Raw genomic sequence first — 454262 nt, 5'->3', positions numbered from 1 at the left:
GGCGGACTCTCGTCAGTCTTCTTGCAGATCGGGGGGCGGATCGTCAGGAGTGGAACGGCAGCCCGGCGTCGGCCACCAGCTCCAGGTCGTCGGTGTCCTCCGGCGGCAGCAGCGTCGGGGTGCCGTCGGTGACGGGGACGACGCCCAGCTCCAGCAGCTCGGCCAGGGCGGCGCTGCCCGCCATGTCACGGACCTGGAGCTGGTAGCGGGCCGTGGTGCGGTAGGTGCCGCCGTTGTCGTCGCCGGTGCGCTGGAGGAAGCCGGAGTCGGTGAGGAACGCGACGGCCTTGGCGACGATGCCGGTGGTGGAGCCGGCGAGGCGGCGGGCGTCCTTGGTGGCGCCGGTGGCGCTGCGTCTGGCCCAGATCCGCCAGGCGGCCTCCAGGCCGGGCGCGTCGGTGGCCGGGTCGGTGTTCTCGCCCTGCTCGGCGGCGCGCTCCTCCAGGCGGCGGCAGACCTGCCGGACGAAGGCGTCCACGCCGTTGACGGTGACGCGGCCGATGTAGCCGTCGTCGGCGAGGTCCTCGGGGCGGGGGAAGGCGAGGGCCGCGACGGCGAGGTGGGCGAGGCCGTGCAGGAAGCGGTCGCCGGAGTCGGCGGAGGCGCGACGCGCGTAGTCGCCCATGCGGACGGCGAACACCGAGTCCTCGGCGGCGGTCACGGCCATGCCCGCGCGCAGGGACACCTCCAGCACCACGAGGCCGAGCCCGGCGGCCACGGCGTCGGCGAGCCGGGCGAACGGCGGGTCCTCCCGGTAGCGGCGCAGCAGGTCGGCGTACTCCTGGTCGCGGGCGGGCTGGAGCTTGGGCTGGAGCCCGAAGGCGACGAGCCGCGCCGCGTCGGCGGCGTCGGCGGGCGTGACGGCGGCGGTCGCCTGCGGGGCGGGGGCCTCCGCGTCACTCCACTCGACGTGCTCGGTCACGGTCGGTACTCCTTGTCGCGCTGGTGGTCGGTCATGCTGCGTCCGTCCGGTCTCATGCCGCTTCCGTCCGGTCGGCCGCCATCCCCGCCGCGTCCAGCAGGGCCGTCCCCACGATGAGGTCCGCGCCGCCGAACTCCGGGTCGTCCAGCTCGGTGCCGTCGTCCACGGCGAACAGCAGTTTCTCCTCGCCCTGCCGGTAGGCGGTGCCGACGGCCGGGCTGGCCGCGTGCACGGCGAGCAGGGCGACCAGGTAGGGCAGTTCGGGGTCCTTGCGGCGGGCCTCGGCGAGCAGGCCGGACAGGCGGCGCGGCGCGTCGTGCGGCAGGTCGAGCAGCTCCATGGCGGCGGCGAGCTGCTCCTCGCTGAAGCGGCTGTCGTCGGGTGTGGCGATGAGGTCCGGCTCGGGCATCTCCGCGCCCAGGTGTTCCCGCTCGACCGGCGGGGTCAGCAGGATGTCGACGAGGTCGGCGACGCGGACGGAGGCGGGGGTGCGCAGGCCCGTGCCGCGCGCGAAGAAGGCGTCCGTGACGCGCGTGGCCTGCTCCAGCGGGAGCGGCAGCACGGGCGCGAGGAGGTGGCCGTACAGGTCGATCCCGGAGGCGGCCAGGGGGGTGGCGAAGGCCTGCCGGTCCTGCTCTGCGCGGAACAGGGGTCCGGCCTCCAGCAGGCGGGACTGGAGTTGGGTGTGGCGGCGGATGCAGTCCTTGACGATGTCGACCAGTTCGGCCGCGCGCCGCTTGTGCTCGGGGTCCTCGGACTCGTCGCGGGCCTTGCGGATGTTGGTGAGGATCGCGTTCTCGTGGCGGTAGCGGTCGGCCACGTGGTCCAGGGCCTCGGCGATCATGTCGGGGACGGCGTTGAGCCAGTCCACCGCGCGCACATTGCGCCGGGTGGCGTCCAGGGCCTTGCGCAGGGTCTCCGAGTACTGCACGGTCCGGTAGCGGGCCTGCTCGGCGGCGAGCTGGGCGTCGGCCAGCCGGCCGCGGCTGATCAGCACCTCCAGCTTGACCTCGGCGGCGATCTGCGCGCTGGTGACGTCCGTGTCGAGGGCGCCGACCAGGACGTTGACCGCCTCGTCGGTGGTGCGCAGGTAGACCGTGCCGCCGGGGCCGGGGACCTCTTCGATCAGCTTGAAGTCGTAGTCGCGGCGGACGTAGCTGCCGTCGGCGGTGAAGGTGCCGTAGACGACGCGGAAGCCGCGGTCGACGCTGCCCACGTTGATCAGGTTCTCCAGGACCCAGCGGGCCACGCGCTCGTGCTCGGCTGCGGGGCGCTGCGGGGCCTGGGCGGCGATGCGGGGGATCAGCCGGGCGACGATCTGGTCGTGGTCGGCGCCGGTGTCGAAGTCCATGTTGAGGGTGACGAGGTCGATCGCGGCCAGGGCGATCTCGGCCATGCCGTAGACGGAGTACTCACCGGCGAGGTTGGCCTTGCGCGCGTCGAGGTCGTGGATCGGCGCGGTGCAGGCGAGCGCGCGCAGCCGCCGGGCCAGCCCCTCGTCGGCGGCCGGCCCCGGGGCGGGGCGGGTCGCTGCGCTGAGCTGGGGCGGAGTGGGGTCCGTCGGTGCTGGCGAAGTCACGGTGCACAGACTAGGTCCTGGGTCTGACATCGACCCAAACGAGACCTTGGCGGTGCCGTCGCCGTTCGGGGGGCGGGCCGTCCGTGGCTGGTCGCGCTGTTCCCCGCGCCCCCAGAGGGCGCTGCACCCGGGTCAGCCCGGAAGTGACCCCTCGTTCCCCACTCGCCGCCGGTAGACCTCGACCATCCGTTCGAGGGAGTCGCTCAGGTACACCGCGAGCAGCCGCTCGGCCCCGTCCCGGTCCCCGTCCTGCAGCGTCCGCAGGATCTGCCGGTTCCGGGTCAGGTATGGCTCGTGAAGGGCGCGCGGGTCGTCCACGACGTGGAACGCCAGGCGCAGCTCGGCGAAGACGCTGCGCATCACCTCGTCGGTGCGTTCGCTGCCGGCGAGCGCGACCAGTTCGCGGTGGAAGTGGATGTTGGCGGTACCCAGCCCTTTCCAGTCGTTCTCGGCGGTGGCCCGTTCGCCCTCGGCGACGGCCGCGGCGAGTCCGTCGAGGGCGTACGGCGGCTCGCCGAGGCCGCGGACGACCGCGCACTCCACCAACGCGCGCGTGCGGTAGATGTCCTCGACGTCCTCGACGGTCAGGACCCGCACGAAGACGCCCCGGTTGAGTTCGTGGACGAGCAGGCGTTCGTGCGTGAGCAGCCGGAACGCCTCGCGCAGGGTGTTGCGCGACACACCGAGCGCCCCGCCGATGCTGTCCTCGGACAGCCGTGTGCCGGGCGGGAAGAACCCGTCGGCGATCCGGCTGCGGAGGATGTCGGAGACCCGCTCGGCCGTACTGGTACGGCCCAGGAGGGCACGGTCGTCGGCCAGTGACGCCAGCTGCTCTGCCATGCCCGGAATTCAACCGCAGACCCAAGGACGAGACAACGTGGGTATTGAAGGATCGTTGAACGATCCTCTACGGTGCTGGGCACGCTCTTCCGTCGCACCCTCCGTCATCCCTCAGCGAGGTGCCCATGAGCACGACTCCTCCACCGCAGGCCCTCCCCACCGACACTCGCCCGGCCCCGGGTGAACGCGCCGCCGACGACGGCGCGTTCGGCTGGCTGCGCGCCCTCGGCCCGCGCGGCCGGCGCGCCTTCGCGGGCGCCTTCGGCGGCTATGCCCTGGATTCGTACGACTACTTCACGCTGCCGCTCAGCATGGTCGCGCTGTCGGCCTCCTTCGGGCTGGACAGCGGCCAGACCGGCCTGTTCACCACCGTCACCCTGGTCGTCTCCGCCGTCGGCGGGGCGCTGGCGGGTGTGCTCGCCGACCGGGTCGGCCGGGTCCGGGCGCTGCTGATCACCGTGATCACCTACGCCGTCTTCACCGTCGCCTGCGGCTTCGCGCCCAACTACGAGACGCTGCTGGTCTTCCGCGCCCTGCAGGGCCTCGGCTTCGGCGGTGAGTGGGCGGTCGGCGCGATCCTGGTCGCCGAGTACGCGAGCGCCCGGCACCGCGGCCGCACCCTCGGCGCGGTGCAGAGCTCGTGGGCGGTCGGCTGGGCGCTGGCCGCGATCGTGTACACGCTGGTCTTCTCGTTCGTCGGCGACGACCTGGCCTGGCGGGTGATGTTCTGGACCGGCGCGCTGCCGGCGCTGCTCGTGGTGTGGGTGCGGCGCAGCGTGCGGGACGCGCCGGAGGCCGCCGCCGTACGCGAACAGAGCGCGGTGAAGGGCTCGTTCACGGCCATCTTCAAGCCGGGCCTGCTGCGCACCACCGTCTTCGCCGGTCTGCTCTCCACCGGCGTCCAGGGCGGCTACTACACGCTCGCCACCTGGGTGCCGACCTATCTGAAGTCGGAGCGGGGGCTGTCGGTCGTGGGCACCGGCGGCTATCTCGGCTTCCTCATCTCCGGCGCCTTCCTGGGCTATCTGACCGGCGGTCACCTCACCGACCGGCTCGGCCGCCGCCGCAACATCTGGCTGTTCGCGCTGCTGTCGGCGATCTGCATCGCGGTGTACGCGAACATCCCGAGCGGCGCGAACACGCTTGTGCTGGTGCTCGGTTTCCCGCTCGGCTTCTGCATGTCGGCGATCTTCAGCGGCTTCGGCTCGTACCTGAGCGAGCTGTACCCGACGGCGGTGCGCGGCACCGGGCAGGGCTTCACGTACAACACGGGCCGTGCCGTGGGCGCGGTGTTCCCCACCACGGTCGGCTTCCTGGCCGACAGCTGGGGTGTGGGCGGCGCGCTGGTGTTCGGCGCGATCGGCTACGGAGTGGCGGCCCTGGCGCTGCTGGGGCTTCCGGAGACGCGCGGGAAGGAGCTGGTGTGAACCCTCGAGAGGACAGCGCCGTGACCCTGGTGGCCGGTGCCGGCGACAGCCCCGTCACCCTCACCGATCCGCACGCGCACGCGTGGAGCCCTGAAACGGCCCGCGCCCGCTTCCGGGACGGGCTCACCGGCCCCACCGCGGGCGTCGCCGCGGGCCACACCCAGGTGAACCTGATCTCGGTGCCCGCCGACTGGGCGTACGACATGCTGCTGTTCTGCACCCGCAACCCCAAGCCCTGCCCGGTCCTCGACGTCACGGACGCCGGGTCGTTCACGACGGCCCTCGCCGACGGCGCGGATCTGCGCACCGATCTGCCGCGCTACCGGGTGTGGGAGAACGGCGTGCTGGTCGACGAGCCGACGGACGTTCGGGAGTACTGGCGGGAGGACCTGGTGACGTTCCTGATCGGGTGCAGCTTCACCTTCGAGTGGGCGCTGACCGGCGCGGGCGTGCCGCTGCGCCATGTCGAGCAGGGCCGCAACGTGCCGATGTACACGACCAGTCGGCAGTGCCGCCCGGCGGGGCGGCTGCACGGTCCGCTGGTGGTGTCGATGCGTCCGGTGCCACCGCGGCACCTGGCGGCGGCGATCAGGGAGAGCAGTCTGCTCCCGGCGGTGCACGGCAGCCCCGTACACTGCGGCGATCCGGCGGGGCTCGGCATCGGCGACCTCGGCCGCCCCGACTTCGGCGATCCGGTGGACGCCGAGCCGGACGACATCCCGGTGTTCTGGGCGTGCGGGGTGACACCGCAGGCCGCGGTGATGGCCTCGCGCCCGCCGTTCGCCCTCACCCACGCACCGGGACAGATGTTCCTCACCGACGCCCGCGACGAGCAGTACCGCGTGGCCTGAGCATCCGGGAAGAAGACCATGACCTCCATCGATCTCAACGCCGACCTCGGCGAGGGCTTCGGCCGCTGGCGGCTCACCGACGACGAGCAGCTGCTGTCCGTCGTCACCAGCGCCAACGTGGCCTGCGGCTTCCACGCCGGGGACCCGGTCACCATGCGCCGGGTGTGCGAGCTGGCGGCCGAGCGCGGGGTGCGGATCGGCGCGCAGGTCTCCTACCGGGACCTGGCCGGGTTCGGGCGGCGCGCGATGGACGTGCCGCCCGCCGAGCTGGCGGCCGAAGTGGCCTACCAGATCGGCGCGTTGGAGGTGTTCGCGCGGGCGGCGGGCGCGCGCGTGGCGTACGTCAAGCCGCACGGCGCGCTGTACAACCGGGTCGTGCACGACGAGGAGCAGGCCGGTGCCGTCGTGGACGGCGTGCTGCTCGCGGACGCGTCGCTGCCGGTGCTCGGACTGCCCGGCTCGCGGCTGCTGGAGGTGGCCGCGAAGGCCGGGCTGCCGGTCGTGCCGGAGGCGTTCGCCGACCGCGCCTACACCGACGAGGGCACGCTCGTGCCGCGCGGCCGGGACGGCGCCGTGGTCACCGACCCGGAGACGGTCGTGGAGCGCTCGCTGAGCCTCGCCCGGTCCGGGGCGGTGGCCTCGCACTCCGGTACGGCCATCGAGGTACGCGCGCGTTCCCTGTGCCTGCACGGCGACACGCCCGGCGCGGTGGAGCTGGCCCGGCGGGTGCGGGAGCGCCTGGAGGCCTCGGGCGTCACGGTGGAGGCCTTCGCATGAGGGCGCTGCCCGTCGGCGACGACGCCCTGCTGGTCGAGGTCTCCTCGGGCGAGGAGGCGCAGGCCCTGCACGCGGAGCTGGTGCGCCGCCGCGCCGAGGGCCTGCTGACGGCCGGGGAGATCGTCCCGGCGGCCCGTACGGTCCTGCTCGACGGTCTCGCCGACCCGGCGCGGCTGGCGGCCGAGCTGACCGCCGCCGAGCTGCCGCCCGTTCCCCCGCCACCGCGGGAGACGGTGGAGATACCGGTGCGCTACGACGGCCCCGACCTGGCCGAGGTCGCCGCGCACTGGGGTGTCGCGGAGGCGGAGGTGGCGCGCATCCACGCGGCGGCCGAGTTCCGTGTCGCCTTCTGCGGTTTCGCGCCCGGCTTCGGCTATCTCACCGGTCTGCCCGCGCGGTACGACGTGCCGCGTCGGGCCACCCCGCGCACCGCCGTCCCGGCGGGTTCGGTGGCGCTGGCGGGGCCGTACACGGGCGTCTATCCGCGCTCGTCGCCGGGCGGCTGGCAGCTGATCGGTACGACGGACACCGTGCTGTTCGACCACGCGCGCGTGCCGGCGGCCCTGCTGTCGCCGGGCACGCGCGTGCGCTTCGTCCCCGTGACCGCGGCGGGAGGTGCGGCGTGACCGACCGGGCGCTCGCCGTCGTGCGGGCCGGGGCGCTGACCACCGTGCAGGACCGGGGCCGCCCCGGCTACGCGCACCTCGGGGTGCCGCGCTCGGGGGCGCTGGACGCCCCGGCGGCGGCGCTCGCCAACCGGCTGGTCGGCAACCCGGCCGGAGCGGCGGTCCTGGAGACCACCCTCAACGGCTGTGCCGTACGGCCGCGTTCGACGGTCACCATGGCGGTGACGGGCGCGCCCTGCCCGGTCACCGTGGACGGCCGGCCGGTGGCCTGGGGCGCGCCGGTGCGGGTGCCCGCCGGGGCCGTGCTGGAGGCCGGGGCGGCCGTCGGCGGCGTCCGCAGCTATGTCGCCGTCCACGGGGGCATCGGTGGCGAGCCGGTCCTCGGCAGCCGCTCCTCCGACCTGCTGTCGGGGCTCGGCCCGGCACCGCTCACCGACGGCGCGGTGCTGCCGCTGGGGCAGCCGGGGGCCGGCCCGCACGCGCGTGTGGACGTCGCCCCGCAGCCGGGCCCCCCGGCCGAGCTGGTCCTGCGGATCACCCTCGGCCCCCGCGACGACTGGTTCACGCCGGACGCCCTGCGGACGCTCACCACGCGCGCGTACCGCGTCTCCGCCGCGAGCAACCGCATCGGCCTGCGCACCGAGGGCCCGGCGCTGGAGCGGGCCCGCGCGGGCGAACTCCCCAGCGAGGGCATGGTGCTGGGCGCGGTCCAGGTGCCGCCCGACGGCAGGCCGGTCGTCTTCCTCGCCGACCACCCGACCACCGGCGGCTACCCGGTGATCGGCGTGGTCCGCCCGGCCGACCTCCCCTCCGCGGCCCAGGCACTGCCGGGCACCCCGCTGCGGTTCGTGGCGGTACGGCGCCGCTGAGGCGCCCGGGCGGCCGCGTCGTGCGCGGCGTGGAAAGCGTCCACCGCCGCGTCCCAGCCGAAGCACTCCGCACGCGCGCGTGCCGTCTCCCGCCGCTCCCGCAAGGGACGCACGAGCAGCGTCCGCACGACGCGGGCGAACGCCTCGCCTCAGTCCGTCGCGGAGACCCCGGCGGAGCCGACGACCTCGGGCAGCGCGAAGGGGCCGCGCTCAGAGCGAGACGGCCTCCCGCATGCCACGGTTCACGAGGTGCCGGGTGGTCCGGAGCGCGCGCATTGGGCCACGCCGTTCACGTCGGGGGAAAGGATTCGGTCACGACGACGACACGCGTACGGGGGTTGTCGCCGTACTGGACGCGGCCGCGTAAAGGTGGATCCGTCCGCGCGAGGAACGTCCCATGAGCGTGCCGCGGCCGCACCGGCGGGCCGGACGGTGTCCACGCGCGCCCGGCCCGCCGGTCACCGCGCGTTCACCCGGGGCGCGACGGAGCCCGGGCGGCGGAGGGGGCGGTCACATGGCGGCGGGGTCCGTTCCGATCCGGCTGCGCACCGCCGTCTGGACCTCGGCCTCCTCGGCGGGGTCGGCGGCGAGGCGGCGCAGGCGTTCGACGACCCGGGCGTCACCGGTCTCGGCGTGCCGGGCGGCGAGTTCGCGGGTGGTCTCCTCGCAGTCCCACAGGCACTCGACGGCGAAGCCCGTGGCGAAGGAGGGGTCGGTGGCCGCGAGCGCCCGGGCGCAGCGGCCGCGCAGATGGGACGAGGCGGTCTCGCGGTAGACATGGCGCAGGACGGGGGCGGCGCAGGCGATGCCGAGGCGTCCGGTGCCGTCGACGAGGGTCCACAGTGTCGGCGCGTCGCAGCCCTCACCGCGGACGGCCTCGCGCAGGGCGCCGAGGACCAGCTCGCGGTCCTGGGCGCCGCCCCGGCAGGCGAGCACGCGTCCGGCGGCGGCACCGAGCGGGTCGGGCCGGCCGGCCCAGCCGCGGGCCCGCTCGACGGCCGCGATACTGCGCATGCGTTCGAACGCGTCGACGGCGGCCTCCACGACGACGGCCGAGCCGTCGGTGACGGCGCCCTCGATCAGATCGAGGGCGTCGGGATCGTTGCCGTCGGCGAGGTAGCGCAGCGCGGTGCAGCGGGCGCCGTCGCCGCCCTGCCGGGCCGCCCGGACGATCTCGGGCCGGTCCTCGGGGCCGGCGACGGCGCCGAGGCAGCGGGCGGCGGGCACGTGCAGCGCGGCGCCGCGGTCCAGGCCCTGCTGGGCCCAGTCGAAGACCGCCTGGACGCTCCAGCCGGGGCGTGGCCCGGAGGGCCGCATCTGCCGCTGCCATCGGTCGAAGCAGCCGGTCTCGTGGGCGGCACGCACGCGTGCGGAAATGTATTCGCGCGGGTCCTCCGCCCACAGCCGCCAGGGGCGAGGTTCGAAGGCGTCGCGGACGGCGGTGGCGAGTTCCGCCTCGCCCTCGGCGTCGGTGGCGAACCGCGCGAGGACGGGTGCGGCCAGGGCGCGCAGCCCGGCGTCGTCGTCGCGCAGGGCGAGTTCGTCGAGGGCCCAGGCCCAGTTGGAGCCGGAGGCCGCGTACCGGCGCAGCAGCTCCAGGGCGTCGCGGCGGCCGTAGGAGGCGAGGTGTCCGAGCACGGCCAGGGCGAGGCCGGTGCGGGACTCCTCGGTGTCGAAGACGTCCTCGACGTCGAAGAGGTGGGCCTCGATCTCGTCCAGCTCGCCGTTCAGGTCGAGGAAGAGTCGGGCGTAGTAGAGGGAGCGGTTCTCCACCTGCCAGTCGTGGCGGGGATCACGCAGCACGCAGTGGTTCAGGGCCGCGAGCGCCTCGGCGCGCGGGGCGGTGAGCGCGTGGAGCGTACCGTCGCCCCGGCCCCTCTGGAGGAGGCCGAGCAGGGTACCGCTGGGCGCTATGACCGGATCGAACATGGGAAACAGCCTCACATCAAGCGTCGACGCAACCGGGACCGTGCACTACCTGGTCGCGCCGCAACACGCCGGGGCGCCCGCCGTTTCCTGCTTGCTGTAGACCATCTTCCTCTGCCTCTCGTCTGTGGCCCGTGCGGACCGATCACGGCCCGCGCGGTGCGGCAGGTGCGACAACACCTGCCCGGCCATCGCGTCCGTGAATCACGACGTCATGATGACCCGGCGGTTCCGCCCACCGCGACCGAAATTTCCGGCGGCCCCGTACCGCCTCCCCCGTCTGTGCTGTCCTACGTGGTCAGTGACAGTGTTCTACCTGCTCAGCGCGGCTGTCGTCACTCCGCGCCGAACATCTTGAGCAGGTCCGTCTTGCCGAACATGCGCGCTGTGTCCACCGCCGACGGTGTGCCGGCGTGCGGGTCGGCGCCGCCCTCCAGCAGGGCCCGGATCACCTCGGTCTCGCCCTTGAAGACGGCACCGGCGAGCGGGGTCTGGCCTCGGTCGTTGGGCCGGTCGGCCTCGGCGCCGCGGTCCAGCAGGGCGCGGACCGCGTCCGCGTGGCCGTGGTAGGCGGCGAGCATCACCAGGGAGTCGCCGCGGTCGTTGGTGAGACCGGCCGGGACGCCCGCGTCGACGTACGCCACGAGCGCCTCGGTCTGGCCCCGCCGGGCCAGATCGAAGATCTTGGTCGCCAGCTCCACGACCTCGGGGTCGGGCGCTTCAGTCATCGGCGGGACCGCCTCTCGTTGCAGCCGTTCAGGTGAATCGCCAGGGTACTGGCTCGGCGGGCACATGAGCGGGCCCGCCGGAGGCAGAGATCACCACGAGACCCGTTCGACGCAACACCGCAGCTCAGGCGGGCGAACAGAGCTTCCGCCGTCCGGGGGAAATGCTGGGAATTTCCCCCATTTGCACCTTTTATCGTATGGATACATGCTGTGATCCTGGAAGTACTCATGGTGACTGTCCCCACCGAACACCAGGAGAGCCCCAATGATCCTGTCCATCTCAGGCGTCGTCCTGCTCGGCATCGTCGTGTTCATCTTCTTCCGCAAGGACGGGCTGAAGGCGTCGCACGCAATGATCTCGGCCCTGTTCGGGTTCTACCTCGCGAGCACGGCCATCGCCCCGAGCATCAAGGCCGGCGGAGAGAGCCTGGCCAGCCTCCTCGGCGGCATCAAGTTCTGACGCCGCCCCTCCCGTCCGTACGCACCCACAGGAGAGTCACGTGGCCCGGCGCCCCCTCCCCCGCATCCTGAGCACAGGCAGCGCGCAGATCGCCCGGAGCCGGGAGCTGGCCCGGACGGCGGCCGACAGCGCCACCGACGTCCTCCATCCGCTGATCACGATCACCCGCGGACTGCGCCGGCTGGCCTCGGCCGGGCGGCGCAGGTGGGCCGACACCCCCAAGGACCGGCGCGGACCGCTGCTGTTCCTGGTGGCGTCGGTGATCCTGGTTGTGGCCCTGGTGCCGTACGGCCCGCTGCTCGCCGTCATCAGCCTGATGGCGGCGGCGGCCTGGCAGGGCCGGGACCGCACCCCGCCCGCCCCCGAGGGACCCGACGAGTCCCAGACCCAGCGCCTGCGGGCGCTGTACGAGGCGCTCGTGCCGTACTTCTCCGCGGCGGAGGACCCCGCTCCGCTGTACGGGCACGGCGGCGAGTGGGACAAGGCCTTCCCGTCGTACGAGTTCGACGACACGGGCCGCGTCTGCCATCTGCTGATCCGGTACCCCGCCTACTTCCCCGACGGCGAGCCGGAGGCCCGCGCGCGGATCGAGCAGCTGCTCACCGCCAAGGCGGGCCGCGGCAGGGAGTACCACTTCGCGTGGGACGAGGAGGGCAACGAGCTGACCGTCACGGTGCTCGCCCCGCTGCCCACCGACATCGCCGCCCAGCGGTTCGTCACCGCGCCGGGCGAGACGGTCCTCGGCTTCACCGACCCGCTCCAGGTCCAGCGCACGCTCCCGCTCGGCTACGGCGACGCGCAGCGCGACGTCCCGCCGGTCGTCTGGCGCACCGGCGTCCGCTCCACCGAGCCGCACCTGCTGGCCATCGGCCAGCCGGGCAGCGGCACCTCCACCCTGCTGCGCTCCATCGCGCTCCAGGCCCTCCAGCACGGCGACGTCCTCGTCGTGGACGGCAGCGGCACCGGCGACTACGCCTGCCTGACCGGCCGGGACGGCGTGCTGGCCGTCGAGTGCGGGCTGGCGGGGGCGCTGGCGAGCCTGGAGTGGGCCGCCACCGAGACCGAGCGCCGGCTCGTCGCGGCGAACCGGGCCCGGCAGGAGGGCGAGGCGCCGCCGGAGGACACCAGGCGGCCGCTGTGGATCCTCCTCGACCGGCCGAGCGCGTTCACGCACCTCGCCGCCGCCGACGGCCGCAAGGACCCGCAGGCGCTGCTCCAGGTGCCGCTGCGGCACGGCCGCGCGGCGAGCGTCACCGTCGTGGTGGCCGACCAGTTCGACAGCGCGGACGCCCTGAGCGACGCGGTACGGCAGCACACGCGCGCGCGTGTCGTGCTCGGCCCGGCCACCGGGGAGCAGCTGGAGGCCGTCCTGGGTGCGCGTCCGCAGACGACGCCGGTGGCGCAGGTGCCGCCGGGGCGCGGGTACGCGCGCCTGGGCGCCGGTCCCGTGCACCGCCTGCAGGTGCCGGCCACCCCGGACCCCTACGACGACGCGACCAGCGACGCGCACCGTCAGGCCGTACTCGACCTGCTGCCGCCGCGCACGACACCCGCGGACGGCGAGACGGTGCCGGTCCCGGCGGAGGCTGCGGCGGCGGAGGCGACCTCCTAGACGGCCGCAACGGCACGAGCCTCCAACGGCGGAGGCGTCCCTGCAGACGCCCCGCGCCCCTCAGGGCCGGCGCCCGGCCGTCACTCCCGGACCGAGCGCCGGCACCCGCCCCTCACGCCACGAACGTCCGCGGCCCCTCCGCCCCCACCGTCCCCCCGCTCTCCACGATCCGCGCGGCCGAGGCCAGCCGGATCGCCGCCTCCTCCGCCACCGCGCCGCCCACGGTGAACGGCAGCCGCACATACCCCTCGAAGGCGCCGTCGACGCCGAAGCGCGGGCCGGACGGGACGCGGACCCCCACCCGCTCCCCCGCCTCGGCGAGACGCGAGCCGGACAGCCCGCCCGCGCGGACCCACAGCGTCAGGCCGCCCTTGGGCACCTCGAACTCCCAGGTGGGCAGTTCGCGCCGGACCGCGGCGACCAGCGCGTCCCGGTTCTCCCGGGCCTGCGCGCGCCGCAGCTCCACGGCCTGCTCCCAGCCGCCGGTGCTGAACAGCCAGGCGACCGCGAGCTGCTCCAGGACGGGCGTGCCGAGGTCGGCGTAGGCGCGCGCGGCCACCAGGCTGCGGATGACGTCCGGCGCCGCCCGCACCCAGCCGATGCGCATCCCCGCCCAGAAGGCCTTGCTGGCCGAGCCGACGGTGATCACCGTGGACCCGGCGGGGTCGAAGCCGCACACCGGGCGCGGCATGTGCACGTCGTCGTCCAGCCACAGCTCGCTCATGGTCTCGTCGGCGACCAGCACCGTCCCGGCCGAGCGGGCCGCCTCCACCAGCCGCCGCCGCTGGTCCTCGTCGGCGAGGGCGCCGGTGGGGTTGTGGAAGTCGGCGACGACGTACGCGATGCGCGGCGCGGCCTCGCGCAGCACCTGGCGCCAGCGGTCCAGGTCCCAGCCGGACAGCCCCTCGGCCATCGCGACCGGCACCAGCCGCGCCCCCGCCTCCCTCATGAGCTGGAGGATGTTGGCGTACGACGGGGACTCCACGGCGATGCGCTCGCCCCGGCCGCCGAAGAGATGGCAGATGGCGTCGATCGCGCCCATCGCGCCGGTCGTGACCATGATCTGCTCGGGCATGGTCGGGATGCCGCGGGCGGTGTAGCGCTCGGCGATCATCTGGCGCAGCGCGGGCAGACCGGCCGGGTAGTCGCCGTGCGTGTGCGCGTACGGCGGAAGCTCCTCCAGCGCGCCCCGCACGGCACGGGTGAGCCACGGCTCGGGCGCGGGCAGCGCGGCGCACCCCAGGTCGATCATCGAGCCGAGCGCCTCGGGCGGCAGCGGCTCCAGACCCCGGGCGGGCAGCGGGTTCCCGGCCGGTACGGCGGTCCAGCTGCCGGCGCCGCGCCGGGACTCCAGGAAGCCCTCGGTGCGCAGCGCCTCGTAGGCGGCGGCCACGGTCGTCCGGCTGACGGACAGGGCGAGGGCCAGTTCCCGCTCGGCGGGCAGCCGGGCGGCCACCGGCACACGTCCCTCCAGCACCAGCAGCCGGATGCCGTCGGCGAGGGCGCGGTAGGCGGGCGGCCGGCGGGTGCCGGGGCCGGCGGGCCGGTCCTGCTGCGACGTGAGCAGCCGGGCAAGCTGCGCTGCCCCCACCGCAGAGGTCCACTGGGCCATGATTACCAGTCCACCTTCCCCGAATTGGCCATGGATGGGGATTCCCCCCAAGCCACAGAGTGACATGTGTCAGGCCACCACCACCATCCGGGGGGCACCCTTGTCCGGTTTCTCGATGCCCGACCACGTCGTACGGCGGCTGGTCCAGCTCTACACGGGCCTCGTGCTGTACGGGGTCAGCTCCGCGCTGCTGGTCCGCTCGGGCCTCGGCCTGGAGCCGTGGAACGTGCTGCACCAGGGCCTCGCCGAGCGCACCGGCCTGAGCATCGGCGAGGTGCTGATCCTGGTGGGCGCGGCGGTGCTGCTGCTGTGGATCCCGCTGCGGCAGCGGCCCGGCCTCGGCACCGTCTCCAACGTCTTCGTCATCGGCCTGGCCATGGACGGCTCGCTCGCCCTGGTCCCGGACGCCCACGACTACGCCCTGCGGGTCCCGATGCTCGTCGCCGGTGTGGTGCTGAACGGCGCGGCCACCGGCCTGTACATCGCCGCGCGTTTCGGCCCGGGTCCGCGTGACGGGCTGATGACCGGACTGCACCGGCGTACCGGCCGGTCGATCCGGCTGATCCGGACGGGGGTGGAGGTGGCCGTCGTGGCGACCGGGTTCCTCCTCGGCGGCACCGTCGGCGTCGGCACCCTGCTGTACGCCGTGAGCATCGGCCCGCTCGCCCAGTTCTTCCTGCGGGTCTTCGCCGTCCCGACGGCACCGGAGCGCAGCACGGTCGTTGCCACCGGGACACCCCGGGGAGCGATACTGCGTCGGTGACCACCCTCATACGCCACCCGTACCTCGACCATCCCGGCCCGATCGCCTTCGCCCACCGCGGCGGGGCCGCGGACGGCCTGGAGAACACCGTGGCGCAGTTCCGGCGGGCGGTCGAGGCGGGCTACCGCTACATCGAGACCGATGTGCACGCCACCCGCGACGGCCGGCTGGTCGCCTTCCACGACGCGACGCTGGACCGGGCCACGGACGGCGCGGGGGCCATCGCCGAGCTTCCCTGGGCGGACGTACGGCACGCGCGCGTGGCGGGCCGGGAGCCGCTGCCGCTGTTCGAGGAGCTGCTGGAGACCTTCCCCGAGGTGCGCTGGAACGTCGACCTCAAGGCCGAGCCCGCCCTGCGCCCCTTCCTTGAGCTGGTCGAGCGCGCGAACGCCTGGGACCGGATCTGCGTCGGCTCCTTCTCCGAGGCCCGCGTGGCGCGCGCCCAGCGACTGGCCGGCCCGCGCCTGGCCACGTCGTACGGCACCCGGGGGGTGCTGGGCCTGCGGCTGCGCTCCTGGGGGCTGCCCGCGGCCCTGCGCCGTTCGGCGGTGGCCGCCCAGGTGCCGGAGACCCAGTCCGGCGTCCAGGTGGTCGACCACCGCTTCGTCCGGGCCGCCCACGCGCGCGGGCTGCAGGTGCACGTGTGGACGGTGAACGAACCCGAGCGCATGCACCGGCTCCTGGACCTGGGTGTCGATGGCATCATGACCGATCACATCGACACGTTGCGCAAGGTCATGGAGGAACGCGGCGTCTGGGCCTGACGGCCCGGCCGGCCGCCCGCCGCGCCTTGGCACGGCATCTGCGGCGGGGAAGCGAGGGCACGGGTGGGCACCGACACCGTGCGGACACCGGCGGCCGGCGAGGCCGCGGACCGGCGGCGCGAGCAGCGCGGCTGGTACTTCTACGACTGGGCCTGCTCCGTCTACTCGACGAGCGTGCTCACCGTGTTCCTGGGCCCCTATCTGACGTCGGTGGCGAAGTCGGCCGCGGACCCGGACGGCTATGTGCACCCGCTGGGCGTCCCCGTGCGGGCGGGGTCGTTCTTCGCCTACTCGGTGTCCCTGTCGGTGATCGTCGCCGTGCTGCTGATGCCGCTGGTGGGCGCCGCCGCCGACCGCAGCGGCCGCAAGAAGCCGCTGCTGGCGGCCGCCGCCTACACCGGGGCCGCGGCGACGACCGGCATGTTCTTCCTCGGCGGCGACCGCTACCTCCTCGGCGGGCTGCTGCTGGTGGTGGCGAACGCCGCGCAGTCCGTGGCGATGATGCTCTACAACTCCTACCTGCCGCAGATCGCCCCGCCCGAGGAACGCGACGCCGTCTCCTCCCGGGGCTGGGCCTTCGGCTACGCCGCGGGCTCGCTGATGCTCGTCGTGAACCTCGCCCTCTACCTGGGCCACGACACCTTCGGTGTCTCGGAGAGCATGGCCGTGCGGATCTGCCTGGCCTCGGCGGGCCTGTGGTGGGGCGCCTTCACGCTCGTACCGCTGCGCCGGCTGCGGGACCGCCGCACCGTCGCACGGGAGGCCGCGCTGCCGGGACTGCGGCAGCTGGCCGCGACCGTCCGCGACATGCGCCGCCACCCGCTGACGCTGGCCTTCCTGCTGGCGTACCTCGTCTACAACGACGGCATCCAGACGGTGATCTCCCAGGCCTCGGTGTACGGCTCGGAGGAGCTGGGCCTCGGCCAGTCGACGCTCATCGGGGCGGTGCTGCTGGTGCAGGTGCTGGCGGTGGCGGGCGCGCTGGCGATGGGCCGGCTGGCGCGGACGTACGGCGCGAAGCGGACGATCCTCGGCTCGCTCGTGGCGTGGACGCTCACGCTGGGCGCCGGGTACTTCCTGCCGGCCGGGGCGCCGGTGTGGTTCTTCGTGCTGGCGGCCGGCATCGGGCTGGTCCTCGGCGGCAGCCAGGCCCTGTCCCGGTCGCTCTTCTCCCACCTCGTCCCGCCGGGCAAGGAGGCCGAGTACTTCTCGGCGTACGAGGTGAGCGACCGCGGCATGAGCTGGCTCGGGCCGCTGCTGTTCGGGCTGACCTACCAGCTGACCGGAAGCTACCGGGACGCGATCATCTCGCTGGTGGTCTTCTTCGTCGCGGGGTTCGCGCTGCTGGCGCGGGTACCCGTCCGGCGGGCGATCGGCGACGCGGGGAATCCCGTTCCCGAGAAGATTTAGCGCTCCGGGCGAAAGGGCTGTAGTGTACGCGTTTGGCCTGCCAGGCGTACCGTTACTGCGCGTCAAAGATGACGAAACGCTGGGTGACATCTGCTAGCAGACGTGACAAACCGGGCGCCGGTGGGTACGCACTGGTTGACAAGGCTGCGGCTACGACGGCGACGCATGACCCGGAACGGGACCTCGGAACGGGAATCTTTACCGCCGACCGGACGTTGACCGGATGACGACGACAGCGACACCTGTCCTGTGGGCGACAAGCCCGGGAGGCACGATTCATGAGTGAGCGAGCTCTTCGCGGCACGCGCCTCGTGGTGACCAGCTACGAGACGGACCGCGGCATCGACCTGGCCCCGCGCCAGGCCGTGGAGTACGCATGCGAGAAGGGGCACCGCTTCGAGATGCCCTTCTCGGTCGAGGCGGAGATCCCGCCGGAGTGGGAGTGCAAGGTCTGCGGGGCCCAGGCACTCCTCGTGGACGGCGACGGCCCTGAGGAGAAGAAGGCCAAGCCCGCGCGTACGCATTGGGACATGCTGATGGAGCGGCGCACCCGCGAGGAACTCGAAGAGGTCCTCGAGGAGCGGCTGGCCGTTCTCCGCTCCGGGGCGATGAACCTCGCGGTTCATCCCCGGGACAGCCGCAAGAGCGCCTAGTCCCTGCGGGACTCGGCCGCGCGACACAACGACCGCGGGCGCCGTACGTGATCTCACGTGCGGCGCCCGCGGTCGTTGTGCGCTTGCTTGTCGTGTGCTGCGTTTCGGGGGCGAGCCGCCCCGCGGCTCACCGCGTCAGCGGCGGGCGGGGCTCGCGCGGGGTGTCGCCCGGCTCGTCGTGCCTGATCACCTCGCCCTGGACGATCTTGCCGTCCGGGCGGTGGATGCGCGCCTGCTGGAAGGCGTCACCGAACCCGCCGCGGGCGGAGTCGCGCAGCCTGCGCTCCAGGGACCGCTCGGCCCGCTTGCCCAGCGCCTTCTGGACCGGCGGGACCAGCAGGACGAGGCCGACGACGTCCGAGATCAGCCCCGGGATCATCAGCAGCAGTCCACCGAGCATCACGAAGCCGTTGCCGCTGCCGCCGGACGGGGAGCCGCCCCGCTGAAGCGCCTCGTTGAGGTTCTGGAAGGCCCGCCGGCCCGCCCGCTTGACCACCACCGAGCCGAGGACGACACCGGCGAGCAGCAGCAGGAAGACCACCAGCCCGCTCGTCGCGCCCGCGACCACGGTCAGCAGCCAGATCTCCAGCACCACCCACGCGGCGACCCCCAGCGGCAGGAAGGTCCGCAGCCGGGAGCGGCGGGGCCGGGCGGAGGAGGGAGAGGTCGGAGCGCCAGTCGTCATGCTCCCAGTGTGCCCGGCCGCGGCTCAGCGCGGGATAAGCGACCGGTCAGTCCTCGCCGTGGGGCTTCGCCCGGTCCGGCGCGGCGGCCGGGCCGCCCGGCTTCGCCTTGGCTGTGATCTTCTCGACGCGCTCCCCCACACCCCACGCCGTGACCCGCCACAGGGCCTCGACGAGGATGTCGCGGCTCATCTTGGAGTCGCCGAGTTCGCGTTCGACGAAGGTGATGGGGACCTCGACGACGTGGTAGCCGGCCTTCACGGCGCGGCGGGCCAGGTCGACCTGGAAGCAGTAGCCCTGGGAGGCGACCTCGTCGAGGCCGAGGCCTTCCAGGGTCTCGCGGCGGAAGGCCCGGTAGCCGCCGGTGATGTCGCGCAGCGGCAGGTCGAGCGCGAGGCGTGAGTAGAGGCTGCCGCCGCGGGAGATGAACTCGCGGGACTTGGGCCAGTTCACCACCCGGCCGCCGGGCACCCAGCGGGAGCCGAGGACCAGGTCGGCGCCCTTGAGGGCGGTCAGCAGCCGGGGCAGCTCCTCGGGCTGGTGGGAGCCGTCGGCGTCCATCTCGACGAGGACGCCGTAGTCGCGCTCCAGGCCCCAGCGGAAGCCCGCGAGGTAGGCGGCGCCCAGCCCTTCCTTGCCCTTGCGGTGCAGGACGTGCACCTGCTCGTCGCCGGCGGCCAGCTCGTCCGCGAGCTTGCCCGTCCCGTCCGGGCTGTTGTCGTCGGCCACGAGAACGTGCGCCTCGGGAACGGCCTTGCGCACCCGGCCGACGATGCTCTTGATGTTCTCCGCCTCGTTGTAGGTCGGGATGATCACCAAGGCCGTGCCGAGCGGACCGAACTGCCTCCCCTGGGCCTTGGCCGCGAGGGTCCCGTCGCCGTCGTTCACTGCTGCCCCTTCATGTCCGTACGCAGAGGTCCACCATAGTGGGCGCGGCCTGCGATGACGTGACAGGACGTTCGTATGGTGGTGTCGAATCCAGAAGAGTGGGGTAAGAGGCCGTATTTGGGCTCGTATGTACGGACGGGTACCCAGGGGCTGACGGTGTGCGCGGCGGATGGGGGCCCGGCGCCCTTCGGGCCGGCCCGGGACCCGCTGGCTGCGGGTCGGCCGAGGCCGTTGTCTACTGAGCGCCCGGGCCCCACCCGGGTCACACCTCCCCGACCGGCCGGAACGTTCCCTCGCCGGCGCGGGCGCTGAGCCTGGCTCCCTGACCCAGCGGCGCTCGGTGAGTGCGGACGTTCCCCGGTCGGGCGTCCGGTGGTGGACCCGCCGAACCTACCGGCCCCGGACCGTCGCCTGTCAACAGCCGTTCGACCTGCGCCGGAGCCCGTAACCCGCAGGTCAGGGCGGGGGTGGCACAGGTCGTGCGAGTCCGGGTCACCACCCTCGTGGAGCGGTGCGCGGTCCCCGGATCACTCGCCCGGCCGTACGTACACCGTCCGCCCGCCGACCACGGTGCGCAGGCAGACCGGCAGGTCCTGGCCGGGGGTGAGGTCGGGCAGTCCGGGGGTGCCGGAGCGGGGGTCGGTGGACCAGCGGGCCACCCGGTCGTCGGGGGCCTGCACGACCAGCTCGCCGGTGCGCCACACGGCGTAGTCCGCGGGCGCGCCGGGCACCAGGACGCCCGCGTCGTCGCGTCCGGCCGCGCGCCAGCCGCCACGGGTGTGGGCCGTGAAGGCGGCACGGACGGAGACGCGGTGCTCGGGGGTGTGGTGGAAGGCGGCCGCCCGGACCGTGCCCCACGGGTCGAGCGGGGTGACGGGGCTGTCGGAGCCGAAGGCGAGCGGGACGCCCGCGCGCAGCAGCGCGGCGAAGGGGTTGAGGGTGCGGGCCCGCTCGACGCCGAGGCGCTGGGCGTACATGCCGTCCTCGCCGCCCCACAGCGCGTCGAAGGCGGGCTGCACGGAGGCGGTCAAGCCCAGCTCGGCGAAGGCCGCGATCGTCTCGGGGGTGAGCATCTCGGCGTGCTCGACGCGGTGCCGGGCGGCGCGGACGCGCGCGAGGCCGACCTTCTCGGCGGCGGCGCGCACGCCGTCCACGACGGCGGTGACGGCGGCGTCGCCGATGGCGTGGAAGCCCGCCTGGAGGCCGGCCTCGGTGCAGGCCACGACGTGCGCGGCGACCGCGTCGGCGTCGAGGTAGGCGGTGCCGCCGTGCGCGGCGTCGGCGTACGGCTCGTGCAGACAGGCCGTGTGGGAGCCGAGGGCGCCGTCCGCGAAGAGGTCGCCGGCGGCGCCGGCCGCGCCGAGTTCCCGCGCCCGGTCGACGTTCTGTTCCGCCCAGTAGCCGATGACGCGCGGGCCGGGCTCCTCGGCGGCGAGGGCGAGCAGGCCCGTGAAGTCGTCCTCGGAGGAGATCTCCGGGCCGCCGCACTCGTGGACCGTGCCGATGCCGAGGGAGGCGGCACGGGCGAGGGCGGCGCGCTGGGCCTCGGTGCGCTGCTGCGGGGTGACGGCGCCGTACGCGGCGGCCCGGGCGGCGTGGTGGGCGTCGGCGGTCAGCGGGCCGTCGGTGGCGCCCAGGCCGGGCACGAGGTCCAGCAGGGCCGTGGTGACGACCGCCGAGTGCACGTCGATGCGGGACAGGTACAGGGGCCGCCCGCCGGTGGCCTCGTCGAGTTCGGCGCGGGTCGGGGGGCGGCCGCCGGGCCAGCGGGAGGCGTCCCAGCCGTGACCGAGCAGGACCCGGTCGTGCGGGCGGGCGGCGGCGAAGGCGCGGACGGCGTCCAGGGCCGCCTCCAGGGTGGGGGCGCCGGACAGGTCGAGGCCGGTGAGCGCGAGGCCGGTGCCGGTGGTGTGGACGTGGGCGTCCGTGAACGCGGGGGTGACGAGGGCGCCGTCCAGGTCGATCACCTCGTCGACGCCGTCGGCGAAGGCGTCGGCGGCGCCTTCGGAGCCGACCCAGGCGACCTGGCCGCGTTCGACGACCATGGCCGTGGCGAAGGGGTCGGCGGGGCTGTGGACCTCCCCGCGGCGCAGGAGGACGGTCTTCGGCTGGGCGGTGCGCTCACTCATGGGCACCAGTGTCGCGCCTGGGGAGCGCGGGTCCGCAGCCAGGTCGGTCAGATCCGCGGCGGCCGTGCCTCGTACGGCGTCGACAGCACCACCGTGGTCCGGGTGGACACGCCGGCCAGCGAGCGCAGGCGGGCCAGCAGTTCCTCCAGTTCGTGCGGGGTGGCCACGCGGACCTTGAGGATGTAGTTCTCGTCGCCCGCGACGCTGTGGCAGGCCTCGATCTCCGGCACCCCGGCGAGCCGCTCGGCGATGTCGTCGGGGGCGCTCGGGTCGAAGGGCTTGACCGAGATGAAGGCGGTCAGCGGCAGCCCGACGGCCTCCGGGTCGACGACCGCGGCGTACCCGCGGATGACGCCGCGCTGCTCCAGCCGGCGCACCCGCTGGTGCACGGCCGACGTGGACAGGCCCGTGGCCTTGCCCAGGTCTGTGTAGCTCATCCGCCCGTCCTTGACGAGCAGCTGCACGATCTGACGGTCCAGCTCCTCCATGGCGCAGAACCTACAGTGCCGCTGATCTCCTCGGATACCTGTGGAGGCCGGGTCATCCCCGGTTCGTGACGCGGGCGGGAGCCGGCCGTGAGCCGATCGGGGGACCCGGCGGGGCGGGCAGGGGCCCCCTCGGCGGGCACCCACGGAGGGCGTGTGACCAACGCCACACCGTCCGGGCGGCCTCCGTGATGTTCCCGTGATTACCCCGGAGACCGGGCGGGAAGTGCTTGCTGTGGTCGAGGCCGCAGCGCCTTCACGGCCCAGCCCTAGGGGGAGAATCCATGCAGAGTCTTAAGCGCCCTGGTCGTTCCGTGTCCAAGAGGCAGCAGCCGGTCGTCGAGCCCGAGCCGGAGGGCGTCGAACCCGACGCCTACGAGGACGGGGACGACGACTTCGACGCGTACGACACCTTCGAGATGTACCGGGTGATCTGCCCGGACTGCGCGCAGCCCATCGCGCTGCTCGCGGACGAGGAGGTCCTGCCGGAGCACGCGCTGTGCGCCTCGCCGTGGAACCCGTTCGGGCTCACGGTGTGCGCCGGCACCGGCCGCCGCGCCTCCGACGCCCGGCCCGCGGACGAGACCGCGGAGCCCCAGGAGCAGGACACCGCGCTGCTGCTGACGCTGCCTCAGGGCCTCGACTGGCGGACGCAGCCCTTCTCGCACGTCGGCGGCCCGGGCTCGCGCCCGATGCGCGTGCCGGCGATGCGCCGCCACGCCGCCTGAGCCGCGCTCCGCGCGGCCGGCGCCTTCCCGGCCACCACCGCCTCGCGCACGCGTCCCGCACCACGGCACCCCGTGTCGCCGCTGTCCGTCCCGCGCCACGGCAGTCCTGTGCTGCCGTGGTGCGGGTCCGGTGCGCCCCGGGGCGGTTTGACGGCGCCTCAGCGCGCGCCGGTGTGCGACGGGGGCGCCCGCGAACTCAGGCGCGATTCCGCCGACCGGTGACCTGAACGCCCCGCGGCGCGTTGGCCTGGTATGACCCCCACCTATTCGGCGACCGGACATCAGCGTCTCGTCTTCGTCCCGGCACCCGCAGAATCGGTTCCCCGTGCACAGGCCCCGCGGCAGCTCCAGGACCCGCCCATCTACCGGGAGTTGCTGCGGGTGTGGGCCGACCGGGGTCGTACCCTGCCGGGGCGTCACGACCCGGAGTGGGTGCGCCTCGCGGCACCGCTGGTGCGGCCAGGGCAGTTCAGCGGGTTTCGGGTCCCACCAGATGGCGGGCGATGACCATGCGCTGGATCTGGTTGGTGCCCTCGACGATCTGGAGGACCTTGGCCTCGCGCATGTAGCGCTCGACGGGGAAGTCGGCGGTGTAGCCGTAGCCGCCGAGGACCTGGACGGCGTCGGTGGTGACCCGCATCGCCGTGTCGGTGCAGTGCAGTTTGGCCATGGCCGCCTCGGCGGAGAAGGGCTTGCCCGCGTCCTTCAGCCGTGCCGCCGCGAGGTACAGCGCGCGTCCCGCCGCGACCTGCGTCGCCATGTCGGCCAGCATGAACCGGATGCCCTGGAAGCCGGCGACGGGCCGGCCGAACTGCCGCCGCTCGGCCGCGTACGCCACCGCCTCGTCCAGCGCGGCCTGGGCCAGGCCGATCGCGCAGGCCGCGATGCCCAGCCGTCCGGCGTCGAGCGAGGACAGCGCGATGGCGAACCCCTGCCCCTCCTCGCCGATACGCCGGTCGTCCCCGACCGCCACCCGGTCGAAGTGGACCTGCGCGGTCGGCGAGCCCTTGAGGCCCATCTTCCTCTCCGGCGGGGCGGCGCTCAGGCCGGCGGCGTCGCCGGGCACCAGGAAGGCGGTGATCCCGCGCGGTCCCTCGCCGCCGGTGCGGGCCATGACCGTGTAGAAGTCGGCGATGCCGCCGTGCGTGGTCCAGGCCTTGGTGCCGCTGATCACCCAGCCCGCCCCGGCGTCGTCGCGGACGGCCCGGGTGCGCAGCGACGCGGCGTCCGAGCCGGAGGACGGCTCGGACAGGCAGTACGCGCCGAGCAGGCCCTGGCCGAGCATCCCGGGCAGGTGCTCGGCCCGCTGCTGCTTGGTGCCGTAGGCGGCGAGGGCGTGACAGGAGAGCGTGTGCACGCTGACGCCGAGCCCGACGGTGAGCCGGGCGGCGGCGAGTTCCTCCAGGACCTGGAGGTAGACCTCGTACGGCTGGTCGCCGCCGCCGTGCTCCGCCGGGTACGGCAGTCCGAGCAGCCCGGACTCCGACAGCAGGCGGAACAGCTCGCGCGGGAAGCGGCCGGCGTCCTCCTCGGCGGCCGCCGTCGGCGCGACCTCCCGGTGGGCGATGTCGCGGACGAGCGCGAGCAGGTCCCGGGCCTCGTCCGAGGGCAGGTGACGGTCCACCGGCATGGCGACCTCCTTGTCGGCTCCGGCCGCGAAAGCCTGCTGACCAGCGGCTGCGCTGGGAGTATGCCCCGGCGAGGGCGCGGCATCACGGGACGGCGGGGACCCTCGCCCTGCCGGCGCAGGCCCGGCCCCCGCCCCTACGCCTCCCGGCGCGCCGGTTCCGGGGCCGGGAGGGTCGGGGTCAGTTCCTCGATGGCGCGCAGGGTGCCGCCGAGCATCTTGACCAGCAGGTCGCGCATCGTGGCGCGGGAGAGTTCCGGGCGGTCGATCCAGTCGAGGGTTGCGCCCTCGACCGCGCACACCCAGGCGAGCAGGCCCATGCGGGCGGGCGGGGCGATGTCGGTGCGGCCGTAGGCGCCCTCGGCGATGGTCGCGACGATCGCCTCGCGGACCGAGTCGCGGATGGCGTGCACCTCGGTGTCGAAGCCGACACCGCCGCTGACGATGGTGCGGTAGGCGGCGTGGTTGTGCTCGGCGTAGCGCAGGTAGCCGTCGATCGTGCGGTGGACCCGGTCCACCTGTGGCAGTTCCACGCCGCTCGCCGCGAAGGCGACCAGGTCGGCCACGGAGTCCTGGACGATGGCCAGGTAGTAGCCCCGCTTGGACTGGAAGTAGTAGTAGATCAGCCCCTTGGCGACACCGGCCTGCCGGGCGATGTCGTCCATCGAGAGGGCGTCGTACGACGTGTCGGCGAACAGCCTCCGGCCGATCGCGAGGAGCTCGGCGCGGCGTGCCAGCGAACGCTCGGTGCCGCGGGCCCGGGGACGGGGAACGGCATCGTGCTGACGGCTGATATTCAATTTCGACCCTGGATTCCTACGGGCGGCGGGACCTCCGCAGTATGGCAGGTCGGTTATGTCTCAGGTCACAGCGGACCGGTGTGCGGGATCACACCAGTCCGAGCTGGGTGACGAGCATCGCCAGGACCACGACGAGGGTCCAGCCCAGGGCGTGTTCGAGGATCTTCGGTCCGTCCTCCTTCGGCCCTCCGGTGCGGGTGCGGGCGCGGGCGGCGGTGGCGGAGTGTGCGCTCATGGTGTCTCGCTCGGGATCGTGCGGGATCGTGCGGTCGGTCCTCCACCTTGCCACCGTCCGCGCCCGGGGCGGACCGAGATGTTGCTCACGTGGTCCGCGTCACCTCGGCCCGCACCGTGGCACGCGTCACCTCAGCGCACGCCGACCGCGGCGAGCGCCTTGCGCTGGAGCGGGCTGGGGTGCGCGGGGAAGTAGAGGTAGCAGACGCCGCCGGTGCCGGAGACGACCTTGCCGGAGGCGTTGTACCGCTTGGTGCGCAGCCAGATGTTCTCGAACTCCCGCCGCAGGTAGACGCGGCGCACCGCCTCGTCGCTCGGCGAGGCCGGGTCGTTGGCGATCACGTCGCCTTCGGCGGTGAAGCCGATCACCGTCATCAGGTGGCCGGAGGTGCCGTAACCCGCGCCGGTCAGCTCCGTCTTGAGGAAGGACTGCGACGTTATGGCCGGGATGCCCGCGGCGATCAGCGTCTCCAGGTCGGTGAGCGAGCCGAGCCGGGTCACCACGCCCTGGAGGCCGTCGAAGGTGGCGGCGTAGGCGGCGTTGAACGGCCAGTTGCCGCAGCCGGCGTACTGGTAGTCGTAGGTGTACCGGGCGGCGTGGCAGATCTGCGGGTCGGCGTAGGACGGGTCGACCCAGGACAGCTGTTCCTCGGTGAGCCGGCCGCCCCAGTACTCGATGATCATCTGCGAGGAGGTGGGGCTGCACCAGGCCTCGCCGCCGTTGTCGTACTCGGGGTACTGGCCCTTGTGGATCTCCTGCGAGTAGCGCGGGACGGTCAGTTCGCGGGCGAGGCCGGGCGTGGAGGCGGGGACGGTGAAGCGGTCGGGGACGTCGGAGCCCATCGCGCCGACGCGCCACACCTTCGGGGTGGTGCCGGAGCCGGGGCGGCGGTAGAGGGTCAGGCGCAGGCGGTAGGAGACCAGGCGCAGTCCGGAGGCGGGCTCGTCGACGGCGAAGGTGTCCGTCCAGATGCTGCTCTTGCCGTCGCTCTGGTCGTCGACGGAGGTGCGGCGGATGTCCTCGTCGCCGGCGGCCCAGCGGCCCATCACGTACCAGGGCGTGTCGGTGCCGTCGGAATAGGTGCCCTGGAGTTCGGTCTGGAGCCAGGTGCCGGCCGGGGTGTGCGCGTTCCAGGAGGCGATGACCTCGGTGGCGGGCACGGACAGCCGGTGGACCGGCGAGGTCCAGGTGGCGTACTCCCAGGTGGCGGTGCGGCCGGTGTGCGGGTCGGTGTAGTCGGTGGTGCCGGCGGCCGTGCCGATCACGAGGCCGGGCCGGGCGCCGGCGACGGCGCGGGTGCCGTGGGCGGTGCCGCCGCGCCAGTCGGTGTAGGTCGTCCAGGCACGGTTGTCGACCGGCCGGGCCGCGGCCGCCTTGTCACGGTCCTCGACGGCGGCGGCGGTGCCGGCCATGGCCGGGACCGCTCCGCCGGCCACCGCGGCGGCGATCGCCGCGGTCAGAAGGGTTCTGCGGGACGGCTGTTCGGCTCTGCTCATCGGCGGGAAACCCCCAGGTGTCCGGGTCGGGGCACATCCAGTGGACGGTCATGTCCGCGTGCGTGCGCCAACTATGGCGGGCCAAGGGCCCCGCTGCCAGCACTTCGGGGCATGCCGGGCGCACCAATATTGGTCTCCACCACTGGCGTGACCTGGGCGGCGGCGCCGCACCGGAGGCGTCGCCCGACCGCCGTAGACTCGGCGCGGCCCTGTCGGACGCACCCTGGGGGACGACCATCGAACGCCTCGCCGCCCTCCTGCGCGGCCTGCCACCGTCCTGCGGGCCGGTCCGCCTGGTCGCCGTCGACGGGCACGCCGGGTCCGGGAAGTCGACGTTCGCCGGGCGGCTGGCCGAGGCCCTCGGCGGCGCTCCGGTGCTGCGCCTCGACGACATCGCCAGCCACGAGGAGCTGTTCGGCTGGACCGGGCGGCTGCGGGAACAGGTGATCGAGCCGCTGTCGCGCGGGGAGAGCGCGCACTACGCGCCCTACGACTGGCGGGCCCGCCGGTTCGGGGCGCCGCGCCCCCTGCCGGCCGCCCCCGTCGTACTGATCGAGGGCGTGGGCGCCGGCCGCCGAGCGCTGCGCCCCCTCCTCGCGCGTCTGCTGTGGATGGAGCTGCCTGCCGAGGTGTCCTGGGCGCGGGGACGCGCGCGGGACGGGGCGGAACAGCGGGAGTTCTGGGACGGATGGGTCCGTGCCGAGCGGGAGCACTTCGCGGCGGACCCTTCACGACCGTACGCGCATCTGCTGGTGCGACAGGTGACACAGGGGTACGAGATGCTCCCGGGGCCCGCCGCGGAGGACCCGGACCTCACCCACGGTGACGGACCCGCCGCAGTGTGATGAAGTGGTGAAGACCCTTGCGCGGGAAACACCAGGAGGTCCTCAACTCGGCTTGACCCAGGGCCCGTACAGGACTTACGTTCTCAATGTGCGGCAATCGAAGCCGCCGACAGACGCGAAGCCCCCGGTTGTTCCCCCGTGATCGGGGGCTTCGTTCTGTCCGCACACCGTCCCGCGCCCCTCTTCGCGGACGCTGCGTGACGTCGCCCGCTCACCCACGGTCACCACCGCGTGTGCGCCCCCGTCCGCTCCCACCTCGCCGAACGCACCCCACGCACCCTTCGGCGGCACTGTTCCCGCGGGTACGATGCCCTCGGTGCGACCTACGGACGGCTGTCACGCGCACCTTGCAACTCCGTTCCGCGGCACAGCGGTTCGACGAAGGAAGCCGACGGGCGACGGCCGGACGGCACACCGACGGGGGCACGGTCTGTGGGGGACGTGATGGACTTCGGCATGCAGGGCCCCGACGGCCCGGCCGACCTCGCCTGGCTGCGAGGCGTGGACGCCTACACCATGGGCGCCTATCCGCAGGCGGAGGAGGAGTTCCGGGCGGCGGTGCGGATCGACTCGGGGATGGCCGACGCCTGGCTCGGGCTGCACGCGCTGCGCGTGGACACGACGACGGCGCTGCTGCGGATGTACCGCCACCGCGACCGCTTCGGCGAGCAGCGTACCCGGCACCGCCGCACCCTCAACTCCTGGTACTGGCTGGGCTGGTGGGTGCAGCCGGTGCTGGAGAGCCCCCGTGACCTGCTGCTCGCGCACGCCTCCCACTGGCTCGACGGCCGGCACGTCCCCGAACTGGACCGGGCCCTCGCCGGGCTGCCGCCGGTCGACACCGACCAGCAGGTCCGCTTCCTGCACGCCTGCCGCGCCTATCTGGTCAAGGACTGGGAGCAGCTGGTCCGGCACACCGACCCGCTGATCGACGATCCGCTGCTGGGCATCGAGGCCGGGCTGTTCGGCGGCATGGCCCGGGTCCGGCTGGAGATGTACGGGCAGGCCGAGCCGCTGCTGTCGGCCGCGCTGATGCGCTGCCGCAGCGAGCAGCCGCAGCGCAAGGAGCTGCGCTACTGGCTGGCCCGGGCGCACGAGGGCACCGGCCGCTCCGCCGCCGCGCTGCCGCTGTACCGGGCGGTGCACCGCGTGGACCCGGCCTTCATGGACACCGCGGCCCGCCTCGCGGCGATCGCCGAGGGCGACGGGTACGACGACCCGGCCGACCTCGCGGGGATCGTGCTCGCCGGGGCGGGCGGGGACGGGCTGGACGGACCCGACGGCCTGGACCCGCTGTACGACACCGAGGGCCGCGACCTGAAGGTGTCCGACCCGGAGCCACCCGCCGGTCCGCTGCCCTCGGCGGCCGATCCCGCGGTGCGCGAGAAGACCGCCGTCGCGCCGGTCACGCTGCCCGCGGGGCCGACCGACCCGGGCTTACTGGAGGAGGCGCTCGCCGAGCTGGAGCGCATGGTGGGGCTGGAGCCGGTCAAACGCCAGGTGAAGGCGTTGTCGGCGCAGCTGAACATGGCCCGGCTGCGCGCCGGGCAGGGGCTGCCGGTGCAGCCGCCGAAACGGCACTTCGTCTTCTCCGGCCCCTCCGGCACCGGCAAGACCACCGTCGCCCGTATCCTCGGCCGGGTCTTCTACGCCCTCGGCTTGCTCGGCGGCGACCATCTCGTGGAGGCGCAGCGGGCCGACCTGGTCGGCGAGTACCTCGGGCAGACCGCCGTGAAGGCCAACGAGCTCATCGACTCCGCGCTCGGCGGGGTCCTCTTCGTCGACGAGGCCTACTCGCTGTCCAACTCGGGCTACGGCAAGGGGGACGCGTACGGCGACGAGGCGCTGCAGGTGCTGCTGAAGCGGGCCGAGGACAACCGCGACCACCTGGTGGTGATCCTGGCCGGCTACCCGGAGGGCATGGACCGGCTGCTCGCCGCCAACCCCGGACTGTCCTCCCGGTTCACCACCCGCGTCGACTTCCCCTCCTACCGGCCGCTGGAACTCACCGAGATCGGCAAGGTGCTCGCCGCGGAGAACGGCGACCAGTGGGACGAGGAGGCCCTGGACGAGCTTCGGTCGATCGCCGGGCACGTCGTGGACCAGGGCTGGATCGACGAGCTGGGCAACGGGCGGTTCCTGCGGACGCTGTACGAGAAGAGCTGCGCCTACCGCGACCTGCGGCTGTCAGCGTACCCGGGCCCGCTGTCCCGGGAGGACCTGGCGACCCTGCGGCTGCCGGACCTGATGCAGGCGTACGGAGAGGTGCTGAGCGGGCGGGGGCCGCAGGATCCGCTGGCCTAGCGGGTGCGGATCGCGCGGCCCCCGCATCCGGTCAGGAGGCCAGCACCTGCTCCTGTTCCTCCCGCGACTCGCGGTGCGCCGGGTCGCGCACCTCGCCCACCAGGAGTTCCAGTACGTCCTCCAGCGCGGCCAGGCCCAGCACCCTGCCGCTCGCGTCGGCGACCTGGGCCAGGTGGGTGGCCGCGCGGCGCATGACCGTGAGGGCGTCGTCGAGGGGCAGCTCGGCGCGCAGGGTGGTCATGGGGCGCCAGATGTGCTGGGGCACCGCGCGCTCGGAGTCCTCCAGGTCGAGGACGTCCTTCACATGCAGGTAGCCCATGAAGGCGCCGGACTCCGTGGCGATGGGGAAGCGGGAGTAGCCGGTGCGGGCGGTGAGGTCGACGATCTGGCCCGGGGTGACCGAGGGCCTGACCGTGATCAGGTCCTCCCGCTTCAGCAGGACGTCCGTCACCGGGCGGGAGCCCAGCTCCAGTGCGTCCTCCAGCCGCTCCTGCTCCTCGGGGTCGAGGAAGCCGGCCTGGCCGGAGTCCTCCAGCAGGCGGTTGAGCTGCTCGCTGGTGACGACGGCCTCGACCTCGTCCTTCGGCTCGACCCGGAACAGCCTGAGGATGGCCTGGGCGCACGCGCCGAGGGACACCGTGATCGGCTTGCACAGGCGGGCGAACCACACCAGCCCGGGGCTCAGCCACAGCGCGGCCTTCTCCGGGGCGGCCATGGCGAGGTTCTTCGGGACCATCTCGCCGATGACGAGGTGGAAGAAGACGACCGCCGCGAGGGCGATGACATAGCCGAGCGGGTGGATCATGCCGTGCGGCAGGTGGATCCACTCGAAGACCGGCTCCAGCAGATGGGCGACGGTCGGTTCGGCGACCGCGCCCAGGGTCAGCGAGCAGACGGTGATGCCGAACTGGGCGGCGGCCATCATCTGCGGCAGCCGCTCCAGTCCGTACAGCACCTGCCGGGCCCGGGCGGTGCCCAGCGGCTCGATCTGGCTGCGGCGGACGGAGACCAGCGCGAACTCGGCGCCGACGAAGAAGCCGTTGGCGAGGACGAGCAGCGCGGCGAAGACGAGCTGGAGGACGGTCATCGGGCGGCCTCCATCACGTTCACGACCGGCGTCGTGCGCACCAGGCGGACCCGCTCGGCGCGGTAGTGGCCGACCTGGCGCACGGAGAGCCGCCAGCCGGGCAGCTCGGCCCGGTCGCCGGGGGCGGGGATCCGGCCGAGCAGGTCGGCGACGAGGCCGGCGACCGTCTCGTACGGCCCCTCGGGCACGACGAGGCCTATGCGCTGCAGGCCGTCGACGCGGACCCCGCCGTCGACGTCCCAGGCGGGCCGGCCGTCCTCCGGCGGGGCCGGGGCCAGCTCGGGCAGGTCCTGCCCGTCGTGCTCGTCGCGGACCTCGCCGACGAGTTCCTCGACGATGTCCTCCAGGGTGACCACGCCCGCCGTGCCGCCGTACTCGTCGACGACGACGGCGATGGGCTGCTCGCTGCGCAGTCGGGCCAGCAGCGGCTTCACCGGCAGGGTCTCGGGCACGAGCAGCGCGGGGCGGGCGATCCGCCCGACGGGGGTGCGCAGCCGGTCGTGGACCGGGACGGCCAGGGCGTCCTTGAGGTGCGCCATGCCGACGATCTCGTCGATCTTCTCCCGGTAGACGGGGAAGCGGGACAGGCCGGTGGCGCGGGTCAGGTTGACGACGTCCTCGGCGGTGGCCGACGACTGCAGGGCGCTGACCTTCACGCGCGGGGTCATCACGTGCTGCGCGGTGAGCTCGCCCAGCGACAGGGTCCGTACGAACAGGTCGGCGGTGTCCTGCTCCAGCGCGCCGGCCTGCGCGGAGTGCCGGGCCAGCGAGACCAGCTCGCCGGGGGTGCGGGCGGAGGCCAGCTCGTCGGTCGGCTCGACGCCGAGCGCCCGCACGAGGCGGTTGGCGACGGCGTTGAGCGCGGCGATGACCGGCCGGAACAGACGGGAGAAGACGTGCTGGGGGCCGGCGACGAAGCGCGCGACCTGGAGCGGCTTGGAGACCGCCCAGTTCTTCGGCACCAGCTCGCCGATCACCATCTGCACGGCGGAGGCCAGCAGCATGCCGACGACCACGGCGACCCCGCCGACGGCACCCTGGGGGATGCCGATCGCGGTGAACGGGCCGTGCAGCAGCTGGGCGAGGGCCGGTTCGGCGAGCATGCCGACGACCAGGGAGGTGATGGTGATGCCGAGCTGGGTGCCGGACAGCTGGAAGGACAGGTGCTTCAGCGACTCCACGACCGTACGGGCGCGGGTGTCGCCCTCGGCGGCGGCCTTCTCGGCCTCCGGGCGCTCGACCGTGACGAGGCCGAACTCGGCGGCGACGAAGAAGCCGTTGGCGAGGATGAGCAGGAACGCGGCTGCCAGGAGCAGCAGGGGGATGGTCATGATGCCGCCGCCTCCGCGTGCGCGCGGACCGGGTCCGCGGTATGTCGGGAGGGGGCGGCGCAGGTACTACAGGACGATCCGTCCATCGCCGGAGAGGGTCACTCCTCGGGTAGCAGGAACCCCCGGGCGCCGGGCGGCGCTCAGGGGCGGAGGCGCAGCGAAAAACGTCTCCGCCCCCAGATTAATCAAGACAGGGGCGACTGCGGCAGGGTGGACGTCCCCGAGTGGGCCCCGAGTCACCCCTGAGCCGCCCCTGATGCGGGTCGGTCAGCCCTGGCCGGGCTCCTGGACCGTGCGGGCCTCGACGAGCGCGCTCAGGGTGCGGGCGTCGGCGACGGCCCGCTCCTTGTTGATGCCGGGCTGGATGCCGAGCGCGGGCAGGCTGGTGCCGTCGCTGAGGTTGAGGAAGACCCAGGGGTCGCCGACCCGCAGGTTCACCTTGAGGATCTCCGCCCACTCCAGCCGGCGGGTGCCGGCGAAGTTGACGACGGTCACCCCGGACTCCTCGGCGACGACCTTGGGCCGGGACAGCCACAGCAGCACGCCGGCGATCAGCGCGCCGGTGAAGACGAAACTGAGCTTCTCCCCCGGGCCGAGCTGCTCCAGGAGCAGCCCGACCGTCGAGATCACCACGAAGATCACCGCGGCGGCGGTGAGCAGCACCACGCGGGTGCGGGCCGGCCGGAAGGTGACGGGGAGGTCGGGCAGGGGCGGGAGGTCGGACATGTGGGGCCTCTTAGAGACGGCAGGCGTGGATGGCCGTGGTCAGGATGGCCCGCGCGCCGATCGCGTACAGGTCGTCCATGATCCGCTGGGCCTCCTTGGCCGGGACCATGGCGCGCACGGCGACCCAGCCCTCGTTGTGCAGCGGGGAGACGGTCGGCGACTCCAGGCCGGGGGTGAGGGCGACGGCCTTCTCCAGCTGCTCGACACGGCAGTCGTAGTCCATCATCACGTACGTCCGGGCCACGAGGACGCCCTGCAGGCGGCGCAGGAACTGCTGCACCTTGGGCTCCTCGGCGTCCGCGCCGGTACGGCGGATGACGAGGGCCTCGGACTTCATGATCGGCTCGCCGAAGACCTCCAGGCCGGCGTTGCGCAGCGAGGTGCCGGTCTCGACGACGTCGGCGATGGCGTCGGCGACGCCCAGCTCGATGGCGGTCTCGACGGCGCCGTCGAGGTGGACGACGGAGGCGTCGATGCCCTGCTCGGCCAGGTGCTGGGTGACGATCCCCTCGTAGGAGGTGGCGATCGTGCGGCCCTTGAGGTCGGCGACGCCGCCGGCGGTGCCGGGCTTGGCGGCGAAGCGGAAGGTGGAGCGGGCGAAGCCCAGCGGGAGGATCTCCTCGGCGTCGGCGCCGGAGTCGATCAGCAGGTCGCGTCCGGTGATGCCGATGTCGAGCTTGCCGGAGGAGACGTAGATCGCGATGTCGCGGGGGCGGAGGTAGAAGAACTCGACCTCGTTCTCCGGGTCGACGATCCGCAGTTCCTTGGACTCGCGGCGCTGCTGGTAGCCGGCCTCATGCAGCATCTCCGCCGCAGGGCCTGAGAGGGAACCCTTGTTGGGGACGGCGATGCGCAGCATGAGGTCGGCTTCCTTTGTGTGAAGGGGAGTGTGGTTACGGCTTCTTACGGCTTCGCGGGCGGGCGGATCACAGGTGGGCGTAGACGTCGTCCAGGGAGATCCCGCGGGCGACCATCATCACCTGGACGTGGTACAGCAGCTGCGAGATCTCCTCGGCGGCCGCCTCCTTGCCCTCGTACTCGGCGGCCATCCAGACCTCGGCGGCCTCCTCGACGACCTTCTTGCCGATGGCATGGACGCCCTTGCCCACCAGTTCGGCGGTGCGGGAAGTGGCGGGATCGCCGGTGGCGGCCTTGTGCTGGAGCTCGGTGAAGAGCTCCTCGAACGTCTTCTTGGACATGGTGGTCCTAACCCTACGCGGTGCGGGCCACTCCTCAGTGCCAGGGTTCGGATACTGAGCGGAGCGTCGTCGCGGTCGCCACCGCAGCGGTCACCGCCTCGTGCCCCTTGTCCTCGCTGGAGCCCTCAAGCCCGGCCCGGTCCAGGGCCTGCTGCTCGTCGTCACAGGTGAGGACGCCGAAGCCGACGGGGACGCCGGTCTCGACGGAGACCTGGGTCAGACCCTGGGTGACGCCCTGGCACACGTAGTCGAAGTGCGGGGTGCCGCCGCGGATGACGACGCCGAGGGCGACGACCGCGTCGTACCCGCGCTTGGCCATGACCTTGGCGGCCACCGGCAGTTCCCAGCTGCCGGGGACGCGCAGCAGGGTCGGCTCGTCGATGCCCATCTCGTGCAGGGCGCGCAGGGCGCCGTCCACCAGGCCGTCCATCACCTTTTCGTGCCACTGTGCCGCGATGACGGCGACCCGCAGGTCGCCCGCGTTGCGTACGGACAGTTCCGGTGCGCCCTTGCCGCTCACGTCGTGTCTCTCCTTGCCGTGTCTTTACTGGTTGCCGCAGGTGGAGGCCGCGGCGGGGGCCGCGTCCAGCCAGGGCAGGTCGTGGCCCATCCGGTCCCGCTTGGTGCGCAGGTAGCGGAGGTTGTGCTCGCCGGCCGTCACGGGCATCGGCTCGCGGCCGGTGACCTCGATGCCGTGCCGGAGCAGCGCGTCGCTCTTGTCGGGGTTGTTGGTCATCAGGCGGACGCTCGCCACCCCGAGGTCGGCGAGGATCTGCGCGCCGGCGGCGTAGTCGCGGGCGTCGGCCGGCAGGCCCAGCTCCAGGTTGGCGTCCAGGGTGTCGCGGCCGCGTTCCTGCAGCTCGTAGGCGCGCAGCTTGGACATCAGGCCGATGCCGCGTCCTTCGTGGCCCCTCAGGTAGACGACGATGCCGCGCCCGGCGGCCTGGATGCGGTCCAGGGCGGTGTCCAGCTGGGGTCCGCAGTCGCAGCGCAGCGAGCCGAAGACGTCGCCGGTGAGGCATTCGGAGTGGACGCGGACAAGGACGTCGCGGCCGTCGCCGATCTCGCCGTGGACGAGGGCGACGTGCTCGACGCCGTCGACGGTGGAGCGGTAGCCGTACGCGGTGAAGGTGCCGTGCGCGGTGGGCAGGCGGACCTCGGCCTCGCGGCGGACGGTCGGCTCGGCGCTGCGGCGGTAGGCGATCAGGTCCTCGATGGAGATGATCGTCAGGCCGTGCTTACGGGCGAACGGGATCAGCTCGGGCAGCCGGAGCATGCGGCCGTCCTCGCCGGCGATCTCGACGATGGCGCCGGCCGGGCGCAGTCCGGCGAGCCGGGCGAGGTCGACGGCGGCCTCGGTGTGGCCGTTGCGCGTGAGTACGCCGCCGGAGCGGGCGCGCAGCGGGAAGATGTGGCCGGGGCGGACCAGGTCGGTGGGCTCGGCGGCGCCGCTCGCCAGCAGCCGCAGGGTGGTGGCGCGGTCGGAGGCGGAGATGCCGGTGGTGACGCCGTGCGCGGCGGAGGCGTCGACGGAGACGGTGAAGGCGGTCTTCATCGACTCGGTGTTGTCCTGGACCATCTGCGGCAGGTCGAGCCGGTCGAGTTCGTCGCCCTCCATGGGGGCGCAGATCAGGCCGCGGCACTCGCTCATCATGAAGGCGACGATCTCCTCGGTCGCCTTCTCCGCGGCGATGACGAGGTCGCCCTCGTTCTCGCGGTCCTCGTCGTCGACGACCACGACCGGGCGGCCGGCGGCGATGTCGGCGATGGCCTGCTCGACGGGGTCGAGCCGGAAGTCCTCGATGCCGTCGGTGGGGTGGAGGATCGGTGCCGTGGTCATGCCGGGGCTCCTTCCAGGGCGGGCTGCGGGCTCCGGCGGGAGCGCAGCCACCAGTCGCGCATGCCCCACAGGACGAGCGCGCCGTAGATGACGTAGACGAAGCCGGAGAAGGCGTAGCCGTTGGCGAAGTTCAGGGGGACGCCGACGAGGTCGACCAGCAGCCAGGCGAACCAGAACTCGACCATGCCCTTGGCCTGGGCGTACATGGCGACGACGGTGCCGACGAAGATGTAGGCGTCGGGCCAGGGGTCCCAGGACAGGGACGGGTAGGCCTTGAAGAGCAGGGCGACGGCGACGGTGCCCGCGGCGGCCGCGGCGAGCATGGCGGCGCGCTCGCGCCAGGTGGCGAAGCGGACGCTGATCCGGCCGTCGTCGGCGCCGCCCTTGCCGCGCTGCCACTGCCACCAGCCGTACAGGGCGACGGCCATGACGACGACCTGCTTGCCGGCGCTGCCGGCGAGGTGGCCGTAGAAGGCGGTGAAGAGGACCAGGCCGGAGAGGAACTGCACGGGCCAGGTCAGCAGGGCGCGGCGCCAGCCGAGGGCGAGGGCGGTCAGGCCGAGGATGTTGCCGGTCATGTCGGACCAGATGATGTGCTGGCCGAAGAGGGTGAAGGCCTCGGTGTTGAGCCAGTTCACTGCGCTGCCCCCCGGGTGCCGAGCAGCCGCTCGACGTACTTGGCGACGACGTCCACCTCGAGGTTGACCGGGTCGCCGGGCTGCTTGAGGCCGAGCGTGGTCAGGGCGAGGGTGGTCGGGATGAGGCTGACCGTGAAGTAGTCCGGTCCGGCGTCGACGACGGTGAGGCTGATGCCGTCGACCGTGATGGAGCCCTTCTCGACGACGTACCGCGTGAGGTCGGCGGGGAGGGAGATCTTGACGAGCTCCCAGTTGTCGGAGGGCTTGCGCTCCAGGATCTCGCCGGTGCCGTCGACGTGGCCCTGCACGATGTGGCCGCCGAGGCGGGCGCCGAGGGCCATGGGGCGTTCGAGGTTGACGCGGGAGCCGACGGTGAGGGCGCCGAGGCTGGAGCGGTTCAGGGTCTCCGCCATGACGTCGGCGGTGAACTCGTCGCCCTCGTGCTCGACGACGGTGAGGCACACGCCGTTGACGGCGATGGAGTCGCCGTGTTTGGCGTCCTCGGTGACGACGGGGCCGCGCAGGCGGAAGCGACAGGCGTCGTCGAGGGTCTCGACGGCCGTGACCTCGCCCAGCTCTTCGACGATTCCGGTGAACACTTCCCGGGTCCTCCTGCCTCTTCGGGCACGGACTCCGGGGCTGTCGATGACGACAGAGTGAACAGGTGAGCACACGGAAAGCGACGCCGAAGAGGACCCGTCCGCACACGGACGAGCCCAGAACTACGGCGGCGCGCATGAACGCATGCCCGCCCGCCGCGCACTGCCTCCCATCCGGACTTTAACCGTCGGTCCAGGAATTTCACCTGGTCAACCGGCCGCTGGAGGCGACCGGGTCGCGGACTGTAACCGCCGGTTCGGACTTTCACCGACCCCGGAGTGCGCTGCTTCTGGTACAGGGCCAGTGTGCCACGGCCGCCATGCGTCCATGCGGGTGATCTGTGTGGGGTGGCTCACAAGTCCTCCCGTCGAGCCCTTCCCGCACCCCTCAAGAGCATTGGTCCATACCTATTGACGCACTGGTCTAGTCCTCTCTAGGGTCTGCCCAACTTCCGTGGAGAGGAACCGACTTTGCTGTCCCCCACACGTCCTCGTCATCGCGCGAGACCCGCCCTGCTCGCGGGCGCCGCGGCGGTCGCGGGCCTGCTCGTGGCCGGCCTCCCGGCGACCGTCTCGCACGCCGCCGACCAGGAGTCCTGCCGCCCCGACGGGCTGTACCAGACGCCCGGCGTCTCCGTCCCGTACTGCTCGGTCTACGACGAGGCCGGCCGGGAGAAGATGGGCGCCGACCACCAGCGCCGGGTGATCGGCTACTTCACCGGCTGGCGCACCGGCAAGGACGGCACTCCGGCCTACCTCGCCCCGGACATCCCGTGGGACAAGGTCACCCACGTCAACTACGCGTTCGCGCACGTCGACGGGGGCAACCGGATCTCCGTCGGGGCGGACGGCCCGGCGAACGCGGCGACCGGGATGACCTGGCCCGGCGTGGCCGGCGCGGACATGGACCCGGCACTCCCCTACAAGGGCCATTTCAACCTGCTGAACAAATTCAAGAAGCAGCACCCGAACGTCAAGACGCTGATCTCCGTCGGCGGCTGGGCGGAGACCGGCGGCTATTTCGACGACAACGGCACCCGGGTGAACTCGGGCGGCTTCTACGCGATGGCGACGAACGCCGACGGCTCGGTCAACCAGGCCGGCATCGACACGTTCGCGGACTCGGCCGTCGATTTCGTCAGGAAGTACGGCTTCAACGGCGTCGACATCGACTACGAGTACCCGACCACGATGAAGGACGCGGGCAACCCGCTCGACTGGTCGCTGTCCAACCCGCGGCGGGCCGGGCTGGTCAAGGGCTACGCGGCGCTGATGAAGACCCTGCGCGAGCGGCTGGACCGGGCGGGCGCGGCGGACGGCCGGCACTATCTGCTGTCTGTGGCGGCGCCCTCGTCGGGATACCTGCTGCGCGGCATGGAAACTTTCCAGGTCCAGAAGTACCTGGACTACGTCAACATCATGTCGTACGACCTGCACGGCGCCTGGAACGAGTACGTCGGCCCGAACGCCTCCCTCTTCGACGACGGAAAGGACGCCGAACTCGCCGCGGCGGGCGTGTATTCCACGTCCCAGTACGGCGGAATCGGCTACCTGAACACCGACTGGGCCTATCACTACTTCCGCGGCTCGATGCCGGCGGGCCGGATCAACATCGGGCTGCCCTATTACACCCGCGGTTTCAAGAACGTCACCGGCGGCACGGACGGCCTGTGGGGCAGGGCGGCCACCACCTCCTGCCCGGCCGGCTCCGGGCTGACCAAGTGCGGTGACGGCGCCACCGGCATCGACAACCTCTGGCACGACCTGGACACCAACGGGCAGGAGGCGCCCGCCGGTTCGAACCCGATGTGGCACGCCAAGAACCTGGAGAAGGGCATCGTCGGCGACTACGTCACCCGGTACGGCTTCCCCAGCGGCACCAAGCTGACCGGCACGTACGCGCGCAAGTACGACGCCACGCTGGTCGCGCCCTGGCTGTGGAACGCCGAGAAGAAGGTCTTCCTGTCCACCGAGGACGAGCAGTCGGTGAACGCCAAGGCCGACTACGTCGTCTCGCGCGGCATCGGCGGCACGATGGTGTGGGAGCTGGCCGGCGACTACGGCTGGAACGCGGCCAAGGGGCAGTACGAGCCGGGCTCGACGCTGACGTCCGCGATGTACGAGAAGTTCAAGGCGGCCTCCCCCTACGGGGCGAAGCGGTCGACGATCGACCTGCCGGCCGAGGCGCTGAAGATCGGCGTCGACTTCGGGCAGTTCCCGCTCGGCGACTCCAACTACCCGATCAGCCCCAAGCTGAAGATCACCAACAACACGTCGGTGACCCTGCCGGGCGGCACGGAGTTCCGGTTCGACTACGGCACCTCGGCACCCGGCAACGCCAAGGACCAGTCCGGGTGGGGTACGACGGTGATCCGCAGCGACCACACCGGGTCGAACGTCGGCGGCCTCAAGGGCGACTACCACCGCGTCTCGCTGAAGCTGCCGAGCTGGCAGACGCTGGCTCCGGGCGCGTCGGTGGAGCTGGACTTCGTGTACTACCTGCCGGTGTCGACGCCGTCGAACTGGACGGTGACCTTCGGCGGGAAGACGTACGCGCTGGCCGGGGACCTCGCCCGCGGGACCACTGTGGTGGAACCGGGGACGACCACGCCGACCCCGACCCCGACGCCCACTCCCACGCCGACCCCGACGCCCACCCCGACTCCGACCCCGGGTGCGTGCACCGCGCCGGCCTGGTCCGCGACGACGGAGTACGGCGGCGGCAGCACGGTCTCGCACAAGTCCCGCACCTGGAAGGCGAAGTGGTGGACGAAGGGCGAGGAGCCGGGCACCACCGGTGAATGGGGGGTGTGGCAGGACCTCGGCGCCTGCTGACGCCCGCACGGACCGGCTCGGCGGCGGTGACGACGGCCCTTGCCCGCCGCCGGGCCTTCCACCTCCGCCGGGCCTCCACCCCCGCCGGGCCCTCCGTCCTCGCCGGGTCCTCCGCCCTCACCGGGCCTCCCGCTTCCGTCGCGCGGAGGCGTGGCAATGTGAGGGCATGACGACCGCTCCCGCCGACGAGTTCGAAGCGCACCGCCCCCGGCTGTTCGGCCTGGCCTACCGCATGCTGGGCTCCGCCCACGAGGCCGAGGACACCGTCCAGGACGCCTATCTGCGGTTCAGCGGCGCCGACCGGACGCAGATCGAGCAGCCCGGGGCATGGCTCGCCAAGGTCGTCACCAACCTGTGCCTGTCCCGGCTCACCTCGGCCAGGGCCCGCCGCGAGAGCTACGTCGGGCCCTGGCTGCCGGAGCCCGTCGTCACCTCCGACGGCACGCTCGGCCCGCTGGAGTCGGCGGAGCAGCGCGAGGCGGTGTCGCTGGCCCTGCTGGTGCTGCTGGAGCGGCTCACGCCGACCGAGCGCGCGGTGTACGTCCTGCGGGAGGCGTTCGGGTACGGCCACCGGGAGATCGCGGAGGTGCTGGAGCTGGGCGAGGCCAACTGCCGCCAGCTCTACCGGCGCGCGGTACAGCGGATCGAGTCCGCGGAGAGCCGCTTCGCGCCGCCGCCCGAGCGGCAGCGGGAGCTGGTGGCCTCCTTCCTCAGCGCCGCCCGGGAGGGTGACCTGGCGGGCCTGGAGAAGCTGCTCGCCGAGGACGTGGTCTGGTGGAGCGACGGCGGCGGCAAGGTCTCCACCGCGCTGCGGCCGCTCATGGGCCGCGAGAAGGTGCTGCGGTTCCTGGCCGGCGTCACCCAGAAGTACGGCGGCGCGTGGGAGATGAAGGGGGCCGAGATCAACGGGACGAGCGGGCTCGTGGTGTGGGCGGACGGCGCGCTGCTCGGCGTGATCGAGTTCGAGTACCGCGACGAGCGGATCGCGCACGTACGGATCGTGATGAACCCCGAGAAGCTCGACTTCGCGCGCCGGCAGCTCGGGCGGCCGTAGCGGCCTGTCACGTCTCCGCGGGCTGTCTGTCACATTTCCGCGGGCTGTCCGGTCCCAGCCGGTGAGGGGCGCTCCAGCGGGGAGCGCCCGGCGTCCGGAGGGACTGAACAGCATGACCACGATCCTGGTGACCGGCGGCACCGGAACGCTCGGCCGGCTCGTCGCCGAGCGGCTGCGCGCGGACGGGCACGAGGTACGGGTGCTCAGCCGGCACGCCCAGCCGTACGCCGTCGACCTGCGCGAGGGCGGCCCGGCGCTGGACACGGCGGTCGCGGGCGTGGACACGGTCGTCCACTGCGCGAGCACCCAGACGGGCGGCGACGAGAAGGCCGCCGGTCATCTGATCGCCGCGGCCCGGCGGGCCGGGGTGGGGCACCTCGTCTACATCTCGATCGTCGGGGTCGACCGGGTGCCCTTCGGTTACTACCAGGCCAAGCTGGCGGTCGAACGGCAGATCGAGGCGTCGGGGCTGGGCTGGACCGTGCTGCGGACGACGCAGTTCCACGACCTGCTGGTGCGGATCTTCCAGGGCCTGGCCAAGCCGCCGGTGATGCTGCTGCCGGCCGGGGTGTCCGACCAGCCGATCGAGGTGGCCGAGGTCGCCGGCCGGCTCGCCGGGCTGGCACTCGGGGCGCCCGCGGGGCGGGTCGACGACATGGGCGGCCCCGAGGTGCGCACGCTCGACTCGCTGGCCCGCGCCTGGCTGGACGCGACGGGCCGGCGCCGCGGGGTGGCGAACGTGCCGCTGTTCGGCCGGGCCTACCGCGCCTTCCGGGAGGGCGGCCACCTCACGCCCGAACGGGCGGTGGGCAAGGGCACGTTCGAGGAGTACCTGGCGGCACGCGTCGACGGGGGTGCCGGCCGCCGGGCTTGACCTCCGGCACGGCGCCGGCCGGATACTCGGGCATGGCCTTCGTCTTCTTCCTGACCCTGCCCGGGCTGGTCGTCGTGCTGACGCTGCTGGCCTTCGCCGACCAGCTGCTGCTGCGGGCGGGACGGGCCGGGGTGCTGCCGTGGCGCAACACCGTGCGGCGGGGGCAGGTGGCGGCGACCGGCTTCGAACTGCTGCACGCGAGCCTGTCGCCGGGCAAGCAGCACGAGTTGAAGGAACGGCAGTCGGCGCTGGTGCTGCCGGACGACGAGGACGACGGGGCGCCGCCGAACAGGACGACGGTGGACCTGGCCGCGGGCACCGCGGTCGTCCGGGTGCCCGGGGGCGGCCGGTAGGAGACGCGGGTCCGCCCGGCCTCGCGCCGGCACTCGGAGCTATCGCTCGCCGGTCGCGAAAAGCTCCTCCTGGGCCCGGTCCCGAGCCGTCAGCAGCGCGCCGCGCAGTACGGCCGCGCCGCCCAGGGCGGACGGGCGTATCTCGGTGGGCAGGGGCGACAGCCGTCGCAGCCGCTCCTCCACCCGGCGGGCCAGGGCGTCGCCGCCCGACCGGCCCACCTCGCCGCCGAGCACGACACAGCCGGGGTCGAGGACGGCCACGACGGACGCGGCCCCGATGGCGATCCGGTCGGCGAGGGCGTCCAGGAAGCCGTCCGCCGCTTCGGTCCCGGCGACCACGGCCTCGCGCACCAGTGCCGCCGCCCGCGGCTCTCCCCCGGTCGCCGTGGCCGTCACCCCGTACCGCCCGGCGAGTTCCGCGACCGCCTGGGAGCCGGCCAGGGAGTGGAAGCCGCCCGCGCAGTCCGTCGCCGCGGGGAGCGCGTCCGTGCCCGGGACCGGCAGGAAGCCGATCTCGCCGGTGCCGCCCGAGGCGCCGCGGCGCAGGGAGCCGTCGAGGACCACGGCGGCGCCGGTGCCGTGGCCGAGCCACAGCAGCACGAAGGTGTCCCGGTCGCGGGCGGCGCCGTCGCGCTGCTCGGCGAGGGCGGCGAGGTTGGTCTCGTTCTCGACGCTGACCCGGGCCGCGGGCAGGCGTTCCTGGAGGGCGGCCACCAGGCGGCGGTGCCAGGCGGGCAGGGCGGTGGAGTCGCGCAGTTCGCCGGTCGAGGGGTCGATCAGGCCGGGCGCGCCGATGCCGACGGTGTGCAGCTCCGCGGCCCCGGCCTCCTTGGCGGCCCGCTCGACCAGCGCGACCGCCTGCTCGACCGCGGGCCCGGTCCCGGCCTCCCCCGCGATCGGCGCGGACCCCTCGGCGAGGATGCGGCCGACCAGGTCGGAGACGACGACGGCGACGCCCTCGGTGCGCACGTCGAGGGCGGCGAGGTGGGCGCGGTCGGCGACGATGCCGTACAGCTTGGCGTTGGGGCCGCGGCGCTGCTCCCCCGCCTCGCCGACCACCGCGATGAGCCCGGCGGCGGTCAGCCGCTCGACGAGGTCGGCGACCGTCGGCCGGGACAGTCCGGTCAGCTGCTTCAGCTGCGCGGCCGTCAGCGGGCCTTCCTGTTGCAGCAGCCGCAGTGCGAGCCGGTCGTTCATGGCCCGGGCGGTGCTCGGTGATGCGGGCATGGGCGCCATCGTATCCGCTATCTATCAGGCAGGGTTCCTGATAGTTTACGCACGGACCGGTGCAGAAGGCACCGAGCAGGCAGGCGGAGGGGCGGGAACATGGAGGCAGTGTCCTACGAGCAACGCGATGTGCGGCGGGCCCGGTACGCCGTGGCCGCCGTGTTCGCCGTGCACGGCGCGGTGACCGGGTCGTTCGCGACGCGGGTGCCGTGGATCCAGGACCACGCCGGGGTGAGCGCCGGCCAGCTGGGGCTCGCGCTCGCCTTCCCGGCACTCGGCGCGTCCGTGGCGATGCCGCTCGCGGGGCGGATCAGCCACACGTTCGGCGCGCGCAACGCCCTGCGCGGCCTGATCGCGCTGTGGACCCTGTCGCTGACCCTGCCGGCCCTCTCCCCCAACCTGCTCACCCTCTGCCTGGCGCTGTTCACCTACGGCGCGACCGCCGGCATGGCGGACGTGGCGATGAACGCGCTCGGCGTGGAGGTGGAGAACAGGCTGGGCCGCTCGATCATGTCCGGCCTGCACGGCATGTGGAGCGCGGGCGCCCTGGCGGGCTCGGCGGCGGGCACGCTCGCCGCGCACCTCGGCTCGGACGCCCGGCTGCACCACACGCTGGCGGCGGCCGTGCTGACCGTGCTCGGCGTGGCCGCCTGTTCCTGGGTGCTGGACCTCCAGCCGGCCGAGGACGAGGAGCCGCCGCCGCGGTTCGCGCTGCCGCCGAAGTCCGCGCTGCTCATCGGCGCGGTCGGGTTCTGCGCGGTGTTCGCCGAGGGCGCGAGCCTGGACTGGTCGGCGGTCTACCTGCGCGACCAGCTGGAGACCTCGGCCGGGCTCGCCGCGGCGTGCACGACCGGCTTCACCCTGACCATGGCCGTGGCCCGGATCGCGGGCGACAAGGTGGTGGACCGCTTCGGCTCGGTGCGCACCGTGCGCGCGGGCGGTGTGCTCGCCGTCCTCGGCGGCCTGCTGATCGTGGTCTCCGGGCATCCGGCGGCGGCGATGACCGGGTTCGCGCTGATGGGTCTCGGCATCGCGGTCGTCGTGCCGCTGTGCTTCGCGGCGGCGGGCCGCAGCGGCCCGAACCCGAGCCAGGCCATCGCGGGCGTCGCCACCATCACGTACACCTCGGGCCTGGTCGCGCCGAGCGCGATCGGCGGGCTCGCCCAGGCGACCAGCCTGGTGGTGTCGTTCGGGCTGGTGACGCTGCTGGCCTTCGGGCTGGTGGGGTTCGCGGGCGTGCTGCGGGCGGGCGACCGCAACCGGCCGAAGGTCAGCCGTCCGTCGGACGCAGCAGTTCCCGACCCGCGGCCCTGAACCGGTCGCTCCACGGCGCCGGGCGCAGCGTGTCCGCGTCGAGCCGGACCAGCACCCGGCTGCCGTGGGCGTAGGTGACGGCGCCGTCGGCCGAGCAGAAGCGGAAGCCGTAGGTCAGGCCGGTGGTGCCGAGCCGCTCCAGCCACAGGTGGACGGAGTACTCGCCGGGCCGGGTCACCGGCGCCTCGTAGGTGATCCGCAGTTCCTTGACGGCGTTGCAGGCGTCGCCGGCCGCGGCCCAGTCCCCCTCGAAGCGCAGGCCGTGCTCCTGCCACAGCGCCGCCCAGGCCCGCTCGACCATCAGCGGGTAGCGGGCGTTGTGCAGCAGACCGAGCGCGTCGAGGTCGTCGAAGTGGACGGTGACGGGGATCAGCCGGCCGTACGACAGGGCGGGGGCGATCGGGGCTTCGGCGGTCACGGGTGCGTCTCCTGTGGTGGATGGTTCAACCACCTACCATCCTAAGCGGGCGCTCACCATGCTTCTGAGCGGGGACAATGGTCGGCGGCCCCCCGCCCGCACGACGAAAGCGAAACAGCACATGGATCTCGGCGTCCGCTGGAAACTGCACGGCGGCGACGGACGCACCCCGGCCCCCGGCGCGGTCGTCCGCCCCGACGAACGGCTGACCTGGCCGCGCACGATCGGACTGGGCGCCCAGCACGTGGTCGCGATGTTCGGCGCGTCCTTCGTCGCCCCGGTGCTCATGGGGCTGGACCCCAACCTCGCGATCATGATGTCCGGCGTGGCGACGATCGTCTTCCTGCTCGCCACCCGCGGCCGGATCCCCAGCTACCTGGGCTGCTCGCTGTCCTTCGTCGGCGTGGCCGCGGTGATCCGCGCCCAGGGCGGCACCAGCGCCACCGTCACCGGCGCGGTCCTCGTGGTCGGTGCGGTGCTGTTCCTCGTCGGGCTCGCGGTGCAGCGGTTCGGGGCGCGGATCATCCACGCCGCGATGCCGCCGATCGTCACCGGCGCGGTGGTGATGCTGATCGGCTTCAACCTGGCCCCGGTCACCGCCTCGACGTACTGGCCGCAGGACCAGTGGACCGCCCTGCTGGTGATGCTCTTCACCGGCCTGGCCGTGGTCTGCCTGCGCGGCTTCTGGTCCCGGATCGCCATCTTCCTCGGGCTGGTCTTCGGCTACGGCATCTCCTGGGCGTTCGACCGGATCTTCGGCAAGATCCACTCGGTGGACGCGAGCGGCAAGCTCACCGACCACTGGCGGCTCGACCTCTCCGCCGTGTCGAAGGCCGACTGGATCGGCCTGCCGCACCTGCACGGGCCGTCCTTCCAGTGGTCGGCGATCCTCGTCGCGCTGCCCGTCGTCATCGCCCTGGTCGCCGAGAACGCCGGGCACGTCAAGGCGGTCGGCGAGATGACCGGCGACCCGCTCGACGACAAGCTGGGCACCGCGATCTCCGCCGACGGCATCGGCTCGATGCTCTCCACCGCGGTCGGCGGCCCGCCCACCACCACCTACTCCGAGAACATCGGCGTGATGGCCGCGACCCGCGTCTACTCCACCGCCGCCTACTGGGCCGCCGCCGGCTTCGCCCTGCTGTTCGGCCTGTGCCCGAAGTTCGGCGCGGTCGTCGCCGCGATCCCGGGTGGCGTGCTCGGCGGCATCACCGTCATCCTCTACGGCATGATCGGCCTGCTCGGCGCCCAGATCTGGACCAACGCCCGGGTGGACCTGCGCAACCCGCTGAACCTCGTCCCCGCCGCCGCGGGCATCATCATCGGCGTCGGCAACGTGACCATGAAGTTCACCGACACGTTCTCGCTCAGCGGCATCGCGCTCGGCACGATCGTCGTCATCACCGGCTACCACGCACTGCGCGCCTTCGCGCCCGCGCACCTCAAGACGCAGGAGCCGCTGCTGGACGAGGGCACCTCCCGCTACGACGACGCCAAGTCGTAGGCGTACGACGCCGTGAACTCGCCCGGCTCCCCCGAGCAGCCGTCCGACTCCCCCGGCAGCTTCACCCACAGGTAGGCGTCGATGCGCGCCTCCCCGGTGGCCAGCGTCGGGGTGCGGCCCAGCTTGCGGCCGGCCGGGTCGCACCACTCGCCGTCGGGCGGCGCGCCGGCGCCGTTGCGGCTGGTGTCGATCACGGCGCCCAGTGAGGCGGGACCGCCGAGCGCGTCGAGGACGGCACGGTCGTAGGCGATCTCGTCGGCCGTGCGGTGGAAGTTGGAGACGTTGCTGAAGATGCCGTCGGAGGAGGCGGCCGAAGCGGCACCGGCCTGCCGCAGCAGCGCCGCCTGCTTCGCCGCCGGGTGCCAGCCGGAGTGACCGGCGTCGTAGTAGACCCGGGCCCGCGGGTTCGCCGCCTTCATCACACGGCCGGCACGGGCCAGTGAGGCGAAGCGGGCGGCGCGGTCGCCGGCGGACAGGCACTCGGACTGGGCGATCGAGTCGGGTTCCAGGACGACGACGACCTCACCGGAGCCCAGCCCGGCGGCGAACGCGTCGATCCAGCCGTCGTAGGCGCCGAGGTCGGGCGCGCCGCCCTGGGAGGCGCCGCCGCAGTCGCGGTCCGGGATCGCGTACGCCACCAGCACCGGCACCCGGCCCTGCGCGGCGGCGCCCGAGGTGACCGCGCGGACCCGGGAGGCGACGGTCTCCGGCTGGAAGTCGGCGAACCAGACCGCCGCCGGCTGGTCCGCGATGCGTGACGCGATGACCGGTGTCCGAGGGTCGCCCGGGTGGGCGCGCACCCAGTCGAGGACCTGGGAGGCGGGGTGGCGGTAGAGCCGGCCGGGCGCGGCGGCCCGGCGCTGCTCGGTCTTCTGCCCGCTCCGCGATGGCGTGGGCGTCGCCGTCCGTGTCGGCGAGGGCGAGAGGGCGCCCCGGCTCGGCGAGGGCGACGGGGACGGGGACGGGGACGGCGAGGGCGGCACGAAGGGCAGCGGGTCCGTGGACGGCGACTCGCTGACCGCCGGCCGGGCCTCGTCCGTGCCCTGCCGGTCGTCGAGCGCGGTGATCATCCCGGTCGCGGCGCCGACCGCGACCACCACGGACGCCGCCGTCACCATGGCGCCGCGGCGGGCGCCCTGCCTGCGCCGCGCCCGGCGCGCGGCCAGCCGCTGGGCACGTGAGCCTGGCACGGTCGCTTCTCCCCCTCGTCGTTCCTGTCCGCCGGGCACCGCCTGCCGGCCCTGCCCGGTCGTCCTGCCCCCGCCGCCGCGGCGATCGGGTCCGCGGGACGGCCACCCCCCGGTGGTTCACTCTTCCGTGCGACGTGTGCGTTACCCCGTTCCGGGGAAGCGCACGGCCCGCCGCCACCACGGCAAGCCTAGGGCTGGGACCCTTCCGCCATGGCGCAGTTGGAACACTTCACCACTCCCGTCGACGCGGTGGTCTCCCGGATGCGGGCCCTGGACGCGGCGCTTCCGGCCCGGGACGGGGTCGCGGTGTTCAACCGCGTCTATCTCGCGGTCACCCAGGCCGTGGACCGGCGGATCGACACCGGCTCCTTCGCCGACGCGCGGGCGGCGATCACGCTGGACGTACGGTTCGCGGAGCGGTACCTGACGGCGGTGGAACCCCCCGGGGAGGACCGCCGTCCGCCCGCCTGCTGGCGGCCGCTGCTGCAGTTCCGCCGCCATCCCGGGGTACGGCCGCTGCAGTTCGCCCTCGCCGGTATCAACGCGCACATCGGCCACGACCTGGCGCTCGCCGTGGTGGACGCCTGCCGTACCCTCGGCTGCGCTCCCGCCGAGCTGGAGGACGAGTTCGACCGGGTGGGCGACCTCCTCGTGTCGCTGGAGGAGCGCATCCGCGAGGATCTGATGCCGGGTCCCGACCTGCTCCAGATCGCCGACCCGCTCACCCATCTGCTGGCCTCCTGGAGTCTGGAGCGGGCCCGGGACGCCACCTGGGCGGCGGCCCGCGCGCTCTGGGCGCTGCGTGAACTGCCCGATGTGGCCGTGGAGTTCACCGACCGGCTGGACGCGGCCGTGGGGTTCGCGGGCCGCATGCTGCTCACCCCGCTGCCCGACTGATCCCGCCCCGACTGGCGCCCGCCCCGGCCCGCTGTACGTTGGCCGATGGGGCACACCGACGCGCGAAGGAGCAGTGCCATGGCCGTTCGTCTCGGACTCGGTCTTCCCCAGCACCGGCAGTACGACCTCGCCCGCGACGTCACGGACGTGGCGCGCACAGCGGAGCGGATCGGCTACGACAGCGTCTGGGTGTACGAGCGGGCCCTGGTCCCGGAGAACCCGACGCAGGGCCTGTACGGCATTCCCGGCCTGCCCTGGCCGGACTCGTACAAGGGGCTGGCCCACCCCCTGGTCACGCTGACGCTGGCCGCCGCGGTCACCGAGCGGGTCCGGCTCGGCACGGGCATCGTCGTCGCGCCGCTGCACGGGGCCTTCCAGCTCGCCAAGGCGCTGGCCACGCTGGACGCGGCGAGCGGCGGCCGGGTGATCGCGGGGCTGGGCTCGGGCTGGTCCACCGACGAGTTCGCGGCCGCGTCCGCGACGCCGTACGGGGAACGCAGCCGGACGCTGCACGAGACGATCGACGTGTGCCGGGCCGTGTGGGGCCCCGACCCGGTCTCCTACGAGGGCCGGCTCGCGACGGTCGACGCGGCGGTGGTCGGCCCGAAGCCGGCCCACCCGATCCCGGTCCTGGTGGCGGCGTCCGGCCCGAAGGCGCTGGCCCGGCTCGTGGACCACGGCGACGGCTGGATCCCGGTCGCGATGGGCGCGGCGGCCTACGCCGACGGCTGGCAGCGGCTGCAGGACATCGCCGCCGAGCGCGGCCGCTCCCAGCCGATCCTTCGGGTGCCGCGGGTGAACGCCCTGTACTCGGCGAAGCCGTACGACGGCGACGACCGGCAGCCCTTCCAGGGCAGCGTGGAGCAGATCGTCGAGGACCTCGCCGCGCACGCCGAGGTCGGCATGGACGAGGTCCTGATCGACCTGCAGACGACTCCGCGCGACGCCCAGGAGCTGAAGGACGTCGCCGCGGAGGTGTACGAGAAGGCGCGCGCCGCCGGACTGTAGCCCGCGCGGCGCGCGCCCCCGGGACCGTCAGTCCTCGGGCAGCTCGACCGGCGCGATCTCGTCGTAGACGTCACCGGGGCCGGGGTTGGCCGCGTCGGTCTCCCCGCCCAGGTGGTGCATGACCCCCCAGACGGCGTTGAGCGCGGTCTGCACGGCGCCCTCGGCCCAGCCGGCCGTCCAGGAGATGTCGTCGCCGGCGAGGAATATGCCCCGCTTGTCCTCGGGCAGCCGGTCCTGCATGAAGTGCGTGAACAGGCGCCGCTGGTAGCGGTAGTGGCCGGGCAGGTTGGCCTTGAACGCGCCCATGAAGTAGGGCTCGTTCTCCCAGGAGACCGTCACCGGGTTGCCGATGATGTGCTTGCGGATGTCGACCTTCGGATAGATCTCCGACAGCGACTTCAGCATGACCTCCATCCGCTCGTTCGCGGACAGCGGCAGCCACTTCAGGCTGTCGTCGCACCAGGTGTACGACAGGCAGATGACGGCAGGCTGGTCGGGGCCGTTGTCGAGCAGGTAGGTGCCGCGGGTCATGCGGTCGGTGAGCGTCATCGACATGACGTCCCGGCCGGTCTCCTCGTCCTTGTCCAGCCAGAACGGCCGGTCGACCGGGACGAAGAGCTTGGAGGACTCCATGTAGTGGGTGCGCTCGATGGCGGTCCAGTGGTCGATCGGGAAGAGCGAGTCGTCGCACTGGATCTTCGACAGCAGCATCCAGGACTGGGCCGTGAAGATGGCCGCCCGGTAGGTGCGGATGTCGCCGTTGGCGTCGGTCACGGTGATGCGGTTGCCGGCGGTGCGGTGCAGCCGGGTCACGGCCGGCAGCGGCTTGCCGCCCTCGTGCAGCGAGGCGAGCGACGTGCCGTACGGCCAGTGCACGATCTTCTCCGGCTCGCGCTCCCACAGGCGCAACGGAAGCTGCTGGGAGCCGCCGACGATGCCGCGGTGGTGGTCGTCGGCCTCGGTGTAGACGACGCGCAGGATCTCCAGGATGGAGTTGGGGAAGTCGGTGTCCCAGCCGCCGGTGCCGAAGCCGACCTGGCCGAAGATCTCGCGGTGCCGGAAGGACTTGAAGGCCTCGGAGTCGCAGAGGAAGCCGTAGAAGGTCTGGTTGTCGAGCTTCTCGACGAGCTTGGCCCAGATCTCGCGGATGCGCGGGACGTCCCGCTCGCGCATGGCGCGGTTCATGTCGGAGAAGTCGGCGCCCTCCTCCAGGCACTTGTTCCAGGCCTCGGCGACGTCCCGGTACACCTGGGGCAGGTCGTCGATGGTCTCGGCGTAGTGCGACTCGCCCTTGAGGTCGACGACGGTCGACGGGGTGGCCTCGGCGAGCGGGTTCGGGAAGGGCCTGGTCTCCAGACCGACCAGGTCGATGTAGTGCTGGAGGGCGGTGGAGGAGGGCGGGAAGCGCATCGCGCCCAGCTCGCAGTTGAGGGACTCGTCGCAGCCGTCGAAGCCGACGGTGCGCAGCCGGCCGCCGATCTGGTCGGCCTCGTAGACGACGGGCTTGAGGCCCATCTTCATCAGCTCGTACGCGGCGACGATGCCGGACAGGCCGCCGCCGATGATCGCGACCTCGGTGCCGTGCTCGGTCGCGGGTATCTGGCCGAGGCCCGCCGGGTGGGCGAGGAAGTCGTCGTAGGCGTAGGGGAAGTCCGGGCCGAACATGGTGATCGGCGGCTGCTGCTCGTCGGTGTGCTCGACGGCGTTGGGCACCGTGGACGTCATGGGGTACGGACTCCTTGCGCGAAACGAAAACTGGGGGAGGTTATTCCGGCGGCTCAGACGAGGGAGCCGTAGAGGCCGGGCCGGCGGTCCTCCAGATAGGGGTTCGCCTCCCGGGAGGCGGCCAGGAACGCCGGGTCGGCGTCGGCGAACACCAGCTGCTCGGTGCGGCCTGCGCGGGCGCGGGCGGTGCCGTCGGGGCCGGCCAGGGTGGAGAGCCCGACGAACTCGAACTCGCCCTCCGGGCCGACCCGGTTGACGTACGCGACGTACATCTGGTTCTCCCAGGCGCGCACCGGCACCAGGGACTCGGCGACGAAGTGGAACGGGTGCATCTGCGCGGTCGGCACCAGGAGGAGGTCGGTGCCGGCCAGGGCGTGGGCGCGGACGTTCTCCGGGAACTCCACGTCGTAGCAGATCATGATGCCGACGGTGAGGCCGTCCAGCTCGGCCTGGACGACGGGCTGCTCACCCGGCGTGAAGTGGTCCCGCTCGAAGCAGCCGAAGAGGTGCGTCTTGCGGTAGTTGGCGAGGCGGGTGCCGTCGGCGGAGATCAGCTGGGCGGAGTTGTAGACGGTCTCGCCGTCGCGCTCGGGGTAGCCGTAGGCGACGGCGAGGCCGTGCCGCCCGGCGATCTCGGCGACGGCGTCGGCCGCGTCCCCGTCGGCGGGCTCGGCGAGGCGCGCGATGTCGTCGCCGATCGCGTACCCGGTGAGGAACATCTCCGGCGCGACCAGCAGCCCGGCGCCCGCGGCGGCGGCGCGGCCCGCGGCGTCGTCGAGGACCTTGAGGTTCTCGGCGGTCGAGCCGGGGCGGCCGGAGCTCTGGAGCAGGGCGGTGCGCATGCGGGTTCCTCACCGGTGACGGAGGGGTAGGGAGACACCCCCTAGGGGATCTCCTAGACGGTACGGTCGGCGGGCTCGGCCGGACAAGGAGAAGCCGTTGCGCGCCGGTGACCGGTTCGTTGCGTCCCTCGGGGCTTCCGCGGCGATTCGTTGCGCGGCCTCACCGGCGTGTCCCCGCCCGGGCGGCCAGCAGCAGGGCGGTGACCAGGTACGGCACGGCGAGGACCGCGAAGACGGTGCCGTGGGAGGCCACGCCGCCGAGCACGGCGTACGCGCCGTAGACGGCGACGGTGGCCAGCTCGGTGCCGAGTCCGGCGACCGAGGTCAGGGTGGCCCGGCCGGTGTCCTCGATGCGGTGCTGGAGCCGTGCGTCGGCCAGGACGGTGGCGAGCTGGAAGCCGCCGAACGCGACGGCCACCAGGACCAGCCCGGCCGGCTGCCCGGACAGGGCGCCCGCGGCGAGGGCGAGCGCGCCGCCGGCAAGCAGCGCGGCGAGGCCGCGGGTGCCGAGGCGTTCGGCCGGACCGGCGAGCAGGCCGCCGGCCGTGGCGCCGGTCCAGATCAGCAGCAGCAGATACGGCACGAGGGCGTCGGACACCCCGGTCTCCCGGACCAGCAGGGGCGTGTACTCGTCGAGCGCGCCCCAGACCGCGCCGACGGCCGGGACGAGCAGGACGGCCGCGCGCAGGGTGCGGTCGCCGCGGGCGGCGGCCAGCCCGGACCGCAGGGCGGCGGCCCAGCCGTCGTCGGCTTCCCCGGCCGGCCGCCGGTGCTCGGGGAAGCGGGTCGCGGTGGCCGCCGTCAGCAGGCAGGCCAGGACGCTCGCCGCGCCGACGGCCGGGTAGCCGCCCCAGGCGAACACCGGCCCGGCGGCGGCCATCGCCGCCATCACGCCGACGAGACCGGCCGCGCGGGCGCGGCCCATGACGCGGGCGTACCGTCCGGCCGCGCCGAGCCGGTCCAGTTCGTCGTAGACCAGCGCCTCCAGGGCACCGGAGCCGAGCGCGCCGCGCGCGCCCCACAGGACGAAGCCGAGCGCGAAGGCCCCGTACGACGGGACCAGCACCCACAGGGCGAAGCCGGCGGCGGTCAGCAGGGGGCCGAGCCACAGCAGCAGCCGGCGGGAGACGGCGTCGGCCCAGGCGCCGGAAGGCACCTCCAGCACCACGCCGGTGACCGACCACAGGGCGAACAGGGAAGAGATCTGCCAGAGCGACAGGCCGGTGTCGGCGAAGAGCAGCGCGTACACCGGGTACAGCAGGACGAAGTCGTCCAGGAACATGTAGCCGTACAGCGTGGCCGTGAGCCGTCGCTCGCCGACGGCGGCGGGCACGCGTGCGGGTGAGAGTGTCATGAGGCCTTCCCGAGGTGGCGGTGCGGACGTCGTCGCGGGTACGGCGTCCGGGGCGGGCCTCGGGTGGCGCGGCTGGTGGATCAATGTCGCCAGGTCATGGCATCGATGGTAGGCGCGCGGGGCGTGCGGGCCCAGCGGATATCCACCGGCGGGACGAGACACGGCTCCGCCGGGCGGCGGGCGGGATCGGCCCCGCGGAGGAGGCCGGCCGGGGTGCCGGGGCGCGAGACTGCCGTCATGGACACCGCCGAGAGACTCGCCCTGCCGTTCGTCGACGCCCACACCGCGGAGGTGGCGGCGGACGCCGGCACGGTCTGGCAGACCCTGGGAGCGGCGCTCGACCGCTCCTTCTCGGGCGGCCGTTCGACGGCCGTCGCCCGCCTCCTGGGCTGCGCCGACGCGGCCCCTTCCGGTCCTCGCCCGCTCGTGCGGGGCGCGACCGTGGGCGGCTTCCGGGTGACGGCGGCGGACCCGGGCCGCGAGCTGGCCCTGCTGGGCCGGCACCGGTTCTCGACGTACGCGCTGGTCTTCCGCCTGGAGGAGGCGGGCGAGGGCCGCACCCGGGTACGGGCGGAGACATGGGCGAGGTTCCCGGGCCCGGCGGGTGCGGTCTACCGGGCGCTGGTCATCGGCACCGGCGGCCACAAAGTGGCCGTGCGGCGCATGCTGACGTCCCTTGAGAGACGCGGGGCACCGCGCGACCGGCCACGACGGCGCCGCACCTGATCGACCGCATCAGGTCGGCGACCCGGAGGAGAACCTCCGCAGCAGCGGCGACAGCACCAGCACCGACTTGGTCCGCTCCACGAACGGCTCCCCCGCGATCCGCTCCAGCACCCGCTCGAAGTGCCGCATGTCCGCCGCGAACACCTGCGCGATCGCGTCCGCGTCGCCCGTGACGGTCGACGCGGCCACGACCTCCTGGTAGCGCTCAAGTCCCCGCTGGATGGTCTCCGGCGAGGTGTTGCGCCGGCAGTAGATCTCGACGAACCCCTCGGTCTCCCAGCCGAGCGCCGCCGGGTCGACCCGGACGGTGAAGCCGGTGATGGCTCCGGTGGCCCGCAGCCGGTCCACACGCCGCTTGACGGCGGGGGCGGAGAGGCCGATGAGCTGCCCGATGTCCGCGTAGGAGCGGCGGGCGTCCTCGGCGAGGGCGTGCACGATGCGTTCGTCGAGATCGTTCAGCACGGGGGGTGGTTCACTTCGTTTCTGGTCAGGACGTCCGGTCGGCCACCGCGAGTCGGGAACGCCGGTAGCCGTAACTGAAGTAGAACACGAGACCGGCGGCCATCCAGCACCCGAAGACCACCCAGGTGACGGTGTCCAGGCTGAACATGTTGTACGCGCAGAAGCCGAAGCCGAGCACCGGCAGCACCGGCCCGAACGGCACCCGGAAGGTGCGCTCCAGCTCCGGCCGCTTCACCCGCAGCACGATGACCGCGATGTTGACCAGCGCGAAGGCGAACAGCGTGCCGATGCTGGTGGCGTCGACGAGCTTGCCGAGCGGGATCAGGGCGGCGAGGGCGCCGCAGAAGAGGGAGACGACGACCGTGTTCAGGCGGGGGGCGCCGGTCTTCGGGTGGATCCGGCCGAGCGCCTTGGGGACCAGTCCGTCGCGGGACATCGCGAAGAGGATGCGGGTCTGGCCGTAGAGGACGGTGAGGACGACGCTGGCGATGGAGATGACCGCGCCGAGGGCGAGCAGGGTGCCCCAGAAGGTCTGGCCGCTGACGTCGTTCATGATCGCGGCGAGGGAGGCCTCGGAGCCGTCGAACTTCGTCCAGTTCCAGGCGCCGACGGCGACGCCCGCGACCAGCACGTACAGCGCGGTGACGATGATCAGCGAGAGCATGATCGCGCGGGGCAGGTCCTTCTTCGGGTCCTTGGCCTCCTCACCGGCGGTGGAGGCGGCGTCGAAGCCGATGTACGAGAAGAACAGCGTGGCGCCGGCCGCGCTCACTCCGGCCATGCCCATCGGCATGAAGTCGGCGTAGTTGCCCGACTTGAAGCCGGTGAAGCCGACCGCGCAGAACAGCACCAGCGCGCACATCTTCACCGCGACCATGATGGTGTTGGCGCGGGCCGACTCGCGGGCGCCGCCGAGCAGGAACACCATCGCCAGCAGGACGACGATCAGCGCGGGCAGGTTGACGATGCCGCCCTCGCCGGGCGCCGAGGACAGCGCGGCGGGGATGGTGACGCCGATGGTGCCGTCGAGGAGTTCGTTGAGGTACTCGCCCCAGCCGACGGCGACGGCCGCGACGGACACGCCGTACTCCAGCACCAGGCACCAGCCGCACACCCAGGCGACCAGCTCGCCCATGGTGGCGTAGGCGTACGAGTACGAGGATCCGGCGACCGGGATGCTGCCCGCCAGCTCGGCGTAGGACAGGGCCGAGAACAGGGCGGTCAGGCCGGCGATGACGAAGGCCAGGGTGACGGCGGGCCCGGCCTCGGGGACGGCGTCGCCGAGGACGACGAAGATGCCGGTGCCGAGGGTGGCACCGATGCTGATCATGGTCAGCTGCCACAGCCCGAGGGAGCGGCGGAGGGTGCCGCCCTCGCCGTGGCCGCCCTCGGCGACCAGACGCTCCACGGGCTTGCGGCGCATGAGGCCGCCCAGGAGGGACGTCGGGGCGGGCCGGGTGGGGTCCTGCGGGGGTGCGCCTTGGTCGAGCACGCGCGGCTCCTTTATCGCTGCCGGGAGAGGGCGGCGGGGACCGGCGGCGCCGCGTCTCGCGGGGGCCACCGAGCGGGGTCCCCGCCACGTACAGCGCGACACTTTATGGGCCAGGGCATTGCCGCTGTAATGCAGCAACCTTGCGCGCTTCCGCAAGATCGTTGCGTTGCTCGCGGTCAGACGGCCATTCGTTGCACGGCGGGTTTCGAGCGTTGCATACGCATCTTTCGCCGCTCCCGTCACGGACGCGCGACAACGCTGTCAGCGGGCACGGGGAAGGCCCCCGCCGACCCGCCTGAGCGGGGTGACGGGGGCCTTCGTGCCGGGCTGTGCGGGGGTCAGTTCCAGCTGGCGTGCAGCGGCTTGCCCTCGGCGTAACCGGCGGCGCTCTGGATGCCGACGATGGCCTTGTCGGCGAACTCCTCCAGGGTGGAGGCGCCGGCGTAGGTGCAGGAGGAGCGGACGCCCGCGATGATCGAGTCGATCAGGTCCTCCACGCCCGGGCGGGCCGGGTCGAGGAACATGCGGGAGGTGGAGATGCCCTCCTCGAACAGCGCCTTGCGGGCGCGGTCGTAGGCCGACTCCTCGGAGGTGCGGTTGCGCACGGCCCGCGCGGAGGCCATGCCGAAGGACTCCTTGTAGGCCCGGCCGCTCGCGTCGTGCTGGAGGTCGCCCGGCGACTCGTAGGTGCCGGCGAACCAGGAGCCGATCATCACGTTGGACGCGCCGGCGGCGAGCGCCATGGCGACGTCGCGGGGGTGGCGGACACCGCCGTCGGCCCACACGTGCTTGCCGTACTTCCTCGCCTCGGCGGCGCACTCCAGCACCGCGGAGAACTGCGGCCGGCCGACGCCGGTCATCATGCGGGTGGTGCACATCGCGCCCGGGCCGACGCCGACCTTGATGATGTCGGCGCCCGCGTCGATCAGGTCCTTGACGCCCTCGGCGGAGACGATGTTGCCGGCCACGATCGGGACCTGCGGGTCGAGCGCCCGGACCGTCCTGATCGCGCTGATCATCGACTCCTGGTGGCCGTGCGCGGTGTCGATGACGAGCGTGTCCACGCCCGCGTCGAGCAGCTGCTTGGCCTTGCCCGCGACGTCGCCGTTGATGCCGACGGCGGCGGCGATGCGCAGGCGGCCCCGCGCGTCGACGGCCGGCGTGTACAGGGTGGCGCGCAGGGCGCCCTTGCGGGTGAGGATGCCGGCGAGCTTGCCGTCCTTGTCGACGGCCGGGGCGTAGCGCCGGTTGTGCGCGTCGAGGGTGTTGAACGCCTCGCGCGGGTCGATGTCCGCGTCGAGCAGCAGCAGGTCCTTGGACATGACGACCTCGAGCTGCGTGAAGCGGTCGACGCCGGTCAGGTCCTGGTCGGTGACGACACCGACGGGACGCCGCTCCTCGTCGACGACGACACCGGCGTTGTGCGCCCGCTTGGGCAGCAGGGCGAGCGCGTCGGCGACGGTCTGGTGCGGGGCCAGCTCGATCGGGGTGTCGAGCACCAGGTGGCGGCTCTTGACCCAGGTGACGACGTCGGTGACGACATCGATCGGGATGTCCTGCGGGATGACGACGAGGCCCCCGCGCCGGGCCACCGTCTCCGCCATACGGCGGCCCGCGATGGCGGTCATGTTGGCGACGACCAGCGGGATCGTGGTGCCCGTGCCGTCCGGGGAGCTGAGGTCCACGGCCTGACGCGAGCCGACCGCGCTGCGGCTCGGCACCATGAAGACGTCGTCGTACGTCAGGTCGTAAGCGGGCCGGATGTCGTTGAGGAAACGCACGTGCTGCACATCCCAGTCGTTCAGAGGTGACCCCCGGACAGGTGTGCCAGGGGGAAAGAGCACGTACTTCATTGTCCCATGTCAGGGCGAATGCGACGCCTGGTCGTAACGTCCAGGAACCGTCGGTGACCTCTTGGAGGATCCGACAGGGCGCTGTGCCGTGGTCAGCCCAGGGCGAGCGCCACGGTGAGCGGGGAGGCCTGCGCGAACACCTCCTGGGCGGTCTCCCACTCGTCCGGCCGCGCCTCGGCGTACGGCCGCCAGTTCCGTACGACGACCAGCGGCGGCCCCTGCCCCTCGGCGGTCCCCGGCCAACGCGCCGGGTCGGAGAGGACGTCGGCCAGCGCGTCCCAGTTGCGGCCGAACCAGTCCGGCAGGTCCAGGTCGCGCGCGCACCGGTCCATCAGGCCCGCCTTGTCGGTGACCCCGTCGAGGTCCAGCGTCAGCACGGCTCGCGTCATCTCAGCACCACCCGGAACGAGTCGTAGTGATCGTCGGTGTAGTAGATCTCCCCGCCCTGCCCGGTGACGATGCGCCGGGCCCCGCGGTCGTGGGAGCCCGGCGTGGGGACGGTGTACTCGTGGTAGTAGCCGCGCGGGTGCGGCGGCAGCCGGCGCTCGAAGTTGCCGAAGACCGCGCCGTCCTTCTCGTACGGGAAGGGCCCGCCCCGGTCGATCAGGGCGAGCGTCGCGCGCGCCTCGGCGGGCAGGTCGGCCTCCTTGACGGTGGCCATGCCGCCGGAGCGGGAGGGGGAGCCGGCCGGTGACCCCTGGGCGGAGCACCCGACGAGCAGGACGAGCAGACAGACGAGCATCCGGGGGACGAACCGCAGCAGCATGCCGCCGATGCTGCCACGGTCCTCCCCCGGTGACCCGCTGTCAGTGGCCGTCCGGGTCCGCCCGGTTGAGGGCCGGCCGCGGGGCCGGGCCCGCGGTCATCAGGTAGTCCGCCGCGGAGGTGTCCGTCACCAGGCTGGTGACGAGCCCGGAGCGCAGCACCGCGTCGATGGCGGACGCCTTGCGCTGCCCGCCCGCGATCGCCACGACCTCGGGGATACGGCGCAGCTGGTCGGCCTTGACGGTGATGCACCGCTCGCCCAGGTCCCGGCCGACCCGGCGGCCCTCGGCGTCGAAGAGGTGCGCGGACATCTCGGCGGCGACACCGAGGGAGGCGTAGTGCGCGCGCTCCTCCTCGCTGAGCATGTCGTGCACGGTGGAGATGCCCGGCTCCCAGGAGCCGATGGAGACGCAGGCGACCGTGACCTTGTCGAAGTACTCGAAGGCCCGGGCGATCCCGGTCTGGTTGCGCAGCGCCGCCGCGGTGGCCGCGTCCGGCAGCAGCATCGGCGCGTAGATGGGGTGGGCGTCGCCTCCGGACACCTGGGCGGCGCGGCGCACGGCCTCGACGGAGCCGCGTTCGGCGGTCCCGGCGTCGTACACGCCCGTCAGCTGCACGACCGTGCACGGCGGCAGCCGGTCGAGCGCGGCCGCCATGTGGATCGTGGAGCGGCCCCAGGCCAGGCCCAGGACGTCGCCCTCGTTGACCAGTTCCCCGAGCAGGTCGGCGGCGACTTCGCCGAGGTTCTCGGGGTCGGGGGTCTCCTCGGACTCGGGCGGGGACTCGACCACGACGGCGTGCCTGAGGCCGTAGCGGGCGCGCAGCGCGTCGGAGCGCTCGGCGTCCAGCTCGGCGGGGACACGGATCTCGATCCGTACGAGGTCGCGTTCGAGGGCCGTCTCCAGGACCCGGGCCACCTTGAAGCGGCTGACGCCGAACTCCTCGGCGATCTGGATCTTGGATTTGCCCTCGAGGTAGAAGCGGCGGGCCATGGCCGCCGCCTGCACCAGCTCAGCGGGTCCCATCCGCATGGCTGACCGGCCCGCCGACATACCCGACACGGCGATCTCCTCACTGCTGTTCACACTCTGGATTCGCCGTTCATCCTTGCAGATCCGGCGCGGTTGATCAGCCCTGATGGCCGCCGTTCACATTCCTGACGCTCGGTGGTCGCCCGCCTACACGGATCGGGCGGTTCAGTGGGCGCATGCCCAGGATGCCCTGGCGGTCGCCGCCTCGGCCTGCGCGCGCAGCGCGCGGACCGCCTCGGCCGGGTCGTCGGCGCCGTAGACGGCCGATCCCGCGACGAAGACGTCGGCTCCCGCGTCGGCGCACCGCTCGATCGTCGAGGCCGAGACGCCGCCGTCGACCTGGAGCCACAGTTCGAGGCCGTGCTTGCTGATCAACTCGCGGGTGCGGCGAATCTTCGGAAGCATGATGTCGAGGAAGGCCTGTCCCCCGAAGCCCGGTTCGACCGTCATGATCAGCAGCATGTCGAGCTCGGGGAGCAGGTCCTCGTACGGCTCGATGGGCGTCGCGGGCCGCAGCGCCATGGAGGCGCGGGCGCCCTTGGCCCGGATCTCGCGGGCCAGCCGGACCGGAGCGGTGGCCGCCTCGACATGGAAGGTGACGGAACCGGCACCCGCTTCGACGTACTGGGGGGCCCAGCGGTCGGGGGCCTCGATCATCAGATGGCAGTCCAGCGGGGTGTCCGTCGCACGGGCCAGAGACTCTACGACCGGCACGCCGAGCGTGAGGTTCGGGACGAAATGGTTGTCCATGACGTCGACGTGGAGCCAGTCGGCTCCCTCGACCGCCTTGGCCTCGTCCGCGAGGCGGGCGAAGTCGGCGGACAGGATGCTGGGGTTGATCTGCGCGGCCATAGCCCAACTCTGCCATGCCCCACGGGGCCGGGCCGCATCGGTCCCGGGCCCGAGGCTTACGGCCGGGGCGCCCGCGTGCCATGCTGCGACCGGTATCGGGGGTGGCCATGACCGGGAACCGGGGTATCGCGCATCTGGTCTGCGGGCGGCGCGCCAAATGGCTCGTGCTGGCGCTGTGGCTGGTGGTGCTCTTCCTGACCGCGCCCTTCGCGCAGAAGCTGACCGACGCCCAGGACAACGACGCGCAGTCCTGGCTGCCGGGCTCCGCCGAGTCCACGCAGGTGCTGCAGCTCTCCGAGGGCTTCCGGCCCGAGCAGATCCCCGCGGTCGTGGTGTACGCCCGCGACGGCGGCCTGACCGCGCGGGACCGGGCGCAGATCCAGCAGGACGTGGGGCAGCTGAAGCAGCTGCGCGAGCACGGCGTGCGGGGCGCGGAGACCCGCGGCCCGGTCTACGACCGGCAGGACGCCCCGCGGGCCGCGCAGATCTACGTGCCGATCACGATGGACGAGAAGGGCTGGGAGCGGATCGCCCCGGCCGTCGGCTCCATCCGGGACGACGTCGGCACCGGCGGGCACGGGCTGGCCGTGCACATCACCGGCCCCGGCGGCACGTCCGCGGACTTCTCCGAGGCCTTCGAGGGCATCGACTCGACGCTGCTGCTGTCGGCGATGGCCGTCGTGATCGTCATGCTGCTGATCACCTACCGCAGTCCGACGCTGCTGGTGGTGCCGCTGCTGTCGGTGGTCGTCGCGCTGTTCACCGCGCAGGCGCTGATCTACTTCCTCGCCACGCACGCGGGGCTGACGGTCAACGGCCAGAGCGCGGGCATCCTCACGGTCCTCGTCTTCGGCGCCGGCACCGACTACGCGCTGCTGCTCGTCGCCCGCTACCGGGAGGAGCTGCGCCGGCACGAGGACCGGCACGAGGCGATGGCGCTGGCGCTGCACCGGGCGGGCCCGGCGGTGCTCGCCTCGGGCGCGACGGTCGTGCTCAGCATGCTGGTGCTGCTGGCGGCCGAGATGAACTCCACGCGCGGCCTCGGCCCGGTCGCGGCGATCGGCGTGGGCGTGGCGCTGCTGGCGATGCTCACGCTGTTCCCGGCGCTGCTGGTGATCGTGGGCCGGTGGATCTTCTGGCCGGTGGTGCCGCACTTCGGCAGCGCCGATCCGACCGAGCGGGGCGTGTGGGCGCGCACGGGCCGCCGGATCGCCCGCCGGCCGCGCCTGGTGTGGGCGGTGACGGCGCTGGTGCTCGCGGTGTGTTCGCTGGGGCTGATCCAGCTGCGCGCGGAGGGCATCGGCAACGCGGACGCCTTCACCGGCAAGCCGGACTCGATCGTCGGACAGGAGGTGTCCGCCCGGTACTTCCCGGCGGGCAGCGGCGATCCGCTCGTCGTCGTCGCGAACCAGGCGCAGGCCGGGGAGGTGGGCCGCGCGGTCGCCGGCACCCGGGGTGTCGTCCCGGCCTCGCTCGGTCTGCCGCCGGGCGCGAAACCCTCGTACGAGGGCCGGGTGCTGTTCGAGGCGACCCTGACCGATCCGGCGGACAGCGAGGCGGCCAAGGCGACGGTGGAGCGGGTGCGGGACGCCGTGCACGCGGTGCCGGACGCGGACGCCAAGGTCGGCGGCGGCACGGCGGCCCTACGGGACATGGACGCGGCGACCACCCACGACAACGTGCTGATCATCCCGCTGGTGCTGGCGGTGGTCCTGCTGATCCTCTGCGTGCTGCTGCGGGCCCTGGTCGCGCCGCTGCTGCTGATCGGCACGGTCATCCTGTCGTTCGCGTCGGCCCTCGGCATCAGCGCGCTGGCGTTCCGGTACGTGTTCGACTACGCGGGCGAGGGCACCGACTTCCCGCTGTTCGTCTTCGTGTTCCTCGTCGCGCTGGGCATCGACTACAACATCTTCCTCACCACCCGCATCCGCGAGGAGGCCGCCCGCCAGGGCACCCGCGAGGGCGTGGTGACGGGCCTGGCGGCGACCGGCGCGGTGATCACCTCGGCCGGTCTGGTCCTCGCGGGCACGTTCGCCGCGCTCGGCACGCTGCCGATGGTGGCCTTCGCGGAGATCGGCTTCGCGGTGGCCCTCGGCGTGCTGCTGGACACGCTGGTGGTGCGGTCGGTGCTGGTCACGTCCCTGTTCCTGGACGTGGGACCGAGGGTGTGGTGGCCGCACCGGCTCGCGCACGAGGACGGTACGGCCACCGAGCGGCCGGCCGAAGTCAGCCGGTCCGCCGGATGAGCGCCAGGTACATCGCGTCGGTGCCGTGCAGATGCGGCCACAGCTGCACGTCGGGGCCATCGCCCAGGTCCGGTACGCCGGGCAGCAGCGGGCGGGCGTCGATCAGGTCGGCGCCGGGGACCTGCTTGAGCATGTCGGAGACGACGGCCCGGGTCTCGGCGAGGTGGGGCGAGCAGGTGGCGTAGCCGACGACCCCGCCGACCCGCACGGACTCCAGCGCCATGCGCAGCAGGCCCCGCTGGAGCGGCGCGAAGCCGTCCAGGTCCTCGGGCCGGCGCCGCCAGCGCGCCTCGGGCCGCCGGCGCAGCGCGCCGAGTCCGGTGCAGGGCACGTCGACGAGCACCCGGTCGAAGGTGCCGGGCCGCCACGGCGGCCGCGTCCCGTCGGCGGTGACGACCTGGTACGGCCCCGGGTTTCCGGCGAGCGCCCTCGCCACGAGCCCGGCGCGGTGCGGCTGCTTCTCGGAGGCGACCAGGGCGGCCCCGCGCTCGGCGGCGAGCGCCCCGAGCAGGGCGGCCTTGCCGCCGGGTCCGGCGCAGCCGTCGAGCCAGAGCCGGTCCGGGCCTTCGACGGGCGCCGCGGCCAGGGCGAGCGCCACGAGCTGGCTGCCCTCGTCCTGCACGCCGGCGCGCCCCTCGCGCACGGCCGGGACGGCCCCCGGCTCACCGCCCTCCGTGAGCCGCACGGCGTACGGCGACCAGCGCCCCGCCACCGCGGCCTCTTCGGCCAGCAGTTCCTCGGTCGTGGCCCGGCCGGGCCGGGCGACCAGCGTCACCTCGGGCCGGTCGTTGTCGGCGGCGAGCAGCCGCTCGATGCCCTCGCGGTCGCCGCCGAGGGAGTCCCACAGCGCGGAGACGACCCAGCGCGGGTGGGAGTGGACGACGGCGAGGTGGTCCTCGGGGTCGTCGTCGTAGGGCGGCGCGACCCTGGCGATCCAGCCGTCGAGGTCGTCCTGCGCGACCTTGCGCAGCACGGCGTTGACGAATTTGGCCCGCCCGTCACCGAGCACGACCCGGGCCAGCTCCACGGTGGCGGAGACGGCGGCGTGGCTGGGGATCCTGGTGCCGAGCAGCTGGTGCGCGCCGAGGCTGAGCACGTCGAGCACCGGCGGGTCCACCTCGCGCAGCGGCCGGTCCACGCACGCGGAGAGCACGGCGTCGTAGGTGCCCTGCCGGCGCAGCGTCCCGTACACCAGCTCGGTCGCCAGCGCCGCGTCCCGCCCGTCGAAGTCGCCCTTCTCCCTGGCCTTGCGCAGCAGCGGCGGCAGCACGAGGTTGGCGTACGCGTCCCGCTCGTCGACGGCGCGCAGCGCCTCGAAGGCGAGGATGCGGACGGGGTCCTTCTGCGGCCTGCGGTAGGGCTTGGCGGGCCTGCGGGGACGGCGGGAGGTGCCGGGGGACGTGCCGCGGGAGCCGCCGCGGGGGGTGCCGGGGGTGTCGCTCACGAAAAAGGTGCTCCGGATGTGAGGAGGGGATCTGCCCCAAGCCTACGTCGCACCCCGCGCCGGCCCGCTACCCGCCGAGGGTCTCCCCCGCGCCGATGCGCACCCCGCGCGCCCAGTCGGCGGCCTTCATCGGCTTCTTGCCCTGGGCCTGCACCCACAGCAGCTCCACGGCGTGCGAGCCGGTGCCGACGTGGACGCTGTTCTTGCCGACCTCCAGGGCGCCCGGGGCGAGGTCGGTGCGCTCGGGGCGCGGGGCGACCTGGACGAGCTTGAGCCGCTCGCCGCGGAAGGTGGTCCAGGCGCCGGGGGCGGGGGTGCAGCCGCGCACGACGCGGTCGACGCGCAGCGCCGGGGCGGCCCAGTCGACGCGGGCGTCCTCGACGGTGATCTTCGGCGCGAGGGAGACGCCGTCGGCGGGCTGCGGCACGGCCTTGAGGGCCCCGTCCTCGATGCCGTCCATGGTCGCCACGAGCAGCCCGCTCCCCGCGAAGGCCAGCCGGGTCAGCAGATCGCCGCTCGTGTCGGTGGGCCGGACCTCCTCCGTCACCGTCCCGTAGACGGGCCCGGAGTCCAGGCCCTCCTCGATGAGGAAGGTGGAGGCGCCGGTGATCTGGTCGCCCGCCATGATGGCGTGCTGCACGGGCGCCGCGCCGCGCCAGGCGGGCAGCAGCGAGAAGTGCAGGTTGACCCAGCCGTGGGCGGGGATGTCGAGGGCGACGCGCGGCAGCAGGGCGCCGTAGGCGACGACGGGGCAGCAGTCGGGCGCGATCTCCCTCAGCCGCTCCAGGAACTCCGGGTCGCGCGGCTTGGCCGGCTTGAGCACCTCGATCCCGGCCTCCTCGGCCCGCTCGGCCACGGGCGAGGCGACCAGCCTGCGCCCCCGCCCGGCCGGCGCGTCGGGCCGCGTCACGACGGCGGCCACCTCGTGCCGCCCGGAGGCGATCAGAGCGTCCAGAGCGGGTACGGCGACCTCGGGGGTCCCGGCGAAGACGAGCTTCATGAGCGGCACGGACCTCTCGGCGGGGATATCGAACGGGCAGCGCACAAGTCTATGACCACGAACGGAAAGCCGCCGACGGCGATGGCGCGGCACTGGCGACGTCCACCTCCCGGCCAACTGGAAACGGGTGGTGCGCGGGTGGGAGACAAAGGGGCGAAGCCGAAGGCGAGCCGGGCTTCAGGGGGCGCCCTGCATATGCCCACACGCCCCCTCTGCGTGACCCGCGGAGCGATCCCGCGTTGGTCAAGAAAGAGTTGACCCTTTTCTCTTCAACGCCGGTTCGAGAGGCTTGTTCATGGCCGACCATGCATCCCACGACGCCCAGGCCCGGGCCAGCCTGCACTTGCTGGTGCGGGACATCGAGCGGGTCCGCCGGCAGGTGGACGCCCTGCGCACGCTCACCGCTCAGCTGGGCAACGTCTACCGCCCGCGCCGCTCCGGTCCCTCCACGGGCTTCGTCGTCTACGGACGCGCCCCCGCCCCGACCGTCCGTCTCGCCCAGGAACTCCGGGACAGCGTCGAGACCCTGGTGACGGCCGCGGTCGACTTCGACCGCTCGCTCGGCTTCTCGTGGGACGCGGTCGGTTCCGCACTCGGCGTCACCAAGCAGGCCGTCCACCGTCGTTACGGCTCCCGGCGCGCCGCCGCGCAGGCCGCCGCCGAGGCCGAGCGGACCCAGGAGCCGTCCGGCACCCGCACGGTCAACGTGGGCACCGGCATCACCGCCGTCCCCACGGTCCCGGCCGCGCGGTCGATGCCGACCCAGCCGACGGCGGGCAGCCCCGCACTGCGCGACGAGGTGCGCCCCACGGCGTTCCCCGGCCCGCGCAACGGCTGACGCGCCGTCACCCTGCCCTCCCGGCCCAGCCGATCCGGGAGGGCAGTCGCATGCCGGTGCAGGCCGGACGCGTGTCCGGCGCAGTGAGCCGGGATCAGCCGATGTCCGGCGGATCGATCCGCACCCACACCGGCTCCCCGCCGTTCCCCCCGCCCCGCGCCATCCGCGCCGCCTGGGCCGCCTTCAGCGCGGCGGCCAGCGCGGCGCCCCGCCCGGGCGGGACGCGTACGAGCGCCCGATCCCACTGCTCGCCGGGCGGCGGCGCGCCCGTGCGCCGGGGCCGCCCGGGTGCCGTGACCGGGAGCGGGACGGGCCCCAGCACCTCGGCCTCCGGCGGCAGCTCGACGGACCGCAGGAACTCCGCGAGCGCCTCCGGCGGCGCCGAGACGGCCGCCATCCTCGACACGGGCGGAAAGCCCAGCTCGGCCCGCTCGCCCAGCTCGCGCACCGCGTGCCCGACGGGATCCCATCGCACCAGGGCCTGCACGGGCCGTGCCGTCGCCTCGGCGACGACGGCCACGGTCCCGCCGGCCGACTGCGGCCGGACGAGCGCCGCGGCGGCGATCCACCGGCGCAGCGCGTCCTCCCCCGCCCGCAGGTCGGGGCGTCCGAGCATGGCCCAGCCGTCCAGCAGCAGCGCGGCCGCGTAGCCGCCCTCGGCGACGGGTTCGGCGCCCGGGGTGCTCACCACCAGGGCCGGTGCCCCCGGCACGGTGTCCAGCACATGCTCGCGCCCGGACGTCCGCACTGGTACGGCGGGAAAGGCCCGCCCCAGCTCCTCCGCCGTACGCCGCGCTCCGACCACCTGGGCGCGCAGCCGGAAGGAGCCGCACTCGGGGCAGTGCCAGGCGCTCTCCTCGCGTCCGCACCAGCCGCACCGCAGGGCGCCGCCGTCCCGTCCCTCCAGCGGTCCGGAGCAGTGCCGGCAGCGGGCGGGTTCGCGGCACTGGGCGCAGGCCATCCGGGGCACGTACCCGCGCCGGGGCACCTGGACGAGCACCGGGCCGTGCCGGAGACCCTCGCGGGCCACCTGCCAGGCGAGGGTGGGCAGCCGTGCGGCGCGGGCGGCCTCGTCGCGGGCGAGGTCGCCGTCCCCCACGGTCCGCACGAGGGGCGCGGCGGTCCGCACCTCCTCCCGCGTGGCGACGATCGGCCGTGCCCAGCCGCTCTCGACGAGTTGGGCGGCCTCCACGGTGCAGCTCCAGCCGCCCAGCAGGAAGCCGCACCGGTCCTGGGCCGCGCGCAGCAGCAGCACCTCCCGGGCGTGCGGCTGCGGGGCGTGCGGTTCGCTGTGGCTGTCGTCGCCGTCGTCCCAGAGGGCGACCAGTCCGAGGTCCTGCACGGGCGCGAACATGGCGGCCCGGGTGCCGACCACGGCCCGCACCGAGCCGCGCCGCACGGCCAGCCACTCCCGGTAGCGCTTCTCGGGGCCGGCGTCGGCGGTGAGCACGGCGTGCCGCCCGTCCCCGAGCAGGGCGGTCAGGGCGGCGTCGACGCGGCTGACGGCGCGCCCGTCGGGTACGACGACGAGGGCTCCGCGCCCGGAGGCGAGCGTCGCGGCGACGGCCCGGGCGATCTCCTCGCTCCACTGCGGCCCGGGCAGCGCGTTCCACACGGCGCGCGGCGCGGCCCCCGAGGCCAGCGCCTCCAGGAACGCGGCTCCCCGCTCGTACCGCGCCCACGATCCGGGGGCCGGAGGCTGCGGCGGGGGCAGCGGCGCGGGCGAGGGCTGCTGCTCGGCGCGCGCGTTGCGCGGGGGTACGGCGAGCTGGAGCACGTCGGCGAGGCTGCCCGCGTACCGGTCGGCGACGGACCGGGCGAGGCCCAGCAGCTCCGGGCCGAGGACGGGTTCGGGCGAGACGACCTGGGCGAGCGCGGCGAGCGGCCCGCTGTAGTCGGACTCGGCGAGCCGCTCCACGAGGAACCCGTCGATCAGCCCGCCGCCCTCGCGGCGCCCGTCGCGCACCCGGTGCCGTCCGGCCCCGAACCGCACCCGCACCCGGACGCCCGGCTGGGCGTCGGCGTCCAGTTCCGCGGGGACGGCGTAGTCGAAGTACCGGTCGAGGTGCAGCACGCCCTTGTCGACGAGGACCCGGGCGACGGGCAGGTGGGGCGCGAGCGCGGCGCCCCGCCAGGTCCGCGGCTTGGCCCGCGGCACCTTGGCCTTGCGGACACTGTCCCGGATGAGCGCGAGCTGCTCCGGCGGGGCGCCCTCGCCGCCACCGCTGCCGCTTCCGTTCTCGCTGCTCACGCTTGCATTCTTACCAAACGCCACTGACAGCGCCGCATGCGCGGCGCTGGGTGGTCGCTCCCAGACGCGCGAAGGCCCGGCCCCTCAGGGGACCGGGCCTCGGAGAGCCGGGCGGGCCGGGCTTACAGGCCGGCGGCCTTGCGCAGGGCGTCCACGCGGTCGGTGCGCTCCCAGGTGAAGTCGGGCAGCTCACGGCCGAAGTGGCCGTAGGCGGCCGTCTGCGCGTAGATCGGGCGCAGCAGGTCCAGGTCGCGGATGATCGCGGCCGGACGCAGGTCGAAGACCTCGTCGATGGCCTTCTCGATCTTCTCGTGGTCGATCTTCGCGGTGCCGAAGGTCTCCACGAACAGGCCGACGGGCTCGGCCTTGCCGATCGCGTACGCGACCTGCACCTCGCAGCGGGAGGCGAGGCCCGCGGCGACGACGTTCTTGGCGACCCAGCGCATCGCGTACGCCGCCGAGCGGTCCACCTTGGACGGGTCCTTGCCGGAGAAGGCACCGCCGCCGTGGCGGGCCATGCCGCCGTACGTGTCGATGATGATCTTGCGGCCGGTCAGGCCCGCGTCACCCATCGGACCGCCGATCTCGAAGCGGCCGGTGGGGTTCACCAGCAGCCGGTAGCCCTCGGTGTCCAGCTTGATGCCGTCGTCGAGGAGCGCCTTCAGCTCCGGCTCCACGACGAACTCGCGGATGTCGGGGGCGAGCAGCGACTCCAGGTCGATGTCGCTCGCGTGCTGCGAGGAGACGACGACGGTGTCCAGGCGGACCGCCTTGTCGCCGTCGTACTCGATGGTGACCTGCGTCTTGCCGTCGGGGCGCAGGTAGGGGATGGTGCCGTTCTTGCGGACCTCGGACAGGCGCTTCGACAGGCGGTGCGCCAGGAAGATCGGCAGCGGCATGAGGGTCGGCGTCTCGTCGGTGGCGTAGCCGAACATCAGGCCCTGGTCGCCCGCGCCCTGCTTGTCCAGCTCGTCGTCGTCGCCCTCGACCCGGGCCTCGTACGCGGCGTCCACGCCCTGCGCGATGTCCGGGGACTGGGCGCCGATGGAGACGGACACGCCGCAGGAGGCGCCGTCGAAGCCCTTCTTGGAGGAGTCGTAGCCGATCTCCAGGATCTTGCTGCGGACGAGGGTCGCGATGTCCGCGTAGGCCTTGGTCGTGACCTCTCCGGCCACGTGGACCAGGCCGGTGGTGATCAGCGTCTCGACGGCGACCCGGGAGGTCGGGTCCTCGCGCAGAAGCGCGTCGAGAATGGTGTCGCTGATCTGGTCAGCGATCTTGTCGGGGTGACCCTCGGTCACGGACTCCGAGGTGAACAGGCGACGGGACACAACGCTCCCTGGGGTTGCAGCGGCTGCTGGCTGATCATGGGTGGACGGACGGGGGCTGCACCCGGCGTCGTCCGAGAACAGTTTATCGGTCGCGTCAGCTCACCGACCCCCCTGTCTCGCCTCTCGGGAGGGCTGTGACCTGCGGCACGGGCATTCTGCCCAATGCCGGGCGGCCTTGAACAGGGCCGCCACGGGCCAATGTACGGGGCGTCAGCGATTCTTGAGCTGAATGAAACATTCAGCTCATCCGATCGGCCACCAGGTCCCACACCGTTTCGGCCAGCGCTTCCTTCGGGCCGTACGGGACGGGGGTCTCGCTGCCGTCGGCGCCGAGGACGACGGCCTCGTTCTCCTCGGATCCGAAGGTCTTGCGTTCCCCCACCTCGTTCACCACGAGCAGGTCACAGCCCTTGCGGGCGAGCTTGGCACGGCCGTTGGCGAGGACGTCGTCGGTCTCGGCGGCGAAGCCGACGATCACCTGTCCGGCGCGCGCCCGGTCGGCCGAGATCTCCGCGAGAATGTCCGGATTCCGCACCAGGACCAGGGGCTCCGGCTCCTGGCCGTCCTTCTTCTTGATCTTGCCTGCGGCGTACTCCGAGGGGCGGAAATCGGCCACGGCCGCGGCCATGACCACCGCGTCGGCGTCCGCGGCGGCCTTCAGCACGGCCTCGCGCATCTGCACGGCCGTGCCGACCGGCACGACGTCGACGCCGGCCGGGTCGGGCAGGTGGGTGTTGGCGGCGACCAGGGTGACGCGGGCGCCGCGGGCGGCGGCGGTGCGGGCGAGGGCGTAGCCCTGCTTGCCGGAGGAGCGGTTGCCGAGGAAGCGGACCGGGTCGAGGGGCTCGCGGGTGCCGCCGGCGCTGACGACCACGTGCCGCCCGGCCAGGTCGGGCTCGCGGACGCCCCGGGCGAGGACGCGGCGGCAGATCTCGAAGATCTCGGCTGGGTCCGGCAGCCGGCCCTTGCCGGTGTCCACGCCGGTGAGGCGGCCGACGGCGGGCTCGATGACCACGGCGCCCCGGCGGCGCAGCGTCGCCACGTTCTCCTGGGTGGCGGGGTGCTCCCACATCTCGGTGTGCATGGCGGGGGCGAAGACCACCGGACATCGGGCGGTGAGCAGGGTGTTGGTCAGCAGGTCGTCGGCGAGGCCGTGGGCCGCCTTGGCCAGCATGTCGGCCGTGGCGGGTGCGACGACCACGAGGTCGGCGTGCTGGCCGATGCGGACGTGCGGGACCTCGTGCACGGCGTCCCAGACCTCGGTGGAGACGGGGTTTCCGGACAGCGCCGACCAGGTGGCGGCGCCCACGAAGTGCAGCGCGGAGGCGGTGGGGACGACGCGCACGTCGTGTCCCGACTCCGTCAGCCTTCTGAGCAGCTCGCACGCCTTGTACGCGGCGATGCCACCGCTGACCCCCAGCACGACCTTCGGCTTGTCCACCGTCTCTCCCCGGGCTCGGAACCGTACGACATCCATGACACACCACAGGCCCGGCAGCAGGTCTGCCGGGCCTGTGGAAAAAGCAACTGCGAGCTGATCGTATTACTGCGCCGGGCCCTCGACGGCCTCGGACGTCAGCAGTCCCGCGTTGATCTCGCGCAGGGCGATCGAGAGCGGCTTCTCGTGCACGTGGGTGTCCACGAGCGGACCGACGTACTCGAGGAGACCCTCGCCGAGCTGCGAGTAGTACGCGTTGATCTGGCGGGCACGCTTGGCCGCGTAGATCACGAGGCTGTACTTCGAGTCGGTGGCCTCGAGGAGCTCGTCGATCGGCGGGTTGATGATGCCCTCGGGCGCGGAGATGGAAGAGGACACGCTCTACCTTCCGATGGATGGGAAAGAACAGTCAGGGTGATCGGTACTGTCAGGGTGACCAGTTTTGATCACACAACGTCCATCAAGGCTAGCAGCTCGCGCGCCACGTCCTCGACGGAGGTGTTCACCAGGGTCCGGTCGAACTCCGGCTCCGCCGCCAGTTCGGTCTTGGCCGCCTCCAGGCGACGCTCGATGACCTCGGGCGACTCGGTCCCCCGGCCGGTGAGCCTGCGCACCAGCTCCTCCCAGGAGGGCGGAGCCAGGAACAGCAGCTGGGCCTCCGGCATGGACTCGCGGACCTGCCGGGCCCCCTGGAGGTCGATCTCCAGCAGGACGGGCTCACCCGCCTCCAGCCGCTCCAGCACGGCCGCGCGCGGCGTGCCGTAGCGGTTGCCGGCGAACTCGGCCCACTCCAGCAGCTCGCCGTTGGCGATCAGCTTGTCCATCTCCTCGTCGGTGACGAAGAAGTAGTGGACTCCGTGCTGCTCACCGGGGCGGGGCTTGCGGGTCGTCGCCGAGACCGAGAGCCAGACCTCGGGGTGTTCCTTGCGCATATGGGCGACGACCGTGCTCTTGCCGACCCCCGAGGGGCCGGAGAGCACGGTCAGCCGCGGACGTTCACTCATGCAGCGATTATTCCAGCAATCCCGGAGTGCCCGGGACTCCCTTCCCGGCAGTGCCCGGGGCGGGAGCCGCGATCAGGAACCGGTACTGCCGAACTCGCGCTCCAGGGAGGCGATCTGGTTGGAACCGAGGCCGCGCACACGACGGCTCTCGGAGATGCCGAGTCGCTCCATGATCTGCTTGGCGCGGACCTTGCCCACGCCCGGAAGGGACTCGAGCAGGGCGGAGACCTTCATCTTGCCGATGACGTCGTTCTCCTGGCCCTGCTTGATGACCTCGTGCAGGGAGGCGCCGGAGTGCTTGAGTCGATTCTTGACCTCGGCCCGCTCCCGGCGAGCCGCGGCGGCCTTTTCGAGCGCGGCTGCGCGCTGTTCGGGGGTAAGGGGCGGAAGAGCCACGCCTACGTCACCTCGGATGTCGAACTGTCGGATACGGACCGGTGAGGAACCTAGTACGCCCCACACCTGGGGAGGGACGAGCAACACGCTCGCCCGCTCACACACGTCGGAGACTAGCGGTCAAGTCCGCCAGAGTCAGCGAGAACAGCGGAAAAGTCCTGGTCAGCCTCCGTCAGGCCGGACATTTAGGACATACTGCCCTGGATTTGAGGATGTATCCAGGCTCAAGTCGGCTCGGATGCGTCCCCGAACGTGCCTGGTGGACGCGTCGGACGCCGCGGACGGCCGCCCGGCACGCCTCAGCCGGCCGCCAGAGCCGCCCGGATCTCGTCCGCGAAACGGTCCGCGGCGTCACGCAGCGCGACGACGTCGGGACCGTGGCGCAGCACCCCACGGCTGACGTTCGGCACGACGTTGCGCGCCGCGGCACCGAAGACGCGCGGCAGATCGGCCGGGGTCGCCCCCTGCGCGCCGATGCCGGGAGCCAGCAGCGGGCCGTTGATGTCGAGGTCGTAGGAGGACAGGTCGCCCAGCGTGGCGCCCACGACCGCGCCGAAGGAGCCCAGCGGCTCCTGACCCGCGTTCTCGGCCGCGAGGTGGGCCAGCACGGTCGCCCCCACGGTGCGGCCGTCGGCGCGCACGGCGTGCTGCACCTCGCCGCCCTCCGGGTTGGAGGTCAGGGCCAGCACGAACAGCCCCGCGCCGGTCTCGCGGGCCAGCGCGACGGCCGGGCTCAGCGAGCCGTACCCGAGGTACGGGGAGACGGTGAGCGCGTCCGAGAAGAGCGGGGAGTCCTTGTGCAGGAAGGCCTCGGCGTACGCGGCCATGGTGGAGCCGATGTCGCCGCGCTTGGCGTCCATGACGACCAGCGTGCCGGCCGCCCGGGCCTCCTCGACCGACTTCTCCAGGACGGCGACGCCGCGCGAGCCGAACCGCTCGAAGAAGGCACTCTGCGGCTTCACGACGGCGACCCGCCCGGCGACCGCCTCGACGACGGTGCGGCTGAACCGCTCCAGACCGGCCACGTCGTCGTTCAGGCCCCACTCGGCGAGCAGCGAGGCGTGCGGGTCGATGCCGACGCACAGCGGGCCCCGCTCGTGCATCGCGCGGCGCAGACGGGCTCCGAAGGGCTCGTAGGGGCTCATGCTGCCTTGCTCCTCACATCGGCGCCGACGGCGTCGGCGAGCGTGGCGTACGGGCTGGTGCGCAGGCGCGCGGCGAGTCCCTTGTGGACGGCGCGCATCCAGAAGGGGCCCTCGTAGATGAAGGCGCTGTAGCCCTGGACGAGCGTGGCACCGGCCAGGATGCGCTGCCAGGCGTCCTCGGCGTTCTCGATGCCGCCCACGCCCACCAGGGTGATCCGGTCGCCCACGCGCGCGTACAGGCGGCGCAGGACCTCCAGCGAGCGCTCCTTCAGGGGCGCGCCGGACAGCCCGCCGGTCTCCTTGACGAGGTCGGCGCGCGAGCGCAGGCCCAGCCCCTCGCGGGCGATGGTGGTGTTGGTGGCGATGATGCCGTCCAGGCCCAGCTCCACGGCCAGGTCGGCGACGGCGTCCACGTCCTCGTCGGCGAGGTCCGGCGCGATCTTCACCAGCAGCGGGACGCGTCGCGTGGTCACGGTGCGGTCGGCGGCCTCGCGCACGGCGGTGAGCAGCGGCCGCAGGTGGTCGACGGCCTGGAGGTTGCGCAGGCCGGGCGTGTTCGGCGACGACACGTTCACCACGAGGTAGTCGGCGTACGGCGCGAGCCGCTCGGCCGACTTCACGTAGTCGAGGACCGCCTCGCCCTCGGGGACGACCTTGGTCTTGCCGATGTTGACGCCGACGACCGTGCGGAAGACGGGGTTGCGGGAGGCGAGGCGGGCGGCGACGGCCAGCGAGCCCTCGTTGTTGAAGCCCATGCGGTTGATCAGCGCCCGGTCCTCGACCAGGCGGAAGAGCCGCTTCTTGGGGTTGCCGGGCTGGGCCTCCCCGGTGACCGTGCCGATCTCGACGTGGTCGAAGCCCAGCATCGACATACCGTCGACGGCGACGGCGTTCTTGTCGAAGCCGGCGGCCAGACCGAAGGGGCCGTGCATGCGCAGGCCCAGGGCCTCGGTGCGCAGTTCCCGGTAGCGGGGGGCGAGCACGGCGGCGGCGAAGGTGCGCAGCACCGGGATGCGGGCCGCCAGGCGGATCCACCGGAAGGCCAGGTGGTGGGCCTGCTCGGGGTCCATCCGCCGGAAGACCAGGCGGAAGAAGAGCTTGTACATCGCGGGAAGTCCTCGGGTGTCCGTGTCCTCATGAAGAGGGGGACACCGTTTCCGGTGTCCCCCTCGTCGGCTGCTAGTCGCGGGCCGCGGTCAGGTGCTCGGCGTGTTCCTGGAGCGAGCGCACGCCCACGTCGCCGTGGTTGAGGGCGTCGATGCCCTGGACGGCGGCGGCCAGCGCCTGGACCGTCGTCAGGCAGGGCACGGAGCGCGCCACGGCCGCCGTACGGATCTCGTAGCCGTCGAGGCGGCCGCCGGTGCCGTACGGGGTGTTGACGATGAGGTCGACCTCGCCGTCGTGGATGAGCTGGACGATGGTCTTCTCGCCGTTCGGGCCGGGGCCCTCGGACTGCTTGCGCACGACGGTGGCGTTGATGCCGTTGCGCTTGAGGACCTCGGCGGTGCCGGAGGTGGCCAGCAGCTCGAAGCCGTGCGCGACCAGCTCGCGGGCCGGGAAGATCATCGAGCGCTTGTCGCGGTTGGCGACCGAGATGAACGCCCGTCCCTTGGTGGGCAGCGGGCCGTAGGCGCCGGCCTGCGACTTGGCGTACGCCGTGCCGAAGACCGAGTCGATGCCCATGACCTCGCCGGTGGAGCGCATCTCCGGGCCGAGGACGGTGTCCACGCCGCGGCCGGAGGTGTCCCGGAAGCGGCTCCAGGGCATCACGGCCTCCTTGACGGAGATCGGCGCGTCCAGCGGCAGCTCGCCGCCGTCGCCGGTCCGCGGCAGCAGGCCCTCCTCGCGCAGTTCGGCGATGGTCGCGCCGAGCGAGATGCGCGCGGCGGCCTTGGCCAGCGGCACCGCGGTCGCCTTCGAGGTGAAGGGGACGGTGCGGGAGGCACGCGGGTTGGCCTCCAGGACGTAGAGGATGTCCCCGGCCATCGCGAACTGGATGTTGATCAGGCCGCGCACGCCGACGCCGCGGGCGATCGCCTCGGTGGAGGCGCGCAGCCGCTTGATGTCGAAGCCGCCCAGGGTGATCGGGGGCAGCGCGCAGGCGGAGTCGCCGGAGTGGATGCCGGCCTCCTCGATGTGCTCCATCACACCGCCGAGGTACAGCTCCTCGCCGTCGTAGAGGGCGTCGACGTCGATCTCGATGGCGTCGTCGAGGAACCGGTCGACCAGCACCGGGCGGGTGGGGCTGATCTCGGTGGACTCCGCGATGTAGGAGGCGAGGCGGGTCTCGTCGTAGACGATCTCCATGCCGCGGCCGCCCAGCACGTACGAGGGGCGGACGAGGACCGGGTAGCCGATCTCGTCGGCGATCGCCTTGGCCTCCTCGAAGGTGGTGGCGGTGCCGTGCTTGGGGGCCGGCAGGCCGGCCTCCTTCAGCACCCGGCCGAAGGCGCCGCGGTCCTCGGCGGCGTGGATGGCCTCGGGCGAGGTGCCGACGATCGGCACGCCGTTGTCCTTCAGGGCCTGCGCGAGACCCAGCGGGGTCTGGCCGCCCAGCTGGACGACGACACCGGCGATCGGGCCGGCGAGGGACTCCGCGTGCACGATCTCCAGCACGTCCTCGAGCGTCAGCGGCTCGAAGTACAGGCGGTCGGAGGTGTCGTAGTCGGTGGAGACGGTCTCCGGGTTGCAGTTGACCATCACCGTCTCGTAGCCCGCGTCGCTGAGCGCGAAGGAGGCGTGGACACAGGAGTAGTCGAACTCGATGCCCTGGCCGATGCGGTTCGGGCCGGAGCCCAGGATGATCACCGCGGGCTTCTCGCGCTGCGCGACCTCGGTCTCCTCGTCGTAGGAGGAGTAGAAGTACGGCGTCTTCGCGGCGAACTCGGCGGCGCAGGTGTCGACCGTCTTGTAGACCGGGCGGATGCCGAGGGCGTGCCGCACCTCGCGGACGACGTCCTCGCGCAGGCCGCGGATCTCGGCGATCTGCTGGTCGGAGAAGCCGTGCCGCTTGGCCTCGGCGAGCAGGTCGGCGGTCAGCTCCGGGGCCTCGGCCAGCTCGTCGGCGATCTCCTTGATCAGGAAGAGCTGGTCGACGAACCAGGGGTCGATCTTCGTGTACTCGAAGACCTCCTCGGGGGTGGCGCCGGCACGGATGGCCTGCATGACCGTGTTGATCCGGCCGTCGGTCGGGCGCACGGCCTCGCGCAGCAGCTCGTCCTTGTCGCCGGGGTCGCCGGTGAAGGCGAACTGGCTGCCCTTCTTCTCCAGCGAGCGCAGCGCCTTCTGGAAGGCCTCGGGGAAGTTGCGGCCGATGGCCATGGCCTCGCCGACCGACTTCATGGTGGTGGTCAGCGTGGAGTCGGCCTGCGGGAACTTCTCGAAGGCGAAGCGCGGCGCCTTGACGACCACGTAGTCGAGGGTCGGCTCGAAGGAGGCCGGGGTCTCGGCGGTGATGTCGTTGGGGATCTCGTCCAGCGTGTAGCCCACGGCCAGCTTGGCGGCGATCTTCGCGATCGGGAAGCCGGTGGCCTTGGAGGCGAGCGCCGAGGACCGGGAGACACGCGGGTTCATCTCGATGACGATCACGCGGCCGTCCTCGGGGTTCACCGCGAACTGGATGTTGCAGCCGCCGGTGTCGACGCCGACCTCGCGGATGACGGCGATGCCGATGTCCCGCAGGATCTGGTACTCGCGGTCGGTGAGGGTCATCGCCGGGGCGACGGTGATGGAGTCACCGGTGTGCACGCCCATCGGGTCGAAGTTCTCGATGGAGCAGACGACCACGACGTTGTCGTGCTTGTCGCGCATCAGCTCCAGCTCGTACTCCTTCCAGCCGAGGATGGACTCCTCCAGGAGCACCTCGGTGGTCGGGGAGAGCGTGAGGCCCTGGCCGGCGATGCGGCGCAGCTCCTCCTCGTCATGGGCGAAGCCGGAGCCGGCGCCACCCATGGTGAAGGAGGGACGCACGACGACCGGGTAGCCGCCGAGCGTCTCGACGCCCTTGAGGACGTCGTCCATGGAGTGGCAGATGACCGAGCGGGCGGACTCGCCGTGCCCGATCTTCTTGCGGACCTCCTCCACGACCATCTTGAACTGGTCGCGGTCCTCGCCCTTGTGAATGGCCTCGGGCTTGGCGCCGATCAGCTCGACGCCGTACTTCTCCAGGACGCCGTTCTCGTGCAGCGAGATCGCCGTGTTCAGGGCGGTCTGGCCACCCAGGGTGGGCAGAAGGGCGTCGGGGCGCTCCTTGGCGATGATCTTCTCGACGAACTCCGGGGTGATCGGCTCGACGTAGGTGGCGTCGGCGATCTCCGGGTCGGTCATGATCGTCGCCGGGTTGGAGTTGACGAGGATCACCCGAAGGCCCTCGGCCTTCAGCACGCGGCACGCCTGGGTGCCGGAGTAGTCGAACTCGGCGGCCTGGCCGATGACGATCGGGCCGGAGCCGATGACCAGGACGGACTGGATATCGGTGCGCTTAGGCACGCTGGCCCTCCATCAGGGAAACGAAGCGGTCGAACAGGTAGGCGGCGTCGTGCGGGCCCGCTGCCGCTTCGGGGTGGTACTGGACGGAGAAGGCCGGCTGGTCGAGCAGCTGCAGCCCCTCCACGACGTTGTCGTTCAGGCAGACGTGCGAGACCTCGGCGCGGCCGAAGGGCGTCTCGCTGACCTTGTCGAGCGGCGCGTCCACGGCGAAGCCGTGGTTGTGCGCGGTGACCTCGACCTTGCCGGTGGTGCGGTCCTGGACCGGCTGGTTGATGCCCCGGTGGCCGTACTTCAGCTTGTAGGTGCCGAAGCCGAGGGCGCGGCCGAGGATCTGGTTGCCGAAGCAGATGCCGAAGAGCGGCGTCCTGCGCTCCAGGACGGCCTGCATCAGGGCGACGGGGCCGTCGGCGGTGGCGGGGTCGCCGGGGCCGTTGGAGAAGAACACGCCGTCCGGGTTCACGGCGTACACGTCGTCGGCCGTGGCGGTGGCCGGCAGGACGTGCACCTCGATGCCGCGCTCGGCCATGCGGTGCGGGGTCATGCCCTTGATGCCGAGGTCGATCGCGGCGACGGTGAACTTCTTCTCGCCGATCGCCGGGACGACGTAGGCCTCCTGGGTGGCGACCTCCTCGTACAGGCTCGCGCCCTTCATGTGGGGCTGGGCCTGCACGCGCTCGACCAGCTCGGCCTCGGGGGCGATGGCCTCGCCGGAGAAGATCCCGGCCCGCATCGAGCCGCGCTCGCGCAGGTGGCGGGTGAGGGCGCGGGTGTCGATGCCGGAGATGCCGACGACGCCCTGGTTGACCAGCTCCTCGTCCAGGGAGCGGGTGGCGCGCCAGTTGGACGGCACGCGCGCGGGGTCGCGCACGACGTAGCCGGAGACCCAGATCCGCCTCGACTCGTCGTCCTCGTCGTTCCAGCCGGTGTTGCCGATCTGCGGGGCGGTCGCGACGACGATCTGGCGGTCGTACGACGGGTCGGTGAGGGTCTCCTGGTAGCCGGTCATGCCGGTGGAGAACACGGCCTCGCCGAAGGTCTCCCCCACGGCCCCGTAGGCACGGCCGCGGAAGACCCGGCCGTCCTCCAGGACGAGTACGGCGGGAACCCTGGCAGCTCCCCTTGTGGAGGTCGTCATCGTGCGCCTTCCGTCTTGTTGATCATTTCGTTCAGGGTGTCGACCCACTCGGTGTGCTCGGCCGCGTGGTCGGAGCGGAAACCGGAGTCGATCAGTCTGTCGCCGTGTGCCCAGGTCACCACCAGCAGTCCGCCCTCGGTGAGGACCTTGCCGGCGATGCCCTTGTCGAGCCGGGCGCCGCGCAGCGCGTCGGCGGGGACGAAGAAGTCGGCCGCCCCGGGGCGTACGACGTCCAGGCCCGCGTCCGTCAGGGTGAGCTCGGCGCGGCTGCGGGTGCCGAGACCGTGGGCCACGATGCGGTCCAGCCACTGCCCGGCGGTGGTGGAGCCGTGGTAGCGGCCGCTCATGGTCAGTCTCGCCGCGCCGGGCGACTCCGGCGCGGTGGGCAGCTCCGGCAGGTCGCTCTGCAGGGTGCCGCGCCACTTCCAGCCCTCGCGCATCAGCCAGTAGACGAGCGCGACGAAGAGGAGGATGCCGATCACCCAGCCGATGCGGGCGGCCCAGTCGGTGACCTCCGCCGATTTCTGTCCGGCGGCGAGGTACGTCAGCTGCAGAGGTGTCACGTGAGCTTCCCGTCGACGAGCGTGGCCTTGCCCCGCAGCCACGTGTGCGTCACACGGCCCGGCAGCTCACGTCCCTCATAGGGGGTGTTGCGGCTGCGCGAGGCGAAGCCCGCGGGGTCCACCTGGCCACGGTATGCCGCATCGACGAGGGTGAGGTTGGCGGGCTCACCTGCCGAGACGGGACGGCCGTGCCCGGTGGCCTGTCCGATCTGCGCGGGCTTGAAGGACATGCGGTCGGCGACGCCGGCCCAGTCCAGCAGGCCCGTGTCGACCATGGTCTCCTGGACCACTGACAGCGCGGTCTCCAGGCCGACCATGCCCATGGCGGCCGCGGCCCACTCGCAGTCCTTGTCCTCGTGCGGGTGCGGGGCGTGGTCGGTGGCGACGATGTCGATCGTGCCGTCGGCGAGGGCCTCGCGCAGCGCCATGACGTCACGCTCGGTGCGCAGCGGCGGGTTGACCTTGTAGACCGGGTTGTAGGTGCGCACCAGCTCGTCGGTGAGCAGCAGGTGGTGCGGGGTGACCTCGGCGGTGACCTGGATGCCGCGGGACTTGGCCCAGCGGACGATCTCGACGCTGCCGGCGGTCGACAGGTGGCAGATGTGGACGCGGGAGCCGACGTGGTCGGCGAGCAGCACGTCCCGCGCGATGATCGACTCCTCGGCGACGGCCGGCCAGCCGCCCAGGCCCAGCTCGGCGGAGACGACGCCCTCGTTCATCTGGGCGCCCTCGGTGAGCCGGGGCTCCTGCGCGTGCTGGGCGACGACACCGTCGAAGGCCTTCACGTACTCCAGGGCGCGGCGCATGATCACGGCGTCGTGGACGCACTTGCCGTCGTCGGAGAAGACGGTGACGCCGGCCGCGGACTCGTGCATGGCGCCCAGTTCGGCGAGCTTCTGCCCGTCCAGGCCGACGGTGACGGCGCCGATGGGCTGCACGTCGCAGTAGCCGTGCTCCTTGCCGAGCCGCCACACCTGCTCGACGACACCGGCGGTGTCGGCGACCGGGAAGGTGTTGGCCATGGCGAACACGGAGGTGTAGCCGCCGCTCGCCGCCGCGCGCGTGCCGGTGAGGACGGTCTCGGAGTCCTCGCGGCCGGGCTCGCGCAGGTGGGTGTGCAGGTCGACCAGGCCGGGGAGCAGGACCTTGCCGTCGGCCTCGACGACCTCGGCGCCCTCGGCGGACAGTCCGGTACCGACCTCGGCGATCGTCTCGCCGTCGATCAGGACGTCCTGGAGCGCCCCGCCGAGCACCTTCGCACCACGGATCAGGATCTTGCTCATGGGGTTACTTCTCCTCGGAACCGGTGGGGCGGGTGTGGGTGACGGCGGGCTCGTTGCCCCCGAGCAGCAGGTAGAGGACGGCCATCCGGATGGACACGCCGTTGGCGACCTGCTCGATCGCGGTGCAGCGGCCGGAGTCGGCGACCTCGGCGGTGATCTCCATGCCGCGGACCATCGGGCCGGGGTGCATCACGATGGCGTGCTCGGGCAGCTTGGCCATGCGGTCGCCGTCGAGGCCGTAGCGGCGGGAGTACTCGCGCTCGGTGGGGAAGAAGGCGGCGTTCATCCGCTCGCGCTGGACGCGCAGCATCATCACCGCGTCGCACTTGGGGAGCGTGGAGTCCAGGTCGTAGGAGACCTCGCAGGGCCAGGTCTCGATGCCGACCGGCAGCAGGGTGGGCGGCGCGACCAGGGTGACCTCGGCGCCGAGGGTGTGCAGCAGGTCGACGTTGGAGCGGGCGACCCGGCTGTGCAGGACGTCGCCGACGATGGTGATCCGCTTGCCGGCGAGGTCCTGGCCGAGTCCGGCGTCCCGGCCGACGAGCCGGCGGCGCATGGTGAAGGCGTCCAGCAGGGCCTGGGTGGGGTGCTGGTGGGTGCCGTCGCCGGCGTTGATGACGGCGGCGTCGATCCAGCCGGAGTTCGCCAGGCGGTACGGCGCTCCGGAGGCGCCGTGCCGGATGACGACGGCGTCGACGCCCATGGCCTCCAGGGTCTGGGCGGTGTCCTTCAGGGACTCGCCCTTGGACACGCTGGAGCCCTTGGCGGAGAAGTTGATGACGTCCGCGGAGAGGCGCTTCTCGGCGGCCTCGAAGGAGATCCGGGTGCGGGTGGAGTCCTCGAAGAAGAGGTTGACGATCGTGCGGCCGCGCAGGGTCGGCAGCTTCTTGATCGGCCGGTCCGCGACCCGGGCCATCTCCTCGGCGGTGTCGAGGATCAGGACGGCGTCGTCGCGGGTGAGGTCGGCGGCCGAGATGAGATGACGCTGCATCTGTCAGGCTCCGTAAGGCAGTTCAAGACGGGAGGATGAGGGCAAACCGGTGCACGGCGGGCATGCCGAAGCAGGCCCTGGCCCGGGTTGCTACTGGTCGGCCTTGGCGCCGAGCAGCACGGTGTCGCGACCGTCCTCCTCGGCGAGCTGGACCTTGACCGTCTCCCGCAGCGACGTGGGGAGGTTCTTGCCGACGTAGTCGGCGCGGATCGGCAGTTCGCGGTGACCGCGGTCGACGAGGACCGCGAGCTGCACCGCGCGGGGGCGCCCGATGTCGTTCAGGGCGTCGAGGGCGGCGCGGATGGTGCGGCCGGAGAAGAGCACGTCGTCGACGAGGACGACCAGCTTGCCGTCGATGCCGTCACCGGGGATCTCGGTGCGGGCCAGCGCGCGCGGCGGGTGCATGCGCAGGTCGTCGCGGTACATGGTGATGTCGAGCGAGCCGCAGGGGACCTTGCGCTCGGTGATCTGCTCCAGCTTGACGGCGAGCCGCTGGGCGAGGAAGACGCCTCGGGTCGGAATGCCGAGGAGCACCACGTCGTCGGCGCCCTTGGCGCGCTCGACGATCTCGTGGGCGATGCGGGTCATGACCCGCGCGATGTCGGGGCCTTCGAGAACGGGCCGGGCGTCGGACGCTTGCGCGTCCTGCTGCTGCTTGTCCATACGAAACGGACCTCCTTCTCCGCCTCACGGGACGGACCTTAAAGGACGTCGGGATTGCGCCATCCACGGTAGCAGGTGGCAGCGACACCCCCGGATCACCCCCCTGAGGGGCGTCGATTCACTCCACTGGCGCAATCGGGCGGCGATACCACGGAAGAGTCGGTGTGGACCATTCGGCTTGACGCAGGAGAATCACGCTGCGTAACCTCACAGTGAGTTACCAGCCGCGCGGCAGGAAGCCAGTCCCGTCGCGTCGACACAGTGCCGGGGAGCTATATGTCCAGCGAATACGCCAAACAGCTCGGGGCGAAGCTCCGGGCCATCCGCACCCAGCAGGGCCTTTCCCTCCACGGTGTCGAGGAGAAGAGCCAGGGACGCTGGAAGGCGGTCGTGGTCGGTTCGTACGAGCGCGGCGACCGTGCCGTGACCGTGCAGCGCCTCGCCGAGCTGGCGGACTTCTACGGCGTCCCGGTGCAGGAGCTCCTCCCGGGCACCACCCCCGGCGGCGCCGCCGAGCCGCCGCCGAAGCTGGTCCTGGACCTGGAGCGGCTGGCCCACGTGCCGGTCGAGAAGGCGGGCCCGCTCCAGCGCTACGCGGCGACGATCCAGTCCCAGCGCGGTGACTACAACGGCAAGGTGCTCTCCATCCGCCAGGACGACCTGCGCACGCTGGCGGTCATCTACGACCAGTCGCCCTCGGTCCTGACCGAGCAGCTGATCAGCTGGGGCGTCCTCGACGCGGACGCGCGCCGCGCGGTGGCCCACGAGGAGAGCTGACCGCTCCCGGCGGGTCCAGCAGAAACGTGCCGCCGGGGTGGCCGGAACTTTACGGTTCCAGCCGCCCCGGCGGCTTTCTGCGTTCTGGGTGACGCCACGGGGCCACCCGGGCCGCAGGGCGGCGCGCACAGACGCCACAGGGCCCGCAGCGGAGTGCTGCGGGCCCTGTGGCATGTCGTACCTGTCTCACGCCTCCCGGCGGAGCGAAGGCTTGAGCTCCTTCAGCCGGCCGAGAAGCCCGTTCACGAACGAGGGCGACTCGTCCGTGGAGAACTCCTTCGCCAGCTGCACCATCTCGTCCAGGACCACGGCGTCCGGGGTCTCGTCGACCCAGATCAGCTCGTAGGCGCCCAGGCGCAGGATGTTGCGGTCGACGACCGGCATCCGGTCCAGCGTCCAGCCCACCGAGTACTGCGCGATCAGCTCGTCGATGCGCTTCGCGTGCTCCGCGTAGCCCTCGACCAGCTGCATCGTGTACTCGCTCACCGGCGGCTGCCGGGTGTCATCCCGGGAGAGCCGGATCCAGTCCGCGAGGACCGTCAGGACGTCGGCGCCGCGCTGGTCGCCCTCGAAGAGGATCTGGAAGGCGCGCTTGCGGGCCGTGTTGCGGGCAGCCACGGTTAGCTGTTCACCCGGCCGAGGTAGTCGCTGGTGCGGGTGTCGACCTTGATCTTCTCACCGGTGGTGATGAAGAGCGGGACCTGGATCTGGTGGCCGGTCTCCAGGGTGGCGGGCTTGGTGCCGCCGGTGGAGCGGTCACCCTGGACGCCGGGCTCGGTCTCGGCGACGGTCAGCTCGACGGCGGCCGGCAGCTCGACGAAGAGCACCTCGCCCTCGTGCTGCGCGACGGTGGCGGTGAAGCCCTCGATCAAGAAGTTGGCGGCGTCACCGACAGCCTTGCGGTCGACCATCAGCTGGTCGTAGGTCTCCATGTCCATGAAGACGAAGTAGTCGCCGTCCATGTAGGAGAACTGCATGTCGCGCTTGTCGACGGTGGCCGTCTCGACCTTCACGCCGGCGTTGAAGGTCTTGTCGACGACCTTCCCGGACAGGACGTTCTTGAGCTTGGTGCGCACGAAGGCCGGGCCCTTGCCGGGCTTGACGTGCTGGAACTCGACGACGGTCCACAGCTGGCCGCCTTCGAGCTTGAGCACCATGCCGTTCTTGAGGTCGTTCGTGGTGGCCACGGTTCTCGGAATCTCCTGGACTGACGTGGACGACCCCGGGGCAGGCGCGCAGCGCGAGGCTAGAGCGCGAGCAGCTCCTTGGTCGTGATGGTGAGTAGCTCGGGTCCGCCGTCCGCCTCGGGGCGTACGACGAGCGTGTCATCGATCCGGACGCCGCCCCGTCCCGGGAGGTGGACCCCCGGTTCGACGGTGACCGGCACGCAAGCGTCCAGTTTACCCATGGCCGCGGGGGTCAATTGAGGGTCCTCGTCGATTTCGAGCCCGACACCGTGCCCGGTGAGCGGCGGCAGCCCCTGTGTGTACCCGGCGGAGTCCAGCACCTGGCGGGCGGCGCGGTCCACGTCGCGGTAGGCGGCGCCCGGCACCAGGGACTCCCGTCCGGCGCGCTGAGCGGCGAAGACGAGGTCGTACAGCTCGATCTGCCAGTCCGCGGGCGAGGTGCCGATGACGAACGTACGGCCGATCTCGCAGCGGTAGCCGCGGTAGGTGGCGCCGAGGCAGACGGAGAGGAAATCCCCTTCCTCCACGCGGCGGTCAGTGGGCCGGTGGCCGCGCCGGCCGGCGTTGGGCCCGGCGGCGACGGAGGTCGGGAAGGCGGGCCCGTCGGCGCCGTGGTCCACCAGCCGGCGCTCCAGCTCCAGGGCGAGGTGCCGCTCGGTGCGCCCGACGAGGATGGACTCCAGCAGCTCGCCGAGGGCCTGGTCGGCGATCTCGGCGCCGATGCGCAGGCAGGAGATCTCCTCCTCGTCCTTGACCACCCGGAGCTGTTCGACGGCGCCGCCGAGGTCGGCGAGGCGCAGCCGGGGCGCGACCGAGCGGACCGCCCGGTGCCGGGCGACGGTGAGGTGGTGTTCCTCCAGGGCGAGCGAGTCGGCGCCCTGGGCCTGGGCGAGGTCGGCGGCGGCGACCGCGGGGTCCCCGCCGGGGCCGGACAGTATGTGCCGGCGCAGCGCCTCGTCGGGCCGGCCGCCGGCGGCGGACGGGCGGTCGTCGGACGGGCCGGCGCAGACCAGGACGTCCTCGCGCTTGCCCAGCAGCAGCACGGTGTCCTGCGGGGCGGGGCCCGCGAGGTACCTCACGTTGGCGGGGCGCGTGACGAGCGCGGAGGCACTGCCGCCGGCTTGGCAGCGTTCCCTCAGGCGGGCTCGGCGGGCCGCGTACACCTCTGACATGACACGAGCGTAGGAGTCATGGGCGTTTTGTGCCGTTCGGGAAGAGCCGAGTGGGGGTGCGCCGTAGGGGTGCCGTTCGGTGCCGGGGGTGCGGGGCCCTACGCGGTGCCGGGGTGGCCGCTCGCGCCCGCCCGGTCACCACTTCGGCGGGCTGGCTATCGCTCGTGCCAGGACGTCGTCCAGGATGCGGGCCGTCTCCGGGATGTCGAGCTGGGAGTTGTCGATGATCGGCAGCCCCGAGCCGTACCAGCCGGCCATCCGGCCGTGGATGCGGGCGACCTCCTCGTCGGTGAGGCGGCGGTTGCCGGTGCGCTCGGCGTTGCGCTCCAGGACGATGTCCAGCCCGGGCAGGAGGACGACCGGGAGCAGGCCGGGACCCACATGGCGCTTCCAGCCGCCGAGGCCGACCACCGGGCGGTCGGGGAAGACGGCGTCGTCGAGGATGCAGGAGATCCCGTTGGCGAGGAAGTTGCGCGCGGCGAAGCCGCAGGTGCGGCGGGCGAGGCGGTACTGGGCCTCGGAGTTGTCGTTCCACCCGGACTGCGGGTCGGCGAAGCCGGAGCGGACCCACTCGCGGACGTCGTCGAGGCTGATGTGGGCGGTGGGGACCCGGCGGTGGTCGGCCCAGTACTTCGCCACGCTGGTCTTGCCGGCTCCCGCGGGGCCGATCAGCAGCACGGCGAGGGTGGTGGCGGACGGGTCCGGGGCGGCCGAGGCGGCGTGCGGCGCGCTGGGGGCGCCGACCGGGCCGCCGCCGGGCAGCGGCACATGCCCGGTGGTGTCCGGCGCCGGCGGACCGGACCTGGGCGGCGCGCCCTGGGGCGGCGGCACCGGAGGGCCCTGCGGGACCGGGGCCGCTGGGGGCGCCGGTGGGACCGGGGCCGAGGGCGGTGGCCCGGTGTAGCCCGGTGCCGGGGGCACGGGCGCGGGTCCCTGGTGGGTTCCCGGGTGGTGCGGACCCGGGTGGTGTGCGGCCGGCGACCAGCCGACGGCCGGTCCGTGCCCCGGCTGGTGGGGCGGCGGCAGCGGTGAACCCACTGCGTGCTGCATCCGGTGCCACTCCGTCTCGTACAGGCGGTTGTTGCTGGCAGCGGGCGCGGGACCCGCTCTCCCCACAGCCTAGAAGGCCGGGAGGTACCCCTGTCCGAACGGTACCGCCCCCGGCCGTCGTTTGGTGAACGGCCGGGGGCGGTGTGAAGTGCCCGGTGCGGTAGGCGAATCGGACGGAGGACCGCGGGGCGGTACTTACTGGCCGACCTCGCCGTAGGCGGCGAGGAGGACGGCCGGGTCCGGGCCCTCCAGGACGGTCGGCTTGGCGAGGCCGTCCAGGACGATGAACCTGAGCAGGTCGCCGCGGGACTTCTTGTCGACCTTCATCGTCTCCAGCAGCTTGGGCCACTGGTCGTAGCGGTAGTGCAGCGGCAGGCCGACGGACTCCAGGATCGTGCGGTGCCTGTCCGCCGTCGCGTCGTCCAACCGGCCCGCCAGACGGCCCAGTTCGGCCGCGAAGTGCATGCCGACGGCGACGGCGGCGCCGTGCCGCCACTTGTAGCGCTCGTTCTTCTCGATGGCGTGGCCGAGCGTGTGGCCGTAGTTGAGGATCTCGCGCAGCCCGGACTCCTTCAGGTCGCTGGAGACGACCTCGGCCTTGACCCGGATGGACCGCTCGATGAGCTCCGCGGTGTGCGGCCCGGCCGGCGTGCGCGCCGCCTCGGGGTCGGCCTCGATCAGCTCCAGGATGCGCGGGTCGGCGATGAACCCGGCCTTGATGACCTCGGCGAGACCGGAGACGTAGTCGTTGACCGGCAGCGAGTCCAGCGCCGCGAGGTCGCACAGCACCCCGGCCGGCGGGTGGAAGGCGCCCACCAGGTTCTTGCCCTCGGCGGTGTTGATGCCGGTCTTGCCGCCGACGGCCGCGTCCACCATGGCCAGCACGGTCGTGGGGATCGCGATCCAGCGCACTCCGCGCAGCCAGGTGGCCGCCACGAACCCGGCGAGGTCCGTGGTGGCGCCGCCGCCCACGCCGACGATGACGTCGGTGCGGGTGAAGCCGGACTGGCCGAGCGCCTTCCAGCAGTAGGCGGCGACCTCGGCGGTCTTGGCCTCCTCGGCGTTCGGCACCTGGATGGCGACCGCCTCGTAGCCCTGCCCGGCCAGGTCGGCGCGGAGCGCGTCACCGGTCTCGGCGAGGGCCTCCGGGTGGATCACCGCGACCCGCTTGGCCCGGGTCCCGATCAGACCGGCCAGTTCGCCGAGCAGCTGGCGGCCCACCAGGACCTCGTACGGCTCGGTGCCCGCCGTGCCGCCGACCTGGATCCGTGTCACCGACTCGCTCATGCTTGCTTCAACTCCACTGCGTCCAGGGCGGCTTGGGCGACCTCTTCGGGGGTGCGCCCGTCGGTCGGCACCACCACGGTGGCGACCGCCTCGTACAGGTGGCGGCGGGCCTCCATCAGCTCGCGCCACTGCTTGCGCGGGTTGACCGCGAGCAGCGGGCGGGCCGCGTTCAGGCCGGTGCGCTTGACGGCCTCCTCGACGTCCATCGACAGGTACACCACGCGCTGCCCGGCGAGCAGCGCGCGGGTGTCCGCGTCGAGGATCGCGCCGCCGCCGAGGGCGAGGACGCCCCGGTGCTCGCTCAGGGCACGCCGCACGGCCTGCTTCTCGATCGCCCGGAAGGCCGCCTCGCCCTCCTCGACGAAGATGTCGGAGATGGCCCGGCCCTGCTCGGCGACGATGTCGTCGTCGGTGTCCCGGTAGCCGGCGTCCAGCCGCTCGGCGAGCAGCTGCCCGACGGTGGACTTGCCGACGCCCATCGGCCCGACGAGGACGAGGAGCGGCCCGCTCATCGGATGTGCAGGTGGTCGAGGTACGACTGCACGTTGCGGCGGGTCTCGGTCACCGAGTCGCCGCCGAACTTCTCCGCCACCGCGTCCGCCAGGACCAGCGCCACCATCGCCTCGGCGACGATGCCGGCGGCCGGGACCGCGGAGACGTCGGAGCGCTGGTGGTGGGCCTGGGCCTCCTCGCCGGTGGTGACGTCCACGGTCTTCAGGGCCCGCGGCACGGTCGCGATCGGCTTCATCGCGGCCCGCACCCGCAGCAGCTCACCGGTGGACAGCCCGCCCTCGGTGCCGCCCGCGCGGCCGGAGACACGGCGGATGCCCTCGGCCGTGTTCACGATCTCGTCGTGCGCCTTGGAACCGGGCACCCGGGCCAGCTCGAAACCGTCGCCGATCTCGACGCCCTTGATCGCCTGGATGCCCATCAGGGCCCCGGCGAGCCGGGCGTCCAGCTTGCGGTCCCAGTGCACGTGCGAGCCGAGCCCGACGGGGACGCCGTACGCCAGCACCTCCACGACACCGCCGAGGGTGTCGCCGTCCTTGTGGGCCTGGTCGACCTCCGCGACCATCGCCTTGGAGGCGTCCGCGTCCAGGCAGCGCAGCGGGTCCTCGTCCAGCCTCTCCACGTCGGCCGGGGTCGGGTAGACGCCCTGCGGGGCCTTCACCGAGCACAGCTCCACGACATGGCTGACGATCTCGATGCCGGCCGTCTCCTTCAGGTACGACCGGGCCACCGCGCCCAGCGCGACCCGCGCCGCCGTCTCCCGCGCCGAGGCCCGCTCCAGGATCGGGCGCGCCTCGTCGAAGCCGTACTTCTGCATGCCCGCCAGGTCGGCGTGGCCGGGCCGGGGGCGGGTCAGCGGGGCGTTGCGGGCCAGGCCCGCCAGCACCTCGGGGTCGATCGGGTCGGCCGCCATGACCTGTTCCCACTTCGGCCACTCGGTGTTGCCCACCATGATCGCGACCGGCGAGCCCAGGGTGAGGCCGTGCCGCACGCCGCCGAGGAAGGTGACCTCGTCCCGCTCGAACTTCATGCGCGCGCCGCGGCCATAACCGAGCCGCCGCCGCGCGAGATGATCCGCCACCATCTCCGTGGTGATCGGCACGCCGGCGGGAAGACCCTCCAGCGTCGCGACAAGTGCGGGACCGTGGGACTCACCCGCGGTCAGCCAACGCAGCCTGCTCAACGAAGCTCCTCAGTGGTCGCGCCCTGGTTACTGCCCGGCGTACGCGCGTGCTCGCGTACGGCGGCGGCGCGGCCGGGTGCGCGGCCCGGGCCCGCCACCTCCGATCCTCCCACGTCCGGGCCGGGGATCCGGTCGCCGGTCCAGCAGACGGACGCCCGGTGGGCGGTCAGCGGTCGGCGAGCGCCTTCTCCCCCGCCCGGCGCATGGCCTCCAGCGGGGCCGGGGAGCGCCCGGTCATCTGCTCGACTTGGAGGACGGCCTGGTGCACCAGCAGGTCGAGCCCGCTGACGACGGCCCCGCCGAACATGGACCAGCGGGCGGCCAGCGCTGTGGGCCAGGGGTCGTAGAGCACGTCGAACAGCGCGGCGGGGCGTTCCGGTACGGCGGCGGCGAGCGCGTCCGTCGTCCCGGCCGGGGTCGTGGCGACGACCAGCGGGGCGCGCAGCGCCTCGGCCGCGTCCGCCCAGTCGGCCGTGCGGACCTCGACGTCGAGCCGCTCGCCCCAGGCGCGCATCTCGGCGGCGCGGGCCTCGCTGCGGACGTAGACGGTGATCTCGCCGGCGCAGACCCGGGCAAGGGCGGCCAGCGCGGAGGAGGCGGTGGCGCCGGCACCGAGGACGGCGGCCGAGTCGACCTGCTCGATGCCGTGCTCGCGCAGCGCGGCGACCATGCCGGGGATGTCGGTGTTGTCGCCGACGCGGCGGCCGTCCTCGGTGAACACCAGGGTGTTGACCGCCTCGACCGAGCGGGCCGTGTCGCTGATCTCGTCGAGCAGCGGCAGGACGGCCCGCTTGAGCGGCATGGTCAGCGACAGCCCGGCCCACTCGGGGCCGAGGCCGTCGACGAAGGCCGGCAGCGCCGCCTCGTCGACCTCGAAGCGGTCGTACGTCCAGCCTTCGAGGCCCAGCTCGGCGTAGGCGGCGCGGTGCAGCACCGGGGAGAGCGAGTGGGCGATGGGCTTGCCGAGCACGGCGGCCCGGCGGACGTCAGCTGCCATGGATGCCATACGGCGATCATCCCACGACGCCCTTCTCGCTCGCCCCCGGCAGGTGGGGCCTAGGCCAGGCCGTAGGCGGAGCCGCACTGCTCCTTGTCGCCCTTCACGGCGCAGACCGTGACGGTGATGGGGGTGCCTTCCTTGATGTTGCCGGTCTTCCAGCCGGAGAAGTAGTACGCCGCGTGGCCGCGGGACGTGGCCTTCCGGTAGCCCTCGGCGCCGACCTGAGTCGCCGCCTCGGCCTCGATCCCCCAGCCGTCGCCGAGGATGTCCCTGACCGCGAGGGCGTCACCGGGGATGGCCGGTGTGACGGTGTTGTCGGGGTCGGCGTTCCAGTCGGCGAAACCCGCGCGCACGTGGTTGTTGTAGACCTCGATGCTGAAACTCTTGCCGACGCGGTCCACGCTGAAGGTGAAGTTCGGGTCGGCCGAGGCGCTGCCGGCCCCCGTGGCGAGGGCAGCACCGGTGAGGCCGGTCACGGCGACGGCCGTGCCGAGCAAACGCTTGAAGCTGTGCACTTGTGTGAATCTCCCCTGATGACGGGCGGCCTGGTCAGGGCCGCCCGGAAGGCGGGGCGTCCGTGCGTGTCGCGCGAACACCCCTGATCGGGATGATCCTATCCGAAGGTGTCATGCCCATGCCCGGCGCCTCCGGAGCCCGGTCAGCTCTTGCCGCGCGAGGCGGTCCACTGCTTGACCAGCTTGTCGTGTTCGGCGAAGGTGCGGCTGAACTTGCTGGTCTTGCCGTCCATGGAGATGAAGTAGTACCAGCCGTCGTGCGTGGGATCGAGGGCGCCCTTGAGCGCCTCCTCGCCGGGGTTGTCGATGGGGCCCGGCGGGAGTCCCTTGACGTAGTAGGTGTTGTACGGGTTGTTGTACCGGCGCAGCTCGGCGATGCTCAGGTCGAGCTTGCTCTGGTTCTTCACGTAGTTGTACGTGGAGTCGAACTCCAGGGCGCCGTAGGTCTCGGGGTTGCCGGGCTTGAGCCGGTTGTAGACGACCTCGGCCATCTTGCGGAAGTCGTCGTGGCTGGTGCCCTCGGCCTGCACCAGGCTGGCCACGGTCAGCAGCTGCCAGGGGCCGTCCAGGCCGAGGTCCTGCGCCTTCTGCTCCAGGCCCAGCTCCTCGTACTTCGCGGTGGCCTGCGACACCATGTCCTTCAGGACGGCCTTGGGCTCCTGGCCCTTGGCGGCCGCGTAGCTGGACGGGTACAGGAAGCCTTCCAGTGGGTCCTTGAGGTTCGGGTGGTTCAGCGCCCAGGCGGGCAGGCCGAGGTTCTTGTACTCCTTCTTCGCGACGGCCGCCGTGGTGCCCGCGCTCACGCCGAGGCGTTTGTCGATCAGGCTGTAGACGGCGGTGTTGCGCAGGCCCTCGGCGATGATCAGGTTGCTGCGGCTCTTCGGGCTGAGCATGAGTTCCACCGCGCTCGCGGCGGACATCTCCTTCTGCAGCGTGTAGACGCCGTCCTGGAGCGACTTGCCGTCGGGGTTCGCCTCCAGCGCGGAGACGAACGCGGCCGCGCTCTTGACGACGCCGCCCTCCGACAGCTTCCGGCCGATCTCCCAGCCGCCGGCGCCCTTCGGGATGACGACGGTGACCTGCTCGCCGTTTCCGCTGCCCGCGTAGTCCGGGGCCGCGCTGAAACGTTCCTTGTAGAACTGGTAGCCGAAGTAGCCGGCGCCGCCGATGCCGCCGCCGAAGACCAGCACGACGACCAGGCAGGCGCAGCCGTTGCGGCGCTTCTTGCCCTTCGCGCCGCCCTTGCCGCGCCGCTCGCCGCGTCCGCGCCGGCCCTCCGGCTCGTCGCCCGTGCTCTCGTCGTCCTCGTCGTCCCCGCCCGCGAAGAAGGCGTGCTCGCCCTGGTCGGGGCCCGGGTCCCAGTCCGTCTGGGGCTCCGGCTCGGCGCGCCGGCGGGCGGGCGGCTCCGGCGGCGGGTAGGCGTCCGGGGTCTGGTAGAAGTCGGGCTGCTCACCGCCGTACCCGGCGGACTGCTGGCCGTAGGGGTCGCCGGGGTCGGGGGCGTACGGCATCTGCTGGTGCCCGCCGGTGCCTTCCCAGCCGCCCTGCTGGTACGGCTGCTGCTGCTCGGGGCCGCCGTAGTACTGCTGCTGGTCGTAGCCGGTCTGCTGCTGCTCGTCGTAGCCGGAGTGCTGCTGCTGGTCGTAACCGGAGTGGTGCTGCTGGTTCTGGTCGTAGCCGGGGTGCTGCTGGCCCTGGCCCCAGTCGCCCTGTCCCTGGGTGTGCGGCTGCTGCGGATAGTGCTGCTGCTGGCCGCCGTAGGCAGGCTGGTGCCCGGAGTGGGCCTGCTGCCCTTCCCATCCGCCGTCCCCGTACAACGGGTCCTGCGGATGCCACGGTTCGGAGCCTGCGCCCCGGCCATACTCAGTCATCGATCCCCTAGAGCCGCGAGGCGGCGGTCACGCGGCACTCGGTCCGGTTTCCCGTTCCGCCTCTCTCTGTGCGGCGGCTGTTCGAACACCGCCGCATCGCGCGGAACGTTACCGTACCGCGATCAGATGACCACTTCGACGCCCTCGCCGGGTGCTTCACCTGACACCCGTTCGGATTCGAGCGCCTGCTGAAGGATGATCACAGCGGCCGCCTGGTCGATCACGGAGCGGCCCTTCTTGGACTTCACGCCCGAGGCGCGCAGGCCCTGACTGGCCGTCACGGTCGTCATCCGCTCGTCGACGAGTCTCACCGGAACGGGCGCGATCATCCGGGCGAGCTGCTGGGCGAAGCCGCGGACCTTGGCGGCGGCGGGGCCCTCGCCCCCCTTGAGGGAGCGAGGGAGCCCGACGACGACCTCGATCGGCTCGTACTCCTCCACCAGCTGCTTCAGCCGGCGGTGGGCGGCGGGCACGTCCCGGCCGGGGACCGTCTCCACCGGGGTGGCGAGGATCCCGTCGGGGTCGCACGAGGCGACCCCGATCCGGGCGTCCCCGACGTCGATCGCGAGACGTCGTCCTCGGCGCATTACTTCGCCGTCTCCGCGACCAGCCGCTCGACGGCGTCGACGGCCTCGCCGATGGCGGCCGGGTTCTGGCCGCCGCCCTGGGCGACGTCCGGCTTGCCGCCACCGCCGCCGCCGAGCGTCTTGGCGGCGGTGCGCACCAGGTCACCGGCCTTCAGGCCGCGGTCGCGGGCGGCGTCGTTGGTGGCGATGACCGTGAGCGGCTTGCCGTTGTTGACCGTGAACAGGGCGACCACGGCGGCCCGCCCGCCCTGGATGCGGCCGCGCACGTCGAGGACGAGCTTGCGCAAGTCGTCCGGGGTCGTGCCGTCCGGGACCTGGCCGGTCACCACGGCCACACCGCGGACGTCCTTGGCGGACTCGGCGAGACCGGCGGCGGCCTGCAGGACCTTCTCGGCCCGGAACTTCTCGATCTCCTTCTCGGCGTCCTTCAGCTTGCCGAGCATGGCGGAGACCTTCTCGGGCAGCTCCTCCGGGCGGCCCTTGAGCAGCTCGGTCAGCTGGTTGACGACCGTGTGCTCACGGGCGAGGAAGTTGTAGGCGTCCACACCGACGAGGGCCTCGATACGGCGCACACCCGAGCCGATGGAGGACTCGCCCAGCAGCTTCACCAGGCCCAGCTGGGCGGTGTTGTGCACGTGCGTGCCGCCGCACAGCTCCTTGGAGAAGTCGCCGATGGTCACGACGCGGACCCGCTCGCCGTACTTCTCGCCGAACTCGGCGATGGCGCCCTGCTTCTTGGCCTCGTCGATGCCCATGACCTCGGCGCGGACGTCCAGGTCGCGGGCGAGCACCTCGTTGATCTTCTGCTCGACGTCGGTCATCACGGCCGTCGGGACGGCGGACGGGGAGCCGAAGTCGAAGCGGAAGCGGCCGGGCTGGTTCTCCGAACCGGCCTGGGCGGCCGTCGGGCCGAGGGCGTCGCGCAGGGCCTGGTGGGTGAGGTGGGTGGCCGAGTGGGCGCGGGCGATGGCCGTGCGGCGCTTGGCGTCGATGGAGGCGTGGGCCTTGGCGCCGACGGTGACCTCGCCGACCTGGACGACGCCCTTGTGGACGTAGACGCCCGGGACGGGCTTCTGGCAGTCGCGGACCTCGATGACGGCACCGGTGTCGACCTTGATCCGGCCGGTGTCGCCGATCTGGCCGCCGCCCTCGGCGTAGAACGGGGTGCGGTCGAGGACGATCTCGACCTCGTCGCCCTCGGTGGCGGCGGGCGAGGAGACCCCGTCGACGAGGATGCCGACGACGGTGGACTCGCCCTCGGTGTCGCTGTAGCCGATGAAGTCGGTCGCACCGGCCCGGTCGGCGATCTCACGGTAGGCGCCGAGGTCGGCGTGGCCGGTCTTCTTGGCCTGGGCGTCGGCCTTGGCGCGCTCCCGCTGCTCCTTCATCAGGCGGCGGAAGCCGTCCTCGTCCACGGCGAGGCCCTGCTCGGCGGCCATCTCCAGGGTGAGGTCGATCGGGAAGCCCCAGGTGTCGTGGAGCAGGAAGGCCTTGTCGCCGGGGAGCACGGTGGAGCCGGCGGCCTTGGTCTCGGAGACGGCCGTGTCGAGGATGTTGGTGCCGGCCTTCAGCGTCTTGAGGAAGGCGTTCTCCTCGGCGAGGGCGACCTTCTCGATGCGCTCGCGGTCGGTGATCAGCTCCGGGTACTGCTGGCCCATCATGCCGATCACGACGTCGATCAGGTCCTTGACGACCGGACCGGTGGCGCCCAGCAGGCGCATGTTGCGGATGGCGCGGCGCATGATGCGGCGCAGCACATAGCCGCGGCCCTCGTTGCCGGGGGTGACGCCGTCGCCGATGAGCATGGTGGCGGTGCGCATGTGGTCGGTGACCACGCGCAGGGACACGTCCGAGGCGTGGGCGTCGCCGTAGCGGACACCGGTCAGCTCGGTGGCCTTCTCGATGACGGCCATGGAGGTGTCGATCTCGTACATGTTCTGCACGCCCTGCAGAATCATGGCGAGCCGCTCCAGGCCGAGGCCCGTGTCGATGTTCTTGCTCGGCAGGTCCCCGAGGATCTCGAAGTTGTCCTTGCCGATGCCCTCGCCGCGCTCGTACTGCATGAAGACGAGGTTCCAGATCTCCACGTACCGCTCGTCGTTGACGGCGGGGCCGCCCTCGGCGCCGAACTCGGGGCCGCGGTCGTAGTTGATCTCGGAGCAGGGGCCGCACGGGCCGGGCACGCCCATGGACCAGAAGTTGTCCTTCATGCCCAGGCGCTGGATGCGCTCCATGGGGACGCCGACGACCTCGTGCCAGATGCGCTCGGCCTCGTCGTCGTCCTTGTAGACGGTGATCCACAGGCGCTCGGGGTCGAGGCCGTAACCGCCCTTGTCCTGGGGCGTGGTGAGCAGCTCCCAGGCGAGCTTGATGGCGCCTTCCTTGAAGTAGTCGCCGAAGGAGAAGTTGCCGCACATCTGGAAGAACGTGCCGTGCCGGGTGGTCTTGCCGACCTCTTCGATGTCGGGCGTGCGCACGCACTTCTGCACGCTGGTGGCGCGCGGGAAGGGCGGCTTGACCTCGCCCAGGAAGTAGGGCTTGAAGGGCACCATGCCGGCGGGGACCAGGAGCAGAGTCGGGTCGTCCGCGATGAGCGACGCCGAAGGGACGACGGTGTGCCCGCGCTCCTCGAAGAAGCTCAGCCAGCGACGGCGGATCTCAGCCGACTCCATCAGTGGTCCTCATTCCGGTTGTACGAGTACGTCGTGTTCTCGATGTACTGGGGGTTGCTGCGGTCGTGCTCCAGGGCGGCGAGCCGCCTGGGCGGGGAGAGCTCGGGGTTCTCGTGGATGCCGAGGGCCTCTTCGAGCTCGGCCTCCCGCTGGGCCATGTTGTCGCGGACGTCGAGGGCGAAGCCCACCGCTCGGTCCTTGAGCCGCTGCCCGGTCTCCAGTGCCTTGTTCGCCGCGGTGGCGGCCAGGTTCTCGGGGGTCAGCTGCTTCAGCTTGCGGTTGACCTTGGTGGTGGCCCACACACCGGCGGCGACACCCGTGGTGAACCAGAACGTACGGCGGAACATCGCTCGGTCTCAGTCCTTACTTCCGCTTGCCCCGCCGCGCGGACGGGACGGTGCGGCCCACGATCACGGTACGCCGGGGCGACTTGGCGGGCACGTCGTCCCGGCGGCCGCCCTCGTCCTTGCGGCCGCCGAGGGCGCGGCGGACGCCGTAGCCGAACGCCGCGACCTTGACCAGCGGTCCGCCGAAGGTGGAGGCCACGGTGGTGGACAGCGCGGAGGCGTTCGACGTGACCTCCTGGACGTCCGAGGCGATCGCGTCGACCCGGTCGATCTGGGTCTGGGCGGAGCGCACCGCCGCGGAGGCGTCGGCCAGCAGAGGGACGGCCTGGTCGGTCACGTCCGCCACGAGCTTGGTGGTCGCCCTGAGCGTCTGGGCCAGCCTCGCGAGAGCCACCGCGAGGAAGGAGACCAGGATCGCCCAGAAGACGGCCACCAGGATCCCGGCCACCTCGCCTCCGGACACCTTGTGCACCCGCTCCCTGAAACGTGCCTGAACATCGAAAAAGCAGTGTCACCGAGCCTATCGCGCCGGGGCTGCGGCTCCGTAACGGATTACGTCGAGTACGGGGGGAGTTCGTGGAGACGATTGTACGGACTGAATACGGTTCAGTACGCTCCGTGTTCCATGCGAGATCATCAGCGCGGCGACGGCGCCCTGAACGGCAATCTGCCCGTGGAGCCCAACGCGTTCGTGGGGCGGTCGGCCGAACTGGCCGGGCTCGCCGCGGCCCTGGACGCCGCGCGGCTGGTGACCGTCACCGGGCCGGGCGGGGTCGGCAAGTCACGGCTGGCCGCGCGCGTCGCCGCCGGCGCCGGGCCGCGGGACGGGGCGTGGCGGGTGGAGCTGGCCCCGCTGCGCGACCCGGAGTTCCTCGACTACGCGGTCGCGGAGGCGCTGGCGCTGACGGACCAGACCACGCGGGCTCCGCGCGAGACGCTGCTGGCGCATCTGGCCGGGCGTGAAGTGCTGCTGCTGCTCGACGGGTTCGAGCATCTGGCGGAGGCGTGTGCGGAGCTGGTGGCCGATCTGCTGGGCCGGCTGCCGCGGCTGAAGGTGCTGGCGGTGGGCCGGCGCCCGCTGTGTCTGGCCGGTGAGCGGCTGTTCCCGCTGGCGCCGCTCGCCGAGGCGGACGCGGTGGAGCTGTTCGCCGACCGGGCCGCCGCGCAGGGCGTGCCGGTCGAGGCGGACGCGGCGGACGTGCGGGAGCTGTGCCGGCGTCTGGACGGGATCCCGCTGGCGGTGGAGCTGGCGGCGGGGCGGCTGCGGGCGCTGTCGCCGCGGCAGCTGCTGGAGCGGTTCGACGACCGGTTCCGACTGCTGACCGGCGGGGCGCGCGACGCTCTCCCCCGCCATCAGGCGCTGCGCACGGCGATCGGCTGGAGCCATGAGCTGTGCACGCCCGAGGAGCGGCTGCTGTGGGCGCGGCTTTCGGTGTTCGCGGGGCAGTTCGACCTGGAGGCCGTGGAGTATGTGTGCAGCGGCCACGGGCTGGACGCCGACCGCGTGCTCGACGTGCTGACCGAGCTGATCGCGCAGTCGGTGGTCACCCGCGAGGAGACTCCGGTGGGCGTGCGCTACCGCATGCTGGACACGATCCGCGCGTACGGCGCCGAGTGGCTGCAGGCCACGGGGGACGCGCTGCGGCTGCGGCGGCGGCACCGGGACTGGTACATCGGCCTGGCGACCTGGTGCGAGCTGGACTGGTTCTCGCCGCGGCAGTCGGAGGTGGCCGCGCGCGTCGAGGCGGAGCTGCCGAACCTCAGGTGCGCGCTGGAGCACTGCCTGACCGAGCCGGGCGAGGCGCACCTGGGGCAGTACCTGGCGGGCTCGCTGTGGTTCCTGTGGGTGGGCTGCGGGCGGCTGCCGGAGGGCCGGCACTGGCTGGAGCGCAGCGTCGAGCTGGACGCCGAGCGGACGGCGAACGAGCAGTCCCGGCTGAAGGCCCTGTGGGTGCTCGGCTATGTGGCGATCCTCCAGGGCGACACCGTGCCCGCGCTCGCGGCGCTGCAGGAGTGCCGGGACGAGGCGGAACGCATCGCCAACCCGACGGCGCTGGCCTACGCCGAGCACCGCACCGGCTGTCTCGCGCTGGTCTCGGACGACATGGGGCGTGCGGAGACGCTGCTGCGGTCGGCGCTGGAGCGGTACCGGGAGATCGGCGAGCTGAACAGCAATGTGCTGATGGGCCAGGTGGAGCTGGCGATGGCGCGGGCGTTCCTCGGGGATCTCCAGGACGCGGTGCGGATCAGCGAGGACGTACGCCGGATCTGCGACGACCACGGGGAGCGGTGGACGCGGGCGTACGCGCTGTTCGTGCTGGGGTACGCGGCCTGGGCCGAGGGCGACCTGCCGCGCGCACGCTCGCTGCTGTCCGCCTGCCTGTCCGACGCGCACGGCTTCCACGACCTGCTGGGCTCGGTGCTCGCGATGGAGCTGCTCGCGCTGGTGACGGCGTCGGAGGGCGACGCGGCGGAGGCCGCCGTGCTGCAGGGCGCGGCGAGCCGTGTCTGGCCGTCGGTGGGGCTGCCGCTGTTCGGCTCGGCCTACTACAACGCCCCGCACGAGCTGTGCGAGGCGACGGCCCGGGGGCAGCTCGGTGACGAGCGGTACGAGGAGTGCGTACGCCGGGGCCGGCTGCTCGGCCGGGAGGCGGCCGTCGCCCGGGCGCTGCGCCAGGGGGCGGACCCGGCGCTGGACGGGGTGCCGGCGCCGCGCGGCGGGCACGGGCGGGGCGGTGGTACCGGAAAACGCAGACCCGCCGCCTCCCGCACCCGGAAGGGCGGGGAGACGGCGGGCTGAGGTGGTGCTAGCGCCGGCCGGAGATCAGCGGGCGTAGTACTCGACGACGAGCTGCTCGTCGCAGATCACCGGGATCTCCTTGCGGTTCGGCTCGCGGTCCAGGCGGAACGCCAGGGCCTTGAGGTTCACCTGCAGGTAGCGCGGGGTCTCGCCGTCGGGCGCGAAGCCACCCTCACGAGCGATCGTGAAGAGGGTCTTCTCCTTGGAGCGGTCGCGGACCTGGACGACATCGTCGGGACGGACGACGAAGGACGGCTTGTCGACCTTCTTGCCGTTGACCTGGATGTGGCCGTGGACGACCATCTGGCGGGCCTGGTAGATGGTCCGGGCGATGCCGGAGCGCAGGACCAGCGCGTCGAGGCGCTTCTCCAGCTCCACGATCAGGGCCTCACCGGTCTTGCCCTGGACCTTGGACGCGCGCTCGTAGGCGCGGACCAGCTGGCGCTCGGAGATGTCGTACTGCGCGCGCAGACGCTGCTTCTCCAGCAGACGGACCTTGTAGTCCGAGTTCTGCTTGCGGCCACGGCCGTGCTCACCCGGCGGGTAGGGACGGGCCTCGAAGTACTTGACGGCCTTCGGGGTCAGCGCGATGCCGAGGGCACGCGACTTCTTGACCTTGGGGCGGGACTGGTTCGCCACTGTCTCTCTTTTCCTAGTTTCGGCTCGTCAGGGTTGTGGGAGGTCGCATCCGCAGCCGGGGAATCCCTCCTCGCCACGGTGGGCGGGGCGGGCAGCCGCTCCCCTGGTCTGGGCACATACGTGCAGCACGCGAGTGGCCCACCGACCGGTCCCGGGACTCCGGGTGGTGGTGGGCTGCCCGCGACACCGATCGACGGTGCGCGACGCTCCTGGAACCCACGGGGGGTTCCGGCTGGCTGTCCCGCTCTGACTGCACGGGACACAGCACTTCGGAGCAGTTTACAGGGTGCTCAGGACCGCTTGCGACCGAGGTGCTTGCGGGTCCACTCGACGGCGTCGGCGTACCGCGCCTCGGCGCCGTGCCGGGTGGGGGTGTAGTACTCGCGGTCCTTGAGGGCGTCCGGCGCGTACTGCTGGGCGGCGATGCCCTCGGGCAGGTCGTGCGGGTACGTGTACCCGTGGCCGTGCCCCAGCTTGGTCGCGCCCTTGTAGTGGCTGTCGCGCAGATGCGCCGGCACGGGTCCGGCCAGGCCCTTGCGTACGTCGTCCAGGGCGGCGCCGATCGCGGTGGTTGCGGCGTTGGACTTGGGCGCGAGGGCGAGGGCGATGGTGGCGTGGCTGAGGGTGAGGGCGGCCTCGGGGAAGCCGATCATGGCGACGGCCTGCGCGGCGGCGACCGCGAGGGGCAGGGCGTTGGGGTCGGCGAGGCCGATGTCCTCGCTGGCGGAGATCATCAGGCGGCGGGCGATGAAGCGGGGGTCCTCGCCTGCCTCGATCATGCGGGCCAGGTAGTGCAGGGCGGCGTCGACGTCGGAGCCGCGGATGGACTTGATCAGGGCGCTGGCGACGTCGTAGTGCTGGTCGCCGTCGCGGTCGTACTTCACCGCCGCCCGGTCGACGGTCTCCTCCAGGGTGCCGAGCGTGATCTCGCTCTCGCCCTTGTCGAGGGCGGCCCCGGCGGCGGCCTCCAGGGCGGTGAGCGCGCGGCGGGCGTCGCCGCCGGCGATGCGCAGCAGGTGGTCCTCGGTGTCCTCGGGAAGCCCGACGGCGCCCTTCAGGCCGCGCTCGTCGGTGAGCGCCCGCCGCAGCAGGCCGCGGACGTCGTCGTCGGTGAGGGGTTCGAGGGTGAGCAGCAGGGAGCGGGAGAGCAGCGGGGAGATGACCGAGAAGTAGGGGTTCTCGGTGGTCGCCGCGATCAGGGTGACCCAGCGGTTCTCGACGGCCGGGAGGAGGGAGTCCTGCTGGGCCTTGCTGAAGCGGTGGATCTCGTCGAGGAAGAGGACGGTCTCCTGGCCGTACCCCCCGCTGGCGCGGCGGGCGCCGTCGATGACCGCGCGGACCTCCTTGACGCCCGCGGTGATCGCCGACAGCTCGACGAAGCGCTTGTTGGTGGCCTTGGAGACGACGTACGCCAGGGTGGTCTTGCCGGTGCCGGGCGGACCCCACAGGATCACCGAGGACGGCCCGGCCGGGCCCTTCGCGCCCTCGCCGACCAGTCGGCGCAGGGGCGAGCCCGGCTTGAGCAGATGCTGCTGGCCCACGACCTCGTCGAGGGTGCGCGGGCGCATCCGGACCGCCAGGGGGCTGGTCGTCGGGTCCTTCTCCTGGCGTTCTTCGGCGGCGGCGGTGAACAGATCGGGCTCCACGCTGAAACCCTAAATCACCGCACTGACAATCCCCTCGGGGATGTCAGCTCGTCCAGAAGTCCCACCAGCGGGTCAGGACCAGCATGCCGATGATGCCGATGTGCAGCACGGGCATGACCCAGGTGAACTCGCCGAAGAAGCTCTTGAGCCAGCGCGGGGCGGGCAGGAAGTCGTTGCGGATGTTGAACGACGTCACGTACCAGAACATGATGATCGTCGCGACCCAGGCCAGCGAGCACCACAGGCACAGCGCGTTGATCCGGTACAGCGACTGGAACATCAGCCAGGCGCAGAAGGAGACGCCGAAGAGGGTGCCGGCGTTGAAGGTCAGCCAGTACCAGCGCGGGAAGCGGGCACGGGCGAGCAGGCTCATGCCGACGCAGACGACGATGCCGTAGGCGACCAGGCCCAGCATCGGGTTGGGGAAGCCGAAGACGGCGGCCTGCTTGGACTCCATGACGCTGCCGCAGGAGACGACCGGGTTGAGGCTGCACCCCGGGGTGAAGCTCTTGCCCTCCACCTTGGCTTCCAGCAGCTTGAACTTGTCGATCGTGATGACCCACGCGGCGAGCAGCCCGGCGGCGCCGGTGAGGACCAGCGTGAGGGCGAAGGCCCGGCTGCCGCCCGCCGTCCTCGGGCCGGCGGCCTCGGCACGCTGCGGTTCGGGCTCGGTGGAGACGTCCTTGACTGTCGTCTTGCTCATCACGCCGATTCCGTCTGCTTGAGAGTTGGACCTTCTTCGGGCAGGGGCCATTGTGCCGCACCCGCGCGCGGGCGCACCGTTCGCTGCACATAAGGACTTACGTACGGAGGGGCATGAACGCTCGGTTCCGGACACGGTTGCCGATACGACGAGGCGCCGGTGCCTCACGGGGAGACGACCGGCGCCCTGCGCGCGTGGGCTCAGCCGAGCCGGGACTCCAGCTCCGCCACGATCTCGTTGACGCCGACGGCGGTCTGCTCGCCGGACTCCATGTCCTTGAGCTGGACGACGCCCTCGGCCAGGTCCCGCTCGCCCGCGACGATCGTGTAGCGGGCGCCGCTGCGGTTGGCGTTCTTCATGGCGCCCTTGAGGCCCTTGCCGCCGTAGGAGAAGTCCGCCGCGATGCCGACCTTGCGCAGCTCGCCCACCTTGGCGAACAGCACCCGGCGGGCCTCCTCGCCGAGCGGCACTGCGTAGACGCTGGTCGACGCCGGGATGTCCAGTTCGACACCCTCGGCCTCCAGGGCGAGGACCGTGCGGTCGACGCCGAGGGCCCAGCCGACGGACGGCAGCTCGGGGCCGCCGATCATCTCGGACAGGCCGTCGTAGCGGCCGCCGCCGCCCACCGCGGACTGCGAGCCGAGACCGTCGTGGACGAACTCGAAGGTGGTGCGGGTGTAGTAGTCCAGGCCGCGCACCAGCTTCGGGTCGTCCTCGAAGGAGACACCGGACGCCGTGAGCAGCTCGCGGACCTCCTCGTGGTACGCCTTGCAGGCGTCGCACAGGTAGTCGCGCAGCAGCGGGGCGTCGGCCAGCTGCTTCTGCACTTCCTGGCGCTTGTCGTCCAGGACGCGCAGCGGGTTGATCTCCGCGCGGCGCAGCGTGTCCTCGTCCAGGTCCAGCCCGCGCAGGAACTCCTGGAGCGCCTGCCGGTACACCGGACGGCACTCCTTGTCGCCGAGGCTGTTGAGCAGGATGCGGAACCGGCGCAGGCCGAGCGAGCGGTAGGCCTGGTCGGCCAGGATGATCAGCTCGGCGTCGAGCGCCGGGTCCTCGGCGCCGATCGCCTCCGCGCCGACCTGGGAGAAGTGGCGGTAGCGGCCCTTCTGGGGGCGCTCGTAGCGGTAGTACGAGCCGGAGTACCAGAGCTTGACCGGCAGGTTGCCCGCCTTGTGCAGGTTCGCCTCCAGCGCCGCGCGCAGCACGGAGGCGGTGCCCTCGGGCCGCAGGGCCAGCTTGGTGCCGCCCTTGGTCTCGAAGGCGTACATCTCCTTCGTGACGATGTCGGTGGACTCGCCGACACCGCGCGCGAACAGCTCGACGTTCTCGAAGCCGGGCGTCTCGATGTAGCCGTAGCCGGAGTTGCGCAGCGGGGCGGCGATCGCCTCGCGGACCGCCAGGTACTTGGCGGAGTCCGGCGGGATCAGGTCGTACGTGCCCTTGGGGGCCTTGAAGGTGCTCACGGGAGGTCTCTCGTCACATTCCTCGTCGGGGAGCGGCGCCCGCTCCCTGGCCGGCGGCCACCTGCCGCAGATAGGGGTTGGTGGCGCGCTCCTGGCCGATGGTCGTCTGGGGGCCGTGGCCGGACAGCACCACGGTGGAGTCGTCGAGCGGCAGGCACACACGGGCCAGCGACGCGAGCATGTCCTCCATGGAGCCCCCCGGCAGGTCGGTGCGTCCGATGGAGCCGGCGAACAGCAGATCCCCGGAGAAGAAGACCTGCGGGATGTCCGCGGTCTCGGGCATCCGGAAGGTCACCGACCCCTTGGTATGGCCCGGTGCGTGCGCGACGGAGAAGCGCAGGCCCGCCAGCTCCAGCTCGGCGCCGTCGGTCAGCTCACGGACGTCGTCCGGCTCCCCCACGGTCAGCTCGCCCATCAGCGGCATGCCGATGGACCGGCCGAGCGCCTTCTCGGGGTCGCTCATCATGTACCGGTCGTCGGGGTGGATCCAGGCCGGTACGTCGTGGGCGCCGCAGACGGGGACGACCGAGGCCACGTGGTCGATGTGGCCGTGGGTGAGGACGACGGCGACGGGCTTGAGCCGATGCTTCTTCAGCGCCTCTTCGACTCCGGGGGCCGCCTGGTGGCCCGGGTCGATGATCACGCACTCCTCACCGGCGGCGGGGGCGACGAGATAACAGTTCGTCCCCCAGGCCCCGGCGGGGAACCCGGCAATGAGCACGATCGTCCTTCGTTGTGTCGGTTCGGGGTGGTTCTGGTCGGCTACAGCTGCTGTCAGAGCCTACCGGCGGTGCCGTTTCCTCAGCGAACCCATATACGGTACGGGGCACACGCAGGCGATCGGCTCAACTGACGCAAGCGCCCCAGTCGACGTACGAGACGCATTGAGGAGTAAACCCGGTGGTCAGCCAGGAGCAGCGGCGGCGTCAGCTCGCCCGGGAGAAGTTCTTGCGGCAGCAGCAGCGGCGCACCGAGGCACGGCGCAAGTCGCGGACGCGCAACGCCGTGATCGCTTCGGTGCTCGGCGTGGTTGTGATCGGCGGCGTCGGCCTCTACACGACGGACGCCTTCAAGGGCGACGACGGCAAGAAGAACGCGAGCGCGGACGTCACCCCGAGCGCGTCGGCGACGAGCAAGGTGCCCGACCCGTGCGCGAAGCCGGCCGAGGGCAAGGTCAAGTCGGAGACCTGGAAGAAGGAACCGGCGATGACCATCGACAAGTCGGCGAAGTACACGATGAAGCTCGACACCACGTGCGGTGCGATCGACATCGCGCTGAAGACGTCGGCCGCCCCGCACACGGTGAACTCGTTCAACTTCCTGGCGGGCAAGGGCTACTTCGACCACACCAAGTGCCACCGGCTCACCGACACCGGCATCTACGTGCTGCAGTGCGGCGACCCGACGGGCACCGGCACCGGCGGTCCCGGCTACACGATCCCCGACGAGAACCTGAAGGACTCCAGCCTGAAGGGCAACGTCTACCCGGCGGGCACGGTCGCGATGGCCAACACCGGGCAGGCGCACACCGGCGGCAGCCAGTTCTTCCTCGTCTACCAGGACAGCCAGCTCCCGCCGAACTACACCCCGTTCGGTACGGTTTCCAAGGCGGGGATGACGGTGCTGAAGAAGATCGCGTCCGCCGGCGCGGCGCCCGCCGATCCGACCACCGGCAACACCGCGCCGAACGCGACCGTGGTGATCGACAAGGCGACGGTCACGAAGTCCTGACGCCGTGCCCGGGGCGGCCCGGCGTCGTCCGTGGCCAGCTGCGAAATTTCGGTCGCGCTGGATGCGGACAGGCAACCCGCTGGTCGCCTATGTTGGCGGTGACGAAACTGTGGACGATGCCCGGGGGAGCTGAGGCCCCTCGCAGGCATCATGTGGAGGAGGCGCTGTGAGCAGCGACCCGTGGGGCCGCGTCGACGAGACGGGGACCGTGTACGTGCGTACGGCCGACGGCGAGCAGGTCGTCGGTTCCTGGCAGGCCGGCTCTCCCGATGAGGCGCTGGCCTACTTCGAGCGCAAGTACGAGGGCCTGGTTGTGGAGATCGGCCTCCTCGAGAAGCGAGTGCAGACCACGGACCTGTCGTCGAAGGACGCCATGGTCGCGATCGGCCATCTGCGCGAGCAGGTGGACGCGCACCACGCGGTCGGCGATCTGGACGCGCTGCGGGCCCGGCTGGACAAGCTCGTCGAGACCGTCGAGAAGCGGCGCGAGGAGCGCAAGGCCCAGCGGGCGAAGCAGTCGGACGAGGCGCGCCACGCCAAGGAGGCGCTGGTCGCCGAGGCCGAGGAGCTGGCCCAGTCCGACCAGTGGCGGGCGGCCGGTGAGCGGCTGCGGGCTTTGGTGGACACCTGGAAGGGCCTGCCGCGGCTGGACCGCAAGTCCGACGACGAGCTGTGGCACCGCTTCTCGCACGCGCGGTCGGCGTTCTCCAAGCGCCGCAAGGCGCACTTCGCGCAGCTGGACGCGCAGCGCGAGGAGGCCCGCCGGACCAAGGAGCGGCTGGTCGCCGAGGCGGAGGCGCTGTCGAACTCGACGGACTGGGGTCCGACGGCGGCGCGCTACCGCGAGCTGATGGCCGAGTGGAAGGCCGCGGGCCGCGCCCAGCGCGAGCACGAGGACGACCTGTGGAACCGCTTCCGCGGTGCCCAGGACGTCTTCTTCGCCGCCCGCAGCTCGGTCTTCGCCGAGCGCGACGCCGAGCAGGCGGAGAACCTGAAGCTGAAGGAGGAGCTGGCCGAGGAGGCCGAGAAGCTCCTGCCGATCGGCGACCTGAAGGCCGCTCGGGCCGCGTTCCGCTCGATCAACGAGCGCTGGGAGGCCATCGGCCATGTGCCGCGGGACGCCCGGCCGAAGGTCGAGGGCCGGATGCACGCCGTGGAGCGGGCGATCCAGGAGGCCGAGGAGGCCGAGTGGCGCCGGACCAACCCGGAGGCGCGCGCCCGCGCCGAGGGTCTGACCGGTCAGCTCCAGGCCGCCGTGGACAAGCTCCGGGGCCAGATCGAGCAGGCACGCGCCCAGGGCAACACGGCGAAGGCCGAGAAGCTGGAGCGTGAGCTGGAGGGCCGCCAGGCGCTGCTGGACCAGGCGCTGAAGGGTCTGCAGGAGTTCGGCGGCTGACACCCGCGCAAGGAGAAGCCCCCGTACACGGTGTACGGGGGCTTTCTCATGCGTCTACCTGGGCTACGACGGCCTGCGGGCCGACGTCACGCGGTACACGTCGTAGACGCCCTCCACGCCGCGTACGGCCTTCAGGACGTGCCCGAGGTGCTTCGGGTCGCCCATCTCGAAGGTGAAGCGGGAGGTGGCGACGCGGTCGCGGGAGGTCTGCACGGCCGCGGAGAGGATGTTGACGTGCTGGTCGGACAGGACGCGCGTGACGTCGGACAGGAGCCGGGAGCGGTCCAGCGCCTCGACCTGGATGGCGACCAGGAAGACGGAGGACTGGGTGGGCGCCCACTCGACGTCGAGGATGCGCTCCGGCTCACGCGACAGCGACTCCACGTTGACGCAGTCGCTGCGGTGCACCGATACGCCGCTGCCCCGGGTGACGAAGCCGATGATCGGGTCGCCGGGGACGGGCGTACAGCAGCGGGCCAGCTTGACCCACACGTCGTCGACGCCCTTGACGACGACGCCGGGGTCCTGGCTGCTGCGGCGCTTGCGGCCACGGCCGCGGGTCGGCGGGACCGCCTCGTCGATCTCCTCGGTGGCCGCCTCCTCGCCGCCGAGCGCCTGGACGAGCTTCTGCACGATGTTCTGCGCGGAGACATGGCCCTCGCCGATCGCCGCGTACAGCGCGGAGATGTCCGCGTAGCGCATCTCGTGCGCGAGCGTGACCAGCGAGTCGCCGGTCAGGATGCGCTGGATCGGCAGGTTCTGCTTGCGCATGGCGCGGACGATGGCGTCCTTGCCCTGCTCGATCGCCTCGTCGCGGCGCTCCTTGGAGAACCACGCGCGGATCTTGTTGCGGGCCCGGGGCGACTTGACGAAGCCGAGCCAGTCGCGGGACGGGCCGGCGCCGGCCGCCTTGGAGGTGAAGACCTCCACCAGGTCGCCGTTGTCGAGGGTCGACTCCAGCGGTACGAGCCTGCCGTTGACCCGTGCTCCTATCGTGCGGTGGCCGACCTCGGTGTGGACGGCGTACGCGAAGTCCACCGGGGTGGCACCGGCGGGCAGCGCGATGACGTCGCCCTTGGGGGTGAAGACGAAGACCTCGTTGCGGGAGAGGTCGAAGCGCAGCGACTCCAGGAACTCGCTGGGGTCCTCGGTCTCCTTCTGCCAGTCCAGCAGCTGCCTGAGCCACGCCATGTCGTTGATGGCGTCCTTGTCCTTGCCGGAGGACTTGGGGGCGTCGGTGCGGACCTTGGAGGCGCCGGCGACGGCGTCCTGCTTGTACTTCCAGTGCGCGGCGATGCCGTACTCGGCGCGGCGGTGCATGTCGAAGGTGCGGATCTGCAGCTCGACCGGCTTGCCGCTGGGCCCGATGACCGTCGTGTGCAGCGACTGGTACATGTTGAACTTGGGCATCGCGATGTAGTCCTTGAACCGCCCGGGAACGGGGTTCCAGCGGGCGTGGACGGTGCCCAGCGCGGCGTAGCAGTCGCGGACGGTGTCCACCAGGACGCGGATGCCGACCAGGTCGTAGATCTCCGCGAAGTCACGGCCGCGGACGATCATCTTCTGGTAGACGCTGTAGTAGTGCTTGGGGCGGCCGGTGACGGTGGCGCGGATCCGGGCGGCGCGCAGGTCCGACTGGACCTCGTCGATCACCTTGGCCAGGTACTCGTCACGCTTCGGTGCCCGCTCGGCCACCAGGCGGACGATCTCGTCGTACATCTTGGGGTAGAGGATCGCGAAGGCGAGGTCCTCCAGCTCCCACTTGATGGTGTTCATGCCCAGGCGGTGGGCGAGCGGCGCGTAGATCTCCAGGGTCTCGCGCGCCTTCTTCTCCTGCTTCTCGCGCTTGAGGTAGCGCATGGTGCGCATGTTGTGCAGGCGGTCGGCGAGCTTGATGACCAGGACGCGCGGGTCCTTCGCCATCGCCACGACCATCTTGCGGACGGTCTCGGCCTGCGCGGCCTCACCGAACTTGACCTTGTCGAGCTTGGTGACGCCGTCGACGAGCAGGGCGACCACGTCGCCGAAGTCGCGGCGCAGGTCCTCCAGGCCGTACTCGGTGTCCTCGACCGTGTCGTGCAGCAGGCCCGCCATCAGGGTGGCCGGATCCATGCCCAGCTCGGCGAGGATGGTGGTCACCGCGAGGGGGTGGGTGATGTACGGGTCGCCGCTCTTGCGCTTCTGGCCGCGGTGCCAGCGCTCGGCGACCTGGTAGGCGCGCTCGATCTGGCGGAGCACCGACGTCTCGATCTTGGGGTCGTTGCTGCGGACTATGCGCAGCAGAGGTTCCAGGACCGGGTTGTAGGGGTTGGCGCGCTGGACGCCGAGGCGGGCGAGACGGGCGCGGACACGGTTGGAGGAGCCGCTGCGGGCGGGCTGGCCCACGTTGGGGCGGACCGCGGGGGCGGTGCGCTCGGGCGGGGCCGGCTTGGGGCGTGCCTCTTCGGCGGGCCGCTCGACGGGCGCGGACTGGGCGTGCTCGATCGGCCCGCGGGTGTCGTTCTTGGCGTGCGGCGCGCTCGGCGCGGGCTTCGCCGCCGCGGCCGAGGCGGACTCGGGCTTGGCGGCGGTCAGGTGCTGGGCCTCGTCTGGCAAGAGGACTCCTCGTGCGCGATCCGGGTCCCCCGGTCAGGCTCCGGAAACCCCATCGTAGCGATCCTGGGCTCCAGGATCGCCTTCAGGCCACTGTGAGGGCGGTCTACCCGGGTAACGCAAGGGGCGGGCACCGGATTCCTCCGGACACCCGCCCCTGTGCGTGTACGACGCCTGTCAGACGGTGAGCAGCGACTCCAGCGGGGCTCCGCGCAGGGCCGCCTCCAGCCGGGCGCGGCCGTCGAGGAAGCTCAGCTCCATCAGGACGGCGACACCGGCGACCTCGGCACCCGCGCGGTGGATGAGCTGGATCGACGCCTCGGCCGTGCCGCCGGTGGCGAGCACGTCGTCGACGATCAGGACGCGGTCGTCAGCCGACAGGTCCTCCGCGTGCACCTCGATCTCCGCCGAGCCGTACTCCAGGTCGTAGGCCTGGCTGAGGGTGGCGCCGGGGAGCTTGCCCGCCTTGCGGACCGGGATGAAGCCGAGGCCGGCGCGGACGGCGACCGGCGCGCCGAGGATGAAGCCCCGGGCCTCCAGGCCGACGACCTTGGTGGCGCCGGTACGCTCGGCGATCCCCGCGAAGGCGTCGGTCAGCGCGGTGAACGCCGCCGGGTCCGCCAGGAGCGGGGTGATGTCCTTGAACATCACGCCCGGCTCCGGGTAGTCCGCCACGTCACGGATCCGGCTGAGCAGCAGCTCCTCGAGGTTCGCCAGCTCGGTCATCGGCGCTTCCCCGAGGGTCGGCCGCGGCCCCGGCCGCGGGAGGCGGGCTGGTTGCGGGGTCCGACCACCGCGGGGGTGGCGTCCTCCGCCTCGTCCGCCGTACGGCCGCCCGCGGGCAGCTCCTCCTCGGCGGCGGCCTGGGCGCGCTTGGCCAGGACGCGCTTGCGCAGGGCCTTCATGGCCGGCTCGCGTTCCTTGAGGTCGGCGACGAGCGGGGTGGCGATGAAGATCGAGGAGTAGGCACCGGCCGCGAGGCCGACGAACAGCGACAGCGAGATGTCGTTGAGCATGCCCGCGCCGAGCACGCCGCCGCCGATGAACAGCAGGCCCGCGACCGGCAGCAGCGCGACCACCGTGGTGTTGATCGAGCGGACCAGGGTGCTGTTGATCGACCGGTTGGCGACGTCGCTGTAGGTCCACCTGGTCTGCTTGGTGATGTCCTTCGTCTGCTCCTTGAGGCTGTCGAAGACGACGACCGTGTCGTAGAGCGAGTAACCAAGGATGGTCAGCAGACCGATCACCGTGCCGGGCGTGACCTCGAAGCCGACGAGGGCGTAGATACCGGTGGTGATGGTGATGTCGTGGATCAGTGCGACGAGCGCGGCGAGCGCCATGCGCCACTCGAAGGCGATCGCCAGGTAGACCACGACCAGGATCATGAAGATCGCCAGGCCCTGCCAGGCCTTGTTGGCGATCTGCTCGCCCCAGCTGGGGCCGACCAGTTCGGCGTTGATCTTCTCGGCGTCGACCTTCAGGTCGCCGGCGAGCTTCTCCTTGATCTGGTCGGCCTTGTCCGTGTCGATGCCGGCGACCTGGATGCGCAGGGTGCCGTCACCGAGCTTCTGGACGATCGCGTCGTGACCGGAGGCGTCCTCCGCGTACGACTCGGCCTGGGAGACCGAGGCGGCGGTGTGCTTCGGGGTGGTGAAGACGGCACCGCCCTGGAACTCGATGCCCATGTTCAGGCCGCGCACCGCCAGGCCGAGGATGGCCGTGATGGTGATCAGGATCGAGATGCCGTACCAGATCTTGCGGTTGCCGACGAAGTCGTAGCCGACCTCGCCACGGTGGAGTCGGGCGCCGAGGTTGCCGAGCTTCGACATCTCACGCCTCCTTCGGGTCGACGGGGCCAGCGGGCGGAGCGGGGCGACGGCGCGTGCTGCGCAGCGGGGGCTTGGCGCCCAGTCGCTTCGGGTCCAGGCCGGACCAGGGGTGGCCGTCCGCGAAGAACTTCCTGCGCGCCATGATCGTCATCAGCGGCTTGGTGAACAGGAAGACGACCACCACGTCGAGCAGGGTGGTCAGGCCGAGCGTGAACGCGAAGCCCTGCACCTTGCCCACCGTGACGATGAACAGCACCGCGGCGGCGAGGAACGACACGAAGTCGGAGACCAGGATGGTGCGCCGGGCGCGCGGCCAGGCCCGCTCGACGGCCGGGCGCAGCGTGCGGCCCTCACGGATCTCGTCCCGGATGCGCTCGAAGTACACGATGAAGGAGTCGGCGGTGATACCGATGGCGACGATGGCACCGCAGACGGCCGGCAGGTTCAGCGCGAAGCCGATGGCCGGGCCGAGCAGCGACATGATCACGTACGTCAGCGCCGCGGAGACCAGCAGCGAGGCGACGGCGATGAACGACAGGCCGCGGTAGTAGAGCAGCAGGTAGATCACGACCAGGGCGAGGCCGATGGCGCCGGCGATGAGACCGGCGTGCAGCTGGTCACCGCCGAGGGCCGCGGTCACCGTGGTGACGCTGTCCTCCTTGAAGGTCAGCGGCAGGGCGCCGTACGACAGCATGTTGGCGAGGCTCTGGGCTTCCTTCTGGTCGAAGTTGCCGGAGATCTCCGCGCTGCCGCCGGTGAGCGCCTGGTTGACGTACGGGTCGGAGACGACCTCGCCGTCCAGGACGATCGCGAACTGGTTCTGCGGGGACTGCTGCTGGGCCAGCTTGCCGGTGATGTCGGCGAACTTCTTGGAGCCCTTGCCGGTGAACTCCATGGTGACGGTCCAGCCGGAGGCGTTCTGCGTGTTGAAGACGGCCTGCGCCTTCTTCACGTCGGTGCCGTCCACCTCGGCCGGGCCGAGGATGTACTTCTGCCACAGGCCGCTGGAGTTCTGGCCGCAGGCCACCGTGGTGTCGGTGGGCTTGGCGCCCTTGCCGGCCGTGCTGCGGGCCTTCTCGTCGGCGCAGTTCAGCGTGGCGTACTGGGCCTGGACCTTGGCGTCGGCCGTGCCGGCGGGCGCGCTGGCGCTCGCCGACGGGGAGGCGGAGGCCTTCGGGCTGGCGGAGGCGGAGCCGCTCGGGGTGGGGTCGGCCTTGAGCGCGTCGGTGACGGCGCGGCCCTGGGAGGTGGCGGTCGCCGACGGGGCGGTGGAGGACGAGGTCGCCTTGTCCTTGTCGCCGCCCTTGCCGGTCGCCGAGGCCGAGGGGGAGGGCGAGCCGGAGCCGGAGGCGCTGGGGCTCGGGCTGGCGGTGCCCGGGCCGGAGACCTCGGTGGCGATGACCGGACGGAAGTACAGCTTGGCGGTGGTGCCGACCTGCTCCCGGGCTTCCTTGGAGTTGGTGCCCTTGGGGATGTTGACGATGATGTTGCGATCGCCCTGGGTCTGGACCTCGGCCTCCGAGACACCGAGACCGTTGACACGGCGGTTCATGATGTCGACCGCGGTGTTCATGTTGGTCGGGTTGATCGCGTCGTCCTGGCCGTCCTCGGGGACCGCCCGCAGCGTGATGCTGGTTCCGCCTGCGAGGTCGATGCCGAGGCGCGGGGTGGTGTTCCCCGACCAGAACATTCCTCCGGTGAGCGCCGCGATGGCGATCAGGATCAGGGCCAGCGAGCGCCAGGGCTTGCTCTGGGCGCTCGCGCTCCGGCCCTTTTTAGGTGCTGCCACCTTCTCGTACTCCCTCTCGGGCCGTCCCGCGCCGGGTGGGCGCGGCGGCGGCCATGACATGGTTCGGGACCCCCTGCGAGAAGCACACGTCGCGTGGAGTGCGGGCCGGGCCCGCGCTCCGCGGCACGTGACTACTTCGCGTCGGAGCCGCCGTCGGTCTTCTTCGGCTCTTCGTCCGCGTCGGCCTTGACGGCCTCGGCGTCCTCGGACGGCTCCTCGGCCTCGTCCTTCTTGCCGAGGTCGACGGACGGGGCGTCGGAGGCGGCGGCAGCGTCGGCGGGCTCGTCGGTCTCGGTGAGGGAGGAGGCGTCGTCCGGGACGACGTCGGCGTCGGACTTCAGGTCGTGCTCGATGCCGTGGACGATGCGGTTGTACTCGTCGTCGGTGAGGACGGCGCCGATCGCGTTCTTGGCGAAGAGGAGCTCCACGCCGGGGCCGGCGTCGAGGAGGACCGTGTCCTCGTTGACCTCCTTGACCGTCGCGTACATGCCCCCGATGGTGCGGACGCCGGAGCCGGGCTGCAGCTGGTTCCGCATGCTCGCGGCCTGCTGCTGCTTGCGCTTGGCCGAGCGGGTCATCAGGAACATGGCCCCGATGAGCACGATGAACGGGAGAAGGGTCACGAGGCTATTCACGGGACGAATTTTCCTTCGCACGACCGCGACGGTGAGCGGCCTGGTGGATGGGGGTGGTCGGCGCCGCCCGCACGGGCGGCATCGGCGGAGTCTAAGCGAGTCCGCGCGCAAGGAACAACGCTCAGCATGGCACCTGGGTTCCTGACCCGGCCAATGCCCGCGCCGTCACAAAGACGTCACGCCCCGAACAGGTCCTGTTGTCCGTTTCCCGCAGCTTGCGAGCCCGGCGGGGTGAGGCCGAGGTGCGCCCACGCGGCCGGGGTGGCGACGCGTCCGCGGGGCGTGCGGGCGAGCAGGCCCTCGCGGACGAGGAAGGGTTCGGCGACCTCCTCGACGGTCTCGCGCTCCTCCCCCACCGCGACGGCGAGCGTGGACAGGCCGACGGGGCCGCCGCCGAACAGCTTCAGCAGGGCCTCCAGCACGGCCCGGTCCAGGCGGTCCAGGCCACGGGCGTCCACCTCGTACACCGCGAGGGCCGCGGCGGCGATCTCTCGGGTGATCAGGCCGTCCGCCTTGACCTGCGCGTAGTCGCGGACGCGGCGCAGCAGGCGGTTGGCGATGCGGGGCGTGCCGCGGGAGCGGCCGGCGATCTCGGCGGCGCCGTCCGGCTCGATCTCGACGTCGAGCAGGCCCGCGGAGCGGTGGATGACGCGCTGCAGTTCGGCCGGTTCGTAGAACTCCATGTGCGCCGTGAAGCCGAAGCGGTCGCGCAGCGGGGGCGGCAGCAGGCCGGCCCGGGTGGTGGCGCCGACCAGGGTGAACGGGGGGAGTTCCAGGGGGATGGCGGTGGCGCCGGGCCCCTTGCCGACGATGACGTCGACGCGGAAGTCCTCCATCGCCATGTACAGCATCTCCTCGGCGGGCCGCGACATGCGGTGGATCTCGTCGAGGAAGAGGACCTCGCCCTCCTGGAGGGAGGACAGGATCGCGGCGAGGTCGCCGGCGTGCTGGATGGCGGGGCCCGAGGTGATGCGGATGGGGGCGCCCATCTCGGCCGCGATGATCATCGAGAGGGTGGTCTTGCCGAGGCCCGGCGCGCCCGAGAGCAGCACGTGATCGGCGGTGGCGCCGCGGGCGCGTGCGGCGCGCAGCACGAGGTCGAGCTGCTCGCGGACCTTCTCCTGGCCGATGAACTCGCCCAGGTCCTTGGGGCGCAGGGCCGCCTCGACGGCCTGGTCCTCCCGATCGGCGGACGCCCCGACGAGCCGCTCCGGGCTACCGGCGGTGTCGGTCGTGTCGTCCCAGTTCATGTGATGTGCCTTCGGCTGTCGGGATCGGCGGGCTGGTGGTCCCGGGGCGGTCAGCGGGCGCGGTTGAGGGTCTGCAGGGCGGCCTTCAGGAGCTGGCCGACCTGGGGGGTGCCATCCGCCGCCTCGGCCTGCGGGGCCACGGCGGCGACCGCCTCGTCGGCCTCGCGGGTGGCGTACCCGAGGCCGATCAGGGCGGCGTGCAGCTGGTCGCGCCAGCCCTGGCTGACGGGGGCGCCGACGGCGGGGCTGCCGACCGGCGCGCCGAGCCGGTCCTTCAGCTCCAGCAGCAGCTTCTGGGCGCCCTTCTTGCCGATGCCGGGGACGGCGGTGAGCGCCTTCTCGTCACCGGTGGCGACGGCGCGGCGCAGGGCGTCCGGGGTGTGCACGGCGAGCATGGCCTGGGCGAGGCGCGGGCCGACCCCGCTCGCCGTCTGGAGCAGCTCGAAGACCTGGCGTTCGTCGTCGTCCGCGAAGCCGTACAGGGTGAGGGAGTCCTCGCGGACCACCAGGGAGGTGTGCAGCTTCGCGGGCCGGCCCAGGCGGAGCGTGGACAGCGTGTTCGGCGTGCACTGCACGGCCATGCCGACGCCGCCGACCTCCACCACCGCGGCGTCGGGGGCGAGCGCGGCGACCGTGCCGCTGACGAAGGCGATCATGCCGTACGGCCTTTCGTTGCGTGGGCGGTGTGGCGGGCGACGGCCTGCTGGAGCCGGTTCTGCGCGGGGGCGCGCCAGATGTGGCAGATGGCGAGGGCGAGCGCGTCGGCGGCGTCGGCCGGCTTGGGCGGGGCGGCGAGCCGGAGCAGCCGGGTCACCATGGCTCCGACCTGCGCCTTGTCGGCACGGCCGCTGCCGGTGACGGCGGCCTTGACCTCGCTGGGGGTGTGCAGCGCGACCGGGATCCCGCGCCGGGCCGCGCACAGCATGGCGACGGCGCTGGCCTGGGCGGTGCCCATGACCGTGCGCACGTTGTGCTGGCTGAAGACGCGCTCCACGGCGACGAATTCCGGACGGTGCTCGTCCAGCCATTCCTCGATGCCCTGCTCGACGGCGAGGAGCCGGTGGCTGAGCTCGGCGTCCGCGGGGGTGCGTACGACGCCGACGCCGATCATGGTGAGCGGGCGGCCCGCGACTCCCTCGACCACGCCGACCCCGCACCGGGTCAGTCCGGGGTCCACCCCCAGTACGCGCACCGCGCCCCTCCCTAGGATCCCTCGCCGATCACTGCGACCACTGCCGACCACTGCCGATCGTCTGTTCGTGCAGGCTATCGGGTGGCACTGACATCGGGTGGCACCGACAAAGCGACGGGCCGACGGGGTGTGTCCCGTCGGCCCGTCGGCAAGCCGTGCGCGCTACGCGTCGACCTTCTCCATGATCTCGTCGCTGACGTCGAAGTTGGCGAAGACGTTCTGCACGTCGTCGCTGTCCTCGAGCGCGTCGATCAGCTTGAAGATCTTCTTGGCGCCCTCCTCGTCCAGCTCGACCTGCATGGTCGGGACGAAGTTGGCGTCGGCGGACTCGTAGTCGATGCCCGCCTCCTGCAGCGCGGTGCGGACCGCGACGAGGTCGGTCGGCTCGCTGATGACCTCGAAGGTCTCACCGAGGTCGTTGACCTCCTCGGCACCGGCGTCCAGGACGGCGCCGAGCACGTCGTCCTCGGTCAGCTCGCCCTTGGGGACGATCACCACGCCCTTGCGGTTGAACAGGTACGACACCGAGCCCGGGTCGGCCATGGAGCCGCCGTTGCGGGTCATGGCGACGCGGACCTCGGAGGCGGCGCGGTTGCGGTTGTCGGTGAGGCACTCGATGAGCACCGCGACGCCGTTCGGCCCGTAGCCCTCGTACATGATCGTCTCGTAGTCGGCGCCACCGGCCTCCAGGCCGGCGCCGCGCTTGACCGCGGACTCGATGTTCTTGTTCGGGACCGACGACTTCTTGGCCTTCTGGATGGCGTCGTACAGCGTCGGGTTGCCCTCGGGGTCGGAGCCGCCCATGCGCGCCGCGACCTCGATGTTCTTGATCAGCTTCGCGAAGAGCTTGCCGCGCTTGGCGTCGATGACGGCCTTCTTGTGCTTCGTCGTGGCCCATTTAGAGTGGCCGGACATCTGCCTGTCTCCTTCGCGTAACCCATCTCTGTACGAACGCCAGGAATCCTACAAGGACTCCGCCTTACTCCGGCGTCCGGTGCGCCCGGACCATGTCGACGAACAGGGAGTGCACCCGGTGGTCGCCGGTCAGTTCGGGGTGGAACGACGTGGCCAGCGCGTTGCCCTGGCGGACCGCGACGATGTGCCCCTCGTGCTCGGCGAGCACCTCGGCACCGGCGCCGACGGACTCCACCCAGGGAGCGCGGATGAAGACGCCCTCCACGGGTTCGCCCGGGACGCCCTTGACGTCGACGGCGGCCTCGAAGGACTCGTTCTGCCGGCCGAAGGCGTTGCGGCGCACGATCATGTCGATGCCGCCGATGGTCTCCTGGCCCGAGCGCGGGTCGAGGATCTTGTCGGCGAGCATGATCATGCCGGCGCAGGTGCCGTAGACGGGCATGCCCGCACGCACGCGCGTGCGCAGCGGCTCCATCAGCCCGAAGAGGACGGCCAGCTTGGAGATGGTGGTGGACTCACCGCCGGGGAGGACGAGGCCGTCGACCTCCGCCAGCTCTTCGGGGCGCCGCACCGGCCTGGCCACGGCGTCGGCCGCGGCCAGGGCGATGAGGTGCTCCCGTACGTCGCCCTGGAGGGCCAGGACGCCAATGACGGGGGTGTTGCTCATGGGATCCGGTGCCTTACCAGCCGCGGTTGGCGTAGCGCTCGGTCTCGGGCAGGGTGTCGCAGTTGATGCCGACCATGGCCTCGCCGAGGTTGCGGGACGCGTCCGCGATGATCTTCGGGTCGTCGTAGAAGGTGGTGGCCTTCACGATGGCGGCGGCGCGCTTGGCCGGGTCGCCGGACTTGAAGATGCCGGAGCCGACGAAGACGCCCTCGGCGCCGAGCTGGCGCATCAGGGCGGCGTCGGCCGGGGTGGCCACGCCACCGGCGGAGAACAGCACCACGGGGAGCTTGCCCAGCTCGGCGACCTCCTTGACCAGCTCGTACGGGGCGCGCAGCTCCTTGGCGGCGGCGTACAGCTCGTGGTTGTCGAAGCCGCGCAGCTTGGCGATCTCGTTCTTGATCTGGCGCAGGTGGCGGACGGCCTCGACGACGTTGCCGGTGCCGGCCTCGCCCTTGGAGCGGATCATCGCGGCGCCCTCGGCGATACGGCGCAGGGCCTCGCCCAGGTTGGTGGCGCCGCAGACGAAGGGGGTTGTGAAGGCCCACTTGTCGGAGTGGTTGACCTCGTCGGCCGGGGTGAGGACCTCGGACTCGTCGATGTAGTCGACGCCGAGGGACTGCAGCACCTGGGCCTCGACGAAGTGGCCGATGCGGGACTTGGCCATGACCGGGATCGACACCGCGTCGATGATGCCCTCGATCATGTCCGGGTCGGACATACGGGCCACGCCGCCGTCCTTGCGGATGTCGGCCGGGACCCGCTCCAGGGCCATGACGGCGACGGCGCCCGCGTCCTCCGCGATCTTCGCCTGCTCCGGCGTGACGACGTCCATGATCACGCCGCCCTTGAGCTGCTCCGCCATGCCGCGCTTCACGCGCGCGGTGCCGGTCTCGGGAGCCTGGTTGTCGGTGCTGGACACGGGTTGACCTCACTGAAGGGAAGAGGGTTCTCTGCACTCCCGAGGAAACGCGAGTGGACCAGGCCACAGCAAGGGCCAATGGCAAGCCGGTGGATCCTTTTCGCGCCCGCGCCGGTCGGAAGGCATGCGGAGGCCGTCGTCAGGACGCGCGGTCGGCCAGCGCCGCCGGTGGCTCGTCGTCCATCTCGAAGGCCATCGGGAAGGGCGCGTGCCCGGCCAGCCGGAACCAGCGGACCTTACGGTGTTCCCGCAGCCGGCGGGCCGCGCCGACGGCGTCGTTGTGGAAGCGGCGGGCCATCGGCACGCGGCGCACCGCCTCGGTCAGCTCCCGGGCCGCCTCCTCGCCGCCGGGCGCCGCGCGCACCGCCTCCACCTGCTCCCGCTCGGCGAACACCGCGCGCAGGGCCTGGCTCAGCTCGCTCTCGGCGACCTCGCGCTGCTCCTCCTCGGCCTGCCGGGCGGCGTGCGCGGCCTCGTACAGGACGATCGACGCGGCCGGGTCGAGGACGCCGGAGGTGGCCAGTTCCTGGGCGACGGAGGCGCGGCGCAGCAGCTGGGCGTCGAGCGCGGCCCGGGCGGCGTCGATCCGGGCGTGCAGCCGGTCGAGCCGGCCCGCGGTCCAGCTCAGGTACAGGCCGATCGCGACGAGGGCGACGAGGATCCAGATCAGGGTTGCGGTCACGGGCGGCTAGATTACGCGCCGGCCGGCCGGGGCCCGGACCCCCACCGGGTCGGGGTACGACGCGCTCGTGCGGCCACCTCCCGCACCGCACCACGCGCCCCGCACCGCACCACGCGCCCTCGCCCTTGCCTTCGCCCTCAGAGCGCGCGCCGCCGCCTCAGTCCCGCGCCAGCCCCAGCCGTGCCCGCAGGCCGCTCCCCCAGCCGTAGCCGTCGCTGTCCGGCGTGTCCTCCGCGGCGACCGCCGCCGAGCCCGCCGTGACCGTCTCGTAGACGGAGAGGATGTCCGCGCCGACGGTCGACCAATCGAAGCGGCGTACGTGCGTGCTGCCGCGTTCGCACAGCTCGGCGCGGCGGGCCGGGTCCTGAAGGAGCCGTACGGCCGCCTCGGCGAGCGCGTCGGCGTCCTCGTTGGCGAACAGTTCGCCCGCCGCTCCCCCGTCCAGCACCTGGGCGAAGGCGTCGAGGTCCGAGGCGAGCACCGGTGCGCCCGCGGACATGGCCTCGACGAGGATGATGCCGAAGCTCTCGCCGCCGGTGTTGGGCGCGATGTACAGGTCGAGGCTGCGCAGGAAGCGGGCCTTGTCCTCGTCGCTGATCATGCCGAGGAACTCCACGCGGGAGCGCAGCTCGGCGGGGAGGCTCGCCACGGCCTCCTTCTCGTCGCCGCGGCCCGCGACCAGCAGCCGGGTCTGCGGCCGGGCGGCGAGGATCTTCGGCAGGGCCTTCATGAGCACCGGCAGTCCCTTGCGGGGCTCGTCGATGCGGCCGATGAAGCCGATGGTGTCGCCCTGCCACTCGGGTCTGGGCTCTGCCTTGGCGAAGAAGTCGACGTCGACGCCGTTGGGGATGACGACCGCGTCGCCGCCGAGGTGCTCGACCAGGGTGCGGCGGGCGTACTCGCTGACCGCGATCCGGGCGCTGATCTTCTCCAGGGCGGCCTGGAGGATCGAGTACGCGGCGATCATCGCCTTGGAGCGCGGGTTGGAGGTGTGGAAGGTGGCGACCATCGGCCCGCGCGCCGCCCAGCAGGTCAGCAGGCCCAGCGACGGCGAGGTCGGCTCGTGGATGTGGACGACGTCGAAGGCGCCGTCGTGCAGCCAGCGGCGGACCCGGGCGGCGCTGAGGAAGCCGAAGTTCAGCCGGGCCACGGAGCCGTTGTACGGCACCGGCACCGCGCGGCCGGCCGAGACGACGTACGGCGGCAGGGGCGTGTCGTCGTCGGCGGGCGCGAGCACGGACACCTCGTGGCCGAGCCGGATGAAGTACTCGGCGAGGTCGCGGATGTGGAACTGGACGCCGCCGGGGACGTCCCAGGAGTACGGGCAGACGATGCCGATCCTCACGAGGCCGACCCCTCCGGTCCCGCCGCACGGGCGGGTCCCGCGCCGGGCGCCTTGGCCGGATCGAGGTCCGCGGTCCACAGCCGCTGCAGCATGTGCCAGTCCTCCGGATGCTCGGCGATCCCCGTGGCGAAGGCGTCGGCCAGCGCCTGTGTCATGACAGACGTCTTCTCCGCGCGCGTACCTGACTCGGGCACCTCGACGGGCGGGTGGACGCGGCCCTGCATGACCGGGGAGTCGTCGTACCAGAGCGTGACGGGCAGCAGCAGGGCGCCGGTCTGCTGGGCGAGCAGCGCCGGGCCCGCGGGCATCCGGGCCCTCTCGCCGAAGAACTCCACCTCCACGCCGGAGGCGGACAGGTCGCGGTCGGCGACCAGGCAGACCAGACCGCCGTCGCGCAGCCGCCGGGCCAGGGTGCCGAAGGCGGAGCCGCCGCTGTGCGGCAGGACCTCCATGCCGAGGCCCTCGCGGTAGGCGACGAAACGGTCGTAGAGCGTCTCGGGCTTCAGGCGCTCGGCGACCGTGGTGAACGGGATGCCGAGCTTGGTGGTGACCCAGGCGCCGGCGAGGTCCCAGTTGGCCAGGTGCGGAAGGGCGAGTATGACGCCGTTGCCCGCGGCCATGCCGTCGACTAGGTGGTGCACGTCCTTGGGGTCGAAGCCGCCCTTGATCCGCTCGGCGCTCCAGGCCGGCAGCCGGAAGGACTCCATCCAGTAGCGCAGGTACGAGCGCATGCCCGCGCGGGACAGCTCGGCAAGCCGCTCGGGGCTCGCGTCCGGCACCACGCGCGCGTAGTTGCGCTCCAGTCGCCGCACGCCCGTGCCGCGCTGCTTCCAGGCGAGGTCGGCGATGGTGCGGCCGAGGCGCACGGCGACCGGTTCGGGGAGCTTCTTCACGGTGCCCCAGCCGAGGCCGTACAGCGTGTCGGTCAGCCGCTCCTGGGCGCTCACTTCGCGGTCTCCCTCCCCTGGGATCCCTGCTCCTGGGAGTCCTGCTGCCCGGATCCCTGCTCCTGGGCGGCCGCGGCGGCCTCCGCCTCGGCGGACTCGCGGCGGACCGTGACCACCCGCTGGATCAGGGTGACCAGGCTGCCGACCGCGACGATCCACAGGGCGACGGGCAGCAGGTACTGGATGCCGGGGACGCCGAACTTGTGCAGGCCGGCGAAACCGGCCGCGACGAGGGAGATCACCAGGCGTTCGGCGCGCTCCACGAGGCCGTTGACGGCGACCGGCAGCCCGATCGACTCGCCGCGGGCCTTGGTGTACGACACCACCTGGCCGCTGGCCAGGCAGAAGATGGACACCGCGCACAGGACGTTGTCGTCGCCGCCCCCGGCGTACCACAGGGCGAAGCCGCCGAAGATCGCTCCGTCGGCGACGCGGTCCAGCGTGGAGTCCAGGAAGGCGCCCCAGCGGCTGGAGCGGCCCAGCTGGCGGGCCATGTTGCCGTCGACCAGGTCGGAGAAGACGAACAGCGTGATCACGACCGTGCCCCAGAAGAACTCGCCCCGGGGGTAGAAGACCAGCGCGCCCGCGATCACGCCGGCCGTGCCGATGAGCGTGACCGTGTCGGGGCTCACTCCGCGGCGGATGAGAAACGCGGCGAACGGTGTGAGAACACGCGTGAAGAAAGCACGCGCGTACTTGTTCAGCATGGCCTTCCCGAGGGTCGGTGTGGCCGCGCGGCCCCTGCTGGCCACCGGCTGGCCCATCGTAGCCACGCGCGCGTGCCGACGGCGGACGGGCACCCGCCGCGGCCGGCCGGATCCGGCGCACGGCCCGCGCCCCGCACCGGCTGCTCCTTCCCGTGCCCGCCGCCTTCCCGTCCGTCGTATGGACGCACCGTGACGGGAGTGGAAAGCTCGAAGAACGCGGGCGTCGCCGAGGCCGCCCAGCACGCGGTCCCGCGTGTCCGCGCCCACCAGTGACCTCACCGTGCACGGGAGGCAGGATCATGGGCGACAAGGCACACACCCACCCCGGAGCCGCCGGCAGGGCAACGGCGGCCGACCACCCCCAGTCCATTCGGAATGTGGTGCTGGTCGGCCACTCCGGATCGGGCAAGACGACGTTGGTGGAGGCTCTCGCGCTGACCGCGGGAGCGGTGAACCGGGCGGGCCGCGTGGAGGACGGCGGCACCGTCTCCGACTACGACGACATCGAGCACCGTCAGCAGCGCTCGGTACAGCTCTCCCTGGTGCCCGTCGAATGGGACGGCATCAAGATCAACCTGCTGGACACCCCCGGATACGCCGACTTCGTCGGAGAACTGCGGGCCGGTCTGCGAGCGGCGGACGCGGCCCTTTTCGTCGTCTCGGCCTCCGACGGGGTGGACGGCTCGACCCGCATGGTGTGGGACGAGTGCGCGGCCGTCGGCATGCCCCGCGCGATCGTGGTGACGCACCTGGAGGCCGCCCGCGCGGACTTCGAGGAGATGACCCGGATCTGCGCCGAGGCCTTCGGCGGTGACGACCCCGACGCCGTCCTGCCGCTGTACCTGCCGCTGCACGGCCCGCAGGGGCCCGACGGGCACGCGCCCGTGACCGGTCTGATCGGCCTGCTCACGCAGAAGCTGTTCGACTACTCCACCGGCGAGCGCAAGGAGTCCGAGCCCGGCGAGGACCAGCTGCCGGACATCGAGGACGCCCGCAACCGGCTCATCGAGGGGATCATCGCCGAGAGCGAGGACGAGACCCTCATGGACCGCTACCTCGGCGGTGAGCAGGTCGAGCTGAAGACCCTCATCGAGGACCTGGAGCGGGCCGTGGCCCGGGGCACCTTCTTCCCGGTGCTGGCCGCCGCGCCGGCCGCCGAGGGCGCCCGGCAGGGCATCGGCACGGTCGAGCTGCTGGAGCTGATCACCCGCGGTTTCCCGACCCCGTTCGAGCACCCCACGCCCGCGGTCACGACCATCGACGGCAAGCCGCGCGAGCTGAAGGCGTGCGACACCGAGGGCCCGCTGGTGGCCGAGGTCGTCAAGACCGCCTCCGACCCGTACGTCGGCCGGATCTCCCTGGTCCGCGTGTTCTCCGGGACGCTGCGCCCCGACCAGACCGTGCACGTCTCCGGGCACGGCCTGACCGACCGCGGGCACGAGGACCACGACGTCGACGAGAAGGTCGGCGCCCTGTCGACGCCCTTCGGCAAGACGCAGCGGCCGGTGACCCACGCCGTCGCCGGCGACCTGGTGTGCGTGGCGAAGCTCGCCCGCGCGGAGACCGGGGACACCCTGTCGGCGAAGAACGACCCGCTGCTGATGGAGCCGTGGGAGATGCCCGACCCGCTGCTGCCGCTCGCCATCCAGGCGCACAGCAAGGCCGACGAGGACAAGCTCTCCCAGGGCCTGGCCCGGCTGGTCGCCGAGGACCCCACCATGCGCCTGGAGCAGAACCAGGACACCCACCAGGTGGTGCTGTGGTGCCTGGGCGAGGCGCACGCGGACGTCGCGCTGGAACGGCTGCGCACGCGCTACGGCGTCCAGGTCGACGTCGTCCCGCACAAGGTCTCCCTGCGGGAGACGTTCGCGACGAAGTCGGCGGGCCGCGGACGGCACGTGAAGCAGTCCGGCGGGCACGGCCAGTACGCGATCTGCGAGATCGAGGTGGAGCCGCTGCCGAACGGCTCGGGCATCGAGTTCGTCGACAAGGTCGTCGGCGGGGCGGTGCCGCGGCAGTTCATCCCGTCGGTGGAGAAGGGCGTGCGGGCGCAGGCCGCCAAGGGCGTCGCCGCGGGCCATCCGCTGATCGACGTGCGGGTCACGCTGCTGGACGGCAAGGCGCACTCGGTGGACTCCTCCGACGCGGCCTTCCAGACGGCCGGGGCGCTGGCGCTGCGGGAGGCCGCGGCCGACGCGAGGATCCATCTGCTGGAGCCCGTCGCCGAGGTGAGCGTGCTCGTCGGCGACGACTACGTGGGCGCCGTGATGAGCGACCTGTCCGGGCGGCGCGGCCGGGTGCTGGGCACCGAGCAGACGGCCGGCGGGCGCACGCTCGTACGCGCCGAGGTGCCGGAGATCGAGATCGGCCGGTACTCCGTCGACCTGCGGTCCCTGTCGCACGGCACCGCGCGGTTCAGCCGCCGGTACGCGCGGCACGAGCCGATGCCGCCGCAGATCGCCGAGCGGCTGCGCGAAGAGGCGCGCCAGGCCTCGTAGTCGGCGCCCGGCGCACTCAAGTGGCGTCCGCCGGGGCCGGTTTCCGCCGTTGTCCCACCGTGTCGGCGGGCGACTTGGGTCGTCCGCCGACGGGCTGTCAGTACCTGCGGATACGCTGATGACCTGATCAACAGGTGTGCGCAGGACGGAAGTCGGGAAGGCCGCAGGAGCGACAGTGCGGCGAACGTCGGGGGGTGGGAGAGTGACCGTGGACAGCGGTTACGCGGACGTCTTCGGACCACAGGTGCCGCGCACCGGTGACGGAGGTCAGACGGCGACCTTCGCGCTGGCCTCGGCGGCCTACCGGGACAGCCCGATGGAGGAGATCAAGAAGGCCGACAACGAATGGCACCAGACGACCGTCAAGGACGGCCGCTCCTGGGCCACGGTGTTCCGGCCCAATCTGGGCGAGGCCTTCTCCCGCGCGGTGGTGGACCGCATGCTGGGCAGCGGCCGCAAGCCGCTCATCCAGTCCTTCGGCACCGAACCGCAGATGGTCGTCGAGCACTGCCTGGCCGCCAACAACATCCGCCGGGAGCGCGACAACCGCCTCAGCGCGATCATCGTGGTGTGCGGGCTGCTGTTCCTGCCGGGGTTCCTGGTCTGGCTGCTGGTCTTCCAGATCCGGCTGGCCATCGACAAGGTCACCAACCGGCGGGCCTCCGCCCTGGCCACCGCGCTGCTCGCGGGTGTCGGCATCCTCGCCGTGCTCTTCCTGGTCAAGATGCCGTTCACGGGTTTCTGGGCGTGGTATGCGCGCGCGTCGGTGGTGATGCCAGTCCTCGGCTGGTTCTGGGCGCGGCGGGTCTGCGAGAGCACCGCCGTGGACCTGCGCGAGCGGTGGGACAGCCTGCTGTCCGGCAGCAGCGTCGGCGCCAAGGTCCCCGAGGCGGTGCCGACCAGCCCGCGCGAGACCGCCGCCGAGACGCTGCGCCAGTCGCTGGCCAAGCTCAGCGCCGAGCAGCAGTCGAACTCCGTCTTCTACGCCGGCCCCAAGGGCATCCTCGGCATGGGCACCCGCTGGGGTTCCTGGCAGCTCGCCGAGGACCTGGTGCCGGCCGACGCCGGCCGCGAGATCCACCCCTTCCGCAGCTGGGACGTCATACGCGCGATCCACGACCAGCTGCGCATGCTGGAGCGCGGCCCGCTGAACACCGGCGGTTTCCCCACCCCGTCCATACGGCACTGGATCGTCACGCCGATCGGCGAGAACGCCACGGCGGTCGCCCGGCCCGAGGGCACGGACGTGGAGGCGTACCAGGTCAAGTCGCACGCGATACAGGAGATCTGCAACAAACAGCAGTTCGGCGCGGGCGACCGGCACTACCTCGGGGTGCAGTGGACGCTGTGGGACGGCCAGCTGGTCATCACCATGCTGATCACGGTGACGGTGCTGCACGAGACGCTGCGGATCGAGGTCACCGGGCATGCGCTGGGCCCGGTCAACTCCCTGTTCACCACCAAGCCGGAGGCGCCCACGAAGGAGGTGACCAAGTCGTTCAAGCCGTGGGAGACGCGGACGGTGAAGCTGCCGCTGGTCACCACCAACGAGGTGGTGCGGCTCGCCGTGCGGGCGCCGCTGACCTGGTATCCGCCGCTGCTGAACTGGCTGGGCGGGAGCATCGCCCTGCCCGAGCCGTTCGGCCTGCGGCACGCGTGGGCGGACCAGCCGTGGCGGCACCGGTTCATGGCCGACGACGCGCTGCGGGCGGCGACGCCGGTGCTGCGGGTGGTGCACGCGGCGGCGATCAAGGTGTTGCGGGAGAACGGCGTCGACACGGAGAAGTTCGGCGCGCGGTCGGCGTTCCTCAGCACGGCGGTGCAGGATCCGTCACCGAGGAAGGCCGACCTGTACGACGCGTAGGCCTCCGGCGGTCGAGCCGCGTGGGTGGGTCTGGTGGCCGTCCGTGGGGGCTGCGCCCCCAGACCCCCATTCGGCCTGAACGGCCTCGTCCTCAAGCGCCGGACGGGCTGATTCGTCCCGCCTCGGCTGCGATCAGGCCGCCGGCCAGGCCTCCGCCAGCATCTTGCGGGTGTCGGCCAGCAGCTGGGGCAGCACCTTGGTGTGGCCGACCACCGGCATGAAGTTGGTGTCGCCGCCCCAGCGGGGGACGATGTGCTGGTGGAGGTGGGCGGCGATGCCGGCGCCCGCGACCGAGCCCTGGTTCATGCCGATGTTGAAGCCGTGGGCGCCCGAGGCGGTGCGCAGGGCGGTCATGGCCTGCTTGGTCAGGGCGGCCAGCTCGGCGGTCTCGGCGTCGGTGAGGTCGGTGTAGTCGGCGACGTGCCGGTAGGGGACGGTCATCAGATGGCCGCCGTTGTACGGGTACAGGTTCAGCACCGCGTACACCTGCTCGCCCCGGCGGACGATCAGGCCGTCCTCGTCGGACTTGGCCGGGATGGAGCAGAAGGGACAGCCGTCGTCGGCGCCCGGGCCGCTCGGCTTGTTCTCTCCCTGGATGTAGGCCATCCGGTGGGGCGTCCACAGGCGCTGGAACGCGTCCTGCGTCCCCACTCCGATCTGCTGCTCCGGCTCACTCGTCATGCGTGCAGCATATGGCGTCCGGGTGAGGGAAAGAGCAAGGCCCCCGGTGGGACGACGTCCACCGGGGGCCCTTTTGCGTCAGGCGGGCGGTCAGACCTGCGCCCGCTCCTCGACCACCTTGGCGATCTTCGCGATGGCCTCGTCGAACGGGATGCCGTTCTCCTGCGAGCCGTCGCGGTAGCGGAAGGACACGGTGTTGTGCCCCATGTCCTCGTCGCCCGCGATGACCATGAAGGGCACCTTCTGCTTCTGGGCGTTGCGGATCTTCTTCTGCATGCGGTCGGAGGAGGAGTCCACCTCGACCCGCAGGCCCTTCGCCTTCGCGGCGGCGGCCCACTTGTGCAGGTACTCGACGTGGGCGTCACCGATCGGGATGCCGATGGCCTGCACCGGGGCCAGCCAGGTCGGGAAGGCACCCGCGTAGTGCTCCAGGAGCACCGCGAAGAACCGCTCGATCGAGCCGAACAGCGCGCGGTGGATCATGACCGGGCGCTGCTTGGTGCCGTCCGCGGCCGTGTACTCCAGGTCGAAGCGCTCCGGCAGGTTGAAGTCGAGCTGGATCGTCGACATCTGCCAGGTGCGGCCGATGGCGTCCTTGGCCTGGACGGAGATCTTGGGGCCGTAGAAGGCGGCGCCGCCCGGGTCCGGGACGAGGGGCAGGCCCTGCTTCTCGGCGACCTGGCGCAGCGTCTCGGTGGCCTCTTCCCAGGCCTCGTCGGTGCCGACGTACTTCTCCGGGTCCTTGGTGGACAGCTCCAGGTAGAAGTCGGTCAGGCCGTAGTCGCGGAGCAGGCCGAGGACGAAGGTGAGCGTCTTGTCGAGCTCCTCCGACATCTGCTCACGGGTGCAGTAGATGTGCGCGTCGTCCTGGGTGAAGCCGCGCGCACGGGTCAGGCCGTGCACGACACCCGACTTCTCGTACCGGTACACGGTCCCGAACTCGAACAGGCGCAGCGGCAGTTCGCGGTAGGACCGGCCGCGCGCGTCGAAGATCAGGTTGTGCATCGGGCAGTTCATGGGCTTGAGGTAGTAGTCCACGCCCTCGTCGAGCTGCATGGGCGGGTACATGCCGTCGGCGTACCAGTCCAGGTGGCCCGAGGTCTCGAAGAGCTTCCCCTTCGTCGCGTGCGGGGTGTAGACGAACTCGTAGCCCTCCTCCTCGTGGCGGCGCCGCGAGTAGTCCTCCATGACCCGGCGGATGATGCCGCCCCGGGGGTGGAAGACCGCGAGGCCGGAGCCGATCTGCTCCGGGATGGAGAACAGGTCCAGCTCGCTGCCCAGCTTGCGGTGGTCGCGCTTCTCGGCCTCGGCGAGGAAGTCCAGGTACTGCTTCAGCTCGTCCTTGGACGGCCAGGCGGTGCCGTAGATGCGCTGGAGCATCGGGTTCTTCTCGCTGCCGCGCCAGTAGGCGGCGGCGTTGCGCATCAGCTTGAACGCCGGGATGAGACGGGTGGAGGGCAGGTGCGGACCGCGGCAGAGGTCCTTCCAGCACAGCTCGCCGGTCTTGGCGTCCAGGTTGTCGTAGATCGTCAGCTCGCCGGCGCCGACCTCGACGTCCGCGCCGTCGTCGCTGGAGGCGGAGCCCTTGAGGCCAATCAGCTCCAGCTTGTACGGCTCGTCCGCCAGCTCCTCGCGGGCGGCCTCGTCGGTGACCACGCGGCGGGCGAACTTCTGCCCGCGCTTCTGGATCTCCTGCATCTTCTTCTCGATGGCCTTGAGATCCTCGGGCGTGAACGGCCGCTCGACGTCGAAGTCGTAGTAGAAGCCGTCCTTGACGGGCGGACCGATGCCGAGCTTCGCCTCCGGGAACAGCTCCTGGACGGCCTGGGCCATGACGTGCGCGGTGGAGTGGCGCAGGATGTTGAGACCGTCCTCGGAGGAGATCTCGACGCCCTCGACCTCGTCGCCGTCGGCCGGCTCGTACGCCAGGTCCTTCAGCTCACCGGCCACGCGCACGGCGATGATCGAGCGCTCGCCGGCGAAGAGGTCGGCGGCCGTAGTGCCCGTCGTCACCACGCGCTCTTCCCGCTCGGAATCGCGTTGGATGATCACACGGACGTCTGACACCGGTCTCTCCTGACTGAAGGTGGGTGCGGCGCCATACCGGAGCGCACGCATGAGTAAGGATCGTACCGACCCGGACCCGCCCTCTGTGAAATCAGTATCGGCGGTCAGTCCGCGCAGTCCCCTCCGCAGGCCCCCTCGAAGAAGTCCAGATTCTCCTGGAGCTCCTTCACGAGCCGGTCCCGCTCCGCCTCCTCCACCTGCACGGGTACGACCTCCGAGACCCCGGTGAGCCGCCGGAAGCCGCCGCGGCTCTCCAGCCGCCCGTCCACCCGCACCGGCAGCCCGACCAGGTGGGCGTGGCCCGCGATGCGGTAGTCCTCCTCGTCGAGGGTGAGCCGAACGTGCGGGACCTCGGCCCCGGCGAGCACCCGCAGCCGTACGGTGCCCTCGCCGCGCGGCTGGGAGCGGCGCATGCGGACCACGGTGCCGGTGATCCGCACCGGCACGGACGGCTCGCCGTGCAGATAGCGGGCGCCGGCCGCGCGCAGCGCGGGCAGGTCGCCGGGCGAGAACTCGACGGGTTCGGTGCTCGCCGTACCGTCCTCGGGGACGCCGGCGGCCGGTGCCCAGGCGACGGCGACGCGGGCGCCCTCGGTGCCGCGGACCAGGCTGATCAGCGCCTCGGTGAGTTCCCGGCTGACGCCGGCCTCGACGGCGGCGTCGAAGGCGTCCATGCCGCCGGTGGCCCGCTGGTAGTCGACGGCCTCCCGGGCGGCGTACAGGGCCTGGTGGAGGCGGACGGCGAGCGGGCGGCCGGCCCGGACGGGGACGAACGCCGTGAGGGCGTGGCCGTCCTCGGCGGCGCCGACCAGGACGTGCTCCAGCAGCGCGGCGGCGGCCCTGCGGTGCCGGGCGCCGTGGAAGCCGGCCCGGGCGCGGGTGGCGAGGGCGGCGGCGAGCAGGGTCCGGCGGGCGGCGGTGCGCAGCTGCTCCTGCGCGGTCCAGGACGTGGCGCCCGCGGGCCCGTCGGGCACGTCACGCCACCAGCGGACCTCGTCGCTGGGCACGGCGAGCGAGAGGAGCACCTCGCGGGCGGCGGGGGTGCCGCCGCGGGCGAGGGCGTCCAGCGCCTCGCCGAGCAGGTCCTCGCTGTCGGGGAAGGCGCGCGACTCGGGCACGAGCAGGCTGGTGCCGGTGTCCGGGCCGGGCGGGGTCCAGCGGCCGTAGCGGCCGGGGGCGCCGCCGCGGCGCCGCCAGCCGTGCCGGGCCAGCAGGGCGCCGAGGACGGCCGGGTCGACGTCGCCGGGCTCGGGCGGCCGGGGCACTCCGGCGTCGGCGGGGTGCGGCCGTACCGGGCGCAGGGGTTCCTCCAGCGGGCGGTGGGTCATGGCCTGCCTCCCGTCCCGACGCGCGTCATGATCTCGCACAGCGCCCGGTCGTCGAAGATGCGTGAGGTCGGCACGCGCACGGTGGTGCGGTGCCGGCCGGTGATCGGGTGCCCGGCGAGGTTGACCCAGTAGCAGCAGTGCCGCAGGTCGAGACGGTCGTGGCCGGCGCGCAGCCACTGGTCCCGCGAGCGGGGCACGATCATCACGACGAGGATCTTGTGCACCGAGACCGGGGTGCGGGCGAGCTTGCGCAGATGGTCGTTGTCGAGCGTGAAGGAGAAGAACCGTCCCGGCGGGTCGGGCGCGATCTGGTAGGTGGCCTTCAACTGCACCTTGATGGTCACCTCGTCGTCGACGGTGTGGCCGGGTGCGCTGTGGCTGACGTGCCAGTCGATGCCGTTGTCCGGGAACGGCTGGGACAGTGAGCATCCCGCGGCCGCCGCCACAGCGTGCAGATAGCCCACCTGCAGTGTCTCCATGCACGCGGTGGTGGCGAGTGTGCCGCGAGAAGGGCCCGTGCGGTCGGGCAGCAGCCCGCCCCGCTCGGGCTGCGCTATCGCCATGCCCAACAGCCTTCCGAACCGGGAGATCCCTCGCTGCGGGTCGCTGAACTGCAAAGACCCGTACTCCTGTTGTCTCCTTCCGGCGTACGGCGCAAACAGCACGGGTATCACCGAATCGGGCAGCGGACGATGCGTCAACTGCCGAGGGTGAGCGAGGGGTTGTGCTGACATGACGTGCTGGTACGAGGGGCCGCTGGCCGCTTTCGACACGGAGACCACGGGCGTGGACGTGGAGACCGACCGGATCGTGTCGGCCGCCCTCGTGGTCCAGGACGGCCCGGGGTTCCGGCCGCGGGTGAGCCGCTGGCTGGTCAACCCGGGCGTGCCGGTGCCCGAGGCGGCGACGGCGGTGCACGGGCTGACGGAGGATCACCTGCAGCGTAACGGCCGTTGGCCGGCGCCGGTGATGTACGAGATAGCCGAGCAGCTGGCCGAACAGGCCGCGGCGCGGCGCCCGCTGGTGGTGATGAACGCGCCGTTCGATCTGACGCTGCTGGACCGGGAGTTGCGCCGGCACCGGGCGTCGTCGCTGGACCGCTGGTTCGAGTCGGTGCCGCTGCTGGTGCTGGACCCGCGGGTGCTGGACAAGCACCTGGACCGCTACCGCAAGGGCCGCCGCACGCTGACCGATCTGTGCGCGCACTACGGCGTGACGCTGGACGAGGCGCACGACGCGGCGGCGGACGCGCTCGCCGCGCTGGAGGTCGTCCGGGCGCTGGGCCACCGTTTCGCCTCGCGGCTGGAGCGGCTGTCCCCCGCCCAGCTGCACACCCTGCAGGCCTCCTGGCACGCGGCGCAGGCCCGGGGTCTGCAGGCGTGGTTCGCGCGCAGCGGCGTGGAGGAGGCGGTGGACCCGGCGTGGCCGCTGCGCCCGGACCTGCCGGCGGCGGCGTAGCGGGGGTGGCCGCCGGGGCCCGACATGCGGAAGAGCCGGTCCGCGGAACGGACCGGCTCTTTCCCGGTGGGCGATACTGGGTTCGAACCAGTGACCTCTTCGGTGTGAACGAAGCGCTCTCCCACTGAGCTAATCGCCCGGGAACGCACTGAACAATACAGGTCCCCGCGGGCTTCCTTCAAACCGCTTCGTCACAGCGCGCGAAGGCGGGCCAGCAGTCCGCGCCGGCCGGACCGCATCATCCACCAGTGGTTGGCGCGGAAGAGGGGCCGTCCCGGCACCGCCAGCCATCGCAGCAGGGGCATGGTCACGTCGACCTCCTGCTCGTAGCGGGCGAGGCTGCCGCCGGCTTCGGCGGTGATCGTCCAGCGCGCCCAGCCGTCGACGTCCCCGGACAGCGCGACCTCCAGGACCCCGGCCACCGGGTCGCGGCGCACCTCGCGCACGGTGAGGGTGAGGGCGTACGGCAGCAGGGAGCGGATGGTGACCACACCGGTGCCGTCGCCGTGCCGGGCCGCCGCGCGCACCTGACGCCACCAGCGCGGGTACTCCTCGGCCCGCTCCAGGACGGCGTACACGGTGGCGGGCGGGGCGGGCAGGGGCCAGACGCTGCGGAAGCGGTAGTGGGTCCAGTCCATACGCAGAGTCTGCCCGGGGATCTGAGTACGTCCCTGAGTACCGGCGCTCATGCCGTCCCCCGTGACCCGGACCACACTCCCGTTCATGACGTACTTTCCGCCACCGGCCGAGGAGCTGCGGCTCATCGACGCCGAGCTCCGGCAACTCGACGCCCGCCGCGGGCAGTTGCTGGCCCGCCGGGCCTGGCTGGTCGCAGCGCTGCGGCAGGCGGCCGCCGCCCTTCCGCCGGCGCCCGCCGCCGTGCCGCACACCGCCGGCTTCCCGCCGCCCCGCACGGAGGCCGGTGCGCCGCGCGTGCAGAACGTGCTGCTCCTGCTGGGCGGCATCCTGCTGACGGTCGCGGCGATCGCGTTCACGCTGGTCAGCTGGGGTCACCTGGGGATCGCCGGGCGGGCCCTGGTGCTCGGCGGGGTCACGGCCGCGGTGCTGGCCGCGCCGGTGCCGCTGCTGGCGCGCGGGCTGCGGTCGACGGGCGAGGCGGTGGCGGGGCTGGGGTTCGCGCTGACCGTGCTCGACGCGTACGCGCTTCATGAGGTCGCGTTCGCGGAGGCAGGTGGCGCCGGGTACGCGGCGGTCGCGGCTGCTGTGCTGGCGGCCGGCTGGACGGCGTACGGCGTGCTGCCGCGCACCGGCGGGCTGCGGCTGCCGCTGCCCGCCGCGCTCGCCGCCGGCCAGCTGCCGCTGCTGCTGTGGGCGGTGGCGGCCGGTGCGGGGCCGGCCGGGATCGCGGGGGCGCTGCTGGTGACGGCCGCGTGCGACACGGCCGTGGCGCTGCGGTGGGCCGTCCCGGCGGTGCGCGTGGCCGCCGTCGCGGGCGCGTTCGCGCTGGGTGGCTGGGGCGCGGTGACGGCCGGCTGGCTGTCCTGGACGGCCTCCGGTCCGGGCGGCGCCGCCCGTGCGGCGGTGCTCCTCCTCCTCGCCGCGGGGATCGCCCTGACGGCGGCCCGGCGGGTGGCGGACGAGGAGCACGCGGTCGGCCTGGCCGTCACGGCCGGGCTGCTCGCGGTCGGCGCGGTGGGCGGCACGGCCCGCTCGGCGCTGCCCGCGATGTGGACGGTCCCGGCGTACCTGGCCTGCGGGGTCGCCCTGTTGGCGGCCGTGCGGCAGGCGCGGCTGCCGCGGCCGGTGCGGCGCGGGGCGGCCCTGGCCTCCGCCGCCGTGCAGGGGCTCGCCGTGCTGACCGCCGTGCCGCTCGTCGTGATCGCCCTGCTGGGTCCGGCCGGGTGGGTGCCGCGGATCTGGTCCGGGGCGCCGGACGGCACACGTGCGGCGGTCGCGGCCGGGGTGCCCTGGCCGCCGTACGCCGGGACGGCTCCGCTGGTCACGGCGGTCGTCGCGGTCGTGCTCGCGCTGGCGGCCCGGGACACGGCCCGGCGGACCTGGGCGCTGCGCGGCGCCCTGGGGCTGGCCTGGGCGACCGTGCTGATCGTCCCGCCGGTGCTCGATGTGCCGTACGCCGCCGGGCTGGTGGTGCTCGGTGCGCTGACGGCGGGACTGCTGCTCGCCGCCGCACGCACGCGTGCCGACGGCAGCCCGGTGACGGCGCTGGTCGTGGCCGTGGTCACCTCCGTCGCCCTCGGCTGCGCAGCGCTGGCCGCCCGGCCCGCGACCCTGCTCGCGCTGGCCGTGCTCACGGCGCTGTTCGCGGCGGCCTCCGTCGATGAGCGCCTGTCCCCCGTCACCGCCCCGGCCTCGCTCGCCCACGCCACGGCGCTGGCCTGCGCGGCGGGCGCGGCGGCGGGCTGGGCCCCGCAGCACACCGCGCTGCCGGTCCTGGCCGTGCCGGCCGTGGCCGCGCTGGTCGCGTCCCGGACCGGCGGGACGGCCCGGATCCCGGTCGAGGTGACGGGCGGCGCCGCCGCGCTCCTCGCGATCGGCCTCGCCGCCCCCGCGCCGCCGGTGCTCGCCCTGGTGCTGGCGCTGTGCGGCGTGATCACGGCGGGGACGGCCCTGCGCCCCGACCGCCGTGCCCTCGGCTGGGCGTCCGCCGCGCTGTTCGTGCTGGCCGCCTGGGTGCGCCTGGCGGCCTGGGACGTGACGGCCCCGGAGGCCTACACCCTGCTGGCGACCGTCCCGGCGCTCGTCGTCGGCGCGCTGCGCAGGCGCCGTGACCCACGGGCCTCGTCGTGGACGGCGTACGGCCCCGGACTCGCCGCCGCCCTCCTGCCGAGCCTCGCCGCCGCCTGGGCGGACACCCACTGGCTGCGCCCGCTGCTGCTGGGCGCGGCGGCGCTGCTGCTGACGCTGCTGGGTGCCCGGCACCGCCTCCAGGCGCCGCTGGTGCTGGGAGGCACGGTGCTCGTCCTGGTGGCGCTGCATGAGCTGGCGCCGTACCTGGTTCAGGTCACCGACGCCCTGCCCCGCTGGGTGCCTCCCGCACTCGCCGGTCTGCTGCTGCTCGCCGTCGGGGCGACGTACGAGCGGCGGCTGAGGGACGTGCGGCGGGTGCGGGAGGTCCTGGGGAACATGAACTAGCTTGCGGCTAGGGCATCTTGTCCCCGAGAAGGGCCAGGTTCTCGATGGCGGCGAGGCCGTACAGCGCGGTGTCGTTGGTGGACACCCAGCTCGCCTCGCTGCCCTCTACCAGGGCCATCGGTCCGCTGATCTTCTCGGTCCTCCAGGGCGCGGACTCCTTGTAGCCGTCGGAGTTGTAGAACTTGTCCCACGCACGCTTGGCGAGCTTCGCGTCGCCGGTCTTGACGGCGGCGTACGCGTCCAGCCGGGAGTGGCCCTGGAAGAGGATCAGGGAGCCGAAGTTGGTGCCGTAGCGGGCCGCCTGCTCGGCCTTGGTGGCGTTGAAGTAGCGGCAGTAGTCGAAGTACGCCTCGTTGAACTCCGGCATGTCGACGAGGTCGATCAGCTCGGCGCACAGCTCGTTGAGGCCGAAGACCGCCGACAGGTGGGAGACGCCGACCGCGGGCTGTTGCGCGACGGCGAACCGTCCGGTGTCGAGGTCGTACAGCCCGCTGCCCTGGACGAAGCCGTTGGGCTGCGCGGCGATGGTCTCCATCGTGGACAGCACGCGCGCGCGTGCCTTCTCCCACTTGGGGCCCTTGCGTTCCCACTCCGTCAGCCAGGCCGACACCAGGCCCGACCAGTCGGTGCCGAAGCCGATGGACAGGGCGTGCGGGTCGGGCTGGTAGTCCGGGTCGGGGCGGACCTTGCGCTGCGGGTCGAGCACGAGGAACGTCTCGTCGGAGTCGACGTTGGCGTGCATGAGGTCGCCGACCCGCTCGTCCGCGGTGAGGAAGTAGTAGAAGCGGCGGTAGGTGGTGTTGGCGATGCGCTGCTGCTTGGCGCTGTCGGCGTAGTGCTGCACGCCGTGCCGGGTGCCGAGGCCGGCCCACTTGCCCAGGTGGTAGACGTCGACCTCGCCGGTGTGCCGGGTCATCGCCTCCGCGAAGCGGAAGATGTCGGCGCGGCCCGAGCGCAGGTACGCGTACCAGAGCCACAGGTCGGGCGACAGCTCGGAGTTGTCCCAGGCGTAGCCGCCGACGTCGTAGCGCCACTGGTGCCGCACGGTGTCGTAGGTGTGCATGATGTCGCCGTAGTCCCAGAAGCCGTACCAGCGGCGCTGCTCCACCTGGTCCTTGTAGTAGGTGAAGAGGAAGTCGAGGTGGTCCTCGATCTTCGCCTTGGCCGGGGTGGAGCGGTCCGGCTCGGAGTACAGGCCGGGGCCGAAGACCCCGGCCTTGATGAGCTGTCTGGGCGGGGCGGCGAGCTGCGGCAGGGTGCGCACGGCCTCGATCTGCCGGGCCAGGGTCTCGGGGGCGGGTGTCGCGTCGTTGGCCCAGAAGAGCAGTTCGGAGGTGCGGGCGATGCCGTAGGGGGTGCCGAAGCCGGGCTCGTAGTCCTCGTAGGTGATGTTGAGGCCTTCGAGCTGTTCGGCGTAGGTGTCCTGGCCCATGCCGTCGTGGTAGAAGCGCAGGTCCATGGGCTGCGCCTCGGGTGACCAGAGCCAGAGGGTGACCTCGGCCTCGTCGGTCTGCGCGCCGCGGATGTCGAGCTGGGCGGGGAACTTCTCCCAGAAGTCGCGCAGCCCGAAGGAGAAGCCGCCGCTCGCTCCGCCGACGTAGCCGAAGCCGGAGGCGCGCCGGCCGCCGCCCGCGGTGATCCAGCCGTGGCCCCGCTTGGTGCGCTTGCGCACGGTGAAGCCGTCGGCGGAGAGCTGGGAGAGGGTGTAGTCGCCCCACTCGGGGATGTACTGCAGGCGGGTGGTGACGCGCTGGTCCCAGGTGGCCGGGTCGGGCAGCTTCCTGCCCTCGTACTGGGCCTGCTGGACGGCGAGGCCGGGGTCGCGGCGCAGGCCGGTGATGCCCTTGACGGCCTCGCGGAGCATGCCGGTGCCCTCGCCGCCGATGCGGATGTGCCGGTCGTAGGCCTGGTCGCGCATGGGCACGGTGAAGCGGACGCCGAGGCCGCGGATGAAGTCGCCGGAGGCCTTGCCGGGTTCCTGGGTGCCGTCGAAGGTGACGGTGTGCACCATGCGGAAGGAGTCGGCGCCCGCGTAGAAGTACAGGCGGATGGAGAACGGCAGCCAGGTGCGGTCGCCCTTGCGGTGCCGGCCGTCGATGCGGACGACCGCGCGGACCGGTCCGTCCTGCTCGACGGTGACCTCGGTGACGGCGCCGTCGAAGCGCTCGTACTTGACCGTGCCCTGGTCGCCGTCCTCGATCTCGGGCTGGCGCAGCAGCACGAGCCGGCCGTTCCTGGCGATCTCGGTGGAGCCGCGGGTGACCGACTTGATCAGGGTGGAGCCGGACTTGCCGATCTTCGCGGTGATGACGCCGGTCGACACGTCGATGGTGCCGCCGTTGCGGTCGACGGTCACCTTCTTGTCGGGCGCGGCGGGCGTGCCGGCGGTGAGGGTGAGCTTGCCGTCGCCGGAGCCGACGGCGTGGGCGGTCCACTTCAGGGAGCCGTCGGGCCAGTAGGCGATCGGCCAGGACTGCACGGGGACGGCCTTGCCTTCGGCGTCCGTCAGCGCGAAGGTCTGGTCCTCCTGGTAGGCGCCCTTGGGCCAGGGCACGCCGACGGTGGTGCCGGGGGCGGCGCCGAGACCGCCGTCCTCCAGCCAGTCGAGGGTGACGGGGTCGGTGTCGCCGGTCTCGGCTCTCGGCGCGGCCTGGGCGTCCTTGCCGCCCAGCGCCCAGCTGAACTGGGCGGCGGCTCCGGCGACGGCGGCCGCCTTCAGGAGGGACCTGCGGGGGATGGGAGACATGGGAGGTCTGCCTTTCCGTGCGGGTGCGGGGGATGGTCGAGGGGCAGGGGTGGGGCGGCCAGGGGCATGACAGAGGGAGGTGCGGCGCCCGGGGAGGCGCCGACCTGGTGCTACGGCCGGTGGTAAGGCGGCGGTACGACGCCGAGGGCGCCGTCGGCTCGGTGGTGCCGGTTGCCGCGGGCCTCGTCAGCGGTGCCGCGCGTACCGCTCCTCCACGGCGACGGCCGCCGCCGCGACGGCGCCCAGGACGGGAACCGCCAGCGGTGCGGTGAACCAGCCGGACAGGGCGACGACGGCCAGCCCGGTCACGAGCAGGAAGGACCCGGCGGGGTCGAGGACGGTGCGCCGCCCGGCCTGCGCGAGCAGCGTCCGCCAGCGCGCGCCGGGCGTCCAGACGGCGGCCGCGCGCATCCCGGCGACGGCGAACCCGATCAGCGCGGCGAGTCCGACGGCGCCGACGAGCGGCCCGCCCGGCAGCCCCGCCCGCACGGCCCGGAGGTCCACCCACACCGCGGCGAGCGCCGCCCAGCCGGCGACGCCGGCCGGCCAGCCGCCACCGCGCAGGGCTGCGCCGGTGTCGGCGGCGAACTCCCGCCAGCCTCCGCCCACCTGCCCGGTACGGCGGCGCAGGTGCCGGGCGCCCGCGGCGAACGCGGCCGGGTAGGTGACGATGCCGAGGCAGGCGACCGCGATCCACACGCCGGTCAGCAGGCACTCGGCGAAGACGCCGAACCGGTCGGCGAGGACGGACTCGCGACGTGCCTTCGCACGGGCCTGAGCAGCCATGCCGTGTCCCTCAGCCCTTCAGTCCGGAGGTCGCCATGCCGTCGATGAGGTACCGCTGGAAGGCGAGGAAGAACAGCAGCACCGGCAGCAGCGCGACCAGCGACATGGCGATCAGACCGCCGTAGTTGGCGGCGACGCCGTCGGAGTCGCGGAACATCGTCAGCCCCAGGGAGACGGTGTACTTGCTGGGTTCGTTGAGGTAGATCAGCGGACCCATGAAGTCGTTCCAGGCGTTGATGAACGTGAAGATCGCGCTGGTGATGAGCGCGGGCCGGCACAGCGGCAGCACGATCGACCAGTAGGTCCGCAGATGTCCGCAGCCGTCGATCCGGGCGGCCTCGTCCAGCTCCTTGGGCAGGTTCCGCATGAACTGCACCATCAGGAAGACGAAGAAGGCCTCCGTGGCGAGGAACTTGCCGAGCAGCAGCGGCACATAGGTGTTGATCAGCTCCATCTTCTGGAACATCACGTACTGCGGGATCAGCAGCACGTGGTACGGCAGCAGCAGGGTGCCGATCATCAGGGCGAACAGCACGTTCCGCCCGGCGAACCTGATCTTGGCGAAGGCGTAGGCGGTCAGCGAGCAGGAGATCAGGATGCCGGCCACGGCGCCGAGCGAGTAGATCAGGGAGTTGCGGAAGAAACTCCAGATCGAGATGTCGGCGATGCCGTCGGCCAGGCCCGTGAAGTTGGCCAGGATCGGGTGGGCCGGGAACAGGTCCAGGCTGTTGATGATGTCCTTGCTCGGCTTGAACGAGGCACCGATCACCCAGATCACGGGGTACAGCACGACGGCGAGGACCAGCAGGGACCCGAGGTGCCACAGCAGCGATCTGGCGCGCTTGCGGCCGATGCCGCCGAGCGGCTCCGAGGGGGTGGGGGTGGTGGTGGCACTCATCGGGCGTCCTCCTCGTAGTGCACCCACTTCTTCTGCGACCAGAAGAGGACGGCCGTGACCAGCGCGACGGCGAGCAGCAGCATCCAGGCCATCGCGGAGGCGAAGCCCATCTGGGCGTTCTTGAAGCCCTGCTGGTACAGGTAGCAGGTGTAGACGAGCGTGGCGTCGGCCGGGCCGCAGGAGGCGTTGGAGACGACGTAGGCCGAGCCGAAGATCTGGAAGGAGTGGATGGTCTCCAGCAGGACGTTGAAGAACAGCACCGGGGAGATCATCGGCAGCGTGATGCTCCAGAACCTGCGGAAGGGTCCGGCGCCGTCCATCGCGGCGGCCTCGTACAGCTCCTTCGGCACCTGCTTGAGGCCGGCGAGGAAGATGACCATCGGGGCGCCGAACTGCCACACGGCCAGGGCGACCAGGCAGTAGAGGATCCAGTCGGGGTCACCGACCCAGCCGCCGCTGTGGACGCCGAAGAGGGCCATCGTCCGGTCGACGACGGCGTCGTCGGAGAAGATCGACCGCCAGACGAAGGCGATGGACACGCTCGCGCCGATCAGCGAGGGCGCGTAGAACGCGGCCCGGTAGAAGGCCTGGCCGCGCCGGCTCTGCGCGAGCAGCAGGGCGACGCCGAGGGCGAGCAGCAGCTTCAGCGGGGTGCCGATGACGACGTACTTCGCGGTCACCTCCACCGACTTCTGCCACCGTGGATCGTCGAACATCTTGGTGAAGTTGTCGAAGCCGATCCACTTGGGGCTGTTGAACAGGTTGTAGTCGGTGAAGGCGAAGTACAGCGAGGCCACCATGGGGCCCGCGGTCAGCAGCAGGAAGCCGGCGATCCACGGGGACATGAACAGGTAGCCGGCGAGGTTCTCCCGGCGGCCCCGCCGCTTGCCGGCGGCGGGGGCGGCGGAGCGTGCCTTGCGTGTGGGGAGCGGAGACTCCTTGACGAGGGTCACAGTGGTTCCCATCAGGCTTGGAAAGCGGCCTCGGACTCGTCGAAGAACTGCTTGACCGCGTCGGCGACCTTGTACTTGCCGAGGCTCATGTCACCGGCGATGCGCAGGAAGGCGGCCTCGACGGTGTCGGCGCCGGACGGGTGCGGGGTGATCGTGCCGAGGACGCCCGCCTTGGCGGTGTCCTCCTCGTACTTGGCGATCTCCCGGGCGACCGGGTCGCTCGGCTTGAACGCGGCGTACTGGTCGGTGGTGGCGAGGATGCCGCGGTCGTACCCCATGATCTTGCCGACCTCGGGGTCGTGGACCATGAAGTCGATGAACTGCGCGACCTCCTTGGGGTGCTTCGTGCGCGCGGAGGCGCTCAGCATCAGGGAGGCGAGGTACTGGCCGGTGTTCTTGCCGTCGGTGGTGGGGATCGGCGCGAGGCCGTATTCGCTGTCGCCCTCGGCGGTGTAGCGGACGGTGAAGTTGTCCCAGGTGAATTCCGAGGCGCCGTGCTTGGCGGTGACGGAGGACTTGGGCCGGTCCTGGGCGACGGTCTTCGGGTCGGTGATGATTCCGGCCTTGACGCGGTTGTAGCCGTCCTGCCACCACTCCGTCAGGTCGGCCTTGTCGAAGCCGAGTCCGTCCTTGGTGAAGAACGCCTTGCCGTTCTGGCGGAGGTACAGGTCGTACAGGTACATGATGCTGAAGTAGCCCGTGTCCCCGGGGACCTTCGTCCTGTCGTGGATGGTCTTCAGGGCCTTGAAGTAGTCGTCCCAGGTCCAGCCGGGCGCCGGGGTGACGCCCGCCTTCCGGAAGATCTTCTTGTCGATGACCAGCGCCATGGTGTTGGAGCCGACGGGGACGCCGAGCTGCTTGCCGTCGACCTGACCGACCGACAGAACACCCTCACGGAAGTTCCGGGTGCTCAAATTCCCCGCGTCTATCTGGGACTTGAGGTCCAGGAGGATGCCCCGCTTGTCGTACTTCCGGAGAAAACCGACGGCGTTCTGGAAAACATCCGGCGGATTTCCGCCCGCGGCCTGCGTCTGGAACTTCTCCCAGAATGCGACGTAGTCCTGGAAGTCGGTCTTCACCTTGATCTTCGGGAACTTCTTCTCGAAGAGCCGGATGGACTGGCTGATCCTCTTCTGCCGCTCCTCGGCACCCCACCATGAGTAACGGATCGTCACCGTTCCGTCAGCGGAGGTGCCGCTGTCGCCACCGCATCCCGTCGTCGCGGCCAGTCCCAGCGCGGCCGCGGAGGCCCCGGCCGCCTTGAGGATCGTGCGCCTTTCAATGTTCCCGGATGCCACAGTAGGGCCCCTCCCCGCAGCGTCGTTGCCGCCTCGTGAATCGTTTCAAGTAAGCGCTTGCTGGCACAAGTTACGGAGGGGCCGGGAGTGCGTCAATGATTCGGACAGGATTTTCTTACCGGGCCGCCCGGGCGGGACGGGCCGCCCCCGGCCGGACAACGGCGCAGGTCGGGGCATCGCCGCAGGTGAGGGACGCGCGTTCGGGGGTCCGAACAGCGAGGGCCGCCGGGGACGTTTACGGCCGACGGCCGAAACTCGTCGGAGCGGACGGAGCCGGGGGCGGCCCAGGACGGCAGCAGGGGTGGCCGGGCGTCGCCTTGGCGGCCGGGGCGGGGAGCGGTGGTGGGTGCCGTCCGCGACCACACTCCGTACACGAGCCCCGCACAACGACACCGGCCCGCCTGCTTCTCGCAGACGGGCCGGTGTTTCCCGGTGGGCGATACTGGGTTCGAACCAGTGACCTCTTCGGTGTGAACGAAGCGCTCTCCCACTGAGCTAATCGCCCGGGCGCAGGAAGAACATTACCCCATGTCAGGGGGTGCCTGTGACCACCCCGGCGGTGGCGGCGGGCGCCGCCACCGCCGCGCGTGTCACTGGTCCTTGATCTTCCAGGGCATGACGACCCCGAACTTCCACAGGTAGACACCGGCCAGGGCGGCGATGATCACCAGGCCGATCACCGTCAGGGTGATGTTGCGGCGGCGCACCTTGGGGTCGAGGGCGCGCTGCGCCGCCTCGGTGACCTTGCGCTTGGTCCAGCGGAGCACCAGCTGGGCCCAGACGAACTCGGTCGCCCAGATCGCCATGCCACCGAAGATCACGACCCAGCCGGGTCCGGGCAGCGGCAGCATGATGATGCCGGCCACCACGACCGCCAGGCCCACCACGAAGACGCCGACCTGCCAGCTCAGGTGCAGCGCCCGCCGTGCCTTGATGAACTCCGGCGCCCGGGATCCGAGCCCCTGGTGGTCACTCGCCTCGTCGGCCGCCCGTCCGGACGTCTCGCCGGCCTTTTCCTCGCTCACCTTCGCCCCGTCTGTCGCCACGGCACCCTCGCCCGGCTCGTCACTCCCCGTATTCATACGGAGAAACCCTACCGGAGAGAAACCAGTCACCGGAATGGTCGTACCGCGCGAAGGGGTTCTCGGCCGGAAGAGTTACGTAAAGACAGGCAAAACACTCAGAGGGGTTTACAACGCCACCGTAGGTGGCATGTCGATTTCGCCGACGTGCGAATCCCCGAGCGCACACTGAGCGAAAGGCCCTGGCGCTTATGAACACCACGGTCAGCTGCGAGCTGCACCTGCGCCTCGTTGTGTCGAGCGAGTCCTCCCTGCCTGTCCCCGCAGGCCTGCGGTACGACACGGCCGACCCCTACGCCGTGCACGCCACCTTCCACACCGGAGCCGAGGAGACCGTCGAGTGGGTGTTCGCCCGCGACCTCCTCGCCGAGGGGCTTCACCGTCCCACCGGCACCGGCGACGTCCGTGTCTGGCCCTCGCGCAGCCATGGCCAGGGCGTCGTCTGCATCGCCCTGAGTTCTCCCGAGGGCGAGGCGCTGCTCGAGGCCCCGGCCCGCGCTCTGGAGTCGTTCCTGAAGCGGACGGACGCCGCTGTCCCCCCGGGCACCGAGCACCGCCACTTCGACCTCGACAAGGAGCTCTCCCACATCCTGGCCGAGAGCTAGGCCGAGGCCCTCACCCAGACAGCCCGGCGCCGTCCACTCGGGGAGACGGCTCGGGCCAGAACAACCGCATACGGCATGCGCCGGCGTCGTCGCCGTGGGTCACCACGGGGCGGCGCCGGTCTGCGTGCGTGAGGGAGGCCGCGGGAACCCCGGGGGCGCCGGCGACGTTCTACCGGCACATCCATCGGGATCCGACGGCATCCGCGGAAGGCGCGGCCGGTGCGCAGCGGCCGGAAGCCACTACCATCGGCCAGCATCGGCGGGCGCCCGCCCGACCCTCAGGCCAGGGAGCTAATCGTGCTGATCACCCACGACACCCGGTGTGCGCTGGACGCCGTGGTGGATCTGGTGAACACCGCGCCGGAGGACGACACGGCGCCGGACGGGCTGCCGGACGTCGCGGCTCTCGCGGATTTCGTGCGAAAGCACGACATCAGCGATGTCGGTGTGCTGTCGGAGTTCGATCTGTCGGCCGTGCGCAGGGTCCGCGGCAGGTTCGCGGGGATCTTCGCCGCCCCGGACCCGCGGGCCGCCGCCGGACTGATCAACGAGCTGGTCGCCGCGGCGGGCACCACCCCCCGTCTGACGGACCACGACGGGTACGACTGGCATGTGCACTACTTCGCGCCGGGCGCGTCGGTCGCCGATCATCTCGCGGCGGACTGCGGCATGGCGCTGGCGTTCTTCGTCGTGGCGGGCGAGCAGGAGCGGCTCAGGCGCTGCGAGGCGCCGGACTGCCGGCGGGCCTTCGTCGATCTCTCCCGCAACCGCTCGCGCCGGTACTGCGACAGCCGCACCTGCGGCAACCGCCTGCATGTGGCGGCCTACCGGGCCCGCCGCAAGGAGGCCGCGGGCTGACGCCGGAACGCGGTACCCGGCGGGTGACGCCGGGGACCGCGGATACGGCTCACAGCAGCAGCAGGTCGTGCAGCGCGGCCATGAGCAGCAGGGACCCGATCACCGCAAGGAAGATCATCAGCGGTGGCTGGGATAGGGCGAAGAGACACCCGCGCGGCTCGTCCTGCGGCGGCGCGGTCTCGCTCTGTGTCGTGTCCAGCTCTGGCGTGTCCAGCATCTCGCGGGCGATGATGGCGCAGCCGACCGGCCGGGCGCGATCACCACACACGGAATGAGCGGTCCTTCGCCGGATTCCGCGATGTCCGTTTCAGGTCGTGATCTTCCGCGACCGGGCCGGGTACCGACCGTGACCGCTTCGGAAACGGCGTGATCCCCCTGTGACGTTTCAGCCGCGGGGCGCGGCCGTCATATGCCGTGCTTCTTGAGGATGGCCTCGATGTCGGAGAAGTCCTCCGCGGGCTCCGCGCGGCGAGCCGGTGCGGGGCGGGCGGCCGGGCGGGTGCCGGGGCCGAGAGAGGGCTCGGACGCCGCCGGGGCGACCGCCTCGCGCTGCGCCCGGCGGGCTTCCCTGCGCTCGGCGCGGGTACCGCCGCGGCGGCGCTCCACGGCCCGGGTCGTGGCGAAGAGGGCCCAGGCCGCGCCGAGCACGGCGACGCCGGCCCAGGCCACGGGGCTGAAGGCGGTGTCGGCGGCCCACTCGACGACGCCGGTCATCACCAGGCCGAGCGGCACCAGGGCGTAGGCGGCGATCCGGGCCGCGGTGAGGTACCGCTTGCGGTACGCCGTGACCGCCGCGATGCCCAGGCCGGCCGCGGAGACGGCGGAACAGACGGTCTCGGCAATCATCCGGTCCTCCAGGCGGGCGCGGCGGGCAGGGGCGGTTCGTCCTTCCATCCTGCACCGCCCAGGCCTCGCCGGGCCATGCTCCGGCCGGACATCAGGGACATCTCCGGGTCGCCTCCTCCGCAGGTGCCGGTGGGCGCCGTACCCCAGCCGCCGTGTCAGGGAGGCCGCAGCAGCCGTCCGTGCCGTGGCCGCCGTACCGGGACCGCCTGTCCGGGCCGGCGGATTGGGTGCTGTCCGCGCCTGCTGGAAGACTGGGCCCATGAGCGAGTCCCCTGTGTCCTCCCCCGACGCTTCCGACACCCCCAGCACCCCCGCCGCCCCGGTCGTCCTCGACGTGTGGTGCGAGCTGCAGTGCCCGGACTGCCGTACCGCCCTGGACGACGTCCGCGCGCTGCGGGCCCGCTACGGCGACCGGCTGGAGGTGCGGCTGCGGCACTTCCCGCTGGAGAAGCACAAGCACGCCTTCGCCGCGGCGCAGGCCGCTGAGGAGGCGGCCGAGCAGGGGCAGGGCTGGCCGTACGTCGAGGCGGTGCTCGCCCGGGTGGAGGAGCTGGACCGGCGGGGCGAGCCCTTCCTGGTCGAGGTGGCCGGGGAACTCGGCCTGGACGCGGAGGAGTTCGACACCGCGCTGATCGACGGCCGGCACATCCTGATCGTCGACGCGGACCAGGCCGAGGGCAAGGCGATCGGCGTGACCGGCACGCCGACCTATGTCATCGGCGGCGAGCGGCTCGACGGCGGTCAGAGCCAGGAGGGGCTGCGCGGGCGCATCGAGGAGATCGCGGACCGGCTCCTGACCGGCGGCGAGGGGAACTGACCCGCGCCCCGTAGGCGTGCCGTGCCCGTGTCCCCTACAGCAACTGCTTGAAGAGGGTGTGCCGCACGGTCTCGTAGCCGAGGGACTCGTACAGCCGCTCGGCCGGTGTGTTGCCGGCGAAGACGTTGAGGCGCAGGACGCGCCGGCCGGCGGCGATCGCCTGGGCCTCCGCCAGCAGCATGAGCGTGCGGCCGTGTCCCCGGCCGCGGTGGGCGGCGTCGGCCTCGACGTCGTAGACGTACGCCTCGTCGCCCTGCAGGGCCAGCCACAGGGTGCCCACCACGGTGCCCTCGTGCTCCACCACGCTGAACAGCATGTTCTCCGTGTCCCGCCCCCGCGGCAGCAGCCGCTCGTGGTCCTGGCGGGACCGGGCGAGCGCCTCGTCCTCGGGTACGCCCCACTCGACCCACACACGGGCGTAGTGCTCCGCCTCGTAGGCGAGCCACCGCGTGAACTCGGCCTCGTCCATGGGCCGGCCCACGCTGCCCGCGGGCAGCTCCGGCGGGGTGTCCCCGAGCCGCTTCTGCATGCCGCGGTTGCGGCGGACGTATCCGAGCGCCTCGAAGAGCCGCAGGGCCTCGCCGGCGTCGGCGGGGACCGTCGTCTCGATCCGCCGGCAGCCCCAGCTGCGCGCCACCTCCTCGGCGGCGAGCGCGGCGACCGTGCCGCGGCCGCGCCGGCGGTCCGGCTCGTCGATCCGCAGGTCCTCGATGCGGGCGACGGAGTCACCGAAGAACGGCGAGGTCCCGAGGTGGATGGAGCCGACGGGACGGCTGTTCACGCACACCTGGTAGCGGCGTGAACGGGTCCCGTCGGCGTTCCGCTGTAGCGGCTCGGCCGGCCGCAGGGTCGTGGTCATCACGGGTGTTCTACCCGTCGGGCCACGCCCCGTCATCCGGTTAAGACAGGCTCAGGGGATCCCGTTGACGCGGGCTCACGGGTCCAGGTCGGCGCCGGCCCGCTCGTCGAAGACCCGCATGGCCTTGGCGGTCACCGGACCGGGCGTGCCGGTCAGTTCGCGCGCGTCGACGCGGTGGACGGCCTGCACGTCGCGCAGGGTGGAGGTCAGGAAGATCTCCTCGGCCCGCTCCAGCACGTCGAGCGGCAGGTCGGTCTCCTTGGCGCCGGTCCACTCGATCACCAGCTGCCGGGTGATGCCGGCGAGGCAGCCCGAGGCGAGCGGCGGGGCGTGGATCTCGCCGTCGAGGACGACGAAGACGTTCGACCCCGTGCCCTCGCAGAGCTGCCCGACCGTGTTGGCGAACAGCGCCTCGGTGGCGCCGTGTTCGTGGGCGCGGGCGAGGGCGACGACGTTCTCGGCGTACGAGGTCGTCTTCAGCCCGGTGAGGGCGCCGCGCTCGTTGCGGGTCCAGGGGACGGTGACGACGGCCGTGGAGTCGGGCCGCCGCGCGGTCTCCCCGAGGGCGACCACGAGGGTGGGGCCGTGCTCGCCGCGGTCGGAGCCGAGCGGGCCGTGGCCGCCGGTGTACGTGATCCGCAGCCGGCCGAGCGGCATCGGGTTGGCCTCCAGGACCGCCGCGCAGGCCCGCCGGACCTCGTCGAGGTCGGGGTCGGGCAGGCCGAGGCCGCGCGCGGAGCGGGTCAGCCGGTCGAGATGGCGGGTGAGCGCGAACGGCCTGCCGTCCACCGCCTTCACCGTCTCGAAGATGCCGTCGCCCACGGTCAGCCCGTGGTCGAAGACGGAGACGCGGGCGGACTCGATGTCCTGCAGTCCGCCGTCGAGCCAGATCTTCACGTCGTCAGTCCCTCTCCACTCACCTCGTACGCCCCCGACGCTACCGCGAGCAGCCGCGCGGCCTTCAGCTCGGTCTCCCGCCACTCCCCCTCCGGGTCGGACCCCCAGGTGATGCCGGCGCCGGTGCCGAAGCGCAGCACACCCTCCTCGCGGTCGATCCAGAAGGTACGGATGCCGACGGCCAGCTCGCCGGTGCCGCGGTCGGCGTCGACCCACCCGATGCCACCGCAGTACGGGCCCCTCGGCGCCGTCTCCAGCGCGTCGATGATCCGCAGCGCGCTGGACTTCGGCGCCCCGGTGACGGACCCGGGCGGGAAGGCGGCGTCGAGCAGCTCGGCCCACCCGGCCCCGTCGCGCAGCTCGCCGCGCACGGTCGACACCAGGTGCACCAGCCCCGGATGCTTCTCGACCGCACACAGGTCGGGCACGGTGACGCTGCCGGTGGCGCAGACGCGACCGATGTCGTTGCGGACCAGGTCCACGATCATCACGTTCTCGGCGTAGTCCTTCTCCAGCAGGTCCGCCTCGGTCCGCCCGGTGCCCTTGATCGGCCCCGACTCCACCATCCGCCCGTCCCGCCGCAGGAACAGCTCGGGTGACGCGGTGGCGATCTCCACACCGTGCCGGGGCAGCCGGATCGTTCCCGCGTAAGGCGCCGGGTTGCCGCGGGCGAGCAGCGCGGTCAGCTCGTCCACGTCGGCGTCCGGCGCGACGGGCGCGGACAGCACACGGCAGAGGTTGGCCTGGTAGACCTCGCCGGCCGCTATGTGGTCCCGGACGCGGCGCACGCCCGCGGTGTAGGCGGCGCGGTCCAGGGAGGACGTCCAGTCTTCGGCGGCCGGCCCGCGCCACCGCCCCGGTACCGGCGCGGGCACCGGCTCCTCCCGTACGTCCCGGAAGCGGGCGCAGGTGAGACGGCCCTCGAAGTCCGCGGCGACGGCCCAGAAGCCGGTGGAGTCCAGCGCCGAGGGATCACTGGTGACATCGATGAGACCGGTGGCGACACGGTCGCCGAAGCGGGCGAGAGGCGGGAGGTCGAGCACGCTGTCGAGTCTAGGGCGGGTGTCCGCGGGGTGGCCCCGGAGCGTCCCGGCGGGGGCCTGAGCAGGTCCTTCCGCAGACGCACCGCAGCACGCTGCGCAAACGCGTTTTTGTGCTGGCCCAGGAATCCGCTAGAGTTCAACACGTCGCCGGGACGCGGAAGCGGACCGAAACGACAGGCGGACGTAGCTCAGTTGGTAGAGCGCAACCTTGCCAAGGTTGAGGTCGCGAGTTCGAGCCTCGTCGTCCGCTCGAAGGAAGAGGGGGATCCCGATCCCCTACACTCCTGGTGGAGTGGCCGAGAGGCGAGGCAACGGCCTGCAAAGCCGTCTACACGGGTTCAAATCCCGTCTCCACCTCCAAGGACGATTAGCTCAGCGGGAGAGCGCTTCCCTGACACGGAAGAGGTCACTGGTTCAATCCCAGTATCGTCCACTGGGTCTTCTCGAAGGCCTTATGATCTTCTCGAAGATCACCCCGCGCGATTAGCTCAGCGGGAGAGCGCTTCCCTGACACGGAAGAGGTCACTGGTTCAATCCCAGTATCGCGCACGCTCTGTGACTCTCGGGTCACAGTCTCGCGGACGATTAGCTCAGCGGGAGAGCGCTTCCCTGACACGGAAGAGGTCACTGGTTCAATCCCAGTATCGTCCACGCGCCGAAGCCCCCGGTTCTCGAACCGGGGGCTTCTCGCTGTGCTCAGCTGGAGAAGAGCATGTGTCCGAAGCTCTTGTGACGGTGGTGACCGTAGTGACCGCCGTGGCCACCGTGACCGCCGTGCTGCGGGGCGCCCCAGGCCGGGGCGGGCGGGGCCGGCGGGTACGCCTGCGGGGCGGCGGGCGGGGGCGGGGCCGGCTGGGACCACTGGGACTCCAGGCGGGTCAGCGCCTCCAGCTCGCCGTAGTCCAGGAAGATCCCTCGGCAGTTGCTGCACTGCTCGATCTGGACGCCGTTGCGGTTGTAGGTGTGCATCGGCGCGTGGCACTTCGGACACTGCATGGTTCGGGTCAACTCCTCGCCCGTCGGTCCTGCTTCGCGTTTCGCCTGGACAGACTCCGTCCGGCGGCGGTCGGTTGCACCCTACGTCGGTGAGTCGGGCGGCAACTGGGCAGGGACGGAAACCGGGACCGGGGAGACCATGCGCGCACACGCGTCCACGAGGGCCTGCTCCACCTCGTCCAGCGCCCGCCGCCCGTCCCGCTCGGCCCGGACGATCGCCTGGGCCGCGCCCTGCACGGTGAGGGCGCGGGCGGGGACGTCCAGGGCGGGCCAGGGGTCGCCGTCCGCGGGCACGGCGGGTCCGCCGGCCTCCCGGTAGGCGGCCAGGAAGCGGCTCCACTCCTCGGGCGGCAGCAGGCCGCAGGCGTACCAGGCCGCCGGGCGGGCCAGGTCCCAGGCCGGGACGCCGAGCCCGAGATCGTCGACGTCGATGAGCCGCCACGGCCCGTCGGGGGCGGGGTGGCGGACCAGCTGGCCCAGGTGAAGGTCGCCGTGACAGAGGGCGGCGGGGCCGGGCATGGGCGCCTCGGCGCGGGCCCAGGCGGGGAGGGCGGACCAGGCGCGCAGCACGATGCCGGTGGGCCCGGGGTCCTCACCCCGCCCTGCGATCCGGGCGACGGCCCGGGCGGCCTTGGCGGGGCCGCGCATGGGAGGCAGGGCGGTGGGCGGCTCGGCCCGGTGGAGGCGGGCGAGCAGCGTGCCGGCGGCCTCCCAGGGGGCGGCGTCCGGGTCGTCGGGGTCGACCGGTGCGCCGTAGGGCCAGCAGCTCACCAGGCGGCCGTGCAGGTCGGCGGCGGCCGGGGTGAGCGGGGGCAGGAGGACGCCGGGGAGGTGGGCGGCCGTGGCGAGGCGGGCGGTGAGCTGGTCCGGGTCGGTGCCGGGGGCGTGGGCCTTCACGACGGTGCCGGCGTGCCGGACGACGGTGGCATCGGGGCGATCGGCGAGGGTGGCCGCGCCGCAGGCGGAGCAGGGGGTGCCCTCGGGGTGCGCGCGGGCCCTCGCGGTGGCGGTGAGGGCGGGGAGGAGGTGTGGGGGCATGGGTCCTCTGGGCGGCGGTGACGTTGTGCCGAGGGTACGGGGGCGGGGTGGGGGTCGGCTGACAAGTCCTGCACTTGCCGACGCGGGCCGGGTCGCGGAGCCCCAGCTGCCCCTGGCCGGCCGGGGGACGTGAGCCTTGCCGATGCGGCACCCGGCGCTGGTGCGGGCCGGGGGTGGGCGGCGCAGCCCGGCGCCAACGGGGTGCCGCTGCGCCCACCCGTGCCGCCCCAGCGGCACGACTGCCCGCAGCTAAGTCGGCGGGGCGGCTGCCCGCAGCTACGCCGGAGGGGCGTTCCAGGGGGGCGGCTGCCCGCTGCTAGGTCGGGGGGCGGCCCGCTGCTGCCGGGTGGGCCCCGGGCTGGCGGTGGGGCTGCCCCCAGCTACGTGGGATGGCATCGCGGGCTGCAGTCGCCCGCGGCGAGAAGGGGACGTGTCGGGGGGTGTCCGCCCGCAGCGGGCGGCGGAAAGTGGCGGTAAGGATTTGACCGACGCAGCGGCGCACCGAGGACGGACACCCCCCGGCGCGGCCCCGACCCCACCACCAGCAGAGCGCGCTACACCAGCCACCCACACACCCGCACGGGCCGCCGCAGGCATTCAGGGGCGCGGGGAACTGCGCGACCGGCCACCCACCGGCCCGCACACAAAGGAAAGCCAGCGAGGCACCCCCGCCCGCAGGCAAAGCAATGCCGGCGCAGCTCCCCAGCTGCGCCGGCATTCTGCCGTCCGCCGCACCCCCGTCCCCACGGGGTTTCATGGGTGGATGTCCCCGCCCGGACCGCTCTTCCGGGCCTGGGGTCGCCGCTCAGCGCCCCAGCATCACGCCCACGGACGACGCCTGTGTGACCACTGCCTCCCAGCCGCCGAAGGCGTACACGAGCAGGGCCGCCAGGGGAAGGACCATCGCGGTCGCCACCAGCGGGTGGCGACGGCCCGTACGGCGGGCACGGGACGGGGTCCGTCCCTGCGTGCGGAACGCGGTCCGCGGTGCCGTGTGGGCCATGGTCCCTCTCCTGACCGTGTCGGTTGTCGTTGGCAGCGGCGGGCGTCTGACCTCGGGGGACGAGTGCTGCACCCGCCGCTTGACCTCAAATCTAGGTCCGCCGCGCGCGCCGCACGTCATGCCCTCGTACCGATTGCCGGGCCTCCCCGAGGATGAGCCGTCACCTGCGGACTACTCCCCTGGGTGGAGACGACGGCCTAGGTCTCGGGGTCTTCCCTGAGGGGTCGCCCGCTCCCGCCCGGTTTTTCCGAACCGTCCTCCCGCGGCACCGGCTGCTCGACCAGCGCCAGCACCCGGTTCGCCATGAAGCGCGCGGTCCGGACGACCGTCCCGCTCCGCGTGACTTCGCTCACTTCGACCACCCCCCGCCGCACCGCCGTCTCCACCCGGCGGCCCGCCCTGCTCGCGACCACCTCGTACGTCCTCGTCGTGTCCCCGGCGTCCACGACTATCTCCACGCGGTCACCCTTCACGGGCCCAATCCCCCTTCCGCAACGGGTGGTTGAGCAGCAGCGACGCCCAAAAGGCCCTGGTTTCCCCGCCCTCTGACCACCTTTCAAGTGTCCCACCCACCACTGACAATCCACCGGGACGAGAGGGCGCGGCCTCTGCGCGCGAGCGGCCGGGGAAACGTAAGCTGTGGCACGTCACACGGACCGGGCAGCGGGGATGAACATGGCGATGATGCGCCTGAGGCGCGAGGACCCGCGCGTCGTCGGCTCGTTCAGGCTTCACCGACGGCTCGGCGCGGGCGGTATGGGTGTGGTCTACCTGGGCTCCGACAAGAAGGGCCAGCGGGTCGCCCTGAAGGTGATCCGGCCCGACCTCGCGGAGGACCAGGAGTTCCGGTCGCGGTTCGCGCGAGAGGTCTCCGCCGCCCGGCGCATCCGCGGCGGCTGCACGGCCCGCCTCGTCGCCGCGGACCTGGAGGCGGAGCGTCCCTGGTTCGCCACACAGTACGTGCCCGGCCCGTCCCTGCACGACAAGGTCGCCGCGGAGGGCCCGCTGGGCGCCGCGGACGTGGCCGCCATCGGCGCGGCGCTGTCGGAGGGGCTCGTCGCCGTCCACGAGGCCGGGGTCGTGCACCGCGACCTGAAGCCGTCGAACATCCTGCTGTCCCCGAAGGGGCCCCGGATCATCGACTTCGGCATCGCCTGGGCGACCGGCGCCTCCACGCTCACGCACGTGGGCACGGCCGTGGGCTCCCCCGGCTTCCTCGCCCCGGAGCAGGTGCGCGGCGCCGCGGTCACCCCGGCGACCGACGTGTTCTCGCTCGGGGCCACGCTCGCCTACGCCGCCATGGCCGACTCACCGTTCGGGCACGGCAGCTCCGAGGTGATGCTCTACCGCGTCGTCCACGAGGAACCCCAGCTGCACGGCGTACCGGACGCGCTGGCTCCGCTGATCCGGACGTGTCTGGCGAAGGACCCCGAGGAGCGGCCCAGCACGCTGGAGCTGTCGCTGCGGCTGAAGGAGATCGCCACCCGCGAGGCGCAGGGGCCGACCGACGTGCGCCCGCCCGCGCCGCGCGCCGGCGAGGCGGACCGGCCCACGGGGCGGCTCGCCGAGACCAGCTATCCGGAGCGCACCCGCCGCCCGCAGGGCCAGCCGGGCGGCCCGGGCGGCCCCGGCGGTCCGGGCACTCCGCCGCGCGGCTCCACCGGTTCGCGGCCCGGAGCCGCGGCCCGGGGCGGGGTTCCGTCGCGGGGCGGCACGGGCGCGCGCGGGGGCGGCGGTGCCGTGCGCAGCGGCGGCCCGTCCTCGCGGCCGGGGTCCCGGCCCACGCCCGCCGGCCGCTCCGGCGGTCCGCGTTCGGGCAGCCGGCCGGCGCCGCGCAGTGGTTCCGGGCGGCCCACGCAGCGGCACACGGGGACGGGCCTCAGGCCCGCCAACCCGCGGCTGCTGCGCCAGCGGCTGTTCGTGTTCGTCGTGGTGACACTGCTGGTCGCCCTCGGCATCGGCGTGGTGCAGGGCTGCGAGGGCCCCGCGCGTGGCCTCGGCGGCGGCGACGGCGTCGTACACACGCAGCAGCACCAGACGGGGCCGGACCGCACCGGGGCCGGGCGGGGCGACTGACCCACGTGCCGCCGGAGAGGGCGGCTGTGCGCGGCCGCTGCTACCGGGGCCGCCCCGTCGCCACCGCGTAGAACGCCACCGCGGCCGCCGCGCCCACGTTGAGGGAGTCGACGCCGTGGGACATGGGGATGCGGACCAGCGCGTCGGCCGCGGCCATGGCCCGGCGGGACAGGCCGTCGCCCTCGGCGCCCAGCATGAGCGCGACCCGGTCCATGGTGTGCGGGGCGACCTCGTCGAGGGCCCGGGCCTGCTCGTCGGGGGTGAGCGCGAGCAGGGTGAAGCCGGCCTCGCGGACCGCCTCCAGTCCCTGCGGCCAGGTGTCGAGGCGGGCGTACGGCACGGAGAAGACCGCGCCCATCGACACCTTCACGCTGCGCCGGTAGAGCGGGTCGGCGCAGTCCGGGGAGAGCAGCACCGCGTCCATGCCGAGCGCGGCGGCCGAGCGGAAGATCGCGCCGATGTTGGTGTGGTCGTTGACCGCCTCCATGACCGCGACGCGGCGGGCGCCGGCCAGCATCTCGCCGGCTGCCGGGAGGGGCTTGCGCTGCATCGAGGCGAGGGCGCCGCGGTGCACGTGGTAGCCGGTGACCTGCTCGGCGAGGTCGGGGGTGACGACGTACACGGGCGCCGTCAGCTCGTCGATGACGTCGCGCATGACGTCGACCCACTTGGCCGACAGCAGCATCGAGCGCATCTCGTAGCCCGCGTCGGTGGCCCGCCGGATGACCTTCTCGCCCTCGGCGATGAACAGGCCCTCGGCGGGTTCGCGGCGGCGGCGCAGTTCGACGTCGGTGAGGCCGGTGTAGTCGTACAGGCGCGGGTCGGCCGGGTCCTCGACGGTGATCAGTTCGGCCATGGCGTCACTGCCCGGTGCCGGGGCGGGGGCCGACCGTGACGACCTCGCCGATGACGATGACCGCGGGCGGCTTGACCTCCTCGGCGCGGACCGTCTCGGCGACCGTCGCGAGGGTCGCGTCGACGCGGCGCTGGGCGGCCGTGGTGCCCTCCTGGACGAGCGCGACCGGGGTGTCGGGGGACTTGCCGTGCGCGACGAGCGTCTCGGCGATCTTCCCGATCTTGTCGACGCCCATGAGGATCACGAGGGTGCCGGTGAGCTTGGCGAGCGACGGCCAGTCGACCAGCGACCGCTCGTCGTCGGGGGCCACATGGCCGCTGACCACGGTGAACTCGTGGGCCACGCCCCGGTGGGTGACCGGGATGCCGGCCGCGCCGGGGACGGAGATGGAGCTGGAGATGCCGGGCACGACGGTGCAGGGGATGCCCGCCTCGGCGAGCGCCTGCAGCTCCTCCATGCCGCGGCCGAAGACGTAGGGGTCGCCGCCCTTGAGGCGTACGACGGACTTGCCCTGCTTGGCGTGCTCGATGAGCGCGTTGTTGATGGCCTCCTGGGCCATGAAACGGCCGTAGGGGATCTTCGCCGCGTCGATCACCTCGACGTGCGGGGGCAGCTCGGCGAGGAGGTCGCGCGGGCCGAGCCGGTCGGCGATGACGACGTCCGCCTCGGCGAGCAGGCGCCGGCCGCGGACGGTGATCAGGTCGGGGTCGCCGGGGCCGCCGCCGACGAGGGCGACGCCGGGGGTGCGGGTGCGGTGGTGCGGGGCGACGAGGGTGCCGTCGCGCAGGCCCTCGACGACGGCGTCGCGGATGGCGGCGGTGTGGCGGGGGTCGCGGCCGCGCGCGTCGGTGGTGAGTACGGCGACGGTGACGCCCTCGCTGTGGCCGGTGGCCGGGGTCCAGGCGGTGGCGGCGTCGGCGTCGTCGGAGCGGACGCACCAGACGCGGTGGCGTTCGGCCTCGGCGGAGGCGGCGTGGTTGGCGGCCGCGTCGCTGGTGGCGATCAGGGCGTACCAGGCGTCGGCGAGGTCGCCGTCCTGGTAGGGGCGGCGGTGCCAGGTGATCTCGCCGGTGTCGGCCATGGCCTCGACCGACGGGGTCGCCTCGGGCGAGACGAGGTGGACGTCCGCGCCGGCCGCGATCAGGGCGGGCAGGCGGCGCTGGGCGACCTGGCCGCCGCCGAGGACGACCACGCGACGGCCGGTGAGGCGGAGTCCTACGGGGTAGGCGGGGTGTTCGGCCATGAGGGACGGCTCCTCGTGCAGCGGTGCGGTGGGGCGCGCTGCGGCTCCGGAGCGGCCCTGACGTGCGGATTTTAGGCGGTGGGCGGGGCGGACGGCACGGGTGGTCCGGCAGGTGAACGCCGGGCCACCCGTACGCGGGGGCGCGAGGGCTCGCGTCGCGCGAGGTTGCGAGGGCTCGCGCGGGGTCGCGAGAGGTCTCCTACTTCTCGGTGACGCCCGCGGAGTCGAACGTCGCCACCTCGTGCATCGCCCGGGCCGTGGACTGCACCAGCGGCAGCGCGAGCAGGGCGCCCGTGCCCTCGCCGAGGCGCAGGTCCAGGTCGACCAGGGGGCGCAGGCCGAGCTTGTTCAGCGCGGCCACGTGCCCCGGCTCGGCGCTGCGGTGACCGGCGATGCAGGCCGCCAGCACCTCGGGGGCGATGGCCCGGGCGACCAGGGCCGCGGCACCGGCGCTGACGCCGTCCAGGATCACCGGCGTGCGCAGCGAGGCACCGCCGAGCAGCAGGCCGACCATGGCCGCGTGCTCGAAGCCGCCGATCGCGGCGAGGACGCCGACCGGGTCGGCCGGGTCGGGCTGGTGCAGTTCCAGCGCGCGGCGGACGACCTCGGTCTTGCGGGCGAGGGTCTCGTCGTTGATGCCGGTGCCGCGGCCGGTGACCTCGGCCGGGTCGGCGCCGGTGAAGACGGAGATCAGCGCGGCGGACGCGGTCGTGTTGGCGATGCCCATCTCGCCGGTGAGCAGCGCCTTGTTGCCGGCCGCCACCAGGTCGCGGGCGGTCTCGATGCCGACCTCGATGGCCTTCTTGGCCTCCTCGCGGGTCATCGCGGGGCCGGTGGTCATGTCGGACGTGCCGCCGCGGATCTTGCGCGGCAGCAGGCCCGGCGTGGCCGGCAGGTCGGCGACGACACCGACGTCCACGACGCACACCTCGGCACCGACCTGGTTGGCGAAGGCGTTGCAGACCGCTCCCCCGCCCAGGAAGTTGGCCACCATCTGCGCCGTGACCTCCTGCGGCCAGGGAGTGACGCCCTGGGCGTGCACCCCGTGGTCGCCGGCGAAGATCGCGACGGCGGCGGGCTCGGGGATCGGCGGCGGGCACTGCCGGGACAGGCCCGACAGCTGCGCGGAGATGATCTCCAGCATGCCGAGCGCGCCGGCGGGCTTGGTCATGCGCTTCTGGCGCTCCCAGGCCTCGCCGAGCGCCTTGGCGTCCAGCGGGCGGATCTGCGCGACGGTCTCGGCAAGCAGGTCGTGGGGCTCCTCCCCGGGCAGGGCGCGACGGCCGTACGTCTCCTCGTGGACCACCCAGGACAGCGGGCGGCGCTTGGACCAGCCGGCCTGCATCAGCTCGGGCTCGTCCGGGAACTCGTCGACGTACCCGACGCACAGGTAGGCGATGACTTCGAGGTGCTCGGGGAGCCCGAGTGCGCGGACCATCTCGCGCTCGTCGAAGAAGCTGACCCAGCCGACGCCGAGGCCTTCGGCGCGGGCGGCGAGCCACAGGTTCTCCACGGCGAGCGCGGCGGAGTAGGGCGCCATCTGCGGCTGGGTGTGGCGGCCGAGGGTGTGGCGGCCGCCGCGGGTCGGGTCGGCGGTGACGACGATGTTCACCGGGGTGTCGAGGATGGCCTCGATCTTCAGTTCCTTGAACTGCTTCGCCCGGCCCTTCGGCAGCGACTTGGCGTACGCCTCGCGCTGACGCATCGCCAGCTCGTGCATGGCCCGGCGGGTGTCGGCGGACCGGATGACGACGAAGTCCCACGGCTGGGAGTGGCCGACCGACGGGGCGTGGTGCGCGGCCTCCAGGACGCGCAGCAGCACCTCGTGCGGGATGGGGTCGCTGCGGAAGCCGTTGCGGATGTCGCGGCGCTCACGCATGACCTTGAGGACGGCCTCGCGTTCGGCGTCGTCGTAGGCCGGGGCGGCGGGGCCGGTGGCCTGGGGTGCGTCTGCCACGGCGGCCGTGCCTTCTTCCCGCTCGTCCTGCTCTGCCTGGTCGTCCTGGGCCTCGGCCCTGGTCCGCAGGTCCTCGGCGTTCTGTACGACGCCGTCGCCCGCCTCGGCCTCGCGCGGGGCGGGCACGGTGACGGGGCCGGACACCTGCTGCTCCTCCACCGGGAGCGTGAGGGCGTGCGGCGGGGTCGGGGCGAGGTGCGGGGTGGTGGGCACGGTGCCCTCGACCGGCACGAACTGGCCCATCGGCTGCGGGGTCCCGTCCGGGGGGAAGGGGGCGGCCGCCTGCTGGACGGCGGCGTCCGCCATCTGGACGGAGGGGGTGGCGATGGGGGCCGGTCCTTGAGCCTGAACCTCGGGCTGCGGCTGCTCGGCCGGAACCGGCTGGGGCGCGGCTGCGGGTACGGCCTCGGGGGCCGGGGCGGCTTCCGGGGTGGCCACGGGCTCGGGGGCCGCGACCGGAGCGGCTTCGGCCATGGGTGCGGCCTCCGGGGTCAGGGGCTGTGCGGCTTCCGCAGCGGGTACGGCGTCGGGGGCCGCGACCGGTACGGCGTCAGGGTGGGCCACGGCCTCGGGGGCGGGCACCGGTACGGCTTCCGGGGCGGGCTGGGCCGGGGCCTCGGCTTCGGCCGGCTGCGCCAAGGGCTCGGCCACGTCGGCGACTGCCTCGGGAGCGGGTGCCGCCTCCACCGCGTCGGCGGGCTGGGTCTGCGGGGCGTCCTCCGCGGACGGCACCTGGGGCGCGGGAACGGCCTCGGGGGTGTCCGCGGTGGGCGCGGCAGGCGCGGCCATCTGAGGCGGCATCACGTCGGCCGCGACGGCAGCCGCCTCGGGGGCGGTCGCGTCGGGGGCGACCGCGGCCTCGGGCGCGGGTGCCTCAGCGGCAGACACCTCGGCAGGCTCTGCGGGAGCGGTCGGCTCGCCGACAGGGGCTTCAGGCGCGGGTGCCTCAGGAGCAGCCACCGCGACGGGAGCGGTCGGCTCGGCGGCAGGCGCCTCAGGAGCAGGCGTCTCGGCAGCCGGTACGGCCTCCGGCGTGACCGCCTCCGCCTGCTCGGCCGCCGCGGGAGCCGCGACTTCCGGGGCAGCGGGGGCAGCCGCTCCAACGGGCTCGGCGGGGGCAGCCTGAGCGTTCTCGGCCGCCTGGACGGGCTCGGCCACCGGAGTCGCCTCCGGCGCGGGCGCCGCCTCGACGGCAGCCGCGACGGGCTCCGCCATGTCCGGGGCGGCCTCGGTCGGTGCCTGTACGACAGGCTGAGCGGCGTCGGGAGCCGGCGCCTCGGCGGCGGGCGCGGCCTCCGGCACGATGACACCCTCGGGCGCGGGAACACCCTCAGAGTCGGGTGCGGCGACGACCTCAGGAGCCTCCGCGAGGACGACCTCGGGGGCCTCCACCGCGGCAGCCTCGGGCGCCTCGGGAGCGGCCTGGGCGGTCTCGGCGGTCTGCACCGCAGCAGCCTCGGGCGCGCCCCCGGCGACAGCCTCGGCCACATCCCCAGGGGCAGCCTCCGCTGGCGGAACCGTCCCGGCCTCCGGGGCGGCCGGAGCCGGAGCCGTCACAGCCTCCTGGCCTACGGTCACCTCGGGCGCGGCGGCCACCGCCGCTTCCGGCGCCTGCGCGACGCCCTCCGCCGCCGTCGCGTCGGCAGCCTCCGGCACCGGGCCGGCCTCGGGGACATCCGCCACCGGCACGCCCTGAGCGGGCGTCGCCGTCTCCGCCGTACCGCCCGTCGTCTCGGCGGACGCCACCGCCGCGTCGCCGGGCGCGGCCTGCGGCTCCGGGGCCGGTGCGGGAGCGGCGGCCTGGAGGCCGTCCGCGGCCTCGGCGGTCGTGGCCGCCGTCGGAATCTGTCCCGTCTGGCCAGTGGCCGCGGCCGCCTCGGAGGTGAGACGGGCCACGGCGGCCTGGGCGGCGCCGACCGGCTCGGGCTGGGGAGCCGGAACAACCGTTTCCGCAGTCGTCGCCCCCGGAGCCGCCTGGGCCTGCGCGGGCCACGGTGCGGCGCCCTGCGGCGCGGCCTCGCGCACCGGCGGGACGTCGAGGTACTCGGGTCCGGTGGTGGGCGGGCCGGGCTGGCGGGCCGGGACGCCGGCGGGGCCGCGGTCGGCCAGCGAGCGGACCGGGCTCGCGGAGGCGTCCGGGATCGGCGGGCCGAGGTGGAGCGGCCGGCGCGGGGTGATCGGCGGGATCGGCACCGTCGGGGCGGTGGGCCGCGGCGTCGGGTTCGGCAGGCGCACGCCGCCGAGGTCGACGGAGCCGCTGTCACGGCCGGACAGCTCGTGCGGGCCCGGCTCGTGCACGGCCTCCACGACCGGCTCGGGCGCGGGCGGCGCCACCTCGTTGCCCCAGGCTCCGCCGGAGCCGGGCAGCAGCAGGTCTTCGTCCTCGGCGGTGGTCTCGGAGAGGTGGGTGTACGCAGCGGGCGCGGTGACGCCCGGCTGTTCCACCGTGCCTGCGTTCTCCGGCAGCCCCTCGCCCGGGACCTGGCCGGTGTCGGTCATGCGTACCCCTCGCCCAAATCGGTTAGTGCCTCTACGACCAGCTCACCCGGAAACGGCGCACCGACCGCCCCGCAGTGAAGAACGAGCGTGCGTGCCCAGCGGCACGAACGACCCGCCCGGAAAAGGCGACAAAGCCATTGAGTGGCATTGTCGTAGCCGTTGCGCCGTCGCGACAGCATGATCCGCGACAGGCCGCTGTGGACTGCGCCACGTTGCGCGTCCTCGGGTTCTGCCGTACCACACTCACCCCAAAAGGAGCGCGTTTTCCGGACATTGGCCGACGTAGTGCCGGACGACCGGATGCGGTACGACGATCGGCCAGCCTACCGCGCGCGATACGACAAGAGGATCACGGGGCGCGGTCCGGCAGAACCCCGCTGAGCAGGAACGCCACGCTCCGCTCCGTCTCCGTCCAGTGCCGGGTGTCGAGTTCCACGGACTGGAGCAGGGAGCACTCGACGTCGTACCCGTGTTCGGTGAGGTCGCGGCCGACGAGTTCGGCCTCGTCGCGGGTGGCGGCGTGGGTGACGATGCGCTGCGGGCGGCGGTCGGCGACCGCGGAGACCACGGCCGCTCCCCCGCCGCCGATGCGGACGACGTCGGGTTCGGGCAGGTCCTCCAGGACGTGCGGGGCGGTGCCGTGGACGATCTGGAGCTGGACGCCGTGCCGGCGGGCGGCGGCGTCGGTGCGGGCGCAGGCCTCGGGGTCGCGGTCGACGGCGAGGACGGCGGCGCCGGCGCGGGCGGCCTCGGTGGCGAAGGCGCCGGAGCCGCAGCCGATGTCCCACACGAGGTCGCCGGTGCGCGGGCCGAGGCGGGCGAGTTGCGCGGCGCGCAGGGGCTGGGTCTCGCCCTCGCCGAGGTCCCCGTCGTAGGCGCCGGCGGGCAGGGTCCAGCCGCGGGGGCCGGCGGCGGGGTCGCGGCCGGCGATCCAGCCGCCGCCCTCGGCGGCGCCGATGCGGCCGCCGACGACGATGACGACGTTGGGGTCGCGCCAGGTGTGGTCGGCGGCCTTGTCGGAGGTGACGACGGTGACCTGCTCGCGTTCGGTGCCGAGTTCCTCGCAGATGACGAAGGTGCGGTGGACGCCGTCCAGGAGCAGGCCGAGTTCGGCGGGGCCGGCGCCGGGGGCGGTGAGGACCGCGACCTTGGTGTGGGCGCGGCACACGTTCACGGCGCGTCGCAGGGTGCGGGGGTGGGCGACGACCACCTGGGCGTCGTCCCAGGGCATGCCGGCGCGGGCGAAGGCCGCTGCGACGGAGGAGACGCCGGGGACGACTTCGACCTCCAGGCCGAACTCGGGGGCCCGCAGGGTGCGTACGACGCCGAAGAAGCCGGGGTCGCCGTCGGCGAGGACGACGGCGGTGCCGCGGTGGGCGGCGATGCGGCGGGCGGCGAGCGTGAGGCTGCCCAGGCGGACGCGTTCGGCGGTGGGGGGTACTTCGGGCAGTGCCAGGTGGTGGGCGGCGCCGGCCACGAGCGTGGCGGCACCCAGGGCGGCGCGTGCCGTGGCGGTCAGCGGCGAGCCGTCCCAGCCGATCACCGTGACCCGGTCGGCCATCGTCGTCAGTCTCCAGGTTCGCGCAGGTCGTCAGGGGTGCGAATCCACGGGTGGGGCTCCGAGGGTACCTGGTGGGCGGCGCTCGCTCAGTTCCAGTCCGCGTAGGTGGCGAAGCCGCCGATGTCGGCGAACTGCTCGTCGGAGCCTTCCATGTCCTCCGGGAGCAGGCTCCACACGATGAAGTCGGTGCGCACGTCGGTCCAGGTGCCGTCCTCGGTGCGGACGTGGGCTATGCAGGCGTTGCGCAGCACGCCCTCGCTGATGCAGCCGATCTTCTGGGCGACCTGCTGGGAGGCGGTGTTGTCGGCGGCGGTGCGCAGCTCGATGCGTTCGAAGGCCTGGTCGCGGAAGAGCCAGTGGGCGGTGGCGAGCGCGGCCTCGGAGGCGTAGCCCTCGCCCCGGGCCCAGGGGGCGATGATGTACGACAGTTCGGTGGAGCGGACGTGCCAGTTCGTCTTGGTGAGCTGGACGATGCCGACGAGCCGCTGGGTGAGGAACTCGGTGACGGCGAGGTCCAGGCCGTGTCCGGCGGCGCGTTCGGCGGGGGCGTACTGGGTGATCCAGTGCCGGGCGGCGTCCTCGGTGAACGGCTGGGGCACGTCGGTCCAGGCGGCGACCTGCTCGTCGTTCATCATCTCGGCGAGGGCGGGCACGTCGTCCCCTTCGAGGGGACGCAGCACCAACCGCTCCGTGCTGATGGAGATGTTGGGGAAGGTGCCAGTCATGCGCCACTCCGTAACCCTCGGGAGAAAACCTGCGAGACCGTCAGGCCTGCTGAACTGCCCAGCATGCAGCATGTAACCACTGAATCGCACAACGGGGTCCACTCCCGGCGTGGGAGCGGACCCCGTGGCTCGCGGGCCTCGGCGGGCGTGTGGGCTCAGAAGGAGGCGAGGACGGAGCCGGCGTACTTGTCCTGGATGAACTTCTTCACCTCGGGCGAGGTGAGGAGCTTGGCCAGCTTCTGCACGCGCGGGTCGTTCTCGTTGCCCTTCTTCACCGCGAGGAAGTTGCCGTAGGGGTTGTCCTTCGGCGACTCCAGGACGAGGGCGTCCTTCGCGGGCTTGAGGTCGGACTCGATGGCGTAGTTGCCGTTGATGACGGCGGCGTCGACGTCGTCCAGGGAGCGCGGGGTCTGGGCCGCCTCCAGCTCCTTGAACTTGAGGTTCTTGGGGTTCTTGACGATGTCGGCGGGGGTGGCCTCGTTGCCGACGCCGTCCTTGAGGGTGATGATCCCGTTGGCGGCGAGCAGCTTGAGCGCGCGGGCCTCGTTGACGGTGTCGTTGGGGACGGCGACGGTCGCACCGCTCTTCAGCTCGTCGGCCTTCTTCACCTTGTGCGAGTACAGGCCGAGCGGCTCCAGGTGCACCGTGACGACGGGCACGATGTGGGTGCCCTTCTTCTTGTTGAAGTCGTCGAGGTACGGCTGGTTCTGGAAGTAGTTGGCGCCCACCGAGCCGTCCTCCGTCGCCGTGTTCGGCGTGACGTAGTCGGTGAACTCCTTGACCTCCAGGTCGAGGCCGGCCTTCTCGGCCAGGTTGTCCTTGACGAAGTTCAGGATCTCGGCGTGCGGGACCGGGCTGGCGGCGACGACGAGGGGGCCGTTCTTGTCGGAGGCGGAGTCCTTGTCCGCGCCGCAGGCGGTGAGCCCGAGGGTGAGGGCTCCGGCGGCGAGGACGGCGGTGGTGATCTTGGCGGTGTTACGCACGAAAAGTGCCTTTCCTTATGGGTGGTGCGACCCCGTCGTGAGGTGGACGGGGAGTCTGTGGGGTTACGCGACCTTGCTGATGTCGGCCGCGGCGGGCTCCTTGGCCTTCAGCAGCCGCAGCTTCGGCCCGGCGCCGGAGCGGTTGCCCCGGCGGTGCAGGGAGCGGGCGGCGTAGTCGCCGGCGAACTGGATGAGGGAGATGACGACGGCGAGGATGGCGACGGTGATCCACATCAGGCCGGTCTCGAAGCGCTGGTAGCCGTAGCGGACGGCGAGGTCGCCGAGTCCGCCGCCGCCGACGGTGCCGGCCATGGCCGAGTAGCCGATGAGCGCGATGATCGTCGTCGTGGTGCTGGCGATGAGCGACGGCAGTGCCTCGGGGACGAGGACCTTGCGGACGATCGTCCAGGTGTTGCCGCCCATGGCCTGCACGGCCTCGACGAGCCCGTGGTCCACTTCGCGGACGGCCGTCTCGACCAGGCGCGCGAAGAACGGGATGCCGCCGACGGCGAGCGGCACGATGGCCGCCTCGCTGCCGATGGTCGTGCCGGTCACCCAGCGGGTGAAGTTCATCAGGGCGACCATGAGGATGATGAACGGCAGCGAGCGGCCGATGTTCACGACCTGCCCGAGGACCTTGTTCACGACCGTGTTCTGCAGCAGGCCGCCCTGGTCGGTGAGCACGAGCAGGATGCCGACGGGCAGGCCTGCGACCACCGCGATCAGGGTGGACCAGCCGACCATGACCAGCGTCTCGCTACACGCCTGCTCCAGTAGCGGCTGCATCTCGGACCAGGTCACTTCGCGCCCTCCTTCACCAGCACGGCCTCCTGGCCGACCACGTCGATCTGCAGCCCCTGCTCGCGCAGGAAGCCGATCGGCACCACGTTGTCCTCGTAGCGGCCGGGCAGCTCGATGCGCATGCGGCCGACCTGCAGGCCGCCGACGGTGTCGATGGCGGCGCCGAGGATGGAGATGTCGATGTTGTAGGTGCGCGACAGCTGCGAGATGACGGGCTGGGTCGCGGCCTCGCCCTGGAAGGTGACGTCGACGACGGTGCGGTCGGCGCCGGAGGCGTCGCCGCCCACCGGGAACAGGGCGGCGGCCAGCTCGGAGCCGGGCGTGGCGAGGAGTTCGCCGACGGTGCCGGACTCGACGATGCGGCCCTTGTCCATCAGGGCGGCGGAGTCGCAGATCGACTTCACGACGTCCATCTCGTGGGTGATGAGCAGGACGGTCAGGCCGAGCTGCCGGTTGAGGTCGCGCAGCAGCTGGAGGATGGAGCGGGTGGTCTCCGGGTCGAGGGCGCTGGTGGCCTCGTCGGAGAGAAGCACCTTCGGGTCGCCGGCGAGGGCGCGGGCGATGCCGACGCGCTGCTTCTGGCCGCCGGAGAGCTGGGCGGGGTAGGCGCCCGCCTTGTCGGCGAGGCCGACGAGGTCGAGGAGTTCCAGCGCCTTGGCGGAACGCTCCTTGCCCGACTTGCCGAGGATCTCCAGGGGCAGTTCGACGTTGTCCTGGACGGTCCGTGAGGAGAGCAGGTTGAAGTGCTGGAAGACCATGCCGATCCGGCTGCGTGCGCGGCGCAGTTCCCGGCCGGCGCGGGGGCCGCGGCCGGCGAGGGCGGTGAGGTCCTGCCCGTCCACGGTCACGGTGCCGGCGGTGGGACGCTCCAGCAGGTTGATGCAGCGGATGAGGGAGGACTTGCCGGCGCCGGACTGGCCGATGACGCCGAACACCTCCCCTTCGCGGACGTGGAGGTCGACGCCGTCCAGCGCGGTGACCTCGCGGCCGCGGGAGCGGTAGACCTTGCTCAGGCCCGATGTGGTGATCACTGGGGTTTCCGTCACTGTCGAGTGCGCGGGCGCGGGTGTGCCCGTGCGGGGTGCATTCGGTCGGGAACGCGGCACGGTTCTCGCGGTGGCGTGGAACCGGGGGAGAACATGTGCGCGGGGCGGCGTGCGTCGCGTACGGATCGGGCCGTACGGACGTGCTACGGCGGCTCGCTTCGGGGCGCGAGGCTCAGGTGGTGCAGGGGCCCTCTAGAAGGCGCACATTCGACACAGACAACGAGCACCGGGCGTCATGGTCGCCTCGGTCGCAAGGATGCGGCTGCTCGTCGTGGTCATGCGGTCAGTAAAGCAGACCGACGCTCCTTACCGGTCATCGCTGTCCGGATAGTGGACAGCGATGGACAGGTGCGGGCGGGCGTCGGCCGGCGGTCAGGGGCGGACGGCTATCTCCACCCCCGTGTCGGTGACCAGTGCGGACAAGGCCGAGAGGTCGTCCACCACCAGGTCGGCGTCGAGTTCGTGGGCGGGGTGGGTTGTGGCCAACGCCACGGTGGTCATGCCGGCGGCCCGGCCGGCCGCGAGGCCCGCGGGGGCGTCCTCGAAGACGACGCAGCGGGCGGGGTCGGCGCCGAGCCGGCGGGCGGCGAGCAGGTAGGGCTCGGGGTCGGGCTTGCCGCGGGTGATGTCGTCGGCGGCGATGAGCGTCTTGGGCAGGATGCCGACGGCGTCCAGGCGGGCCTCGGCGAGGCGGCGGGTGGCGGAGGTGACGACGGCCCAGCGTTCGGCGGGCAGGGCGTCGAGGAAGGCGCGGGTGCCGGGCAGCAGCTCCACTCCCCCGCCGGGCACGTCCTCGACCTCCAGTTGCTCGACGCGCGCGACCGCCTCCGGGACGACCTCGGCGGGCAGCAGGTCGGCGACGATCTCGGCGGCGGGCCGCCCGTGCAGGGGGACGCGCGCGAACTCCTCGGGGGTGATGCCGTACTCCCGCGCCCACCTGGTCCAGCAGCGCTGGACCGAGGCGAGGGAGGAGACGAGGGTGCCGTCGTTGTCGAAGAGGAGGGCGTGGGCGTGGAGGTGCATGCCTTCGACCCTACGCCCTGTGGTCTAGACCCCTGGGGCGGCGGCGGTGCCCGGTCCCGGCCGTAATAAGGTCACTGCATGCTTGATGCCCTGACGCTGGTGACCGGTGTCGCCGCGCTGCTGCTCGCCGCGTGGTGCGGCTGGGCGGCCTACCGTGACCAGCCGACGAAGGACTGGCATTTCATCGGGATGGCCGTGGTCTCGCTGCTGGCCGTGGTCCAGCTGGTGATCGGGATCGTGCAGCTGGCGCGGGGCGAGAAGCCGGAACAGGGCACGACGATCTTCGTGGCGTATCTGCTGGGCGCCTTCGCGTGCGTCCCGGCGGCGGGTTTCATGTCGCTGGCCGAGCGCACTCGCTGGGGTTCGGTGACGGTGGCGGCCGGCGGTGTGGTGCTGGCCGTGCTGGAAGTGCGGCTCTACGACATCTGGGGAGGCTGAGGTGACGACGGTGGACGAGAAGCCGAAGCGGCTCATCAGCGGCCCCGGCATGCTGCTGGTGTGGTTCTACGGCGTGATGGTGGTCGGCGCGGTGTCGCGCTCGGCCTTCCAGATCGCCACCGAGTTCGACCGGGCGCCGCTCGCCTACACGCTGTCGGCGGTGGCGGGTGTGGTGTACGGCTTCATCACGTACTCCCTGGTGCGCGGCGGCGAGACGGCCCGCCGGGCGGCACAGGTGTGCTGCGCCGCCGAACTCGCGGGTGTGCTCATCGTCGGCACCTGGACCGTGCTGGAGCCGTCGGCCTTCCCGGACGCGACGGTCTGGTCCAAGTACGGGATGGGGTACGTCTTCATCCCCGTGCTGCTGCCGCTGTCCGCGCTGTACTGGCTGCGCAGGAACCGCGCGGACGGGACCGGCAACGGCGGCGAGGGCGACGGCGACGAGGTCACGCCGTAGCGGCGTACGCCTCCGCCTGCTTCTCCAGGACGATCATGCGGACACCGTCGGCACCCTCGACGGTCCCGACCGCCTGGTAGCCGACGCGCCGGTACAGGCGCAGGTTGCCCTCGCTGCGGTGGCCGGTGTGCAGGCGGAAGCGGGTGGCGCCGCGCTCCCCGGAGAGGGCGGACTCGGCGGCACGCAGCAGGCGGGCGCCGATCCCGTGGCCCTGGAGGCGGGGGTGGACGCAGAGCTTGCCGATGGAGGCCGCGCCGTCCTCGGTCACCCGGCCCCGGACCGAGCCGACGACCTCGTCGCCGAGCCGGGCCACGAAGACGCAGTCGGAGGCGACCTCGGCGCGGACCGAGTCGAGGGTCTGGACGAGCGGGTCGATGCGGTAGTTGCCGTACAGCGCCGCCTCGCTCTGGAAGCACAGGTACTGCAGCCTGAAGATCTGCTCCGCGTCCTGCTCGGTCGCCGCCGAGATGGTCACGCTCATGCCCATGTGCGCACGCCTCCCGCTCACCTGATCACCTGTCGTCCCCCACTCCTATCCCCGCGCTCAGCGGGCCGCAACCTCCGGTGTGAGCAAACGACGCAGACATCCCAGACATCTGGAACGTTCCGGTCCGAGTGAGCCCTGTGAGATACCCAACTCCCCCGCGATCTCCCGGTAGGTGAGGTCTCTCGGCGAGAGCAGCGCCTCCAGCAGTCCCGGGCAGCGCCCGGGCAGCCGCCGCACGGCGTCGCGCAGGGCGCGGCGGGCGGCGGAGGCGAGCAGGACGTGCTCGGGGTCGCGGCCCGGGTCGTCGGCGGGCTCGACGTCGTACGGCCGTTCCAGCCAGGTGGTGCGCCGGACCAGGCGGGCCTCGGCGCGGACGGCCCGGCGGAGCCAGCCGGGCGGGTCGGACGGCGGGCCGCCGGCGTCGAGGCGCTCCAGCAGCCGGAGCCAGACGGACTGTTCGAGGTCGGCGGGGTCGGCGCCGTGGGCGTGCGCCTCGGCCTGGGCCTCGGCGGTGAGCAACGGGCGCAGGGCGGTGAGCAGGGGGTGGTCCATGTGCGGGACGACGCGGCCGCCCGGGCGGTGGGTTGCCCGGACGGCCGTCGGCTCACTCCAAGGGGTGGTTCAGCCGTTGACGAAGGCGTCGCGGGCCAGCACGCCGGTGTCGGGGTTGTCGGTGAAGACGCCGTCGATGCCGGTGGCGAAGTACGCCTGGAAGGCCCCGAACGCGTCGCCGTAGGCGTCGGCGTCCGTGCCCTTGCGGAACTCCGCCGGCAGGAAGGGGTTCTCGTTGCGCATCGTGTACGGATGCAGGACCAGGCCCACCTTGTGCGCGTCGGCGACGAGCGTGGTGGGCTTCGTCAGGCGGCCGTTCGCGTCCTTCGGGATGACCAGGTCGAGGGTGGGGCCGATGCCCTGCGCGTACCCGGCGATCTCGCGCAGACCCTTGGGGGTGATGAGGTCGGCGACGGTGCGCGGGTCGCCGGCCTCGACGAAGTCCCAGGGGCGGCTGCCGGCGCCGGACAGCAGCACGACGAGCGGGTTGTCGACGAGCTTGTTGAGCCGTTCGATGCTGGTGGGCTCGAAGGACTGCAGGACGACCGGCGAGTTCCGCTTGTCCTTGCCGTACGTGCGCAGCAGCTTCGCGACCCGCTCCTCCAGGCCGAGGCCCAGCTTGCGGAAGTAGGTGGGGTGCTTGGTCTCGGGGTAGATCCACACCTGCTTGCCCCGCCTGCGGGTCTGCTCGTCCTGCCAGCGCAGGACCTCCTCGAAGGTGGGGATCTCCCAGCGGCCGTCGTAGAGGGTGTTGTGCGGCCGGTTGGCGGGGATGCGCTCGACGGCCCGCAGCCGCTTCAGCTCGGCGAGGGTGAAGTCCTCGGTGAACCAGCCGGTGGTGGAGACGCCGTCGATGACCTTGGTGGTCTTCCGGTCGGCGAACTCGGGGTGGGCGGCGACGTCCGTGGTGCCGCCGATCTCCGGCTCGTGCCGGCAGACCAGGTGGCCGTCCCTGGTCGGGACCAGGTCGCCGGCCTCGACGATGTCGGCGCCGAGGTCGAGGGCGAGCTGGTAGGAGCCGAAGGTGTGCTCCGGCCGGTATCCGCTGGCCCCGCGGTGCCCGATGACGGTCGGCACGGGCAGGCTCTTCAGCCCGCCGCCGTGCCGGGCGGCCTCGGGGCCCCCGGCGGCCTTCGCCGTGCCGGCCAGTCCGAGGACCGCTCCCCCGGCGCCCAGCACCGCCGCGCCGAGCAGCGCGCGCCGCGCGGTGCCGCCCGCCCGCTCCTCCGACCCCTGCGCCACCTGCGACTCGTGCGTTCCCATACGCGTCCTCCTGCCGGCCGTGATGTCTCGTGCGGGCCGATGGTAGGGGCGTGCACATGACCAGAGGGAGGCTTCGACTCGAACACACGGATGACTACGGATGGCGTACATACGGCGTGTTCTGACGCCCCGTCGGCATCCGTCAAGGACTCCGGGGCACTCGGAGGCGGAGGTTCCGGCGCGATGTCGGTCACATCGTCCGGGGGATGGCGCGCGCGTTACGCGGCGGCGGTGGAGCGACACCGCAGGTAAACCCGCGTCAACAGTGCGTAAGACCTCGGTGAACCCGATGTGCGCGGCACCGGGGGCCGCGAGTATCGTCCTCACCTGCACAGACTCATAACCTGCACAGACTCATAACCACTCATACCGAATCCCTTGACACCGGAGGGCCCGTTGTCCCGCTTCGCGATCATCAAGGCAGTGCTCGGTCCGATCATGCGCCTGATGTTCCGCCCACAGGTGGAAGGCGCGGAGCACATCCCGGGCGACGGTCCGGTGATCCTCGCCGGCAACCACCTCACGTTCATGGACTCGATGATCCTGCCGCTGGTCTGCGACCGTCAGGTCTGCTTCATCGGCAAGGACGAGTACGTCACCGGCAAGGGCCTCAAGGGCCGCCTGATGGCGTGGTTCTTCACCGGCGTCGGCATGATCCCGGTCGACCGCGACGGCGGCCGGGGCGGTGTCGCGGCGCTGATGACCGGCCGCCGGGTGCTGGAGGAGGGCAGGGTCTTCGGCATCTACCCCGAGGGCACCCGCTCCCCCGACGGCCGGCTGTACCGGGGCCGCACCGGCATCGCGCGGCTGACGCTGATGACGGGCGCGCCGGTGGTGCCGTTCGCGATGATCGGCACGGACAAGATCCAGCCGGGCGGGTCGGGGATGCCCCGGCCGCACAAGGTGACGGTCCGCTTCGGTGAGGCGATGGAGTTCTCCCGGTACGACGGCATGGACCGCGACCGGTACGTGCTGCGGGCCGTGACGGACTCGGTGATGGCCGAGGTGATGCGGCTGTCGGGGCAGGAGTACGTGGACATGTACGCGAGCAAGGCCAAGGAAGCGGCGTAGGTTTCAGCGCGGTTCGCCCACCCGCCGTCCCGGCTTATGCCGGACGGCGGGTGCGGCGTGTGAGGGGTTGATCGCGCCCACGCGGCGGAGCCGCACAGCGATACGCCCCGCGCCCCTCAGGGTCGGCTTTCCAGCCGTTGGCCGCGGAGCATGAACCAGGCCGCCGCCGCCGTGGCCAGGAGTACGACGGCCCCGGCGCCCGCCGCCAGGGAGAGGCCGTGGACGAAGGCCTCGCGGGCGGACGACAGCAGGGCGTCGGCGGTGTGGGACGGAAGGGTGTGGGCCGCCTCGACCGCGCCGCCCAGGGATTCATGGGCCGCGGCCGGGGTGCCGGCCGGGGCGGTGAAGTCGCGGTAGGCGCCCGTCACGATCGAGCCCAGTACGGCGATGCCGAGGGCGGCGCCGAGTTCGTACGCCGTCTCCGAGACCGCGGAGGCGGCGCCGGCCTGGTCCTTGGGCACGCCGGCGAGGATGACGTCGGCGGTGACCGTGAAGGAGAAGCCGGCGCCGACGCCGACGACGAGCAGGGCGGTGCCGAGCAGCGGGTAGCCGGTCTCCTCGCTCAGCATGGTCAGCGCGGCCAGGGCCAGACCGACCGCGGCGAGGCCGCCGGAGACGACGGTCCGCACCGAGAAGCGGCGGGCCGCGCGCCCCGCGACCAGACCGGCCGCCACCGCGCCGACGGCGGCGGGCAGTTCGGCGAGCCCGGCCTCGAACGGGGGCCTTCCCTGCACCAGTTGCAGGTACTGGGAGAGGAAGAACACCAGCCCCGACATGCCGAGGATGGTCAGCAGGTCCGCCAGGACGGCACCGCTGAAGCCGCGGTTGCGGAACAGCCGCATGTCCAGCAGCGGCGCGGGCAGCGTGAGCTGGCGGCGCACGAACCCGGCCAGCGCGGCGGCGCCGAGGAGGCCGGCGGCGAGCGTGGCCCAGGAGAAGCCGTGCGTGGCGGCCTCCTTGACGGCGTAGACGAGGCCGATCATGCCGACGAGCGACAGGACGACACTGGTCAGGTCCCACGGGCCGGGACGCGGGTTCCGCGATTCGGGCAGCAGCCGGATGCCGACGAGGACGAGCACGACCATCACGGGCAGGTTGATGAGGAAGACGGAGCCCCACCAGAAGTGCTCCAGCAGGAAGCCGCCCACGATGGGGCCGACGGCCGTGCCGGCGGAGGCGGTGGCGCCCCAGATGCCGACGGCGAGGCTGCGCTCGCGCGGGTCGTGGAAGAGGTTGCGGATCAGGGCGAGCGTCGCGGGCATGAGGGTCGCGCCGGCGACGCCGAGCAGGGCCCGGGCGAGGATCATCAGCTCGGGGGTGGTGGCGTAGGCGTTGAGCACGGATATCGCGCCGAACGCCGTGGCGCCGCAGAGCAGGATGCGCTTGCGGCCGACGCGGTCGCCGAGGCTGCCCATGGAAACGAGCAGACCGGCGATGACGAAGGAGTAGACGTCGCCGATCCACAGCAGCTGGGTGCCGGAGGGCCGGAGGTCTTCGCTGATGTAGGGGGTCGCGAGGCCGAGGACGGTCGCGTCGACGGCCACCAGCAGCACGGCGAGCACGAGGACGGACAGCGCGAGCCAGCGGCCCGGGCGCTTCACCGCCTCGCTCGTGCGTGCCGGCTGCAGGGTGCTGGTCATGATTCCTCTCTTCGTAGCGCGCCGCCGAGCAGCAGCTCGGCGATCATGAACGTGAAGTCGTTGCGGGCGACCTTGCCGTCGAGCACCGACCAGGCGCCGGCGGCGAGCAGGCCGTAGAGCGCCTCGGTGAGCCAGGCGGGCGAGAGGTCGATACGGAACTCGCCGGCGTCCTGGCCGCGCCGGAACAGGGCGGTGACGCGGGCGTCGATGCGTTCCCAGCCGGCGTTCTGCCCGTCACCCTCGAACAGCTGGTTCTCGCTGTAGAGGAAGGCGAGCAGTCCGGCGGCCGGCTCGATCTCACGGACGAGCCTGCGGACGCCCTCGGTGGCGGGCCCCTCGTCGAGCCGGGCCCGCTCCAGCGCACCTTCGCACTCGGCGATACCGAGGGCCTCCAGCGCCCGCACGAGCGCGTCCCGCCCGGCGAAGTGCCGGTGCAGGGTGGCGCGGCTGATGCCGGCGGCCTTGGCGACCTCGTCCATGGTCGCGGTGGACTTGCGGGTCAGGAGGGCGGCGGCGGTGCGGAGGACGTGGTCGCGGTCGAAGGGCATGAGACGAGGGTACCCCAGATGAGACATGAATGTCTCACAGCGGGCGTGCGTGTCTCAGTGGTGGGGATGGGTGGGTCTGGGGCGGCGCGAGGTCGGTGCGGGTTCCGCCCGGCTCAGTGCCAGGGCAGCTGTCCGCGTCGCTCCCAGTAGGCGCGGGGTTCTTCCGCGAGCGGGGTGAGCCGTTCCAGCTGCTCGTCGTCGAGGTCGACGGCCGGGGCGTGGAGGTTGGAGGTGAGCTGGCCGACGGTGGCGGCACCGGAGAGGACGACGCCGGCCCAGGGCCGGCGCAGGACGAACGCGAGGGCGACGGCGTCGCAGCCGAGGCCGGTCTCGCGGGCGAGGGCTCGCAGGGCCTCCGGGGCCTGGGGCTCGGCGAGCCGCCCGTTGGCCATGCCCTCCTTGACGATCACGGTGAGGCCGGCGTCGTGGGCCTCGGCGAGGGCGGGTCCGGCGGAGGTCTCCAGCACGTTGTACGTGGACTGGACGGCACCGAAGAGGGGCTCGCCGTCGACGGTCACGGCGAGGGCGGCCCGGATCGCGTCGGCCTGGGCGGGACCGCTGGTGGAGAAACCGACGGTGACGCCCCGGGTGGCGGCCTCGGCCAGCCGGGCGTGCAGTTCCCGGTTGGTGAGGGCGGGACTGTCCGGGGTGACGGAGTGGATCTGGTAGAGGTCGAGATGGTCGCCGAGGAGGGCGTCGGTCTCGGCGCGCTGCCGTTCGTACGTGGCGAGGCTGTGGTCCTTCACCTCGTGCCGCTCGGCGTCGGTGGACCAGCCGGCGGTGTAGGTGTACCCCCACTTGCTGCCCACGACGATGTCGTCGAGGCCGGGGCGGGAGCGCAGCCAGTCGGCGAGGAACTCCTCGGAGCGGCCGTAGGAGCGGGCGGCGTCGATGTACCGGACGCCCTGGGCGTAGGCGGCGTCGAGGAGCTGGTGGGTGCGCTCGCGAAGGGCCTCGACGGTGCGCTCGGCGGGGAGGTCCCGGTCCCGGCCGAGGGTGATGTACCCGGGCCGCCCGACGGCGGCGAGACCGAGGCCGAGGTGGGCGGTGGGGGTGGTGACCGAGGCGAGACGGGCGAGGGGCATCGCGGCTCCGTTGGGGGTGGGTGGTGGTGGCGTGGAGCGGGGTGGGTCCAACGTAGCCGGGGTGGGGTGGGGGGTGGGTGAAGGCCCGCTGGGGGCTGGCCCGGCGGGAAATGCCCTCTGGGTCCGGGGCGGAGCCCCGCACCGAACCCCCCGCCCAGACCCCCCGCCCCGAACGTCGGCTACCGCCCCGAGACCCACCCCCGCTGCACCGCCAGATCCGCCTTCACCTCGGCCAGCTGTACCGCGACAGCGCTGGGCGCCGTACCCCCACGGCCGTTGCGGGACGCCAGCGCGCCCGGCACGTTCAGTACCGTCCGCACCTCGGGCGTGAGGTGCGCGGAGATCTTCGCGAACTGCTCGTCGGTCAGCTCGTCCAGCTCCTTGCCCTCCGCCTCGGCGACCTTCACGCACTCCCCGGCGACCTCGTGCGCCACACGGAACGGCACGCCCTGCTTGACCAGCCACTCGGCGATGTCGGTGGCGAGGGAGAACCCGGCGGGGGCCAGCTCCTCCATGCGCTCCCGGTGGACGGTGAGGGTGGCCATCATGCCGGTGAAGGCCGGCAGCAGGATCTCCAGCTGGTCGATGGAGTCGAAGACGGGCTCCTTGTCCTCCTGGAGGTCCCGGTTGTAGGCGAGCGGGAGGGCCTTCAGCGTGGCCATGAGCCCCGTCAGGTTGCCGATCAGCCGCCCGGACTTGCCGCGCGCCAGCTCGGCGATGTCGGGGTTCTTCTTCTGCGGCATGATCGACGAGCCGGTGGAGAACGCGTCGTGCAGGGTCACGAAGGAGAACTCCTTCGTGTTCCAGATGATGATCTCCTCGGCGATACGGGAGACGTTGACGCCGATCATCGCGGTGACGAAGGCGAACTCCGCCACGAAGTCACGGGAGGCGGTGCCGTCGATGGAGTTGCCGGCGCTGCCGTGTTCGAAGCCGAGGTCCTTCGCGACGGCCTCGGGGTCCAGCCCGAGGGAGGACCCGGCGAGGGCGCCGGAGCCGTACGGCGAGACGGCCGTGCGGGCGTCCCACTGCCGCAGCCGCTCGGCGTCCCGGGAGAGCGCCTGGACGTGGGCGAGGACGTGGTGGGCGAAGAGCACGGGCTGGGCGTGCTGGAGGTGGGTGCGGCCGGGCATGGCCACGTCGGGGTGGGCCTCGGCGAGGCCGATGAGCGCCTCCTGGAGGTCGGCGATGAGACCGCCGATGACGCGGGCGTGGTCGCGGAGGTACATCCGGAAGAGGGTGGCGACCTGGTCGTTGCGGGACCGCCCGGCGCGCAGTTTGCCGCCGAGGTCGGGGCCGAGCCGTTCCAGCAGGCCGCGCTCCAGGGCGGTGTGGACGTCCTCGTCGGCGATGGTGCCGACGAAGGTGCCGGCGGCGACGTCCGCCTCCAGCTGGTCCAGGCCGGCGATCATCCGGGTCAGCTCGTCCTCGGTGAGGAGCCCGGCCTTGTGCAGCACGCGCGCGTGGGCGCGGGAACCGGCGATGTCGTAGGGCGCGAGCCGCCAGTCGAAGTGGACGGACGCGGACAGCTTGGCCAGGGCCTCGGCGGGACCGTCGGCGAATCGGCCGCCCCAGAGCCGGACGTCACCGCTGTTGCTGCTCACTTGCGCTGCTCCTAGAGGGTGTGGAGGACGAACCGTGATGCATGATTATGCAGACCTCTGCATGATTCGTCAATCCGCCAGTCCGCACCACTGCACCCCGGGGTCGGCGAAGAACCCCCGCTCCCCCTTGAACGCGAGAAACCGCTTTCCCGTATCTCCCACCGAACGCAGGCGCCGCGTTTGCACCACCCGAGCGACCACCGATCACGCAACGATCCCGACCCGAGTGAGGCATTCGCATGTCCAGGGCTCTCCCGAAGTACAACAAGCGCCGTGTCGCGGCCGTCGGCGGCGCCGCGGCCGTCGTCCTCTCCGGCGCGGTGATCGCCGGTTCGGCCCTCGCCGGGGAGCCCGGCGGCGGCACGAAGGCCAGGCCCCTGGCCGCGGCGGCTGCGATCACCTGCCCGGACGTCAGGTCCCAGCTCCCCGCCGTCCCCGCCTCCGCCCGCGCCGAAGTCGACCGCAACCTCACCCTCCTCGACACCCAGATCCGCGAAGCCAACAACCGCCTCGCCACCTCCAGCGGACAGGGCGGACCCAACTTCGTCCAGAACGCCATCCTCGGCCCCCTCAAGGACAAGCGCGTCTCCACCATCGACCGCATCGCCATCGCCATCGGCCGCACCACCACCAAGCCCCAAGGACTGGGCACCCTCGCCGCCTGCACGCTCGGCGGCGGCCAGAGCACCCCCGCGCCCCAGCGGACGGGCACCACGGGCGGCACCGGCATGAACACCGGCAACGGCACGAACACCGGCAGCGGCACCTCGGCGGGTGCCATCGCCTGCCCCGACGTCAGGTCCCAGCTCCCCGCCGTCCCCGCCTCCGCCCGCGCCGAAGTCGACCGCAACCTCACCCTCCTCGACACCCAGATCCGCGAAGCCAACAACCGCCTCGCCACCTCCAGCGGACAGGGCGGACCCAACTTCGTCCAGAACGCCATCCTCGGCCCCCTCAAGGACAAGCGCGTCTCCACCATCGACCGCATCGCCATCGCCATCGGCCGCACCACCACCAAGCCCCAAGGACTGGGCACCCTCGCCGCCTGCAGGCTCGTCAAGTGAGGTGACGGCGCTGTCGCCCCCGGGCCGCGCCACATCGGTGCCGTCCGGGGGCACAGCTGCCGGCACGGAGGAGGGGGGCAAGCGGACCCGCGAATTCCTTAGACAGGTGAACTAACTGGCGCGATAATCCTTAGTCATGGGAAAGACTTACGAGCGCATCGACGGCAGGCTCCGCACCTTCATCGAGGAACAGCCGGTGTTCTTCACGGCGACCGCCCCGCTGTCGGGCGACGGCACGGTCAACCTCTCCCCCAAAGGCCTCAAGGGCTCGTTCGCGGTGCTCGACGAACACACCGTCGCCTACCTGGACTTCGCCGGGTCCAACGCGGAGACCGTCGCGCACCTGCGGGAGAACGGCCGTATCACGCTGATGTGGTGCGCCTTCCAGGGACCGCCGAACATCGTGCGGGTGCACGGCCGCGGCGAGCCCGTCTTCCGCGACGACCCGCGCTTCCCGGACCTCCTCGCCCGCTTCCCCGGCATCGACACCGCCCCGCACGGCCTGCGCGCGATCATCGTCGTGCACGCCGAACTCGTCCGGGACACCTGCGGTTACGCGGTGCCCTTCATGACGTACGACGCCGACCGCGACCTGCACGCCAAGCGCTTCGCCCGCGAGGACGACGCCTCACTGAGCGCGTACTTCGAGAAGAAGGAGCACGTGGCGACGAGCCTCGACGGCCTGCCGGGACTCCCCCTGCCACTGCCGCCGTCGCCGCCGTCGGCCGCGTGACCCCGCACCCCCGAACGGACCGGCCACGGTGCCGCCGGCGCGCCCCGCGCCTAGCGTCGGCGCCATGCCCCCTGCCCGTACCGCACTGACCGCCCTCGCCCTCTCCGCCTGCCTGCTCGCCCCGCCCCTCGCCCCGGCCGGCGCCGCCCCCGCCCGCCCGGCCCCGCTGCCCGAACGGATGGCCGACACCGGCGGCGGCACCCAGCTGCTCACGGCCGTCACCCCGCGGGCCGGTGCCACCGCCGGCAGGCTCACCTGGTGGGAGCGGCGCGCCGGCCGGTGGACGGTGGCCGGGTCCGCGCCCGCGCGGTTCGGCGCCCGCGGGCTCGTCGAGGGCACCGCGCGCCGGCAGGGCACGAACACCACCCCGGCCGGCCTGTACGACCTGCCCTTCGGCTTCGGCGTCGAGGCCGCGCCGGGCGGGACCCGGATGCCGTACCGGCGGGTGCACGCGGACTCCTGGTGGTGCCAGGACAACGGCTCCCGCTCCTACAACCGGTGGACCGAGCCGCGTCCGGCCGACTGCCGGGCCGCCGAGTCCGAGCACCTGATCACCTACCGCACGCAGTACGCCCACGCCCTGGTCGTCGGCTTCAACTACCGCACCCCGGTGCGCGGTCGCGGCGCCGGCATCTTCCTGCACGTGAACGGACGCGGGGCGACGGCGGGTTGCGTGTCCGTGCCCGCCGAGGCGATGCGGCGGATCCTGCGGTGGGCCGACCCGGACGCGAAGCCGCACGTCGCGATCGGTACGGCGGCCGGCCCGCTCGCCGTCACCCGGTACTGAGGCGGACCGTGAACGTCGTCGAGCCGGGGCGGCTGTCCAGCGCCACGCTGCCGCCGTGCGCCTCGACGACCGCCGCCACGATCGCCAGGCCGAGGCCCGCGCCGCCACCGGACACGGACGCGCCCGCGCGGCGGCGGTGTTCCGCCCGGGTGAAGCGCTCGAACACGTCCGGCCGGACCTCCGCCGGCACGCCCGGCCCGCTGTCGTGGACGGAGAGGACGGCGGTGGTTCCCTCGACGCCGGTGGATTCCTCGGCGCCACGGCCGTCCGCGGCGGGGCTGTCAGCGGCGGGTCCCTCGACGCCACGGCCGTCCGCGGCGGGCCCGTCGACAGCCAGAGTCACCGTCACCTCCGTGCCCACAGGTGTGTGCCCCCGCGCGTTGGCCAGCAGGTTGGCCACCACCTGGTGCAGGCGGTGGGCGTCGCCGGGCACGAGGACCGGCTCCTCCGCGAGGTCCAGGGTCCAGCGGTGGCCGGGGCCGGCGGCCCGGGCGTCCGTGACGGCGTCGAGGACCAGCCGCGTCAGGTCGACCGGGCGGCGCTCCAGCGGGCGGCCGGCGTCCAGGCGGGCCAGGAGCAGCATCTCGTCCACCATCTCGCCCATCCGGGACGACTCGGCCGCGATGCGCTCCAGCGCCCGGGTCACCTCCGGTGGGACCGGGCCCGGGTGCAGCAGCGCCAGTTCCGCGTGGCCGCGTACGGACGCGACGGGTGTGCGCAGTTCGTGGCTGGCGTCGGCGGCGAACCGGCGCAGCCGTTCCTCGCTGGCGTGCCGCTTGCCGAGCGCGTCCCCGACGTGGCCGAGCATGCGGTCGAACGCGGCGGCCACCCGGCCCACCTCGCTGCGCGGGTCGTAGTCCGGGTTCCGGGGCGGCAGCGCGACCTCGCCGCTGGCCAGGGGCAGTTCGCTGACCCGGGTCGCGGTGGCGGCGACCCGGCTGAGCGGGCGCAGCGACCAGCGCACCCACAGCACGCCCGCCACGCCGGTCAGGGCGAGGGCGATGCCGAAGACCACGCCGGCCACCAGTTCCAGCCGGTGCACGGCGGCCTCCACCGGCTCCAGCGGCAGCCCGGTGACCAGGACGTCGCCGTCCAGGCCCCAGGCGGCGGTCACCCGGTACTCGTCGAGGGAGGCCAGGGCGACGGTGTGGGGCCGTCCGTCGGCCGGGAGCGCGGCGAGGGCGCGCCGGTCGTGCGCGGTGAGGTCGACGGTCCGTACGGCGAGCCCGCTGCCGGAGGGCACCACGGCCGCGTGGGTGACGGTGCCGTCGACGAGGCGGGCGCCGAAGGTGCCGGCCGGCTGGTGGCGGGTGTCGCCGTGCTCGTCGCCGTCGTGGTCGGGCGGGCGGGCGGTGTTCTCCAGGCTGGCCGGGAAGCGGGTGCCGGCCTCGGCGAGCTGCTGGTCGACGCGGCCGGTGAGGAAGTGCTCCAGCTCGACCACGGCGGCGACACCGACCGCGGCGCAGCTGACGGTCAGCAGCACGAGCAGGCCCGCGATCAGCCGGGCCCGCAGCGTGCGCGGCCGGGGCAGGGTCCGGGGCGCCCTGCGGAGCAGCCGTCGTACGGCGGTCATCGCGTCGCCGGTTTCAGGACGTATCCGGCGCCGCGCACGGTGTGGATCATGGGTTCGCGGCCCGCGTCGACCTTCTTGCGCAGGTAGGAGATGTACAGCTCGACGACATGGGCCCGGCCGCCGAAGTCGTAGGACCACACCCGGTCCAGGATCTGCGCCTTGCTGAGGACGCGGCGCGGGTTGCGCATGAGGAAGCGGAGCAGTTCGAACTCGGTGGGCGACAGCTCGATCAGCTCCCCGGCGCGGGTCACCTCACGGGCCTCCTCGTCCATGGCGAGGTCGCCGACGACCAGGCGCGGCCCCTCGTCGAGCTGCCGGGCGAGTCCGGCCCGGCGCAGCAGGCCGCGGACCCGGGCGACGACCTCCTCCAGGCTGAACGGCTTGGTGACGTAGTCGTCGCCGCCGGCGGTGATGCCGGCGATGCGGTCCTCCACGGCGTCCCGCGCGGTCAGGAACAGCACGCAGACGCCGGGACGGACGGTGTGCAGTTCCCGCAGCACGGTGAAGCCGTCGGTGTCGGGGAGCATCACGTCGAGGACGACGGCGTCGGGCTGGAGGTCGCGGGCGGCGGCGAGCGCGGAGGCGCCGTCGGCGGCGGCGCGCACCTGCCAGCCCTCGTAGCGCAGGGCGCCGGTGAGGACCTCGGCGAGGTCGGGGTCGTCGTCGACGACGAGGACGCGCAGCGGGGTGCCGTCGGGGCGGGTGAGGGCGGGGCGGCCGGAGCGGGTGGTGTTCATGGCGGTCTCCAGCATCTCCCCACGCCGCGGTGAGGGGGCTCTGAGAACGCTCTGAGTTTCCTCTGAGTCCGGGCCCGGGGCCGCTGATTCAGAGGCGGCTGAGAGGTTCGGGCCGCACAGTTGCGTCCGGAACGGCGAAAGGACACGACTGATGACCACCGTGTACGAGCGGCGGACGGCCTCGCGGGCGGCGCCGTCCGCGCGCCTGTCCGCCGCGGGTCCGCTGCTGGCCCTGCTGTGGGCGGGTGCCGCGGCCGTGCTCGCGTTGTGGTGGGCGGACACCGGCTCCGTGGTCGGGGCGGCGGGCTGGCTGACCGGGGCGGGGCGGCTCGCCGGGCTGCTGACCGGGTACGCGTGCGCGGTGCTGGTCGGGCTGATGGCGCGGGTGCCGCTGCTGGAGCGGCGGATCGGCTCGGACCGGGTGGCCCGCTGGCACGCCATGGCGGGCCGCTACACGGTCTGCCTGCTGCTCGCGCACATCGTGCTGATCCTCGCCGGGTACGCGGCGCAGGACCGGCGGTCGCTGTGGCACGAGACGGTGACCGTCGTCCTGGACTACCCGGAGATGCTGAAGGCGACCGCGGGCACGGTGATCCTCCTGGCGGTCGGGGTGACGTCGGCGCGGGCCGTGCGCCGCCGCACCGGCTACGAGTTCTGGTACCACGTCCACCTCCTCACCTACGCCGCCGTCTTCCTCGCCTTCGGCCATCAGGTGGCCCTGGGGAACGAGTTCAGCGGCGACGCGGCGGCCACGGGCGCGTGGTACGCGCTGTACCTGGGGGTGGCGGCGCTGGTCGTGTGGTTCCGGGTGCTGGTGCCCGTGCGGCTGAACGTCCGGCACCGGCTGCGGGTGGAGTCCGTGCAGCCGGAGGCGCCGGGCGTCTGGTCGGTCGTCGTTCACGGCCGCCGGCTGGCCGAACTGCCGGTGGAGCCGGGGCAGTTCTTCCGCTGGCGGTTCCTCGGCGCGGGACTGGCCCGTACGTCGACGCCGTACTCCCTGTCGGCGCCGCCGCGCGGCGACTGTATGCGGATCACGGTGAAGGCGCTCGGCGGCCACAGCGCGGCCGTGGCGCTGCTGCGGCCCGGCACCCGGGTGTGGGCGGAGGGCCCGTACGGCGCGCTGACGGCCGGCCGGCGTACGGCACCGAAGGCGCTGCTCATCGCGGGCGGCGTCGGGGTCACGCCGTTGCGGGCACTGTTCGAGACGCTGCCCGGCGAGGTGACGCTGCTGTACCGGGCACGCACCGCCGCGGACCTCGCCCTGGGCGCGGAGCTGGAGGCGATCGCCCGCTGGCGGGGCGCGCGGGTGCGGTACGCGCTCAACGGGCCGCACGGGGAGCGCCCGGACCTGTCGGCGCCCGCGCTGCTGGCCGCCTTCCCCGACCTGGCCGGTCATGACGTCTACCTCTGCGGCCCGCATGGGTTCGCCCAGGACCTTTACCGGGAACTGCGGGCCGCCGGGGTGCCGGACCGGCGTATCCACCACGAGTCGTTCGAGCTGTGAGGCCTTTCACGTGCACCCGCTGAAGAAGAACCGCCCCCTGCGCCGGATCGTCCTGGCGAGCGCCGCCACCGTCTCGGGCATGGTGCTGCTGCTGTCCCTGAAGCCGCACACCGGCCCCGCGCTTGCGGTCGGCGCGCCCGCGCCGACCGCCGGCGCGAGCAGTCCGGCCGCCGCCTCCTCTCCCGGTGCCGCGACCGGCAGCAGGACCGTCACCGGCGACTCGGCGGACACCCGCTGGGGTCCCGTCCAGGTGCGGGTCACCGTCGACAACGGGAAGCTCACCGACGTCACCGCGGTCACCTATCCGACCGAGAACCCCCGCGACCAGGAGATCAACGCCTACGCCATCCCGGAGCTGCGGCGCGAGGCGCTCGACGCGCAGAGCGCGGACATCGACACCGTGTCCGGGGCGACGTACACGAGTGACGGGTACCGGCAGTCGCTCCAGTCGGCGCTGGACTCGGCGGGGCTCTGAACACGGGCGGGGTCCGCCACGTATGGGTGGGCCAAGGGTCCCGTCCCACGGAGGCACCGTGACCACCACGCTCGCCGGCGGCCGTGCCGCCCGCCGTCAGACGATGCGCCGCATCCGTCCGCGCCGCTCCCCCGCCGTCCCGCTGCTGCTCGCCCTGTGGGCGGGCGCGGCGGGCGTGCTGTGGCTGTGGTGGCGGAACACGCCGTCCATCGCGGACGACACCGGCCGGATCCTCAACGCCGGGCGCATCACCGGGCTGCTGGCCGGCTATCTGATGGCGCTGGTGGTGCTGCAGATGGCCCGGGTGCCCGCGCTGGAGCGACGGGTGGGCTCCGACCGGGTGGCCCGCTGGCACGCGATGACCGGCCGCTACACGCTCTGCCTGGTCCTCGCGCACGTCTTCCTCACCATGTGGGGGTACGCGCTGCAGGGCGGCCGCTCGCTCGGCGACATCGTCGGCCAGACCGTCGACTCCGTCCAGCAGCTGCCGGACATGGGCAAGGCCGCGCTCGGCACGGGCCTGCTGGTGGTCATCGGCCTGGTCTCGGTGGGCGCGGTCCGCCGCCGGCTGCCGTACGACCTCTGGTACCACGTCCATCTGCTGACGTACGCCGCGGTGTTCCTGACGTTCTGGCACCAGATCAGCACCGGCAACGACTTCGCCGTCGAACCCGCCGCGAAGACCTTCTGGTACGGGCTGTACGGCGCCGTCACCGCGCTGCTGCTCTGGTACCGCGTCCTCACGCCGCTCCGGCTGAACCTGCGGCACCGGATGCGGGTCGAGGCGGTGATCGAGGAGACGCCGGGCATCGTGTCGGTGCTGATCGGCGGGCGCCGGCTGCACCGGATGGGCGCGGAGGCCGGGCAGTTCTTCCGCTGGCGGTTCCTGGCACCGGGCATGCGTTTCAGCTCGCACCCGTACTCGCTGTCGGCGGCGCCGCGGCCGGAGTTGCTGCGGATCACGGTGAAGGCGATCGGCGACCACAGCGCCCGGCTGCGGGAGCTGACGCCCGGCACGCGTGTGTGGGCGGAGGGGCCGTACGGCGCGCTGACCGCGCAGCGGCGCAGCCGGGGCAAGGTGCTGCTGGTCGCGGGCGGCGTCGGGATCACGCCGATGCGGGCGCTGTTCGAGACGCTGCCGGGCGCGGCGGGTGACATCACGCTGCTGTACCGGGCCAACAGCACGCAGGACCTGGCGCTGTGGGACGAGCTGGCGCGGATCGCCGAGGAGCGGGGGGCGCGGCTGATGTACGCGGTCAACAGCCCCGACGGGGAGCGGCCGGACATCTCGGCGGAGCGGCTGCGGGAGAAGGTGCCGGACATCGAGGCGCACGACGTGTTCCTGTGCGGGCCGCCCGGGTTCGCGCAGTCGGTCTACGAGGCGCTGCGCGGCGCGGGGGTTCCCGCGCGCCGCATCCATCACGAGTCGTTCGAGATGTAGTCACCGAGCGACCGAGTCACCGAACCACCGAGCCACTGAGCCACTGAGCCACTGAGCCACTGAGCCACCGAGTCTCCGGGAGCTGTAGGAGCGATGAGGAAGAGTCACCCCGTACGGCGCGTCGTGCTCACGGCGGCGGCCACCGTGTCCGGGATCGTGCTGCTGCTGTCGTTGAAGCCGGCGTCCGATCCGTCGTCCGCGCAGGCGGCGGGCGGTGCGCTGCCGCAGGGCGGGGCGCAGGCCGCGGCCGGCACCACCGTCACCGGCGAGGCCGCCCGGACCCAGTACGGGGCGGTGCAGGTCCGGCTCACCGTGCGGGACGGGAGGATCACCGGCGCGGAGGCCGTGCAGGCCCCCAAGGGCGGTCGCAGCGACCAGATCACGTCCATGGCCGTGCCCCGGCTCAACCGGGAGGCGGTGGCCGCGCAGAGCGCGGAGATCGACGCGGTGTCCGGGGCGACGTACACGAGCGCCGGGTACCGGCAGTCGCTGCAGTCGGCGCTGGACCAGGTGAAGGCGGGTGGCCCGGGCGGCGGTTCGGGCGGTGCCCAGGGTGCCGCGCGGACGGTGACCGGCGATGTGGCACGGACGCAGTACGGCCCGGTGCAGGTGCGGGTCACCGTCAGCGGCGGCCGGATCGTCCGGGCGGAGGCCGTGCAGGCGCCCAAGGGCGGGCACAGCGACGAGGTCACGGCGACGGCCGTGCCGAAACTCGGTCAGGAGGCCGTCGCCGCGCAGAGCGCGGACATCGACGCGGTGTCCGGGGCGACGTACACCAGTGCCGGGTACCGGCAGTCGCTCCAGTCGGCCCTCGACCGGGCCGGTGGCTGAGCCGGTGGGCGGGAGCGGGACCGGAGAGGCTCCCGTCGCGGTACGTCGGGCGGAGGAGGTCATGGGGACGGTCTTCTCCTTCGACGTCCGCGGCGGGGAACCCGAGGCGGTGCGGCGGGGGCTGGACGAGGCGATCGCGGGGCTGCACCGGGTCGACGAGGTGTTCAGCACGTACCGGGAGGACAGCCAGATCTCCCGGCTGGCCCGCGGGGAACTGACCGTCGAGGAGTGCGATCCGGAGGTCGGGGAGGTGCTGGGGCTGGGCGCCGAGGCCGAGCGGGTCAGCGACGGCTGGTTCAGCCTGCGCTACGCCGGCCGGCTCGATCCGACCGGGATCGTGAAGGGCTGGGCGGCCGAGCGGGCCGCTGGGGCGCTGCTGGCGGCGGGGGCGAGCGGGGTCAGCGTCAACGGGGGCGGTGACGTGCAGATGTTCGGCGCGCCGGAGCCGGGACGGCCGTGGCGGGTGGGCGTAGCCGATCCGCTGCGGCCGGGCGGGCTGGCGGCGGTGATCTCCGCGGGCGGGGTGGACCGGCTGGCGGTCGCGACGTCCGGCACGGCGGAGCGGGGGGACCATGTGGTGGACCCGCGGACGGGGCGGTCCGCGGTGACGGACCTGGTCGCGGTGACGGTCGTGGGACCGTCCCTGACGTGGGCGGACTGCTGGGCCACGACGGCCTTCGCGATGGGGGCGCGGGAGGGACTGGCGTGGCTGGAGTCCCTGCCGGAGGCGGAGGCCCTGCTGATCACGGCGGGCGACGAGGTGCGGTGCACAGGCGGGTTGGCTTCACGGCTGGGGTGAGCCGCCGGGGCTTTGGGGCGCCGCGAACCGTGACGCCCCAGGGGCGCGGGGAACTGCGCGACCGGCCACCGACCACCCGCACCCGGCACAAACAGGCACCGGCCCCCTCGATGGCCGCCCGGCGCAACCCTCAGTGACCGTTCTGCGCCAGCCGGAGCAAGTGGTCCGCCAGCGCCTGCCCGCCCGTCGGGTTCCGGCTGATCAGCAGCAGCGTGTCGTCGCCGGCGATCGTGCCGAGGATGTCGTGCAGTTCCGCCTGGTCGATCGCCGAGGCGAGGAACTGCGCGGCGCCCGGCGGCGTGCGCAGGACCACGAGGTTGGCGGAGGCCTCCGCGGAGATCAGCAGCTCCTGGGAGAGGCGCCGCATGCGCTCCTCCTTGGCCGACTCCCCGAGCGGCGCCCGAGGGGTGCGGAAGCCGCCCTCGCTGGGCACCGCGTAGATCAGGTCGCCGTCGTTGTTGCGGATCTTCACCGCGTTCAGCTCGTCGAGGTCCCTGGACAGCGTCGCCTGCGTGACGCTCAGCCCGTCGTCCGCGAGCAGCTTGGCGAGCTGGCTCTGCGACCGCACCGGCTGCCGGTTGAGGATGTCCACGATCCGGCGGTGGCGTGCGGTGCGGGTCTGCGGCACGGCAGGTCCGGCGTTCCCCGGCTGCTCGTGGTCCTGCGCCTGGCTCATCGTCGTCTCATTCTCCGGCTCATGCGTCCCCGTCGGCCCCGTCGGCCTGGTCAAGGATGCCGGGCAGCGCCTCGACGAAGGCGTCCGCCTCGTCGTCGCCCAGGTTCAGCGCGGGCATCAGCCGGACGACGTCGGGGGCGGGCGCGTTCACGAGGAAACCGGCCTCCTGGGCCGCCTGCTGCACCTTCTGCGCGTGCGGCCCGGTGAGCACGATACCCAGGAGGAGTCCGGCGCCCCGCACATAGTCGATCAACGGGTGACCGAGGCCCTCGATTCCCTGCCGCAGCTTCTCGCCCTGCCGCTTGACGTTCTCCAGCAGTCCCTCGCCCGCGATGCTGTCGAGGACGGCGAGTCCTGCGGCGCAGGCGACGGGGTTGCCGCCGAAGGTCGTGCCGTGCTGGCCGGGCCGGAGCAGGTCGGCGGCCCGGCCGAAGGCGACGGTCGCGCCGAGCGGCAGTCCGCCGCCGAGCTGCTTGGCGAGCGTGACGACGTCGGGCAGCACGCCCTCGTGCGCCTGGTACGCGAACCAGTGCCCGGTACGCCCGACGCCGGTCTGCACCTCGTCCAGGACGAGGAGCGCGCCGGTGGCGGCGGTGATGGCGCGGGCGGCCTTCAGATAGCCGGCGGGCGGGACGACGACGCCGTTCTCGCCCTGGATCGGCTCGATGATCACCAGGGCCGTCTCCTCGGTGACCGCGGCGGCCAGCGCCTGCGCGTCGCCGTAGGGCACGTGCGTGACGTCGCCCGGCAGGGGCAGGAAGGGTTCCTGCTTGGCGGGCTGGCCGGTGAGGGCGAGGGCGCCCATGGTGCGGCCGTGGAAGCCGCCGGTGGTGGCGACCATGTGGGTGCGCCCGGTGAGCCGGCCGATCTTGAAGGCGGCCTCGTTGGCCTCGGCGCCGGAGTTGCAGAAGAAGACGCGGCCCTCCCGGCCGAAGAGCTGGAGCAGCCGTTCGGCGAGGGCGACGGTGGGCTCGGCGAGGAACAGGTTGGAGACGTGGCCGAGGGAGGCGATCTGCGTGCTCACCGCGTCGACGATCGCGGGGTGGGCGTGGCCGAGGGCGTTGGTGGCGATGCCGCCGACGAAGTCCAGGTAGGCGCGGCCGTCGGCGTCCCAGACCGTGCGGCCCTCACCGCGTACCAGGGGCAGCCGGGGGGTGCCGTAGTTGTTCATGAGCGCGCCCTGCCACCGCTCGGTCAGCTCCTGGTTGCTCATGACTCCCCCTCGGTGTCCTGGTCGGGCACGACCATCGTGCCGATGCCCTCGTCGGTGAAGATCTCCAGCAGGATCGAGTGCTGGACGCGGCCGTCGATGACGCGGGCGGTGTTGACGCCGTTGCGCACGGCGTGCAGGCAGCCCTCCATCTTCGGGACCATGCCGGAACTCAGCTCCGGCAGCAGCTTCTCCAGCTGGGAGGCGGTGAGGCGGCTGATGACCTCGTCGGAGTTGGGCCAGTCCTCGTACAGGCCCTCGACGTCGGTGAGGACCATCAGCGTCTCGGCGCCCAGTGCGGCCGCGAGCGCCGCGGCGGCCGTGTCGGCGTTGACGTTGTAGACGTGGTGGTCGTCCTCGGAGCGGGCGATCGACGACACGACCGGGATCCGGCCGTCGGCGAGCAGCGCCTCGATCGCGCCGGTGTCGATGGCGGTGATCTCGCCGACCCGTCCGATGTCGACCAGTTCGCCGTCGATCTCCGGCTGGTGCTTGACGGCGGTGATGGTGTGGGCGTCCTCGCCGGTCAGGCCGACGGCGAGGGGGCCGTGCTGGTTGAGCAGGCCGACCAGTTCGCGCTGCACCTGCCCGGCGAGCACCATCCGTACGACGTCCATGGCGTCCTCGGTGGTGACGCGCAGGCCGGCCTTGAACTCGCTGACGATGCCGTGCCTGTCGAGGGCGGCGCTGATCTGCGGGCCGCCGCCGTGCACGACGACGGGCTTGAGGCCGGCGTGCCGCAGGAAGACGACGTCCTGGGCGAAGGCGGCCTTCAGCTCCTCGTTCACCATGGCGTTGCCGCCGAACTTGATGACGACGGTCTTGCCGTGGTGGCGGGTCAGCCAGGGCAGCGCCTCGATGAGGGTCTGGGCCTTGGGCAGGGCGGTGTGTTTCCGCGTCGTGGTCATGAGGAGTAGGCGCTGTTCTCGTGGACGTAGTCGGCGGTGAGGTCGTTGGTCCAGATGGTGGCGGTCTGCTCGCCGGCGGCGAGGTCGGCGACGATGTGCACCTCGCGGTAGCGCATGTCGACCTTCTCGCGGTCCTCGCCGACGGAGCCGTTCTTGCACACCCAGACGCCGTTGATGGCGACGTTCAGCCGGTCCGGTTCGAAGGCGGCCTGTGTGGTGCCGATCGCGGAGAGGACGCGGCCCCAGTTGGGGTCCTCGCCGTGGATGGCGCACTTGAGGAGGTTGTTGCGGGCGATGGAGCGGCCCACCTCGACGGCGTCGGCCTCGGTCGCGGCGTTGACCACCTCGACCTTGATGTCCTTGCTGGCGCCCTCGGCGTCGCGGATCAGCTGCTGGCCGAGGTCGTCGCAGACCTGCCGTACGGCGTCCGCGAACTCCGCGTACTCGGGGGTGACGCCGGCGGCGCCGGAGGCGAGCAGCAGCACGGTGTCGTTGGTGGACATGCAGCCGTCGGAGTCGACCCGGTCGAAGGTGACCTTCGTGGCGTCGCGCAGTGCTTGGTCGAGGGTCGCGCTGTCCAGGTCGGCGTCGGTGGTGAGGACGACCAGCATGGTGGCGAGGCCGGGGGCGAGCATGCCCGCGCCCTTGGCCATGCCGCCGACGGTCCAGCCGTCGCGTGTCACCACGGACGTCTTGTGGACGGTGTCGGTGGTCTTGATGGCGATGGCGGCCTTCTCGCCGCCGTGCTCGGACAGCTGGGCCGCGGCGGTCTCGACGCCGGCCAGGACCTTGTCCATGGGCAGCAGCACGCCGATGAGGCCGGTGGAGCAGACGGCGACCTCGCCGGCGCCGCAGCCGAGCACGTCGGCGACCTTCTCGGCGGTGGCGTGGGTGTCCTGGAAGCCCTTGGGTCCGGTGCAGGCGTTGGCGCCGCCGGAGTTGAGGACGACGGCCGCCAGCTCGCCGCTCTTGAGCACCTGCTCGGACCAGAGCACCGGCGCGGCCTTCACGCGGTTGGAGGTGAAGACGCCCGCGGCGGCACGGCGCGGCCCGTGGTTGACCACGAGGGCCAGGTCCGGGTTGCCGTTCTCCTTGATCCCGGCGGCGATGCCCGCTGCCGTGAATCCCTTGGCTGCCGTGACGCTCACGGTGCGACTCCGATCATCGAGAGCCCCGTGGTCTCGTCGAGACCCAGGGCGATGTTCATGCTCTGGACGGCACCGCCCGCGGTGCCCTTGGTCAGGTTGTCGATGGCGCTGATGGCGATGACCCGGCCGACGGCCTCGTCGTAGGCGACCTGCACCTGGACGGCGTTGGAGCCGTAAACGGACGCGGTGGCCGGCCACTGCCCCTCGGGCAGCAGGTGGACGAACGGCTCGTCGGCGTATGCCTTCTCGTAGGCGGCGCGCAGGGACTCGGCGGTGACGCCCTCGGCGGCCTTGGCGCTGCACGTGGCGAGGATGCCGCGCGGCATCGGCGCCAGCGTCGGCGTGAAGGAGACCGCGACCCGCTTCCCCGCGACCGCGCTGAGGTTCTGGATCATCTCGGGGGTGTGCCGGTGGCCGCCGCCGACGCCGTACGGCGTCATGGAGCCCATGACCTCGCTGCCCAGCAGGTGGGGCTTGGGTGCCTTGCCCGCGCCGGAGGTGCCGGACGCGGCGACGATCACGGCCTCGTCGGCGGCGAGCCCGGCGGCGTAGGCCGGGAAGAGGGCGAGTGTGACCGCGGTCGGGTAGCAACCGGGCACCGCGATGCGCTTGGACCCCTCCAGCGCGGCGCGGGCACCCGGAAGCTCGGGGAGGCCGTACGGCCAGGTGCCGGCGTGCGGGGAGCCGTAGAACGTCTCCCAGTCGGCGGCGTCCTTGAGCCGGAAGTCGGCGCCCATGTCGATGACGAGGACGTCCGGTCCGAGCTGTTCGGCGACGGCCGCGGACTGGCCGTGGGGCAGCGCGAGGAAGACCACGTCGTGCCCGGCGAGCACCTCGGGGGTGGTCTCCTCCAGCACCCGGTCGGCCAGCGGCAGCAGGTGCGGCTGGAGCGCGCCGAGCGTCTGCCCGGCGTTGGAGTTGCCGGTCAGCGCGCCGATCTCGGCCTCGGGGTGGGCGAGGAGCAGACGCAGGGCCTCTCCGCCCGCGTATCCGCTCGCACCGGCCACCGCCACACGTACTGCCATGTCCACCCTCCTCTGGATGGCATGACTATACGCAGGCATGCACGTTTATGCAATCGTCCGCCGAGGGGCCGCCTGGCGCGGAGCCGCCCGCCGCGGCGCCATGATCCAGCGGGACACGACGAACGTCACCGGGATCGCCGCGGCGGAGGCGAGCAGCGGGGCCCAGCGGTCCCCGGTGTGCAGCACGTCGACCAGCACCCACACGCCGGCCGTGGTGCACACGAAGTTCGCCGCGTTGGTCAGCGGGAACAGCAGGAATTTCCGCCAGGTGGGCCGGGTCCGGTAGGTGAAACGGGCGTTGAGGAAGAAGGAACCGGTCATGCTGAGCACAAAGGCCAGGACATGGGCGGCGAGATAGGGCAGCCGGGTCAGAAAGAGCAGATACAGGCCGAGATAGGTGCCGGTGTTGACGACACCGACCACGGCGAAGACGAGAACCTGCCGGCGGAGAACGGAACTCCCGGAACTCACGGCACCAGGTCCTTCGCCCGCTCGGCATTGGTCGCCTTCACCAGGAAATGCGGGCGCCGTTTCACCTCGTAGTAGATGCGGCCCGTGTACTCGCCGATCACCCCCAGCATGATCATCTGGACGCCGGCCAGGGCGGTGACGGCCGTGATGATCGTGACGTAGCCGGGGGTGTCCACGCCGTGCAGGAGGGCCGCCGTGACGATCCACGCCGTGTAGACGCCGGCGCACAGCAGCAGGCCGAGGCCCAGGTAGAGGGCGGCGCGCAGCGGTCGGTTGTTGAAGGAGAGCAGTCCGTCCAGTCCGTAGTCGAGCAGGGAGCGCAGGCTCCATGAGCTGCGGCCGTGCTCGCGTACGGCGTTCTCGTACTCGAAGGTGGTGGTGGGGAAGCCGACCCAGGCGAACAGGCCCTTGGAGAAGCGGTTGTACTCGGTGAGGCCCAGGACGGCGTCCACCACGCGGCGGGACAGCAGCCGGAAGTCGCCGACGCCGTCGACGAGTTCGACGTCGACCAGCCGGTTGACAATCCGGTAGTACAGCCGGGCGGTGAGGGTGCGGGCCATTCCGTCGCCGGTGCGGGTGCGGCGGGCCAGGACCTGGTCGTGGCCCTGTTCGCGCAGCTCCACCATGCGCGGGATCAGCTCGGGCGGATGCTGCAGGTCGGCGTCCATGACGACGACGGCGTCCCCGGTGGCGTGGCGCAGGCCCGCCAGCAGGGCCGCCTCCTTGCCGAAGTTGCGGCTGAAGGAGACGTACCGGACGCGGGTGTCGTCCTCGGCCAGCTGTTTCAGGACGGCGAGGGTGCGGTCGCGGCTGCCGTCGTCGACGTACACGAACTCCATGTCGTGGCCGAGCGGCAGCAGTTCCTCCGCGACCTCGCGGACGCGGTCGTGGAAGCGGCCGACGACGTCCTCCTCGTTGTAGCAGGGCGCGACGATCGAGATGAGCATGGTCGGTTCTCCCCCTGGGGCGCGGTCAGAGAGGGCTGGTCGCCCGCTCGCGCGGGCGTGCGGTCGTGGTCGGTGCGGTGCGGGCGGCGGCGCGCCGGCGGCGCAGGGCCGCGAGGGTCCCCAGCAGGGCCAGGGTGAGCAGCGAGGCGCCGCCGACGGCTGTGCCGAGGCGCAGTCCGGGCGGATGGAACGTGCAGGTCAGGGTGGTGGCGGTGCCGTCGAGAGGGACGGCGATCAGGCCGTGGTAGCTCCCCGCGGGCCTCGCCGGTGCGTCACCCGTGGCGCACCGCCAGCCGGCGATCCGGGGGGCGGCGACGACGGCCGTGCCGGTGCTGCCGGCGGGGAGGTCGGCCCGGACCGTGCCGTCGGAGACGGTCACCCGGGTGGCGCCGGTGGCCTTCAGGTGCCGGACGGCGGTGTGCAGCCGGGCGGTGTCCAGGCAGCCGACGGCTCCGTCCGGGACGACGCCGGTGCGGTCCGGGGACAGTTCGATGCGCAGCAGCCCGGAGGCCGGCGTCCGGCCGAGCCGCTGCATGGCGGCGATCTTGGTGACGGGGTGGTCGGAGCGGAACCGGCCGGTCAGGGGCTGCCCGGGCAGGCGCGCGGTGCCGGAGAGGTAGGGCGCCCACAGGTACACCTCGCTGCCGGCCGGGCAGCGGGCGGTGATCGTCGGCCGCGGTGCTCCGGCGGGTACGGCGCCGACGCGCAGGCCGGGACGCTCGTCGGTGCTCCGGCCCGGCTGCCGTCCGGCGCCGGTGCGCACGGTGAGCCGGGGCACGGTGTAGACGCGCGCGCCGAGCAGCAGCTCCTGGTTGCGGTACGGAGAGGGGCCGAAGGCCCGGGGGGCGTCCGCCGCGGGCCGTACGGTGACCAGCGGCGGCACGTCCTGCCGGGTCACGGTGGGCGGGGTGCCGCTCGCGTCCGGCCACCAGCGCTGGTGGGGGTCGGGCGGGGAGTGCACGCGGGCGCCGACCGAGAAGATCGCGTCCGTGACGGCGTTGTCCAGGCTCTGCACGTTGCGGCCCCGGGAGGTCCAGCCGCCGCCGAGGGCGGTGAGGGTGGTGCTCAGGACGTCCGAGGTGAGGCTGCTGTAGTACTGGGCGCCCTCGCCGCCGACCAGCAGCGGGTCGTTGCCGACGGTCTGCTCGCGGCCGGGGTCGGTGCGGTAGCGGGGCCAGTCGTCGGCCTCGGCGATCACCGCGGCCTGCCGCTCCTGGCGCGCTCCCCAGGGCGCGTAGTCGTCCATGTGCGCGAGCCGCAGCCGGGTGGCGACGACCGAGGTGGCGGCGGTCTCACCGGCCTGGGTGCCGGCCAGGAGCAGCACGGCGAGTCCGGCGGGGGCGAGGCGGCGGACTCGGGCCCGGGCACGCGGGGCCTCGTCACGCGGGTCCCCGGAGCGTGTACGGCTCCCCGTCCCCGTACGGTCCTCGGCCCGCGTCCGTCCGAGCAGCGCGAGCCCCGCCAGGCCCCCGGCCGCCGCGGCCGGCGCGACCAGCAGGGTGAACGGGCGGTCGGTCAGCGCGCTGGCGCTCGCCGCCGCGGCCAGCAGGGCGAACAGGGCGCCCGCGGCGGTGAGCGCGCGCGGGCCGGGCGGGCCGTAGGCGAGCGCGTGCCAGGCGGCGATCACCAGCAGGGCGCACAGCACGAAGGTCTGCCGGTACGGGCTGCCCTGCGGGGTGGCGAAGGCGTGCCAGAGCAGGTGGGTCGGTCCCCACTGGAGCGACAGCGTCACGGCCGCCGCGAGCACCGTCCAGCCGGCCCGTTCCCGCCGGGGCACCGCCCGGTGGAAGGGCAGGGCGAGGGCGAGCAGCAGCGTGGTGGTGCCGACGTAGACGGCCGGGGTGCCGAAGCTGTACGTCGTCGGCAGGAAGCGGGCCAGCAGGTCCTCGGTGGGCACAGGCCGGAAGTGCAGGACCCGGCCGGGGTGGGCGTACCGGGTGCCGGACCAGACGACGGCCACCAGGGGCGCGGCCAGCCCGACGCCGAGGGCGACGGTGCCGGCGGCGCGGACGGCGGCGGTGAGCCGCTGCCGGCGGCCGAGGCCGGACAGCCACAGCCGCACCAGCAGGACGAGTCCGGCGGCGAGGGTGGCCATGTAGGCGGTGTAGAAGTTGGCGGTCCAGGCGCCGGCCACGACGAGCACACCGAGCAGCGGGCGCCGCCCGGTCAGCGTCCATTCGCCGACCAGGCACAGCAGCGGCAGCGCGAGCAGGCCGTCGAGCCACATGGGGTTGTAGCAGCCGGAGGTCAGGGTCCAGCCACACAGCGCGTACGACGCGGCCAGCAGGCCCGCCGCCCACCAGCGGCCGGGGCGCAGCCGCAGCAGCAGCCAGGCCATGGCGGCGGCGGCCGCGGCGGTCTTCAGCACGGTGACGGCGTACACCGCGAGGTCGATGCGGTCGCGCGGGAACACCGCGACGAGCAGGGCGAAGGGGCTGCTGAGGTAGGTGCCGAGGTCGGGCAGGAAGCTCGCGCCGAAGCCGGACTGCCAGTTGATCAGGAGCCCGCCGTGGGCGCGTCCGTGGAGGAGGTCCCACAGATGGGCGTGGAAGGGCACGTACTGGTTGCCGAGGTCGTTGACGCTGCGTGTGCGGGGGCCGAAGGGGTAGCTGCGGGCGGCGGCGTCGGCGGCGCAGAAGACGCCGGCGGTGACCGCGGCGGCGAGCAGGGCGGCGGCCCGCCGCGGCACGGCGGACTTCGGACACGACATTGCTGGCAGGCCCCCCGGAAAAGTGGCGGTCAATCGCCGACTTAGACGGAGCGACCTCTCATTTGGTTGTGCCCGAGTTACACCTGAAAGGAAAAAGAAATCTCCGTTCCGGATATCCCCGCGCTTTCGGAAAGGAATTATTGTTTCCGGGGAAACGGAAAATGGCCGGGAGGTTTCCGGCCGGTTCGGCGCCCGCCCTCGCGGGGGGTGCCGCTTGCGCTGGAGTGGACTCGAAGTCCTACGGTTCCGGACATGAGCAACCATCAGAACACCACCCGCGACGAGCGCTTCGCCCACGGCCTGGAGGTCCTGCGGAGGGTCGACGGCGAGGCCGGGCAGCGGGTCATCGACTCGCTCGCCGACATCAGCCCCGAGCTGGGGCACCAGATCGTCGCCTGGGGCTTCGGCGAGATCTACGACCGTCCCGGCCTCGCCCCGCGCGACCGGCAGCTGGTCACGCTGGGCATGCTCACCGCGCTCGGTGGCTGTGAGGCGCAGCTGGAGGTGCACGTCAACGCGGCCCTCAACGTGGGTCTGACGCCCGAGCAGATCGTCGAGGCGCTGCTGCACTCCGCGGGGTACTGCGGCTTCCCGAGGGCGCTCAACGCGACGTTCGTGGCGAAGAAGGTCTTCGCGGAGCGCGGGCTGCTGCCGGTCGGCGAGCAGCCCGCGCGGGAGGAGCCGCCGGCTACCTCTGCCTGATCCGCAGGAAGGTGACCGAGTTCGCCGGGAAGGTGTAGGTGAACTTCGCGGACACCCCGGACAGGGTCGAGGTCACGGGCGTGACCGGGGTGTTCGTCTCGCTGTTCACCGCGTCCGGGGCGGCGGCGAGGGTGGTGACCCGGGCACGGGAGGCGACCTGGGCGCCGCCCAGGTCGATCGCCGTACGGGCTGCGCTGTCCTGGGCGTTGACGACCTTGACGATCAGCTCGCCGGTCGCCGCGTCGCGGGTGACGACCTGGCGGAACGGCTCGGCCGCCCTGTCGTCGGTGAAGCCGCCCCACTCCTGGCCGTCGAGGTAGAGGGTGACCTGCCGGCCGCGCACCTTGATGTCGATGTCGTAGGCGCGGCCCGTCTCGATCGACCCGGCCTTGGAGATCAGGGTGGACTTGCCGCCGTCGGAGGCCTGCTCCACGGCGGACTGGGTGTTGTTCCAGCCGCCGAGGTTCCACCAGTAGTAGTTGCCGGTGTCCTTGACGCCGAAGGCGACGAGGAAGCCCTCCTTGCCGGACTTCTTGGTGGCCTTCACATGCAGGTCGTAGTCGTGCCAGGCGGGGTCGCCGGCCTGGACCATGGTGTTCTCGGCGGTGGCGTCGGTCTGCACGTACCGGCCGTCCTGGACCGCCCAGGTGCCGGTGCCGGTGTGGGTCCACTTCGAGGCGTCGCCGGAGAAGTCGTCGCCGAACAGGGCCGTGCCGTCGGCGGCGGTGACCCGCACGTCGTCGTAGGCGGCGCTGGTCGCCCAGGTCGACAGGCCGATCGCGCCGGTGATCGGACCGCTGACGGACGGGGTGAGCGACGCCTTCGACGGTACGACGCGGTCGCCGGTGTTGGTCATGAACAGTCTCTGGACCTCGTAGTTGGCCGAGTTCCAGGAGGCGTGGTTGTTGAACCAGACCATGTCGGGCCGCCACTGCACGTAGTCCTCGTTGGCGAACAGCGGGGCGTAGGAGGCGAGCTTGACGACGTCGGCGTTGCGTTCCAGGCCGGTCATGTAGGCGGCCTCGGACAGGGCGTTCTTCCAGGCGTTGCCCTGGGAGGCGTACTCGCCGAGGAAGACCTTGGGGCCGCTTCGGTCGTAGGAGTCGTAGCGGTCGTTGTTCTGCAGGAACCACTGCGGGCTGTTGTAGTAGTGCTCGTCGACCATGTCGACGCCGGCGTCCCGGTTGAGCTTCCAGGCGGTGTCGAACGTGGTGCCGCTGTCGTCGGGGCCGGAGTTGGAGATGACCTGGACACCCGGGTACTTCGCCTGGATCGCGGCGCGGAACTGCCGGAAGCGGGCGAAGAACTCGTCGGGCAGGTTCTCCTCGTTGCCGACCTCGATGTGGGTGAGGTGGAAGGGCCTGGGGTGGCCCATCGCGGCGCGGACCTTGCCCCAGGTGGAGGTCGCGGGGCCGTTGGCGAACTCGACCAGGTCGAGGGTGTCCTGGATGTGCCGCTTGAGCAGGGCGTCGTCGGCGACGGCCTTGTTCTGGCCGCAGCCGGTGACCAGGGCGGGGACGACGGGCAGCGGCATCGCGCCGATGTCCTCGGCCAGGCGGAAGTACTCGTAGTAGCCGAGGCCGTAGCTCTGGTTGTACCCCCAGAAGTTGGCGTTGGTGGCGCGCTGCTCGACCGGCCCGATGGTGTCCTTCCACTGGTAGGCGCGGGCGCGCTGCCAGCCGGAGGCCTCGCTGTAGTCCTCCATGGAGCCGGTGTTGACCAGGCAGCCGCCGGGGAAGCGGACGAAGCCGGGGTGCAGGGCCTCGATCTTCTCGGCGAGGTCCTTGCGCAGGCCGTTCGGCTCGCCGCGGTAGGTGTCCCGCGGGAAGAGGGAGACCATGTCGAGCGCGGCGGCGGCCGGGGAGGCCACGGTCAGGCGGCCGTAGCTGCTGGTGCGGGAGGCGGTGAAGGTGGCCCTGTACTGCGCCCAGCCGCCCTTGACGGCGACCTGGCGCGCGCTCGCCAGCGGGCCCGCCGCGTCCTGGAGCGTGACGGTGAGCGTGGTGGCGGCCTCGGCGCGGGCCCATACGGAGAAGTCGTACTTCTTGCCCGCCTCGACGCGGATGCCGGTGTTGTAGCCGGCGTTGGTGACGGAGGAGCCGGCGCCCAGGGAGAGGTAGGAGCGGTTGCGCTCGTTGAGGCGGCCGGCGTCGTTCAGGACCTGGGCGGTGCCGTCGACGGTCCAGGCGGTGAGCGGGGTGTAGGAGCGGTTGTCGGCTGTGGAGTACTCGAAGGACCGGTTCTGCACGAGTTCGGCGTACAGGCCGCCGTCGGCGGCGCGGTTGATGTCCTCGAAGAAGACGCCGTACATCGTGTCGTCGATCGCGGCGCCCTGCGCGGCCGGGTCGACGGTGAGCGTGTAGTCGGTGACGGTCGCGGCCTGCGCGGGGGCGGGCAGCACGGCCGTGGCCGTCAGCAGGGCAGTGACGCCGAGACCGAGTCTCCAGCGGGTGCGTGACATGAATACTCCGCGGCTCTTGCCCCCGAAGGGACTGTTCGAAATATCAGACATTGGTCAGCACTTCGAACGGCAAGATAGGGAGGGGGCAGGGACGCGTCAATGGGTCGCGCAGGAGTCACACGAGGAACGGAGGGACCGCGGTGCCGCACACGACGGTCGATTTCTGGCCGGTGCCGGATGTGCTGGCATATCTGGCGGGCACCTGGCGGGTCACCCGGTCGGTGCGGGACCTGGCCGGCGGTGACGAGGGCACCTTCGCGGGGACGACCGTCTTCGGTCCCCTGGAGGGCGGCGGGCTGCTGCACCGCGAGTCCGGCACCTTCACCTGGCGGGGCGTGGCCCGGCCGGCGGAGCGGACGCTGCGGTTCCTGCCGGGGGCGCGGCCCGGGACGGCCGACGTGCGGTTCGCCGACGGGCGGCCCTTCCACGACCTGGACCTGAGCCGGGGACGGCATGTCGCCGACCACCCGTGCGCGGCCGACCTCTACCGCGGCGAGTTCACCGTCCGGGACGAGGACCACTGGCGGACGGTGTGGCGGGTGCGCGGGCCCGCCAAGGACCTGGTGCTGACGACCGGTTACGCCCGCGAGGGCTGATACGCCGTCCCGTCGAAGCGCAGGTTCCAGCGGCCCGCCCGTCCGGTGACGGTGGTCGTCGACAGCGGGCGGACGTCGATGTTCCAGTACGTCGAGGGCGGCGCCTTCAGCGCGTACACGAGCGCCGCGCGGATCACGGACGGCTCGGCCACCGCGACGATCCGGCAGCCCTCCTCGACCGGCCGCGTGTCGAGCCAGCCGCCCACCCGGCCGATGAACGCCAGCAGCGACTCACCGCCGTGCGGGGTCGAGCGCGGATCGGCCAGCCAGGCGTCAACCAGGGACGGCTCGCGGGCCATCGCCTCCCCCAGGGTCAGCCCCCGCCAGCGGCCCATGTCGCAGTCCCGCAGCGCGAGCTGCACCAGCGGCGCGTAGCCGAGGGCGTCGCCGGTCGCGCGGCTGCGCGGGGTCGGCGAGCAGTAGCGCAGGTCGGCGGCCGCCAGCGGCAGCAGGTCGGCCGCGACCTGCTGGACGGCGTCCCAGCCCGCCTGGTCCAGCGGGCGGTCGTCCTGGAAGCGCTCGGCGAGCAGCGGGGAGCTGCGCGCCGCCGCGACGAACGTGACCCGAAGTGGCATGCGGTGATGGTGAGCCGCTTGTGTACGCAGGTCAAGAGGCGTTACCGGTGAGTTACCCGGAGTAGGCGGGTCATCGCTCAGCAGGTGCGGCCCCGCCTCTGGCGCGGCCGGCCCGGCCTCCCCCGGTCGGTCCGCTCAGCGGGCGCCGCGCCCGGCGGCGCGGGCCTGCCATTCGCGGCCGATGGTCCGCAGCAGTGCCGGGTAGACCCCGAGGTAGCGGAAGGGCTTGATGCCCGCCATGTACACCGCGCCGAGCAGCCCGTTCGGCTTGACCAGGACCGTCAGCTGCCCGCGGTGGCCGCCGGAGCCGTCCGGCACCCAGCCGATGTGCAGCACGCCGTGCACGGTCTTGTTGCCCATCTCCGCCGCCCACTCGTCGTCGAGCAGAAAGACGGAGGTGAAGGGGGAGGAGCCGAGATCGGGGCCTCGCGGGCTGTCCCGCAGGTCGGCGGGGAGCCGGTCGCGCAGGGAGGGGATCCTGCCGCCCACACCGCTCCCGGGCTCGTCCCAGCCGAGCAGCGCGCCCAGCTTCCAGCGGATGGCGAACAGCAGGCGGCCGACCCGGCCCTCGCCCTTCACCTCGCCCTCGCGCGCGAGCCCCTCGGCCATCTGCTCGACCAGCAGGTGCAGGTCGCCGGGGCCGCCGGGGGTGGGCATCGCCCAGACGTCCTCGACGGTGAAGTCGCGGGTGATCTCGTGGATCCGCCAGGGGCGGTCGGTGTGGGCCGTTCGGGGAAGTCGCATGCGCAGACCCCTGTCTATACGGTGGCGTATAGATCCACCCTAGCCAGCTTTATACGCCCCCGTATACTCGGCCGGGAGGTGAGGAGGCACACACCATGGGCGCGATCCGCACGCCGCGCGAGAAGTGGCTGGAGGCGGGGTTGCGGGCCCTCGTCGCGGGCGGCCCCGAGGCCGTCCGGATCGAGGCGCTCGCCCAGTCGCTCGGCGTGACCAAGGGCGGCTTCTACGGCTACTTCCGCAACCGGGACGCGCTGCTGGCCGAGATGCTCGACCTGTGGGAACGCGAGGTCGCCGAGAGCGTCATCGAGGAGGTCGAGCGCGGCGGCGGAGACGCCCGGGAACGCCTCGACCGGCTGTTCGGCCTGGTCGCCGCGGCTTCCGAGGGACCGGTGCGCGGGGTCACCGCCGACATCGCGATCCGGGACTGGGCACGCCGGGACCCGGCCGTCGCCGAGCGGCTGCGCCGCGTCGACAACCGCCGGGCGGACTACCTGCGCTCCCTCTTCTCGTCCTTCTGCCCCGACGAGGACGAGGTCGAGGTCCGCTGCCTGATCGCCATGTCGGTGCGCGTCGGCAACCACTTCAACGCGGCGGACCACGGCGGGCGCGGCCGCGCCGAGGTGATGGAGCTGCTCCGGCGGCGACTGCTGGCGTGACGGCTCCGGGGGGCCTTGCCGCCGCCGCAGCCCCCGCCCCTCACCGGCCGCGCACCTCGTCCCACGCCGCCCGCAGGCGCCGTACCCCCTCCGCGATCTCGCCCGTGCCCGCGACCGCCGCGAAGCTCAACCGGACGTAGGCGGCGGGGGGTTCGGCGCTGAAGTAGGGGCGGCCGGGGGCGAGGGCGACGCCGGACCGCAGGGCGGCGGAGGTCAGGGCCGTCTCGTCGGTGCCGTCCGGCAGGCGCACCCAGAGGCTGTAGCCGCCCGACGGGACGTGCGGCACGGTGAGTTCGGGCAGGTGCAGGGCGAGCGCGCCGGTCATCGCGTCGCGGCGGGCCTTCAAGTCGGCCGAGATCGCCCGCAGATGGCGCGGCCAGGCGGGCGAGCCGACCAGTTCCAGCGCCGCCTCCTGCAGCGGCCGGGGCACGAAGAAGGCGTCGACGACCTGGATGGCCCGCAGCCGCTCCAGCACCGGGCCGCGGCCGGCCAGCGCGGCGACGCGGAAGCTGGGCGAGGTGGCCTTGGTGAGGGAGCCGACGTGGACGACGACACCGTCCGGGTCGTCGGCGGCGAGCGGGCGGGGCAGCGGCCCCGCGTCCTCGTGGACGAGGCGCCGTACGAAGTCGTCCTCGATCACGAAGGCACCGGCCTCGCGGGCGATGCGCAGCACCTCGCCGCGCCGCTCGGGGGCGAGGACCGCGCCGGTGGGGTTCTGGAAGAGCGGCTGGCAGACGAAGACCCGGGCGCCGGTGGCGCGGAAGGCGTCGGCGAGCAGATCGGGGCGTACGCCGTCGCGGTCGACCGGCACCGGGACCGGGCGCAGTCCGGCGGCCCGGGCGATGGCCAGCATGCCGGGGTAGGTGGGCGACTCCACGAGGACGGGGGTGCCGGGCGACGCGAGGGCGCGCAGCGCGGTGGTCAGCGCGGCCTGGCCGCCCGCCGCGACCAGCACCTCGGCGGCGGTGACCGGGCCGCCGATGCCGCGGGCGAACCACTCCCGCAGCTCCGGCAGCCCCTCCAGGGGCGGGCGCCCCCAGGCGCCGGGGCGGCGCCCGGCCCGGGACAGCGCGGCGGCCATCGCCCGCTCCGGCTGGAGCGAGGGGTGCAGATAGCCGCCGTTGAACTCGACGACCCCGGGCGGCGGTACGGCGAGCGAGACGGTCACACCGGAGGCGTCGACCGTGCGCGGGACGAGGTCGGTGGCATGGTCGGCGCTGAGCACGACCTCCTGCCAGGAGGTGTCCCCGGCCGGCTGCACGGCCGCGCGGGGCCGTGCCCGGAAGGCGCCGGCGCCGGGGCGGGTGACGACCAGGCCCTCGGCGGCCAGCTGGGCGAGGGCCCGCGAGACGGTCACCGGGCTGACCCGGAAGCGCTCCACCAGGGCCCGGCTCGACGGCAGCTTTCCGCCTGGAGAGTAGCGGTCGAGTTCCTGTCGCAGGAGATCCGCCAGTTCGCCCACACTGCTACGCTGTTGCATGAGGACACAGAGTAGCGCTACTACCCCGACGACGATAGCGGTCGGCACCACCGCCCCTGCGGTCGCTCCGGCCCCTCGGACCTCCGCCGGTCTCGTCCAGGCGGCCCTCGGGGTGACCGCCTTCTCGCTCACCTTCCCGGCCACCGCGTGGGCGCTGGAGGGCTTCGGCCCCTGGGCCCTGGTCGCGCTGCGCAGTGTCCTCGCCGCGGTCATCGCGGGCGTCTGCCTGCTCGCCCTGCGGATCCCCGTCCCGGCCCGCGCCCACTGGCCAGGCCTCGCCGTGGTGGCCGCGGGGGTCGTCGTCGGCTTCCCGCTGCTGACCACGCTCGCCCTGCAGACCTCCACCACCGCGCACGCCGCGGTCGTGGTCGGCCTGCTGCCGCTGACCACCGCCCTGTGCTCCGCGCTGCGCGTCGGCTCCCGCCCCTCGCGCACCTTCTGGCTGGCGGCGTTCGCCGGGGCCGCCGCCGTGGTGGCGTTCACCGTGCAGCAGAGCGGCGGCGCCCTGACCACCGCCGACGGCTACCTCTTCGCGGCGCTCCTGGTGTGCGCGGCCGGCTACACCGAGGGCGGCCGGCTGGCGAAGGTGATGCCGGGCTGGCAGGTGATCGGCTGGGCGCTGGTGTTCTGCCTGCCGCTCGCCGTGCCCGCCGCCGCGGTGGCCCTGGCGTACCAGCCGGCGCAGCTGACCGCGCACAGCGTGGCCGGTCTGCTGTGGCTCGCGGCGGGCTCGCAGTTCCTCGGCCTGGTCGTCTGGTACCGGGGCATGGCGGCCATCGGCATCCCCAAGGCCAGCCAGTTGCAGTTGGCGCAGCCCCTCCTCACACTGGTGTGGTCGGTGCTGCTGCTGGGCGAGCACCTGACGGTGGCCGCCCCGCTGACGGCGGCCGCGGTGCTCGTGTGCATCGCCGTCACCCAGCGGGCCCGCGGCTGACCGGGCCGCGTCCCGCCAGCGCCCGCCGCCGTGGGCTCACCACCACGGACCGCTGCTCCCGCACACCGGTGAGGAGGCCCCGCAGATGCGAGCAACCGTGGGCGACCAGCTTGTCCAGCACGGCAGGGTGGTCGGTCAACACGACAAGGTCGGCGAGATCGTCGAAGTCCTCGGGCAGGAGGGCAACCCCCCGTACCGCGTCCGCTTCGAGGACGGGCACGAGGGCCTGTGCTCCCCCGGTCCCGACACCGAGATCCGCCACAAGGGCATGCCGCAGCCCCAGTCCTCCTAGGGTCCGCCTTCCGGCTCACGCCGGGGGCGGCGCGGGCTGCGCGTAGTGGTCGGCGACCACCCTGGCCATCGCCCCGGCACGGTCGGCGGCGACCTCCCGGGCGGAGAAGAACACGTGCCCGCGCGCCTGCGGGTACTTCTTGGCGAGGGTCAGGTGCCGGGACAGCTCGGCGGGGTCCTGCCAGGCCGCGGGCTGGGCGGGATCCCCCGCCTTGTACAGGGCCTCCCCCAGGTACAGCCGCGTCCTGCTGCCCCGGGCCGTCTCGGCCCACCAGGGCAGCAGTTCCGCGTAGTCGGCGTCGGCGAAGCCGATGTTCCAGTACAGCTGGGGCACGAGGTAGTCGATCCAGCCGCCGCGCACCCACTTGCGGGTGTCCGCGTACAGGTCGTCGTACGTCTGCACGCCCGCCCGGGTGTCCGAGCCGAGCGGGTCGGTGTCCCCGTTCCGCCACACGCCGAAGGGGCTGATGCCGAACTGGGTGCCGGGCCGCACCTGCGCGATCCGGGCGGCCGTCTCCCGCACCAGCTTGTCGATGTTGTCCCGCCGCCAGGCGCCCCGGCCCGGGAAGCCGGCGCCGTGACGGTCGTAGGCGGCGTCGTCGTCGAAGGTCTGGCCGGGCACCGGGTACGGATAGAAGTAGTCGTCGAAGTGCACGGCGTCGACCGCGTACTTCTTCACCGCGTCGAGGATCGCGTCCTGCACGAAGGCGCGGACCTCGGGCAGCCCCGGGTTGTAGTAGAGCTTCCCGCCGTACGACACCACCCAGTCCGGGTGCCGGCGGGCCGGGTGCGAGGCCACCAGCCGCGCCGGGTCGGTGTGGTTGGCGACGCGGTACGGGTTGAACCAGGCGTGCAGCTGGAGCCCGCGGGCGTGCGCCTCCTTCAGGGCGGTGCCGAGCGGGTCCCAGCCGGGGTACTGGCCCTGGGTGCCGGTGAGCCAGGCCGACCAGGGCTCGTACGACGAGGGCCACAGCGCGTCCGCGGTGGGCCGCACCTGGAGGAACACGGTGTTGAGGCGGCGCCGTACCGCGAGGTCGAGCAGGGTGATCAGCTCGGCGCGCTGCCGGGCCGCGGTCAGCCCCGGCGCCGAGGGCCAGTCGCGGTTGGCGACGGTCGCGATCCACATGCCCCGCATCTCGCCGGCCTGGGCGCGCGGCCGCGCCAGGCCGGGTGCGGCCGGCCCCATGGCCAGCGTCGACAGCGCCGCCACCGTGAACGCCCGCCGGGTCATCCGCCCCATGCACCTGCCCCCAATACCCGTACGCTCCGGATCCGCTCGGTCACGGATCGTTCCGCACCCCAGGATGCCCCCACCCAGGCGATCGATCATCGATACTTGGCGGTAACGTGCACGATCGGAGCAGGCAACCGGACCACGGCAGACCTGCCAGCCGTAGATCAGCAGCGAAAGGGACGATGTGACAGACATCGAGCGCGTCGGAGTGGTCGGCTGCGGTCAGATGGGGGCGGGCATCGCCGAGGTGTGCGCCCGCGCCGGTCTCGACGTCAAGGTCGCCGAGACCACCGGCGAGGCCCTGGAGATCGGCCGTACCCGGCTGTTCACCTCCCTGGCCAAGGCCGCCGAGCGCGGCAAGATCAGCGAAGCGGAGCGGGACGCCACCCAGGAGCGCCTGAGCTTCACCACCGACCTCGGGGAGTTCGCCGACCGGGACCTCGTCATCGAGGCGGTCGTGGAGAACGAGCAGGTCAAGGCCGAGATCTTCCAGGTCCTGGACCAGGTGGTGACCCGGCCGGACGCCATCCTCGCCTCCAACACCTCCTCCATCCCGCTGGTGCGGCTCGCCGTCGCCACCCAGCGCCCGGACCAGGTCATCGGCATCCACTTCTTCAACCCGGCGCCGGTGCAGAAGCTCGTCGAGCTGATCCCGGCGCTCACCACCTCCGAGGGCACCCTCAGCCGGGCGCAGCTGTTCGCCGAGAAGGTGCTCGGCAAGCACGCGATCCGCGCGGTGGACCGCTCCGGCTTCGTCGTCAACGCGCTGCTGATCCCCTACCTGCTCTCCGCGATCCGGATGTTCGAGTCGGGCATCGCCAGCCGCGAGGACATCGACAACGGTATGGAGCTGGGCTGCGCCCACCCGATGGGCCCGCTGAAGCTGTCCGACCTGATCGGCCTGGACACGGTCGCCTCGGTCGCGCAGAGCATGTACGAGGAGTACAAGGAGCCGCTGTACGCCGCTCCCCCGCTGCTCCAGCGCATGGTGGACGCGGGCCGTCTGGGCCGCAAGTCCGGCTCGGGGTTCTACACGTACAGCTGATGATCGGCCGCGACGGCTGATGATCCGCCTCGACGGCTGATTACGGACAGTGGCCGAAAAGGGCCCGGCACTCGCATGAGTGCCGGGCCCTTCGCATTCACACACCGTGTGCGCTCCGGGCACGCATATGCCCATCGCACACTCTCCCGCCGCGCCCACCAGGCGAGTTGACTCATCATGCGCATGCAAGGGATGTACGACCGACACGGAAAGGAGCGGACTCGTGACCGCCGATCCCGAGCATCCCGTAGTCCACGGAGAACTCGCAGAGTTACGGCGCCGGCTCGACGTGGCCCACGCCCGCGTCGAGGGAGGACTGGCCCTGCTGCACCACCGCACCGAGGAGACCGCCAAGGAACTCGACGAACTGAACACGCGGATCGTCTCCCTGGAGCACGCCCGCTGGCCGCTGCCCGCCGTCGCGACGCTGACCGCGCTGGGCGCCCTCGTGGTCGCCGTCTGGGAGGCCCTCGGACGCTGAGGCCCGTCCGGCGTGGTTCAGGGCGTGCTGTCCTGACCGAGCCTCAGCTGGTGCAGCATCAGTAACGCGGCCGCCATGTTGGCGGCCGGGACCTCCCCCCGGGCGACCATGTCGGGGACGAGTTTGAGGGGGACCCACTCCCGGCGGTCGGACTCGAAGTCGTCCACGGGGTGGCCGATGTACTCGCCCTCCTCGGCCCAGTAGATGTGGTGCCGGGCGTCGGTGAGCCCGTTGGACGGCTCCACGCTCATCAGGTGGTGCAGCGGTCCCGGCCGCCAGCCGGTCTCCTCCTCCAGCTCCCTGGCGGCCGCGCGGGCGATGTCCTCGCCGTCCTCGACGACACCCGCCGCGAGTTCCCATCCCCAGCTGTCGGTGATGAAGCGGTGCCGCCACAGCAGCAGCACCTCGTTGGCCTCGTTGACCACCGTGGCCACGGCGACCGGCCGCAGCCGTATGAGGAAGTGGTCGAGGTGCCGGCCGTCCGGCAGCTCGACATCCGCGAGATTGACGCTGAACCAGCGGTTTGCGTACACAGTCTGTTCGTTCTGTTTCGTCCACTGCACGGTTCTGCCACCTTCCGACGAGTAAGTGGCAATATCGCAGCAGGAGCGGGCTGACAGCAGGCGCACGGAGAGCCGCTGGGGCGCAGGGGACGGGGCTCGTGCCCGGGTCAGAGGGGGACGCGCAGCGCCCCGTCGATGAGTTCGGCCGCCTCGGAGGTGCCCGCGCAGCCGCTGCGGACCAGGTGTTCGCGGACGGCGCGGAGTCTGTCGCGCAGCCGCTGGGACTCCATTCCGCGGGCCTGCTCGGCCATCTGCACGGCCGTGGCCACCGCCTTGTCGGCGTTGCCCCGGCGCAGCTCGATCGTGCTGAGCATGGCCAGCCGGTGCACCCGCCCGCGGTCGTGGGCGGGGTTGTCCACGGCGGCGGCCGCGTGCTCCCGGGCCGCCTCGAGTTCGCCTAGGCTGAGCAGCGCCTCCGCCACCTGGACGTTGACCAGGCCGGGCTGGACATAGCCGGTCTCGTCGGGTTCGTGGCCGCGCCGGATGCGGTCGGCGGCCGTCTCGGCCCGCCGGATGCAGGACAGGGCACTCGTACCGTCGCCGAGGTGCGCGTACGCCTTCGCCTGCATCGCGTACAGGTCGGAGGCGAGCGCCGGGGTGATGTGCTTGCCGGCGGTGCGCAGCGCGGCCTCGGCGAAGGCGACCGCCTGCCGGTACTCCCGCATGAACAGCGACTGGTTGACCAGCAGCGCTATGACGTACGCGCCAAGACCCCGGTCGCCGCTGGCCTTGGCGAGCCGGAGGGCCTGGTGGAAGTAGCGCTGGGCGAGGCCGTGCGCGTCGGAGTCGTACGCGCAGATCCCGGCGATCGCCACCAAGCCGCCCGTGGCGCGGTGCAGTTGCCGGCCGGTGGCGTCGGTGTAGCCGCCGCGCAGCAGCGGTGCGGCCTCGGCGTTGAGGAAGCCGACGATACGGGCGCGGGTCGCGATGCCGCCGGCCTTGCGGTACATCTGCTCGTAGTGGGTGCGGGCGGCGCGCAGCATCTCGATGTCGGCCGGGGTGACCCGGTGCCGGCCGCCGCGGGAGACGTCGACGTCCTCGGGCGGGTTCTCCCACTCCCACACCGGCATCACCGCGGGCGTGCCGGTGACCGCGGGCGCGCCCAGGATGTGCGGGCGCTGCTGCTCGTCGGAGCGCCACAGGGCGGTGGCGCGTTCGACGAAGCCGGACAGCGAGGTGCCGTGCACGGTGGCCGGCTCGCCGGGCACGCCGAGACCGATGTCGTCGAGGGTGACCGGCCGGTGCAGCCGGGCGGCGAGCACCTCGCAGATCAGGTCGGGCACCTGGCCGCGCGGGCGCTGGCCCTTCAGCCAGCGGGCCACGGCGGTGTGCTCGTACCGCAACGCCAACCCGCGTCTGCGTCCCGCCTGGTTGACGTGCGCGGCCAGACCCGCGTGCGAGATGCCCGCCTCGTCCAGGATCGCGTCCAGCAGTGTGTTGGGCTGCATCTGTGCCCCCCGGTGGCTCGGTGCCGGACAGACTAGTGGGTGCGGGTTCACACGGGGTGTGAACGGAGTGCGCGAATCCGCAGGGTGCGCGCGCTGTCGCGGAGAGTTTCCACCCGGTTGACTGAAGGGCCTCGCAAGAGGCCGGCCGGGCCGCCGGCTCCCCCTCGTACAGTGCGGCGGCCCGCTTTTCGAGCCGTCCGCCCCGCTGCCTGCCCGACACTCCGTGGCGGGCGGGCGGCTCGTCGGCGCGCCGCGCCGGCGACGCCCGGTGACTAAGTGCCGTTGTGTTCGAGGTGCGTGGTCGAGTGCGGGTGCGCGGTGGGTTCTCTCGCGGTTCCCCGCGCCCCTGAGGACGCGCAGTGGTCCCTTGTCCGCTCGTTCCGCAGGACCAGGAGGGCGATGTCGTCCGTCGGCCTGCCCGCCGTGTGGCGGCGTAAGGCCCGCAGGACCGCGCCGAGCAGCACCTGGGGCGTCAACGGGTCGATGTGGACGGCGCCCGCCAGCGTCGCCCGCAGCGGGAAGAACCGGCCCCGGCTGTCCCGCGCGTCCTCCGCGCCGTCCGTGTAGAGGAACAGCATCTCCTCCGGCCGCAGCGGCGGCGGGTGCAGGACGGGCAGGTCGCGCGGGAGGGGAAAGGGGCCCAGGGGCGGCAGGGGGTCGGTGCGGGCCAGGGGCTCGACGCGGGTGCCGGTCAGGCGGTACGGCCAGGGGTGGCCGCAGTTGAGGGCACGCAGGGTGCCGTCGCGGCCGATCTCCAGCAGCACGAGGGTGACGAACTCCTCCGCGACCGGCGACTCGGGCTCCCGCCCGGCCGAGGGGTGTTCGGCACGGGCCCGCTCGCGCAGATGGCGGGCGAGGGCGCGGTCGAGGCGGCGCAGGACCCGGCCGAGGTCGGGCTCGTCGTGCACGGCCTCGCGGAAGCTGCCGAGGACGGCGGCGACGGTGCCGAGGGCGGCGAGGCCGTGTCCGCGGACATCGCCCATGACGGCGCGGACGCCGTGCTCGGTCGCGATGACGTCGTAGAGGTCGCCGCCGACGCGGGCGGTGCCGTCGGCGGAGATCTGGAACGCCGCGGTGCCCAGCCCGTCGACCCGTGCGGGCGGCGGACGCAGCAGCACGTTCTGCGCGGCGCCCGCGACCCGGCGGACCTGGCGCAGCTCCCGCAGCAGGGCCCGGCGGACGTGCAGGACCAGCCCGGTGCCGACGGCGAAGAAGACGGCACTGGTGGCGACGCGCGCGACCGTGCCGTCCTGCTGGGCGAGCGGGCAGGTCAGTTTGTAGCCGATCGCGACGGCGCCCCAGGCCATGGGCAGCCCCAGCGCGAGGGCCCGGCGCAGCGGCAGCCGGATGCGGAACATGTCGATGGCCCCCCATCAGGCCCCGGACGCGCAGAATCGGACCGGCCTCGAAAGACCGGTCCGATTCTGTCGGCAGATGGCCCGGAAGAACCAGATCACCCGGAAACGCCACCCTTTCGAGTGACGTAACCGCAACGCCGGAAAGGGGCGCGGGGAACTGCGCGACCGGCCACGACGACGCCGCGGCCGGCCGGACACAACACCCCTACGGCGACTAGCTCCTCAGCACCGCCCCGGTCCGCTCACCCGCGAGGGCCACAGCGGCATCGCGGGCCGCCGACGCCTCGTCGACGGTCAGCGTCCGGTCGGCCGCGCGGAAGCGGAGCGCGTACGCCAGCGACTTGCGGCCCTCGCCGAGCTGCTCCTCGTTCTCGTACACGTCGAACAGCCGGATGGACTCCAGCAGTTCACCGGCGCCCTCGCGCAGCGCGGCCTCGACCTCGGCGGCCGGGACGGGCTTGTCGACGACGAGCGCGACGTCCTGCGTGGCGACGGGGAAGGCGGAGATCCGCGGCGCCCGGGGCGTGTCGTGGCCGACCTGCTCCAGGACGTCGAGGTTCAGCTCCATCGCGCAGGTGCGCCCGGGCAGGCCGAGGGCCTTCAGGACCCGCGGGTGCAGCTCACCGGCGTGGCCGACGACCCGCTCCGCGCCGTCGACGGTGACGGCCAGCTCGGCGCAGCGGCCGGGGTGCCAGGGGCCGTACTGGCCCTTGCGGACGATCAGCTCGGCGCCCGCCTCCTGGGCGACGGTCCGGGCGGCCTGCACCGCGTCGGCCCAGTCGGCCGGGCGGCCCGCGCCCCACCAGCCGGCCTGCTCGCGGGCGCCCGCGAGGACGACGGCGACATGGCGCGGCTGCTCGGGCAGCGCGGCGTCCAGCTCGGCGATCTCCTCGTCGGTGGGACGCCGGTCGACGGGCAGCACGACGGCGGTGCGCTGCTCCTCGCGCGGGTGGAAGACCAGCCCGGTCTCGAACAGGGCGAGGTCGTGCGAGCCGCGGCCGTCGTTGCGCCGCAGCGCGCCCAGCAGGCCCGGCAGCAGCGACGTGCGGAGCGCGGGCTCCTCGTCGTTGAGCGGGTTGGTGAGCTTCACGACGCGGCGGGCCGGGTCGTCGGCCTCCAGGCCGAGCTGGTCGAAGACCTGCTCGGAGAGGAAGGGGTAGTTCGGCGCCTCGACGTACCCGGCCCCGGCCAGGGCCCGGCCGACGCGGCGGTGCAGCCGCTGGCGGGCGGTCAGACCGCGGCCGGAGGGCGGCTTGGGCAGCGTGGAGGGCAGGTTCTCGTAGCCCTCCAGGCGGATGACCTCTTCGGCCAGGTCGTTCGGGTCGGTGAGGTCGGGCCGCCAGGACGGCACGGTCACGACCAGCTCGTCCTGCCCGTAGACGTCGCAGCCGATCTCCTGCAGACGGCGTACGACGGTCTCGCGGCCGTAGGTGACGCCCGCGACCTTGTCCGGGTGGTCCGCCGGGACGGTGATCGTGCGCGGCGCGGACGGGGCGACGACCTCGGTGACGCCCGCCTCGGCGGTGCCGCCGGCGAGGAGCACCAGCAGGTCGACCGTGCGCTGGGCCGCGGCGGCGGCAGCGGCCGGGTCGACGCCGCGCTCGAAGCGGCGGGAGGCCTCGGAGGACAGCTTGTGGCGGCGGGCGGTGCGGGCGATGGAGACCGCGTTGAAGTGGGCGGCCTCGATCACCACGTCCGTCGTGGCGTTCTCGAGATCCTCGTGGTCGGCGATCTCCGTGTTGGCGCCGCCCATCACACCGGCGAGGCCGATGGGGCCGCGGTCGTCGGTGATGACCAGGTCCTCGGCGTCCAGCGTGCGGGTCACGCCGTCGAGGGTGACGAGCTTCTCGCCCGGCTGGGCGCGGCGCACGCCGATGGTGCCCTCGACCAGCTTGCGGTCGTAGGCGTGCAGGGGCTGGCCCAGCTCCATCATCACGTAGTTGGTGACGTCGACGGCGAGCGAGATCGGGCGCATGCCGACCTTCTGCAGGCGGCGCTGGAGCCAGATCGGGGAGCGCGCCTCGGGGCTCAGACCGGTGACGGTCCGGGCGGTGAAGCGGTCGCAGCCGACCGGGTCGGTGACCTGCACCGGGTAGCCGAAGGCGTTCGGCGCGGGCACGTCGAGCAGCGCGGGGTCCCGCAGCGGCAGGCCGTAGGCGATGGCGGCCTCGCGGGCCACGCCGCGGATGGACAGGCAGTCGCCGCGGTTGGCGGTGACGGCGATGTCCAGGACCTCGTCGACCAGCTCCAGCAGCTCGACGGCGTCCTTGCCGATCTCGGTCTCCGGCGGCAGGACGATGATGCCCTTGGTGCCGTCGTCGCCCATGTTCAGCTCGTCGCTGGAGCAGATCATGCCGCGGGACATCCGGCCGTACGTCTTGCGCTCGGCGATCTGGAAGTCGCCGGGGAGCACGGCGCCGGGCAGGGCCACGACGACCTTGTCGCCGGCCTGGAAGTTCCGGGCGCCGCAGACGATCTCCTGGGGCTCGCCGGTGCCGTTGGCCTGGCCGACGTCGACGGTGCAGAAGCGGATCGGCTTCTTGAAGCCCTCCAGCTCCTCGATGGTCAGCACCTGGCCGACGACCAGGGGGCCCTTGAGGTCGGCGCCGAGCTGTTCGACCGTCTCGACCTCCAGACCGGCCGACACCAGCTTGGCCTGGACGTCACGGCCGGTCTCAGTCGCCGGCAGGTCGACGTACTCCCGCAGCCACGAAAGCGGGACCCGCATCAGATCTCCATCCCGAACGGCCGGGTGAACCGGACGTCACCCTCGACCATGTCTCGCATGTCATCGACGTTGTGGCGGAACATCAGCATCCGCTCGATGCCGAACCCGAAGGCGAAGCCGCTGTACTTCTCCGGGTCGACGCCGCAGGCGGTGAGCACCCGCGGGTTGACCATGCCGCAGCCGCCGAGCTCGATCCAGCCCTCGCTGGAGCAGGTGCGGCAGGGCCGGTCGGGGTTGCCGACGGACTCGCCGCGGCAGACGTAGCACACCATGTCCATCTCGGCGGACGGCTCGGTGAAGGGGAAGAAGTTCGGCCGCAGCCGCGTCTTCATGCCCGAGCCGAACAGCGACTGGACCATGTGGTCGAGGGTGCCCTTGAGGTCGGCCATGGTCAGACCCTCGTCGACGGCGAGCAGCTCGACCTGGCGGAAGACCGGGGTGTGCGTGGCGTCCAGCTCGTCGGTGCGGTAGACGACACCGGGGCAGATCACGTAGACCGGCAGGTCACGCTCCAGCAGGGAGCGGATCTGGACGGGCGAGGTGTGGGTGCGCAGCACCACGCCGGACTCGGTGCCGCCGTCTGGGCCGGCCACGAAGAACGTGTCGTGCTCGCCGCGGGCCGGGTGGTCCGGGCCGATGTTGAGCGCGTCGAAGTTGAACCACTCGGCCTCGGCCTGCGGGCCCTCGGCGACCTCGTAGCCCATGGCCACGAAGATGTCCTCGATGCGCTCCGAGAGCGTGGTCAGGGGGTGGCGGGCGCCGGCCGGCACGCGGTCGTAGGGCAGCGTGACGTCCACGTCCTCCTCGACCAGGACGCGCGCGTCGCGCTCGGCCTCAAGCTCGACCTGGCGGGCGGCGAGGGCCTTGTTCACGGCGCCCCGGGCCTGGCCGACCAGCTTGCCGGCGGCCGCCTTGGCGTGCGGGGGCAGGGCGCCGATCTCGCGGTTGGCGAGGGCCAGCGGGGAGGTGCCGCCGGTGTGGGCGACCTTGGCCTCCTGGAGCGCGTCGAGGGAGTCCGCGGCGGCGAAGGCGGCGAGCGCCTCGTCCCGCATGCGCTCGATCTCTTCCGGTTTCAACGCCTCGACCTCGACAGGGTCGTACGACTTATTCGGTGCCGACATCTCTTCCCGTGCTTCCGGTTGGCTGGCTGGAGGTCCCCGTGACCATCGGTGGCCGTGTGAAGGACACAAAGGTGCCAAAGGCCGAGTCTAACGGGGTGGAGGTATACGAATGCGCCCGTGGGTCACTGGGCGAGATACGCCGGTGCCGCCACGGGCAGGGTAAATCGGAACTCGGCGCCGCCGCCGGGGGCGCGGCCGACGGTGATGGTGCCGCCGTGGGCCTCGACGATGCCCTTGACGATGTACAGCCCGAGGCCGGTGCCGCCGCGCTTGCTGCCCCGCCAGAAGCGGGTGAAGACGCGGTTCATGGACTCCTCCGGGATGCCGGGCCCCTCGTCGCTCACCGTGACCGACGTGCCGGTCTCCTCCCCCTCGCGGGGGGACGGGGCCGCTGTGATGTCAATGGTGACGGTTCCCTCGCCGTGCCGCACGGCATTTTCGATGAGGTTGCTGAGCACCTGGTCGATCTTGTCGGGGTCGGCCCACAGCATGGGCAGCGGCTGCTCGACGCGGAGCAGGAACCGGTCGGCGCTCTGCCCGGCGGCGACGTACGCCTGGATGTGCCGTCCTACGGCGGCCCCCATGTCGACGGGCTGGCGGCGCACCTCCAGCCGTCCGCTGTCGATCCGGGAGATGTCGAGCAGCTCGGCGATGAGCCGGGTGACGCGGTCGGCGTCGGCGTCGACGGTCTCCAGCATGAGCCGCTTCTGGTCGTCGGTGAACCGTTCCCACTTGGCCAGCAGGGTGGCGGTGAAACCCTTCACGGAGGTGAGCGGGGAGCGCAGCTCGTGCGCGACGGTCGCGATCAGCTCGGCGTGGGAGCGCTCGGTGCGGCGGCGGGCCTCGGTGTCGCGCAGGGAGACGACGACGCGGCTGACGGGCCCGGTGGGCCGCTCCCGTACGTAGCGGGCGGTGACGAGGACCTCGCGGCCGCCGGGCAGCAGCAGGTTCCGCTCGGGCTGCCGGCCGCGGATGGCGAGGCCGCCGTAGGGGTCGGTGAGCTGCCACCAGCGCCGGCCGTCGAGGTCCTCTAACGGGAGGGCCTTCTCCAGCGGCTGGCCGAGGGCGTCGGCGGCGCGGGTGGCGGTGATGCGTTCGGCGGCGGCGTTGAAGCGGACGACGCGGCCGTGCTCGTCGGCGACGACGAGCCCGTCGGGCAGCTCGTCGGGGTCGATGCCGGGGCCCGCGCCGGGCGGCGGGTCCGCGGGGTCGTCTCCCGCACCCCGTCCCGCTGCGCTGCTCGTGCCGACACTCATCCCCGTACCCCACCTCTCCGACGGAGGGCCGCCGAGCTGGTCAGCCTACTAGTTGCCGGTGGCCGTACGGCACCCTCCGGCCGCCCGCTGGGCGCGGGCGGACGCGTAGAGACATACGGCCGCGGCGGTGGCGAGGTTCAGGCTCTCGGCCCTGCCGTGGATGGGGACGCGGACGACGGCGTCGGCGAGGGCGCGGGTCTCCTCGGGCAGGCCCCAGGCCTCGTTGCCGAAGACCCAGGCGGTGGGCCCGCCCATGGTGCCCTTGTCCAGCTCGTCGTCGAGGTCGCGGTCGCCGGCCCCGTCGGCGGCGAGGATCCGCACCCCGGCGTCCTTCAGTCCGGCCACGGCCCGCTCGACGGGCACGCCGACGGCGACGGGCAGGTGGAACAGGGAGCCGACGGAGGCGCGCACGGCCTTGGGGTTGTACAGGTCGACGGAGGCGTCGGTCAGGACGACGGCCTCGGCGCCGGCGGCGTCGGCGCAGCGCAGCACGGTGCCGGCGTTGCCGGGGTCGCGGACGTGGGCGAGGACGGCGACGAGCTTGGGGCGCCGCCGCAGGATCTCCTCGAAGGGTGTGTCGAGGAACCGGCAGACCCCGACCAGGCCCTGCGGGGTGACGGTGGTGGAGATGTCGGCGATGACCTGCTCGGAGGCGAGGTGGAGACGGGCGCCGGCGGTGCGGGCCTCACCGATGATGTCGGCGTACCGCTCCGCTGCCTCCAGCGTGGCGAACAGCTCGACGAGGGTGTCCGCGTGCCCGGCCGCCTCCCGCACGGCCTGCGGCCCCTCCGCGAGGAACAGCCGCTCCTTCCCCCGGAAGTTCCGCTTGGCCAGCCGCCGCGCGGCGACGACACGGGGCGATCGGGGAGAGATCAGCTCGGGGCTGACGGGAGGCATCCTTCTTCACCTTCAGGAAATGTGCAGTGGTTCTCGGACTGCGGTGCCCCAGGCGACCCAGGGGCGCGGGGAACTGCGCGACGAGCCACGACGAACCCGCAGCCGAACGACGAGAGAGCCGACCCAACGACAGGACCCGCAAGCTGTAAGCCTGCGGGTCCTGCGGTGAACGTCGGCTAAAGCCGGCGCAGCGTCACGCGGCCTTCGGCGCGTTGACGTCCGACGGCAGCGCCTTCTGCGCCACCTCGACGAGCGCCGCGAAGGCGTTCGCGTCGTTGACCGCCAGCTCGGCCAGGATCTTGCGGTCGACCTCGATGTTCGCGGCCTTCAGACCCTGGATGAAGCGGTTGTAGGTGATGCCGTTGGCGCGGGCAGCGGCGTTGATGCGCTGGATCCACAGCTGACGGAAGTCGCCCTTGCGCTTCTTGCGGTCGTTGTAGTTGTAGACCAGCGAGTGGGTGACCTGCTCCTTGGCCTTGCGGTACAGGCGCGAACGCTGACCGCGGTAGCCGGAGGCCTGCTCGAGGATCGCCCGGCGCTTCTTGTGGGCGTTCACTGCCCGCTTGACGCGTGCCACTTTGTTTAACTCCTTGTAGCGGGGCCGTGGGTGGACTCACACGGCCCGGAATCGAATGGGTCCCGGTCCTGACGTACGGCGCTCCCGGCGGGGCGCCGGGTACGTCACTTGCCGAGAAGCTTCTTGATCTTCGCGGCGTCGCCCGGGGCCATCTCGGCGTTGCCGGTGAGGCGACGCGTCACTCGGGACGACTTGTGCTCGAGCAGGTGGCGCTTGCCGGCGCGCTCACGGAGCACCTTGCCGGAGCCGGTGACCTTGAAGCGCTTGCTGGCACCGCTGTGCGACTTGTTCTTCGGCATAGCGCCGTTCTCTCCTCGTCGGTGGCGCTCCGGTGCCCGGTCGCGAAAACCGGGCACGGTGGAGCGTCGCTCTTGTATCGGTTACTGCCTTGGGACATACGTCCCGGGTGTCACCCCAGGGCGTCAGCCCCCGGGGTCACGCTTCGGCGGAAGCCTCGGCAGGCGACGTCTCGGCCGGGGCCTCGTCGTCGTGCGCCGTGGCGTTCACAGCGCCCGGGTCCGCGGCGTTCTGCGACTTGCCCGGGTTCGCCTTCGCCTCGGCCTTGCGGGCCTCCTGCGCCTGGCGGGCCTCGGCCATCGCCTCGGTCTTCTTCTTGTGCGGACCGAGGACCATGATCATGTTGCGGCCGTCCTGCTTCGGGTTCGACTCGACGAACCCGAGGTCCTGGACGTCCTCCGCGAGGCGCTGCAGCAGCCGGTAGCCCAGCTCGGGCCGGGACTGCTCGCGACCACGGAACATGATCGTGATCTTGACCTTGTCGCCCTGCTTGAGGAACCGGACGACGTGACCCTTCTTGGTGTCATAGTCGTGCGGGTCGATCTTCGGCCGGAGCTTCATCTCCTTGATGACCGTGTGCGCCTGGTTCTTGCGCGCCTCACGGGCCTTCATGGCCGACTCGTACTTGAACTTCCCGTAGTCCATGAGCTTGCACACGGGCGGACGGGCGTTCGCCGCGACCTCAACCAGGTCGAGGTCGTACTCCTGAGCAAGCTCCAGTGCCTTCGCGAGCGGCACGATGCCGACCTGCTCGCCACTGGGACCGACAAGTCGCACCTCAGGAACGCGAATCCGGTCGTTGATGCGGGGCTCGGCGCTGATGGATCCTCCTCGGTAGCACCAACGCGGCGGTCTGGCGGACGGCCGCGTATGTCTGTGTTGTGAGACCTAACCGCGCCGAGACAGAAAAAATGCCCCGGACGATCACAGGCGGGGCTCCATACATCCGGAGCACCGCCGCGGAGACCGCGGGGCGCTTTCGGGCGGCTCCATCGTCCGTACGGAACGATGGTGGCCGCCTGACCGGTGACCCGCCGTCCCGGGGGACGGTCAGGTGGGAGATCGGAGCCTCCACTTGTGGGCCGTACACATGAGATGTCCGGCCGGTCGTCCTCCAGACTAGCAGGATCGCTTGACAACCCCTAATCGGGGAGTGGTGACCGGGCACCGCTTATCGTGTGGGGCATGAGTGAGACCCCTCCTGAGTCCCCCGACTTCGACGAGATGACCCGCGACATCGCCGAGGTCCCCGCCGTCGAGGTGATCGTGACGGTCGCCGTCAACCTAATGAGCGCCGCCGCGGTGAAGCTCGGCCTGACCGAGGAGGGCGACAAGTACAAGGACCTGGACGAGGCCCGCAAGCTGGTGCACGCCCTCGCCGGCCTGCTGGACGCGTCCGCGACCGAGATCAGCTCCTTCCACGCGGCGCCGCTGCGCGACGGCCTGAAGTCGCTGCAGCTGGCCTTCCGCGAGGCCTCGCTCGTCCCGGACGAGCCGGGCCAGGGTCCGGGCGAGAAGTACACCGGCCCGGTCTACGGCCAGCGGTAGCTCATCCGCGTACGTACAGGGGCTCGCCCGGCGGCGTCGCCTCGGCCGGCAGGACTGCCAGGTCGAGGCCGCGCACCAGGCGGGCCCTCAGCGTGTCGTCGGCGGCGAGCCGCTCGGCGACGGCACAGGCGGCCTCGGCGGGTACGGCGGCGGGGTCGAGGACCAGGGCGAGCGTGCCGTCGGCCTGTCCCGGGCCGAGGTGGGCGCGGACCACGCGCGGCTCGGCGGCGACGGCGGCGCGTACGGCGTCCCGCACGGCCGGGTCGGCGAGCGGGTCCGTCGTCGTACGGCCCTCGGCGAGGGCCAGCAGCGCGGGCCCGGTCAGTTCGAACGGCACGGGTCCGGCCAGGTCGAGGACGACCGTGTCGGCCTTCTCGTGGGCCGCGGCCTGCAGCGCCTGGTGCAGGGGTACGGCGACCGGGCGGGCCTCCGGGTCCCAGCGGGCGAGCGAGTCGGTGGAGGTGAAGGCGGGCAGCGCGGTGCGGTGTCCGGCCTTGAGCGTGGGCACGGCCATGTCGGAGGTCTTCTCGCGGCGCAGCCCGTTCTCGTCCTCCTCGACCTCGCCGAGCACGGCCACCACGGGGACCAGCAGCCGGGCGCCCTTGAGCGCCTCCAGGACGGGCCCGAGCGCGCCGCGGTCCTCGGCCCAGGCGGCGAGCGCCGCGCTCAGCCGGGGGTCGGCGGAGCCGTCGTCGTCGGAGAAGCCGGGGTCGGGAATGTTCTTGTTCGCCACGGTCCCGACCCTATCGGGGGGCGGCGCGGTGACCGCTTTCAGGGGTTTCTCAGCGAGCGGTGACCGCCCTCTCATGCGTGGCTGAGGGAAGGCACAGCCGGGGTGGCCAGCATCGCGGGCCATGGAATCCCCCGGAGCCCGTCGCCGCGTGTTCGCCTCCCTGTCGTGTCTCGCCGTGCTGGCGGCGGGTACGGCTGTGGGAGCGGCGTACGCGACGGACCCGCCCCGTTCGGGGATCCGGGCCGTGGCGGGCTCGCGGGAGGAGGCGTCGGTGGAACCGGTGGTGCGGCCCGCGACCGTGGACCGGCAGGCGCTGCTGGAGAAGGCGATCGCGGCCGTCGCCGTGCCCGAGGGGGCCCGGGTGTCGGTGGCCGTGCTGGACCTCGCCTCCGGGGAGCGCGCCGGGTACCGGGACGGCCTCTCCTTCGACACCGCCAGCATCGTCAAGGTCGACATCCTTGCCGCGCTGCTGCTCCGGGCGCAGGACACGGGGCGGTCGCTCACCGCCGCGGAGCGGGCGTACGCCACCGCGATGATCGAGCGGAGCGACAACGCGTCCGCGTCCGCGCTGTGGCGGGCCGTCGGGCGGGCGCCGGGGCTGCGGGCGGCGAACGAGCGGCTCGGGCTGACCGCCACCGTGGGCGGGGACGGCATGCTGTGGGGGCTGACGCGGACGACGGCCGCGGACCAACTGACCCTGCTGTCACAGGTGTTCGGGGAGGACTCCGCGCTGAGCGCCGCCTCTCGGGCGTATGTGCGCGGGCTGATGGGGCGGATCGCCGAGGGGCAGCGGTGGGGCGTGTCCGCCGCGGCGGACGGCTCCACGGCGTGGGCGCTGAAGAACGGGTGGCTGCCCCGGAGCACGACCGGGCTGTGGGACGTGAACAGCGTTGGGCGGGTGACGGCCGGGGGGCGGGAGTACGTGGTGGCGGTGCTGTCCGACGGGAACGGGACGCAGGCCGCGGGGGTCTCGCTGGTGGAGACGGTGGCGAAGGCGGCGGTGGGCGTGTTCGGCGGTGCCGAGGCGTCGTAGCCGCCGCGTGCCTCTCGGCTCGTCGGCCTCGGGTCAGCTCGTCGACCTACGGCCGCGCCACAGCACCACCGCCACCACCAGGAGTACCGCGCCGGTGCTGCCCGCCAGCGGGCCCGCCCAGTCGGCCGTGGTGTCCTCGGGCTCGGCGGTGTCGGGGCCGGTGCCGAAGTACTTCTCGCCGTACGACGCCGGGCGCAGGCCCTGCGGCTTCAGGCGGCCCGCCGCCTCGATGGCCGCCGCCGGGTCGATGAAGCCGTATCCGCGCGAGTCGTCGCGGCCGCCGGCCGGGGCGTCGCGGGCGGTGTCCTCCAGCAGCTTCTTGATCTGCGCCGGGGTCAGGCCGGGGTGGGCGGCCTTGATGAGCGCGACGGCGCCGGAGACGAAGGCGGAGGCGGCGGAGGTGCCCCAGCCCTCGTAGTACTTGTGGTCGGGGTCGGCGATGATCACGTCGACCCCGGGCGCGCTGACGGTGGCGTACCAGCGGCGGGTGGAGAACGAGGCGCGGGTGCCGTACTTGTCGACGGCGGTCGCGGCGATCACGCCCGGGTAGGCGGCCGGGTAGGAGATGTGGTCGCCCTTCTCGCCGCCGTTGCCGGCGGAGGCGACGACGACGGAGCCCTTCCTCAGGGCGTACTGGACGGCCTCGTCCTCCGCCGGTTCGGGGTGGGCGGACGCGGAGTCGTCGCCGAGGGAGAGGTTGATGACGTCGGCGCCGTGGTCGGCGGCCCAGCGGATGCCCTCGGCGAGGGCGTTGCCGCGGGTCTTGCGGGCGCGGCCGCGGGCCGGGTCGCCGTCCTCCAGGATGACGCGGACGGGGAGGATCTTCGCCTCGGGGGCGATGCCCATGACACCGTCGGCGCCGCCCGCGCCGTGGCCGTGCCCGGCGATGATGCTCGCCATCGCGGTGCCGTGCCGCGCCCAGGCGCGGTCGCCCTCGCCGGCCCCGAAGCCGACCAGGTCGGCGCCGGTGAGGACGTTGCCGGCGAGGTCGGGGTGGTCGGCCTCGATTCCGGTGTCCAGGACGGCGACGGTGATGCCCGCGCCCTTCGTGGTCCGCCAGACCTGCTGGGTGTGCAGGGCGTCCAGGGCCCACTGGGCGCCGCGTATGCCGTCGGCGTGCGCGGGGACGGCGGGGACGAGGACGGCGCAGGCGGCGAGGAGGCAGCCGACGAGGCCGGCCCGGCGGGTCGTACGGCTGCTCATGAGGGCTGCTCCGTGGGCTTGCTCGCGGTGGCGCGCAGGCCGCGTTCGATGCGGTCGGCCAGGCCCTGCGCCTCGTTGCCGAGGCCCGCCTGGGCCGGGGCGGTGGTGGCGCCGGGTTCGGCGGCCTCCTCGGCGGGCTGCGGGGTGTCGACGGTGCGGCCGTCGGCCCAGCCGGAGACGGCGTAGACGACGACGGGGGCGTCGGTGAGGACGGAGACGGTCCAGGAGGCACGCTGGGCGTCGCCGAAGCCGTCGGCCGCCGTGCCCTTCGCCGCGTACGGGCGCGGCATCAGGTCGGCGCGGTCGGCCAGGTCCTCCTTGTCGAAGCGGGTGCGCAGGGTGCGCATGGCGTCGGCGTCGGCGCCGGTGAAGAGGAGGCCGACGGTGGTGACGTAGCTCTGGGTGGCGTCGGTGTAGGTGGCGCGCAGCAGGCGCTCGCAGCCTGCGGGGGCGAGGGTCTTGGCCAGCAGCGGGTCGAAGGCGCCGGCGCAGCCGGAGTCGGGGGCGACGGCGATCCGGGTCCAGGTGCGGTCGGCGGCGCCGGGGCCGGCGCCCTGGCCCTGCACGGTGGGCGGGAACAGCTCGTCGACGGGGACGCTGTGCCACAGCTCGGCCGCGGTGGCGAAGGCGTCGGCGTCGGCCCGGTCGCCGGAGTCCCCGGTGAGCCAGCTGCCGGTGACGGCCCCGCCGATCAGGCCGAGACCGAGGACGAGGCAGACGGCGGCGGCCGCGCCGCGCCGGCGCCGCCGCACGCGGTACCCGGCCTCGTCGAACCGCTCCGGCTCGGCGAACGACACGACGGGCCGCACCCCGGCACCGGGCGCGCTCCAGGACAGGGCGGGGTCGGGCACCGTGGGGTGCGGCAGCGGTGCCCAGGGGCCGGCGGCGGAGGGCGCGGACGGGGCGTCGGGGTGTGCGGGCGCCGGGCCGGGGCGAGCCGAGGGCACGGAGCCGGTGCCCGGGCGGGCCGAGGTGGCGGGGGCCGTCCCGGGGTGTGCCGAGGACGCGGAGCCGGTGCCCGGGCGGGCCGAGGTACCGGGAGAGGCGCCCGGGCGGGCCGAGGCACCGGGAGAGGTGCCGGGGGCCGTCCCGGGGCGTGCCGGGGGCACAGAGCCGGTGCCCGGGCGGGCCGAGGTACCGGGAGAGGCGCCCGGGTATGCCGAGGGCGCGGAACCTGCGCCGGGACGCGCCGAGGTGGCAGGACCGGTGCCCTGGTGTGCCGAACCGGTGGGAGGCGTGCCCGGGCGGGCCGGGGGCGCGGAACCTGCGCCCGGGCGGGCCGCGTTGGAGGGAGCCGTGCCGGGGCGTGCCGGAGTCGCGGAACCTGTCCCCGGGCGGGCCGAGGTGGCAGGACCCGTGCCGTGGTGGGGCGCCGAGGGGGATGGCGCGGCGGGGTGCGTCGTCGAGCGAGGTGCTGTCCGCGCGGGGTGCGGGTCGGGCGGGACGGGGCGCAGGCGGGTCGTGGTCTCCGACGGGGTCTCCGTGGACCGGCCGGGCTGCGTGCCGCCCTCCGCGGGGCGCGGCTGGGCGCCGGTGCCGTTCTGCGGCTGCCGGGGGACGCCGCCCTGCTGCGGCGCCGGGTCACCGGAGCGCCCCGCGGCACCGGGCCGAGGGACGCCCGGCCCGGGCCGTCCTGCGGCGGGCGGGGCGTCGGGGAAGCGGGCGGAGGCGGGGGGCGGAGGCGGGTCCTGGGGGGCACCGCCCGCCGCGGGGAAGGAGCCGAACCCGGGTGTGCCGGCCGTGCCCTGGGAGGAGGCGGGGCGCCGGCCGGGCTGCGCGGGCGTGCCGGTCCGGGAGGTGCCGTCCGCCGGTGCGGCGGGGCCGCCGCGCGCGCCGGCGGTGCCGTCCGCGGGGCGGGCGCCCTCCGACAGCGCGCTGTCCGCCGGGGTCCCGGGCCGTGCCGTACCGCCCGCGGCGCGGAAACCCTCCTGCCGCGAGTCGCCCGGACGTGCCGTACCGCTGTCGGAGGCGGAGCCGTCGGGCTGGTCGGGTGCCGGACGGGGGGCTCGGTCGGGGCTGCCGGGCGGGGGTGCGGTCGGGCGCGGGGGGACCGGGGCGCGGCGTGCTTCCGTGCTCATGCACCCCCCGTTTCCTGGTCCCCGGGCCGTCGTCCTCGTGCGCGGGCCGCCCAGCGCGTACCCGACAGGCATACCCGCACGGGTGGGCGGCATCCCGGCACGGCGAGCGGCCGGAGCCGCGAACTCCGTGCGTGCGCGTCACTCTACGGGTTGTCGGTGACAGAACGGGAACCAGTCCGCACCCCCGGGGCATCTGCCCGGAACGTCCCCCTACCCTGCGGTAATCCGGCGTGGCAGGCTTCGTCCATGACTGCGCGCGCCGCCGACCGGGCCCGTTACGACCGGGCCACCGCCCATCTCGACGCCCCTGTCGCGATCGTGGACCTGGACGCCTTCGACGCCAACGCCGACGATCTGGTGCGGCGCGCGGGGGGCAAGCCGATCCGGGTCGCGAGCAAGTCCGTGCGCTGCCGGGCGCTGCTGGAACGGGTCCTCGCCCGGGACGGTTTCCAGGGGATCATGTCGTTCACGCTCGCGGAGTCGCTGTGGCTGGCCCGCTCCGGCTTCGACGACGTGCTGCTCGCCTACCCGTCCGCCGACCGGGCCGGTTACGCCGAACTCGCCGCCGATCCCAAGCTGGCCGCCGCCGTCACGGTCATGGTCGACGACGTGGCACAGCTGGACCTGATCGACGCGGCGCGCGGCGACGGGCGCGAAGTGGTGCGCGTCTGCCTGGAGTTGGACACCTCGCTGAGGCTGCTCGGCGGCCGGGTGCGGGTCGGTGCCCGGCGCTCCCCGCTGCACTCCCCCGCCGAGGTCGCCGAGCTGGCGCGGGCGGTGGCGCGGCGGCCCGGGTTCCGGGTGGTGGGGATCATGGCGTACGAGGGGCACATCGCCGGGGTCGGCGACGCGATCGCCGGACGGCCGCTGCGGTCGCGCGCGGTGCGGCTGATGCAGGCCGCGGCCCGGCGTGAACTGGCCGAGCGGCGCGCGGCGGTGGTGCGGGCGGTCCGGGCCGTCGTACCGGAGCTGGAGTTCGTCAACGGCGGCGGCACCGGCAGTGTGCAGCACACCGCCGCGGAGGACGCGGTCACCGAGATCGCCGCCGGGTCCGGGCTGTACGTGCCGCGTCTGTTCGACAACTACACGTCGTTCAGCGGCCGTCCGGCCGCGCTCTTCGCCCAGCCCGTCGTACGGCGGCCGGGGGTCGGGGTGGTGACGGTGCTGGGCGGCGGCTACCCGGCCTCGGGTGCGGCCGGCCGGGACCGGCTGCCGGTGCCGTATCTGCCGGAGGGTCTGCGGTACGACCCCCAGGAGGGGCCCGGCGAGGTGCAGACGCCGCTGCTCGGCTCGGCCGCGGACGACCTGCTGATCGGCGACAAGGTGTGGTTCCGGCACGCCAAGGCCGGTGAGCTGTGCGAGCGGTTCGACGTGCTGCACCTGGTGACGGGGGACGCCGTGACGGACACCGTGCCGACCTACCGGGGCGAGGGCCGCACGTTCCTCTGAGCGGGCGTCAGCTGCCGGGGCCGATGCTGCTGCCCACGCCGCCGCCCGTGTCCGCGTCGCCGACGGGGCGGATGCCGCGGGTGATGCGGTCCATGAGGGACAGCGGCGGCCCGTCGGGGCCGGCGTCGAAGACCAACCGGACGAGGACCGGCGCGCCGGTGCCGACGCTGGACGGGAAGGCCAGCGACTGGACGTACCCGCCGGGGCCCTTCTCGGTGGTGACCCGCCAGCGCACGTAGTAGCCGGCCCGGCCCGCGACGGCGATCTGGCCGGAGCCGACGACCCGGTGGGAGACGAGGCCGCCGAAGGGGCGCCGGCCGAGCCGGTCCTCGTCGTACGCCTCGCCGGCCACGGTCGCGATGTCGCTCTCCGCCAGGGCCTTGGGGGTGGTGGCGTCGGTCGCGGTCGCGGTGCGCGAGAAGACCCGGCCGTGGCGGCACAGGCCGGGGTCGCCGGGGCAGTCGTAGGTGCCGTCGGTGCTCATGACGAGGTCGGGGTCGGCGGCCTCCCGCGGGCGGATCCAGCCGTCCGGCAGCGGCAGGGTGATGCCGTTGAGCTGGTCCACGACGACGGCCGGGTCGTCGGCCGGGGGCGGTACGGACGACGGGGGCACGCTGGTGGGCGGGGTGATGGGCGGCGCGGAGGTGCCGGTCGCCGGGGCGGTGGCCGCCCGGGTGCCGCCGCCCGTGCCCCCGTCGCCGCCGTCGTCGCGGCCGAGGAGGAACGCGCCGGTGCCGATCGCGCCGGCCAGCACGGCACCGGCCACGGTGAGGGCGACGGCCCTGGCCCGCCCGGAACCGCCTCGGGGGCCGGCGGGCTGCCCCGGCCCCGCCTGGTGCGGGGCGAACGGCGCGGGCGTGGGCGGCACCGGTGCCTGGGGCGCGCGCCGGTGGTCGGTCCAGGCCGTGCCGTCCCACCAGCGCTCCACGTGCGGGGCCGACGGGTCGCGGTACCAGCCGGGCGGGGGCGTCATGCTCATCCCGGCACTGTAGGCCGCGGCCTCGTACCCCCCTACAGCGGTGTGACGTACGCCCCGGAGATACCGCCGTCGACGAGGAAGTCGGTGGCGTTGACGAACGAGGAGTCGTCGCTGGCGAGGAAGGCGACCGCGGCGGCGATCTCCTCGGCCTCGGCGAACCGGCCGAGCGGGATGTGCACGAGGCGCCGCGCGGCCCGCTCCGGGTCCTTGGCGAACAGCTCCTGCAGCAGCGGGGTGTTGACCGGGCCGGGGCACAGGGCGTTGACGCGGATGCCCTCGCGGGCGAACTGCACGCCGAGTTCGCGGGACATGGCGAGGACGCCGCCCTTGGAGGCGGTGTAGGAGATCTGGGAGGTGGCGGCGCCCATCCGGGCCACGAAGGACGCGGTGTTGATGATGGAGCCCTTGCCCTGGCGCCGCATGTACGGCAGGGCGGCCTTGCAGCACAGGTAGACGGAGGTGAGGTTGACCTCCTGGACGCGCTTCCAGGCCTCCAGGCCGGTCTCCAGGATGGAGTCGTCGTCGGGCGGGGAGATACCGGCGTTGTTGAAGGCGATGTCGACGCTGCCGTAGGTGTCGTACGCCGCCTTGAACAGCGCCTCGACCTGCTCGGGGTCGGTGACGTCGACCTTCACGAACAGCCCGCCGACCTCTTCGGCGGCGGCCTTGCCGCGGGCCTCGTCGACGTCGCCGCAGACGACGTGGGCGCCCTCGGAGGCGAGCCGGCGGGCGCTCGCGAGGCCGATGCCGCTGCCGGCTCCGGTGACGACGGCGGTACGGCCGACGAGACGACGGCACACGTTCTGTTCGGTCTGCTCGGTCACTGTGCGGGGCCCTCCGTGCTGATGAAGACGTTCTTGGTCTCGGTGAAGGCGGTCAGGGCGTCGGGGCCGAGTTCCCGGCCGAGGCCGGACTGCTTGAAGCCGCCGAACGGGGTCCAGTAGCGGACGCTGGAGTGGGAGTTGACGGACAGGTTCCCGGCGCGCACCGCCTGGGAGACGCGCAGGGCGCGGCCGACGTCGCGGGTCCAGACGGAGCCGGACAGGCCGTAGTCGGTGGCGTTGGCGAGGCGGACCGCCTCGGCCTCGTCCTCGAAGGGCAGGACGACGGCGACCGGGCCGAAGACCTCCTCGACGGCCACGCGCGCGCGGGGGTCGACGTCGGTGAGGACGGTGGGCGGGAACCAGAACCCGGGGCCCTCGGGGGCCTTGCCGCGGATGCCGGGGGCGTCCGGGTCGACGTAGGAGCGGACCCGGTCGAGCTGGGTACGGGAGATCAGCGGGCCCATCTGGGTGCTCTCGTCGGCCGGGTCGCCCACGAGGACGGACTCGATCGCGGGCGCCAGCAGGGCGAGGAAGCGGTCGTACACCGAGGCCTGGACGAGGATGCGGGTGCGGGCGCAGCAGTCCTGGCCGGAGTTGTCGAGGAAGGACATGGGGGCGGCGGCCGCGGCGGCCTCCAGGTCGGCGTCGGCGAAGACGAGGTTGGGGCTCTTGCCGCCGAGTTCGAGGGTGACGCGCTTGAGCTGTGCCGCCCCCTTGGCCAGCACCTGCTTGCCCACGGCCGTCGACCCCGTGAAGACGATCTTGGCGACGCCGGGGTGTTCGACGAGCGCGTCGCCCGCGACCGGCCCGTGCCCCGGCAGCACCTGGAAGATGCCCTCGGGCAGTCCGGCGGCGAGGGCGAGTTCGGCGAGGCGCAGGGCGGTGAGCGGGGTGGTCTCGGCGGGCTTGAGGATCACCGCGTTGCCGGCGGCCAGCGCGGGGGCCGTGCCCCAGGCCGCGATCGGCATGGGGAAGTTCCACGGGGCGATGACGCCGACCACGCCGAGGGGTTCGAGGATCGTCACGTCGAGCCCGCCGGGCACCGGGATCTGGCGGCCGGTCAGCCGCTCCACTCCCCCGGCGGCGTAGTCCAGCAGGTCGCGGACGTTGCCCGCCTCCCAGCGGGCGTTGCCGATGGTGTGCCCGGCCTCGCGGACCTCCAGCAGCGCCAGCTCCTCCAGGTGGGCGTCGACGGTGGCGGCGAACCGGCGCAGCAGCCGGGCCCGGTCGCCGGGCGGCAGCGCGGCCCAGCGGGTCTGGGCCCGGGCGGCGCGGGCGACGGCGGCGTCCACGTCGGCGGGGACGGCGGCGGGGACGGTGGCGACGACTTCCTCGGTGGCGGGGTTGAGCACCCGCAGCTCGGGCTGGGGCAGCTGGTGGGACTGGGGGGACTGGTCGGACAAGGGGGGCCTCACATGCGTTCGAAGGAGCGGCGCAGCTCCCAGTCGGTGACCGCGGCGTCGAAGGCGTCCAGTTCGACCCGCGCCATGTTGCGGTAGTGCGCGACGACGTCGTCCCCGAAGGCGGCCTTGGCCAGGGCGCTGTTCTCCCACAGCTCGGCGGCCTCCCGCAGGGTGGTGGGGACGTGCGCGTAGCCGGCGGTGTAGGCGTTGCCGGGGCAGGGTTCGGGCAGCTCCAGCTTGTGCTCGACGCCGTGCAGGCCGGCCGCCACCATCGCGGCGACGGCGAGGTGCGGGTTGACATCGCCGCCGGGCAACCGGTTCTCGAAGCGCAGGGAGCGGCCGTGGCCGACGACGCGCAGCGCGCAGGTGCGGTTGTCGTGGCCCCAGGCGACGGCGGTCGGGGCGAAGGAGCCCGGCTGGAACCGCTTGTAGGAGTTGATGTTCGGGGCGTACAGCAGGGTGAACTCGCGCAGCGCGGCGAGCTGTCCGGCGAGGAAGTGCCGCATGAGGTCGGACATGCCGCCGCCGTCTGCCGCCATGGCGTTGGTCCCGGCGGCGTCGGCGAGGGAGAGGTGGATGTGGCAGGAGTTGCCCTCGCGCTCGTTGTACTTGGCCATGAAGGTGAGCGAGACGCCCTCCTGCGCGGCGATCTCCTTGGCGCCGGTCTTGTAGATCGCGTGCTGGTCGCAGGTGACGAGGGCCTCGGCGTAGCGGAAGGCGATCTCGTGCTGTCCGGGGTTGCACTCGCCCTTGGCGGACTCGACGGTCAGCCCGGCGCCCGCCATCTCGTTGCGGATCCGCCGCAGCAGGGGCTCGATGCGGCCGGTGCCGAGGATGGAGTAGTCGACGTTGTACTGGTTGACCGGGGTGAGGCCGCGATAGCCGGCGTCCCAGGCCTGCTCGTAGGTGTCCCGGAAGACGATGAACTCCAGCTCGGTGCCGACCTGCGCGGTCAGCCCGAGACCGGCGAGGCGGTCCAGCTGGCGGCGCAGGATCTGGCGGGGCGCGGCGGTGACGGGCGAGCCGTCGTCCCACGCGAGGTCGGCGATCACCAGGGCCGTGCCGGGGTTCCAGGGCACGCGGCGCAGGGTGGCGAGGTCGGGCCGCATCGCAAAGTCGCCGTATCCCCGCTCCCAGGAGGACATCTCGTACCCGTCGACGGTGTTCATGTCGGCGTCGACGGCGAGGAGGTAGTTGCAGCCCTCGGTGCCGTGCCGGAGCACCTCGTCGAGGAAGAAGCGGGCGGCGAACCGCTTGCCCTGGAGGCGGCCCTGCATGTCGGGGAAGGCCAGGACGACGGTGTCGATCTCACCGCCGGCGACGAGGGCGTGCAGCTCCTCGACGCCGAGCGGGGCGGTGCGGTCTGCCACGGGAGGGCCTCCTACGGGCGTCGGTGCGCTGCCAGGTCGTGTCCGACTTTGCGGACACGGCCTGGGGCCGGGCCGGGAGACTTAAGGTATTGCCGGGAACCATTGGTTGGGAAGGGGGCGCGACGGCATGCCGGAGGGATCGAGGCGCGGCGCGGCGGACCGTCTCGCGCCCGTGCTGCGGCCGGTGCGGGCGGGCAACGGCTTCGAGGAGGCGCTGGAGCAGATCCTCCAGGTCGTGCGCCTCGGTCTGGTGCCGGCGGGCGGGCGGCTGCCGGCCGAGCGGGAGCTGGCGGAGCGGCTGGGGGTGAGCCGGGTGACGCTGCGGGAGGTGCTGAAGGTCCTCCAGGACCAGGGGCTGGTGGAGTCCCGGCGGGGCCGCTACGGCGGCACGTTCGTGCTGTCGCGCACCGAGACGCCCGGGGCGGCCGAGCTGCGCCGGCGGATCGCCGAGGTCGACGTCGAGGACGTGTTGCGGTTCCGGGAGGTGCTGGAGGTGGGCGCGGCGGACCTGTGCGCGGGCCACGGGCTGACCAGGGAGCAGGCGGAGCGGCTGCGCCGGGCCCTGGACGGCACGCACGAGGCGCCCCTGTCCGACTACCGCCGCCGCGACACGCTCTTCCACCTCACCCTGGCCGAACTGAGCGGCTCACCGTCGCTCACGGCCCAGTACGCGGCGGTACGGGCCACGGTGAACGACCTCCTGGACTGCATCCCCCTGCTGGTGCGCAATCTGGAGCACTCGCAGCGCCAGCACACGGCGCTGGTGGAGGCGGTTCTCGACGGCGACGCGGACGGGGCACGGGAGATCATGCGGGAGCACTGCGCGGGGACGGCGGCGCTGCTGCGGGGGTTTTTGACCTGAGGGGCGTGCCGGACGCAGGGCGGCATGCACAAAGGTTCGCAGGTGTTCCATTGGGTAGGGACGGAGCGGGAGGAGGGCGCGTGGCATGGCTGACAGGCCGCTGATCGGGGTGAGCACGTACCTGGAGTCCGGGACGCGCTGGGGGGTGTGGGAGCTGGAGGCGGCGCTGCTGCCGGCCGGCTACCCGCGGCTGGTCCAGCGGGCGGGCGGCCTGGCCGCGATGCTCCCGCCCGACGACCCGGCCCGGGCCGCCGCGACGGTGGCCCGCCTGGACGGCCTGGTGATCGCGGGCGGCCCCGACGTGGATCCCGTCCACTACGGCGCCGAGCGCCACCCGCGCACGGGTGCGCCGGCCCGGGAGCGGGACGCGTGGGAACTGGCGCTCACGGAGGCGGCGTTGGCGGCCGGGCTGCCGCTGCTGGGTGTCTGCCGGGGCATGCAGGTGCTGAACGTGGCGCTGGGCGGCACGCTCACCCAGCACATCGAGGGCCACGTCGGGACGCCCGGCGTCTTCGGCCGCCACCTGGTCAAGCCGGTCCCCGGCACCCGTTACGCCGCCCTGGTCCCCGAGGAGACCTCGGTCCCCACCTACCACCACCAGTGCGTGGACCGCCTGGGCAGAGGCCTGCTCGCGTCGGCCCACGCGGAGGACGGCACGGTGGAGGCGATCGAACTCCCCGAGCGGGAGGGCTGGGTGGTGGGCGTGCAGTGGCATCCGGAGATGGGAGAGGACGAGAGGGTGATGCGGGCGCTGGTGGAGGCGGCGGGTCTCAGCTGACCGCCCCGGGGGACGGTGGCCCCTCAGCCGACCGAGTCCGGTGGGCGGGTGGGCAGACGCGAGCGCGTCAGCGACAGCAGGTCCCGCGCCGGCCCCGCCGGCCGCCGCCCCGCCGGCCACACCGCTCGCAGTGCCCGCCCCAGCGCCACCCCGTCCACCGGCACGCTCACCAGCCGCCGCATCCCAAGCTCCTCCCCCACCGCCAGCTCGCTCAGGACCGCCGGCCCGGCCCCGCTCTCCGCCGCCGCCTTCACCGCGGTCGTCGAGGACAGCTCGATCAGCGGCCGGGCCAGCCCCAGCCCGACCCCGCCCAGCGCGGCGTCCAGCACCTGCCGTGTCCCGGAGCCCTTCTCCCGCAGGATCAGCGGCGTGGCCGCCAGCTCCTCGGCCGGCACCGGCCGCCGGCGCCGCGCCCAGGCGTGCCCGGGTGCCGCGACGACGATGAGCCGGTCCTGGGCGATGACCACGGAGTCCAGCCCGCCCGGCACGGTCAGCCCCTCCACGAACCCCAGGTCCGCCTCGTCGGCCAGCAGCCGCTCGGCGACCGCCGCGGAGTTCCCGGCGAGCAGCGACACGGCGGTGTCGGGCCGCTGGGCGCGCAGCGCGAGCAGCCACCCGGGCAGCAGGTACTCGGCGATGGTCATGCTGGCGGCGACCCGCAGGCGCGAGTCGCGGCGGTCGCGCAGCGCCTGCGCCCCGGCGTCGAAGGCCTCCGCGGCCTCCACGACCCGCCGCGCCCAGTCGGTGACCAGCGCGCCGGCGTCGGTGAGCCGGGAGCCGCGCGGCGAGCGGTCGACCAGGGCGACGCCGAGCTGGCGTTCCATCGAGCGGATACGGCTGCTCGCGGCGGGCTGGGTGATGCCGACCTCGCGTGCGGCGGCGCCGAGGCTGCCCAGCCGGGCCACGGCGAGCAGCAGTTCCAGCGCCCCCAGATCGGGCACCCGGTGCGCCAGCGACCCGCCGGGCGGGGCTCCCGCGCCGCCGGTTCCGCCCGTCCCGCCCGACGTACCCGACGTGCCCCTCGCCCCGCTCGCACCGCTGCTCATAAGGCCAGTTTATGCCCTCATAGACGCGTCCTCCCTGGTGGGAGCCCCGCCGGTCCGCGACCGTGGGAAGCATGGTCACCGCAGTCCGTCACCTGGGCCCCAACTGGTACGCCGCCGTCATGGGCACCGCCGTCGTCGCCACCGCCGGCGCCGCGCTCCCCGTGCCCCTGCCCGGTCTGCGCACCGTGTGCACCGCCGTGTGGGCCCTGTCGCTGCTGATGCTGGTGGCCCTGCTCGCCGCCCGTGCCTTGCACTGGCGGCACCACCGGGACCAGGCCCGCGCCCATCTGCTCGACCCGGCGGTCGCCCCGTTCTACGGCTGCCTGGCGATGGCCCTGCTGGCGGTGGGCGGCGGCACGCTCACCGTCGGCCGCGACTGGATCGGCGCCCGGGCGGCCGTCGCCGTGGACGCCGTGCTGTTCGGCGCGGGGACGGTGACCGCGCTGACGGCGGCGGTGGCGGTGCCGTACCTGATGGCCGTACACCACCCGGCGCGGCACCGGCTCGACGCCGCGCAGGCCTCGCCGGTGTGGCTGCTGCCGCTGGTCGCCCCGATGGTGGCCGCGGCGGTCGGTCCGTCGCTGGTGCCGCACCTTCCGGCGGGGCAGCCCCGCGAGACGCTGCTGCTGGCGTGTGTCGCCCTGTTCGGGCTGAGTCTGCTGGCGGTGCTGCTGATGCTGCCGCTGGTCTTCGCCCGGCTGGTCACCGGCGGCCCGCTGCCGCTCGCCCTGACCCCGACGCTGTTCCTGGTGCTCGGTCCGCTCGGGCAGTCCACGACCGCGGTCGGCAGGTTCGCGGACACCGCCCCCGGGGTCGTGCCCGGCGCCACCGCGGACGGTTTCTCCGCGCTCGCGGTGCTGTACGGCGTACCGGTCATGGGTTTCGCGCTGCTGTGGCTGTGCCTGGCGACCGCGCATGTGCTGCGGGCCCGCCGGGACGGGATGCGGTTCGCGATGACGTGGTGGGCGTTCACCTTCCCCGTCGGCACCTGCGTCACGGGCGCGGAGGCGCTGTCCCGGCACACCGGGCTGGCCGTCTTCGACGGTCTCGCGGTGGTCCTGTACGGCGTGCTGGTGGCCGCGTGGGTCGCCGCGGCGGCGGGCACGGTCCGCGGGCTGCTCAGCGGCGCACTGCTCGCAGCGCCGCGCCCAGCACCCGTGGCGCTTCGGTCAGTGACGGCCCGTACCACGTCAGGTGCCGCCCGCTGACCAGCGCACAGCGCAGTCCGGGGAAGGCCTCGGGTCCGTCGTCGGCGGAGAAGCGGTAGGGCTCGTCGGGCAGCACGACCAGGTCCGGTGCCGCGGCCCGCAGCTCCTCCAGGGGGACGCGCGGGTAGCGGTCGGGGTGGCCGCGGTACAGGTGGTCGACGCCGAGGCGGGCGAGGACGTCTCCGGCGAAGGTGTCCCGGCCGAGCACCATCCAGGGCCGCCGCCAGATCGGCACCACGGCGGTCGTACGGCCCTCGGACGGCACCGGCGCCTGCCAGGCGGCCTCCGCCTCGTCGAGCCAGCGCGGCCGTCCGCGCACCCCGCAGGCGGCGACGACCCGGTCGAGTTCGCGGAACGCCTGCGGCACCCCGCGCACTTCGGTGACCAGCACCTCCACGCCTCCCGCGCGCAGCTCGGCGAGGTCGGGGGCGCGGTTCTCCTCCTCGTTGGCGAGGACGAGGTCGGGGGCGAGGGCGAGGATCCGCTCCGTCTTCGGGTTCTTGGTGCCGCCGACGCGGGCGACGTCGAGGCCGGCCGGGTGGCTGCACCAGTCGGTCGCGCCGACCAGGACCCCGGGCGCCGAGGCGGCCACCGCCTCGGTCAGCGACGGCACCAGGGAGACGACCCTCACGGCCGGGGCCGGTCCCGTACCGCCTCGATGTGCTCGGCGACGGCGACGACGACGAGCCGGGTGTCGGAGACGGTGGCCCGCCAGCGGTGCCGTACCCCGCCGGTGAGGTAGAGGCTGTCGCCGCGGCCCAGCCGGTAGGCGCGGCCCTCGGCCTCGATCTCGACGGCGCCCTCGGCGACGTACATCAGCTGGTCGTTGCGGAACTGGAACTCGCGGCCGGCGTCGTGGTCGCCGGTGAACTCCTGGGCGTGCATCTGGTGGTGACCGCGCACCAGGGACCGTACCCGCGGCTCGGGGCCGGGCTCGCCGGGCTCGGCGCGGACGACGTCGACGCTGCACGCCGGGTCGGCGGCGGCGAGGAGTTCGACGGCGGTGGTGCGCAGCGCGTCGGCCACCCGCTCCAGCGAGCTCTGGCTGGGCCGGGCCCGGTCGTTCTCCACCTGGCTCAGGAAGGGCACGGACAGGCCGCTGCGTGCGGCGACGACGGCGAGGGTGAGCTCCAGGGCCCGGCGCCGTCGCCGCACGGCCGCGCCCACGCGCAGGGGCTGTTCTTTGTGGTCGCCCATCGCTCCGGCTCCCTCCTTCGCTCGTCGTTCGGTCGGGGTTGGTCGGGGTTGGGTCGTTGTTCGTGCATCGGTTGCGGGGTGCACCGCTTCTGAGGAGTTCTCTGCACCCTACGCATGTTCGGCAAACCGTTTCATGCGCCTGTCACATCGAGGACACGCTGGGGGCGCTACGACCTCACAGTTCGCGCCAGCTGATCGGCACCGGCCTCACCCTCCTCCGGGTCACCGGGTCCCCTGTTCGGTTCAATGCGCACGGCATCGCCCGTGTTCCCGCGCCGGTGCCGGCCCGGGCTCCGGCGAGGGCATCGCTCTGCGTGGTTGGCCGGATCCTTGCCGTGCCCTTTTGGCGCGCCCTTAGGGCTGGCCGCGTCTGTCCAGGAACGACCCGAGGGGCGGGCCGGGCCACGCGGTCAGGGGGCGTGGGCGGCCCACCCCTCGGGGGATGGGGGCGCGGCGGCTGCCGCGGCTACTGCCGGGTCATCCGGCCGGGGATGTCCGGGTGGTGCTCCAGCCAGGCGGTGACGGCCTCGTCCTCGTGGCCCTGGCCGCGGCGCTGGATCTCGGCCTCCAGACTGCCGAGCTCGTCCTCGCTCATCCGGAAGTTCTTGATCCACTTCGTGAGCTGGGGGTAGCGCTCGGGGAACTCCTCGTTGGCGATGGTGCGGATGGTGTCGCCCTCGCCGAAGAGCTTCCTGTCGTCGGTCAGCTTGGTGAGGTCGTACCGGCTGTACGCCCAGTGCGGTGACCACAGGACGACGGCGACGGGCTCCTTCTCGGCGTAGGCCCGCTTGAGTTCGGCGAGCATCGCCGGGGTGGAGCCGTCGACGACCTTGTACTCCTTGTCCAGGCCGTAGCCGGGCAGGACCTTGGTCTTGAGCAGGTTCATCTCGCCGGTGCCGGGCTCGATGCCGATGATCTTCCCGTCGAACCGGTCGGCCTTGCCCTTGAGGTCGGCGAGGGACTTCACGTCCTTGACGTAGGACGGCACCGCGATCTCCAGGGAGGTGGGCGAGTACCAGGAGCCGAGGTCCTTCAGCCGGTCCTTGCTCTTGTCCCAGAAGTTGGCCTGCGCGTACGGCAGCCAGGCGTCGAAGTTGACGTCGAGGTCGCCGGAGGCGAGGCCGGTGTAGACGGGGCCGACGTCCATCTGCTTCAGGTTCAGCCGGTAGCCGCGGCGCTCCAGCACGTGCTTCCACAGGTGGGTGACGGCGACGTCCTCGTCCCAGGGGAACCAGGCCACGTCGACGGGCCGCTTCGTCTCGGCGGCGGCCTGTCCGCCGGGCACGGGGGCGAGCTTGTCGACGAGGCCGGGGTTCTTCTTCAGCCAGGCGCGCACGGCGTCCTGCTGCTTGCCCTTGCCGGCCTTGTTGATCTCGGCTTCGAGGCTGGTGAGCTGCTTCTCGTCGAGCTTGAAGCCCTTCAGCCACTTCGCGACGACGGGGTTGTCGCCGGCGAAGCCCTGGCGGGCGAGGGTGTGCACGCCGTCGCCCTTGCCCCAGGCGCCCTTGGGGTCCTTCAGCTTCTTCAGGTCGTAGTCGTTGTACGCCCAGTGCGGCGACCAGAGCGGGACGACGATCGGTTCCTTCTTGCCGTAGGCCCGCTTCAGCTCGGCCAGCATGGCCGGGGTGGAGCTGTCGACGACCTTGTACTCCTGGTCCAGGCCGTACGCCTTGAGGACCTTGCTCTTCAGCAGGGCGGTCTCGCCGGCGCTGGACTCGATGCCGGTGATCTTCCCGCCGAACCGGGCCGCCTTGCCCTTGAGGTCGGCCAGCGTGTCGATGTCCTTCATGTACGCCGGGACGGTCAGCTCCAGGGAGGTGGGGCCGTACCAGGTGCCCAGGTCGTCCAGGCGGTCGCCGTACTTCTTCCAGTACTGGGCGTGGGTGGTGGGCAGCCAGGCGTCGGTCTGGAAGTCGACGTTGCCGGAGGCGAGGGACGTGTAGAGCGGTCCGGCGTCGAACTGCTTGGCGTCGACCTGGTAGCCGCGCTGTTCGAGGATCTCCTTCCACAGGTAGGTGGAGGCGACGCCCTCGTCCCAGGGGATGTAGCCGATGGTGACCTTCTTGCCCTGCCCGACGTCCTTGCCGCCGGTGACGGCCGTGGGGGCGCTGCCGGAGCCGCCGAACACGCCCATGCCGCCGGCGACGAGGCCGAGGACGACGACACCGACCATGGCGATCTGGGGGCGGGGCCGGTAGGACCAGATCCGCAGTCCGCCCGCGGCGGCACGCGCGCGTGCGGCGGCGCGGCGGCCGAGCGGGGAGACCTGGGTGCCCAGCGCGCTGGTCATGCGGTCGAGGTAGATCGCGAGGATGACGATGGCGACACCGGCCTCGGAGCCGAGGCCCACGTCGAGCTGGCCGATGGCCTCGTTGACGTCGCCGCCGAGGCCGCCGGTGCCGACCATGCCGGCGATCGCGGCCATGGACAGGCCGAGCATGATGACCTGGTTGACGCCGGCCATGACGGTGGGCAGCGCCAGCGGCAGCTGGACCCGCAGCAGGGTGTCGCGGGGCGTGGTGCCGAAGGCCTCGGCGGCCTCCACCAGTTCCCGGTCGACCTGGCGGATGCCCAGCTCGGTCATGCGCACGCCTGGGGCGAGCGCGAAGATCAGGGTGGCGACGATGCCGGCGGAGGCGCCGGTGCCGAAGAACAGGATCGCCGGGATGAGGTAGATCATCGCGGGCAGCGTCTGCATGAAGTCGAGCACCGGCCGCACCAGGGCGCTGACCCGGTCGGAGCGGGCGGCCCAGATGCCCACGGGCACCGAGATCACCAGGGCGATGACGGTGGCGACGAGGACGAGCGCGAGGGTCACCATCGCGTCGTCCCACAGGTCGAGGGAGTCGATGAAGGCGAAGCCCACGAAGGTGAGGACTCCGGCGAGGGTGCCGCGCAGCCAGAAGGCGAGCACGGCGAGGATGCCGGCGAGCAGCAGCGGCTCGGGCGCCTGGAGGACGGCTTCGAGGGCGTCGTAGGCGCCGGTGAAGACGGTCTTGAGGAACTCGAAGAGCCAGGAGACGTGGTTCAGCAGCCAGTCGACCGCGTCGTTGACCCAGTCGCCGAGGGGGATCCTAGGCATGGACGACCACCTTCTCCCCGCCCTTGTCCCGCCGGTTCTCGCAGGTGCCGGGGGTGCCCTGCTCGTCGCCGAGGAAGCCGACGAGGCGCTGCCGCGGCACGACGCCGACGAGCTTGCGCCGGCCGTCCCGCCGGCCGTCCAGGACCGCGACGGCGTGCGGGACGCGGGCGCTGATCGCGCACAGCTCGGTGAACGGTGTGTCGGGGGTGGCGGTCTCACAGGCGCAGTCGGCCTCGTCGCCGCGGACGTCGCGGTCCATGACGGCACCGGCGGTCAGCACGCGGGAGCGGTCGACGTCCTGGGTGAAGGAGGCGACGTAGTCGTCGGCGGGGCGCACGAGGATGTCCTCGGCCGTGCCGGTCTGCACGATGCGGCCGTCGCGCATGACGGCGATGCGGTCGCCGAGCCGCATGGCCTCGTTGAGGTCGTGCGTGATGAAGACGATGGTCTTCTTCAGCGTCTTCTGCAGTTCCAGCAGCTGGTCCTGCATGTCGCGGCGGATCAGCGGGTCCAGCGCGCTGAAGGACTCGTCCATCAGCAGCAGGTCGGCGTCGGTGGCCAGGGCGCGGGCGAGGCCCACGCGCTGCTGCATGCCGCCGGACAGCTCGTCGGGCCAGGACTTCTCCCAGCCGGCCAGGCCGCACAGGGCGAGCGCCTCGTCGGCGCGGCGTTCGCGCTCGGCGCGGGGCACGCCCTGCACTTCCAGGCCGTAGGCGGCGTTGTCACGGACGCTGCGGTGCGGGAAGAGCGCGAAGTGCTGGAAGACCATGCTGATCTTGGTCGAGCGGACCTTGCGCAGCTCGCGGCCGGAGAGCGCGGTGAGGTCCTGTCCGTCGAAGCGGACGTGGCCCGCGGTCGGCTCCAGCAGTCCGTTCAGCATGCGCAGCAGCGTGGACTTGCCGGACCCGGACAGGCCCATCACGACGAAGATCTGGCCCGGGTCGACGGTGAAGGAGGCGTCGATGACGGCGGCGGTGGTGCCGTCCGCGCGCAGCTGCTCGCGGTCGGCTCCGTCGCGCAGCCGTCGGACTGCCTCCTGGGGTCGTCTCCCGAACACCTTGTACAGATGCTCGGCCTCCAGCCTTGATGACACAGGTACCTCTTGGTCTCGACGACAACGACAGGAGCGAGGCCCGCTGCGCCCGTCCAGACGGTTGAATGTGCAACCGGCATCGCTCCGACGCGGCGCCTGCCCTCTTGCCCCCGGCACAAACGCACAAGTGGGCCAGTTCACGGCGGTGCGCCTGACGCAACGCGTTGCACCGCGACGGCCGCTGTCGGTGCCGTGCGGCATGATGCGAACGTGACCGGACGACTGATGCTCCTCGACACCGCCTCGCTCTACTTCCGCGCCTATTTCGGCGTCCCGGAGTCCGTGAAGGCCCCGGACGGCACGCCGGTGAACGCCGTGCGCGGGCTGCTGGACTTCATCGACCGCCTGGTGAAGGACCACCGGCCGGGGCACCTGGTGGCCTGCATGGACGCCGACTGGCGGCCGCAGTGGCGGGTGGAGCTGATCCCCTCCTACAAGGCGCACCGGGTGGCCGAGGAGCACGCGGCGGGCCCGGACGAGGAGGAGGTGCCGGACACGCTGTCGCCGCAGGTGCCGGTGATCGAGGCGGTCCTGGACGCGCTCGGCATCGCCCGCGTCGGCGTCGAGGGGTACGAGGCGGACGACGTGATCGGCACGTTCACCGCGCGGGCGAAGGGCCCGGTCGACATCGTCACCGGCGACCGCGACCTGTACCAGCTGGTGGACGACGCGCGCGGGGTGCGGGTGCTGTACCCGCTCAAGGGCGTGGGGACGCTCCAGACGACCGACGAGGCGATGCTGCGCGAGAAGTACGGCGTCGACGGCCCCGGCTACGCGGACCTGGCGCTGCTGCGCGGCGACCCGAGCGACGGCCTGCCGGGCGTGCCCGGCATCGGCGAGAAGACGGCGGCGAAGCTGCTGGCCGAGTTCGGTGACCTGGCCGGGATCATGGCGGCCGTGGACGATCCGAAGGCGAAGTTGACGCCGTCGCAGCGCACCCGGCTGAGGGAGGCGCGGCCGTACGTCGCCGTGGCGCCGCGCGTGGTGAAGGTCGCCGACGACGTCCCGCTGCCCGAGGTCGACACGGCGCTGCCGCACGCCCCGCGCGACCCGGCGGCGCTGCGGGAGCTGGCGGTGCGCTGGGGGCTGGGCGGGTCACTGGAGCGGCTGCTGACCACCCTGGGCGCGTAGCCAAGCGTGCCGCCGGGGGGACTGCTCCGCCGCCCCTCGGGAAGTCGGTCACCGAGGGGCACCTCACGGACTTCTGATCGGAAAGGCGTTCACTTGGGCGAGAGATGCTAACTTAGGTAAGCCTAAGCATGGAGCGCATGGGAGGCCGTCATGGCAGAACGTCCGGCACGCGGGCCGCGCAGGACCCACTCGGCGCAGGTCGTGCGCACGGAGCGGCTGACCCCGCACATGCAGCGCGTGGTCCTCGGCGGCGAGGGACTGGCCGAGTTCACGGCGGGCACCTGCACCGACCACTACGTCAAGCTGCTGTTCGCGCCGGAGGGCGTCACCTACCCGGAGCCGTTCGACCTGGAGCGGATCCGCGCGGAGCTGCCCCGCGAACAGTGGCCGGTGACCCGCACGTACACCGTGCGCTCCTGGGACCCGGAGCACCGCGAGCTGACGCTGGACTTCGTGCTCCACGGCGACGAGGGCCTCGCAGGCCCGTGGGCGGCGCGGGTCCGGCCGGGCGAGACGATCCGCTTCATGGGCCCCGGCGGCGCGTACGCCCCCGACGCGGGCGCCGACTGGCATCTGCTCGCCGGTGACGAGAGTGCGCTGCCCGCGATCGCCGCCGCGCTGGAGGCGCTGCCCGAGGGCGCCGTCGCCCATGCGTTCATCGAGGTGGCCGGGCCGGAGGAGGAGCAGAAGATCGACTCCGACGTGGACATCGTCTGGCTGCACCGCGGCGACCGGCGGCTCGGGGAGCGGCTCGTGGAGGCCGTGCGCGCGCTGGAGTTCCCGGCGGGCCGGGTGCACGCGTTCGTGCACGGCGAGGCGCACTGCGTGAAGGAGCTGCGCCGGCTGCTGCGGGTGGAGCGCGAGGTGGCCCGCGAGGACCTGTCCATCTCCGGCTACTGGCGTCTCGGCCACACCGAGGACGGCTGGCAGGCCTCGAAGCGGGAGTGGAACGCCCGCGTGGAGGCCGAGCAGGAGGGCACCGCGTCGGCCGCGTGACGCCGGGCGCCGTACCCTGGGCGGCGGCGGGACGCCGTACCGCCGGGCGGCGCCGACCGCCGTTATCCCGGATCCCCGGCCCTGGACCCCGATGAGACGCCGCACGCCCGCACCGCCCTCCCCCCTCCCCCAGCGCCACGGTGTCGATCCCGTGCGCGTGCGGCTGCCCGGCACGGGGAGCTGGGCGACCGTGCGGGACCATCTGGTCGAGCGACTCAGCGGCGCCGGGCCCGGTGTCGTCGAGGGGATGTTCGACGCGGGGCTGATCGTCGGCGCCGACGGGCGGCCGGTGGCGCCGGACGCGGCGTTCGTGCCGGGCATGTTCGTGTGGTTCCACCGCGAGCTGCCGCCGGAGGCCCCGGTGCCGTTCGCAATCGAGGTGGTGTACCGGGACGAGCACATCGTCGTCGCCGACAAGCCGCACTTCCTCGCCACCACCCCGCGCGGCAGCCATGTCACCGAGACCGCGCTGGCCCGGCTGCGCCGGGACCTGGACGTGCCCACGCTGACCGCGGCGCACCGGCTGGACCGGCTGACGGCCGGGCTGGTGCTGTTCACCGTGCGCCCCGGGGAACGCGGCGCCTACCAGACGCTGTTCCGCGACCGGCGGGTGCGCAAGGCGTACGAGGCGGTGGCGCCGTACGACCCCTCGCTCGCGCTGCCCGCGACCGTGCGCAGCAGGATCGTCAAGGAGCGCGGGGAGCTGACCGCCCGCGAGGTGCCCGGTGAGCCGAACGCGGTCAGCAGGATCGAGCTGGCCGAGCACCGCGCCGACGGCCTGGCCCGCTACCGGCTGCTGCCGGCCACCGGCCAGACCCATCAGCTGCGGGTGCACATGAACGCCCTCGGCGTTCCGCTGCTGGGCGACCCGCTGTACCCGGAGGTGGCCGCCCCCGTCCCGGCCGGCGACTTCCGGCGCCCGCTGCAACTGCTCGCGCGGGAGCTGGAGTTCACCGATCCGGTGACGGGGGCGGAGCACCGCTTCCGCAGTACGCGCACCCTCGCGGCGTGGTCGTCGTACGCCGACTGGGCCGCCGGGTGACCGGCCGCGGCCGTCAGTAGCCGCGCCACCAGCGCAGGAACCGCCGCCACGCACCGAGCGGGCGCTCCGGCTCCGCGACCGGGGCGGGCACGACGGGCAGCCGCGGCTCCACGGGCCGTTCGGGCTCCGGGTCCGGCAGCGGCCCGGCCGGCGAGGAGTCCGCCATGATGTCGCTGACCTGCCACGGCGGCCGGGGCGGCGCGACCGAGCCGTGGCTCGGGGCCGCCATGACGTCCTGCTGCGGTTTGGGGTCGAACCGCACCGGCAGCTCGATCAGATGCCGGGAGGAGATCGACTCGCGGTAGCCCAGCTCCTCCTCCTCGCAGTCGAGCTGGACGTCGGGCAGCCGCATCAGCAGCGCGTCGACACCGACCTCGGCGATGGCACGGCCGATGTCCTGGCCGGGGCACTCGTGCGGGCCGCCGCCGAAGGCGAGGTGGGAGCGGTTGCCCTTCATGTTGGCGCTCAGGTCGGGCCGTACCCGCGGGTCGATGTTGCCGGCGGCGGGCGCGAACAGTAGCCCGTCGCCCCTGCGGATGCGCTTGCCGCCCAGCTCGGTGTCCTGCTTGGCGTAGTAGGCGAAGACGGTGCTGAAGGGCGGTTCGTCCCACAGGGACTGCTCGACCGCCTCCATGACCGTCATCTGGCCGCCGTTGAGCCGGGCGTAGAAGCGGTCGTCGGTGATGACCATGCGCAGCGCGTTGGCCAGCAGGTTGGCGGTGGCCTCGTAGGCCGCCATCAGCACCAGCCAGAGGTGTTTGGTGACCTCGTCGTCGGTGAGGCCGGCCGGGTGGCTGATCAGCTGGCTGGCGAAGTCCTCGTCCAGCTCCTTGCGGCGCCGGGCGGTCAGCTCGCCGAGCTTCTCCATGACGTAGGCGTGGCTCGCGATGGCGGTCTCGGTGCCCTTGAGCATGTCGCGGGCGGCCTGCACCATCCGGTCGTTGTACTCCTCGGGCAGGCCGAGGATCTCGCACATCACGGCCATCGGCAGGTGGTCGGAGAACTGGCTGACCAGGTCGGCGTGGCCCTTCTCGCAGAACCGGTTGACGAGCCGCTGGGTGTAGCGGTTGATGTACCGGCGCAGGCTGCGGTGGTCGATGGTGGACATGGCACGCATGACCGCGCCGCGCAGCCGCTGGTGCTCCTCGCCCTCGGCGTAGGAGCAGATCGGCTCCCACGCGATGTGCGGCATCAGGGGGTGGTCGGGTTTGATCCGGCCCTCTCTCAGCGGGGTCCAGATGCGGCTGTCGCGGCAGTACTCCGTGGGCGTGCGCACCATGTGCAGGTTCTCGGCGTGGCCGAGGACGATCCACATCGGTACGTCGTCGTGGAGCAGGACGGGCGCCACGGCGCCGTGCTCCTCGCGCAGTTCCTCGTACAGGTCGCCGAGGTTCTCCGCGCCGGGGCCGTACAGCCGGGTCAGCCCGCCCGGCCCTCGGTCGTGGGCGGGGCAGCCCGGCGGTGGGGCGAGGGCGGGGTCGTCCGTGGTCGTTCCGGGGTGTTCAGGCGTCACGGGGGTCGCTCCGGGAGCTGTGGTGGTGTCAGGGGGGTCAGGTGAGGTTGCCGTTCGCCATCAGCGCGTGCAGGAAGCGCATCAGGGTCACCAGCACGTCGCGGCTGGAGGCGCGGCGGCGCGCGTCGCACTCGATGATGGGGATCTCGGGTGTGAGGTCGAGCGCCTGGCGGAGGTCCTCGACGGCGTAGCGGGGTCCGTCGGGGAAGGTGTTGACGGCGACCACGAAGGGCACGCCGCGCTCCTCCAGCCGGCCCATGACCTCGAAGCTGACCTCCAGACGGCGGGTGTCGACGAGGACGACGGCGCCGAGCGCGCCCTCGAACAGGCCGTTCCACAGAAACCAGAAGCGTTCCTGGCCCGGGGTGCCGAAGAGGTACAGCACCACCTCGTCGGAGATGCGGATGCGGCCGAAGTCCATCGCCACGGTGGTGGCGGTCTTGGTGGCGGAACCGAAGTCGTCGTCGACTCCGATGCCGGCCTGGGTCATGGTCTCCTCGGTGGTCAGCGGTTTGATCTCGCTGACCGAGCCGACCATGGTCGTCTTGCCGACGCCGAAGCCGCCCACGATGACGATCTTCGCGGCCGCCTGGGTGGAGTGGGGCAGCTGGTCCTCGGCCCGTGGTCCGGGGACGGTCTCAGAGGCTTTCACCTGCGGTGCCTTTCACGTGCAGTGCCCGCCGGCCGCGGCGCCCTGCGCGGGCGCTGCGGTGCGGGGTGCCTGGTGCGGTGTCGGTCACGTCGTCAGAGCCGTTCCAGTCCATGCATCACCGCTTCCAGGAGGGACCGGTCGGGCAGCGTCTGGCGCACGATCGGGGCGCGGGCGTGCACGGTTCCGGCCGCCAGCATGTCGGTGAGCAGCACGGTCATCGCGCTGAACGGCAGCCTCAGGTAGGCGGACAGCTCGGCGACGGACAGCGGGCCGGCGCACAGCCGCAGCACCGCGGTCTCCTCCGGGGTGGCGGAGGAGGGCGGGTCGGCGCGCGCCACGATTAACGTGACCAGGTCGAGCTGGGCACGGTCGCCGTCCGTGCCGGTGATGGTGTACAGCCGTTCCGGCTTCTTCGGCTCTTCCTCCTGCCCGGCCGCGGCCGGCTGCTGCCGTGGCGACGGCGGGGGCGGAGGGGGCGGCTCGGGCCGGCGCCTCTGGCGTTGCGGAGGCGTCATACGCTCTGCCCGTTGCGGCGGGGCGGGCTGGTCAGGTGGGCGCCGATGCGGACGACGAGGTCGCGCATGTAGTGGCTCATCAGGCCGGGTTCGCACACCATGTCCGACAGGACCGCGAGGTAGGCGTTGGCGCCGGCGGCCATCAGATAGAAGTAGCCGCCGTTGAGTTCGACGAGGACGAGCTTCATCTCGCCGTCGGTGGCGGGGATCTCGTCGGCGACCGCGGTGACCAGGCTCTGCATGCCCGCGCAGGCCGCGGCAACGCGGTCGGCGGCGTCGGGGTCGCCGCCGTACCGGGCGATGCGCAGGCCGTCGGCCGACAGCACGACGATCATCTCGATGCCGGGCGCGCTGTTGTACAGATCCCTGAGCATCCAGTCGAAGTTCTGTCGCTGCTGGATCACGTGAGATCCCCTTCGTCCTCGGCCTCGGGGCGGGCCGTGTCGTTGATCAGGTAGGTGAACTTCTCGGGGTGGCGGGTGAACTCGGTGGGGTCGGCGCCCTCGGGCAGGCCCTTGCGCAGGCCCTCCCAGAAGGACTCCACCCACAGGCCGGGCGGCCGGTCGTCCTTCTTGACCTCGGTCCTGGCGGCCTCCGCCTCCTGCCGGGCCTGGTGCTGCTCCCAGACGGTCGGCCGGCCCTCGCGCTTGGCCTCGGCCTCCTCGCGGTACTGCGCGATGATGCGCTCGCTGATCGGCGTCTGGATCTTGCGGCGGCGCTGCGGGAGGCCCTTGTCGGTCCATTCGGTGACGATCGGCACCTCGTCGTCGTCGAGGGAGATGTCGGCCGGGATGCGCGGGTTGGTGGGCCGGCGGCGCTTGGGCGGGCGCTTGGGGCCCTCGACGCCGTCGGTGTCGGCGGTGGGCAGCGAGGTGGCGCCGATGCCGTGCGCGTAGCCGGGCGCGGGGTCGGAGGTGACCATCTCGCGGGGCACGACGAGGACCGCCTTGGTGCCGCCGTACGCGGAGGGGCGCAGGGAGATCTGCATCTTGTACGCGGTGCACAGACGGCCGACGACCGCGAGGCCGAGCCGCGGGGCCTCGCTGATGGCCTGAAGGTCCTCGGCCCGCTTGGCCTGCTCGATCAGTTCCTCCAGGCGCAGCCTGGCCTCTTCGGTGAGGCTGACGCCGGAGTCCTCGATCTCGATGGCGATGCCGGTCTGCACCTCGGTGGCGGTGACGTGGACCTTGGTCGTCGGCGGCGAGTAGCGGGTGGCGTTGTCGAGGAGTTCGGCGCAGGCGTGGATGACCGGCTCGACGGAGATGCCGCGGATGTTGACCTTGGCGATGTTGTCGAGGGAGATCCGCGGGTATTCGAGGATGCGCGACATCGCGCCGCGCAGCACGCTGTAGAGCGGCACGGGCAGCGGCCACTGGCGGCCGGGCCGGCCGCCGCCGAGGACGGCGACGGAGTCGGCGAGGCGGCCGATCATCGAGGTGCCGTGGTCGATGCGCAGCAGGTCGTCGAAGACCTCGGGGTTGCGGCCGTGGTCCTCCTCCATCTCCCGGAGTTCCTTGGCCTGCTGGTGGACGATGGCCTGCACGCGGCGGGCGACGCTGACGAAGGAGCGCTGCGAGGAGTCCCGCAGGGCCTCCTCGAACTCGACGATGCGCAGCAGGGTCTTGATGACTTCGAGCTGCGCCGGGGAGAGCGCCCGGAAGTGTGGATTCTCCAGGGAGAGTTGACGCAGTACCTCTCTCGGGGAGTTTCCCCGGTGCATCCGGTCGATCGCGGCGGGCAGATGCTCCCGGGCGAGGCGTTCGTTGTCCTCCTCGTGGGAGGCCACGCGCTGTTCCAGGTACGCGACGCGCCGGGCGTGTTCGGCCCGCGCCGTCCGCAGCAGACGCCCGCGGCGCACCGCCTCGGCGGCCGTCGTGAGGACCAGCAGCGTGGCGAGGGCGCCGCACAGGCCGACGGCGGTCCGGGCCGGCTGCGCCACCAGGGCGACGGCGGCTCCGGTCGCCGCGGCCATCGCTATGGCGGGCAGCAGCAGCACGCGCGCGTCAGGGAGTTCGCGGCTACCAGGAGGGGATTGGACTCTCACCATGTGAACCCTCTGGGATTTCGGAAGATTTGGGGAACAAGTGCCCGAATACATCTCAACTCGGTGCGCTGCGGGCGAGCTTAGTCCGAGCGGATCATCGCCGTGTCATATTCGGGAACCGCCTGAAACGGCTCCGGGGCAGGAGTACGCTCGGCCCCATTTACACGCTGCGGCTCCACTCGCACACGGTGTGTCACGGCGTACGGACGTACGAAAGCCGGTCACCGCAAAGGGTGACCGGCTTCGTGGAGAGGGTGTCAGCCGACGGACGAGTAGGCGACGACGCCGCGCAGCAGACCGTCGACCGCCTTGCGCGCGGCCTTCGGCACGGTCGAGTTCTCGCCGGGCGCGGCCGCCTGGATCTGCCCGAGCACGTCGATGACCTGCTTGCACCAGCGCACGAAGTCACCGGCCGGCATCTCCGCCTCGCGCAGCACGTCGTCGAGGCCCTTGCCGGACGCCCACATGTAGGCGGCCCAGGCGAAGCCGAGGTCGGGCTCGCGCTGGCCGACGCCCTCGGTCTGGCTGATGCGGAACTCCTCCTCCAGGGCGTCCAGCCGGCCCCAGATCCGCACCATCTCGCCGAGCGCGGCCTTCGCCTTGCCGGAGGGCAGCTTGGGCGCCATCGCGTCGTCGCCGACCCGGGCCTCGTACACCAGCGCCGAGACACAGGCGGCCAGTTCGGCCGGGGCCAGGCCCTCCCAGACGCCGGCCCGCAGGCATTCGCTGGCCAGCAGGTCCAGTTCGCCGTAGAGCCGGGCGAGGCGCTTGCCGTGCTCGGTGACCTCGTCGGCGCGCAGGTAGTCCAGTTCGGTCAGCAGCGCCACGATGCGGTCGAAGGTGCGCGCAATGGTGTTCGTACGTCCCTCGATACGGCGCTCCAGCTGGCTGGTGTCGCGCAGCAGCCGGTGGTAGCGCTCGGCCCAGCGGGCGTGGTCCTCGCGGTCGCTGCACCCGTGGCAGGGGTGGGCGCGCAGGGCCTTGCGCAGGCGGGCGATCTCCCGGTCGTCGGCGGCCTCGGCACGCCGCTTGCGCTGCCGCTCGGGCGGGATGTGCCCGGCCTTGGTGCGCAGCGCCGAGGCGAGGTCGCGGCGGGACTGCGGCGAGCGCGGGTTGAACGACTTCGGGATCCGCATCCGCTCCAGCGGCTCGACCGGGACCGGGAAGTCGATCGATGCGAGCCGCTTGACCTGCCGCTCGGCGGTGAGCACCAGCGGGCGCGGCCCGTCGTGGTGCTCGAAGCCGCGGTGGCCGTTGGAGCGGCCGGCGGGCAGGCCCGGGTCGAGGACCAGGGCGAGGCCCGCGTACTTGCCGGTGGGGACGTGGATGACGTCGCCCGGCTTGAGCCGCTCCAGCGCGACGGCGGCCTCGGCGCGCCGCTGGGCGGCGCCCCGGCGGGCCAGCTCGGTCTCGCGGTCCTTCAGTTCGCGGCGCAGCCGCGCGTACTCCTCGAAGTCGCCGAGGTGACAGGTCATGGACTCCTTGTAGCCCGCGAGCCCCTCCTCGTTGCGCTGCACCTGCCGGGAGATGCCCACGACCGACTTGTCGGCCTGGAACTGTGCGAAGGACGTCTCCAGCAGCTCACGCGAGCGGTGCCGGCCGAACTGCTCGACCAGGTTGACCGCCATGTTGTACGACGGCTTGAAGCTGGAGCGCAGCGGATAGGTGCGCGTGCCGGCCAGTCCCGCGAGGTGCTCGGGGCTCATGCCGCGCTGCCACAGCACCACGGCGTGGCCCTCGACGTCGATGCCGCGCCGGCCGGCGCGGCCGGTGAGCTGGGTGTACTCGCCGGGGGTGATGTCGGCGTGCTGCTCGCCGTTCCACTTGACGAGCTTCTCCAGGACCACCGAGCGGGCGGGCATGTTGATGCCGAGCGCGAGGGTCTCGGTGGCGAAGACGGCCTTCACCAGGCCGCGCACGAACAGCTCCTCCACGACCTCCTTGAAGGTCGGCAGCATGCCCGCGTGGTGGGCGGCGATGCCGCGCTCCAGGCCCTCGAGCCACTCGTAGTACCCGAGGACGTGGAGGTCCTCGGTGGGGATGGAGGCGGTGCGCTCCTCGACGAGGGCGCGGACCTGCTCGCGGGCGGCGTCGTCGTTGAGCCTCAGGCCCGCGTACAGGCACTGCTGGACGGCCGCCTCGCAGGCGGCGCGGCTGAAGATGAAGGTGATGGCGGGCAGCAGGCCCTCGGCGTCGAGGCGCTCGATGACCTCGGGCCGGCTCGGCGTCCAGATCCGCGAGCGCTGGCGGCGCTCCCGCTCCCGGTCGGCCTCGCGCATGGACCGGCCGCGTCTGCGGTCCTGGTAGGAGGGGCGGGTCGCCTCCATCCGGGCCAGCCGGGTCAGGTCGGGGTTGACGGCCTTCTTGTGGCCCTCGCCCTCCTCGAACAGGTCGTACATCCGCCGTCCGGCGAGCACGTGCTGGAACAGCGGCACGGGCCGGTGCTCGGAGACGATCACCTCGGTGTCGCCGCGGACGGTGTCCAGCCAGTCGCCGAACTCCTCGGCGTTGGAGACGGTCGCGGACAGCGACACCAGGGTCACCGACTCGGGCAGGTGGATGATCACCTCCTCCCAGACCGCGCCGCGGAAGCGGTCGGAGAGGTAGTGCACCTCGTCCATGACCACATAGCCGAGGCCGAGCAGCGTCTGGGAGCCGGCGTACAGCATGTTCCGCAGGACCTCGGTGGTCATCACGACCACCGGGGCGCCGGAGTTCACGCTGTTGTCTCCGGTGAGGAGGCCGACCTTCTCCGTGCCGTAGCGGCGGCACAGGTCGGCGTACTTCTGGTTCGACAGCGCCTTGATGGGTGTCGTGTAGAAGCACTTCTTGCCCTGCTGCAGGGCCAGGTGGACGGCGAACTCGCCCACGATCGTCTTGCCGGAGCCGGTGGGCGCGGCGACCAGCACGCCCTTCCCGGCCTCAAGTGCCTGGCAGGCCTCGATCTGGAAGGGGTCGAGGCCGAAGTCGTACATCTCGCGGAAGGACGCGAGCGCGGTGGCCTGCTCGGCAGCGCGCCTGCGGGCTGCCGCGTACCGCTCGGCCGGTGAGAGGTCCTCTGTCATCGTGCTTTCGAGCGTACCGGGCTCCACTGACAACAGGACGATCATTATGCGGATCAGCGTCCCGGACACCGCGCTGAACAGCGCGAAGGGCGGGTGGCCGACACCACCCGCCCCGTGCGCACCACGTCCTTGGCGCTGCTACGTCACGTCGTCGTAGCCGTTGACCCGTTCCGCGCTCGCCTGCTCGGGCAGGGCGCGGCTGGCGGTCACGGGCTCGACGTCGCCGATGGCCTCCGGGGTGAGGTCCAGCTCGGAGGCCTCGTCGTCGGCGGGGCCCATGGCCTCGCGGCGGGCCCGGCGCCGATCGTTGAGCAGGGCGAAGGCGACCGCGCCGAAGTACAGCACCCAGATCGGTCCGGCCAGCGCGAGCATGGTGAGGGGGTCGGTGCTCGGGGTGGCGAGCGCCGCGAAGACGGTGATGCCCATGATCATCGCGCGCCACCAGCCGAGCATCCGCTTGCCGGAGAGCACGCCGGTGAGGTTGAGCATGATCAGCAGCAGCGGCAGCTCGAAGGAGAGGCCGAAGACGACGACCATGCGCGTGACGAGGTCGAGCAGGTCGTCCAGGGGCAGCAGGTTGTCCGCGCCGGTCGGGGTGAACTCCAGCAGCACCTTGGCGGTGGTGGGCAGCACCTTGTAGGCGAAGAAGGCGCCGCCGAGGAAGAGGGGGACGCCGGTGCCGACGAACGCGTAGGCGTACTTCTTCTCGTGCCGGTGCAGGCCCGGGGCGACGAAGGCCCACAGCTGGTAGAGCCAGATCGGCGTGGCCAGCACCACACCGGCCATCAGGGAGACCTTGAGGGCGAGCGTGAACGGCGTCAGCAGACCGTTGACGGTGATCCGCGCACACGTCTCGTCGTCGGTCTTGGCCAGTTCCTCGAAGGACTTCGCGCAGCCGACCGAGTCGAGGATCGGCTTGGTGAAGAAGTTGATGATGTCGTTGTAGAAGAAGGCGGCCACGATGGTGACGACGACGATGGCCAGGATCGCCTTCGCGAGCCGGTTGCGGAGCTCACGCAGGTGTTCCGCGAGGGGCATCCGCCCCTCGGGATCCTTCTCCTTCTTGCGGGCAGGCTTCAGCAACCCACGTTCCCATCTCGTGCGGCGGGCCGGAGGTCACCGGCCCTGCGTCAGCGCTTGGTCGTGTCCGTCGGCTCGGTGACCGGGCGCGAGCTGGTCACGTCGCCGGGGGCGGCCTGGATGGTGCGCTGCGCCGGGGGCTGCTCGCCGGTGGTGGGGGCCTGGGCGGAGGAGTTGCTGCTGCCCTCCTCCTTCATCGCCTTGGCCTCGCTCTTGAGGATGCGCGCGGACTTGCCGAGGGAGCGGGCCATGTCCGGAAGCTTCTTCGCGCCGAACAGCAGGATGATGACGACGAGGATGAGAATGATCTCGGGGGCTCCGAGCCTTCCGAACATAAGTCTTTACCTTCTCACCGAGGCGGCTGGGTGGGGTGCTGTCCGACCGGCCGGACATATGTCCGATCAATCGTTCTGACAGCGATCGTAACGCCCAGGGGTAAACGTGAGGCAATCCCCGTGCGTACTCCCGGTCAGCGGTGCGAGCCTCGTTCTCCGCACCGCGACCAGCAGCGTACCTGTCGTGACGGGTGGCGTGACAGGGCGAAGTGGCCCAAACCGCCTCGCGCGTGGCGACTCACAGGAAGCACCCGTGTCGCCTCACAGCGAGTCGACGGCCCGGGCCGCGCTCACCGACGCGCGCTCCAGGTCCTCGGCCGCCCGGTTGATCCGGCGGGCCGAGTCGGCGACCTGCCGGCCGAGGCGCTGGGCCTCCACGAAGACCCGGACGGCGAGCACGCCGAGAACGGCGAGACCCAGGAACCCCACAGCTACCGCGAACATCGGCCAGAACATGCCGACGAGCCTAGACCCTCCGGGCGCGGGGACCGCGGCCGCCTCGGAGCACGGCCCTGACGCATCGGGGGGACGCGGGGCGCGTCAGAGCGTGGAGTGCAGCCGCAGGGTCCGCACCCCGCCGCCGGTGAGCAGTTCCACGATCCGCTCCCCCGCCGGCTTGCGGACCGCGGCACCGCACTCGGGGCAGGTGAAGGAGTAGAAGGTGGTACGGCTGCTGGCGCCGATGGCGAGGCGCAGGGCACCGGCCGCCAGCTCGAAGCGGCCCCGGCAGTCGGGGCAGCCGGCTCTGAAGACCACCGGTGCCACGCTGCGCATGCCCGAGAACGCGGCGGCCACCGACATGCCCCGCCCTACCGACGACACCGACTCGCTCACAGCCCCTGCCCCTCTTTCTCTGCTCGTCCGCCTCCGCGCCCCACGGCCCGCGCCTCACTCCCGCGCGTCGGCCCGCCCGGGCGCGCCCGTGCCGTGCGCCGCCGCCTGCGGACCGTCGTACGCCGCGAGCGCCTCGCGGGCCGCCTGCCGGGCGCTGTCGGCCAGCTCCGGCGGCGAGACGATCCGGCCGTCCCGCCCCAGGCGCAGCGCCAGACGTCTGAGGGAGGCCGGGTCGGGGGTGCGCAGGGTGATGCGCAGGCCGCCGTCGGGCAGCTCCTCCGCGCTGTCGTGCGGGTAGTACTCCGCGACCCAGCGGCCGCCCGGGGCCACCTCGATGACGACCTCCGGGTCCTCGGCGGCGGGCTGCACCAGCGCCTCGGACAGGTCGCGCAGCTCGATCTCGGGCGGCGCGGACGGCTCGTCGAGGATCTTGATCTCGGCGACCCGGTCGAGCCGGAAGGTGCGGCGCGCCTCGGAGCGGTAGCACCAGGCCTCGACATAGGTGTGGCCGACGCTGACCAGGCGGATCGGGTCGATCTCCCGCTCGGTGACCTCGTCGCGGGCCGGCGAGTAGTAGCGGATCCACAGCCGCCGCCGCTCGGAGATGGCCCGGTCGACGTCGGCGAAGACGCCGCCCTCGGACTCGAAGGTGACCGACAGCCGGGAGCTGGCCCCGGCGGCCTCACCGGCGGCGGCCTCCACCTTGGCGGTCGCCCGCAGCAGCGCCTGCCGGTCGCTCTCGCGCAGCCCGGGCAGCGTGGCCACCGCGCGGGCGGCCACCAGCAGCGCGGTCGCCTCGTCGGCCGCCAGCCTCAGCGGCTCGGCCGCCTCCGCGCCGAGCGCGGCCGGGTTGTGCCACCAGATCCGCTCGCCGTCGGTGTCGATGTCGAGCAGATCGCCGCCGCGGAAGCTGGTGCCGCACATGGGCAGCACATCGAGGTCCGAGACCAGCTCGTCCTCGCTGATCCCGAACGCGCGCGCCACGTCCTCGATGCGCGCTCCGGGGCGCTCCCTGAGATAGGTCACCAGGGAGAGCATCCGCCGGGTCTGGTCGATGGCGCTCGTGGGCCTGACCGGTTTGCCTGCCACTGTGTCGCTCCGCTCCCCCTCAGCCCTTGGCCACGGCCCGCAGCCGGTCCACGACGTCCGCCCGCAGCTCCGCGGGCTCCCGCACCACCACGTCCGGGCCGAACTCCACCAGCCAGGCGTCCAGGCCGTGCCCGTACGGAATCTCCAACTCGTCCCAGCCGTCGCCGAGTTCCCGCACCGCCGTGGCCTTCGCCCGAAGGGGGTAGCCCGCGCCCGAGCGCAGCCGGATCACCGCGGTGCGGTCGGCGGTCTCCCCCGCCCAGCTCGCGACGGTCTCGCGCACGGTGACGACGTCCGGCACCGGCGCGGTGAACCGGCCGCCGCGGGAGCGGACCTTGCCGGTGATCCGGGACAGCCGGAAGACGCGCTCGGCACCCCGGTCCCGGTCGAACCCGGCCAGGTACCAGTGGCCGCGCCAGCACTCCAGCGCCCACGGCTCGACGTGCCGCTGCTCGGGCTGGGCGGCGTTGGCCTTGCGGTAGTCGAAGACGACGGGGCGGCGGTCGCGGCAGGCCAGCATCAGCGGCTCGAACGCGGCCTCGTGCACCGGGATGCGCGGTTCCAGCGCGCCGTGCGCCTCGTAGGGGTCGACGTCCTCGGGCAGTCCGGCGGCGCGCAGCTTCTGCAGGGCGCCGCTGGCGGCGCCGGCCAGGCGGGCCTGCTGCCACACCTTGGCGGCCAGGCCCAGCGCTGCGGCCTCCTCGGCGTCCAGGGTGATGGGAGGCAGGCGGTTGCTGTCGCGGCGGGCGAGGTAGCCGACCTCGCCGTCGAGGCTCTCCACGGTCTCGATGACCAGGCCCAGCTCGCGCAGGTCGTCCTTGTCCCGCTCGAACATGCGGTTGAAGGAGTCGTCCGAGCCGCCCGACCCCTCCGGCCCGAAGGCTTCGACATAGGCCTCAATGGACTCGCGCAGCTCGCGCTTGCTCAGCGGCCGGCGGGTGCCCAGCAGGCACAGCGCCAGGTTCATCAGCCGCTCGGCCTTGGCAATGGCCATCGACGCCCTTCGCCTCCCTATGGTCCTTACGGACGATGACCGTACCGCCCCGCGGGGGCACGGCAAAGCCGAGGGCCCATGCCCGGACAGGCATGGGCCCCAGGTGATCGGGTCCGGTCGGCGCCGATCAGACGCCGAGCAGGTCCACGACGAAGATCAGCGTCTCGCCGGGCTGGATCGCCGGGGTCGGGCTCTGGTTGCCGTAGGCGAGGTGGGCCGGGATGGTCAGCTGGCGGCGGCCGCCGACCTTCATGCCCTGCACGCCCAGGTCCCAGCCCTTGATGACACGGCCGGCGCCCAGCGGGAAGCGGAACGGGGTGCCGCGGTTCCAGCTGGCGTCGAACTCCTCGCCGGTGCTGAAGGCGACGCCCACGTAGTGGACGGTGACCGTCTGGCCGGCCTTCGCCTCCTCGCCGTCGCCCTCCCAGATGTCCTTGATCTCGAGGTCCGCCGGGGGCTCGCCGCCGGGGAAGTCGATCTCGGGCTTGTCGATGCTCACGTCTTTCAGCTCCTGCTTGTCCGCGGAAAGGCAACGGGCACAGTCTTACACCTCCGGCCCGTCACATGGCGGCGAGGATGTCCACCGAGAAGACCATCGTGGAGTCCTTCTTGATGCCGCTGCCCGCGGGCGGGTTGTCGCCGTAGCCCAGGGACGGCGGGACCACGATCAGCACGCGGCTGCCGACCTTCTTGCCGGTCAGGCCCTGGCCCCAGCCCTTGACGACCTGCTGCAGGGAGAAGGAGATCAGCTCCTTGCGGCCGTACGTCGAGTCGAACTCCTTGCCGGTGTCCCACAGCACGCCCTTGTACTGCAGCAGCACCGTGCTGTCGGCCTTCAGCGGCTCGCCGTCACCCTCCAGGACGTAGTTCGCCACGAGCTTCTTCGGCGGGTCGGTCTTCGGCACGTCGATGGACGGCGCGTTGCCGTCGGTGTTGGTGCCGACCTCGGGCAGCGCCTTGTCGTCCTGCGGAACCTTCGTGCCCTGGGCGGAGCTCTTGGCGTTGAAGGCGTCCTTCAGGTCGATCACGAACACCAGCGTGTCGGTGGCCTTCACCCCCTGCTCGGGGTTGCCCTGCGGGTACGCCCACGCGGGCGGCACGGCCAGCTGCACACGGCTGCCGGTCTTCTTGCCGGGCAGCGCGTACCTCCAGCCCTCCCAGATCTGGCCCTGGGTGAGTGCGGCGACCAGCGGCTTCTTGCCGTCGTAGGAGTTCGCGAAGACCTTGCCGGTGTCCCAGATCTGGCCCAGGAAGTCCGCCACGAGGTAGTCGCCCTCCGCGACGGTCCGGCCGCTGCCGGCGATCAGCGTGCGCGCCGCCACGTCCTTGGACGGCTCGCCGCTGCCCTTGGCGACGGTCGGCTTCTGACCGAACTTCGTGCCCGCGGTGACCGCCGGGAGCGGCCCGTCGACGATCTTCGGGCTGGCCGGGGCCGACGGCTGGGACGCCGAGGGCGACGCGCTGTCGCTGGCCTTGCTCGAGTCGGACTTGTCGTCGCCGCAGCCGGCGAGCGCGACCAGTCCGGCGGGTACGGCAATCATCAGGGAGCGTCGGCGCACGATAGGGCCTCGTAATCGGTCGATCTTGTGGATGGCGTGCGCGCAACTCTACGGCGTGAGAAGGGCGCCGTACCGAGAACGTACGGCGCCCGTGTGGCGTTCCGGCCTCCTGAGCGGAAGGCCGGTTCCGCCTGGCTCACATGCCGGCGATGAGTTTCTCCACCCGGTCGTCGACCGAGCGGAACGGGTCCTTGCACAACACGGTGCGCTGTGCCTGGTCGTTGAGCTTCAGGTGGACCCAGTCGACGGTGAAGTCGCGGCGCTGTTCCTGGGCCCGGCGGATGAAGTCGCCGCGCAGGCGCGCCCTGGTGGTCTGCGGGGGAACCGACTTGCCCTCGAAGATCTTCAAGTCGTTGCAGATCCGGGTCGCTTGTCCCTTCTTCTCCAGCAGGTAGTACAGGCCACGACGGCGGTGGATGTCGTGGTAGGCGAGGTCTATCTGCGCCACGCGCGGATGCGACATCGTCATGTTGTGCTTGGCCCGGTACCGCTCGATGAGCTTGTACTTCATCACCCAGTCGATCTCGGTGCCGATGCGGTCGAGGTCCTCGGTCTCGATCGCGTCGAGGGTGCGGCCCCACAGCTCCAGCACCTGCTCGACCGTGCCGGTGCGGATGCCGCGGCGCTCGCAGAAGTCCACGGCCTTCTCGTAGTACTCCCGCTGCACCTCCAGCGCGGAGGCCTCCCGGCCGCTGGCCAGGCGGACCTTGCGGCGCCCGGTGATGTCGTGGCTGACCTCGCGGATCGCCCGGATCGGGTTCTCCAGGGTGAGGTCGCGCATCACCGTGCCCGCCTCGATCATGCGCAGCACCAGGTCGGTGGCGCCGACCTTGAGGAGCATGGTCGTCTCGGACATGTTGGAGTCGCCGACGATCACGTGCAGCCGGCGGTAGCGCTCGGCGTCGGCGTGCGGCTCGTCGCGCGTGTTGATGATGGGCCGCGAGCGGGTGGTCGCCGAGGAGACGCCCTCCCAGATGTGCTCGGCCCGCTGGCTGACGCAGTAGACGGCGCCGCGCGGGGTCTGCAGGACCTTGCCCGCACCGCACAGCAGCTGCCGCGTCACCAGGAAGGGAATGAGGATGTCCGCGAGCCGCGAGAACTCCCCGTGCCGGGCCACCAGGTAGTTCTCATGGCAGCCGTAGGAGTTGCCCGCCGAGTCGGTGTTGTTCTTGAAGAGGTAGACGTCGCCCGCGATTCCCTCCTCGTGCAGGCGTCGTTCCGCGTCCACCAGCAGGCCCTCGAGAATGCGCTCGCCGGCCTTGTCGTGGGTGACCAGTTCGGTGACGTTGTCACATTCTGGTGTCGCGTATTCCGGGTGGGAGCCCACATCGAGATAGAGGCGGGCGCCGTTCCGCAGAAACACATTGCTGCTGCGGCCCCATGACACGACACGGCGGAAGAGGTACCGCGCCACCTCGTCAGGCGACAGGCGGCGCTGTCCCCTGAACGTGCACGTGACGCCGTACTCGTTCTCCAGCCCGAAAATGCGGCGGTCCATGACTGAACATTACGCCCGATCCCCTGAACTGAAACGGGGTTCGGCAGCACGATTTGGATCATTTTCCGATGAAGCCGCAACGACCGCCGCCCGGGCGGGAGCTGCGAGGACCCGTCCGGTGGCCATCAGCACCAGCAGCGAGACACCGCCCGCGACGCCCGGTACGGCGAACCCCCACAGGGCGCCACCCGCCTGGACGACCGGTCCGGCGAGGCCCGTTCCCACCGACGCGCCCACCGTGAACGTCGTCACCAGCCAGGAGAACGCCTCGGTGACCGTGCCCCGCGGGGCGTGCCGGTCGACGATGACGAACGCGCAGGCGATGGCCGGCGCCAGGAAGACCCCGGCGAGCGCGGTGAGCGCCACCATGCCCACCGCGCCCGGCATCAGCATCAGCGGCAGGTAACACACCGCCAGAAACGCCACCAGCACCCTCAGTCGCCGCTCGGGCGCCCCGGCCCACTGCCGCGCGCCGTAGACCGTGCCGCCGGCCAGCGCGCCCAGCCCCAGGGCGGCCATCAGCCAGCCGTACACCGCGTCGCCGCCGTGATCGTCGGCGTACGGCACCGCGGCCACGGTGATCGAGCCCAGCGCGATCCCGACGAACAGGAACGCGGCGAGCAGCGCCACCAGACCCGGCGAGCGCAGGGCGCCCAGCCAGTGCGCCTCGCGGGGTGCGGAGCGCCACGCGCGCGAGGGCTGCGAGACCACCACGGAGAGCGCGCCCAGGACCCCGAGGACGTTGAGGACGATCAGCGCCGCCTGCGCCGACCACAGGGACACGCACAGCGTCACCAGCAGCGGGCCGACGGTGAACATGACCTCCTGGGCCACCGCGTCCATCGCGTACGCGGTGTGCACCTGGTCCTCGCGGCGCAGCACCGAGGGCCACAGGGCCCGCAGGCCGCCCTCCAGGGGCGGGGTGAACAGGCCCGCGGCGGCCACCGCGGCGTAGGCGAGCGGCAGCGGGTCGAGGCCGGTCAGCGCGAAGACGGTGGTCGCCAGCGCGGCGAGCACCGCGGCGGGCAGCTGCACGCGCGGCTGGCCGTGGATGTCGACCAGGCGGCCGAGGACCGGCTGCCCGACGGCGTTGGCCACGCCGTACACGGCGGCGAGCGCGCCGGCGAGGCTGTAGCTGCCGCCCTCGGCGCGCACGAAGAGCACCACGGCGATGGCGGCCGTGGCGTTCGGCAGCCGCCCCACCAGGGTGCCCGTCAGCAGCCGGGCGGCGTGTCTCGTCCTGAGGATCTCCAGGTATCCCGCGGCCATGATTCCGCCCTCCGGCCGAAGTTTTACGTATAACGTGCTCCGTCATACGTACCATGTGCGCAGTTCGGGAGTCCAGACGAAGGAGCGGGGCAACGGTGGCACACAGCAGCACCCGCCCCACGAGCAGGGACGTCGCACAGGCCGCCGGCGTCTCCCAGGCCGCCGTCTCCCTCGTCCTCGGCGACAAGTGGCGCGGCCGTGTCTCCGAGGCCACCGCCCAGCGCGTCCGCGAGGCCGCCCGCGACCTCGGCTACCGGCCCAACCTCGCCGCACGCAACCTCCGCCTCGGCCGCACCCGCACCGTCCTGCTGGTCGTCCCCGCCCTCACCACCGAGTTCTTCGCCGGCGTCTACACCGGCGCCGCGCGCGTGGCCGCGGAGAACGGCTTCGGCGTCGTCCTCTACCCCTCCCCCGAGGGCATCGGCCCCGCCCGCGACCCCTTCGCCTCCGCCCAGGCCGCCCTCGACGGCGTCCTCGCCTCCTCCATGGCCGCCGACGCCGTCACCGCCATCCGCGGCGACCAGCTCCCCCTCGTCATGCTCGACAGCGACCCCACCGGCAGCCTCGGCGCCGCCACCGTCAACCTCGACATCGCCGACGGCGCCCGCCAGGTCGCCGACCACCTGCTCGGCCTCGGCCACCGGCACTTCCTGCACATCGCCGCCGACATCCCCTCCTGGACCTTCGAGGTACGCGCGCGTGCCCTCGCCGACCGGCTCGCGGCCGTACCGGGCACGTCCCTGCGCACCGCCCGCACCCCGATGACCATCGAGGGCGCCCTGGCCGCCGCCGAGACCGCCCTCGCCGCCCCCGGCCCCCGCCCCACCGCCGTGGTCTGCGACGACGACAAACTCGCGGCGGGCGTCTACAAGGCCCTGCGCCGGCGCGGCCTGCGCATCCCCGACGACGTGTCCGTCACCGGCGTCGACGACATCGCCCTCGCCGCCGCCCTCGACCCCGAACTCACCACCGTCCGCCTCGACGCCGAACTCTTCGGCGAACGCGGCATGCGCGCCCTCCTGGCCGTCCTGGACGGCCGTACACCCCAGGAGGGCGACATCCCCGTCGAGCTGGTGCTGCGAGGCTCCACGGCGCCACCAGGGGCCTCCTGACACGCACTGTGCCCCGGCCGGGACAAGCGGCCGGGGCACAGTCGGGACGGACGACCGTTACTCGTCGCTGCTCTCGGCCTCGGTGGCCGTGCTGCCCGCCTCCAGCAGCCGCGCCAGCTGCCCGCCGACGATCCGCTTGAACTTGCGCTGCTGCGGACGCGTACGGTCCAGCACCGCCACCTCCAGGCGCTCCGCGGGGATCTCCCGCTCGGTGCCGTTGGTGTCCCGCGACAGCGCCCGCACCGCCAGTTGCAGCGCCTCCGCCAGGCTCATGCCATCGCGGTGCTCACGGTCCAGGTAGCTGCTGATCTGCTCGGCGTTGCCGCCGACCGCGACCGAGCCGTGCTCGTCCACGATCGAGCCGTCGTGCGGCAGCCGGTAGATCTGGTCGCCCTCCGGGGTCTCGCCGACCTCGGCGACCACCAGCTCCACCTCGTACGGCTTCTCGCCCGCGCTGGAGAAGATGGTGCCCAGTGTCTGCGCGTACACGTTGGCCAGGCCGCGGGCGGTCACGTCCTCCCGGTCGTAGGTGTAACCACGCAGGTCCGCGTAGCGCACACCGCCGATGCGCAGGTTCTCGTACTCGTTGTACTTGCCGGCCGCGGCGAAGCCGATCCGGTCGTAGATCTCGCTGAACTTGTGCAGCGCCCGGGACGGGTTCTCACCGACGAACACGATGCCGTCGGCGTACTGCATGACGACCAGGCTGCGGCCGCGCGCGATGCCCTTGCGGGCGTACTCGGCGCGGTCGGCCATCGCCTGCTGAGGTGAGACATAGAACGGCGTCGACACCGGTTATCCGTCCCTTTCTGTGGAAGTCACGGGGATCACCTTCAACTCAGAGCAGGGCGGCCCGCGGGCCGTCGGGCTGCTCCAGGCGCCGCTCCAGGATCGAGCGGGCGATCTCGGAGGACTCGTCCTCGGTGAGCCGGCGGAAGCCGTCCTCGGTGATCACGGTGACGATCGGGTAGATCCGGCGGGCGACATCGGGACCACCGGTCGCCGAGTCGTCGTCTGCCGCGTCGTAGAGGGCCTGCACCACCAGCGTGGTGGCGTCGGCCTCGGACAGGTCGTCCCGGTAGAGCTTCTTCATCGCGCCCCGCGCGAAGACCGAGCCGGAGCCCGTCGCCGCGAAGCCGCGCTCCTCGGTACGGCCGCCCGTCACGTCGTAGGAGAAGATGCGGCCCTTGGCGCGGTCCACGTCGTACCCCGCGAAGAGCGGCACCACGGCCAGGCCCTGCATGGCCATGCCGAGGTTGGAGCGGATCATCGTCGACAGCCGGTTCGCCTTGCCCTCCAGCGACAGCTGGGCGCCCTCGACCTTCTCGAAGTGCTCCAGCTCCAACTGGAAGAGCTTGACCATCTCGACCGCCAGACCGGCGGTGCCGGCGATGCCGACGGCCGAGTACTCGTCGGCCGGGAACACCTTCTCGATGTCCCGCTGCGCGATCACGTTGCCCATCGTGGCCCGCCGGTCACCGGCGAGCACCACACCACCCGGGAACGTCACCGCGACGATCGTCGTCCCGTGCGGCGCCTCGATCACACCCTGGGTGGGCGGCAGCTGCCGGTTGCCGGGCAGCAGCTCGGGCTGGTGCTCGGCGAGGAAGTCCATGAAGGAGGAGGACCCGGGCGTCAGGAAGGCAGCAGGTAGACGCCCGGTGCCACGAGAGTTGGCTTCCACGAGGTTCCTTCCGGATAGGCCGACTTAACGGTTGAAGCTTGGTATGCCACGGACCTTACCCGGCTCGCGGCGGTGATCCACATCCTCGGCCGAAGCCTGTGACGGGAGCACCCCGGCACGTCGTACGGAGTGCGAAGACCGGTGGGTCCACGACAGGGTCGCGGGCCCACCGGTCGTCCACACCCCCGCTCCCTTACCTTCGATTCGAAGGCAGAATCCGCCTACTGGCCGCCCTTTTGCACGAAGGAGCGCACGAAGTCCTCGGCGTTCTCCTCAAGGACGTCGTCGATCTCGTCCAGGACGGAGTCCACGTCGTCGCTCAGCTTCTCGTGGCGCTCCTTGAGGTCCTCCGAGGCCTGCGCGTCCTGCGCCTGCTCCTCGACCTCTTCCGTGGAGCGCGTGGCCTTCTGCTGGCCGCCGCCGGTGTCCTTGGTCGCCATAACCCTCACCCCGCTCTTTCGCCCGACATGGGTCGGCAGGTCGGCATTCCTGCCGATCGGTGATGATCAGACCCTACAAGCCGGGTCCGACATCGGCCCCGCAGTTTGCTCAACGTACGGGGGCCACCTCGATGATTCCCGGCCGGGGGGATTTCCACCCTGTCCGGCCGGGGAGGCCGCCGAGTACCCCTCAGCCGCCCGACAGCACCCTGACCAGGTCTTCGGCGGTACGGCAGCGGTCCAGCAGCTCCTTGACGTGATTTCGCGTTCCGCGAAGCGGTTCCAGGGTTGGGACGCGCTGGAGCGAGTCCCGTCCCGGCAGATCGAAGATGACCGAGTCCCAGGAGGCGGCGGCGACGTCGTCGGCGTACTGCTCCAGGCAGCGGCCGCGGAAGTACGCGCGCGTGTCCTCGGGGGGCGAGGTCCGGGCCCGCTCGACCTCCGCCTCGTCCAGCAGCCGCTTCATGCGGCCCCGGGCCACGAGGCGGTTGTAGAGGCCCTTCTCGGGGCGCACGTCGGCGTACTGCAGGTCGAGCAGGTGGAGCTTGGCGGCGTCCCAGTCGAGGCCGTCGCGGCGCCGGTAGCCCTCCATGAGCTCCCACTTGGCGACCCAGTCCAGTTCGCCGGCGAGGCTCATGGGGTCGTTCTCCAGCCGGGTGAGGGTGTCCTCCCAGCGGCTGAGGACGTCCTTGGTCTGCTCGTCGGCGTCGGCGCCGTAGCGTTCCTCCACGTACTTGCGGGACAGCTCGTAGTACTCCATCTGGAGCTGCACCGCGGTCAGGGTGCGGCCGCTGCGGAGGGTGATCAGGCGTTTCAGCGTCGGGTCGTGGCTGACCTGGTGGAGGGTGCGGACGGGCTGGTCGACGGCGAGGTCCACGGCGATGAAGCCGTCCTCGATCATGGACAGGACCAGGGCCGTGGTGCCGAGCTTGAGGTAGGTGGAGATCTCGGAGAGGTTGGCGTCGCCGATGATCACGTGGAGGCGGCGGTACTTCTCGGCGTCCGCGTGCGGTTCGTCGCGGGTGTTGATGATGGGGCGCTTGAGCGTGGTCTCCAGGCCGACCTCGACCTCGAAGTAGTCGGCGCGCTGGCTGAGCTGGAAGCCGTGCTCGTGGCCGTCCTGGCCGATGCCGACGCGACCGGCGCCGGTGACGACCTGGCGGGAGACGAAGAAGGGCGTCAGGTGGCGCACGATGTCCGAGAAGGGGGTCTCCCGCTTCATCAGGTAGTTCTCGTGCGTGCCGTAGGAGGCGCCCTTGTTGTCCGTGTTGTTCTTGTAGAGGTGGATCGGCTGGGCTCCGGGGAGCTGGGCGGCCCGCTCCGCGGCCTCGGCCATGATCCGTTCGCCGGCCTTGTCCCAGAGGACGGCGTCCCGGGGGTTGGTGACCTCGGGGGCGCTGTACTCGGGGTGGGCGTGGTCGACGTAGAGCCGTGCGCCGTTGGTGAGGATGACGTTGGCCAGGCCGATGTCCTCGTCGGTGAGCTGGCTGGAGTCGGCGGCCTCGCGGGCGAGGTCGAAGCCCCGCGCGTCGCGCAGCGGATTCTCCTCCTCGAAGTCCCAGCGGGCCCGGCGGGCCCGGTGCATCGCCGCCGCGTAGGCGTTGACGATCTGGGACGAGGTGAGCATGGCATTGGCGTTGGGGTGTCCGGGAACGGAGATGCCGTACTCCGTCTCGATGCCCATTACTCGCCGTACGGTCATGCGGCCCTCCTTGCCCGGCGGCTCCCTCGGTCGTGGGCGCCGCTCAAGTACCGCTCGTGCTCGGGCGGCTGTGCGGTGCCCGTCCCCGCACTGCGCAACCCGGCGGTAGGGAAGAGCCTAGAACGCCTTTGCGCTGGTGGGGAGATCATTTGCGTCATTGCGTTGCCCCGCCTTGTTCCCGCTCCTGGGGGAAAAACAGTCGGCTGCGGGTACCCCGGTGAGGGCACCCGCAGCCGCCCTGTCTTTTACAGGTACTGTCCGGTATTCGCCACCGTGTCGATGGAGCGTCCGGTGTCGGCGCCCTGCTTTCCGGTGATGAGGGTGCGGATGTAGACGATCCGCTCGCCCTTCTTTCCGGAGATGCGGGCCCAGTCGTCGGGGTTGGTGGTGTTGGGGAGGTCCTCGTTCTCCTTGAACTCGTCCACGCAGGCCTGGAGGAGGTGGGAGACGCGGAGGCCCTTCTGGTTCTTTTCCAGGAAGTCCTTGATCGCCATCTTCTTGGCGCGGCCCACGATGTTCTCGATCATGGCGCCGGAGTTGAAGTCCTTGAAGTAGAGGACTTCCTTGTCGCCGTTGGCGTAGGTGACTTCCAGGAAGCGGTTCTCCTCGGATTCGGCGTACATGTGCTCGACCGCGGTCTGGATCATGGCGTGGACCGTGGCCGCTTTGTCGCCGCCGTGTTCGGCGAGGTCCTCGGAGTGCAGCGGGAGCCGCTCGGTGAGGTACTTGCCGAAGATGTCCTTGGCCGCTTCGGCGTCCGGGCGCTCGATCTTGATCTTCACGTCGAGGCGGCCGGGGCGCAGGATCGCGGGGTCGATCATGTCCTCGCGGTTGGACGCGCCGATCACGACCACGTTCTGCAGGCCCTCGACGCCGTCGATCTCGGCGAGGAGCTGCGGGACGATGGTGTTCTCCACGTCCGAGCTGACGCCGGAGCCGCGGGTGCGGAAGAGGGACTCCATCTCGTCGAAGAAGACGATCACGGGGGTGCCCTCGGACGCCTTCTCCCGGGCCCGCTGGAAGACCAGGCGGATCTGCCGCTCGGTCTCGCCGACGTACTTGTTGAGCAGCTCGGGGCCCTTGATGTTGAGGAAGAAGCTCTTGCCGGCGGCCTGGCCGGTGACCTCGGCGACCTTCTTGGCCAGCGAGTTCGCGACGGCCTTGGCGATCAGCGTCTTGCCGCATCCGGGCGGCCCGTAGAGCAGGACGCCCTTGGGCGGGCGCAGTTCGTGCTCCTTGAACAGGTCCGGGTAGAGGTAGGGGAGCTCGACCGCGTCGCGGATGGCCTCGATCTGGTTGCCGAGGCCGCCGATGGCCTCGTAGCCGATGTCGGGGACCTCTTCGAGGACGAGTTCCTCGACCTCGCTCTTGGGCACGACCTCGTAGACGTAGCCGGAGCGGGGTTCGAGCAGCAGGGCGTCGCCGGGGCGGATGGTGACGTCCAGCAGCGGCTCGGCGAGCCGTACCACCCGTTCCTCGTCGGTGTGCCCGAGCACCAGGGCGCGCTCGCCGTCCTCGAGGATCTCCTTGAGGGTGACGATGTCCCCGACGCGCTCGAACTCCATGGCCTCGACCACGTTGAGCGCTTCGTTGAGCATGACTTCCTGGCCGCGCCTGAGGTCGTCGAGTTCGACGCTCGGGCTGACGTTCACGCGGAGCTTGCGGCCGCCGGTGAAGATGTCGGCGGTGCCGTCCTCGTTCGCGGTCAGGAAGACTCCGAAGCCGGCCGGCGGCTGGGCGAGCCGGTCGACCTCTTCCTTGAGGGCCACGATCTGGTCGCGGGCCTCTCGGAGGGTGTTCGCGAGTCGCTCGTTCTGGGCGGACACGCCGGCCAGGTTGGTCTGCAGCTCGACGATCCGCTCTTCGAGAATCCTCGTGTGACGCGGAGAGTCGGCGAGCTTGCGTCGCAGGACGGCGATCTCCTGCTCAAGGTAGGCAATCTGCCCGGCCGGGTCGTCGGACCCGCGTCCCGGGCGGATGCCGCGGTTAATGTCGTCGTCGTGGGCTGCCACGGTCCTCACCTCCTCCAAGGGGAGCTGGACGCTTCCAGACCCTACCTGGGTGGGTGTCGATTGAAACCCCTAGATCACAAAGACGGTCGGGGTGTGTCCGATCTTCACCCTTGCGCTCTCCCTCACGCCAGGGGAATACCCACCGAACATGATTGGAAAGCGGGCGGGGGTAGGGTCGAAGTGTTCAACACCCGTCAGAGCCTGCATCGTTCCCGGGCGGCTCGGCACTAAACAGCAGCAGGAGAGATGAGCGTGCAGCAGGAGGCCGGAACCGGCGGCGAGGCGCTGGAGGTCTGGATCGACCAGGATCTGTGTACCGGCGACGGGATCTGCGCGCAGTACGCGCCCGAGGTGTTCGAGCTGGACATCGACGGTCTGGCGTACGTCAAGGGCGCGGACGCGGAGCTGTTGCAGGCACCGGGTGCGACGACGCCGGTGCCGCTGCCGCTGCTGACGGACGTGGTGGACTCGGCGCGGGAGTGTCCGGGCGAGTGCATCCATGTGCGGCGGGTTTCGGACAGGGTCGAGGTGTACGGCCCGGACGCGGAGTGAGCGTTCCTCCACCCGCTGTGACGGTTGTCTGATTTCTCACACGGCGTGGGCGCCGGCGGGCGTGGAGCGGACGAACGCGCCGTCCTTCCACTGCCACTTCACGCTGTCCTTGGTGTCCGGGCAGCAGGCGGGCACGTCGTCGGTGGAGTAGCCGAGGAGGGTGGCGAGCACGGCTCCGTCGCGTACGGCGAGGTCGGTGACGGTGTTGCGGCTCTTGGGGTCGACCAGCGTGGCGACGACGCGGGGCCTGGCGGTGCCGGGGGCCTGGGTGAGGACGTAGACGCCGTCGGGCGGGGTGCCCATGGGGGCGTCACAGTGCACGACGGCGACGGTCTCGGGCCGGCCGTCGCCGTCCAGGTCGCCGGTGGCGGTCTTCTGCACGGCGGCCTGCACGGGGCCGCAGTCGAGCGGGAAGCCGACGCCCGCGGTGGTGGGCGGGGCGGCGGGGGCGGACTTGCCTTCGATGCCGGTGCCGGGGGTCTGGGCGGCCGTCGCCGTGTGCGGCTGGAGCAGCGAGGAGAGCGCGACGACGCCGGCGACGGCGGTCGCGGTGGCGAGCCAGTGGATGGGGCGGGCGTGCGTGTGGGCCAGTTCCGGGACGGCGGATTGCTGCACTAGGAGCGTCTCCTGAGGGCGGTGCCGGTGGGGGTGGCCAGCATGGTGCCACACGTCACAGTGCGGGGGAACGGCGGGGTGGGGGCCGAGTGGGCCGGGTTGCCCGGCTCCCGTGGGGCCGTGCTGCGGGTGGTAGCGGGTGGTGCCGTGGCGGATTCCGTACGACGGCTCCCTACGACAGCTCGGTACGACGGCTTCAATACGACGGCGCCGTGGCCGAGTTCCCCGGGTGTTCGGGAACTCGGCCACGGCGTCCGTACGTTGACGCGGCACCGGGCCGCCGCGGGGCGGCACCGGCGCGAGGGTCAGCGGCCCATGCCTCCGTCGGCGTTGGGGCCGGAGTAGTCCTCGCCGTAGGCGCCCTTGGCGGGGCGGCGGCGGCGCATGGGCGGCTCGACGCCGTCGGCGAGGCGGCGGGCGGTGAGGAGGAAGCCGGTGTGCCCGATCATGCGGTGGTCGGGGCGGACGGCCAGGCCCTCGATGTGCCAGTTGCGGATCATGGTCTCCCAGGCGGTCGGCTCGTTGAAGCAGCCGATCTCCCGGATGGACTCGACGGTCCGGGCGAGCTGGGTGGTGGTGGCCACGTAGCAGCAGACGATGCCGCCGGGGACGAGCGCCTTGGAGACGGCCTCCAGGCACTCCCAGGGGGCGAGCATGTCGAGGATGACGCGGTCGACGTCGGTGTCGCTCAGGTTGTCCTGGAGGTCGCCGACGGTGAGCTGCCAGGCGGGGTGCGGGCCGCCGAAGTAGCGCTCGACGTTCTGCCGGGCGATGTCGGCGAAGTCCTCGCGGCGCTCGTAGGAGTGCAGCATGCCCTGGTCGCCGATGGCGCGCAGCAGGAAGCTGCTGAGCGAGCCGGAGCCGACGCCGGCCTCGACGACGCGTGCGCCGGGGAAGATGTCGGCGAAGGCGAGGATCTGCCCCGCGTCCTTCGGGTAGACGACGGCTGCCCCGCGGGGCATGGACAGGACGTAGTCGGGGAGCAGGGGGCGCAGCGCGAGGTAGGCGACGTTCCCGGTGGTGCGGACAACGCTGCCCTCGGGAGCGCCGATCAGTTCGTCGTGCGGGAAGGAACCCTTGTGGGTGTGGAAGTTCTTCCCGGCCTCGAGCGTGAACGTGTAGTGGCGGCCCTTGGGGTCGGTCAGCTGAACCTGGTCCCCGACCTTGAAGGGCCCGCGCCTGCGGGCGGCACCGGTCGGTTCGGACATGTGAACAGACTACCGGGGTTTGCGGGGGCCGCCGACCACACCCGTCTCAGGAGAGCGGTGCTCAACTGGGGCGGGCCATCGCCTTGACGAAGGCGCGCTCGACGTCGGCGGCGGACAGGACGCCGTAGATCTCTCCGGTCTCCTCGACGACCAGGTACTCGGTGGCGGGGGTGGCGCGCAGGACCTCCAGCAGGGCCTCCCCCGCCAGCTCCGCGGAGACGCGCATGCCGTCGGTGATCTCCTGGGCGAGTCCGCTGACGGCGACCCAGGGGCGGCGGTGCTCGGGTACGCCGACGATGGCGGCCTCGCGGACCAGGGAGAGGGGTTCGCCGTCGGCGTCGACGACGACGAGGGCGCGGGCGCCGGCGTCGTTGGCGCGGCGCAGGGCCTCGGAGAGGGGGGTGTCGGTGTGGACGGGGACGGCGCGGCGGGTGAGGGTGCGGGCGCGCAGCTCGGGGAGGTGTTCGCGCAGGCGGGCGATGCGCAGGCTGTTGCCGGCTCCGGTCCAGATGATCGCGGCGAGGATGGCGGCGAGCAGGGCGTCGGTGACGGTGTCCATGCCGACGCTGTCCTCGGCGGTGGAGCCGAGGGCGCCGGACTGGGTGAGCAGGGGCAGGCCGATCAGCACGGCGACGGCGAGGGCGCGGCCGACCCAGGCGGCGGCGATGGTGCCGCTCATGGGGCGGCCGGTGATCTTCCAGACGACGGCGCGGAGCATGCGGCCGCCGTCGAGCGGGAGGCCGGGCAGCAGGTTGAAGGCGGCGACGATCAGGTTGGAGATCATCAGGCCGGCGAGCAGGACGCCGGGGACGGTGCCGGGTTCGACGGGCTGGAGGGCGAGGTAGAACAGGCCGGCCAGGACGAGGGAGAGCAGGGGGCCGACGAAGGCCAGCACGAACTCGCGTCCGGGGGTCTCGGCCTCCTTCTCGATCTCGGAGACGCCGCCGAAGAACTGCAGCTGGATGCGGCGGACGGGCAGTTTGAAGCGGATGGCGGCGACCGTGTGGGCCAGCTCGTGGACGAGGACGGAGGCGTAGAAGGCGACCGCGAAGAAGAGGGAGACGAGGTAGCGGGCGGCGCCGAGTTCGGGCAGCACCCGGTCGAGCTGGCCGCCGAAGACCCAGGTGATCAGAGCGGCGACGAGGAACCAGCTGGGCGCCACGTACACGGGGACGCCGAAGGGGCGGCCCATGAGCAGTCCGCCGCGCGGCTCGGGCGGGGGCTGCGGGGGGCGGGTGCCGCGGGCGCCGCCGGAGTGGGCGAGGGTGCGCTCGTGGCCGTCGGCCGGGTGCTCGTCCGTGGGGTCGCCGTAGGGGGCGGGGTGGGCGGGCCGGTGGCCGGTGCCGGCCTGGCTGGGGGCCTGCTCGGGGTGCGGGTGCGGCGGCTCGGCGGCCTCGGGGGCGCCTGGTGCGGAGGGCTCGGTCGCCTTGTCGGGGGCGGGCGGGTCGGGGGTGGTGTTCGGGTCGGCCGTCTCGTCGTCGTTCGACGGCGGCTGCGCGCTCCGGCCGCTCTCGTCCACGGTGTCCCCTCGTTCGAAGCGTCTTCCGCGTCCTGACGGGCGGAAGGGTCTGGGTCGATGGTATGCGGCCGTCGGGAGCCGTTCCGCCCCGGCACCCCCTGACTTCTACCCGTGTTGTGCCCGTTGTCGCCCGCCGCCGTACGGCGCGGCTGGGTGACTGTCAGTGGCGGGCCTTATGGTCTGTGGCATGGAGACGAGCAGCGAGGGGTCGGTGGAGGACGGCGGCGGCGTGCCCGTGCCGGTGTCGGTGCCGGAGGCGGCCGTGGTCGGGTCGGACGGGGCGCAGGCACCGCAGAGCGTGGTGATAGCGCCGTCCGGTCTGTCCCCCTCGCGCGCCGGTGACTTCATGCAGTGCCCGCTGCTGTACCGGTTCCGGGTGATCGACCGGCTGCCGGAGAAGCCGAGCGAGGCGGCGACGCGGGGCACGCTGGTGCACGCGGTGCTGGAGCGGCTCTTCGACGCGCCGGCTGCGGAGCGTACGGCGCCGCGGGCGAAGTCGCTGATCCCGGCGCAGTGGGACCGGCTGCGTGAGTCGCGCCCGGAGGTCGGCGAGCTGTTCGCCGACGATCCCGAGGGGGAGCGGCTGGCGCGCTGGCTCGCGGAGGCGGAGCAGCTCGTCGAGCGGTGGTTCACGCTGGAGGACCCGACCCGGCTGGAGCCCGCGGAGCGGGAGCTGTTCGTGGAGGCCGAGCTGGAGTCGGGGCTCAGGCTGCGCGGGATCATCGACCGGGTGGACGTGGCGCCGACCGGCGAGGTGCGGATCGTCGACTACAAGACGGGCAAGGCGCCCCGCCCGGAGTTCGCCGAGGGCGCGCTGTTCCAGATGAAGTTCTACGCGCTGGTCGTGTGGCGGCTGAAGGGCGTCGTGCCGCGGCGGCTGCAGCTGGTGTACCTGGGCAGCGGTGACGTGCTGACGTACGACCCGGTCCTCGCCGACCTGGAGCGGGTGGAGCGCAAGCTGCACGCGTTGTGGGAGGCGATCCAGCGGGCGACGGAGAGCGGGGACTGGCGGCCGCGGCCGACGAAGCTGTGCGGCTGGTGCGATCACCAGGCGCACTGCCCGGAGTTCGGCGGCACTCCCCCGCCCTATCCGCTGCCCGTGAGGGCGGCCGAGTCGGCCGGCGGTGAGCAGGGCAGAATGGGGCCGGACTAGCGAAGGAGACTTACGTGGCCATCCGCGTCCTACTGGTCGACGACCAGCCCCTGCTGCGTACGGGCTTCCGGATGATCCTGGAGGCGGAGCAGGACCTCGCGGTCGTCGGCGAGGCCGGAGACGGCCTCCAGGCCCTGGACCAGGTGCGGGCGTTGCAGCCCGATGTGGTGCTGATGGACATCCGTATGCCGCGGATGGACGGGGTGGAGGCGACCCGGCAGATCACCGGGCCGGGGCGGGACGGTCCGGCCAAGGTGCTGGTGCTGACCACCTTCGACCTGGACGAGTACGTGGTGGAGGCGCTGCGGGCGGGGGCCAGTGGCTTCCTGCTGAAGGACGCCCCGGCCCATGAGCTGGTGCAGGCGATCCGGGTGGTGGCCGCGGGCGAGGCGATGCTGGCGCCCAGCATCACGCGCCGGCTGCTGGACAAGTACGCGGGGCATCTGCCGTCCGGCGAGGAGCCCGTGCCGGACACGCTGCACACGCTCACCGACCGTGAGGTGGAGGTGCTGAAGCTGGTGGCGCGGGGCCTGTCGAACGCGGAGATCGCGGCGGACCTGTTCGTGAGCGAGACCACCGTCAAGACTCATGTGGGGCATGTGCTGACCAAGCTGGGGCTGCGGGACCGGGTGCAGGCCGCGGTGTACGCGTACGAGAGCGGGCTGGTGCGGCCGGGCGCGCAGTAGCGGGGTCGTACGACACCGTGAGGGGTGGTGCCTTCCGTGAGAGCGGAAGCCCCCACCCCTCGGTGCGTGGCGGGTCAGTCCTTCTTCAGTTCCCAGAAGCGGAACACGGTGGAGGCGTCGAGGCAGTTCTCCAGGCCGTAGACGTTGTCGCGGGCGACGGCGTACTGCTTGGCCTGCCACACGGGCAGGACGGGCAGGTCGTCGGCGACGATGTCCTGGAGGCGGCCGAACTCCTTCTCGGTGGCGGAGCGGTCGCTCTGCGCGGCCGTGGCCGGCAGCAGTGTGCCGGTGATGGCGCTGTTGGCGTAGTGGTTGCCGAGGACGTTGCCCTCGCCGAAGAACGGGGCGGTGAAGTTGTCGGCGTCGGGGTAGTCGGGGATCCAGCCCTTGACGTAGACCCCGTACTTGCCGGCCTCGATGTCCTTCTCGTACTGCTCGAACGGCACGGACTTGACGTCGGCGCGGAACAGGCCGCTGGCGTTGAGCTGGCCGGCGATGGCCTTCAACTCGGCGTCGGTGGCGGGGCCGTAGCGGGCCGGCGTGGACCACAGGGTGAGTTTCACCGGGGTGGTGATGCCGCCGCCGCTGAGGGCTTCGGCGGCCTTGTCCTTGGAGGGGCGGGCGCCGTAGGTGTCGAAGAAGGCCGTGTTGTGACCGGCGATGCCGGCCGGGATGATCGAGTACAGGGGACTGGCGGTGCCCTGGTAGACGTCCCTGATGAGGGCGTCGCGGTCGATCAGGTAGGCGATGGCCTTGCGGACGGCGAGCTTGCCGGCGACCGGGTCCTTCATGTTGAAGACCAGGTGCTGGACCTCGGCGCTGCTGCCCTCGACGACCTCGGCGCCGGTGCTGCCGTCGCCCTGGTCGAGGCCGGCGATGTCGGTCGCGGTGAGGCCGCGGTAGGCGATGTCGACGTCGCCGTCGAGGAGGGCCTGCTTGAGGCCGGTCTGGTCGCCGTGGAAGAACTTCAGGGTGACGCCGGAGTTCTCCGGCTTCGCGGTGCCCTGGTACTGGTCGTTGACGGAGAAGACGGCCTCGTCCTCGCTGAAGGAGTCCAGCTTGTAGGGGCCGGAGCCGACGGCCTCGCCGTCCTTGCGCAGCCCGTTCGCGTCGTACTGGCGGTGGTCGACGATGGAGCCGGCACCGGAGGCGATCTTGCTGGGGAAGGTGGCGTCGGGGACCTTCAGGCGGAAGACGACCGTCTTGCTGTCCGGCGTCTCGACCTTGCCGAGCGTGGGGAACATGATCGCCGGGCCGGCCGGGTCGTTGATCTTCAGCATGCGGTCGAAGGAGAACTTGACGTCCTCGGAGGTGAGGTCGTCACCGTTGCTGAACTTCAGGCCGTCCTTGAGCGTGCAGGTGTAGACGGTGGTGGAGGTGTCGAAGTCGCAGGCCCGGGCCGCTTCCGGCTGGGGTTCGGTGCCGCCCTTGGGGAAGCTGAGCAGCGACTGGAAGACGTTGTTGAACAACAGCCAGGACCCGGGGTCGTAGCCGGAGGCGGGGTCGGTGGCGAGGACGTCGTCGGACATCCCCATCACCACGGTGGAGCCGTTCCCCCCGGCGTTCCCGGTCTCCGTACCGCATCCGGTCAACAGGCCGGAGGCCAGCCCCGCCACGATCGGCAGGACCGGCCACTGGTTGCGCATGTTCACGTAGAGGTGCCTTGTCGTCGGTTCTCGTGTCCCGGGGCCGCCTTTTCCGGCCCCGGGGTTCGGCCCCGGAGATGGTCAGTGCCCGGGACCGGGCCCCGGAGACGGTCGAAGCCCCGGGGCTGGGCCCCGGGGCGCGGTCGACTGCCCCGGGGGGCACGCCCCGGACGGCGTCACGCGGTCCGGGGCGCGGCGGGCGTCAGCCGCTCACACCGCGGCCGAGCTCCCACAGCTGCAGCGTCGAGGTCGAGTTGAGCGCGTACGCGGTGCCCGTGATGTCCTCGCGGGCGGCGACGTACTGCTTGCCCTGCCACAGCGGCAGGATCGGCACGTCCTCGGCGACGATGTCCTGGATGTCCGTCAGGCTGGTGGCGGCGGCGAGCCGGTCGGCCTCCCGACGGGACTGCGGGATGAGGTGGTTGATGATCCGGCTGTTGGCGTAGGGCGACTTGAGGAAGTTGCCCTTGTCGAGGAAGGGCGCGAGGAAGTTGTCGGCGTCGGGGAAGTCGGGGAACCAGCCCATGCCCCAGACGTCGTAGGCGCCCTTGCGCTCGGCCGGGACGAAGGTGTCCCAGGCGTGGCCCTGGATGTCGGCGTCGAACAGGCCGCTGGCGTTGAGCTGCTGCTGGAGGAGCTCGAACTCCTTCTTCGTGGCGGCACCGTAGTGGTCGGTGGTGTAGTGCAGGGTCAGCTTCACCGGGGTGGAGATGCCGGCCCGGCTCAGCAGCGCCCTGGCCTTGGCGGCGCTGGGGTCGCCGTAGGTGTTGAAGAACGAGTTGGAGTGGCCGGTGATGGCGGCCGGGACCAGCGAGTACAGGGGCTGGGCCTGGGAGCCGTAGACCTTGGAGACCAGTTCGCTGCGGTTGACGAGCTGGGCGATGGCCTGGCGGACGGCCTTGTCCTTGACGGTCGGGGCGTCGGTGTTGAAGGCCAGGTAGCGGATCTCCAGGCCGGGCATGTCGATGAGGTCGATGTCGCCGCCCGTGCCGGTGGACAGCTTCTGGACCAGCTCCGGCGTCATGGTGCGGGACATCACGTCGATGTCCTTCTTCTCCAGCGCGGCGTCCATGGCGTCGGCGTCCGCGAAGGAGACCAGTTCGGCCTTGTCGTTGTTCACCGTGAGGGTCCCCTTGTAGTTGGGGTTCTTGGTGAACACGGCGCGCTTCATCTCGCTGCCGTCGGTCTCGGCCTTGAGGGTGTAGGGGCCGGAGCCGTCGACCTCGAAGCCGTCGCGCAGCTTGTCCTTGGCGTAGTGGTCGGAGCTGACGATGCCCGCGACGGGGGTGGACAGCTTGTACGGGAACGTGGCGTCGGCGGTCTTCAGGTGGAAGACGACGTCGCGCTCGCCCTGGGTCTCGACGGTGTCGATGGTGGACAGCAGCGAGGAGACACCGGAGTCCGCGTTGATGGCCAGGGCGCGGTCGATGGAGAACTTCACGTCGTTCGCGGTGACCGGGGTGCCGTCGGCGAACTTCAGGTCCGCGCGCAGCTTGCACGCGTAGCGCTCGTTGCCGCTGTCGGTGAAGGCGCAGCTCTCGGCCGCCTCGGGCACCGGCTCGCCCTCGCCCTTGGGCATGATCATCAGGGTCTGCACGGTCTGGCGCAGGATGTTCCAGGAGCCGACGTCGTAGGCGTAGGCCGGGTCCAGGGGCGCGGGCGCGTCCTTCGTAGCGGTGAACCGGTCCGTGGTGCCGACGACGATGGCGTCGCCTCCGCCGCTGCCGCTGTCGGACCCGCCACAGGCGGCGAGCACGGGTGCGAGCAGACCGGCCACGGCCGGCAGCACCAGAGTCTTGCGGTTCATGCTCGAGTTTCTCCAGAGCTGTTCGACTCCGTGTATCCGGCATGCAGGGGTGTCGCGGCGGATCACGGGGGTAAGGGCTGATGTTCTCGCGACGAGATTAGTCCGCGCCCGCAGGAGGGTTGGCAGCCACCGGAGTTGAGGGCCCATCACGGAGCGAAACCGGGTGTGGACAGTCCGAAAACCCGACACGGGAAGGATTCGTGCAGGGTTCCATCAATCGGGACACAAGGGCACGGCCGGATCCCGGTCAGAGGGGGTCGAAGCACACGGATCAGCGGGTGTCGACCCCGTGCCGCGTGGGGAACGTCACACGGGCAACGGGGTGGGCGACCCGGTCGAATTCGATCGCCGGGGCGGCGGGAATTTCCGCGGACGCCGTGCGCCGGTACACCTGTTCGCAGTTCGGTGGAATTCCCGGCTATCGGCGGAACACGCTGGGTGAACGGCTAGCGCATTTCCGTCATCGGACGGTTTCCGGCATCAGGCCGCGCAGAAATGTCAGGTCGACCTCTTCCAGGGAGGTCACCACGGTCCGCCGGGCGGCGGGCGCGATGGGGGCCACCGACGGTACGGCGACCACGTGGCAGCCGGCGGCCTCGGCGGCGGCGACCCCGGTGGCGGTGTCCTCGATGACGGCGCAGCGGGCCGGGTCCGCGCCCAGGCCGGAGGCGGCCAGCAGGTAGGGGTCGGGGTGCGGCTTGGTGCGGGATACCTCGTCGCCGGCGACGGTGAGGGAGAAGTGGTGGGCGCCGAGGCGGGTCAGGACGCGGTCGATGATGCGCCGGTGGGAGGCGGAGACCAGGGCGGTGGGGACGCGGTGCTCGCTCAGCTCGGCCAGCAGCCGGGCGGCTCCCGGCATCATCGGCAGGTCGCGGCCGATGCGGTCCTCGAAGCCCTCGTTGAGCAGGACGGTCAGCTCGTCCAGGGTGATGTCCGCGCCCGTGGCCTCGATGAGGAATCCGGCGCTGCGGGTCATGGGGCCGCCGACCACGACATGGCGCCAGGAGTCGTCGAGGGTGTGGCCGAGGGCGGCGAAGACCTCGACCTCGACGTCCCACCAGAACCCCTCGGTGTCCACCAGGGTTCCGTCCATGTCGAGGAGCACGGCCTGGAGTGCGGATCCTGCGGTCCTGCGTGTTCCCGGCGCGGGGACCGTACTGGTCATCCGTGGGCCTCCTTGAGGGACGATCAGGCCGGTTCCCTCCCCGGGAACCGGCCTGCGGTGGATCGACCAGTGTACGACTCGCGCGAACGAAATGCCTCGTTTGAAAGCCCTGGTCCCGGGCACACCTTCAAACCCGCCCGGTCACGCCGGGAGGGCCTGAGGTGTGCCCTCAGCGATGCCTTCGGCGACGCTCTCGACCTGCGTGTCAGCGGGCGTTGAAGTACTTGGCCTCGGGGTGGTGGATCACGATGGCGTCGGTGGACTGCTCGGGGTGGAGCTGGAACTCCTCCGACAGGTGGACGCCGATCCGCTCGGGCTGTAGCAGGTCGGCGATCTTCGCGCGGTCCTCCAGGTCGGGGCAGGCGCCGTAGCCGAGGGAGAAGCGGGCGCCCCGGTACTTCAGCTCGAACATGGCCTCGATCTCGTCCGGGTCCTCCCCGGCGAAGCCCAGCTCGGAGCGGACGCGGGCGTGCCAGTACTCGGCGAGGGCCTCGGCGAGCTGGACGGACAGGCCGTGCAGTTCGAGGTACTCGCGGTACGCGTTGGCCTCGAACAGCCGCGCGGTCTCCTCGCCGATCCGGGAGCCCACGGTGACCACCTGGAGGCCGACGACGTCGGTCTCGCCGGACTCCTCCGGGCGGAAGAAGTCAGCCAGGCAGAGCCGGCGGCCGCGGCGCTGGCGCGGGAAGGTGAAGCGGGTGCGCTCGTTGCCCGCCTCGTCCAGGATGATCAGGTCGTCGTCCTTGGAGACACAGGGGAAGTAGCCGTAGACGACGGCCGCCTCCAGCAGATTCTCCGTCTGCAGCCGGTCCAGCAGGCCGCGCAGCCGTGGCCGGCCCTCGCTCTCCACCAGCTCCTCGTACGTCGGGCCTTCGCCGGTGCGGGCCTGCTTCAGCCCCCACTGGCCCTTGAAGAGGGCGCCCTCGTCGAGCCAGGAGGCGTACTCCTTGAGCTGGATGCCCTTGATGACGCGGGTGCCGAAGAACGGCGGGGCGGGCACCGGGTTGTCGGTGGCCACGTCCGAGCGGACGTGCCCCTCCTCCGGCCGCTCCTCCACCACCGCCTGCGCGGTGGCCCGCACCCGGCGCTGCTTCAGCTCCGGCAGCACCGCGCCCGGCACGCCGCGCTTGACGCCGATCAGGGCGTCCATCAGCCGCAGCCCCTCGAAGGCGTCCCGGGCGTAGCGGACCTCGCCCTGGTAGATCTCGTGCAGGTCCTGCTCCACATACGCCCGGGTCAGCGCGGCACCGCCGAGGATGACCGGGTAGTCCGCGGCCAGACCCCGGGCGTTGAGCTCCTCCAGGTTCTCCTTCATGATCACGGTGGACTTCACCAGCAGCCCGGACATCCCGATCACATCGGCGTTGTGCTCCTGGGCGGCCTCCAGGATCGCCGAGACCGGCTGCTTGATGCCGAGGTTGACCACGTTGTAGCCGTTGTTGGACAGGATGATGTCGACCAGGTTCTTGCCGATGTCGTGGACGTCGCCGCGCACGGTGGCGAGCACGATGGTGCCCTTGCCGGCCTCGTCGGTCTTCTCCATGTGGGGTTCGAGATAGGCGACCGCGGTCTTCATCACCTCGGCCGACTGCAGCACGAACGGCAGCTGCATCTGGCCGGAGCCGAACAGCTCACCGACCACCTTCATGCCGTCCAGCAGCACCTCGTTGACGATCTCCAGCGCCGGACGCGCGGCGAGGGCCTCGTCCAGGTCGGCCTCCAGGCCGTTCTTCTCACCGTCGATGATGCGCCGCTTCAGGCGCTCCTCCAGCGGCAGCGCCGCCAGCTCCTCCGCCTTGGACGCCTTCAGCGACTTGGCGGTGGCACCCTCGAACAACTGCATCAGCTTCTGCAGCGGGTCATAGCCCTCACGGCGACGGTCGTAGATCAGATCGAGGGCGGTCTGCACCTGCTCCTCGTCGAACCGCGCGATCGGCAGGATCTTCGAGGCGTGCACGATCGCCGAATCCAGCCCCGCCTTCACACACTCGTCCAAGAAAACCGAGTTCAGCAGGATGCGGGCGGCCGGGTTCAGGCCGAAGGAGATGTTCGACAGACCCAGCGTGGTCTGCACGTTCGGATGCCGGCGCTTCAGCTCGCGGATGCCCTCGATCGTGGCGATACCGTCCTTGCGGGACTCCTCCTGACCCGTGCAGATCGTGAAGGTCAGGCAGTCGACGAGGATGTCCTCCTCCCGGATCCCCCAGTTCCCCGTCAGGTCCGCGATCAACCGCTCCGCGATCTCGACCTTCTTCTCCGCCGTGCGGGCCTGGCCCTCCTCGTCGATGGTCAGCGCGATCAACGCCGCCCCGTGCTCCCGGGCCAGCGCCGTCACCCGGGCGAAACGGGACTCCGGGCCGTCACCGTCCTCATAGTTCACCGAGTTGATCACCGCCCGGCCGCCCAGCTTCTCCAGCCCGGCCCGGATCACCTCCACCTCGGTGGAGTCCAGCACGACCGGCAGCGTCGAGGCGGTCGCGAACCGGCCGGCCAGCTCCTCCATGTCCGCCACACCGTCACGGCCCACGTAGTCCACGCACAGATCGAGCATGTGCGCGCCCTCACGGATCTGCTCCCGGGCCATCTCCACACAGTCGTCCCAGCGGCCCTCCAGCATCGCCTCACGGAACTTCTTCGACCCGTTCGCGTTGGTGCGCTCACCGATGGCCAGGTAGGAGGTGTCCTGACGGAACGGGACGCTCTGGTAGAGGGAGGCGGCGCCCGGCTCGGGGCGCGGGTCGCGCTCGGCCGGGGACTGCTCGCGCACGCGCTCCACGACCTGCCGCAGATGCTCGGGCGTGGTGCCGCAGCAACCGCCGACGAGGGAGAGGCCGTAGTCGCGGACGAAGTTCTCCTGCGCGTCGGCCAGCTCGGGCGCGGTGAGCGGGTAGTGGGCGCCGGCGGAGGTCAGGACCGGCAGGCCGGCGTTCGGCATACAGGACAGCGGGACGCGGGCGTGCCGGGCGAGGTAGCGCAGGTGCTCGCTCATCTCGGCGGGGCCGGTGGCGCAGTTCAGGCCGATCATGTCGATGCCGAGCGGCTCCAGCGCCGTCAGCGCGGCACCGATCTCCGAGCCGAGCAGCATCGTGCCCGTGGTCTCGACGGTGACGGAGACGATCAGCGGGACGTCGTATCCGGCGGTCTCCATGGCACGGCGGGCGGCGATGACCGAGGCCTTGGTCTGGAGCAGGTCCTGGGTGGTCTCCACCAGCAGGGCGTCGGCGCCGCCGGCGAGCAGGCCCTCGGCGTTGCGCTGATAGGCGTCGCGGATCGCGGCGAAGGTGGTGTGGCCGAGGGTAGGCAGCTTGGTGCCGGGGCCCATCGAGCCGAGCACCCAGCGCTGGCGGCCGTCCTGGGCGGCGAACTCGTCGGCCGTCTCGCGGGCGATGCGCGCGCCCGCCTCGGACAGCTCGTGGATGCGCTCGGCGATGTCGTACTCGCCGAGGGCGCTCAGGTTGGCGCCGAAGGTGTTGGTCTCCACGCAGTCGACACCGGCGTCGAAGTACGCCGCGTGGACCGAGCGGACGATGTCCGGGCGGGTGACGTTGAGGACCTCGTTGCAGCCCTCCAGCTGCTGGAAGTCCTCCAGCGTGGGCTCCTGCGCCTGGAGCATGGTGCCCATGGCGCCGTCGGCTACCACCACACGGGTGGCGAGCGCCTGACGGAGCGCGGACGCACGGGTCCGGCTGTCGACGGAAGGGGTCGGCGGCTGCGAGGCCATGAAGGGGCTCCCTTGAGGTGCGACGGCTGTCGGCTATGCGGCGTCCCGGAGAATGGCCCGGTAGGCGCACGGCGCCAGCGTAACCGGGAGTCGGCCCGGATGGGCAGGCCGTCCACGGGGCGGGACGCGCGCGTCGCGGCCCACGGCGCGTACTGTCCGCCGTTGGCCCTCAACTGTTCGGCCACGCATGAGGGAACACGTGTCGACCGACCATTAGCGGGGAGTCGGCATGGACCGGTAGTGTTCGACATTGCCGAACGACGGCAGCGAACGTCGGGGTGGACGGTCGAAGGGGACGGAGGCAGGACGGCGATGGCACGGAACATCCAGTCGCTCGAACGGGCGGCCGCGATGCTGCGGCTGCTCGCGGGCGGCGAGCGGCGGCTCGGCCTGTCGGACATCGCCTCGGCCCTGGGCCTGGCCAAGGGCACGGCCCACGGCATCCTGCGCACCCTCCAGCAGGAGGGCTTCGTGGAGCAGGACGAGGCCTCGGGCCGCTACCAGCTGGGCGCCGAGCTGCTGCGCCTGGGCACCACCTATCTGGATGTGCACGAGCTGCGGGCGCGCGCCCTGGTGTGGACCGACGACCTGGCCCGCTCCAGCGGGGAGAGCGTCTATCTGGGCGTCCTGCACCAGCAGGGCGTGCTGATCGTGCACCACGTCTTCCGCCCGGACGACAGCCGGCAGGTGCTGGAGATCGGGGCCATGCAGCCGCTGCACTCCACCGCGCTGGGCAAGGTGCTCTCCGCCTACGACCCGGTGGCCCACAGCGAGGCCCTGGAGGCCGATCGCAAGGCCTTCACCGACCGCACCGTGTGCGATCTGGAGGCCTTCGAGCACCTGCTCGACATCACGCGCGCGCGGGGCTGGGCGGCCGACGTGGAGGAGACCTGGGAGGGCGTGGCGTCCATCGCGGCGCCGATCCACGACCGGCGGCGCATGCCCGTGGGCGCGGTGGGCATCACCGGCGCCGTGGAGCGGGTGCGCCGGGACGGGGAGCTGCGGCCCGAGCTGGTCGCGGCCGTACGGGACTGCGCCCGCGCGGTCTCGCGGGATCTGGGCGCCGGGCGGTTCTGACCGCCGTACCCCCGAAGTGAGCACCGGAACGCCGTCGGCGTTCCGGCATTCGGCATACCCCCCGCCTGCGGACCCCCCGGCGGAGCGGGAGATCGACGAGTCCACCGATAACCCGCAGCGATCAATAACGATCGTGCATTCGATAACAGAACTCTTGACGCATGCCTGACGCCGAGACAAGACTCCCGTCCATCGGTCGGCATTGTCGAACATCTACCGGCAATACGCGCTAGAGTGTGACAACGCCAAGGGCCGGCATCGCTCTCACCCCCGAGGGCGCCAACCCCCGGTGGGACCCGGGGTTCGGCTTCCCTGGACGAAGGACAAAGGAGTCGCGGGTGTCCAGCTCCGACATCTTCATCGGCGAGACCATCGGTACCGCCATACTCATCCTGCTCGGCGGCGGCGTCTGCGCCGCCGTCACGCTGAAGGCCTCCAAGGCCCGCAACGCCGGCTGGCTCGCCATCACCTTCGGGTGGGGTTTCGCCGTGCTCACGGCGGTCTACACCTCGGCGCCGCTGTCCGGCGCCCACCTCAACCCGGCGGTCACCCTCGCACTCGCGATCAAGGACAACGACTGGAGTCACGTCGGCGTCTACTGGGCCGGCCAGCTCCTCGGCGCCATGATCGGCGCGGCGCTCGTGTGGGTCGCCTACTACGGCCAGTTCCACGCGCACCTCACCGACAAGGAGATCGTCGGCGGTCCGGGTGCGCAGGCCACGGCGGCCAAGGCCGTCGAGGCCCAGGAGAAGGGCGCCGGCCCGGTCCTGGGCGTCTTCTCCACCGGTCCGGAGATCCGGAACGTGGTGCAGAACCTCGCCACCGAGATCATCGGCACGATCGTGCTGGTGCTCGCGGTCCTCACGCAGGGCCTCAACGACAGCGGCAAGGGTCTCGGCACCCTCGGCGCCCTGATCACCGCGCTGGTGGTCGTCTCGATCGGTCTGTCCCTCGGCGGCCCGACCGGCTACGCGATCAACCCGGCCCGTGACCTCGGCCCGCGCCTCGTGCACACCCTGCTGCCGCTGCCCAACAAGGGCGGCTCCGACTGGGCCTACGCCTGGATCCCGGTGGTCGGTCCGCTGATCGGCGGCGCCATCGCGGCGGGCATCTACAACGTCGCCTTCGCGTGAACCCCCGCGTTCGCCCGAAGCAGCGGTAGACAGTCCCTCTCAGCACGGAACCTCACGGACCCCCAAAGGACCAGGAGCACACAGTGACCGACGCCCACACCGCCGGCCCGTTCATCGCCGCCATCGACCAGGGCACCACCTCCAGCCGCTGCATCGTCTTCGACCGGGACGGCCGGATCGTCTCCGTCGACCAGAAGGAGCACGAGCAGATCTTCCCCAAGCCGGGCTGGGTCGAGCACAACGCCACCGAGATCTGGACCAACGTCCAGGAAGTCGTCGCCGGAGCCATCGAGAAGGCCGGCATCACCCGCGACGACATCAAGGCCATCGGCATCACCAACCAGCGCGAGACCACCGTGCTGTGGGACAGGCACACCGGTGAGCCCGTCCACAACGCCATCGTCTGGCAGGACACCCGCACCGACGCCCTGTGCCGGGAGCTGGGCCGCAACGTCGGCCAGGACCGCTTCCGCCGCGAGACCGGCCTCCCGCTGGCCTCCTACTTCGCCGGCCCCAAGGCCCGCTGGCTGCTGGACAACGTCGAGGGCCTGCGCGAGCGCGCCGAGCGCGGCGACATCCTCTTCGGCACCATGGACACCTGGGTCATCTGGAACCTGACCGGCGGTGCCGACGGCGGCAAGCACGTCACGGACGTCACCAACGCCTCCCGCACCATGCTCATGAACCTGCACACGATGCAGTGGGACGACAAGATCGCCGAGTCCATCGGCGTGCCTCTGGCGATGCTGCCGGAGATCCGCTCCTCCGCCGAGGTCTACGGCGAGATCACCGGCGGCAAGCTCGGCGACCTGCTCGGCGGCATCCCCGTCGCCTCCGCGCTCGGCGACCAGCAGGCGGCGCTGTTCGGCCAGACCTGCTTCTCCGAGGGCGAGACCAAGTCGACGTACGGCACCGGCACCTTCATGGTGATGAACACCGGTGACAAGATCATCAACTCCTACAGCGGCCTGCTGACCACCGTCGGCTACAAGATCGGCGACCAGGACACGGTCTACGCCCTGGAGGGCTCGATCGCCGTCACCGGCTCGCTGGTGCAGTGGATGCGCGACCAGATGGGCCTGATCTCCACCGCCGCCGAGATCGAGACGCTCGCGCTCTCGGTGGAGGACAACGGCGGCGCCTACTTCGTGCCGGCCTTCTCCGGTCTGTTCGCCCCGTACTGGCGCTCCGACGCCCGCGGTGTGATCGCCGGCCTGACCCGGTACGTCACCAAGGCGCACCTCGCGCGCGCCGTCCTGGAGGCCACCGCCTGGCAGACGCGGGAGATCGCGGACGCCATGACCAAGGACTCGGGCGTCGAGCTGACCGCCCTGAAGGTCGACGGCGGCATGACCTCCAACAACCTGCTGATGCAGACGCTCGCCGACTTCGTGGACGCCCCTGTGGTGCGCCCCATGGTCGCCGAGACCACCTGCCTCGGCGCCGCCTACGCCGCCGGTCTCGCCGTCGGCTTCTGGAACAGCACCGACGACCTGCGCGCCAACTGGCGCAGGGCCGCCGAGTGGACCCCCCGCATGGACGCGGACACCCGCGCCCGTGAGTACAAGAACTGGCTCAAGGCCGTCGAGCGGACCATGGGCTGGCTCGAGGACGAGGAGTAAGAAACCCCATGACCACGCAGTCCACCCTGCAGTCCGTACCTGCCCTGGGGACGCGCCCGGCGTCCGGCTCGAACCCGAGCCGCGCCGAGACCCGGGAGCAGCTCTCCAAGGCGTCGTACGACCTTCTCGTCATCGGCGGCGGCATCCTGGGCATCTCGACGGCCTGGCACGCCGCGCAGTCCGGCCTCAGGGTGGCTCTGGTCGACGCCGGCGACTTCGCCGGCGCCACCTCCTCCGCCTCCTCCAAGCTGCTCCACGGCGGTCTGCGCTACCTGCAGACCGGCGCGGTGAAGCTGGTGGCGGAGAACCACTTCGAGCGCCGTGCGGTCTCCCGCCAGGTGGCCCCCCACCTGGCGAACCCGCTCACCTTCTACCTCCCGGTGTACAAGGGCGGGCCGCACGGCGCGGCGAAGCTCGGCGCGGGCGTCTTCGCCTACTCCGCGCTCTCCGCGTTCGGTGACGGCGTCGGCCACCTCCTCTCCCCCGCCAAGGCGGCGCAGGACGTGCCGGAGCTGCGCACCGAGAACCTCAAGGCCGTGGCCGTGTACGGCGACGACCAGATGAACGACGCGCGCATGGCGCTGATGACGGTCCGCGCGGCCGTCGACGCGGGCGCCGTCGTCCTCAACCACGCCGAGGTCACCGGCCTGCGCTTCACCAAGGGCCGGGTCACCGGCGCCGAGCTGCGCGACCGCGTGACCGGCGACGAGTTCGGCGTCGGCGCCCGGCTCGTGCTCAACGCGACCGGCCCCTGGGTCGATCACCTGCGCAAGATGGAGGACCCGGATGCGGCGCCGTCGATCCGTCTGTCGAAGGGCGCGCATCTGGTCCTGAAGCGGACCTCGCCGTGGAAGGCCGCGCTGGCCACCCCGATCGACAAGTACCGCATCACCTTCGCGCTGCCCTGGGAGGACATGCTCCTGCTGGGCACCACCGACGAGGAGTACGAGGGCGACCCCGCGGACGTCGCGGTCAACGACAAGGACATAGCCCAGATCCTCGACGAGGCCGCGTTCTCCATCCGCGACCAGCAGCTGAGCCGTGACCTGATCACCTACGCCTTCGCGGGCCTCAGGGTGCTGCCGGGCGGCCCGGGCGACACCGCCAAGGCCAAGCGGGAGACCGTGGTGACCGAGGGCCGGGGCGGGATGCTGTCCGTCGCGGGCGGCAAGTGGACGACCTTCCGGCACATCGGCCGTACGGTGATGAAGAAGCTGGAGTCGCTGCCGGGCCACCCGCTGGGCGAGGACTTCGAGCCGATCTCCTCGCTGCCGAAGAAGCTTCCGCTGCCGGGCGTCGCCAACCCGCGCGCGGTCGCCCACCGGCTGCTGGTCGACGGCCCGGCGCCCGGCCCGCGCATGGCCGCCGACACCGCCCGGCACCTGGCCACGCACTACGGTTCGCTCGCCTTCGACATCGCCCGCCTGGCCAACGACGACCCGGCGCTGGCCGAGCGCGTCCACCCGGACGCCCCGGAGATCTGGGCCCAGGTCGTCTGGGCCCGGGACCACGAGTGGGCCGAGACGCCGGACGACGTGCTGCGCCGCCGTACGACGCTGACGATCCGGGGTCTGGCCACGGACGAGGTCCGGGCGAAGGTCCAGGACGTGCTCGACAAGAAGTAACCACCGCAGGAACCGACCACGAGAAGCACCCGAACCAGGCGGTGCCGGCCCGTTCTCCCCTGACCCGGGCCGGCACCGCCGTGGGACGGCCCTCTCCGCACAGAGGGCCGGACCGGAAGGGGCGGCTCCCCGCGCCGACGGAGCCGCCCCTTCCGCATGCCCGGCCGGTCCGTTGTCAGTGCCGGCTGCTATCCATGAGGCATGAACAACGATCAGGCCGATCCGGCCGACCTCGCCTTTCTGCGCGAGGCGTTCGGAGTCGACGACGGGGGCGCCTCGGCTCTCGGCTGGGAGGCCGTGCGGGCCTTCGAGGCGGAGCACGGGATCGTCCTGCCCGAGCCGTACCGCACGTTCGTCGCGGAGATCACCGACGGCTCCCACCAGGGCCCGCCCGAGTACGGGCTGCTGGGCCTGGCCGAGCTGCCCTCCGACTGGGGCGGCAAGCCGGAGGCACGGGACCTGGCCCGGCCGTTCCCGCTGACGGAGCTGTGGCTCTGGGAGGAGGACGACGGGGGGCACGAGGACCCGGAGGCCGTCATCGACGCGGTGTACCACCACGGCTCGGTCGTGCTCGGCACCGACGGCTGCGCCATGGACTGGCATCTCGTCGTCACCGGACCGCACCGCGGCCACATATGGCAGGTCACCGACGTGGGCGCGCTGCCGTTCGGCGCGGAGTTCGGCGGTACGACGGCCGGGTCCGGGTTCGCCGGCTGGGTGCGGCACCGGGCGGCCGGCAAGGAGTGGTTCGACGCCGCGTGAGCGGTCCTCCCAGGGACCGTCGGTGGGCCTTCAGCGGTCCTCCAGCGCCTCGCGCAGCAGCCGCCAGTACGGCAGCGCCGAGGCGCCGGGGGTCACGCCGATCACCTGGACGGCGACATGGTCGGCGCCCGCCCCGGTGTGGGCCCGCAGCTTCCCGGAGATCGCCTCGGCGTCGCCCCAGAAGACCAGGTCGTCGACGAGACGGTCGCTGCCGCCGGCCGCGAGGTCGTCGTCGGTGTAGCCGAGCCGCCGGAACTTGGCGAGGTTGTAGGGCGTCGCGAGATACGGCGTGAGGTGCTCGCGGGCGGTCGCGCGGGCCCGGCCGGGGTCGGTCTCGAACAGCACCGGGTGCTCGACGCCGAGGAACGCGTCCGGGCCGAGGATGTCCCGCGCCTGGGCGGTGTGGGCGACGGAGACGTGGTAGGTGTGGGCGCCGTGCGCGCGGTCGCGGGCCAGCTCCAGCATCTTCGGGCCGTACGCGGCGAGCAGGCGGCGTACCGGGGACTTCGGGGCCGGGTTGGGCGACTCGGTGTCGAGCGTGTCCAGCTCGTCGAGGTAGGCGCGCATCGCCGCGAGCGGCTTGGTGCCGGTCCGCTGGTCACCGCCGAAGCCGAGGCCGAGGACGTGCCGGTCGGGGTAGGCGTCGGCGAGCAGCCGGGCGGCGCCGTGGGTCCAGCGGGCCTCGCGGGACCAGATGCGGGCGATGCCGTTGACCACGTGCAGGCGCCGGGAGCCGGCCAGCAGCAGGCCGGCGTGGGTGAACGCGTCGCGTCCCAGCAGCTCCGGGATCCACAGCGCCCGCCACCCCAGTTCCTCCAACTCCTGGACGGTGTCCCGCAGTTGCGCGGCGGGCTGGTACTCGAAGTCGAAGGTGTAGATGCCGTACCGCCCGAGGTCGAGCCCGTCGATGCCGCCCATGGAACTCCTCCGCCGTGTCGTCGGGAGCGGTGATCACCGCGATCTCTACGCATCGAAATATCGCAGATTCTCGATACGAGACGCAAGGCGGCGCCACGCCAGGCGAGACGCGGTCCGCCCGTCGCGACCGGTCTACAGCGACTGCCCCAGCTCGGCGACCAGCCGGGCGATGCGCTCCTCGTCGCGCTTGTAGTGGGTCCACTTGCCGACCCGCGTCGCCCGCACCAGGCCCGCCCGCTGCAGCTCCGCCAGATAGGACGAGACCGTCGACTGGGCCAGCCCCGCCTTGGCCTGGAGGTGGCTCACGCACACGCCGACCTCGGCCGGATCGGCGATGGCCTGCTCCATCGGGAAGTGCCGCTCCGGCTCGCGCAGCCACCGCAGCAGCTGGAGCCGGACCGGGTTGGACAGCGCCCGCAGCGCGGTGACCAGCTCGGGGTCGGGAAAGGACGCCGTCTCTGCCATGGGTCCGGAGTATAAAGGCGAAGACATCGGAGGTCTGAGCGGCAGGGAGGCCCGCATGGCGGTGACCGACGAGGCGATCGAGAAGATCAAGGGAATGATCGTCTCCGGTGCGCTGCGTCCAGGCGACCGGCTCCCCAGGGAGAGCGAGCTGGCCGCCGGGCTGGGTCTGTCGCGCAACTCGCTGCGGGAGGCCGTACGGGCCCTGTCGGTGATGAGGATCCTGGACGTGCGGCAGGGCGACGGCACGTACGTGTCCAGCCTCGATCCGCAACTGCTGCTGGAGGCGCTGGGTTTCGTCGTCGACTTCCACCGCGACGACACCGTGCTGGAGTTCCTCGCCGTGCGCCGCATCCTGGAGCCGGCCGCGACGGCGATGGCCGCCGGCCGGCTCGCCGTGCGGGAACTGGACGCGCTGGAGGAGCAGTTGGACCGGCTCGGGGCCGAGCCCTCGGTGGAGCAACTGGTCGCCTGTGACCTGGAGTTCCACCGGGGGATCGTGCGCGGCACGGGCAATTCGGTGCTGTGCTCGCTGCTGGACGGCCTGTCCGGGCCGACCACCCGGGCCCGCCTCTGGCGCGGGCTCACCCAGGAGGACGCGGTGGGCACCACCCTGCGCGAGCACCGCGCGATCCTCGCGGCCCTGCGGGAGCGGGACGCGGAGGCGGCGCGGTCGTGGGCGACGGTGCACATCGCGAGCGTGGAGCGGTGGCTGAGGTCCGCGCGGTGATGCGCGCGGTGGGTGCCGAGCGGGTGCGCGGTGACAGCTCGGATGACTGGCGGGGTGTTCCGGGGTGGCGATCGGGGCAGTGATCCGTTCACTCCCCCGTGCAAGGGGGCTGCGGGACCGCCCGCCGCACGCCGTAAGGTTGGGTGGTCAAGCGAGGGCACGTCGGAAGGAGGCACTGGGTGATCGAGCTCGAGGGGGTTCCCGAGCTGATCGACCCGGTCATGGTGGCCGCGTTCGAGGGCTGGAACGATGCCGGCGACGCCGCCTCCACCGCGGTCGCGCATCTGGAACGTGAGTGGAAGGGCGAGGTGTTCGCGGCGCTGGACGCCGAGGACTACTACGACTTCCAGGTGAACCGCCCCACGGTGTTCATGGACGGCGGCGTGCGCAAGATCACCTGGCCGACGACGAGACTGTCGGTGGTGCGCATCGGCGGGGACAAGCCGCGCGATCTGGTGCTGGTGCGCGGTATCGAACCGTCCATGCGCTGGCGCTCGTTCTGCAACGAGCTGCTGGGCTTCGCGCACGAGCTGGGCGTGGAGCTGGTGGTCATCCTGGGCGCCCTGCTCGGCGACACCCCGCACACGCGTCCGGTCCCGATCAGCGGGACCACGTCCGACCCGGACCTCGCCCGCCGCATGGACCTGGAGGAGACCAAGTACGAGGGCCCCACGGGCATCGTCGGCGTCCTGCAGGAGGCGTGCACGCACGCGGGGGTCCCGGCGGTGTCGCTGTGGGCGGCCGTCCCGCACTACGTGTCGCAGCCGCCGAACCCGAAGGCGACGCTGGCGCTGCTGAACCGGCTGGAGGACCTGATCGACGTCCGCATCCCGCTGGGCGAGCTGCCCGAGGACGCGCGCGCCTGGCAGGTCGGGGTGGACCAGCTGGCCGCGGAGGACAGCGAGGTCGCCGAGTACGTCCAGACGCTGGAGGAGGCCCGGGACACCGCGGAGCTGCCGGAGGCGTCGGGTGAGGCGATCGCCCGGGAGTTCGAGCGGTATCTGCGGCGCCGGGACGGCGGCGGTACGGCGGGCGGCGCCACGGACGCCGACGGGTCGCCGTTCCCGCGAGGTTCCGGGGAGCGGACGCGGCCGCCGAAGCCCCCGAAGCCGGGGGCCGACGACGGGGACACCTCGGAGGACTGAGCAGGAGAGCAGAGCGCGAAAAGGGGCGCTCCCTTCCGGAACCACCGGAGGGGAGCGCCCCTTTCACGTCCGCGGGCCCGCGGCCGGCTGCCGGCTGCCGGCTGCCTACAGCGCGACGCCGAGCAGCGCGTCCACGGCACGCGAGACGACACCGGGGGCGCCGGTGTCCGTGCCGCCCTGCTCCTGCTGGAGCGCGACCCAGCGGTCGACGGCGGCGAGGGCGGCCGGGGCGTCCAGGTCGTTCGCGAGGGCGTCGCGGATCTCCTCGACGAGCGCGTCGGCGGGCGGGCCGTCGGGCCGGGACACCGCGGCGCGCCAGCGGTCGACCCGGTCCAGGGCGTCCTGGAGCACCTGGTCGGTCCACTCCCAGTCGGAGCGGTAGTGGTGGGCGAGCAGGGAGAGCCGGATGGCGGCGGGGTCGACGCCGTCGCGGCGCAGCTGCGAGACGAAGACGAGGTTGCCCTTGGACTTGGACATCTTCTCGCCGTGCAGGGCGACCATGCCGGCGTGGACGTAGGCCTTGGCCATGGGGAACTCGCCGGTCAGCACCTGGGCGTGCGAGGCACCCATCTCGTGGTGCGGGAAGGCGAGGTCGGAGCCGCCGCCCTGCACGTCGAAGCCCATGCCGAGGTGGTCCAGGGCGATGGCGACGCACTCGATGTGCCAGCCGGGCCGGCCGCGGCCGAGCGAGGCACCGTCCCAGCTGGGCTCGCCGGGCCGGGCGGCCATCCACAGCATCGGGTCGAGCGGGTTCTTCTTGCCGGGGCGGTCGGGGTCGCCGCCGCGCTCGGCGGACAGCAGCCGCATGGCGGCGGCGTCCAGGTTCGAGACCTTGCCGAAGTGCGGGTCCGCCTCGACGGAGAAGTAGATGTCGCCCTCCAGCTCGTAGGCGGCACCGAGGTCACGCAGGCGTTCGACGAGCGGGACGATCCCGGGTATGGCCTCGACGGCGCCGATGTACTGCCGCGGCGGGAGCATCCGCAGCGCGGTCATGTCCTCGCGGAAGAGGGCGGTCTCCTTCTCGGCGAGGGCGGTCCAGTCGACGTCGTCGCGCTGCGCCCGCTCCAGCAGCGGATCGTCGATGTCGGTGACGTTCTGGACGTAGTGAACCTGCCGCTTGGTGTCGAGCCACACGCGCTGCACGAGGTCGAACGCGTTGTAGGTCGCCGCGTGTCCCATGTGGGTGGCGTCGTAGGGGGTGATGCCGCAGACGTAGAGACGGGCGACGGGACCGGGGCTGAGGGTGACCAGAGTGCCGGTCGCGGTGTCGTGAATCCTCAGGTCGCGGCCCTGACCAGGCAGGGCGGGGACCTCGGAAGCGGGCCAGGCATGCATGTCATGAGCGTAACCGGCCTGATGTTCCTGGCACGAACCGGTGCGGGCCGGATGGCCGGGAAGGCGTTCTTGCGCGTTCCCGGCCGGCATGCATGCGTCCGCTTCGGGGGCCGCTACACGGGTGGCCAGGGAATCGCCGGCCACTCCCCGCCGGGCTCCGGGTGCCTGCCGGAGGCGAGCAGCGCGTCGACACGCGCGCGCGTGGCGTCGATCTCGGCCGGGGTGATCAGCCCGGCGAGCCGGCCGGCCAGCGCGCCGCCGTCCTCCAACGTCTCCTTGAGCGTCCGGAGCACCCGCACGGCCTCGTCCGTGAGGGGCTCCCCCGCCCAGCCCCACAGCAGCGTGCGCAGCTTGTCGTCGACGTTGAAGGTGACCCCGTGGTCGATGCCGTAGAGGCGGCCGCCCTCGGCGGGCAGCAGATGGCCGCCCTTGCGGTCGGCGTTGTTGATCACCGCGTCGAGCACGGCGAGCCGTCGCAGCCGCTCGTCGTCGGCGTGCACCAGCAGCGCCGTGCGCCCCTCGCCGACCTCGGCGAGCCCGATCGCCTTCCAGCCCGGTCCGGGCTCCTCGTCGTCCACCAGGGCGAGCAGTTCGGCGCCGGGGACGACGTCGATCCACAGCTGGCACATGCCCTCGCCGTAGGGCCCGTCCCGCAGCACCGTCGGCGGGACCAGCTGCCAGCCGGTGGCCTCGGAGACCTCGTAGGCGGCGACCTCGCGTCCGGCGAGGGTGCCGTCGGGGAAGTCCCACAGCGGGCGCTCCCCGGCGACCGGCTTGTACACGCAGGACGCCTCCTGCCCTTCGTACGCGACCGTGCAGAACAGTGCCGCGTTGGAGGCCTCGCGGATGCGGCCCCGGACCGTCAGCTCGCCGTGGGCGAGCAGGTCGGCGGTGGTCACGCTCCGCGGCGGTATCCGTTCTGGCGCGGACATACATGTCCTTCCGGATCGAGCGGCAGGCTGCACAGCGGGCAGGGCGGCCGGCCGGCGTTGACGACGTCGAGGGCTCGCTTGGCGAAGGCTCTGGCCTGCGCGCCGGTGAGCCGGACCCGCAGCATCGGGGGCCCGTTCTCCTCGTCCTGGAGAAGCCGTTCCTCCGCCTCGGCCAGGTCCTCCTCGGACTCGGCGTCGAGCTCGACGAGGGCCTGGGCCTCGACGATCATGCGCTGCTCCTCGCCGTCCCAGGCCAGCGCCATGGTGCCGACCCGGAACTCCTCCTCGATGGGGGTGTCGAGGGGCGCGGTGTCGGCGACCTCCGTGGGGGCCATGGCGGGCACCGCGGCGCTTCCGCCGCTACGGCGTACGACCTCGTCCAGCAGCTCGTCCATGCGCTCGGCGAGCGCGGCGACCTGGGTCTTCTCCAGGGCCACGCTGGTCACCCGGGAGCCGGCGGAGGCCTGGAGGAAGAACGTACGGCGCCCGGGCAGTCCGACCGTGCCGGCCACGAAGCGGTCCGGCGGGTCGTAGAGGAACACCTGACGGGACACGTCCTGTCTCCATGGGATTCGTTCGGAATGGATCGTTCGGATCTGTGCATACGCGCAGGGAACGCATATGTGTGAACCGCTTCACCCTACTGCGGCCGACGATCACGGTGCGCCCGCGTCGCCTCCGACCGTCGCGTCCCCGGCCGGCGGCTCCTCACGCGGGACGAGGGCGGCGAAGTCGCCGGTGTCCCCGAGGCGCAGCAGGAACGGCCGCAGCCGGGTGTAGCGGATCACGGTGATGGAACAGGGTTCGACGGAGATCCGCTGGAAGAGGTCGAGATGAAGTCCGAGGGCGTCCGCGACGAGCGACTTGATGATGTCGCCGTGCGAGCACATGAGATAGACGGCGTCGGGGCCGTGGTCGCGCTCCACGCGCGCGTTCCACTCCCTGACCGCCTCGGCGGCGCGGGTCTGCATGGCCCGCATGGACTCGCCGCCGGGGAAGGCGGCGGCGGACGGGTGGGCCTGCACGACCTCCATCAGCGGCTCGTCCTTCAGTTCGGCGAGCTTGCGGCCGGACCAGTCGCCGTAGTGGCACTCCCCGATCCGCTCGTCGGTGTGGGCGCCGAGGCCGGGCCGGGCGTCCAGGAGGGGCCGGACCGTCTCCTGGCAGCGCTGGAGCGGGCTGGTGACGACCTCGGCGAGCGGCAGTCCGTCGAGCCGGCCGGGCAGGGCGGCGGCCTGCGCGGCGCCGCGCTCGTCGAGGGCGACGCCGGGCGTCCACCCGGCGAGCAGTCCCTCGGTGTTGGCGGTGGAGCGTCCGTGCCGGACGAGGATCAGCGTGGGCATGCGGCCCAGCGTAGGCGCACGGACAGGGGCCGTGCGGCGCGGGACGGAGGACAATTCGCCTCGTGATCGTCGACTGCGCCATCTACCGTGACGGGCACCGGACGGACGGTCCGCAGGACTTCTCCGACGCCCTGGACGAGGCACGGGCCGCCGGCGGCTTCGTGTGGATCGGGCTGCACGAGCCCACCGAAAAGGAGTTCGCGAAGGTCACCCAGGAGTTCGCGCTGCACCCGCTGGCCGTGGAGGACGCCCTGAAGGCGCACCAGCGGCCCAAGCTGGAGGTGTACGACGACTCGCTGTTCCTGGTGCTGAAACCGGTCGTGTACAACCCGGAGAGCGACGCCGTCTCCACGGGCGAGGTGATGGTCTTCCTCGGCGACGGCTTCGTGGTGACGGTCCGGCACGGCGTGGGCTCGCCGCTGAGCGCCGTACGGCGGCGTCTGGAGCGGGAGCCGGAGATGCTCGGCAAGGGGCCGACGGCGGTGGTGTACGCGATCTGCGACACGGTCGTCGACCACTACGTGGAGGTGGCGACCGAGCTGCAGACCGACCTGGAGGAGCTGGAGGCGGAGGTGTTCTCGCCGGACGGCGGCGGCTCGCGGCACACCGCGTCGCGGATCTACACCTTCAAACGGCAGATCCTGGAGTTCCGGCGGGCGACGGGCCCGCTGGCGCTGCCGCTGCACCGGCTGGCGGGCACCGGCCCGTTCGGCGGCACCTACGGCGCTCCGGTGCCGTACGTGAACGACAAGGCGCGGCCCTTCTTCCGGGACGTGCACGACCACCTCACGCGCGTCAACGAGTCGGTGGACGGCCTGGACCGGCTGGTGTCGGACATCCTGTCGGCGCATCTGGCGCAGATGAGCGTCCGGCAGAACGACGACATGCGGAAGATCTCGGCGTGGGCGGCCATGGCGGCGATCCCCACGATGATCGCGGGGATCTACGGCATGAACTTCGACCACATGCCGGAGCTGCACTGGGTGTGGTCGTACCCGGTGGTGATCGTGGTGATGGCGGCCCTGGAGGTGCTGCTGTACCGCCTGTTCAAGCGGCGGGGCTGGATGTGAGCGGGCCGGTCAGGCGAACTCGGCGTGCGCGGGGGCGGGTCCGCCGAGCGGGTCGCGGCGTTCGGGCATCGCCAGGGTGACCATGCGCCGCCAGCCCGCGAGGCGCTCCCAGGCGTACTGGGCGTGGATCCCCGCGGCCAGTACCGCCGACCTGGCCTTGGACCAGTGCAGGATGCGGCCCATGCGGGCCATGACGGCGAGGCTGACGTCCCGGTGGACGCGGATCTCGGTGAGGGCGCATTCGCGCAGGGTGCGCTGGATGGTGCGGCCGTGGCCGGCGCGGGCGAGGCGCAGCAGCTCCTCGTGGCAGTAGGCGAGGTGGTTGTCCTCGTCGTTCGAGATCTGCTTCACCGCGCGGCCGATGTCCGGGTGGTCGGCGAAGTACCTGCGCAGCAGCCGCATCTGTTCGGAGGCGCGCTGTTCGGTGACGCGGCTGTGCGCGAGGTAGGTGACGATGTCGGCCACGCTCAGCGGTGTCTCGCCCTTGAGCTGTTCGTGCGCGAGGCCGATGCCGTGCCGTTCCAGGAGCATCGTGTAGTCGGTCTCCGGCGGCACCGGCACGGGGTCGAGGCCGCGCCGCTTCAGCAGGGCGTTGAAGATGCGGCCGTGCTTGTCCTCGTCGGCGCCGTGCCGGGCGATCTTGGGGGCCAGGGCCCGTTCGCTGTCGGGGACGAGGGCGGCGATCCGGGCGTTCTCCCAGCCGCCCTGTGCCTCCCCGCTGGCGGCGATGGAGCAGAACAGGGCGAAGGATTCGTCGTGGTCGAGGATCTCCTGGAACAGACTCTTGGCCGAAAGCATCGTGCGCACCTCTCTGCAGGGTTCCGCAGAGAACGAGTCAAATGCCGCATGAGGGACGCCGCAACAGCTCTGTCGGACGACTCCGCCGAACGGAGGAGGGCCGGGGTCGTGGAAGAGGCGTAACCGCGGGCGGTCCGGCGCGTTGTTCCCGGTGACGGCCGTGGCGGGGAAGACCCCCGAGCCCCCACCACGGCCGCTGAACATCCCTCCGCGGTTACGCCAGTCCGGCGCGCTCCATGGCCTCCACGCCGGCGCGCAGCGAGGCGATCCGCTCGTCCAGCGTGAAGCCCGCCGGGGACAGCGTGAGGGTGGTGACACCGGCCGCCGCGTAGGCCTTCATCCGGTCGGCGATGCGCTCCACCGAGCCGAGCAGGGTGGTCCGGTCGATCAGCTCGTGCGGTACGGCCGCGGCGGCGCCCTGCTTGTCGCCGGAGAGGTACTTCTCCTGGATCTCGGCGGCGGCCTGCTCGTAGCCCATGCGGCGGGCGAGCTGGTTGTAGAAGTTCTGCTTGAAGCTGCCCATGCCGCCGACGTACAGCGCGGTGTACGGGCGGAAGGTGTCGGCGAGCCGGGTGACGTCCTTGTCGTCGCCGACGGCGATGGGCAGGGTCGGGCAGACGTCGAACCCGTCGAGGGTCTTTCCGGCCTTCTCGCGCCCGGCGCGCAGGTGGCTGACGGCGGTGTCCTCCAGGTGCTCGGCGGAGGGGAAGATCAGCAGGGCGCCGTCGGCGATCTCACCGGTCTGCTCCAGGTTCTTCGGGCCGATCGCGGCGATGTACAGCGGGATGTGCTCGCGCTGCGGGTGCACGGTCAGCTTGATCGGCTTGCCGGGGCCGCCGGGCAGCGGCAGCGTCCAGTGCTCGCCCTCGAAGGTCAGCCGCTCCCGGCTCATCGCCCGGCGGACGATCTCGACGTACTCCCGCGTGCGGGCCAGCGGCTTGTCGAACTTGACGCCGTACCAGCCCTCGGAGACCTGCGGCCCCGAGACGCCGAGGCCGAGGCGGAAGCGGCCGCCGGAGAGGGAGTCCAGGGTCGCGGCCGTCATCGCGGTCATGGCGGGCTGGCGGGCCGGGATCTGCATGATCGCGGAGCCGACGTCGATACGTTCGGTGCGCGCGGCGACGAAGGAGAGCACCGTGGGCGCGTCGGAGCCGTAGGCCTCGGCGGCCCAGCAGACGGCGTACCCGAGCCGGTCGGCCTCCTGGGCCACGGCCAGGTTGTCCGCGTCCATTCCGGCGCCCCAGTAGCCGAGGTTGATCCCGAGCTGCATGCGCGATCCCCTTACCGATGAGTAATGTCCCGTGTGCGGCCGACCTTAGCGCGCGGAAATCGGTTGTCCACAGGCAACCCACGGCCCACCCCTGGCCAGTAATCTCGGCGTCCATGGAGCAGAGGCATCTCGGCCGGACCGGCCTGCGCGTGTCCCGCATCGGACTCGGCACCCTGACCTGGGGCCGGGACACCGACGAGCACGACGCCGCGGACCTCCTGAAGACGTTCTGGGAGGCGGGCGGGACCCTCGTCGACACCGCGGACGTGTACGGCGACGGCGAGGCGGAATATCTGCTCGGGCGGCTCATCGAAGGGCTCGTCCCCCGCCGGGATCTGGTGATCTCCACGAAGGCGGGCAGCGTGCCCGACCCCGACCGCCGCTTCGACGGCTCGCGCGGCCATCTGCTCGCCGCGCTGGACGCCTCGCTCACCCGGCTCGGCACGGACTACGTCGACCTGTGGCACGTGCACGCCTACGACCCCGAGACCCCGCTGGAGGAGACCCTCCAGGCCCTCGACCTGGCCGTCAGCAGCGGCCGGGCCCGGTACGCGGGCGTGTCCAACTTCTGCGGCTGGCAGCTGGCCAAGGCGGCGACCTGGCAGCTGGCGGCGCCGGGGGCGCGGACGCGGCTGGCCAGTACGCAGATGGAGTACTCGCTGCTGCAGCGCGGCGTGGAGCGCGAGGTGCTGCCGGCCGCGCTGGACCTGGGCATCGGGCTGCTGCCCTCCTCGCCGCTGGGCCGCGGGGTGCTCACCGGCAAGTACCGGGGCGACGCGCTGCCGCCGGACTCGCGCGGCGCCTCCGAGCACCTCGCGCCGTTCGTCGCCCCCTACCTCGACGACACCGCGAGCCGCATCGTCGACGCGGTGGCGACCGCGGCGGACGGGCTCGCGGTGACCCCGCTCCAGGTGGCCCTCGCCTGGGTCCGGGACCGGCCCGGGGTGGCCGCGCCGATCGTCGGCGCGCGCAACGCGCAGCAGCTCACGGCGGCGTTGTCAGTGGAGGCGCTTAGTCTTCCTGACGAGATCTGCCGGGCGCTCGACGACGTGTCGGCGCCCGTGCACCGCTATCCCGATCACGACTGGAGCACGCTGTGAGCACGGAGCCGGAGACCACGGAGAACTCGGGGCCGGAGGTACCGGACACCGGGGCGGAAGGGGCCGACGAGGCCACCGCCGCCGCCGAGAGTGCGGGCGCCGCTGCGGGGACGGAGGCCGAGGGGGGCGCCGGGACCGGCGAGGCCGGCGCCGGGGACGGCGAGGTCACTGCCGGGGCCGGTGAGGACGGCGAGGCCGGCGCCGGGGACGGCGAGGTCACTGGCGGGGCCGGTGAGGGCGGCGAGGGTGACGCCGCCGATCTGTCCGAGGCCGAGGCGGAGTTGCTGGCGCAGCGGATCGAGCGGGAGCGGATCGAGCGGCGCAAGGCCGAGAAGAAGACGCCGATCGAGAGCGGGACGAAGCTGAGCGGCAAGGCGGCCGATCTGCTGGCCGCCGTGCGGGCCGTGGAGAGCGGGCAGAAGCCGCCGGAGACCGTCTTCAGCGAACCGCCCGCCCCGCGCCGCCCGGCCCCCGAGCCGGTACGGCGCCCGCAGCCGGTGCCCGCGGAGGCGGCCGGAGGCCCCGCTGCCCCCTCGGCGCCTCCGGCGGAGGCCGTCGCCGCGGTCCGGGAGGTGCTGGCGGCGGGTGGTGCTCCGGAGACGCTGGCCGCCCAGGCCGCCGCCGTCCTGGGGGAGGGCGCACCGGAGGCGCTGCGCCAGGATCCCTGGCAGTTGCTGCGCGTCCCCGGGGTGCGGCCCGAGCACGCCGACTCCTTCGCGCGGGCGCTGCTCGGCCCGGAGTGCTCCCCGGACGACGAGCGGCGCGGCCGGGCGGTGACCGTCTGGCTGCTGGAGCAGGCGGCCCTGGCCGGGCACACCGCGCTGGAGCTGCCCGCGCTGACCACCGCGCTGGGCCGGCAGGGCGTGCCGGAGGCGGAGGAGGCCGTGCAGAGCGCGATCGCCGAGGGCGAGGCGCTGGTGTTCCAGGACGCCCTGGAGGAGCCCGGCCGGCCGGCCGCGGCCCCGGCCGGGGAAGGCGATGAGGACGAGGACGGCGAGGCCGAGCGCCCGGTGCGGGTCCTCGTCGGGCTGGAGCGGTACGCCCTGGCCGAGGAGAGCCTCGCCGACGCGCTGGCGCGGGTGGTGAACTCGCTGCCCAAGGAGGAAGCCTCGGCGCGCTGGGAGTCGGCCGCGGCGGCGGCCTCCGGCAGCGCGGCGGAGCTGATCCGCGCGGTGGCCGGGCACGGCCTGGTGCTGCACACGGGTGGCGAGGCCGCCCGCGCCGAACCGGCGGCGCTGCTCGCCGCCGCCCGCGCGCTGGGCCTGCGGGCGGTGGCCGCCTGCCACACCGCCGACGGCCGCCGCCGCTTCGCGGGACTGCTCGGCGTGGCCGAGTCCGCCGTCCCCGCCCTGGCGGCCGAGGTCGAGGCCCCCGCGGCGCCGGCCGACGCCCCCGCGCGGGACACCGCCTCCGACGCCGTGGTCACCGTCTCCGGGCTGCTGTCCGGTGCCGAGGGGCCCGGGCGGGACGCCGAGGGGGCGCTCGCGCTGGACCTGCTGGTGGTGCTGGACGCGCCGCAGCTGGACGTGGAGAGCGCGGCGCTGCTGGTGGAGTCGGTGCCGGACGGGGCGCGGCTGGTGCTGAGCGGAGACCCGGCGGTGCTGTGGTCGGCGGGGCCGGGGCGGGTGTTCGCCGATCTGCTCGCCGCGCGGGTCTGCCCGCAGGTGGCCTCCCGCACCCCCGACCCCGGGCCGCTCGGCGAACTGGTCTCCGGCATCGGCATCGGCGAGCTGAACCAGGTCGAGGCGCCCGGCAAGGAGCTGGTGATCGTGCCGGTGCGGGACGCGGGCGAGGCCGTGCACCGCACCGTGCAGCTCGTCGCGGACTCGGTGCCGCGCGCCCTCGGCATCCCGCCCGAGCAGACGGTCGTCATCACGCCGGGCCACGGCGGCGCGGCCGGCACCCGCGCGCTCAACGCCGCCCTCAAGGAGCGCCTCAACCCCGGTCCGGGCCGCTTCGGCGGCTTCGACCCGGGCGACCGGATCGCCTACTCCCCCGCGCCGGGCCGGACCGTGCCGGGCCGGGTGGTCAAGGCCGACGCGGACGGGCTGCATCTGACGTGCGCGGGCGGCCCCGTCGTCGTACCGCGGGAGCGGGTGGAGCAGTCGGTGCGGCACGGGTGGGCGCTGACCGCGCACCAGGCGGTGGGCGCCCGGTGGCCGGCGGCCGTCGTCGTGCTGCCCGGGGACGCCGCCCAGGCACTGAGCCGGCCGTGGGTGTACACCGCGTTCGGCCGGGCCGACCGGCACCTGTCCGTGGTGCACGGGGTGGAGCAGGCGCTGCCCCGAGCCGTCGCGGAGGTCCCGGCGAAGCCGCGGACGACCCGGCTGCCGCTGCTGCTGCGCACCCAGGTGCCGGCGGCGGCCTGACGGGGACCGGGCCGCGCCCCGCGGACGGCGGTGGCCCCGGGAGACCGCTCTCCCGGGGCCACCGTCACCGCGTGGACACGCTCACCCTTGGTCCTCGTCCTCGTCCTCGTCGAGGTCGACCTCCTCGACGTCCTCGATGTCGTCCACGTCCCCGACGCCCCGCACGACACCGACATCCTCGTCGTCGTCCTCGTCCCCGAGGTCGGCGTCGTCGTCGAAGACCGCGCTGACGTCGAAGCGGCAGATCACGCGCTGCGCGTCGGCCTGCTCGAACGGCGCCTCCAGCCACTCGCCGGGTTCGGCCGGCTCGTCGGCGGCCACCACCCAGAGCGTGGAGTCGCCCTCCTCCAGGCCGAACTCCTTGTGCCGGCTGGCGATCTCGTCCGGCTCGAACTCGCCGAAGAGGACGCCCAGCGCCCCGTGCACCGTGCCGGACACGTCCTCGCCGGAGCTGTCGTCGTCCGCCGCCTCCACCCGCCGGGCCTGCGCCAGCAGCCGCTGCTGATCGCTGACGGCGTAGTCGCGGCGGATCAGCACGCTGAGGGCGTTCGGCTCCTCGGGCCCGGTGTACGGCGGCATCTCCTCGCCGCCGGGGATCTCGAAGGGCGTGACCTCGTCGTAGCGGTCGTAGAGCAGCTCGTCGTACGCCTCGGCGGCCGCGGCCAGCTGGTTGAACGCCTCGTAGACGGCCGGGTCGTCCTCACCCGACCTGCGTTCGACCGCGGCCAGGTGGCGGTCGAGCGCGGTCTTGACCGCCTCGGCGGCGGCGCGTACCTCGGCAGCGGTGGGCTGCGCAGCATCAGACATACAGCAGACGCTATCCGTACCGGGCCCCAGCCCGCACAATAGATGCGATGCCGGAATACGAATTTGTCGACGTGCACGTACCGCGCGGGGTCTCCCGCAAGGAGGCGACACGTCTGCTGACGGACCATGCAGAGTACGGACACTGGGAGTTGTACCGCCTGAGCCTGATGCGTGACGGCAGCCGCCGGGTGCGGTTGCGGCGGCGGATCATCCGACAGGTGCGCGCCACGTGGTGAGCTGAGGCAGGACGGGACGGAGCGGGCCCCGCGGACGCGGGGCCCGCTCCGTTCGTCCGTTCAAGGCCCCTCAGGGCCTTGTCCGGCCGCTCACGCCGAGGCGCGCGCCCTGCGGTAGAGCACCGCACCACCGAGCAGCGCGCCCGCGCCGGCCGGGAGCACGACGCCGAGCGGCAGCTCGCTGCCGGTGCTGGCGAGCTGGGCCTCGCCCCTGGGCTGGGTCACCGTCTGGGCGCCCGGCTGGTTGGGGTGCGACGGCCCGGCCGGGGTCTCGTGGCCCGGAGCGGGGGGCGTGGCCGGGGTCCCGGGGTGGCCGGGGGTCTCCGGGGTGCCGGGGTGACCGGGTCCGGGGTTGCCCGGGTTGCCGGGAGGCGTGGTGTGGTCGCCGCCCGGGCCGCCGTGGCCGGCGCAGTCGTTCCCCATGGCGGGGTTGCCGATGCCGATCACGTCGACGCTGTTGCCGCAGACGTTGACCGGCGTGTCGACCGGGGCCTCGACGTGGTTGCCGGAGCCGACACCGGGCGAGTCGCCGGTCTGGCCGCCGGCGTGCGAGCCGGTCGAGCCCCCGTGCGAGCCGGAGCCGCCGTTCGAGCCGGAGCCGCCGTGCGAGCCCGAGCCGCCGGAGCCGCCGTGCCCGTCCGACGTGTCGCTCTCGTTGGCGCACTTGTTGCCGGCGGCCGGGTTGAGCACGCCGACGACGTCGACGGTGTTGCCGCAGACGTTCACCGGCGCGTGCACCGGCGCCTGCACCGAGTTGCCGGACAGCACGCCCGGCGAGCCGGCGGCGGTGCCGCTCGCTCCCGAGGAGGCGTGCGCGTAGCCGCTTCCGGCGGCGGCGATGACTCCGGTGGCCGCGGCCACCGTCATGAGGCCCTTGCGGGTTGCCTGTCGCATTCCTTGAATACCTGCCTTCGACTTTTCGATCCCGTACGAGACGCGATGCGGTCGTCAAAAGACCGGTCGGCCCCGGAGCGCATGGCACGCGCTCCGGGGCCGACGGCGTGGACGACCCTCAGATGAACAACACCGTGAGGGGCGACAACGTCACTTGTTGACGCACGTGTTGCCGAAGGCGGGGTTCAGCAGCCCGATCACCGAGATCGTGTTGCCGCAGACGTTCACCGGGACGTGCACCGGAACCTGGATGACGTTGCCGGACACCACGCCCGGGGAGTGCACCGCGGCACCCTGGGCACCGGCGTCGGCGACGGCGAGGCCCGCGCCCGCGAGAACCAGACCGCCGGTGGCAGCCGCAGCGGCGACGACCTTCTTGATCATTATTCCTCCTTGTTGGCAAAAGCGATCCCAGCGTTGCGGATCGCATCAGCAGTAACGAGGAGGGAGTAATGAGGCTACGAGCTTATCGTCGCATTCACTCTTCTCAGTCGGTTCCGCACAGGCGGGCGATTACTGGAGTTTCGTTTCAGTGACCCGATTCAGGACAGGTCGAGGAACCGGTCCAGCACGCGCACGCCGAACTTCAGTCCGTCCACCGGCACCCGCTCGTCGACGCCGTGGAACATGCCGGCGAAGTCCAGCTCCGGCGGCAGCTTCAGCGGCGCGAAGCCGAAGCCGCGGATGCCGAGGTCGTCGAAGGACTTGGCGTCGGTGCCGCCGGAGAGCATGTAGGGGATCGCCTTGGCGGCCGGGTCCTCGGCGACCAGCGCGGACTGCATGGCCTCGACCAGCGCGCCGTCGAAGGTGGTCTCGACGGCCTTGTCGGCGTGGACGTCCTCGCGGCGGACGTTCGGGCCGAGGAGCCGGTCGAGGTCGGCGAGGAACTCCTCCTCGTGGCCGGGCAGGAAACGGCCGTCGATGTGCGCGGTGGCCTCGCCGGGGATGACGTTGACCTTGTAGCCGGCGTTCAGCTGGGTCGGGTTGGCGGTGTTGCTGAGCGTCGCGCCGATCAGCTTGGCGATGCCGCCGAGCCGGGCGAGGGTGGACTCCATGTCCTCCGGGTCCAGCTCGGTGCCGAGGGCGTCGCCCAGCTCGTCGAGGAAGGCGCGGGTGGTCTTGGTGACGCGGACCGGGAACCTGTGCCGGCCGACGCGGGCGACGGCCTCGCTCAGCTCGGTGATGGCGTTGTCGCGGTGGATCATCGAGCCGTGCCCGGCGGTGCCGGCCACGGTCAGCTTCATCCAGTGCATGCCCTTCTCGGCCGTCTGGATGAGATACAGCCGGCGCTGCTCGCTGACCGTGAAGGAGAACCCGCCGACCTCGCTGATCGCCTCGGTGACGCCCTCGAACAGCTCGGGGTGGCGGTCCACGAGGTGGCGGGCGCCGTAGGTGCCGCCGGCCTCCTCGTCGGCGAGGAAGGCGACCACGATGTCGCGCGGGGGCCGGCGGCCGGAGCGCAGCCGGTCGCGCACGACGGCGAGCGTCATCGCGTCCATGTCCTTCATGTCGACGGCGCCGCGGCCCCACACGCAGCCGTCGGCGACCTCGCCGGAGAAGGGGTCGTGGGTCCAGTCGGCCGCGTTGGCCGGTACGACGTCCAGGTGGCCGTGGATGAGCAGCGCGGGCCGGGACGGGTCCTCGCCCTCGATGCGGGCCACGGTGGAGGCGCGTCCCGGGTGCGACTCGAAGATCCTCGGTTCGAGGCCCACCTCGGCGAGCTTCTCCGCGACGTACTCGGCGGCCTTGCGCTCGCCCGGGCCCGAGTGGTCGCCGTAGTTGCTGGTGTCGAACCGGATCAGGTCGCGGCAGAGGTCGACGACCTCGTCCTCGCCGGTGACGCCCCTGGCCGTGTCCGCCGTGTCCGTGTCGCTCACGCTGCTTCCTCCCGGTGTCAGCCGATGGTCCCCCTCATCCTCCCTCTCCCCCGCCGCGCGGCCCAAGACCGGTCCCGGTCCGTCACACCCCGTTCACGTGCGGACGGGGCGTGATCGACCACCCTCGAAAGCCTGGTAATGTTTACCTCGTCGCCGCGGGGGAAACCCCGCACGACAGACACCTTGTCCGGGTGGCGGAATGGCAGACGCGCTAGCTTGAGGTGCTAGTGCCCTTTATCGGGCGTGGGGGTTCAAGTCCCCCCTCGGACACAGACGAAGGCCCCTGCGACACAGGGGCCTTCCGCATGTCCCGGCCTCCCCTCGGCCCTCCCCCTGACCAGGCACAATGACAGGCATGACGACGCGTTCCTGTCCCTGCGGCCGGCCCGAGGCGTACGCGGAGTGCTGCGGCCGGTACCACTCCGGGGCCGCCGCCGCGCCCACCGCCGAGGCGCTCATGCGCTCGCGGTACAGCGCGTTCGTGAAGGGCGACGCGGCGTACCTGCTGCGCACCTGGCACCCGCGTACCCGCCCCCACCGCCTCGACCTGGACCCGCGGATGCGCTGGACGGGCCTGGAGATCCTCGGCACGACCGACGGCTCGGCCTTCCACACTACGGGCACGGTGACCTTCCGCGCCTCGTACCGCGGCGGCTCCCTGCTGGAACGCAGCCGCTTCGAACGGGTCGAGGGGGCTTGGGTGTACGTGGACGGGGACTTCCCCGAGGCCTAGGCGTTTCTGCCGGAGGCGGCGGTTCTTGACGCACAGCGCCCTCAGGGCGCCAGGATGTCGAGTTCCTGGAGGGCGCCGACCGTGATCTCGCGGGTCAGTTCCTCCGCGCGGGCGGCGTCGCCCTCGCGGACCGCCTCGGCCAGTTTCACGTGCAGGGTGACGGCGGCCGGGTCGGGGTCCTCGAACATGACCTCGTGGTGGGTGCGGCCGGTGAGGACCTCGGCGACGACGTCGCCGAGGCGGGCGAACATCTCGTTGCCGGACGCGTTGAGGATCACCCGGTGGAAGGCCACGTCGTGGAAGAGGTACTGCTCCAGGCGGTGGCCGCGGGAGTTGGCGACCATGCCGAGCGCGCACTCGGTCAGCTCGGCGCACTGCTGCGCGGTGGCGTTCTTCGCGGCGAGCCCCGCGGCGACCGGCTCGACGGCCGAGCGCAGCACGGTCAGTGAGCGCAGCTGGTGCGGGCGGTCGGCGCCCGCCAGCCGCCAGCGGATGACCTGTGGGTCGTAGACGTTCCACTCGGACTTGGGGCGGACGGTCACGCCGACGCGGCGGCGGGACTCGACCAGGTGCATGGACTCCAGGACGCGGACCGCCTCGCGCATCACCGACCGTGACACATCGAACTGCTGGGCGAGTTCGTCGGTGCGCAGGACGCTGCCCGGCGGGTACTCGCCCGCGGTGATCGCGGGGCCGAGGGTGTCCAGTACATGGCCGTGCAGCCCCCGGCCCGGAGTGGTCATGCACACAGAGTACGGGGCGGATCACGGGAACAAAAAGTCAGACTTATTTGTCACAGGCTCTTGAATTCGTCGTACCTAATGGGTTTCAGTAGCCCGGCATCAACGTGTCGACGAGGACAGCGAGGCAGCGATGAACACCCCCCACGTCGTCGTGGTCATGGGCGTGGCAGGCACCGGCAAGACCACCATCGGTCCCCTGCTCGCCGCCCGGCTCGGCGTTCCCTACGCCGAGGGCGACGACTTCCACCCCGCGGCCAACATCGCCAAGATGACGGCCGGCATCCCGCTCACCGACGAGGACCGGTGGCCGTGGCTGGACGCCATCGGCGACTGGGCGGACGGCCGGGCGGGGCTCGGCGGGGTGGTCAGCTGCTCGGCGCTGAAGCGGTCGTACCGCGACCGGCTGCGCGCCGCCGCTCCCGGGCTGGTGTTCGTGCACCTGACCGGCAGCCGGGAGCTGATCGCCGACCGGATGGCGCACCGTCAGGGGCACTTCATGCCCACGGCGCTGCTCGACTCCCAGTTCGCCACGCTCCAGCCGCTGGAGCGGGACGAGGCGGGTGTCGACGTGGACGTCGAGGGCAGCCCGGAGCAGATCGCCGAGCGGGCCATGACCGCGCTGGCCGCGCTGCCCGAGCCGACGGCCCCGTAACCCTCGTAGCCCCCACCCCCCTCCCCCGGGGCCCGTCCGCGGGCCCCGTCCCTCCCCATCCCCCGTACCTGCAAGGGAATCCCCGTGACCAGACTCAGCGTCGAGATGCTGGCAGCGGACACCGTCGAGCCGATCACCTCGGCCGGCCACGCCCAGCTGGGCATCGCCGTGCTGGTGGGCATCGCCGTCATCGTCCTGCTGATCACCAAGTTCAAGCTGCACGCCTTCCTGGCGCTCACCCTCGGCACGCTCGTGCTCGGGGCGGTCGCCGGGGCACCGCTCGACAAGGCGATCGCCAGCTTCACCACCGGACTCGGCACCACGGTCGCCGGTGTGGGCGTGCTGATCGCGCTCGGCGCGATCCTCGGCAAGATGCTCGCCGACTCCGGCGGCGCCGACCAGATCGTCGACACGATCCTCGCGAAGGCGGGCGGGCGTGCCATGCCGTGGGCGATGGTGCTCATCGCCTCCGTGATCGGCCTGCCGCTCTTCTTCGAGGTCGGCGTGGTCCTGCTGATCCCGGTCGTGCTGATGGTCGCCCGGCGCGGCAACTACTCCCTGATGCGGATCGGCATCCCGGCCCTGGCCGGCCTGTCCGTGATGCACGGCCTGGTGCCGCCGCACCCGGGCCCGCTGGTCGCGATCGACGCGGTCAAGGCCAACCTCGGCGTCACGCTCGCGCTCGGCGTGCTCGTCGCCATCCCCACGGTGATCATCGCCGGTCCGCTGTTCTCCAAGGTCGCCGCCCGCTGGGTGGACGTCCCGGCGCCGGACCGCATGATCCCGCAGCGCGCCTCCGAGGAGCTGGAGACCCGTCCCGGGTTCGGCGCCACGCTGGCCACCATCCTGCTGCCGGTCGTGCTGATGCTCTCCAAGGCACTGGTCGACATCGTCGTGGACGACCCCGAGACCACCGTGCAGCGGATCTTCGACGTGATCGGCTCCCCGCTGATCGCGCTGCTCGCCGCGGTCCTCGTGGGCATCTTCACGCTGCTGCGGCCCGCCGGGTTCGGCAAGGAGCGGATCTCGCCGCTGGTGGAGAAGGGGCTCGCGCCCATCGCCGGCATCCTGCTGATCGTGGGTGCGGGCGGCGGCTTCAAGCAGACGCTGATCGACACCGGCGTGGGCCAGATGATCCTGGACATCTCCAAGGACTGGAACATCCCCGCCCTGCTGCTGGCCTGGCTGATCGCGGTGGCGATCCGGCTGGCGACCGGCTCGGCGACCGTCGCGACCGTCTCGGCGGCCGGTCTGGTCGCGCCGCTCGCAGCCGACATGTCGACCACGCACGCGGCCCTGCTGGTGCTCGCCATCGGCGCCGGCTCGCTGTTCTTCTCGCACGTCAACGACGCCGGGTTCTGGCTGGTGAAGGAGTACTTCGGGCTGAACGTCGGTCAGACGATCAAGACCTGGTCCGTGATGGAGACGATCATCTCGGTGGTCGCGGGCGGTCTGGTGCTGCTGTTGTCCCTGGTCATATAGGGACGCGGCACTGACGAGCACCCGCTGTGGCTACGGCCGCCACAGCGGGTGCTCGCGTTGTGCCCACTCCCCGCTGACCGTGCCGGTGCGCAGGCCGTGGCGGGCCTCCGGGTCGGCGAGGGCCATGCCGATGTGGCCGGCCAGGACGATGCCGACGGTGAGGGCCAGCCAGTCGTGGACGAAGGTCGCGCTGGTGCGCCACATCAGCGGGGTGAGGTGGGTGAACCACATCAGCACTCCCGTACCGAGCATCACCAGCGTCGCCCCGGCGATCCACGCGGCGTAGAGCTTCTGCCCGGCGTTGAACTTGCCCGCCGGCCGGGACGCGGGCCGCTTGTCGCGCCGCAGGGCGGCCCGCAGCCAGCGCTTGTCGTGCGGGCCGAAGCGGTTGAGCCGGCCGAGGTCGGCGCGGAACGCGCGGGAGGCGAGGCCGGCCAGGACGGGTACGGGCAGGGCGATTCCGGCCCACTCGTGGATACGGACCACCAGCTCTCGGCGGCCGACCAGCTCGGCGAGCTGCGGCAGGTACAGGCAGGCCGCGGTGACCACGCACACGCCCATGAGGGCGGCGGTGGTGCGGTGGATCCAGCGCTCGGCGCGGGTGAAGCGGCGCAGGCGCACGGCGGCCGGGGCCTCAGCTCGTAGGGTCATCGTCGCGTCCGTTCGAGCGGCCGACCCAGGCGTCGACGTCGTAGCCGCGGTCCTCCCAGTAGCCGGGCTCGACCTCGTCGGTGACGGTGATGCCGGAGAGCCACTTGGCGGACTTGTAGAAGTACATGGGGGCGACGTAGAGGCGGGCCGGGCCGCCGTGGCTGTGGCCGAGGTCCCTGTCCTGCATGCGCAGCGCGACCAGGACGTCGGGGCGGCGGGCCTGGCCGAGGGTGAGGCTCTCGCTGTAGGCGCCGTCGAAGCAGGTGAAGCGCACGGCCCGGCCGTTGGCCCGGACGCCGGCGGCGTCCAGGAGGCGGGAGAGCCGGACCCCTTCGAACGGGGTGCCCGGCACCCGCCAGCCGGTGACGCACTGGACGTCCTTGACCAGCCGGGTCTGCGGCAGGGCGCGCAGGTCGGCCAGGGTGTAGGTGCGGGGGCGGTCCACCAGGCCGTCGACGGTCAGGCGGTAGGTGGCGGCGGTCCGGTGCGGGACCGATGAGGTGACCGAGTAGTAGCGGAAGCCGCCGCCGTTGGGCAGCAGGCCGGTCAGGCCGGTGGGGTCCTTGTCGGCGGCGCTGCCGAGGAAGGCCTCCAGGCCGCGTTGCAGGGTGGGCGCGGTGACCACGCCGAGGGCGCCCAGGCCGAGGGTGCCGAGGAGGACGCGGCGGCCGATGGGCCGGCCCTCCTCGGCGGGTTGCGGAGTGTTCACCTGTTCATTCGAACACCGGGAGCCCCGCCGGAGAAGGGATCGCGGCCGCCCGTCAGAGTTCCGTAACCCCTTCCCGCGGCGTCGGTCAGCGGGCGGCCTTGTCCAGCTGGAACGCCTCGTTGCCGAGGCCGATGCGGGCGTGGGCCTCGGGGCTGCGGGCGCGCAGCAGGGCGCCCTGGAGCAGGCCGGCGACGAGGGCCAGGCCGATGACGCCGGGCAGGATCCAGCTGAGCGCGGAGTCGGGGCCCGCGCCGACCAGGACGTCGAAGTCCTTGACCGTGTAGCCGGCCAGGGCCAGCAGGGCGAGGCCGGCGAGGGCGGAGGTGACCAGCCGCCAGGCCTGGGCGCCGGCCGCGCCGCGCCGCGCGAAGAAGACGATCACCGACAGGGAGGCGGCGGCCATCAGCAGGATCACGCCGAGCGCGCCGATGTTGCCGCACCAGGTGAACAGGTGCAGCACGGGCGCGGTCGGGTCGCCCGCGGGGCCGTCGTCGGCGACGGCGAAGGCGATGACGACGACGGCGGAGACGGCCGTCTGGAGCAGGGAGCCGGTGCCGGGGGCGCCGCTGGCCTCGTTGGTGCGGCCGAAGGCGCGCGGCAGCAGGCCCTCGCGGCCCATGGCGAAGGCGTACCGGGCGACGACGTTGTGGAAGCTGAGGGTGGCGGCGAACATGCCGGTGACGAACAGCACGTGCAGGACGTCGGTGAAGGTGGCGCCGAGCCGGGACTCGGTGAGGGTGAACAGCAGTCCGGCGCTCTCCTTCTGCGCGGTGCCGACGATCGCGGAGGGGCCGGTGGCGACGGTGAGCGCCCAGGAGCTGAACGCGAAGAAGACGGCGACGGAGCCGACGGCGAGGAACATCACGCGCGGCACGAGGACGTGCGGCCGGCTGGTCTCCTCGGCGTAGACGGGGGCCTGTTCGAAGCCGGTGAAGGCGGCGATGCAGAAGCACAGGGCGGTGGAGACGCCGGCGCCGGTGAGGGTGTCGGGGTTGAAGGCGTGCAGGGACAGTCCTTCGCGGGCCGGGTCGGAGATCGCCGCGATGTCGAAGACGACGACGAGGATCACCTCGATGACCAGCAGGACGCCGAGCACGCGCGCGTTGACGTCGATCTTCAGCCAGCCGAGCGCGCCGACCACGGCGACGGCGGCGAGTGCCGGGATCCACCAGGCGAGGTCGACGTCGGCGTAGGTGGCGAAGAGGCCGGAGACCTCGAAGCCGAAGATGCCGTAGATGCCGACCTGGAGGGAGCTGTAGGCGACGAGGGCCACGAGGGCGGCGCCGGCGCCGGCGGTGCCGCCGAGGCCGCGGGCGATGTAGGCGTAGAAGGCGCCCGCGTTGTGGACGTGCCGGCTCATCTCGGCGTATCCGACGCTGAACAGGACGAGGACGGCGCCGAGGGCGACGAAGAGGAGGGGCTGGCCGACGATGCCCATCACCGCGAATGTGGTGGGCATGACACCCGCGACGACCATGAGCGGGGCGGTCGCGGCGAGCACGGAGAGCAGCAGGCCCCCGGTGCCCAGGCGGTCGGCCCTTAGGGCGCGCTCCTGGCCGAGGTAGGTGCTGATGTCGTCGGCTGCGGGTCTGCTCGGGCTCGAACTGCCGGTGGTCATCGGGGGCGTCCTTAGGTGGGTGGTCGGGGGGTCAGCCCGCGCCGAGGGCGCGGTCGCGGGCGGCACGGAAGGCGGGGTGCGGATCGCGGTCGGGGTAGGACCAGGGGGCGGGGGTGGGGTGGTCGCCGATGCGGTGGAAGAGGGCGGCGGCCTCGGCGCCGCGGCCCTCGCAGACCTTGGCGTGGGCGAGGAAGTTGAGGTCGACGAGGCGTCTGGGGTGGCCCTCGTGCTCCCATTCGAGCCACCAGTCGAAGGCGGCCTTCATCACCTGGCGGGCCCGGCGGCCGGTCCAGTGCCCGGACGCGGCGGGGTCGGCGGGCTCGAACCCGGCGGCGGCGAGGACGCGGTAGCGCTCGGCGTGGGCGACGACCGGCAGGACGGCGATCGGCGAGTCGGCGGGCGCCTCCTCCGCGGCCCAGGAGGCGAAGTCGTACACCTCGTGCAGCGGGTCCGGGCCTGCGTCGGCGCGGCGCTCGGCGAGGCGGGCGACCATGAGGTGATGGGCGTGGTGGTGCTCCGCGTGGCGGGCGCGGACCTGCTCGAAGGTGCGCACGACAACGGTGTCGTCGCCCACCTCGCGCTCCAGCTGGAGCAGCCCGAGCCAGGGCGTGGGGTCCTCCGGGACGCGGGCGGCGGCCAGTGCGCAGGCCTCCCGGGCGCGGGCCGGCTTCTCCTTGCCGCGTAAGCAGCGCTGCACCAGCGCCAGGGCGAGCAGGGTGGCGGCGTCGGCGGAGTCGGGTTCGGCCAGCAGCCAGTCGCGGGCCCAGGCGGCGCAGTACGGTTCCTCGGCGAGGACGGTGACGCGGTGGCCGCGGCGGTCCCAGTCGTCGCCGGTGCGGGCGAGCAGGGTGCGGACCGCCTGCCAGCGGCCCTGGGCCAGGGCGGAGCGCGCCGCGGTCAGGTCGGCGTCGTCGAGAGCGGCGTCGAAGACCTGCGCCGCGCGTCTGCGGCCGCGGCCGAGCGGGGGCGGGGGTGGGGACACCGCGGGACTACCTCGTGTTCCTCGTGCTGCCGGTGGTGCTCATCGGCCCGCCGACGGCCGATCACGCACAGCAAACCCGCAGCCAATACTTGGCGTCAAGGGCCGTCGGCACATGACACGCTCCAACTGCTTTGCGAATGGCGGGATTTGATCGGTCCCGCGCGGCACCCACCGGCGGAGATCCAGAAAGTGACCCCGCGGCGATGTGACGTACGTCATAGCCAGGCGGCGTTCCGGCCCTGACGATGGCTGGACCCATCCGCCCGGCCCGGGGCACTCCCCGGCGTCCGATCCCGCCGGGCACTCCCAGGGACGGCACCGGCTCTGGGAGGCTACGGTCGGCCCTTGCGACCGTGGCCCGACCCGACGATCGAGGTACGCAGCGTGTCGGTTCTCATCCTTGTCCTCGCCGTGAGCGCGGCGTGCTGCCTGGGCTTCGGGTTCGTCCTCCAGCAGGACGCGGCCCGCAGGGCGCCGCTCGGCGACTTCCTCTCCCCGCGGCTGCTGCTCGACCTGATGCGGGTGCCGAGCTGGCTCGGCGGCATCGGGCTGATGGTCGCCGGCATGGCGCTGGGCGCGATCGCGCTCGGCCAGGGCGAGATCTCGCTGGTGGAACCGCTGCTCGCGACGAACCTGCTGTTCGCGATGGCCCTGTCGCGGCACCGCACCCGGCAGCCGCTGGGCCGCCAGGGCTGGAGCGGGCTGGCCCTGCTCGCCGGCGGGGTGACCGCGTTCATCGTGGCCGGGCAGCCGCGCGGCGGCACCGCGCACGTCGATCCGCTGCGGCACTGGCTGATCATCGGCGCGATGACCGGGCTCGCCCTGGTGCTCACCACCTACGCCAAGCGCTCCCGGCTGAGTGCCGGACCGGCCCTGCTGGCCACCGCCGCCGGCCTGCTGTACGGCGTGCAGGACGCGCTGACCCGGATCAGCGGCCAGCGCTTCGGCGAGGGCGGTCTGGCGCACCTGCTGACCGGCTGGCAGCCGTACGCCGTGGCGGTGCTCGGGGTGACCGGGCTGGTGCTGGTGCAGAGCGCCTTCGAGACGGCCTCTCTGCGGATGTCGCTGCCCGCGCTGACCGCGGCCCAGCCGCTGGCCGGGATCCTGTGCGGGGTCGGCTTCCTCGGCGACCGGCTGCGCACCGACGCGGGCGCGCTCGCGTGGGAGGCGGCGGGGCTGGCGGCGATCGTCACGGGCATCGTCGTCCTGGGACTGCACCCGTGCATGCCGCAGGGCGTGACACGGGCGGAACGGGTGCGGGACCTGCAGCCGAGCTGAGCGGCGCACACGGGCAAGGCCGCCGGGCTGAGGGCGGCACGCCCGGGGCGGGCTGAGGGCGGCAGGACCGGGCAGCCGAGCTGAGCGGAAGGCCTGGGGCAGCCGAGCTGAGAAGTGTGCCTGGGCTGGCCGCCGGCCGAGCTGAGGGCGGTACGCCAGGGCCAGCCGGCTGAGCGCGGCATCCCTGGGGCGGCCGAGCCGAGCAGCGCGCCTGGGCCGGCCGCCGGCCGAGGTGAGGGCGGCGCGCGTCGGGACCGGGACCGGCCCTGCTTGGATGGGTCGCATGAGCGCTGCTGACGAGATCCTCGACATCGTCGACGACCAGGACCGGGTCGTCGGGCAGTCCCCGCGGGGCGAGGCGTACGCCGAGGGCCTGCGCCACCGCTGCGTGTTCATCCTGGCCCGGGACGCGGAAGGCCGGATCTTCGTCCACCGCCGCACCCCGACCAAGCTGGTCTTCCCCTCCCTGTACGACATGTTCGTCGGCGGGGTCGTCGGCGCGGGCGAGTCCTACGACGACGCGGCCCTGCGCGAGGCGGAGGAGGAGCTGGGCGTGAGCGGGCTGCCGCGGCCGGAGTTCCGCTTCAAGTTCCTCTACGAGGACGGCGCCGGGCACGGCTGGTGGTCGGCGGTGTACGAGGTGCGCTGCGAGCTGCCCGTCGCGCCGCAGGTGGAGGAGATCGACTGGCACGGCTTCCTGTCCGAGGCGGAGGTCGAGCGGCGGCTGACGGAGTGGGAGTGGACGCCGGACGGGCTGGCGGCCTACCGGCGGCTGCGGGAGTTCCAGGCGGAGGGCCGGGGCCGGACCGACGGGTAGGGTCCTGCCGTGATCGATTTCGTGCGCAACGTCCGGTTGTGGTTCGCGCCGCAGCGTATCCGCGAGGAGGGTGGCACGCCGGACTACCGGTTCTCGCTGGCGAACGAGCGCACCTTCCTGGCCTGGCTGCGGACCGCGCTCGCGCTGATCGGCGGCGGCTTCGCGGTCGACCAGTTCCTGCCGGACCTGCGCTGGGGCTGGCGCGTCGGCCTGGCCCTCGCCCTCCTCGCCTCCGGCGTCCTGTGCGCCCTGCGCGCGGTGAACCACTGGGTGCGCTGCGAGCGGGCGATGCGCCGGGGCGAGGACCTGCCGGTGTCCCGCTTCCCGACGGTCCTGAGCCTCGCGGTGGCCGTGGTGGCGCTGGCGATGGTCGTGGTGGTGCTGGTCGGGTGGGCGGGGTGAGCGCCGGCCGGGGGCGCGGATCCGCGGGGGGCGCCGGGCGCGACCCCGGGCTCCAGCCGGAGCGGACGCGGCTCGCGTGGCGGCGTACGACGCTGGCGTGCACGGTGGCCGCGGTACTCGGCGGGAAGAGCGCGCTGCACGGCGGGGCGTCGGCGGCCGGGATCGCCGGCAGTGCCGTCTGCTTCCTGCTGTGGCTTGGCTTCCTGCTGGTCGCCCACCACCGCATCCGCACCCTCGCCACCACCGCCCGGCCGCCGGTCCTCGCCCCGCGCCACGCCACCGCGGCGGCGCTGTGCACGGTCGCCCTGGCGGTGTGCGCGACGGCTCTGGTGGTGTGACCGGACGGCAGCCGCGCGCGGACCGTGCCTGCCGCGTCACCGGACGGCAGCCACGCTCACTGGCGGATGTCCTTCCCGTGCGCGGTCGTGCGGGGCGGGGGCCCGGCCGGGCGGGCCGCGCCTGCCGTATTACCGGATGAGGCCGCGCGCAGGCCGCGCCTGTCGTATTACCGGACGAGGCCGCGCGCAGGCCGTGCCTGCCGCGTCACTGGACGGGAACCGCGCGCGGGCCGTCCTGCCGTCCGCTACAGCGAGTCCCGTGGCACCGTCACCACGATCTTGCCCCGCGTCCGGCCCGTCTGGTTCAGGCGGTGCGCGTCCGCCGCGCGGTCCAGCGGGAACGTGTCCGAGACGTGCACGCGCACCACGCCCTGGTCCGCCAGCTCCGACAGCTGCTGCAGGTCCTCCGCGTCGGGGCGGACCCATGAATACAGGCCGCCGTAGGTGAGGACGTCCGGGTCGGCGATCGAGGACAGGCGCCCCTCGGGGGACAACAGGGTCACCGAGGCCTGGAGCGCGTCCCCGCCGACCGTGTCGAAGGCCGCGTCGACGCCCTCCGGCGCCAGTCCGCGCACCCGTTCGACCAGCCCCGCGCCGTACGCGACCGGCTCCCCGCCCAGCTGCCGTACGAAGTCGTGGTTGGACTCGCTCGCCGTGCCGATGACGCGGGCGCCGAGGTGCCTGGCGATCTGCACGGCCAGGGAGCCGACGCCGCCGGCGGCCGCGTGCACCAGGACGGTCTCGCCCCGCTTGACCCGCAGCGCCTTGGTGAGCACCTGGTAGGCGGTCAGCCCGGCCAGCGGCAGTCCGGCCGCCTCCTCCCAGGTGAGGGTGCGCGGCTTGCGGGCGAGGGTGCGCACGGGGGCGGCGACGTACTCGGCGAAGGTGCCACGGGAGAGGAAGTCCTCGCGGACGTACCCGATCACCTCGTCGCCGGCCGCGAACTCGGTGACGGCGACGCCCGGCCGCACGACGACGCCCGAGACGTCCCAGCCGGGGACGACCGGGAAGACCGCTTCGAACATGCCGTCCAGATAGCCCTCGCGGCACTTCCAGTCGACGGGGTTGACGGCCGCCGCCCGCACCTCGACCAGGACGCTATCGGGTCCGACCTTGGGTTCGGGCAGCTCGCCGTACTCCAGGACGTCGGGACCGCCGTACCGGCTGTAGCTGATCGCCTTCATGGCTCCGACCCTCGGGGGTACTCACACGCCACGCAAGCCGGATGCCCGGATATGCGCCGTTCGCGTGGCAGCCTGTCCGTCGGCATCCCCCGGCGGCACCGAAGGTGAGCACCATGACGACCGAGCACCACCAGCACGCCTCGCACACGCACACCCACGGACCGGACTGCGGGCACACCGAGGTCCCGCACGACGGCCACGTCGACTACGCGCACGACGGCCACCTGCACCGTGAGCACGCCGGCCACTGGGACGAGTGCGAGCGCGACGAGCACCTGCGGCACGACGGCCACGAGCACCGGCACGGCCCCGACTGCGGGCACGAGAGCGTGCTGCACGGCGACCACGTCGACTACCTGCACGACGGTCACCGGCACGCCGTCCACGACGGCCACTGGGACGACCACTAGGCCGCCGCCCCCCGACGACCGACCGGCGCGAACCCGAAATCCGGTCACGACGGCTCCCCGCTCTACTCCTCGGGGAGCCGTCGGCCTATCGTGGCCCCGATCACCTTTGCGCTCCGCACTGGACGACATACCGACTGGTCGGCATGATGAGTCGAGTCGACCGTCCGTCCCCTTTCACAGGAGCGCTGTATGAGCCCCGACCACCCGCCCGGACTCGATCTCGACCGGCTGCGCGGCCTGCTCGACCGTGAGCGGCCCGGCCTGGTGCAGGGCGCCCTGACCGGCCGGCTGATCGAGGGCGGACGGTCGAACCTCACCTACGCGGTCACCGACGGCACCTCGAAGTGGGTCGTCCGCCGGCCCCCGCTCGGCCATGTGCTGGCCACCGCGCACGACATGAGGCGCGAGCACCGGGTGATCAGCGCGCTGCACCCGACGAGCGTGCCGGTGCCGACCCCGGTGCTGCTGTGCGAGGACGAGGAGGTGCTGGGGGCGCCGTTCTACGTCATGGACTTCGTCGAGGGCACCCCGTACCGCACCGCCGACCAGCTCGCCCCGCTCGGTCCCGAGCGCACCCGCCAGGCGGTGCTGTCGCTCGTGGACACGCTCGTGGAGCTGCACGCCGTCGACCCCGGCGAGGTGGGCCTGGCCGACTTCGGCCGCCCGGAGGGGTTCCTGGACCGGCAGCTGCGGCGCTGGGGCAAGCAGCTGGACGCCTCGCGCAACCGCGAGCTGGCCGGCATCGACGAGCTGCACGCCGCGCTCGGCCGCGCGCTGCCCGCCTCGCCCGCCCCGGCGGTGGTGCACGGCGACTACCGGCTCGACAACGTCCTGATCGGTCCCGACGACCGCATCCGGGCGATCCTCGACTGGGAGATGTCGACGCTGGGCGACCCGCTAACCGACCTCGGCCTGCTGGTGATGTACAGCATGCCGCTCGGCATGCCCGACTCGCCGGTCTCCACGACCGCCGAGGCCCCCGGCCACCCGGCCCCGGCCGAGCTGATCGCCCGGTACGCCGAGCGCTCCGGCCGGGACGTGTCGGCCGTCTCCTGGTACACGGCGTTCGCCTGGTTCAAGCTCGCCGTGATCCTGGAGGGCATCCACTACCGCTACACGCTGGGCCAGACGGTCGGACGCGGCTTCGACCGCATCGGCGACCTGGTCCCCGTCTTCATCCGGCACGGTCTGACGACCCTCCAGGAAGGTGAGTAGGCATGGACTTCGCGTTCGACGCACGCACGGAGGAACTCCGCGCCAGGCTGCTCGCCTTCATGGACGAGCACGTCTACCCTGCCGAGGCCGTCGCGCACGAGCAGCGCGCGGGGCTGTCCTCGCCGTGGGAGAACCCGCCGGTGCTGGAGGAGCTGAAGGCCGAGGCCCGCCGACAGGGCCTGTGGAACCTCTTCCTGCCCGACGCCGAGTACGGCGCCGGCCTGACGAACCTCCAGTACGCGCCGCTCGCCGAGATCATGGGCCGCTCGCCGCAGCTGGCGCCGACCGTGACGAACTGCGCGGCGCCGGACACCGGCAACATGGAGGTGCTGGCCCAGTTCGGCGACGAGCAGCAGAAGAAGCAGTGGCTGGAGCCGCTGCTGGCCGGGGAGATCCGCTCGGCGTTCGCGATGACCGAGCCGGACGTGGCCTCCTCGGACGCCACCAACATCACCACGCACATCGAGCGGGACGGCGACGAGTACGTCATCACCGGCCGCAAGTGGTACATCTCCGGTGCGATGCACCCGGACTGCAAGATCTTCATCGTGATGGGCAAGACGGACCCGGACGGGCCCGACATCCGCCGCCAGCAGTCCATGGTGCTCGTCCCGCGGGACACCCCCGGCGTGACGATCAAGCGGGCGATGCAGGTCTTCGGCTACGAGGACCACTACCACGGCGGCCACGCCGAAATCGTCTTCGACCACGCGCGCGTGCCGGTGACGAACCTGATCGGCGAGGAGGGCGGCGGCTTCGCCATCGCCCAGGCCCGGCTCGGGCCCGGCCGGATCCACCACTGCATGCGGCTGATCGGCATGGCCGAGCGGGCGATCGAGCTGATGTGCCGCCGGGCCGTGGACCGGGAGGCGTTCGGCAAGGCGCTGGCCCAGCAGGGTGTCGTGCACAACTGGATCGCGGACGCCCGGGTGACCGTCGAGCAGCTGCGGCTGCTGGTGCTGAAGACGGCCTGGCTGATGGACACCGTGGGCAACCGGGGCGCCCACACCGAGATCCAGGCCATCAAGATCGCCACCCCGCGCGCGGTGGTCGACATCCTCGACCGGGCGATCCAGCTGCACGGCGCGGGCGGGGTCAGCCAGGACTTCCCGCTGGCCGAGCTGTACGCGGGTGCCCGCACCCTGATGATCGCGGACGGCCCGGACGAGGTGCACCAGCGGTCGCTGGCCCGGCGGGAGCTGAAGAAGTACGTCCCGTAGGGGCCGTCAGTAGCCGCCCGAGTAGGGGTGGTCCTCGCGGGCCAGGGCCCGGAGGAAGGACAGGAACCGGTCGAGGAGAGAGGGTCTGCGTGTCATGCGTCCAGCGTGGCCCGCGGGCCCTCCACCGGTCCAACAGATGGTTTCGCTGTCTCCCATCTCTGCGATAGATGGATCACTACGATGGATGCATGGAGATCCGTCAGCTCCGCCACTTCATGGCGGTCGTGACCGAGGGCAGCTTCACCGCCGCCGCCCGCGCCGAGCTGATCGTGCAGTCGGCGCTCAGCACCTCCGTGCGCAACCTCGAACGGGAGCTGGGCGCCGATCTGTTCGAGCGGACGGGCCGCCGGGTGGTGCTCACGGAGGCCGGCCGGGCGCTGGTGCCCCAGGCCCGTGCCCTGCTCGCCGACGCCGAGGCCGCCCGGCACGCGGTGGCCGCCGTGACGGGGCTGGCCGCGGGCCGGGTGTCCATCGGCACGATCCAGACGCTGACCTGCGTCGACCTGCCCACCGAATTGGCCCGCTTCCACCAGGAGTTCCCGGGCGTGCAGGTCTCGGTGCGGGACGCGACCGTCGGGGAGCTGACCGACGCGCTGCGGGCCGGTGAGCTGGACCTGGCCTTCCTCGCGCCGGACGGGCGGGAGCTGCCCGAGGGACTGCACGCCCACGCCTCCTGGCAGGAGGAACTGGTGCTGATCACCGCGCCGGGGCACCCCCTGGAGCAGGCGGGCCGCACGCTCATCAAGGACCTCGCCGACGAGCCGTTCGTCGACTTCCGCGCCGGGACGGGCCTGGAGACGGCCGTCCGGCGCCTCGCGGCCCACTGCGGCCTGGAGCGCCGTATCACCTGTGACGTCACCCAGATCGGGCTGCTCGTGGACCTCGTGCGGGCCGGGATCGGGGTGGCCTTCGTGCCCCGGGCCATCGGCGAGCGGGCCGGGCTGCCGTGCGTGCGGATACGGCAGCCGGAGCCGGGCCGCACGGTCGTGCTGGCGGGGCGGGGGTCGCCGCCCCGGAACCCGGCGGCCGCGGCCCTCGCCCGTCACCTCACGGCCGCAGCGCCCGCAGCAGCAGGTCGGCCAGGTGGTCGGCGACCTCCTGCGGGCTGAGCGGGCCGTCGGGGCGGTACCAGGTGGACAGGTGGTGGACCGAGCCGAAGTGGTAGTCGACGACGAGGTCCGCGGGAGTGGCCTTGGAGAACACGCCCGCCTGCTGGCCCTCCTCGATCAGCGCCCGGAAGCGCTCGTGGTAGCGGCGGCGCTCGGCGCGCACCTGCTTGTTCTTCTCGGGGCTGAGGTGGTGCATGGACCGGAAGAAGATCGACGCGTCGTCGAGGTTCTCGATGGTGGTGACCACCACGTCCGCCGCGGCGCCGCGCAGCCGCTCCTCCACGGGCGCGTCGAGGCGGGCGAAGTGGTCGAGCCGCTCCTGCTGGACGCGCAGCACGCGCGCGTACACCTCGTGCAGGAGGTCGTCCTTGGAGCCGAAGTAGTGGTACAGCGCCCCCTTGGTGACGCCGGCCGCCTCGACGATCTCCTGCACCGAGGTGCGGTCGTAGCCCTGCTCCGCGAAGAGCCGGGTGGCGGCGGCCAGGAGCCGCTGCGGCACGGGTGTGCCGTCTGTGTCCGTCGTCCTGGGCACTGCCGCCACCTGCCTTTCCGAGCTGCTGCTAGTTGTCTCGCACGCGGGAACGCAGTTCCCGACGGAGGATCTTCCCACTTGCCGTCTTGGGCAAGTCGGGCAGGATCTCCACCTGCCGCGGATATTTGTAGGCGGCCAGTCTCTCCTTGCAGTACGCCGCGAAGTCGCCGGGGTCCGCCTCGGCGCCCGGACGCAGGCTGATGTAGGCCTTCACGGTCTCGCCGCGGTAGCCGTCGGGGACCCCGACGACGGCCGCCTCGCGCACCGCCGGGTGGGTGTAGAGCACGTCCTCGACCTCGCGCGGCCACACCTTGAAGCCGGACGCGTTGATCATGTCCTTCTTGCGGTCGACGACGTACAGCCAGCCCTGCTCGTCCATGAAGCCGATGTCGCCGGTGCGCAGCTCGCCGCCGGGGAAGGTCTCGGCGGTGGCGTCGGGGCGTCGCCAGTAGCCGGGGACGACCTGCGGTCCGCGCACCACGATCTCGCCCTGCTCGCCGAAGGGCACCTCACGGCCCTCCTCGTCGACGATCCGCACGATGGTGTCCGGCCCGGGCACGCCGACGGCCAGCGTCCCGGAGGCCGGGTCGACCGGGGCCTGAAGGTGCGGCGGCACGGAGGCGCAGGGGGCGGTGCACTCGGTGAGGCCGTAGCCGTTGCGGATGTACGGTCCGAAGCCCGCCCGGAACTTCTCCACCAGCGCGGGCGGCAGCGGGGCGCCGCCGGAGGAGATGACAGTGAAGGACGCGAAGTGGTCCCGGGTGCACGAGGGGTGCGCGGCCAGCGCCATGAACGCGGTGGACGGGCCGACGGTGTAGTGCGGGCGGTGCGCGGCGAACGCGTCGAGCACGACGCCCGCCTCGAAGCGGTACGCCAGCACGAGCGTGCCCGCGCTGTCCAGGCAGGCGCCGAACTGGCAGACCATGCCGGTGATGTGGAACAGCGGCGCCAGCGCGAAGTAGACGGGTGCCTCGGGCAGGCCGAGCCCGGTGCGCTGCCGCTCGGCGTTGTACATGATGTTGCCGTGCGTGTTGGTGGCGCCCTTCGGGGTGCCGCTCGTGCCCGAGGTGTAGCTGATCAGGGCGATGTCGGCGGGGGCCGGGTCGCGGTCCTGCGGGGCCTGGTGCCCGGCGCGGGCGACGGCGGTCAGGTCGTCGGCGTCGGCCGGCTGCGGCAGCCGTTCGAAGGACAGCACGCGCGGGTCGTCCGCGCTCTGGAAGTCCCGCTCGCAGGCGGTCAGCACGACCCGCACCGGCGAGCCCTCGGCCGTCTCGCGCAGATACGACTCCCAGGCCCGGTCGGAGCAGATCAGCGCAGCGACCTCGCCGTCCTTCAGCACATGGGCGACCTCGCCCGACTTGTACATGGGTTTGACGGGGACGACGACCGCGCCCGCCTTCCAGGCGCCGAGCACGGCGAGGACGAAGTGCGGGGAGTTCTGCAGGAGTACGGCGACCCGGTCGCCGCGTCCGACGCCGCGCCCGGCGAGGTACCCCGCGACGGAGTCGCTCAGCTCGTCGGTCTCGCGGTAGGTCAGCGCGCCGTCGAAGTAGGCGAGGAAGGGGCGCTCCGGGGCCTCGGCGACGGCCCGGCGCAGGGCGTGCACCAGGGAGTCGGCGGGGTCGACGGGGGCCCGCTGGGCCTCGGTGAGCAACGCGGTCCAGGGCCGGGCGGCGTACCGGGACTCGGTCACTGGGCGGCCTCCCACTTCTGCTGGAGGTGGTTCATGTGGGTCAGCCAGCGGTCGGGGTCGCCGGCGCGGGCCTGGTAGAACCCGGCGACCTCGGGGTGCGGCAGGATCAGGAAGCGGTCCTCCTCGATGCCCTGGAACAGCGCCTCGGCGACGTCCTGCGGTTCGATCGCCGTGGGCTTGAGCACCAGGTCGCCCGCGCTGCCGGTGGAGTCGAGCATGTCGGTGCGCACGCCCTGCGGGCAGATGGCGTGCACCTTGATCCCGCGGTGCCGGTAGGTCAGCGACAGCCACTCGGCGAAGGCGTAGGCGCCGTGCTTGGTGACGCTGTAGGGGGCGGCGCCGATCATGGTGAGCAGCCCGGCCGCGGAGACGGTGGACACGAACCGGCCGCTGCCGCGCTCCAGCCACTCCGGGACGAGGGCCTCGGCCGCGCGGACGTGCGCCATGACGTTGACGTCCCAGGCGAGCGCCCAGACGCTCTCCCCGGCGGCCTCCGAGCCGCCCGAGCCGACACCGGCGTTGGCGCAGTACACGTCGACGGTGCCGCCGAGGGCGTCGCGGGCCTCGGGGACGATCGCGGAGGCGTCGCCGGGTACGGCGATCCCGCCGATCTCCTCGGCGACGGCCTTCGCCTTGTCGGCGTCCAGGTCGTTGACCACGACCCGGGCCCCCTCGGCGGCGAACCGGCGGGCCAGCGCGGCCCCGATCCCGCCCCCCGCTCCGGTGACGACGACTCCAGCACCCTGCACGGCTTCCACGATCGGTCTCCTTCGACACGCCTCGGCCCGGCTCCCGGCCTTTGCGGCGCCAGACTAACCGGTCGGTATGTGTGAAGGAAGGGGTATCCGGCCGAACCTATGGGCGTACGCGTCCAGCCACCGACGGCCTGCACCTTCCCCACCCCGGAGGTCATCCATGCGCCTGTCCAGACGGACCCTTCTCGCGTCGGCGACGATCGCGGCCGTTCCCGCACCGGCGGAGGCACAGCCCCACGCCCGCCTGCGGACCGGTTTCGAGCGCCTGCGGGCCGACGGCTACCGGCTGCTGGAAGGCGACCGCGTCGGCGTCGTCACCAACCCCACGGGGATCACCCGCGACGCCCGCCACATCGTCGACGTGATGCACGCCGACCCCGGTGTGCAGGTGACGGCCGTCTTCGGCCCGGAGCACGGCTTCCGCGGCACGGCCCAGGCCGGCGGTTCCGAGGGCCGCTACGACGACCCGGCGACCGGCCTGCCCGTGTACGACACGTACCTCAAGAGCGGCCGTGCCCTCGCCGACGTCTTCACCGCGTCCGGCGTGGACACCGTCGTCTTCGACATCCAGGACGTGGGCGCCCGCTTCTACACCTACATCTGGACGCTGTACGACTGCCTGGAGGCCGCGCAGCTGGCCGGAAAGCGGTTCGTGGTGCTGGACCGGCCGAACCCGGTGACCGGCCGGTCCGCCGAGGGGCCGGTGCTGCACCGGGAGTTCGCCACGTTCGTCGGCCGGCAGCCGATCTCGCAGGCGCACGGGATGACGGTCGCCGAGCTGGCCCGGCTGTTCAACGAGGAGTTCCTGACCGCGCCGGCCGAGCTGGACGTCGTGACGGCGACCGGGTGGAAGCGGCGCGCCTGGTACGACGCCTCGGGGCTGCCGTGGGTGCCGCCGAGCCCGAACATGCCCACCCCGGACACGGCCCTGGTGTACTCCGGCACCTGCCTCTTCGAGGGCACGAACCTGTCCGAGGGGCGCGGTACGACCCGCTCGTTCGAGCTGCTGGGCGCGGAGGGCGTGGACGGACGCTGGGCGGCGGCCGCGAACGAACTCGGGCTGCCGGGCGCGCACTTCAGGGAGGCGTACTTCGCGCCGACCTTCTCCAAGTTCCAGGGCAGGACGGTGGGCGGTGTGCAGATCCATGTGCACGACCGGGACGCCTACGACCCCGTGCGCACCGGGATCGCGCTGCTGGTGACCGCGAAGCGGGTGTGGGGCGGCTTCGCCTGGCGGCCGGACAACTGGATCGACAAGCTGACCGGGTCCACGTGGGTGCGCACGGCGATCGACGCGGGCGCGGGCCCCGACGAGGTGGTGGCGGGCTGGCAGGAGGAGCTGGCGGCGTTCCGGCGCGTGCGGGAGAAGTACCTGCTGTACCGGTGAGCGTGACGTATGGCCAATTCCCCCGGTTCGCAGGACGATGCGCCACAGGCGCGCCGCTTCGGGGACGAGGGGGTCCGGCATGGCAGAACCGGCGATGAGTGTGTCTCCGTACTGGGAGCTGACCTTCGACGCGGACGGTGATCCGGACGCCCGCGGCCGGGACCGGCTGCTGGCGGGCGCCGCGGACCGGGGGGTGCGCGATCTGGTGGTCCTCGCGCACGGCTGGAACACCGACCGCTCGGCGGCGACCGGACTGTTCAGCCGCTTCCTGGCGCCCTTCCCCGAGCTGGCGCCGGGCGCCCCGCTGGGGTTCGCGGGGGTGGTGTGGCCGTCGATGAGGTTCGCGGACGAGCCGATCCCCGACTTCCCGCGGTCGGTGGCGGCGGAGACGACGCGCCGCCCCGCGCTCGACAAGGACACCCGGCACGCGCTGCTGGAGACCTTTCCCGGGCGCGCGCCGGTCATCGAGCAGATCGCGCGGCTGCTGGAGCAGCAGCCGCGCGAGGCGGAGGGGCTGGAGGAGTTCGGCCGGCTGGTGCGGCTGCTGGTGGAGGTCGTCCCGCCGGGCCCGCAGGCGCTGTTCGCGGCGGACACGCTGGCCGAGGGCGTGCCGCAGGACGGGCCGGGGATGTTCCGCCGGCCGGTGGCGGCGGTGTGCGAGGAGTTCGCGGCGGCGCTGGCGCACGTCGAGGGGCGCGCGGACGGTCCGGCGTTCTCGCTGCCGAACCCGTGGGAGGGCGCGCACGAGCTGCTGCGGCAGGCGACGTACTACGCGATGAAGCGGCGCGCGGGCACGGTCGGCGAGCGCGGGCTCGGCCGGGTGGTCGGGCAACTGGCCGCCGCGGTGCCCGGGGTGCGGGTGCATCTGGTCGGGCACAGCTTCGGCGCGCGGCTGGTGTCGTTCGCGCTGCGCGGGCTGCCCGAGGGTGTGCGCACGGTCAAGTCGGTCACGCTGCTGCAGGGCGCCTTCTCGCACTACGCGTTCGCCTCCCGGCTGCCGCACGACGCACGCGCGGGCGGCCTGCTCCAGGGCCAGCAGCACCGCGTCGACGGTCCGCTGGTGTGCTGCCACTCCCGGTACGACTCGGCGCTCGGCACCTTCTACCCGCTCGCCTCGCGGATGGCGGGCGACGCGCGGGGCGTGGCCGCCGAGGGCTTCGGCGTCGGGCAACTGCTGGGCGCCAGGTGGGGAGCGATGGGCTACGACGGTGTGCAGGCGGTGCCGGGCACGCGCGCGATGACGCTCGCGGAGGCCCTGCGCGGCCCGCTGCCCGCCTCGGGGTGCGTCAACGTGGACGCGGCGGCCGTGGTGCGGCGCGGCGGGCCGCCGTCCGGGGCGCACAGCGACATCCTGCACCGGGAGCTGGCGCGGGTGGTGGTGGCGGCGGGCCGGATCGCCTGACCCGCCGCCACCGAAGGCCGTACGCGGCGCTGCTCAGCGGTGGGAGGTGAACTCCACGACCTGCTGGTAGGTCGGCCGGTTCTGCCAGCTGATCCGGTAGTGCTTGATGCCGCCGAGGGTGCGCTGGACGATCGAGTCGGCGCACCACTGGTCACCGGCGGCGCACTGGTCGTCGCCCGGGTAGACCTGGGCTGCGGTCTTGCCGGCGGCCTCCTTCAGGGTGCCGAGCAGGAGGTCCTGGCAGGCGCCGAGGCTGCCGCCGCCGCAGTACTTCTGCGCGAGCGGCCCCTGCACCTGCTCGCCGAGCACCGCCCGGATGTCCTTGTCGACATAGCTCCACCAGCCGTACTGGAAGGAGCTTCCGGCGTGCGAACCGGTCGGGCCGTGACCGGCCGACGGGGCCTCGTCGACGGGCAGGTTGGCGGTGAACGCGGTGTACAGGTCGCTGCCGAGACCGGGCTCGAACTCGGCCTTCACCAGCAGCGGCCACCAGGCGTCCAGGATCCGGATCGCCTCCGCGTTCGCGTACGTCTTCGAGCCCGCCGACGTTTCGGTGCGCCGGGCGCCCGCCGCGACCCAGGCCTGCAGCTTGCCGACCGCGGCGGCGGCCGTGGTGTCGGTCACCGGGGAACTGGTGACGACCTTCAGCAGGTCGGGCAGTACGTCCTCGGCGCGCAGGTCGGCGAGGCCCGCCTCGGCCATCGCCTTGACGAGGGAGACACGGGTGACGTCGCCGGCGGCGACGAGCCGCTTCACCCGGTCGTCGAGCAGGTTGCCGCGGTGCACCGAGCCGTTGCCCCAGGGGGCGGCGGTGTAGTCCTTGGCCTGCTTGTTGTTCCAGGAGATGTAGTAGTCCTGGTCGACGGAGTTGGGGTGCTGCTCGGGGGGTGTGTAGTCGGCGGTGTTGGCCGCCGGGTCCCAGCCCCGCCACTCGTATCCGGGCCGCGCCCACACGGGGAACTCGGCGTCGACGCCGTCGGCGCGCACCGGGTTGTCGCCGCTGTTGTAGTACGCGGTGTGCCGGGCGTCGGCGTAGAACCAGTTGAAGGTGTAGTTGATGTGCTGCACGGCCCGCTGGAAGTCCTGCGGTCCCTTGACGTAGTCGGGGTCGTTCAGCATCTGGAAGCCGATGATCGAGTCGGCCTCGTGCAGGAACGAGGAGCGCAGCGAGGTGCAGGCGACCTTCTTGCCACCGACGGTCGCGCGGTACTCGACCGGCCCGTACTTCGTGCGCCACACCCGCATGGTGTACGACCCGGCGGCCGTGCCGTCGGCGACGGTCGGCTTCCAGGCGTTCTTCTGCTCGACCTTGTCCATCGCCGTGCAGGTGCCGCGGTACAGGTAGTGGTAGTCGTCCTGGCACAGCTCGACGGCGTAGGTGTCGATGATGTCCTGGCCGGACGTGGTGGCGCTCCAGGCGTAGTCCTGGCCGCGGCCGAGTTCGACGTAGAAGCTGAGCCCGGCGAAGGAGGCGCCGCGGGCGCTGAGGCCGGGGCCCTGGATCTCCTGGAGCATCAGCAACTGCGGGGCGAAGTAGCCCGTCTGCGGTCCGAAGACGGCGACGGGGTGGCCGCTCGCGGTGTGCTCGCCGCTGACGACGAGGGCGTTGGACATGCCGCGCCGGGCGGAGCTGACGGCGGCCTTCGCGGCGGTGGCGGAGGCGCGGTCCGCGGCGGTGGCGGTCGCACTGCCGGTACGGTCGTACAGCAGCGGCTCCTGGGTGACCGACCCGGCGTCGGGCAGGGCGCGGCCCTGCGGGTCGGCGGGCCGGGTGGCGTACGGGAAGCTCTCGCCGTTGTGGACGGTGAGGACCGCCTCGGGGTCGTTGCGCTCGCGGAAGGACTCCCAGACGCGTGTTCCCTCGGTCACGCCGTACTTGTTCTGCGCGGCCAGCAGCGACAGGGCGTTGTTGACCTCTCCCCCGCCGCCGGAGCCGAAGAGGGCGCCGACCACGGAGGCGAGCGCCACCAGGTCGGTGATCTTGAAGTGTTCGATGGTGCCGGCGTTGGTGATGGAGTCCTTGTGGCCGGTGAGGACGTACTCGCCGGGGAAGTAGCGGCCGCTGTCGGAGGCGTCGATGTAGGCGTTGATGCCGTCGAGGTAGGCCCGGGCGTCGGCGAGGGCCTGCTGGCCGCGGGCGCCGTTCGTGGCGACGGCCCGGTCGATCTGGGCCTGGAGGTCGGCCTCGGTGTAGGGGGCGTTGCGCCAGAACTGCTGCTCCAGGCCCTGGTTGGCGGGGGCGCCGCCGGCGAAGGAGGTCAACTGGCCGCGGCCGACGTGCCGGAAGACGTCCATCAGCCACAGCCGGTCCTGGGCTGCGGCGTACCCGGCGCCGAACTCGGTGCCGTACCGGGTGGTGCCCGTGATGTGCGGCACACCGGTCTTCTTGTCGCGGACGATGGTGACGTCGCCGCGCCCGGCGGGCTTCTCGGTGGAGGCGACCTGGTCGGAGGGCACGCCGAACGAGGCGTCGTCGAAGAACGAGTTGATCTTCTCGGTGGTGAGCCCGGAGTAGCCCGTGGCGAGGTTCGCGTAGGGCCCGAGCTGGTCCTCGGCGTGCGCGGGCTGGGTGCCGAAGGCCTGGTTGAGCAGGATCTGGGCGAGGGTGGCGTTGCCGTTCTCGCCGGGCGGCAGGATGTCCGAACACTGGCCGCCGCAGTGGTCGTTGGCGGCGGTTTCCGCGGCGGCGGAGACGGCCGTCGTGGAAAGCGGAGTCAAAAGCCCGGCAATGAGGACGCATACGCCGGCGGTCTTCAGGAACCCGGGGAATCTGCCAGGAGTTCTCAGTCTGTCAAGCGTGCTTCGTGGGGTGCGCCATGACATTGGGCGGCTCCTACCGACGTGGGGTTGGCCGGATGTTACCGGCGGTATCCCCGCGTTTGAAGATGAACATGCGTCACTTCTCGGCGCCGCGACGGGTTCCGGGAAGCGGGGCGCGGGGTCAACCGGGGCGGCCTTATGGGCTGTCATCGGAAAACGGATGGAGCCGGATCGAGTGTCGATACGTCTATTCGGCGACGTCGTACGGATGTCGCGGGGGACGAAGGGCGACATCCGTGGGACGACGCCGAAGTGACCGAAGTACAGGTGCAGGTGTGACGGAGGTGCAAGGCGATGGCCGGTTTCCGGAGTCTGGCGAGACAGGTGCGGGACCCGCGGTGCGATCTGGCACTGCGGCGCTACTCCCTGCGCAAGTGCCTCGAACGGTTCGCCCCGTACGGCCACAGGGCGACCTGGGACCACTTGTGCACACGCTGGGGCTTCGGCCCCGAGGACAGGTCTCCCGACCCGGCGCGGCTCGTGGCCGCGCTGGACGAGCTGGAGGAGGCGCGGTCGGTGTGGCTGGCCTATGAGGTCGAGTTCGCCGAGCGGCGCAAGAAGGAGAAGCACGACGGGCTGCGCCGGCCGGGCAGCGTGGACGACTGGCACCGAATGACCTGGGGCGGTTTCGGCGTCGCCTGGTGCGACGACCCGCGGCGGCACCCGCACGAACCGCTGGCGGAGGTGCTGCGCCGGCTGATCGCGGCGCTGGAGCGCGAGCCGGGCTCGGCCTGCCCGGTCTGCGACGGCACCCGACTGACCTGGAGGTACGACCTGGACCACGAGCCGTCCTCGGGCCCGGTCTGCGCGGACTGCGGGATCCTGGTGCCCGCCCCCGTGCTCACGCCCGAGTCCCTGGCCCGGTCCAGGCGGGCCAGGCAGCTGGTGTCGGCCTAGCGCGACGGGGGTGCGCCGGGGATGCCGCACCCCCCTTCGGCCCGCGGGCCGTTGTCAGTGGCGCCTGGCACCATCGGGACATGGTGCAGGTGTGTCTCAACGGCGAACGCGACGCGACCGACGGCGCCCGGATCCCGCTCACCCCGGACGCGCTGGCCACCGCCGCGGCCGAGGCGGTGGCGGCCGGGGCCACGGACATCCACGTCCACCCGAAGACCCCGTGCGGCCGTGACTCGCTCTCCCCCCGGGTGGTGACCCCGGTCCTGGAGGCGATACGGGCCCGGGTGACGGTCCCCGTCGGCGTCACGACGGGCGCCTGGACGGAACCGGAGGCGTCGGCCCGTGTGGCCCGCGTCCGCAGCTGGACGACCCTGCCCGACCACGCCTCGGTCAACTGGCACGAGCCGGGCGCGGAGGAGGTGGCCGCGGCCCTGCTGGAGCGCGGGGTGGGGGTCGAGGCCGGCATCTGGTCGGGCACGGACGGCGCGGCACGCTTCGCCCGCTCCCCTCTGGCCGGGCAGGTGCTGCGCGTCCTGGCGGAGGTGACGGACCCCGACCCGGACACGGCGCCCGACACCGCCCGCGCCCTCCTCGCGTCACTGGCCCGCCACGGCCGCCCGGTCCTCCTGCACGGCCAGGACGGCGGCGCCTGGCCGGTCCTCGGCCTCGCGGCGCGCCTGGGCCTGGCGACCCGCATCGGCCTGGAGGACACCCTGTTCCTGCCGGACGGCGGACAGGCGGCGTCCAATGCTCAGTTGGTGGCGGAGGCGGTGTCCCAGTACGGATGCGCCCAGCGCTCGTCATAGGGCAAGGCGACCAGTGCGGCGCGGATCGCCAGGTCCTCGGCGCCCGCGGCGCGCAGCCGGGCCGCACCGGGCCCGGTCAGCCAGGCACGCAGCTCGGCGACGGCCCGGTCCTCGACGTCGCTGTACCACCAGTCGAACGGCGAGGCGTCGGACAGCAGGTCGTCCAGCCACATCCGGGCACAGCGGACGAGGTGCGCGTCGGCGGCCGGCCCGGGAGCCCAGGCACCCAGGAAGGGAGCAACACTCCGGGCGATCGTGGCGCAGGTCTCGAAGACGTCCTCGACCGGATAGAGCGGCTCGGGGACGGCCAGCGCGTCCTGCCACCAGGCCCGCAGGAAGGCGTCGACGGCCGCGGCCTGTTCGGCCGGCCAGGACCGCCAGTCGAGGAGGACGAGGCCGTGTACGCCCCAGCCGACCCCGACGAGGGTGCCCTCGGCCATCGCGCGGGCGGCCTGGGGCAGCAGGCGGCGCATCGACGCGGCGTGGTCGGTGAAGTGATCGGCCACCTCGAAGACGAACCGGCTCAGGACCTCCGGCGGCACAGGCGTGTCAGGCGTGCGCAGGCAGGCCGTCTCCTCGGGGGTGTGGCACCGGCCGCAGCCGGTCTCGTGCGGGCTGGCCCATCCGGCGAACACCGCGTCGATGTCCGCGAGAGCGGTCGACAGCATGGGAGAAGACTCCCGTCGTGACTCCGCGCACGGCGTCACCGCCGGCCGAAGATCGCGACTCTAGCAGCGGTTAAACCGCTCGCTCCACCGCTTTGCCGTCCGGACAGTGAAAGGCGATGACAAGCAAACGCCCACCTCTCAGGAGGAGTTGAGATGTCGACGCTCCGCGTCACCGCCGAGTTCCTGACCGTCCACGAGCATCCCGACGCCGACGCGCTCGAACTGGCCCAGGTGGGCCTGTACCGGGCCGTCGTGGCGAAGGGCGCGTACCGCACGGGTGACGCGGCCGTGTACATCCCCGAGCAGGCGGTGCTGCCGCCGGAGCTGATCGAGGAACTGGGCCTGACCGGACGCCTGGCGGGCGGCCGCTCGGACCGGGTGAAGGCGGTGCGGCTGCGCGGCGAGCTCTCGCAGGGCATCGTGTGCCGCCCGAAGGCACTGGCGGACGTCGATCTGAGGCAGGCGGCCCTGGCGGGCACGGACTTCTCCGAGCGGCTCGGCATCACCAAGTGGGTCCCCCCGGTCCCGCCCATGATGAACGGCGACGTGGAGCCGGCCGCGGATCTGCTCCCCTGGGTCGACATCGAGAACATCCAGCGGTTTCCGGGGATCTTCGCGCCGGGCGAGGCTGTGGTCCTGACGGAGAAGCTGCACGGCTCGGCGTGCCTGCTGACGTACGTCGCCGACGAGGACCGGGTGTACGTGTCGTCCAAGGGCTTCGGTGCGAAGTCGCTCGCGCTGAAGGAGGACGCGCGGAACCTGTACTGGCGGGCGGTACGGCAGCACGGCGTGGCCGAGGCCGCGGCCCGCCTCGCCCGCCGTCTGGGCGCCCGGCGGGTCGGCGTCTTCGGCGAGGTGTACGGGGCGGGCGTCCAGGACCTGTCGTACGGCGCGGACGGGCGCCGGGACGACCGGCTGGGGTACGCCGTGTTCGATGTGTCCGCGGAGATCGGGGGCGCGGTGCGGTGGCTGGACGCGGCGGAACTCCTGGACGGTGAGCTGCCGTTGGTCCCACGTCTGTGGGAGGGGCCGTACGACGCGGAGCACGTGCTGTCGCTGGCCGACGGTCGGGAGACGGTGTCCGGGCGGTCGCTGCATCTGCGGGAGGGCGTGGTGATACGGCCCACGGTGGAGCGCTACAGCGAGGTGACGGGCGGCCGAGCCATCGCCAAGGCGGTGAGCCCGGCGTACGTCACGCGGAAGGGCGGCACGGAGTACGAGTGAGCGGGGTCGGCTGCGCCCACCTAGGCGGGCTCGGCGCCGGGCGCCACTGCTGGCCGGGGGTGGGTCGCGCGGCCCGGCGCTGACGGGGTGCCGCTGCGCCCACCCGTGCCGCCCCAGCGGCACGACTGCCCGCAGCTAGGCGGACTGACGGCCGCTGCAGGGTGGGCGCCGGCCCAGCGGTGCGGCTGCCCGCAGCTGCGTGGGCTGAGTGGGAGAGCCGCCGACGGCGGGGAGGGGACGTGTCGGGGGGTGTCCGCCCGCAGCGGGCGCCGGAAAGAAGCGGCACGAATTTGACCGTACCCAGCGGCGCACCGAGGACGGATACCCCCCGGCGCGGCCCCGACTCACAAACCGGCCGCAGGCGCTACGCACGCCACAACGCAACCGCAACGGGCCGCCGCAGGCATTCAGGGGCGCGGGGAACTGCGCGAGCAACCACCCACCCACCCGCACCCGGCACTACGGCCGCGCCCGTTCCGCCATCAGGCGCGACCCCGTCAACCGGTCCCCGAACGTGTCGTCCGGGTTCGACAGGACGCACGAGTCCAGCGACAGACACCCGCAGCCGATGCAGTCGGTCAGATGGTCCCGGAGCCGGTTCAGCTGCCGGATCCGCTCGTCCAGTTCCGACCGCCACTTCTCCGACAGCCGCGCCCAGTCCTCCCGCGTGGGCGTCCGCTCCTCCGGCAGTTCCGCCAGCGCCTCCCGGATCGTCGCCAGCGGGATCCCGACCCGCTGGGCGGCCCGCACGAACGCCACCCGCCGCAGCGTGTCCCGGCTGTACCGGCGCTGATTGCCCGCCGTACGGCGGCTGCTGATCAGCCCCTTGGCCTCGTAGAAGTGCAGCGCGGACACCGCCGCCCCGCTGCGCGCGGCGAGCTGGCCGACCGTGAGCTCATGGACCTTCTCGGGAATGCTGGGCACTCCTCGAAGACTACCCACCCCCCACAGCCGCCCGGGTCCGTTGACAGGCGCCCCCCGGCCGACCATGCTAAGCAGTTGCTTAGACACGTGACCAGACGTGACCAGATCAGACAGCACACGAGAGGCCGGGACCATGGCAGAGCCGAGGATCTTCACGTCCGCCGACGAACTGAAGGCGGCGGTGGGCGAGCAGCTGGGCTACACCGACTGGCTGGAGATCGACCAGAAGCGGATCGACCTGTTCGCCGAGGCCACCGGCGACCACCAGTGGATCCACGTGGACCCGGAGAAGGCCGCCGCGGGCCCGTTCAAGACGACCATCGCGCACGGCTACCTCACCCTGTCCCTGCTCCCGCTCTTCGGCCCGCAGCTCATCGCCGTCGAGGGCGTGAAGATGGGCGTCAACTACGGCACGAACAAGGTCCGCTTCCCCGCCCCGGTCCCGGTGGGCTCGCGCCTGCGCGCCACCGCCACGATCACCGGCGTCGACGACGTCCCCGGCGGCCTCCAGGTGACGACGGCCTTCACGGTCGAACGCGAGGGCGGCGACAAGCCGGTGTGCGTGGCGGAGTCGGTCGCCCGGTACTACCTCTGATCCCCTGTCACTTCACGCCCACCATGCGCAGCACGAGGTCGGCATAGAGCGCGCCGACCTCGTCCGGCGTCCACGGCCCGTCCACGTTGAACCAGCGCGCCACGTCGATGCAGAGCGAGAGCACCGCCAGCGTCGTGCCCTTGACGTCCAGCACGTCGAACTCGCCGGCCGCCACGCCCTCCTCGATGATCCCCCGCACCTCCGCGTCGCACTGCCGGCGCAGCGCGAGGATCTCGGCGCGGGCGTCGGGCCCGAGGGAGTCCAGCTCGTACTGGACCACCCGTGCGGTCGTACGCCCGCCGGCGTGCCAGCGGACGAAGGAGCTGACCGCGTCCGCGAGCCGCTCGCTGGGCGTGCCGTCGCGCCGGGCGGCGGTCCGCAGGATGTCGAGGGCCTTCTCGTGGCCGATGCGGCTGATCCGGTGGAGCAGCTCTTCCTTGGTCTTGTAGTGGATGTAGAGCGCGGCCGGGCTCATACCGGCGCGACCCGCGATGTCGCGGGTGGTGGTGGCGTGGTAGCCGCGCTCGGCGAAGGCCTCCACGGCGGCGACCAGCAGGCGCCGGGCCGCGTCAGGGGTGACCTCGGCCCACGGCTGCTTCTCGCCGCCGGCCGTCTCCTCCGCCGTAGTCATCACTTCTTCGCCTCTCTCGGTGACAGGAGACCCCACCATACCGCCGAAGGTGAGCGGTTGCTTAGAGCACCGACCGGGGCGGAGATGACGAACCGCCGCCCCGTGCGCTCACAGCTTCTCGAAGGGATCATGCTCCGCGAGCAGCTTCTCCAGTCGTGCCTGGTCCACCCGGCTGACGATCTGCCCGGCCTCCTGCCGGTCGCGGATGACCTTGGCGAGGGTGAAGGCGGAGGTGACGAGGTACAGGACGGCGATGGCGAGGAAGCCGCGGACCCAGGCGTCCGCGTTCAGCCGGAAGATCCCGACGGCGGTGGCCGCCATGGCCACGGCGAAGGACGCGACGGCCTGGCCGTAGAAGGCGGCCGTGCTCTGCTGCTTGACCGGTGTGTCACTCATGCGCCCCAGCCTGCGCGGGAGTGAGGCGCGACACATCCGTCCGCGTACTCAGAAGGTACTCAGAACGCCGACACCCCCGTCAGCGCCCGCCCGATGACCAGCTTCTGGATCTGGCTGGTGCCCTCGTACAGGGTCATCACCCGGGCGTCCCGCAGCAGCTTGCCCGCCGGGTACTCGTCGATGTAGCCGTAACCGCCGTACACCTGCAGCGCGTTGTTCGCGGCGCGCACGGCGGCCTCGGAGGCGAACAGCTTGGCCTTGGAGGACTCCACGGCGAAGGGCAGCCCGCGGTCGACGAGGTCGGCGACGCGCCAGGTGAGCAGGCGGGCGGCGTCCACGTCGACGGCTATGTCGCTGATCAGCTCCTGCACCAGCTGGTGGTGGGCGATGGTCCTGCCGAACTGCTCGCGCTCCCCCGCGTACCGCACGGCCGCGTCCAGCGCGGCCTGGGCGATGCCGACGCAGCCCGCGGCGACCGACATCCGCCCCTTGGCGAGGGCCGACATGGCGACCTTGAAGCCCCGGCCCTCCTCCCCCAGCATCGCGGAGGCGGGGACGCGGACGTCCTCCAGCACCAGCTCGGCCGTGGCCTGGCCGCGCAGGCCGAGCTTGCCGTGCACGGTACGGCGGCTCAGCCCGGGGGTGTCGGTCGGCACCAGGAAGGCGGAGACCCCGCGGTGGCCGGGCGCGTCGGTGGAGCGGGCGAAGAGCAGCACCACGTCGGCCCAGGTGCCGTTGGTGATGAACATCTTGCTGCCGTTGATGACGTAGTCGTCCCCGTCGCGTACGGCCCGGGTGGCGAGGTTGCCGGCGTCCGAGCCGGTGCCCGGCTCGGTCAGCCCGAAGCAGCCGACCAGCTCGCCCGCGGTCAGGCCGGGCAGCCAGCGCCGCTTCTGCTCCTCGTTCCCCCAGGCCGCGATCGTCTTGGCGACCAAGCCCAGGGAGACCGAGACGATGCCGCGCACCGAGGAGTCGCCGCGGCCCAGTTCCTCCGTGACCAGGCAGTAGGCGAGGTGGTCGCCGCCCGAGCCGCCGTACTCCTCGTCGATGGTCAGCCCGAGGAAGCCGACCTCGCCGAGCTTCTTCACGATCGACCGGTCGACCTCCTCCGCCCGGTCCCAGGCGATCACGTGCGGAGCGATCTCGCGCTCCACGAAGTCCCGGGCGAGCTGCCGTACGGCGGCCTGCTCCTCGCTCAGCTCCAGGTTCACCACGCGATCACCCCATATCTTGAAAGCCGTACATTTAAATTAGCACTGCTAGTTTCTGGTCGCAGCCCTACTATGTGCGCCATGGCCCGACCGCGCAAGCCCCTCCTCAGCACCGACCGGATCGTCGAGACGGCACGGGAACTCGTGGACGCGGAGGGCCTGTCGGCCGTCTCCACGCGTCGGCTCGCCGCCGAACTGGGGGTGAGCGGGCCCTCGCTGTACAACCACTTCCGCACCAAGGACGAGATCCTGGAGGCGGTCGCGGACTCGGTCAGCGCGCAGGTCGACCTGTCGATGTTCGAGGACGGCCGGGACTGGCGGACCGCGCTGCACGACTGGGCCGTCTCCTACCGGGCCGCCCTGCGCGACCACCCGAACATCGTCCCCGTGCTCGCCCGCGGCCCCGGCCGCCGCCCGGCCGCGCTGCGGCTCGCCGACGCGGTCTACGGCGCGATGGTGGACGCGGGCTGGCCGCCCGCGCAGGCCACCTCGATCGGGGCGCTGATGCGGTACTTCATCATGGGCTCGGCCCTCGGCTCCTTCGCCGGCGGCTTCGTGGAGGACCCCGACGCCTACGACCCCGCCGACTATCCGCACCTCGGCCAGGCCCACCTCCTCGCCGAGCAGCAGGAGAAGATCGACGAGCGGGCCTTCGAGACGGGCCTGACGGCCCTCCTGGACGGGCTGGTCCAGCACTTCGAGCAGCTGCGCTGACGATATTTCGGTGCCTGCCGAACCATCGGTGCCGCATGCTGGACGGCATGACCGCCAGGACGGACACCACCGCCAGGACCGAGAGCACCACCAGGTCAGCTGCCGCCGGCAGGAGGCCCGCGGACGCGCAGGCCCCCGGCCTCGCCCGGCTCGCCGGGCTGATCGCCGACGAGACGCGGGCCGCGTGTCTGCTGGCGCTGCTCGACGGGCGGGCGTGGACCGCGGGTGAGCTGGCCCGGCATGCCGGGGTCGCCGCCTCCACGCTCAGCGAGCACCTCGGAAAGCTCGTCGCGGGCGGGCTGCTCGCCGAGGAGCGGCAGGGCCGGCACCGGTACGTCCGTCTCGCCGACGCGCGGGTCGCCCAGCTGGTGGAGGACCTCGCCGCGCAGGTCGCGCCGGAGGCGCTGCGCCGGCCCCGTAACCTGCGGGAGGCCAGCGCCGGGTCCGCGATGGCGCGGGGCCGGACCTGTTACGACCATCTCGCGGGGCGGCTCGGGATCGCGGTGACGGACGCGCTGACCGGGCGCGGGCTGCTCCGGCAGGACACGGGGTTCGCGCTGACCGACGCGGGGGTGGCCTGGTTCGACGAGGCCGGTATCGCCCTCCCGCGCACCGGCCGGCGCCCCCTGGCCCGGGCCTGCCTGGACTGGACCGAGCGGCGGCCCCATCTCGCGGGCGTCGCGGGAGCGGCCCTGTGCCGGCACGCGCTGGACGCCGGCTGGTGCGTGCGGGTGGGCTCCGAACGGGCCGTGAAGGTGACGCCCCCCGGTGAACGGGCGCTGTCGGAACTGCTCGGCATCGAGCCGGCGCTGCTGCGCTGACGCACCCGGCCCCCCCTCTCCCCCTCCCTCACGCGATCCCAGGAGCATGATGAACGCCTCCTCACGCCCCCGGCTCCTCGCCGCCGGCGCCGCCACCGTCACCGTCGTGCTGTGGGCCTCCGCCTTCGTGGCGATCCGCAGCGCGGGCGACGCCTACTCGCCCGGCGCGCTGGCGCTCGGGCGGCTGCTCGCGGGCACCCTCGCGCTGGGCGCCCTGTGCGTCGTACGGCGGGTGGGGTGGCCGCCCCGGTCGGCCTGGCGGGGGATCGCGATATCGGGGGTGCTGTGGTTCGGGGTCTACATGGTGGTCCTGAACTGGGGCGAGCAGGAGGTCGACGCGGGGACCGCGGCGCTCGTCGTGAACGTCGGGCCGTTGCTGATCGCGCTGCTGGGCTCCCGGCTGCTCGGGGATCCGCTGCCGCCGCGGCTGCTGGCGGGGATGGCCGTGTCGTTCGCGGGCGCGGTGACGGTCGGGCTGTCGATGTCCGGCGGCGGGGGCTCCTCGCTGCTCGGCGTGGCGCTGTGCCTGCTGGCGGCGGTCGCCTACGCGGCCGGGGTGGTGGCGCAGAAGCCGGCGCTGGGGCGGGCGAGCGCGCTGCAGGTGACGACGTTCGGGTGCCTGGTGGGCACGGTGGTGTGTCTGCCGTTCGCGGGGCAGCTGGTCCACGAGGTGGCCGCGGCGCCCGCGTCGGCGACGCTGAACATGGTGTACCTGGGCGTCTTCCCGACCGCGCTGGCGTTCACCACATGGGCGTACGCGCTGGCCCGGACGACCGCGGGCCGGATGGGCGCCACGACGTACGCCGTGCCGGCGCTGGTGGTGCTGATGTCGTGGCTGGTGCTTGGCGAGGTGCCGGGTCCGCTGACGCTGGCGGGCGGCGCGCTGTGCCTGGCCGGGGTGGCGGTGTCCCGGTCCCGGTCGCGGGCGACGGCCCGGGTGGTGACCGGGGAGCCCCGGCCCGAAGCGCCGGCGCGCGAGTCGGCGTGAACGGGCCGGGAGCGGAAGGAGCTTGACGGCGGACGGGTGAGGGCGCGCCTCCCCCGCCAGGCGTGAACGGGCCGGGGTCGGACGGACCTCGACGGCGGACGGGTGAGGGCGCGCCTCCCCCGCCCGCGTCCGGCGGGCGCGGGTCAGAAGACGACCAGCGCCCGTCCGCCCTTCCCCGCCAGCATGTTCTCGAAGGCCGCCGGGATGCCGTCCAGGGCGATCCGCTCCGTCACCAGCGCGCCGAGGTCGAGCCGCCCCGCACGGACGTGCTCGGCCAGGACGGGCAGGTCGGCGGCCGGGTCGGAGTTGCCGTAGACGCAGCCGGTCAGGGTGCGGCCCCAGTGGAAGATCTCCAGGGCGTTGAAGGTGACCTGCTGGTCCTTGCCGCCGATGCCGACGACCGTGGTGCGCCCGCCCCGGCGGGTGGAGTCCCAGGCGGCGCGGATCGACACGGCGCGGCCGACGCACTCCACGGCCACGTCCACGCCCTGCCTGCCGGTCAGGGCACGGATCTCGCGGGCGGTGTTCTCGGAGGCGAGGACGTACTCGGTGGCGCCGGCGGCGCGGGCCAGCTCCTCCTTCTCGGGCGAGACGTCGACGGCGACGATCGTCGAGGCGCCGGCGATCCGGGCGGCCTGGAGGGTGGCCAGGCCCACTCCCCCGACGCCGAACACGGCGACGCTCTCGCCGGCGCGGACCCGGGCCGCGTGGTGGACGGCGCCGTACCCGGTGAGGACGGCGCAGCCGAGGAGGGCGGCGTCGGTGAGCGGGATGCCGTCCGGGAGCGGCAGGACGCAGGAGGCGGAGACGACCGTCTCCTCAGCGAACGCGGCCACGTTGAGGCCGGGGTGGAGGTCGGTGCCGTCGGCGGTGCGGGCGTAGACGTCCGCGGAGCCGTTGAGGGCGTTGGCGCACAGCCAGACCTCGCCGAGCGAGCAGGCGTGGCAGGTGCCGCAGGAGGGCGCCCAGTTGAGGACGACGCCGTCGCCGGGGGCGAGGTGTCCGACGCCCTCGCCGACGGCGACGACGGTGCCCGCGCCCTCGTGGCCGAGGACGGCGGGGACCGGCACGCGCATGGTGCCGTTGGACAGGGACAGGTCGGAGTGGCAGACCCCGGCGGCGGCGAGCCGGATGCGGACCTGGCCGGGGCCGGGGTCGGGCAGCTCGATCTCGGTGATCTCCAGGGGAGCACCGACGGCGGGGAGTACGGCGGCACGGACAGCCATGGCTTCGGACAACTCTCCTAGAGGGAGGGGAAACGGGGCGGGACGAGGGTCAGAACTGGAGGGACTTCGTCTGGAGGTACTCGGCGAGGCCGTGCGCGCCGAGTTCGCGGCCCACGCCGGACTGCTTGTAGCCGCCGAAGGGGGCGAGCGGGTTGAAGCGGCCTCCGTTGATGTCGACCTGGCCGGTCTCCATCCGGCGGGCGAAGGCCACCGCCTCGGCCTCCTCCGCCGCCCAGACGGCGCCCGCGAGGCCGTACACGGTGCCGTTGGCGATGCGCAGCGCGTCCTCCTCGTCCTCGTAGCGCAGGATCGACAGGACCGGGCCGAAGATCTCCTCCTGGGCGATGGTCATGTCGGGGGTGACGTCGGCGAAGACGGTCGGGCTGACCCAGTAGCCGCGCTCGCGCGGGGCCTCGGGGCCGCCCGCGACGAGCCGCGCGCCCTCGGCGACGCCCTGCTCGATGTAGCCGCGCACCCGCTGCTGCTGCCTGGCGTTGACGAGCGGGCCGATGCGGTCGGCGTACTTGTCGGCGGCGGCCGCAGCGAGGGCGACGGCTTCGTCGTACCGGTCGCGGTGGACCAGCATGCGGGTCCAGGCACTGCATGTCTGGCCGGAGTTGGACATCACGTTGGCGACGCCGACGTTGACGGCGCGGGCCAGGTCGGCGCTGGGCAGGATGACGTTGGCGGACTTGCCGCCCAGCTCCAGGGCGACCTTCTTGATCGCGGCGCCGGCGATCGCGCCGATCTGCCGGCCGACGGCGGTGGAGCCGGTGAAGGAGACCAGGTCGACGCCGGGGTGCTCGGCGAGCGCCTGCCCGGCGACCGGGCCGAGGCCGGTGACCAGGTTGAAGACACCGGCCGGGACGCCGGCCTCGTGCACCGCCTCGGCGAACAGCTGGGCGACGAGCGGGGTGTCCTCGGCGGGCTTCAGCACGACGGTGCAGCCGGCCGCGAGGGCGGGGGCGACCTTGGCGACGACCTGGTGCAGGGGGTAGTTCCAGGGGGTGATCGCGCCGACGACGCCGACGGGCTCCTGGTGGACGGTGGAGTTGCCGACCTTCTCCTCGAAGACGTACGAGGCGGCCAGCTCGGCGTAGGAGCCGGCGACCGCGATCGGTACGGCCGCGTGGACGGCCTGGGAGAAGGGCAGCGGGGAGCCCAGTTCTGCGGTGACCGTCTCGGCGATCTCGTCCTTGCGGGCCACCAGGACGTCCCGCAGCGCCGCCAGGCGGGCGGCCCGCTCGGCGGGCGGGGTCGCGGCCCAGCCCGGCAGGGCGGCACGCGCGGCGCGTACGGCGGTGTCGACGTCGAGCGCGGTGCCCGCCGGGACCGCGCCGATCACCTGCTCGTCGGCCGGGTTCACCACGTCGATCACGTCCTGCCCCGCGGCGGGGCGCCAGGCGCCGTCGATGTAGATCCCGTCGTGTGCCTTCATCGTGCTCCTCCCGGACCGGTGTGGTCGTCCGGCTCATAAACTAGCGGCGTTAGTTTTCGGGCGCCAGGGGTGTCCCGGGCGTCCGACGGTGTCCGGCGCCGCCGGTCGGTCCGCTCGATGGTCCCACTCGGGGTGGCGGAAGGAGCGTGCGGTTCCTCACTCCTCCAGGTCGGGCAGGTGCGCGGGGTTCGGGCAGATGCGTTCGCCGTGCTGGTCGAAGACGAAGAGGTGGGCGAGGTCGACGAGGAGGGGGACCTGCATGCCGTGCCGCAGGTCGATGTCGGGCGTGGTGCGCACGACGAGGTCGCCGGGGATCCGCGGGGTGGCCGGCGCCGGGGCGGGCGGCTCGTCGGCGGGCTCGTCGAGGACCACGACCGGCCCGGCGCGCAGGGCGCCCGCCCGTTCCCGCAGCCGGTCGATGACCGTGCCCTCGCGGCGGCGCCGCCGGGCCGGGCGGGCGGCGGGCCGCGGCGCCTCCAGGTCGGGTACGACCGCCGGGCGCGAGCCGGTGTTGAAGTGGACGAGGATCTCGTGGCCCTGGTACTCGACGTGCTCCACGAGCCCGGTGAGCGGCACCTCGCCGGGGCGGGCGGAGGAGTGCTTGGCGATGCGTACGGCCTCCGAGCGCAGCCCGACGATCACCTCGCGGCCCTGCTGGACGCGGAGCAACTGGTGGTCCAGGGAGAGCGGTTCGGGCAGCCGCAGGTACTGCTTGCCCAGACTGATGGTCATCGCGCCGTCGAGCGGGGCGCGGACCAGGCCGCGCAGCAGGTTGATGCGCGGGGTGCCGACGAACGCGGCGACGAAGACGTTGCGGGGCAGCCCGTAGACCTCGCGCGGGGTGCCGACCTGCTGGAGGACGCCGCCGCGCAGGACGGCGACCCGGTCGCCGAGGGACATGGCCTCGGACTGGTCGTGGGTGACGTACACCGTCGTCACCCCGAGTTCGCGGGTCAGCTTGGAGATCTCGGCGCGCAGGTGATTGCGGAGCTTGGCGTCGAGGTTGGACAGCGGCTCGTCCATCAGGAAGGCCGAGGGGTGGCGGGCGATCGCCCGGCCCATGGCGACGCGCTGGCGTTCGCCGCCGGACAGCTGGCTGGGGTAGCGGTCGAGGAGGTCCTCGATGCCGAGCATGCGGGCGGTGGCGTCCACGCGGTCGCGCGGATCGGCGCCCGGGTTCTCGATGCGCAGCGGGAAGCCGATGTTGTCGCCGCTGGTCATGCTCGGGTAGAGGGCGAAGTTCTGGAAGACCATCGCCATGTCCCGGCCGGACGGCGGCAGGTCGTTGGCCCACTCGCCGTCCAGCAGCAGCGAGCCGTCGGTGATGTCCTCCAGTCCGGCGATCATGCGGAGCACGGTCGACTTGCCGCAGCCGGAGGGGCCGAGCAGGACCAGGAACTCGCCGGGGGCGATGTCCAGTGTGAGCCGGTCCACCACGCGGACGCCTTTGGCGTAGACCTTGCTCACGTCGTGCAGGGAGATGGCGCGTGTCATGAGTCGTCCCGGGGCTCACTGGGCACTGGTGCGGCGCGGCGGACGCCCCTTGCGGGCCGCAAGGGGCGTGTGAGTCACGGAAGTTAACGGAATGTGTGCGCCGCAGGGAAGACACTGTTCGGTATCGGGCGCCGCAGTCCACCAGGTGAGAAAGCGGACGTCCGGATTCAGCGCCGGGAGGGCTGGTCCGCCTGTTCCTCCCCGCTGTGCCGGGCGGCGGGCGCATCCGGCACGGGCCCCGTCCCGGCCCCGGGTTCGGCCCGGACTACAGCCCCGGGTCCGGCTTCGGCTTCGGCTTCGGCCCCGGTCCCGGGCACGGCTGCGGGGCCGGCCCCGGCCTCGGGTACGGCTGCGGGGCCGGCCCCGGCCTCGGCTCCGGCCCCGGCGGGCCGTTCGGGCGAGCGCAGGGCCACCCCGGAGGAAATCAGGAGCAGCGCGCCCAGCAGCACGAACGGCGCGGCGACGCCCGCGACCCCGGCGACCAGACCAGCCGCCGCGGGGGCCGCTACCTGGCCGAGGCGGTTGCCGGTCAGCCGCAGGGCGAGGGCGGTGGAGCGGGCGCCGTCGGGCGTGGCCTGCACGACCGTGGTCATGGACAGCGGCTGCCCGACGCCGAGGCAGAAGCCGAGGGCGGCGAGCATCGCGCCGAGCGCCCACACCGGGACCGGCAGGGCGATGCCCGCGCACAGCACGGCCGCCAGCAGGCAGGTCACCGTCAGCAGCAGGGTGCGGCCGAGCAGCCGCAGCAGCGGGGTGAGCACGAGCCGGCAGGCGATGGTGGCCGCGGCGCGCAGCGAGAGCAGCACGCCGACGACGGACGGGGCGATGCCCCGGTGCTCGCCGACCACCGGGAGGTAGGCGGTGAGGATGTCGGTGGCGGACAGCACGGAGAGGCTGACGATGATGCCGGCGGGGACGCCGCGGGCCCGCAGGATGCCCCGTACCGGGACCCGGTCCGGGTTCCCCGTACGGGACCCGGTCGCCGTGTCGCGGTGCTCGATGCGCCAGAGGGTGCCGAACGCCGCCGCCGCGCCCGCGCCCGCGACGAGCAGGGCGAGCGCGCTGCTGCCGGCCCGGTCGGGGCCGCCGATCACCGCGCCGGCCGCGACGGGTCCGACCAGCTGGCCCAGGGAGGCGCCGATGGTGAAGTGGCCGAAGTTGCGGTCCTGTTCGTGCGGGGCGGACTGCCGGGCCACGAGCGACTGGGCGCCGATGACGAAGCACAGGTGGCCGAGGCCCATGACGCCGCTCCAGACGGCCATCGCCGTGAGGCTCCCTGCGAGACCGCTGAGCGCGCAGCCGCCCGCGATGAGGACCACGCCGGCCGGCAGCAGGGGCGCGCAGCGGCCGTGGTCGGTACGGCGGCCCAGCGGTACGGCCGCGAAGAGCGGCAGCAGCGCGTACACACCGGCGATGACGCCGACCGCCCGCTCGTCGGCGCCCAGCGCGAGCGCCCGGTAGGAGACGGCGGGCCGGGCCATCGACACCGCCCCCTGCGCGCAGCCGAAGGCGATGACGAGGCGGAGCAGCCAGCCGCGGTTCCCACCGGGCGCCATGGTCTCTTCCTCCCGGGTGGTCAGACGATGCCGAACAGCAGGCCCGCGCCGAGCACCACCAGTGAGGTGAGCGCGGCCCACTTGACGACGAAGCGGGTGTGGTCGCCGAACTCGACCTTGGCCATGCCGACCAGGACGTAGACGGCCGGGACGAGCGGGCTGGACATGTGCAGGGGCTGGCCGACGAGCGAGGCGCGGGCGATCTCCAGGGAGGAGACGCCGTGCGCGTGGCCGGCCTCGGCGAGCACCGGCAGGATGCCGAAGTAGAAGCCGTCGTTGGACATGAAGTACGTGAACGGGATGCTGAGGACGCCGGTGACGAGCGCCATGTGCGGGCCCATGCCGTCGGGGATGTTGCCGACGACCCACTTGGCCATGTGGTCGACCATGCCGGTGCCGTTGAGCACGCCGGTGAAGACGGCGGCGGCGAAGACCATGCCGGAGACGTTGAGGACGTTCTCGGCGTGGGCGGCGATGCGGGCCTTCTGGTCGGGCATGTGCGGGAAGTTGACGGTCAGGGCGAGGGCCGCGCCGAGCAGGAACAGCACCGGGATCGGCAGCCACTCCATGATCATGGCGGTGAGCAGGGCGACCGTGAGCAGCGCGTTGAACCAGTACAGCTTGGGGCGCAGGGTGGCGCGCTCGGGGTCGAGGACCCGGAAGGCGGCGTCGTCCTCGGGCTCGTCCGCGGGCAGTCCTGCGCCGGTACCGGTGCCGGTGCCGGAGGCAGAGGCGGAACCGGAGGTGCCGGAAGCGCCGGCGCGGGTGGTGGCCGGGGTGCCCGTGCCGGCTCCGACCAGGACGGTCTCGGTCTCCTTCTCCTCGACCAGCACGTCGTCCAGCGTGAGCGTGCCGAGCCGCTTGCGCTCACGGCGGCCGAGGACGTACGCGAGTGCGAACACGAAAAGCAGGCCCATCGCGAGCGCCGGGATCATCGGCACGAAGATGTCGCTGGCGTCGAGCTTCAGCGCGGTGGCGGCACGGGCGGTGGGGCCGCCCCAGGGCAGCGTGTTCATCACGCCGTTGGCCATGGCGGCGACGCCGGTCATCACGACCAGGCTCATCTTCAGGCGCTTGTACAGCGGGTACATCGCCGAGACGGTGATCATGAAGGTGGTGGACCCGTCGCCGTCGAGGGAGACGATCGCGGCGAGAACCGCCGTCCCGACGACGATGCGGAGCGGGTCGGCCTTGCAGAACTTCAGAATGCCCCGGACGACCGGGTCGAAGAGACCGACGTCGATCATCACACCGAAGTAGACGATCGCGAACATGAGCATCGCCGCGGTGGGGGCGAGGCCGGTGACGCCGTCGATGACGTAGTCGCCGAGCTTGGCGCCCTTGCCGACGAACACGCAGAAGAGCGCGGGAATCAGCACGAGCGCCGCGATCGGCGACATCTTCTTCAGCATGATCAGGACCAGGAAGGTCGCGATCATGGCGAAGCCGAGGATGGTCAGCATGAGTGGATACCTAACGTTCGCCCTTGAACATCCCACCTGGGGGTCGGCGGTGCGTTGACGTTAGGTCCCGTCGTCCGGCGTTAACAAGACGTTGACGTGCGAGCAATAAGCGCAAAACTGCTGGTCACAGCTTTGCGCTGCTCACAGTCCCGATGTTTTCGGCCAACGGGGGCGCCTCGGGGGCCGCCGCCGGGGCCACCTCGACGGGCACGCCGTTGAGGACCGCGTTGCCGCTGAGCGGGTCCAGCAGGCTGCCGTCGAGGAGCTGGTTGACGTTGACGCCGGGGTCGGTGGCGGCGTGGCTCAGCCGGGTGCCGGGCCGGTCGTGGCCCCAGCCGTGCGGGAGGCTGACCACGCCGGGCCGTACGGCGTCGGTGACCTCGGCCGGGGCGGTCACCTCTCCCCCGGCGCCCTTGACGCGTACGGGCTGCCCGTCGCGCACGCCGAGGCGTTCGGCGTCGGCTGGGTGGAGGTGCAGGGTGCAGCGGTTGGTGCCGCCGGTGAGGGCCGGGACGTTGTGCATCCAGCTGTTGTTGGAGCGCAGATGGCGGCGGCCAACGAGGACGAGGCCCGCGGGACGCTCGGCCAGGGCCTGCCGCAGCCGGGGCAGGTCGCCGGCGATCGGCTCGGGCAGCAGTTCCACCTTGCCGCTGGCGGTCTTCAGCGGCTGCGGCAGGCGGGGGCGCAGCGGGCCGAGGTCGATGCCGTGCGGGTGGGCGAGCAGCTTCTGAAGGGTGAGCCCGTCGGGCCGGGCGCCGAAGCCGTCGCCGTAGGGGCCGAGGCGCAGCATCAGGTCCAGGCGCTTCTCGGGCCCGGTGTCGCCGGTGAGCAGCCCGGCGAGCTCGCGGGGGTCGCGGCCGTGCACGGGCGAGTGGGCCTCCTTGACCGCCTTGCCGAGGGTCTGCCCGATGACGAGGTCGTCGACGGCGGACGGATCGGCGCCGTGCATGCCCGTCACGGCGAGGACCAGCCGGGCCATGATCTCCGTCTCGGCCATCCGGCCGGGCTCCAGCGGGATGGCGGGGCGGGTGTAGCGGACCTGGTGGCGCACGGCGAGGGTGTTGAAGGCGAAGTCGTGGTGGGGGCTGCGGGAGGGCGGCGGCGGGGGCAGGACGACGTCGGCGTGGCGGGAGGTCTCGTTGAGGTAGGGGTCGACGCTGACCATGAAGTCCAGCGAGGCGAGCGCCTTGTCGAGCCGGTCGCCGTCGGGGACGGACAGCACCGGGTTGGCGGCTACGGCGATGAGGGCACGGACCGGCTCGCCCTCCTCGGTCGCGGTGTCGATCTCCTCGGCGAGCGCGGAGATCGGCAGCTCGCCCTTGGCCTCGGGGTGCCGGCTGACCCGGGAGTGCCAGCGGCCGAGCGCGAAGCCGTGGCCGGGTCCGGCGGGCCGGGGCGTACGGTCGGTGGCGGCCTGCGGGAAGAGGGCTCCGCCGGGCCGGTCGAGGTTGCCGGTGAGGATGTTGAGGACGTCGACGAGCCAGCTGGCGAGGGTGCCGTGCGGGACGGTGCAGCTGCCGATGCGGGCGTAGACGGCGGCGGACTCGGCGCCGGCCAGTTCGCGGGCGAGGGCGCGGATGACGCCGGCCTCGATGTCGCAGGCCGGTGCCACGGCCTCCGGGGTGAAGTCCCGGAGGGCGTCGCGGACTTCGTCGACGCCCTGGACGTGCGGGGCCAGGTGGCCGAGGTCGACGAGACCTTCCTCGAACAGGACGGTCGCCATCGCCGCGAGGAGCAGCGCGTCGGTGCCGGGCCGGATCGCGAGGTGGCGGTCGGCGAGGCGGGCGGTGCGGGTGCGGCGCGGGTCGATGACCGTGAGGGTGCCGCCGCGGGCCCTGAGCGCCTTGAGCTTGCCGGGGAAGTCGGGGGCGGTGCACAGACTGCCGTTGGACTCCAGCGGGTTGGCGCCGATGAGCAGCAGATGGGAGGTGTGGTCCAGGTCGGGCACGGGGATGGCGTTGGCGTCACCGAAGAGCAGGCCGCTGGAGACGTGCTTGGGCATCTGGTCGACGGTGGATGCGGTGAACAGGCTGCGGGTGCCGAGCCCGGCGATCAGCACCGGCGGGTAGAGGGCGCCGGCCATGGTGTGCACGTTGGGGTTGCCGAGGACGACGCCGACGGAGTGCGGGCCGTACCGCTCGACGACCGGGCGGATCCCGGCGGCGACCGCGTCGAAGGCCTCCTCCCAGGTGGCCTCGCGCAGCTCGCCGTCGCGGCGCACGAGGGGGGCGCGCAGCCGGTCGGGGTCGCCGTCGACGGCGCCGAAGGAGGCGCCCTTGGGGCAGATGAACCCCTTGCTGAACACGTCCTCACGGTCACCGCGGGCGCCGGTGACCCGCGCGTCCTCGATGGTCAGGGTCAGCCCGCAGGTGGCCTCGCACAGGGGGCAGATTCGCAGGGCGGTGCGGGACACGGGTCCTCCCGGGTACGGCGGCGGTGGCGCACGACAGGGGCCGAGCATACCGACCGGTATGCATCCTGCCCAGGCCTTCCGGGAGCCGGGCCGCCGTCACCGCCTCGCCATGGATCCTCCGGGAAGGCCCGCGCGGTGGTGTCGTACGGCCGTACGATCACCGCATGACGACCGACCCGCGCCTGGAGCAGGCCCAACTCCTCTACGAGGGTGCCGTGTTCGACGGGGACGAGACCGCGGTGCCCGCCGGCGAGAGGGTTCTCGACGGTGTGGAGGCGGACCTCGCCCTGGCGCGGGGCCGGCTGCTGCACGCGCGGTTCCTGGAGGACGGGTCGGAGGACCCCCGTGAGCTGAAGCTGTTCGAGCGCGCCGCGACCCTGTACGCGCGCCTCGGCGACGGACGCGGTGAGGGCGAGGCGCTGTTCTGGGTGGGCATCGTCCACCAGGTGGTCCGCGACGACACGGAGCGGGCGCTGCCCTTCTTCGAGCGCTCCCTGGCCCTGGCCACGGCGGCCGGGGACCGGCTGACCGCGTCCTACGCGCTGCGGCACCTCGGCTTCGCCGACGGGCTCGCCGGGCGGCCCGACGCGGCGCGCGAGCGCCTGGAGGAGTCCACCCGGCTGCGCCGGGAGATCGGGTTCGGGCCGGGGGTGGCGGCCAACCTGATCGTCCTCGCCCGGCTCGCCGTGGAGCGGGCGGACCGCGAGGAGGCGGAGGCGCTGCTCTCCGAGGCGACGGAACTGGCGGAGCGCTCGGGGGCGAAGGGCGTGCTGCGGTGGGTGGCGGCGACGCGGGAGGAACTGGGGGTGGGGTGACGGGGGCGGGAGGCGACTCTCGCCGGCCGGCGGCCGCGCCGGGCCGGCGGCGAACCGGGCCCGCGGCGAGCCGGGCCGGCCGCCCCTCAGTCCAGCACCCGCCCCAGATACGCCCGCAGCAGCTCCCGCATCTCCGTGATGATCTTCTCGTCGCCCTCGGGGTCCACCCGGAAGGCCAGCTGGACCAGGGTGTCCGCGGCCTCCACGGCGACCAGGAAGGTGCGGCGCAGGTCGTCGTCGGCCGGGCGGCCGAGGTGCCCGGCGAGGAGGGCGGTGAGGCGGTCGGCGACGCGGTGGTTGGGTTCGCCGTGCCGGGTGCCGACCGGGATCTGGTTGCCGAAGTCGACGAGGGAGAAGCCGGGCGCGGTGCGCTTCATGGCGAGGTACTCGTCGAGCACGGCGTCCAGCGCCGAGCGCCAGTCGCCCGGGCCGGTCGCGCCCAGCCGCTCGGCGACCCGCTCCGACCAGCGCTCCAGATTGCGCTGGGCGAGCGCGTCGGCCATCTGCCGCTTGTTGCCGAAGAAGCGGTAGACCGAGCCGATGGGGACGCCGGCGCGCAGCGCGACGGCGCGCGTGCTCAGGGCGTCGTAACCGACCTCGTCGAGCAGGTCGGCGCAGGCGTCGAGGATCCTGCTGAGCCGTTCGGCACTGCGCCGCTGCACGGGCGCTCGGCGTAGCGATGTCGCGTGGGGCACGGGCTTCATGATGCCTCTCCGCCGGGGTCCGGTGAACCTCGGCCCCACATACGCACGGGGGCGCCCCGGACACTCACCGAGGGGGCCGTCTCCGCCCCGGAGGCGGTGATGGCGGCGGTGGACTCGACCGGGTCGCCGTGGACCGCCCAGACCGTGTCGTCGTCGGCGTAGAGGCGGGCGGTGACCTGGTGGGTGCCGTGCGGGAGGCGGTCGGCGGTGAGGCGGTGGGAGGGGCTGTGCAGCTCGGCGACGGGCCGGCCGTCGACGAAGAGGAGCGCGGTGCCGCGCCCGGCCACGGCCTCGGCCTTCGCGCCGGGCGGCGAGAAGCGGAAGTGGCGCAGGTGCAGTCGTACGTCCCAGGCGCCGCCGGTGGCGGGCTGCACCTCGACGCGGACGGCCGGGGCGTCCTCGCCGTCCACCTCGCGGTAGCGCCGGCCCTCCTCGTCGGTGTGGTCCAGGAGCTTGCCCACCGGCGACGGCGAGGCCCCCTTGTGCTGTTCGTGCGCATCGCCGGTGCCGCAGCCGGCCGGGCCGGCCGGCAGCAGGACACAGACCGCGAGCGCCGCGAGAAATCCGCGCGTCCACGACATGGCGGGGAGCCTAGAACACGGGTCTGACATCACGGATCCGTCTGAGGTCGGGTTCCGGCCGTCCTCCGGGAGGAGGCCGCCGGCCCTCTTGCGCCGGCGGCAACCGCAATCCTACGGTGATATATAGGAATCAGCACCGCGAAGGAGCGAGTGATCATGAGCGATGGGGGCACCTCCCGCGCGAGCGTGTTCGAGCGTGGGGATGCGCGGAAGACCGCCGAGGGACTGACCTACCTCTCCGGCTTCGGCAATGAGCACAGCTCCGAGGCGGTGCCGGGCGCCCTGCCCGAGGGCCGCAACTCACCCCAGCGGGCCCCCCTCGGGCTGTACGCGGAGCAGCTGAGCGGCACGGCGTTCACCGAGCCGCGCGCCCACAACCGCCGCTCCTGGCTGTACCGGATCCGCCCCTCGGCCGCCCACCCGGCGTTCACCCGCACGGACAACGGCGCGCTGCGCACCGCGCCCTTCACCGAGTCGGTGCCGGACCCGAACCGGCTGCGCTGGAACCCGCTGCCGGAGCCGGCGCCGGGCACGGACTTCCTCGCCGGCCTGTGGACCCTGGGCGGCAACGGCGACGCGGCCCAGCGCACCGGCATGGCCGTGCACCTCTACCACGCCAACGCCTCCATGGACCGGGTCTTCAGCGACGCCGACGGTGAGCTGCTGATCGTGCCGGAGCGCGGCGGCCTGCTGCTGCGCACCGAGTTCGGCCTGCTGCACGCCGAGCCGGGCCATGTGGCGCTGATCCCGCGCGGAGTCCGCTTCCGGGTGGACCTGCTGGACGGGTCGGCCCGCGGCTACGTCTGCGAGAACTACGGCGCCGCCTTCCGCCTGCCCGACCTCGGCCCGATCGGCGCCAACGGCCTCGCCAACGCCCGCGACTTCCGCGCGCCCGTCGCCGCGTTCGAGGACGTGGAGGGCCCGGTGGAGGTGGTGAACAAGTACTGCGGCAACCTGTGGACCGCCGGCTACGACCACTCGCCGCTGGACGTGGTGGCCTGGCACGGCAACTACCTGCCGTACGTCTACGACCTGCGCCGCTTCAACGTCATCGGCTCGATCTCCTACGACCACCCGGACCCGTCGATCTTCACGGTGCTGACGTCGCCGTCGGACACCCCCGGTCTCGCGGGCGTCGACTTCGTGGTGTTCGCGCCGCGCTGGCTGGTCGGCGAGGACACCTTCCGGCCACCGTACTTCCACCGCAACGTGATGAGCGAGTACATGGGCCTGATCGAGGGCGCCTACGACGCCAAGGCCGAAGGGTTCGTGCCGGGTGGCGGGTCGCTGCACAACATGATGTCGGCGCACGGCCCGGACAAGGAGACCTTCGACCGGGCGAGCGCCGCCGAGCTGAAGCCGCAGAAGATCGACGACGGCCTGGCGTTCATGTTCGAGACCCGCTGGCCGGTGACCCTCACCGGGCAGGCGGCCGGGGCGGACCACCTCCAGCAGGGCTACGACGACGTGTGGCGCGGCCTGGAGCGGCACTTCCGCCCCTTGCACTGAAACGCCCCCGACCGGTACGGATGAGCCCCGTGACCTCCTTCGCCCCGGACTCCATCGTCCTGAACCGCAAACTGCCGCTGTGGTACCAGGTGTCGCAGTCGCTGCGCGCCTCGATACTCGGCCGTTCGCCGCAGGACCCGCTGCGGCTGCCCACCGAGGAGCAGCTGGCCGGGCACTACGGGGTGAGCGTGCTGACCATGCGGCAGGCGCTGAAGGAGCTGGAGGACGAGGGGCTCATCACCCGGCACCGCCGGCGCGGCACCTTCATCGAGCCCGACGCGCTCCGGGGCGCTCCGGTGCGGCTGCTCGGCTCGGTCGACGCGATCGTGGCCCAGCAGTCCGGCATGACGACCCGGCTGCTGGACCACGGCCGCGCGGCCGTGCCCGCCGAACTCGCCGAGCACTTCGGGGACGTCGAGGAGGTGGGGACGTACCACCGGCTGCGCTGTGACGAGAAGACCGGCGAGCCGACCAACCACGCCCGCAACTGGGTCCGCCCCGAGCTGGCCGCCCGCGTCGACCTGGACGACCTGGTGCGCTGGCCGATGACGAAGGTGCTGCGGGACGTGCTGGGCGCGGACATCAGCCGGATCACGGACACCGTGGAGGCGCGGCTGGCGGACCCGGAGACGGCGCGGCTGCTCGAAGTGCCGCTGCTGAGCCCGATCCTGCACTACACGGGCGTCACCTACGACCAGCGCGGGCGGGTGCTGGACGTGGTGGTCATCCACTACCGGGGCGACCGTTTCTCCTTCACCGTCACGCTCGACGCCCACTGACACGGGCGTCGTACGATGCCGGGCGTGACGCACGACGACGCTCCGCGCTCGGCGGACCTCATGCCGTGGTCCGTCGCACCGCCGCGGCTCGGCCGGGGCTGGCCGGTGGCGCCCGACCCGGCCGCGCTCAGGAACCGCTGGGCCGCCCTGCTGAAGGCGGAGGGCCCGGACCGGGAGGCCCTGTTCGAGCCGACCCGCGCGCGGACGGCGCACTCGGCGGTGGCCCAGTTGCCCGGGCAGCCGGGCGGCACGGAGAAGCTGGTGCGCGCCTCCGGCCCGTGCCCGGAGCCGGTGCGGGTGCTGTACGCGCCGTTCGACGAGCAGTGGCTGATCCCCGACCACCGGCTGATCGACGCGGCCCGGCCGGAGCTGTGGCGGGTGGCGGACGAGCGGCAGGTGTTCGTCGTGGAGACCGCGGACGGCCTGCTGGCCACCTCCCGCATCCCGCTGCTGCGGACCGGCCGGGTCCGCCCGCTATACCGCCGGCCGGGCGGCCGGGAGCCGAATCTGGCGCCGGGGCTGCGGGAGCACCTGGGCGCGCGGCTCGGCCGTGAGGTTCCGGCCGAGGACGTCCTCGCCTGGATCCTGACCGCCGTACGCCCCGATCTGACCGTCCCGCTCACCGGGGCCCCGGAGCTGTGGGCGCGGGGCGTGGCACTGGGCCGCCGGGCGCTGTGGCTCATGCGGCGCGACGGGGAGCGCCCCAAGCTGCCCGGCGGGCGCCGTCCGTACGTCCGCGCCCCGCTGCCGAGGCGTCCGCTGACCCTGCACTACGACCGCGAGGAGGAGACCCTCCACCTCGACGGGGGCCGTGTCTCGCCGGTGCCGCCCGGGGCGTGGGACTTCGAGACGGGCGGCGTGCGGGTGCTGGAGCAGTGGTTCGCGGCCCGGGTCGCGGAGCCGGAGCCGGGCACCCTGGCGGCGATCCGGCCGGCCGCCTGGCCGCAGACCTGGACGTCGGAACTGCTGGAGCTGATCACGGTCCTGGCGCTGCTGGCCGAAGTGCGCGACCAGCGGGCGGCCTTGGACGTCACCGACCCGGTCACCACGGACGACCTGCGCCGGGCGGGCGTGCTGCCGGTACCCGACCGGGCGCGCCGGCCGGCGACGGTGCTCGACGTCCGGGAGGAGGGCCCGGAGGGGCAACTCGCGTTGCTCTGACCCGCCGCCGAGCGGTCACTCCCGCGGCGCGAAGGCGTCCAGCACCCGCCCCAGCGCCCGCTCGAACACGGCCTCCATGTCGATGGGCCCGGCGTCCTCGGTGAACGCCGCCGCCATCCGCGGATAGGCCCCGCTCGCCAGCCGCTCGCCCAGATAGGCGATCCGCGCCGCGCTCTCCTCCTCCGGGGACCAGGGCAGCGCCCGGGCGCGCTCGGCGGTGGCGAGTTCGTTGGCCGTGTACGTGGTCACCACGCCGTTCAGCATGGCGATCAGCTCCATCCGCGTGCCGTAGGACCCCGGCAGCGGGTCCAGGCAGGCCAGGCAGTGCTCCAGATAGCGCAGGGCGTTCGGGCTGAAGCCGTACACCGGGGACATCAGGCGCGGCAGCCACGGGTGGCGGCGCATCAGCGCCCGGGTCTGGTGGGCGACCCGCAGCATGTCGGCGCGCCAGTCGCCGGACGGCTCCCACAGCTCGTGCTCGGCGCTGACGGCGTCCACCATCAGCTCGTACAGGTCCTCCTTGCGGGGGACGTAGTTGTACAGCGACATGGTGCCGCAGCCCAGTTCGGCGGCGACCCGCCGCATGGACACCGCGTCCAGCCCCTCGGCGTCCGCGACGCGCACGGCGGCGTCCGCGATGCCGGCGCGTGTGTAGGCCGGTCTCGGCCCGCGCCCCGTGCGCTCGGGGCGCGCCCAGATCACTTCGGGTACGGCCGCTCGGCCCGCCATCGGTCATCACCTCGCCACCATCGTAGTTACGTACGGCGTACGTAGTGCGCTATGGTCCTGCCATGACTTCTACGTACGCTGTACTGAGTGAAGGTCTGGAGAAGCGCTTCGGCGAGGTGCGGGCCCTGCGCGGGCTCGATCTGGCCGTGGCCGAGGGAACGGTCTGCGGGCTGCTCGGGCCGAACGGCGCGGGCAAGACCACCGCGGTGCGGCTGCTGACCACGCTGCTGCGCCCGGACACCGGGTCGGCCCGGGTCGCGGGGCACGACCTCGTCCGGGAGGCCGCCGAGGTGCGGCGCCGGATCGGCGTGACGGGGCAGTACGCCTCCGTCGACGGCGATCTGACCGGGCGCGAGAACCTGCGGCTGTTCGCCCGGCTGCACCGGGTGCGCGGTCCGGCCGCGCGCGCCGACGAGCTGCTTGAGCGCTTCGGCCTCACCGAGGCCGCGGACCGCCCGGCGTCCACCCTGTCGGGCGGCACGCGCCGTCGGCTGGACCTGGCGGCGAGCCTGGTGCGCCACCCGCAGGTGCTCTTCCTGGACGAGCCGACGACCGGTCTGGACCCGGCGGGGCGGGCGCGGATCTGGGACGCCGTCCGGGAGCTGAAGAGCCAGGGCACGACCGTGCTGCTGACCACCCAGTACCTGGAGGAGGCCGACCAGCTCGCCGACGACATCGCCCTCGTCGACCACGGGCGCGTCGCCCACACCGGCAGCCCCGCCGAGCTGAAGGCGGCCGTCGGCGCCCAGGCCGTGGCGGTCGTCGCCGACGCGGACGCGCTGCCGGGCGCGGCGGCCGTGCTGGACCGGCTGACCGGCGCGCGCCCGTCGCTCGACGCCGAGCGCCGGACGGTGGCGGCCCTCACCAGGGACACCACCCTCACGCTGCCCCGCCTGGTGCGCGAACTGGACGCGGCGGGCGTGCCGTTGCTCGACGCGAGCATCCGGCCGCCGACCCTGGACGACGTGTTTTTGCGGCTGACGGACCGCGCGGTGGCGGGCACCGCGGAGGTGGCGGCATGAGCGCGCTCGCTTACGACGGCACGGTGCTGCTGGGCCGGCAGCTGCGGCGGCTGCGCAACAACCCGGGGCTGGTGATCCTCACCCAGACCATGCCGGTGACGATGCTGCTGTTCTTCGGGTACGTCTTCGGCAGCGCCCTGGCGATGCCCGGCGAGCAGTACCGGTCCTTCCTGGTGCCGGGCCTGCTGGTGGCCACGGCCGCCAACGGCCTGATGACCGGCATGTTCCAGGCCGCGCAGGACGTCCACCGGGGCGTGACCGACCGGCTGCGCACCCTTCCGGTCAGCCGGGCGGCCGTCCCGCTCGGCCAGGCGGCCGCCGACCTCGTCGTCACGGCCGCCGGGACGGTGCCGTTCCTGCTGGTGGGCCTGCTGGTGGGCTGGCGTGTGGAGGGGTCGGCGGCCGCCGCCGCGGGCGCGCTGGGCCTGCTGCTGCTGTTCCGGTTCGCCTGCACCTGGGCGGGGATCCTCCTCGGGCTGCTGTCCCGCAGCGAGGAGGCCGCCGGGCAGCTGGGCAGCGCGACGTTCATGCTGCCGCTGCTGTCGAACGCGTACATCCCGGTCGACGGCATGCCGGGCTGGCTGCGTGCGCTCGCCGAGTGGAACCCGATCAGCGCGCTGACGACGGCCCTGCGGGACCTGTTCGGCAACGCGCCCGTGCCGAGCGGCGCGGCCTGGCCGGTGGCGCATCCGGTCGCCGGGTCGCTGGTGTGGTGCGCGGTGCTGATCGCGGTGTGCGCGCCGCTCGCCGTGCGCAGGTACGCGCGGGCGTGAGACACGAGGACGTGCGGGCGTGAGACGCAGTTACGCGCGGAGGTGAGACGCAAGTCCTTTCGGGCGTGACAAGCGCGTCATGACAGAACCGGGGCGGGCGGGACATGATCCAGGCCATGGACCAGCTGCCGCTGCCCCTGGAGGGCATCACCGTCGTCACCGTCGAGCAGGCCGTCGCGGCCCCGTTCGCCACCCGGCAGCTCGCCGATCTGGGCGCCCGGGTGATCAAGGTCGAGCGGGTCGACGGCGGTGACTTCGCCCGTGGTTACGACACCGCCGCCCGCGGCCTCGCCTCGCACTTCGTGTGGTGCAACCGGGGCAAGGAGTCGGTCGCCCTGGACCTGAAGGACCCGCGCGGGCTGGACGTCGTGCGGCGGCTGGTGGCGGACGCGGACGTGTTCGTGCAGAACCTCGCGCAGGGCGCGGCGGCCCGGCTCGGCCTGGACGCCGCGACGCTGTGCGCGGCGCATCCGCGGCTGGTCGCGGTGGACATCTCCGGTTACGGGGCGGGCGGGCCGTACGCGGACAAGCGGGCGTACGACATGCTCGTGCAGTGCGAGGCCGGACTGGTGTCGGTGACGGGCACCCCGGAGCAGCCGGTGAAGGCGGGCATCCCGGCGGCCGACATCGCGGCCGGCATGTACGCCTTCTCGGGCGTGCTGGCGGCGCTGGTGCGGCGGGGCGCGACCGGGCGGGGCGGCCCGGTGGAGGTGTCGATGCTGGAGGCGCTCGCCGAGTGGATGGGGCATCCGCTGCACCACGCGCTGCACGGCGGCACCGCCCCGGAGCGCACCGGGCTCGCGCACGCGGTCATCGCCCCGTACGACGCCTATCCGACGGCGGACGGCGGGCGGGTGCTGCTGTCGGTGCAGAACGACCGGGAGTGGGGGCGGCTGGCCGAACAGGTGCTCGGCAGGCCGGAGTTGGGGGAGGATCCGGCGTTCGCCACGAACGCGGCGCGGGTGGCGCACCGGGCACGGACGGACGCCCTGGTCGGGCAGGCACTGGGCGGGCTGGACGCCGACGAGGCGGTACGGCGGCTGGAGGCGGCGGGCATCGCGTGCGCGCGCCTGAGGGATGTGCACGAGCTGGCCGGGCATCCCCAGCTCGCCGCGCGGGAGCGGTGGCGGGAGGTGGGCTCCCCGGTGGGGCCGTTGCGGGCGCTGCTGCCTCCGGTCACGCTGCCGGGCGGGGAGGAGCCGCGCATGGGGGACGTGCCCGCGCTCGGGGAGCACACCGGGGCGGTGCTGCGCGCCGTGGGGATGACGGACGACGAGATCGCAGCGCTGCGCCGGGACGGTGTGGCCGCCTGAGCGCGGGGCGTCAGGACGTCAGTGCCGGTGGCTGCCGAAGAGGGAGCGGCGCAGTCGGCGCAGGGGCGCGAAGAGCGAGACCCGGCTGACGCGGGCCCGGCTGCCGGTGCTGCGGGGCGTGGTGTCACGCGTGGTCAGTTCGCGCATGAGCGTGGTCGCCTCGACCGTCTCGCGCTGCGGTATGGCGGGGCCCGCCAGCACCGACAGATGGCGGTCGAGGCGCGAACTGGTCGCGCTGCTCCCGCAGGTGATCGCAGGGACCCTCGCCCTGCTGCGCATCGTTATCTGCTCCATGTCACTCCCCACCCGTACGAGTCCGCCCGGCCCGGGCAGAGTAACCCTATCGCCCCGTCGGGGCACTCGTGTATCGCGGTAGCAGGATTCACCTTCCCCGTAAGGGGGTTGACGACGCCTGGACGATTACTCTCCGAATCCGACCGATTCCAGGGCGAGTTGGACAATGGGCTGGCCGGTGGGCCGAGGTGACCCTCCGTCGGGCTCGACGGTCACTGCGAGTGATGTCGCGGACTTCTCCAGGCCGTCGGCGAGCAAGGGCGTGTCGCCGCTGAAGAGGCCCAGGGAGCGGGGCTGTGCGCCGGGGCGCATGAGCCACAGCTGGTGGACGCGTCCGCCCGGCGGGGTGCCGTACCCGCGCAACGTCACCACCGCCCGCCCCGACGAAGCGGAAGCGATCACTCCGATGCTGTGTCCCTCGGCGTCCGTGCCGGTCGCCGCCCGCGCGTCGGGCGCGGCGAGAACGTGGGCGATCTCACGCGACCGGTCCCGCTCGGCGTTCAGCTGGTCCTGGGTCCGGCCCGCCTGGACGGCGAAGAGGGCGGCGACGACGAGCGCCGCGGCGGCGGTCGCCGTGGCGAACGGCACCATCAGGGGGCGCGGCCGGGGCGCACGGGTGCGCCGCGGCGGCGGCTGCGTGCCCCAGACGTGCGGCGGCAGTTGCGGGGTGTGCTGCTCCCGCGCCGCTTCCTGCGGGGTGGCGCGTACGGCGGCCAGGACCCGCTCGCGCAGCGCGGGCGGCGCGGGCGCGGCCGCCGACCAGGCGAGCCGTACCGCGTCCTCGGCGAGGGCGCGGACCTCGGCGGCGCAGCGCTCGCAGCGGGCGAGGTGCCTCTCGAAGCGGACCCGCTCGGCGGGTTCGAGGGCGTCGAGGGCGTAGGGCGCGGCCAGCGAGTGCGGGTCCTCGCGGCGCAGCAGCCGGTCGAGCAGGCTCATGCGGCACCTCCCAGGCACTCGCGCAGCCGGGTCAGCCCGTCGCGCATCCGCGTCTTGACCGTGCCGAGCGGCAGCCTCAGCCGTTCGGCCACCTCACGGTAGGTGTAGCCGTCGTAGTAGGCGAGGGTCACGGACTGGCGTTGCAGGGCCGTGAGCCGGTCCAGGCAGCGGCGGACCCACTCGCGCTCCAGGCCGGCCTCGACCTCCTCGGAGACCTGGTCGAAGGGGGTCGCCCCGGCGCGCAGGGCCTCGCGCTGTTCGCGCTCCCCGGCCGCGCGGGCGCTGCGCACCCGGTCGACGGCGCGGCGGTGGGCGAGGGTGAGCACCCAGGACAGGGCGCTGCCACGGCCGGGGTCGAACCGCGGGGCGGAGCGCCACAGTTCGAGCAGCACCTCCTGGGCCACCTCCTCCGCCTGGGCGGCGTCCCGCACGACCCGCCGGACCAGGCCGAACACCGGCCCGGAGACCAGACCGTACAGCTGCTCGAACGCGTTGTGGTCCCCTCCCGCCACCAGCAGCAGAAGCTCGTCCGCCTCCACGCCGTCCCCCTTCCGCCGGCCGCACCGGCCCCGTCCCGCCACACCAGGCATTCGCACGCAGGCACACCTCCGGTGGGTGTTACGGATCGGCGGCCCCAAAACGCGGGTCCGGGACGGGAAAAGAACCTCGGAAAAAAATCTTCCGGCCGACCAATCCGCCCCGCGCGCCGCTTCGAATGTCCGGTCACCAAGGCAAGTCGGCAACTGAGGACGGACGGCATGACATCTGACTCCAGGAGCGGGGCGGCGCGCAGGAGCGTCGCGGCCCTCGTCTGCGGTGCGCTGGCCGCCGGGGGGCTCGCGGCCGCCGGCGTCGCCGCGCTGGCCCCCGGGGAGGCGTCCGCCTCCAGCCACCGCGAGGCTCCGCTGATCTCGGGGACCCCGCAGTACGACAACACCGACGTGTACGCGTTCGTCAGCCCGGACAAGCCGGACACGACGACGATCGTCGCCGACTGGATCCCCTTCGAGGAGCCGGCCGGCGGCCCGAACTTCTACACGTTCGCCGAGGACGCCCAGTACGACCTGCACATCGACAACGACGGTGACGCACAGGGCGACCTGGTCTTCCGCTACACCTTCAAGACGCACGTGAAGAACAAGAACACCTTCCTGTACAACACGGGCACGGTCGACAGCCTCGACGACCCGGATCTCAACGTCACCCAGACCTACGACGTCGACCTGCTGAAGCTGAGGCACCAGCGCGTGATGTCCAGGACGAAGCTCGCGGACGACGTGCCGGTGGCCCCGTCGAACGTCGGCAAGGCGTCCATGCCGGACTACGCGAAGCTGCGGCACCAGGCGGTGCACAAGACCGCGGCCGGCGCGAGCACGTTCGCCGGGCAGGCCGACGACCCGTTCTTCCTCGACCTGCGCGTCTTCGACCTGCTGTACGGCGGGAACCTGTCCGAGGTCGGCAACGACACCCTCAAGGGCTACAACGTCAACACGATCGCCCTCCAGGTGCCGAACCACATGATCACCGAGTCGATGCACCAGCCGGTGGTCGGCATCTGGTCCACGACCCAGCGCAAGAACGCCCACGGCGACTGGACGCAGGTCTCCCGGCTGGGCAACCCGCTGGTGAACGAGGTGGTCAACCCGCAGAAGGACAAGGACCGGTTCAACGCGTCCGCGCCCTGGGACGACGCGCAGTTCCTGCCGAACGTCACCAACCCCGAGCTGCCGAAGCTCATCGAGGCGATCTACAAGATCAAGGCACCGGCCGAGCCGCGCAACGACCTCGTCGACGTCTTCCTGAAGGGCGTCGAGGGCCTCAACCAGCCCCCGCACGTGCGCCCTTCGGAGCAGCTGCGCCTCAACACCTCGATCAAGCCGGCGATGCACCCGAAGCGGCTCGGCGTCCTGGACGGCGACAACGCGGGCTTCCCCAACGGGCGGCGGCTCACCGACGACGTCATCGACGCCTCGCTGCAGGTCGTCGAGGGCGAGCTGGTCGGCGCGAAGAACGACCTGGGCGACGCGGTCGACAAGAACGACAAGGAGTTCGAGAAGGCCTTCCCGTACGTGGCCCTGCCGACGGAGGGCTCGCGCGGCCCGCTCGCCAAGGGCACCAGCGGGGACGCGGACGTGCGCAGCCAGCTCGGTGACGCGCTCCAGCCGGCCGGCGCGGACGGCTCCCCCGACACCACCCTGATCGCCGCCTCGGCGGCCTCCGGCGCGGCGGGCGTCCTGCTGATCGGCACCGGCCTGGCCTGGTGGCGCCGGCGCATGCAGCGGCCGTACTGACCGCACCGCCCCACCGACCGGCGCGGCCCGTGAAACCTCCCGTCCCCCACGGCACGGGCCGCGCCCCCGACGTCCCTGCACAGCACGCCGAACGAGGAGGGGGCATGGCCCCGCGCACGCACGACACCGGCCAGGAGCGACAGGCCACCCGTCCGCTTCGGCCGGGCCCGGAGACAGGGCCGGGTCCGGCCGAGGGCGCCGAGAACGCCGAGAACGCGAAGAGTGCGAAGAGTGCCGAGAGCGCGAGGAGTTCGGGCGGCACCGACAGCACCAGGGAGGCCGCCCCGAGCGCGGCTCGGCGTGTCGCCGCCGTGCGGCGGTTCCGGGACGCCGGGCGGCGGGCGCGGGGGCTGGTGGGGTGCGGGCTGTTGCTGGCCGTGGCGTTGAGTGCGGGGGCCGTGGCCGTGGGGAGCGTGCGGGACGGCGGGGGCGGCGTCGCCGTCGCGGCGCCCGCCGGTGCCGACCCGGCCCTGCTCGCGGGCGGGGATCTGGACGCCCAGGTCGCGGGGCTGCAGGAACGGCTCCGCTCCCAGCCAAGGGACTACGGATCCTGGGCCACGCTCGGGCTCGCCTACGTCGAGCAGGCCCGTACCCAGGGCGACCCCTCGCGCTATCCGCAGGCCGAGCGGGCGCTGCGGCGCTCGCTGGAGCTGCGGCCCGGAAACGACGCCGCCCTGGCCGGCCGGGCCGCCCTCGCCGCCGCCCGGCACGACTTCACCGGCGCCCTCGCCGACGCCGAGCGCGCCCTGGCGCGGAACCCCTACAGCGAACGCGCGCTGTGCAGCCGTATCGACGCCCTGGTCGAGCTGGGCCGGTACGCGGAGGCCGCCCGCGCCGCCGATCTCGCCGACGCGCGGCGGCCCGGCATCCCGGTGTTCACGCGGTACGCCTACGTCCGTGAGCTGCGCGGCGATGTGACCGGCGCGCGCCGCGTGCTGGAGCAGGCCCTGGCGTCCGCGACCGCCCGCGGCGACGTCGCGTACGTCGCCGGCCAGCTCGGCCAGCTCGCCTGGAACCAGGGCGACTACCGCGGCGCCCTGCGGCACTACGCCCGCGCGCTCGCCGCCGACGACACCTACCTGCCCGCGCTGGAGGGCCGGGCCCGCGCCCGGGCCGCGCTCGGTGACCGCGCGGCGGCCGTGCGGGACCTGGAGCTGGTCGTCTCGCGCGCTCCGCTGCCCGGCTCGCTGGTCGCGCTCGGCGAGCTGTACGAGGCGGGCGGCGAACGGGAGAAGGCAGGCGAGCAGTACGACCTGGTCGGCGCCTGGGCGGCGCTGGCCCGGGCCAACGGCGTCGACGCCGACCTCGACACCGCGCTCGCCGCCGCCGACCACGGCGACGCCGCCACGGCCCTGCGCGCGGCCCGCGCCGAGTGGGCCCGCCGGCACACCGTGCACACCGCCGACGCCCTCGCCTGGGCGCTGCACGTCAGCGGCCGGGACGCCGAAGCCCTCCCCTACGCCCGGCGCGCCACCGCCACCGGCTACCGCAACGCGTCCTTCCTCTACCACCGCGGCGTGATCGAACGCGCCACCGGACACTCCGCCGAGGGCCGCGCCGCGCTCACGGCGGCTCTGAAGCTCAACCCCGGCTTCTCCCCGCTCGGCGCCCGCGCCGCCCGCACCGCGCTGGAGGCCGGCCGGTGACCGTCCGTCGGTTCCTCGCCTCCTGCGCCGCCGTCCTCACGACCGCCGCCGCGATCGCGCTGCTGCCCGCGGCCTCGGCGCACGCGCACCCGCTCGGCAACTTCACCGTCAACCGCTACGACGGCCTCGTCGCCGCCCCCGGAGTCCTGCGCGTCGACCACGTCGAGGACCTCGCCGAGATCCCCGCCACCCAGGCCAAGCCCGCACTGCGGCGGCTCGGTCGGGACGCGTGGGCGCGGCAGCGGTGCCGGGAGGCCGCCGAGGGCAGCACCGTCACCGTCGACGGGCGCGCCGTCGCCCTGACCGCCGAGAGCGGCCGGGTGCTGGTGCGGCCCGGGCAGGCCGGGCTCGACACCCTGCGCGTGGAGTGCCGGCTGACCGCTCCCCTGCCCCGCGCGGACTCCGTCGCCCTCGCGTTCCACAGCGCGGGCGCCGACTCCGGCCCCGGCTGGCGGGAGATCACAGCGCGCGGCGACCGGACCACCCTCACCGCCTCCGACGTGCCGGAGCGGTCCGCCTCGCGGCGACTGACTCAGTATCCGGGGGAGTTGCTCTCCTCCCCCGCCCACACCGTCACCGCCTCCCTGCGGGTACGGCCCGGCGGCCCGGCCCTGGCCGAGGAGACGACCGACGCCCCCGCCGCGTCCGTGCTGCCGCGCGGCGCCGACCGCTTCACCCGTGCCCTCGACTCGCTCGTCGCCCGGCACGACCTCACCGTGGGCTTCGCGGCCCTCGCCCTGGTCGTCGCCGTCGGCCTCGGCGCGCTGCACGCCCTCGCCCCGGGGCACGGCAAGACCCTCATGGCCGCGACGGCCGCCGCCCGCGGGGGCCGCGCCCGGCTGACGGACGTGCTGCCGCTGGCCGCGTCGGTCACCGTCACCCACACCCTCGGCGTGGTCGCCCTCGGCCTCCTCGTCACCGCCGGTTCGGCCGCGGCGCCCTCGGTGATCGCCTGGCTGGGCATGGCGAGCGGCGCCCTGGTCATGGTGGCGGGCGGCACACTCGTACGACGGGCACTGCGGGGGCGGGCGCAGGGGCACGGCCATGGCCATGGCCACGGGGATGCGCACGACCATGACCACAGCCATAGCCACAGCCACAGCCACGACCACCCCACCGCCGACCCCGACGGCGCTCACGAGCACCCCCACGACCACGACCACCCCCACCCCCACGTCCACACCCACGGCGGCGTCCCCCACACCCACCCCGTCTCCCCCACCCTCCGCGGCACCCTGCTCCTCGGCTTCGCCGGTGGGCTCGTGCCCAGTCCCTCCGCGGTCGTCGTGCTGGTCGGCGCGGCGGCGCTCGGGAAGGCCTGGTTCGGGCTGGTCCTCGTGGTGGCCTACGGCGCCGGGCTGGCGCTGACGCTCACCGCGGCCGGCGTCGCCGTCGTCCGGCTGGGCGGTGGCATGGCCCGGCTGCTGGAGCGGCGGCCCCGGTGGACCGCGCACCCGCTGGCGGGGCTGGTGCGGCGGGTCGCGCCGCTGGGGTCCGCGTCGGTCGTGGTGGCCCTGGGAGCCGGATTGGTGCTCAAGGGGGCGGCATCGGCACTCGGCTGAGCTACCTTCGTGGAGAACGTGGAGAAACAGACAGTTCGCCCGGATGCGAAATGGGGGCACCGTGTCCGAAGAGCCGGGCCGTGAACGGGTGATCTCGGGCCGCTACCGTCTGCTGTCCCCCCTCGGCGAGGGCGGGATGGGCACGGTGTGGCGGGCCCGTGACGAGGTGCTGCACCGCGAGGTCGCCGTCAAGGAGGTCCGCGCCCCGGCGGGGCTGCCGGCGTCCGACGTGGAGCGCATGTACGCCCGGCTGGAGCGCGAGGCGTGGGCGGCGGCCCGGGTCGCGAGCCGCAACGTGGTGACGGTGTACGACGTGGCCACACAGGACGGCCGGCCGTGGATCGTGATGGAGCTGGTGCGGGGCATCTCGCTCGCCGAACTCCTGGACGCCGAGGGCCCGATCGCCCCGCAGCGGGCCGCGCACATCGGCGCCGAGGTGCTGGCCGCGCTGCGGGCGGCGCACGCGGTGGGGGTGCTGCACCGGGACGTGAAGCCCGCCAACGTGCTGCTGTCCAACGACGGCCGGGTGGTCCTCACCGACTTCGGCATCGCGATGGTCGAGGGCAGCTCCGCGCTGACCATGACCGGCGAGGTGATCGGCTCGCCGGAGTTCCTCGCCCCCGAGCGGGCGCTGGGCCGCACGCCGGGCCCCGAGTCGGACCTGTGGTCGCTGGGCGTGCTGCTGTACGCGGCGGTCGAGGGCCACTCCCCCTTCCGCCACGACACACCGCTGAGCACCTTGCGCGCGATCGTCGACGACGAGCTGCCGCCGCCGCGCCGGGCCGGACCGCTCACGCCCGTGATCGAGGCGCTGCTGCGCAAGGACCCGGCCGAGCGGGTGCCCGCCGAGACGGCCGAGCGGGACCTGCGGGTGATCGGGGCGGGCGGCACCGCACGCACCGGCGCGGCGGCCGGTCTGCCGTACGCGCCCACGACCGCGGCGCATCCGGAGCGGCCGGGGCCGACGCCGCCCCTGCCGATGCCCGCGCCGGTGCCGGTGGTGGAGACCGGATACGGGGAGCCGGAGGAGGAGCGAGACCGCGGGCGCCGGTCGGCCGTCGTGCTGATCGCGGGGCTGGCCGCGCTGGCGCTGGCGATCGGCGGGCTGACGTACACACTGCTCGACCGGGACGGCGGGGGCGGGCACGGGGGCACCGCGGGCGCGGCGAGCAGCAGCCGCGGGGCGCCCGCGACCACGCCGACGACACCGACGCCGACGCCGAGCGAGACCAGGACGACCCCGGAAGCGACGCCGACGCCCACCCCGAGCCGAAGCACCTCCAGCCCTCCCCCGCAGACGGTCCACGTCAGCGTGGCCGGCGCACACACGGAGTACTCGGGCAGCTGTCCGCCGCCGCGGGAGCAGGCGCCCGCCTTCACGGCGACGTTCACGGTGGGGCGGCTGCCGGCGCGGGTGGACTACCGGTGGGTGGCGCGGGACGGGGAGGTCACCGACCCGGGCTGGAAGACGCTGTCGTTCCCCGAGGGCGGCGGGCGGACCCGGCAGGACCGGGTCACCGTGACGACGTACGCGGAGAGCGGGACGTACGAGAACGCGATCGGTGTGGAGGTGCGCTCGCCGGTGCACACCTCGTCGGAGAAGGTGACGTTCTCGGTGACGTGCGTCGAGGAGACCCCGTCGGGCGGGGCCTCCTCTCCTGCGCCCGGTGCGACCCCCTGAGGGGGCGCGAGCGCGGCCCGTAGGGGATCAGGCCGCGTTCGTGAGCACCGGCAGGTAGCCGCCCGAGTGGCCGGCGGCGGTGGGGTGGTACGACTCGCCGATGTTGAGCCAGTTGAGGCTGTTCAGCCACGAGCTGCCGGAGCAGATCTCGTGCCCGGTGAAGGTGGTGCGGACGTCGCCGAAGACGAAGCCGTGGTCGGCGGCGCGTTTGGCGATGGCGCTGTCCAGGTAGTCGGCCGCGTCGTTGATCGCGGCCCGCTTGGTCTCGGAGAGGCCGAGGCAGACCGTGCCGAGCTGGTAGAAGCGGGGGTAGCCGAGCACGACGACGCGGGCGTTGGGTGCCTTGCTGCGGATCGCGGAGTAGACGGTGTCGAGCTTGCCCGGCAGGGTCGAGTCGACGTACGCCTTGGCCGTGTTGATGCGGGAGAGGCAGGTGCTGTCGGAGTTCAGCACACAGGTCGTCATGACGTCGGCGAAGCCTGCGTCGTTGCCGCCGACGCTGATCGACACGAGGCCGGTGGAGCTGCTGAGCCCGCCGAGCTGACTCGCCAGAACTTCATCCGTTCGGGCGCCCGAGCAGGCGGCGAAGGTGAACGAGGACGGGGCGTGGGCGGCGTTCCACAGGTACGGGTACGCCTTGGTGCTGCGCTTGCAGTCGCCGCTCGAGCTGATGTAGCTGCCCGTGCCGACGCCTGAGGAGTAGGAGTCGCCGAGGGCCACATAGCCGCCGGAGACGGCGGTTTCGGAGGCCTGTGCCGCGGCGGCCCCGGTCAGGGCGGCACCGACGGCGAGGAGGAGCGAGGTGACGAAAACGACAAAGCGGGAACGTCTCATGGAACCTCCCTTTAGCAGGATCTCTGCCAGAACTTTGGTAGCAGCTACGCGTGTTGACAGGAAGTGTCCATGTCAAAAATATTATTGACGGCGCGTCAAATACGGGGTGCCGGAGAGGGCGGGGACGGCCGGGCCGGACGGGTTCCGCATCTTGACGGCCCGTACGGGGCTGCGCGACATTGAAGCCCGGCATCCGGCGCTTCGGGGGGAAAAGTCGGCAATGCAGACCATCCGCATCAGGACAGGTTCATCAGGCCCGCCGGACGGCACCGAAGCGGAACCGCCGGTACCGCGCCGGGACCTGTCACCGCTGCTCGCGGGCGCCGCGACGGCCGTCGCCGTGTGCGGCGCGCTGCTCGTGTTCACCGGTTCGGCCTCGCCGCTGCGCGGCCCGCTCACCCTGTTCTTCCTGCTCGCGACCCCGGCCGCGGCGATCGCCGCCGCGCTGCGCGGGCTGGATCCGTTCGGTCGGACCGTTGCCGCGGTTGCGGGCGCGATCGTGATGAACATGCTGGTGGCCCAGGGCATGCTCGCCGTACACCGCTGGTCGGTGCGCGGCGGGGTCGCGGCCGTGACCGTGATCAGCGCGCTTGTGTTCCTGCTGGTCCTGCTGCGGCGGTGGCGCGGCCGCACCTGAGTGTGCGTGCGCAACGAGCAGATCGCTCAAGCGGATCGGACAGATCCGTTCGAATTCAGCACAAGCGCGACGATCAACGAAAAACGTGAGACCTCGTTCCAGGTCTTGCCATACTGGTTCAATCGTCAATACCGTCGTACATCTCACCCGCAACGGTCCGTCACACAGCGGCTCATGGGGAGGGCTCAAGGACCGCGACGTTCCGGGGCGGGGCGCGGTAGGGGGGTGCCGTGCTCGGTGACCGCTTCTGTGACCGAGTCGTGCCGCGCGACCGGCTGCCCGCCAGCGGCAGACCGGCCACTTTGCCAGCTCACCCATGGACACGGAGCGTCAGATGTCCGTGCCGTGCGTGAGATACCCCCCTTTCGAACCGGACACACAGCCGGGCCGCCCAGGGGCGGGCGGTCCGCCGGACGAGAGGGACCGTTCCATGAGCTCAGTTCTGCCTTCGCGCAGTCAGGCGCCCGAGACGGCCGGCGAGTACCGGCCGATCTCCTCGCACCTGGCGATAACCCCGCCGGTCAGCGTGGTGATACCGGCCATGAACGAGGCGGAGAACCTTCCGTACGTCTTCAAGACGCTGCCCGCCTGGATCCACGAAGTGGTCCTGGTGGACGGCAACTCCACCGACGACACCGTCGAGGTCGCCCGTGACCTGTGGCCCGGCGTCAAAGTGGTGCGGCAGCAGGGCCGGGGCAAGGGGGATGCCCTGACCACCGGTTTCGAGGCCGCGACCGGCGACATCATCGTGATGGTCGACGCGGACGGCTCCGCCGACGGCAACGAGATCGTGTCGTACGTCTCCGCCCTGGTCTCCGGTGCCGACTTCGCCAAGGGCTCCCGCTTCGCCAACGGCGGCGGCACCGACGACATGACCTTCATCCGCAAGCTGGGCAACTGGGCGCTGTGCACGGCCGTCAACCGCAAGTTCGGCGCCCGGTACACCGACCTCTGCTACGGCTACAACGCGTTCTGGCGCCACTGCCTGGACAAGATCGAGCTGGACTGCACCGGGTTCGAGGTGGAGACCCTGATGAACATCCGGGTCGTCAAGGCCGGCCTGAAGGTGCAGGAGATCCCGAGCCACGAGTACCTGCGCATCCACGGCACCAGCAATCTGCGGGCCGTGCGGGACGGGCTGCGGGTGCTGAAGGTGATCCTCAAGGAGCGCTCCAACCGCCGTGAGCTGCGCCGCCAGGACCGCCGCTCCCCGATGCTCGGCCCGGTGCGGGGAGAGGTGCGTTGAGCGATCCCGGCACACCACCCGGTCCCGGCCCGGCACCGGCCCTCGGGGTGTCCGTCGTCGTCTGCGTCTACACCGAGGACCGCTGGACGGACATCCTCGCGGCGGTCTCCTCGGTGCGGGCGCAGTCGTACCCGGCCCTGGAGACGCTGCTGGTCGTCGACCACAACCCGGCGCTGAAGGACCGGCTGGCACGCGAGTACAAGGAGGACGGGGACGTCCGCGTCCTCGCCAACGCCGGGCCGCGCGGCCTGTCCGCCGGCCGCAACACCGGCATCGCCGCCGCCCGCGGCGAGATCGTGGCGTTCCTCGACGACGACGCCGTCGCCGAGCGGGACTGGCTCCGGCACTTCGCCGAGGGGTACGCCGACCCGCGGGTGATGGCCGTCGGCGGGCGCACGGTGCCCGTGTGGGCGTCGGGCCGCCGGCCGGACTGGTTCCCGGAGGAGTTCGACTGGGTGGTGGGCTGCACCTACAAGGGCCTGCCGCCCGGCCGGGTCCGGGTGCGCAACGTCCTCGGCGGCAACGCCTCCTTCCGCCGCGCCGCCTTCGACGCGGCGGGCGGCTTCGCCACCGGCATCGGCCGCGACGGCGACCGGCGCCCGCTGGGCTGCGAGGAGACGGAACTGTGCATCCGCCTCACCCGCGCCCGGCCCGACGCGGTCCTGCTCATCGACGACCGGGCCGTCATCCACCACCGGGTGCCGAAGGCGCGCGAGCACTTCGCCTACTTCCGCGCCCGCGCCTACGCCGAGGGCCTGTCCAAGGCGCTCGTCGCGCGCAGCGTCGGCGCGGACAAGGGCCTGGAGTCCGAACGCCGGTACACCACCCGGGTGCTGCCCGCCGGGGTCGCGCGCGGCCTGCGCGACGCACTGCTGGCCCGGCCTGGCGGCGCGGGCCGCGCGGGCGCCATCGTCGCCGGCGTGTGCGCGGCGGCGGGCGGGTACGTCGTCGGGAGCCTGCGGGCGCGCCGGGGCGGTACGGCCTTCTCGGTGCCGTCGATCGCGAGGGCGGAGGCCGCCGATGAGTGAGGCACCCGTGCCGATCCTGATGTACCACGCGGTCGCCGCCGGCCCGAACAGCGCCACCCGCGCCCTGTCGGTGGCGCCGGAGGCGTTCGCCGAGCAGATGGCGCTGCTCGGCGACCGGGGCCTGACCCCGGTCACCACGGCGACGCTGGCCGCGTGCTGGCGCTCCGGGGCGCCGCTGCCCGAGCGGCCCGTGCTGATCACCTTCGACGACGGCTACGAGGGCGTGCACCGGCACGCCCTGCCGGTGCTGGCCGAGCACGGCTTCCCGGCGACGCTGTTCGTGTCCACCGGCTGGCTGCGCGGCGCGCACGACACCGGCGGCGCCCTGGACACCATGCTCGACTGGGACCAGGTGCGCGAGCTGGCCGCGTCCGGCGTCGAGATCGGCGGGCACAGCCACACCCACCCCCAGCTGGACCAGCTCGACGACATGCGGCTGCGCCGCGAGCTGACCCGGTGCCGGGACATCGTCGCCGGTGAACTCGGCGCCCTGCCGGTGTCGTTCGCCTACCCCTACGGCTACTCCAGCCGCCGGGTGCGGCAGGCGGTGCGCGACGCCGGGTTCGCCCAGGCGCTCGCCGTCGGCAACGCCCTCGCGCACCGCCGCCAGGGGCCGTACGCGCTGCGGCGCGTCACCGTGCGGCGCGGCACCGGCATCGACGAGTTCGCCCGGCTCGTCGAGGGCCGGGCGATCACCCGCACCTTCGCCCGGGACCGCGTGCTCACCAAGGGGTACGCGATGGTCCGAAGAGCACGCCAGATCCGCCGGAAGGCCATCCCCGACCGTGTCTGACACGACGACCACAGCCCAGGAAGCGTCGCCGGCGGCCGAGGGGGGCGGGCCGCCGGGCCGCCGCCGGCTGCTGCGCCTGCCCGGCCGGGGCAGGGCGCCGGGCGGCGGCAGCCAGCTGTTCCGCAACGCCTACGCGCTGATGCTCAACACCGGTATCTCCGCGGTGCTCGGCCTCGGCTTCTGGCTGGCCGCCGCCCGGTACTACGACGAGTCGGCGGTCGGCCAGGGCTCCGCCGCGATCGCCGCGATGAAGCTCCTCGCGGGGCTGACCGCGGTGACGCTGACGGGTGCCCTGGCCCGGTTCATCCCGGTCGCCGGCCGCACCACCGGGCGGTTCATCTTCCGCACCTACGCGGGCAGTTCGCTGGTGGTGGCGGTGGCCGCGGCGGTGTTCCTGCTGACGCTGGACGCGTGGGGGCCGTCGTACCGCTTCCTGCACGGTCCGCTCAACGGGCTGGGCTTCGTCGTCGCCGTGATCGCGTGGAACCTGCTCACCCTCCAGGACGGGGTGCTGACCGGGCTGCGCAGCGCGCTGTGGGTGCCGGTCGGCAACACCGTGTTCTCGGCGGTGAAGCTGGCGCTGCTGGTGGCGTTCGCGGTGGCGATCCCGACGTCCGGCGTGTTCGTCTCCTGGGTCGCGGCGATCGCCTTCTCGGTGCTGCCGCTGGGCTGGCTGGTCTTCCGCCGGCTGGTGCCGCGGCACGTGGCGGCGACCGAGGGGCGCACCCGGCCGCCGACGCTGCGTGAGACCGGGCGGTTCCTCGCCGGGGACTACACCGGTTCGCTGTTCTCGCTGGCCGTGGTGTATCTGGTCCCGGTCATCATCGCGGCGCAGGTCAGCTCCGAGGACAACGCGTACTTCTACATCACCACCACCATCGGCGGCACATGCAACCTGCTCGCCATCAACATGGGCGCCTCGCTCACCGTCGAGGGCTCGCACGACCCGGGGCGGCTCGCCGCCAACACCCGGGCCGCGCTGAAGCGGATGGCCCGGATCATGCTGCCGGTGGCCGGGACGCTGTTCGTCGGCGCGCCCTGGATCCTCGGCGTGTTCGGGCCGGGGTACGCGGACGCGGCGACGCCGCTGCTGCGCTGGTTCGCGGTCGGCGCGGTGCTGCGGGTCGTGATGGAGACGTACTTCTCGGTGCTGCGCGCGCAGAGCCGCACCGCCGGACTGGCCTGGCTGCAGGGCCTGCTGTGCGTGCTGGTGCTCTCGCTGACGCTGCTGCTCCTGCCCCGCATGGGGCTGACCGGCGCGGGCGTCGCCGAGATCTCCTCGCTCGCGGTGATCGTCGCGATCGCCGCGCCCAGGCTGTACCGGACGGTCAGGTCGGCTCCGGCGGACGTCGTCGAGGACACCGCGCCGGACGGGGACCTCGCCGACCTGGGAACGCCCGCCGAGCCGGCCGGTGTGCGGCGGCGGCCCACCTGGGCGCTGGACAAGGACACCCTCGCGCTCGGCATGCACCTCGACTTCGACCACCAGGAACGCCGCCCGGACGTCCGCCCCGGGCCCGGCACACCGCCACTCGGGACACCCGCGGTGGTGGAGCTGGGACTGCCGGTCGAGGAGCGGGAACCGGAGGTGGACGCCCCGTTCGAGGAGGTGTTCGACGCCGGTTTCGGCGACCACGCCACGGACCCGGCCGTCGTACGGGAGGGCGCCGCAGGAGAGACCGCCGCAGGAGAGACCGCCGTACGCGAGGAGGCGGAGCCGGTACGGCCGGAACAGCCGCCGGAGCAGGTGCCGGACGGGCCGGCGCGCTCGCGGTGGCTGCCCACCCGTGCCGGTCTCATCCTCGGCTGTCTGCTGACGGCGGCACTGCTGCTGTACTGGGTGCCGGCGCTGCGGCTCGGCGAGGCCGACCTGGACGGCATGGGCGGGCTCGGGCTGGTCGAGGTGCTGCCGCTGCCGACGCTGGCCGGGGCGGCGCTGCTGGCGGTGGTGTTCGCCTCGCTGCTGTGGCTCGGCCGGGAGCACCGGGCGCTGCTGCTGGTGACGCTGCTCGCGACCGTGGTCTCGCTGCACGCGCTGCCCGCGGTGCTGGAGGCGGAGCCGCGGTTCGCGACGGCCTGGCAGCATCTGGGCTTCCTCGACTACATCGACCGCACCGGGTCCGCCGTGCCGGACCTGGACGCGCGCTGGAGCTGGCCGGGGTTCTTCGCGGTCGCCGCGTTCGTGCTGAAGGCGTGCGGGGTCTCCGACTACACGGAGGTCATCCGCTGGTGGCCGACGGCGATCCAGCTCTGCTACCTCGTGCCGATGTTCCTGCTGGTGCGGTCGATGCGGGCGAGCTGGCGGGCGAAGTGGACCGGCGTCTGGGTGTTCGTGCTGGGCGGCTGGGTCGGCCAGGACTACTTCTCCCCGCAGGGCTTCACCTATCTGCTGTACCTGATGTTCGTGGCGATCCTGCTGGTCTGGTTCCGCCCGCCGCGCGTGCTGTGGGGCAGATGGCGGCCCGGCGAGGCGGAGGTCGAGCCGACGGACCGGCGGCAGCGGGCCGTGCTGCTCGCGGTGGTGATCGGCCTGTACGCGGCGAGCGTGCCCGCCCACCAGCTCACCCCGTTCGTGATGCTGGGCGTCCTCGCGGCGCTCGTCGTCCTCGGCAAGTCCGAACTGCGCGGGCTGCCGCTGCTGTTCGCGGTGCTGGTCGCGGTGTGGGTCGGGTTCATGGCCGAGCCGTACTGGTCGGGCCACTTCGACGAGCTGTTCGGCGGGGTCGGCGGCGTCGGCAGCAATGTCTCCTCGTCGGTGTCCGGCCGTATCGAGGGCGGCAGCTCCACGCACAAGCTGGTGCTGTACACGCGCGTGGCGCTGGCCGGCGGGGTGATGGCGTTCGCCTGCTGGGGCTGGTGGCGGCGGCGCGAGCACAAGTACCGGGAGCGGTCGCTGCTGGTGCTCACCTTCGTGCCGTTCCTGGGCTTCGGCATGCAGTCGTACGGCGGTGAGATGGCGCTGCGCGTGTTCATGTTCGCGCTGCCCGGCGCCGCGCTGCTCGCCGGTCTCGCGCTGTTCCCGCGCACCGGCGTCACCGTGGAGGAACGCGAGAAGGACCGGGTCAGCCTCGCTCCGCTGGCCGCGCTGCTGGCCGGTCTGCTGCTGATCGGCGGCTTCCTGGTGGCCCGCTGGGGCAACGAGCCGTTCGAGCGGATCCGGCCCGGCGAGGTCGCCGCCATGGAGTACGTGTACGCGCACGACGACCCGACCGTGCGCCTGCTGTGGCTGAGCAACGACACGTACACCAACGTGACGCCGGCGATGCCGTGGGGCGCCCGGGACATGGAGAAGGTGCAGTACGTGCCGACGCTCGCGCCGAGCGATCCGGTGCTGGTGTCCGGGCTGGTCAAGGCGTTGAAGGACGCGGGCCCGAACTCGTATCTGATGGTCAACCGCAGTCAGGTCGTCTATCTCCAGCTGGACGTGGGCTACTCGGCCACGTGGGAGCCGCGGCTGGTGCGCAACCTGGACCGGCGGCCGGAGCTGACCCGGGTCCTTGCCAACGCGGACGTGACGATGTACGCGCTGAAGCAGCAGCCGGAGGGCAGGGTGGCGAAGGCCGATCCCGGTCCGATCGGCCCGCAGGTGACGTGGACGCCGTGGTCGGTGGTCGGCGGTCTCGCGGCCGTCGCGCTGATCCTGCTGCTCACCGCGCGCGAGGTGGTGCGGGTCGCGGTGCGGCCGAGCGTGCGGCAGCTGCGCTGGCTGCAGGGCACGTTCTGGTTCGCGCTGCCGCTGCTGGCGGTGGTGTTCGCGGCGCTGGTGCAGCGGTTCCTGACGATGAAGTGAGGCGGGACGGACGGGCTCACCCGGACGGGCGGGGGCTCACCCGGCGCTCCGGGTGAGCCACTTCACCTCGTAGGCCTGCATGTCGAAGCGTTGTCCGTCGACCTGTGCGCTGATCGGGCGGCCGAGGGTGTTGACCACGAGGACGGTCCGGTCGCTCGCGAGGACGCGCACGTTGGGCACGTCGTCGGGGGCGACCGGTACTGTCCGCTGCCGGGTGCCCGGCGCGAAGGCCTCGGAGAACCGGGAGACCAGGTCGTACATGGGGAGCCTGCGCCCGCCCGAGGCCCGGTCGGTGGGCGTCCACAGGCAGCCCGCGCACGCGGTGCCCTGCTCCTTCTCCGGGTTCCAGTAGAAGCCGCTCGTGGCGCCGCCCTTGGCGAGGGCGATCATCCCGGCGGCCTGCACGGCGACCCGGCGCGCCTCCGACCAGCCCTTGCGTTCGTCGTTCGCGTCGGCGGGCTCGACGTAGTACTCGGCCCACCACAGGGGCAGCCCGCCGGTCTGCTGCCGCACCCACCTGCCGACGGCGGTGAACTTGTCGGTGGCGGCGAACTCGTCGGGCAGCAGCTCGTCGTCGTTGGTGTAGCTGGAGCCGTCCACGACGACGAAGTCGGCGCCCGCCTTGTTGCGGTTCCAGTACGTGAAGGCGTCCAGCACCCGCTGGTCCATGGCGCCCCAGGGGCCGGTGAAGGTCCTGGACGCGTCGGCCGAGCGCGGGTCGAGGCTGTCCATGACGAGATAGGGGCCGCCGACCTGGATGTCCGGGTTCACCTTCTTCAGGGCCCGGTAGACGAGGTTGTACATCCGGGTGTAGCCCTCGTAATCCCAGCGGCCCTGGGCGTCGTTCCAGAAGCCCTTGAACTCGTTCCAGACGACGAAGTGCCGGACGTCCGGGTAGCGCCGGGCGACGGTCGCGGCGAGCGCGGCGAAGTCGGCGTAGTGCTCGGGCCGTGGCGCGGTCTCCAGCGCGGACTGGGTCCAGTCGGTGTTGTCGGCGCCGGCCCTGCCGCCCTTCATCCAGTCCGGGGAGCAGCACAGCGTGATCACGGGGGTGCCGTGGGAGGCGCGGACGAAGTCGATGCGGCGGTCGAGCGCCGCGAAGTCGTAACGGCCCTTGACGGGTTCGGGGTTGTCGGCGCCCCAGCCCATGATCGCCTGGTTCTGCGGCAGCGGCCGGCCGCCGAGCATGTCCTCGACGCGCCGGACGGCCTCGGCCGTGCCCTCGTCGGCGCTGAACTGGGTGTGGGTGAGGCCCCAGCCGACCTCGGGCCTCGGCCGCTCGGCGGGCCGGGCGGGCGTGCCGTGCACCTTGGCCCCGTCCGGTGTGGTGCCGGCGGTGCTCCCGCCGCCGGGAAGTGTGTTGACCAGGGTCACCACCAGGGCCAGTACGGCCACACCCACGCCGAGCAGCGCGGTGAACCGCCACCGCCACGCCCCCGAGTCCCACCCATGACGTCCCATCGAGGGCAACAGTAACGGCGGGCGGGGGGCCCGGGGCAGATGTCGCAGATGCACGGGCTTGTAACAGGGCGGGCGGGATCCGACACGGGGGCACACAGCGCGGGAAACCGGGTGCACGCGCCCGCCGCGTGCCCGATCATGGCGGCATGCCTGCGCACCCGCACGACGCCCTGCCGATCCGGCTCACCGTCGACGACTCCGACTCCCCCTCCGACGTCGTCGACGCGCTGTTCCTCGGCCGCTTCGCGACGGGCGAGCAGCCGTACTCGCACGCGGTGAACATCGACCGTGTCCGCTCCGCCGCCACCCTGCTGCCGTCCGGCGCGCGGGTGCTGCGGGTCGCCCGCGACGACGACCGCAGCGCCACGCTCGCCGAGGGCGACGGCTGGACGCTGCTGGTCTCCCGGTGGAACCGCGGCGCCGACGTGACGGTCACCGCGACCACGGCGGAACTGGCGAAGCAGATCCTCGACGAGGCCACGGACGGCGCGGCGGACGAGCCCGAACCGCAGCCGGAGAACGTGACGATGGGCTTCTGGTACGTCTCCCCGCGCCGCGGCCCGCACCGCACCACCCGGCAGATCTCCGCGGGCACCTGGGAGGAGGTGCGGCCCAACTACACCGCGCCGGTGGCCGAGGCGATGGACCGGCTGATGAAGACCACCCCGGAGGACATCGCCGGCCGGCTGCTCCTGCTGCACGGCCCGCCCGGCACGGGCAAGACGTCCGCGCTGCGCACCCTGGCCCGTTCCTGGCGGGACTGGTGCCAGGTGGACTGCGTGCTCGACCCGGAGCGGCTCTTCTCCGACGTCGGCTATCTGATGGACATCGCGATCGGCGAGGAGGACGCGGCGGGCAAGGGCCGCTGGCGGCTGCTGCTCCTGGAGGACTGCGACGAGCTGATCCGCGGCGAGGCCAAGCACACCGCGGGGCAGGCGCTGTCCCGGCTGCTGAACCTGACCGACGGGCTGCTCGGCCAGGGCCGCAACGTCCTGGTGGGGGTGACGACCAACGAGGACCTGGAGCGGCTGCACCCGGCCGTGGTCCGGCCGGGCCGCTGTCTGGCCCGGATCGAGGTCGGCAAGCTCACCCGCGCGGAGGCGGTGAGCTGGCTCGGCACCGAGGAGGGCGTCGGCCGGGACGGGGCGACGCTGGCGGAGCTGTACGCGCTGCGGCGTGGCACGTCACCGGCGGCGCTGCCGGAGCCGCGGGGCGGGGCGGACGCGGGGCTGTACCTGTGATGCTTTGATGGGGGTATGACCCTGTTCGTCGGCACGTCGGGCTGGCAGTACAAGGACTGGAAGGGCGCCCTGTACCCGGCCGACGTGCCGGTGCGCCGGTGGCTGGAGGAGTACACCGCCCGGTTCGCCACCGTGGAGATCAACAACGCCTTCTACCGGCTGCCGTCCCGGGAGACCTTCGAGGCGTGGCGGGAGCGGGTGCCGGGGGACTTCGTCGTCGCGGTCAAGGCGAGCCGCTACCTCAGCCACATCAAGCGGCTGAAGGACCCCGAGGAGCCGGTGCACCGCCTGATGAGCCACGCGGCGGGCCTCGGCGACCGGCTGGGCCCGGTGCTGCTGCAACTGCCGCCGACGCTGCGCGCGGACCCGGGACTGCTGGACGCGTGCCTGGCCTGCTTCCCGTCCGGGGTGCGCATCGCGGTGGAGCCGCGGCACGACTCGTGGTGGACCCCCGAGGTGCGCGAGGTGCTGACGGCCCGGGGCGCGGCCCTGTGCTGGGCGGACGTGCTGTCCCGCCCGGTGACGCCGCTGTGGCGCACCGCCGGGTGGGGCTACGTCCGCTTCCACCAGGGGCGTGCCACGCCCTGGCCGCACTACGGCCGCCGGGCGCTGGAGACATGGGTGGACCGCGTCGCCACGGCGTTCACGGACGCCGAGGACGTGTACGCCTACTTCAACAACGACCCGAACGCGGCGGCGCCGGCGGACGCGGGCACGTTCGCGCGGGCGGCGCGCCGGGCGGGGCTGACGGTCACCCGTACCACCGCGGACCTGCGGACGCCGGACCCCGCTCAGCCCTCCCCGTGAGCCGCCCGCAGGGCGTCCCGTACGGCGACCAGGGCCGCCTCCTGCGGGAAGCCGAGCCGGCGGGCCCGCTCGGCGTACGCCTGCGCCGCCGCGGCCAGCTCCCGCTCCGCGGCCGATCCGGCGGCGGCCACGTAGGTGCCGTGGCGTCCGCGCGTCTCGATCACGCCGTCGGCCTCCAGCGCCCGGTAGGCCTTGGCGACGGTGTTGGCCGCCAGCCCCAGCGACTCGGCCAGCCCGCGCACGGTGGGCAGCCGGTAGCCCACGGGCAGCGCGCCCGAGCGGGCCTGCTCGGAGATCTGCGCCCGCACCTGCTCGAACGGCGGCGCGGCCGAGGCGCCCTCATCGATGTCGATCTTCAGGCTCACAGAGGCGATTGTCCCGCACGGGCCGGAAAATGGGAGGCACCGGGCCGCCGCAGCCCCGTACCGTGCGGCCAATGACCGTGATCGTGCGCGACCTCCGCCCTGATGACCGGGCCGACGCCGAGGGTTTCACCCGGGTGCGTGACCTGGCCCTGCCGTTCATCCTGACCACCCCCGACTCGGTGCGGCACGTCGTGACCCGCAGCCATCCCGCCGCCCGCTTCCGGGTGCTCGTCGCGGAGGCGGACGGCGAGGTGATCGGCGCGGCCTACGTCGGTCTGGTCCACGAGAGCCCGGAGCCCGGCCAGGCCTTCCTCAACGTCTACGTCCGCCCCGACCGCACCCACCGCGGCGCCGGCGCGCTCCTGGTCCGCACGGGCGAGGAGCACCTGGCCGCCGTGGGGGCGCGCAAGGTGTACTCCTGGGTGCTGGACGAGCCCGGCAACCGCGCCTTCGCCGAGCGGTGCGGCTACCGCACCGGCCGCTCCGCGCACTCCCTGCGCCTGGACCTGGCGGACGGCACGCTCCCGCCGCTGCAGGATCCGCCGCCGGGTGTCGAGCTGCGCACCGCCGCCGACTTCGCCGCCGACCCGCGGCCGCTGTTCGAGCTGGACGCGGAGACGGCGTCGGACGAGCCGAGCGACATCGACTACGCGTTCACCGACTACGAGGCCTGGCTGGAGGAGACCTGGCGGCATCCGCTGCAGGCCCACGAGCTGACGGTGGTCGCGGTCGTCGACGGCCGCCCCGCCGCCTTCAGCGTCGCCTACGCCGACGGCAAGGGCCGCTATGCGACGGCGATGACGGGCACCGCCCGCGCCCACCGCGGCCGGGGCCTGGCCAAGCTGGCCAAGAACGCCTCGCTGCACCGCGCCCGTGCGGCCGGCTGCCGGGAGGCGTTCACGAGCAACGACACCGGGAACGGCCCGATGCTGGCGATCAACCGGTGGTTCGGGTACGAGATCTGCGCGACGGAGGTCAGATATGTCCGTGAACTCGGCTGAGGCCGGGCAGGCACCGACGGTGGACGTCGTCCTCGTCAAGGCGGGCCGTACGAAGATCCGTTACCCGGCGGAGCTGCTCGCCGACGACGGCATCCGCATCGCGGTGCGGGCGCCCTGGGCGGGCACCGGGGCGCGCGACTTCGGCTTCGTGCGGTTCGAGGCGGGCGATGTGTTCACCGAGTTCTACTGGCGTGACCGCTGGTACGCGGTGAAGGAGGTCCGTGCCGCCGACGGCACGCTCAAGGGCTGGTACTGCGACATCACCCGCCCCGCCGAGCGCACCGGCGCGCAGCTCGTCGTGGAGGATCTCGACCTGGACCTGTGGCGTTCCGCCGACGGCGGGGACGTACGGCGGCTGGACGAGGACGAGTTCGCCGCGAGCGGCCTGGCGGAGCGGGACCCCGAGGCCGCCTCGGCCGCCGTGGCCGCCCTGGACGAGCTGGAACGGCTGGCCCGCGAGGGCGGTTTCGAGGGGCTTTTCGACTGACCGGCGGGGGCCGGTCAGACCGTCGCCACCACCGCGTACCGCTCGTCGTCCACCGTCTTGCCCCACAGCAGCGGGTCGTCCGTCAGGTCCTCCACGCGGATGTCCCGGGCGAGGGGCGCGAGCAGGGCGGTGAGCCGGGCCGCGGGTATGCCGACCGGGCTGAGGGTCCCCCACACGCCCTCGACCAGCACCAGCCGCCCGTGCGGCCGCAGCAGGTCCCGCCAGTGCCGCAGGGCGCGGGCGGGATCGGGCAGCGCCCACAGCACATGCCGGACGAGGACGGTGTCGAAGCGCTGCTCCCCCACCGGCGGGGCCGCCGCGTCACCGGGCAGGAACACGGCGTCACGTCCGGCGAGCTTGGCGCGGGCCCGCTCCAGCATGGGCAGCGAGCGGTCGACGCCGGTGACCCGGTGTCCCCGCTCGGCCGCGAGCAGCGACAGGCTGCCGGTGCCGCAGCCCAGGTCGAGCACGTCACCGGCGCGGTGCGGCAGCCAGCTCTCCAGCCGCCGCGCCCAGGCGGCCCGCACCCGCGGGTCGCGCAGCCCGTGGTCGGGCTCGTCGTCGAACACCTCGGCCTGCGCGTCCCAGTCGACACTCACCGCAGTCCCTCCGTCACATCGGTTTGTTCTGGGCCCAAGAGTGACACCCGCCACTGACAATCGAATCGTGACAGCCGCCACTGACAGCGCCGCACCGATGAGGAAGGCTCACGCCACGGGTCTACCTCCGTGAGAACGCGGAACTCGGTGGATCCCTGAAGGAGGCAGCCATGCGCCGGATGACCGTGCAGAAGCCCCTGAAGAAGACGGACGCCCGCAGGGTCCGCGAGGAAGCCGACGAGCGCCCCGCGGGGCGTCCGGAGGTCCGCAAGGACATCGCCCGCACCTGGTGGCCGGACGGCTGAGAGCCGTCAGCGCAGCCGCTTGCGGTAGTGGATGCGGTCGTACGGCCCGTCGACGCGCCGCTCGACGACCTCGTAGCCGTACTTCGGGTAGATCTCCTGGTTCTCCCACATCATCGCGTTGGTGTAGAGCCTGACCTCGGGCAGGGCGAGGGCACGCGCGTGTGCGTCGACGAACCGCAGCAGCCGCCGCCCCACGCCCTGCCCGTGGGCGTCGGGGTGGACGGCGATGCTGTCGAGGAACAGGTGGTCGGCGCGGGCCTCGACCACGACCAGACCGGTCACCGGCTCTCCCGTGACGAACACCCGTCCGGCGGCGACGTCCGCCGCGTGGTCGGCCTCCATGGGCTGCGGGACCACGCCGATGCGCGCGATGTACGGGTGGTAGGCGGCGTCGGTGACGGCCCGCACCGCCGGCACGTCGGCCGCCGTGGCCGGTCTGATCTGCTCGTTCGTCATGTCCGTACGCTAACTACCTGATCGCAGTCTGAGCACTCCCTTAAGGGCACCCTAAAGATCGCCAGGAGGCTCCTGCGGCACGCGATTTCACGGTTTCTTGGTTCCGGCACCCGACACGCACCGGTTCCGAGGAGACATCCCCATGCCCGCACGCCGCAAGGCCGCCGTCGCGCTGGCCGCCGGCCTCGCCCCGCTCGCCCTGACCGCGCTGGCCGCGGCGCCCGCCGCCGCGCACGGCTCGATGGGCGACCCGGTCAGCCGGGTCGCGCAGTGCTATGCGGAGGGCCCCGAGAGCCCGGAGTCGGACGCCTGCAGGGCGGCGGTCGCGGCCGGCGGCACCCAGGCGCTGTACGACTGGAACGGCATCCGCATCGGCGACGCGAACGGCCGCCACCAGGAGCTGATCCCGGACGGCCGGCTGTGCAGCGCGAACAACGACGAGTTCCGGGGCCTCGACCTGGCCCGCGCCGACTGGCCGGCGACGAGCGTGAGCGGCGGGTCGTACACGTTCAAGTACCGGGTGACGGCGCCGCACAAGGGCACGTTCACGGTGTACATCACCAAGCCGGGCTACGACCCGGCGCAGCCGCTGGGCTGGGACGACCTGGACCTCGCGCACCCGGTGGCGACGGCCACCGACCCGGTCGCCGCGGGCGGCTTCTACACCTTCTCCGGCACGCTGCCCGAGCGTTCGGGCCGGCAGCTGCTGTACGCGGTGTGGCAGCGGTCGGACAGCCCGGAGGCGTTCTACTCCTGTTCCGACGTCACCTACGGCGGGGGTGCCGCCACGGGGGGCGGCACCCCCGCGTCCGCCCCGGCGGCCCCGGCCGCGCCGGCCGCCTCCGCGCCGTCGGAGGAGCAGATCGAGGCCGGTGCCGGCAAGTCGACGATCGAGCACCACGGGCACGGCGACCAGGACGCCACGACGACCGCCGACCCGGCCCCGGCCGCCGCGCGGGAGACCGCGGAGCCCAACAGCCCCAAGGCGGCGGCCGCCGGGGTGAGCCTCGCCGAGACCGGCGGGGACGGCGGCACGCCGTATCTCGCGATGGGCGGGGCGGGTGCGCTGGCGCTCGGCGCGGCGGCGCTGTTCGCGTCCGTGCGCCGGAAGGCGGCGACGAGCCGCCGGTGAGACGTGCCGGGGTCCCGCCGGCGGCTCAGGCCGGCCGGACCCCGGTGGGGTCAGCTGAACACCGAGGCGCAGGTGGTCGGGGTGGCGTGCGCCGGGTCGAGCGCGTTGGCCACCTCGTGGAAGGCGATCCGGTCGGTCAGCCCGACGAAGACGTGCTCGGACAGGTCGAGCGCGCACAGGTCCTGCAGCACGACGTTCCTGACGCCGGGTCCGCTGAGGAACTGGCTGCGGTACGGCGTGACCACCTCGTCGTACTGCGTGGCGAGGACGGTGTAGCGGACGCCGGGGACGGTGTCGCCGCCCTCGTTGAGCCGGTTGAGGAAGTCCGAGCCGACGACCTGCTGGGCGAGGGCCGGGGTGGTGGCGTTGAGCAGGTCCTCCGCGCCAGGGAAGTACGGCAGCAGGTGGGTCAGTCCGCTGAGGGTGGTGCCGTGGTTGCTGGGCGCGATGCCGACGAGGGCGTTCACCTTGTCCGCGCCGCCGAGGAACTTCAGGTAGTAGCGGGGCATCATGCCGCCCTGGGAGTGGCCGACGAGGTCGGCCTTGGCGGCGCCGGTCGCGTCGAGCACCCGGTCGACGAAGACGGAGAGCTGCTGTGCCGACTTGTCGATGGGGCCGAGGGCGTGGAAGAGCGGGACGCCGGGGAGCTGGCCGTAGTCGAGGGAGTAGACGCAGTAGCCGCGGTGCTCCAGGTACGGGGCGAGGCCGAGCCAGTTGTCGACGGAGTTGCCGAGGGTGCCGTGGACGAGGACGACGGGGCGGGGATGGGTGGCGGACGGCTTGCAGGTGTAGTCGTTCCACCCGCTGGTGGGGGCGTCGGACGCGTGGGCCGCGACGGTGGGGGCGGCGAGGGCGGCGGCGGTCAGCAGCAGGGCCGCCAGGGGTCTGAGCACGCGTTTCCAGGGCAGCATCGGGTGATCTCCTTGCGGCTCAAGGGAGTGGGACGGTGGGGACGCCCTGTGATCCGGATCACGGGATGCTGTTCACTTGTCAAGTTACGGGCGAGTAGTGCAGGCGTGAAGTTACGCGTCAGTAAAAACTTCCAGTGATAACCGGGGTGTTACGCGGCCAGCGTTCCCGGCATCACCGCCCGGGGCCCGAACTTGGCCCGCGCGCGGTCCGCGACCTCCTCGATCCGGCGGGCCTTCTCGTCCGCCGGGTCGAAGGTCAGCTGGTGGGAGGCCTGTTCGGCGGGGGTGAGGCCCTCGGCGCGCAGGGCGAGGGCACGCACCCGGGCACGCTGCAGGCCGAGCGCGTCGTACAGGCCGTACGCCGCCTTCGCCAGCGCCGCCGAGTGCGCGGTCGGCTCCGCCAGGGTGCGGGTGCGGGTGGTGGAGGACCGGTCGGCGTAGCGCACGGTGAGGGTGAGGGTGCGGCAGACCTTCTCCACCGCGCGCAGCCGGGCGCCGATCTCCTCGGCGGCCGACAGCAGCGCCCGGCGGTGCCGGTCGGGGTCCAGTTCGTCGCGGTCGAAGGGCCGTTCCGCCGCCAGCGACCGGGACACGGCGTTCGGCACGACCCGGCCGCGGTCGACGCCGTTCGCCTTCTCGTGCAGTTCGCGCCCGGTCCGCGCGCCGACCAGCCGCTGGAGCGTGGACAGGGGCGCGGCGGCGACCCGGCCGAGGGTGTCGAGGCCGTACTCGCCCAAGGTGCGGGCGGTGGCGGCGCCGACGCCGGGGAGCACGGCGACGGGCCGGCCGGCGAGGAACTCCCGCTCGCCGCCCTCGGGTACCACGCAGGTCACCCCGGGCCGGGCGGAGCGCAGCGCGACGCGGGCCAGCATCGGGCCCGGCCCGGCGCCGATCGCGCAGTCGACGCCGTGGTGGGCGAGGGCGCGGACCCGGATCACCGAGGCCAGTTCGACGGCGCTGCGTCCGAAGTACCGTTCGGCGCCCCGCAGATCGGCGAGCGCCGCGTCGGGCGGCAGCGCCTCGACGACCGGGGTGAACTCCTCCAGCAGCCCGAGCAGCCCCGGCAGGGACGCCTCGTACATCGGCGGCAGCTGGAAACGTACGCAGAGGATGGTCATCCCGCACTCCCCGGACTCTGGTGCCACAACTTCCTTCCCACCGCGGGTCCTTCACCCGCGGGGCGCAGATCCGCCCAGGGGTGCATCTCGTACCCCGTGGACATGCGGATCCTCCGGTCCTCCATCGGGTCGCGGGCCGCGGAACCCGCGGGCGCCGGGCGGCCGTCGGCCCCGGCGAGCCGGGCCCGGGCCGGGCCGTCGCCGTCCGCCGGCGCGGCGCCGTCGTCCCCGGCGGGCGGCCGGGCGAGCCGGGCCGCGACCCCGTCCAGCCCCTCCTCCCGGCGGACCTCCAGCAGCTCGGCGAGGTTCCACGCGGCGGAGCCCACCACGCTCAGGCTGCGCGGCCCGCGCCGCTGCACCACGCCGCGCACCAGCAGCAGCCAGGAGTGGAAGACGGTGTGGGCGCAGGCGTCGTGCGAGTCGTCGAAGAACGCGAGGTCGACCAGGCCCGTGCCGTCGTCCAGCGTGGAGAAGATGACCCGCTTGCCGGAGCGGATCGGCGGCGTCTGGGTGGCCGCCTTGGCGCCCGCGACCAGCACCGTCTCGCCGTGCCGCGCCTCGCGCAGCCGGCGCGCGGAGACCACGCCCAGCTCGCGCAGGAACTCCCGGTGATCGTCCATCAGGTTGCGCGAGGCGTCCATGGACAGCACGCCCAGCTCGGCGCTGAGCCGCTCGGCCGCCGACAGGTCGGGCAGCCCGGCGGGCGCGGTCTTGCGGCCCCCGGCCAGCGGCAGCTGGCCACCGCCGCCGCTGCGGGCGCCCCGGTGCAGCTCGGTGAGGTGCAGTTGCAGATCGCGCCGGTTGGCGCCGAAGGCGTCCAGGGCGCCGACCTGGGCGAGTCGCCCGGCCAGCGGCCTGCTGGGGCGCGCCCGCTCCCAGAAGTCGAGCAGGGAGGCGTACGGCTGGCCGTCCGCGATCCGCGCCGCCTCGGCCTCGCTGATGTTGTGCACGTCGGAGAGGGCGAGCCGCAGCCCCCACACCCCACCCTTCTCGGACACCAGTTCGATACGGTGGGCGACGCCCGACTTGTTCACGTCCAGCGGCAGGACCGGCACCCCGCGCCGCCGCGCGTCCGCCAGCAGCAGCCGCTTGGGGTACATCCCGGGGTCGTGCGTGAGCAGCCCGGCGTAGAACGCGGCCGGGTGATGGGCCTTCAGCCATGCCGACTGGTAGGTCGGTACGGCGAAGGCGACCGCGTGCGCCTTGCAGAAGCCGTACGACCCGAAGGCCTCGACGATCTCCCAGGTCCGCCGGATCGTCTCCGCGTCGTATCCGTTCGCCGCCGCCCGCTGCGCGAACCAGATCCTGATCCGCGCCTGCGACTCGGCGTCGGACAGCCCGCGCCGCACCCGGTCGGCCTCGCCCCGTCCGCACCCGGTCATGATGTCGACGATGTCGATGATCTGCTCGTGGAAGACGACGACGCCGTACGTCTCCTTCAGCGGCCCTTCCAGGTCGGGGTGCGGGTAGCGCACCGGCGCCCGCCCGTGCCGTGCCTCGATGAACGGCCGCACCATGTCGGCGGCGACGGGTCCGGGCCGGAACAGGGAGATGTCGACGACCAGGTCGTGGAAGTCGGCCGGCTGCAGCCGCCCCACCAGGTCCCGCTGCCCCGGCGACTCGATCTGGAAGCACCCCAGCGTCTCGGTGGACCGGATGAGCCCGTACGTCGCCGGGTCCCCCTCCGGCACCGCGTCGAGGTCGATCCGCTCCCCGGTCGCCCGCTCCACCTCGGCGACGGCGTGCGCCATCGCCGACTGCATCCGCACGCCGAGCACGTCCAGCTTGAGCAGCCCGAGGTCCTCCACGTCGTCCTTGTCGAACTGCGCCATGGGGAACCCCTCGCCGCTGGTCGGCATCACCGGCGTACGGCGCAGCAGGGAGGCGTCGGAGAGCAGCACCCCGCACGGGTGCATGGCGACGCCCCGCGGGAGCGCGTCGAGCGCCTCGACCAGCTCCCACAGCCTGCCGTACTTCTCCCGGTCCGCCGCCAGCTGCCGCAGCTCGGGCAGTTCGTCGAGGGCCGCGCGGGCGTCCCGCGCGCGGATGTGCGGAAAGGACTTGGCGATCCGGTCGATCTCGGCGGGATCCATGGACAGGGCGGCCCCCACGTCCCGGATCGCGTGCCGCACCCGGTAGGTCTCGGGCATGGCGACGGTGGCGACCCGCTCGGCGCCGAACCGGTCGAAGATCGCGCGGTAGACCTCCAGCCGGCGCGCGGACTCCACGTCGATGTCGATGTCCGGCAGCACCACCCGCTCCTTGGACAGGAAGCGCTCCATCAGCAGCCGGTGCTCGATCGGGTCGGCGTGCGCGATGCCCAGCAGATGGTTGACGAGCGATCCCGCGCCGGACCCCCGGGCGGCCACCCGGACACCCATCGCCCGCACGTCGTCGACGACCTGGGCGACCGTCAGGAAGTAGGAGGCGAAGCCGTGGTGGGCGATGATGTCCAGCTCGTGGTGCATCCGCTCCCAGTACGCGCGCCGCCCGGCGTACCCCTTGAGCACCATGCCCGCCGCCGCCCGCGAGGCCAGCGCCCGCTGGGCGGTGCGCCGCCCGGCGCCGACGAGGTGCGGCTCGGGGAAGTGGACGGTGCCCATGCCGAGGTCGTCCTCGGGGTCGACGAGGCACTCGGCGGCCGTGGCCTGCGTCTGCTCCAGCAGCCGGAGGGCGGCCTCCCGGCGGAACCCGGCGGCCTCCACCACCCGCTCGGCGACCGCGAGCATGGCGTCCGGGCCCTTCAGCCAGGCCTCGCCGGAGTCCAGCTCCCGGCGCGGGTCGATGGGCACCAGCCGCCGGGCGGCGTCCAGCACGTCGGCGACCGGGCCCGCCCCCGGGTCGGCGTACCGCACGGCGTTGCCGAGCACCGGCCGCACCCCCTGCTCGGCGGCGAACCCGACGGTACGGGCGGCGAGCCGCAGCGACCCCGGCCCCGTCCCCTCCCGCCCGTGCCAGACGGCCTCCAGACGCAGGGCGTCGCCGTACACCTCACGCCAGCGGGCGAGCAGCTTCGCGGCCCGGTCGGGCCGGCCGGCGGCCAGCGCGCGTCCGACCTCGGAATCGGTCCCGAGCAGGACGACCAGACCGTCCCCGTGGTTGTCCTTCCAGGTCAGCCGGGGTGAGGGCGCGTCTCCGGCATGCGCCGCAGAAACGATCCTGCACAGCGCGCCCCACCCGCGGGCACCGTCCCGGGCGAGAAAGGTGACCCGAGGCGCCGACTCGTCGACGAAGGCACCCCCGCGCACCGGACCACGCCGCCGCGCGGACGGCACCGCCTCGGTTTCCGCCACCGCCAGCTCGGCCCCGAACAGCGGACGCACCCCCACCCGGGCACAGGCCTTGGCGAACCGGACGGCACCCGCGACGGAGTCCCGGTCGGTGAGGGCGAGGGCGTCCATCCCCCGCTCGGAGGCGCGCTCGGCCAGCCGCTCCGGGTGCGAGGCGCCGTAGCGCAGGGAGAACCCGGAGACGGTGTGCAGATGCGTGAAGCCCGGCATCCACACCTCCAGCTCGAACACTCGTTCCCAACCTGCTCACCACCACCATAGACCAAAACCCGAACACATGTACGACAACCGTTCGGCCGCCTCCCACCTGCGGAAACGTGCCTCTCCCTGGAGCGTGGGGGACATGACACAGACCACCTTCCTCGGCGAGGTGAAGGACGCCGTCACCCCGCGGGCCACGCTCCTGGTCGTCGGTGTGATCGCCCTCCAGCTGCTCTTCATCGCGTCCTATGTCGGGGCCCTGCACGACCCGAAGCCCAAGGACGTGCCGTTCGGGGTGGTCTCCCCCCAGGCCCGGCAGGTGGTGACCCGCCTGGACCGGCTCCCCGGCTCCCCGCTGGACCCCCGCGCGCTCCCGGACGAGCGGACGGCGCGCGAACAGATCCTCAACCGGGACATCGACGGCGCCCTGGTGGTCCACCCGTCGGGCACCACCGACACCCTCCTGGTCGCCTCGGGCGGCGGCACGGTCATGGCCACCGCCCTGGAGAACCTCATGACCGCCCTGGAGCGGACCGAACAGCGCACGGTCCGCACCGTCGACGTGGCCCCCGCCTCCGACCAGGACTTCGACGGCCTGTCCTCCTTCTACCTGGTCGTCGGCTGGTGCGTGGGCGGCTACCTCTGCGCCTCGATCCTCGCGATCAGCACCGGCGCCCGCCCCGCCAACCCGCGCCGGGCCACGATCCGCCTCCTGGTCATGGCGCTGGTCTCGGTCGTCGGCGGTCTGGGCGGCGCGATCATCGTGGGTCCGATCCTGGACGCCCTGCCCGGCAGCACGGTGGCCCTGTGGGGTCTCGGGGCCCTGATCACCTTCGCCGTCGGCGCCGCCACCCTCGCCCTGCAGGGCCTCTTCGGCATCATCGGCATCGGCCTGGCGATCCTCCTGGTGGTGATCGCCGGCAACCCGAGCGCGGGCGGCGCCTTCCCGCTGCCGATGCTCCCCCCGTTCTGGAAGGCGATCGGCCCGGCCCTGCCGCCCGGCGCCGGCACCTGGGCGGCCCGCTCGATCGCCTACTTCAGGGGCAACGACACGACGGCGTCCCTCCTGGTCCTGTCGGCCTGGGCACTGGCCGGCATCGCGATCACGATGCTGGCGGCAACCCTGCGCGCCCACCGCAACGGAACCCCCCTGCCGACACAGCGGAGGTAGCCGCGCACGGCGGGAAGGGGCCGCCGCAGGCATTCAGGGGCGCGGGGAACTGCGCGAGCAACCACCCACGCGCCCGCAGACGACAGGAGACATGCCGGAGCAGAGAAAAGCCCCCGCGCACCACACGGGCACGCGGGGGCTCCCGGACTCTTCAGTACGCGTCAGTACGCGTACGCGTCAGTCCACGTCAGCCGAGATCAGTAGACGTGCACACCGTACGCGCTCAGCGCCTCGGTCACCGGCTGGAAGAACGTCGTACCGCCGGAGCTGCAGTTGCCGCTGCCGCCGGAGGTCAGACCGTACGCGACACCGCTGTTGGAGTAGAGCGGGCCGCCGGAGTCGCCGGGCTCGGCGCAGACCGTGGTCTGGATCAGCCCGTAGACGATGTCACCGCCACCGTAGTTGACGGTCGCGTTGAGCGCGGTGACCCGTCCGCTGTGGATGCCGGTGGTCGAGCCGCGCCGGTACACGGTGGTCCCGACGGACGGCGTCGCGGCGCTGGTGATGTCCACGCTGCCCACGGCGCCCGACTTGGTCACCGAGGAGTTGGTGTAGCGCACGATGCCGTAGTCGTTGCCGGGGAAGGAGGATCCGGCGGTGGAGCCGAGCGTGGTCGAGTGGGACGAGTTCGACCACCAGGTGCCCGCGCCGTCGGTGCAGTGACCGGCGGTCAGGAAGTAGTAGTTGCCGCTGTTGTCCTGGACGTTGAAGCCCAGCGAGCAGCGCCAGCTACTCGCATAGATGGCGTCGCCGCCGGAGATCAGCTTGTTGAACTTGCCCGGGGTCCGCTTGATCGTCAGCGCGCCGGAGGTGCTGCCGGCCTGCTGCTTGATCTTGGCGATCTCGGCCTGGGAGACCGTGCTGTCGACGGTGACGACGACCCGGTTGGTCTTGCTGTCGACGGCCCAGGCGGTGCCCGGGATGTCGGCCTTGAGCACCGAGTCGCTCGCCTTGGTGAGCTGCGCGGCGCTGAAGGTGGTGGGGGTGTCGGCCGCGTTCGCGCTGGGGATCGCGATCGCGGCGGCGGCCACGAGTCCGGTGGAGACGGCGATCAGCCGGGTCCGTCTCGAAGTGCCGCGGGGGGTGGTGCGCTTGATCCTCACGTGTCGTTCCCTCCATGGGAAGTCGGGGGCCCGCGTGGGGTCGGGGCCCGTGAGGCGCAGCCAGGGACACGTTCCGCGTCCGGATTCCGGACGGGATGTGCCCCTGACAAGCGCTGAGGGGGAGTATTCGGCCGGACGGCCGGTTGCCGCAAGGGCGCCTTTCGGCCGTACAGCCTTCAACTGATCGTCCTCGAAAGGGGGTTGATCTTGCGCTGGGCGGGGGTCAGTAGATGCTCACGCCGTAGGCGCTGAGCGCCTCGGTCACCGGCTGGAAGAAGGTCGTACCGCCGGACTTGCAGTCACCGCTGCCGCCGGAGGTGAGACCGAGCGCCTTGGTGCCGTCGTAGAGCGGTCCGCCGGAGTCGCCGGGCTCGGCGCAGACCGTGGTCTGGATCAGGCCGCTGACGGTGCCGCCGCCCTGGTAGCGGACGGAGACGTCGAGCGCGGTGACGGTGCCGCCGTGGGTGCCGGTGGTGGAGCCGGTGCGCTTGACGTTCTCGCCGACGTAGGCGTTGGCGGCGGTGTAGCCGCCCGGGTGGCTGAGGGCGGTGTTGTCGTAGCGGACCAGGGCGTAGTCGTCGCCGGGGAAGCTGTAGCCGGTGGTGGGGCCGACGAGGGTGTTGTGCGCCTGGTCGGTGTACCAGGTCTTGACCGACTTGCCGCAGTGGCCGGCGGTGAGGAAGTAGTACGTGCCGCCCTTGACCACGTTGAAGCCGAGCGAACAGCGGTACTGGCCGCCGTAGATGGCGTCGCCGGCGGAGAGCAGCGGCGTGAAGACGCCCGCGGCGCGCTCGACGCGGACCGCGCCCGCGTCGGCGCCGGCGGCCTTCTTCAGGCGGGCGATCCCGGCCTGCGACACCGTGCTGTCCGCGGTCACGACGACCTGCCCGGAGGCCCGGTCGACGTACCAGGCGGTGCCGTCGACCGCGGCGGCGGCCACGGCGTCGGACAGTTGGGCGAGCCGGGCCCCGCTGCGGGCGGGCGCGTCGGCCGCGCCGGCGCTCGGCGCGCCGGCCAGACCGGCGGCGAGGAGAGCGGCGGCGACGGCGAGCAGTCGGGTGCGCTTGGTTCTCACGGTTCCTCCTCATGGGAAGCGGATGGCCCGGGGGTGGCGGGCCGGTGAGACGGCAGCGGGGGGTGGCGTGTTCCTGACAGGTACGAAGAGCGAGGATGACGCCGGTCCGCCCCGGGCACAAGAGGCCCGGGACGGACGGTTCCGCTCAGCGCAGGGTCCGCTCCCCCGCCTCCACCGCCACGTCGAGGGTGTTGCCCGGGGGCGGGAAGGGGCAGATGAAGTGGTCCGCGAAGGCGCAGGGCGGCAGTTGGGCGCGGTTGAGGTCGACCGTCGTACGGCCCTCGGCGTCCGGCGCGGCCGGGTACAGGAACCGGAACCGGTAGCTGCTCGTGCCGCTGGTGGCGTCGGCGAACACGGCCCACAGCGAGCCGTCCTCCTGCCGGGCCACCTGGAGGGTCAGCTCCCGTCCGTCCAGCGTGAACGCCAGCTCCCCGGCGAGCCCGAGGCCGCGCTCGCGCCCGTCGGCGTTGGCCACGCGTACGGTGCGTTCGGCGTCGTACGGCGTGAAGCGCCCCGGCACCGACCAGCGCGCGTCGTACGGCGTGGCGTCGATGCCGCGGAAGGCGCGGCGCACCCCGGCGTCCGGGTCGAAGTCCCGTACGCCCCAGACGCCTTCGCGGACCAGGACGACCAGCCGGCGCTCACCGAGGGCGACGCGGGCGGCGGCGGGCGGGCCGGAGTCCGCCGTGAGCCGCGCCTCGCCGGTGAAGGGCCGCCCGTCCAGGGTGAGACCGTCGGCCTCGGCGGCGGTGAGCACCACCGCGTCGCCGTCCGCCCGCCACGTTCCCGGGATGGCCGGAATTCGACCGTCCGGATAGTCGTCGAGCCAGTGGGTGCCGGTGAGGGCGAGCGGCCCGTAGGGGGCCGACACCGCCTCCTCGCGGTGCGCGTGCCACTGCTTCCACGCGTCGGATGGGTCCGTCGTCATGCGGTCGTCCCTTTCGTCGTTCAGGTGAGGGCTCTGGGGCGGGCGAGCCCCAGGTGGTCGCGGAGCGTGCCGCCGGGATAGAAGGTGCAGAACAGCGCGCGGTGCTGGAGCAGCGCGACGGTACCGTTCACCAGCCGTTCCAGGTCGCGGCGCGGGTCGACGGGCGTGAGGTGGAAGCCGTCGACGGCGCCCTCCGCGTGCCAGGAGGCGATCAGTTCGGCGAGGTCGACGGGGCCGCCGCGGTACAGCGGGCCTCGCGGGGTCGGCCGGGGTCCGCCGCCGCCGTGGCCACGCTCGGCGGCGTACTCGCCGTCCAGGTCGACCAGCAGGGTCGCGAGCACCCGCAGGCCGTCCGGGTCCCGCCCGGACTCGGCGGCCAGCGCGCGCAGTTCGGCCCGTAAGCCGGCGGCCTGCGCGGGCCCGGAGGCCGGGACCAGCACCACGTCGGCACACCGGGCTGCCGCGTCCGGGGCGCCGGTGGCCCCGGCGACGCGCACGGGCCGGGCGCCGGACACCGGCTCCCGGGTGGCCGCGCCCTCCGCCGCGCGGGGCGCCGGCTCACTCCACCATCCGCCCCGCCCCCGGCTCACGCGGTCGAGTTCCGCTACGGCCTCAGGGACCCCGGTCCGGAAAACCCCGGTCCCCGGGACTCCGGCCTCCGGGACCCCGGCCTCGGAAACCCCGATCCCCGGAACCCCGGTCCCCGGAACCCGGGCCCCCGGGACCCCGGACTCCAGGGCCACGGTCCCCGGTGCCCCGGGCTCCAGGCCCCCGGTCCCCGGTGCCCCGGGCTCCAGGCCCCCGGTCCCCCGGACCCCGTCCGGCCAACCCGACCCGGTCATCCCGCCCGATCCGGTCAACCCGCCTGATCCGGTCAACCCGCCCGATCCGATCAACCCGCCGGATCCTGTCGGCCCGTCCGCCCCGCCCGGCAGCGCCGGTACGAGTCCCACGCGCTCGGTGGCCGCCGCCACCGCGGGCAGCGCGGCGAGCACGCCGGGGCCCGCGGGGGCGGCCGGGTCCCCGAACGTCACGAAGTCCAGCCCGCCCCGCTCGGCGAGCCGCACCGCCGCCACCAGGGCATCGGCGTCGCGCTCGTCCGGCCGGCCGACGGCGGCGGCGAGATGCAGCAGCCCCGGCATACCGGCGCTCACAGCACCTTCGACAGGAAGGCCCGGGTCCGCTCGTGCCGCGGCCGGTCCAGCACCTCGGCGGGCGGCCCCTGTTCGACGATGCGGCCGTCGTCCATGAAGACGACGGTGTCGGCGACCTCGCGCGCGAACCCGATCTCATGGGTGACGACGATCATCGTGGTGCCCTGGTGGGCCAGGTCCTTGATGACGTCGAGGACCTCGCCGACCAGCTCGGGGTCGAGCGCTGAGGTCGGCTCGTCGAACAGGAGCAGCTTCGGCTCCAGCGCGAGCGCCCGCGCGATGGCGACCCGCTGCTGCTGCCCGCCGGACAGCTGCCGCGGGTAGGCGTCGGCCTTGTCCGCGAGCCCGACCCGCTCCAGCAGCCGCCGGGCCGTGGCGACGGCCTGGTCGCGGGGTCGTTTCAGCGCGGCGACGGGGGCCTCGATGACGTTCTCCAGCACGGTCAGGTGCGGGAACAGGTTGAAGTTCTGGAAGACGAAGCCGATCCGGGTGCGCTGCTTGAGCACCTCCCGTTCGGGCAGCTCGTGCAGTTTGTCGCCGCTGCGCCGGTAGCCGATCAGGGCGCCGTCGACGCTGATCGCCCCGCGGTCGACCTTCTCCAGGTGGTTGATGGTGCGCAGCAGCGTGGACTTGCCGGAGCCGGAGGGGCCGAGGACGACGGTGACCTCTCCGGTGCGGACCTGCAGATCGATGCCCTTGAGGACGTCGAGCGGTCCGAAGCTCTTGTGGACGGACCTGATGTCGACCATGACACTCATCGTGGGATTCCTTGGGGTGTTGTCCGGTGTCGGAGGGGTTCAGGCGGCGGCGCTCAGGGCGAGCGACCGCAGGAAGGCCAGCGCGGCCCGCGCGGTCGCGTCGTTCTGCCGGAACGCGGGCCCGCCGGTGCGCGGCCGGGTGAACGCGCCAGGGGTACGGCCGTCGGTGTAGGGGCCGAGGGCGAAGCGGCGCGGGTGCGGCCGGCCGGCGGTGTCGAGGACGCGGCCGTCGGCGGGGTCGGTGCGCAGCAGCCCGTCGGGGGTCTCGGCGGCCCCGTCGGCGTGCAGGCGGCGCAGCAGCGTGTCCCGGGCGCGTCCGACGGTGGGTTCGGGCAACCGCGCCTCGACCAGCGCGCGGGCCTCGACGGCGTGACCGGGCACGGTGGGGCTGGTGGCGCGGAACACCCCGTCGGCGGCGGTGACGGTCATGTCGGCGCCGACGAACCGCAGCAGTCCCGCCCGGGACAGCGCCCGCATCTGCCGCAGCCGGGGCGCGGGCGGCCCCGAGGCCAGGTAGCTGAAGAAGCCGTGCCACCAGGGCCCGAGGTTCCCGAGCCGGACCAGCTGGCCGTAGACCGACAGCAGGCCCAGGAACACCGCGAGGTCCTGGCTGTACGACGGATCGTTTCGCCGGTCCAGGTCGGCGTCGATGTAGGCGCGCAGGCCCTCCTGGAACGCGTCGTGGCTCGCGTACCGGACCCCGTCCAGCGGACGGTCAAGCGCGGCGAGGTCGAGCCGGTCGCGCGGGTCGGGCACGGCGGCGGCGACCAGGGCGGCCAGGTCGGCGCCGCTGCCGGCGGCGTACTTCTCCTCGAAGTCGGGCCAGGGCAGCGCGGTCCGCTCGGGGTGGGCGGTGAACAGCCGGTGGTAGTGCGCGAAGCCCAGTTCCTTCTCCACGAGCGGCCACACGTCCCGCCGGAAGTCGAACCCCTCGGGTCTGGCGAGGAGTTCCGCGGTCTGCGCGGGACCGAGGAAGCGCGGCAGCGGCGGGCGCTCGCCGGTCCAGTCGTAGCCGATCTTCGCGTGGTACGGCACTCCGCGCCGCGATCCGACGTACAGCACCGGCTCCCGCCCCGAGGGGAGGTAGGTGTCGCCGTCGTACCGCCCGCCCCGTCCCTCGGTGAGCAGCACCATGAGGTCGACGAAGGCGAGCCCGAAGCCGCGGACCAGGACCGGCTCGCCGGCCGGGAGCGCGCCGAGGTCGCTGTCGGCGGTGAAGTCGGGCGGCAGATGGACCAGGCCGTGCGCGCGGGCGTACGCCGCGAGGGACCGCTGCTCGGCGTCGGGTTCGGCGTCGAGGTGGCCGAGGGCGAGCACGACCAGGTCGGCGAGGAGGGGCCGGTCGCGGCCCTCCAGCCATACCTGCTGCCGGCCCTCGCGGGGCCCGCCGACGCGCACGGCGCGGTGCGGGTGGTGGTGGACGGCGATGCCGGGCGGCAGCGCGGCCAGCGCCTGCTCGTGCACCCAGCGCAGGTAGTCGCCCTGCAGCCGGCGGTCGGCGAAGGTGCGGCCCGCGATGCCGGCCCATTCGTGCAGGGTGGGGCCGGGGCGTACGGGGCCGGCCATGTCGACCGTCTCGTCGGTGAACATGGTGACGTCCTCGGCGTGCGAGTTCATCCACAGCAGCGGGGACTGGTCGGCCCGCCAGATGCGTCCGGCGCCCGGCGGGTGCGGGTCGACGAGGTGCACGTCGAGTCCGGAACCGGCGTACAGCTCGGGCGCGTTGGCGGCGATCCGCTCCAGGAGGCCGGTGCCGCGCGGTCCGGCGCCGACGATCACCAGGGAGGGCCTCATCGGGTCCGCTCCGCCCCGCGCGCGTACCGCTTCTCCAGGTAGTGCTGGCCGACGCTGAGCACGGAGGTGACGACGGTGTACCAGACGGTGGCGACCATCAGCAGCGGGATCACCTGGTAGGTGCGGTGGTAGACCAACTGCACGGAGAACAGCAGGTCGTTGACGGCGATGACGCTGACGATGGAGGTGCCCTTGAGGGTGCCGATCAGCATGTTGCCGGCGGGCGGCACGATGGCGCGCATGGCCTGCGGCAGCACGATCCGCCGCCAGCGCCGCCACCGGCTCAGCCCGAGCGCCTGCGCTGCCTCGATCTGGCCGCGGTCGACGGAGAGGATGCCGCCGCGCACCACCTCGGCGGCGTAGGCGGCCTCGTGCAGGGTGAGGCCGATGATCGCGACGGTGACCGGGCCGAGCAGGTCGACCGTCTTCACGCCGAGGACCGTCGGGTAGAGCGCCCCGATGTTGAACCACAGCAGCAGCTGCACCAGGATCGGGATGGACCGGAACAGCCAGACGTATCCCCAGCTCACGCCGCGCAGCACGGGGTTGGCGGAGAGGCGGGCCGCGGCGAGCAGGGTGCCGAGGGCGAAGCCGAGGGCCATCACCACGGCCGTCAGCCACAGGGTGAGCCACAGTCCGCGCAGCACGGAGTCGGTGGTGAAGTATGCGGCGACGACGTCCCACTGGAACGCCTCGTTGCGCAGCACGGAGGTGACGGCGAGGGCGAGCAGGGCGAGGACGACGACGGCCGCCGCCCACTGGCCGTAGCGGCGCTGCGGGACGATCCGGGGCACGTCGGCCGGGCCGGATGTGCCGGGTGCGGCGGGGAGTTTGGTGAGGGTGTCGGATGACATGCGAAGACTCCGTGACGCGTCGGAAGTCGAACACGGGTGGGTGCCTTCACACGGGGCGCCGCCGGGCGGCGCGGTACGGCCGAGCCCCTCAGCAGGGCCGTCCGTCGACTCTACGGGTCCGTTCGCCGTCGCTGTCAAGGCTGTCCGCACTGTGAGCCGTACGTCTCAACTCGGTTGACGCGAAACCGGAGAGCTGTTCCACTTGGCCCATGCATCCGCATCAGTGGCTGGTCACGCGCTCCCACATCGACTTCGGTCGAGTGTGGTCCTGTTCCTGTTGAGCTGACCCCCTGAGCGCCCCGCCGCCCGGTCCGGGCAGGCGCCGCTGCACGCTTTCCCGCGTTCTTCCCGCACGCCGTCCCGCGTGCCCGCCTTCACACGCGCACCCCTCCCCTCGCGCTTCGCCGTTCCCTGACTTCTTGCTGCTCACAGGAGACCGCACACCATGCGTACGTCCACACGGACCCGCTTGAGGCATTTCGCGCCTTTTGCCCTGATCACCTCGGCTGCCCTGTTCCTCAGTGCGTGCGGCTCCGGCGCCGACGGCGCCACCGGCACCGCCGGCGCGGCGGCCGCCGCCGACGAGGTCCCCACCACGGACGTCGTCTCCGGCATCGCGAAGGACGAGGCCGCGGCGAAGCTGCTGCCCGCGGGCGTCAGGCAGGTCACCGTCGCGGTCAGCGTCGGCGGTACCCCGCCCGGCACCACCTACCTCGCCGACGGCAAGACGCTCACCGGCCAGGACGTCGACTTCACCTACGCGGTGGCGAAGGTGCTCGGCCTGAAGGTCAAGGTCGAGCAGGCGAGTTTCGAGGCGATCCTGCCGGCCCTGGACAGCGGCAAGTACGACGTCGGCGCCAGCAACTTCGGGGTGACCGACGAGCGGCGCCGGACCATCGACTTCGTCACCTACATCAACGACGGCCAGGGCTTCGCCACCCGCAAGGACAGCGAGCTGTCCAAGGTGACGGAGCTGACGCAGTTGTGCGGGCTGAACGTCGCCACCGGCGCCGGCACCACCTTCGAGGCGACGCTGGAGAAGAACGCGCACGTCTGCGCCGACGCCGGCAAGAAGCCGTACAAGGTGCAGACATACAGCGAACAGGGCGCCGTCTGGTCCTCCCTCCAGCAGGGCCGCAGCGACGTCGTGATGTCCACCATCAACGGCCTGCGGTACGCCGTCGCCCATCAGCCCGGCGTGAGGTTCCTCAACGAGTTCCACCGCCTGGACGTCGGCTTCGCCTTCAAGAAGGGCACGCCGCTGGCGCCCGCGTTCCGGGCGGCGGTGGACAAGCTGATCGCGGACGGCACGTACGCGCGGATCCTGAAGAAGTGGGGCACGACGGCCTCCGCCCTCACCCGGTCGGAGATCTCACCGCCGGAGCTGAAGACGCCCTAGAGGCACTGGGGTCTCGCACGGTCAGCAGTCACAGCACGAGCAGCACTCACAGCACTCGCAGCAGGAGCAGGCCTCGCAGCAGGAGCAGTCGCAGCTCCCGCAGTCGCTGCACCACCCCTCCCGCTTCTTCCGCGACCACGGCCCCTCGAACTCGTCGGCACAGCACACCTTGCAGGTGCAGCACAGCCCGAGCGCGGCCGCGCACCCGGCCCAGAAGCCCCGCTTGCCGGGGTGCTGCGGCGGCTGCGCGCCGAAGGGGTTGTTCGCGTCGTAGGGGTGCTGCGGCGGCGCGTAGGGCCCCTGCGGCGGGCCGAACGCACCCTCCGGTCGCGCGTGTCCGCAGGACTCGGTGCCGAACGCCCGGTCCACCGACCGGCGCAGTTCGTGGACGAGGAGCAGATGGGCGAGCTTCGCGTCGGTGAACTCGACGTCCTTCAGGGCGAGCCGGATGCCGTGCAGGGCGTCGTCGGCGAGGCGGCGGGCCTCGGCGCGCGAGGTACCGGTGGCGGTCAGCGGGTTCCACGCGCCGGACGCGGCGTCGGCGGCCTGGTCCTCCACGGCGTCGAGGAGATGCGCGAGGCGGCCGAACAGGCGCCCGGCCTCGGCGAGCGGCACGGCGTTGCCGGGCCGGCCGGCGAGGACCGCGGTGTGCGCGAAGGCCGCCGCGGTGGCCGTCTCGGTGGGTTCGGTGACGGTGAGGAGCGGCGTGCCGGGCCCGGCCAGCGCCTCCAGGCCGACCTGCCGGTCGACGGCGTCGACGAGGACGGCGGTGTCGAAGCCGACGGCCGTACCGCCGCGCTCCCCTGCGCGTCCCCAGCTCGCGGCGACCCGGCGCGCGGCGCGGGCGACGGGCCGGCGGGCCAGCAGCCCGTCCCCGTCGGCGACGTGATCGCGCACCTTGGCCGAGGCGAGGACCAGCGACACGGCGGCCGCGAGGCGCGCGCCCTCACCGTCCGCGACGGACGCGGTGCGCATCCCGCGCAACGGGCACGGTCCCGCCGTACGCCGCCCGTCGGCGGACTTCCCGGCCTGAGCCTCCGTCAGAACCGAAATGAGCAGCCCGTCATAGTTCGTCACGATACGGGCGAATTGTCCGTGATCCTTGCGCAGGGCGAGACAGAGCCCGCACAGATGCGCCATCCACTGCGCGGCGAGCCCCTCACCGAGCCGGTGTCTGCATGGCCTGACGATTCCGAACACCACAACCCCCGTTCACCCGTACGCACCGCCCGTCACCCGGACGCCGTGAAGAATCATATTTCACTCACAGTCAGCAGCCGTTTGAGATACGACCCTTGGGAAACACGGCCTCTCGACGGATCCGCTGTGCACCAGTACCGTCACAAACCCCCCGCGCGGCGTCTATCCACTTGGCGCGCCATCCGCATCATGGATGACCATAGGGATGCGGAAAGCAAGAAAGACCGCTGTGAGAGGAGGCGTCCATGGGATCGGTGCGCAAGGCGAGTGCCTGGCTTGGCCTCGTCGACGACAACGATGACGAGCGTTACTACGACGACGACTACTCCGAGGGGACCGACTCCGGGGACGCCTGGGTCACCGACCCCCGGGTGAAGGTCGCCACGGACACGGCCGAGGAGAAGGGCCGCCGGATCGGCACGGTCACCCCGGACAGCTTCCGGGACGCCCGCGCGATCGGCGAGCTGTTCCGTGACGGCGTGCCGGTCATCATGAACCTCACGGCCATGGAGCCGGCCGACGCCAAGCGTGTCGTCGACTTCGCGGCGGGGCTCATCTTCGGCCTGCGCGGGTCCATCGACCGCGTCTCCAACCGGGTGTTCCTGCTGACCCCGGCCGACACGGAGATCATCAGCGGCGAGCCGGCCGCGCACCGCTCGGACGGCTTCTTCAACCAGAGCTGAGGCAGGGCCGCTCACCGGCCCCGCCCTGCTCGGGGTCCGTCACCGGAACGCGTCGAGTCCGGTGAGCGCCTTGCCCAGCACGAGCTGGTGCATCTCGACGGTGCCCTCGTAGGTGAGCACCGATTCGAGATTCGTCGCGTGCCGCATCACGGGGTATTCGAGCGAAATCCCGTTGGCGCCGAGGATCGTACGGGCCGTACGGCAGATCTCGATGGCCTCCCGTACGTTGTTGAGCTTGCCGAAGCTGACCTGCTCGGGACGCAGGCGGCCGGCGTCCATGCGCCGCCCGAGGTGATGGGCGAGCAGAATTCCCTTGTGCAGTTCCACCGCCATGTCGGCGAGTTTGGCCTGGGTGAGCTGGAAGCCGCCGATGGGCCTGCCGAACTGCTCCCGTGACTTCGCGTAGTCGACCGCGGCCTCGAAGCTGGCCCGCGCCGCCCCCATCGCACCCCAGACGATCCCGTACCGGGCGTGGGACAGACAGCTCAGCGGCCCGCGCAGGCCGGTCACCTCCGGCAGGACGGCGTCGGCGGGCAGCCGTACGTCGTCCAGGACCAGCTCGCTGGTGACGGAGGCGCGCAGGGACCACTTGTGCTTGATCTCGGGCGCGGAGAAGCCGGGGGTGCCGGTCGGTACGACGAAGCCGCGGATCCCCTCCTCGGTCTGCGCCCACACCACGGCCACCCCGGCGACGGACCCGTTGGTGATCCACATCTTGCGGCCGTTCAGCACCCAGTCGGAGCCGTCGCGCTTGGCGGAGGTCCGCATCGAGGCGGGGTCGGAGCCGTGGTCGGGCTCGGTCAGCCCGAAGCATCCGATGACCTCACCTGCGGCCATCCGCGGCAGCCAGGTCTGCTTCTGCTCCTCGCTGCCGAAGCGGTGGATGGCGTACATGGCGAGCGAGCCCTGCACCGAGACGAGGGACCGGATGCCCGAGTCGGCGGCCTCCAGCTCCAGACAGGCCAGCCCGTACTGCACGGCGGAGGCGCCGGCGCACCCGTACCCCTCCAGCGACATCCCGAGTGCCCCGATCGAGCCGAGCTCCCGGGCCAGCTCGCGGATGCCCGGCAGCTCGCCCTTCTCGTACCACTCGGCGACATACGGCAGCACCCGGTCCGCGGCCCACGCCCGCACGGTGTCCCGGACGGCGAGGTCCTCCGGGTCGAGCAGGTCGTCGATGCCGAGGGGGTCGGCGGGGTCGAACGGGGGCAACTTCGAGGACGCGGACATGGAACCCTCCGACACGCTTAAAACTAGCGCCGCTAGTTACGACGTCGGGGCCGACGTTACGGGGGCAGTGTCCCGCACGTCCAGTACGGAATCCGTGCACTTGGCCATGGGCGGAGAGGTGAAGCCGGCGGCGAGCACACGCCAGGGGGAGCCGCCGCGAAGCCCACGCACGGGCGGCCGCCGACGGCGGGCAAGCCCCACGGGCGACGTCCACCCCTCAACGGACAGTCATGGGCGGTGCGTGGGTGGGAGAGAAGACCTCACGCGGAGACGCGGGACCTCTCCACGCCCTCCACGTCCTCCACGCCGCGAGGCGCCGGCACGGACACCTCCGTGCACTGCATCACCCGCGGCAACCGCAGCGCGATCACCGCCCCCACCAGCAACAACCCCGCACTCACCAGCAGCGTCACATGCAGCCCGTGCACAAAGGACTCCCGCGCCGCCCGCCGCAGGGCAACCCCCGCCGGCCCGCCCAGCCGCCCGGACACCTCGTACGCCTCGCCCAGCGAATGCCCCGCCGCCCGCGCGTCCGCCGCCGGCACCCCCGGCACGGACGCCGGCCCGGGCGCGTACGCCGCGTTCATCACACTGCCCAGCAGCGCGATCCCGATCCCGGCCCCCAGCTGGTACGACGTCTCCCCGATCGCCGCCGCCCCGCCCGCCTGCTCGGCCGGCGCCTCGCTCAGCATCGACTCGTACGCCCCGAACAGCGTCGTCTCCAGCCCAAACCCGAGCAGCACGAACCCGAAGAGCAGCAGCCCCGGGTTGTCGGCACCGCCCATCGCCGTCAGCGTCACCACCGCCGCCGCGGTCAGGCAGAACCCGGCGCTCACCATCCGCCGCGGCCCGAACCGGCGCAGCAGCTGCGCCCCGGCGAGCCCCGCCGCCATCGCCGCGACGGTCAGCGGCAGCAGCCGCAGCCCGGTCTCCAGCGGCGACAGCCCGAGCACCAGCTGGAGGTACTGCGCCGCGATCAGCTCCAGCCCGACGAGCGCCAGCATCGCGAGCACGATGCACCCGACGGACGTGCCGAACACCGGCCGTGCGAACATCCGCAGGTCGACCAGCGGATGCCGGCGCCCGCGCTGCCGCCGTACGAACAGCACCAGCAGCACCGCGCCGGCCACGAGCGGCACCAGGGTGAGCAGGCTGACCACGGACGTGCCGCCGCCGAGCCGCTTCACCCCGAAGACCACCCCGAACAGCCCGCCCGCCGCCATCAGCGCGCCGACGACGTCCCACGGGCCCTCGCCGTCCCCGGTCGACTCGGGCAGCAGCAGCCGCCCCACCGGGAGGCTCACCAGCATCAGCGGGATGTTGACCAGGAAGACCGAGCCCCACCAGAAGTGTTCGAGGAGGAAGCCGCCGAGCAGCGGGCCGACCGCCGCGCCGACCGCGGCGACCGCGCTCCACACGCCGATCGCGAGCGCCCGCTCGCGCCGGTCGGGGAAGACCTGCCGCAGGATCGACAGCGTCGCCGGCATGATCATCGCGCCGCCCACGCCGAGCAGCGCCCGGGCCGTGATGAGGACCTGGGCGTTCGGCGCGAAGGCCGCGAGCGCGGAGGCGACGCCGAAGAGGCCGTAGCCGAGGAGCAGGATCCGTCTGCGGCCGACCTTGTCACCGAGCGTGCCGAAGAGGATCAGCAGCGCGGCGCAGACGAGCGGATAGGTGTCGACGATCCAGAGCAGCTCGATGGCGCCGGGCTTGAGGTCCTCGGTGACGGCGGGCACCGCCACGTGCAGCACGGTGGCGTCCACGGCGACCAGCAGCAGGCTGACGCACAGCACCACGAGGACGACCCAGCGGTTGGCACCGGCCCCGGCCGTCCGACGGCGCAGCGCGGCGGCGGCCGTGGTCGTCCCGGACATGTACGTACCTCCCAGATGATCCCTCGCCTCGCCGGCCAGGCGGCGTGCGGCACCGCCGTGGGGCGGGCGCGCGTGCGGGTGAGTCGTCAGCGTACGCGAGTCCGTGAAGCTCGGGGCTGAGCTGTCTTTTGCGCCACATCCACAGCCGTGTGACACGAGCCACACAGGGGCGGGGCCGGCGCGGCGGCGGACGGCGGGGGCGTGCCGGGACCCGCGGTGACCCGCGGTGCAATTCTCCCCGAGCCGTGGATGAACATATTCTGAAAGGCAGAACGCCCGACACGGCGGAGATGAAGCGGGTTTGAATTGCGCCGTGTACGAACCGGCAGGCCACCCCGCGAATAAACGCGAAACTGCGATCAATCCCACATCACGTGGTCATCACAAAGCCGCCGGTCGTGAGCGGCGCGCAGCTCACTCGCTGTAACGTCGATTGAGTGCGTACTGAACCAAAGGCGGGCCGCTGGGACTGGCTCTTCCACCGGCTGGACCGGGAGCCGCAGCGGCCGACCCATATCGACGTACCGCGCATGACGCGGCACAGGGCCGCGCTCTTCGGCGCGACCCTGGCCTTCTATCTGGCCATCGTGTGGCTCGTCGTGACGACCTCGTGGCTGGTCCGCCTGGACTGGCAGGTCATGTTCTTCCGGCCGTACCAGCAGTGGTCCCACATCCACGCGTTCGTCGACTACTACGTCGTGCTCGGCCAGCGCGGCCCCACCGCCGTGATGGTCGCGGCGTGGCTCGGCTGGCGGTCCTGGCGGCAGCACACGCTGCGCCCGCTGCTCACCCTCGGCGCCTCGCTGTTGCTGCTGAACCTCACGGTCGGCGCCGCGAAGATCGGCATGGGCCGCCTCGGCCCGCACTACGCGACCGTCATCGGCTCGAACGAGATGGGCATGGGCGGCGATATATTCCCCAGCGGCCACACCGCCAACGCGGTGGTGACCTGGGGAATCCTGGCGTATCTGGCCTCCACCCCGAGAGCCCGCCGCTGGCTGTCCGCGCTGTCCGCGGTGGTGGCGCTCGGCGTCGGCATGTCCACGGTCTACCTCGGTACGCACTGGCTGAGCGACGTCCTGCTCGGCTGGGCCGCGGGCCTGCTGATCCTGCTGGCCCTGCCGTGGGCCGAGCCGCTGATCGCCCGTGCCGAGGCCTGGATCCTCGACCTGCGCGACCGCAGGCGCGCCCGCACCACCGGCACGGTCCCGGCCCCGGCCGCCCCGGTCACGGCGCCGGTACGGCTCAAGCCGCGCCCGGCGGCCACCGCCCAGGACGAGACGGCCGCGGCGGCCCGCGACGCGCTCACCGCGGCCCGTGCCGCGCGCGCACCGGCCTATCTGGCCCCGGGCCCGCACACGGCCCGCTCGGAGCGCACCCCGGTCACCCCGGCCGGCAGCCGCCGCCCGCCGCACCCGGAGCGCCTGCCGCGCTCCACGGCGACCCGCCCCCTGACGAACGGCGGCTAGCCCGCCGGAGCGGTACGGCGGGGCCCAGTACGCACACACCGCGCCCCGCACCCGAAGGCCCCGGCCTCCCGACCTCACGGTCCGGGAGCCGGGGCCTTCGCCGTGCCCGTGGCGGCGCGGGGCTCAGCCCTTCCAGGCGCGGGTCACCCGGCCGTCCCGCACCTCGAAATTGAGCCGCCCGGCCCGGTACTCCATGGTGATGATCGCGCCCGGCGGCAGCGCGCGGACGGTCGTCCAGCCCCGCTCGCGGGCGCGCTGCTCGGCCAGCGCGGCGGGGAGGCCGACGTATCCGTCGGGGCTGTCCTGGGGCTCCGGCGGCGGAGTGGGAATGGTGGGTGACATAGCTCCCACGCTAGGCGGTGGCCTGAACTCGGGGAACCCCGATCGCGTGCGATGGATCACTCCGGTCACACTTCTGTCACAGGATCCCGACACGCGTTTCGGCCGTTCCGTGTCACGGGTGCGAGTGATTCTCTACGCCTTCCGCGGGTATTCGAACGCAATTCCCGCGTGTCTGCCGAGACCCTCCCCGGACCCGGCGGAAAGTGCCGGGGAACAGCCTCCGACCGGCTTTCCCGTCCCTTTCCGCGCGGTCCGCGGGAGCAGGCACCGCACAGGGAATACCGGGCCCGGTCACAACACGACCGGTACGCCCCCTGTCGGAGCGCACGACGACGCGCGCATGATGGCGGAGGCCCGCCCGGACGTGCGGTGCGGGCCCGCGGCGGACCCGGGACGCGACGAGCGAAGGGGCGAGCGAGCGATGGGCACGCAGACCGTACCGGCGGCGGCGCACCCGCTGTTGGGCAAGCGCCACGGCCGGGTGATCGTCGACTGGCTGACCACCACCGACCACAAGAAGATCGGGCATCTCTACCTGATCACATCGTTTGTGTTCTTCCTGGTCGGCGGGGTGATGGCGCTGCTGATGCGCGCCGAGCTGGCGCGGCCGGGGCTGCAGATCGTGACCAACAACGAGTTCAACCAGCTGTTCACGATGCACGGCACGATCATGCTGCTGCTGTTCGCCACGCCCAGCTTCGCCGGGTTCGCCAACGAGCTGATGCCGTTGCAGATCGGCGCGCCGGACGTGGCCTTCCCGCGGCTGAACATGCTCTCGTACTGGCTGTTCCTGTTCGGCGGGCTGATCGTGCTCGGCTCGCTGCTGGTGCCGGAGGGGCCGGCCGCCTTCGGCTGGTTCGCCTACGCGCCGCTCAACGACTCCGTGCACTCCCCCGGCATCGGCCCCGACCTGTGGATCATGGGGCTGGCGCTGGCCGGCTTCGGCACGATCCTCGGCGCGGTCAACTTCATCACCACGATCGTCGGCATGCGCGCGCCCGGCATGACGATGTTCCGGATGCCGATCTTCACCTGGAACACGCTGCTGACGTCGATCCTGATCCTGATGGCGTTCCCGGTGCTGGCGGCGGCGCTGCTGGTCCTCGAGGCGGACCGGCGCTTCGGCAGCCAGGTCTTCGACGCGGCGAACGGCGGGGCGCTGCTGTGGCAGCACCTGTTCTGGTTCTTCGGCCATCCCGAGGTGTACATCATCGCGCTGCCGTTCTTCGGCATCATCACGGAGATCATCCCGGTCTTCAGCCGCAAGCCGATCTTCGGCTATCTGACCCTGGTCGGCGCGACGATCTCGATCACCGGTCTGTCGGTGGTGGTGTGGGCGCACCACATGTTCGCCACGGGCGCGGTGCTGCTGCCGTTCTTCTCCTTCATGAGCTTCCTGATCGCCGTGCCGACCGGCGTGAAGTTCTTCAACTGGACCGGCACGATGCTCCGGGGCTCGCTGTCGTTCGAGACGCCGATGCTGTGGGCGACGGGCTTCCTGGTGACGTTCCTGTTCGGCGGGCTGACCGGGGTGATCCTGGCGTCGCCGCCGATGGACTTCCACGTCACCGACTCGTACTTCGTCGTCGCGCACTTCCACTACGTCGTCTTCGGCACGGTCGTCTTCGCGATCTTCGGCGGGCTGTACTTCTGGTGGCCGAAGTTCACCGGGAAGATGCTCGACGAGCGGCTCGGGAAGATCCAGTTCTGGACGCTGTTCGTCGGCTTCCACACCACGTTCCTGGTGCAGCACTGGCTGGGCGCGGAGGGCATGCCGCGCCGCTACCCGGACTACCTGGCCTCCGACGGCTTCACCGCCCTGAACACGGTGTCCACGATCGGCGCGTTCCTGCTGGGCCTGTCGACGCTGCCGTTCCTGTACAACGTGTGGAAGACGGCCAAGTACGGCGAGAAGGTCGACGTCGACGACCCGTGGGGATACGGCCGTTCGCTGGAGTGGGCGACCTCCTGCCCGCCGCCGCGCCACAACTTCACCGCGCTGCCCCGGATCCGTTCGGAGTCCCCGGCGTTCGACCTGCACCACCCGGAGTTCGCGGCACTGACCCCGCAGCCCGAGCCGCCGTCGCACCAGGCGAGCGAGGACCGGTCCGGTCAGGACGGGTGAGGAGCGGCCCGGTCAGGGCGCGTAGGGCAGCTGCGGGACGTCGAAGCAGGTGCGGTTCATGTCGCCCTGGGAGACCCAGCCCCGGCCGTCCCGCCAGCGCGCCACCGACAGGCAGGTGCGGCGGATCTTCGGCGGCTCGGGCAGGCGTTCGAAGACGACGGGCAGCAGCAGGCCGCCGGCGGTGAAGCCCTCGCTGCGGTTCATCCAGGCGTCGACGCACGCGCGCGTGATGCCCTGCCGCGCGCAGGACCGGGCCGCCTCGGTGAACCACATGGCCGCCGCCCAGCCCTCCAGCTGCCATTGGGAGTGCGTCCCCAGGCCCCGGGTGGCCGTGCGGAACTCCCGTACGGCCGGGTCGCCGGTGTCGTCGAGGTTGCGGCTGGAGCCGGTGGCCCACAGCGCGTTGCGGCAGCGGGGGGCGTCCCGGTAGTCGTCGGGGACGGTGGACGTCCAGTTCTGCACGTTGGTCACCTTGGCGGTGACGCGCGCGCCGACCTCGTCCATCGCCTTGCACAGCAGGGCGTTGCCGTGCGTGTCGAGGGCGTCGAAGACGAGGTCGGCGCCCTGCTGTTTCAGGTCGGCGGCGATCGCGCGGAAGTTGGGCAGCGCGAAGTCGACCTGCTCGGCGACCACCCGGTACCCCTCGGCTTTCAGGCCCCGCTCGACGAGCCGGGCGTAGGCGGCGGAGGCGGCCTGGTTGTACGACACGACGGCGGCCGTGCGGGCCCCGTGCTCCCGCTTGAAGTACCGGTAGACCTCGGTGCCGCCGTACAGCATGCCGTGCCAGCCGGGGGTGCCGTCGCGGGGCGCGAGGCTGCCGTAGATGCCGTACAGGTGCGGCCAGGTGTCGTACGCGGCGCCGATGGGCTGGCCGCCGATGTCGGGCACGCGCGCGTGGGAGACCCGGGAGGCGCCGGCGTAGTCGAGGACGGTGGTGGCGACCAGGGCGACGACCTTGTCCTCGTCGATCAGCCGGTGCACGCAGGCGTTGTCGCCGACGCCGCTGCCGCCGTCGTCGCAGGTGCGGACCTCGACGCGGCGGCCGTCGATGCCGCCGCGCGCGTTGAGCCGGTCGAAGTAGGCCCTGGCCCCGTCGCCGGGTCCGGTGAAGGCGTCGCCGCCGACGGGGCTGGTGGCGCTGGCCAGGATGCCGACGCGCAGGGGCGCGCGGGCGGTCGCGGACGGATGGTCCCGGTGCTCGAAGTCGCTCTCGGGCAGGCGGCTGCCGCAGGCCGCGGCCGGCAGGAGCAGCAGCGCCGCGGCGGCGGCCTCAGCAGCCCGGCAGCGGCGACTGCGAGGCCGACGCATTGCCACTCAGCTGCACCAGCGCGCACAGGGTGCGGACGGACACCTTCCAGGTGCCGTCCTGCACGACGGAGGTCCCCGAGGCGTTCGGCAGGGCGGTGGCCCCGTTCAGCAGCAGCGTGTAGGTGACGGTGGCCTGGGTGGCCGAGGTGAACTCGGTCTTCTCGACCCGCGCCCGGACCTGTCCGCCGCGCCGGTCGCCGCTGAAGGCCCGGAGGACCGGCGCCATCCGGTCGCCGCTCTCCAGCAGGGCCTGCTTGTCCTCCAGGGAGGTCTTGGGGTCGAAGAACTTCTCCCAGTTCTCCGCGATCTCCTTCTTGGCCGCCGTGGGGTCGGCGGGCAGGCTGGGCAGCGCGCTCGTGGCGGCCTGCCCGGGCGGTGTGGCGGAGGGGCTGCTCGCGCCGCCACCGCCGCCGTCGTCGCTGCACGCCGCGACCGCCGGGGCGAGAATGAGGAGGAGAGCGGCGGCGAACGCCGTCCCCCGTCCCGCCGCCCGTGGGCCGCGCCCCCTGGTCCGCGTCCCCCGCCTGAGGTCGCTCCCGACAACCATCTGGCTCACCACCGGGTGTCGTTCCGGGCCGGGTGCTCCCGGTGCTTTCAGGGTCAGCTTCCGCGGGGCATAGTGCAAGCCATTGGCCGGCCCGGACCACCACCCGACGTGTGGGAGCCGAGATGAGGACAGCCAGCCGTCTGCGGACCGCGCACCCCGCCCTGTGGGCCGGCTGGGCCGCGCTCGCGGCCGGCGCGGTGCTGTGCGTCATCGGCTGGTACGGCGTCTCCGGCGAGCGGTTCGCCGAGCGCCAGGTGCCCTACCTCGCCTCCTGCACGATCCCGGGCGCCGCGCTGATCGTCGCCGGGGCGGTGCTGCTCGCGCACGGCCGCGGGCAGGTCGCCGCCGCGCGCGTGGAGGAGCTGTACGGACTGCTGGTGGACGCCGGACCCGCCGGTGCCGAGGAGACTGCCATGACGGCGACGGCGACGGCGCCGGTAGCGGTCAGCGGGGAGATGCGGATGGTGCCGGGTGGCACGCTGTGGCACCGCGCGGACTGCCCGCTGGTCGCGGGGAAGGCGGAGGCGGTGCCGGTGGACGCGAAGCTGCTGCGCGGCGGCGACCTGAGCGCGTGCCCGATCTGCGACCCGCCCGGGGACACCGGCTGATGTCCGCGCACCTGTCCATGTCCTCGTCCATGTCCTCGCTGACGTACGACCTGACGCTGGCCGGTCTGTCGGTCGGCGCCGCCGCCGCGCTCACCGGGGTCGGGCTGATCGTGACGTACCGGGCGACCGGGGTACTGAACTTCGCGCACGGGGCGATCGCGATGGTGTGCGCGTACGTGCTGCGGCAGTGCGTGGCCGGCTGGGGGTGGCCGCTGTGGCCGGCGGCGGTGCTGACGCTGATGGTGGTCGCGCCGGGCATCGGGGTGGTGCTGGAACGGTTCGTCTTCCGTCCGCTGTCGGTGCTGGGCGGCGACCCGGCGCAGACCCTGGTGGCGTCCATCGGGGTGTTCGTGCTGCTGGTGGGCGGGGCGGCGCTGGTGTGGGGGCAGGGGGCCCGCGACGACGCGCCGGACCTGGTGCCGGTCGAGCCGTGGGGGCAGCTGGCGGTGGCGCTGGTGCTGGCGGCGGCGGTCGGGGCGGTGACCCGCTGGACGCGGTTCGGGCGGGAGCTGCGGGCGGTCGTGGACGACCGGGGGCTGGCCGTGCTGGGCGGCGTGGACGCGGACCGGGTGGCGGCGGCGGGCTGGGCGTTCGGGTCGTTCACGGCGGGCCTGACGGGCGTGCTGCTGGCGCCGTACGTGCGGCTGGACCCGTACGGGCTGCCGCTGCTGGTGATGGAGGTGGTCGCGGTCGCGGTCGCCGCACGGATGCGCAGCCTGCCGGTGGCGGTCGGGGTGGCGCTGGCCGTCGGGGTGGCGCAGAGCCAGTTGACGCGGCTGCATCCGCAGGGGTGGGCGGCGCCGCTGGTGCAGGCGGTCGGCGCGAACCTGTTCGTGGTGGCGCTGCTGGTCGCCGCGCTGGTCCTGCCCGGGGTGGGGGCGCGGGACGCGCTGCCGCGCGCGGTCACCGCGCGGGTGCCGGAGCCGCCCGGGGCGTGGCTGGTGGCGGTGGTGCTGTTCCTGCTGCCGCTGGGCCTCGCCGGTTCCGACCTGCACACCGCGGTCCAGGTGCCGGCGCTCGGCGTGGTGCTGCTGTCGCTGGTGGTCGTCACCGGCCGCGGCGGGCAGATCTCCCTGGGGCAGGCGGCGTACGCGGGTCTGGGCGCCCTGTTCACTGCCCTGCTGGCGGCGGGCCGTTTCCCGGGGCTGCCGCAGGTGCCGGAACTGCCCGCCCTGGCCCTGTCCGTCCTCCTGGTCGCCCCCTTGGGGCTGCTGACGGGCCGGCCGGCGATCCACCGCCACGGCCTGGCGCTGGCGCTGGCGACGTTCGCGGTGGGCGTCGGGGTGAGCCGCTTCGTCTTCGCCCAGCCGTACGTCACGGCAGGCCTGTCGCTGGGCCGCCCGGCGGGCTTCGAGGGAGACCGCGCCTACTACGTCCTGGAACTGGCCCTCCTCTGCGCCGCTCTGCTGGCGGCAAGGCTGCTGCGCCGGGGCCGCACGGGCCGGGCGCTGGCGGCGCTGCGCGACGACGAGGCGGGGGCGTCGGCGGCGGGCGTCCGGGTGCCGTCGCTGAAGCTCCTGGCGTTCGTCGCGGGCGCCGCGCTGGCCGCGCTGGGCGGCGGCCTCCTCGGCATGGGCCTGCGCGCCTTCGACCCGGGGGCCTACGACCCCGTGCGCGGCCTGCTCTGGTTCGCGGCGGTCGTCGTCCTCGGCGCCGACAGCACACTGGGCGCCCTGGCCGCCGCGGCCCTGCTGGTCGGTCTGGACGCGGGCACCCGGGGCGGGGTGGCGGCGGCGACGCTCGGCGTCCTGACGGTCCTGGTGGGCCGCCTCCCGGAGGGCCCGTACGAGGCCCTGAGGGATGCGGCGAACCGCCTGCGCCCGCGGCAGCCGGCACGCCTCACGCCCCTGGGCACGGCGACCCGAGCCCGCGTGGCGAGGGCACGCGGGGGTGGCGTGGGAGGCATCGGAGGCGTGGCGGGCGGCGCAGGCGCAAGGCCCCGCCGGGCGGCAGCCGCCGACGGCGAGGAGCCCCGGCAGGGGCCACCCGCACCCGACAACGAAAGTTGCACGGGTGGTGCGGGTGGGAACCCGGACGCGGCCGAAGGCCGCGTGCCCACCCACGCCCCCGCACGGGACACCGCACCCGCACGACCCACCGCCCCGGCACCGGCCGGCACACCGATCCTCACCGCCCACCACCTCCACGCCCGCTACGCCGACTTCACCGCCCTCGCCGACGTGACCCTCACCCTGCACCCAGGCCAGGTCACGGCAGTGGTCGGCCCCAACGGCGCCGGAAAGACCACCCTCTTCCACTGCCTCGCGGGAACCCTGCGCCCGACCCACGGCCGCATCCTCTACCGGGGCCGGGACATCACCCACACCCCACCCCACACCCGCACCCGCCTCGGCATCGCCCGCACGTTCCAGCAACTGGCCGTCTTCCCGACCCTCACCGTCAACGACAACGTCCGCGTCGGCGCGGAACAGACCGCCACCCCCGACCCCACCGCCGCGGTCGACCGCACCCTCCACCTGCTCCACCTCGACGACCTCCGCACCCAACCAGCCGCAGCCCTCCCCACCGGCACCCTGCGCCGCGTGGAGCTGGCCCGCGCCCTCGCCGGCACCCCCCGCGTGCTGCTGCTGGACGAACCGGCCGCGGGTCTGGACGGCGCCGAGGTCGCGGCCCTGGCCCGGCTGCTCAGGGCGCTCGCCGCCGACGGCACCGCCCTGCTCGTCGTCGAGCACGACCTCGACCTGGTCGCCGGCCTCGCCGACGTCGTCCACGTGATGGCGGCGGGCCGTGTCGTCGCCTCGGGCCCGCCCGCCCGGGTCCTCACCGGGAGCACGCCGTGACCACCGTCGCCCTGCGCCACGCGCGCGTGCGCTACGGCCCCCTGGAGGCCCTGCACGGCGTCACGCTCGCCGCGCCCGGCCCCGGCCTGACCGTGCTGCTGGGCCGCAACGGCTCCGGCCGCAGCACCGTCCTGCGCGCCCTCGCCGGCACGGTGCCGCTGTCGGGCGGCGCGGTGCTGTGGGACGGCGTGGACGTGACCCGGCTGCCCGCCCACGAACGCGCCCGGCGCGGACTGTGCCTGGTCCCCGACCGGCAGGCCGTGTTCGGCTCGCTCACGGTGCGCGAGAACCTCGGCCTCACCGCACCGGACCCCGGCCCGGCCCTCGCCGCCTACCCGCAGCTGCGCCCGCTCCTCCCCCGCCGCGCCGGCACGCTCTCCGGCGGGGAGCAGCGCATGCTCGCCGTCTCCCGCGCCCTGCTGGCACGCGCGCGCGTGGTGCTGGTCGACGAGCCCGCCCAGGGCATGGCCCCGGCGGCGGCGGCACGGACGTACGAACTGCTGGCCCGTCTCGACGCCTGTGTGGTCCTCGCCGAGCAGCGGCTGCCGCCCGCCCTGCGCGGCCGGCGGGTGTTCGTGTACGAACTGAGCCGGGGCGCGGTCGTGTTCGCCGGCGAGGCAGGCGAACGGGAGCGCCGCCGCACGCCGCGACCCCGCCCGGTCGACGGACCGGACGGGGTCGGATCATGAACCCGCGGGCACGGGCTCAGAGTTCGAGGCGCTGCCCGGGCACGATGAGGTCGGGGTCGCCGCCGATGACGGCCCGGTTGGCGGCGTAGATCCGCTGCCAGCTGGTGCCGTGCCGGGCGGCGATGGTGCTGAGCGTGTCGCCCTCGCGGACGGTGTAGTCGCCGCGGGAGCTGCCGCGGTCGCTGCGGTCGCCGGACCGGGCCGGCGCCTCGGCGGGCTTCCAGGTGCCCGACTTCGTGGCCGACTTCTTCGTCGACGTCCCGGTCCCCGCGGCGCCGGAGGACGACTTCGACGACTTGCTCGCCGTACCGCCGCCGGATGCCTGGGGTGCGCTGCCGTACGCCCCGGCGCGGGCCGAGCAGACCGGCCAGGCGCCCCATCCCTGGGCGCGCTGGACCTTGGTGGCGACGGCGATCTGCTGGTCCCTGGAGGCCTGGTCGGCGGTCGGCGCGTAGGCCGTGCCGCCGTACGCGCGCCAGGTGGAGGCGGAGAACTGCAGCCCGCCGTAGTAGCCGTTGCCGGTGTTGATGTGCCAGTTGCCGCCGCTCTCGCACTGGGCGATGCGGTCCCACACTCCGCCGTCCGCCGCCGCGGCGTTGCCGGTCGCGGCGAGCAGGCCGAGGGGCGCGAGCAGCGCCGCCCCGGCGAGGACCGCCGTCGTACGGGTCTTCCGAGCGTTTCCGCGAGTGTTATCGGCACATTCGGACATGAAGTTCCCTCTCGAACAACTCGGGGTTCCCCAAGGCGGAGCGCCACCGGCGCGCAAGGACGCGTCGGTGTGCGCTCGCCCCGTCCGCCGTGGGTCGAACTGCTGGAAGCCGTGTGGTGGTGCGGTCGGCGGACGTACCCGAGCGGTGCTCGTTGCACACGGCGGAGGAATGTAGGGAGCCGGGCGGGCCGTCATCAACCAAGGGACGTTTCTTCCAGGCCAGTTCGCCGTTACCGCCGGTATCGGCGAATTTCGGTCACCCATTACATCCGGATATATCCGGATACGCTCTCACCGGATCCCGTTAAACCGTGACTCACTTCACCACGTCAACTTCCTTGACGCCGAACCCTTCTGACGGTGAGTGACCGATTCCGGGGCGGGGGTCACCGTGCGCTTCCAACGCTGGGATTCCGTTCCGCCGGGTGCGTGACTCCCACCACAGATCGCCCGTTGAGTCCTTCATGAGCCGGGGACCCTCCCGGCCTCGCCAACGCACCGCATCCCGAGGGAGCCACCCGTGCCGCGCATGCTCGACGTCAGCGACGAGGTACGTGCCGAGATCGGCGACGAAGAAGCCGACCGGCTGCTCGCCGGAGACAACGCCCCCGGCAGTTACGACTGCACCTCCTGCCGCACCCCCGGCGACTCCGAGCGCGAGCCCACCAGCACCGTGCTGTTCATCGGCGACGAGACCGCCGTGCTCGCCTTCGCCCACGCGGGCTGCCTGCCCTCGCAGGTCGTCCAGGTCACCGAGGCGCAGCTCCAGGGCGCCGTCCGCTCCATCGGCGGGGACATCGCCCCCGCGGCCGCCGCCCCGGCGGTGACCGAGCCCGAGAAGTCCGTCCCCGAGCAGGCCGTGCTCGGCGTCACCAGCGGACTCGTGCTGATCGCCGGGGAGTTGCACCCGGCCCTGGTCGTCGAGCCCACCGCCCCGATCGTGCGGCCCGGCACGACCGGCGCCGGCGACGACTTCCTGCCGCTGCTGATCGAGCAGGGGTTCATGCCGATGACCGAGCTGACCGGCGTACCGCCGGTGCTGCACGGCTGGTCGGTGCTGCTCGCCATGGGCCAGCTGCACGCGGTGCTCCAGCCGGGCCCCGACGGCGGCCAGCCGGTGGCCTGGTGGCAGGCCCACCAGCCGCTCCAGGTCACCGAGGGCTGGCGGGCCGCCGCCAACAAGCACCAGCAGGTGCTGATGTACGCGGCCCCGGTCGGCTCCATCGGCCGCCAGCCGCGCGAGGACCTGCTGCGCGACGCGCTGGACAAGGCGGCGGCGAACGGGAAGCTGGTGGCCGCCGCGCTGCCGCTCGCGGGCACCTGAGGACCCGCCCCGGGCCCGCCGAACCAGGCCGCGGGGCCGCATCCTTCGGCGCGCCGGCGTCGTTTGGCTGTACGTGCACACCTACGACGCCCCCCGCCGCCAGGACCCCCTGGGCAGCCCATCGGCCACGCCGATCTACGACGCGCTCTACGCCGAGTACGTCAAGTCCTTCCGTACGCTGCCGGGTGACCGCAGCGGTGAGGAGGAGCTGGGGTTCAGCGCCTTCGGGCACAACCCGTACCGGCCGGCCCCGCCGACCGGCTCCGGTTCCTACAGCGCGTACAGCGTGGGCGCGTTCACCGCGCGGCAGCAGTCGCAGTGGCAGCGCGTGGGGCACATCGGACCGCAGGGCTCGGGCACGCACCACGTCCCGGCCGCGCTGCCGCCCGGCCGGCGCGGCGACGGCTGACCCGGTCCGTGGCAGCGGAAAAGGGCGGTCCCTCCGGGAGGGACCGCCCTTTCGGCTGACCGCGACGCCCCAGCGGCGACGCGGCTGCTACTTCCTCTTCGCGCCGCGCTTCTCCCGCACCCGCACGGAGATGTGGATCGGCGTCCCCTCGAAGCCGAACTCCTCGCGCAGGCGGCGCTCGATGAAGCGCCGGTAGCCGGCCTCGATGAAGCCGGAGGCGAACAGCACGAACCGGGGCGGCTTGGTGCCGGCCTGGGTGCCGAAGAGGATGCGCGGCTGCTTGCCGCCGCGGATCGGGTGCGGGTGGGCGGCGACCAGCTCGCCGAGGAAGGCGTTCAGGCGGCCCGTGGGTACGCGGGTCTCCCAGCCGGCCAGCGCGGTCTCGATCGCCGGGACCAGCTTCTCCATGTGGCGGCCGGTGCGCGCGGAGACGTTGACCCGGGGCGCCCAGGAGACCTGGCCCAGCTCGGTCTCGATCTCCCGCTCCAGGTAGTAGCGGCGCTCTTCGTCGAGGGTGTCCCACTTGTTGAAGGCGAGGACGATCGCGCGGCCCGCCTCGACGGCCATGGTGACGATGCGCTGGTCCTGGACGGAGATGGACTCGGAGGCGTCGATCAGGATGACCGCGACCTCGGCCTTCTCCACGGCGGCGGCCGTGCGCAGCGAGGCGTAGTAGTCGGCGCCCTGCTGGAGGTGGACGCGCTTGCGGATGCCCGCCGTGTCGACGAACTTCCAGGTCACGCCGCCCAGTTCGATCAGCTCGTCGACCGGGTCGCGGGTGGTGCCGGCGAGTTCGTTGACGACGACGCGCTCCTCGCCGGCCACCTTGTTCAGCAGCGAGGACTTGCCGACGTTCGGGCGGCCGATCAGCGCGATGCGGCGCGGGCCGCCGAGCCCGGCGCCGCCGAAGGACTGCTCGGGCGCCTCGGGCAGCGCCTCCAGGACGGCGTCCAGCATGTCGCCGGTGCCGCGGCCGTGCAGCGCGGAGACGGGGTGCGGCTCGCCCAGGCCGAGGTTCCACAGGTAGGCCGCGTCGGCCTCGCCGCTCGGGCCGTCGACCTTGTTGGCGCACAGTACGACGGGCTTGCCGGCCTTGCGCAGCAGCCGTACGACGGCCTCGTCGGTGTCGGTGGCGCCGACCTTGGCGTCGACGACGAAGACGACCGCGTCGGCGGCGTCGATGGCGAACTCGGCCTGCGCGGCCACGGAGGCGTCGATGCCGAAGACGTCCTGCTCCCAGCCGCCGGTGTCGACGACCTTGAAGCGGCGGCCCGCCCACTCGGCCTCGTAGGTGACGCGGTCGCGGGTGACGCCGGGCTTGTCCTCGACGACGGCCTCGCGGCGGCCGATGATCCGGTTGACGAGAGTCGACTTGCCGACATTGGGGCGGCCGACGACGGCGAGCACCGGCAGCGGGCCGTGGCCGGCCGCCTCGATCGCGCCCTCGACGTCCTCCAGGTCGAAGCCCTCTTCCGCGGCGAGCTCCATGAACTCCGCGTACTCGGCGTCGCCGAGCGCCCCGTGATCGTGCTCGTGCGCGTCCGAGCCGTCGGGCTGGATGTGGTCGTTCATGAAGTCCGTACCTCGTCGTTCATTCGTGGTGATCGGTGGACCGGCCCGACATGTCCGGCTGATCCACTACTCAGTGTGGCCTAGCGCCCGGTGAGGCGCCTGGCGTTTTCCAGGTGGCGGGTGAGCTGCTTCTGGATGCGTTCGGTGGCCTCGTCCAGGGCCTTGCGGGTGCGCCGGCCGCTTCCGTCGCCCGCCGCGAAGGGGTCGCCGAAGACGACGTCGACGCGGGAGCGCAGCGGGGGCAGCGCCTTTATCAACCGTCCGGGCCGGTCGGAACTTCCCAGGACGGCCACGGGCACGATGGGCGCGCCGCTGCGGACCGCGAAGTAGGCGAGCCCGGCCCGCAGCGAGGCGAAGTCGCCCTCGCCGCGGGTGCCCTCCGGGAAGATCCCGAGGACCCCGCCGGCCGTGAGGACGTCGAGGGCCTGCGTGATCGCCGTGCGGTCGGCGGTCGTCCGGTCCACCTTCAGCTGGCCGATGCCGGTCAGGAAGGGGTCGAGCGGCCCGACGAACGCCTCCTTCTTGATCAGGAAGTGCACGGGCCGGGGTGCCACGCCCATGACCATGGGGCCGTCGATGTTGTGGGAGTGGTTGACGGCGAGGATGACCGGCCCGCTCGCCGGTACCCGCCAGGCGCCGAGCACCCGCGGACGCCACAGCCCGTACATCAGGCCGACGCCGATGCGCCGCCCGATGTCGGCGCCACGCTCCGAGGCTTGTGTCACTTCCCTGCCCGCTTCTCCTCGACGAGGGTGACGACACACTCGATGACCTGCGCCAGCGTGAGGTCGGTGGTGTCGACCTCCACGGCGTCGTCGGCCTTGGCCAGCGGGGAGGTCTTGCGGCTGGAGTCGGCCGCGTCCCGCTTGAGCAGCGCCTCGCGGGTGGAGTGCAGGTCGGCGCCCTTCAGCTCGCCGCTGCGACGGGCGGCGCGGGCCTCCGGCGAGGCGGTGAGGAAGATCTTCAGGTCGGCGTCGGGCAGCACGGTCGTACCGATGTCACGGCCCTCGACGACGATGCCGTGCTCCGCGCCGGCCGCGATGGAGCGCTGCAGCTCGGTGATCCGGGCCCGCACCTCGGGGACCGCGCTGACCGCGCTGACCTTGGAGGTGACCTCCTGGGTGCGGATCGGGGCGGAGACGTCGGTGCCGTCGACGGTGATCGTCGGGGCGTTCGGGTCCGTACCGGAGACGATCTCCGGCTTGCCGGCCACGGCGGCGATCGCCGACGGGTCGTCGATGTCGATGCCGTTGGTCACCATCCACCAGGTGATCGCCCGGTACTGGGCACCGGTGTCCAGGTAGCTCAGGCCGAGCTGGGCGGCCACGGCCTTGGACGTGCTCGACTTGCCCGTGCCGGAGGGGCCGTCGATGGCGACAATCACGGGCTGGGCGGCGCCGTTTTCCACGGGGGGACACCTTCCTGGTGCGCTGCGGTGGTGGGGTGCGGGACGCCAGGCCCGTAAGGAGGGCGCCCCGCACAAGGTTACTGGCTCGCCGGAGGCCCCCCTACTGGCGGAGGGCCCAGCCGCGCTCACGCAGGGCGGCGGTCAGCACCGGTGCCGCCTTCGGTTCCACCATCAGCTGCACCAGACCGGCCTGCTGCCCGGTGGCGTGCTCGATGCGTACGTCCTCGATGTTGACGCCCGCCATGCCCGCGTCGGCGAAGATCCGGGCGAGCTGGCCGGGCTGGTCGTCGATGAGGACGGCCACGACCTCGTACGTCCGCGGAGCGCTGCCGTGCTTGCCGGGTACCCGGATCTGCCCGGCGTTGCCGCGCCGCAGCACGTCCTCGATGCCGGAGGTGCCCTCGCGGCGCTTGGACTCGTCGGAGGACTGCAGCGCCCGCAGCGCCCGCACGGTCTCCTCCAGGTCGGCGGCGACGTCGGTGAGCAGGTCGGCGACCGGCCCGGGGTTGGCGGAGAGGATGTCGATCCACATGCGCGGGTCGGAGGCGGCGATGCGGGTCACGTCCCGGATGCCCTGTCCGCACAGCCGTACGGCGGCCTCCTCGGCGTTCTCCAGGCGGGCGGCGACCATGCTGGAGACCAGGTGGGGCATGTGGGAGACGAGGGCGACGGCGCGGTCGTGGGCGTCGGCGTCCATGACGACCGGCACGGCCCGGCAGTGCGAGACCAGCTCCAGGGCGAGGTTCAGCGCCTCGGTGTCGGTGTCCCGGGTGGGGGTGAGCACCCAGGGCCGGCCCTCGAACAGGTCGCCGGTGGCGGCCAGCGGGCCGGACTTCTCCCGGCCGGACATGGGGTGGCTGCCGATGTACGACGACAGGTCGAGGCCGAGGGCCTCCAGCTCACGGCGCGGGCCGCCCTTGACGCTGGCCACGTCGAGGTAGCCGCGGGCCACCCCGCGGCGCATGGCGTCGGCGAGCACGGCGGCCACGTGGGCGGGCGGGGCGGCGACGATCGCCAGGTCGACGGAGCCCTCGGGGGCCTCGTCGGTGCCGGCGCCGAGGGCGGCGGCGGTACGGGCCTGCTCGGGGTCGTGGTCGGCGAGGTGGACGGTCACCCCGCGCTGGGCCAGGGCGAGGGCGGCGGAGGTGCCGATCAGGCCGGTGCCGATGACGAGTGCGGTCCTCACTGGGCGATGTCCTTACGGAGAGCGGCCGCGGCGCCGAGGTAGACGTGCGCGATGTCCGCGCGGGGCTTGTCGGACTCGATGTGCGCGAGGACCCGCACGACGCGGGGCATGGCGCCCTCGATGTCGAGTTCCTGCGCGCAGATCAGCGGCACGTCGGTGATGCCGAGCTTGCGGGCGGCGGCGGCCGGGAAGTCGCTGTGCAGGTCGGGCGTGGCCGTGAACCAGATGCTGATCAGGTCGTCGGTGGTCAGCCCGTTCCGCTCCAGAAGGGCGGTGAGCAGGGCTCCGACCTGCTCGTCCATGTGCCCGGCCTCGTCCCGTTCGAGTTGGACGGCGCCCCGCACCGCTCGTACCGCCACGGCGTCGCTCCTTGCTGGTTGCGCGCGTGTCCACGCGTCTCGGCTCTACGGCCGTCCAGCCTAGTCAGCCCGCGGGGGACCGGTACGCGGCGCCCGCCTCCTGAGACACCGGCGCTCCGGGCCGCTGCGGCCGGCACGCCTCCTCCGGGGATGCGGTCCGGGGTACGTCGCCCCCGGGGTCGGCTACCGGTCCCAGAGCGCCCCGAGCGCGACCAGCTCGCCGTGGTACTCGATGCGGTCCGCCCACTCGGCCGGCCAGGCGTCCGGGCCGAGCCAGGCGCCCGCGAAGGCGCCGGTCAGGCAGGCGATGGAGTCGGAGTCGCCCTTGGTGCAGGCGGCGCGGCGCAGCGCGGTCAGCGGTTCGTCGGGGAAGAGCAGGAAGCACAGCAGGCCGGTGGCCAGGGCCTCCTCGGCGATCCAGCCGTCGCCGGTGGCCAGGCACGGGTCGGTCTCCGGGGAGACGGTCCGCGCCGCACGCTGCAGCCGCTCCAGGACGGCCAGGCACTCGTCCCAGCCGCGGGCGATGAAGTGCTCGGGGCTCGGGTCCTGGCTGCGGGTCCACAGGTCGCCGAGCCAGGTGTGGTCGTAGTGGGTGCGGTGGTCGAGGGCGTAGGACCGGAGCAGTCCGACCAGGCCGGTCGGGTCGGCGCCCTGGGCGAGCAGCCGTACGGCGTGGGCGGTGAGGTCGGAGGCGGCGAGCGCGGTGGGGTGGCCGTGGGTGAGGGCGGACTGCAACTGGGCGGCGCCGGAGCGCTGTTCGTCGCTGAGGCCGGGCACGAGGCCGATCGGGGCGACGCGCATGTTGGCGCCGCAGCCCTTGGAGTGGATCTGGCTGGCGTCCTGCCAGCGGCGGGTGTCGTCGCCGAGCAGGTGGCAGGCGGTGAGGCAGGTGTTGCCGGGGGCGCGGTTGTTGTCCGGGGAGTGCAGCCAGTCCACGAACTCCTCCCGCACGGGCCGCTCCAGCCGCTTGGGGGCGAGGCTGCCGCGGTCCATGGCGGTGCGCAGGCCGCGGCCGAGGGCGAGGGTCATCTGGGTGTCGTCGGTGACGATCGCCGGCCGGGGCAGCTCCATCTCCCGCCAGGGTCCGCACTTGGCGAGGATCGACGGCACGTCGTTGAACTCGGTCGGAAAGCCGAGCGCGTCACCGAGGGCGAGGCCCAGGAGAGCGCCGGTGGCGGCCTGTTTGCGCACGGTGGTGGTCATGCGGGGCGTCCTTCCCGGGACGGTCGGAGCAGCGGCGGGTGCAGTCCGGCGGCCTCGCCGGCGCGGTAGAGGGCGGCGGGCTTGCCGCGACCGGAGGTGAGGCGGGCGGCGCCGGGGACGGGTTCGACGAAGCCGGGCGAGGCGAGCACCTTGCGCCGGAAGTTGGGCTTGTCCAGGCGGGTCCCCCACACCGCCTCGTAGACCTGCTGGAGCTCGCCGAGGGTGAACTCGGGCGGGCAGAAGGCGGTCGCGAGGCTGGTGTACTCCAGCTTGGCGCCGACGCGTTCACGGGCGTCGGCGAGGATCCGGTCGTGGTCGAAGGCGAGCGGCCCGGCGCTGTCGTACGGCGTCCAGCGGGCCTGCGCCGCGTCGGAGCCGCCGTGGGCCTCGGGGGCGTCGGGCAACAGGGCGGTGAAGGCGACGGAGACGACCCGCATCCGGGGGTCGCGGCCGGGCTCGCTGTAGGTGCGCAGCTGCTCCAGGTGCAGTCCGGAGACGTCGCTCAGGCCGGTCTCCTCGGCGAGTTCACGCCGGGCGGCCGTCTCCGCGGACTCGTCGGGCAGCAGGAAGCCGCCGGGCAGCGCCCACTGTCCGGCGTACGGCTCCTGGCCGCGCTGGACGAGCAGGACGTGCAGCGCGCCCGCGCGCAGGGTGAGGACGGCGAGGTCGACGGTGACGGCGAAGGGCTCGTAGGCGTGCTTGTCGTAGCCCAGCACGACGACCACCCCCTTTCATAGTCAGAGTGACTATAAAAGGGGGTGGTGTGCCGGCACAAGCGGCTTCTACAGATCGACTTCCTTCATCAGCATGCCGACCTCGGTGTTGGACAGCCGGCGCAGCCAGCCCGACTTCTGGTCGCCCAGGGTGATGGGGCCGAAGGCGGTGCGCACCAGCTTCTCGACGGGGAAGCCGGCCTCGGCCAGCATGCGGCGCACGATGTGCTTGCGGCCCTCGTGCAGGGTGACCTCGACGAGGTAGTTCTTGCCGGTCTGCTCGACGACCCGGAAGTGGTCCGCGCGGGCGTAGCCGTCCTCCAGCTGGATGCCGTCCTTCAGCCGCTTGCCCAGGTCGCGCGGGATGGGGCCGACGATGGCGGCGAGGTAGGTCTTCTTCACGCCGTACTTGGGGTGGGTCAGCCGGTGCGCCAGCTCGCCGTGGTTGGTGAGCAGGATGACACCCTCGGTCTCGGTGTCGAGGCGGCCGACGTGGAAGAGCCGGGTCTCGCGGTTGGTGACGTAGTCACCGAGGCACTGGCGGCCCTCCGGGTCCTCCATGGTGGAGACGACACCGGCCGGCTTGTTCAGCACGAAGAACTGGTAGCGCTGGGTGGCGACGGTCAGCCCGTCGACCTTGATCTCGTCCTTCTCCGGGTCGACCCGCTTGCCCTGCTCGGTGACGATCTCGCCGTTCACCTCGACCCTGGCCTGGTCGATCAGCTCCTCGCAGGCGCGCCGGGAGCCGAAGCCGGCGCGGGCGAGGACCTTCTGCAGGCGCTCGCCCTCCTGCTCGGCGCCGGGGAAGGTCTTCGGCAGCTTGACGTCCTTCTTGCCCGCGTACCGCTCGCGGTTGCGCTCCTCGATCTGCGCCTCGTACTCCCGCGGGCGCGCCGGGGCCGTACGGCCGCGCTGCTGGGGCTTCTTGGCGCCGCTCTGCGGGCCGCCCTTGGCACCGCCGCGCGCGGAGGCCCCGCGCCCGGACTTCGGGCCGTCCTTGGTGGCGCCGGGACCCACGTCGTAGCGGCGCTCCTCGGGGCGGGGCTTGCGGGGGCGGCCCTGCCCCTGCTTCTGGTCCCTGTCGTTGCCGGCCCCGCGGTAGTTACCGCGCCCGCCGCTCTTGCCGCTGCTTCGCATCAAAGTTCCGTCTGGTCGTCTTCGTCGTCGTCGGTGCCCCGGGTGGCCCGGAGCGGACCCGGCGCGTCATCGGGAGCGTCCGGGTCGAACGACGGCACCCCTTCCTGGGTCTCGGCCTCGATCGCCTCCGCCTCCGGGAGGAAGGGCGCGAGCTCCGGGAGCTCGTCCAGACCTCGCAGGCCCATCCGCTCCAGAAAGTAGTTCGTCGTCCTGTACAGGATCGCACCTGTTTCGGGTTCCGTGCCCGCCTCCTCGACCAGACCGCGCTGGAGGAGGGTGCGCATCACGCCGTCGCAGTTGACTCCGCGCACCGCCGAGACGCGGCTGCGGCTGACCGGCTGGCGGTAGGCGACGACCGCCAGGGTCTCCAGGGCCGCCTGGGTGAGGCGGGCGGTCTGTCCGTCCAGGACCAGTTTCTCCACGGCGGCGGCGTACTCGGGGCGGGTGTAGAACCGCCAGCCGCCCGCCACGTACCGCAGCTCGAAGCCGCGGCCCTGGGTGGCGTACTCGTCGGCCAGCTCGCGCAGCGCGTCGGCGATCCGGCGCCGGGGCCGTTCCAGGATCCTCGCGAGGTGTTCCTCGCCGGCGGGCTCGTCGACGACCATGAGGACGGCCTCCAGCGCCGGCTTGAGGTCGAGGTCGCCGACGGACCGCGTCCCGGCGGGGGCCTCGGCTGCGGGGTCGCTCAGGGCGGCGGGTTCGCTCACGGCTTCTTCTCCTCCCCGGCCTTCTCCGGCGGCCGGTCGAACTCGTCGGTCACCCTCGGCTGGGCGTCCCCTTCCCCGCCGGTCCAGCGCACGAGCAGGTCCCCGAGGGCGGTCTCCTGCTCCAGGGCGACGGCCTTCTCCCGGTACAGCTCCAGCAGCGCCAGGAAGCGGGCGACGACGGTGAGGGTGTCGTCGGTGTCCTCGACCAGGGCCCGGAAGCTGGCCTCGCCCAGCTCCTTCAGGCGGGCGACGACGATCCCGGCCTGCTCCTGCACGCTGACCAGCGGGGCGTGGATGTGGTCGACGTACACCTGGGGTTTCGGCTTGGGCTGCATCGCCTTGACGGCGAGCCTCGCGAACCCTTCCGGGCCGATGCTGATGACGACCTCGGGCAGCAGGTCGGCGTGCTGGGGTTCGAGTCCGACGGTACGGGGATAGCGCCGGGCCTCGTCGTCCAGCCGCCGGCTGAAGATGTCGGCGATCTGCTTGTACGCGCGGTACTGCAGCAGCCGCGCGAAGAGCAGGTCCCGCGCCTCCAGCAGCGCCAGGTCGGCCTCGTCCTCGACCTCGGCGGCGGGCAGCAGCCGGGCGGCCTTGAGGTCGAGCAGGGTGGCGGCGACGACGAGGAACTCGGTGGTCTCGTCGAGGTCCCAGTCCGGTCCCATCGCCCGGATGTACGCCATGAACTCGTCGGTCACCCTGGACAGCGCGACCTCGGTGACGTCCAGCTTGTGCTTGGCGATCAGCTGCAACAGCAGATCGAACGGCCCCTCGAAGTTGGCGAGCCGCACCTTGAACCGCCCGTCGGCGTCCCCTCCGCCGTCGGCGGACGCGGCGTCACCCTCGACCGACCCGGTGGGTGGGGTCACGGTCGCCGCCGTCGGGGGCCCGGCTTGCTCGTCCTCCGCCGGTACGGCCGCCGCCTCGGCGGACACGTCCGTCCCGCCGGCCTCCGGCTCCGTCCCCGCCGAGGCACCGTCGGGGCCAGGCTCGGCCACCTCGGGCGCCGGGCCCGGCAGGGCATCCTCCCCGGCGGGCTCAGGCTCAGGCATCGGTGCCGGCTCCTGCTCCGGCTCCGGCAGACCCTGCTGTCCCGCATCCGGCTCGGCGCGGTCCGGGGCGGTGCCCGGCCCCCGGCCGAGGGCGCGGCGGCGGGCGGGCTGGGGGCCCGGGGCCGGCCGGCCGTCGGAGGCGGAGGCGTCGTACGAGGTCATGGCCCCGGCAGGGTACCGCTAGGTCCCGTCGCCGGACGTGCGTCGCCCGACGGCAGGGCGGGTCGCGCGGCGCTCGGCGCGCGTGCTCCCGGCGTGCCTGTGGAGACGCGGCACCGGGGTGACCCGAAAAGACAGGCTCTAGCGGCCCCGCAGCCGCCGTACGAGGATGCTGGCGTCCCCGCGGGTCTCCAGGTCGGCGAGGACGACGGCGACGGCCTCGCGGACGATGCGACCGCGGTCCACGGCCAGGCCGTGCTCGCCGCGCAGCACCAGCCGGGCGTGTTCGAGGTCCATGAGCTCCTCGGCGGAGACATAGACGGTGATCTTCTCGTCGTGCCGCTCGCGCCCGCTGGGCCGCCGCGTGGCGGCCCGTCCCCGCCGGCGCGGCTGCGCGGCGGTGGCAGAACCTTCCTGCGCGGACTGCGCGCCCTGCGCGGACGCCGCGGACTGCTGTGCCGACTGGCGTCGCGCCGACCGCTCGGCCGCCGTCCCCCGGCTGCGCGACTCGCCCGCGACGGCCGGCTCGGCGTCGACCGCCACGTGCTCCGCGCCGTCGCCGTCACCGGCCTGCGCGGGCACGGACTGCGGCGCGTCGTCCGGCACGGCGGCCGCGACGGCGTCGCCCTCCCCCGCGGGAGCGGGCACCCGGGCCTCGCCGTTGGGCGCCCGCCGGGGCGTGGACGGCTGGAGCGCCATCCCCCCTGTCGTACGGAAGAGTTCGTCGGCCCCCGGCAGACTCACTCGGCGTGACACCGGGCGAGCACCTCCCTGGCGAGCTGGCGGTAGGCGGCGGCACCGACGGAGTTGGAGGCGTACGTGGTGATCGGCTCGCCGGCGACCGTGGTCTCCGGGAAGCGCACCGTGCGGCCGATGACCGTGTGGTACACGTGGTCGTCGAACGCCTCGACCACACGGGCCAGCACCTCGCGGCTGTGGACCGTGCGCGAGTCGTACATCGTGGCGAGGATGCCGTCGAGCTCCAGGTCGGGGTTGAGCCGCTCCTGGACCTTCTCGATCGTCTCGGTCAGCAGCGCGACACCGCGCAGCGCGAAGAACTCGCACTCCAGCGGCACGATCACCTTGTGCGCGGCCGTCAGCGCGTTGACCGTGAGCAGGCCGAGCGAGGGCTGGCAGTCGATGACGATGAAGTCGTAGTCCGGCAGCAGCGGCTTGAGCGCGCGCTGCAGCGTGGACTCGCGCGCGACCTCGCTGACCAGCTGGACCTCGGCCGCCGACAGGTCGATGTTGCTGGGCAGCAGGTCCATGTTGGGGACCGCGGTCTTCAGCAGGACCTCGTCGGCCGACATGCCCCGCTCCATGAGCAGGTTGTAGACGGTGAGGTCGAGCTCCATCGGGTTGACACCGAGACCCACCGACAGCGCGCCCTGCGGGTCGAAGTCCACGAGCAGCACGCGCCGGCCGTACTCCGCGAGCGCGGCACCCAGGTTGATGGTCGACGTCGTCTTGCCGACGCCGCCCTTCTGGTTGCACATCGCGATGATCTTCGCGGGGCCGTGGTCGGTCAGCGGGCCCGGGATCGGGAAGTACGGCAGCGGCCGCCCGGTCGGACCGACGCGCTCGCGGCGCTGGCGGGCGGCGTCGGGCGCGAGCGTGGCCGCGTACTCGGGGTCGGGCTCGTACTCGGCGTCGGGGTCGTAGAAGTGCCCTTCGGGCAGTTCGTCGTAGTCGGCGAAGTGGTTGTGGGGCGCGCCACTTCCGTCGCCGGCCATGGCGTTCACGTGTTGGCCATCCATGCTCTGGTGTGCTGTCTGAGCCATGTGGGGGCTGGCTTGGCTCTGGTGGGCTGCGAAGGTGCGGACAGCGACGGAGCCGACAGCCTGTAGCCCCGTGGAGCCCTGCCCCCGCGTAGGCATTCCTGGTTGACCACCCCCGGGAGAAAATGTCGACTCATTCACAAGTCGTCTTACCTCCTTGGTGACCAGGAAACTTCTAGACAAGGTCAGCGTGGCACCATGCCGACGGTTGGCGACTCTATGGCGTGTCGGGCGTCCGCAGCAACACAATCACCCGGACCCGGCCCGATGTGTCGGCAATGAAACATCCCGCTGTCAAGGGCGTACGGCCGTCGCACAGCAGGTTTCACCGGTGTGCGAATCGGTTGAAGGGATACGTTCGAGGCGAGTTGACCGAGCGTCGCAAAGTGACCATACACACATCCGGCCGGACCTTGTCGGGCAAGGTCCGGCCGGTTGCGCGGGGTTGACGACCTCTGTTGACGAATCGCCTTTTGCGCGGAGTCGACTTGATCCCGTCGGTCAGCCGAGCAGGCTCTCCAGCTCGACGTGCTCCAGGCCGTGGGCCTCGGCGACCTCCTTGTAAACGACCTTGCCGTCATGGGTGTTGAGACCCTTGGCGAGCGCGGGGTCACGGCGCAGCGCCTCGACCCAGCCGTTGTTGGCGAGCGAGACGATGTACGGCAGCGTCGCGTTGGTGAGGGCGTTGGTGGAGGTGTTCGGCACCGCGCCGGGCATGTTGGCGACGCAGTAGAAGACCGAGTCGTGGACCTTGAAGGTCGGCTCGGCGTGCGTGGTCGGGTGCGAGTCCTCGAAGCAGCCGCCCTGGTCGATCGCGATGTCGACAAGGACACTTCCGGGCTTCATCCGGGACACCAGTTCGTTGGTGACCAGCTTCGGGGCCTTGGCTCCCGGGATGAGCACGGCGCCGATGACGAGGTCGGCGTCCAGGACGGCCTTCTCCAGCTCGAAGGAGTTGGACATGATCGCCTTGACCTTCGTGCCGAAGATCTTGTCGGCCTCGCGCAGCTTGTTGATGTCGCGGTCGAGCAGGGTCACGTCGAAGCCCATGCCGACGGCGATCTGGGTGGCGTTCCAGCCGGAGACGCCGCCGCCGATCACGACGGCCTTGGCCGGGGTGACGCCGGGGACGCCGCCGGGCAGCACGCCGCGGCCGCCGGCCGCGCGCATCAGGTGGTAGGCGCCGACCTGCGGGGCCAGGCGGCCCGCGACCTCGGACATCGGGGCGAGCAGCGGCAGGGAGCGGTTGGGCAGCTCGACGGTCTCGTAGGCGATGGCCGTGGTGCCGGACTCGACGAGCGCGTCCGTGCACTCCTTGGAGGCGGCCAGGTGCAGGTAGGTGAAGAGCGTCTGGTCCTTGCGGAGGCGGTGGTACTCCTCGGCGATGGGCTCCTTGACCTTCAGCAGCAGGTCGGCGGTGGCCCAGACCTCGTCGGCCGTGTCCAGGATCGCGGCGCCGGCGGCGACGTACTCGGCGTCCGTGATCGAGGAGCCGACGCCGGCGCCGCGCTCGATGACGACCTGGTGGCCGTTGCGCACCAGCTCGTGCACGCCGGCGGGGGTGATGGCCACCCGGAACTCGTTGTTCTTGACCTCGCGGGGGATGCCGACCTTCACGTCGATCACGGTCCTTGGCTCAGGGGAATGTAGTGCATGACAGACATACCCCGGCATGCACGGACAGACCGGGCACACCGGGAGACACCGCAGGAGAACGTGCGGCAGAGCCAGTTTAATGAAGGCGTTCCGGCTGTCTAGCCTTTCATTGCATCAATCTTCGCCGGATGCACTACGGATTTCGCAGGCCTGAGTGCCCTCTTCCGGCTCTGGCTCGCTCTCCTGGGCCTCCTCTCCCAGCATGCGCTCGGCCGTGCCGCGATGGAGAGTGGCCGTGGCCGGGTCGCCGAGGTGGTCCAGCGTGTCGGCCAGCCGCAGGTGCAGCGCGGCCTGGAGCCGCACGTCCTCGGCGCGCCGCGCCCACTCCACCGCCTCCCGGCAGGTGCGCAGCGACTCCTCGGGCCGCCCGGCGTACTCCTGCACCCGCGCCAGCTCGCTCAACGCCCGCGCCTGCGCGGCCACATCACCGCTCCTGCGGTGGGCGGCGACGGCCGCCCGCCAGTTGCGCTGCGCCTCGCCGTACCGGCCCGCGTAGGTGTGCGCGGCGCCGATCCGGCCGTACAGCCGGGCGGCGTCCGCCTGCTCGTCCCGGGCCAGCCGCTGGACCAGGGCGCGGCCGAACCAGTCGGCGGCCCGGTCGTAGTCCCCCAGCTCCAGGTACGCGCCGCCTACGGATTCCATCGCGCGGCCGGTCGCGTACGGGTCGTCCGCGCGGCGCCCGGCGTCCAGAGCCGCGCGATAACGCGTCAGCGCCTCGGCCGTCCGGCCGGTGCGGGCGTCGAGATCGGCCAGGTTCAGCAGGGCCGCGGCCTGCTCCCGGTGCAGTCCGCGCCGCTCGGCCACGTCCAGGACGAGCCGGTGGACGCCGTACAGGTCGGGTGCGGCGGCCTGGGTGCCGAAGTGCGCGACCATGGCCCTGACCAGCTGCGACATCAGCCGCCTTGCCAGGGTGTCCAGCTCCCCGTCGGCGACGGCGAGCCGCGCGGCGGCCAGCAGGGCGGGCCGGCGCACGCGCAGCCACTCCTCGGCCGCCCGCGGGCTCGGGAAGCGCAGCGAGCGGGGCAGCCCCTGGAGCCTCTCGCGGGCGTCGGGGTTGTCGGTCTCGGTGATCGCACGGCAGGACTGCAGCAGCCGCACGGTCCGCTCCAGCATCCGCGCCCGGGCCAGCTGCAGCTCGCCCGGCCGGTCCTGGGTCTCGGTGAGGCCCTTGAGCAGGGGGTGCAGACAGCCGGGCACCTCGTACTCGGGCAGCGGCGAGTCCACGGCGCGCAGCAGGCCGAGGGCGACGAAGTCGTCCAGGGTGGTGCGGGCCCCGCTGACCGAGCAGCCGGCCAGCGCGGAGGCGGTGTGCGGGTCGACGTACCCGGCGGGGGCCAGGGCGAGCAGTCGCAGTATCCGGGCGGCGGGGGCGGGCAGCGCGGTGTAGGCGAGCCGGAAGACCCGGGACAGCGTGGTGCCCTCGTCGCTCTCGGCGCGCAGCTGCTTGGCGAGGTCGGCGACGGCGGCCTTGGGCCGGGCGGCGAGCCAGCCGCCGGCCAGCATCAGCGCGGCCGGCTGGGCCTGGCACGCCTCGACCAGGCCCTCGGCGGCCCGCGGATCGACGGTGACCCGCACCGAGCCGGTGTGCCCCGACAGCAGTTCCACCGCCGACTTGGTGTCCAGCCCGCCCAGGGTGCAGGGCCGCACGTCGGCGATGCCGGTGAGCGGGCCCGCCGAGACGGCGACGACCAGGCAGTCGGGGTTCTCCGGCAGCAGGGCGTCGACCTGCTCGGCGCCGGCCGCGTCGTCGAGCAGCAGCAGCGCCTTGCGGTCGCCGAGGGCCTCGCGCAGCTCGGCGGACAGGTCGTCCTCGCCGGCCCCGGGCGGCACCGGCAGCTCCAGCGCGGCGAGCAGCTCGCGGGCGGCACGCTCCACGGGGACGGGCGTGCCGTCGGGGTCGCTCAGCCGGGCCCGCAGCACCCCGTCGGGGTAACGGTCGGCGACCTGGCGGGCCAGCTCCTCGGCGAGGGCGGTACGCCCCGATCCGGGCCGGCCGGCGATGAGCAGCACGCGCGCGCGGGGCGCCTTCTTGCCCGAGAGGGTGTCGAGTCCGGCGCGCTCGATGTCGGCGCGCAGCTCCTTCAACTCCCTTGTACGGCCCAGGAACCGGCTCTCCGCGGCCGTGTGCCCCGACAGCTGTACGCCGCCTGCGTCCACCGCCTGATCCGTCACGGGCCACACTCCCGTCCCACCGCACGCGCATAGCCCGCCGGGACTCCGACCGGGCGTCACCAGAGCCTAGTTCACGCTCTGCAACGTCCCGGGAAGAGCACGGCGGTGACAGGGCGGGAGTCCCCTGATCGGATCAACGGATGGTAGGACCGACGGCCGGAAACCGTCGCCCCTCAGCTCTCGAACGGCCGCGCGGGCCAGGCCGCCTCGGCGGGCCGCAGCGCGTCCAGCCCGTCCCCGCCGCGCGCCGCGACGAGGGACAGCACGCCCACCACCAGGCAGTTGTTGTGCAGCTCCCCCGCGAGCACGCCCCGCACCAGGTCCTCGACCGGCACCCGGCGCAGTTCCATGTCCGCCTCCTCGTGCTCCACCTGGAAGCGGTCGCCCTCGGCCTCGGACAGCCCCCGGGCGAGGAAGATCCGTACGGCCTCGTCGCAGCCGCCGGGCGTGGTGTAGACGTCGGTCAGCACCCGCCAGTCCTCGGCCTTGACGTGCGCCTCCTCGTACAGCTCGCGCTGGGCGGCGTGCAGCGGGTTCTCGCCGGGGACGTCCAGCAGACCGGCCGGGATCTCCCACAGCTTCTGCCGCACCGGGTGCCGGTACTGGCGCAGCACGATCACGCGGTCCTCGTCGTCCAGGGCGAGCACGGCGACCGAGCCCGGGTGCACCTGGTAGTCCCGGCGGGCCACGGAGCCGTCGGGCATGACCACGTCGTCGGTGCGGACGGAGGTCTTGTTGCCCGTGAAGGGGGTCTCCGTCGCCCGGATCTCCCACTCCTCGGCGGTGTCCCTGATCGTCATGCCCTGTCCTCCCACGTGCACGTATGGGGCCGGGACGCGCCGTTGAACGGACGCGCCCCGGCCACCGTACAACCGTTGTGTTACTTCGAGGCCTTCTGCCCGCTCTCGGCCCGCTGACGCTCGACCGCGGCCTTCACCAGCCCGGCGAACAGCGGGTGCGGGCGCGTCGGCCGCGAGCGCAGCTCGGGGTGGGCCTGCGTGGCGACCAGGTACGGGTGGACGTCACGCGGGTACTCCACGTACTCGACGAGCTTGCCGTCCGGGGAGGTGCCGGAAAACAGGATGCCCGCCTTCTTCTCCAGCTCCGCGCGGTAGGCGTTGTTCACCTCGTAGCGGTGGCGGTGCCGCTCCTCGACGTACTCCTTGCCGTCGTACACCTCGCGGACGATGGAGCCCTCGGCGAGCTTGGCCGGGTACATGCCCAGGCGCATCGTGCCGCCCATGTCGCCCTCGCCCGCGACGATGTCGAGCTGCTCGGCCATGGTGGAGATGACCGGGTGGGCGGTGGCCGGGTCGAACTCGGTGGAGTTGGCGTCCGGGATGCCGGCCAGGTTGCGCGCGGCCTCGATCACGATGCACTGCAGGCCCAGGCAGAGGCCGAGCAGCGGGATCCTGTTCTCGCGGGCGTACTTGATCGCGCCGACCTTGCCGAGCACACCGCGGTCGCCGAAGCCGCCGGGGATGCAGATGCCGTCGACGTCGCCCAGCTGGGCCTTGGCGCCGGCCGGGGTCTTGCAGTCGTCGGAGGTGACCCACTTGATCTTCACGCGGGTCTTGTTGGCGAAGCCGCCCGCGCGCAGCGCCTCGGTGACCGACAGATAGGCGTCGGGCAGGTCGATGTACTTGCCGACCAGGGCGAGGGTGACCTCGTGGTCGGGGTTGTGGACGCGGTCGAGCAGGTCGTCCCAGGTCGTCCAGTCCACGTCCCGGAAGGGCAGGTCCAGCTTGCGCACGACGTAGGCGTCCAGGCCCTCGGTGTGCACGACCTTCGGGATGTCGTAGATCGAGCGGGCGTCCGGGCAGGCGACGACGGCGGTCTCGTCGACGTCGCACATGAGGGAGATCTTCCGCTTGATCGCGGTCGGGACCTCGCGGTCGCAGCGCAGCACGATGGCGTCCGGCTGGATACCGATGTTGCGCAGGGCGGCGACCGAGTGCTGGGTCGGCTTGGTCTTCAGCTCGCCGGAGGGGCCGATGTACGGCAGCAGCGAGATGTGCACCACGAACACGTTGTCGCGGCCGACCTCGTGGCGGACCTGGCGGACGGTCTCCAGGAACGGCAGCGACTCGATGTCGCCGACCGTGCCGCCGACTTCGGTGATCACGACGTCGACCTCGTCCGTCGCCATGCGGCGGATGCGGTGCTTGATCTCGTTGGTGATGTGCGGGATGACCTGCACGGTGTCGCCCAGGTACTCGCCGCGGCGCTCCTTGGCGATCACCGTCGAGTAGACCTGGCCGGTGGTGACGTTGGCCGAGCCGTCCAGATCGCGGTCGAGGAACCGCTCGTAGTGGCCGATGTCCAGGTCGGTCTCGGCGCCGTCGTTGGTGACGAACACCTCACCGTGCTGGAAGGGGTTCATCGTGCCCGGGTCGACGTTGATGTACGGGTCGAGCTTCTGCATCACGACGCGCAGACCGCGGGCCTTGAGCAGCATGCCGAGGCTGGAGGCGGTCAGGCCCTTGCCGAGCGAGGAGGCGACACCCCCGGTGACGAAGATGTGCTTGGTCGTCGTGGATTTGGGCGGCATGGCCAAGAGGGGGCTCCCGTGGTCGCGGTCTGGAGGGTGCGGGTTCGGGGGTTTCTCACCCACCGGTCCACGGGCTACCAGGGTATCAGCGTGTGGGACCGATGGCTTCCGGCCACACTCCGCGCACGCGCCGCCACGCAGGCGGAACGCAACCACGCGCCGCTTACATGTTTCTCACCCGTTGCTCACCCGTTCGGAGGATGCGGGTTGCCTGGAGGGGCACGCAGATCATCTACGTGCGTCGTATCCTGCTCGGACACTCGCTGCCGAGCCCGGCCGGGTCGCACGGCACCACCCCAAGCCCGTAGATCACCGGAACAACGAGAGCTCGTCAGTTCGTTGAGCACCAGATGTGGCTTTGCCACCGAGGCTGAGCGCCTGCTTTGCTTCACCGCTCAACGACGCTTTACAACGACCCCCTTGACCGCACTAGCGACAGCCCCGTTCTTCACGGGGTGACGTGGCCGTTCGACTGGAGTTGCACGTGGCCGGGCGCATCGAAGACTACGCACTCATCGGAGACATGCAGACCGCCGCACTGGTCTGCCGTGACGGCACGGTGGACTGGCTGTGCCTGCCGCGCTTCGACTCGCACGCCATCTTCGCCGGCCTGCTGGGCACCGAGGAGCACGGCTTCTGGCGGCTCGGCCCGGCGCACGCCCCCGACGTGGAGCCCCCGACCGCGGCCCGGCGCAGCTACCGGGGCGACTCGCTGATCCTGGAGTCCGAGTGGGACACCCCGCGCGGCACCGTCCGGGTGATCGACTTCATGCCCCCGCGCGACGGCGCGCCGCAGCTGATCCGCATCGTGGAGGGCGTCTCGGGCCGCGTGCCCATGCGGTCGGCGCTGCGCATGCGGTTCTCCTACGGCCGGGTGGTGCCGTGGGTGCACAAGCACGAGGGCCGCACGGTCGCCGTCGCCGGCCCCGACTCGGTCTGGTACGACACCGAGTGCGAGACCTACGGCAGGTCCCTGACGACGTACTCGGACTTCACCGTGGCCCCCGGTGACCGGATCGCGTTCACGATCTCCTGGCAGCCCTCGCACCGGGCGGCGCCGCCGCTGCCGGAGCCGGAGCAGTCGCTGGAGGCCACGGAGGACTTCTGGCGCGAGTGGGTCGAGCAGTGTACGTACCACGGCCCCTACCGGGAGGCCGTGATCCGCTCCCTGATCACGCTGAAGGCGCTGACGTACGCCCCGACCGGCGGCATCGTCGCCGCGCCCACCACCTCCCTGCCGGAGGACATCGGCGGCGTCCGCAACTGGGACTACCGCTACACCTGGCTGCGGGACGCGGCGATCACCCTGTCGTCGCTGCTGCGCACCGGCTACCGCGAGGAGGCCCGCGCCTGGCGCGAGTGGCTGCTCAGGGCGGTCGCGGGCGACCCGGAGAACCTCCAGATCATGTACGGCATCGCCGGCGAGCGCGAGCTGGGCGAGGCCGAGCTGGACTGGCTGCCGGGCTACGAGAAGTCGGCGCCGGTCCGCGTCGGCAACGGCGCCGCGCACCAGCTCCAGCTGGACGTGTACGGCGAGGTCACCGAGGCGCTGCACCTGGCCCACATGACCGGCCTCGCCCGCAACGACTACGCCTCGCTGCTCCAGCTGAAGCTGATCCGCTACCTGGAGGACCACTGGCAGGAGCCGGACGAGGGCATCTGGGAGGTGCGCGGCCCGCGCCGGCACTTCGTGCACTCCAAGGTGATGGCCTGGGTCGCCGTCGACCGCACGATCAAGCTGATCGAGTCCGGCGACGCGGACGGCCCGCTGGAGAAGTGGCGCCAGCTGCGCGACGACATCCACCGGGACGTCTGCGAGAAGGGCTACGACAAGGAGCGCAACACCTTCACGCAGTCGTACGGCTCGAAGGAACTGGACGCCTCGCTGCTGCTGATCCCTCAGATGGGCTTCCTGCCCCCCGACGACAAGCGGGTCATCGGCACGATCGAGGCGATCCAGCGGGAGCTCTCCACGCCGGACGGCTTCATCCTGCGGTACCCGACGCAGGGCGACAGCGAGGGCGTCGACGGGCTGCCCGGTGACGAGGGCGCGTTCCTGGCGTGCTCGTTCTGGATGGCCGATGACCTGGCGATGATCGGCCGCGTCGACGAGGCCCGCAAGCTGTTCGAGAAGCTGCTGTCCCTGCGGAACGACCTGGGGCTGCTGGCGGAGGAGTGGGATCCGCGGCTGCAGCGGCAGGTGGGCAACTTCCCGCAGGCGTTCAGCCATGTGCCGTTGATCGACACGGCGCTGCGGTTGACTGCGTCGGGCGCGTACGGGGGGTAGTGCCGCCTGCGCCGTCTTGCGGGTGCGGCTTCACTGTGGCTGGTCGCGCAGTTCCCCGCGCCCCTGTAGGTCGGCTGCCAGCACCGTCAGCGTCCGGGTCCCCCCGGGGTCTCCCGCGGTCGCCGGGACCAGTGCGATCTCCTCCAGGCCCGCCTCGGCGTACGCGTCGATGCGGGCCTGGATCGTTTTCGGGTCGCCGACCAGGCCGACCCTGGCGGCCGCCTCCGCCGGCAGCGCCTCGATCAGGGCGTCCCGCTCGGCGCCCGCCGTCGCCAGGTCCACCGCCTCCCCGAACCCCGCCGCCCGGAACATGTCGGCGTACCCCGGCACGGTCAGGTACCCGGCGATGCTGCCCAGCACCTGCCGCACCGAGGCCGGGGCCGGGTCGACGGCCGCCGGCAGCCACGCCGCCAGCGTGGGTGCCGTACGGCCCGCCCGTTGCGCCGCCGCGTCGAGCTTGCCGCGCAGGACGCGCACCTGCTCCGGTGTGACCAGGTCGAGCAGCATCCGGTCGGCGTGGGCGGCGGCGATGCTGATCGCCCGGTCCCCGAAGGCCGCAACGGTCAGCGGGCCCCCGGGCGGTGCCAGACGCCGGCGGAAGGGGCTGCCGGGGGTGACCGGGCCGCCCGGCTCGGCGTGCAGCAGGTGGCGCAGGGCCGCCGCCGACTCCTCCATGGCCGCCGCCGGGCGGGTCCGGGGACGGCCGTGCACGCCCTCGACGACCCGCTTGCTGGCGGTGCCGATGGCGACGCCCACCGGCCGGCCCCCGGTCACGGCGGAGGTGCCGGCCGCGCCCCGGGCGATCGTGTAGGGGTCGCGTACCGACACCGGTACCGGCCCGGCGGTCAGCGCGATGTGCCGCGTCTCCGCGCCGATCGCCGTGGCCAGGACGAACGCGTCCCAGGTCGGTCCCTCGCCGACCCACACCTCCCGGTACCCGAGCCGGTCGGCGAGCGCCGCGATGCGCAGCGGCTCGTCGACCGGGCTGTCGTCCTCACGTGCCACGGCGACCACACTGAAGTCCATGCGGGCGCCGCTACCCGATGCACACGCGGCTAACCCAGCCGGGCGACGACCTCCCGCGCGGCCCGCTCGCCCTCGGTGGCGCCGCCCTCCATGAACCCCTGAAAGTCGTAACTGCAGTGCTCGCCGCCGATGTGGATGTTGCCCTGCGCGGTCCCCTCGTAGCCCGCGTACCGGTGCAGATAGCCCACGGGCCAGTAAGAGTAGGCGCCCAGGGAGTACGGGTTGAGGTGCCAGGCGGACAGCTGGGCACGGCCGGTCCAGGCGGCCGAGGTGCCGGGGAAGAAGGCGTCGATCTCCTTCAGGTAACTCCCCGCGAGGCTGCGGACGTAGGGGTCGCTCTCGTAGGAGAACGGCCCGGCCGGGGTCAGCGACCTGGCCAGGCTGCCGCCGCCGTACTGGATGAGGATGCCGCCGGTGCCCGGCTGGACCTTGGTGGTGTCCCAGGTCTGCTGGACCCGGCTGTCGGTGAAGCACTCGCCTGCCGAGACGCCGGGCCAGGGGCCGGCGCCGCGCCAGGGGCGGCTGGAGAACTGCAGGTTGAGCTTGGTGCAGTAGCCCATGCGGGCGTCGCGCAGCAGGTTCTTCATCCGGGTGTCGAAGCCCGCCCGGCTCAGGTCGAGCCGCTGCAGGACGGGCAGCGGCAGGCACAGGATCGTGTGGTCGGCGGTGACGGTCCGCACCGAGCCGCCCTCGGTGAAGGTGAGCGTCTGGGTGCCGTCGGCGTTGGCCCTGACGGCGGTCAGGGACCAGCCGTGCCGGATCGTGCCGTCGGGCAGGAAGTCGGCGATGGCGTGCGGGAGTCGGTCGTTGCCGCCGACGATGTGGTAGCGCTCGTTGGACAGGCCCCAGATGTTGAAGTTGCCGGGATTGGTCTGATAGCCCATCAGCAGGACCAGGGCGAGCGAGGACTGGTCGGCGGTGTCGGCGCCGTACTCGACGTTGTAGGCGACGTCGAAGAGGCGGCCCAGCGGGGAGGCGTGGCCGCCGGGCACGCGGGACTCGATCCAGTCGTACAGGCTCATGTCGTCCAGGGCGGTGCCGGCGGGCGTGGTCTGGTTCCACTTGACCTCGCCCGCGGCCTGGAGGTCGGTGTGCAGGGCCTGGTAGACGGCCTTGAAGTCCTCGTCGGCCTGCGCGCGCGGGTAGTACGAGCCGTTGAACCAGAGGACTTCCTCGGCCCCGTTGGGCCCGCCGCCGAGGAAGTCCTCGACGGGCAGGGAGAAGCGGCGGCACAGCTCCAGCATCTTCTTGTGGCTGGTGTCGATCAGCTCGCCGCCGATCTCCGAGGTCTGGCCCCAGGCCCAGTGGTCGCGCTGGGAGTACATCCGGCCGCCGACGCGGTCGGGGTTGGCCTCGTACACCGTGCAGGCGTACCCGGCGTCGTGCAGGGTGAGGGCCGCGGTCAGTCCGGCGATGCCGGCGCCGACGACGGCGATGCGGGGCGCGGACGCGGCGGCCGCTGCGGTCGGGACGGCCGCCGCCGTGACGGCCGCCGTGGCGACGGCGCCCTTGAGGACGGTACGGCGGCGGACCGCGCGGGCCTCGGCGACGGGCAGGCCGAGCCGCGCGGCGGCGGCGTGGTCGGCGGTGAGGGTGCGCAGGGCGTGCATGAGCTGGGTACGGGACACGGTTCGGCTCCTCAGACGGTGGCGGGGGCGTGCTCGTCGTCCGTGCGCTCGGCCGCGTCCTCCAGGACGATCCGGCCGATGATCTCGTAGCGTTCCGGCTGCCGGGCCCGCAGGTAGAGGCCGAGTCCGAGGCCGCCGAAGAAGACCAGCCCGACGATCCACGGGATGGCCTTGAAGAAGAGCGAGCCGGCCGCCGTACCGGCCGCGGTGTCCATGTTGATCACCAGGAGCACCACGACGGCGGTCATGCCGATGCCGCCGAGCAGCGGCGCGGTGAAGGTGCGGAACCAGTGCCGGTCCTCGGGGTGGTGCTTGCGGAAGTAGCCGATGACGGCGAAGGAGCACAGGGTCTGCACGATGAGGATCGCCATCGTGCCGAGGATCGCCAGCAGCGTGTACAGGTGGATGTACGGGTCCTGTCCGGTCGCCCAGAACGCGCCGACGAGGGCGACGGCGATGACGGACTGCACGAAGGAGGCGATGTAGGGCGAGCCGTGGTCCTTGTGGGTGCGGCCGAGGGCGGGGTGCAGGAAACCCTCGCGGCCGACGGCGTACAGATAGCGGGCCGCGCACTGGTGGAAGGCCATGCCGCAGGCGAACGAGCCGGTGATGAGCAGCCACTGGAAGGCGTCGACGGCCCAGGCGCCGATGAAGGTGTGCGCCGGATCGAAGAACAGGTCGAGGGGGCTGGTGCCGGCGGAGAGCTTCACCGAGCGGTCCAGGCCGTTGCCGGCGATGGTCATCCAGGAGACGTAGATGTAGAACAGGCCGACGCCGACGACGGAGATGATCGTGGCGCGCGGGATGACCCGCTTGGGGTCGCGGGACTCCTCGCCGTACATCGCCGTCGACTCGAAGCCGACCCACGACCAGAACGCGAAGAACAGGCCGAGTCCGGCGGAGGCGCCGGTGAAGGCGTTCTTGGGGTTGACCGGCTCGACCGGGATGCCGTCCGGGCCGCCGCCGTGGATCAGGACGGCGGTGGCGACCGCGAAGAGGACGGCGATCTCCGCGATCAGCATCACGCCCAGCGCCTTGGCGGTGAGGTTGATGTCGAAGTACGCCAGCACGGCCGTGACCAGCAACATCGCGGCGGCGTAGACGACCCACGGCAGGTCGACGCCGAGCTGGTCGTGCACGGTGGTCTTCGCGAAGTAGGAGAAGACGCCGACGATGGACGCCTCGAAGACGATGTACGCGAGCACCGCGAGCATCCCGGAGGCCATGCCGGCGATCCGGCCGAGGCCGTGCGAGATGTAGCCGTAGAAGGCGCCGGCCGCGGTGATCCGGCGGGCCATCGCGACGTAGCCGACGGAGAACACCGTCAGTACGAGCGTCGCGAAGAGGTAGCCCGCGGGGGCGCCCGTGCCGTTGCCGTAGCCGACCGCGATGGGCAGGTTGCCGGTCATCGCGGTGATGGGCGCGGCGGTGGCGACCGCCATGAAGACGACGCCCACCAGTCCGACGGAATTCGCCTTGAGCCGGTGTACCTCTCGCGTGGGTGTATCTGCCATTCCCGCCCCTCTCAACGTGCTTTGACGACGAAATCCGTAGATCACGTAGGGCTGTCCCTGCGGATGCGCCAGTGTGGCGGCGGAGTGACGCATGCCACAACCGACGGGGCGTCATGCGAATCGGGGCGCGGGGCGACGCATTGTCGCGCGCGGCGCGGCGGTGATCGTCCCCGTAACCGCCCGGAGATGTTGCCGGAACGTGTGCGCAGGTAGCGTCCGCTGCATGGACAGCCGCACCGACCACCGATTCGACACCCAGGGCGCCGGGATCACCGTGCAGCGCGCGCTGGAGCTGCCGGGGCTGCGCAGCGGGCTGCCGGAGGTGCTGGCGGGCGCCGACCGGCTGCAGCGCTCCGTGCGCTGGGTGCACGCGGGCGAGGTCCCGAACATCGCCTCGCTGCTGAAGGGCGGGGAGCTGCTGCTGACCACGGGGTACGGCCTCGGCACCCGTCCGGCCGAACAGCGGGCGTTCGTGCGCACCCTGGCCGAGCGGGGCATCGCGGCCCTCGTCATCGAGCTGGGTCCGCGCTTCACCCGGCTGCCGGCCACGCTCGTCGACACGGCCCGGGCGGCCGGGCTGCCGCTGGTGCAGCTGCACCGCGAGGTGCCGTTCGTGACGGTGACCGAGGAGATCCACACCGAGATCGTCAACGGCCACTACGCGCTGCTGCAGCGCGCGGAGGAGGTGCACCGCCGCTGCACGGAGGCCCTGCTGGGCGGCGGCGGGGTGCCCCAGGTCCTCGGCATCCTCGCGGACTTCAGCGGCAACCCCGTCTTCCTGGAGACGTCCGACGGCCAGCTGCTGTACGCCGCCGGGGCCGGGCCGGAGGGCGCCGATCCGCTCCAGGTGTGGGAGGGGCTGCGCGGCCAGCACAAGCAGGCGCCGCCGTCGGGTTCGGTGCTGGTGGACGTGCCGGGCGGTGGTCCGGGGACGGGCTCGGTGCGCGCCCGTCTGGTGCTGCTGCCGGTCCGCTCCCCGCTGGCGCCCGTGCACCGCATCGCCGCGGAGCGGGCCGCGGGGATCCTGGCGGTGGTGCTGATGCAGGCCCGGCAGGAGGAGGAACTGGCGGCGCGCGGGCGCGGCGACTTCCTCACCGACCTGGCCGAGGGCCGGATCACCGCCGAGGACGCCCCGGCGCAGGCCCGGGTGCTGGGCTTCAAGCCCGGCGCGGGCCCGCTGCTGCCGGTCGTCATGCGGCTCGGCGACGCGCTGTCCCCCGGCGGCGGCTGGGCGGTGCTGGCCCGGGCGGTGGCGGAGGAGCTGGCCTCGGTGGGTGTGCCGGTCCTGCTGGGCGTACGGCCGGTGGAGGGCCGTGTCCTGGTGCTGCTGGGGCTGCGCTCGGAGTCGGAGCGGTCCGCGGTCGCGGACCGGGTCGCGGCGGCGCTGCGGGCGGGGGTGGAGCGGGCCGGGATGCAGCGGCCGGGCGCGCAGCCGCCGGTGGTGGTGGTCGGCGTGGCGGGCGGCTGGGCGGCGGCCTCGGCGGGGCTGCGGCACGCGGCGGAGACGGCGACGGCCGCGCAGGGCCTGACCGACCGGCCCTGGTACGACGCCCGCCGCCTCGACATCGACCTGCTGCTGTGGCGGCTGCGCGACCACCCGGACCTGGCGGCCTTCGTGGACCGGGCCATCGGCCCGCTGCGCGACCACGACCGCCGCTCCCGTCCGCCCCTGCTGCCCACCCTGGAGACGTACCTGGCGCACGCCGGCCGCAAGGCGGAGACGGCTCGCGAACTGCACCTGAACCGGCAGACGCTGTACAACCGCCTGGCCAGGATCGGCGAGCTGCTCGGCACGGACCTGGACGATCCGCAGACGGTCCTCGCCCTGAGCCTGGCGCTGCGCGCCCGCCGCCATGTGGGCCAGAGCCTTCCGTGACAGGCTCGGACCGGCCGCCGCGTCTCAGATCAGTGGCTGCGGCTGCGTCAACTCGTCGTAGACGCTGAGCACTTGGGCCACCGTCTCGTCCTCCGTCGGCCAGGTCGCCGCCTGCCGGGTGCCCCGGTCCCGCAGCTCCTCGCAGCGTTCCGGCCCGTCCAAGAGCCGGACTACGGCGGCGGCGAGGGCGTCCGCGTCGCCACGCGGGACGAGTTCGGCGGCGTCGCCGACGAGTTCGCGGACGCCGTCGGTGTCGGTGGCGACGAGCGGCACGCGCGCGTGCAGGGCCTCCTGGGCGAGCACCGGGCGCGCCTCCCAGCTCCCCGGCAGCAGCGCGAGGTCGGCGGCGGCCAGCAGGTCGGCCACGTCCTCGCGCCGCCCGGCGAGCCGCACCGGCAGCTCCTCGTCCTCGATCCGGGCCTGCAGCTGCGCCTGCAGCGGTCCCTCCCCCGCGATCACCAGCAGCGGCAGCGGATCGAGCCGGCGCCACACCCGCGCCGCGTCCAGCAGGAGGTCGTAGCCGCGGTGGTGGTCCAGTGAGCCGACGGCGAGGAGCAACGGCCGTCCCAGCGCGCCGAGTTCGGCCCTCAGCTTGGGCCGCCCGGGGTGTTCGTCCGCGGGGATGCGCCGCCCCGGCAGCGGCACCGCGGCGAGCCGCGCGTCCCGCGCCCCGGTGCGGCGGGCCCGGTCCACCAGACCGGAGCTGGTGCCCAGTACCACGGCGGCGGTCCTCGCCACCCGCCGCTCCAGCAGCCGCAGGAACTGGGCGCGGGCCCCCTCGGCGTGCGCGTGGTTGTGCCAGGTGACGATCAGCGGGGTGGTCCGGCCGCTGAGGGCGAGGACGGCCCGGAAGGAGGCGTGCAGCCCGTGCGCGTGCACCAGGTCGGCCCCCGTGCAGGCGGCCCGCAGCGCCGCGACGGAGGCGGGGTCGCTGCGCCGCGGCACGTGGACGTGGTCGGCGCCGGCCCCGGTGAAGTCGTAGGCGCGGTCGGCCTCGACGGGGGCGCACACCGTGACGCGCACGCCCCGCGCGACGAGCCCGGCGGCCAGCGAGCGCACGTGCGCGCTGCTGCCGGCGTTGCCTCCGCCCAGCACCTGCACGGTGCGCAGCGGCGACTGGCCGTGCGGTGAGGGGCTGGTCGGGCTCACGTGGCCGGGGCTCCTGGTTCGGCGGCGGCTGGGACGGTCACGAAGAAACGTACAGAAGGATCACGCGCCGGGGGTGTGCCGCGCGGATGTCTCCCCGTACTCCGCCAAGGATGCCAGCACGCACGGGTGTTCCGGCACCGCCGGGGGAGCGTGAGGGGGCCGCCCTCACCCCCACATCACTCACACGAGTGAACGTCGCCGGCCGGAGGCGCAGGCCTCGCGCCCGCACCCGAGTGACCCACGCGCCGGCGCGCTCACCCTCTCCAGAGTGAGCCCCGGGCCTGCGCGCTCACCCGTTCCCCCCAGACCGCGGCCGCCACCAGCGCGGCGGCGTGCGCCGCCAGCCCGGCCCGCCCGTTCCCGGCGACGACGGCCGCGCCGAGCACGGCGCCCAGCGCGTGCGCGCCCGTGTCGCCCATCATCGCCCGCTCCCCCAGGTCGTCGGGCAGGGCGGCCGCCGCCGCCCCGACGGCGACGGCGGACAGCTCCGCGGCCGCGCCTCCGCGCAGCAGCCCGGGCGCCCCGAGGGCGAGGACCGCGCCGGCGGCGCGCCCCGGCCGTACGTCGAGGAGGTTGACGAAGTGCGCGGCCCCGGCGACGACGACACCGGCGAGCACCTTGTCGGCCGGCCGCTCCTTCAGCAGCGCGCCCGCGGCCAGCGCCGCGCCCGAGATGCCGAACAACTTGACCGCGCCGCTGGTGAGTTCGCCGTGCCGCAGCGCGGTGAGGTGGGCGCGGAAGCCGCGCCGCGGATCACCGGCGCCCACGACGTCGTCGTACGCCCCGCACGCTCCGGCCGCGGCCACGGCGAGCCCGGCTGCGGGCCGTACCCGCCCCGCCGCCACGGCACCGGCGAGGGCGAGCGCGGGCCCGGCGTACAGCCCGACGGCCCGGCCCGCGTGGTTGGTCCGCTCCCAGCGGCCGCGCCCGCCGGGCGGGGCGGCGCGCAGGACGGCCGCGGCGGCACGGGTGAGGCCGACGGCGAGAGCGAGGGAGGAGGTCCGTCGGGCAGGCATGATCATCTTGCCACCCTACGAGCCCCGACCGCCCGCCGGACCGCGAACCCCTACGGCCCGCCGGTCGCCGATCCACCACCCGGCGCCGGACTGCCGAACCCCCACCACCGCCGGAGTGCGAAGCCCGACCGCCCGCCGGGCCGCCGATCCACCACCGCCCGCCAGACTCCCGAACCCCACCGCCCTCCGGACCACGAACCCCGCGTTCGCTACACGTCGGCCCGGGCCGTCGCCAGCAGTTCCTCCGCGTGCGCGCGGGCCGTCTCGGAGTCCTCCTGGCCGGCCAGCATCCTCGACAGCTCGCGGATGCGGTCCTCGCCCTCCAGCACCTTCACGCCGGACCGGGTCACCGAGCCGTCGTTCGTCTTCTCCACCAGCAGCTGCCGGTCCGCGAAGGCGGCCACCTGCGGCAGGTGGGTGACGACCACGACCTGCGCGCTCTTGGCCAGCTTCGCCAGCCGCCGCCCGATCTCCACGGCCGCCTTGCCGCCGACACCGGCGTCGACCTCGTCGAACAGGTACGTCGGCACCGGGTCGGTCCCCGCGAAGACGACCTCGACGGCGAGCATCACGCGGGACAGCTCACCGCCCGAGGCGCCCTTGGCGATCGGCCGCGGCGGCGCGCCCGGGTGCGGGGCGAGCAGCAGCTCGACCTCGTCGGCACCCGACGGCCCGTACGCCACCGTGCGCCCGCCGACCTCGACGCCCTCGGGGTCCTCGGTCTGCCGGATGTCGAAGGACACGCGCGCGTGCGGCATCGCCAGCGAGGCCAGCTCGGCGGTGACCGCGGCGGCGAACCGTTCCGCGGCCTCCGTCCGCGCGTCCGTCAGCGCCTGCGCGAGCCCGCCCAGTTCGGTGCGCAGCGCGTCCCGCTCGGCGGTCAGCTCCCCGATCCGCTCGTCGTCGCCGTCCAGCTCGGTCAGCCGCGCCGCGCTCTGCTCGGCCCAGGCGAGGACGGCGTCGATGTTCTCGCCGTACTTGCGGGTGAGGCCGTTCAGCGCGGCCCGCCGCTCCTCCACCGCGGCCAGCCGCAGCGGGTCGGCGTCCAGGTCGTCGGCGTACCCGGCCAGCTCACCGGCCACGTCACCGAGCAGGATCCCGATCTCGCCGATGCGGTCGGCGAGCGCGGACAGCGCCGGATCGTGCGACCTGACGGCCTCCAGGGCCCGCTGGGCGCCCGCGACGAGGGTGTTGGCGTCGATGCCCTCGGGGTCCTCCGGATCGCCCGCGAGAGCGCGGTGTGCGGCGCTCGCCGCGGACGCCAGCGCCTCGGCGTGGCCGAGCCGCTCGGCCTCCTCGGCCAGCTCCACGTCCTCCCCGGCGCGCGGTTCGACGGCGGCGATCTCGTCCAGCCCGAAGCGGAGCAGGTCGGCTTCCTGCGCCCGCTCACGCGCGCGCGTGACGATCTCCTCCAGCTCGGCGGAGACGGCCCGCAGCCGCTTGTACGCCTCCCGGTACTTGGCCAGCGGCACGGCCACCGCGTCCCCGGCGTACCGGTCGAGCGCCTCCCGCTGCCGGGACAGCTTCAGCAGGCCCTGCTGGTCGGTCTGCCCGTGCACGGCCACCAGGTCGTCGGCCAGCTCCGCGAGCAGCCCCACGGGCACGGACCGTCCGCCGACATGCGCCCGCGAGCGCCCCTCGGCGGACACGGTACGGCTGATCAGCAGCGCCCCGTCGTCCAGCTCGGCCCCGGCCTCCTCGGCGCGTACGACGGCGGCGGCGTCCGGGGGCACGGCGATCCGCCCCTCGACGACCGCCTTGTCGGCGCCGATCCGCACGAGTGCCGCGTCCGCGCGCCCACCGAGCAGCAGTCCGAGGCTGGTGACCACCATGGTCTTGCCCGCGCCCGTCTCACCGGTGACGGCGGTGAACCCGGGCGACAGCTCGACGACGGCGTCGTCGATGACTCCGAGCGACCGTATCCGCATCTCTTCCAGCACGGTGAAGACCATACGAGGTCCGAGCCGCCGAGTGCGACCGCCCCACCCTTGTCACCCGCGGGAGTGCACGCCGGTAACTAGTGCGGCGCCCCCCGCCACCCGGAGACGGGCAGGGCGAACTTCGCCACCAGCCGGTCCGTGAACGAGGCGTGGTGCAGCCGGGCCAGCCGCACCGGCACAGCGCCCCGCCGCACCTCCACCCGAGCCCCCGGCGGCAGCTCCACGGTCCGCCGCCCGTCGCACCACAGCACCCCCGGCGGGATGTGCGGCAGCACCTCCACCGCCAGCACCGAGTCCGGCGAGGTCACCAGCGGCTTCGCGAACAGGGCGTGCGCGCTGATCGGCACCATCAGCAGCGCCTCCACCTCGGGCCACACCACCGGCCCGCCGGCCGAGAAGGCGTACGCCGTCGACCCGGTCGGCGTCGACAGGACGATCCCGTCGCAGCCGAACCCGGTGACCGGACGCCCGTCGATCTCCAGCACCACTTCGAGCAGCTTCTCGGCGCCCGCCTTCTGCACGGCCGCCTCGTTCAGCGCCCAGTCGGTGTGCACGATGTCGCCGTTGCGGTGGACGACCACGTCGACGGTCATCCGCTCCTCGACCTCGTACGACCGCGCCACCACCCGGTCGACGACCTTCTCCAGGTCGTCCCGCTCGGCCTCGGCGAGGAACCCGACCCGCCCGAGGTTGACGCCGAGCATCGGCACCCCGGACGCCCGCGCGAACTCCGCGCCCCGCAGCAGCGTGCCGTCACCGCCGAGGACGATGAGCAGCTCGCACCCGTCCAGGCACTGCGGGGTGGCCTCCTTGACCAGCTCGACCTCGCCGGGCAGCGGCAGGTCGCGCGCCTCGGCCTCCAGGACGCGCACCCCGATCCCGGACCGCAGCAGTCCCTTGACCACGAGCTCCGCACTGCGAATCGCCGCAGGCCTCCCCGTGTGGGCGAGCAGGAAAACAGTACGAGCTCGGTTCTGTGTCAACGCGGCCCCTCCGCCACTGCACGGTCAACGTCGGCCGGGTCCGGGGCGGGCGCCCCGGCACGCAGCCACAGAAAGTACTCGACGTTGCCGGACGGCCCGGGCAGCGGGGACGCGGTGACACCCTTCACCCCGAGTCCCAGCTCCCACGCCCTCTCGGCGACGCCCCGCACGGCCTCCGCCCGCAGCTGCGGACTCCGTACGACACCCCCGCTGCCCAGCCTCTCCTTGCCCACCTCGAACTGCGGCTTGACCATCATCACCAGGTCGGCGTCCGGCGTCACACACCGCGCCAGGGCCGGCAGCACCAGCCCCAGAGGGATGAACGACAGATCACCCACCACGAGTTCCACCGGCTCCCCGTCGATCGCCTCCAGCGTCAACTCGCGTACGTTCGTACGGTCCTTGACGGTGACGCGTTCATCGCTCTGCAGCGACCAGGCCAGTTGCCCGTAGCCGACGTCGACGGCGACCACGTGCGCGGCACCCGCGCGCAGCAGGACGTCGGTGAAGCCGCCCGTGGACGCGCCGGCGTCCAGGGCCCGGCGGCCCTCGACGACGAGCCCCTGCGGGACGAACACCTCCAGCGCCCCGGCGAGCTTGTGCCCGCCCCGGGAGACGTACTCGGGATCGCTGTCGTCGGACGCGACGACGATCGCCGCCGCGGTCTCCACCTGCGTGGCCGGTTTCGTCGCGACGGTCTTGCCGACGGTGACCCGCCCGGCGGCGATCAGCTGGCTGGCGTGCTCGCGCGAGCGCGCGAGCTTCCGGCGGACCAGCTCCGCGTCCAGACGACGGCGTGCGACTCCTGCCACGTTCGGTTCAGCTCCTGCTCTGGTACGACGACGGGGACGCCGTCGGGTACGACGACGGGGGCGCCGGAGGTCCCGGGCGGGCGTCGAGCGCGGTCAGCGCGTCACGCAGCCCCCGGTGTACATCCTCGTACACCTCCACGTGTCCGTCGGTGGCGAGGTGGTCGGCGTCGCCGAGCCGCTCCAGGGCGGCGTCGACGTCGGCGTTCCCGGTGGGGGTGCGGGGCACGCCCAGCGGGGCGGGCGCGGCGGGGTCGTCCTCGGGTCCGACCGGCGCCGGGTGCGGGGCCGCCTGCTCGTCGGGCACGGTGTCGCTCATGCCCAGACGCTACATCGAAGCACTGGGGTACCGTCGATCGCGATGGCCACGATCGAGGAGTGCCGCGCCGCACTCGACAAGCTTTCGGACAGCATGCAGCGCGCCCAGGGGGACGTCCGCGAGGCCGCCGCCCTGGACCGCTCGGTGAGCTGCCACATCACCGACCTGGACGTCACCTTCGTCGGGCGGATGACCGACGGCCGGATCCGGGTCGACGACACCGTCCAGGGGCCGCCGCCGGAGCGGGCGCAGATCCGGCTGGCGATGACCGGGGACGACCTGGTCGCGCTGGTCGGCGGCGAGCTGCACTTCGCCAGGGCGTGGGGCTCGGGCCGGGTGAGGCTGGAGGCGGGCCTGCGGGACCTGCTCCGGCTCAGGAAGCTTCTGTAGCGGCTCAGGAGGCGTCCGCGGCCGTCCGCGCCCGCGCCTTGCGTGCCGCCGGCACCACCAGCGGCGTACCCGTCTCCGGGTCTTCGATGATCTGGCAGCGCAGGTGGAAGACCTCCTCCACCAGCTCGGCGGTGACGATGTCAGCCGGGGCGCCCTCAGCGACGACCTTGCCGGCCTTGAGGGCGATCAGGTGCGTGGCGTACCGGGCGGCGTGGTTGAGGTCGTGCAGGACGGCGACCAGGGTGCGGCCCTGTGTCTCGTGCAGCTCGGCGCACAGGTCGAGGACGTCGATCTGGTGCTGGATGTCGAGGTAGGTGGTCGGCTCGTCGAGGAGCAGCAGCGGGGTCTGCTGGGCGAGCGCCATCGCGATCCACACGCGCTGCCGCTGACCGCCGGACAACTCGTCGACGTACCGGTCGGCCAGTTCGGCGACGCCGGTCTGCCGCATCGACTCCTCGACGACCCGCTCGTCCTCGGCGGACCACTGGCGCAGGATGCCCTGGTGCGGGTAGCGGCCCCGGCCGACGAGGTCGGCGACGGTGATGCCGTCCGGCGCGATCGACGACTGCGGCAGCAGCCCGAGCGTGCGGGCGACCTTCTTGGCGGGCATCGACTGGATGACCTGCCCGTCGAGCAGCACGCGGCCCTGGCTGGGCTTGAGCATCCGCGACAGCGCCCGCAGCAGCGTCGACTTGCCGCACGCGTTCGGGCCGACGATCACCGTGAAGGAGTGGTCGGGGATCTCCACCGACAGCTGCTCGGCGATGACGCGCTGGTCGTAGGCGAGGGTGACGTCCTCGGCGGACAGACGGTTCACGGTGCTCCTCGGGGTGTTCGGTCCGCTCGGGCTGCTCGGCGTGCGCGGTCCGGCGGCGGGGGCGGCGCTCATATCCGGCCCGCCCGGCGTTCGGCGACCAGCAGCCACAGCAGGTAGAGGCCGCCGACGACGCCGGTGACGACGCCGACGGGCAGCTGGTCGGCGCCGAAGGCGCGCTGGGAGGCCCAGTCGGCGGCGACCAGGAGGGTGGCGCCCATGCACAGCGACGGCACCAGGTTCGGGCCGGGCAAGCGGGTCAGCCGCCGGGCGAGCTGGGGCGCGATCAGGGCGACGAAGGCGACGGGCCCGGCGGCGGCGGTCGCGGCCGCGGTCAGCAGCACGGCGGCCACCATCAGCAGCGCGCGCACCCGCTCGACGCGCACGCCGAGCGCGTGGGACAGGTCGTCGCCCATCTCCATCATCCGCAGGCCGCGCGCGTTGGCGAGGACGAGCGGCACGAGCACCGCGCACAGCAGGGTCAGCGGCCACACCTGCTCCCAGCCGCGGCCGTTGAGGGAGCCGGTCATCCACACCACGGCCCGGGCCGCGTCGACGAGGTCGGCCTTGGTGAGCAGATAGCCGTTGACGGCGACGGCGACCGCGTTGACGCCGATCCCGACCAGGACCAGCCGGTACCCGTGCACGCCCTGCTTCCAGGCGAGCAGGTAGATCGCCGCGCCGGTGGCCAGACCGCCCACCAGCGCGCCGACGGTGACCTCGGTGGCGCTGCCGGACATCAGCACGATCACGACGAGCGCGCCGGCCGTGGAGCCCTGGCTGAGTCCGAGCACGTCCGGGCTGCCCAGCGGGTTGCGGGAGATCGACTGGAACAGCGCGCCGCCCAGCCCCAGCGAGGCGCCGACCAGCAGCCCGACCAGGACCCGCGGCAGCCGCAGCTCGTTGACGATGAACTCCTGCCCGGGGTCGCCGTCGCCGAGCAGGGTCCGTACGACGTCCCCGGCCGGGATCGGGAAGTCGCCGGTGCCGATCAGCACGACGCTCGCGGCGAGCGCGGCCACCAGCAGCAGGGCGACGACGACCAGGGCGCGGACGTCCAGCCGGAGAGAGAGCCCGCCGGGGGTGCGCAGCGCACGGCTGCCCCGGACCGGCCGGCGGCCGTTCTTCGGTGCGGTCTTCACAGCTGGGTCGTCCTCCGCCGTCGTACCAGGAAGATGAAGACCGGCCCGCCGAGGACCGCGGTCACGATGCCCACCTGCAGCTCCGCGGGCCGCGCCACGACCCGGCCGAGCACATCGGCGCCGAGCAGCAGCACGGGCGACAGGACGGCCGCGTACGGCAGGATCCAGCGCAGGTCGGGGCCGGTGAAGGAGCGCACGACGTGCGGCACCATCAGCCCGACGAACATGATCGGCCCGCACGCGGCGGTGGCCGCCCCGCACAGCACGGTGGCGGCGAGCATGGCCAGCGCCCGGGTACGGCCCAGATGGGCGCCGAGCGCCTTGGCGGTGTCGTCGCCCATGGCCATGGCGTTCAGCGGCCGGGCGAGCGCGAGGGAGAGCAGCGTGCCGGCCGCGATGAACGGCAGCACCTGCCGCAGGGTGAGGTCGGTCGCCGTGTTCAGCGAACCCACCGTCCAGAAGCGCATCTTGCCCAGCGCCGCGTCATCCATGATCATCACGGCCTGGACGAAGCCGTAGAGCGCGGCGGTGATCGCCGTGCCGGCGAGGGCGAGCCGCACGGGCGTGGCGCCCCGGCTGCCACCGAGGAACCAGACCAGCGCGCCCACCACGGCCGCCCCGAGGAAGGCGAACCACACATAGCCCGTCAGGCTGGTGACGCCGAGATAGGTGATGGCCGTGACGACCGCCGCGGAGGCGCCGGCGTTGATGCCGAGCAGTCCCGGGTCGGCCAGCGGATTGCGCGTCAGGGCCTGCAGCACGGCCCCGGACAGGCCGAGGGCGACACCGGCGAGCAGCCCGAGCAGGGTCCGGGCCAACCGGTCGTCGACCACCGTGTCGCCGTACGTCCCCGTGGCCTGGAACAGCCCGTGCCAGACCTGTTCCAGGGAGAGCTGCCGCGCGCCGATCGCGATGCTCGCCACCACCACGGCGGCCAGGACCGCCACGGCGACGAGCAGCCCGAGCGGGCGTATCGCCCGGCGGGCCGGGGGCGCGGAAGCGGCGTCCGCGCGCTGTTCGGGAGGACTGTCGACCAACACGCAGTTAGGTTAGCCTACCCTGCTCTCGGCTCACGATCGCGTGCGGAAGAGCACCGACCGCCGGCCCCAGTACACCCGCGGCCGCCGCGCCTCACAGCCCCAGCCGCGCCAGCGCCTTCCCCCCGTCCAGCGCGCACGCGCCCTCACCGGCCGCCGTCCACGCCGCCGCGCACAGCGCCCGCAGCCCGTCCAAGGCCTCCCCGTCACCGTCGAGTTCCAGCCGCTCCCCGGCCGTCGCCGTCCAGCCGCCGCACCGGAAACCCGCGCCCTCCGCGACGACCTCCGGCTGCCCGCTGAGCAACCCCCGCAGATCCGCGTCCACATACGTCGGCCGGTGCTGCGGCGGCGCGGCCAGCAGCTGCGCACCGTCGGTCACACCGGTCAGCACGAGCAGCGAGTCCACGCCGCCGTTGAACGCGCCCTCGATGTCCGTGTCCAGCCGGTCCCCCACCACCAGCGGCCGCTGCGCCCCCGTCCGCAGGATGGTCTCCCGGTGCATGGGAGGCAGCGGCTTGCCCGCCACCTGCGGCTCCGCACCGGTCGCGATCCGCACGACCTCCACCGCCGCGCCGTTGCCCGGCGCGATGCCCCGCCCGCTCGGGATCGTCAGGTCGGTGTTGGACGCGAACCACGGCACCCCGCGCGCGACGGCGTAACTGGCCTCCGCGAACCGCCCCCAGGGCAGGTCCGGGCCGCCGAACCCCTGCACGACGGCCGCCGGATCGTCGTCGGCCGACTCCACCGGCTCCAGCCCCCGCTCCCGCAGCGCGACCCGCAGCCCCTCACCGCCGATCACCAGCACCCGCGACCCGGCCGGCACCTGCTCGGCGATCAGCCGGGACACCGCCTGCGCCGAGGTGATGACGTCGTCCGCCGCGGCCGGTATCCCCAGCTCGGTCAGATGCGCGGCCACCGCGTCCGGCGTCCGCAGCGCGTTGTTGGTGACGTACGCGAGATGCATGCCGCCCTCCCGGGCGGTGGCGAGCGACTCCACGGCGTGCGTGATCGCGTGACCGCCCGCGTACACCACCCCGTCCAGGTCGAGCAGCGCCGTGTCGTACGCCTCGCTCAGGGCCTGCCCACTGCCCTCGGGCCTCGTCCTGACGCTCTGGCTCATTCCGCATCGCTCCTCGTCCGCTCGCCTTTCCCCCGATCATCCCCCATGCCACTGACAGCGGTGTGACACGTACGATGCCGGGATGAACACTGCAGGTCACTCGGAAGCAACGGCGCCCCGGGGCCTGGAACTCACCCCGTTCCGAGGCCTGCGCTACGACCCCGACCGGGTCGGCAGCCTGGCCGCCGTGACGTCCCCGCCGTACGACGTCGTCGTCCGCCCCGACGGCCTGCACCACCTTCAGGCCGCCGACCCGCACAACATCGTCCGCCTCATCCTGCCGCAGGCCGGCACCCCCACCGCCCGCACCGAGCAGGCCGCCGACACCCTGCGCCGCTGGCTCGCCGAGGGCATCCTCACCACCGACCCGGACCCGGGCCTGTACGTCTACGAGCAACGCGACGGCAACGGCCTGCTCCAGCGCGGCATCATCGGCGCCCTGCGCGTCTCCGACCCCTCCGACGGCGTGGTCCTGCCGCACGAGGACGTCATGCCGCACGTGGTCGCCGACCGCGCCGCCCTGATGCGCGCCACCTCCGCCAACCTCGAACCGCTGCTGCTGACCTACCGCGGCGACGGCGGCACGGCGGCCACGACCAAGCTGGTGGAGCGCACCGCCGACCGGCCCCCGCTGCTGGCCACGACCACGGAGGACGGCTTCAGCCACCGCCTGTGGGCCATCACCGACCCCGCCGACGTGGCCCGCGTCCAGGCCGAACTGTCCGGCTGCCAGGCCCTCATCGCCGACGGCCACCACCGCTGGGCCACCTACCGCCGCCTGCGCGCGGAGCACCCCTCGCCCAGCCCCTGGGACTACGGCCTGGTCCTCCTCGTCGACACCGCCCGCTACCCGCTGCGCGTCCGCGCCATCCACCGCCTCCTGCACGGCCTGCCGGTACCGGACGCCGTCGCCGCCCTGCGCGGCCTGTTCCACGTGGAGCGCCTGGAGGTCCCGCTCCCGGAGGCCCTGGCGGCACTGGCCGACGCGGCCTGCGCGGGCAACGCCTTCCTGCTGGCCGGCGACGGCGCCTTCCACCTCGTCGACCGCCCCGACCCGGACCTGCTGGCCCGCACGGTCCCCGCCGACCGCCCCGCGGCCTGGCGCACCCTCGACGCGACGGTCCTGCACGCCACGCTCCTCGACCACGTCTGGCACATCCCCGAGGACGACCCGACCCGCATCGCCTACATCCACGACACGGCCGCCACGGTCGCCAAGGCCGAGCGCGACGGCGGTACGGCCGTCCTCCTGCACCCGGTGCGCGAGGAGGTCGTCCGCGACCTGGCCCGCCAGGGCGTCACCATGCCCCGCAAGTCCACGTCGTTCGGCCCGAAGCCGGCCTCGGGCCTGGTCCTGCGCGCGCTGGAGCTGTGAACGAGTAAGGGGCGGGACCCCCACCGGGATCCCGCCCCTCACTCACGCTCCGACACCCAGGTCAGTCGTCGTCCTTCGCGTCCGCGTCACCGGCGGTCTCGTCCGCCTGGCTCTCGTCCAGCGCGTCGACGAACTCCACCCCGTCCAGCTCGGCGAGCCGGTCGGAGGCGTCGGTGCTGCCGTCCCGGTCGGCCTCGACGGCCTTGGCGAACCACTCCCGGGCCTCGCCCCGCCGCCCGGCGGCCAGCAGCGCGTCCGCGTACGCGTACCGCAGCCGCGCGGTCCACGGCTGCACCGCGTTGGACGCCAGCTCGGGGCTCTGCAGGGTCACGATGGCCGCGTCCAGCTGCCCCATGTCCCGCCGGGCACCGGCGGCGACGAGCCGCATCTCGACCTGGCCGGCCTTGTCCAGCTTGTGCACCTCAGGCGCACCGGCCATGTCCAGCGCCTTCTCCGGCCGTCCGAGCCCACGCTCGCAGTCGGCCATGACGGGCCACAGCTCCGCGCTGCCGGTCATCCGCCGCGCCGCCCGGAACTCGGCGAGCGCCTCGCTGTACTTCTGGGTCGCGTACGCCGCGAACCCGGCCGCCTCGCGTACGGCGGCCACACGCGACGCCAGCCGCAGCGCCACCCGCGAGTAGCCGTAGGCACCCTCGGGGTCCTCGTCGATCAGCCGCGCGACCATCACCAGGTTCTTGGCGACGTCCTCGGCGAGCGTCTTGGGCAGGCTCTGCAGCTCCTGCCGTACGTCCTTGTCGATCTCGTCGCCCGTGACGTCCTCGGGGATCGGCAGCCGCTTGATCGGCTCGCGGTCGCGGTCCCGCTCGTCCCGGAACCGCCCGCCACCGCGCCGGTCGTCCCGACGGTCGTCACGGCGGTCGTCCCGCCCACGGAACCCACCGGGCCGCCCACCGCGGTCATCGCGCCCGCGGAAGCCACCGGGGCGGCCACCACGGTCATCGCGCCCGCGGAATCCACCGCGCTCACCACCACGGTGGTCGTCCCGCCCACGGAACCCACCGCGCTCGGAACGCTCGTCACTGCGCCGGTCGTCGCGGCGGTCATCCCGACGGTCGTCACGCCGGTCGTCCCGACGGAACCCGCGGTCGCGGTCGTCGCGCCGGTCGTCACGGCGGTCATCCCGACGGTCGTCACGGCGGAACCCACCACGGTCATCGCGACGGTCATCGCGACGGTCGTCACGGCGGAACCCGCCACGGTCATCGCGCCGGTCGTCCCGACGCTCGTCACGGCGATCATCGCGGCGGAATCCGCCGCGGTCGTCGCGCCGGCCGTACCCGCCGCCACGCTCGTCGCGCCCACGGAAGCCACCGCGGTCGTCACGGCCCCGGAATCCACCGCGGTCACCGCCGCTGTCCCGACGGTCGTTGTCACGGCGGTCGTTGTCACGACGGTCGTTGTCACGGCGGAAGGTGGGCCGGTCACCGCGGTCGTCGCGACGGAACCCACCACGGTCGTCGCGCCGGTCGTCACGGCGGTCATCCCGACGGTCGTCACGGCGGTCGTCGCGACGGAACCCGCCACGATCGTCGCGCCGGTCGTCCCCACGCCGGTCATCGCGACGGTCATCGCGCCGGCCGTACCCGCCACGGTCGTCACGTCCACGGAACCCACCACGGTCGCCGCCGCTGTCCCGACGGTCGTTGCCGCGTCGGAAGCCGCCACGCTCGCCGCGGTTCCCACTGTCCCGTCGACGCTGGTCGCGCTCCGGTCGGTCGTCGGGAGAGTTGGTGGACATGGTGACTCCTGTCTTCGGTACCGCAAGCATTGTAAAAAGAAAAGGACCCCTGGTCCCAGCTGAACGCTGGTGACCAGGGGTCCTTCCAAAGATTGTTCGGCGGCGTCCTACTCTCCCACAGGGTCCCCCCTGCAGTACCATCGGCGCTGTGAGGCTTA

Annotated in this window: 414 protein-coding genes, 8 tRNA genes, 1 rRNA gene and 1 riboswitch; of the genes, 142 read left to right on the top strand and 281 right to left on the bottom strand. The window is 72.8% G+C overall.

The window, feature by feature from the left end:
- Positions 1-43: 43 nt before the first annotated feature.
- The 3 genes from IE308_RS31290 to IE308_RS31280 form a co-directional block, all read right to left on the bottom strand.
- Positions 44-922, bottom strand: coding sequence for a hypothetical protein (locus IE308_RS31290; protein ID WP_190220467.1), 879 nt, complete (start codon positions 920-922; stop codon positions 44-46).
- 52 nt (positions 923-974) lie between these two features.
- Positions 975-2501: a hypothetical protein gene (locus IE308_RS31285; RefSeq protein WP_190220466.1), complete on the bottom strand. Its 1527-nt coding sequence runs from the start codon at positions 2499-2501 to the stop codon at positions 975-977.
- 132 nt (positions 2502-2633) lie between these two features.
- Complete coding sequence (locus IE308_RS31280; protein ID WP_190220465.1) at positions 2634-3341, bottom strand: GntR family transcriptional regulator; 708 nt, start codon at positions 3339-3341, stop codon at positions 2634-2636.
- A 125-nt stretch (positions 3342-3466) separates the two neighbouring features.
- Here IE308_RS31280 and IE308_RS31275 point away from each other — a divergent pair, with 125 nt between their 5' ends.
- The 5 genes from IE308_RS31275 to IE308_RS31255 are packed head-to-tail and all read left to right on the top strand — an operon-like array spanning position 3467 to position 7891.
- Entirely contained in the window at positions 3467-4768 is a 1302-nt protein-coding gene (locus IE308_RS31275) for an MFS transporter (RefSeq protein WP_190220464.1), read from the top strand.
- Between the two features lie 20 nt (positions 4769-4788).
- Positions 4789-5619, top strand: a complete 831-nt coding sequence (locus tag IE308_RS31270; RefSeq protein WP_190220507.1) for a putative hydro-lyase — start codon at positions 4789-4791, stop codon at positions 5617-5619.
- 18 nt (positions 5620-5637) lie between these two features.
- The gene (locus IE308_RS31265; protein WP_190220463.1) at positions 5638-6396 is read left to right on the top strand and encodes a LamB/YcsF family protein; all 759 of its coding nucleotides are present in this window, start codon (positions 5638-5640) and stop codon (positions 6394-6396) included.
- Entirely contained in the window at positions 6393-7022 is a 630-nt protein-coding gene (pxpB, locus tag IE308_RS31260) for a 5-oxoprolinase subunit PxpB (RefSeq protein ID WP_190220462.1), read from the top strand. Before IE308_RS31265 ends, pxpB begins: the two co-directional genes overlap by 4 nt.
- Positions 7019-7891: a 5-oxoprolinase subunit C family protein gene (locus IE308_RS31255; protein WP_190220461.1), complete on the top strand. Its 873-nt coding sequence runs from the start codon at positions 7019-7021 to the stop codon at positions 7889-7891. The genes pxpB and IE308_RS31255 overlap by 4 nt, the downstream gene beginning before the upstream one ends.
- A gap of 510 nt (positions 7892-8401) precedes the next feature.
- Here the strand turns inward: IE308_RS31255 and IE308_RS31250 are convergent.
- Both IE308_RS31250 and IE308_RS31245 read right to left on the bottom strand, forming a co-directional pair.
- The gene (locus IE308_RS31250) at positions 8402-9820 is read right to left on the bottom strand and encodes a HEAT repeat domain-containing protein (RefSeq protein WP_190220460.1); all 1419 of its coding nucleotides are present in this window, start codon (positions 9818-9820) and stop codon (positions 8402-8404) included.
- Positions 9821-10152: 332 nt separating this feature from the next.
- On the bottom strand, positions 10153-10545 hold the full coding sequence (locus IE308_RS31245) for an ankyrin repeat domain-containing protein (RefSeq protein ID WP_110626838.1): 393 nt from the start codon (positions 10543-10545) through the stop codon (positions 10153-10155).
- A gap of 265 nt (positions 10546-10810) precedes the next feature.
- On the opposite strand from IE308_RS31245, the gene IE308_RS31240 reads away from it, so the two are divergent.
- Together IE308_RS31240 and IE308_RS31235 are read left to right on the top strand one after the other, a co-directional pair.
- The gene (locus IE308_RS31240) at positions 10811-11005 is read left to right on the top strand and encodes a hypothetical protein (protein WP_110626839.1); all 195 of its coding nucleotides are present in this window, start codon (positions 10811-10813) and stop codon (positions 11003-11005) included.
- Positions 11006-11045: 40 nt separating this feature from the next.
- Positions 11046-12617, top strand: a complete 1572-nt coding sequence (locus IE308_RS31235) for a P-loop NTPase family protein (RefSeq protein ID WP_190220459.1) — start codon at positions 11046-11048, stop codon at positions 12615-12617.
- A 112-nt stretch (positions 12618-12729) separates the two neighbouring features.
- On the opposite strand, the gene IE308_RS31230 is transcribed toward IE308_RS31235, so the two are convergent.
- The gene (locus IE308_RS31230; RefSeq protein ID WP_190220458.1) at positions 12730-14229 is read right to left on the bottom strand and encodes an SCO1417 family PLP biosynthesis transcription factor; all 1500 of its coding nucleotides are present in this window, start codon (positions 14227-14229) and stop codon (positions 12730-12732) included.
- 115 nt (positions 14230-14344) lie between these two features.
- Between IE308_RS31230 and yczE the strand changes: the two genes are divergently transcribed.
- The 4 genes from yczE (at position 14345) to IE308_RS31210 (ending at position 17819) form a co-directional block, all read left to right on the top strand.
- Positions 14345-14992, top strand: coding sequence for a membrane protein YczE (gene yczE, locus IE308_RS31225; protein WP_229909266.1), 648 nt, complete (start codon positions 14345-14347; stop codon positions 14990-14992).
- Positions 14989-15756: a glycerophosphodiester phosphodiesterase family protein gene (locus IE308_RS31220; RefSeq protein ID WP_190220456.1), complete on the top strand. Its 768-nt coding sequence runs from the start codon at positions 14989-14991 to the stop codon at positions 15754-15756. Before yczE ends, IE308_RS31220 begins: the two co-directional genes overlap by 4 nt.
- 63 nt (positions 15757-15819) lie before the next feature.
- On the top strand, positions 15820-17166 hold the full coding sequence (locus tag IE308_RS31215; RefSeq protein ID WP_190220455.1) for an MFS transporter: 1347 nt from the start codon (positions 15820-15822) through the stop codon (positions 17164-17166).
- A 278-nt stretch (positions 17167-17444) separates the two neighbouring features.
- The gene (locus IE308_RS31210) at positions 17445-17819 is read left to right on the top strand and encodes an RNA polymerase-binding protein RbpA (protein ID WP_010357981.1); all 375 of its coding nucleotides are present in this window, start codon (positions 17445-17447) and stop codon (positions 17817-17819) included.
- A 127-nt stretch (positions 17820-17946) separates the two neighbouring features.
- On the opposite strand, the gene fxsA is transcribed toward IE308_RS31210, so the two are convergent.
- The 4 genes from fxsA to IE308_RS31190 form a co-directional block, all read right to left on the bottom strand.
- On the bottom strand, positions 17947-18504 hold the full coding sequence (gene fxsA / locus IE308_RS31205; protein WP_190220454.1) for an FxsA family membrane protein: 558 nt from the start codon (positions 18502-18504) through the stop codon (positions 17947-17949).
- 46 nt (positions 18505-18550) lie between these two features.
- On the bottom strand, positions 18551-19390 hold the full coding sequence (locus IE308_RS31200; protein WP_110626845.1) for a polyprenol monophosphomannose synthase: 840 nt from the start codon (positions 19388-19390) through the stop codon (positions 18551-18553).
- Between the two features lie 527 nt (positions 19391-19917).
- Complete coding sequence (locus tag IE308_RS31195; RefSeq protein ID WP_190220453.1) at positions 19918-21519, bottom strand: amidohydrolase; 1602 nt, start codon at positions 21517-21519, stop codon at positions 19918-19920.
- 47 nt (positions 21520-21566) lie between these two features.
- On the bottom strand, positions 21567-22007 hold the full coding sequence (locus IE308_RS31190; RefSeq protein WP_110626847.1) for an Lrp/AsnC family transcriptional regulator: 441 nt from the start codon (positions 22005-22007) through the stop codon (positions 21567-21569).
- A gap of 281 nt (positions 22008-22288) precedes the next feature.
- Between IE308_RS31190 and IE308_RS31185 the strand changes: the two genes are divergently transcribed.
- Positions 22289-22732 (top strand): hypothetical protein, encoded by a 444-nt coding sequence (locus IE308_RS31185; protein ID WP_190220452.1) that lies wholly within the window; start codon positions 22289-22291, stop codon positions 22730-22732.
- 469 nt (positions 22733-23201) lie between these two features.
- Here the strand turns inward: IE308_RS31185 and IE308_RS31180 are convergent, their stop codons facing one another.
- The 4 genes from IE308_RS31180 to IE308_RS31165 all read right to left on the bottom strand — a co-directional run bounded on the left by IE308_RS31180 (position 23202) and on the right by IE308_RS31165 (position 26890).
- The gene (locus IE308_RS31180) at positions 23202-24362 is read right to left on the bottom strand and encodes an acyl-CoA dehydrogenase family protein (RefSeq protein ID WP_190220451.1); all 1161 of its coding nucleotides are present in this window, start codon (positions 24360-24362) and stop codon (positions 23202-23204) included.
- A 134-nt stretch (positions 24363-24496) separates the two neighbouring features.
- On the bottom strand, positions 24497-25159 hold the full coding sequence (locus IE308_RS31175) for a TetR/AcrR family transcriptional regulator (protein ID WP_110626851.1): 663 nt from the start codon (positions 25157-25159) through the stop codon (positions 24497-24499).
- An 88-nt stretch (positions 25160-25247) separates the two neighbouring features.
- Positions 25248-25394, bottom strand: a complete 147-nt coding sequence (locus IE308_RS31170) for an SCO1431 family membrane protein (protein WP_190220450.1) — start codon at positions 25392-25394, stop codon at positions 25248-25250.
- A 131-nt stretch (positions 25395-25525) separates the two neighbouring features.
- A complete protein-coding gene (locus tag IE308_RS31165; protein WP_190220449.1) occupies positions 25526-26890 on the bottom strand; it encodes a C39 family peptidase in 1365 nt (454 codons plus the stop codon).
- A 209-nt stretch (positions 26891-27099) separates the two neighbouring features.
- Between IE308_RS31165 and IE308_RS31160 the strand changes: the two genes are divergently transcribed.
- On the top strand, positions 27100-27735 hold the full coding sequence (locus tag IE308_RS31160; protein WP_190220506.1) for a uridine kinase family protein: 636 nt from the start codon (positions 27100-27102) through the stop codon (positions 27733-27735).
- A gap of 444 nt (positions 27736-28179) precedes the next feature.
- Entirely contained in the window at positions 28180-30039 is a 1860-nt protein-coding gene (locus tag IE308_RS31155) for an AAA family ATPase (RefSeq protein ID WP_190220448.1), read from the top strand.
- A 31-nt stretch (positions 30040-30070) separates the two neighbouring features.
- Here the strand turns inward: IE308_RS31155 and IE308_RS31150 are convergent, their stop codons facing one another.
- From IE308_RS31150 to IE308_RS31110, 9 genes are all read right to left on the bottom strand, one after another.
- Positions 30071-31126 carry a hemolysin family protein gene (locus IE308_RS31150; RefSeq protein WP_110626855.1) on the bottom strand — a complete coding sequence of 352 codons (1056 nt, stop codon included), beginning with the start codon at positions 31124-31126 and terminating at the stop codon, positions 30071-30073.
- A complete protein-coding gene (locus IE308_RS31145; protein ID WP_190220447.1) occupies positions 31123-32457 on the bottom strand; it encodes a hemolysin family protein in 1335 nt (444 codons plus the stop codon). The genes IE308_RS31150 and IE308_RS31145 overlap by 4 nt, the downstream gene beginning before the upstream one ends.
- A 267-nt stretch (positions 32458-32724) precedes the next feature.
- Positions 32725-33183, bottom strand: a complete 459-nt coding sequence (locus IE308_RS31140; RefSeq protein WP_110626857.1) for a PH domain-containing protein — start codon at positions 33181-33183, stop codon at positions 32725-32727.
- A 10-nt stretch (positions 33184-33193) separates the two neighbouring features.
- On the bottom strand, positions 33194-34042 hold the full coding sequence (hisG, locus tag IE308_RS31135) for an ATP phosphoribosyltransferase (RefSeq protein ID WP_110626858.1): 849 nt from the start codon (positions 34040-34042) through the stop codon (positions 33194-33196).
- Between the two features lie 67 nt (positions 34043-34109).
- A complete protein-coding gene (locus tag IE308_RS31130) occupies positions 34110-34382 on the bottom strand; it encodes a phosphoribosyl-ATP diphosphatase (RefSeq protein ID WP_026249121.1) in 273 nt (90 codons plus the stop codon).
- Positions 34383-34416: 34 nt separating this feature from the next.
- Complete coding sequence (gene ribH / locus IE308_RS31125) at positions 34417-34902, bottom strand: 6,7-dimethyl-8-ribityllumazine synthase (RefSeq protein ID WP_110626859.1); 486 nt, start codon at positions 34900-34902, stop codon at positions 34417-34419.
- A gap of 24 nt (positions 34903-34926) precedes the next feature.
- On the bottom strand, positions 34927-36222 hold the full coding sequence (locus tag IE308_RS31120) for a bifunctional 3,4-dihydroxy-2-butanone-4-phosphate synthase/GTP cyclohydrolase II (RefSeq protein WP_190220446.1): 1296 nt from the start codon (positions 36220-36222) through the stop codon (positions 34927-34929).
- Positions 36219-36860: a nicotinamide mononucleotide transporter family protein gene (locus IE308_RS31115; RefSeq protein ID WP_110626861.1), complete on the bottom strand. Its 642-nt coding sequence runs from the start codon at positions 36858-36860 to the stop codon at positions 36219-36221. Before IE308_RS31115 ends, IE308_RS31120 begins: the two co-directional genes overlap by 4 nt.
- On the bottom strand, positions 36857-37459 hold the full coding sequence (locus IE308_RS31110; RefSeq protein ID WP_110626862.1) for a riboflavin synthase: 603 nt from the start codon (positions 37457-37459) through the stop codon (positions 36857-36859). Before IE308_RS31110 ends, IE308_RS31115 begins: the two co-directional genes overlap by 4 nt.
- Before the next feature lie 156 nt (positions 37460-37615).
- Positions 37616-37746: riboswitch (FMN riboswitch) on the bottom strand.
- 184 nt (positions 37747-37930) lie between these two features.
- On the opposite strand from IE308_RS31110, the gene IE308_RS31105 reads away from it, so the two are divergent.
- The 4 genes from IE308_RS31105 (at position 37931) to IE308_RS31090 (ending at position 42575) form a co-directional block, all read left to right on the top strand.
- Positions 37931-40294, top strand: a complete 2364-nt coding sequence (locus IE308_RS31105; RefSeq protein WP_190220445.1) for a chitinase C-terminal domain-containing protein — start codon at positions 37931-37933, stop codon at positions 40292-40294.
- 166 nt (positions 40295-40460) lie between these two features.
- Positions 40461-41348, top strand: a complete 888-nt coding sequence (locus tag IE308_RS31100; protein ID WP_190220444.1) for an RNA polymerase sigma-70 factor — start codon at positions 40461-40463, stop codon at positions 41346-41348.
- A 112-nt stretch (positions 41349-41460) separates the two neighbouring features.
- Complete coding sequence (locus IE308_RS31095; RefSeq protein ID WP_190220443.1) at positions 41461-42222, top strand: SDR family oxidoreductase; 762 nt, start codon at positions 41461-41463, stop codon at positions 42220-42222.
- 32 nt (positions 42223-42254) lie between these two features.
- Entirely contained in the window at positions 42255-42575 is a 321-nt protein-coding gene (locus IE308_RS31090) for a DUF6191 domain-containing protein (protein WP_190220505.1), read from the top strand.
- A gap of 39 nt (positions 42576-42614) precedes the next feature.
- Here IE308_RS31090 and IE308_RS31085 read toward each other — a convergent pair whose 3' ends face one another.
- Entirely contained in the window at positions 42615-43802 is a 1188-nt protein-coding gene (locus IE308_RS31085) for an ROK family transcriptional regulator (RefSeq protein ID WP_190220442.1), read from the bottom strand.
- A gap of 99 nt (positions 43803-43901) precedes the next feature.
- Between IE308_RS31085 and IE308_RS31080 the strand changes: the two genes are divergently transcribed.
- Entirely contained in the window at positions 43902-45116 is a 1215-nt protein-coding gene (locus IE308_RS31080) for an MFS transporter (protein WP_190220441.1), read from the top strand.
- On the opposite strand, the gene IE308_RS31075 is transcribed toward IE308_RS31080, so the two are convergent.
- Positions 45073-45534, bottom strand: coding sequence for an acyl-CoA thioesterase (locus IE308_RS31075; RefSeq protein WP_190220440.1), 462 nt, complete (start codon positions 45532-45534; stop codon positions 45073-45075). The genes IE308_RS31080 and IE308_RS31075 overlap by 44 nt on opposite strands.
- A gap of 121 nt (positions 45535-45655) precedes the next feature.
- On the opposite strand from IE308_RS31075, the gene IE308_RS31070 reads away from it, so the two are divergent.
- Complete coding sequence (locus tag IE308_RS31070; protein WP_190220439.1) at positions 45656-47038, top strand: uracil-xanthine permease family protein; 1383 nt, start codon at positions 45656-45658, stop codon at positions 47036-47038.
- On the opposite strand, the gene IE308_RS31065 is transcribed toward IE308_RS31070, so the two are convergent.
- Entirely contained in the window at positions 47017-48156 is a 1140-nt protein-coding gene (locus tag IE308_RS31065) for a glycoside hydrolase family 6 protein (protein WP_190220504.1), read from the bottom strand. The two genes, IE308_RS31070 and IE308_RS31065, sit on opposite strands and share 22 nt — an antisense overlap.
- A 282-nt stretch (positions 48157-48438) precedes the next feature.
- Between IE308_RS31065 and IE308_RS31060 the strand changes: the two genes are divergently transcribed.
- Positions 48439-49125: a DUF5995 family protein gene (locus IE308_RS31060; protein ID WP_110626870.1), complete on the top strand. Its 687-nt coding sequence runs from the start codon at positions 48439-48441 to the stop codon at positions 49123-49125.
- Positions 49126-49203: 78 nt separating this feature from the next.
- Complete coding sequence (locus IE308_RS31055) at positions 49204-50133, top strand: LLM class F420-dependent oxidoreductase (RefSeq protein WP_110626871.1); 930 nt, start codon at positions 49204-49206, stop codon at positions 50131-50133.
- Positions 50134-50160: 27 nt separating this feature from the next.
- On the opposite strand, the gene IE308_RS31050 is transcribed toward IE308_RS31055, so the two are convergent.
- The 3 genes from IE308_RS31050 to IE308_RS31040 all read right to left on the bottom strand — a co-directional run bounded on the left by IE308_RS31050 (position 50161) and on the right by IE308_RS31040 (position 54054).
- Entirely contained in the window at positions 50161-51858 is a 1698-nt protein-coding gene (locus IE308_RS31050) for a flavin monoamine oxidase family protein (protein WP_190220438.1), read from the bottom strand.
- A gap of 53 nt (positions 51859-51911) precedes the next feature.
- Positions 51912-52700 carry a carbon-nitrogen hydrolase family protein gene (locus IE308_RS31045; protein WP_110626873.1) on the bottom strand — a complete coding sequence of 263 codons (789 nt, stop codon included), beginning with the start codon at positions 52698-52700 and terminating at the stop codon, positions 51912-51914.
- Between the two features lie 160 nt (positions 52701-52860).
- Positions 52861-54054 (bottom strand): MFS transporter, encoded by a 1194-nt coding sequence (locus IE308_RS31040; RefSeq protein WP_190220437.1) that lies wholly within the window; start codon positions 54052-54054, stop codon positions 52861-52863.
- Between the two features lie 237 nt (positions 54055-54291).
- On the opposite strand from IE308_RS31040, the gene IE308_RS31035 reads away from it, so the two are divergent.
- Positions 54292-54780, top strand: coding sequence for a hypothetical protein (locus tag IE308_RS31035; RefSeq protein WP_190220436.1), 489 nt, complete (start codon positions 54292-54294; stop codon positions 54778-54780).
- Between the two features lie 9 nt (positions 54781-54789).
- Here the strand turns inward: IE308_RS31035 and IE308_RS31030 are convergent, their stop codons facing one another.
- The 7 genes from IE308_RS31030 to rpe all read right to left on the bottom strand — a co-directional run bounded on the left by IE308_RS31030 (position 54790) and on the right by rpe (position 61235).
- Positions 54790-55242: an Lrp/AsnC family transcriptional regulator gene (locus IE308_RS31030; RefSeq protein WP_190220435.1), complete on the bottom strand. Its 453-nt coding sequence runs from the start codon at positions 55240-55242 to the stop codon at positions 54790-54792.
- Positions 55243-55267: 25 nt separating this feature from the next.
- Complete coding sequence (locus IE308_RS31025) at positions 55268-56734, bottom strand: amino acid permease (RefSeq protein ID WP_110626877.1); 1467 nt, start codon at positions 56732-56734, stop codon at positions 55268-55270.
- Positions 56735-57072: 338 nt separating this feature from the next.
- Positions 57073-58524 carry a GuaB1 family IMP dehydrogenase-related protein gene (locus IE308_RS31020; protein WP_110626878.1) on the bottom strand — a complete coding sequence of 484 codons (1452 nt, stop codon included), beginning with the start codon at positions 58522-58524 and terminating at the stop codon, positions 57073-57075.
- Positions 58525-58679: 155 nt separating this feature from the next.
- A complete protein-coding gene (locus IE308_RS31015; protein WP_110626879.1) occupies positions 58680-58976 on the bottom strand; it encodes a barstar family protein in 297 nt (98 codons plus the stop codon).
- Positions 58973-59353, bottom strand: a complete 381-nt coding sequence (locus IE308_RS31010; protein WP_190220434.1) for a guanyl-specific ribonuclease — start codon at positions 59351-59353, stop codon at positions 58973-58975. The genes IE308_RS31015 and IE308_RS31010 overlap by 4 nt, the downstream gene beginning before the upstream one ends.
- 40 nt (positions 59354-59393) lie before the next feature.
- On the bottom strand, positions 59394-60437 hold the full coding sequence (locus IE308_RS31005) for a sugar-binding transcriptional regulator (protein ID WP_110626881.1): 1044 nt from the start codon (positions 60435-60437) through the stop codon (positions 59394-59396).
- Positions 60438-60548: 111 nt separating this feature from the next.
- The gene (gene rpe / locus IE308_RS31000; protein ID WP_190220433.1) at positions 60549-61235 is read right to left on the bottom strand and encodes a ribulose-phosphate 3-epimerase; all 687 of its coding nucleotides are present in this window, start codon (positions 61233-61235) and stop codon (positions 60549-60551) included.
- A 107-nt stretch (positions 61236-61342) separates the two neighbouring features.
- Between rpe and IE308_RS30995 the strand changes: the two genes are divergently transcribed.
- Complete coding sequence (locus IE308_RS30995) at positions 61343-63481, top strand: MMPL family transporter (RefSeq protein WP_190220432.1); 2139 nt, start codon at positions 61343-61345, stop codon at positions 63479-63481.
- On the opposite strand, the gene IE308_RS30990 is transcribed toward IE308_RS30995, so the two are convergent.
- Both IE308_RS30990 and fmt read right to left on the bottom strand, forming a co-directional pair.
- Entirely contained in the window at positions 63462-64925 is a 1464-nt protein-coding gene (locus IE308_RS30990; protein ID WP_190220431.1) for an RsmB/NOP family class I SAM-dependent RNA methyltransferase, read from the bottom strand. The genes IE308_RS30995 and IE308_RS30990 overlap by 20 nt on opposite strands.
- A gap of 67 nt (positions 64926-64992) precedes the next feature.
- On the bottom strand, positions 64993-65925 hold the full coding sequence (gene fmt / locus IE308_RS30985) for a methionyl-tRNA formyltransferase (RefSeq protein WP_190220430.1): 933 nt from the start codon (positions 65923-65925) through the stop codon (positions 64993-64995).
- Between the two features lie 295 nt (positions 65926-66220).
- On the opposite strand from fmt, the gene IE308_RS30980 reads away from it, so the two are divergent.
- On the top strand, positions 66221-66763 hold the full coding sequence (locus tag IE308_RS30980; protein WP_110626885.1) for a hypothetical protein: 543 nt from the start codon (positions 66221-66223) through the stop codon (positions 66761-66763).
- A 94-nt stretch (positions 66764-66857) separates the two neighbouring features.
- Here IE308_RS30980 and IE308_RS30975 read toward each other — a convergent pair whose 3' ends face one another.
- The 14 genes from IE308_RS30975 to pyrR form a co-directional block, all read right to left on the bottom strand.
- Positions 66858-69014 (bottom strand): primosomal protein N', encoded by a 2157-nt coding sequence (locus tag IE308_RS30975; protein ID WP_190220429.1) that lies wholly within the window; start codon positions 69012-69014, stop codon positions 66858-66860.
- Between the two features lie 122 nt (positions 69015-69136).
- On the bottom strand, positions 69137-70345 hold the full coding sequence (metK, locus tag IE308_RS30970) for a methionine adenosyltransferase (protein WP_190220428.1): 1209 nt from the start codon (positions 70343-70345) through the stop codon (positions 69137-69139).
- Between the two features lie 238 nt (positions 70346-70583).
- The gene (gene coaBC / locus IE308_RS30965) at positions 70584-71786 is read right to left on the bottom strand and encodes a bifunctional phosphopantothenoylcysteine decarboxylase/phosphopantothenate--cysteine ligase CoaBC (protein WP_190220427.1); all 1203 of its coding nucleotides are present in this window, start codon (positions 71784-71786) and stop codon (positions 70584-70586) included.
- Between the two features lie 102 nt (positions 71787-71888).
- Positions 71889-72161 carry a DNA-directed RNA polymerase subunit omega gene (gene rpoZ, locus IE308_RS30960; RefSeq protein ID WP_003988945.1) on the bottom strand — a complete coding sequence of 91 codons (273 nt, stop codon included), beginning with the start codon at positions 72159-72161 and terminating at the stop codon, positions 71889-71891.
- A 68-nt stretch (positions 72162-72229) separates the two neighbouring features.
- Complete coding sequence (gene gmk / locus IE308_RS30955) at positions 72230-72838, bottom strand: guanylate kinase (RefSeq protein ID WP_494518371.1); 609 nt, start codon at positions 72836-72838, stop codon at positions 72230-72232.
- Positions 72839-72859: 21 nt separating this feature from the next.
- Positions 72860-73183: an integration host factor gene (locus tag IE308_RS30950; RefSeq protein WP_003977346.1), complete on the bottom strand. Its 324-nt coding sequence runs from the start codon at positions 73181-73183 to the stop codon at positions 72860-72862.
- 299 nt (positions 73184-73482) lie between these two features.
- Entirely contained in the window at positions 73483-74328 is an 846-nt protein-coding gene (pyrF, locus tag IE308_RS30945; protein ID WP_190220426.1) for an orotidine-5'-phosphate decarboxylase, read from the bottom strand.
- The gene (locus IE308_RS30940) at positions 74325-75434 is read right to left on the bottom strand and encodes a quinone-dependent dihydroorotate dehydrogenase (protein ID WP_190220425.1); all 1110 of its coding nucleotides are present in this window, start codon (positions 75432-75434) and stop codon (positions 74325-74327) included. Before IE308_RS30940 ends, pyrF begins: the two co-directional genes overlap by 4 nt.
- A 73-nt stretch (positions 75435-75507) precedes the next feature.
- Positions 75508-78816, bottom strand: a complete 3309-nt coding sequence (gene carB, locus IE308_RS30935) for a carbamoyl-phosphate synthase large subunit (RefSeq protein ID WP_190220424.1) — start codon at positions 78814-78816, stop codon at positions 75508-75510.
- The gene (gene carA / locus IE308_RS30930; RefSeq protein ID WP_110626893.1) at positions 78809-79951 is read right to left on the bottom strand and encodes a glutamine-hydrolyzing carbamoyl-phosphate synthase small subunit; all 1143 of its coding nucleotides are present in this window, start codon (positions 79949-79951) and stop codon (positions 78809-78811) included. The genes carB and carA overlap by 8 nt, the downstream gene beginning before the upstream one ends.
- The gene (locus IE308_RS30925; protein ID WP_190220423.1) at positions 79948-80514 is read right to left on the bottom strand and encodes a PH-like domain-containing protein; all 567 of its coding nucleotides are present in this window, start codon (positions 80512-80514) and stop codon (positions 79948-79950) included. The genes carA and IE308_RS30925 overlap by 4 nt, the downstream gene beginning before the upstream one ends.
- The gene (locus IE308_RS30920) at positions 80511-81797 is read right to left on the bottom strand and encodes a dihydroorotase (protein ID WP_190220422.1); all 1287 of its coding nucleotides are present in this window, start codon (positions 81795-81797) and stop codon (positions 80511-80513) included. Before IE308_RS30920 ends, IE308_RS30925 begins: the two co-directional genes overlap by 4 nt.
- Before the next feature lie 4 nt (positions 81798-81801).
- Positions 81802-82788, bottom strand: coding sequence for an aspartate carbamoyltransferase catalytic subunit (locus IE308_RS30915; protein WP_110626896.1), 987 nt, complete (start codon positions 82786-82788; stop codon positions 81802-81804).
- Positions 82789-82878: 90 nt separating this feature from the next.
- Positions 82879-83451, bottom strand: coding sequence for a bifunctional pyr operon transcriptional regulator/uracil phosphoribosyltransferase PyrR (gene pyrR, locus IE308_RS30910; protein ID WP_190220421.1), 573 nt, complete (start codon positions 83449-83451; stop codon positions 82879-82881).
- Positions 83452-83727: 276 nt separating this feature from the next.
- Between pyrR and bldD the strand changes: the two genes are divergently transcribed.
- Positions 83728-84228, top strand: a complete 501-nt coding sequence (gene bldD, locus IE308_RS30905) for a transcriptional regulator BldD (RefSeq protein WP_110626898.1) — start codon at positions 83728-83730, stop codon at positions 84226-84228.
- 186 nt (positions 84229-84414) lie between these two features.
- On the opposite strand, the gene nusB is transcribed toward bldD, so the two are convergent.
- The 14 genes from nusB to IE308_RS30835 all read right to left on the bottom strand — a co-directional run bounded on the left by nusB (position 84415) and on the right by IE308_RS30835 (position 98081).
- Positions 84415-84846, bottom strand: coding sequence for a transcription antitermination factor NusB (gene nusB, locus IE308_RS30900; protein ID WP_110626899.1), 432 nt, complete (start codon positions 84844-84846; stop codon positions 84415-84417).
- A 2-nt stretch (positions 84847-84848) separates the two neighbouring features.
- Positions 84849-85415: an elongation factor P gene (gene efp / locus IE308_RS30895; protein ID WP_110626900.1), complete on the bottom strand. Its 567-nt coding sequence runs from the start codon at positions 85413-85415 to the stop codon at positions 84849-84851.
- 59 nt (positions 85416-85474) lie between these two features.
- Positions 85475-86587 (bottom strand): aminopeptidase P family protein, encoded by a 1113-nt coding sequence (locus IE308_RS30890; RefSeq protein WP_110626901.1) that lies wholly within the window; start codon positions 86585-86587, stop codon positions 85475-85477.
- 135 nt (positions 86588-86722) lie between these two features.
- Positions 86723-87637, bottom strand: coding sequence for a Pro-rich N-terminal domain-containing protein (locus IE308_RS30885; RefSeq protein ID WP_190220420.1), 915 nt, complete (start codon positions 87635-87637; stop codon positions 86723-86725).
- Between the two features lie 195 nt (positions 87638-87832).
- Complete coding sequence (aroB, locus tag IE308_RS30880; RefSeq protein ID WP_110626903.1) at positions 87833-88924, bottom strand: 3-dehydroquinate synthase; 1092 nt, start codon at positions 88922-88924, stop codon at positions 87833-87835.
- Positions 88921-89436, bottom strand: a complete 516-nt coding sequence (locus tag IE308_RS30875) for a shikimate kinase (RefSeq protein ID WP_190220419.1) — start codon at positions 89434-89436, stop codon at positions 88921-88923. The genes aroB and IE308_RS30875 overlap by 4 nt, the downstream gene beginning before the upstream one ends.
- Positions 89433-90617 (bottom strand): chorismate synthase, encoded by a 1185-nt coding sequence (aroC, locus tag IE308_RS30870; RefSeq protein WP_190220418.1) that lies wholly within the window; start codon positions 90615-90617, stop codon positions 89433-89435. The genes IE308_RS30875 and aroC overlap by 4 nt, the downstream gene beginning before the upstream one ends.
- A gap of 166 nt (positions 90618-90783) precedes the next feature.
- Entirely contained in the window at positions 90784-91623 is an 840-nt protein-coding gene (locus IE308_RS30865; protein WP_190220417.1) for a shikimate dehydrogenase, read from the bottom strand.
- 50 nt (positions 91624-91673) lie between these two features.
- Positions 91674-92132, bottom strand: coding sequence for a hypothetical protein (locus IE308_RS30860; protein WP_190220416.1), 459 nt, complete (start codon positions 92130-92132; stop codon positions 91674-91676).
- A 143-nt stretch (positions 92133-92275) separates the two neighbouring features.
- Entirely contained in the window at positions 92276-94003 is a 1728-nt protein-coding gene (mltG, locus tag IE308_RS30855) for an endolytic transglycosylase MltG (protein WP_190220415.1), read from the bottom strand.
- Between the two features lie 122 nt (positions 94004-94125).
- Positions 94126-94590, bottom strand: a complete 465-nt coding sequence (ruvX, locus tag IE308_RS30850) for a Holliday junction resolvase RuvX (RefSeq protein ID WP_110626909.1) — start codon at positions 94588-94590, stop codon at positions 94126-94128.
- A complete protein-coding gene (gene alaS / locus IE308_RS30845; RefSeq protein ID WP_190220414.1) occupies positions 94590-97262 on the bottom strand; it encodes an alanine--tRNA ligase in 2673 nt (890 codons plus the stop codon). The genes ruvX and alaS overlap by 1 nt, the downstream gene beginning before the upstream one ends.
- Complete coding sequence (locus IE308_RS30840; RefSeq protein WP_110626911.1) at positions 97262-97609, bottom strand: hypothetical protein; 348 nt, start codon at positions 97607-97609, stop codon at positions 97262-97264. The genes alaS and IE308_RS30840 overlap by 1 nt, the downstream gene beginning before the upstream one ends.
- 16 nt (positions 97610-97625) lie before the next feature.
- On the bottom strand, positions 97626-98081 hold the full coding sequence (locus IE308_RS30835) for a DUF948 domain-containing protein (RefSeq protein WP_110626912.1): 456 nt from the start codon (positions 98079-98081) through the stop codon (positions 97626-97628).
- 153 nt (positions 98082-98234) lie between these two features.
- Here IE308_RS30835 and IE308_RS30830 point away from each other — a divergent pair, with 153 nt between their 5' ends.
- Entirely contained in the window at positions 98235-100409 is a 2175-nt protein-coding gene (locus IE308_RS30830; RefSeq protein ID WP_190220413.1) for an ATP-binding protein, read from the top strand.
- A gap of 24 nt (positions 100410-100433) precedes the next feature.
- On the opposite strand, the gene rpsD is transcribed toward IE308_RS30830, so the two are convergent.
- From rpsD to IE308_RS30805, 5 genes are all read right to left on the bottom strand, one after another.
- Positions 100434-101048 carry a 30S ribosomal protein S4 gene (gene rpsD / locus IE308_RS30825; protein WP_029383113.1) on the bottom strand — a complete coding sequence of 205 codons (615 nt, stop codon included), beginning with the start codon at positions 101046-101048 and terminating at the stop codon, positions 100434-100436.
- A gap of 290 nt (positions 101049-101338) precedes the next feature.
- Positions 101339-102694 carry a replication-associated recombination protein A gene (locus tag IE308_RS30820; protein WP_190220412.1) on the bottom strand — a complete coding sequence of 452 codons (1356 nt, stop codon included), beginning with the start codon at positions 102692-102694 and terminating at the stop codon, positions 101339-101341.
- Between the two features lie 43 nt (positions 102695-102737).
- Positions 102738-103397 carry a vitamin K epoxide reductase family protein gene (locus IE308_RS30815; RefSeq protein WP_110626915.1) on the bottom strand — a complete coding sequence of 220 codons (660 nt, stop codon included), beginning with the start codon at positions 103395-103397 and terminating at the stop codon, positions 102738-102740.
- A 200-nt stretch (positions 103398-103597) separates the two neighbouring features.
- On the bottom strand, positions 103598-104860 hold the full coding sequence (hisS, locus tag IE308_RS30810) for a histidine--tRNA ligase (protein WP_110626916.1): 1263 nt from the start codon (positions 104858-104860) through the stop codon (positions 103598-103600).
- Positions 104861-104873: 13 nt separating this feature from the next.
- A complete protein-coding gene (locus IE308_RS30805) occupies positions 104874-105581 on the bottom strand; it encodes an MBL fold metallo-hydrolase (protein WP_110626917.1) in 708 nt (235 codons plus the stop codon).
- Positions 105582-105760: 179 nt separating this feature from the next.
- Between IE308_RS30805 and IE308_RS30800 the strand changes: the two genes are divergently transcribed.
- Together IE308_RS30800 and IE308_RS30795 are read left to right on the top strand one after the other, a co-directional pair.
- Positions 105761-106591: a peptidylprolyl isomerase gene (locus IE308_RS30800; RefSeq protein WP_110626918.1), complete on the top strand. Its 831-nt coding sequence runs from the start codon at positions 105761-105763 to the stop codon at positions 106589-106591.
- 166 nt (positions 106592-106757) lie between these two features.
- Positions 106758-107987 carry a DUF349 domain-containing protein gene (locus IE308_RS30795; protein WP_190220411.1) on the top strand — a complete coding sequence of 410 codons (1230 nt, stop codon included), beginning with the start codon at positions 106758-106760 and terminating at the stop codon, positions 107985-107987.
- A 63-nt stretch (positions 107988-108050) separates the two neighbouring features.
- On the opposite strand, the gene relA is transcribed toward IE308_RS30795, so the two are convergent.
- From relA to pgsA, 15 genes are all read right to left on the bottom strand, one after another.
- Positions 108051-110582 carry a GTP pyrophosphokinase gene (gene relA / locus IE308_RS30790; RefSeq protein WP_110626920.1) on the bottom strand — a complete coding sequence of 844 codons (2532 nt, stop codon included), beginning with the start codon at positions 110580-110582 and terminating at the stop codon, positions 108051-108053.
- A gap of 174 nt (positions 110583-110756) precedes the next feature.
- On the bottom strand, positions 110757-111305 hold the full coding sequence (locus IE308_RS30785; protein ID WP_190220410.1) for an adenine phosphoribosyltransferase: 549 nt from the start codon (positions 111303-111305) through the stop codon (positions 110757-110759).
- On the bottom strand, positions 111302-112408 hold the full coding sequence (gene secF, locus IE308_RS30780; protein WP_110626922.1) for a protein translocase subunit SecF: 1107 nt from the start codon (positions 112406-112408) through the stop codon (positions 111302-111304). The genes IE308_RS30785 and secF overlap by 4 nt, the downstream gene beginning before the upstream one ends.
- 1 nt (position 112409) lies before the next feature.
- Complete coding sequence (gene secD, locus IE308_RS30775; protein ID WP_190220409.1) at positions 112410-114197, bottom strand: protein translocase subunit SecD; 1788 nt, start codon at positions 114195-114197, stop codon at positions 112410-112412.
- Positions 114198-114328: 131 nt separating this feature from the next.
- Complete coding sequence (gene yajC / locus IE308_RS30770; RefSeq protein ID WP_268256498.1) at positions 114329-114832, bottom strand: preprotein translocase subunit YajC; 504 nt, start codon at positions 114830-114832, stop codon at positions 114329-114331.
- Positions 114833-115008: 176 nt separating this feature from the next.
- A complete protein-coding gene (gene ruvB / locus IE308_RS30765) occupies positions 115009-116082 on the bottom strand; it encodes a Holliday junction branch migration DNA helicase RuvB (RefSeq protein WP_110626924.1) in 1074 nt (357 codons plus the stop codon).
- A 50-nt stretch (positions 116083-116132) separates the two neighbouring features.
- Entirely contained in the window at positions 116133-116738 is a 606-nt protein-coding gene (ruvA, locus tag IE308_RS30760; protein ID WP_190220408.1) for a Holliday junction branch migration protein RuvA, read from the bottom strand.
- Complete coding sequence (ruvC, locus tag IE308_RS30755; protein ID WP_110626926.1) at positions 116735-117274, bottom strand: crossover junction endodeoxyribonuclease RuvC; 540 nt, start codon at positions 117272-117274, stop codon at positions 116735-116737. The genes ruvA and ruvC overlap by 4 nt, the downstream gene beginning before the upstream one ends.
- A 162-nt stretch (positions 117275-117436) precedes the next feature.
- Positions 117437-118189 (bottom strand): YebC/PmpR family DNA-binding transcriptional regulator, encoded by a 753-nt coding sequence (locus IE308_RS30750; RefSeq protein WP_190220407.1) that lies wholly within the window; start codon positions 118187-118189, stop codon positions 117437-117439.
- Between the two features lie 64 nt (positions 118190-118253).
- A complete protein-coding gene (gene pdxT / locus IE308_RS30745) occupies positions 118254-118856 on the bottom strand; it encodes a pyridoxal 5'-phosphate synthase glutaminase subunit PdxT (protein ID WP_110626928.1) in 603 nt (200 codons plus the stop codon).
- 13 nt (positions 118857-118869) lie between these two features.
- Positions 118870-119718: a pyridoxal 5'-phosphate synthase lyase subunit PdxS gene (gene pdxS / locus IE308_RS30740; protein WP_229816044.1), complete on the bottom strand. Its 849-nt coding sequence runs from the start codon at positions 119716-119718 to the stop codon at positions 118870-118872.
- Positions 119719-119914: 196 nt separating this feature from the next.
- Positions 119915-120457, bottom strand: coding sequence for a LemA family protein (locus IE308_RS30735; protein WP_110626930.1), 543 nt, complete (start codon positions 120455-120457; stop codon positions 119915-119917).
- A 157-nt stretch (positions 120458-120614) separates the two neighbouring features.
- Positions 120615-121802 (bottom strand): glycosyltransferase family 4 protein, encoded by a 1188-nt coding sequence (locus IE308_RS30730; protein WP_190220406.1) that lies wholly within the window; start codon positions 121800-121802, stop codon positions 120615-120617.
- Positions 121799-122749, bottom strand: a complete 951-nt coding sequence (locus IE308_RS30725) for a phosphatidylinositol mannoside acyltransferase (RefSeq protein ID WP_190220405.1) — start codon at positions 122747-122749, stop codon at positions 121799-121801. Before IE308_RS30725 ends, IE308_RS30730 begins: the two co-directional genes overlap by 4 nt.
- Positions 122746-123513, bottom strand: coding sequence for a phosphatidylinositol phosphate synthase (pgsA, locus tag IE308_RS30720; protein WP_190220503.1), 768 nt, complete (start codon positions 123511-123513; stop codon positions 122746-122748). Before pgsA ends, IE308_RS30725 begins: the two co-directional genes overlap by 4 nt.
- Positions 123514-123755: 242 nt before the next feature.
- On the opposite strand from pgsA, the gene IE308_RS30715 reads away from it, so the two are divergent.
- Together IE308_RS30715 and IE308_RS30710 are read left to right on the top strand one after the other, a co-directional pair.
- Positions 123756-125954: an elongation factor G-like protein EF-G2 gene (locus IE308_RS30715; RefSeq protein ID WP_190220404.1), complete on the top strand. Its 2199-nt coding sequence runs from the start codon at positions 123756-123758 to the stop codon at positions 125952-125954.
- A gap of 202 nt (positions 125955-126156) precedes the next feature.
- Complete coding sequence (locus tag IE308_RS30710; RefSeq protein WP_190220403.1) at positions 126157-127818, top strand: AbeC-like domain-containing protein; 1662 nt, start codon at positions 126157-126159, stop codon at positions 127816-127818.
- A 132-nt stretch (positions 127819-127950) separates the two neighbouring features.
- On the opposite strand, the gene IE308_RS30705 is transcribed toward IE308_RS30710, so the two are convergent.
- The 4 genes from IE308_RS30705 to IE308_RS30690 all read right to left on the bottom strand — a co-directional run bounded on the left by IE308_RS30705 (position 127951) and on the right by IE308_RS30690 (position 132457).
- Positions 127951-128499, bottom strand: a complete 549-nt coding sequence (locus IE308_RS30705) for an HIT family protein (RefSeq protein ID WP_190220402.1) — start codon at positions 128497-128499, stop codon at positions 127951-127953.
- 90 nt (positions 128500-128589) lie between these two features.
- On the bottom strand, positions 128590-130566 hold the full coding sequence (thrS, locus tag IE308_RS30700; RefSeq protein ID WP_110626938.1) for a threonine--tRNA ligase: 1977 nt from the start codon (positions 130564-130566) through the stop codon (positions 128590-128592).
- Positions 130567-130670: 104 nt separating this feature from the next.
- The gene (locus tag IE308_RS30695; RefSeq protein WP_190220401.1) at positions 130671-131894 is read right to left on the bottom strand and encodes a hypothetical protein; all 1224 of its coding nucleotides are present in this window, start codon (positions 131892-131894) and stop codon (positions 130671-130673) included.
- Entirely contained in the window at positions 131891-132457 is a 567-nt protein-coding gene (locus tag IE308_RS30690) for a DUF4365 domain-containing protein (protein ID WP_110626940.1), read from the bottom strand. Before IE308_RS30690 ends, IE308_RS30695 begins: the two co-directional genes overlap by 4 nt.
- 169 nt (positions 132458-132626) lie before the next feature.
- On the opposite strand from IE308_RS30690, the gene IE308_RS30685 reads away from it, so the two are divergent.
- Entirely contained in the window at positions 132627-133352 is a 726-nt protein-coding gene (locus tag IE308_RS30685; RefSeq protein WP_190220400.1) for an exonuclease domain-containing protein, read from the top strand.
- A gap of 67 nt (positions 133353-133419) precedes the next feature.
- Here the strand turns inward: IE308_RS30685 and IE308_RS30680 are convergent.
- A tRNA-Val gene (locus IE308_RS30680) sits at positions 133420-133491 on the bottom strand.
- 52 nt (positions 133492-133543) lie between these two features.
- Positions 133544-133990 carry an SRPBCC family protein gene (locus IE308_RS30675; protein ID WP_190220399.1) on the bottom strand — a complete coding sequence of 149 codons (447 nt, stop codon included), beginning with the start codon at positions 133988-133990 and terminating at the stop codon, positions 133544-133546.
- 49 nt (positions 133991-134039) lie between these two features.
- On the opposite strand from IE308_RS30675, the gene IE308_RS30670 reads away from it, so the two are divergent.
- Positions 134040-136466 carry an SCO7613 C-terminal domain-containing membrane protein gene (locus IE308_RS30670; RefSeq protein WP_190220398.1) on the top strand — a complete coding sequence of 809 codons (2427 nt, stop codon included), beginning with the start codon at positions 134040-134042 and terminating at the stop codon, positions 136464-136466.
- Positions 136467-136473: 7 nt separating this feature from the next.
- Here the strand turns inward: IE308_RS30670 and IE308_RS30665 are convergent, their stop codons facing one another.
- The 7 genes from IE308_RS30665 to IE308_RS30635 form a co-directional block, all read right to left on the bottom strand.
- Positions 136474-139212, bottom strand: a complete 2739-nt coding sequence (locus IE308_RS30665; RefSeq protein ID WP_190220397.1) for an exo-rhamnogalacturonan lyase family protein — start codon at positions 139210-139212, stop codon at positions 136474-136476.
- Positions 139213-139398: 186 nt separating this feature from the next.
- Positions 139399-139998 (bottom strand): hypothetical protein, encoded by a 600-nt coding sequence (locus IE308_RS30660; protein WP_190220396.1) that lies wholly within the window; start codon positions 139996-139998, stop codon positions 139399-139401.
- Between the two features lie 10 nt (positions 139999-140008).
- The gene (locus tag IE308_RS30655; RefSeq protein ID WP_190220395.1) at positions 140009-140896 is read right to left on the bottom strand and encodes a carbohydrate ABC transporter permease; all 888 of its coding nucleotides are present in this window, start codon (positions 140894-140896) and stop codon (positions 140009-140011) included.
- Entirely contained in the window at positions 140893-141861 is a 969-nt protein-coding gene (locus IE308_RS30650; RefSeq protein ID WP_229909264.1) for a carbohydrate ABC transporter permease, read from the bottom strand. The genes IE308_RS30655 and IE308_RS30650 overlap by 4 nt, the downstream gene beginning before the upstream one ends.
- On the bottom strand, positions 141861-143147 hold the full coding sequence (locus IE308_RS30645; RefSeq protein ID WP_190220394.1) for an ABC transporter substrate-binding protein: 1287 nt from the start codon (positions 143145-143147) through the stop codon (positions 141861-141863). Before IE308_RS30645 ends, IE308_RS30650 begins: the two co-directional genes overlap by 1 nt.
- Positions 143148-143580: 433 nt before the next feature.
- Positions 143581-143652 (bottom strand) — tRNA-Val (locus IE308_RS30640).
- A gap of 85 nt (positions 143653-143737) precedes the next feature.
- Complete coding sequence (locus tag IE308_RS30635) at positions 143738-144229, bottom strand: TIGR02611 family protein (RefSeq protein WP_110626949.1); 492 nt, start codon at positions 144227-144229, stop codon at positions 143738-143740.
- 191 nt (positions 144230-144420) lie between these two features.
- Between IE308_RS30635 and IE308_RS30630 the strand changes: the two genes are divergently transcribed.
- Both IE308_RS30630 and IE308_RS30625 read left to right on the top strand, forming a co-directional pair.
- On the top strand, positions 144421-144834 hold the full coding sequence (locus IE308_RS30630; RefSeq protein ID WP_030011909.1) for an SsgA family sporulation/cell division regulator: 414 nt from the start codon (positions 144421-144423) through the stop codon (positions 144832-144834).
- Positions 144835-145131: 297 nt separating this feature from the next.
- Positions 145132-145692: a CGNR zinc finger domain-containing protein gene (locus tag IE308_RS30625; RefSeq protein WP_110626950.1), complete on the top strand. Its 561-nt coding sequence runs from the start codon at positions 145132-145134 to the stop codon at positions 145690-145692.
- A gap of 49 nt (positions 145693-145741) precedes the next feature.
- Here IE308_RS30625 and IE308_RS30620 read toward each other — a convergent pair whose 3' ends face one another.
- A complete protein-coding gene (locus IE308_RS30620) occupies positions 145742-145960 on the bottom strand; it encodes a hypothetical protein (RefSeq protein WP_110626951.1) in 219 nt (72 codons plus the stop codon).
- A gap of 137 nt (positions 145961-146097) precedes the next feature.
- Complete coding sequence (locus IE308_RS30615; protein WP_110636171.1) at positions 146098-146538, bottom strand: hypothetical protein; 441 nt, start codon at positions 146536-146538, stop codon at positions 146098-146100.
- Between the two features lie 259 nt (positions 146539-146797).
- On the opposite strand from IE308_RS30615, the gene IE308_RS30610 reads away from it, so the two are divergent.
- On the top strand, positions 146798-147355 hold the full coding sequence (locus IE308_RS30610; RefSeq protein WP_190220393.1) for a DsbA family protein: 558 nt from the start codon (positions 146798-146800) through the stop codon (positions 147353-147355).
- A gap of 34 nt (positions 147356-147389) precedes the next feature.
- Here IE308_RS30610 and IE308_RS30605 read toward each other — a convergent pair whose 3' ends face one another.
- The 3 genes from IE308_RS30605 to IE308_RS30595 all read right to left on the bottom strand — a co-directional run bounded on the left by IE308_RS30605 (position 147390) and on the right by IE308_RS30595 (position 150154).
- The gene (locus tag IE308_RS30605; RefSeq protein ID WP_190220392.1) at positions 147390-148214 is read right to left on the bottom strand and encodes a GNAT family N-acetyltransferase; all 825 of its coding nucleotides are present in this window, start codon (positions 148212-148214) and stop codon (positions 147390-147392) included.
- Positions 148215-148289: 75 nt separating this feature from the next.
- A complete protein-coding gene (locus IE308_RS30600; RefSeq protein WP_190220391.1) occupies positions 148290-149111 on the bottom strand; it encodes an aminotransferase class IV in 822 nt (273 codons plus the stop codon).
- On the bottom strand, positions 149108-150154 hold the full coding sequence (locus IE308_RS30595; RefSeq protein WP_190220390.1) for a chorismate-binding protein: 1047 nt from the start codon (positions 150152-150154) through the stop codon (positions 149108-149110). The genes IE308_RS30600 and IE308_RS30595 overlap by 4 nt, the downstream gene beginning before the upstream one ends.
- A 177-nt stretch (positions 150155-150331) precedes the next feature.
- Between IE308_RS30595 and IE308_RS30590 the strand changes: the two genes are divergently transcribed.
- The 5 genes from IE308_RS30590 to IE308_RS30570 all read left to right on the top strand — a co-directional run bounded on the left by IE308_RS30590 (position 150332) and on the right by IE308_RS30570 (position 150805).
- A tRNA-Gly gene (locus tag IE308_RS30590) sits at positions 150332-150404 on the top strand.
- A gap of 36 nt (positions 150405-150440) precedes the next feature.
- Positions 150441-150514: transfer RNA gene (locus IE308_RS30585), tRNA-Cys, on the top strand.
- Between the two features lies 1 nt (position 150515).
- Positions 150516-150587: transfer RNA gene (locus IE308_RS30580), tRNA-Val, on the top strand.
- A gap of 44 nt (positions 150588-150631) precedes the next feature.
- Positions 150632-150703 (top strand) — tRNA-Val (locus IE308_RS30575).
- A gap of 30 nt (positions 150704-150733) precedes the next feature.
- Positions 150734-150805: transfer RNA gene (locus IE308_RS30570), tRNA-Val, on the top strand.
- 45 nt (positions 150806-150850) lie between these two features.
- On the opposite strand, the gene IE308_RS30565 is transcribed toward IE308_RS30570, so the two are convergent.
- The 4 genes from IE308_RS30565 to IE308_RS30550 form a co-directional block, all read right to left on the bottom strand.
- On the bottom strand, positions 150851-151150 hold the full coding sequence (locus IE308_RS30565) for a TFIIB-type zinc ribbon-containing protein (protein WP_110626956.1): 300 nt from the start codon (positions 151148-151150) through the stop codon (positions 150851-150853).
- A gap of 81 nt (positions 151151-151231) precedes the next feature.
- Complete coding sequence (locus tag IE308_RS30560) at positions 151232-152188, bottom strand: phosphotransferase enzyme family protein (protein WP_190220389.1); 957 nt, start codon at positions 152186-152188, stop codon at positions 151232-151234.
- An 805-nt stretch (positions 152189-152993) separates the two neighbouring features.
- Positions 152994-153191 carry a hypothetical protein gene (locus IE308_RS30555; protein WP_110626959.1) on the bottom strand — a complete coding sequence of 66 codons (198 nt, stop codon included), beginning with the start codon at positions 153189-153191 and terminating at the stop codon, positions 152994-152996.
- Between the two features lie 197 nt (positions 153192-153388).
- Complete coding sequence (locus IE308_RS30550) at positions 153389-153664, bottom strand: DUF8836 family protein (protein WP_110626960.1); 276 nt, start codon at positions 153662-153664, stop codon at positions 153389-153391.
- Positions 153665-153860: 196 nt separating this feature from the next.
- Between IE308_RS30550 and IE308_RS30545 the strand changes: the two genes are divergently transcribed.
- On the top strand, positions 153861-155267 hold the full coding sequence (locus tag IE308_RS30545; protein ID WP_190220501.1) for a serine/threonine-protein kinase: 1407 nt from the start codon (positions 153861-153863) through the stop codon (positions 155265-155267).
- Positions 155268-155307: 40 nt separating this feature from the next.
- Here the strand turns inward: IE308_RS30545 and IE308_RS30540 are convergent, their stop codons facing one another.
- The 9 genes from IE308_RS30540 to IE308_RS30500 all read right to left on the bottom strand — a co-directional run bounded on the left by IE308_RS30540 (position 155308) and on the right by IE308_RS30500 (position 167961).
- A complete protein-coding gene (locus IE308_RS30540; protein WP_190220388.1) occupies positions 155308-156123 on the bottom strand; it encodes a TrmH family RNA methyltransferase in 816 nt (271 codons plus the stop codon).
- A gap of 4 nt (positions 156124-156127) precedes the next feature.
- Positions 156128-157366, bottom strand: coding sequence for a uroporphyrinogen-III C-methyltransferase (cobA, locus tag IE308_RS30535; protein WP_190220387.1), 1239 nt, complete (start codon positions 157364-157366; stop codon positions 156128-156130).
- A gap of 199 nt (positions 157367-157565) precedes the next feature.
- Positions 157566-161822 (bottom strand): nicotinate-nucleotide--dimethylbenzimidazole phosphoribosyltransferase, encoded by a 4257-nt coding sequence (gene cobT, locus IE308_RS30530; protein ID WP_190220386.1) that lies wholly within the window; start codon positions 161820-161822, stop codon positions 157566-157568.
- A 349-nt stretch (positions 161823-162171) separates the two neighbouring features.
- Entirely contained in the window at positions 162172-163383 is a 1212-nt protein-coding gene (cbiE, locus tag IE308_RS30525; RefSeq protein WP_110626964.1) for a precorrin-6y C5,15-methyltransferase (decarboxylating) subunit CbiE, read from the bottom strand.
- An 86-nt stretch (positions 163384-163469) separates the two neighbouring features.
- Complete coding sequence (locus IE308_RS30520; RefSeq protein ID WP_162655459.1) at positions 163470-164108, bottom strand: GNAT family N-acetyltransferase; 639 nt, start codon at positions 164106-164108, stop codon at positions 163470-163472.
- Between the two features lie 155 nt (positions 164109-164263).
- On the bottom strand, positions 164264-165091 hold the full coding sequence (locus IE308_RS30515; protein ID WP_110626966.1) for a MetQ/NlpA family ABC transporter substrate-binding protein: 828 nt from the start codon (positions 165089-165091) through the stop codon (positions 164264-164266).
- A 63-nt stretch (positions 165092-165154) separates the two neighbouring features.
- Positions 165155-165892 carry a methionine ABC transporter permease gene (locus IE308_RS30510; RefSeq protein WP_190220385.1) on the bottom strand — a complete coding sequence of 246 codons (738 nt, stop codon included), beginning with the start codon at positions 165890-165892 and terminating at the stop codon, positions 165155-165157.
- On the bottom strand, positions 165889-166923 hold the full coding sequence (locus IE308_RS30505) for a methionine ABC transporter ATP-binding protein (protein WP_110626968.1): 1035 nt from the start codon (positions 166921-166923) through the stop codon (positions 165889-165891). Before IE308_RS30505 ends, IE308_RS30510 begins: the two co-directional genes overlap by 4 nt.
- Before the next feature lie 387 nt (positions 166924-167310).
- Positions 167311-167961 carry an HAD-IA family hydrolase gene (locus IE308_RS30500; RefSeq protein ID WP_110626969.1) on the bottom strand — a complete coding sequence of 217 codons (651 nt, stop codon included), beginning with the start codon at positions 167959-167961 and terminating at the stop codon, positions 167311-167313.
- 78 nt (positions 167962-168039) lie between these two features.
- On the opposite strand from IE308_RS30500, the gene IE308_RS30495 reads away from it, so the two are divergent.
- Both IE308_RS30495 and IE308_RS30490 read left to right on the top strand, forming a co-directional pair.
- Positions 168040-168399: a hypothetical protein gene (locus tag IE308_RS30495; RefSeq protein ID WP_110626970.1), complete on the top strand. Its 360-nt coding sequence runs from the start codon at positions 168040-168042 to the stop codon at positions 168397-168399.
- A 1-nt stretch (position 168400) separates the two neighbouring features.
- Entirely contained in the window at positions 168401-168856 is a 456-nt protein-coding gene (locus IE308_RS30490; protein WP_190220384.1) for a hypothetical protein, read from the top strand.
- On the opposite strand, the gene IE308_RS30485 is transcribed toward IE308_RS30490, so the two are convergent.
- From IE308_RS30485 to IE308_RS30475, 3 genes are all read right to left on the bottom strand, one after another.
- Entirely contained in the window at positions 168846-169343 is a 498-nt protein-coding gene (locus IE308_RS30485; RefSeq protein WP_110626972.1) for a GNAT family N-acetyltransferase, read from the bottom strand. The two genes, IE308_RS30490 and IE308_RS30485, sit on opposite strands and share 11 nt — an antisense overlap.
- Positions 169344-169400: 57 nt before the next feature.
- The gene (locus IE308_RS30480; protein ID WP_110626973.1) at positions 169401-169895 is read right to left on the bottom strand and encodes an RNA polymerase sigma factor; all 495 of its coding nucleotides are present in this window, start codon (positions 169893-169895) and stop codon (positions 169401-169403) included.
- A 69-nt stretch (positions 169896-169964) separates the two neighbouring features.
- Entirely contained in the window at positions 169965-171158 is a 1194-nt protein-coding gene (locus tag IE308_RS30475) for a glycerophosphodiester phosphodiesterase (RefSeq protein ID WP_190220383.1), read from the bottom strand.
- Positions 171159-171554: 396 nt separating this feature from the next.
- Between IE308_RS30475 and IE308_RS30470 the strand changes: the two genes are divergently transcribed.
- The gene (locus IE308_RS30470; RefSeq protein WP_110626975.1) at positions 171555-172229 is read left to right on the top strand and encodes a lysophospholipid acyltransferase family protein; all 675 of its coding nucleotides are present in this window, start codon (positions 171555-171557) and stop codon (positions 172227-172229) included.
- Positions 172230-172345: 116 nt separating this feature from the next.
- On the opposite strand, the gene IE308_RS30465 is transcribed toward IE308_RS30470, so the two are convergent.
- From IE308_RS30465 to argH, 4 genes are all read right to left on the bottom strand, one after another.
- Positions 172346-173869 carry an MFS transporter gene (locus tag IE308_RS30465; RefSeq protein WP_190220382.1) on the bottom strand — a complete coding sequence of 508 codons (1524 nt, stop codon included), beginning with the start codon at positions 173867-173869 and terminating at the stop codon, positions 172346-172348.
- The gene (locus IE308_RS30460) at positions 173866-174417 is read right to left on the bottom strand and encodes a TetR/AcrR family transcriptional regulator (protein WP_229909259.1); all 552 of its coding nucleotides are present in this window, start codon (positions 174415-174417) and stop codon (positions 173866-173868) included. Before IE308_RS30460 ends, IE308_RS30465 begins: the two co-directional genes overlap by 4 nt.
- Before the next feature lie 113 nt (positions 174418-174530).
- A complete protein-coding gene (locus tag IE308_RS30455) occupies positions 174531-175502 on the bottom strand; it encodes an aldo/keto reductase (RefSeq protein ID WP_190220380.1) in 972 nt (323 codons plus the stop codon).
- A 179-nt stretch (positions 175503-175681) separates the two neighbouring features.
- Positions 175682-177106 carry an argininosuccinate lyase gene (argH, locus tag IE308_RS30450; RefSeq protein ID WP_190220379.1) on the bottom strand — a complete coding sequence of 475 codons (1425 nt, stop codon included), beginning with the start codon at positions 177104-177106 and terminating at the stop codon, positions 175682-175684.
- 239 nt (positions 177107-177345) lie between these two features.
- Here argH and IE308_RS30445 point away from each other — a divergent pair, with 239 nt between their 5' ends.
- The 3 genes from IE308_RS30445 (at position 177346) to IE308_RS30435 (ending at position 179690) form a co-directional block, all read left to right on the top strand.
- The gene (locus IE308_RS30445) at positions 177346-178170 is read left to right on the top strand and encodes a hypothetical protein (protein ID WP_190220378.1); all 825 of its coding nucleotides are present in this window, start codon (positions 177346-177348) and stop codon (positions 178168-178170) included.
- A gap of 136 nt (positions 178171-178306) precedes the next feature.
- A complete protein-coding gene (locus tag IE308_RS30440) occupies positions 178307-178903 on the top strand; it encodes a pyridoxamine 5'-phosphate oxidase family protein (protein ID WP_190220377.1) in 597 nt (198 codons plus the stop codon).
- A 64-nt stretch (positions 178904-178967) separates the two neighbouring features.
- Positions 178968-179690 carry a L,D-transpeptidase family protein gene (locus IE308_RS30435; protein WP_110626981.1) on the top strand — a complete coding sequence of 241 codons (723 nt, stop codon included), beginning with the start codon at positions 178968-178970 and terminating at the stop codon, positions 179688-179690.
- Here IE308_RS30435 and IE308_RS30430 read toward each other — a convergent pair.
- A complete protein-coding gene (locus tag IE308_RS30430; protein WP_190220376.1) occupies positions 179677-181263 on the bottom strand; it encodes a sensor histidine kinase in 1587 nt (528 codons plus the stop codon). The two genes, IE308_RS30435 and IE308_RS30430, sit on opposite strands and share 14 nt — an antisense overlap.
- Positions 181260-182000: a response regulator transcription factor gene (locus IE308_RS30425; RefSeq protein WP_190220375.1), complete on the bottom strand. Its 741-nt coding sequence runs from the start codon at positions 181998-182000 to the stop codon at positions 181260-181262. The genes IE308_RS30430 and IE308_RS30425 overlap by 4 nt, the downstream gene beginning before the upstream one ends.
- A 151-nt stretch (positions 182001-182151) precedes the next feature.
- On the opposite strand from IE308_RS30425, the gene IE308_RS30420 reads away from it, so the two are divergent.
- The 5 genes from IE308_RS30420 (at position 182152) to IE308_RS30400 (ending at position 187050) form a co-directional block, all read left to right on the top strand.
- Positions 182152-183504: a ferredoxin reductase family protein gene (locus IE308_RS30420; RefSeq protein WP_190220374.1), complete on the top strand. Its 1353-nt coding sequence runs from the start codon at positions 182152-182154 to the stop codon at positions 183502-183504.
- Positions 183505-183514: 10 nt separating this feature from the next.
- The gene (locus IE308_RS30415; RefSeq protein WP_190220373.1) at positions 183515-183979 is read left to right on the top strand and encodes an FMN-binding protein; all 465 of its coding nucleotides are present in this window, start codon (positions 183515-183517) and stop codon (positions 183977-183979) included.
- 58 nt (positions 183980-184037) lie between these two features.
- Entirely contained in the window at positions 184038-185420 is a 1383-nt protein-coding gene (locus IE308_RS30410) for a ferredoxin reductase family protein (RefSeq protein WP_162655462.1), read from the top strand.
- Between the two features lie 93 nt (positions 185421-185513).
- Positions 185514-186251 (top strand): FMN-binding protein, encoded by a 738-nt coding sequence (locus tag IE308_RS30405; protein ID WP_190220372.1) that lies wholly within the window; start codon positions 185514-185516, stop codon positions 186249-186251.
- 61 nt (positions 186252-186312) lie between these two features.
- The gene (locus IE308_RS30400) at positions 186313-187050 is read left to right on the top strand and encodes an FAD:protein FMN transferase (protein ID WP_190220371.1); all 738 of its coding nucleotides are present in this window, start codon (positions 186313-186315) and stop codon (positions 187048-187050) included.
- 130 nt (positions 187051-187180) lie between these two features.
- Here the strand turns inward: IE308_RS30400 and IE308_RS30395 are convergent, their stop codons facing one another.
- The 8 genes from IE308_RS30395 to IE308_RS30360 are packed head-to-tail and all read right to left on the bottom strand — an operon-like array spanning position 187181 to position 196145.
- A complete protein-coding gene (locus tag IE308_RS30395; protein ID WP_110626986.1) occupies positions 187181-187726 on the bottom strand; it encodes an arginine repressor in 546 nt (181 codons plus the stop codon).
- Between the two features lie 19 nt (positions 187727-187745).
- Positions 187746-188939 carry an acetylornithine transaminase gene (locus IE308_RS30390; protein WP_190220370.1) on the bottom strand — a complete coding sequence of 398 codons (1194 nt, stop codon included), beginning with the start codon at positions 188937-188939 and terminating at the stop codon, positions 187746-187748.
- Entirely contained in the window at positions 188936-189844 is a 909-nt protein-coding gene (gene argB, locus IE308_RS30385; RefSeq protein WP_110626988.1) for an acetylglutamate kinase, read from the bottom strand. Before argB ends, IE308_RS30390 begins: the two co-directional genes overlap by 4 nt.
- On the bottom strand, positions 189841-190992 hold the full coding sequence (argJ, locus tag IE308_RS30380; RefSeq protein WP_190220369.1) for a bifunctional glutamate N-acetyltransferase/amino-acid acetyltransferase ArgJ: 1152 nt from the start codon (positions 190990-190992) through the stop codon (positions 189841-189843). The genes argB and argJ overlap by 4 nt, the downstream gene beginning before the upstream one ends.
- On the bottom strand, positions 190989-192017 hold the full coding sequence (argC, locus tag IE308_RS30375; RefSeq protein WP_190220368.1) for an N-acetyl-gamma-glutamyl-phosphate reductase: 1029 nt from the start codon (positions 192015-192017) through the stop codon (positions 190989-190991). The genes argJ and argC overlap by 4 nt, the downstream gene beginning before the upstream one ends.
- A gap of 45 nt (positions 192018-192062) precedes the next feature.
- Entirely contained in the window at positions 192063-192488 is a 426-nt protein-coding gene (locus IE308_RS30370; RefSeq protein ID WP_190220367.1) for a GtrA family protein, read from the bottom strand.
- The gene (locus IE308_RS30365) at positions 192485-193435 is read right to left on the bottom strand and encodes a glycosyltransferase family 2 protein (RefSeq protein ID WP_110626992.1); all 951 of its coding nucleotides are present in this window, start codon (positions 193433-193435) and stop codon (positions 192485-192487) included. Before IE308_RS30365 ends, IE308_RS30370 begins: the two co-directional genes overlap by 4 nt.
- A 25-nt stretch (positions 193436-193460) precedes the next feature.
- Positions 193461-196145 carry a YfhO family protein gene (locus IE308_RS30360; RefSeq protein ID WP_190220366.1) on the bottom strand — a complete coding sequence of 895 codons (2685 nt, stop codon included), beginning with the start codon at positions 196143-196145 and terminating at the stop codon, positions 193461-193463.
- Between the two features lie 252 nt (positions 196146-196397).
- Between IE308_RS30360 and IE308_RS30355 the strand changes: the two genes are divergently transcribed.
- Positions 196398-196847 carry a carboxymuconolactone decarboxylase family protein gene (locus tag IE308_RS30355; protein ID WP_110626994.1) on the top strand — a complete coding sequence of 150 codons (450 nt, stop codon included), beginning with the start codon at positions 196398-196400 and terminating at the stop codon, positions 196845-196847.
- Here IE308_RS30355 and IE308_RS30350 read toward each other — a convergent pair.
- Positions 196834-199308 (bottom strand): alpha-L-arabinofuranosidase family protein, encoded by a 2475-nt coding sequence (locus tag IE308_RS30350; protein ID WP_190220365.1) that lies wholly within the window; start codon positions 199306-199308, stop codon positions 196834-196836. The two genes, IE308_RS30355 and IE308_RS30350, sit on opposite strands and share 14 nt — an antisense overlap.
- Positions 199309-199448: 140 nt before the next feature.
- Between IE308_RS30350 and IE308_RS30345 the strand changes: the two genes are divergently transcribed.
- Entirely contained in the window at positions 199449-199904 is a 456-nt protein-coding gene (locus IE308_RS30345) for a DUF6314 family protein (RefSeq protein WP_190220364.1), read from the top strand.
- Here IE308_RS30345 and IE308_RS30340 read toward each other — a convergent pair.
- A complete protein-coding gene (locus tag IE308_RS30340) occupies positions 199886-200479 on the bottom strand; it encodes a histidine phosphatase family protein (RefSeq protein ID WP_110626997.1) in 594 nt (197 codons plus the stop codon). The genes IE308_RS30345 and IE308_RS30340 overlap by 19 nt on opposite strands.
- A 135-nt stretch (positions 200480-200614) precedes the next feature.
- Positions 200615-201223, bottom strand: coding sequence for a DUF2867 domain-containing protein (locus IE308_RS30335; protein ID WP_190220363.1), 609 nt, complete (start codon positions 201221-201223; stop codon positions 200615-200617).
- 95 nt (positions 201224-201318) lie between these two features.
- Between IE308_RS30335 and IE308_RS30330 the strand changes: the two genes are divergently transcribed.
- On the top strand, positions 201319-201879 hold the full coding sequence (locus tag IE308_RS30330) for a TetR/AcrR family transcriptional regulator (RefSeq protein WP_110626999.1): 561 nt from the start codon (positions 201319-201321) through the stop codon (positions 201877-201879).
- A 40-nt stretch (positions 201880-201919) separates the two neighbouring features.
- Here IE308_RS30330 and IE308_RS30325 read toward each other — a convergent pair whose 3' ends face one another.
- Positions 201920-203359, bottom strand: coding sequence for an aminotransferase-like domain-containing protein (locus IE308_RS30325; protein ID WP_190220362.1), 1440 nt, complete (start codon positions 203357-203359; stop codon positions 201920-201922).
- Between IE308_RS30325 and IE308_RS30320 the strand changes: the two genes are divergently transcribed.
- Positions 203358-204293 (top strand): DMT family transporter, encoded by a 936-nt coding sequence (locus IE308_RS30320; RefSeq protein WP_110627001.1) that lies wholly within the window; start codon positions 203358-203360, stop codon positions 204291-204293. The two genes, IE308_RS30325 and IE308_RS30320, sit on opposite strands and share 2 nt — an antisense overlap.
- Positions 204294-204378: 85 nt before the next feature.
- Positions 204379-204585, top strand: coding sequence for a DUF1918 domain-containing protein (locus IE308_RS30315; protein ID WP_110627002.1), 207 nt, complete (start codon positions 204379-204381; stop codon positions 204583-204585).
- 15 nt (positions 204586-204600) lie between these two features.
- Here the strand turns inward: IE308_RS30315 and IE308_RS30310 are convergent, their stop codons facing one another.
- Positions 204601-205824 (bottom strand): glycoside hydrolase family 10-like protein, encoded by a 1224-nt coding sequence (locus IE308_RS30310; RefSeq protein WP_190220361.1) that lies wholly within the window; start codon positions 205822-205824, stop codon positions 204601-204603.
- A gap of 178 nt (positions 205825-206002) precedes the next feature.
- Here IE308_RS30310 and IE308_RS30305 point away from each other — a divergent pair, with 178 nt between their 5' ends.
- Entirely contained in the window at positions 206003-206863 is an 861-nt protein-coding gene (locus tag IE308_RS30305; protein WP_190220360.1) for a 3-hydroxybutyryl-CoA dehydrogenase, read from the top strand.
- Positions 206864-207086: 223 nt separating this feature from the next.
- A complete protein-coding gene (locus IE308_RS30300; protein ID WP_190220359.1) occupies positions 207087-207344 on the top strand; it encodes a hypothetical protein in 258 nt (85 codons plus the stop codon).
- Between the two features lie 17 nt (positions 207345-207361).
- On the opposite strand, the gene IE308_RS30295 is transcribed toward IE308_RS30300, so the two are convergent.
- The 10 genes from IE308_RS30295 to infC all read right to left on the bottom strand — a co-directional run bounded on the left by IE308_RS30295 (position 207362) and on the right by infC (position 218411).
- Positions 207362-207907, bottom strand: a complete 546-nt coding sequence (locus tag IE308_RS30295) for an NUDIX hydrolase (RefSeq protein ID WP_190220358.1) — start codon at positions 207905-207907, stop codon at positions 207362-207364.
- 107 nt (positions 207908-208014) lie between these two features.
- Positions 208015-209355 (bottom strand): NsdA family TPR-like regulatory protein, encoded by a 1341-nt coding sequence (locus tag IE308_RS30290; RefSeq protein ID WP_110627007.1) that lies wholly within the window; start codon positions 209353-209355, stop codon positions 208015-208017.
- Between the two features lie 272 nt (positions 209356-209627).
- The gene (locus IE308_RS30285; protein WP_190220357.1) at positions 209628-210713 is read right to left on the bottom strand and encodes a PP2C family protein-serine/threonine phosphatase; all 1086 of its coding nucleotides are present in this window, start codon (positions 210711-210713) and stop codon (positions 209628-209630) included.
- 214 nt (positions 210714-210927) lie between these two features.
- Positions 210928-213441: a phenylalanine--tRNA ligase subunit beta gene (pheT, locus tag IE308_RS30280; RefSeq protein ID WP_190220356.1), complete on the bottom strand. Its 2514-nt coding sequence runs from the start codon at positions 213439-213441 to the stop codon at positions 210928-210930.
- Positions 213441-214562 (bottom strand): phenylalanine--tRNA ligase subunit alpha, encoded by a 1122-nt coding sequence (pheS, locus tag IE308_RS30275; RefSeq protein WP_190220355.1) that lies wholly within the window; start codon positions 214560-214562, stop codon positions 213441-213443. The genes pheT and pheS overlap by 1 nt, the downstream gene beginning before the upstream one ends.
- Before the next feature lie 122 nt (positions 214563-214684).
- Positions 214685-215818, bottom strand: coding sequence for a sensor histidine kinase (locus IE308_RS30270; protein ID WP_190220354.1), 1134 nt, complete (start codon positions 215816-215818; stop codon positions 214685-214687).
- Between the two features lie 48 nt (positions 215819-215866).
- Entirely contained in the window at positions 215867-216715 is an 849-nt protein-coding gene (locus IE308_RS30265) for a TrmH family RNA methyltransferase (protein ID WP_190220353.1), read from the bottom strand.
- Between the two features lie 193 nt (positions 216716-216908).
- A complete protein-coding gene (rplT, locus tag IE308_RS30260) occupies positions 216909-217292 on the bottom strand; it encodes a 50S ribosomal protein L20 (RefSeq protein WP_016642495.1) in 384 nt (127 codons plus the stop codon).
- 104 nt (positions 217293-217396) lie between these two features.
- Complete coding sequence (gene rpmI, locus IE308_RS30255; RefSeq protein ID WP_004933563.1) at positions 217397-217591, bottom strand: 50S ribosomal protein L35; 195 nt, start codon at positions 217589-217591, stop codon at positions 217397-217399.
- Positions 217592-217727: 136 nt separating this feature from the next.
- Positions 217728-218411 (bottom strand): translation initiation factor IF-3, encoded by a 684-nt coding sequence (gene infC / locus IE308_RS30250; RefSeq protein ID WP_110627013.1) that lies wholly within the window; start codon positions 218409-218411, stop codon positions 217728-217730.
- Positions 218412-218774: 363 nt separating this feature from the next.
- Between infC and IE308_RS30245 the strand changes: the two genes are divergently transcribed.
- Positions 218775-219137 (top strand): DUF1844 domain-containing protein, encoded by a 363-nt coding sequence (locus tag IE308_RS30245; protein ID WP_110627014.1) that lies wholly within the window; start codon positions 218775-218777, stop codon positions 219135-219137.
- Position 219138: 1 nt separating this feature from the next.
- Here the strand turns inward: IE308_RS30245 and IE308_RS30240 are convergent, their stop codons facing one another.
- Positions 219139-219870 carry an SseB family protein gene (locus IE308_RS30240; protein WP_190220352.1) on the bottom strand — a complete coding sequence of 244 codons (732 nt, stop codon included), beginning with the start codon at positions 219868-219870 and terminating at the stop codon, positions 219139-219141.
- A 121-nt stretch (positions 219871-219991) separates the two neighbouring features.
- Here IE308_RS30240 and IE308_RS30235 point away from each other — a divergent pair, with 121 nt between their 5' ends.
- Positions 219992-220903: a serine hydrolase gene (locus IE308_RS30235; protein WP_190220351.1), complete on the top strand. Its 912-nt coding sequence runs from the start codon at positions 219992-219994 to the stop codon at positions 220901-220903.
- A 33-nt stretch (positions 220904-220936) separates the two neighbouring features.
- Here IE308_RS30235 and mycP read toward each other — a convergent pair whose 3' ends face one another.
- Both mycP and IE308_RS30225 read right to left on the bottom strand, forming a co-directional pair.
- On the bottom strand, positions 220937-222106 hold the full coding sequence (gene mycP, locus IE308_RS30230; protein WP_190220350.1) for a type VII secretion-associated serine protease mycosin: 1170 nt from the start codon (positions 222104-222106) through the stop codon (positions 220937-220939).
- Complete coding sequence (locus IE308_RS30225) at positions 222103-223053, bottom strand: hypothetical protein (RefSeq protein WP_229909272.1); 951 nt, start codon at positions 223051-223053, stop codon at positions 222103-222105. Before IE308_RS30225 ends, mycP begins: the two co-directional genes overlap by 4 nt.
- Before the next feature lie 1377 nt (positions 223054-224430).
- Here IE308_RS30225 and IE308_RS30220 point away from each other — a divergent pair.
- Entirely contained in the window at positions 224431-225633 is a 1203-nt protein-coding gene (locus IE308_RS30220) for an amino acid deaminase/aldolase (RefSeq protein WP_190220349.1), read from the top strand.
- A 7-nt stretch (positions 225634-225640) separates the two neighbouring features.
- Here the strand turns inward: IE308_RS30220 and IE308_RS30215 are convergent, their stop codons facing one another.
- Genes IE308_RS30215 through IE308_RS30200 form a run of 4 tightly spaced genes read right to left on the bottom strand, consistent with a single transcriptional unit; the run spans position 225641 to position 230209 of the window.
- Complete coding sequence (locus IE308_RS30215; RefSeq protein WP_190220499.1) at positions 225641-226606, bottom strand: DUF2510 domain-containing protein; 966 nt, start codon at positions 226604-226606, stop codon at positions 225641-225643.
- A gap of 38 nt (positions 226607-226644) precedes the next feature.
- Entirely contained in the window at positions 226645-227436 is a 792-nt protein-coding gene (locus IE308_RS30210; protein WP_190220348.1) for a 3-oxoacyl-ACP reductase, read from the bottom strand.
- Positions 227433-228839: an aldehyde dehydrogenase family protein gene (locus tag IE308_RS30205; RefSeq protein WP_229909257.1), complete on the bottom strand. Its 1407-nt coding sequence runs from the start codon at positions 228837-228839 to the stop codon at positions 227433-227435. Before IE308_RS30205 ends, IE308_RS30210 begins: the two co-directional genes overlap by 4 nt.
- Positions 228840-228847: 8 nt before the next feature.
- Positions 228848-230209, bottom strand: a complete 1362-nt coding sequence (locus tag IE308_RS30200) for a glutamine synthetase family protein (protein ID WP_110627020.1) — start codon at positions 230207-230209, stop codon at positions 228848-228850.
- A 127-nt stretch (positions 230210-230336) separates the two neighbouring features.
- On the opposite strand from IE308_RS30200, the gene IE308_RS30195 reads away from it, so the two are divergent.
- Both IE308_RS30195 and IE308_RS30190 read left to right on the top strand, forming a co-directional pair.
- A complete protein-coding gene (locus tag IE308_RS30195) occupies positions 230337-231071 on the top strand; it encodes a FadR/GntR family transcriptional regulator (RefSeq protein WP_190220347.1) in 735 nt (244 codons plus the stop codon).
- Positions 231072-231156: 85 nt separating this feature from the next.
- Positions 231157-231849 (top strand): gamma-glutamyl-gamma-aminobutyrate hydrolase family protein, encoded by a 693-nt coding sequence (locus tag IE308_RS30190; RefSeq protein ID WP_190220346.1) that lies wholly within the window; start codon positions 231157-231159, stop codon positions 231847-231849.
- 23 nt (positions 231850-231872) lie between these two features.
- On the opposite strand, the gene IE308_RS30185 is transcribed toward IE308_RS30190, so the two are convergent.
- Positions 231873-232895 carry a LysR family transcriptional regulator gene (locus IE308_RS30185; RefSeq protein WP_229909255.1) on the bottom strand — a complete coding sequence of 341 codons (1023 nt, stop codon included), beginning with the start codon at positions 232893-232895 and terminating at the stop codon, positions 231873-231875.
- Between the two features lie 71 nt (positions 232896-232966).
- Between IE308_RS30185 and IE308_RS30180 the strand changes: the two genes are divergently transcribed.
- Positions 232967-234103, top strand: coding sequence for a TDT family transporter (locus tag IE308_RS30180; protein WP_190220345.1), 1137 nt, complete (start codon positions 232967-232969; stop codon positions 234101-234103).
- Here the strand turns inward: IE308_RS30180 and IE308_RS30175 are convergent.
- The 4 genes from IE308_RS30175 to IE308_RS30160 form a co-directional block, all read right to left on the bottom strand.
- Positions 234015-234734, bottom strand: a complete 720-nt coding sequence (locus tag IE308_RS30175) for a helical backbone metal receptor (protein ID WP_190220344.1) — start codon at positions 234732-234734, stop codon at positions 234015-234017. The genes IE308_RS30180 and IE308_RS30175 overlap by 89 nt on opposite strands.
- Positions 234731-235300: a helix-turn-helix domain-containing protein gene (locus IE308_RS30170; protein WP_110627025.1), complete on the bottom strand. Its 570-nt coding sequence runs from the start codon at positions 235298-235300 to the stop codon at positions 234731-234733. Before IE308_RS30170 ends, IE308_RS30175 begins: the two co-directional genes overlap by 4 nt.
- 466 nt (positions 235301-235766) lie before the next feature.
- Complete coding sequence (locus tag IE308_RS30165) at positions 235767-238382, bottom strand: ABC transporter permease/substrate binding protein (protein WP_190220343.1); 2616 nt, start codon at positions 238380-238382, stop codon at positions 235767-235769.
- Entirely contained in the window at positions 238375-239475 is a 1101-nt protein-coding gene (locus tag IE308_RS30160; protein WP_190220342.1) for a quaternary amine ABC transporter ATP-binding protein, read from the bottom strand. The genes IE308_RS30165 and IE308_RS30160 overlap by 8 nt, the downstream gene beginning before the upstream one ends.
- A 225-nt stretch (positions 239476-239700) precedes the next feature.
- Between IE308_RS30160 and IE308_RS30155 the strand changes: the two genes are divergently transcribed.
- The 3 genes from IE308_RS30155 (at position 239701) to IE308_RS30145 (ending at position 242644) form a co-directional block, all read left to right on the top strand.
- The gene (locus IE308_RS30155; protein ID WP_190220496.1) at positions 239701-240606 is read left to right on the top strand and encodes a 5'-3' exonuclease; all 906 of its coding nucleotides are present in this window, start codon (positions 239701-239703) and stop codon (positions 240604-240606) included.
- Between the two features lie 150 nt (positions 240607-240756).
- Positions 240757-241602, top strand: a complete 846-nt coding sequence (locus tag IE308_RS30150) for a siderophore-interacting protein (RefSeq protein ID WP_190220341.1) — start codon at positions 240757-240759, stop codon at positions 241600-241602.
- A 91-nt stretch (positions 241603-241693) separates the two neighbouring features.
- Entirely contained in the window at positions 241694-242644 is a 951-nt protein-coding gene (locus tag IE308_RS30145; protein WP_190220340.1) for an RluA family pseudouridine synthase, read from the top strand.
- 13 nt (positions 242645-242657) lie between these two features.
- On the opposite strand, the gene IE308_RS30140 is transcribed toward IE308_RS30145, so the two are convergent.
- The 16 genes from IE308_RS30140 to IE308_RS30065 all read right to left on the bottom strand — a co-directional run bounded on the left by IE308_RS30140 (position 242658) and on the right by IE308_RS30065 (position 259091).
- Entirely contained in the window at positions 242658-244157 is a 1500-nt protein-coding gene (locus IE308_RS30140) for a cytochrome P450 (RefSeq protein WP_110627031.1), read from the bottom strand.
- Positions 244158-244194: 37 nt separating this feature from the next.
- On the bottom strand, positions 244195-244809 hold the full coding sequence (locus IE308_RS30135; protein ID WP_110627032.1) for a GTP-binding protein: 615 nt from the start codon (positions 244807-244809) through the stop codon (positions 244195-244197).
- A 92-nt stretch (positions 244810-244901) separates the two neighbouring features.
- Entirely contained in the window at positions 244902-245324 is a 423-nt protein-coding gene (locus tag IE308_RS30130) for a DUF742 domain-containing protein (RefSeq protein WP_110627033.1), read from the bottom strand.
- The gene (locus tag IE308_RS30125; protein ID WP_110627034.1) at positions 245321-245728 is read right to left on the bottom strand and encodes a roadblock/LC7 domain-containing protein; all 408 of its coding nucleotides are present in this window, start codon (positions 245726-245728) and stop codon (positions 245321-245323) included. Before IE308_RS30125 ends, IE308_RS30130 begins: the two co-directional genes overlap by 4 nt.
- Positions 245725-247371 carry an ATP-binding protein gene (locus tag IE308_RS30120; protein ID WP_190220339.1) on the bottom strand — a complete coding sequence of 549 codons (1647 nt, stop codon included), beginning with the start codon at positions 247369-247371 and terminating at the stop codon, positions 245725-245727. The genes IE308_RS30125 and IE308_RS30120 overlap by 4 nt, the downstream gene beginning before the upstream one ends.
- Before the next feature lie 254 nt (positions 247372-247625).
- Positions 247626-250478, bottom strand: coding sequence for a DEAD/DEAH box helicase (locus IE308_RS30115; protein ID WP_190220338.1), 2853 nt, complete (start codon positions 250476-250478; stop codon positions 247626-247628).
- Positions 250479-250571: 93 nt separating this feature from the next.
- Positions 250572-251516, bottom strand: coding sequence for a twin-arginine translocase subunit TatC (gene tatC / locus IE308_RS30110; RefSeq protein ID WP_190220337.1), 945 nt, complete (start codon positions 251514-251516; stop codon positions 250572-250574).
- A 47-nt stretch (positions 251517-251563) separates the two neighbouring features.
- Complete coding sequence (gene tatA / locus IE308_RS30105; RefSeq protein ID WP_110627038.1) at positions 251564-251848, bottom strand: Sec-independent protein translocase subunit TatA; 285 nt, start codon at positions 251846-251848, stop codon at positions 251564-251566.
- Between the two features lie 261 nt (positions 251849-252109).
- On the bottom strand, positions 252110-252304 hold the full coding sequence (locus tag IE308_RS30100) for a hypothetical protein (RefSeq protein ID WP_190220336.1): 195 nt from the start codon (positions 252302-252304) through the stop codon (positions 252110-252112).
- Positions 252305-252388: 84 nt separating this feature from the next.
- Positions 252389-252682 (bottom strand): hypothetical protein, encoded by a 294-nt coding sequence (locus IE308_RS30095; protein ID WP_110627040.1) that lies wholly within the window; start codon positions 252680-252682, stop codon positions 252389-252391.
- A gap of 54 nt (positions 252683-252736) precedes the next feature.
- Positions 252737-253771, bottom strand: coding sequence for a helix-turn-helix transcriptional regulator (locus IE308_RS30090; protein ID WP_110627041.1), 1035 nt, complete (start codon positions 253769-253771; stop codon positions 252737-252739).
- A 19-nt stretch (positions 253772-253790) separates the two neighbouring features.
- On the bottom strand, positions 253791-254765 hold the full coding sequence (locus tag IE308_RS30085) for a helix-turn-helix transcriptional regulator (RefSeq protein WP_110627042.1): 975 nt from the start codon (positions 254763-254765) through the stop codon (positions 253791-253793).
- 127 nt (positions 254766-254892) lie between these two features.
- On the bottom strand, positions 254893-255264 hold the full coding sequence (locus IE308_RS30080; RefSeq protein WP_110627043.1) for an FKBP-type peptidyl-prolyl cis-trans isomerase: 372 nt from the start codon (positions 255262-255264) through the stop codon (positions 254893-254895).
- A 61-nt stretch (positions 255265-255325) separates the two neighbouring features.
- Complete coding sequence (locus IE308_RS30075; RefSeq protein WP_190220335.1) at positions 255326-256324, bottom strand: FKBP-type peptidyl-prolyl cis-trans isomerase; 999 nt, start codon at positions 256322-256324, stop codon at positions 255326-255328.
- Positions 256325-256460: 136 nt separating this feature from the next.
- Positions 256461-257822, bottom strand: a complete 1362-nt coding sequence (gene pafA / locus IE308_RS30070) for a Pup--protein ligase (RefSeq protein WP_055622880.1) — start codon at positions 257820-257822, stop codon at positions 256461-256463.
- A gap of 9 nt (positions 257823-257831) precedes the next feature.
- Positions 257832-259091, bottom strand: a complete 1260-nt coding sequence (locus IE308_RS30065; protein WP_190220334.1) for an MFS transporter — start codon at positions 259089-259091, stop codon at positions 257832-257834.
- 95 nt (positions 259092-259186) lie between these two features.
- Between IE308_RS30065 and IE308_RS30060 the strand changes: the two genes are divergently transcribed.
- On the top strand, positions 259187-260203 hold the full coding sequence (locus IE308_RS30060) for a LacI family DNA-binding transcriptional regulator (RefSeq protein WP_110627046.1): 1017 nt from the start codon (positions 259187-259189) through the stop codon (positions 260201-260203).
- Positions 260204-260260: 57 nt separating this feature from the next.
- Here IE308_RS30060 and prcA read toward each other — a convergent pair whose 3' ends face one another.
- The 5 genes from prcA to arc form a co-directional block, all read right to left on the bottom strand.
- Positions 260261-260995 carry a proteasome subunit alpha gene (prcA, locus tag IE308_RS30055; RefSeq protein WP_110627047.1) on the bottom strand — a complete coding sequence of 245 codons (735 nt, stop codon included), beginning with the start codon at positions 260993-260995 and terminating at the stop codon, positions 260261-260263.
- A 46-nt stretch (positions 260996-261041) separates the two neighbouring features.
- Positions 261042-261887, bottom strand: coding sequence for a proteasome subunit beta (gene prcB / locus IE308_RS30050; RefSeq protein WP_110627048.1), 846 nt, complete (start codon positions 261885-261887; stop codon positions 261042-261044).
- A gap of 221 nt (positions 261888-262108) precedes the next feature.
- Entirely contained in the window at positions 262109-262327 is a 219-nt protein-coding gene (locus tag IE308_RS30045) for a ubiquitin-like protein Pup (RefSeq protein WP_030608326.1), read from the bottom strand.
- A 190-nt stretch (positions 262328-262517) separates the two neighbouring features.
- Positions 262518-264029 carry a depupylase/deamidase Dop gene (gene dop, locus IE308_RS30040; protein WP_373314628.1) on the bottom strand — a complete coding sequence of 504 codons (1512 nt, stop codon included), beginning with the start codon at positions 264027-264029 and terminating at the stop codon, positions 262518-262520.
- 245 nt (positions 264030-264274) lie between these two features.
- Positions 264275-266041 (bottom strand): proteasome ATPase, encoded by a 1767-nt coding sequence (arc, locus tag IE308_RS30035; protein ID WP_110627050.1) that lies wholly within the window; start codon positions 266039-266041, stop codon positions 264275-264277.
- Positions 266042-266287: 246 nt separating this feature from the next.
- On the opposite strand from arc, the gene IE308_RS30030 reads away from it, so the two are divergent.
- On the top strand, positions 266288-266593 hold the full coding sequence (locus IE308_RS30030) for a ferredoxin (protein ID WP_190220333.1): 306 nt from the start codon (positions 266288-266290) through the stop codon (positions 266591-266593).
- Between the two features lie 36 nt (positions 266594-266629).
- Here the strand turns inward: IE308_RS30030 and IE308_RS30025 are convergent, their stop codons facing one another.
- From IE308_RS30025 to IE308_RS30015, 3 genes are all read right to left on the bottom strand, one after another.
- Positions 266630-267208, bottom strand: coding sequence for a hypothetical protein (locus tag IE308_RS30025; RefSeq protein WP_190220332.1), 579 nt, complete (start codon positions 267206-267208; stop codon positions 266630-266632).
- Positions 267209-267513: 305 nt separating this feature from the next.
- Positions 267514-268416, bottom strand: coding sequence for a tRNA (adenine-N1)-methyltransferase (locus IE308_RS30020; protein WP_110627054.1), 903 nt, complete (start codon positions 268414-268416; stop codon positions 267514-267516).
- Positions 268417-268477: 61 nt separating this feature from the next.
- Positions 268478-269935, bottom strand: coding sequence for a site-2 protease family protein (locus IE308_RS30015; protein ID WP_190220331.1), 1458 nt, complete (start codon positions 269933-269935; stop codon positions 268478-268480).
- 187 nt (positions 269936-270122) lie between these two features.
- Between IE308_RS30015 and IE308_RS30010 the strand changes: the two genes are divergently transcribed.
- A complete protein-coding gene (locus tag IE308_RS30010; protein ID WP_190220330.1) occupies positions 270123-271088 on the top strand; it encodes a RecB family exonuclease in 966 nt (321 codons plus the stop codon).
- 14 nt (positions 271089-271102) lie between these two features.
- Positions 271103-271774, top strand: coding sequence for a response regulator (locus IE308_RS30005; RefSeq protein WP_110627057.1), 672 nt, complete (start codon positions 271103-271105; stop codon positions 271772-271774).
- 74 nt (positions 271775-271848) lie between these two features.
- On the opposite strand, the gene IE308_RS30000 is transcribed toward IE308_RS30005, so the two are convergent.
- The 4 genes from IE308_RS30000 to metH all read right to left on the bottom strand — a co-directional run bounded on the left by IE308_RS30000 (position 271849) and on the right by metH (position 280113).
- A complete protein-coding gene (locus tag IE308_RS30000) occupies positions 271849-273426 on the bottom strand; it encodes an ABC transporter substrate-binding protein (RefSeq protein ID WP_190220329.1) in 1578 nt (525 codons plus the stop codon).
- A gap of 196 nt (positions 273427-273622) precedes the next feature.
- On the bottom strand, positions 273623-275227 hold the full coding sequence (locus IE308_RS29995; protein WP_110627059.1) for an ABC transporter substrate-binding protein: 1605 nt from the start codon (positions 275225-275227) through the stop codon (positions 273623-273625).
- Between the two features lie 460 nt (positions 275228-275687).
- The gene (locus IE308_RS29990; RefSeq protein ID WP_110627060.1) at positions 275688-276392 is read right to left on the bottom strand and encodes an HAD family hydrolase; all 705 of its coding nucleotides are present in this window, start codon (positions 276390-276392) and stop codon (positions 275688-275690) included.
- Between the two features lie 205 nt (positions 276393-276597).
- The gene (gene metH, locus IE308_RS29985; protein WP_190220328.1) at positions 276598-280113 is read right to left on the bottom strand and encodes a methionine synthase; all 3516 of its coding nucleotides are present in this window, start codon (positions 280111-280113) and stop codon (positions 276598-276600) included.
- 312 nt (positions 280114-280425) lie between these two features.
- On the opposite strand from metH, the gene IE308_RS29980 reads away from it, so the two are divergent.
- From IE308_RS29980 to IE308_RS29960, 5 genes are all read left to right on the top strand, one after another.
- Positions 280426-281190 carry an IclR family transcriptional regulator gene (locus IE308_RS29980; RefSeq protein ID WP_110627062.1) on the top strand — a complete coding sequence of 255 codons (765 nt, stop codon included), beginning with the start codon at positions 280426-280428 and terminating at the stop codon, positions 281188-281190.
- 338 nt (positions 281191-281528) lie between these two features.
- A complete protein-coding gene (locus IE308_RS29975) occupies positions 281529-282323 on the top strand; it encodes an MIP/aquaporin family protein (protein ID WP_110627063.1) in 795 nt (264 codons plus the stop codon).
- 83 nt (positions 282324-282406) lie between these two features.
- Positions 282407-283945 carry a glycerol kinase GlpK gene (gene glpK / locus IE308_RS29970; protein ID WP_110627064.1) on the top strand — a complete coding sequence of 513 codons (1539 nt, stop codon included), beginning with the start codon at positions 282407-282409 and terminating at the stop codon, positions 283943-283945.
- 8 nt (positions 283946-283953) lie between these two features.
- Positions 283954-285570, top strand: a complete 1617-nt coding sequence (locus tag IE308_RS29965) for a glycerol-3-phosphate dehydrogenase/oxidase (RefSeq protein WP_190220327.1) — start codon at positions 283954-283956, stop codon at positions 285568-285570.
- Between the two features lie 201 nt (positions 285571-285771).
- A complete protein-coding gene (locus IE308_RS29960; RefSeq protein WP_190220326.1) occupies positions 285772-286332 on the top strand; it encodes an SMI1/KNR4 family protein in 561 nt (186 codons plus the stop codon).
- A 30-nt stretch (positions 286333-286362) separates the two neighbouring features.
- Here IE308_RS29960 and IE308_RS29955 read toward each other — a convergent pair whose 3' ends face one another.
- Together IE308_RS29955 and IE308_RS29950 are read right to left on the bottom strand one after the other, a co-directional pair.
- A complete protein-coding gene (locus IE308_RS29955) occupies positions 286363-287250 on the bottom strand; it encodes a TIGR03620 family F420-dependent LLM class oxidoreductase (RefSeq protein ID WP_190220325.1) in 888 nt (295 codons plus the stop codon).
- A gap of 132 nt (positions 287251-287382) precedes the next feature.
- Positions 287383-287715 carry an ArsR/SmtB family transcription factor gene (locus tag IE308_RS29950; protein WP_110627068.1) on the bottom strand — a complete coding sequence of 111 codons (333 nt, stop codon included), beginning with the start codon at positions 287713-287715 and terminating at the stop codon, positions 287383-287385.
- A 55-nt stretch (positions 287716-287770) separates the two neighbouring features.
- Here IE308_RS29950 and IE308_RS29945 point away from each other — a divergent pair, with 55 nt between their 5' ends.
- The gene (locus IE308_RS29945) at positions 287771-288442 is read left to right on the top strand and encodes a FadR/GntR family transcriptional regulator (protein WP_190220324.1); all 672 of its coding nucleotides are present in this window, start codon (positions 287771-287773) and stop codon (positions 288440-288442) included.
- Positions 288443-288621: 179 nt separating this feature from the next.
- The gene (locus IE308_RS29940; RefSeq protein WP_190220323.1) at positions 288622-289587 is read left to right on the top strand and encodes a PAC2 family protein; all 966 of its coding nucleotides are present in this window, start codon (positions 288622-288624) and stop codon (positions 289585-289587) included.
- Between the two features lie 105 nt (positions 289588-289692).
- Here the strand turns inward: IE308_RS29940 and mshC are convergent, their stop codons facing one another.
- From mshC to IE308_RS29920, 4 genes are all read right to left on the bottom strand, one after another.
- Positions 289693-290922 carry a cysteine--1-D-myo-inosityl 2-amino-2-deoxy-alpha-D-glucopyranoside ligase gene (mshC, locus tag IE308_RS29935; protein ID WP_190220322.1) on the bottom strand — a complete coding sequence of 410 codons (1230 nt, stop codon included), beginning with the start codon at positions 290920-290922 and terminating at the stop codon, positions 289693-289695.
- A gap of 113 nt (positions 290923-291035) precedes the next feature.
- On the bottom strand, positions 291036-291854 hold the full coding sequence (locus tag IE308_RS29930; protein ID WP_190220321.1) for an SCO1664 family protein: 819 nt from the start codon (positions 291852-291854) through the stop codon (positions 291036-291038).
- Positions 291818-292408 (bottom strand): DUF3090 domain-containing protein, encoded by a 591-nt coding sequence (locus IE308_RS29925; RefSeq protein WP_110627073.1) that lies wholly within the window; start codon positions 292406-292408, stop codon positions 291818-291820. The genes IE308_RS29930 and IE308_RS29925 overlap by 37 nt, the downstream gene beginning before the upstream one ends.
- A 102-nt stretch (positions 292409-292510) precedes the next feature.
- Complete coding sequence (locus IE308_RS29920) at positions 292511-293197, bottom strand: histidine phosphatase family protein (protein ID WP_190220320.1); 687 nt, start codon at positions 293195-293197, stop codon at positions 292511-292513.
- 62 nt (positions 293198-293259) lie between these two features.
- Between IE308_RS29920 and corA the strand changes: the two genes are divergently transcribed.
- Positions 293260-294267 (top strand): magnesium/cobalt transporter CorA, encoded by a 1008-nt coding sequence (corA, locus tag IE308_RS29915; RefSeq protein WP_190220319.1) that lies wholly within the window; start codon positions 293260-293262, stop codon positions 294265-294267.
- A gap of 9 nt (positions 294268-294276) precedes the next feature.
- Here corA and IE308_RS29910 read toward each other — a convergent pair whose 3' ends face one another.
- A complete protein-coding gene (locus tag IE308_RS29910) occupies positions 294277-295065 on the bottom strand; it encodes a ferritin-like domain-containing protein (protein WP_190220318.1) in 789 nt (262 codons plus the stop codon).
- 214 nt (positions 295066-295279) lie between these two features.
- Positions 295280-296335, bottom strand: coding sequence for an LLM class F420-dependent oxidoreductase (locus IE308_RS29905; protein WP_190220317.1), 1056 nt, complete (start codon positions 296333-296335; stop codon positions 295280-295282).
- A gap of 113 nt (positions 296336-296448) precedes the next feature.
- Between IE308_RS29905 and IE308_RS29900 the strand changes: the two genes are divergently transcribed.
- Positions 296449-297435 carry an aldo/keto reductase gene (locus IE308_RS29900; RefSeq protein WP_190220316.1) on the top strand — a complete coding sequence of 329 codons (987 nt, stop codon included), beginning with the start codon at positions 296449-296451 and terminating at the stop codon, positions 297433-297435.
- On the top strand, positions 297432-299804 hold the full coding sequence (locus IE308_RS29895) for a helix-hairpin-helix domain-containing protein (RefSeq protein WP_190220315.1): 2373 nt from the start codon (positions 297432-297434) through the stop codon (positions 299802-299804). The genes IE308_RS29900 and IE308_RS29895 overlap by 4 nt, the downstream gene beginning before the upstream one ends.
- Positions 299805-299885: 81 nt before the next feature.
- On the opposite strand, the gene IE308_RS29890 is transcribed toward IE308_RS29895, so the two are convergent.
- On the bottom strand, positions 299886-300611 hold the full coding sequence (locus IE308_RS29890) for a hypothetical protein (protein ID WP_190220314.1): 726 nt from the start codon (positions 300609-300611) through the stop codon (positions 299886-299888).
- Between the two features lie 47 nt (positions 300612-300658).
- On the opposite strand from IE308_RS29890, the gene IE308_RS29885 reads away from it, so the two are divergent.
- The gene (locus IE308_RS29885; protein ID WP_110627081.1) at positions 300659-300847 is read left to right on the top strand and encodes a DUF5703 family protein; all 189 of its coding nucleotides are present in this window, start codon (positions 300659-300661) and stop codon (positions 300845-300847) included.
- A 90-nt stretch (positions 300848-300937) separates the two neighbouring features.
- Here IE308_RS29885 and IE308_RS29880 read toward each other — a convergent pair whose 3' ends face one another.
- From IE308_RS29880 to IE308_RS29870, 3 genes are all read right to left on the bottom strand, one after another.
- Positions 300938-301741, bottom strand: a complete 804-nt coding sequence (locus IE308_RS29880; RefSeq protein WP_190220313.1) for a chaplin — start codon at positions 301739-301741, stop codon at positions 300938-300940.
- Positions 301742-301891: 150 nt separating this feature from the next.
- The gene (gene chpH, locus IE308_RS29875; RefSeq protein WP_110627083.1) at positions 301892-302125 is read right to left on the bottom strand and encodes a chaplin ChpH; all 234 of its coding nucleotides are present in this window, start codon (positions 302123-302125) and stop codon (positions 301892-301894) included.
- A gap of 158 nt (positions 302126-302283) precedes the next feature.
- Positions 302284-303618, bottom strand: a complete 1335-nt coding sequence (locus IE308_RS29870; RefSeq protein ID WP_190220312.1) for a M20/M25/M40 family metallo-hydrolase — start codon at positions 303616-303618, stop codon at positions 302284-302286.
- A 185-nt stretch (positions 303619-303803) separates the two neighbouring features.
- Between IE308_RS29870 and IE308_RS29865 the strand changes: the two genes are divergently transcribed.
- Positions 303804-303888 (top strand) — tRNA-Leu (locus IE308_RS29865).
- Positions 303889-303973: 85 nt separating this feature from the next.
- Positions 303974-304351, top strand: a complete 378-nt coding sequence (locus IE308_RS29860) for a YchJ family protein (protein WP_190220311.1) — start codon at positions 303974-303976, stop codon at positions 304349-304351.
- A 41-nt stretch (positions 304352-304392) separates the two neighbouring features.
- On the opposite strand, the gene IE308_RS29855 is transcribed toward IE308_RS29860, so the two are convergent.
- Complete coding sequence (locus IE308_RS29855) at positions 304393-305094, bottom strand: FadR/GntR family transcriptional regulator (protein WP_110627086.1); 702 nt, start codon at positions 305092-305094, stop codon at positions 304393-304395.
- A gap of 130 nt (positions 305095-305224) precedes the next feature.
- On the opposite strand from IE308_RS29855, the gene IE308_RS29850 reads away from it, so the two are divergent.
- Both IE308_RS29850 and IE308_RS29845 read left to right on the top strand, forming a co-directional pair.
- Positions 305225-305746: a gluconokinase gene (locus IE308_RS29850; protein ID WP_110627087.1), complete on the top strand. Its 522-nt coding sequence runs from the start codon at positions 305225-305227 to the stop codon at positions 305744-305746.
- Positions 305747-305830: 84 nt separating this feature from the next.
- The gene (locus tag IE308_RS29845; RefSeq protein WP_110627088.1) at positions 305831-307228 is read left to right on the top strand and encodes a GntP family permease; all 1398 of its coding nucleotides are present in this window, start codon (positions 305831-305833) and stop codon (positions 307226-307228) included.
- 30 nt (positions 307229-307258) lie between these two features.
- On the opposite strand, the gene IE308_RS29840 is transcribed toward IE308_RS29845, so the two are convergent.
- From IE308_RS29840 to IE308_RS29825, 4 genes are all read right to left on the bottom strand, one after another.
- Positions 307259-307879: a cytochrome b/b6 domain-containing protein gene (locus tag IE308_RS29840; protein ID WP_110627089.1), complete on the bottom strand. Its 621-nt coding sequence runs from the start codon at positions 307877-307879 to the stop codon at positions 307259-307261.
- Complete coding sequence (locus IE308_RS29835) at positions 307863-308588, bottom strand: molybdopterin-dependent oxidoreductase (RefSeq protein WP_190220310.1); 726 nt, start codon at positions 308586-308588, stop codon at positions 307863-307865. The genes IE308_RS29840 and IE308_RS29835 overlap by 17 nt, the downstream gene beginning before the upstream one ends.
- Before the next feature lie 85 nt (positions 308589-308673).
- Positions 308674-310206 (bottom strand): APC family permease, encoded by a 1533-nt coding sequence (locus tag IE308_RS29830; protein ID WP_190220309.1) that lies wholly within the window; start codon positions 310204-310206, stop codon positions 308674-308676.
- Positions 310207-310237: 31 nt separating this feature from the next.
- On the bottom strand, positions 310238-311188 hold the full coding sequence (locus tag IE308_RS29825; protein WP_190220308.1) for a hypothetical protein: 951 nt from the start codon (positions 311186-311188) through the stop codon (positions 310238-310240).
- A gap of 384 nt (positions 311189-311572) precedes the next feature.
- Between IE308_RS29825 and IE308_RS29820 the strand changes: the two genes are divergently transcribed.
- The 4 genes from IE308_RS29820 (at position 311573) to IE308_RS29805 (ending at position 314023) form a co-directional block, all read left to right on the top strand.
- Positions 311573-312466 carry a DMT family transporter gene (locus IE308_RS29820; protein ID WP_110627093.1) on the top strand — a complete coding sequence of 298 codons (894 nt, stop codon included), beginning with the start codon at positions 311573-311575 and terminating at the stop codon, positions 312464-312466.
- Positions 312467-312749: 283 nt separating this feature from the next.
- Positions 312750-313283: an NUDIX hydrolase gene (locus tag IE308_RS29815; protein ID WP_190220307.1), complete on the top strand. Its 534-nt coding sequence runs from the start codon at positions 312750-312752 to the stop codon at positions 313281-313283.
- A gap of 9 nt (positions 313284-313292) precedes the next feature.
- Positions 313293-313685 carry a YidH family protein gene (locus IE308_RS29810; protein ID WP_110627095.1) on the top strand — a complete coding sequence of 131 codons (393 nt, stop codon included), beginning with the start codon at positions 313293-313295 and terminating at the stop codon, positions 313683-313685.
- Positions 313673-314023: a DUF202 domain-containing protein gene (locus IE308_RS29805; protein WP_373314627.1), complete on the top strand. Its 351-nt coding sequence runs from the start codon at positions 313673-313675 to the stop codon at positions 314021-314023. Before IE308_RS29810 ends, IE308_RS29805 begins: the two co-directional genes overlap by 13 nt.
- A 245-nt stretch (positions 314024-314268) precedes the next feature.
- On the opposite strand, the gene IE308_RS29800 is transcribed toward IE308_RS29805, so the two are convergent.
- Entirely contained in the window at positions 314269-315207 is a 939-nt protein-coding gene (locus IE308_RS29800) for an NADP-dependent oxidoreductase (RefSeq protein ID WP_190220305.1), read from the bottom strand.
- Positions 315208-315320: 113 nt separating this feature from the next.
- Here IE308_RS29800 and IE308_RS29795 point away from each other — a divergent pair, with 113 nt between their 5' ends.
- From IE308_RS29795 to IE308_RS29780, 4 genes are all read left to right on the top strand, one after another.
- Positions 315321-315617, top strand: coding sequence for a hypothetical protein (locus IE308_RS29795; protein WP_110627097.1), 297 nt, complete (start codon positions 315321-315323; stop codon positions 315615-315617).
- A 189-nt stretch (positions 315618-315806) separates the two neighbouring features.
- Positions 315807-316832: a phosphotransferase family protein gene (locus IE308_RS29790; protein WP_110627098.1), complete on the top strand. Its 1026-nt coding sequence runs from the start codon at positions 315807-315809 to the stop codon at positions 316830-316832.
- A 2-nt stretch (positions 316833-316834) separates the two neighbouring features.
- Positions 316835-318052 (top strand): acyl-CoA dehydrogenase, encoded by a 1218-nt coding sequence (locus IE308_RS29785; protein WP_190220304.1) that lies wholly within the window; start codon positions 316835-316837, stop codon positions 318050-318052.
- A 188-nt stretch (positions 318053-318240) separates the two neighbouring features.
- On the top strand, positions 318241-319161 hold the full coding sequence (locus IE308_RS29780; protein ID WP_110627100.1) for a LysR family transcriptional regulator: 921 nt from the start codon (positions 318241-318243) through the stop codon (positions 319159-319161).
- Here the strand turns inward: IE308_RS29780 and IE308_RS29775 are convergent.
- Genes IE308_RS29775 through IE308_RS29765 form a run of 3 tightly spaced genes read right to left on the bottom strand, consistent with a single transcriptional unit; the run spans position 319100 to position 322147 of the window.
- On the bottom strand, positions 319100-319693 hold the full coding sequence (locus IE308_RS29775) for a TetR/AcrR family transcriptional regulator (protein ID WP_110627101.1): 594 nt from the start codon (positions 319691-319693) through the stop codon (positions 319100-319102). The two genes, IE308_RS29780 and IE308_RS29775, sit on opposite strands and share 62 nt — an antisense overlap.
- A 28-nt stretch (positions 319694-319721) precedes the next feature.
- Complete coding sequence (locus IE308_RS29770) at positions 319722-321386, bottom strand: class I adenylate-forming enzyme family protein (protein ID WP_190220303.1); 1665 nt, start codon at positions 321384-321386, stop codon at positions 319722-319724.
- Complete coding sequence (locus tag IE308_RS29765; protein ID WP_190220494.1) at positions 321383-322147, bottom strand: SDR family oxidoreductase; 765 nt, start codon at positions 322145-322147, stop codon at positions 321383-321385. Before IE308_RS29765 ends, IE308_RS29770 begins: the two co-directional genes overlap by 4 nt.
- A gap of 154 nt (positions 322148-322301) precedes the next feature.
- Between IE308_RS29765 and IE308_RS29760 the strand changes: the two genes are divergently transcribed.
- Positions 322302-323528, top strand: a complete 1227-nt coding sequence (locus tag IE308_RS29760; protein WP_190220302.1) for an exo-beta-N-acetylmuramidase NamZ family protein — start codon at positions 322302-322304, stop codon at positions 323526-323528.
- A 79-nt stretch (positions 323529-323607) separates the two neighbouring features.
- Positions 323608-324930 (top strand): serine-threonine protein kinase, encoded by a 1323-nt coding sequence (locus IE308_RS29755; protein ID WP_190220301.1) that lies wholly within the window; start codon positions 323608-323610, stop codon positions 324928-324930.
- A gap of 33 nt (positions 324931-324963) precedes the next feature.
- On the opposite strand, the gene IE308_RS29750 is transcribed toward IE308_RS29755, so the two are convergent.
- On the bottom strand, positions 324964-327753 hold the full coding sequence (locus tag IE308_RS29750) for a penicillin acylase family protein (RefSeq protein WP_190220300.1): 2790 nt from the start codon (positions 327751-327753) through the stop codon (positions 324964-324966).
- Between the two features lie 291 nt (positions 327754-328044).
- Between IE308_RS29750 and IE308_RS29745 the strand changes: the two genes are divergently transcribed.
- Positions 328045-328647, top strand: coding sequence for a hypothetical protein (locus tag IE308_RS29745; protein ID WP_110627107.1), 603 nt, complete (start codon positions 328045-328047; stop codon positions 328645-328647).
- Positions 328648-328727: 80 nt separating this feature from the next.
- Entirely contained in the window at positions 328728-329453 is a 726-nt protein-coding gene (locus IE308_RS29740) for a 3-keto-5-aminohexanoate cleavage protein (protein ID WP_190220299.1), read from the top strand.
- On the opposite strand, the gene IE308_RS29735 is transcribed toward IE308_RS29740, so the two are convergent.
- Positions 329399-330121 carry a hypothetical protein gene (locus IE308_RS29735; RefSeq protein WP_190220298.1) on the bottom strand — a complete coding sequence of 241 codons (723 nt, stop codon included), beginning with the start codon at positions 330119-330121 and terminating at the stop codon, positions 329399-329401. The genes IE308_RS29740 and IE308_RS29735 overlap by 55 nt on opposite strands.
- Positions 330122-330274: 153 nt before the next feature.
- On the opposite strand from IE308_RS29735, the gene IE308_RS29730 reads away from it, so the two are divergent.
- The gene (locus IE308_RS29730) at positions 330275-331345 is read left to right on the top strand and encodes an RNA ligase (ATP) (protein WP_190220297.1); all 1071 of its coding nucleotides are present in this window, start codon (positions 330275-330277) and stop codon (positions 331343-331345) included.
- 459 nt (positions 331346-331804) lie between these two features.
- Here the strand turns inward: IE308_RS29730 and soxR are convergent, their stop codons facing one another.
- Complete coding sequence (soxR, locus tag IE308_RS29725; RefSeq protein WP_190220296.1) at positions 331805-332269, bottom strand: redox-sensitive transcriptional activator SoxR; 465 nt, start codon at positions 332267-332269, stop codon at positions 331805-331807.
- Between the two features lie 133 nt (positions 332270-332402).
- Between soxR and IE308_RS29720 the strand changes: the two genes are divergently transcribed.
- Positions 332403-332864, top strand: a complete 462-nt coding sequence (locus IE308_RS29720; RefSeq protein WP_190220295.1) for a MaoC family dehydratase — start codon at positions 332403-332405, stop codon at positions 332862-332864.
- A gap of 7 nt (positions 332865-332871) precedes the next feature.
- Here IE308_RS29720 and IE308_RS29715 read toward each other — a convergent pair whose 3' ends face one another.
- From IE308_RS29715 to IE308_RS29705, 3 genes are all read right to left on the bottom strand, one after another.
- The gene (locus IE308_RS29715; protein ID WP_110627113.1) at positions 332872-333495 is read right to left on the bottom strand and encodes a TetR/AcrR family transcriptional regulator; all 624 of its coding nucleotides are present in this window, start codon (positions 333493-333495) and stop codon (positions 332872-332874) included.
- Between the two features lie 108 nt (positions 333496-333603).
- Positions 333604-333891, bottom strand: a complete 288-nt coding sequence (locus IE308_RS29710; protein ID WP_110627114.1) for a YiaA/YiaB family inner membrane protein — start codon at positions 333889-333891, stop codon at positions 333604-333606.
- A 59-nt stretch (positions 333892-333950) separates the two neighbouring features.
- Entirely contained in the window at positions 333951-335102 is a 1152-nt protein-coding gene (locus IE308_RS29705) for an acyl-CoA dehydrogenase family protein (protein WP_190220493.1), read from the bottom strand.
- 81 nt (positions 335103-335183) lie between these two features.
- On the opposite strand from IE308_RS29705, the gene IE308_RS29700 reads away from it, so the two are divergent.
- The 3 genes from IE308_RS29700 to IE308_RS29690 are packed head-to-tail and all read left to right on the top strand — an operon-like array spanning position 335184 to position 337625.
- Positions 335184-335816, top strand: coding sequence for a TetR/AcrR family transcriptional regulator (locus tag IE308_RS29700; protein WP_110627115.1), 633 nt, complete (start codon positions 335184-335186; stop codon positions 335814-335816).
- A gap of 47 nt (positions 335817-335863) precedes the next feature.
- Positions 335864-336637, top strand: coding sequence for an ArsR/SmtB family transcription factor (locus IE308_RS29695; protein ID WP_229909252.1), 774 nt, complete (start codon positions 335864-335866; stop codon positions 336635-336637).
- Between the two features lie 46 nt (positions 336638-336683).
- Positions 336684-337625 (top strand): DMT family transporter, encoded by a 942-nt coding sequence (locus tag IE308_RS29690; protein ID WP_373314626.1) that lies wholly within the window; start codon positions 336684-336686, stop codon positions 337623-337625.
- Between the two features lie 143 nt (positions 337626-337768).
- Here the strand turns inward: IE308_RS29690 and IE308_RS29685 are convergent, their stop codons facing one another.
- From IE308_RS29685 to IE308_RS29660, 6 genes are all read right to left on the bottom strand, one after another.
- The gene (locus tag IE308_RS29685; protein WP_110627117.1) at positions 337769-338851 is read right to left on the bottom strand and encodes a Zn-dependent alcohol dehydrogenase; all 1083 of its coding nucleotides are present in this window, start codon (positions 338849-338851) and stop codon (positions 337769-337771) included.
- 49 nt (positions 338852-338900) lie between these two features.
- Positions 338901-340289 (bottom strand): aldehyde dehydrogenase family protein, encoded by a 1389-nt coding sequence (locus tag IE308_RS29680; RefSeq protein WP_190220294.1) that lies wholly within the window; start codon positions 340287-340289, stop codon positions 338901-338903.
- Positions 340290-340445: 156 nt separating this feature from the next.
- A complete protein-coding gene (locus tag IE308_RS29675; RefSeq protein WP_110627119.1) occupies positions 340446-341783 on the bottom strand; it encodes an ABC transporter ATP-binding protein in 1338 nt (445 codons plus the stop codon).
- A gap of 167 nt (positions 341784-341950) precedes the next feature.
- A complete protein-coding gene (locus IE308_RS29670; protein ID WP_190220293.1) occupies positions 341951-343339 on the bottom strand; it encodes an MFS transporter in 1389 nt (462 codons plus the stop codon).
- Between the two features lie 20 nt (positions 343340-343359).
- A complete protein-coding gene (locus tag IE308_RS29665) occupies positions 343360-344802 on the bottom strand; it encodes a CitMHS family transporter (protein WP_190220292.1) in 1443 nt (480 codons plus the stop codon).
- 124 nt (positions 344803-344926) lie between these two features.
- Positions 344927-347215, bottom strand: coding sequence for a molybdopterin oxidoreductase family protein (locus IE308_RS29660; protein ID WP_190220291.1), 2289 nt, complete (start codon positions 347213-347215; stop codon positions 344927-344929).
- 164 nt (positions 347216-347379) lie between these two features.
- Between IE308_RS29660 and IE308_RS29655 the strand changes: the two genes are divergently transcribed.
- The gene (locus IE308_RS29655) at positions 347380-348030 is read left to right on the top strand and encodes a tetratricopeptide repeat protein (RefSeq protein WP_190220290.1); all 651 of its coding nucleotides are present in this window, start codon (positions 347380-347382) and stop codon (positions 348028-348030) included.
- Positions 348031-348116: 86 nt separating this feature from the next.
- On the opposite strand, the gene IE308_RS29650 is transcribed toward IE308_RS29655, so the two are convergent.
- The gene (locus IE308_RS29650; RefSeq protein ID WP_190220289.1) at positions 348117-348734 is read right to left on the bottom strand and encodes a TetR/AcrR family transcriptional regulator; all 618 of its coding nucleotides are present in this window, start codon (positions 348732-348734) and stop codon (positions 348117-348119) included.
- Positions 348731-349315, bottom strand: coding sequence for a hypothetical protein (locus tag IE308_RS29645; RefSeq protein WP_229909251.1), 585 nt, complete (start codon positions 349313-349315; stop codon positions 348731-348733). The genes IE308_RS29650 and IE308_RS29645 overlap by 4 nt, the downstream gene beginning before the upstream one ends.
- Before the next feature lie 156 nt (positions 349316-349471).
- Between IE308_RS29645 and hmgA the strand changes: the two genes are divergently transcribed.
- The 3 genes from hmgA to IE308_RS29630 are packed head-to-tail and all read left to right on the top strand — an operon-like array spanning position 349472 to position 352764.
- Positions 349472-350824: a homogentisate 1,2-dioxygenase gene (gene hmgA / locus IE308_RS29640; protein WP_110636198.1), complete on the top strand. Its 1353-nt coding sequence runs from the start codon at positions 349472-349474 to the stop codon at positions 350822-350824.
- Positions 350825-350853: 29 nt separating this feature from the next.
- Positions 350854-351603: a GntR family transcriptional regulator gene (locus IE308_RS29635; RefSeq protein ID WP_190220287.1), complete on the top strand. Its 750-nt coding sequence runs from the start codon at positions 350854-350856 to the stop codon at positions 351601-351603.
- Between the two features lie 15 nt (positions 351604-351618).
- Positions 351619-352764, top strand: a complete 1146-nt coding sequence (locus IE308_RS29630; protein WP_190220286.1) for a type ISP restriction/modification enzyme — start codon at positions 351619-351621, stop codon at positions 352762-352764.
- Positions 352765-352779: 15 nt separating this feature from the next.
- On the opposite strand, the gene IE308_RS29625 is transcribed toward IE308_RS29630, so the two are convergent.
- Positions 352780-353493 (bottom strand): TetR/AcrR family transcriptional regulator, encoded by a 714-nt coding sequence (locus IE308_RS29625; RefSeq protein ID WP_190220285.1) that lies wholly within the window; start codon positions 353491-353493, stop codon positions 352780-352782.
- 62 nt (positions 353494-353555) lie between these two features.
- Between IE308_RS29625 and IE308_RS29620 the strand changes: the two genes are divergently transcribed.
- The 3 genes from IE308_RS29620 to IE308_RS29610 all read left to right on the top strand — a co-directional run bounded on the left by IE308_RS29620 (position 353556) and on the right by IE308_RS29610 (position 356601).
- Positions 353556-354515 (top strand): ATP-binding cassette domain-containing protein, encoded by a 960-nt coding sequence (locus tag IE308_RS29620; RefSeq protein WP_190220284.1) that lies wholly within the window; start codon positions 353556-353558, stop codon positions 354513-354515.
- A complete protein-coding gene (locus tag IE308_RS29615) occupies positions 354512-355288 on the top strand; it encodes an ABC transporter permease (RefSeq protein WP_110627130.1) in 777 nt (258 codons plus the stop codon). The genes IE308_RS29620 and IE308_RS29615 overlap by 4 nt, the downstream gene beginning before the upstream one ends.
- Positions 355289-355404: 116 nt before the next feature.
- Positions 355405-356601 carry a CaiB/BaiF CoA transferase family protein gene (locus IE308_RS29610; protein ID WP_229909249.1) on the top strand — a complete coding sequence of 399 codons (1197 nt, stop codon included), beginning with the start codon at positions 355405-355407 and terminating at the stop codon, positions 356599-356601.
- A gap of 18 nt (positions 356602-356619) precedes the next feature.
- Here IE308_RS29610 and IE308_RS29605 read toward each other — a convergent pair whose 3' ends face one another.
- From IE308_RS29605 to IE308_RS29595, 3 genes are all read right to left on the bottom strand, one after another.
- On the bottom strand, positions 356620-356895 hold the full coding sequence (locus tag IE308_RS29605; RefSeq protein ID WP_110627131.1) for a hypothetical protein: 276 nt from the start codon (positions 356893-356895) through the stop codon (positions 356620-356622).
- A 126-nt stretch (positions 356896-357021) separates the two neighbouring features.
- Positions 357022-357831 carry an anti-sigma factor gene (locus IE308_RS29600; RefSeq protein ID WP_190220282.1) on the bottom strand — a complete coding sequence of 270 codons (810 nt, stop codon included), beginning with the start codon at positions 357829-357831 and terminating at the stop codon, positions 357022-357024.
- On the bottom strand, positions 357828-358370 hold the full coding sequence (locus IE308_RS29595) for a sigma-70 family RNA polymerase sigma factor (RefSeq protein WP_110627133.1): 543 nt from the start codon (positions 358368-358370) through the stop codon (positions 357828-357830). Before IE308_RS29595 ends, IE308_RS29600 begins: the two co-directional genes overlap by 4 nt.
- A 219-nt stretch (positions 358371-358589) precedes the next feature.
- Here IE308_RS29595 and IE308_RS29590 point away from each other — a divergent pair, with 219 nt between their 5' ends.
- The 4 genes from IE308_RS29590 to IE308_RS29575 all read left to right on the top strand — a co-directional run bounded on the left by IE308_RS29590 (position 358590) and on the right by IE308_RS29575 (position 365011).
- Entirely contained in the window at positions 358590-360122 is a 1533-nt protein-coding gene (locus IE308_RS29590; protein WP_190220281.1) for a DUF4331 domain-containing protein, read from the top strand.
- Between the two features lie 104 nt (positions 360123-360226).
- On the top strand, positions 360227-361768 hold the full coding sequence (locus IE308_RS29585; RefSeq protein WP_190220280.1) for a tetratricopeptide repeat protein: 1542 nt from the start codon (positions 360227-360229) through the stop codon (positions 361766-361768).
- The gene (locus IE308_RS29580; protein ID WP_190220279.1) at positions 361765-363330 is read left to right on the top strand and encodes a HoxN/HupN/NixA family nickel/cobalt transporter; all 1566 of its coding nucleotides are present in this window, start codon (positions 361765-361767) and stop codon (positions 363328-363330) included. The genes IE308_RS29585 and IE308_RS29580 overlap by 4 nt, the downstream gene beginning before the upstream one ends.
- Before the next feature lie 43 nt (positions 363331-363373).
- Positions 363374-365011: a serine/threonine-protein kinase gene (locus IE308_RS29575; RefSeq protein WP_190220278.1), complete on the top strand. Its 1638-nt coding sequence runs from the start codon at positions 363374-363376 to the stop codon at positions 365009-365011.
- 27 nt (positions 365012-365038) lie between these two features.
- Here the strand turns inward: IE308_RS29575 and IE308_RS29570 are convergent, their stop codons facing one another.
- Positions 365039-365845 carry an SGNH/GDSL hydrolase family protein gene (locus IE308_RS29570; protein ID WP_190220277.1) on the bottom strand — a complete coding sequence of 269 codons (807 nt, stop codon included), beginning with the start codon at positions 365843-365845 and terminating at the stop codon, positions 365039-365041.
- 220 nt (positions 365846-366065) lie between these two features.
- Between IE308_RS29570 and IE308_RS29565 the strand changes: the two genes are divergently transcribed.
- From IE308_RS29565 to IE308_RS29545, 5 genes are all read left to right on the top strand, one after another.
- On the top strand, positions 366066-366482 hold the full coding sequence (locus IE308_RS29565) for a hypothetical protein (protein ID WP_229909245.1): 417 nt from the start codon (positions 366066-366068) through the stop codon (positions 366480-366482).
- 430 nt (positions 366483-366912) lie between these two features.
- Positions 366913-367728, top strand: a complete 816-nt coding sequence (locus tag IE308_RS29560; protein ID WP_190220276.1) for a glycosyltransferase family 2 protein — start codon at positions 366913-366915, stop codon at positions 367726-367728.
- Complete coding sequence (locus tag IE308_RS29555; RefSeq protein WP_229909243.1) at positions 367725-368756, top strand: glycosyltransferase family 2 protein; 1032 nt, start codon at positions 367725-367727, stop codon at positions 368754-368756. Before IE308_RS29560 ends, IE308_RS29555 begins: the two co-directional genes overlap by 4 nt.
- On the top strand, positions 368749-369549 hold the full coding sequence (locus IE308_RS29550; protein WP_190220275.1) for a polysaccharide deacetylase family protein: 801 nt from the start codon (positions 368749-368751) through the stop codon (positions 369547-369549). Before IE308_RS29555 ends, IE308_RS29550 begins: the two co-directional genes overlap by 8 nt.
- Positions 369542-373339 (top strand): lipopolysaccharide biosynthesis protein, encoded by a 3798-nt coding sequence (locus IE308_RS29545; RefSeq protein WP_190220274.1) that lies wholly within the window; start codon positions 369542-369544, stop codon positions 373337-373339. Before IE308_RS29550 ends, IE308_RS29545 begins: the two co-directional genes overlap by 8 nt.
- Positions 373340-373375: 36 nt before the next feature.
- On the opposite strand, the gene IE308_RS29540 is transcribed toward IE308_RS29545, so the two are convergent.
- Positions 373376-374800: a GH39 family glycosyl hydrolase gene (locus tag IE308_RS29540; RefSeq protein ID WP_190220273.1), complete on the bottom strand. Its 1425-nt coding sequence runs from the start codon at positions 374798-374800 to the stop codon at positions 373376-373378.
- 146 nt (positions 374801-374946) lie between these two features.
- On the opposite strand from IE308_RS29540, the gene IE308_RS29535 reads away from it, so the two are divergent.
- Together IE308_RS29535 and IE308_RS29530 are read left to right on the top strand one after the other, a co-directional pair.
- On the top strand, positions 374947-376041 hold the full coding sequence (locus IE308_RS29535) for a DUF5925 domain-containing protein (RefSeq protein ID WP_190220272.1): 1095 nt from the start codon (positions 374947-374949) through the stop codon (positions 376039-376041).
- Between the two features lie 15 nt (positions 376042-376056).
- The gene (locus IE308_RS29530) at positions 376057-376848 is read left to right on the top strand and encodes a DUF72 domain-containing protein (RefSeq protein ID WP_190220271.1); all 792 of its coding nucleotides are present in this window, start codon (positions 376057-376059) and stop codon (positions 376846-376848) included.
- Here the strand turns inward: IE308_RS29530 and IE308_RS29525 are convergent.
- Entirely contained in the window at positions 376833-377213 is a 381-nt protein-coding gene (locus IE308_RS29525; RefSeq protein ID WP_190220270.1) for a GntR family transcriptional regulator, read from the bottom strand. The two genes, IE308_RS29530 and IE308_RS29525, sit on opposite strands and share 16 nt — an antisense overlap.
- Before the next feature lie 71 nt (positions 377214-377284).
- Between IE308_RS29525 and IE308_RS29520 the strand changes: the two genes are divergently transcribed.
- Both IE308_RS29520 and IE308_RS29515 read left to right on the top strand, forming a co-directional pair.
- A complete protein-coding gene (locus IE308_RS29520; protein ID WP_190220269.1) occupies positions 377285-378214 on the top strand; it encodes a GNAT family N-acetyltransferase in 930 nt (309 codons plus the stop codon).
- The gene (locus IE308_RS29515; protein ID WP_190220268.1) at positions 378195-378701 is read left to right on the top strand and encodes a ribonuclease FAU-1 family protein; all 507 of its coding nucleotides are present in this window, start codon (positions 378195-378197) and stop codon (positions 378699-378701) included. Before IE308_RS29520 ends, IE308_RS29515 begins: the two co-directional genes overlap by 20 nt.
- A 14-nt stretch (positions 378702-378715) precedes the next feature.
- Here IE308_RS29515 and IE308_RS29510 read toward each other — a convergent pair whose 3' ends face one another.
- Positions 378716-379300, bottom strand: a complete 585-nt coding sequence (locus IE308_RS29510) for a class I SAM-dependent methyltransferase (protein ID WP_229909241.1) — start codon at positions 379298-379300, stop codon at positions 378716-378718.
- A gap of 170 nt (positions 379301-379470) precedes the next feature.
- On the opposite strand from IE308_RS29510, the gene IE308_RS37280 reads away from it, so the two are divergent.
- Positions 379471-379605 (top strand): hypothetical protein, encoded by a 135-nt coding sequence (locus tag IE308_RS37280; RefSeq protein WP_110627149.1) that lies wholly within the window; start codon positions 379471-379473, stop codon positions 379603-379605.
- A gap of 6 nt (positions 379606-379611) precedes the next feature.
- Here IE308_RS37280 and IE308_RS29505 read toward each other — a convergent pair whose 3' ends face one another.
- The gene (locus IE308_RS29505) at positions 379612-380061 is read right to left on the bottom strand and encodes a GNAT family N-acetyltransferase (RefSeq protein WP_110627150.1); all 450 of its coding nucleotides are present in this window, start codon (positions 380059-380061) and stop codon (positions 379612-379614) included.
- A gap of 142 nt (positions 380062-380203) precedes the next feature.
- Here IE308_RS29505 and IE308_RS29500 point away from each other — a divergent pair, with 142 nt between their 5' ends.
- Positions 380204-381193 carry a lytic polysaccharide monooxygenase auxiliary activity family 9 protein gene (locus tag IE308_RS29500; protein ID WP_190220266.1) on the top strand — a complete coding sequence of 330 codons (990 nt, stop codon included), beginning with the start codon at positions 380204-380206 and terminating at the stop codon, positions 381191-381193.
- A gap of 50 nt (positions 381194-381243) precedes the next feature.
- On the opposite strand, the gene IE308_RS29495 is transcribed toward IE308_RS29500, so the two are convergent.
- The 3 genes from IE308_RS29495 to IE308_RS29485 form a co-directional block, all read right to left on the bottom strand.
- A complete protein-coding gene (locus tag IE308_RS29495) occupies positions 381244-382104 on the bottom strand; it encodes an esterase/lipase family protein (RefSeq protein ID WP_190220265.1) in 861 nt (286 codons plus the stop codon).
- A 149-nt stretch (positions 382105-382253) separates the two neighbouring features.
- Entirely contained in the window at positions 382254-383222 is a 969-nt protein-coding gene (locus tag IE308_RS29490) for a DNA polymerase Y family protein (RefSeq protein WP_190220264.1), read from the bottom strand.
- Complete coding sequence (locus IE308_RS29485) at positions 383219-386722, bottom strand: DNA polymerase III subunit alpha (RefSeq protein WP_190220488.1); 3504 nt, start codon at positions 386720-386722, stop codon at positions 383219-383221. Before IE308_RS29485 ends, IE308_RS29490 begins: the two co-directional genes overlap by 4 nt.
- A 133-nt stretch (positions 386723-386855) precedes the next feature.
- On the opposite strand from IE308_RS29485, the gene IE308_RS29480 reads away from it, so the two are divergent.
- The gene (locus IE308_RS29480; RefSeq protein ID WP_190220263.1) at positions 386856-387884 is read left to right on the top strand and encodes a DUF3533 domain-containing protein; all 1029 of its coding nucleotides are present in this window, start codon (positions 386856-386858) and stop codon (positions 387882-387884) included.
- A 197-nt stretch (positions 387885-388081) separates the two neighbouring features.
- Here the strand turns inward: IE308_RS29480 and IE308_RS29475 are convergent, their stop codons facing one another.
- The 7 genes from IE308_RS29475 to IE308_RS29445 form a co-directional block, all read right to left on the bottom strand.
- Positions 388082-388987, bottom strand: coding sequence for a S1 family peptidase (locus tag IE308_RS29475; protein WP_190220262.1), 906 nt, complete (start codon positions 388985-388987; stop codon positions 388082-388084).
- A gap of 223 nt (positions 388988-389210) precedes the next feature.
- The gene (locus IE308_RS29470) at positions 389211-390062 is read right to left on the bottom strand and encodes a S1 family peptidase (RefSeq protein WP_190220261.1); all 852 of its coding nucleotides are present in this window, start codon (positions 390060-390062) and stop codon (positions 389211-389213) included.
- Between the two features lie 145 nt (positions 390063-390207).
- A complete protein-coding gene (locus IE308_RS29465; RefSeq protein WP_190220260.1) occupies positions 390208-390990 on the bottom strand; it encodes a DUF1684 domain-containing protein in 783 nt (260 codons plus the stop codon).
- Positions 390991-391010: 20 nt separating this feature from the next.
- Positions 391011-392120, bottom strand: coding sequence for an LLM class oxidoreductase (locus IE308_RS29460; protein WP_308440133.1), 1110 nt, complete (start codon positions 392118-392120; stop codon positions 391011-391013).
- A gap of 20 nt (positions 392121-392140) precedes the next feature.
- Positions 392141-392902, bottom strand: coding sequence for an amino acid ABC transporter ATP-binding protein (locus IE308_RS29455; protein WP_308440132.1), 762 nt, complete (start codon positions 392900-392902; stop codon positions 392141-392143).
- Between the two features lie 39 nt (positions 392903-392941).
- A complete protein-coding gene (locus IE308_RS29450) occupies positions 392942-394696 on the bottom strand; it encodes an FAD/NAD(P)-binding protein (protein WP_190220258.1) in 1755 nt (584 codons plus the stop codon).
- On the bottom strand, positions 394693-395550 hold the full coding sequence (locus IE308_RS29445; protein ID WP_190220257.1) for an amino acid ABC transporter permease: 858 nt from the start codon (positions 395548-395550) through the stop codon (positions 394693-394695). Before IE308_RS29445 ends, IE308_RS29450 begins: the two co-directional genes overlap by 4 nt.
- 445 nt (positions 395551-395995) lie before the next feature.
- On the opposite strand from IE308_RS29445, the gene IE308_RS29440 reads away from it, so the two are divergent.
- Positions 395996-396949: an ABC transporter substrate-binding protein gene (locus tag IE308_RS29440; protein WP_190220256.1), complete on the top strand. Its 954-nt coding sequence runs from the start codon at positions 395996-395998 to the stop codon at positions 396947-396949.
- Between the two features lie 21 nt (positions 396950-396970).
- On the opposite strand, the gene IE308_RS29435 is transcribed toward IE308_RS29440, so the two are convergent.
- Positions 396971-398149 (bottom strand): DUF5685 family protein, encoded by a 1179-nt coding sequence (locus tag IE308_RS29435; RefSeq protein ID WP_190220255.1) that lies wholly within the window; start codon positions 398147-398149, stop codon positions 396971-396973.
- Positions 398150-398394: 245 nt separating this feature from the next.
- Between IE308_RS29435 and IE308_RS29430 the strand changes: the two genes are divergently transcribed.
- Positions 398395-398832, top strand: coding sequence for a cell division protein SepF (locus IE308_RS29430; protein ID WP_110627163.1), 438 nt, complete (start codon positions 398395-398397; stop codon positions 398830-398832).
- Between the two features lie 39 nt (positions 398833-398871).
- Here the strand turns inward: IE308_RS29430 and IE308_RS29425 are convergent, their stop codons facing one another.
- Both IE308_RS29425 and IE308_RS29420 read right to left on the bottom strand, forming a co-directional pair.
- Positions 398872-400062 carry an acyl-CoA dehydrogenase family protein gene (locus tag IE308_RS29425; RefSeq protein WP_190220254.1) on the bottom strand — a complete coding sequence of 397 codons (1191 nt, stop codon included), beginning with the start codon at positions 400060-400062 and terminating at the stop codon, positions 398872-398874.
- Positions 400063-400322: 260 nt separating this feature from the next.
- Positions 400323-401936, bottom strand: coding sequence for an MFS transporter (locus IE308_RS29420; RefSeq protein WP_190220253.1), 1614 nt, complete (start codon positions 401934-401936; stop codon positions 400323-400325).
- Positions 401937-402373: 437 nt separating this feature from the next.
- Here IE308_RS29420 and IE308_RS29415 point away from each other — a divergent pair, with 437 nt between their 5' ends.
- Positions 402374-403405, top strand: a complete 1032-nt coding sequence (locus tag IE308_RS29415) for a phosphatase PAP2 family protein (protein WP_190220252.1) — start codon at positions 402374-402376, stop codon at positions 403403-403405.
- 123 nt (positions 403406-403528) lie between these two features.
- Here IE308_RS29415 and IE308_RS29410 read toward each other — a convergent pair whose 3' ends face one another.
- Positions 403529-403747 (bottom strand): I78 family peptidase inhibitor, encoded by a 219-nt coding sequence (locus IE308_RS29410; RefSeq protein WP_110627167.1) that lies wholly within the window; start codon positions 403745-403747, stop codon positions 403529-403531.
- A 421-nt stretch (positions 403748-404168) separates the two neighbouring features.
- Here IE308_RS29410 and ctaD point away from each other — a divergent pair, with 421 nt between their 5' ends.
- Positions 404169-405872, top strand: coding sequence for an aa3-type cytochrome oxidase subunit I (gene ctaD, locus IE308_RS29405; RefSeq protein WP_190220251.1), 1704 nt, complete (start codon positions 404169-404171; stop codon positions 405870-405872).
- 12 nt (positions 405873-405884) lie between these two features.
- On the opposite strand, the gene IE308_RS29400 is transcribed toward ctaD, so the two are convergent.
- Together IE308_RS29400 and IE308_RS29395 are read right to left on the bottom strand one after the other, a co-directional pair.
- Entirely contained in the window at positions 405885-407180 is a 1296-nt protein-coding gene (locus tag IE308_RS29400; protein ID WP_190220250.1) for an ABC transporter substrate-binding protein, read from the bottom strand.
- Positions 407143-407727: an MTB12 C-terminal domain-containing protein gene (locus IE308_RS29395; protein ID WP_190220249.1), complete on the bottom strand. Its 585-nt coding sequence runs from the start codon at positions 407725-407727 to the stop codon at positions 407143-407145. Before IE308_RS29395 ends, IE308_RS29400 begins: the two co-directional genes overlap by 38 nt.
- A 122-nt stretch (positions 407728-407849) precedes the next feature.
- Here IE308_RS29395 and IE308_RS29390 point away from each other — a divergent pair, with 122 nt between their 5' ends.
- From IE308_RS29390 to IE308_RS29380, 3 genes are read left to right on the top strand one after another with little or no spacing between them, the layout of a single operon-like run.
- Positions 407850-408335 carry a hypothetical protein gene (locus IE308_RS29390; protein WP_190220248.1) on the top strand — a complete coding sequence of 162 codons (486 nt, stop codon included), beginning with the start codon at positions 407850-407852 and terminating at the stop codon, positions 408333-408335.
- Between the two features lie 29 nt (positions 408336-408364).
- Positions 408365-411136, top strand: coding sequence for an ABC transporter permease subunit (locus IE308_RS29385; protein WP_190220486.1), 2772 nt, complete (start codon positions 408365-408367; stop codon positions 411134-411136).
- Complete coding sequence (locus IE308_RS29380) at positions 411133-411825, top strand: ATP-binding cassette domain-containing protein (protein ID WP_190220247.1); 693 nt, start codon at positions 411133-411135, stop codon at positions 411823-411825. The genes IE308_RS29385 and IE308_RS29380 overlap by 4 nt, the downstream gene beginning before the upstream one ends.
- A 16-nt stretch (positions 411826-411841) precedes the next feature.
- Here the strand turns inward: IE308_RS29380 and IE308_RS29375 are convergent, their stop codons facing one another.
- A complete protein-coding gene (locus IE308_RS29375; protein ID WP_110627172.1) occupies positions 411842-412534 on the bottom strand; it encodes a LysM peptidoglycan-binding domain-containing protein in 693 nt (230 codons plus the stop codon).
- 520 nt (positions 412535-413054) lie between these two features.
- Here IE308_RS29375 and IE308_RS29370 point away from each other — a divergent pair.
- Both IE308_RS29370 and IE308_RS29365 read left to right on the top strand, forming a co-directional pair.
- On the top strand, positions 413055-413858 hold the full coding sequence (locus IE308_RS29370; protein ID WP_110627173.1) for a DUF8842 C-terminal domain-containing protein: 804 nt from the start codon (positions 413055-413057) through the stop codon (positions 413856-413858).
- A 73-nt stretch (positions 413859-413931) separates the two neighbouring features.
- The gene (locus tag IE308_RS29365; RefSeq protein WP_190220246.1) at positions 413932-414267 is read left to right on the top strand and encodes a hypothetical protein; all 336 of its coding nucleotides are present in this window, start codon (positions 413932-413934) and stop codon (positions 414265-414267) included.
- 87 nt (positions 414268-414354) lie between these two features.
- Here the strand turns inward: IE308_RS29365 and der are convergent, their stop codons facing one another.
- The 16 genes from der to pyrG form a co-directional block, all read right to left on the bottom strand.
- Positions 414355-415839 (bottom strand): ribosome biogenesis GTPase Der, encoded by a 1485-nt coding sequence (der, locus tag IE308_RS29360; RefSeq protein WP_190220245.1) that lies wholly within the window; start codon positions 415837-415839, stop codon positions 414355-414357.
- Between the two features lie 80 nt (positions 415840-415919).
- Positions 415920-416507, bottom strand: coding sequence for a lysophospholipid acyltransferase family protein (locus IE308_RS29355; RefSeq protein WP_229909270.1), 588 nt, complete (start codon positions 416505-416507; stop codon positions 415920-415922).
- A gap of 53 nt (positions 416508-416560) precedes the next feature.
- Positions 416561-417247, bottom strand: a complete 687-nt coding sequence (gene cmk / locus IE308_RS29350) for a (d)CMP kinase (protein WP_110627177.1) — start codon at positions 417245-417247, stop codon at positions 416561-416563.
- A 100-nt stretch (positions 417248-417347) separates the two neighbouring features.
- Positions 417348-418433, bottom strand: a complete 1086-nt coding sequence (locus tag IE308_RS29345) for a prephenate dehydrogenase (protein ID WP_190220243.1) — start codon at positions 418431-418433, stop codon at positions 417348-417350.
- On the bottom strand, positions 418430-418792 hold the full coding sequence (aroH, locus tag IE308_RS29340; protein WP_110627179.1) for a chorismate mutase: 363 nt from the start codon (positions 418790-418792) through the stop codon (positions 418430-418432). Before aroH ends, IE308_RS29345 begins: the two co-directional genes overlap by 4 nt.
- Before the next feature lie 183 nt (positions 418793-418975).
- Positions 418976-419995 (bottom strand): ADP-ribosylglycohydrolase family protein, encoded by a 1020-nt coding sequence (locus IE308_RS29335; RefSeq protein WP_190220242.1) that lies wholly within the window; start codon positions 419993-419995, stop codon positions 418976-418978.
- Positions 419992-420720 carry an NUDIX hydrolase gene (locus IE308_RS29330; protein ID WP_229909239.1) on the bottom strand — a complete coding sequence of 243 codons (729 nt, stop codon included), beginning with the start codon at positions 420718-420720 and terminating at the stop codon, positions 419992-419994. The genes IE308_RS29335 and IE308_RS29330 overlap by 4 nt, the downstream gene beginning before the upstream one ends.
- A gap of 57 nt (positions 420721-420777) precedes the next feature.
- On the bottom strand, positions 420778-421845 hold the full coding sequence (locus IE308_RS29325; RefSeq protein ID WP_190220241.1) for a pseudouridine synthase: 1068 nt from the start codon (positions 421843-421845) through the stop codon (positions 420778-420780).
- On the bottom strand, positions 421845-422534 hold the full coding sequence (gene scpB, locus IE308_RS29320; RefSeq protein WP_110636221.1) for an SMC-Scp complex subunit ScpB: 690 nt from the start codon (positions 422532-422534) through the stop codon (positions 421845-421847). The genes IE308_RS29325 and scpB overlap by 1 nt, the downstream gene beginning before the upstream one ends.
- 14 nt (positions 422535-422548) lie before the next feature.
- On the bottom strand, positions 422549-423766 hold the full coding sequence (locus IE308_RS29315) for a segregation and condensation protein A (protein ID WP_190220240.1): 1218 nt from the start codon (positions 423764-423766) through the stop codon (positions 422549-422551).
- A gap of 138 nt (positions 423767-423904) precedes the next feature.
- Positions 423905-424519 (bottom strand): hypothetical protein, encoded by a 615-nt coding sequence (locus tag IE308_RS29310; protein ID WP_190220239.1) that lies wholly within the window; start codon positions 424517-424519, stop codon positions 423905-423907.
- Positions 424504-425640: a ParA family protein gene (locus IE308_RS29305; protein WP_110627185.1), complete on the bottom strand. Its 1137-nt coding sequence runs from the start codon at positions 425638-425640 to the stop codon at positions 424504-424506. The genes IE308_RS29310 and IE308_RS29305 overlap by 16 nt, the downstream gene beginning before the upstream one ends.
- 402 nt (positions 425641-426042) lie before the next feature.
- Positions 426043-427167, bottom strand: coding sequence for an alanine dehydrogenase (gene ald, locus IE308_RS29300; RefSeq protein WP_190220238.1), 1125 nt, complete (start codon positions 427165-427167; stop codon positions 426043-426045).
- Between the two features lie 144 nt (positions 427168-427311).
- Complete coding sequence (locus IE308_RS29295) at positions 427312-429369, bottom strand: tetratricopeptide repeat protein (protein WP_190220237.1); 2058 nt, start codon at positions 429367-429369, stop codon at positions 427312-427314.
- 173 nt (positions 429370-429542) lie between these two features.
- A complete protein-coding gene (locus tag IE308_RS29290) occupies positions 429543-430169 on the bottom strand; it encodes an NUDIX domain-containing protein (RefSeq protein WP_110627188.1) in 627 nt (208 codons plus the stop codon).
- Between the two features lie 80 nt (positions 430170-430249).
- On the bottom strand, positions 430250-431920 hold the full coding sequence (pyrG, locus tag IE308_RS29285; protein ID WP_110627189.1) for a CTP synthase: 1671 nt from the start codon (positions 431918-431920) through the stop codon (positions 430250-430252).
- 484 nt (positions 431921-432404) lie between these two features.
- Between pyrG and IE308_RS29280 the strand changes: the two genes are divergently transcribed.
- A complete protein-coding gene (locus IE308_RS29280) occupies positions 432405-434207 on the top strand; it encodes a glycoside hydrolase family 15 protein (RefSeq protein WP_110627190.1) in 1803 nt (600 codons plus the stop codon).
- Between the two features lie 30 nt (positions 434208-434237).
- Here IE308_RS29280 and IE308_RS29275 read toward each other — a convergent pair whose 3' ends face one another.
- Genes IE308_RS29275 through IE308_RS29265 form a run of 3 tightly spaced genes read right to left on the bottom strand, consistent with a single transcriptional unit; the run spans position 434238 to position 438375 of the window.
- Entirely contained in the window at positions 434238-435233 is a 996-nt protein-coding gene (locus IE308_RS29275; RefSeq protein ID WP_190220236.1) for an LLM class F420-dependent oxidoreductase, read from the bottom strand.
- 29 nt (positions 435234-435262) lie between these two features.
- A complete protein-coding gene (locus IE308_RS29270; RefSeq protein ID WP_229909237.1) occupies positions 435263-436861 on the bottom strand; it encodes a flavin monoamine oxidase family protein in 1599 nt (532 codons plus the stop codon).
- An 11-nt stretch (positions 436862-436872) separates the two neighbouring features.
- Positions 436873-438375: an APC family permease gene (locus IE308_RS29265; RefSeq protein ID WP_190220235.1), complete on the bottom strand. Its 1503-nt coding sequence runs from the start codon at positions 438373-438375 to the stop codon at positions 436873-436875.
- 223 nt (positions 438376-438598) lie between these two features.
- Here IE308_RS29265 and IE308_RS29260 point away from each other — a divergent pair, with 223 nt between their 5' ends.
- Positions 438599-440251 (top strand): PucR family transcriptional regulator, encoded by a 1653-nt coding sequence (locus IE308_RS29260; protein ID WP_110627193.1) that lies wholly within the window; start codon positions 438599-438601, stop codon positions 440249-440251.
- Positions 440252-440275: 24 nt separating this feature from the next.
- Here IE308_RS29260 and IE308_RS29255 read toward each other — a convergent pair whose 3' ends face one another.
- From IE308_RS29255 to IE308_RS29230, 6 genes are all read right to left on the bottom strand, one after another.
- Positions 440276-441400 carry a glycosyltransferase family 4 protein gene (locus IE308_RS29255; RefSeq protein WP_190220234.1) on the bottom strand — a complete coding sequence of 375 codons (1125 nt, stop codon included), beginning with the start codon at positions 441398-441400 and terminating at the stop codon, positions 440276-440278.
- 254 nt (positions 441401-441654) lie between these two features.
- Positions 441655-442422: a hypothetical protein gene (locus tag IE308_RS29250; RefSeq protein ID WP_190220233.1), complete on the bottom strand. Its 768-nt coding sequence runs from the start codon at positions 442420-442422 to the stop codon at positions 441655-441657.
- Between the two features lie 203 nt (positions 442423-442625).
- The gene (gene recN / locus IE308_RS29245; protein ID WP_190220232.1) at positions 442626-444368 is read right to left on the bottom strand and encodes a DNA repair protein RecN; all 1743 of its coding nucleotides are present in this window, start codon (positions 444366-444368) and stop codon (positions 442626-442628) included.
- A 65-nt stretch (positions 444369-444433) separates the two neighbouring features.
- Positions 444434-445339, bottom strand: a complete 906-nt coding sequence (locus tag IE308_RS29240; RefSeq protein WP_110627196.1) for an NAD kinase — start codon at positions 445337-445339, stop codon at positions 444434-444436.
- Positions 445336-446151 carry a TlyA family RNA methyltransferase gene (locus IE308_RS29235; protein ID WP_110627197.1) on the bottom strand — a complete coding sequence of 272 codons (816 nt, stop codon included), beginning with the start codon at positions 446149-446151 and terminating at the stop codon, positions 445336-445338. Before IE308_RS29235 ends, IE308_RS29240 begins: the two co-directional genes overlap by 4 nt.
- Positions 446152-446158: 7 nt before the next feature.
- The gene (locus tag IE308_RS29230; protein ID WP_110627198.1) at positions 446159-446467 is read right to left on the bottom strand and encodes a hypothetical protein; all 309 of its coding nucleotides are present in this window, start codon (positions 446465-446467) and stop codon (positions 446159-446161) included.
- 42 nt (positions 446468-446509) lie between these two features.
- On the opposite strand from IE308_RS29230, the gene IE308_RS29225 reads away from it, so the two are divergent.
- Positions 446510-446857 (top strand): sterol-binding protein, encoded by a 348-nt coding sequence (locus IE308_RS29225; RefSeq protein ID WP_190220231.1) that lies wholly within the window; start codon positions 446510-446512, stop codon positions 446855-446857.
- A gap of 4 nt (positions 446858-446861) precedes the next feature.
- Here the strand turns inward: IE308_RS29225 and IE308_RS29220 are convergent, their stop codons facing one another.
- The 4 genes from IE308_RS29220 to IE308_RS29205 form a co-directional block, all read right to left on the bottom strand.
- The gene (locus tag IE308_RS29220) at positions 446862-447674 is read right to left on the bottom strand and encodes an ABC transporter ATP-binding protein (protein ID WP_190220230.1); all 813 of its coding nucleotides are present in this window, start codon (positions 447672-447674) and stop codon (positions 446862-446864) included.
- 68 nt (positions 447675-447742) lie between these two features.
- Positions 447743-448813, bottom strand: a complete 1071-nt coding sequence (locus tag IE308_RS29215) for a FecCD family ABC transporter permease (protein WP_190220229.1) — start codon at positions 448811-448813, stop codon at positions 447743-447745.
- A complete protein-coding gene (locus IE308_RS29210; protein ID WP_110627202.1) occupies positions 448810-449853 on the bottom strand; it encodes a FecCD family ABC transporter permease in 1044 nt (347 codons plus the stop codon). Before IE308_RS29210 ends, IE308_RS29215 begins: the two co-directional genes overlap by 4 nt.
- 91 nt (positions 449854-449944) lie before the next feature.
- On the bottom strand, positions 449945-450970 hold the full coding sequence (locus IE308_RS29205) for an HAD-IIA family hydrolase (protein WP_190220228.1): 1026 nt from the start codon (positions 450968-450970) through the stop codon (positions 449945-449947).
- A gap of 82 nt (positions 450971-451052) precedes the next feature.
- Here IE308_RS29205 and IE308_RS29200 point away from each other — a divergent pair, with 82 nt between their 5' ends.
- Positions 451053-452345 carry a DUF1015 domain-containing protein gene (locus IE308_RS29200; protein ID WP_190220227.1) on the top strand — a complete coding sequence of 431 codons (1293 nt, stop codon included), beginning with the start codon at positions 451053-451055 and terminating at the stop codon, positions 452343-452345.
- A 61-nt stretch (positions 452346-452406) separates the two neighbouring features.
- Here IE308_RS29200 and IE308_RS36640 read toward each other — a convergent pair whose 3' ends face one another.
- A complete protein-coding gene (locus IE308_RS36640) occupies positions 452407-453138 on the bottom strand; it encodes a tetratricopeptide repeat protein (RefSeq protein ID WP_194709633.1) in 732 nt (243 codons plus the stop codon).
- Between the two features lie 201 nt (positions 453139-453339).
- Here IE308_RS36640 and IE308_RS36635 point away from each other — a divergent pair, with 201 nt between their 5' ends.
- On the top strand, positions 453340-454167 hold the full coding sequence (locus IE308_RS36635) for a hypothetical protein (RefSeq protein WP_194709634.1): 828 nt from the start codon (positions 453340-453342) through the stop codon (positions 454165-454167).
- A gap of 31 nt (positions 454168-454198) precedes the next feature.
- Here the strand turns inward: IE308_RS36635 and rrf are convergent.
- Positions 454199-454262 (bottom strand): 5S ribosomal RNA (gene rrf / locus IE308_RS37585); the annotation flags it as partial.

The sequence above is a fragment of the Streptomyces griseosporeus genome, from assembly GCF_014656055.1.
Taxonomy (GTDB): Bacteria; Actinomycetota; Actinomycetes; order Streptomycetales; family Streptomycetaceae; genus Streptomyces; species Streptomyces griseosporeus.
This window is presented reverse-complemented; position numbering and strand designations above follow the sequence as displayed.

What these genes read in the sequence shown, in the direction of transcription:
- tatA (WP_110627038.1), bottom strand. Translation starts at nt 251,848, where the DNA reads ATGTTCGGAAGGCTCGGAGCCCCCGAGATCATTCTCATCCTCGTCGTC.
- IE308_RS30445 (WP_190220378.1), top strand. Translation starts at nt 177,346, where the DNA reads ATGTCCAGGGCTCTCCCGAAGTACAACAAGCGCCGTGTCGCGGCCGTC.
- IE308_RS31245 (WP_110626838.1), bottom strand. Translation starts at nt 10,545, where the DNA reads ATGACTGAAGCGCCCGACCCCGAGGTCGTGGAGCTGGCGACCAAGATC.
- IE308_RS29955 (WP_190220325.1), bottom strand. Translation starts at nt 287,250, where the DNA reads ATGGGCGGCATCGACGGGCTCGACCTCGGGCGGTACGGCATCTACACC.
- IE308_RS30150 (WP_190220341.1), top strand. Translation starts at nt 240,757, where the DNA reads ATGGCAGAACGTCCGGCACGCGGGCCGCGCAGGACCCACTCGGCGCAG.
- IE308_RS30615 (WP_110636171.1), bottom strand. Translation starts at nt 146,538, where the DNA reads ATGATTGCCGAGACCGTCTGTTCCGCCGTCTCCGCGGCCGGCCTGGGC.
- IE308_RS31190 (WP_110626847.1), bottom strand. Translation starts at nt 22,007, where the DNA reads ATGGAGGAGCTGGACCGTCAGATCGTGCAGCTGCTCGTCAAGGACGGG.
- IE308_RS29930 (WP_190220321.1), bottom strand. Translation starts at nt 291,854, where the DNA reads ATGTCCGCGCCAGAACGGATACCGCCGCGGAGCGTGACCACCGCCGAC.
- pyrG (WP_110627189.1), bottom strand. Translation starts at nt 431,920, where the DNA reads ATGCCGCCCAAATCCACGACGACCAAGCACATCTTCGTCACCGGGGGT.
- IE308_RS30475 (WP_190220383.1), bottom strand. Translation starts at nt 171,158, where the DNA reads ATGGGAACGCACGAGTCGCAGGTGGCGCAGGGGTCGGAGGAGCGGGCG.
- cobT (WP_190220386.1), bottom strand. Translation starts at nt 161,822, where the DNA reads ATGACCGACACCGGCCAGGTCCCGGGCGAGGGGCTGCCGGAGAACGCA.
- IE308_RS29480 (WP_190220263.1), top strand. Translation starts at nt 386,856, where the DNA reads ATGACACAGACCACCTTCCTCGGCGAGGTGAAGGACGCCGTCACCCCG.
- IE308_RS30655 (WP_190220395.1), bottom strand. Translation starts at nt 140,896, where the DNA reads ATGAGTGCCACCACCACCCCCACCCCCTCGGAGCCGCTCGGCGGCATC.
- IE308_RS30355 (WP_110626994.1), top strand. Translation starts at nt 196,398, where the DNA reads ATGAGCAACCATCAGAACACCACCCGCGACGAGCGCTTCGCCCACGGC.
- IE308_RS30185 (WP_229909255.1), bottom strand. Translation starts at nt 232,895, where the DNA reads ATGAGCAGCGGTGCGAGCGGGGCGAGGGGCACGTCGGGTACGTCGGGC.
- IE308_RS30635 (WP_110626949.1), bottom strand. Translation starts at nt 144,229, where the DNA reads ATGAATACGGGGAGTGACGAGCCGGGCGAGGGTGCCGTGGCGACAGAC.
- IE308_RS29315 (WP_190220240.1), bottom strand. Translation starts at nt 423,766, where the DNA reads ATGACCTCGTACGACGCCTCCGCCTCCGACGGCCGGCCGGCCCCGGGC.
- IE308_RS30155 (WP_190220496.1), top strand. Translation starts at nt 239,701, where the DNA reads ATGCTCCTCGACACCGCCTCGCTCTACTTCCGCGCCTATTTCGGCGTC.
- IE308_RS29800 (WP_190220305.1), bottom strand. Translation starts at nt 315,207, where the DNA reads ATGAAGGCGATCAGCTACAGCCGGTACGGCGGTCCCGACGTCCTGGAG.
- IE308_RS29905 (WP_190220317.1), bottom strand. Translation starts at nt 296,335, where the DNA reads ATGCAGCTCGGGATCAACCTCGGCTACTGGGGCGCCGGAATGGACGCG.
- IE308_RS30045 (WP_030608326.1), bottom strand. Translation starts at nt 262,327, where the DNA reads ATGGCGACCAAGGACACCGGCGGCGGCCAGCAGAAGGCCACGCGCTCC.
- IE308_RS29390 (WP_190220248.1), top strand. Translation starts at nt 407,850, where the DNA reads ATGAGGACAGCCAGCCGTCTGCGGACCGCGCACCCCGCCCTGTGGGCC.
- bldD (WP_110626898.1), top strand. Translation starts at nt 83,728, where the DNA reads ATGTCCAGCGAATACGCCAAACAGCTCGGGGCGAAGCTCCGGGCCATC.
- IE308_RS29550 (WP_190220275.1), top strand. Translation starts at nt 368,749, where the DNA reads ATGAGTGAGGCACCCGTGCCGATCCTGATGTACCACGCGGTCGCCGCC.
- IE308_RS31240 (WP_110626839.1), top strand. Translation starts at nt 10,811, where the DNA reads ATGATCCTGTCCATCTCAGGCGTCGTCCTGCTCGGCATCGTCGTGTTC.
- IE308_RS31250 (WP_190220460.1), bottom strand. Translation starts at nt 9,820, where the DNA reads ATGTTCGATCCGGTCATAGCGCCCAGCGGTACCCTGCTCGGCCTCCTC.
- IE308_RS31055 (WP_110626871.1), top strand. Translation starts at nt 49,204, where the DNA reads ATGGCCGTTCGTCTCGGACTCGGTCTTCCCCAGCACCGGCAGTACGAC.
- IE308_RS30560 (WP_190220389.1), bottom strand. Translation starts at nt 152,188, where the DNA reads ATGCCCCCACACCTCCTCCCCGCCCTCACCGCCACCGCGAGGGCCCGC.
- metH (WP_190220328.1), bottom strand. Translation starts at nt 280,113, where the DNA reads ATGGCCTCGCAGCCGCCGACCCCTTCCGTCGACAGCCGGACCCGTGCG.
- IE308_RS29565 (WP_229909245.1), top strand. Translation starts at nt 366,066, where the DNA reads ATGCAGACCATCCGCATCAGGACAGGTTCATCAGGCCCGCCGGACGGC.
- pheS (WP_190220355.1), bottom strand. Translation starts at nt 214,562, where the DNA reads ATGTCGGCACCGAATAAGTCGTACGACCCTGTCGAGGTCGAGGCGTTG.
- carA (WP_110626893.1), bottom strand. Translation starts at nt 79,951, where the DNA reads ATGACGACCTCCACAAGGGGAGCTGCCAGGGTTCCCGCCGTACTCGTC.
- IE308_RS31120 (WP_190220446.1), bottom strand. Translation starts at nt 36,222, where the DNA reads ATGACCACGGCACCGATCCTCCACCCCACCGACGGCATCGAGGACTTC.
- IE308_RS29735 (WP_190220298.1), bottom strand. Translation starts at nt 330,121, where the DNA reads ATGCTGTCGACCGCTCTCGCGGACATCGACGCGGTGTTCGCCGGATGG.
- IE308_RS30840 (WP_110626911.1), bottom strand. Translation starts at nt 97,609, where the DNA reads ATGTTCCGCCGTACGTTCTGGTTCACCACGGGTGTCGCCGCCGGTGTG.
- IE308_RS31275 (WP_190220464.1), top strand. Translation starts at nt 3,467, where the DNA reads ATGAGCACGACTCCTCCACCGCAGGCCCTCCCCACCGACACTCGCCCG.
- IE308_RS30500 (WP_110626969.1), bottom strand. Translation starts at nt 167,961, where the DNA reads ATGCACCTCCACGCCCACGCCCTCCTCTTCGACAACGACGGCACCCTC.
- IE308_RS30920 (WP_190220422.1), bottom strand. Translation starts at nt 81,797, where the DNA reads ATGAGCAAGATCCTGATCCGTGGTGCGAAGGTGCTCGGCGGGGCGCTC.
- IE308_RS29645 (WP_229909251.1), bottom strand. Translation starts at nt 349,315, where the DNA reads ATGTCGTGGACGCGCGGATTTCTCGCGGCGCTCGCGGTCTGTGTCCTG.
- cobA (WP_190220387.1), bottom strand. Translation starts at nt 157,366, where the DNA reads ATGGCCGAACACCCCGCCTACCCCGTAGGACTCCGCCTCACCGGCCGT.
- IE308_RS31170 (WP_190220450.1), bottom strand. Translation starts at nt 25,394, where the DNA reads ATGAGCGCACACTCCGCCACCGCCGCCCGCGCCCGCACCCGCACCGGA.
- IE308_RS29485 (WP_190220488.1), bottom strand. Translation starts at nt 386,722, where the DNA reads ATGCCGGGCTTCACGCATCTGCACACCGTCTCCGGGTTCTCCCTGCGC.
- IE308_RS30065 (WP_190220334.1), bottom strand. Translation starts at nt 259,091, where the DNA reads ATGGCCGCGGGATACCTGGAGATCCTCAGGACGAGACACGCCGCCCGG.
- IE308_RS29815 (WP_190220307.1), top strand. Translation starts at nt 312,750, where the DNA reads ATGAGCGCTGCTGACGAGATCCTCGACATCGTCGACGACCAGGACCGG.
- IE308_RS31095 (WP_190220443.1), top strand. Translation starts at nt 41,461, where the DNA reads ATGACCACGATCCTGGTGACCGGCGGCACCGGAACGCTCGGCCGGCTC.
- IE308_RS30270 (WP_190220354.1), bottom strand. Translation starts at nt 215,818, where the DNA reads ATGAGTGTCGGCACGAGCAGCGCAGCGGGACGGGGTGCGGGAGACGAC.
- IE308_RS29495 (WP_190220265.1), bottom strand. Translation starts at nt 382,104, where the DNA reads ATGCTGCCCTGGAAACGCGTGCTCAGACCCCTGGCGGCCCTGCTGCTG.
- IE308_RS29745 (WP_110627107.1), top strand. Translation starts at nt 328,045, where the DNA reads ATGGCCGGTTTCCGGAGTCTGGCGAGACAGGTGCGGGACCCGCGGTGC.
- IE308_RS29665 (WP_190220292.1), bottom strand. Translation starts at nt 344,802, where the DNA reads ATGCTGACCATCCTCGGCTTCGCCATGATCGCGACCTTCCTGGTCCTG.
- IE308_RS31060 (WP_110626870.1), top strand. Translation starts at nt 48,439, where the DNA reads ATGGCGCAGTTGGAACACTTCACCACTCCCGTCGACGCGGTGGTCTCC.
- IE308_RS29885 (WP_110627081.1), top strand. Translation starts at nt 300,659, where the DNA reads ATGCCGGAATACGAATTTGTCGACGTGCACGTACCGCGCGGGGTCTCC.
- IE308_RS30715 (WP_190220404.1), top strand. Translation starts at nt 123,756, where the DNA reads ATGGGCGACAAGGCACACACCCACCCCGGAGCCGCCGGCAGGGCAACG.
- IE308_RS29855 (WP_110627086.1), bottom strand. Translation starts at nt 305,094, where the DNA reads ATGACCACTCCGGGCCGGGGGCTGCACGGCCATGTACTGGACACCCTC.
- IE308_RS29750 (WP_190220300.1), bottom strand. Translation starts at nt 327,753, where the DNA reads ATGTCATGGCGCACCCCACGAAGCACGCTTGACAGACTGAGAACTCCT.
- pyrR (WP_190220421.1), bottom strand. Translation starts at nt 83,451, where the DNA reads ATGGACAAGCAGCAGCAGGACGCGCAAGCGTCCGACGCCCGGCCCGTT.
- pheT (WP_190220356.1), bottom strand. Translation starts at nt 213,441, where the DNA reads ATGCGGGTCCCGCTTTCGTGGCTGCGGGAGTACGTCGACCTGCCGGCG.
- IE308_RS29395 (WP_190220249.1), bottom strand. Translation starts at nt 407,727, where the DNA reads ATGGTTGTCGGGAGCGACCTCAGGCGGGGGACGCGGACCAGGGGGCGC.
- pdxS (WP_229816044.1), bottom strand. Translation starts at nt 119,718, where the DNA reads ATGGCGGAGCAGCTCAAGGGCGGCGTGATCATGGACGTCGTCACGCCG.
- IE308_RS29490 (WP_190220264.1), bottom strand. Translation starts at nt 383,222, where the DNA reads ATGACCATCCTCTGCGTACGTTTCCAGCTGCCGCCGATGTACGAGGCG.
- IE308_RS30520 (WP_162655459.1), bottom strand. Translation starts at nt 164,108, where the DNA reads ATGACTGGCACCTTCCCCAACATCTCCATCAGCACGGAGCGGTTGGTG.
- IE308_RS29250 (WP_190220233.1), bottom strand. Translation starts at nt 442,422, where the DNA reads ATGATCATGCCTGCCCGACGGACCTCCTCCCTCGCTCTCGCCGTCGGC.
- IE308_RS30815 (WP_110626915.1), bottom strand. Translation starts at nt 103,397, where the DNA reads ATGAGCAAGACGACAGTCAAGGACGTCTCCACCGAGCCCGAACCGCAG.
- IE308_RS30565 (WP_110626956.1), bottom strand. Translation starts at nt 151,150, where the DNA reads ATGCAGTGTCCGAAGTGCCACGCGCCGATGCACACCTACAACCGCAAC.
- mshC (WP_190220322.1), bottom strand. Translation starts at nt 290,922, where the DNA reads ATGCATGCCTGGCCCGCTTCCGAGGTCCCCGCCCTGCCTGGTCAGGGC.
- IE308_RS30235 (WP_190220351.1), top strand. Translation starts at nt 219,992, where the DNA reads ATGGAATCCCCCGGAGCCCGTCGCCGCGTGTTCGCCTCCCTGTCGTGT.
- IE308_RS30130 (WP_110627033.1), bottom strand. Translation starts at nt 245,324, where the DNA reads ATGACGCCTCCGCAACGCCAGAGGCGCCGGCCCGAGCCGCCCCCTCCG.
- IE308_RS29410 (WP_110627167.1), bottom strand. Translation starts at nt 403,747, where the DNA reads ATGTCACCCACCATTCCCACTCCGCCGCCGGAGCCCCAGGACAGCCCC.
- IE308_RS29740 (WP_190220299.1), top strand. Translation starts at nt 328,728, where the DNA reads ATGGTGCAGGTGTGTCTCAACGGCGAACGCGACGCGACCGACGGCGCC.
- IE308_RS29900 (WP_190220316.1), top strand. Translation starts at nt 296,449, where the DNA reads ATGGAGCAGAGGCATCTCGGCCGGACCGGCCTGCGCGTGTCCCGCATC.
- IE308_RS29275 (WP_190220236.1), bottom strand. Translation starts at nt 435,233, where the DNA reads ATGGACTTCAGTGTGGTCGCCGTGGCACGTGAGGACGACAGCCCGGTC.
- IE308_RS30460 (WP_229909259.1), bottom strand. Translation starts at nt 174,417, where the DNA reads ATGCCCTTCGACCGCGACCACGTCCTCCGCACCGCCGCCGCCCTCCTG.
- IE308_RS31015 (WP_110626879.1), bottom strand. Translation starts at nt 58,976, where the DNA reads ATGACGCGAGCCGTGCTGACGCTGGACCTCGACGGGGTCACCGACAAG.
- IE308_RS29335 (WP_190220242.1), bottom strand. Translation starts at nt 419,995, where the DNA reads ATGACCACCACCGTGCGCAAACAGGCCGCCACCGGCGCTCTCCTGGGC.
- IE308_RS30665 (WP_190220397.1), bottom strand. Translation starts at nt 139,212, where the DNA reads ATGTCTCCCATCCCCCGCAGGTCCCTCCTGAAGGCGGCCGCCGTCGCC.
- IE308_RS30980 (WP_110626885.1), top strand. Translation starts at nt 66,221, where the DNA reads ATGGCCGACCATGCATCCCACGACGCCCAGGCCCGGGCCAGCCTGCAC.
- IE308_RS29625 (WP_190220285.1), bottom strand. Translation starts at nt 353,493, where the DNA reads ATGGCGGGCCGAGCGGCCGTACCCGAAGTGATCTGGGCGCGCCCCGAG.
- IE308_RS30885 (WP_190220420.1), bottom strand. Translation starts at nt 87,637, where the DNA reads ATGCAGCACGCAGTGGGTTCACCGCTGCCGCCGCCCCACCAGCCGGGG.
- IE308_RS30495 (WP_110626970.1), top strand. Translation starts at nt 168,040, where the DNA reads ATGCTTGATGCCCTGACGCTGGTGACCGGTGTCGCCGCGCTGCTGCTC.
- IE308_RS29560 (WP_190220276.1), top strand. Translation starts at nt 366,913, where the DNA reads ATGAGCTCAGTTCTGCCTTCGCGCAGTCAGGCGCCCGAGACGGCCGGC.
- IE308_RS30940 (WP_190220425.1), bottom strand. Translation starts at nt 75,434, where the DNA reads ATGTACAAGCTCTTCTTCCGCCTGGTCTTCCGGCGGATGGACCCCGAG.
- IE308_RS29760 (WP_190220302.1), top strand. Translation starts at nt 322,302, where the DNA reads ATGCGCCTGTCCAGACGGACCCTTCTCGCGTCGGCGACGATCGCGGCC.
- IE308_RS30310 (WP_190220361.1), bottom strand. Translation starts at nt 205,824, where the DNA reads ATGGGGCGGATGACCCGGCGGGCGTTCACGGTGGCGGCGCTGTCGACG.
- IE308_RS30690 (WP_110626940.1), bottom strand. Translation starts at nt 132,457, where the DNA reads ATGGCGATAGCGCAGCCCGAGCGGGGCGGGCTGCTGCCCGACCGCACG.
- IE308_RS30670 (WP_190220398.1), top strand. Translation starts at nt 134,040, where the DNA reads ATGCCGTCCCCCGTGACCCGGACCACACTCCCGTTCATGACGTACTTT.
- IE308_RS29720 (WP_190220295.1), top strand. Translation starts at nt 332,403, where the DNA reads ATGGCAGAGCCGAGGATCTTCACGTCCGCCGACGAACTGAAGGCGGCG.
- IE308_RS30335 (WP_190220363.1), bottom strand. Translation starts at nt 201,223, where the DNA reads ATGCGACTTCCCCGAACGGCCCACACCGACCGCCCCTGGCGGATCCAC.
- ruvA (WP_190220408.1), bottom strand. Translation starts at nt 116,738, where the DNA reads ATGATCGCCTTCGTCAGCGGCACGGTCGCCGCGCTCGCCCCCGACGCC.
- IE308_RS30865 (WP_190220417.1), bottom strand. Translation starts at nt 91,623, where the DNA reads ATGGCATCCATGGCAGCTGACGTCCGCCGGGCCGCCGTGCTCGGCAAG.
- IE308_RS29355 (WP_229909270.1), bottom strand. Translation starts at nt 416,507, where the DNA reads ATGTACGGGCTGTGGCGTCCGCGGGTGCTCGGCGCCTGGCGGGTACCG.
- IE308_RS29650 (WP_190220289.1), bottom strand. Translation starts at nt 348,734, where the DNA reads ATGAAGCCCGTGCCCCACGCGACATCGCTACGCCGAGCGCCCGTGCAG.
- IE308_RS29200 (WP_190220227.1), top strand. Translation starts at nt 451,053, where the DNA reads ATGAACACTGCAGGTCACTCGGAAGCAACGGCGCCCCGGGGCCTGGAA.
- IE308_RS30465 (WP_190220382.1), bottom strand. Translation starts at nt 173,869, where the DNA reads ATGACCAGCACCCTGCAGCCGGCACGCACGAGCGAGGCGGTGAAGCGC.
- IE308_RS31210 (WP_010357981.1), top strand. Translation starts at nt 17,445, where the DNA reads ATGAGTGAGCGAGCTCTTCGCGGCACGCGCCTCGTGGTGACCAGCTAC.
- IE308_RS29690 (WP_373314626.1), top strand. Translation starts at nt 336,684, where the DNA reads ATGATGAACGCCTCCTCACGCCCCCGGCTCCTCGCCGCCGGCGCCGCC.
- IE308_RS30540 (WP_190220388.1), bottom strand. Translation starts at nt 156,123, where the DNA reads ATGGCCGAACTGATCACCGTCGAGGACCCGGCCGACCCGCGCCTGTAC.
- rpmI (WP_004933563.1), bottom strand. Translation starts at nt 217,591, where the DNA reads ATGCCGAAGAACAAGTCGCACAGCGGTGCCAGCAAGCGCTTCAAGGTC.
- IE308_RS29600 (WP_190220282.1), bottom strand. Translation starts at nt 357,831, where the DNA reads ATGAGCCTGCTCGACCGGCTGCTGCGCCGCGAGGACCCGCACTCGCTG.
- IE308_RS30430 (WP_190220376.1), bottom strand. Translation starts at nt 181,263, where the DNA reads ATGACCGCCGTACGACGGCTGCTCCGCAGGGCGCCCCGGACCCTGCCC.
- IE308_RS29980 (WP_110627062.1), top strand. Translation starts at nt 280,426, where the DNA reads ATGGCACGGAACATCCAGTCGCTCGAACGGGCGGCCGCGATGCTGCGG.
- IE308_RS31085 (WP_190220442.1), bottom strand. Translation starts at nt 43,802, where the DNA reads ATGCCCGCATCACCGAGCACCGCCCGGGCCATGAACGACCGGCTCGCA.
- IE308_RS29500 (WP_190220266.1), top strand. Translation starts at nt 380,204, where the DNA reads ATGCCCGCACGCCGCAAGGCCGCCGTCGCGCTGGCCGCCGGCCTCGCC.
- pyrF (WP_190220426.1), bottom strand. Translation starts at nt 74,328, where the DNA reads ATGAGCCCCTACGAGCCCTTCGGAGCCCGTCTGCGCCGCGCGATGCAC.
- IE308_RS29880 (WP_190220313.1), bottom strand. Translation starts at nt 301,741, where the DNA reads ATGCGACAGGCAACCCGCAAGGGCCTCATGACGGTGGCCGCGGCCACC.
- alaS (WP_190220414.1), bottom strand. Translation starts at nt 97,262, where the DNA reads ATGGAGTCGGCTGAGATCCGCCGTCGCTGGCTGAGCTTCTTCGAGGAG.
- IE308_RS29615 (WP_110627130.1), top strand. Translation starts at nt 354,512, where the DNA reads ATGAGCGCGCTCGCTTACGACGGCACGGTGCTGCTGGGCCGGCAGCTG.
- IE308_RS29730 (WP_190220297.1), top strand. Translation starts at nt 330,275, where the DNA reads ATGTCGACGCTCCGCGTCACCGCCGAGTTCCTGACCGTCCACGAGCAT.
- IE308_RS29445 (WP_190220257.1), bottom strand. Translation starts at nt 395,550, where the DNA reads ATGTCATCCGACACCCTCACCAAACTCCCCGCCGCACCCGGCACATCC.
- IE308_RS29385 (WP_190220486.1), top strand. Translation starts at nt 408,365, where the DNA reads ATGTCCTCGCTGACGTACGACCTGACGCTGGCCGGTCTGTCGGTCGGC.
- IE308_RS30425 (WP_190220375.1), bottom strand. Translation starts at nt 182,000, where the DNA reads ATGAACACCACCCGCTCCGGCCGCCCCGCCCTCACCCGCCCCGACGGC.
- IE308_RS30245 (WP_110627014.1), top strand. Translation starts at nt 218,775, where the DNA reads ATGAGTGAGACCCCTCCTGAGTCCCCCGACTTCGACGAGATGACCCGC.
- IE308_RS30030 (WP_190220333.1), top strand. Translation starts at nt 266,288, where the DNA reads ATGAGCGTGCAGCAGGAGGCCGGAACCGGCGGCGAGGCGCTGGAGGTC.
- IE308_RS30170 (WP_110627025.1), bottom strand. Translation starts at nt 235,300, where the DNA reads ATGGGCGACCACAAAGAACAGCCCCTGCGCGTGGGCGCGGCCGTGCGG.
- IE308_RS37280 (WP_110627149.1), top strand. Translation starts at nt 379,471, where the DNA reads ATGCGCCGGATGACCGTGCAGAAGCCCCTGAAGAAGACGGACGCCCGC.
- IE308_RS29655 (WP_190220290.1), top strand. Translation starts at nt 347,380, where the DNA reads ATGACGACCGACCCGCGCCTGGAGCAGGCCCAACTCCTCTACGAGGGT.
- IE308_RS30675 (WP_190220399.1), bottom strand. Translation starts at nt 133,990, where the DNA reads ATGGACTGGACCCACTACCGCTTCCGCAGCGTCTGGCCCCTGCCCGCC.
- recN (WP_190220232.1), bottom strand. Translation starts at nt 444,368, where the DNA reads ATGGTCTTCACCGTGCTGGAAGAGATGCGGATACGGTCGCTCGGAGTC.
- IE308_RS30120 (WP_190220339.1), bottom strand. Translation starts at nt 247,371, where the DNA reads ATGGTGAGAGTCCAATCCCCTCCTGGTAGCCGCGAACTCCCTGACGCG.
- IE308_RS30420 (WP_190220374.1), top strand. Translation starts at nt 182,152, where the DNA reads ATGACCACCGTGTACGAGCGGCGGACGGCCTCGCGGGCGGCGCCGTCC.
- argC (WP_190220368.1), bottom strand. Translation starts at nt 192,017, where the DNA reads ATGGCAGTACGTGTGGCGGTGGCCGGTGCGAGCGGATACGCGGGCGGA.
- IE308_RS29505 (WP_110627150.1), bottom strand. Translation starts at nt 380,061, where the DNA reads ATGACGAACGAGCAGATCAGACCGGCCACGGCGGCCGACGTGCCGGCG.
- argB (WP_110626988.1), bottom strand. Translation starts at nt 189,844, where the DNA reads ATGACCACGACGCGGAAACACACCGCCCTGCCCAAGGCCCAGACCCTC.
- IE308_RS30545 (WP_190220501.1), top strand. Translation starts at nt 153,861, where the DNA reads ATGAACATGGCGATGATGCGCCTGAGGCGCGAGGACCCGCGCGTCGTC.
- pgsA (WP_190220503.1), bottom strand. Translation starts at nt 123,513, where the DNA reads ATGGGCCAGCCGGTGGCCAGCAGGGGCCGCGCGGCCACACCGACCCTC.
- hmgA (WP_110636198.1), top strand. Translation starts at nt 349,472, where the DNA reads ATGAGCGATGGGGGCACCTCCCGCGCGAGCGTGTTCGAGCGTGGGGAT.
- hisG (WP_110626858.1), bottom strand. Translation starts at nt 34,042, where the DNA reads ATGCTGCGCATCGCCGTCCCCAACAAGGGTTCCCTCTCAGGCCCTGCG.
- IE308_RS30555 (WP_110626959.1), bottom strand. Translation starts at nt 153,191, where the DNA reads ATGGCCCACACGGCACCGCGGACCGCGTTCCGCACGCAGGGACGGACC.
- IE308_RS29890 (WP_190220314.1), bottom strand. Translation starts at nt 300,611, where the DNA reads ATGTCTGATGCTGCGCAGCCCACCGCTGCCGAGGTACGCGCCGCCGCC.
- IE308_RS30830 (WP_190220413.1), top strand. Translation starts at nt 98,235, where the DNA reads ATGCGAGATCATCAGCGCGGCGACGGCGCCCTGAACGGCAATCTGCCC.
- IE308_RS29530 (WP_190220271.1), top strand. Translation starts at nt 376,057, where the DNA reads ATGACCCTGTTCGTCGGCACGTCGGGCTGGCAGTACAAGGACTGGAAG.
- IE308_RS29710 (WP_110627114.1), bottom strand. Translation starts at nt 333,891, where the DNA reads ATGAGTGACACACCGGTCAAGCAGCAGAGCACGGCCGCCTTCTACGGC.
- IE308_RS29620 (WP_190220284.1), top strand. Translation starts at nt 353,556, where the DNA reads ATGACTTCTACGTACGCTGTACTGAGTGAAGGTCTGGAGAAGCGCTTC.
- yczE (WP_229909266.1), top strand. Translation starts at nt 14,345, where the DNA reads ATGCCCGACCACGTCGTACGGCGGCTGGTCCAGCTCTACACGGGCCTC.
- IE308_RS29230 (WP_110627198.1), bottom strand. Translation starts at nt 446,467, where the DNA reads ATGAGCGACACCGTGCCCGACGAGCAGGCGGCCCCGCACCCGGCGCCG.
- IE308_RS30360 (WP_190220366.1), bottom strand. Translation starts at nt 196,145, where the DNA reads ATGTCGTGTCCGAAGTCCGCCGTGCCGCGGCGGGCCGCCGCCCTGCTC.
- IE308_RS30705 (WP_190220402.1), bottom strand. Translation starts at nt 128,499, where the DNA reads ATGACGAGTGAGCCGGAGCAGCAGATCGGAGTGGGGACGCAGGACGCG.
- IE308_RS29375 (WP_110627172.1), bottom strand. Translation starts at nt 412,534, where the DNA reads ATGTCCGAATGTGCCGATAACACTCGCGGAAACGCTCGGAAGACCCGT.
- IE308_RS29265 (WP_190220235.1), bottom strand. Translation starts at nt 438,375, where the DNA reads ATGGCAGATACACCCACGCGAGAGGTACACCGGCTCAAGGCGAATTCC.
- IE308_RS30115 (WP_190220338.1), bottom strand. Translation starts at nt 250,478, where the DNA reads ATGATCGTCCTGTTGTCAGTGGAGCCCGGTACGCTCGAAAGCACGATG.
- IE308_RS29260 (WP_110627193.1), top strand. Translation starts at nt 438,599, where the DNA reads ATGGACAGCCGCACCGACCACCGATTCGACACCCAGGGCGCCGGGATC.
- IE308_RS30440 (WP_190220377.1), top strand. Translation starts at nt 178,307, where the DNA reads ATGGGAAAGACTTACGAGCGCATCGACGGCAGGCTCCGCACCTTCATC.
- IE308_RS29840 (WP_110627089.1), bottom strand. Translation starts at nt 307,879, where the DNA reads ATGACCCTACGAGCTGAGGCCCCGGCCGCCGTGCGCCTGCGCCGCTTC.
- IE308_RS30100 (WP_190220336.1), bottom strand. Translation starts at nt 252,304, where the DNA reads ATGTTCTGGCCGATGTTCGCGGTAGCTGTGGGGTTCCTGGGTCTCGCC.
- IE308_RS30650 (WP_229909264.1), bottom strand. Translation starts at nt 141,861, where the DNA reads ATGGGAACCACTGTGACCCTCGTCAAGGAGTCTCCGCTCCCCACACGC.
- IE308_RS31185 (WP_190220452.1), top strand. Translation starts at nt 22,289, where the DNA reads ATGCAGAGTCTTAAGCGCCCTGGTCGTTCCGTGTCCAAGAGGCAGCAG.
- IE308_RS29850 (WP_110627087.1), top strand. Translation starts at nt 305,225, where the DNA reads ATGAACACCCCCCACGTCGTCGTGGTCATGGGCGTGGCAGGCACCGGC.
- IE308_RS30785 (WP_190220410.1), bottom strand. Translation starts at nt 111,305, where the DNA reads ATGACCGAGCTGGCGAACCTCGAGGAGCTGCTGCTCAGCCGGATCCGT.
- IE308_RS29575 (WP_190220278.1), top strand. Translation starts at nt 363,374, where the DNA reads ATGCGAAATGGGGGCACCGTGTCCGAAGAGCCGGGCCGTGAACGGGTG.
- IE308_RS29590 (WP_190220281.1), top strand. Translation starts at nt 358,590, where the DNA reads ATGACATCTGACTCCAGGAGCGGGGCGGCGCGCAGGAGCGTCGCGGCC.
- IE308_RS30320 (WP_110627001.1), top strand. Translation starts at nt 203,358, where the DNA reads ATGAGGACACAGAGTAGCGCTACTACCCCGACGACGATAGCGGTCGGC.
- IE308_RS31140 (WP_110626857.1), bottom strand. Translation starts at nt 33,183, where the DNA reads ATGTCCGACCTCCCGCCCCTGCCCGACCTCCCCGTCACCTTCCGGCCG.
- IE308_RS30330 (WP_110626999.1), top strand. Translation starts at nt 201,319, where the DNA reads ATGGGCGCGATCCGCACGCCGCGCGAGAAGTGGCTGGAGGCGGGGTTG.
- pafA (WP_055622880.1), bottom strand. Translation starts at nt 257,822, where the DNA reads ATGGACCGCCGCATTTTCGGGCTGGAGAACGAGTACGGCGTCACGTGC.
- IE308_RS31155 (WP_190220448.1), top strand. Translation starts at nt 28,180, where the DNA reads ATGGACTTCGGCATGCAGGGCCCCGACGGCCCGGCCGACCTCGCCTGG.
- IE308_RS29540 (WP_190220273.1), bottom strand. Translation starts at nt 374,800, where the DNA reads ATGGGACGTCATGGGTGGGACTCGGGGGCGTGGCGGTGGCGGTTCACC.
- IE308_RS29945 (WP_190220324.1), top strand. Translation starts at nt 287,771, where the DNA reads ATGGCGGTGACCGACGAGGCGATCGAGAAGATCAAGGGAATGATCGTC.
- IE308_RS30390 (WP_190220370.1), bottom strand. Translation starts at nt 188,939, where the DNA reads ATGAGCAACCAGGAGCTGACCGAGCGGTGGCAGGGCGCGCTCATGAAC.
- IE308_RS29965 (WP_190220327.1), top strand. Translation starts at nt 283,954, where the DNA reads ATGACCACGCAGTCCACCCTGCAGTCCGTACCTGCCCTGGGGACGCGC.
- IE308_RS29670 (WP_190220293.1), bottom strand. Translation starts at nt 343,339, where the DNA reads ATGGCGCCCGGTGGGAACCGCGGCTGGCTGCTCCGCCTCGTCATCGCC.
- IE308_RS31100 (WP_190220444.1), top strand. Translation starts at nt 40,461, where the DNA reads ATGACGACCGCTCCCGCCGACGAGTTCGAAGCGCACCGCCCCCGGCTG.
- IE308_RS29780 (WP_110627100.1), top strand. Translation starts at nt 318,241, where the DNA reads ATGGAGATCCGTCAGCTCCGCCACTTCATGGCGGTCGTGACCGAGGGC.
- IE308_RS31230 (WP_190220458.1), bottom strand. Translation starts at nt 14,229, where the DNA reads ATGGCCCAGTGGACCTCTGCGGTGGGGGCAGCGCAGCTTGCCCGGCTG.
- IE308_RS30890 (WP_110626901.1), bottom strand. Translation starts at nt 86,587, where the DNA reads ATGTCAGAGGTGTACGCGGCCCGCCGAGCCCGCCTGAGGGAACGCTGC.
- IE308_RS29605 (WP_110627131.1), bottom strand. Translation starts at nt 356,895, where the DNA reads ATGGAGCAGATAACGATGCGCAGCAGGGCGAGGGTCCCTGCGATCACC.
- IE308_RS31070 (WP_190220439.1), top strand. Translation starts at nt 45,656, where the DNA reads ATGGATCTCGGCGTCCGCTGGAAACTGCACGGCGGCGACGGACGCACC.
- IE308_RS30605 (WP_190220392.1), bottom strand. Translation starts at nt 148,214, where the DNA reads ATGACCACGACCCTGCGGCCGGCCGAGCCGCTACAGCGGAACGCCGAC.
- IE308_RS29205 (WP_190220228.1), bottom strand. Translation starts at nt 450,970, where the DNA reads ATGAGCCAGAGCGTCAGGACGAGGCCCGAGGGCAGTGGGCAGGCCCTG.
- IE308_RS31050 (WP_190220438.1), bottom strand. Translation starts at nt 51,858, where the DNA reads ATGACGTCCACGGTGCCCAACGCCGTCGAGCACACCGACGAGCAGCAG.
- IE308_RS30695 (WP_190220401.1), bottom strand. Translation starts at nt 131,894, where the DNA reads ATGACCCACCGCCCGCTGGAGGAACCCCTGCGCCCGGTACGGCCGCAC.
- IE308_RS30660 (WP_190220396.1), bottom strand. Translation starts at nt 139,998, where the DNA reads ATGGCTGCTCAGGCCCGTGCGAAGGCACGTCGCGAGTCCGTCCTCGCC.
- IE308_RS29570 (WP_190220277.1), bottom strand. Translation starts at nt 365,845, where the DNA reads ATGAGACGTTCCCGCTTTGTCGTTTTCGTCACCTCGCTCCTCCTCGCC.
- IE308_RS29990 (WP_110627060.1), bottom strand. Translation starts at nt 276,392, where the DNA reads ATGACCAGTACGGTCCCCGCGCCGGGAACACGCAGGACCGCAGGATCC.
- IE308_RS29610 (WP_229909249.1), top strand. Translation starts at nt 355,405, where the DNA reads ATGGACCAGCTGCCGCTGCCCCTGGAGGGCATCACCGTCGTCACCGTC.
- IE308_RS29225 (WP_190220231.1), top strand. Translation starts at nt 446,510, where the DNA reads ATGGCCACGATCGAGGAGTGCCGCGCCGCACTCGACAAGCTTTCGGAC.
- IE308_RS30010 (WP_190220330.1), top strand. Translation starts at nt 270,123, where the DNA reads ATGGAGACGAGCAGCGAGGGGTCGGTGGAGGACGGCGGCGGCGTGCCC.
- IE308_RS31130 (WP_026249121.1), bottom strand. Translation starts at nt 34,382, where the DNA reads ATGTCCAAGAAGACGTTCGAGGAGCTCTTCACCGAGCTCCAGCACAAG.
- IE308_RS30480 (WP_110626973.1), bottom strand. Translation starts at nt 169,895, where the DNA reads ATGGACCACCCCCTGCTCACCGCCCTGCGCCCGTTGCTCACCGCCGAG.
- IE308_RS30340 (WP_110626997.1), bottom strand. Translation starts at nt 200,479, where the DNA reads ATGCCACTTCGGGTCACGTTCGTCGCGGCGGCGCGCAGCTCCCCGCTG.
- IE308_RS31065 (WP_190220504.1), bottom strand. Translation starts at nt 48,156, where the DNA reads ATGGTGACGGCGGCGTCCGTGGTGGTCGCGGTCGGCGCCGCGACCGGG.
- IE308_RS29950 (WP_110627068.1), bottom strand. Translation starts at nt 287,715, where the DNA reads ATGGCAGAGACGGCGTCCTTTCCCGACCCCGAGCTGGTCACCGCGCTG.
- dop (WP_373314628.1), bottom strand. Translation starts at nt 264,029, where the DNA reads ATGACCGTACGGCGAGTAATGGGCATCGAGACGGAGTACGGCATCTCC.
- IE308_RS31080 (WP_190220441.1), top strand. Translation starts at nt 43,902, where the DNA reads ATGGAGGCAGTGTCCTACGAGCAACGCGATGTGCGGCGGGCCCGGTAC.
- pdxT (WP_110626928.1), bottom strand. Translation starts at nt 118,856, where the DNA reads ATGAGCAACACCCCCGTCATTGGCGTCCTGGCCCTCCAGGGCGACGTA.
- IE308_RS29790 (WP_110627098.1), top strand. Translation starts at nt 315,807, where the DNA reads ATGAGCCCCGACCACCCGCCCGGACTCGATCTCGACCGGCTGCGCGGC.
- IE308_RS29995 (WP_110627059.1), bottom strand. Translation starts at nt 275,227, where the DNA reads ATGAACCGCAAGACTCTGGTGCTGCCGGCCGTGGCCGGTCTGCTCGCA.
- IE308_RS30350 (WP_190220365.1), bottom strand. Translation starts at nt 199,308, where the DNA reads ATGTCACGCACCCGCTGGAGACTCGGTCTCGGCGTCACTGCCCTGCTG.
- IE308_RS30195 (WP_190220347.1), top strand. Translation starts at nt 230,337, where the DNA reads ATGCCGGAGGGATCGAGGCGCGGCGCGGCGGACCGTCTCGCGCCCGTG.
- IE308_RS29785 (WP_190220304.1), top strand. Translation starts at nt 316,835, where the DNA reads ATGGACTTCGCGTTCGACGCACGCACGGAGGAACTCCGCGCCAGGCTG.
- ruvX (WP_110626909.1), bottom strand. Translation starts at nt 94,590, where the DNA reads ATGCGCCGAGGACGACGTCTCGCGATCGACGTCGGGGACGCCCGGATC.
- IE308_RS30435 (WP_110626981.1), top strand. Translation starts at nt 178,968, where the DNA reads ATGCCCCCTGCCCGTACCGCACTGACCGCCCTCGCCCTCTCCGCCTGC.
- IE308_RS30220 (WP_190220349.1), top strand. Translation starts at nt 224,431, where the DNA reads ATGACTGCGCGCGCCGCCGACCGGGCCCGTTACGACCGGGCCACCGCC.
- IE308_RS30020 (WP_110627054.1), bottom strand. Translation starts at nt 268,416, where the DNA reads ATGTCCGAACCGACCGGTGCCGCCCGCAGGCGCGGGCCCTTCAAGGTC.
- IE308_RS29425 (WP_190220254.1), bottom strand. Translation starts at nt 400,062, where the DNA reads ATGTCCGCGTCCTCGAAGTTGCCCCCGTTCGACCCCGCCGACCCCCTC.
- cbiE (WP_110626964.1), bottom strand. Translation starts at nt 163,383, where the DNA reads ATGGCCGACCGGGTCACGGTGATCGGCTGGGACGGCTCGCCGCTGACC.
- IE308_RS29400 (WP_190220250.1), bottom strand. Translation starts at nt 407,180, where the DNA reads ATGCGTCGGCCTCGCAGTCGCCGCTGCCGGGCTGCTGAGGCCGCCGCC.
- IE308_RS29685 (WP_110627117.1), bottom strand. Translation starts at nt 338,851, where the DNA reads ATGGCTGTCCGTGCCGCCGTACTCCCCGCCGTCGGTGCTCCCCTGGAG.
- IE308_RS29440 (WP_190220256.1), top strand. Translation starts at nt 395,996, where the DNA reads ATGCGTACGTCCACACGGACCCGCTTGAGGCATTTCGCGCCTTTTGCC.
- IE308_RS30215 (WP_190220499.1), bottom strand. Translation starts at nt 226,606, where the DNA reads ATGACGCCCCCGCCCGGCTGGTACCGCGACCCGTCGGCCCCGCACGTG.
- IE308_RS29420 (WP_190220253.1), bottom strand. Translation starts at nt 401,936, where the DNA reads ATGTCCGGGACGACCACGGCCGCCGCCGCGCTGCGCCGTCGGACGGCC.
- IE308_RS29675 (WP_110627119.1), bottom strand. Translation starts at nt 341,783, where the DNA reads ATGACACGCGCCATCTCCCTGCACGACGTGAGCAAGGTCTACGCCAAA.
- IE308_RS31150 (WP_110626855.1), bottom strand. Translation starts at nt 31,126, where the DNA reads ATGACCGTCCTCCAGCTCGTCTTCGCCGCGCTGCTCGTCCTCGCCAAC.
- IE308_RS29830 (WP_190220309.1), bottom strand. Translation starts at nt 310,206, where the DNA reads ATGACCACCGGCAGTTCGAGCCCGAGCAGACCCGCAGCCGACGACATC.
- IE308_RS29630 (WP_190220286.1), top strand. Translation starts at nt 351,619, where the DNA reads ATGCCGGGCGTGACGCACGACGACGCTCCGCGCTCGGCGGACCTCATG.
- IE308_RS30750 (WP_190220407.1), bottom strand. Translation starts at nt 118,189, where the DNA reads ATGTCCGGCCACTCTAAATGGGCCACGACGAAGCACAAGAAGGCCGTC.
- IE308_RS31035 (WP_190220436.1), top strand. Translation starts at nt 54,292, where the DNA reads ATGGACACCGCCGAGAGACTCGCCCTGCCGTTCGTCGACGCCCACACC.
- IE308_RS30610 (WP_190220393.1), top strand. Translation starts at nt 146,798, where the DNA reads ATGAGCGAGTCCCCTGTGTCCTCCCCCGACGCTTCCGACACCCCCAGC.
- IE308_RS29715 (WP_110627113.1), bottom strand. Translation starts at nt 333,495, where the DNA reads ATGACTACGGCGGAGGAGACGGCCGGCGGCGAGAAGCAGCCGTGGGCC.
- ruvB (WP_110626924.1), bottom strand. Translation starts at nt 116,082, where the DNA reads ATGAACTGGGACGACACGACCGACACCGCCGGTAGCCCGGAGCGGCTC.
- IE308_RS29920 (WP_190220320.1), bottom strand. Translation starts at nt 293,197, where the DNA reads ATGCCCACGCTGATCCTCGTCCGGCACGGACGCTCCACCGCCAACACC.
- IE308_RS31195 (WP_190220453.1), bottom strand. Translation starts at nt 21,519, where the DNA reads ATGAGTGAGCGCACCGCCCAGCCGAAGACCGTCCTCCTGCGCCGCGGG.
- IE308_RS30365 (WP_110626992.1), bottom strand. Translation starts at nt 193,435, where the DNA reads ATGCTCATCTCGATCGTCGCGCCCTGCTACAACGAGGAGGACGTCGTC.
- IE308_RS29305 (WP_110627185.1), bottom strand. Translation starts at nt 425,640, where the DNA reads ATGCCTACGCGGGGGCAGGGCTCCACGGGGCTACAGGCTGTCGGCTCC.
- IE308_RS29585 (WP_190220280.1), top strand. Translation starts at nt 360,227, where the DNA reads ATGGCCCCGCGCACGCACGACACCGGCCAGGAGCGACAGGCCACCCGT.
- IE308_RS29290 (WP_110627188.1), bottom strand. Translation starts at nt 430,169, where the DNA reads ATGACGATCAGGGACACCGCCGAGGAGTGGGAGATCCGGGCGACGGAG.
- IE308_RS29465 (WP_190220260.1), bottom strand. Translation starts at nt 390,990, where the DNA reads ATGACGACGGACCCATCCGACGCGTGGAAGCAGTGGCACGCGCACCGC.
- IE308_RS30995 (WP_190220432.1), top strand. Translation starts at nt 61,343, where the DNA reads ATGACCGGGAACCGGGGTATCGCGCATCTGGTCTGCGGGCGGCGCGCC.
- IE308_RS30085 (WP_110627042.1), bottom strand. Translation starts at nt 254,765, where the DNA reads ATGGCCATTGCCAAGGCCGAGCGGCTGATGAACCTGGCGCTGTGCCTG.
- aroB (WP_110626903.1), bottom strand. Translation starts at nt 88,924, where the DNA reads ATGAGCGAGTCGGTGACACGGATCCAGGTCGGCGGCACGGCGGGCACC.
- IE308_RS30315 (WP_110627002.1), top strand. Translation starts at nt 204,379, where the DNA reads ATGCGAGCAACCGTGGGCGACCAGCTTGTCCAGCACGGCAGGGTGGTC.
- IE308_RS30180 (WP_190220345.1), top strand. Translation starts at nt 232,967, where the DNA reads ATGGTCACCGCAGTCCGTCACCTGGGCCCCAACTGGTACGCCGCCGTC.
- der (WP_190220245.1), bottom strand. Translation starts at nt 415,839, where the DNA reads ATGAACGACCACATCCAGCCCGACGGCTCGGACGCGCACGAGCACGAT.
- ctaD (WP_190220251.1), top strand. Translation starts at nt 404,169, where the DNA reads ATGGGCACGCAGACCGTACCGGCGGCGGCGCACCCGCTGTTGGGCAAG.
- chpH (WP_110627083.1), bottom strand. Translation starts at nt 302,125, where the DNA reads ATGATCAAGAAGGTCGTCGCCGCTGCGGCTGCCACCGGCGGTCTGGTT.
- IE308_RS29860 (WP_190220311.1), top strand. Translation starts at nt 303,974, where the DNA reads ATGACGACGCGTTCCTGTCCCTGCGGCCGGCCCGAGGCGTACGCGGAG.
- IE308_RS30400 (WP_190220371.1), top strand. Translation starts at nt 186,313, where the DNA reads ATGGGGACGGTCTTCTCCTTCGACGTCCGCGGCGGGGAACCCGAGGCG.
- IE308_RS31280 (WP_190220465.1), bottom strand. Translation starts at nt 3,341, where the DNA reads ATGGCAGAGCAGCTGGCGTCACTGGCCGACGACCGTGCCCTCCTGGGC.
- IE308_RS31040 (WP_190220437.1), bottom strand. Translation starts at nt 54,054, where the DNA reads ATGACACTCTCACCCGCACGCGTGCCCGCCGCCGTCGGCGAGCGACGG.
- IE308_RS31180 (WP_190220451.1), bottom strand. Translation starts at nt 24,362, where the DNA reads ATGCCGGTGGACCGTCACCTGCCCTCGGACGAGGCCCGGGACCTGCTC.
- IE308_RS29520 (WP_190220269.1), top strand. Translation starts at nt 377,285, where the DNA reads ATGACCGTGATCGTGCGCGACCTCCGCCCTGATGACCGGGCCGACGCC.
- IE308_RS30685 (WP_190220400.1), top strand. Translation starts at nt 132,627, where the DNA reads ATGACGTGCTGGTACGAGGGGCCGCTGGCCGCTTTCGACACGGAGACC.
- IE308_RS31265 (WP_190220463.1), top strand. Translation starts at nt 5,638, where the DNA reads ATGACCTCCATCGATCTCAACGCCGACCTCGGCGAGGGCTTCGGCCGC.
- IE308_RS29910 (WP_190220318.1), bottom strand. Translation starts at nt 295,065, where the DNA reads ATGCTTTCGGCCAAGAGTCTGTTCCAGGAGATCCTCGACCACGACGAA.
- IE308_RS30875 (WP_190220419.1), bottom strand. Translation starts at nt 89,436, where the DNA reads ATGAGCGGGCCGCTCCTCGTCCTCGTCGGGCCGATGGGCGTCGGCAAG.
- IE308_RS31145 (WP_190220447.1), bottom strand. Translation starts at nt 32,457, where the DNA reads ATGACCATCCCCCTGCTGCTCCTGGCAGCCGCGTTCCTGCTCATCCTC.
- IE308_RS29680 (WP_190220294.1), bottom strand. Translation starts at nt 340,289, where the DNA reads ATGAAGGCACACGACGGGATCTACATCGACGGCGCCTGGCGCCCCGCC.
- IE308_RS29695 (WP_229909252.1), top strand. Translation starts at nt 335,864, where the DNA reads ATGACCGCCAGGACGGACACCACCGCCAGGACCGAGAGCACCACCAGG.
- IE308_RS30265 (WP_190220353.1), bottom strand. Translation starts at nt 216,715, where the DNA reads ATGCCTCCCGTCAGCCCCGAGCTGATCTCTCCCCGATCGCCCCGTGTC.
- IE308_RS30395 (WP_110626986.1), bottom strand. Translation starts at nt 187,726, where the DNA reads ATGAGCCAGGCGCAGGACCACGAGCAGCCGGGGAACGCCGGACCTGCC.
- fxsA (WP_190220454.1), bottom strand. Translation starts at nt 18,504, where the DNA reads ATGACGACTGGCGCTCCGACCTCTCCCTCCTCCGCCCGGCCCCGCCGC.
- IE308_RS29515 (WP_190220268.1), top strand. Translation starts at nt 378,195, where the DNA reads ATGTCCGTGAACTCGGCTGAGGCCGGGCAGGCACCGACGGTGGACGTC.
- IE308_RS30290 (WP_110627007.1), bottom strand. Translation starts at nt 209,355, where the DNA reads ATGCAGCCCAACACACTGCTGGACGCGATCCTGGACGAGGCGGGCATC.
- mltG (WP_190220415.1), bottom strand. Translation starts at nt 94,003, where the DNA reads ATGACTGAGTATGGCCGGGGCGCAGGCTCCGAACCGTGGCATCCGCAG.
- IE308_RS29700 (WP_110627115.1), top strand. Translation starts at nt 335,184, where the DNA reads ATGGCCCGACCGCGCAAGCCCCTCCTCAGCACCGACCGGATCGTCGAG.
- IE308_RS30145 (WP_190220340.1), top strand. Translation starts at nt 241,694, where the DNA reads ATGAGACGCCGCACGCCCGCACCGCCCTCCCCCCTCCCCCAGCGCCAC.
- IE308_RS30165 (WP_190220343.1), bottom strand. Translation starts at nt 238,382, where the DNA reads ATGCCTAGGATCCCCCTCGGCGACTGGGTCAACGACGCGGTCGACTGG.
- IE308_RS30630 (WP_030011909.1), top strand. Translation starts at nt 144,421, where the DNA reads ATGAACACCACGGTCAGCTGCGAGCTGCACCTGCGCCTCGTTGTGTCG.
- IE308_RS29450 (WP_190220258.1), bottom strand. Translation starts at nt 394,696, where the DNA reads ATGAGGCCCTCCCTGGTGATCGTCGGCGCCGGACCGCGCGGCACCGGC.
- secF (WP_110626922.1), bottom strand. Translation starts at nt 112,408, where the DNA reads ATGTCGAAGCTCGGCAACCTCGGCGCCCGACTCCACCGTGGCGAGGTC.
- IE308_RS30285 (WP_190220357.1), bottom strand. Translation starts at nt 210,713, where the DNA reads ATGTTCCGCATCCGGCTGCCGCTGCGCCGGGCCCTCGCGCTGGGGCTG.
- IE308_RS30405 (WP_190220372.1), top strand. Translation starts at nt 185,514, where the DNA reads ATGAGGAAGAGTCACCCCGTACGGCGCGTCGTGCTCACGGCGGCGGCC.
- IE308_RS30485 (WP_110626972.1), bottom strand. Translation starts at nt 169,343, where the DNA reads ATGGGCATGAGCGTGACCATCTCGGCGGCGACCGAGCAGGACGCGGAG.
- IE308_RS30325 (WP_190220362.1), bottom strand. Translation starts at nt 203,359, where the DNA reads ATGCAACAGCGTAGCAGTGTGGGCGAACTGGCGGATCTCCTGCGACAG.
- IE308_RS29795 (WP_110627097.1), top strand. Translation starts at nt 315,321, where the DNA reads ATGACGACCGAGCACCACCAGCACGCCTCGCACACGCACACCCACGGA.
- IE308_RS30190 (WP_190220346.1), top strand. Translation starts at nt 231,157, where the DNA reads ATGGCTGACAGGCCGCTGATCGGGGTGAGCACGTACCTGGAGTCCGGG.
- IE308_RS31010 (WP_190220434.1), bottom strand. Translation starts at nt 59,353, where the DNA reads ATGCTGCTGCGGTTCGTCCCCCGGATGCTCGTCTGTCTGCTCGTCCTG.
- IE308_RS29960 (WP_190220326.1), top strand. Translation starts at nt 285,772, where the DNA reads ATGAACAACGATCAGGCCGATCCGGCCGACCTCGCCTTTCTGCGCGAG.
- IE308_RS30915 (WP_110626896.1), bottom strand. Translation starts at nt 82,788, where the DNA reads ATGCAGCGTCATCTCATCTCGGCCGCCGACCTCACCCGCGACGACGCC.
- fmt (WP_190220430.1), bottom strand. Translation starts at nt 65,925, where the DNA reads ATGAAGCTCGTCTTCGCCGGGACCCCCGAGGTCGCCGTACCCGCTCTG.
- IE308_RS31165 (WP_190220449.1), bottom strand. Translation starts at nt 26,890, where the DNA reads ATGAGCAGAGCCGAACAGCCGTCCCGCAGAACCCTTCTGACCGCGGCG.
- IE308_RS30455 (WP_190220380.1), bottom strand. Translation starts at nt 175,502, where the DNA reads ATGCCCCTCGCCCGTCTCGCCTCGGTCACCACCCCCACCGCCCACCTC.
- rpe (WP_190220433.1), bottom strand. Translation starts at nt 61,235, where the DNA reads ATGGCCGCGCAGATCAACCCCAGCATCCTGTCCGCCGACTTCGCCCGC.
- IE308_RS29755 (WP_190220301.1), top strand. Translation starts at nt 323,608, where the DNA reads ATGGCAGAACCGGCGATGAGTGTGTCTCCGTACTGGGAGCTGACCTTC.
- pxpB (WP_190220462.1), top strand. Translation starts at nt 6,393, where the DNA reads ATGAGGGCGCTGCCCGTCGGCGACGACGCCCTGCTGGTCGAGGTCTCC.
- IE308_RS29325 (WP_190220241.1), bottom strand. Translation starts at nt 421,845, where the DNA reads ATGCGAAGCAGCGGCAAGAGCGGCGGGCGCGGTAACTACCGCGGGGCC.
- IE308_RS29455 (WP_308440132.1), bottom strand. Translation starts at nt 392,902, where the DNA reads ATGAGTGTCATGGTCGACATCAGGTCCGTCCACAAGAGCTTCGGACCG.
- IE308_RS29535 (WP_190220272.1), top strand. Translation starts at nt 374,947, where the DNA reads ATGCCTGCGCACCCGCACGACGCCCTGCCGATCCGGCTCACCGTCGAC.
- IE308_RS31045 (WP_110626873.1), bottom strand. Translation starts at nt 52,700, where the DNA reads ATGCGCACCGCCCTGCTCCAGAGCTCCGGCCGCCCCGGCTCGACCGCC.
- IE308_RS29430 (WP_110627163.1), top strand. Translation starts at nt 398,395, where the DNA reads ATGGGATCGGTGCGCAAGGCGAGTGCCTGGCTTGGCCTCGTCGACGAC.
- mycP (WP_190220350.1), bottom strand. Translation starts at nt 222,106, where the DNA reads ATGAGCAGCCGTACGACCCGCCGGGCCGGCCTCGTCGGCTGCCTCCTC.
- IE308_RS31090 (WP_190220505.1), top strand. Translation starts at nt 42,255, where the DNA reads ATGGCCTTCGTCTTCTTCCTGACCCTGCCCGGGCTGGTCGTCGTGCTG.